488 protein-coding genes, 1 other RNA gene, 8 pseudogenes, 2 riboswitches and 3 other annotated features (2 of these 502 cut by a window edge) are annotated in these 461,373 nt (G+C 39.7%); of the genes and pseudogenes, 233 read left to right on the top strand and 264 right to left on the bottom strand.

The genetic code is table 11. The features are described from left to right. The 5 genes from MKZ26_RS03765 to cyoE all read left to right on the top strand — a co-directional run. A protein-coding gene (locus MKZ26_RS03765; RefSeq protein ID WP_067208968.1) for an ABC transporter ATP-binding protein crosses the window boundary here: on the top strand, positions 1-213 show its end. 630 nt of this gene lie to the left of the window's left edge; the window shows 213 of its 843 coding nt (coding positions 631-843); its start codon lies beyond the left edge, outside the window; the stop codon is at positions 211-213. Continuing rightward, positions 146-898, top strand: a complete 753-nt coding sequence (locus MKZ26_RS03760; RefSeq protein ID WP_067208970.1) for an ABC transporter permease — start codon at positions 146-148, stop codon at positions 896-898. Before MKZ26_RS03765 ends, MKZ26_RS03760 begins: the two co-directional genes overlap by 68 nt. A gap of 200 nt (positions 899-1,098) precedes the next feature. Next, positions 1,099-2,103 carry an ABC transporter substrate-binding protein gene (locus MKZ26_RS03755; RefSeq protein WP_340764501.1) on the top strand — a complete coding sequence of 335 codons (1,005 nt, stop codon included), beginning with the start codon at positions 1,099-1,101 and terminating at the stop codon, positions 2,101-2,103. 329 nt (positions 2,104-2,432) lie between these two features. Then, a complete protein-coding gene (locus MKZ26_RS03750) occupies positions 2,433-3,437 on the top strand; it encodes an aliphatic sulfonate ABC transporter substrate-binding protein (protein ID WP_340764500.1) in 1,005 nt (334 codons plus the stop codon). A gap of 206 nt (positions 3,438-3,643) precedes the next feature. Next, the gene (cyoE, locus tag MKZ26_RS03745) at positions 3,644-4,585 is read left to right on the top strand and encodes a heme o synthase (RefSeq protein ID WP_067208977.1); all 942 of its coding nucleotides are present in this window, start codon (positions 3,644-3,646) and stop codon (positions 4,583-4,585) included. Between the two features lie 167 nt (positions 4,586-4,752). Here the strand turns inward: cyoE and MKZ26_RS03740 are convergent, their stop codons facing one another. The 4 genes from MKZ26_RS03740 to selD form a co-directional block, all read right to left on the bottom strand. Continuing rightward, positions 4,753-5,778, bottom strand: coding sequence for a hypothetical protein (locus MKZ26_RS03740; RefSeq protein ID WP_340764499.1), 1,026 nt, complete (start codon positions 5,776-5,778; stop codon positions 4,753-4,755). A 177-nt stretch (positions 5,779-5,955) separates the two neighbouring features. After that, positions 5,956-7,443 carry a catalase gene (locus tag MKZ26_RS03735; RefSeq protein WP_067208981.1) on the bottom strand — a complete coding sequence of 496 codons (1,488 nt, stop codon included), beginning with the start codon at positions 7,441-7,443 and terminating at the stop codon, positions 5,956-5,958. 506 nt (positions 7,444-7,949) lie between these two features. Next, positions 7,950-9,014 carry a tRNA 2-selenouridine(34) synthase MnmH gene (gene mnmH, locus MKZ26_RS03730; RefSeq protein ID WP_067208983.1) on the bottom strand — a complete coding sequence of 355 codons (1,065 nt, stop codon included), beginning with the start codon at positions 9,012-9,014 and terminating at the stop codon, positions 7,950-7,952. Positions 9,015-9,047: 33 nt separating this feature from the next. Then, complete coding sequence (selD, locus tag MKZ26_RS03725) at positions 9,048-10,097, bottom strand: selenide, water dikinase SelD (protein ID WP_340764497.1); 1,050 nt, start codon at positions 10,095-10,097, stop codon at positions 9,048-9,050. Between the two features lie 138 nt (positions 10,098-10,235). Between selD and dacB the strand changes: the two genes are divergently transcribed. Together dacB and ypfJ are read left to right on the top strand one after the other, a co-directional pair. Continuing rightward, positions 10,236-11,723, top strand: coding sequence for a D-alanyl-D-alanine carboxypeptidase/D-alanyl-D-alanine endopeptidase (dacB, locus tag MKZ26_RS03720; protein WP_340764495.1), 1,488 nt, complete (start codon positions 10,236-10,238; stop codon positions 11,721-11,723). A 160-nt stretch (positions 11,724-11,883) separates the two neighbouring features. Beyond that, positions 11,884-12,732 (top strand): KPN_02809 family neutral zinc metallopeptidase, encoded by an 849-nt coding sequence (gene ypfJ, locus MKZ26_RS03715; RefSeq protein WP_338652439.1) that lies wholly within the window; start codon positions 11,884-11,886, stop codon positions 12,730-12,732. Positions 12,733-12,833: 101 nt separating this feature from the next. On the opposite strand, the gene ilvA is transcribed toward ypfJ, so the two are convergent. Together ilvA and MKZ26_RS03705 are read right to left on the bottom strand one after the other, a co-directional pair. Beyond that, positions 12,834-14,102: a threonine ammonia-lyase IlvA gene (ilvA, locus tag MKZ26_RS03710; protein ID WP_340764493.1), complete on the bottom strand. Its 1,269-nt coding sequence runs from the start codon at positions 14,100-14,102 to the stop codon at positions 12,834-12,836. A 122-nt stretch (positions 14,103-14,224) separates the two neighbouring features. Beyond that, on the bottom strand, positions 14,225-15,124 hold the full coding sequence (locus tag MKZ26_RS03705; protein ID WP_340764492.1) for a diacylglycerol/lipid kinase family protein: 900 nt from the start codon (positions 15,122-15,124) through the stop codon (positions 14,225-14,227). Positions 15,125-15,266: 142 nt separating this feature from the next. Between MKZ26_RS03705 and MKZ26_RS03700 the strand changes: the two genes are divergently transcribed. Together MKZ26_RS03700 and MKZ26_RS03695 are read left to right on the top strand one after the other, a co-directional pair. Beyond that, positions 15,267-16,073: an SDR family NAD(P)-dependent oxidoreductase gene (locus MKZ26_RS03700; RefSeq protein WP_067208996.1), complete on the top strand. Its 807-nt coding sequence runs from the start codon at positions 15,267-15,269 to the stop codon at positions 16,071-16,073. Between the two features lie 61 nt (positions 16,074-16,134). After that, positions 16,135-16,890, top strand: coding sequence for an SDR family NAD(P)-dependent oxidoreductase (locus MKZ26_RS03695; protein ID WP_082786558.1), 756 nt, complete (start codon positions 16,135-16,137; stop codon positions 16,888-16,890). Between the two features lie 52 nt (positions 16,891-16,942). Here the strand turns inward: MKZ26_RS03695 and MKZ26_RS03690 are convergent, their stop codons facing one another. Beyond that, a complete protein-coding gene (locus MKZ26_RS03690; protein WP_067209002.1) occupies positions 16,943-17,365 on the bottom strand; it encodes a MarR family winged helix-turn-helix transcriptional regulator in 423 nt (140 codons plus the stop codon). Positions 17,366-17,508: 143 nt separating this feature from the next. Between MKZ26_RS03690 and MKZ26_RS03685 the strand changes: the two genes are divergently transcribed. Both MKZ26_RS03685 and MKZ26_RS03680 read left to right on the top strand, forming a co-directional pair. After that, the gene (locus MKZ26_RS03685) at positions 17,509-18,279 is read left to right on the top strand and encodes a DUF2161 domain-containing phosphodiesterase (protein ID WP_340764491.1); all 771 of its coding nucleotides are present in this window, start codon (positions 17,509-17,511) and stop codon (positions 18,277-18,279) included. An 84-nt stretch (positions 18,280-18,363) separates the two neighbouring features. Next, the gene (locus tag MKZ26_RS03680; RefSeq protein WP_067209007.1) at positions 18,364-19,191 is read left to right on the top strand and encodes a GNAT family N-acetyltransferase; all 828 of its coding nucleotides are present in this window, start codon (positions 18,364-18,366) and stop codon (positions 19,189-19,191) included. Between the two features lie 58 nt (positions 19,192-19,249). Here the strand turns inward: MKZ26_RS03680 and MKZ26_RS03675 are convergent, their stop codons facing one another. Beyond that, positions 19,250-19,993, bottom strand: coding sequence for an arylamine N-acetyltransferase family protein (locus MKZ26_RS03675; protein WP_340764489.1), 744 nt, complete (start codon positions 19,991-19,993; stop codon positions 19,250-19,252). Between the two features lie 707 nt (positions 19,994-20,700). Here MKZ26_RS03675 and MKZ26_RS03670 point away from each other — a divergent pair. Next, entirely contained in the window at positions 20,701-22,404 is a 1,704-nt protein-coding gene (locus MKZ26_RS03670; RefSeq protein WP_340764487.1) for a methyl-accepting chemotaxis protein, read from the top strand. Positions 22,405-22,538: 134 nt separating this feature from the next. On the opposite strand, the gene MKZ26_RS03665 is transcribed toward MKZ26_RS03670, so the two are convergent. Beyond that, positions 22,539-23,486, bottom strand: a complete 948-nt coding sequence (locus tag MKZ26_RS03665; RefSeq protein ID WP_340764485.1) for an urea transporter — start codon at positions 23,484-23,486, stop codon at positions 22,539-22,541. Positions 23,487-23,702: 216 nt separating this feature from the next. On the opposite strand from MKZ26_RS03665, the gene MKZ26_RS03660 reads away from it, so the two are divergent. The 3 genes from MKZ26_RS03660 (at position 23,703) to MKZ26_RS03650 (ending at position 26,314) form a co-directional block, all read left to right on the top strand. Then, positions 23,703-24,563, top strand: a complete 861-nt coding sequence (locus MKZ26_RS03660) for a transporter substrate-binding domain-containing protein (RefSeq protein ID WP_445683399.1) — start codon at positions 23,703-23,705, stop codon at positions 24,561-24,563. 20 nt (positions 24,564-24,583) lie between these two features. After that, entirely contained in the window at positions 24,584-25,258 is a 675-nt protein-coding gene (locus tag MKZ26_RS03655; RefSeq protein WP_067209019.1) for an amino acid ABC transporter permease, read from the top strand. An 87-nt stretch (positions 25,259-25,345) separates the two neighbouring features. After that, positions 25,346-26,314: a proline dehydrogenase family protein gene (locus MKZ26_RS03650; protein ID WP_340764483.1), complete on the top strand. Its 969-nt coding sequence runs from the start codon at positions 25,346-25,348 to the stop codon at positions 26,312-26,314. A 156-nt stretch (positions 26,315-26,470) separates the two neighbouring features. Here MKZ26_RS03650 and MKZ26_RS03645 read toward each other — a convergent pair whose 3' ends face one another. From MKZ26_RS03645 to MKZ26_RS03635, 3 genes are all read right to left on the bottom strand, one after another. Continuing rightward, positions 26,471-27,487 (bottom strand): DUF1646 family protein, encoded by a 1,017-nt coding sequence (locus MKZ26_RS03645; RefSeq protein WP_340742067.1) that lies wholly within the window; start codon positions 27,485-27,487, stop codon positions 26,471-26,473. Between the two features lie 921 nt (positions 27,488-28,408). Then, complete coding sequence (locus tag MKZ26_RS03640; RefSeq protein WP_067209027.1) at positions 28,409-28,738, bottom strand: hypothetical protein; 330 nt, start codon at positions 28,736-28,738, stop codon at positions 28,409-28,411. A 205-nt stretch (positions 28,739-28,943) separates the two neighbouring features. Then, on the bottom strand, positions 28,944-30,434 hold the full coding sequence (locus tag MKZ26_RS03635; protein WP_340764481.1) for a peptide MFS transporter: 1,491 nt from the start codon (positions 30,432-30,434) through the stop codon (positions 28,944-28,946). Positions 30,435-30,741: 307 nt separating this feature from the next. On the opposite strand from MKZ26_RS03635, the pseudogene MKZ26_RS03630 reads away from it, so the two are divergent. Both MKZ26_RS03630 and MKZ26_RS03625 read left to right on the top strand, forming a co-directional pair. Further along, positions 30,742-30,918 (top strand): annotated as a pseudogene (locus MKZ26_RS03630) (DUF1259 domain-containing protein); the annotation flags it as partial. A gap of 20 nt (positions 30,919-30,938) precedes the next feature. Then, a complete protein-coding gene (locus tag MKZ26_RS03625) occupies positions 30,939-31,178 on the top strand; it encodes a hypothetical protein (RefSeq protein WP_067209032.1) in 240 nt (79 codons plus the stop codon). Positions 31,179-31,230: 52 nt separating this feature from the next. Here the strand turns inward: MKZ26_RS03625 and MKZ26_RS03620 are convergent, their stop codons facing one another. After that, positions 31,231-32,313 (bottom strand): CdaR family transcriptional regulator, encoded by a 1,083-nt coding sequence (locus MKZ26_RS03620; RefSeq protein WP_340764478.1) that lies wholly within the window; start codon positions 32,311-32,313, stop codon positions 31,231-31,233. A gap of 126 nt (positions 32,314-32,439) precedes the next feature. On the opposite strand from MKZ26_RS03620, the gene MKZ26_RS03615 reads away from it, so the two are divergent. The 3 genes from MKZ26_RS03615 to MKZ26_RS03605 all read left to right on the top strand — a co-directional run bounded on the left by MKZ26_RS03615 (position 32,440) and on the right by MKZ26_RS03605 (position 36,703). Then, the gene (locus MKZ26_RS03615; RefSeq protein WP_340764476.1) at positions 32,440-33,570 is read left to right on the top strand and encodes a glycerate kinase; all 1,131 of its coding nucleotides are present in this window, start codon (positions 32,440-32,442) and stop codon (positions 33,568-33,570) included. A gap of 21 nt (positions 33,571-33,591) precedes the next feature. Next, positions 33,592-34,938, top strand: a complete 1,347-nt coding sequence (locus MKZ26_RS03610) for a GntP family permease (RefSeq protein WP_340764474.1) — start codon at positions 33,592-33,594, stop codon at positions 34,936-34,938. A 172-nt stretch (positions 34,939-35,110) separates the two neighbouring features. Next, entirely contained in the window at positions 35,111-36,703 is a 1,593-nt protein-coding gene (locus MKZ26_RS03605) for a long-chain-fatty-acid--CoA ligase (protein WP_340764472.1), read from the top strand. 59 nt (positions 36,704-36,762) lie between these two features. Here MKZ26_RS03605 and MKZ26_RS03600 read toward each other — a convergent pair whose 3' ends face one another. Genes MKZ26_RS03600 through MKZ26_RS03585 form a run of 4 tightly spaced genes read right to left on the bottom strand, consistent with a single transcriptional unit; the run spans position 36,763 to position 39,399 of the window. After that, complete coding sequence (locus MKZ26_RS03600) at positions 36,763-37,617, bottom strand: ABC transporter permease (protein ID WP_340764470.1); 855 nt, start codon at positions 37,615-37,617, stop codon at positions 36,763-36,765. Beyond that, positions 37,601-38,539: an ABC transporter ATP-binding protein gene (locus MKZ26_RS03595; RefSeq protein ID WP_340764469.1), complete on the bottom strand. Its 939-nt coding sequence runs from the start codon at positions 38,537-38,539 to the stop codon at positions 37,601-37,603. The genes MKZ26_RS03600 and MKZ26_RS03595 overlap by 17 nt, the downstream gene beginning before the upstream one ends. Further along, positions 38,523-38,942, bottom strand: coding sequence for a hypothetical protein (locus tag MKZ26_RS03590; protein WP_340764467.1), 420 nt, complete (start codon positions 38,940-38,942; stop codon positions 38,523-38,525). The genes MKZ26_RS03595 and MKZ26_RS03590 overlap by 17 nt, the downstream gene beginning before the upstream one ends. 13 nt (positions 38,943-38,955) lie before the next feature. Then, positions 38,956-39,399, bottom strand: coding sequence for a LytTR family DNA-binding domain-containing protein (locus MKZ26_RS03585; protein WP_340764465.1), 444 nt, complete (start codon positions 39,397-39,399; stop codon positions 38,956-38,958). Positions 39,400-39,583: 184 nt separating this feature from the next. Here MKZ26_RS03585 and MKZ26_RS03580 point away from each other — a divergent pair, with 184 nt between their 5' ends. The 7 genes from MKZ26_RS03580 (at position 39,584) to MKZ26_RS03550 (ending at position 46,627) form a co-directional block, all read left to right on the top strand. After that, positions 39,584-41,464 carry an ABC-F family ATP-binding cassette domain-containing protein gene (locus tag MKZ26_RS03580; RefSeq protein ID WP_340764463.1) on the top strand — a complete coding sequence of 627 codons (1,881 nt, stop codon included), beginning with the start codon at positions 39,584-39,586 and terminating at the stop codon, positions 41,462-41,464. A gap of 18 nt (positions 41,465-41,482) precedes the next feature. Then, positions 41,483-42,613, top strand: coding sequence for a conserved virulence factor C family protein (locus MKZ26_RS03575; RefSeq protein ID WP_340764461.1), 1,131 nt, complete (start codon positions 41,483-41,485; stop codon positions 42,611-42,613). A gap of 179 nt (positions 42,614-42,792) precedes the next feature. Further along, complete coding sequence (locus MKZ26_RS03570) at positions 42,793-43,218, top strand: hypothetical protein (protein WP_340764459.1); 426 nt, start codon at positions 42,793-42,795, stop codon at positions 43,216-43,218. A 161-nt stretch (positions 43,219-43,379) separates the two neighbouring features. Then, positions 43,380-44,579: a Bcr/CflA family multidrug efflux MFS transporter gene (locus MKZ26_RS03565; RefSeq protein ID WP_340764457.1), complete on the top strand. Its 1,200-nt coding sequence runs from the start codon at positions 43,380-43,382 to the stop codon at positions 44,577-44,579. A 125-nt stretch (positions 44,580-44,704) separates the two neighbouring features. Then, entirely contained in the window at positions 44,705-45,145 is a 441-nt protein-coding gene (locus MKZ26_RS03560) for a hypothetical protein (RefSeq protein WP_338652414.1), read from the top strand. 317 nt (positions 45,146-45,462) lie between these two features. Continuing rightward, positions 45,463-46,272 (top strand): N-acetylmuramoyl-L-alanine amidase family protein, encoded by an 810-nt coding sequence (locus tag MKZ26_RS03555; protein WP_340764456.1) that lies wholly within the window; start codon positions 45,463-45,465, stop codon positions 46,270-46,272. 145 nt (positions 46,273-46,417) lie between these two features. Continuing rightward, positions 46,418-46,627, top strand: a complete 210-nt coding sequence (locus tag MKZ26_RS03550; protein ID WP_338652411.1) for a DNA-binding protein — start codon at positions 46,418-46,420, stop codon at positions 46,625-46,627. An 82-nt stretch (positions 46,628-46,709) separates the two neighbouring features. On the opposite strand, the gene MKZ26_RS03545 is transcribed toward MKZ26_RS03550, so the two are convergent. Both MKZ26_RS03545 and MKZ26_RS03540 read right to left on the bottom strand, forming a co-directional pair. After that, a complete protein-coding gene (locus MKZ26_RS03545) occupies positions 46,710-47,384 on the bottom strand; it encodes a hypothetical protein (protein ID WP_340764455.1) in 675 nt (224 codons plus the stop codon). Between the two features lie 46 nt (positions 47,385-47,430). After that, a complete protein-coding gene (locus tag MKZ26_RS03540; RefSeq protein WP_340764454.1) occupies positions 47,431-47,970 on the bottom strand; it encodes a hypothetical protein in 540 nt (179 codons plus the stop codon). 237 nt (positions 47,971-48,207) lie between these two features. On the opposite strand from MKZ26_RS03540, the gene MKZ26_RS03535 reads away from it, so the two are divergent. From MKZ26_RS03535 to MKZ26_RS03525, 3 genes are all read left to right on the top strand, one after another. After that, on the top strand, positions 48,208-48,642 hold the full coding sequence (locus MKZ26_RS03535; protein WP_340764452.1) for a BrxA/BrxB family bacilliredoxin: 435 nt from the start codon (positions 48,208-48,210) through the stop codon (positions 48,640-48,642). Continuing rightward, the gene (locus tag MKZ26_RS03530) at positions 48,642-49,421 is read left to right on the top strand and encodes a class I SAM-dependent methyltransferase (protein ID WP_340764451.1); all 780 of its coding nucleotides are present in this window, start codon (positions 48,642-48,644) and stop codon (positions 49,419-49,421) included. Before MKZ26_RS03535 ends, MKZ26_RS03530 begins: the two co-directional genes overlap by 1 nt. A gap of 267 nt (positions 49,422-49,688) precedes the next feature. Then, positions 49,689-50,288: a YpjP family protein gene (locus tag MKZ26_RS03525; RefSeq protein ID WP_340764450.1), complete on the top strand. Its 600-nt coding sequence runs from the start codon at positions 49,689-49,691 to the stop codon at positions 50,286-50,288. Between the two features lie 154 nt (positions 50,289-50,442). On the opposite strand, the gene MKZ26_RS03520 is transcribed toward MKZ26_RS03525, so the two are convergent. The 5 genes from MKZ26_RS03520 to MKZ26_RS03500 all read right to left on the bottom strand — a co-directional run bounded on the left by MKZ26_RS03520 (position 50,443) and on the right by MKZ26_RS03500 (position 53,473). Beyond that, the gene (locus tag MKZ26_RS03520; RefSeq protein WP_340764447.1) at positions 50,443-51,621 is read right to left on the bottom strand and encodes a tyrosine-type recombinase/integrase; all 1,179 of its coding nucleotides are present in this window, start codon (positions 51,619-51,621) and stop codon (positions 50,443-50,445) included. 131 nt (positions 51,622-51,752) lie between these two features. Beyond that, entirely contained in the window at positions 51,753-52,235 is a 483-nt protein-coding gene (locus MKZ26_RS03515) for a hypothetical protein (protein ID WP_340764446.1), read from the bottom strand. 106 nt (positions 52,236-52,341) lie between these two features. After that, entirely contained in the window at positions 52,342-52,542 is a 201-nt protein-coding gene (locus MKZ26_RS03510) for a hypothetical protein (RefSeq protein WP_340764444.1), read from the bottom strand. Positions 52,543-52,561: 19 nt separating this feature from the next. Next, positions 52,562-52,999 carry an ImmA/IrrE family metallo-endopeptidase gene (locus MKZ26_RS03505; RefSeq protein WP_340764443.1) on the bottom strand — a complete coding sequence of 146 codons (438 nt, stop codon included), beginning with the start codon at positions 52,997-52,999 and terminating at the stop codon, positions 52,562-52,564. A 24-nt stretch (positions 53,000-53,023) separates the two neighbouring features. Then, positions 53,024-53,473 (bottom strand): helix-turn-helix domain-containing protein, encoded by a 450-nt coding sequence (locus MKZ26_RS03500; protein ID WP_340764440.1) that lies wholly within the window; start codon positions 53,471-53,473, stop codon positions 53,024-53,026. Between the two features lie 167 nt (positions 53,474-53,640). On the opposite strand from MKZ26_RS03500, the gene MKZ26_RS03495 reads away from it, so the two are divergent. The 25 genes from MKZ26_RS03495 to MKZ26_RS03375 all read left to right on the top strand — a co-directional run bounded on the left by MKZ26_RS03495 (position 53,641) and on the right by MKZ26_RS03375 (position 68,654). Continuing rightward, positions 53,641-53,880, top strand: a complete 240-nt coding sequence (locus MKZ26_RS03495) for a helix-turn-helix domain-containing protein (protein ID WP_340764438.1) — start codon at positions 53,641-53,643, stop codon at positions 53,878-53,880. 144 nt (positions 53,881-54,024) lie between these two features. After that, entirely contained in the window at positions 54,025-54,324 is a 300-nt protein-coding gene (locus MKZ26_RS03490) for a hypothetical protein (protein ID WP_340764436.1), read from the top strand. A 29-nt stretch (positions 54,325-54,353) separates the two neighbouring features. After that, the gene (locus MKZ26_RS03485) at positions 54,354-55,061 is read left to right on the top strand and encodes a Rha family transcriptional regulator (protein ID WP_340764435.1); all 708 of its coding nucleotides are present in this window, start codon (positions 54,354-54,356) and stop codon (positions 55,059-55,061) included. A gap of 171 nt (positions 55,062-55,232) precedes the next feature. Then, entirely contained in the window at positions 55,233-55,496 is a 264-nt protein-coding gene (locus tag MKZ26_RS03480) for a helix-turn-helix domain-containing protein (protein ID WP_340764433.1), read from the top strand. A gap of 13 nt (positions 55,497-55,509) precedes the next feature. Beyond that, positions 55,510-55,632, top strand: coding sequence for a hypothetical protein (locus tag MKZ26_RS03475; protein WP_340764431.1), 123 nt, complete (start codon positions 55,510-55,512; stop codon positions 55,630-55,632). Positions 55,633-55,778: 146 nt separating this feature from the next. After that, positions 55,779-55,904, top strand: coding sequence for a hypothetical protein (locus MKZ26_RS03470; protein ID WP_340764430.1), 126 nt, complete (start codon positions 55,779-55,781; stop codon positions 55,902-55,904). Then, entirely contained in the window at positions 55,901-56,194 is a 294-nt protein-coding gene (locus MKZ26_RS03465; protein WP_340764428.1) for a hypothetical protein, read from the top strand. Before MKZ26_RS03470 ends, MKZ26_RS03465 begins: the two co-directional genes overlap by 4 nt. 15 nt (positions 56,195-56,209) lie before the next feature. After that, positions 56,210-56,395 (top strand): hypothetical protein, encoded by a 186-nt coding sequence (locus MKZ26_RS03460; protein WP_067210131.1) that lies wholly within the window; start codon positions 56,210-56,212, stop codon positions 56,393-56,395. A 101-nt stretch (positions 56,396-56,496) separates the two neighbouring features. After that, positions 56,497-57,504, top strand: a complete 1,008-nt coding sequence (locus MKZ26_RS03455) for a hypothetical protein (protein WP_340764426.1) — start codon at positions 56,497-56,499, stop codon at positions 57,502-57,504. Beyond that, positions 57,504-59,660 carry a hypothetical protein gene (locus MKZ26_RS03450; protein WP_340764424.1) on the top strand — a complete coding sequence of 719 codons (2,157 nt, stop codon included), beginning with the start codon at positions 57,504-57,506 and terminating at the stop codon, positions 59,658-59,660. The genes MKZ26_RS03455 and MKZ26_RS03450 overlap by 1 nt, the downstream gene beginning before the upstream one ends. Further along, on the top strand, positions 59,641-61,452 hold the full coding sequence (locus MKZ26_RS03445; RefSeq protein WP_340764423.1) for an ATP-dependent helicase: 1,812 nt from the start codon (positions 59,641-59,643) through the stop codon (positions 61,450-61,452). The genes MKZ26_RS03450 and MKZ26_RS03445 overlap by 20 nt, the downstream gene beginning before the upstream one ends. A gap of 34 nt (positions 61,453-61,486) precedes the next feature. Next, positions 61,487-62,332 carry a conserved phage C-terminal domain-containing protein gene (locus MKZ26_RS03440; protein WP_340764421.1) on the top strand — a complete coding sequence of 282 codons (846 nt, stop codon included), beginning with the start codon at positions 61,487-61,489 and terminating at the stop codon, positions 62,330-62,332. Beyond that, positions 62,271-63,119, top strand: coding sequence for an ATP-binding protein (locus MKZ26_RS03435; protein ID WP_340764419.1), 849 nt, complete (start codon positions 62,271-62,273; stop codon positions 63,117-63,119). Before MKZ26_RS03440 ends, MKZ26_RS03435 begins: the two co-directional genes overlap by 62 nt. An 11-nt stretch (positions 63,120-63,130) precedes the next feature. Further along, on the top strand, positions 63,131-63,493 hold the full coding sequence (locus MKZ26_RS03430; protein ID WP_340764417.1) for a hypothetical protein: 363 nt from the start codon (positions 63,131-63,133) through the stop codon (positions 63,491-63,493). Beyond that, on the top strand, positions 63,493-63,645 hold the full coding sequence (locus MKZ26_RS03425; RefSeq protein WP_340764415.1) for a hypothetical protein: 153 nt from the start codon (positions 63,493-63,495) through the stop codon (positions 63,643-63,645). The genes MKZ26_RS03430 and MKZ26_RS03425 overlap by 1 nt, the downstream gene beginning before the upstream one ends. Positions 63,646-63,781: 136 nt before the next feature. After that, positions 63,782-64,009, top strand: a complete 228-nt coding sequence (locus MKZ26_RS03420) for a hypothetical protein (RefSeq protein ID WP_340764414.1) — start codon at positions 63,782-63,784, stop codon at positions 64,007-64,009. Next, positions 64,006-64,521 (top strand): single-stranded DNA-binding protein, encoded by a 516-nt coding sequence (gene ssb, locus MKZ26_RS03415; protein WP_340764413.1) that lies wholly within the window; start codon positions 64,006-64,008, stop codon positions 64,519-64,521. The genes MKZ26_RS03420 and ssb overlap by 4 nt, the downstream gene beginning before the upstream one ends. Before the next feature lie 13 nt (positions 64,522-64,534). After that, positions 64,535-64,906, top strand: a complete 372-nt coding sequence (locus tag MKZ26_RS03410; RefSeq protein ID WP_340764411.1) for a hypothetical protein — start codon at positions 64,535-64,537, stop codon at positions 64,904-64,906. Between the two features lie 57 nt (positions 64,907-64,963). Continuing rightward, the gene (locus MKZ26_RS03405) at positions 64,964-65,218 is read left to right on the top strand and encodes a hypothetical protein (protein WP_340764409.1); all 255 of its coding nucleotides are present in this window, start codon (positions 64,964-64,966) and stop codon (positions 65,216-65,218) included. Next, positions 65,215-65,736, top strand: coding sequence for a dUTP diphosphatase (locus MKZ26_RS03400; RefSeq protein ID WP_340764407.1), 522 nt, complete (start codon positions 65,215-65,217; stop codon positions 65,734-65,736). Before MKZ26_RS03405 ends, MKZ26_RS03400 begins: the two co-directional genes overlap by 4 nt. After that, complete coding sequence (locus MKZ26_RS03395) at positions 65,736-65,897, top strand: DUF6011 domain-containing protein (protein ID WP_340764405.1); 162 nt, start codon at positions 65,736-65,738, stop codon at positions 65,895-65,897. The genes MKZ26_RS03400 and MKZ26_RS03395 overlap by 1 nt, the downstream gene beginning before the upstream one ends. Next, entirely contained in the window at positions 65,894-66,169 is a 276-nt protein-coding gene (locus tag MKZ26_RS03390) for a hypothetical protein (RefSeq protein WP_340764404.1), read from the top strand. The genes MKZ26_RS03395 and MKZ26_RS03390 overlap by 4 nt, the downstream gene beginning before the upstream one ends. Before the next feature lie 4 nt (positions 66,170-66,173). Beyond that, positions 66,174-66,680, top strand: coding sequence for a Holliday junction resolvase RecU (locus MKZ26_RS03385; RefSeq protein ID WP_340764402.1), 507 nt, complete (start codon positions 66,174-66,176; stop codon positions 66,678-66,680). Positions 66,681-66,698: 18 nt separating this feature from the next. After that, the gene (locus MKZ26_RS03380) at positions 66,699-66,929 is read left to right on the top strand and encodes a hypothetical protein (RefSeq protein WP_340764400.1); all 231 of its coding nucleotides are present in this window, start codon (positions 66,699-66,701) and stop codon (positions 66,927-66,929) included. Positions 66,930-67,412: 483 nt separating this feature from the next. Further along, positions 67,413-68,654 carry a DNA cytosine methyltransferase gene (locus MKZ26_RS03375; protein ID WP_445683398.1) on the top strand — a complete coding sequence of 414 codons (1,242 nt, stop codon included), beginning with the start codon at positions 67,413-67,415 and terminating at the stop codon, positions 68,652-68,654. 425 nt (positions 68,655-69,079) lie between these two features. Here the strand turns inward: MKZ26_RS03375 and MKZ26_RS03370 are convergent, their stop codons facing one another. Together MKZ26_RS03370 and MKZ26_RS03365 are read right to left on the bottom strand one after the other, a co-directional pair. Continuing rightward, positions 69,080-69,298, bottom strand: coding sequence for a hypothetical protein (locus MKZ26_RS03370; protein ID WP_340764397.1), 219 nt, complete (start codon positions 69,296-69,298; stop codon positions 69,080-69,082). 76 nt (positions 69,299-69,374) lie between these two features. Next, on the bottom strand, positions 69,375-69,758 hold the full coding sequence (locus tag MKZ26_RS03365) for a hypothetical protein (RefSeq protein ID WP_340764396.1): 384 nt from the start codon (positions 69,756-69,758) through the stop codon (positions 69,375-69,377). A gap of 98 nt (positions 69,759-69,856) precedes the next feature. On the opposite strand from MKZ26_RS03365, the gene MKZ26_RS03360 reads away from it, so the two are divergent. Genes MKZ26_RS03360 through MKZ26_RS03350 form a run of 3 tightly spaced genes read left to right on the top strand, consistent with a single transcriptional unit; the run spans position 69,857 to position 70,598 of the window. After that, the gene (locus tag MKZ26_RS03360) at positions 69,857-70,096 is read left to right on the top strand and encodes a hypothetical protein (RefSeq protein WP_340764395.1); all 240 of its coding nucleotides are present in this window, start codon (positions 69,857-69,859) and stop codon (positions 70,094-70,096) included. A 5-nt stretch (positions 70,097-70,101) separates the two neighbouring features. Continuing rightward, entirely contained in the window at positions 70,102-70,371 is a 270-nt protein-coding gene (locus MKZ26_RS03355; protein WP_340764393.1) for an IDEAL domain-containing protein, read from the top strand. After that, positions 70,368-70,598, top strand: coding sequence for a helix-turn-helix domain-containing protein (locus MKZ26_RS03350; RefSeq protein ID WP_340764392.1), 231 nt, complete (start codon positions 70,368-70,370; stop codon positions 70,596-70,598). The genes MKZ26_RS03355 and MKZ26_RS03350 overlap by 4 nt, the downstream gene beginning before the upstream one ends. 30 nt (positions 70,599-70,628) lie before the next feature. On the opposite strand, the gene MKZ26_RS03345 is transcribed toward MKZ26_RS03350, so the two are convergent. Further along, complete coding sequence (locus MKZ26_RS03345) at positions 70,629-70,841, bottom strand: hypothetical protein (RefSeq protein ID WP_340764391.1); 213 nt, start codon at positions 70,839-70,841, stop codon at positions 70,629-70,631. 81 nt (positions 70,842-70,922) lie between these two features. On the opposite strand from MKZ26_RS03345, the gene MKZ26_RS03340 reads away from it, so the two are divergent. The 41 genes from MKZ26_RS03340 to MKZ26_RS03140 all read left to right on the top strand — a co-directional run bounded on the left by MKZ26_RS03340 (position 70,923) and on the right by MKZ26_RS03140 (position 100,512). After that, entirely contained in the window at positions 70,923-71,123 is a 201-nt protein-coding gene (locus MKZ26_RS03340; protein WP_445683450.1) for an XtrA/YqaO family protein, read from the top strand. Beyond that, the gene (locus tag MKZ26_RS03335; RefSeq protein WP_340764389.1) at positions 71,120-72,121 is read left to right on the top strand and encodes a hypothetical protein; all 1,002 of its coding nucleotides are present in this window, start codon (positions 71,120-71,122) and stop codon (positions 72,119-72,121) included. Before MKZ26_RS03340 ends, MKZ26_RS03335 begins: the two co-directional genes overlap by 4 nt. Further along, positions 72,118-72,384: an ABC-three component system middle component 6 gene (locus MKZ26_RS03330; protein WP_340764388.1), complete on the top strand. Its 267-nt coding sequence runs from the start codon at positions 72,118-72,120 to the stop codon at positions 72,382-72,384. Before MKZ26_RS03335 ends, MKZ26_RS03330 begins: the two co-directional genes overlap by 4 nt. Next, positions 72,359-74,032, top strand: coding sequence for a DUF2326 domain-containing protein (locus MKZ26_RS03325; RefSeq protein ID WP_340764387.1), 1,674 nt, complete (start codon positions 72,359-72,361; stop codon positions 74,030-74,032). Before MKZ26_RS03330 ends, MKZ26_RS03325 begins: the two co-directional genes overlap by 26 nt. Before the next feature lie 130 nt (positions 74,033-74,162). Continuing rightward, complete coding sequence (locus MKZ26_RS03320) at positions 74,163-74,351, top strand: hypothetical protein (RefSeq protein WP_340764385.1); 189 nt, start codon at positions 74,163-74,165, stop codon at positions 74,349-74,351. 18 nt (positions 74,352-74,369) lie between these two features. Then, positions 74,370-74,786: a helix-turn-helix transcriptional regulator gene (locus MKZ26_RS03315; protein ID WP_340764382.1), complete on the top strand. Its 417-nt coding sequence runs from the start codon at positions 74,370-74,372 to the stop codon at positions 74,784-74,786. A gap of 160 nt (positions 74,787-74,946) precedes the next feature. Further along, a complete protein-coding gene (locus MKZ26_RS03310; protein ID WP_340764379.1) occupies positions 74,947-75,360 on the top strand; it encodes a hypothetical protein in 414 nt (137 codons plus the stop codon). Positions 75,361-75,526: 166 nt separating this feature from the next. Continuing rightward, on the top strand, positions 75,527-75,751 hold the full coding sequence (locus MKZ26_RS03305) for a hypothetical protein (protein ID WP_340764378.1): 225 nt from the start codon (positions 75,527-75,529) through the stop codon (positions 75,749-75,751). A gap of 55 nt (positions 75,752-75,806) precedes the next feature. Continuing rightward, the gene (locus MKZ26_RS03300) at positions 75,807-76,295 is read left to right on the top strand and encodes a hypothetical protein (RefSeq protein ID WP_340764376.1); all 489 of its coding nucleotides are present in this window, start codon (positions 75,807-75,809) and stop codon (positions 76,293-76,295) included. Positions 76,296-76,762: 467 nt separating this feature from the next. Further along, positions 76,763-77,446 carry a hypothetical protein gene (locus MKZ26_RS03295; RefSeq protein ID WP_340764375.1) on the top strand — a complete coding sequence of 228 codons (684 nt, stop codon included), beginning with the start codon at positions 76,763-76,765 and terminating at the stop codon, positions 77,444-77,446. 142 nt (positions 77,447-77,588) lie between these two features. Further along, complete coding sequence (locus tag MKZ26_RS03290; protein WP_340764373.1) at positions 77,589-78,467, top strand: terminase small subunit; 879 nt, start codon at positions 77,589-77,591, stop codon at positions 78,465-78,467. Next, positions 78,436-79,770, top strand: a complete 1,335-nt coding sequence (locus MKZ26_RS03285; protein WP_340764371.1) for a PBSX family phage terminase large subunit — start codon at positions 78,436-78,438, stop codon at positions 79,768-79,770. Before MKZ26_RS03290 ends, MKZ26_RS03285 begins: the two co-directional genes overlap by 32 nt. A gap of 4 nt (positions 79,771-79,774) precedes the next feature. Next, positions 79,775-81,208, top strand: coding sequence for a phage portal protein (locus MKZ26_RS03280; protein ID WP_340764368.1), 1,434 nt, complete (start codon positions 79,775-79,777; stop codon positions 81,206-81,208). Next, complete coding sequence (locus MKZ26_RS03275) at positions 81,201-82,412, top strand: minor capsid protein (protein WP_340764366.1); 1,212 nt, start codon at positions 81,201-81,203, stop codon at positions 82,410-82,412. The genes MKZ26_RS03280 and MKZ26_RS03275 overlap by 8 nt, the downstream gene beginning before the upstream one ends. A 377-nt stretch (positions 82,413-82,789) precedes the next feature. Continuing rightward, positions 82,790-82,957 (top strand): hypothetical protein, encoded by a 168-nt coding sequence (locus MKZ26_RS03270; protein WP_340764364.1) that lies wholly within the window; start codon positions 82,790-82,792, stop codon positions 82,955-82,957. Between the two features lie 106 nt (positions 82,958-83,063). Further along, positions 83,064-83,696 (top strand): phage scaffolding protein, encoded by a 633-nt coding sequence (locus tag MKZ26_RS03265; RefSeq protein ID WP_340764362.1) that lies wholly within the window; start codon positions 83,064-83,066, stop codon positions 83,694-83,696. A gap of 23 nt (positions 83,697-83,719) precedes the next feature. Beyond that, positions 83,720-84,673 (top strand): major capsid protein, encoded by a 954-nt coding sequence (locus MKZ26_RS03260; protein WP_340764361.1) that lies wholly within the window; start codon positions 83,720-83,722, stop codon positions 84,671-84,673. A 42-nt stretch (positions 84,674-84,715) separates the two neighbouring features. Then, positions 84,716-84,922, top strand: coding sequence for a hypothetical protein (locus MKZ26_RS03255; protein WP_340764359.1), 207 nt, complete (start codon positions 84,716-84,718; stop codon positions 84,920-84,922). Then, complete coding sequence (locus tag MKZ26_RS03250; protein WP_340764358.1) at positions 84,909-85,256, top strand: hypothetical protein; 348 nt, start codon at positions 84,909-84,911, stop codon at positions 85,254-85,256. The genes MKZ26_RS03255 and MKZ26_RS03250 overlap by 14 nt, the downstream gene beginning before the upstream one ends. 1 nt (position 85,257) lies before the next feature. Further along, complete coding sequence (locus MKZ26_RS03245; protein ID WP_340764357.1) at positions 85,258-85,614, top strand: hypothetical protein; 357 nt, start codon at positions 85,258-85,260, stop codon at positions 85,612-85,614. Continuing rightward, positions 85,614-86,012: an HK97 gp10 family phage protein gene (locus tag MKZ26_RS03240; RefSeq protein WP_340740946.1), complete on the top strand. Its 399-nt coding sequence runs from the start codon at positions 85,614-85,616 to the stop codon at positions 86,010-86,012. The genes MKZ26_RS03245 and MKZ26_RS03240 overlap by 1 nt, the downstream gene beginning before the upstream one ends. Then, positions 86,002-86,412 (top strand): phage tail terminator family protein, encoded by a 411-nt coding sequence (locus MKZ26_RS03235; RefSeq protein ID WP_340764355.1) that lies wholly within the window; start codon positions 86,002-86,004, stop codon positions 86,410-86,412. Before MKZ26_RS03240 ends, MKZ26_RS03235 begins: the two co-directional genes overlap by 11 nt. Continuing rightward, the gene (locus MKZ26_RS03230; protein WP_340764353.1) at positions 86,405-86,623 is read left to right on the top strand and encodes a hypothetical protein; all 219 of its coding nucleotides are present in this window, start codon (positions 86,405-86,407) and stop codon (positions 86,621-86,623) included. The genes MKZ26_RS03235 and MKZ26_RS03230 overlap by 8 nt, the downstream gene beginning before the upstream one ends. Further along, positions 86,623-87,933, top strand: coding sequence for a phage tail sheath C-terminal domain-containing protein (locus MKZ26_RS03225; protein WP_340764351.1), 1,311 nt, complete (start codon positions 86,623-86,625; stop codon positions 87,931-87,933). Before MKZ26_RS03230 ends, MKZ26_RS03225 begins: the two co-directional genes overlap by 1 nt. Before the next feature lie 15 nt (positions 87,934-87,948). Beyond that, a complete protein-coding gene (locus MKZ26_RS03220) occupies positions 87,949-88,413 on the top strand; it encodes a phage tail tube protein (RefSeq protein WP_340740942.1) in 465 nt (154 codons plus the stop codon). Between the two features lie 35 nt (positions 88,414-88,448). Continuing rightward, positions 88,449-88,850 (top strand): phage tail assembly chaperone, encoded by a 402-nt coding sequence (locus tag MKZ26_RS03215; protein WP_340764348.1) that lies wholly within the window; start codon positions 88,449-88,451, stop codon positions 88,848-88,850. Between the two features lie 253 nt (positions 88,851-89,103). After that, a complete protein-coding gene (locus tag MKZ26_RS03210; protein ID WP_340764347.1) occupies positions 89,104-89,658 on the top strand; it encodes a hypothetical protein in 555 nt (184 codons plus the stop codon). Positions 89,659-89,724: 66 nt separating this feature from the next. Continuing rightward, the gene (locus tag MKZ26_RS03205) at positions 89,725-92,820 is read left to right on the top strand and encodes a tape measure protein (protein ID WP_340764346.1); all 3,096 of its coding nucleotides are present in this window, start codon (positions 89,725-89,727) and stop codon (positions 92,818-92,820) included. Continuing rightward, a complete protein-coding gene (locus tag MKZ26_RS03200) occupies positions 92,820-93,515 on the top strand; it encodes a LysM peptidoglycan-binding domain-containing protein (protein ID WP_340764344.1) in 696 nt (231 codons plus the stop codon). Before MKZ26_RS03205 ends, MKZ26_RS03200 begins: the two co-directional genes overlap by 1 nt. Before the next feature lie 13 nt (positions 93,516-93,528). After that, positions 93,529-94,488: an XkdQ/YqbQ family protein gene (locus MKZ26_RS03195; RefSeq protein WP_340764343.1), complete on the top strand. Its 960-nt coding sequence runs from the start codon at positions 93,529-93,531 to the stop codon at positions 94,486-94,488. After that, positions 94,485-94,940: a DUF2577 domain-containing protein gene (locus MKZ26_RS03190; RefSeq protein WP_340764341.1), complete on the top strand. Its 456-nt coding sequence runs from the start codon at positions 94,485-94,487 to the stop codon at positions 94,938-94,940. Before MKZ26_RS03195 ends, MKZ26_RS03190 begins: the two co-directional genes overlap by 4 nt. Continuing rightward, the gene (locus MKZ26_RS03185) at positions 94,916-95,335 is read left to right on the top strand and encodes a DUF2634 domain-containing protein (RefSeq protein WP_340764339.1); all 420 of its coding nucleotides are present in this window, start codon (positions 94,916-94,918) and stop codon (positions 95,333-95,335) included. Before MKZ26_RS03190 ends, MKZ26_RS03185 begins: the two co-directional genes overlap by 25 nt. Beyond that, complete coding sequence (locus MKZ26_RS03180; protein WP_340764338.1) at positions 95,322-96,395, top strand: baseplate J/gp47 family protein; 1,074 nt, start codon at positions 95,322-95,324, stop codon at positions 96,393-96,395. Before MKZ26_RS03185 ends, MKZ26_RS03180 begins: the two co-directional genes overlap by 14 nt. Continuing rightward, positions 96,388-97,404 carry a putative phage tail protein gene (locus MKZ26_RS03175; protein ID WP_340764336.1) on the top strand — a complete coding sequence of 339 codons (1,017 nt, stop codon included), beginning with the start codon at positions 96,388-96,390 and terminating at the stop codon, positions 97,402-97,404. The genes MKZ26_RS03180 and MKZ26_RS03175 overlap by 8 nt, the downstream gene beginning before the upstream one ends. Further along, positions 97,404-97,541, top strand: a complete 138-nt coding sequence (locus tag MKZ26_RS03170) for a hypothetical protein (RefSeq protein ID WP_340764334.1) — start codon at positions 97,404-97,406, stop codon at positions 97,539-97,541. The genes MKZ26_RS03175 and MKZ26_RS03170 overlap by 1 nt, the downstream gene beginning before the upstream one ends. Beyond that, positions 97,495-97,878 (top strand): hypothetical protein, encoded by a 384-nt coding sequence (locus MKZ26_RS03165; protein ID WP_340764333.1) that lies wholly within the window; start codon positions 97,495-97,497, stop codon positions 97,876-97,878. The genes MKZ26_RS03170 and MKZ26_RS03165 overlap by 47 nt, the downstream gene beginning before the upstream one ends. Before the next feature lie 15 nt (positions 97,879-97,893). Beyond that, positions 97,894-98,505, top strand: coding sequence for a hypothetical protein (locus MKZ26_RS03160; protein WP_340764331.1), 612 nt, complete (start codon positions 97,894-97,896; stop codon positions 98,503-98,505). A 2-nt stretch (positions 98,506-98,507) separates the two neighbouring features. Beyond that, positions 98,508-99,563, top strand: a complete 1,056-nt coding sequence (locus MKZ26_RS03155) for a hypothetical protein (RefSeq protein WP_340764328.1) — start codon at positions 98,508-98,510, stop codon at positions 99,561-99,563. A 20-nt stretch (positions 99,564-99,583) separates the two neighbouring features. Next, the gene (locus tag MKZ26_RS03150) at positions 99,584-99,979 is read left to right on the top strand and encodes a hypothetical protein (protein ID WP_340764326.1); all 396 of its coding nucleotides are present in this window, start codon (positions 99,584-99,586) and stop codon (positions 99,977-99,979) included. Then, complete coding sequence (locus MKZ26_RS03145) at positions 99,979-100,119, top strand: XkdX family protein (RefSeq protein ID WP_340764324.1); 141 nt, start codon at positions 99,979-99,981, stop codon at positions 100,117-100,119. Before MKZ26_RS03150 ends, MKZ26_RS03145 begins: the two co-directional genes overlap by 1 nt. A 99-nt stretch (positions 100,120-100,218) precedes the next feature. Beyond that, a complete protein-coding gene (locus MKZ26_RS03140; RefSeq protein ID WP_340764322.1) occupies positions 100,219-100,512 on the top strand; it encodes a hypothetical protein in 294 nt (97 codons plus the stop codon). Between the two features lie 110 nt (positions 100,513-100,622). Here the strand turns inward: MKZ26_RS03140 and MKZ26_RS03135 are convergent, their stop codons facing one another. Next, a complete protein-coding gene (locus MKZ26_RS03135) occupies positions 100,623-100,838 on the bottom strand; it encodes a helix-turn-helix domain-containing protein (RefSeq protein WP_340764320.1) in 216 nt (71 codons plus the stop codon). A 113-nt stretch (positions 100,839-100,951) separates the two neighbouring features. On the opposite strand from MKZ26_RS03135, the gene MKZ26_RS03130 reads away from it, so the two are divergent. The 13 genes from MKZ26_RS03130 to MKZ26_RS03070 all read left to right on the top strand — a co-directional run bounded on the left by MKZ26_RS03130 (position 100,952) and on the right by MKZ26_RS03070 (position 109,316). Further along, positions 100,952-101,941, top strand: a complete 990-nt coding sequence (locus MKZ26_RS03130; protein WP_340764318.1) for a tyrosine-type recombinase/integrase — start codon at positions 100,952-100,954, stop codon at positions 101,939-101,941. A 64-nt stretch (positions 101,942-102,005) separates the two neighbouring features. After that, a complete protein-coding gene (locus MKZ26_RS03125) occupies positions 102,006-102,275 on the top strand; it encodes a hypothetical protein (RefSeq protein ID WP_340764316.1) in 270 nt (89 codons plus the stop codon). A 2-nt stretch (positions 102,276-102,277) separates the two neighbouring features. Beyond that, entirely contained in the window at positions 102,278-102,661 is a 384-nt protein-coding gene (locus MKZ26_RS03120; protein WP_340764315.1) for a hypothetical protein, read from the top strand. A gap of 15 nt (positions 102,662-102,676) precedes the next feature. Then, positions 102,677-102,925 (top strand): phage holin, encoded by a 249-nt coding sequence (locus MKZ26_RS03115; RefSeq protein WP_340764314.1) that lies wholly within the window; start codon positions 102,677-102,679, stop codon positions 102,923-102,925. After that, the gene (locus MKZ26_RS03110; RefSeq protein ID WP_340764313.1) at positions 102,922-104,196 is read left to right on the top strand and encodes an N-acetylmuramoyl-L-alanine amidase; all 1,275 of its coding nucleotides are present in this window, start codon (positions 102,922-102,924) and stop codon (positions 104,194-104,196) included. The genes MKZ26_RS03115 and MKZ26_RS03110 overlap by 4 nt, the downstream gene beginning before the upstream one ends. Before the next feature lie 190 nt (positions 104,197-104,386). Further along, a complete protein-coding gene (locus MKZ26_RS03105) occupies positions 104,387-104,776 on the top strand; it encodes a YybH family protein (protein WP_340764312.1) in 390 nt (129 codons plus the stop codon). Between the two features lie 55 nt (positions 104,777-104,831). Continuing rightward, complete coding sequence (locus MKZ26_RS03100) at positions 104,832-105,218, top strand: helix-turn-helix domain-containing protein (protein ID WP_340764310.1); 387 nt, start codon at positions 104,832-104,834, stop codon at positions 105,216-105,218. Between the two features lie 144 nt (positions 105,219-105,362). After that, complete coding sequence (locus tag MKZ26_RS03095; protein WP_340764309.1) at positions 105,363-105,674, top strand: hypothetical protein; 312 nt, start codon at positions 105,363-105,365, stop codon at positions 105,672-105,674. 179 nt (positions 105,675-105,853) lie between these two features. Beyond that, the gene (locus MKZ26_RS03090; protein ID WP_340764308.1) at positions 105,854-106,075 is read left to right on the top strand and encodes a transcriptional regulator; all 222 of its coding nucleotides are present in this window, start codon (positions 105,854-105,856) and stop codon (positions 106,073-106,075) included. Next, a complete protein-coding gene (locus tag MKZ26_RS03085) occupies positions 106,075-107,331 on the top strand; it encodes a Y-family DNA polymerase (protein ID WP_340764306.1) in 1,257 nt (418 codons plus the stop codon). The genes MKZ26_RS03090 and MKZ26_RS03085 overlap by 1 nt, the downstream gene beginning before the upstream one ends. Positions 107,332-107,344: 13 nt before the next feature. After that, complete coding sequence (locus MKZ26_RS03080; RefSeq protein WP_340764305.1) at positions 107,345-107,674, top strand: YolD-like family protein; 330 nt, start codon at positions 107,345-107,347, stop codon at positions 107,672-107,674. A 314-nt stretch (positions 107,675-107,988) separates the two neighbouring features. Beyond that, complete coding sequence (locus MKZ26_RS03075) at positions 107,989-109,074, top strand: MBL fold metallo-hydrolase (protein WP_340764303.1); 1,086 nt, start codon at positions 107,989-107,991, stop codon at positions 109,072-109,074. Then, positions 109,071-109,316, top strand: a complete 246-nt coding sequence (locus tag MKZ26_RS03070) for a DUF3006 family protein (RefSeq protein WP_340764302.1) — start codon at positions 109,071-109,073, stop codon at positions 109,314-109,316. Before MKZ26_RS03075 ends, MKZ26_RS03070 begins: the two co-directional genes overlap by 4 nt. Before the next feature lie 365 nt (positions 109,317-109,681). On the opposite strand, the gene MKZ26_RS03065 is transcribed toward MKZ26_RS03070, so the two are convergent. After that, positions 109,682-109,942, bottom strand: a complete 261-nt coding sequence (locus tag MKZ26_RS03065; protein WP_340764301.1) for a DUF3949 domain-containing protein — start codon at positions 109,940-109,942, stop codon at positions 109,682-109,684. A 163-nt stretch (positions 109,943-110,105) separates the two neighbouring features. On the opposite strand from MKZ26_RS03065, the gene MKZ26_RS03060 reads away from it, so the two are divergent. Further along, positions 110,106-110,546, top strand: coding sequence for a BrxA/BrxB family bacilliredoxin (locus MKZ26_RS03060; protein WP_067209130.1), 441 nt, complete (start codon positions 110,106-110,108; stop codon positions 110,544-110,546). A 98-nt stretch (positions 110,547-110,644) separates the two neighbouring features. On the opposite strand, the gene prli42 is transcribed toward MKZ26_RS03060, so the two are convergent. Beyond that, positions 110,645-110,740, bottom strand: a complete 96-nt coding sequence (prli42, locus tag MKZ26_RS03055; RefSeq protein WP_156476017.1) for a stressosome-associated protein Prli42 — start codon at positions 110,738-110,740, stop codon at positions 110,645-110,647. A gap of 111 nt (positions 110,741-110,851) precedes the next feature. On the opposite strand from prli42, the gene mce reads away from it, so the two are divergent. The 6 genes from mce to rnz all read left to right on the top strand — a co-directional run bounded on the left by mce (position 110,852) and on the right by rnz (position 116,821). Continuing rightward, positions 110,852-111,262, top strand: a complete 411-nt coding sequence (gene mce / locus MKZ26_RS03050) for a methylmalonyl-CoA epimerase (protein ID WP_340764300.1) — start codon at positions 110,852-110,854, stop codon at positions 111,260-111,262. Between the two features lie 4 nt (positions 111,263-111,266). Continuing rightward, on the top strand, positions 111,267-112,814 hold the full coding sequence (locus tag MKZ26_RS03045) for an acyl-CoA carboxylase subunit beta (RefSeq protein WP_340764298.1): 1,548 nt from the start codon (positions 111,267-111,269) through the stop codon (positions 112,812-112,814). A 17-nt stretch (positions 112,815-112,831) separates the two neighbouring features. Further along, positions 112,832-113,953, top strand: coding sequence for a M20/M25/M40 family metallo-hydrolase (locus MKZ26_RS03040; RefSeq protein ID WP_340742081.1), 1,122 nt, complete (start codon positions 112,832-112,834; stop codon positions 113,951-113,953). A 14-nt stretch (positions 113,954-113,967) separates the two neighbouring features. Then, on the top strand, positions 113,968-114,444 hold the full coding sequence (locus tag MKZ26_RS03035) for a chemotaxis protein CheW (protein ID WP_067209139.1): 477 nt from the start codon (positions 113,968-113,970) through the stop codon (positions 114,442-114,444). A gap of 237 nt (positions 114,445-114,681) precedes the next feature. Continuing rightward, positions 114,682-115,866, top strand: a complete 1,185-nt coding sequence (locus tag MKZ26_RS03030; protein ID WP_340764297.1) for a DNA polymerase IV — start codon at positions 114,682-114,684, stop codon at positions 115,864-115,866. A 16-nt stretch (positions 115,867-115,882) separates the two neighbouring features. Continuing rightward, positions 115,883-116,821, top strand: coding sequence for a ribonuclease Z (rnz, locus tag MKZ26_RS03025; protein WP_340764296.1), 939 nt, complete (start codon positions 115,883-115,885; stop codon positions 116,819-116,821). 139 nt (positions 116,822-116,960) lie between these two features. Here rnz and MKZ26_RS03020 read toward each other — a convergent pair whose 3' ends face one another. Beyond that, positions 116,961-117,437, bottom strand: coding sequence for a YbaK/EbsC family protein (locus MKZ26_RS03020; RefSeq protein WP_340764294.1), 477 nt, complete (start codon positions 117,435-117,437; stop codon positions 116,961-116,963). 351 nt (positions 117,438-117,788) lie between these two features. Further along, positions 117,789-118,808: an NADPH dehydrogenase NamA gene (gene namA, locus MKZ26_RS03015; protein WP_340764293.1), complete on the bottom strand. Its 1,020-nt coding sequence runs from the start codon at positions 118,806-118,808 to the stop codon at positions 117,789-117,791. Between the two features lie 439 nt (positions 118,809-119,247). On the opposite strand from namA, the gene MKZ26_RS03010 reads away from it, so the two are divergent. The 8 genes from MKZ26_RS03010 (at position 119,248) to MKZ26_RS02975 (ending at position 126,627) form a co-directional block, all read left to right on the top strand. After that, the gene (locus MKZ26_RS03010) at positions 119,248-120,270 is read left to right on the top strand and encodes a serine hydrolase domain-containing protein (RefSeq protein WP_340764291.1); all 1,023 of its coding nucleotides are present in this window, start codon (positions 119,248-119,250) and stop codon (positions 120,268-120,270) included. 66 nt (positions 120,271-120,336) lie between these two features. Beyond that, on the top strand, positions 120,337-120,897 hold the full coding sequence (locus tag MKZ26_RS03005) for a GNAT family N-acetyltransferase (RefSeq protein WP_340767601.1): 561 nt from the start codon (positions 120,337-120,339) through the stop codon (positions 120,895-120,897). Between the two features lie 123 nt (positions 120,898-121,020). Then, complete coding sequence (locus MKZ26_RS03000) at positions 121,021-121,509, top strand: hypothetical protein (RefSeq protein WP_067209151.1); 489 nt, start codon at positions 121,021-121,023, stop codon at positions 121,507-121,509. A gap of 279 nt (positions 121,510-121,788) precedes the next feature. After that, positions 121,789-122,057, top strand: a binding site (T-box leader). 51 nt (positions 122,058-122,108) lie between these two features. Then, entirely contained in the window at positions 122,109-123,740 is a 1,632-nt protein-coding gene (metG, locus tag MKZ26_RS02995; protein WP_340764289.1) for a methionine--tRNA ligase, read from the top strand. A gap of 241 nt (positions 123,741-123,981) precedes the next feature. Next, positions 123,982-124,458: a hypothetical protein gene (locus tag MKZ26_RS02990; protein WP_340764288.1), complete on the top strand. Its 477-nt coding sequence runs from the start codon at positions 123,982-123,984 to the stop codon at positions 124,456-124,458. 293 nt (positions 124,459-124,751) lie between these two features. Beyond that, the gene (locus MKZ26_RS02985) at positions 124,752-125,330 is read left to right on the top strand and encodes an aminoglycoside adenylyltransferase domain-containing protein (RefSeq protein ID WP_340764286.1); all 579 of its coding nucleotides are present in this window, start codon (positions 124,752-124,754) and stop codon (positions 125,328-125,330) included. Between the two features lie 52 nt (positions 125,331-125,382). Beyond that, complete coding sequence (locus MKZ26_RS02980) at positions 125,383-126,156, top strand: Cof-type HAD-IIB family hydrolase (RefSeq protein WP_340764285.1); 774 nt, start codon at positions 125,383-125,385, stop codon at positions 126,154-126,156. A 9-nt stretch (positions 126,157-126,165) separates the two neighbouring features. After that, the gene (locus MKZ26_RS02975) at positions 126,166-126,627 is read left to right on the top strand and encodes a DinB family protein (protein WP_340767600.1); all 462 of its coding nucleotides are present in this window, start codon (positions 126,166-126,168) and stop codon (positions 126,625-126,627) included. Positions 126,628-126,737: 110 nt separating this feature from the next. Here the strand turns inward: MKZ26_RS02975 and ccsB are convergent, their stop codons facing one another. Further along, positions 126,738-127,937 (bottom strand): c-type cytochrome biogenesis protein CcsB, encoded by a 1,200-nt coding sequence (gene ccsB / locus MKZ26_RS02970; RefSeq protein WP_340764283.1) that lies wholly within the window; start codon positions 127,935-127,937, stop codon positions 126,738-126,740. A gap of 887 nt (positions 127,938-128,824) precedes the next feature. On the opposite strand from ccsB, the gene MKZ26_RS02965 reads away from it, so the two are divergent. The 9 genes from MKZ26_RS02965 to MKZ26_RS02925 all read left to right on the top strand — a co-directional run bounded on the left by MKZ26_RS02965 (position 128,825) and on the right by MKZ26_RS02925 (position 137,436). Beyond that, positions 128,825-129,733, top strand: coding sequence for a cation diffusion facilitator family transporter (locus MKZ26_RS02965; protein WP_340764282.1), 909 nt, complete (start codon positions 128,825-128,827; stop codon positions 129,731-129,733). A 374-nt stretch (positions 129,734-130,107) separates the two neighbouring features. After that, entirely contained in the window at positions 130,108-130,395 is a 288-nt protein-coding gene (locus tag MKZ26_RS02960) for a metal-sensitive transcriptional regulator (protein WP_067209184.1), read from the top strand. Between the two features lie 75 nt (positions 130,396-130,470). Beyond that, positions 130,471-130,671, top strand: a complete 201-nt coding sequence (copZ, locus tag MKZ26_RS02955) for a copper chaperone CopZ (RefSeq protein WP_082786566.1) — start codon at positions 130,471-130,473, stop codon at positions 130,669-130,671. A 120-nt stretch (positions 130,672-130,791) separates the two neighbouring features. Beyond that, complete coding sequence (locus MKZ26_RS02950) at positions 130,792-133,203, top strand: heavy metal translocating P-type ATPase (protein WP_340764280.1); 2,412 nt, start codon at positions 130,792-130,794, stop codon at positions 133,201-133,203. 264 nt (positions 133,204-133,467) lie between these two features. Beyond that, a complete protein-coding gene (locus tag MKZ26_RS02945; RefSeq protein ID WP_340764278.1) occupies positions 133,468-134,499 on the top strand; it encodes a S66 family peptidase in 1,032 nt (343 codons plus the stop codon). Positions 134,500-134,815: 316 nt separating this feature from the next. After that, positions 134,816-135,472: an HAD family hydrolase gene (locus MKZ26_RS02940; protein ID WP_340767599.1), complete on the top strand. Its 657-nt coding sequence runs from the start codon at positions 134,816-134,818 to the stop codon at positions 135,470-135,472. Next, the gene (locus tag MKZ26_RS02935) at positions 135,462-136,079 is read left to right on the top strand and encodes an NUDIX hydrolase (RefSeq protein WP_340764277.1); all 618 of its coding nucleotides are present in this window, start codon (positions 135,462-135,464) and stop codon (positions 136,077-136,079) included. The genes MKZ26_RS02940 and MKZ26_RS02935 overlap by 11 nt, the downstream gene beginning before the upstream one ends. 353 nt (positions 136,080-136,432) lie before the next feature. Beyond that, positions 136,433-136,942, top strand: coding sequence for a GrpB family protein (locus MKZ26_RS02930; protein WP_340764276.1), 510 nt, complete (start codon positions 136,433-136,435; stop codon positions 136,940-136,942). A 50-nt stretch (positions 136,943-136,992) separates the two neighbouring features. Further along, positions 136,993-137,436 (top strand): hypothetical protein, encoded by a 444-nt coding sequence (locus MKZ26_RS02925; RefSeq protein WP_340764274.1) that lies wholly within the window; start codon positions 136,993-136,995, stop codon positions 137,434-137,436. Positions 137,437-137,535: 99 nt separating this feature from the next. On the opposite strand, the gene proC is transcribed toward MKZ26_RS02925, so the two are convergent. The 3 genes from proC to MKZ26_RS02910 form a co-directional block, all read right to left on the bottom strand. Further along, a complete protein-coding gene (gene proC / locus MKZ26_RS02920; protein WP_340764273.1) occupies positions 137,536-138,345 on the bottom strand; it encodes a pyrroline-5-carboxylate reductase in 810 nt (269 codons plus the stop codon). 90 nt (positions 138,346-138,435) lie between these two features. Beyond that, positions 138,436-138,649 (bottom strand) — a binding site (T-box leader). 71 nt (positions 138,650-138,720) lie between these two features. After that, positions 138,721-139,842 carry a hypothetical protein gene (locus tag MKZ26_RS02915; RefSeq protein ID WP_340764271.1) on the bottom strand — a complete coding sequence of 374 codons (1,122 nt, stop codon included), beginning with the start codon at positions 139,840-139,842 and terminating at the stop codon, positions 138,721-138,723. Positions 139,843-139,861: 19 nt separating this feature from the next. Next, a complete protein-coding gene (locus MKZ26_RS02910; protein WP_340764269.1) occupies positions 139,862-141,010 on the bottom strand; it encodes an SPFH domain-containing protein in 1,149 nt (382 codons plus the stop codon). Positions 141,011-141,183: 173 nt separating this feature from the next. Here MKZ26_RS02910 and MKZ26_RS02905 point away from each other — a divergent pair, with 173 nt between their 5' ends. From MKZ26_RS02905 to MKZ26_RS02865, 9 genes and pseudogenes are all read left to right on the top strand, one after another. Beyond that, on the top strand, positions 141,184-142,128 hold the full coding sequence (locus tag MKZ26_RS02905; protein ID WP_340764267.1) for an MBL fold metallo-hydrolase: 945 nt from the start codon (positions 141,184-141,186) through the stop codon (positions 142,126-142,128). Further along, positions 142,115-142,867, top strand: a complete 753-nt coding sequence (locus MKZ26_RS02900) for an SDR family NAD(P)-dependent oxidoreductase (protein WP_340764265.1) — start codon at positions 142,115-142,117, stop codon at positions 142,865-142,867. The genes MKZ26_RS02905 and MKZ26_RS02900 overlap by 14 nt, the downstream gene beginning before the upstream one ends. Before the next feature lie 54 nt (positions 142,868-142,921). Then, positions 142,922-143,162, top strand: a pseudogene (locus tag MKZ26_RS02895) (recombinase family protein); the annotation flags it as partial. 146 nt (positions 143,163-143,308) lie between these two features. Beyond that, positions 143,309-143,635 carry an ArsR/SmtB family transcription factor gene (locus tag MKZ26_RS02890; RefSeq protein WP_067209217.1) on the top strand — a complete coding sequence of 109 codons (327 nt, stop codon included), beginning with the start codon at positions 143,309-143,311 and terminating at the stop codon, positions 143,633-143,635. After that, the gene (locus MKZ26_RS02885) at positions 143,632-144,048 is read left to right on the top strand and encodes an SRPBCC family protein (protein ID WP_340764263.1); all 417 of its coding nucleotides are present in this window, start codon (positions 143,632-143,634) and stop codon (positions 144,046-144,048) included. The genes MKZ26_RS02890 and MKZ26_RS02885 overlap by 4 nt, the downstream gene beginning before the upstream one ends. A 210-nt stretch (positions 144,049-144,258) precedes the next feature. After that, positions 144,259-147,420, top strand: coding sequence for an ATP-binding cassette domain-containing protein (locus MKZ26_RS02880; protein WP_340764261.1), 3,162 nt, complete (start codon positions 144,259-144,261; stop codon positions 147,418-147,420). A 420-nt stretch (positions 147,421-147,840) separates the two neighbouring features. After that, positions 147,841-148,572, top strand: a complete 732-nt coding sequence (locus MKZ26_RS02875; protein ID WP_340764259.1) for a hypothetical protein — start codon at positions 147,841-147,843, stop codon at positions 148,570-148,572. A 113-nt stretch (positions 148,573-148,685) separates the two neighbouring features. Next, positions 148,686-150,035, top strand: a complete 1,350-nt coding sequence (aroA, locus tag MKZ26_RS02870) for a 3-phosphoshikimate 1-carboxyvinyltransferase (RefSeq protein ID WP_340764256.1) — start codon at positions 148,686-148,688, stop codon at positions 150,033-150,035. A gap of 110 nt (positions 150,036-150,145) precedes the next feature. Beyond that, positions 150,146-150,637, top strand: a complete 492-nt coding sequence (locus tag MKZ26_RS02865) for a VOC family protein (RefSeq protein WP_340764255.1) — start codon at positions 150,146-150,148, stop codon at positions 150,635-150,637. 114 nt (positions 150,638-150,751) lie between these two features. Here MKZ26_RS02865 and MKZ26_RS02860 read toward each other — a convergent pair. Then, positions 150,752-150,931 (bottom strand): annotated as a pseudogene (locus MKZ26_RS02860) (cysteine hydrolase); the annotation flags it as partial. Positions 150,932-150,973: 42 nt separating this feature from the next. Between MKZ26_RS02860 and MKZ26_RS02855 the strand changes: the two are divergent. The 3 genes from MKZ26_RS02855 to MKZ26_RS02845 are packed head-to-tail and all read left to right on the top strand — an operon-like array spanning position 150,974 to position 153,192. Continuing rightward, positions 150,974-152,026 (top strand): DUF1835 domain-containing protein, encoded by a 1,053-nt coding sequence (locus MKZ26_RS02855; protein WP_340764254.1) that lies wholly within the window; start codon positions 150,974-150,976, stop codon positions 152,024-152,026. Further along, entirely contained in the window at positions 152,016-153,008 is a 993-nt protein-coding gene (locus tag MKZ26_RS02850) for a zinc-dependent alcohol dehydrogenase family protein (protein ID WP_340764252.1), read from the top strand. Before MKZ26_RS02855 ends, MKZ26_RS02850 begins: the two co-directional genes overlap by 11 nt. Before the next feature lie 55 nt (positions 153,009-153,063). Further along, entirely contained in the window at positions 153,064-153,192 is a 129-nt protein-coding gene (locus MKZ26_RS02845) for a hypothetical protein (RefSeq protein WP_340742114.1), read from the top strand. An 80-nt stretch (positions 153,193-153,272) separates the two neighbouring features. Here the strand turns inward: MKZ26_RS02845 and MKZ26_RS02840 are convergent, their stop codons facing one another. Then, positions 153,273-154,370, bottom strand: coding sequence for a tyrosine-type recombinase/integrase (locus MKZ26_RS02840; RefSeq protein ID WP_340764250.1), 1,098 nt, complete (start codon positions 154,368-154,370; stop codon positions 153,273-153,275). Between the two features lie 630 nt (positions 154,371-155,000). Here MKZ26_RS02840 and MKZ26_RS02835 point away from each other — a divergent pair. From MKZ26_RS02835 to MKZ26_RS02825, 3 genes are all read left to right on the top strand, one after another. After that, positions 155,001-155,987: a helix-turn-helix domain-containing protein gene (locus tag MKZ26_RS02835; RefSeq protein WP_340764249.1), complete on the top strand. Its 987-nt coding sequence runs from the start codon at positions 155,001-155,003 to the stop codon at positions 155,985-155,987. 287 nt (positions 155,988-156,274) lie between these two features. Then, entirely contained in the window at positions 156,275-156,712 is a 438-nt protein-coding gene (locus MKZ26_RS02830; RefSeq protein ID WP_340764247.1) for a GNAT family N-acetyltransferase, read from the top strand. Positions 156,713-156,828: 116 nt separating this feature from the next. After that, the gene (locus tag MKZ26_RS02825) at positions 156,829-157,311 is read left to right on the top strand and encodes a methylated-DNA--[protein]-cysteine S-methyltransferase (RefSeq protein ID WP_340764244.1); all 483 of its coding nucleotides are present in this window, start codon (positions 156,829-156,831) and stop codon (positions 157,309-157,311) included. 402 nt (positions 157,312-157,713) lie between these two features. Here the strand turns inward: MKZ26_RS02825 and MKZ26_RS02820 are convergent, their stop codons facing one another. Next, entirely contained in the window at positions 157,714-158,163 is a 450-nt protein-coding gene (locus MKZ26_RS02820) for a DUF4362 domain-containing protein (protein WP_340764243.1), read from the bottom strand. A 189-nt stretch (positions 158,164-158,352) separates the two neighbouring features. Here MKZ26_RS02820 and MKZ26_RS02815 point away from each other — a divergent pair, with 189 nt between their 5' ends. From MKZ26_RS02815 to MKZ26_RS02795, 5 genes are all read left to right on the top strand, one after another. After that, positions 158,353-160,107, top strand: coding sequence for an ABC transporter transmembrane domain-containing protein (locus MKZ26_RS02815; RefSeq protein WP_340764241.1), 1,755 nt, complete (start codon positions 158,353-158,355; stop codon positions 160,105-160,107). Continuing rightward, entirely contained in the window at positions 160,107-161,894 is a 1,788-nt protein-coding gene (locus tag MKZ26_RS02810) for an ABC transporter ATP-binding protein (protein ID WP_340764239.1), read from the top strand. Before MKZ26_RS02815 ends, MKZ26_RS02810 begins: the two co-directional genes overlap by 1 nt. Positions 161,895-162,202: 308 nt before the next feature. After that, the gene (locus MKZ26_RS02805; RefSeq protein ID WP_340764238.1) at positions 162,203-162,913 is read left to right on the top strand and encodes a cytochrome c biogenesis CcdA family protein; all 711 of its coding nucleotides are present in this window, start codon (positions 162,203-162,205) and stop codon (positions 162,911-162,913) included. A gap of 20 nt (positions 162,914-162,933) precedes the next feature. Further along, positions 162,934-163,242 carry a thioredoxin family protein gene (locus tag MKZ26_RS02800; RefSeq protein ID WP_340764236.1) on the top strand — a complete coding sequence of 103 codons (309 nt, stop codon included), beginning with the start codon at positions 162,934-162,936 and terminating at the stop codon, positions 163,240-163,242. Beyond that, positions 163,239-163,763: a CcdC family protein gene (locus MKZ26_RS02795; protein WP_340764235.1), complete on the top strand. Its 525-nt coding sequence runs from the start codon at positions 163,239-163,241 to the stop codon at positions 163,761-163,763. Before MKZ26_RS02800 ends, MKZ26_RS02795 begins: the two co-directional genes overlap by 4 nt. Positions 163,764-163,867: 104 nt before the next feature. On the opposite strand, the gene MKZ26_RS02790 is transcribed toward MKZ26_RS02795, so the two are convergent. Then, on the bottom strand, positions 163,868-164,275 hold the full coding sequence (locus tag MKZ26_RS02790; protein WP_156476164.1) for a DUF2621 domain-containing protein: 408 nt from the start codon (positions 164,273-164,275) through the stop codon (positions 163,868-163,870). Positions 164,276-164,779: 504 nt separating this feature from the next. Between MKZ26_RS02790 and MKZ26_RS02785 the strand changes: the two genes are divergently transcribed. Beyond that, positions 164,780-165,373, top strand: coding sequence for an SCO family protein (locus MKZ26_RS02785; RefSeq protein ID WP_067209282.1), 594 nt, complete (start codon positions 164,780-164,782; stop codon positions 165,371-165,373). Between the two features lie 38 nt (positions 165,374-165,411). Beyond that, positions 165,412-166,086 (top strand): lytic transglycosylase domain-containing protein, encoded by a 675-nt coding sequence (locus MKZ26_RS02780; RefSeq protein WP_067209284.1) that lies wholly within the window; start codon positions 165,412-165,414, stop codon positions 166,084-166,086. A 154-nt stretch (positions 166,087-166,240) separates the two neighbouring features. On the opposite strand, the gene MKZ26_RS02775 is transcribed toward MKZ26_RS02780, so the two are convergent. Next, on the bottom strand, positions 166,241-166,495 hold the full coding sequence (locus MKZ26_RS02775) for a GlsB/YeaQ/YmgE family stress response membrane protein (protein WP_340764234.1): 255 nt from the start codon (positions 166,493-166,495) through the stop codon (positions 166,241-166,243). 112 nt (positions 166,496-166,607) lie between these two features. Then, a complete protein-coding gene (locus MKZ26_RS02770) occupies positions 166,608-167,153 on the bottom strand; it encodes a cysteine hydrolase family protein (protein ID WP_340764233.1) in 546 nt (181 codons plus the stop codon). Between the two features lie 180 nt (positions 167,154-167,333). Between MKZ26_RS02770 and MKZ26_RS22305 the strand changes: the two genes are divergently transcribed. From MKZ26_RS22305 to MKZ26_RS02755, 4 genes are all read left to right on the top strand, one after another. After that, positions 167,334-167,471, top strand: a complete 138-nt coding sequence (locus MKZ26_RS22305; RefSeq protein WP_445683449.1) for a hypothetical protein — start codon at positions 167,334-167,336, stop codon at positions 167,469-167,471. A gap of 382 nt (positions 167,472-167,853) precedes the next feature. Then, a complete protein-coding gene (acnA, locus tag MKZ26_RS02765; protein WP_340764232.1) occupies positions 167,854-170,568 on the top strand; it encodes an aconitate hydratase AcnA in 2,715 nt (904 codons plus the stop codon). 108 nt (positions 170,569-170,676) lie between these two features. After that, the gene (locus MKZ26_RS02760) at positions 170,677-171,102 is read left to right on the top strand and encodes an acyl-CoA thioesterase (protein ID WP_340764231.1); all 426 of its coding nucleotides are present in this window, start codon (positions 170,677-170,679) and stop codon (positions 171,100-171,102) included. Then, positions 171,102-171,404 carry a hypothetical protein gene (locus MKZ26_RS02755; protein ID WP_067209298.1) on the top strand — a complete coding sequence of 101 codons (303 nt, stop codon included), beginning with the start codon at positions 171,102-171,104 and terminating at the stop codon, positions 171,402-171,404. The genes MKZ26_RS02760 and MKZ26_RS02755 overlap by 1 nt, the downstream gene beginning before the upstream one ends. Before the next feature lie 110 nt (positions 171,405-171,514). Here MKZ26_RS02755 and MKZ26_RS02750 read toward each other — a convergent pair whose 3' ends face one another. Both MKZ26_RS02750 and plsY read right to left on the bottom strand, forming a co-directional pair. Then, entirely contained in the window at positions 171,515-171,808 is a 294-nt protein-coding gene (locus tag MKZ26_RS02750; RefSeq protein ID WP_340764230.1) for a HesB/YadR/YfhF family protein, read from the bottom strand. A gap of 37 nt (positions 171,809-171,845) precedes the next feature. After that, complete coding sequence (gene plsY, locus MKZ26_RS02745) at positions 171,846-172,448, bottom strand: glycerol-3-phosphate 1-O-acyltransferase PlsY (RefSeq protein WP_340764229.1); 603 nt, start codon at positions 172,446-172,448, stop codon at positions 171,846-171,848. A 300-nt stretch (positions 172,449-172,748) separates the two neighbouring features. On the opposite strand from plsY, the gene parE reads away from it, so the two are divergent. From parE to MKZ26_RS02730, 3 genes are all read left to right on the top strand, one after another. Then, positions 172,749-174,725, top strand: a complete 1,977-nt coding sequence (parE, locus tag MKZ26_RS02740; protein WP_067209303.1) for a DNA topoisomerase IV subunit B — start codon at positions 172,749-172,751, stop codon at positions 174,723-174,725. After that, complete coding sequence (gene parC / locus MKZ26_RS02735) at positions 174,722-177,151, top strand: DNA topoisomerase IV subunit A (RefSeq protein ID WP_340764228.1); 2,430 nt, start codon at positions 174,722-174,724, stop codon at positions 177,149-177,151. Before parE ends, parC begins: the two co-directional genes overlap by 4 nt. 276 nt (positions 177,152-177,427) lie before the next feature. Continuing rightward, entirely contained in the window at positions 177,428-178,648 is a 1,221-nt protein-coding gene (locus MKZ26_RS02730) for an MFS transporter (protein WP_340764227.1), read from the top strand. Between the two features lie 68 nt (positions 178,649-178,716). Here the strand turns inward: MKZ26_RS02730 and MKZ26_RS02725 are convergent, their stop codons facing one another. From MKZ26_RS02725 to MKZ26_RS02715, 4 genes and pseudogenes are all read right to left on the bottom strand, one after another. Beyond that, positions 178,717-178,911 (bottom strand): hypothetical protein, encoded by a 195-nt coding sequence (locus MKZ26_RS02725; RefSeq protein ID WP_340764225.1) that lies wholly within the window; start codon positions 178,909-178,911, stop codon positions 178,717-178,719. Then, a pseudogene (locus tag MKZ26_RS22300) lies at positions 178,912-179,019 on the bottom strand (hypothetical protein); the annotation flags it as partial. After that, the gene (locus MKZ26_RS02720) at positions 179,016-179,279 is read right to left on the bottom strand and encodes a hypothetical protein (RefSeq protein WP_340764223.1); all 264 of its coding nucleotides are present in this window, start codon (positions 179,277-179,279) and stop codon (positions 179,016-179,018) included. The gene MKZ26_RS02720 and the pseudogene MKZ26_RS22300, both read right to left, overlap by 4 nt. Then, positions 179,263-179,439 (bottom strand): Zn-dependent hydrolase, encoded by a 177-nt coding sequence (locus MKZ26_RS02715; protein WP_187044840.1) that lies wholly within the window; start codon positions 179,437-179,439, stop codon positions 179,263-179,265. The genes MKZ26_RS02720 and MKZ26_RS02715 overlap by 17 nt, the downstream gene beginning before the upstream one ends. Positions 179,440-179,630: 191 nt before the next feature. On the opposite strand from MKZ26_RS02715, the gene MKZ26_RS02710 reads away from it, so the two are divergent. The 6 genes from MKZ26_RS02710 to MKZ26_RS02685 all read left to right on the top strand — a co-directional run bounded on the left by MKZ26_RS02710 (position 179,631) and on the right by MKZ26_RS02685 (position 184,792). After that, positions 179,631-180,839: an MFS transporter gene (locus MKZ26_RS02710; protein ID WP_340764221.1), complete on the top strand. Its 1,209-nt coding sequence runs from the start codon at positions 179,631-179,633 to the stop codon at positions 180,837-180,839. A 103-nt stretch (positions 180,840-180,942) separates the two neighbouring features. Then, on the top strand, positions 180,943-181,377 hold the full coding sequence (locus tag MKZ26_RS02705; protein WP_340764219.1) for a GNAT family N-acetyltransferase: 435 nt from the start codon (positions 180,943-180,945) through the stop codon (positions 181,375-181,377). Positions 181,378-181,698: 321 nt separating this feature from the next. After that, positions 181,699-182,274: a LysE family translocator gene (locus tag MKZ26_RS02700; protein WP_340764218.1), complete on the top strand. Its 576-nt coding sequence runs from the start codon at positions 181,699-181,701 to the stop codon at positions 182,272-182,274. 25 nt (positions 182,275-182,299) lie between these two features. Further along, the gene (locus MKZ26_RS02695) at positions 182,300-183,076 is read left to right on the top strand and encodes a helix-turn-helix transcriptional regulator (RefSeq protein WP_340764217.1); all 777 of its coding nucleotides are present in this window, start codon (positions 182,300-182,302) and stop codon (positions 183,074-183,076) included. A gap of 190 nt (positions 183,077-183,266) precedes the next feature. Further along, on the top strand, positions 183,267-184,253 hold the full coding sequence (locus tag MKZ26_RS02690; protein WP_340764215.1) for an MBL fold metallo-hydrolase: 987 nt from the start codon (positions 183,267-183,269) through the stop codon (positions 184,251-184,253). Positions 184,254-184,408: 155 nt separating this feature from the next. After that, positions 184,409-184,792 (top strand): FAS1-like dehydratase domain-containing protein, encoded by a 384-nt coding sequence (locus MKZ26_RS02685; RefSeq protein WP_067209320.1) that lies wholly within the window; start codon positions 184,409-184,411, stop codon positions 184,790-184,792. A gap of 377 nt (positions 184,793-185,169) precedes the next feature. Here MKZ26_RS02685 and MKZ26_RS02680 read toward each other — a convergent pair whose 3' ends face one another. The 11 genes from MKZ26_RS02680 to MKZ26_RS02630 all read right to left on the bottom strand — a co-directional run bounded on the left by MKZ26_RS02680 (position 185,170) and on the right by MKZ26_RS02630 (position 194,761). Further along, positions 185,170-185,544 (bottom strand): rRNA methyltransferase, encoded by a 375-nt coding sequence (locus MKZ26_RS02680; protein ID WP_340764213.1) that lies wholly within the window; start codon positions 185,542-185,544, stop codon positions 185,170-185,172. Positions 185,545-185,592: 48 nt separating this feature from the next. Continuing rightward, the gene (locus tag MKZ26_RS02675) at positions 185,593-186,378 is read right to left on the bottom strand and encodes an LAGLIDADG family homing endonuclease (RefSeq protein ID WP_340764211.1); all 786 of its coding nucleotides are present in this window, start codon (positions 186,376-186,378) and stop codon (positions 185,593-185,595) included. A gap of 1,122 nt (positions 186,379-187,500) precedes the next feature. Continuing rightward, on the bottom strand, positions 187,501-187,677 hold the full coding sequence (locus MKZ26_RS02670) for a hypothetical protein (protein ID WP_156476021.1): 177 nt from the start codon (positions 187,675-187,677) through the stop codon (positions 187,501-187,503). 16 nt (positions 187,678-187,693) lie between these two features. Then, positions 187,694-188,260: a GNAT family N-acetyltransferase gene (locus MKZ26_RS02665; protein ID WP_340764209.1), complete on the bottom strand. Its 567-nt coding sequence runs from the start codon at positions 188,258-188,260 to the stop codon at positions 187,694-187,696. A 111-nt stretch (positions 188,261-188,371) separates the two neighbouring features. Next, entirely contained in the window at positions 188,372-188,923 is a 552-nt protein-coding gene (locus MKZ26_RS02660) for a GNAT family N-acetyltransferase (RefSeq protein WP_340764207.1), read from the bottom strand. Between the two features lie 142 nt (positions 188,924-189,065). Further along, positions 189,066-189,872: a GNAT family N-acetyltransferase gene (locus MKZ26_RS02655; RefSeq protein WP_340764205.1), complete on the bottom strand. Its 807-nt coding sequence runs from the start codon at positions 189,870-189,872 to the stop codon at positions 189,066-189,068. Between the two features lie 50 nt (positions 189,873-189,922). Next, positions 189,923-190,111, bottom strand: coding sequence for a hypothetical protein (locus tag MKZ26_RS02650; RefSeq protein WP_340764202.1), 189 nt, complete (start codon positions 190,109-190,111; stop codon positions 189,923-189,925). A gap of 471 nt (positions 190,112-190,582) precedes the next feature. Beyond that, positions 190,583-191,617 carry a type 2 isopentenyl-diphosphate Delta-isomerase gene (gene fni, locus MKZ26_RS02645; RefSeq protein WP_340764200.1) on the bottom strand — a complete coding sequence of 345 codons (1,035 nt, stop codon included), beginning with the start codon at positions 191,615-191,617 and terminating at the stop codon, positions 190,583-190,585. A 55-nt stretch (positions 191,618-191,672) separates the two neighbouring features. Then, positions 191,673-192,953 (bottom strand): plasmid pRiA4b ORF-3 family protein, encoded by a 1,281-nt coding sequence (locus tag MKZ26_RS02640; RefSeq protein ID WP_340767598.1) that lies wholly within the window; start codon positions 192,951-192,953, stop codon positions 191,673-191,675. A 221-nt stretch (positions 192,954-193,174) separates the two neighbouring features. Next, positions 193,175-193,687, bottom strand: coding sequence for a D-glycero-alpha-D-manno-heptose-1,7-bisphosphate 7-phosphatase (locus tag MKZ26_RS02635; protein WP_340764197.1), 513 nt, complete (start codon positions 193,685-193,687; stop codon positions 193,175-193,177). 753 nt (positions 193,688-194,440) lie between these two features. Next, a complete protein-coding gene (locus MKZ26_RS02630) occupies positions 194,441-194,761 on the bottom strand; it encodes a GNAT family N-acetyltransferase (RefSeq protein ID WP_340764196.1) in 321 nt (106 codons plus the stop codon). Positions 194,762-195,957: 1,196 nt separating this feature from the next. Here MKZ26_RS02630 and MKZ26_RS02625 point away from each other — a divergent pair. The 3 genes from MKZ26_RS02625 (at position 195,958) to MKZ26_RS02615 (ending at position 198,306) form a co-directional block, all read left to right on the top strand. Next, complete coding sequence (locus tag MKZ26_RS02625; protein WP_340764194.1) at positions 195,958-197,229, top strand: LysM peptidoglycan-binding domain-containing protein; 1,272 nt, start codon at positions 195,958-195,960, stop codon at positions 197,227-197,229. Positions 197,230-197,319: 90 nt separating this feature from the next. Continuing rightward, positions 197,320-197,715, top strand: coding sequence for a hypothetical protein (locus tag MKZ26_RS02620; RefSeq protein WP_340764192.1), 396 nt, complete (start codon positions 197,320-197,322; stop codon positions 197,713-197,715). Between the two features lie 261 nt (positions 197,716-197,976). Beyond that, positions 197,977-198,306: a hypothetical protein gene (locus tag MKZ26_RS02615; RefSeq protein ID WP_340764189.1), complete on the top strand. Its 330-nt coding sequence runs from the start codon at positions 197,977-197,979 to the stop codon at positions 198,304-198,306. 19 nt (positions 198,307-198,325) lie between these two features. On the opposite strand, the gene MKZ26_RS02610 is transcribed toward MKZ26_RS02615, so the two are convergent. From MKZ26_RS02610 to MKZ26_RS02590, 5 genes are all read right to left on the bottom strand, one after another. Next, positions 198,326-198,820: a (2Fe-2S)-binding protein gene (locus tag MKZ26_RS02610; protein WP_445683397.1), complete on the bottom strand. Its 495-nt coding sequence runs from the start codon at positions 198,818-198,820 to the stop codon at positions 198,326-198,328. Further along, entirely contained in the window at positions 198,817-199,653 is an 837-nt protein-coding gene (locus MKZ26_RS02605) for an FAD binding domain-containing protein (protein ID WP_340764187.1), read from the bottom strand. The genes MKZ26_RS02610 and MKZ26_RS02605 overlap by 4 nt, the downstream gene beginning before the upstream one ends. After that, positions 199,650-201,995, bottom strand: coding sequence for a xanthine dehydrogenase family protein molybdopterin-binding subunit (locus tag MKZ26_RS02600; protein ID WP_340764185.1), 2,346 nt, complete (start codon positions 201,993-201,995; stop codon positions 199,650-199,652). Before MKZ26_RS02600 ends, MKZ26_RS02605 begins: the two co-directional genes overlap by 4 nt. 24 nt (positions 201,996-202,019) lie before the next feature. Next, on the bottom strand, positions 202,020-202,211 hold the full coding sequence (locus MKZ26_RS02595; RefSeq protein WP_067209356.1) for a capping complex subunit for YIEGIA: 192 nt from the start codon (positions 202,209-202,211) through the stop codon (positions 202,020-202,022). 73 nt (positions 202,212-202,284) lie between these two features. After that, positions 202,285-203,160, bottom strand: a complete 876-nt coding sequence (locus tag MKZ26_RS02590; protein WP_340764184.1) for a YIEGIA family protein — start codon at positions 203,158-203,160, stop codon at positions 202,285-202,287. Between the two features lie 141 nt (positions 203,161-203,301). Between MKZ26_RS02590 and MKZ26_RS02585 the strand changes: the two genes are divergently transcribed. Both MKZ26_RS02585 and MKZ26_RS02580 read left to right on the top strand, forming a co-directional pair. Next, entirely contained in the window at positions 203,302-204,306 is a 1,005-nt protein-coding gene (locus tag MKZ26_RS02585) for an XdhC family protein (protein WP_340764183.1), read from the top strand. Further along, positions 204,303-204,917, top strand: a complete 615-nt coding sequence (locus tag MKZ26_RS02580; protein WP_340764181.1) for a nucleotidyltransferase family protein — start codon at positions 204,303-204,305, stop codon at positions 204,915-204,917. Before MKZ26_RS02585 ends, MKZ26_RS02580 begins: the two co-directional genes overlap by 4 nt. A 14-nt stretch (positions 204,918-204,931) precedes the next feature. On the opposite strand, the gene MKZ26_RS02575 is transcribed toward MKZ26_RS02580, so the two are convergent. The 12 genes from MKZ26_RS02575 to MKZ26_RS02520 all read right to left on the bottom strand — a co-directional run bounded on the left by MKZ26_RS02575 (position 204,932) and on the right by MKZ26_RS02520 (position 217,809). Beyond that, on the bottom strand, positions 204,932-205,732 hold the full coding sequence (locus MKZ26_RS02575; RefSeq protein WP_340764179.1) for a DUF4097 family beta strand repeat-containing protein: 801 nt from the start codon (positions 205,730-205,732) through the stop codon (positions 204,932-204,934). A gap of 28 nt (positions 205,733-205,760) precedes the next feature. Beyond that, positions 205,761-206,492, bottom strand: a complete 732-nt coding sequence (locus MKZ26_RS02570; RefSeq protein WP_340764177.1) for an EcsC family protein — start codon at positions 206,490-206,492, stop codon at positions 205,761-205,763. A gap of 116 nt (positions 206,493-206,608) precedes the next feature. Continuing rightward, on the bottom strand, positions 206,609-207,310 hold the full coding sequence (locus MKZ26_RS02565; protein ID WP_340764175.1) for a YwaF family protein: 702 nt from the start codon (positions 207,308-207,310) through the stop codon (positions 206,609-206,611). A gap of 292 nt (positions 207,311-207,602) precedes the next feature. Beyond that, a complete protein-coding gene (locus MKZ26_RS02560) occupies positions 207,603-208,046 on the bottom strand; it encodes a lipoprotein (protein ID WP_340764173.1) in 444 nt (147 codons plus the stop codon). Between the two features lie 233 nt (positions 208,047-208,279). Beyond that, positions 208,280-209,575, bottom strand: coding sequence for a DUF4179 domain-containing protein (locus tag MKZ26_RS02555; RefSeq protein ID WP_340764171.1), 1,296 nt, complete (start codon positions 209,573-209,575; stop codon positions 208,280-208,282). Further along, the gene (locus MKZ26_RS02550; protein WP_340767596.1) at positions 209,575-209,844 is read right to left on the bottom strand and encodes an RNA polymerase sigma factor; all 270 of its coding nucleotides are present in this window, start codon (positions 209,842-209,844) and stop codon (positions 209,575-209,577) included. Before MKZ26_RS02550 ends, MKZ26_RS02555 begins: the two co-directional genes overlap by 1 nt. Continuing rightward, positions 209,795-210,073: a hypothetical protein gene (locus MKZ26_RS02545; protein ID WP_340764169.1), complete on the bottom strand. Its 279-nt coding sequence runs from the start codon at positions 210,071-210,073 to the stop codon at positions 209,795-209,797. Before MKZ26_RS02545 ends, MKZ26_RS02550 begins: the two co-directional genes overlap by 50 nt. A 1,015-nt stretch (positions 210,074-211,088) precedes the next feature. Beyond that, positions 211,089-212,219, bottom strand: a complete 1,131-nt coding sequence (gene yfkAB, locus MKZ26_RS02540; protein WP_340764167.1) for a radical SAM/CxCxxxxC motif protein YfkAB — start codon at positions 212,217-212,219, stop codon at positions 211,089-211,091. 246 nt (positions 212,220-212,465) lie between these two features. Next, positions 212,466-214,328: an ABC transporter ATP-binding protein gene (locus tag MKZ26_RS02535; protein ID WP_340764166.1), complete on the bottom strand. Its 1,863-nt coding sequence runs from the start codon at positions 214,326-214,328 to the stop codon at positions 212,466-212,468. Further along, entirely contained in the window at positions 214,325-216,049 is a 1,725-nt protein-coding gene (locus MKZ26_RS02530) for an ABC transporter ATP-binding protein (RefSeq protein ID WP_340764164.1), read from the bottom strand. Before MKZ26_RS02530 ends, MKZ26_RS02535 begins: the two co-directional genes overlap by 4 nt. A 45-nt stretch (positions 216,050-216,094) precedes the next feature. Continuing rightward, entirely contained in the window at positions 216,095-217,129 is a 1,035-nt protein-coding gene (locus MKZ26_RS02525) for a HAMP domain-containing sensor histidine kinase (protein ID WP_338656848.1), read from the bottom strand. A 5-nt stretch (positions 217,130-217,134) separates the two neighbouring features. Beyond that, a complete protein-coding gene (locus tag MKZ26_RS02520; protein WP_187044866.1) occupies positions 217,135-217,809 on the bottom strand; it encodes a response regulator transcription factor in 675 nt (224 codons plus the stop codon). 590 nt (positions 217,810-218,399) lie between these two features. On the opposite strand from MKZ26_RS02520, the gene MKZ26_RS02515 reads away from it, so the two are divergent. Beyond that, positions 218,400-218,699 carry a DUF3243 domain-containing protein gene (locus tag MKZ26_RS02515; RefSeq protein ID WP_067213947.1) on the top strand — a complete coding sequence of 100 codons (300 nt, stop codon included), beginning with the start codon at positions 218,400-218,402 and terminating at the stop codon, positions 218,697-218,699. Positions 218,700-219,649: 950 nt separating this feature from the next. On the opposite strand, the gene MKZ26_RS02510 is transcribed toward MKZ26_RS02515, so the two are convergent. Further along, complete coding sequence (locus MKZ26_RS02510) at positions 219,650-220,960, bottom strand: GntP family permease (protein WP_340764160.1); 1,311 nt, start codon at positions 220,958-220,960, stop codon at positions 219,650-219,652. A gap of 409 nt (positions 220,961-221,369) precedes the next feature. Between MKZ26_RS02510 and MKZ26_RS02505 the strand changes: the two genes are divergently transcribed. Further along, a complete protein-coding gene (locus tag MKZ26_RS02505; protein ID WP_067209400.1) occupies positions 221,370-221,987 on the top strand; it encodes a TetR/AcrR family transcriptional regulator in 618 nt (205 codons plus the stop codon). Between the two features lie 321 nt (positions 221,988-222,308). On the opposite strand, the gene MKZ26_RS02500 is transcribed toward MKZ26_RS02505, so the two are convergent. From MKZ26_RS02500 to MKZ26_RS02445, 12 genes are all read right to left on the bottom strand, one after another. Beyond that, a complete protein-coding gene (locus MKZ26_RS02500; protein WP_340764157.1) occupies positions 222,309-223,328 on the bottom strand; it encodes a ketopantoate reductase family protein in 1,020 nt (339 codons plus the stop codon). A 92-nt stretch (positions 223,329-223,420) separates the two neighbouring features. After that, positions 223,421-224,332, bottom strand: coding sequence for a fumarylacetoacetate hydrolase family protein (locus tag MKZ26_RS02495; RefSeq protein ID WP_340764155.1), 912 nt, complete (start codon positions 224,330-224,332; stop codon positions 223,421-223,423). Between the two features lie 298 nt (positions 224,333-224,630). Beyond that, positions 224,631-225,338, bottom strand: a complete 708-nt coding sequence (locus MKZ26_RS02490) for an ABC transporter ATP-binding protein (RefSeq protein ID WP_340764154.1) — start codon at positions 225,336-225,338, stop codon at positions 224,631-224,633. Between the two features lie 4 nt (positions 225,339-225,342). Beyond that, positions 225,343-227,157: a branched-chain amino acid ABC transporter ATP-binding protein/permease gene (locus MKZ26_RS02485; protein ID WP_340764151.1), complete on the bottom strand. Its 1,815-nt coding sequence runs from the start codon at positions 227,155-227,157 to the stop codon at positions 225,343-225,345. Further along, positions 227,111-227,998: a branched-chain amino acid ABC transporter permease gene (locus tag MKZ26_RS02480; protein ID WP_340764150.1), complete on the bottom strand. Its 888-nt coding sequence runs from the start codon at positions 227,996-227,998 to the stop codon at positions 227,111-227,113. The genes MKZ26_RS02485 and MKZ26_RS02480 overlap by 47 nt, the downstream gene beginning before the upstream one ends. A 37-nt stretch (positions 227,999-228,035) precedes the next feature. Further along, positions 228,036-228,779: an SDR family NAD(P)-dependent oxidoreductase gene (locus MKZ26_RS02475; protein WP_340764148.1), complete on the bottom strand. Its 744-nt coding sequence runs from the start codon at positions 228,777-228,779 to the stop codon at positions 228,036-228,038. 298 nt (positions 228,780-229,077) lie between these two features. Then, complete coding sequence (locus MKZ26_RS02470) at positions 229,078-230,292, bottom strand: ABC transporter substrate-binding protein (RefSeq protein ID WP_340764146.1); 1,215 nt, start codon at positions 230,290-230,292, stop codon at positions 229,078-229,080. A gap of 318 nt (positions 230,293-230,610) precedes the next feature. Then, the gene (locus MKZ26_RS02465) at positions 230,611-231,795 is read right to left on the bottom strand and encodes an acetyl-CoA C-acetyltransferase (RefSeq protein ID WP_340764145.1); all 1,185 of its coding nucleotides are present in this window, start codon (positions 231,793-231,795) and stop codon (positions 230,611-230,613) included. After that, positions 231,792-232,757: a 3-hydroxyacyl-CoA dehydrogenase family protein gene (locus MKZ26_RS02460; RefSeq protein WP_340764143.1), complete on the bottom strand. Its 966-nt coding sequence runs from the start codon at positions 232,755-232,757 to the stop codon at positions 231,792-231,794. The genes MKZ26_RS02465 and MKZ26_RS02460 overlap by 4 nt, the downstream gene beginning before the upstream one ends. 52 nt (positions 232,758-232,809) lie before the next feature. Next, complete coding sequence (locus tag MKZ26_RS02455) at positions 232,810-233,463, bottom strand: 3-oxoacid CoA-transferase subunit B (protein WP_340764142.1); 654 nt, start codon at positions 233,461-233,463, stop codon at positions 232,810-232,812. Continuing rightward, positions 233,450-234,136, bottom strand: coding sequence for a CoA transferase subunit A (locus MKZ26_RS02450; RefSeq protein ID WP_340764141.1), 687 nt, complete (start codon positions 234,134-234,136; stop codon positions 233,450-233,452). The genes MKZ26_RS02455 and MKZ26_RS02450 overlap by 14 nt, the downstream gene beginning before the upstream one ends. A 1,042-nt stretch (positions 234,137-235,178) precedes the next feature. Beyond that, a complete protein-coding gene (locus MKZ26_RS02445) occupies positions 235,179-235,847 on the bottom strand; it encodes a DNA alkylation repair protein (RefSeq protein ID WP_340764139.1) in 669 nt (222 codons plus the stop codon). Positions 235,848-236,109: 262 nt separating this feature from the next. On the opposite strand from MKZ26_RS02445, the gene MKZ26_RS02440 reads away from it, so the two are divergent. Next, positions 236,110-236,271 (top strand): hypothetical protein, encoded by a 162-nt coding sequence (locus MKZ26_RS02440; protein WP_340764137.1) that lies wholly within the window; start codon positions 236,110-236,112, stop codon positions 236,269-236,271. Between the two features lie 50 nt (positions 236,272-236,321). Continuing rightward, positions 236,322-236,483 carry a hypothetical protein gene (locus tag MKZ26_RS02435; protein WP_340764135.1) on the top strand — a complete coding sequence of 54 codons (162 nt, stop codon included), beginning with the start codon at positions 236,322-236,324 and terminating at the stop codon, positions 236,481-236,483. Positions 236,484-236,685: 202 nt separating this feature from the next. Here MKZ26_RS02435 and MKZ26_RS02430 read toward each other — a convergent pair whose 3' ends face one another. The 5 genes from MKZ26_RS02430 to MKZ26_RS02410 all read right to left on the bottom strand — a co-directional run bounded on the left by MKZ26_RS02430 (position 236,686) and on the right by MKZ26_RS02410 (position 240,908). After that, complete coding sequence (locus tag MKZ26_RS02430; protein ID WP_067209436.1) at positions 236,686-236,931, bottom strand: hypothetical protein; 246 nt, start codon at positions 236,929-236,931, stop codon at positions 236,686-236,688. Between the two features lie 842 nt (positions 236,932-237,773). Next, entirely contained in the window at positions 237,774-238,184 is a 411-nt protein-coding gene (locus MKZ26_RS02425; RefSeq protein ID WP_340764133.1) for a MarR family winged helix-turn-helix transcriptional regulator, read from the bottom strand. 145 nt (positions 238,185-238,329) lie between these two features. Beyond that, positions 238,330-238,713 (bottom strand): sporulation protein, encoded by a 384-nt coding sequence (locus tag MKZ26_RS02420; RefSeq protein WP_067209440.1) that lies wholly within the window; start codon positions 238,711-238,713, stop codon positions 238,330-238,332. A 3-nt stretch (positions 238,714-238,716) separates the two neighbouring features. Further along, positions 238,717-239,922, bottom strand: a complete 1,206-nt coding sequence (locus MKZ26_RS02415; protein WP_187044880.1) for an AI-2E family transporter — start codon at positions 239,920-239,922, stop codon at positions 238,717-238,719. Between the two features lie 26 nt (positions 239,923-239,948). Then, complete coding sequence (locus tag MKZ26_RS02410; protein ID WP_340764131.1) at positions 239,949-240,908, bottom strand: LCP family protein; 960 nt, start codon at positions 240,906-240,908, stop codon at positions 239,949-239,951. 256 nt (positions 240,909-241,164) lie between these two features. Between MKZ26_RS02410 and MKZ26_RS02405 the strand changes: the two genes are divergently transcribed. Then, a complete protein-coding gene (locus MKZ26_RS02405) occupies positions 241,165-241,263 on the top strand; it encodes a YjcZ family sporulation protein (RefSeq protein ID WP_082786576.1) in 99 nt (32 codons plus the stop codon). A 165-nt stretch (positions 241,264-241,428) separates the two neighbouring features. After that, positions 241,429-241,959, top strand: coding sequence for a peptide-methionine (S)-S-oxide reductase MsrA (gene msrA, locus MKZ26_RS02400; RefSeq protein WP_187044881.1), 531 nt, complete (start codon positions 241,429-241,431; stop codon positions 241,957-241,959). A 217-nt stretch (positions 241,960-242,176) separates the two neighbouring features. Here msrA (MKZ26_RS02400) and MKZ26_RS02395 read toward each other — a convergent pair whose 3' ends face one another. Next, complete coding sequence (locus MKZ26_RS02395) at positions 242,177-242,695, bottom strand: NUDIX hydrolase (RefSeq protein WP_255428430.1); 519 nt, start codon at positions 242,693-242,695, stop codon at positions 242,177-242,179. Between the two features lie 86 nt (positions 242,696-242,781). Here MKZ26_RS02395 and MKZ26_RS02390 point away from each other — a divergent pair. Both MKZ26_RS02390 and MKZ26_RS02385 read left to right on the top strand, forming a co-directional pair. Further along, positions 242,782-243,793 (top strand): annotated as a pseudogene (locus tag MKZ26_RS02390) (IS30 family transposase). Between the two features lie 90 nt (positions 243,794-243,883). After that, positions 243,884-244,657 (top strand): alpha/beta fold hydrolase, encoded by a 774-nt coding sequence (locus tag MKZ26_RS02385; protein WP_187044882.1) that lies wholly within the window; start codon positions 243,884-243,886, stop codon positions 244,655-244,657. A 997-nt stretch (positions 244,658-245,654) separates the two neighbouring features. On the opposite strand, the gene thrS is transcribed toward MKZ26_RS02385, so the two are convergent. From thrS to MKZ26_RS02345, 9 genes are all read right to left on the bottom strand, one after another. Then, on the bottom strand, positions 245,655-247,574 hold the full coding sequence (thrS, locus tag MKZ26_RS02380; protein ID WP_340764126.1) for a threonine--tRNA ligase: 1,920 nt from the start codon (positions 247,572-247,574) through the stop codon (positions 245,655-245,657). Between the two features lie 49 nt (positions 247,575-247,623). Beyond that, positions 247,624-247,848 (bottom strand) — a binding site (T-box leader). Between the two features lie 409 nt (positions 247,849-248,257). After that, complete coding sequence (locus tag MKZ26_RS22295) at positions 248,258-248,491, bottom strand: GNAT family N-acetyltransferase (RefSeq protein WP_445683448.1); 234 nt, start codon at positions 248,489-248,491, stop codon at positions 248,258-248,260. 278 nt (positions 248,492-248,769) lie between these two features. Then, positions 248,770-250,620, bottom strand: a complete 1,851-nt coding sequence (asnB, locus tag MKZ26_RS02375; protein ID WP_340764124.1) for an asparagine synthase (glutamine-hydrolyzing) — start codon at positions 250,618-250,620, stop codon at positions 248,770-248,772. A gap of 63 nt (positions 250,621-250,683) precedes the next feature. Next, the gene (gene glnA / locus MKZ26_RS02370; RefSeq protein WP_340764121.1) at positions 250,684-252,009 is read right to left on the bottom strand and encodes a type I glutamate--ammonia ligase; all 1,326 of its coding nucleotides are present in this window, start codon (positions 252,007-252,009) and stop codon (positions 250,684-250,686) included. A gap of 2 nt (positions 252,010-252,011) precedes the next feature. Next, positions 252,012-252,923, bottom strand: a complete 912-nt coding sequence (gene dapF / locus MKZ26_RS02365; protein WP_340764119.1) for a diaminopimelate epimerase — start codon at positions 252,921-252,923, stop codon at positions 252,012-252,014. A gap of 13 nt (positions 252,924-252,936) precedes the next feature. Further along, on the bottom strand, positions 252,937-254,175 hold the full coding sequence (locus MKZ26_RS02360) for an LL-diaminopimelate aminotransferase (RefSeq protein ID WP_340764118.1): 1,239 nt from the start codon (positions 254,173-254,175) through the stop codon (positions 252,937-252,939). A gap of 247 nt (positions 254,176-254,422) precedes the next feature. Then, positions 254,423-255,211 (bottom strand): AraC family transcriptional regulator, encoded by a 789-nt coding sequence (locus MKZ26_RS02355; RefSeq protein WP_340764116.1) that lies wholly within the window; start codon positions 255,209-255,211, stop codon positions 254,423-254,425. A 443-nt stretch (positions 255,212-255,654) separates the two neighbouring features. Beyond that, positions 255,655-256,158 carry a GNAT family N-acetyltransferase gene (locus tag MKZ26_RS02350; protein ID WP_340764115.1) on the bottom strand — a complete coding sequence of 168 codons (504 nt, stop codon included), beginning with the start codon at positions 256,156-256,158 and terminating at the stop codon, positions 255,655-255,657. A 979-nt stretch (positions 256,159-257,137) separates the two neighbouring features. Beyond that, the gene (locus MKZ26_RS02345; protein ID WP_340764113.1) at positions 257,138-258,286 is read right to left on the bottom strand and encodes an MFS transporter; all 1,149 of its coding nucleotides are present in this window, start codon (positions 258,284-258,286) and stop codon (positions 257,138-257,140) included. Positions 258,287-258,403: 117 nt separating this feature from the next. On the opposite strand from MKZ26_RS02345, the gene MKZ26_RS02340 reads away from it, so the two are divergent. Further along, positions 258,404-259,273, top strand: a complete 870-nt coding sequence (locus MKZ26_RS02340) for a LysR substrate-binding domain-containing protein (protein WP_340764112.1) — start codon at positions 258,404-258,406, stop codon at positions 259,271-259,273. 129 nt (positions 259,274-259,402) lie between these two features. Here MKZ26_RS02340 and MKZ26_RS02335 read toward each other — a convergent pair whose 3' ends face one another. Together MKZ26_RS02335 and MKZ26_RS02330 are read right to left on the bottom strand one after the other, a co-directional pair. Beyond that, on the bottom strand, positions 259,403-260,602 hold the full coding sequence (locus MKZ26_RS02335; RefSeq protein ID WP_340764111.1) for an MFS transporter: 1,200 nt from the start codon (positions 260,600-260,602) through the stop codon (positions 259,403-259,405). Between the two features lie 666 nt (positions 260,603-261,268). Then, positions 261,269-261,511: a hypothetical protein gene (locus MKZ26_RS02330; RefSeq protein ID WP_340764110.1), complete on the bottom strand. Its 243-nt coding sequence runs from the start codon at positions 261,509-261,511 to the stop codon at positions 261,269-261,271. Between the two features lie 377 nt (positions 261,512-261,888). Between MKZ26_RS02330 and MKZ26_RS02325 the strand changes: the two genes are divergently transcribed. Beyond that, positions 261,889-262,128 carry a hypothetical protein gene (locus tag MKZ26_RS02325; protein ID WP_340764109.1) on the top strand — a complete coding sequence of 80 codons (240 nt, stop codon included), beginning with the start codon at positions 261,889-261,891 and terminating at the stop codon, positions 262,126-262,128. A 178-nt stretch (positions 262,129-262,306) separates the two neighbouring features. After that, positions 262,307-262,924 (top strand): cupin domain-containing protein, encoded by a 618-nt coding sequence (locus tag MKZ26_RS02320; RefSeq protein ID WP_340764108.1) that lies wholly within the window; start codon positions 262,307-262,309, stop codon positions 262,922-262,924. A 312-nt stretch (positions 262,925-263,236) separates the two neighbouring features. Here the strand turns inward: MKZ26_RS02320 and tnpC are convergent, their stop codons facing one another. The 5 genes from tnpC to MKZ26_RS02295 all read right to left on the bottom strand — a co-directional run bounded on the left by tnpC (position 263,237) and on the right by MKZ26_RS02295 (position 266,263). After that, positions 263,237-264,838: an IS66 family transposase gene (gene tnpC / locus MKZ26_RS02315; protein WP_445683447.1), complete on the bottom strand. Its 1,602-nt coding sequence runs from the start codon at positions 264,836-264,838 to the stop codon at positions 263,237-263,239. A 26-nt stretch (positions 264,839-264,864) separates the two neighbouring features. Further along, entirely contained in the window at positions 264,865-265,221 is a 357-nt protein-coding gene (tnpB, locus tag MKZ26_RS02310; protein WP_340764106.1) for an IS66 family insertion sequence element accessory protein TnpB, read from the bottom strand. Beyond that, on the bottom strand, positions 265,211-265,534 hold the full coding sequence (gene tnpA, locus MKZ26_RS02305; RefSeq protein ID WP_340764104.1) for an IS66 family insertion sequence element accessory protein TnpA: 324 nt from the start codon (positions 265,532-265,534) through the stop codon (positions 265,211-265,213). Before tnpA ends, tnpB begins: the two co-directional genes overlap by 11 nt. Positions 265,535-265,686: 152 nt before the next feature. Then, positions 265,687-265,929 (bottom strand): hypothetical protein, encoded by a 243-nt coding sequence (locus MKZ26_RS02300; protein ID WP_338656601.1) that lies wholly within the window; start codon positions 265,927-265,929, stop codon positions 265,687-265,689. 91 nt (positions 265,930-266,020) lie between these two features. Beyond that, complete coding sequence (locus tag MKZ26_RS02295; protein ID WP_067209527.1) at positions 266,021-266,263, bottom strand: hypothetical protein; 243 nt, start codon at positions 266,261-266,263, stop codon at positions 266,021-266,023. A 607-nt stretch (positions 266,264-266,870) separates the two neighbouring features. Here MKZ26_RS02295 and MKZ26_RS02290 point away from each other — a divergent pair. Continuing rightward, on the top strand, positions 266,871-267,506 hold the full coding sequence (locus MKZ26_RS02290; protein WP_340764102.1) for a pentapeptide repeat-containing protein: 636 nt from the start codon (positions 266,871-266,873) through the stop codon (positions 267,504-267,506). 241 nt (positions 267,507-267,747) lie between these two features. Here MKZ26_RS02290 and MKZ26_RS02285 read toward each other — a convergent pair whose 3' ends face one another. The 5 genes from MKZ26_RS02285 to MKZ26_RS02265 form a co-directional block, all read right to left on the bottom strand. Further along, a complete protein-coding gene (locus MKZ26_RS02285; protein ID WP_340764101.1) occupies positions 267,748-268,191 on the bottom strand; it encodes a GNAT family N-acetyltransferase in 444 nt (147 codons plus the stop codon). Positions 268,192-268,330: 139 nt separating this feature from the next. After that, complete coding sequence (locus MKZ26_RS02280) at positions 268,331-268,519, bottom strand: hypothetical protein (protein ID WP_340764100.1); 189 nt, start codon at positions 268,517-268,519, stop codon at positions 268,331-268,333. A 738-nt stretch (positions 268,520-269,257) separates the two neighbouring features. After that, positions 269,258-269,584: a MazG-like protein gene (locus MKZ26_RS02275; protein WP_067209536.1), complete on the bottom strand. Its 327-nt coding sequence runs from the start codon at positions 269,582-269,584 to the stop codon at positions 269,258-269,260. A gap of 127 nt (positions 269,585-269,711) precedes the next feature. After that, positions 269,712-269,930, bottom strand: a complete 219-nt coding sequence (locus MKZ26_RS02270) for a hypothetical protein (protein ID WP_067209539.1) — start codon at positions 269,928-269,930, stop codon at positions 269,712-269,714. A 190-nt stretch (positions 269,931-270,120) separates the two neighbouring features. Continuing rightward, positions 270,121-270,462, bottom strand: coding sequence for a hypothetical protein (locus MKZ26_RS02265; protein ID WP_340764098.1), 342 nt, complete (start codon positions 270,460-270,462; stop codon positions 270,121-270,123). Positions 270,463-270,482: 20 nt separating this feature from the next. On the opposite strand from MKZ26_RS02265, the gene MKZ26_RS02260 reads away from it, so the two are divergent. Beyond that, the gene (locus tag MKZ26_RS02260; protein WP_340764097.1) at positions 270,483-270,878 is read left to right on the top strand and encodes a GNAT family N-acetyltransferase; all 396 of its coding nucleotides are present in this window, start codon (positions 270,483-270,485) and stop codon (positions 270,876-270,878) included. Positions 270,879-271,737: 859 nt separating this feature from the next. Here MKZ26_RS02260 and MKZ26_RS02255 read toward each other — a convergent pair. Beyond that, entirely contained in the window at positions 271,738-271,896 is a 159-nt protein-coding gene (locus MKZ26_RS02255; protein ID WP_340764096.1) for a hypothetical protein, read from the bottom strand. Positions 271,897-272,261: 365 nt separating this feature from the next. On the opposite strand from MKZ26_RS02255, the pseudogene MKZ26_RS02245 reads away from it, so the two are divergent. Continuing rightward, positions 272,262-273,499: pseudogene (locus MKZ26_RS02245) on the top strand (IS110 family transposase). 74 nt (positions 273,500-273,573) lie between these two features. Here MKZ26_RS02245 and MKZ26_RS02240 read toward each other — a convergent pair. The 7 genes from MKZ26_RS02240 to MKZ26_RS02210 all read right to left on the bottom strand — a co-directional run bounded on the left by MKZ26_RS02240 (position 273,574) and on the right by MKZ26_RS02210 (position 280,967). After that, positions 273,574-275,325: a M3 family metallopeptidase gene (locus MKZ26_RS02240; protein WP_340764093.1), complete on the bottom strand. Its 1,752-nt coding sequence runs from the start codon at positions 275,323-275,325 to the stop codon at positions 273,574-273,576. A 328-nt stretch (positions 275,326-275,653) separates the two neighbouring features. Beyond that, positions 275,654-276,697 carry a hypothetical protein gene (locus tag MKZ26_RS02235; RefSeq protein ID WP_340764092.1) on the bottom strand — a complete coding sequence of 348 codons (1,044 nt, stop codon included), beginning with the start codon at positions 276,695-276,697 and terminating at the stop codon, positions 275,654-275,656. A gap of 630 nt (positions 276,698-277,327) precedes the next feature. Next, complete coding sequence (locus tag MKZ26_RS02230; protein WP_340767594.1) at positions 277,328-278,152, bottom strand: methyl-accepting chemotaxis protein; 825 nt, start codon at positions 278,150-278,152, stop codon at positions 277,328-277,330. 297 nt (positions 278,153-278,449) lie between these two features. Next, on the bottom strand, positions 278,450-278,953 hold the full coding sequence (locus MKZ26_RS02225) for a hypothetical protein (protein ID WP_340764090.1): 504 nt from the start codon (positions 278,951-278,953) through the stop codon (positions 278,450-278,452). 383 nt (positions 278,954-279,336) lie between these two features. After that, entirely contained in the window at positions 279,337-279,777 is a 441-nt protein-coding gene (locus MKZ26_RS02220; protein ID WP_340764089.1) for an NUDIX domain-containing protein, read from the bottom strand. Positions 279,778-280,361: 584 nt separating this feature from the next. Beyond that, positions 280,362-280,565, bottom strand: a complete 204-nt coding sequence (locus MKZ26_RS02215; RefSeq protein ID WP_340764088.1) for a hypothetical protein — start codon at positions 280,563-280,565, stop codon at positions 280,362-280,364. Positions 280,566-280,661: 96 nt separating this feature from the next. Continuing rightward, the gene (locus tag MKZ26_RS02210; RefSeq protein WP_340764087.1) at positions 280,662-280,967 is read right to left on the bottom strand and encodes a hypothetical protein; all 306 of its coding nucleotides are present in this window, start codon (positions 280,965-280,967) and stop codon (positions 280,662-280,664) included. Positions 280,968-281,170: 203 nt separating this feature from the next. Here MKZ26_RS02210 and MKZ26_RS02205 point away from each other — a divergent pair, with 203 nt between their 5' ends. Further along, on the top strand, positions 281,171-282,031 hold the full coding sequence (locus MKZ26_RS02205; protein ID WP_340764085.1) for a manganese catalase family protein: 861 nt from the start codon (positions 281,171-281,173) through the stop codon (positions 282,029-282,031). 1,139 nt (positions 282,032-283,170) lie between these two features. On the opposite strand, the gene MKZ26_RS02200 is transcribed toward MKZ26_RS02205, so the two are convergent. After that, complete coding sequence (locus MKZ26_RS02200) at positions 283,171-283,293, bottom strand: hypothetical protein (RefSeq protein ID WP_340764083.1); 123 nt, start codon at positions 283,291-283,293, stop codon at positions 283,171-283,173. Between the two features lie 296 nt (positions 283,294-283,589). Here MKZ26_RS02200 and MKZ26_RS02195 point away from each other — a divergent pair, with 296 nt between their 5' ends. Next, positions 283,590-283,988, top strand: coding sequence for a hypothetical protein (locus MKZ26_RS02195; RefSeq protein WP_340764081.1), 399 nt, complete (start codon positions 283,590-283,592; stop codon positions 283,986-283,988). A 204-nt stretch (positions 283,989-284,192) separates the two neighbouring features. Then, a riboswitch (cyclic di-GMP riboswitch) is annotated at positions 284,193-284,278 on the top strand. Positions 284,279-284,308: 30 nt separating this feature from the next. After that, positions 284,309-284,677 (top strand): response regulator, encoded by a 369-nt coding sequence (locus MKZ26_RS02190; RefSeq protein WP_340764079.1) that lies wholly within the window; start codon positions 284,309-284,311, stop codon positions 284,675-284,677. 499 nt (positions 284,678-285,176) lie between these two features. On the opposite strand, the gene MKZ26_RS02185 is transcribed toward MKZ26_RS02190, so the two are convergent. From MKZ26_RS02185 to MKZ26_RS02155, 8 genes are all read right to left on the bottom strand, one after another. Further along, entirely contained in the window at positions 285,177-285,440 is a 264-nt protein-coding gene (locus MKZ26_RS02185) for a YolD-like family protein (RefSeq protein WP_340764078.1), read from the bottom strand. A 90-nt stretch (positions 285,441-285,530) separates the two neighbouring features. Then, positions 285,531-285,917 carry a hypothetical protein gene (locus tag MKZ26_RS02180; protein WP_340764077.1) on the bottom strand — a complete coding sequence of 129 codons (387 nt, stop codon included), beginning with the start codon at positions 285,915-285,917 and terminating at the stop codon, positions 285,531-285,533. After that, positions 285,917-286,144, bottom strand: coding sequence for a transcriptional regulator (locus MKZ26_RS02175; RefSeq protein WP_340764076.1), 228 nt, complete (start codon positions 286,142-286,144; stop codon positions 285,917-285,919). The genes MKZ26_RS02180 and MKZ26_RS02175 overlap by 1 nt, the downstream gene beginning before the upstream one ends. Positions 286,145-286,537: 393 nt before the next feature. Next, on the bottom strand, positions 286,538-286,717 hold the full coding sequence (locus tag MKZ26_RS02170; RefSeq protein WP_340764075.1) for a hypothetical protein: 180 nt from the start codon (positions 286,715-286,717) through the stop codon (positions 286,538-286,540). Positions 286,718-287,361: 644 nt separating this feature from the next. Then, complete coding sequence (locus MKZ26_RS02165; RefSeq protein WP_340764074.1) at positions 287,362-287,589, bottom strand: DUF4083 family protein; 228 nt, start codon at positions 287,587-287,589, stop codon at positions 287,362-287,364. A gap of 116 nt (positions 287,590-287,705) precedes the next feature. Then, entirely contained in the window at positions 287,706-287,912 is a 207-nt protein-coding gene (locus MKZ26_RS02160) for a hypothetical protein (protein ID WP_340764073.1), read from the bottom strand. Then, positions 287,851-288,249 (bottom strand): N-acetylmuramoyl-L-alanine amidase, encoded by a 399-nt coding sequence (locus MKZ26_RS22290; RefSeq protein WP_445683396.1) that lies wholly within the window; start codon positions 288,247-288,249, stop codon positions 287,851-287,853. Before MKZ26_RS22290 ends, MKZ26_RS02160 begins: the two co-directional genes overlap by 62 nt. After that, the gene (locus tag MKZ26_RS02155) at positions 288,246-288,929 is read right to left on the bottom strand and encodes an N-acetylmuramoyl-L-alanine amidase family protein (RefSeq protein WP_340764072.1); all 684 of its coding nucleotides are present in this window, start codon (positions 288,927-288,929) and stop codon (positions 288,246-288,248) included. Before MKZ26_RS02155 ends, MKZ26_RS22290 begins: the two co-directional genes overlap by 4 nt. Positions 288,930-289,033: 104 nt before the next feature. Here MKZ26_RS02155 and MKZ26_RS02150 point away from each other — a divergent pair, with 104 nt between their 5' ends. After that, positions 289,034-289,210, top strand: a complete 177-nt coding sequence (locus tag MKZ26_RS02150; protein ID WP_340764071.1) for a hypothetical protein — start codon at positions 289,034-289,036, stop codon at positions 289,208-289,210. Between the two features lie 423 nt (positions 289,211-289,633). Here MKZ26_RS02150 and MKZ26_RS02145 read toward each other — a convergent pair whose 3' ends face one another. Together MKZ26_RS02145 and MKZ26_RS02140 are read right to left on the bottom strand one after the other, a co-directional pair. Beyond that, positions 289,634-289,813, bottom strand: a complete 180-nt coding sequence (locus MKZ26_RS02145; protein WP_340764070.1) for a DUF6877 family protein — start codon at positions 289,811-289,813, stop codon at positions 289,634-289,636. A gap of 487 nt (positions 289,814-290,300) precedes the next feature. Continuing rightward, a complete protein-coding gene (locus tag MKZ26_RS02140; RefSeq protein ID WP_067209602.1) occupies positions 290,301-290,525 on the bottom strand; it encodes a hypothetical protein in 225 nt (74 codons plus the stop codon). Positions 290,526-290,625: 100 nt separating this feature from the next. Here MKZ26_RS02140 and MKZ26_RS02135 point away from each other — a divergent pair, with 100 nt between their 5' ends. Further along, positions 290,626-291,138: a GNAT family N-acetyltransferase gene (locus tag MKZ26_RS02135; protein WP_067209604.1), complete on the top strand. Its 513-nt coding sequence runs from the start codon at positions 290,626-290,628 to the stop codon at positions 291,136-291,138. A 270-nt stretch (positions 291,139-291,408) separates the two neighbouring features. Here the strand turns inward: MKZ26_RS02135 and MKZ26_RS02130 are convergent. After that, positions 291,409-291,609: pseudogene (locus MKZ26_RS02130) on the bottom strand (RusA family crossover junction endodeoxyribonuclease); the annotation flags it as partial. A 34-nt stretch (positions 291,610-291,643) separates the two neighbouring features. Here MKZ26_RS02130 and MKZ26_RS22285 point away from each other — a divergent pair. The 3 genes from MKZ26_RS22285 (at position 291,644) to MKZ26_RS02120 (ending at position 294,583) form a co-directional block, all read left to right on the top strand. After that, positions 291,644-292,024, top strand: coding sequence for a tyrosine-type recombinase/integrase (locus MKZ26_RS22285; RefSeq protein WP_445683395.1), 381 nt, complete (start codon positions 291,644-291,646; stop codon positions 292,022-292,024). A 141-nt stretch (positions 292,025-292,165) separates the two neighbouring features. Continuing rightward, complete coding sequence (locus MKZ26_RS02125) at positions 292,166-293,782, top strand: ABC-F family ATP-binding cassette domain-containing protein (RefSeq protein ID WP_340764069.1); 1,617 nt, start codon at positions 292,166-292,168, stop codon at positions 293,780-293,782. 132 nt (positions 293,783-293,914) lie between these two features. Then, on the top strand, positions 293,915-294,583 hold the full coding sequence (locus MKZ26_RS02120) for a hypothetical protein (protein WP_340764068.1): 669 nt from the start codon (positions 293,915-293,917) through the stop codon (positions 294,581-294,583). A 130-nt stretch (positions 294,584-294,713) separates the two neighbouring features. Here the strand turns inward: MKZ26_RS02120 and MKZ26_RS02115 are convergent, their stop codons facing one another. Beyond that, a complete protein-coding gene (locus MKZ26_RS02115; protein WP_340764067.1) occupies positions 294,714-295,010 on the bottom strand; it encodes a DUF1033 family protein in 297 nt (98 codons plus the stop codon). Positions 295,011-295,211: 201 nt separating this feature from the next. Between MKZ26_RS02115 and MKZ26_RS02110 the strand changes: the two genes are divergently transcribed. Together MKZ26_RS02110 and MKZ26_RS02105 are read left to right on the top strand one after the other, a co-directional pair. After that, positions 295,212-295,874 (top strand): 5-bromo-4-chloroindolyl phosphate hydrolysis family protein, encoded by a 663-nt coding sequence (locus MKZ26_RS02110; RefSeq protein WP_340764066.1) that lies wholly within the window; start codon positions 295,212-295,214, stop codon positions 295,872-295,874. Beyond that, entirely contained in the window at positions 295,861-297,045 is a 1,185-nt protein-coding gene (locus MKZ26_RS02105) for a toxic anion resistance protein (RefSeq protein ID WP_187044954.1), read from the top strand. Before MKZ26_RS02110 ends, MKZ26_RS02105 begins: the two co-directional genes overlap by 14 nt. Positions 297,046-297,096: 51 nt before the next feature. Here MKZ26_RS02105 and MKZ26_RS02100 read toward each other — a convergent pair whose 3' ends face one another. The 6 genes from MKZ26_RS02100 to MKZ26_RS02075 all read right to left on the bottom strand — a co-directional run bounded on the left by MKZ26_RS02100 (position 297,097) and on the right by MKZ26_RS02075 (position 305,895). After that, positions 297,097-299,004 carry a hypothetical protein gene (locus tag MKZ26_RS02100; protein ID WP_340764065.1) on the bottom strand — a complete coding sequence of 636 codons (1,908 nt, stop codon included), beginning with the start codon at positions 299,002-299,004 and terminating at the stop codon, positions 297,097-297,099. A 10-nt stretch (positions 299,005-299,014) separates the two neighbouring features. Beyond that, the gene (locus MKZ26_RS02095) at positions 299,015-299,878 is read right to left on the bottom strand and encodes an AAA family ATPase (protein ID WP_340764064.1); all 864 of its coding nucleotides are present in this window, start codon (positions 299,876-299,878) and stop codon (positions 299,015-299,017) included. 319 nt (positions 299,879-300,197) lie between these two features. Next, positions 300,198-300,395, bottom strand: a complete 198-nt coding sequence (locus MKZ26_RS02090; protein WP_340764063.1) for a DUF6501 family protein — start codon at positions 300,393-300,395, stop codon at positions 300,198-300,200. A 107-nt stretch (positions 300,396-300,502) separates the two neighbouring features. Further along, a complete protein-coding gene (odhB, locus tag MKZ26_RS02085; protein ID WP_187044957.1) occupies positions 300,503-301,723 on the bottom strand; it encodes a 2-oxoglutarate dehydrogenase complex dihydrolipoyllysine-residue succinyltransferase in 1,221 nt (406 codons plus the stop codon). An 83-nt stretch (positions 301,724-301,806) separates the two neighbouring features. Continuing rightward, a complete protein-coding gene (locus MKZ26_RS02080) occupies positions 301,807-304,617 on the bottom strand; it encodes a 2-oxoglutarate dehydrogenase E1 component (RefSeq protein WP_187044958.1) in 2,811 nt (936 codons plus the stop codon). Positions 304,618-304,818: 201 nt separating this feature from the next. After that, positions 304,819-305,895 (bottom strand): undecaprenyldiphospho-muramoylpentapeptide beta-N-acetylglucosaminyltransferase, encoded by a 1,077-nt coding sequence (locus MKZ26_RS02075; protein WP_187044959.1) that lies wholly within the window; start codon positions 305,893-305,895, stop codon positions 304,819-304,821. A gap of 118 nt (positions 305,896-306,013) precedes the next feature. Here MKZ26_RS02075 and MKZ26_RS02070 point away from each other — a divergent pair, with 118 nt between their 5' ends. Continuing rightward, positions 306,014-307,360, top strand: a complete 1,347-nt coding sequence (locus tag MKZ26_RS02070; protein WP_067209744.1) for an MATE family efflux transporter — start codon at positions 306,014-306,016, stop codon at positions 307,358-307,360. 40 nt (positions 307,361-307,400) lie between these two features. On the opposite strand, the gene MKZ26_RS02065 is transcribed toward MKZ26_RS02070, so the two are convergent. From MKZ26_RS02065 to MKZ26_RS02005, 13 genes are all read right to left on the bottom strand, one after another. Next, positions 307,401-308,471, bottom strand: coding sequence for a Ger(x)C family spore germination protein (locus MKZ26_RS02065; RefSeq protein ID WP_187044960.1), 1,071 nt, complete (start codon positions 308,469-308,471; stop codon positions 307,401-307,403). Further along, a complete protein-coding gene (locus tag MKZ26_RS02060; protein WP_340764062.1) occupies positions 308,468-309,487 on the bottom strand; it encodes a GerAB/ArcD/ProY family transporter in 1,020 nt (339 codons plus the stop codon). Before MKZ26_RS02060 ends, MKZ26_RS02065 begins: the two co-directional genes overlap by 4 nt. Next, positions 309,484-310,914 (bottom strand): spore germination protein, encoded by a 1,431-nt coding sequence (locus tag MKZ26_RS02055; protein ID WP_340764061.1) that lies wholly within the window; start codon positions 310,912-310,914, stop codon positions 309,484-309,486. The genes MKZ26_RS02060 and MKZ26_RS02055 overlap by 4 nt, the downstream gene beginning before the upstream one ends. Before the next feature lie 176 nt (positions 310,915-311,090). Then, a complete protein-coding gene (locus MKZ26_RS02050) occupies positions 311,091-311,915 on the bottom strand; it encodes a CAP domain-containing protein (protein ID WP_340764060.1) in 825 nt (274 codons plus the stop codon). Between the two features lie 146 nt (positions 311,916-312,061). Then, complete coding sequence (locus tag MKZ26_RS02045) at positions 312,062-312,985, bottom strand: CobW family GTP-binding protein (RefSeq protein ID WP_340764059.1); 924 nt, start codon at positions 312,983-312,985, stop codon at positions 312,062-312,064. A gap of 246 nt (positions 312,986-313,231) precedes the next feature. Further along, entirely contained in the window at positions 313,232-314,731 is a 1,500-nt protein-coding gene (locus MKZ26_RS02040; protein WP_340764058.1) for a lmo1851 family serine protease, read from the bottom strand. Between the two features lie 195 nt (positions 314,732-314,926). Continuing rightward, positions 314,927-315,631 carry a purine-nucleoside phosphorylase gene (gene deoD / locus MKZ26_RS02035; RefSeq protein WP_187044964.1) on the bottom strand — a complete coding sequence of 235 codons (705 nt, stop codon included), beginning with the start codon at positions 315,629-315,631 and terminating at the stop codon, positions 314,927-314,929. An 81-nt stretch (positions 315,632-315,712) separates the two neighbouring features. Beyond that, the gene (locus MKZ26_RS02030; protein ID WP_187044965.1) at positions 315,713-315,934 is read right to left on the bottom strand and encodes a YozE family protein; all 222 of its coding nucleotides are present in this window, start codon (positions 315,932-315,934) and stop codon (positions 315,713-315,715) included. 30 nt (positions 315,935-315,964) lie between these two features. Continuing rightward, entirely contained in the window at positions 315,965-316,384 is a 420-nt protein-coding gene (msrB, locus tag MKZ26_RS02025) for a peptide-methionine (R)-S-oxide reductase MsrB (protein ID WP_067209758.1), read from the bottom strand. Then, positions 316,381-316,911, bottom strand: coding sequence for a peptide-methionine (S)-S-oxide reductase MsrA (gene msrA, locus MKZ26_RS02020; protein ID WP_340764057.1), 531 nt, complete (start codon positions 316,909-316,911; stop codon positions 316,381-316,383). Before msrA (MKZ26_RS02020) ends, msrB begins: the two co-directional genes overlap by 4 nt. A gap of 12 nt (positions 316,912-316,923) precedes the next feature. Next, the gene (locus MKZ26_RS02015; protein ID WP_187044967.1) at positions 316,924-317,499 is read right to left on the bottom strand and encodes a YpmS family protein; all 576 of its coding nucleotides are present in this window, start codon (positions 317,497-317,499) and stop codon (positions 316,924-316,926) included. A gap of 11 nt (positions 317,500-317,510) precedes the next feature. Next, entirely contained in the window at positions 317,511-318,326 is an 816-nt protein-coding gene (locus tag MKZ26_RS02010) for a GDSL-type esterase/lipase family protein (RefSeq protein WP_340764056.1), read from the bottom strand. Positions 318,327-318,364: 38 nt separating this feature from the next. Further along, the gene (locus MKZ26_RS02005; RefSeq protein WP_340764055.1) at positions 318,365-319,204 is read right to left on the bottom strand and encodes a DegV family protein; all 840 of its coding nucleotides are present in this window, start codon (positions 319,202-319,204) and stop codon (positions 318,365-318,367) included. Positions 319,205-319,277: 73 nt separating this feature from the next. Here MKZ26_RS02005 and trhA point away from each other — a divergent pair, with 73 nt between their 5' ends. Further along, entirely contained in the window at positions 319,278-319,913 is a 636-nt protein-coding gene (gene trhA / locus MKZ26_RS02000) for a PAQR family membrane homeostasis protein TrhA (RefSeq protein ID WP_187044970.1), read from the top strand. Positions 319,914-319,971: 58 nt separating this feature from the next. Here the strand turns inward: trhA and MKZ26_RS01995 are convergent, their stop codons facing one another. From MKZ26_RS01995 to MKZ26_RS01975, 5 genes are all read right to left on the bottom strand, one after another. Then, positions 319,972-320,451, bottom strand: a complete 480-nt coding sequence (locus tag MKZ26_RS01995; RefSeq protein ID WP_187044971.1) for a dihydrofolate reductase — start codon at positions 320,449-320,451, stop codon at positions 319,972-319,974. A 16-nt stretch (positions 320,452-320,467) separates the two neighbouring features. Then, positions 320,468-321,409 (bottom strand): thymidylate synthase, encoded by a 942-nt coding sequence (locus tag MKZ26_RS01990; RefSeq protein WP_340764054.1) that lies wholly within the window; start codon positions 321,407-321,409, stop codon positions 320,468-320,470. A gap of 211 nt (positions 321,410-321,620) precedes the next feature. Beyond that, positions 321,621-323,852 (bottom strand): YcdB/YcdC domain-containing protein, encoded by a 2,232-nt coding sequence (locus MKZ26_RS01985; RefSeq protein ID WP_340764053.1) that lies wholly within the window; start codon positions 323,850-323,852, stop codon positions 321,621-321,623. A gap of 1,526 nt (positions 323,853-325,378) precedes the next feature. Next, positions 325,379-325,798, bottom strand: coding sequence for a VOC family protein (locus MKZ26_RS01980; protein ID WP_340764052.1), 420 nt, complete (start codon positions 325,796-325,798; stop codon positions 325,379-325,381). Positions 325,799-326,016: 218 nt separating this feature from the next. Next, entirely contained in the window at positions 326,017-326,391 is a 375-nt protein-coding gene (locus MKZ26_RS01975) for a hypothetical protein (RefSeq protein WP_340764051.1), read from the bottom strand. A 59-nt stretch (positions 326,392-326,450) separates the two neighbouring features. On the opposite strand from MKZ26_RS01975, the gene istA reads away from it, so the two are divergent. Both istA and istB read left to right on the top strand, forming a co-directional pair. Further along, the gene (istA, locus tag MKZ26_RS01970; protein ID WP_340767593.1) at positions 326,451-327,998 is read left to right on the top strand and encodes an IS21 family transposase; all 1,548 of its coding nucleotides are present in this window, start codon (positions 326,451-326,453) and stop codon (positions 327,996-327,998) included. Next, positions 327,995-328,741: an IS21-like element helper ATPase IstB gene (istB, locus tag MKZ26_RS01965; RefSeq protein ID WP_338655207.1), complete on the top strand. Its 747-nt coding sequence runs from the start codon at positions 327,995-327,997 to the stop codon at positions 328,739-328,741. Before istA ends, istB begins: the two co-directional genes overlap by 4 nt. 10 nt (positions 328,742-328,751) lie before the next feature. On the opposite strand, the gene MKZ26_RS01960 is transcribed toward istB, so the two are convergent. The 3 genes from MKZ26_RS01960 to MKZ26_RS01950 form a co-directional block, all read right to left on the bottom strand. After that, entirely contained in the window at positions 328,752-328,940 is a 189-nt protein-coding gene (locus tag MKZ26_RS01960; RefSeq protein ID WP_340764050.1) for a hypothetical protein, read from the bottom strand. Between the two features lie 311 nt (positions 328,941-329,251). Next, positions 329,252-330,025: an SDR family oxidoreductase gene (locus tag MKZ26_RS01955; protein ID WP_340764049.1), complete on the bottom strand. Its 774-nt coding sequence runs from the start codon at positions 330,023-330,025 to the stop codon at positions 329,252-329,254. A gap of 449 nt (positions 330,026-330,474) precedes the next feature. Beyond that, positions 330,475-330,807: a hypothetical protein gene (locus MKZ26_RS01950; RefSeq protein WP_340764048.1), complete on the bottom strand. Its 333-nt coding sequence runs from the start codon at positions 330,805-330,807 to the stop codon at positions 330,475-330,477. Positions 330,808-331,290: 483 nt separating this feature from the next. On the opposite strand from MKZ26_RS01950, the gene MKZ26_RS01945 reads away from it, so the two are divergent. The 3 genes from MKZ26_RS01945 to MKZ26_RS01935 are packed head-to-tail and all read left to right on the top strand — an operon-like array spanning position 331,291 to position 332,986. Continuing rightward, positions 331,291-331,665 carry an RNA polymerase sigma factor gene (locus MKZ26_RS01945; RefSeq protein ID WP_340764047.1) on the top strand — a complete coding sequence of 125 codons (375 nt, stop codon included), beginning with the start codon at positions 331,291-331,293 and terminating at the stop codon, positions 331,663-331,665. A gap of 15 nt (positions 331,666-331,680) precedes the next feature. After that, entirely contained in the window at positions 331,681-331,833 is a 153-nt protein-coding gene (locus MKZ26_RS01940) for an RNA polymerase sigma factor (RefSeq protein WP_340764046.1), read from the top strand. Then, positions 331,823-332,986: an anti-sigma factor family protein gene (locus MKZ26_RS01935; protein WP_340764045.1), complete on the top strand. Its 1,164-nt coding sequence runs from the start codon at positions 331,823-331,825 to the stop codon at positions 332,984-332,986. The genes MKZ26_RS01940 and MKZ26_RS01935 overlap by 11 nt, the downstream gene beginning before the upstream one ends. 960 nt (positions 332,987-333,946) lie before the next feature. Here MKZ26_RS01935 and MKZ26_RS01930 read toward each other — a convergent pair. After that, the gene (locus tag MKZ26_RS01930) at positions 333,947-335,632 is read right to left on the bottom strand and encodes a methyl-accepting chemotaxis protein (RefSeq protein WP_340764044.1); all 1,686 of its coding nucleotides are present in this window, start codon (positions 335,630-335,632) and stop codon (positions 333,947-333,949) included. Positions 335,633-336,067: 435 nt separating this feature from the next. On the opposite strand from MKZ26_RS01930, the gene MKZ26_RS01925 reads away from it, so the two are divergent. Together MKZ26_RS01925 and MKZ26_RS01920 are read left to right on the top strand one after the other, a co-directional pair. Then, positions 336,068-336,184, top strand: a complete 117-nt coding sequence (locus MKZ26_RS01925) for an AAA family ATPase (protein ID WP_340764043.1) — start codon at positions 336,068-336,070, stop codon at positions 336,182-336,184. A 1,109-nt stretch (positions 336,185-337,293) separates the two neighbouring features. Beyond that, entirely contained in the window at positions 337,294-338,124 is an 831-nt protein-coding gene (locus tag MKZ26_RS01920) for a phytoene/squalene synthase family protein (RefSeq protein WP_340764042.1), read from the top strand. 449 nt (positions 338,125-338,573) lie between these two features. On the opposite strand, the gene MKZ26_RS01915 is transcribed toward MKZ26_RS01920, so the two are convergent. The 4 genes from MKZ26_RS01915 to MKZ26_RS01900 form a co-directional block, all read right to left on the bottom strand. Continuing rightward, positions 338,574-339,755 (bottom strand): NupC/NupG family nucleoside CNT transporter, encoded by a 1,182-nt coding sequence (locus MKZ26_RS01915; RefSeq protein ID WP_067209829.1) that lies wholly within the window; start codon positions 339,753-339,755, stop codon positions 338,574-338,576. A gap of 137 nt (positions 339,756-339,892) precedes the next feature. Continuing rightward, entirely contained in the window at positions 339,893-340,816 is a 924-nt protein-coding gene (locus tag MKZ26_RS01910; protein ID WP_340764041.1) for a pseudouridine-5'-phosphate glycosidase, read from the bottom strand. A 1-nt stretch (position 340,817) separates the two neighbouring features. Further along, positions 340,818-341,882, bottom strand: a complete 1,065-nt coding sequence (locus MKZ26_RS01905; protein WP_340764040.1) for a carbohydrate kinase family protein — start codon at positions 341,880-341,882, stop codon at positions 340,818-340,820. A 492-nt stretch (positions 341,883-342,374) separates the two neighbouring features. After that, the gene (locus MKZ26_RS01900) at positions 342,375-343,247 is read right to left on the bottom strand and encodes a DMT family transporter (RefSeq protein ID WP_340767592.1); all 873 of its coding nucleotides are present in this window, start codon (positions 343,245-343,247) and stop codon (positions 342,375-342,377) included. 280 nt (positions 343,248-343,527) lie between these two features. Here MKZ26_RS01900 and MKZ26_RS01895 point away from each other — a divergent pair, with 280 nt between their 5' ends. Continuing rightward, positions 343,528-344,619 carry a carbohydrate kinase gene (locus MKZ26_RS01895; RefSeq protein ID WP_187044985.1) on the top strand — a complete coding sequence of 364 codons (1,092 nt, stop codon included), beginning with the start codon at positions 343,528-343,530 and terminating at the stop codon, positions 344,617-344,619. Positions 344,620-344,866: 247 nt separating this feature from the next. On the opposite strand, the gene meaB is transcribed toward MKZ26_RS01895, so the two are convergent. From meaB to MKZ26_RS01840, 11 genes are all read right to left on the bottom strand, one after another. Further along, positions 344,867-345,901, bottom strand: coding sequence for a methylmalonyl Co-A mutase-associated GTPase MeaB (gene meaB / locus MKZ26_RS01890; protein WP_340767591.1), 1,035 nt, complete (start codon positions 345,899-345,901; stop codon positions 344,867-344,869). A gap of 41 nt (positions 345,902-345,942) precedes the next feature. Then, the gene (scpA, locus tag MKZ26_RS01885) at positions 345,943-348,102 is read right to left on the bottom strand and encodes a methylmalonyl-CoA mutase (protein ID WP_340764039.1); all 2,160 of its coding nucleotides are present in this window, start codon (positions 348,100-348,102) and stop codon (positions 345,943-345,945) included. Then, positions 348,089-349,771 (bottom strand): methylmalonyl-CoA mutase family protein, encoded by a 1,683-nt coding sequence (locus MKZ26_RS01880; protein ID WP_340764038.1) that lies wholly within the window; start codon positions 349,769-349,771, stop codon positions 348,089-348,091. The genes scpA and MKZ26_RS01880 overlap by 14 nt, the downstream gene beginning before the upstream one ends. 121 nt (positions 349,772-349,892) lie before the next feature. After that, on the bottom strand, positions 349,893-351,209 hold the full coding sequence (locus MKZ26_RS01875; RefSeq protein WP_340764037.1) for a dihydrolipoamide acetyltransferase family protein: 1,317 nt from the start codon (positions 351,207-351,209) through the stop codon (positions 349,893-349,895). Between the two features lie 20 nt (positions 351,210-351,229). Next, positions 351,230-352,213: an alpha-ketoacid dehydrogenase subunit beta gene (locus MKZ26_RS01870; protein ID WP_340764036.1), complete on the bottom strand. Its 984-nt coding sequence runs from the start codon at positions 352,211-352,213 to the stop codon at positions 351,230-351,232. Next, positions 352,213-353,220, bottom strand: a complete 1,008-nt coding sequence (locus tag MKZ26_RS01865) for a thiamine pyrophosphate-dependent dehydrogenase E1 component subunit alpha (RefSeq protein WP_340764035.1) — start codon at positions 353,218-353,220, stop codon at positions 352,213-352,215. The genes MKZ26_RS01870 and MKZ26_RS01865 overlap by 1 nt, the downstream gene beginning before the upstream one ends. 60 nt (positions 353,221-353,280) lie before the next feature. Then, positions 353,281-354,708 carry a dihydrolipoyl dehydrogenase gene (lpdA, locus tag MKZ26_RS01860; protein WP_340764034.1) on the bottom strand — a complete coding sequence of 476 codons (1,428 nt, stop codon included), beginning with the start codon at positions 354,706-354,708 and terminating at the stop codon, positions 353,281-353,283. A gap of 28 nt (positions 354,709-354,736) precedes the next feature. Continuing rightward, positions 354,737-355,837 (bottom strand): butyrate kinase, encoded by a 1,101-nt coding sequence (gene buk, locus MKZ26_RS01855; protein ID WP_445683394.1) that lies wholly within the window; start codon positions 355,835-355,837, stop codon positions 354,737-354,739. Positions 355,838-356,007: 170 nt separating this feature from the next. Beyond that, complete coding sequence (locus tag MKZ26_RS01850) at positions 356,008-357,102, bottom strand: Leu/Phe/Val dehydrogenase (protein WP_067209859.1); 1,095 nt, start codon at positions 357,100-357,102, stop codon at positions 356,008-356,010. A gap of 212 nt (positions 357,103-357,314) precedes the next feature. Further along, on the bottom strand, positions 357,315-358,220 hold the full coding sequence (yqiS, locus tag MKZ26_RS01845; RefSeq protein WP_340764032.1) for a phosphate butyryltransferase: 906 nt from the start codon (positions 358,218-358,220) through the stop codon (positions 357,315-357,317). 28 nt (positions 358,221-358,248) lie between these two features. Then, the gene (locus MKZ26_RS01840; protein ID WP_340764031.1) at positions 358,249-360,291 is read right to left on the bottom strand and encodes a sigma 54-interacting transcriptional regulator; all 2,043 of its coding nucleotides are present in this window, start codon (positions 360,289-360,291) and stop codon (positions 358,249-358,251) included. 127 nt (positions 360,292-360,418) lie between these two features. Between MKZ26_RS01840 and MKZ26_RS01835 the strand changes: the two genes are divergently transcribed. Beyond that, positions 360,419-360,655, top strand: a complete 237-nt coding sequence (locus tag MKZ26_RS01835; protein ID WP_067209866.1) for a DUF2627 domain-containing protein — start codon at positions 360,419-360,421, stop codon at positions 360,653-360,655. Between the two features lie 89 nt (positions 360,656-360,744). Here the strand turns inward: MKZ26_RS01835 and MKZ26_RS01830 are convergent, their stop codons facing one another. The 26 genes from MKZ26_RS01830 to MKZ26_RS01705 form a co-directional block, all read right to left on the bottom strand. Next, positions 360,745-361,452 (bottom strand): glycerophosphodiester phosphodiesterase, encoded by a 708-nt coding sequence (locus MKZ26_RS01830; RefSeq protein ID WP_187044993.1) that lies wholly within the window; start codon positions 361,450-361,452, stop codon positions 360,745-360,747. Next, positions 361,445-363,007 (bottom strand): DUF342 domain-containing protein, encoded by a 1,563-nt coding sequence (locus MKZ26_RS01825; RefSeq protein WP_340764030.1) that lies wholly within the window; start codon positions 363,005-363,007, stop codon positions 361,445-361,447. Before MKZ26_RS01825 ends, MKZ26_RS01830 begins: the two co-directional genes overlap by 8 nt. A 1,253-nt stretch (positions 363,008-364,260) precedes the next feature. Beyond that, entirely contained in the window at positions 364,261-365,052 is a 792-nt protein-coding gene (gene spo0A / locus MKZ26_RS01820; protein WP_067209873.1) for a sporulation transcription factor Spo0A, read from the bottom strand. Positions 365,053-365,305: 253 nt separating this feature from the next. Further along, on the bottom strand, positions 365,306-366,274 hold the full coding sequence (locus tag MKZ26_RS01815; RefSeq protein WP_067209875.1) for a SpoIVB peptidase S55 domain-containing protein: 969 nt from the start codon (positions 366,272-366,274) through the stop codon (positions 365,306-365,308). A 164-nt stretch (positions 366,275-366,438) separates the two neighbouring features. Further along, positions 366,439-368,136, bottom strand: a complete 1,698-nt coding sequence (recN, locus tag MKZ26_RS01810) for a DNA repair protein RecN (protein ID WP_340764029.1) — start codon at positions 368,134-368,136, stop codon at positions 366,439-366,441. A gap of 15 nt (positions 368,137-368,151) precedes the next feature. Further along, entirely contained in the window at positions 368,152-368,601 is a 450-nt protein-coding gene (ahrC, locus tag MKZ26_RS01805) for a transcriptional regulator AhrC/ArgR (RefSeq protein ID WP_067209880.1), read from the bottom strand. A 91-nt stretch (positions 368,602-368,692) separates the two neighbouring features. Continuing rightward, on the bottom strand, positions 368,693-369,514 hold the full coding sequence (locus MKZ26_RS01800; RefSeq protein ID WP_067209882.1) for a TlyA family RNA methyltransferase: 822 nt from the start codon (positions 369,512-369,514) through the stop codon (positions 368,693-368,695). Further along, positions 369,511-371,412, bottom strand: coding sequence for a 1-deoxy-D-xylulose-5-phosphate synthase (gene dxs, locus MKZ26_RS01795; RefSeq protein WP_067213960.1), 1,902 nt, complete (start codon positions 371,410-371,412; stop codon positions 369,511-369,513). The genes MKZ26_RS01800 and dxs overlap by 4 nt, the downstream gene beginning before the upstream one ends. 96 nt (positions 371,413-371,508) lie before the next feature. Further along, positions 371,509-372,393: a polyprenyl synthetase family protein gene (locus tag MKZ26_RS01790; RefSeq protein WP_187044995.1), complete on the bottom strand. Its 885-nt coding sequence runs from the start codon at positions 372,391-372,393 to the stop codon at positions 371,509-371,511. Continuing rightward, complete coding sequence (locus MKZ26_RS01785; RefSeq protein ID WP_082786596.1) at positions 372,386-372,628, bottom strand: exodeoxyribonuclease VII small subunit; 243 nt, start codon at positions 372,626-372,628, stop codon at positions 372,386-372,388. The genes MKZ26_RS01790 and MKZ26_RS01785 overlap by 8 nt, the downstream gene beginning before the upstream one ends. Continuing rightward, positions 372,629-373,984: an exodeoxyribonuclease VII large subunit gene (gene xseA, locus MKZ26_RS01780; protein ID WP_340764028.1), complete on the bottom strand. Its 1,356-nt coding sequence runs from the start codon at positions 373,982-373,984 to the stop codon at positions 372,629-372,631. A 72-nt stretch (positions 373,985-374,056) separates the two neighbouring features. Further along, a complete protein-coding gene (folD, locus tag MKZ26_RS01775; RefSeq protein ID WP_067209889.1) occupies positions 374,057-374,932 on the bottom strand; it encodes a bifunctional methylenetetrahydrofolate dehydrogenase/methenyltetrahydrofolate cyclohydrolase FolD in 876 nt (291 codons plus the stop codon). Positions 374,933-374,956: 24 nt separating this feature from the next. Beyond that, positions 374,957-375,337, bottom strand: a complete 381-nt coding sequence (nusB, locus tag MKZ26_RS01770; RefSeq protein WP_067209891.1) for a transcription antitermination factor NusB — start codon at positions 375,335-375,337, stop codon at positions 374,957-374,959. Positions 375,338-375,451: 114 nt separating this feature from the next. Beyond that, the gene (locus MKZ26_RS01765) at positions 375,452-375,853 is read right to left on the bottom strand and encodes an Asp23/Gls24 family envelope stress response protein (RefSeq protein WP_067209894.1); all 402 of its coding nucleotides are present in this window, start codon (positions 375,851-375,853) and stop codon (positions 375,452-375,454) included. 17 nt (positions 375,854-375,870) lie between these two features. Further along, positions 375,871-377,217 (bottom strand): acetyl-CoA carboxylase biotin carboxylase subunit, encoded by a 1,347-nt coding sequence (gene accC / locus MKZ26_RS01760; RefSeq protein ID WP_067209897.1) that lies wholly within the window; start codon positions 377,215-377,217, stop codon positions 375,871-375,873. Between the two features lie 13 nt (positions 377,218-377,230). Then, complete coding sequence (gene accB / locus MKZ26_RS01755) at positions 377,231-377,740, bottom strand: acetyl-CoA carboxylase biotin carboxyl carrier protein (RefSeq protein WP_067209900.1); 510 nt, start codon at positions 377,738-377,740, stop codon at positions 377,231-377,233. 389 nt (positions 377,741-378,129) lie between these two features. After that, positions 378,130-378,675: a SpoIIIAH-like family protein gene (locus MKZ26_RS01750; protein WP_067209902.1), complete on the bottom strand. Its 546-nt coding sequence runs from the start codon at positions 378,673-378,675 to the stop codon at positions 378,130-378,132. Beyond that, the gene (locus MKZ26_RS01745) at positions 378,662-379,132 is read right to left on the bottom strand and encodes a hypothetical protein (RefSeq protein WP_187044998.1); all 471 of its coding nucleotides are present in this window, start codon (positions 379,130-379,132) and stop codon (positions 378,662-378,664) included. The genes MKZ26_RS01750 and MKZ26_RS01745 overlap by 14 nt, the downstream gene beginning before the upstream one ends. A 22-nt stretch (positions 379,133-379,154) precedes the next feature. After that, positions 379,155-379,322, bottom strand: a complete 168-nt coding sequence (locus MKZ26_RS01740; protein ID WP_156476043.1) for a hypothetical protein — start codon at positions 379,320-379,322, stop codon at positions 379,155-379,157. Between the two features lie 8 nt (positions 379,323-379,330). After that, the gene (locus MKZ26_RS01735; RefSeq protein ID WP_340764027.1) at positions 379,331-380,230 is read right to left on the bottom strand and encodes a stage III sporulation protein AE; all 900 of its coding nucleotides are present in this window, start codon (positions 380,228-380,230) and stop codon (positions 379,331-379,333) included. A 15-nt stretch (positions 380,231-380,245) separates the two neighbouring features. Then, positions 380,246-380,644, bottom strand: a complete 399-nt coding sequence (locus MKZ26_RS01730) for a SpoIIIAC/SpoIIIAD family protein (RefSeq protein WP_156476044.1) — start codon at positions 380,642-380,644, stop codon at positions 380,246-380,248. Then, a complete protein-coding gene (locus tag MKZ26_RS01725; protein WP_067209912.1) occupies positions 380,623-380,832 on the bottom strand; it encodes a SpoIIIAC/SpoIIIAD family protein in 210 nt (69 codons plus the stop codon). The genes MKZ26_RS01730 and MKZ26_RS01725 overlap by 22 nt, the downstream gene beginning before the upstream one ends. A 135-nt stretch (positions 380,833-380,967) precedes the next feature. Further along, a complete protein-coding gene (gene efp, locus MKZ26_RS01720) occupies positions 380,968-381,525 on the bottom strand; it encodes an elongation factor P (protein ID WP_067209913.1) in 558 nt (185 codons plus the stop codon). 25 nt (positions 381,526-381,550) lie between these two features. Continuing rightward, on the bottom strand, positions 381,551-382,660 hold the full coding sequence (locus tag MKZ26_RS01715) for a M24 family metallopeptidase (RefSeq protein WP_340764026.1): 1,110 nt from the start codon (positions 382,658-382,660) through the stop codon (positions 381,551-381,553). After that, positions 382,614-383,054 carry a type II 3-dehydroquinate dehydratase gene (gene aroQ / locus MKZ26_RS01710; protein ID WP_067209918.1) on the bottom strand — a complete coding sequence of 147 codons (441 nt, stop codon included), beginning with the start codon at positions 383,052-383,054 and terminating at the stop codon, positions 382,614-382,616. The genes MKZ26_RS01715 and aroQ overlap by 47 nt, the downstream gene beginning before the upstream one ends. A 62-nt stretch (positions 383,055-383,116) precedes the next feature. Beyond that, complete coding sequence (locus tag MKZ26_RS01705) at positions 383,117-383,545, bottom strand: hypothetical protein (RefSeq protein WP_187045001.1); 429 nt, start codon at positions 383,543-383,545, stop codon at positions 383,117-383,119. A 129-nt stretch (positions 383,546-383,674) separates the two neighbouring features. Between MKZ26_RS01705 and MKZ26_RS01700 the strand changes: the two genes are divergently transcribed. Further along, a complete protein-coding gene (locus tag MKZ26_RS01700) occupies positions 383,675-384,649 on the top strand; it encodes a DUF1385 domain-containing protein (protein WP_340764025.1) in 975 nt (324 codons plus the stop codon). Between the two features lie 54 nt (positions 384,650-384,703). Here MKZ26_RS01700 and MKZ26_RS01695 read toward each other — a convergent pair whose 3' ends face one another. The 4 genes from MKZ26_RS01695 to MKZ26_RS01680 form a co-directional block, all read right to left on the bottom strand. Beyond that, positions 384,704-385,540 (bottom strand): lipoate--protein ligase family protein, encoded by an 837-nt coding sequence (locus MKZ26_RS01695; RefSeq protein WP_067209926.1) that lies wholly within the window; start codon positions 385,538-385,540, stop codon positions 384,704-384,706. Between the two features lie 54 nt (positions 385,541-385,594). Continuing rightward, positions 385,595-386,275, bottom strand: coding sequence for an ABC transporter ATP-binding protein (locus tag MKZ26_RS01690; RefSeq protein ID WP_067209928.1), 681 nt, complete (start codon positions 386,273-386,275; stop codon positions 385,595-385,597). Positions 386,276-386,278: 3 nt separating this feature from the next. Further along, the gene (locus MKZ26_RS01685) at positions 386,279-387,346 is read right to left on the bottom strand and encodes an ABC transporter permease (RefSeq protein WP_340764024.1); all 1,068 of its coding nucleotides are present in this window, start codon (positions 387,344-387,346) and stop codon (positions 386,279-386,281) included. 465 nt (positions 387,347-387,811) lie between these two features. Continuing rightward, complete coding sequence (locus tag MKZ26_RS01680; RefSeq protein WP_187045004.1) at positions 387,812-388,225, bottom strand: pyridoxamine 5'-phosphate oxidase family protein; 414 nt, start codon at positions 388,223-388,225, stop codon at positions 387,812-387,814. 101 nt (positions 388,226-388,326) lie between these two features. Here MKZ26_RS01680 and MKZ26_RS01675 point away from each other — a divergent pair, with 101 nt between their 5' ends. Together MKZ26_RS01675 and MKZ26_RS01670 are read left to right on the top strand one after the other, a co-directional pair. Further along, entirely contained in the window at positions 388,327-388,773 is a 447-nt protein-coding gene (locus MKZ26_RS01675) for a hypothetical protein (RefSeq protein ID WP_340764023.1), read from the top strand. 290 nt (positions 388,774-389,063) lie between these two features. After that, positions 389,064-389,381: a rhodanese-like domain-containing protein gene (locus tag MKZ26_RS01670; protein WP_445683446.1), complete on the top strand. Its 318-nt coding sequence runs from the start codon at positions 389,064-389,066 to the stop codon at positions 389,379-389,381. 938 nt (positions 389,382-390,319) lie between these two features. On the opposite strand, the gene gcvPB is transcribed toward MKZ26_RS01670, so the two are convergent. The 11 genes from gcvPB to comGA form a co-directional block, all read right to left on the bottom strand. Further along, positions 390,320-391,780, bottom strand: a complete 1,461-nt coding sequence (gene gcvPB, locus MKZ26_RS01665) for an aminomethyl-transferring glycine dehydrogenase subunit GcvPB (RefSeq protein WP_340764020.1) — start codon at positions 391,778-391,780, stop codon at positions 390,320-390,322. Then, positions 391,773-393,119: an aminomethyl-transferring glycine dehydrogenase subunit GcvPA gene (gene gcvPA / locus MKZ26_RS01660; RefSeq protein WP_187045005.1), complete on the bottom strand. Its 1,347-nt coding sequence runs from the start codon at positions 393,117-393,119 to the stop codon at positions 391,773-391,775. The genes gcvPB and gcvPA overlap by 8 nt, the downstream gene beginning before the upstream one ends. Before the next feature lie 34 nt (positions 393,120-393,153). Beyond that, positions 393,154-394,251, bottom strand: a complete 1,098-nt coding sequence (gene gcvT / locus MKZ26_RS01655) for a glycine cleavage system aminomethyltransferase GcvT (protein ID WP_340764018.1) — start codon at positions 394,249-394,251, stop codon at positions 393,154-393,156. 136 nt (positions 394,252-394,387) lie between these two features. Next, positions 394,388-394,480, bottom strand: a riboswitch (glycine riboswitch). Between the two features lie 231 nt (positions 394,481-394,711). Then, positions 394,712-395,227, bottom strand: coding sequence for a shikimate kinase (locus MKZ26_RS01650; protein WP_187045006.1), 516 nt, complete (start codon positions 395,225-395,227; stop codon positions 394,712-394,714). A 30-nt stretch (positions 395,228-395,257) separates the two neighbouring features. Beyond that, positions 395,258-395,437, bottom strand: a complete 180-nt coding sequence (locus MKZ26_RS01645) for a hypothetical protein (RefSeq protein WP_340764017.1) — start codon at positions 395,435-395,437, stop codon at positions 395,258-395,260. After that, entirely contained in the window at positions 395,418-395,867 is a 450-nt protein-coding gene (gene comGF, locus MKZ26_RS01640; RefSeq protein ID WP_340764016.1) for a competence type IV pilus minor pilin ComGF, read from the bottom strand. The genes MKZ26_RS01645 and comGF overlap by 20 nt, the downstream gene beginning before the upstream one ends. After that, on the bottom strand, positions 395,852-396,151 hold the full coding sequence (locus MKZ26_RS01635; RefSeq protein WP_340764015.1) for a hypothetical protein: 300 nt from the start codon (positions 396,149-396,151) through the stop codon (positions 395,852-395,854). The genes comGF and MKZ26_RS01635 overlap by 16 nt, the downstream gene beginning before the upstream one ends. Next, on the bottom strand, positions 396,144-396,593 hold the full coding sequence (locus MKZ26_RS01630; RefSeq protein WP_340764014.1) for a prepilin-type N-terminal cleavage/methylation domain-containing protein: 450 nt from the start codon (positions 396,591-396,593) through the stop codon (positions 396,144-396,146). Before MKZ26_RS01630 ends, MKZ26_RS01635 begins: the two co-directional genes overlap by 8 nt. Continuing rightward, positions 396,580-396,915: a competence type IV pilus major pilin ComGC gene (gene comGC / locus MKZ26_RS01625; protein ID WP_340764011.1), complete on the bottom strand. Its 336-nt coding sequence runs from the start codon at positions 396,913-396,915 to the stop codon at positions 396,580-396,582. Before comGC ends, MKZ26_RS01630 begins: the two co-directional genes overlap by 14 nt. 13 nt (positions 396,916-396,928) lie before the next feature. After that, positions 396,929-397,984, bottom strand: a complete 1,056-nt coding sequence (comGB, locus tag MKZ26_RS01620; protein WP_340764010.1) for a competence type IV pilus assembly protein ComGB — start codon at positions 397,982-397,984, stop codon at positions 396,929-396,931. Continuing rightward, positions 397,977-398,981: a competence type IV pilus ATPase ComGA gene (comGA, locus tag MKZ26_RS01615; RefSeq protein WP_340764008.1), complete on the bottom strand. Its 1,005-nt coding sequence runs from the start codon at positions 398,979-398,981 to the stop codon at positions 397,977-397,979. Before comGA ends, comGB begins: the two co-directional genes overlap by 8 nt. Positions 398,982-399,302: 321 nt before the next feature. On the opposite strand from comGA, the gene MKZ26_RS01610 reads away from it, so the two are divergent. After that, the gene (locus tag MKZ26_RS01610) at positions 399,303-399,545 is read left to right on the top strand and encodes a DUF2626 domain-containing protein (protein ID WP_067210178.1); all 243 of its coding nucleotides are present in this window, start codon (positions 399,303-399,305) and stop codon (positions 399,543-399,545) included. A 70-nt stretch (positions 399,546-399,615) separates the two neighbouring features. Here MKZ26_RS01610 and MKZ26_RS01605 read toward each other — a convergent pair whose 3' ends face one another. Further along, positions 399,616-400,254: an MBL fold metallo-hydrolase gene (locus MKZ26_RS01605; protein ID WP_340764007.1), complete on the bottom strand. Its 639-nt coding sequence runs from the start codon at positions 400,252-400,254 to the stop codon at positions 399,616-399,618. Between the two features lie 213 nt (positions 400,255-400,467). Between MKZ26_RS01605 and MKZ26_RS01600 the strand changes: the two genes are divergently transcribed. Then, complete coding sequence (locus MKZ26_RS01600) at positions 400,468-400,644, top strand: DUF2759 family protein (RefSeq protein ID WP_082786602.1); 177 nt, start codon at positions 400,468-400,470, stop codon at positions 400,642-400,644. 181 nt (positions 400,645-400,825) lie between these two features. Here MKZ26_RS01600 and MKZ26_RS01595 read toward each other — a convergent pair whose 3' ends face one another. From MKZ26_RS01595 to rpmG, 5 genes are all read right to left on the bottom strand, one after another. Continuing rightward, the gene (locus MKZ26_RS01595; protein WP_340764005.1) at positions 400,826-401,923 is read right to left on the bottom strand and encodes a YqgU-like beta propeller domain-containing protein; all 1,098 of its coding nucleotides are present in this window, start codon (positions 401,921-401,923) and stop codon (positions 400,826-400,828) included. A gap of 234 nt (positions 401,924-402,157) precedes the next feature. After that, positions 402,158-404,056, bottom strand: a complete 1,899-nt coding sequence (locus tag MKZ26_RS01590; RefSeq protein ID WP_067210186.1) for an LTA synthase family protein — start codon at positions 404,054-404,056, stop codon at positions 402,158-402,160. Between the two features lie 139 nt (positions 404,057-404,195). After that, complete coding sequence (locus MKZ26_RS01585) at positions 404,196-404,384, bottom strand: YqgQ family protein (RefSeq protein WP_338656436.1); 189 nt, start codon at positions 404,382-404,384, stop codon at positions 404,196-404,198. Next, positions 404,381-404,944, bottom strand: a complete 564-nt coding sequence (locus tag MKZ26_RS01580; RefSeq protein WP_340764004.1) for a 5-formyltetrahydrofolate cyclo-ligase — start codon at positions 404,942-404,944, stop codon at positions 404,381-404,383. The genes MKZ26_RS01585 and MKZ26_RS01580 overlap by 4 nt, the downstream gene beginning before the upstream one ends. A 61-nt stretch (positions 404,945-405,005) precedes the next feature. Continuing rightward, entirely contained in the window at positions 405,006-405,155 is a 150-nt protein-coding gene (rpmG, locus tag MKZ26_RS01575; protein ID WP_067210194.1) for a 50S ribosomal protein L33, read from the bottom strand. A gap of 170 nt (positions 405,156-405,325) precedes the next feature. On the opposite strand from rpmG, the gene MKZ26_RS01570 reads away from it, so the two are divergent. Both MKZ26_RS01570 and MKZ26_RS01565 read left to right on the top strand, forming a co-directional pair. Then, on the top strand, positions 405,326-405,688 hold the full coding sequence (locus MKZ26_RS01570; RefSeq protein ID WP_187045098.1) for a hypothetical protein: 363 nt from the start codon (positions 405,326-405,328) through the stop codon (positions 405,686-405,688). Beyond that, a complete protein-coding gene (locus MKZ26_RS01565) occupies positions 405,685-406,176 on the top strand; it encodes a hypothetical protein (RefSeq protein ID WP_340764003.1) in 492 nt (163 codons plus the stop codon). The genes MKZ26_RS01570 and MKZ26_RS01565 overlap by 4 nt, the downstream gene beginning before the upstream one ends. 26 nt (positions 406,177-406,202) lie before the next feature. On the opposite strand, the gene MKZ26_RS01560 is transcribed toward MKZ26_RS01565, so the two are convergent. The 4 genes from MKZ26_RS01560 to MKZ26_RS01545 all read right to left on the bottom strand — a co-directional run bounded on the left by MKZ26_RS01560 (position 406,203) and on the right by MKZ26_RS01545 (position 411,298). Next, positions 406,203-408,350, bottom strand: coding sequence for a peptidoglycan D,D-transpeptidase FtsI family protein (locus MKZ26_RS01560; protein ID WP_340764002.1), 2,148 nt, complete (start codon positions 408,348-408,350; stop codon positions 406,203-406,205). A gap of 108 nt (positions 408,351-408,458) precedes the next feature. Further along, entirely contained in the window at positions 408,459-409,061 is a 603-nt protein-coding gene (locus tag MKZ26_RS01555; RefSeq protein WP_067210203.1) for a superoxide dismutase, read from the bottom strand. Positions 409,062-409,159: 98 nt separating this feature from the next. Next, positions 409,160-409,642, bottom strand: coding sequence for a DUF456 domain-containing protein (locus MKZ26_RS01550; RefSeq protein ID WP_067210206.1), 483 nt, complete (start codon positions 409,640-409,642; stop codon positions 409,160-409,162). 24 nt (positions 409,643-409,666) lie between these two features. Next, complete coding sequence (locus MKZ26_RS01545) at positions 409,667-411,298, bottom strand: Na/Pi cotransporter family protein (protein WP_340764001.1); 1,632 nt, start codon at positions 411,296-411,298, stop codon at positions 409,667-409,669. 199 nt (positions 411,299-411,497) lie between these two features. On the opposite strand from MKZ26_RS01545, the gene MKZ26_RS01540 reads away from it, so the two are divergent. The 4 genes from MKZ26_RS01540 to MKZ26_RS01525 all read left to right on the top strand — a co-directional run bounded on the left by MKZ26_RS01540 (position 411,498) and on the right by MKZ26_RS01525 (position 414,176). After that, positions 411,498-412,001: a DUF1189 family protein gene (locus MKZ26_RS01540; protein WP_340763999.1), complete on the top strand. Its 504-nt coding sequence runs from the start codon at positions 411,498-411,500 to the stop codon at positions 411,999-412,001. A gap of 45 nt (positions 412,002-412,046) precedes the next feature. Next, a complete protein-coding gene (locus MKZ26_RS01535) occupies positions 412,047-412,385 on the top strand; it encodes a hypothetical protein (RefSeq protein WP_340763998.1) in 339 nt (112 codons plus the stop codon). Positions 412,386-412,467: 82 nt separating this feature from the next. Beyond that, the gene (gene ispG / locus MKZ26_RS01530) at positions 412,468-413,592 is read left to right on the top strand and encodes a flavodoxin-dependent (E)-4-hydroxy-3-methylbut-2-enyl-diphosphate synthase (RefSeq protein WP_067210215.1); all 1,125 of its coding nucleotides are present in this window, start codon (positions 412,468-412,470) and stop codon (positions 413,590-413,592) included. Further along, positions 413,589-414,176 (top strand): 5' nucleotidase, NT5C type, encoded by a 588-nt coding sequence (locus MKZ26_RS01525; RefSeq protein ID WP_340763997.1) that lies wholly within the window; start codon positions 413,589-413,591, stop codon positions 414,174-414,176. Before ispG ends, MKZ26_RS01525 begins: the two co-directional genes overlap by 4 nt. Before the next feature lie 348 nt (positions 414,177-414,524). Here MKZ26_RS01525 and MKZ26_RS01520 read toward each other — a convergent pair whose 3' ends face one another. Genes MKZ26_RS01520 through MKZ26_RS01510 form a run of 3 tightly spaced genes read right to left on the bottom strand, consistent with a single transcriptional unit; the run spans position 414,525 to position 416,571 of the window. Next, positions 414,525-414,941: a Fur family transcriptional regulator gene (locus MKZ26_RS01520; RefSeq protein WP_067210219.1), complete on the bottom strand. Its 417-nt coding sequence runs from the start codon at positions 414,939-414,941 to the stop codon at positions 414,525-414,527. Further along, on the bottom strand, positions 414,938-415,804 hold the full coding sequence (locus MKZ26_RS01515; protein WP_340763996.1) for a metal ABC transporter permease: 867 nt from the start codon (positions 415,802-415,804) through the stop codon (positions 414,938-414,940). The genes MKZ26_RS01520 and MKZ26_RS01515 overlap by 4 nt, the downstream gene beginning before the upstream one ends. Then, positions 415,801-416,571, bottom strand: coding sequence for a metal ABC transporter ATP-binding protein (locus tag MKZ26_RS01510; protein WP_067210223.1), 771 nt, complete (start codon positions 416,569-416,571; stop codon positions 415,801-415,803). Before MKZ26_RS01510 ends, MKZ26_RS01515 begins: the two co-directional genes overlap by 4 nt. A 102-nt stretch (positions 416,572-416,673) precedes the next feature. On the opposite strand from MKZ26_RS01510, the gene MKZ26_RS01505 reads away from it, so the two are divergent. Further along, on the top strand, positions 416,674-416,922 hold the full coding sequence (locus MKZ26_RS01505; protein WP_067210225.1) for a hypothetical protein: 249 nt from the start codon (positions 416,674-416,676) through the stop codon (positions 416,920-416,922). A 62-nt stretch (positions 416,923-416,984) separates the two neighbouring features. Here the strand turns inward: MKZ26_RS01505 and MKZ26_RS01500 are convergent, their stop codons facing one another. Next, on the bottom strand, positions 416,985-417,890 hold the full coding sequence (locus MKZ26_RS01500; RefSeq protein ID WP_067210228.1) for a deoxyribonuclease IV: 906 nt from the start codon (positions 417,888-417,890) through the stop codon (positions 416,985-416,987). Next, positions 417,887-419,182, bottom strand: coding sequence for a DEAD/DEAH box helicase (locus tag MKZ26_RS01495; RefSeq protein ID WP_338656415.1), 1,296 nt, complete (start codon positions 419,180-419,182; stop codon positions 417,887-417,889). The genes MKZ26_RS01500 and MKZ26_RS01495 overlap by 4 nt, the downstream gene beginning before the upstream one ends. A 112-nt stretch (positions 419,183-419,294) precedes the next feature. Between MKZ26_RS01495 and vrrA the strand changes: the two genes are divergently transcribed. Both vrrA and MKZ26_RS01485 read left to right on the top strand, forming a co-directional pair. Then, positions 419,295-419,810 (top strand): VrrA/YqfQ family protein, encoded by a 516-nt coding sequence (vrrA, locus tag MKZ26_RS01490; RefSeq protein WP_340763994.1) that lies wholly within the window; start codon positions 419,295-419,297, stop codon positions 419,808-419,810. A gap of 64 nt (positions 419,811-419,874) precedes the next feature. After that, positions 419,875-420,852 carry a 4-hydroxy-3-methylbut-2-enyl diphosphate reductase gene (locus MKZ26_RS01485; RefSeq protein WP_067210236.1) on the top strand — a complete coding sequence of 326 codons (978 nt, stop codon included), beginning with the start codon at positions 419,875-419,877 and terminating at the stop codon, positions 420,850-420,852. Between the two features lie 111 nt (positions 420,853-420,963). On the opposite strand, the gene MKZ26_RS01480 is transcribed toward MKZ26_RS01485, so the two are convergent. The 9 genes from MKZ26_RS01480 to MKZ26_RS01440 all read right to left on the bottom strand — a co-directional run bounded on the left by MKZ26_RS01480 (position 420,964) and on the right by MKZ26_RS01440 (position 430,146). After that, the gene (locus tag MKZ26_RS01480; RefSeq protein ID WP_340763992.1) at positions 420,964-422,082 is read right to left on the bottom strand and encodes a Nif3-like dinuclear metal center hexameric protein; all 1,119 of its coding nucleotides are present in this window, start codon (positions 422,080-422,082) and stop codon (positions 420,964-420,966) included. Then, positions 422,079-422,777 carry a tRNA (adenine(22)-N(1))-methyltransferase gene (locus tag MKZ26_RS01475; protein WP_340763991.1) on the bottom strand — a complete coding sequence of 233 codons (699 nt, stop codon included), beginning with the start codon at positions 422,775-422,777 and terminating at the stop codon, positions 422,079-422,081. Before MKZ26_RS01475 ends, MKZ26_RS01480 begins: the two co-directional genes overlap by 4 nt. Positions 422,778-422,995: 218 nt before the next feature. Further along, complete coding sequence (gene cccA, locus MKZ26_RS01470; protein WP_067210244.1) at positions 422,996-423,364, bottom strand: cytochrome c550; 369 nt, start codon at positions 423,362-423,364, stop codon at positions 422,996-422,998. Positions 423,365-423,561: 197 nt separating this feature from the next. Beyond that, on the bottom strand, positions 423,562-424,701 hold the full coding sequence (locus MKZ26_RS01465) for an acyl-CoA dehydrogenase family protein (protein WP_067213966.1): 1,140 nt from the start codon (positions 424,699-424,701) through the stop codon (positions 423,562-423,564). A 92-nt stretch (positions 424,702-424,793) separates the two neighbouring features. After that, complete coding sequence (locus MKZ26_RS01460; RefSeq protein WP_187045105.1) at positions 424,794-425,345, bottom strand: hypothetical protein; 552 nt, start codon at positions 425,343-425,345, stop codon at positions 424,794-424,796. 109 nt (positions 425,346-425,454) lie between these two features. Continuing rightward, complete coding sequence (gene rpoD / locus MKZ26_RS01455) at positions 425,455-426,573, bottom strand: RNA polymerase sigma factor RpoD (protein WP_067210248.1); 1,119 nt, start codon at positions 426,571-426,573, stop codon at positions 425,455-425,457. A 34-nt stretch (positions 426,574-426,607) separates the two neighbouring features. Continuing rightward, positions 426,608-428,422: a DNA primase gene (gene dnaG, locus MKZ26_RS01450; protein ID WP_340763989.1), complete on the bottom strand. Its 1,815-nt coding sequence runs from the start codon at positions 428,420-428,422 to the stop codon at positions 426,608-426,610. A gap of 268 nt (positions 428,423-428,690) precedes the next feature. After that, positions 428,691-429,506 (bottom strand): pyruvate, water dikinase regulatory protein, encoded by an 816-nt coding sequence (locus MKZ26_RS01445; protein ID WP_340763987.1) that lies wholly within the window; start codon positions 429,504-429,506, stop codon positions 428,691-428,693. A 10-nt stretch (positions 429,507-429,516) separates the two neighbouring features. Next, positions 429,517-430,146, bottom strand: coding sequence for a helix-turn-helix transcriptional regulator (locus tag MKZ26_RS01440; RefSeq protein WP_082786604.1), 630 nt, complete (start codon positions 430,144-430,146; stop codon positions 429,517-429,519). A 443-nt stretch (positions 430,147-430,589) separates the two neighbouring features. Between MKZ26_RS01440 and MKZ26_RS01435 the strand changes: the two genes are divergently transcribed. Continuing rightward, positions 430,590-431,969: a glycine--tRNA ligase gene (locus tag MKZ26_RS01435; RefSeq protein ID WP_340767590.1), complete on the top strand. Its 1,380-nt coding sequence runs from the start codon at positions 430,590-430,592 to the stop codon at positions 431,967-431,969. Positions 431,970-432,048: 79 nt separating this feature from the next. Here the strand turns inward: MKZ26_RS01435 and MKZ26_RS01430 are convergent. Further along, positions 432,049-432,592: pseudogene (locus MKZ26_RS01430) on the bottom strand (GNAT family N-acetyltransferase). Between the two features lie 322 nt (positions 432,593-432,914). Further along, positions 432,915-435,443 (bottom strand): bifunctional lysylphosphatidylglycerol flippase/synthetase MprF, encoded by a 2,529-nt coding sequence (mprF, locus tag MKZ26_RS01425; protein WP_340763986.1) that lies wholly within the window; start codon positions 435,441-435,443, stop codon positions 432,915-432,917. A gap of 153 nt (positions 435,444-435,596) precedes the next feature. Between mprF and MKZ26_RS01420 the strand changes: the two genes are divergently transcribed. Beyond that, positions 435,597-436,166 (top strand): YkoF family thiamine/hydroxymethylpyrimidine-binding protein, encoded by a 570-nt coding sequence (locus tag MKZ26_RS01420; RefSeq protein WP_340763985.1) that lies wholly within the window; start codon positions 435,597-435,599, stop codon positions 436,164-436,166. 122 nt (positions 436,167-436,288) lie between these two features. Here MKZ26_RS01420 and MKZ26_RS01415 read toward each other — a convergent pair whose 3' ends face one another. Continuing rightward, positions 436,289-436,918: an HD domain-containing protein gene (locus MKZ26_RS01415; protein ID WP_340763984.1), complete on the bottom strand. Its 630-nt coding sequence runs from the start codon at positions 436,916-436,918 to the stop codon at positions 436,289-436,291. 145 nt (positions 436,919-437,063) lie between these two features. Here MKZ26_RS01415 and MKZ26_RS01410 point away from each other — a divergent pair, with 145 nt between their 5' ends. After that, on the top strand, positions 437,064-437,273 hold the full coding sequence (locus MKZ26_RS01410; protein ID WP_067210265.1) for a cold-shock protein: 210 nt from the start codon (positions 437,064-437,066) through the stop codon (positions 437,271-437,273). A 40-nt stretch (positions 437,274-437,313) separates the two neighbouring features. Here MKZ26_RS01410 and MKZ26_RS01405 read toward each other — a convergent pair whose 3' ends face one another. Beyond that, positions 437,314-437,502: a zinc-finger domain-containing protein gene (locus tag MKZ26_RS01405; protein WP_338656404.1), complete on the bottom strand. Its 189-nt coding sequence runs from the start codon at positions 437,500-437,502 to the stop codon at positions 437,314-437,316. Between the two features lie 90 nt (positions 437,503-437,592). Between MKZ26_RS01405 and MKZ26_RS01400 the strand changes: the two genes are divergently transcribed. Continuing rightward, positions 437,593-437,982, top strand: coding sequence for a ribonuclease HI family protein (locus tag MKZ26_RS01400; RefSeq protein WP_067210269.1), 390 nt, complete (start codon positions 437,593-437,595; stop codon positions 437,980-437,982). A gap of 25 nt (positions 437,983-438,007) precedes the next feature. Here MKZ26_RS01400 and MKZ26_RS01395 read toward each other — a convergent pair whose 3' ends face one another. From MKZ26_RS01395 to MKZ26_RS01385, 3 genes are read right to left on the bottom strand one after another with little or no spacing between them, the layout of a single operon-like run. Next, positions 438,008-438,598 (bottom strand): metallophosphoesterase family protein, encoded by a 591-nt coding sequence (locus tag MKZ26_RS01395; RefSeq protein WP_340763981.1) that lies wholly within the window; start codon positions 438,596-438,598, stop codon positions 438,008-438,010. 18 nt (positions 438,599-438,616) lie between these two features. Continuing rightward, positions 438,617-439,438: a sulfurtransferase gene (locus MKZ26_RS01390; RefSeq protein WP_340763979.1), complete on the bottom strand. Its 822-nt coding sequence runs from the start codon at positions 439,436-439,438 to the stop codon at positions 438,617-438,619. After that, positions 439,439-443,029 carry a dynamin family protein gene (locus tag MKZ26_RS01385; protein WP_340763977.1) on the bottom strand — a complete coding sequence of 1,197 codons (3,591 nt, stop codon included), beginning with the start codon at positions 443,027-443,029 and terminating at the stop codon, positions 439,439-439,441. A 164-nt stretch (positions 443,030-443,193) separates the two neighbouring features. On the opposite strand from MKZ26_RS01385, the gene MKZ26_RS01380 reads away from it, so the two are divergent. Continuing rightward, positions 443,194-443,649 (top strand): chemotaxis protein CheX, encoded by a 456-nt coding sequence (locus tag MKZ26_RS01380; protein ID WP_067210278.1) that lies wholly within the window; start codon positions 443,194-443,196, stop codon positions 443,647-443,649. Between the two features lie 62 nt (positions 443,650-443,711). Here MKZ26_RS01380 and MKZ26_RS01375 read toward each other — a convergent pair whose 3' ends face one another. From MKZ26_RS01375 to MKZ26_RS01340, 8 genes are all read right to left on the bottom strand, one after another. Continuing rightward, positions 443,712-445,211, bottom strand: coding sequence for a carboxypeptidase M32 (locus MKZ26_RS01375; RefSeq protein ID WP_340763975.1), 1,500 nt, complete (start codon positions 445,209-445,211; stop codon positions 443,712-443,714). Positions 445,212-446,139: 928 nt separating this feature from the next. Then, positions 446,140-448,050, bottom strand: coding sequence for an ATP-dependent DNA helicase (locus tag MKZ26_RS01370; protein ID WP_340763974.1), 1,911 nt, complete (start codon positions 448,048-448,050; stop codon positions 446,140-446,142). A gap of 63 nt (positions 448,051-448,113) precedes the next feature. Beyond that, positions 448,114-449,241: a THUMP domain-containing class I SAM-dependent RNA methyltransferase gene (locus tag MKZ26_RS01365; protein ID WP_067210287.1), complete on the bottom strand. Its 1,128-nt coding sequence runs from the start codon at positions 449,239-449,241 to the stop codon at positions 448,114-448,116. 170 nt (positions 449,242-449,411) lie between these two features. Beyond that, positions 449,412-449,796, bottom strand: an RNA gene (gene rnpB / locus MKZ26_RS01360) — RNase P RNA component class B. A 48-nt stretch (positions 449,797-449,844) separates the two neighbouring features. Further along, positions 449,845-450,141 (bottom strand): cell division regulator GpsB, encoded by a 297-nt coding sequence (gpsB, locus tag MKZ26_RS01355; RefSeq protein WP_067210288.1) that lies wholly within the window; start codon positions 450,139-450,141, stop codon positions 449,845-449,847. Between the two features lie 81 nt (positions 450,142-450,222). After that, positions 450,223-451,509: a ribonuclease H-like domain-containing protein gene (locus MKZ26_RS01350; RefSeq protein WP_340763972.1), complete on the bottom strand. Its 1,287-nt coding sequence runs from the start codon at positions 451,507-451,509 to the stop codon at positions 450,223-450,225. Further along, a complete protein-coding gene (locus tag MKZ26_RS01345; protein ID WP_340763970.1) occupies positions 451,499-453,781 on the bottom strand; it encodes a DEAD/DEAH box helicase in 2,283 nt (760 codons plus the stop codon). Before MKZ26_RS01345 ends, MKZ26_RS01350 begins: the two co-directional genes overlap by 11 nt. Next, positions 453,778-454,149, bottom strand: a complete 372-nt coding sequence (locus tag MKZ26_RS01340; protein ID WP_340763968.1) for a YppE family protein — start codon at positions 454,147-454,149, stop codon at positions 453,778-453,780. The genes MKZ26_RS01345 and MKZ26_RS01340 overlap by 4 nt, the downstream gene beginning before the upstream one ends. Before the next feature lie 842 nt (positions 454,150-454,991). On the opposite strand from MKZ26_RS01340, the gene MKZ26_RS01335 reads away from it, so the two are divergent. From MKZ26_RS01335 to MKZ26_RS01325, 3 genes are all read left to right on the top strand, one after another. Further along, positions 454,992-455,840 (top strand): DegV family protein, encoded by an 849-nt coding sequence (locus tag MKZ26_RS01335; RefSeq protein WP_340763966.1) that lies wholly within the window; start codon positions 454,992-454,994, stop codon positions 455,838-455,840. 369 nt (positions 455,841-456,209) lie between these two features. Continuing rightward, on the top strand, positions 456,210-456,845 hold the full coding sequence (recU, locus tag MKZ26_RS01330) for a Holliday junction resolvase RecU (protein WP_340763964.1): 636 nt from the start codon (positions 456,210-456,212) through the stop codon (positions 456,843-456,845). Beyond that, entirely contained in the window at positions 456,842-459,478 is a 2,637-nt protein-coding gene (locus MKZ26_RS01325) for a transglycosylase domain-containing protein (RefSeq protein WP_340763963.1), read from the top strand. Before recU ends, MKZ26_RS01325 begins: the two co-directional genes overlap by 4 nt. 56 nt (positions 459,479-459,534) lie before the next feature. On the opposite strand, the gene MKZ26_RS01320 is transcribed toward MKZ26_RS01325, so the two are convergent. The 4 genes in view from MKZ26_RS01320 to asnS are tightly spaced (at most 28 nt apart) and all read right to left on the bottom strand, a layout consistent with a single transcriptional unit that may run on beyond the window. Continuing rightward, positions 459,535-459,882, bottom strand: a complete 348-nt coding sequence (locus MKZ26_RS01320) for a YpoC family protein (protein ID WP_340763962.1) — start codon at positions 459,880-459,882, stop codon at positions 459,535-459,537. Further along, a complete protein-coding gene (gene nth / locus MKZ26_RS01315) occupies positions 459,872-460,525 on the bottom strand; it encodes an endonuclease III (protein ID WP_067210310.1) in 654 nt (217 codons plus the stop codon). The genes MKZ26_RS01320 and nth overlap by 11 nt, the downstream gene beginning before the upstream one ends. A 10-nt stretch (positions 460,526-460,535) precedes the next feature. Beyond that, on the bottom strand, positions 460,536-461,249 hold the full coding sequence (locus MKZ26_RS01310; RefSeq protein WP_067210312.1) for a DnaD domain-containing protein: 714 nt from the start codon (positions 461,247-461,249) through the stop codon (positions 460,536-460,538). A 28-nt stretch (positions 461,250-461,277) separates the two neighbouring features. Further along, positions 461,278-461,373, bottom strand: the end of a protein-coding gene (gene asnS, locus MKZ26_RS01305) for an asparagine--tRNA ligase (protein WP_067210314.1). 1,200 nt of this gene lie beyond the right edge of the window; 96 of the gene's 1,296 nt are visible here — the last part of the coding sequence; its start codon lies off the right edge, out of view; its stop codon occupies positions 461,278-461,280.

Below are 461,373 nucleotides of genomic sequence, written 5' to 3'. Positions count from 1 at the left end.
CGTCCTGGAAGAATAAAAGAGATTTATTCTTCAAAAACAATGAAAGACGGCGTTATGCCAAATGATGTAACCTTTCATTTGGAAAAACAGATATTGGCATCACTGCAAGGTGAAATTGAGAAAGTGTTAAAGGAGGAAATGGGGGATGACTACATTTTTAAGACGAACCCTCTTCATCGGGATTCTAGCGGCGATATGGGAAGTCACATCTAGATTATCAAGCTTACCCGATTTCATGTTTCCGAGTCTCAGCCAAGTATTGCATACACTTTACACAGGTATTTTGAGTGGTCAAATAATGACTGCAATCCTTACTAGCATGAGTCGTCTATTAATAGGATTTACAATTGCGACAATCCTTGGTCTTTTTTTAGGCTACCTCATATGGCGTTCTGAGTTAGTGGAAGACACACTTGGATTTCTTGTCACAGCATTGCAATCGATTCCGAGTATTGTTTGGTTCCCACTTGCAATCATTTGGTTCGGTTTGAATGATTTCTCTATTCTTTTTATTGTAACAATCGGTGCGACTTGGACAATGACAATCAATGCGACAAGTGGTTTTAAAAATGTGCCAAGGCTTTATCAACAAGTAGCTAAAACATTAGGTTCTAGCGGTTTTCACTTTTTGCGAACAGTTATTATGCCAGCATCTGTCCCGCAACTCATATCTGGATTACGAATCGCCTGGGCATTTTCCTGGCGCGCGTTAATGGCAGGGGAACTTCTTGGTGGTGGAGGAGGGCTTGGGTATCTCTTGGAAATGGGAAGATCACTCGGACAAATGGATTTGGTTATCTCGGTAATGATCATCATTGGTGTTATCGGTACAATCATGGATAATCTTGTCTTTTTACGATTGGAGCGCAGTGTGCAGAAAAAATGGGGAATTAGTTAAGGGAAAAGCGGAAACAGCATGCTACGACGTGACAGGCATAAGCAGGAATGACTTTGAAGGATGGTAGTCTAAATACGTGATATTCATGGCACAACAAGGAGGGGGAAGTTCAATCCCTCCCCACTGATGACCCGAATCGTGCAGACCAAGTGTCTGGGCGTTGAAGAATAGATAATAGATAAAAAAGGGGAGAGAACGGAATGAAACGTAATTTGTTCTTACTTGGGCTTATTTCTTTAGCTGTATTGGCAATTGTATCTGGCTGTGGAAAGACAGAAAAAGGAGCACAAGACAGTAAAGAAGTGAACATTGGTTATTTCCCTAATTTAACGCATATCGCTACAATTGTGGCGCTAGAGAAAGATTATTTCACTGAAGCATTTGGAGAAGATATTAAAATCAACACAAAAACCGTCAGTAACGGCGGCTTGTTTATGGAGGCGATGGTGACTAAATCCATTGATGTAGGAACAGTAGGACCCGGTCCATTACTGAACTTCTACGTAAAAGATCCCAACTATCATATTATTTCAGGCGCTGTAAACGGGGGAGCCGTCCTCGTCGCGAGTGAACATAGTAATATTAAAGAACTTGCTGATTTAGACGGGAAGAAAGTTGCGATTCCTGTAATAGGAAGTACCCAAGATGTAATGTTACGTAAAGCACTGAAAGATGTGGGTCTGAAGCCGACGTCAAATGGTGGCACAGTCGAAATGTTTGCCGCAGCACCAGCTGATACAGCAACGCTCTTTATTCAAAAGTCTGTGGATGCTGCAGCAACCCAAGAACCATGGGGCTATATTTTGGAAACACAGGCGAACGGTCAATTGTTGTTAGATTGGGAATCATTCGCTTGGGGGAAAGAATCGACAAATACCGTGGTTGCAGCAAGTAAGAAATTTTTGGAAAATGAAACATTAGTAAAGGCCTATTTAACAGCACATGTAAAAGCAGTAGAGTTTATTGAGCAAAATCCTGAAGAAAGTCAAGATCTAGTTATAAAGCACATCAAAGAATTAACAGGAAAAGGGATTGATAAAACTGAGCTCGCAGCCGCATTTAAGCGTCTGAAAGTAACCACGTCTGTCAACGAAGAAGTTATTCAGGAGATGGCTGATATTAGTAAAGAGGCAGGATATGTTACTAGTAATGATATTGACGGTTTAATTCAATTGAAACAGTTGAAGTCAATAGAAGCAAAATAATAAAACGTAAAGTGTTACTGATTCAGTAGGATTATAAACATCATAATGATGTTTATAATCCTACTGCGTTCGTTAATGGTACAGTAGTCGTTCAGTTCAGCCTGATCCGAAAGCACCTCTACATAGGGCATCTAGTGTTTTATCACAAAAGTAAGTAATCATTTACTTATTAGCGTAGGTTGATCAACACATTTAATAGCTAATGATCATCATTGGCGGCATCGATACAATCGTAGATAATCTAGTTTTTTCGACTGGAGAGCAGTGTGCAGAATAAATGAGGAATAAGTTAAGAGGTTATTTATAGAAACAGATGGGGAGAGAAAAGGATGAAACGTAAATTTTTCGTACTTGCGCTTATTTCCTTAGTTATTTTGAGTATTTGTACTGCATGCGCTAAAGCAAAACAAGGAGCACCGGGCAGTAAAGTCGTGAACATTGGATATTTCCCGAACTTAACGCACATGGCTACAATCGTTGCGCTGGAGGAAGGTTATTTCACTGAAGCGTTTGGGGAAGATATTACAATCAACACAAAGACCGTCAGTAACGGCGGACTGTTCATGGAAGCGATGGCTACTAAATCCATTGATGTGGGAACAGTAGGACCAGGTCCTGTTCTGAACTTTTACGTAAGAGACCCTAACTATCATATAATTTCAGGCGCTGTAAATGGTGGTGCAGTCCTTATTGCTAGTGAATATAGTAACGTTAATGAGCTTGCTGATTTGGATAGGAAGAGAGTTGCGATACCTGGAATTGGGGGTACTCAAGATATCATGTTGCGTAAAGCACTAAAAGATGTGGATCTGAAGCCGACGGCAAATGGAGGAACAGTAGAAATGTTTGCCGCGGCACCAGCCGATACAGCAACACTATTTATTCAAAAGTCTCTAGATGCAGCTGCAATACCAGAACCCTGGGGCTATATTTTGGAAACACAGGCAAATGGTAAGCTTTTATTGGACTGGGAATCATTCGCATGGGGGAAAGAATCACCAAATACTGTTGTCGCCGCAAGTAAGAATTTTTTGGAGAATGACAAGTTGGTGAAAGCCTACTTAACAGCTCATGTAAAAGCAGTTGAGTTTATTGAGCAAAATCCTGAAAAAAGTCAAAATCTTGTCATTAAACACATCAAAGAATTAACGGGAAAAGAGATTAACAAAGCTGAACTCGAAGTCGCATTTAAGCGCCTAAAAGTGACTACTTCTGTCAATGACGGAGTAATTCAGGAAATGGCTGATATCAGTAAGGAAGCAGGATATATCCCTAATAGCGATATTGAAGGATTAATTCAATTGGATCAGTTGAAGTCTATAGAAGGAAAATAATAAAACGTAACTAATTTTAGTGAATTGGAAACATCATATTGATGTTTCCAATTCTTTTTTCTCGTAGTTTTGAAAATGTCACAAAGCTTTCCTTTGTCTTACTTGAAAACTAAGAGTAAAATGGAGTTAAGTATGCCAGCCATTGAACGAATTGGGAATCCACCAAATTGGAAAAGCACCTGGCTTTTTTGAGGAGAGACGAATTGATGACTAAAGTAATGGATCCTTCTTGGGAGAAGGTTAATGAAAAAACTGTTTCGAAAGAAAAAAATCTTTCTACGCTATTCGCAGATCTTAAATCTTTATTTAAGGCGATAGTCTTAATCTCTAATGTGCTACCTGTCCTTACTGGATTTTGGTTAGCACTCTATTTTACGAATGGTACTTTTTTAGCAAACTGGGATGTATTTTTGTTGACGATTTCAGGTAGTACACTTGTTATGGCTGGGGCACTTATCTTGAATAACTGGTACGACGTCGATATTGATACAGTGATGGAGCGGACCAAAAACCGTCCGACAGTTACTGGAAACTTTACACTTAAATTTGTCTTTAGATTAGGAATCATATTATCTGTAGTAGGTTTAGTACTTCTAGCTTTTACAACAATTGAAGCGGCTGTCTACGCATTTATTGGATGGTTTACGTATGTTATTTTGTACACAATGTGGTCAAAACGTAGATATACGCTAAATACAGTCATTGGCAGTGTATCAGGTGCGGTGACACCTTTAATTGGATGGGCTGCAATTGCACCTGGTTATCATATCGTGCCAATCGTACTGACGCTTATCCTATTCATTTGGCAAATGCCGCATACGTTTGCTATTGCCATGAAGAAAGTGGAAGAATACAGTTTGGCAAAAGTGGCGATGCTTCCAGTCGTTCACGGGTTTAATTTTACAAAGCGGCAAATGGTTATCTATGTCGCATGCTTACTGCCATTACCATTCTTTTTAGGATCGCTTGGTACAGTATTTGTTATTATTGCCTCGTTGATGAACATTGGGTGGTTAATTGCGACTATCGCCGGATTTTTCACGAAAAACGATATGAAGTGGGCACATCTGATGTTCATGTGTTCCGTGAATTATGTAGCTATCCTGTTTACACTGATGATTCTTGTTACATTGCCAGCATTTAATTAAACAAGAAATTTCAAGCTATCTTAGAATGGTCATACCACGTAAGTGTTAGGGTGATAAATAATACAAGTATGCAAAAATGAAAATCCTCTCGTGTCTAATATGACACGAGAGGATTTTTAAATTACAGGAACCTATTCATCCCGAAATTATTTGAGAACTTGTACAAATTATTTACTGAAATACTCAGCTATTTCTTTTGTGATTTCTTCAGGTACTTTTAAACTTAGCGGTTCTCCGTGCAAGAAATTGAATACGTTCATATCACTTGTTTGGAGTGCGCCCATAGTCAATCGGGGAACAATTCGAACGTGAACACGGTCAGATGAATTCTTACTTACAGGGATAAACAGGGCGAGGTTAAAGCTTGCGATACCGATTGATTCAAAGTAATTGAAAAAGCCTGTGAGACTTTCTGCGAGATCCTGCCAGTTGGTATCCGTTAATTCACCTAACGAAGAAGCACCTAAAACTCCAATGAAATCAATATGACTTTTAGGTGCGAAAGCATGAACCCAGTCGATGGAACCCACCGTCGCGATAAAACGTTCACCAATTTCTTGCTCACTTTCTATTAATGTATCATAATAGTTTCTTCCTGTTTCTGTGTAAAATTGCTCGCTGCTTGCTAATGTTATCAATTGATAGTTGGTCGGCATTTCAGAGGCCAGCACATGAATATGTGGGTGTAAAATGCTACCGCCTGAAGGGGGTAAGTAGTTCCAGTTGATGGATGCATATGCAGTTTCCGGATCCTGGGCAATAACTTTATTCAAATAGTTATGTGCGGCAGAAAAGGAGTTGGCAATCATTGGTGTTGTGAATTCATCGAGTTTAACGTAATGCTGATCACACATTCGGACCACCGCATTATGCTTACTGTAAGGGAAGAGGTTTGGAAAAACGACGGCTTCTCCTTGAATTATCCTGCCGTCTTCGGTTATATCATTCGGGAATTTAGGTGTGACTGTGTGTACGTTTTCAATGCAGAATGGACATTTACTACCCGCGGTTTGTGTTGCGAGCTCAGAATAATCTATTGACGTAAAGGATGCACCTGGGTCGAAAATGATTCGGGATGTTTCTCCTGTTAGCGGATCCATTCGAATTTCAGTTTTGCGGTCAATCAATTTTCCATCTTGCATAGGATCATGAAACGTAAAAAATTCTTCTTTTGCTATAAAAGTAATAGACATCTATAGTTTCCCCCTACTGTATATTCTAAATACACTTTCTATTCTACCTGTGATTCACATAAAAGTCAGTAGTATCATAGTGAATGTCTAAAAGAGTGTAGGGATAGGGATTGCCTATAAAAAAAGGAGTGTTCCTCGCATTATTATGCGAAGTACACTCCTTATTTGCTTCAATAATTAATCTTCAGAACCAACAGCTGCTTCCACCTCGTGCCAAGAAACACCAAGTGCATCTGCTACACCTTGACCATAAGCAGGGTCCGCTTTGTAACAGTGAACAATATGACGAAGCTGAATATGTTTCTCAACGCCATTCATATTACGCCCCGTATTTTCGAACAAAACTTGTTGTTGTTCTATGCTCATTAAGTTGAAGAGTTTACCTGGTTGCTCAAAGTAATTATCGTCATCTTCTCTGAAATTCCATTGGTCTGCTGCACCGAAAAGATCTAGTGCTGGATCTTTATATTTTGGTTGTTCTTTCCACTCACCATAGCTGTTCGGCTCATAATGAAGTGTGCTACCCATATTGCCATCGACTCTCATCGCGCCGTCACGGTGGAAACTATGAACTGGGCATTTCGGTTGGTTGACCGGAATTTGGTGATGGTTCACGCCTAAACGGTAACGCTGTGCATCTCCATAGGAGAAGAGACGACCTTGTAGCATTTTGTCCGGAGAGAAACTGATACCTGGTACAACGTTTGCGGGTGTAAAAGCAGCTTGCTCTACTTCTGCAAAATAGTTATCAGGATTTCGGTTTAATTCCCATTCGCCAACTTCAATAAGAGGGAAGTCTTTTTTATACCATACTTTTGTCAAATCAAACGGATTGTAAGGCATATTGTTGGCTTGTTCTTCTGTCATTACTTGGATGTACATTTTCCATTTCGGGAAGTTCCCATTTTCGATATTGTCATATAGATCGCGTTGATGGCTTTCACGGTCTTTCCCAACAACTGCCTCGGCTTCTTGGTCAGTCAAGTTTTCAATGCCTTGCTGTGAACGCATATGGAATTTCACCCAAACACGTTTGTTGTCAGCGTTGATCATACTAAAGGTATGGCTTCCGAAACCATGCATATTTCTGTACGAATTTGGAAGTCCGCGGTCACTCATAACAATTGTTACTTGGTGAAGTGCCTCAGGTAGTGATGTCCAGAAGTCCCAGTTGTTATTGGCGCTACGCATATTTGTACGTGGATCACGCTTAACAGCATGGTTCAAGTCTGGGAATTGCATTGGGTCTCTAAAGAAGAACACAGGTGTGTTATTTCCGACAAGGTCCCAGTTACCTTCTTCTGTATAATATCTCATTGAAAATCCGCGAATATCGCGTTCTGCGTCAGCACCACCACGTTCACCGGCTACTGTTGAGAAACGAACGAACATATCTGTTTTCTTACCAATTTCAGAGAAGATTTTTGCTTTTGTATATTGTGAAATATCATGTGTTACGGTAAATGAACCATACGCAGCAGATCCTTTTGCATGCATACGCCGTTCAGGAATAACCTCGCGATCAAAATGCGCGAGCTTCTCCAATAGCCAAACATCTTGTAATAGTATTGGCCCTCTAGGCCCAGCAGTCATTGAGTTTTGATTATCCACAACTGGAGCACCAGCAGCAGTTGTTAATTTTTTATTATTGTCTTTTTCTGTCATAGATTCTCACTCCCTAGATTGTTTTAATTCCTACATGATAATCATACTAAAAAAGAAACAATATATCTACTAATAACATCTACTAAAATTAATTCTTTTATAAAGGCTGCATATCCTCAAGTCGTAAGTAGCTTCGTATGCACTTTTACTGAATGAAGAGGGGAGAATTACATATATCCATTCTCAATTAGAAGGTATATAAAAAACTTAGAAATGAGACGCAGGCAATTCGGAAAATAGGCTTCTCCTTCTATATTAACTTTTATTGACGGAAAAGTCAGTAAAATTATACGGGTATGATAAAAATTAATTAAACGTTAAAGAGAATTCTGTGATTCGGCATATCTCAACAATGAAAAACTGCCTGAACAGTCAACGATAAGGTAGATTGTTCAGGCAGTTCATTTTCTCGATAAAGAGGCAATGTTAACTTGAATCAGCAGAAATCCCTGCTGATTAGGAGAATTCAGACTAAAATCGCCTCGTACTACGGAAACAAGCGCAATTCAAAATTCGGACGCAATTACACCTAGGCGCAATTGCTCTCGCTCGATTGTATGAAGAACTTTTTGAAATGCGTCTTCTATATTTTTCGCATCGATATCTACTTTCTGTATGTCAGTATTTTGATAACCAGAATGTTTATACCTTGGATCGTAATAGTGTTCAAGTAGCAACTCGACTACCCATGCAAACTCACCATTTTCCAAATGCGTTTCAATCTCCTTGGCAATGGGGGTATGTAATCGTTTTTTAATTAATTGAAAAGCCTCCTTGAAACGTTCCGGGTTGTTCCACGGTTCATAGTCTGCTAAAACAATTTTGACCCGTTCCTCAAGAGGGAGGTGAATGACAATTTGCATCCCAATTTCCTTTTTCTCATAAATAAATTGCGGTAAACTTACTTTCCCAATCCTTCTGCTCTCACCTTCTATGAAAACATACTGCTCAGTTTTAAAACGTTCTAATTCACGGACTAATAATGAGTCGAATTTCTTTTGATTGCTTGGCTCAAGTCCTATTTGTCCGAAAATAGAACCGCGATGACCAGCAATGTGTTCGAAATCGATGACTGGATAGCCATTGTTCGCTAGACGCTTCAAAATCTCTGTTTTACCAGTACCCGTATAGCCATTCAATACAATGAAGTTTGGCGGAAAGTTCTCCTTTTCCAATTCATGAACGATCCATTGGCGATACGAACGGATCCCTCCACTTAGTCGAGTGGTATGAATGCCCATTAAATCAAGGACAGTAGCCGCTGTCTTACTGCGCATGCCGCCACGCCAACAGAATACCGTCATAGGCGTTTTAATAAGTTTGAAAGCACGAATAAAATCCGGCAATTTCTCTGAAAAGACTTCAAGCCCTCTTTCCATGGCAACTTCTTGTCCATTGTGTTTATAAAGAGTTCCGATTTCCGCGCGTTCCTCATCATCAAAGACAGGAATGTTAATGCTTCCAGGAATCGTCGCCTCATTAAACTCTTTAGGAGAACGGACATCAATGAATGTATGTGGGCCTTTTTCTTGCAATGTAAATATATCTTCCAACATCAGATCTCGAAACATCCAATACACCTTCTAACCAAGATTTACATTTTATCAAATGACAGTGATCCGTCCTTTATTATCTTCTGTTACTTCGCCGATTATCCGTGCGTCTACGCCTTTTTGTTGAAGTTCATCCAACAGTTGACTCACCTGGTTTCCAGGGAGTGCTATGAGCAGTCCACCAGAAGTAACTGCATCACATAAAATCCAACGGTCGAATTGGTCCATTGTTTCCGAGTACGTGACAACATCCGCTACGTGGGCGAAATTGTTCTTCGTTCCGCCAGGTACTTTTCCAGCTTCCGCCAGTTCTTTTGTGCGGGGGAGTGTTGGTACTTGGTCTGCAAAGATTCGAATACCCACGTCGCTTGCTTTCGCTATTTCAGATGCATGTCCAAGTAGTCCGAAGCCAGTTACATCTGTGGCAGCATGGACATCGTATGTCGCCATTGTTTCTGCCGCCGTTTTATTAAGTGTGGTCATAATTTTTGTAACATAGACAATTTCATCTTCCGATAATAAACCATTTTTCAATGAGGTTGTGTAAATCCCGACACCGATTGGTTTTGTTAAAAGTAATTTATCACCTGGTTGTGCACCGGCATTTGTTCGTACTTTATCGGGGTGGACGGTTCCAGTCACGGCAAGACCGAATTTTGGTTCTTGATCATCTATTGAATGTCCGCCGACAAGTGTAACTCCTGCTTCTTTTAATTTATCACCGGAACCCCGAAGGATTTCTGTAAGGATTTTTTTATCCAGCGTAGCGATTGGAAATGCAACGATGTTTAGTGCTGTAATTGGAGTTCCACCCATTGCGTAGATGTCACTGATTGCATTTGTTGCAGCAATTTGACCGAAATCGTAAGGATCGTCGACAATTGGCGTGAAAAAGTCGAGCGTCTGTACCATGGCTATTTCATCAGTCAGTTTATAAACACCTGCGTCATCACTCGTATCGAGGCCAACGAGCAAATTAGGATTGGGAGTCGCAAGTGGTAGGCTACGTAATACCTCCGCCAAATCTGCAGGTCCGATTTTACAGCCACAGCCTCCTTTTTTTGTAAGGGAAGTCAATTTTACTGGTTCAGTTTTCTCCATTATTTTTCCACCTTTCGATTACAATTCTATTTATAATCTTAACACATTGGAAAAATAGACTTAGCATAGCAAGTCCTCGCAATCTATTTCTTATGGTAGAATATTCATAGTTCGTGCAAATTTTAAGGGGGTACAGGTTTGATTCAAAAAAGAATAGCACTATCGTTACTATCTGTATTATTGTTCGTTGGAATGCTATTTACAACGGTTCCAGAACATTCAACCGTGTCTGCAGCTGTTTCGTATGAGGGTTTGGAAAACACCATTAATACGATTATGGCAGATAGTAGAATGCGTGCCGCTTCTAGCAGCGTAACCGTGCGCAAAGCTTCAACTGGGGAAATCATCTACCAAAAACAGGGTGATAAAGGGATTACACCCGCCTCCACGCTGAAAATACTCACAGCAGCGGCAGCACTTGAGACACTTGGTGAAGATTATCGTTTCACTACAGATGTATTAACAAATGGCAAAGTAACAAATGGAATACTAGACGGAAATCTATACCTTCGCGGGACAGGCGATCCTACGTTGTTGAAAAAAGACTTTGATGATTTTGCTTCGAAATTGGCTACACTTGGAGTCAAACGGATTTCAGGTAATCTGGTAGGGGATGACACTTGGTTCGATACGATTCGTTTATCACCAGGTATTGATAAAAATGATGAATCTTATTACTATGCAGCTCAGATTTCAGCATTGACTGTATCTCCGAATACGGATTACGATGCTGGAACGGTCATTGTAGACGCAAAGCCAGCTGCACGCGGGAAAGCAGCAAAAGTAATGCTAACCCCGGAAACTGGCGTTGTTCGAGTGGTCAATCGTTCTAAGACAGTTCCTAAGGGGACTAAAAACACTTTGAAAATTGAACGTCAATACGGGACGAATAACATTATGATTACTGGAAATGTCCCGATTGGTTCCGCTGGCAGGAAAGAGTGGATCACTGTGTCCAACCCAACTGCCTATGCGCTTGATATTTTTAAAAAATCATTACTAGCTAAAGGGATAAATTTTGATCCCTCATCTAAAGTATTACGCGGAAAAACGCTAGAAGAATCCAAAATTCTCGTAACTAAAAATTCCATGCCATTAAAGAGCTTGATGAGACCTTTTATGAAATTAAGTAATAACTCACATGCTGAAGTATTGGCGAAGGCAATGGGGAAAATGAAGTATGGGGATGGCAGCTGGAATGCAGGTTTACGGGTGATGCGTGACTATGCTGAGTCAGTCGGTTTAGATGTGAACGAATGGTTGTTTGAAGATGCATCCGGTATGTCCCATGCGAATAAAGTGACATCTGCACAACTGACTGAGTTATTGTATCAAGTGCGAACGGCACCCTGGTACGGGTCGTTTGCGCAAGGATTACCTGTTGCTGGGGCACCGGACCGATTCATCGGAGGTACGCTTAGGAATCGTATGAAAACGGGAACTGCTAAAGGTAATGTCATTGCGAAAACGGGGAGCTTGACAAATGTCAGTGCATTGGCAGGATATGCACAAACAAAAGATGGAGAAACGCTCATTTTCAGTGTCCTAACGCAGGATCACAAATCCAGTACGATTCCTATCCTAGATCGTATTGCAACTGCTATAACTAATTCAACAATTAAATAATAATATGAATTTGAACATCGGGATATATTTACCTCGATGTTTTTTTATTGTCATGTATTTTTTTGTAATAATTACTTTCTGGACATTTTGGGTATAGCAAGAAATACATATGTACAATTTGAGTATTCAATGCAAAAATCAGATGTCGGGAGGAAATTATGTGGAGTATAAAGGCAGAAAAGGAAGTTCGAATGTTGAAGATCGAAGAGGCAAGGGAAAAGGCGGTATAGCATTAGCCGGGGGCGGTATTGGCGGCTTAATTCTTATACTTATTATTACTTTTCTTGGAGGCAGTCCAAGTGAAGTTTTGAATGACTTACAAGGTGCGGATTCGGGTCCCTCGGTTCCATATGAAGAAACGGCTGAAGAAAAGGAGCTTGCGGAATTTGTTTCAGTAGTTCTTGCAGATACAGAAGTTGTCTGGACAAAATTGTTCCGCGAACAAGGGTTGGAATACGAGGAACCAATCCTCGTGTTATATACAGATAGCGTTCAATCTGCATGTGGAGCAGCAGGAGCATCCGTTGGACCATTTTATTGTCCAGGCGACCACAAACTTTATATTGATTTAAGTTTTTATCAAGAACTTCAAGACAAGTTCCAAGCTCCTGGGGATTTTGCGATGGCCTATGTTGTGGCACATGAGGTAGGACATCATGTTCAAACCCTTTTAGGCATCAATGAACAAGTGAATGCTCTTCGCCCAAAACTGAGCACAGAAGAGTTTAATAAATATTCGGTACGCCTTGAATTACAGGCAGATTATTTTGCTGGCGTATGGGCAAGGCATCAAAAGGACATGAACTTTCTTGAAGAAGGTGATCTTGATGAAGCCATCACAGCAGCGAGTGCTGTAGGCGATGACCGCATTCAGGAACAAGCCCAGGGGTATATTGTTCCCGACAGCTTTACTCACGGAACTTCTGAACAAAGGAAGCGCTGGTTTACTAAAGGATTTGAAAACGGCACCATTGAGGGTGGTGATACATTTAAAGCAAGTGGATTGTAAAAGAAACAGGGAGGTGACAAGGGTTTCCTCCGTGGCACAATGAAAAAATCTTGCTTATGACATCATCGCCATAAGCTAGATTTTATTTATCAAAAAGCAAGTTAGATAAGTAACTCAAATAATGTGCTATCATTGTTAACCTCTTTAAAAGAGAAACCGCAATCATGCATTCGCTGAATAAGTCCTTCGTAGTCTGACTTCCTCTTTACTTCAATGCCTACAAGTCCAGGGCCGCTTTCTTTGTTGTTTTTCTTTGTATATTCAAATGTAGTGATATCGTCGTCAGGTCCAAGTACTTCATCTAAGAATTGGCGTAACGCACCAGAACGCTGAGGAAAGTTAATAATGAAATAATAAAGAAGTCCTTCATAAATCAATGATTTATCTTTAATTTCCTGCATTCGACCAATATCATTATTCCCGCCACTTATGACACATACGACAGACTTCCCCCTAATCTCATCTTTATAAAAATCCAATGCGGCGATAGATAACGCGCCTGCTGGTTCTACGATAATTGCATGTTGGTTATATAATTCCAAGATAGACGTACACACTTTACCTTCTGGAACTAGTACAATGTCTTCCAGGTACTTACGGCAAATTTCAAATGTGTGTTGGCCGGCACTTTGTACGGCTGCCCCATCAACGAATTTATCGATTGTATCCAAGGTTGTCACTTCATTATTCTTTAATGCTGCTTTCATACTAGCAGCACCTTCAGGCTCTACACCAATCATACGTGTACGTGGTGATAGGTTTTTAATATAAGTACTCAAACCAGACATAAGGCCGCCGCCCCCAATACTGGCAAAGACAAAATCAACAGGTTCCTCTATATCATTCATGATTTCAACCGCGACTGTTCCTTGTCCGGCAATGACATCGTAATCGTCAAATGGGTGGATGAAAATTCTGTCTTCAGCAGTCGCACATTCGACCGCTGAAGCGGATGAATCATCAAATGTATCGCCCACTAAAATGATTTCTACATAATTCCGTCCAAACATTTTCACTTGGTTAATTTTTTGCTTCGGAGTTGTCTGTGGCATGAATATTTTTGCGTCAATACCTAGATGCGCACAAGCAAAAGCGACTCCTTGCGCATGATTACCTGCGCTGGCACAGACGACACCTTTTTCAAGTGCAGCTGCTTCTATGGTTTTGATTTTATAATAGGCACCCCGTAATTTAAAGGAACGAACATGTTGTAAATCTTCCCTTTTTACATAGACTCGACAGTCGTATTTTTCTGATAGTCGTTCATTCTTTTGTAGAGGAGTATGTGCGACTACATCTTTTAGTAATTGATTGGCAATCAGTATATCCTCGACTTGAATTCCAGTTGGTTCCGTCTTTGTTAGATTCATAGTAATCTCAGCACCCTCCATATAAATAGATCATTTTTCTATACTAACATGACAGAAGGAGAATAAACACATCAATGTTTGTAATTATGAGTTAATTAAAAAAGGAAAAATGGCAATCTGTCTTATCTAGTTAGAATAAGATTCAATGCTTTTTCATGAATTGCAACATGGAGTGGGGTGGACATTATAACTTCTCCATCGATGATTGCGAGAATTGGCCTGTCTATTTCAATTGTGATTTCTTTTCCCGTTCTGTATGTAACGCCTTTCCTGAGAATCGGTTGACCCCGAAGCAAAGCAGGAAATAGGCGCATTAAGATATTCATCCGTCCTACATCATGAAGCATTGTAATATTTAACATACTATCTGTTGGAGAGGCTCCGGGACAAACGACTAATCCGCCGCCATAGGAGGAAGTATTTCCACAAGCAGTGAGCCAGGTAATAGCGTATGTATAGGTCATATCATCGATTGTGACTGTACTTTTAAACGGCTTAAATGAGAGTAACTCAATTATCGCAGCAATGGTATAAGTGAATGAACTTAAGCCAAGCTTATTTAATATCGGTTTGTAAAATGAGTGATTTACACGTTGACCAATCCTTGCATCAAGCCCGATTCCAGCGACAGTAATGCCAAAACGGTCATTTATGTTTAATAAATCAATGGCAACAGTCCGATGCTCTAATAGTCCTTTGATAAACTGATCGGGGTGAGTAGTTAGGCGGAACATCCGAGCAGTGTCATTTCCTGAACCAGCAGGTAGAATAGCGAGTGGAATACCGGTTTCAGCAATGTCTTGTATGACAGAACTCATTGTGCCATCTCCACCGATAACTGTCACAGCATGAATGGTAGTTGACTGAAGGTAAGTTGTGATGAATTTGCGTGCTGTAACTTCTGAATCACTGACAATCACACTGTATTCTCTATTTTTTTGCTTCAATTTCTTCTCGATTTCATCCCATAATGAGCAAGCTTGGCCATTTCCCGACAATGGATTTACGATGAAAAGATACATAACATACCCCCAATTCTACTATTTTCATAGTAGCACATTTGGATCTATAGGCTTACGAAGTTAAAGCTTCCTCTCAATATGATTTAATGTTAAAGTATATTGAGTGGTACTATCTAAATTGGAAATTGAGAGGGGTAAATTTATGGGAAGAGTACAGGATAAAGTTGCATTAGTAACAGGTGGGGCATCAGGTATCGGGTTGTCTACTGCTACACTTCTTGCAAAAGAAGGTGCAAAAGTAGTCGTTGCAGACTTTAATCTGGAAGGTGCGAAACAAGTTGCCCAAAATATCTTAAACGACGGTGGAGAAGCCGTTGCTGTATTTTTGGATGCTGGGAGTGAACAATCAATTAAAGATGCGATTGATTTCACGGTTGAACAGTTTGGTACCATTACAATCCTCTATAACAATGTAGGGACGACAAATTTGCAAAAAGATTTGGATGTCGTGAATATTGATTTAGATGAGTGGGATCGTTTAATGAATGTGAATGCAAAAAGTGTTTTACTAGGAAGCCGATATGCAATTCCACATATGCAAAAAGCAGGCGGAGGTTCTATTATTAATACTGCATCCATGGCTGCCTTTGCGGGGGATTCTGTCCGTTCAGCTTATGGTGCATCGAAGGCTGCAGTTGTAAACTTGACGAAATATATCGCAACGCAATATGGAAAAGACAATATACGTTGTAATGGAGTTGCTCCTGGTTTGATTTTAACACCTGCTGCAAAACAAAATATGTCACAAGAAGTACTTGATATTTTTGAGAAATATAACGCATTACCATACCACGGGGAAGCTGACGATATTGGAAATACCGTCTTATTTTTAGCTTCTGATGAATCCAAGTTTATTACTGGCCAAACGATTCAAGTTGAAGGTGGTCACTATTTAAGTAACCCAAGTATTGCTGACTTTCATCAGTTAATGTCACAAGCGAAATCGTAAGAATTCAATATAATCCATATAGAAAAGTTAACAATAGACGATTTAAGAGAGGGTTTGATTAATTATGAAACTTCAAGACAAAGTTGCAATTATTACTGGCGGAGCCGGAGGTATTGGTAAAGGGATGGCGACTGCATTCGTAAAAGAAGGTGCTAAAGTTGTCATCGTCGATTTAAACGGGGAATTAGGGGAACAGGCAATTAAGGAATTGCAAGTTTATCAACCGGAATCGATTTTCATCCAAGCGAATTTAGCCGAGCATGATAAATTGCCGGAAATAGTGAAGCAAACCGTGGAGAAATTCGGTAAGTTGGATATTTTAGTAAACAATGCACACGCATCGACAAATAAGCCATTTGAAGAGATTACGCAAGCAGATCTAGACTTATCGTTCAACACAGGATTTTATCCAACGTTCTATCTAATGCAGGCTGCATTGCCTTATTTAAAGGAGACGAAAGGTAAAATCATTAACTTCGCTTCTGGAGCAGGTATAAACGGAGACGCTAACCAAGCTACATACGCTGCAGCAAAAGAAGCAATCCGGGCGATTACGCGTGTTACTGCAAATGAATTTGGTCCATTCGGAATCAATGTGAACTTAATTGCACCACTTGCGGATTCTCCTGGGATTCAGCAATGGGCGAAAGCACAACCTGAAGCTTTCGAAACAATGGTGTCTAAGATTCCGTTAAAACGACTTGGTGACCTAGAAAATGATATCGGTCGGGCTGCTGTATTCTTGGCAGGTGCCGATTCTGATTATATTACAGGACAAACACTAATGGTCGATGGTGGAATTACCAAACTTAGGTAAACTAACTAATTGAACAGAAAAAAGAGCATCTCATTGAGAAGATGCTCTTTTTTCATATTAACGACTTATTTAACTTTGTGTAAATGGAAAGTAACGATTGCTGCTCTGTTTCTGTTAAATGTGAAAAGACCTTCATGCGAAGATGTTGACCGTCTTTTTGTGCTTGATTCAGTAAATCTTCGCCTTTTTGCGTAATTTTCCAATAGATGATACGGCGGTCAGTATCGTCCTGTCGACGCGTGATTAGTTCTTTGTTCGATAGTTTAGTGGAAAGATGCGTGAGAGATGCAGGTGTAAAGTTTAATAGGCGGGCAAGCTCGGAAGGTCGGCTTTCCCCATTCATCTGTAATTCGTGCAAGGCAACAATATGCGATACACCAAGATCGTAATCTACTTGTTGCCGCCACTTTACATGCATTTTATGTGTTACTTGTTCAATCGTATGTAGTAGTTCAAAGATTGTCTGAGTAGACATGATTTTCCCCATCCTTTTCTCATGATACGTCTCCAAATAACTTTTTATTTTTTCGCGCATTACTAGTGTACCATCATTAAGGGGGATTTTGGGGTGGTAGTTTCGTTCAATTATGTATACCATCATAATGAGGTGAGATTGACATGCAAAGCAAAGAAACCAAACGATATGAAGTTGATTTATATAAACCAGTAAAAGAATATTTCACACAACAAGGTTATGATGTCCATGGTGAAGTAAATGAGTGTGACGTTGCGGCTGTAAGAGATCAAGAGCTGGTACTCATTGAATTGAAATTATCGCTATCAATTGATCTTTTAATCCAAGCGACAAAAAGACAGCGGCTGACTAATGAAGTCTATGTCGCAATTCCTAGACCTAAACTCAACTTTCGTTCGAAAAAGTGGAAAGATAGTTGTCATTTGGTGAGAAGACTAGAGTTAGGCCTCATCCTTGTCTCATTCTTGGAAGATGATGCACAGGTAGAAATAGTGTTTCATCCCGCGTCTTTTGATCGGAAGAAAAGTATGCAACGTAGTAAGAAAAAAAGAAATGCGATGTTGACTGAAATGGAAGGTAGACTTGGAGACTATAATATTGGCGGAAGTTGCCAGACTAAGATAATGACAGCCTATAAAGAAAACTGCATTCATATAGCTTGTTGCCTTTTGGAATCGGGACCTTTATCTCCAAAATCGTTACGGAAGATGGGGACCGGGGAAAAAACGTTAACAATTTTAAATAAAAACTATTATGGTTGGTTTGATAAAATTCAACGAGGAATATATATGATTAGTGACATTGGAAAAAATGAGTTGCACGAATTCCCGGATCTCTTTAGCTATTATCATGAGGTGGTAAGAGAAACGGCTAGCGCTTACTTGGATATCGATGATGTCGGGGGAAATATGTGAAGGGTAGAACTTGCAATACGTGTTACTATTGAATTAGGCATTTACATATCAAAAGCAAGAAGCTTTTGAATTGGAGGATTATATATGTTAAAAGAAAGTCAATTAATTGCGATTAAACAGCTTCAAAAAGAATGTGAAAAAACGGATGGTATTCAACTGAAGTTAAATTGGGAGATGCTCAGGGAACGAGAAGGACGTCAAATGGATTTTTTTCATGAAGAGGATGGAGAACTTGTCGCTTATTTAGCTTTATTTGGTTTTGGCTCTACCGTTGAAGTATGTGGAATGGTTAATCCGAGGAATAGAAGGAAAGGGCATTTTACCGAACTATGGCAACAAGCACTAGCACCAATCGAACAATATGGTTTTCAAACAATTTTATTGAACACCCCGTCTTTGTCCAATACCGCTAAGGGGTGGTTAGCAAGTCAGCCCTATTCCTATGCGTTTTCTGAATATCAGATGCGTTGGTCAGAACAGCCGATTGAAGCGAGCGACGAGGTTCTGATTCGTGTGGCGAAAAAAAGTGATGCGAACCTTGAAGTGAAGCTCGATGTCCTTGCATTCGGAATGGATGAAGAAGATGCGCGTTCTCATCTGGAGCGCATAAAAGAAAGACAGGACGAGCAGTTTTTGATGATTGAGGCAGATAATAGAACGATTGGTAAGGTCCGGATCAATCGCATGGATGGTGAAGCATGGATTTACGGATTCGCCATTTTACCCGAGTTCCAGGGGAGAGGGTACGGTAGGAAGGTACTCCGCAATATCGTGAAAAGTGAGCACGATGCTGGCAATCAAATCTGGCTTGAAGTAGAAGCGAAAAATAATCGTGCACTCGGCCTATATGAATCAGTCGGTTTCGTAAAAATGCAAGGTCAGGATTATTATAAAAAGAATAGGGGCAACTAGAAAAAAGCTAACCGGAATCAATGCTACGAGCCATTCCGGTTAGCTTTTTTGTCATTTTTTATAGACGAATGTCAAAAATATCTTCTAAGAAGTGTACTTTCTCTTCTATTGAAAGTATTGTTTTAGTTTTAATATTATTTTCGGTTATAGTTACTGTCTGATCTGATAATGTAATTCGACCGGTAGTAGTGGCGCGGGTGACGATATCTGAGTGTGTAAAAGATGATTCTTTTGCAACTTGATTAAATACACAACCCTCATGAAAATCGACGAGTGCTTTTGAGGTTAAATCGAATCGATATAACGTTTTTATCTCAGAGTCACTGATTCGTTCCAGATAAAATGAATGATCTAGCTGTTGAATAACCCTATATGTATCGCTTATATCAGTTTGTTCCTCCCCGTTTAGTGGAATCGGTAAAGAAGTGGAGTCACCAAAACCTACGTCTATAAGATAGGGTTGATCAAGTTGGACAATAATAGCTGCATGAGTATCTGCTTTTGCCCACTCCCCGCTTGGCCTTAGAACTGTAGCTGCAACTAAATGTGCATCGTACCCCAATTCGGTTAGTAGCCAACTGAAAAGCCCGTTCAACTCGTAGCAATAACCGCCACGTTTACGACGGACGATTTTATCATAAATATGTTGTAAGTTAAGATAAATTGGTACCCTGCGAATTACATCCAAATTTTCAAAAGGGATATGTTGGACATGCAATCGTTGTAACTCGGTTAAATCAAAGAGGGATATCTCTTTGTTCTGTGTGCCGCAAAACCTAGCTAAGTAGTTGAGGACTTCCATTTCAGCACCCCATTTCATTATTTCGAGAAAAATATACTAGTTAACTGCTCATTAAAAGTACGTATTATTTATTATACTCCATTGAAGTAGATTAATTAAATGAATCTATTTAAGGCGTAGCGGACTCAATGGAATTCTTTATTTCACCATATCTTTATATGTTGAACAAATGAATACGGCGTATGCGCTTAATAAAGGCTTTTAGGAGGTCACTGAAAAAGTCCCACTACTTAGAGCAAATTAGAATTCCTGCCAATACCGCTTCGACGCTTCGTGGTAGCCGTGCCTTCGCTGGATGGTCTATGTGAGAAAGAGCATTTCATTATCAGTGGTGAAATCTGCAACCTGGATTAGGTCTTTCTTGACTATAATTATACAGTTAATGCCAAGAGGTTATTCCAGATAGGTTAAAGAATATCTCATATGGCTTATGGCGGGAGGCATCCCCAAAGCGCCAAGCGTTCTACAATCCACACCCCGAATTACACCTCTCTTATTATTGAGTGCCACGACAGATTCAATGGGATTCTTTAATTCAACATATCTAATTATATTATTTATCCGTAGGCAATACAGAAGATAACATCAAAAATAACAGAAATTTGTCTAATTAGGCATGAAACGGACGAATAATCTATGTCTTACGGACTTTGTTTTTGTTGATTAATAGAGTATTATAGACTAGTAGAATAGTAGGGGGAAAAACAATGAAAAATACACTAACGGTACAATTGGGAACGATTATTGTCGGTATCATGGTTGCAATGTTAGCGATTACGTCCATCGCAACATATAAAACAGCTTACGATAAATTATATGATGCCGCAGGTGTTGAAGCGTATGGATGCGCGAGTATTACAACAGGTTTGATCCGGCCGGAAGACGTGGAAAAAATGCTTAAAGGTGACCGTGAAACGATGGATGAGGTTGGTCAACAGCTTAACTGGACACTCAATCATAAAGCTATTTTCGAGACTCAATACATCATTGATTTAGATGGGAAAATTCTAGCACTTGATGACCATTTAAGTGCAAAAGGATTCGAACCAGGTGATTCGGTTCCGGTTGATGAAAAAGCGCTTGCAATGCTCTTGGATACGAAGCATTCAACTTACACAGAGCTCTATGAATTTGCAGGTCTAAAACGTCTATCTGGTTATGCACCGATATTTGAAAATCACGATCCAAATGGAGAAATCATCGCAATCAGCGTTATCGATTTTGATGGTTCAATCGTTGCTGGAAGAACATGGGATGTTGTTCGGAATGGTATTTTAATCAGCCTTATTCCAATGATCATCGCATCGATCATTACAATTATGCTAATCAGACGTAAAACAAAGTCGATTTCAGCTTTAATCGCACATGCGAAAGAAATTGCGAATGGAAATCTCGGCATTGAAGATACAGTTGTAACAAGTAAAGATGAAGTTGGCGATTTAGGACGAACATTAAACATGATGACAGCGAACTTGCGCAATACGATTGGGACAGTCAAAACAACAGCTGTTCAATTAACGCAAAACTCACTTGACACAGCTGCTTCATTAAATGAAATGCAGATGGCGATTCAACAGGTCGCACACAATATGAGTGAAACCGCAGCTTCTATCTCCGACGGGACAATCAATGCAGAACATGCATCCAAAATCTTGTCTTCTCTGGCGAATGATCTTCAGGATTCAAAAGAAAAAGCTGAACTAAGTGCGGGGAACTCTGAGCGGACAATGAAAATTGCAGAAGAAGGTCAGCATAGCGTAAATGACATTAGTAATGATATGGAGAAAATCAGAGTCTCCTCAAATGAAGCAGGTGGTACGATTCAAAATCTAATTGAATCTACAACTAAAATTCAAAATATCACCAGTTCAATTGCAGGCATTGCTGCCCAAACGAATTTGCTTGCGCTTAATGCATCGATAGAAGCTGCACGTGCTGGTGAACATGGCAAAGGATTTGCGGTCGTTGCGGAGGAAGTAAGAAAACTTGCAGAACAGTCCAATAAAGAAGTACTTGAAGTAGAAAAGCTAGTGCAAGATATTACTGAAAGTATCGGTCGAGTTGTTACTTCTACATCAGAGAGCACAAAACTTATTGAATCGGGAACAGAAACGGTTCGTTTGACTGCAACTTCCTTAAGTAACATTTCAATTGCCGTCTCTGAAACTGTTAAGGAAATTAACTTAATTTCAGAATTAACGACAGCTGAAGCAGAAAGTTCAAATCGTGTAGTAGTACTCATCAATGACTTGACGCAATCGATTCATTCAATTGAAGATATGTCTAACAATATCTCGGCTGCAACAGAGCAGACATCAGCTTCAATTGAAGAAGTTGCAACACGTTCTACTGAAATGAGTCATATGGCACAAGATCTGGAGAAACTTGTCGGGCAGTTCAGATTGGAATAATTAAGAAAAGCGCCTGAAGCTAGACACTATTCTAAGTCAAAAAACTAATACTTTCTTATTCTTATTAAAACAAGACCCGCAAAAAGCTAATTGCTTTTGCGGGTCTTTACACATTTTAATTATGTATTTTCTTGCTACTTTTCTGTGATTTGTGGCTCAAATATGGGTATCGTTCTCCTCATCGCTAAAAATAGCCATGTACTAATGATAAAGGGAGATGTTAATACGGGAAGCCCTTTTGGATAAAGAATTAAATCCATACCTGCTGCAATTGGGACTGTCATTGCAGCTGCAAATATACCCATTAGGGGGAAATTATTTTTTTCATCGAACATTAGACCCACGGCAATCATTGCTAACACGGCATTATAATTATAGAGACCTAAATCTAGCAATTCAACATCGACCCCTAGCGAGTATGCAGTTAGCCAAGACACAAATGTCCCAATAATCGCATAGACACCAAATCTCCATCCAGCCACGAAGAGAGCAATTAGAATAAGCGAACCTGCCCATAGAGAGTCAATAATGAATACTTCACCTACACCTTTTATTAAACCGAGAAAGAAATTGGGTTTACCTTCAACTGGAAGATTCCAGTTAGCAGGAGATGATGTGACAAATGACGGGTTTACATGCATTGCGCTAAACCGATATGCCGCAAAAAGGCTAACCCATGTTACAAAAAGAAATGGAAAAGTGAGCAAGGGAATATTCCACTTGGCTAAAAACCTCGATAAGATAGCCATAAGCAAAGCAGCTGCTATTGCAGCAAATAGTGCAATAACCCAGTTCCAATCATTTTGTAAAAATAACATTACCGCGATACCGGAAAGGATGGCGTTAAATCCATAGATTCCATGGCTAACTGCAATTTGGTCTCCTCCACAATATCTTCCCGTCACCGTACCAATCATGGAAGACAGTAGTGCCATTAATCCAAGAAGGGGAGAGTGCAGCATTATCCCTAGAAGAATTAGCCCTCCTGAGATTGCATTGTCGATTAACATTACTTGAGAAAACCCTTTGAGTGAAATACGTATCAGGTCTTTAATGCTATCCAACTTGAAAGATCCCCACATTTGGGAACATCTCCTTTCACTCTGAATATAAAACTAATTGTTTATGAATATACCATAATCCCATCACTATTTTTCATTTTTCTCTAATAAACCCCCTATTCTAAACTATCTGTATTCCTATTTTAGAATCATAAGGGTTACATCTTAACTAAGAATGTATTATAATTTTCAGTGGACAATTAGTTGTAAAATACTATTTTCAAAAGGAGAATCTCGATGACAAAAGAAAAACATCTTAGTAAAATCTTCCTGTCTTTATTACTATTTTCAATGATGGTTGTTTTAGCTGCTTGTGGTGCTAGTGGCGACACAAATAAGGAGAGTGGTTCTAAAACTTCCGCTTGGGAGAACATTCAAGAAAAAGGTGAAATTGTTGTCGCAACGTCAGGAACTCTTTATCCAGCATCATACCATGACGGCGAAAGCAAGGAACTAACGGGGTACGAGGTTGAAATAATGAACGAGCTAGGAAAGCGTCTGAAGCTGGAGATCAAATACGTTGAAATGGGTCTAGATGGAATGCTTACTTCTTTGAATAGTGGGCAAGCTGATCTAGCAGTGAATGATATTGAAATCACACCCGAACGGGAAGAGAAATTTACTTTTTCGGAGCCTTATAAGTATTCATTCGGTACTGCTATCGTACGGAAATCGGATCATTCAGGTATTGAGTCTCTTGAAGATTTGAAAGGAAAAAAAGCGGCTGGGGCTGCAACTTCCGTTTATATGCAAGTTGGACGCGATCACGGTGCTGAAGAGGTGATTTATGATAACGTCACAAATGATGTGTATTTGCGTGATGTTTCTATAGGTCGTACGGATGTCATCTTGAATGATTACTACTTACAAAAATTGGCGCTTGCTGCATTTCCGGAGTTTGAAATCATGATCCATCCGGATATCAAATATCATCCGAATGTCCAAGCAATCATCATGAAAAAAGACAATGATGAACTACTAAAGCAAGTGAACTCCGTACTTGTCGACATGCACGCGGATGGAACAATTTCCGAATTGTCGAAGCAATTCTTTGGTGGGGAAGATGTATCAGTTGAACAAGACTATGATTTTGAATAATCGAAAAGGCGGCTTGTAATGTGAGTGGAATTGAATGGCAACACATTTTCGATTTGCAGCTTGCCATCGAGTCATTTCCGTATATTTTGCAGGGGGTTGGTTACACCATACTCATTTCCTTTGGGGGGATGGTGTGCGGGCTGATATTGGGTTTCTTCCTGGCGCTAGGCAGAACGTCTAAATTAGTACTATTTAGGTGGCCAGCACGTATCTTCATATCCTATATGCGGGGTACACCGATGCTTGTATTCTTATTTTTACTCTATTTTGGTTTGCCTAATATCGGAATTCAATTTTCAGCTGTCACAGCCGCTTTAATAGGCTTCAGCCTTCACTCTTCAGCTTATATGGCTGAGATTATCCGATCGTCGCTTAACTCAATTGATAAGGGACAATGGGAAGCTGCCACTGCATTAGGGATGTCCTATTGGCAGTCATTGCTTTTTGTAATTTTACCACAAGCAACACGAATCGCAATTCCGCCATTGTCTAATGTTCTACTAGATTTGATCAAAGCATCTTCATTGGCTGCGATGATTACTGTGCCCGATCTGTTTCAACGCGCAAAAATCGTTGGGGGCAGGGAATTCGACTATATGACGGTTTATATTTTGGTAGGTCTAATCTATTGGGGCATTTGCTTACTTGTCGAAGTGTGGCAAAATTATCTAGAAAAAAGTTCTTTGAACAACTAATGAATCTGTAACCAGTTATCATTTCAGCAAAAGCACGGTCGTGTGATATAATTAAAAAATAAAAAACAATATTGAGGAGCATATAACATGTTAAAAGACTTCTTTATCGGATTGTCCCAAAACCAGCTGTTGAATAGCGCGGCAAAAAAATACGGCTTAAAAATGGGAGCACAAAATGTTGTAGCAGGAACTAATGTAGCTGAAACTATCCAAAGTATTAAAGAACTGAATGCACACGGGATTTCTTGTACGGTAGATAACCTTGGGGAATTCGTCTTTGAAAAAGAGGAAGCATTAGCTGCGAAAAAACAAATTTTGGAAGTCATCGAAGCTATTCACGAACACGGGGTCGATGCTCATATTTCTCTAAAACCATCTCAATTAGGTTTAGATATAGATATTGATTTCTGTTTGGAAAATCTAAAAGAAATTGCTGCTAAAGCAAAAAGTTATGAAATTTTTATTAACTTTGATATGGAAGATCATGCTCGTTTGCAACCATCATTTGATCTCCTTGATGAGTTGTCTAAGGACTATGACAATATCGGAACGGTAATTCAAGCTTATTTCTTCCGCGCGGTAGAAGATATTCAAAATTATAAAAGTTTCCGTTTGCGTATTGTAAAAGGTGCTTATAAAGAGACTGAAGAATATGCTTATCAAGATAAAAAAGAAATCGATGAAAACTATATTCAGTTGATCGAATGGCATTTGTTAAATGGTAAATTCACATCAATCGCAACACATGATCATCATGTCATTAATCATGTAAAACAATTTGTTAAAGAAAATGACATCCCGAATGATAAATTCGAGTTCCAAATGCTATACGGTTTTAGAAAGGACATGCAATTGCAATTGGCTAGCGAAGGGTATAATTTCTGTACATACGTTCCTTTTGGGAATGACTGGTACGGCTATTTCATGCGTCGCCTTGCTGAAAGACCACAAAACTTGAATCTTGTTGTTAAACAAGTGTTCAATAAGAAAACAAATACAATTCTTGGCTTGGCTGTCGGAGCTTTCGCTCTTGGAAGAGTTACCAAGAAGAAATAAGTATAAAAAACAAAAGCGCAAGTGCAAGTGCCTGTTAGGAGTCTGGACGTGAAATCTCTATGTGGTAACTTATCCATAGTACGAGTTTTTATAATTTCCTAAGAAACGGAAAAGGATGTAAAGTGGGAAACCCTCACTTTACATCCTTTTTTCAATTCATCCGACAGTCACGATCACTATGAAATAAATAACCATTGCAATCAAGCCAATCGGAACACCAAAACGAGCCCACTCACTGCTTTTAATATTAAGTTTTCCGGCAGCTATGATATTTGGGATGTTTCCGGGTATTAACATACCTCCGCTGATTAACAGTCCAAGTAAAAGGGCTTTAATTGTCGAATCATTCATAACAGGGCTGATTTCTGCTGCAGCTAATGTAGCATTATCAAGCACTGCTGAAATCATGTTAATCCAATATAATACAAGAGGGTTTAAATCTAATAGGTATCTTTCGATAAATGGTTCGAAACCTGCACCAAGCAATGTCAGGGCCATTACGAACAGATATACTTTAATCCCACGAATAATAATATCCATATACGATTCGGTTCCTTGATTAACTTTTAAACTGTTCAACTTGTTTGAAGGCTTGATTATGATTGCGGCCAGTATTCCAAAAGCAATGACGCCTGGAATGATATCAGGACCGATTAATCGTAGTAAATAGAAAAAGTCTGCATCCAATTTGCTTGTTGCGATTGTTGATAGAGGTTCCCCGATTGGTGTAAGAACAGCACCAAGCCCAATTGAATAACAAGCAATGATGACAAGGCGGATTTCTGATTTACGGTCAAGGCGCAAAACGCCTACTATTGCGACCAAGACAATTGCTGCAATAATTGCTGTAATGACACTAGAAAGGATTCCTAAAACGATAACGATAAGTGCTAAGAATAAGCGAAATGGAATTGCTTTGCTCATGCCTCGTATACTTTTTTCGAAAGGTTTTTGTAACCAGCGGAATACTAATCCTGCGATAATAACGGCTAGGGTTATATGTATCGGATCCTCCAGGGCTTTAACGATCAATGTTGAGTCAAGTACTTGACTGACAAGGACCGCGGAAATCCCCATAATGAATAAAAACACCTCTAAGTTCCGTTCAACTATTTTTACTGTGAACGGCAAAAATAAAACTAGTATTAAAATAATAGACAAGCCAACAATCATAATTATCCTCCTTTTCATTCTAATCTAAAAATAGGGTCAAATTCATCTTATCATTGAAATAGAAATAGAAAAACAATTTATTATAAAAATGAATTCAACAGGATAATTAATTTCTTCTATTCTGAAATTAAAAAAGTATGATTGAGTTGAGATTCCAAATTTTCTATTTGAATGAAGCAAAAAAACAGAAGAAATCGTACTTTTTCAGAAGTTAAATAAACAAAAAACCACCTAGATTCACTAAGTGGTTTAATTTCTCGCTAAATCTAAATAAAAATTTTGTGTATAGTGCAAAAGATATGTTGAAATTAAGAACCCATTGAATTATCTAGGGGGAGGTGATGCCTACTTTCCTTTGTTAAGCGACTTCGCTCTCTATTTGTTCAATATAAATAAGTACTTTTTTATTCCTTCGAATGTTTCGCCCTTAACAGTTCAAATAGTAGGGGCGAAGTTATCGCTATTTTGTCGCTTGAATTTTTATCAGTCGTAATAGATGCTTGAAACGTAACAGGTTCTTAAAAGTTAAGGTCTTCATCAAGAAACTCGAAATATAATAATTCTCCTTTTGTCACATTAGAGTTATCAGCATTCAAAAAGTCTTGTATATTGATTGTTCTGCGTTGAAAAGACTGCGATTTGTTATTTACTAAGCTATTTAGTTGTTTTGTCCGCCTCAAGGGAATTCATTACGCTTGTGGCCGTGGTTTTGTAATTCATATGGAGAATAGAGGGACATGGTAGAATCGGTGGTTATTGCGAACTGACGATGATTTAATCTTAATCAGTACAATTTGTTATCATAATCATAATATTGGTAAGTAGATGACGAATAATTTAGTGAAGCTTGTAAACGAATTAAAAACTGATATTTTCAAGTGAGTTTGTATCTTGCGATTTTACTCCACTCAATTTGCGTATTTAATTTTCTTTTGTATCGTCTTCCTTTTCTAAGCGTTTAACAATTATCTCCAAAAACTTATTGAGTTTCTCAATATCAGTACTCTGCGAGTTATTCTGTACTTGATCATTTTTTAATTCGTCAATTTGATTCTGTAATTTATCAAGTTCTTGTTGCTGTTGAATGTCAGAAATCCTACTTTCTTCGATTGAAATAGCGGCCCCTAGGGTTTGTAGGGCATCCCCTAAGGTAGAAATTGCTGAACCCCATAATGAAATTTTAGCACCAGTATCCGTTGAACTATCGTTATTTTGTAATCCCGTATTGAATACTGAGTCGCTTCTTCTCAAAGTTATCACTCCTTGACCATATTAACTAACGTATTATTTCATTCTATTAGATACTATATGTTCATCCAATAGAACGGGGAACTTACAGTAAACTATCCTATGTTGAGTTTACTCGACGTTGTTAAATGCAAGATTTAAAACTTATGTTGAAACAAAACAAGCAGCCCTGTGAGTTTACAGGGCTGCTTGTTTTATTTCAATTGTATTAGCGTACGCCTTTCATAAATCGTTGGATAACCGGCGACATTGCGAATAAGAGGAAACTTAATAGAATCGCTGTTCCACCGATAATTCCAAAATACATCATTTCAGTTTCAGGTTTATATAATTTGACGATCTGTGCGTTAAGCGCTTGTGCAGCAGCATTCGATAGGAACCACAGACTCATCGTCTGCGCAGAGAACGCTACCGGCGCCAGTTTAGTCGTTGCTGACAATCCTACCGGAGATAAGCACAGTTCCCCTAAGACGACGACAAAGATGCTTAGGATGAGCCATAGTGGATTCACAAGAGCATCTGTCCCACCTAAATAGCCGGGCACTAAAATAATGATGAATGATAAACCTGCAAACAGAAGACCTAACGAGAACTTCTGCGGAATATTCGGTTGCCGATCACCAAGTTTCATCCATAGCCATGCAAAGACAGGGGCCATTGTAATGATGAACAATGGGTTAAATGATTGGAAAAAGGCTGGTGAAATTTGATAGCCAAAAATATTAAGGTTTGTTCGTGTATCTGCATAAACTGCAAGAATTGTTGAACCTTGCTCGGCAATTGCCCAAAATACGACAGCTGCTAAGAAGAGCGGGATGAACGCAATTATTCGGGACCGTTCCACATCAGTCGTTTTTGGACTCTTATACATAACAATAAAATAAACCGTTGGGATAAGGAAGCCGAGAATACCGACAATTACAATGAATGATTCAAAAGTCAACCAACCTCGAGGAATGGATATTGCAACAAGAACCCCAATCACTACAGCCGCAATTGCGAAAATTGAGAATACTTTTCTTTTCTCAGACGGTTGTAATGGATTCGCTACTTGTGTACCCGCTAAGCCGAGACTTTTCTTTTTTGTCAAAACGAACATTAATAATCCGAAAAACATTCCAATAGCAGCAACACCGAATCCTAGATGGAAACTTGTTTTCATTAAACTACCAACGATAAGTGGTGATATGAATGCACCTAAGTTAATACCCATATAGAAGATGCTGAATCCTGAATCACGACGGTTGTCGTTTTCAGGGTAAATGTCACCAACTACACTGGAGACGTTTGGTTTTAGTAACCCTGTCCCAATTACGATAAGAATCATCGAAACGAAGAACAGTGAAATGTTACCGGGAATTGCAAGCGCGATATGACCAAGCATAATGAATATTCCACCATAAAATATTGCTTTGGAGGTACCGAATACCCGGTCAGCTAACCAGCCGCCAATAATACCTGACATGTAGACCAGCGAACCATAAATTGACACGATGGACAAGGCGATAGTTTTATCTAAGCCAAGTCCGCCATTTGATACTTCGTAGTACATATAGTACACGAGTATTGCTCTCATACCATAATACGAGAACCGTTCCCAGAATTCCGTGAAGAATAATGTGAACAAACCTTTCGGGTGCCCGAAGAAGCCTTTTTGCGGAACACTCTCCACGATCTGTTTTTTAGTTAGCTGTGACATGATGATGCCTCCTTCATATTTCACTATAATACAATTAAACGTTTTCAATTGTCAAAAATAATTATTGGAAACGCTGTTATTTCAATTAACGTTTATATTACAACGTTTCACTATAGTGATACTTTTCTAAATATAATAAATAGATATTTTATGATAATAAATTAATTATATAGTAAAAGTCTGGGAGATTAATACACATGTATCCATGTCACTTTTCATAGAGTGTAGGAGATGTAGATGCTAAATTCGATGAAAATCCTTAAAAGGTGCAGCTCAAAGTGTTCAATGCACGTCAGTTGTCATAGTATTCATGCACTCTATTTCCCGGCAAAGGCTGATTGTTAGTTCATTACATAACCATTGGCTCTATATGCAACCAACAATTCTGTACATTCACATCCAATCCGTTGAACCTCCACTGGATTTCACAAGTAAATTTACGTATTCATTTACTTTATTGAGCAGTTATCCGATTGTAGACTAATTATTCGAGGAGGAGAAACGTTGGAAATCTATGATGTCGTTTTAATTCCGCTTATCATCGGAATCGTGGAATTATTGAAGATGTATGGGATGCCAAGGCGGCTACTGCCGTTCATATCACTACTCTTCGGTGTTGTAGGGGGCATTATTTATATTTATCCAGAAGACATTAAGGCAGGTATACTTGTGGGTTTGATGATGGGCTTATCTGCAAGTGGGTTGTATGCGGGAGGGAGAACGGTAATCGAGAAAACTGAATAGAGAAAATGTGAAAATCCCCTTAGGCATGGATAGCTAAAGGGGGGATCGATACCTATTTTTCATCTAGTAAAAGAGCGATTTTCAATAAAACTGCATCATGAAAGAGGGTTGGGTTATAGCCGCTAATTTCTTCTATTTTTCGAAGCCGGTACGTTAATGTGTGGCGGTGAATTTCTAAGGTTGCAGCAGCTATAGTGTTGTTCTGATTACAAGAAAAATAGATGGAGAGTGAACGTTTCATTTGTTCATTCAATCCCTTTAACACTCTACTTGAAAATCTGAACGTCTCACTCGATGAGGCGTTTTTTTTCAGTAGGGCCAATAACTCGACATCCTCAAAGTATATGAGATGTTGTGTTGGTTGTGCAAATTGCAATGCATTTTTGGCGGTAGTATAGGAGTAACGAATTTCATCTAAAGAATTGACGGGATAGCCAACGCCAATTCTGACAAGGGAGTCTTTCTGCAAAGTAAGTAGTAAAATAGAAAGTTTCCTCTTCAAAGTAGTTTCAGTCATTCCGCTAATTAAAATGAATACCTCATTCAATTGTGAATGTCCAATGAGAACAGAGTTTTTTTCAAATTGATCCTCCAATTTTTCAATGATTCTTTGAGAGGAAGGTAGGAAGCTCTTAAATTCGATCAAAAGTGTTGTGTATGGATTTATTGTGCTAAATCCCAAAAGAGAAAGTCTCTCCTTAACAATCAACGAAAGCGGCTCACCGCTAATTAACTCTTCAAAAATCAGTTCTTTCATCTTCCGTTTCCATTCCGCCCGCGAGGTAATGAGTGACTGGTGAACCATCATTTCAGTTGTTAATTGTACAAGTGTTGCGATTTCTCGGAGATCTGCAGGATTACCGGTTATTCCAATGACACCAACTAATTGTTGCTGAAAATGAATCGGCATATTGACGCCTGGTTTTGTGCCATGCCAATTTACCATGTTTTCTTCTGTAATCCATAATATTTCCTTCGTTTTTGCGACGTATGCTGCACCTTCATGTATTTTGTTGATGCGCTGTTCTTCACCAGAAGCCAAAATCATTCCATTCGTATCCATGACATTCAAATTACGGTTTAACCGGACCATCGTTTGTTCAACAATTTCATCTGCAAGTTGCTTTGTCAGCATTATTCTATCCCCCATGTATAACTTTTCCGGAAATATTACGGGTAATTCTATACAATTAGCATAACGTATTATCTGAATAGCTCAACTATACTATTAGTAAGCGCTTTAGTTAAGGGGGAAGTATTTTTGAAAGTAGTTGTGGCACCAGATTCATTTAAAGGTAGTTTAACGGCCGTTGAAGCAGCTGAAGCGATGGCGGCAGGCATTTATGATGCTGACCCCTCTATCGAGACAGTTATGCTTCCTGCGGCTGATGGCGGGGAAGGAACGATGAGCAGTTTGGTTGGCGCTACTGGGGGAGAAATCGTATCCGTCGTCGTACAAGATCCGCTTGGCCGAGAAGTCGGGGCGGCTTATGGCGTTCTTGGAGATAGGAAAACGTCTGTCATTGAAATCGCGGAAGCATCTGGATTGATGCTGTTGCACGAAGAGGAAAGAAATCCACTTGTTACATCGACTTATGGCACGGGCGAATTGATTGTTCATGCACTTGACGCGGGCTTACGCAATTTTATTATTGGGCTTGGGGGAAGTGCGACAAACGACGGTGGTGTAGGAATGTTACAGGCACTTGGAATGCGTTTTCTGGGGGGAAACGGAGTGGAATTGTCAAGGGGGGGAGGTTCACTTGGTAATCTTCATGCAATCGATATGCATGATTTTGATAAACGAATTTCAGAAAGCACTTTTCTAATTGCGTGTGATGTCAGTAACCCATTTGTCGGACCAACTGGTGCTTCCGCTGTTTTCGGTCCACAAAAAGGGGCTTGTCCTGCAATGGTAAATAGACTTGACGAAAACTTGACGAGGTTAGCCGATGTAATTGAACAACTAACCGGCATTTCTCTACACGGGAAAAAAGGAGCAGGTGCGGCAGGGGGAGCCGGAGGTGCTTTTCAAGCTTTTTTTCCTGGGGAAATGGAACAGGGTATCGATGTTGTGTTGAATGCGATTTCATTCGACAAACAAATTACTGACGCAGATTTAATTATTACAGGTGAAGGCAAAACTGATAGTCAGACATTATCGGGTAAAACACCATTTGGAGTTGCGAAAATGGCCTATAAAGAGGGAAAGCCAATCATTCTTATTTCAGGTGTGATAGATCAAGAGAGCCGGGATCTATTGGCGCCCATATTCAACGAATTACATGCGATTACAGACGGAACGGTTTCTTCACAAGAGTCGATTGCGTATGCAAGTCATTATTTAAGAGTGAAAACAAAGCTGGTAATGGAGAATTATTTAATTAACTAACTATACAAAAGGGGTGTAGAGATGTTATTTGCAGTTATTGCACTTAGTGTTGTGCTCGTTGTTGTGTTGACAGCTGTTTTTAAAGTTCATCCGTTTTTATCTTTACTGCTCGGCGCATTTTTCGTCGGTATTGCTTCAGGCATGCCATTGCTCACGGTAGTGGAAAATGTCAATGAAGGATTCGGCGGATTAATGAAATCGATTGGGATTGTCATTGTCGCGGGGACTATTATTGGAGTCATTCTAGAAAAATCGGGTGCGGCATATAGAATGGCGGAAGTCGTTTTACGAGTAATCGGTGAAAAGCGCCCTCAGTTGGCAATGTCAATCATCGGTTATATCGTATCAATCCCTGTTTTTTGTGATTCTGGCTTCATTATATTAGCAAGTTTGAAAAAGGCATTGGCGAAACGTTCAAAAGTGGCGATTGCATCGATGTCAATTGCACTAGCAACCGGATTGTATGCAACACACACGTTAGTTCCTCCAACCCCGGGACCAATTGCTGCTGCTGGTAATATCGGTGCGGAAAATTATCTAGGGACTATTATTTTAATTGGACTATTCGTTGCGATTCCAGCGGTTATCGTTGGTTATTTCTGGGCAGTAAAAGTAGCCTCAAAAATCGAAGTACCGGAAGATACCGAGGAAGGCGGGCTGAATTACGAAGAGATTGTTGAATCGTTCGGGAAAATGCCTTCCACGTTTAAAGCATTCTTGCCAATTGTTCTGCCGATAGTATTGATTGGAGTAGGATCGGTTGCAGCGCTTAATGGCGAAGACACTGGTTTTATCAACTTCCTACGATTTTTAGGAGCACCATCCGTCGCGCTTCTATTCGGTGTGCTGGCATCGTTTTTGTTACTTCCTAAATTCAATGAGGAAACGCTTTCAGGTTGGATTGGCGATGCATTGAAAGAAGCTGCTCCTATTCTTCTTATCACTGGGGCAGGAGGAGCATTCGGGAAAGTTATTTCAAATTCAGGTATCGCAGACCTTATCGCAAACATGAATATGGAGGCGTTAGCGGGTGGTGCACTGTTCCTCCTTATTCCATTTATTATCGCAGCCGCATTGAAAACAGCCCAAGGATCTTCGACTGCTTCACTTGTCATCACCTCAACATTAATAGCACCACTATTGCCTTCAATGGGCATTGAAGGAGCGATTCCACTTGCGCTTGTAGTCATGGCGATTGGTGCCGGAGCAATGACTGTTAGCCATGTGAATGACAGCTTCTTCTGGGTTGTTACACAATTTAGTGGCATGACAGTGACGGATGCGTATAAGGCACAAACGATGGCTACGCTGTTACAAGGCGTAACAACAATTATAGTTACGATGCTACTTTGGACCGTTCTAGTGTAGAGCATGAGATAAGGAAGTCTGATCTGTTAGTGAGCTTTCTAGCTAACAGATCAGACTTTTTCCATTCTATTAATAAATCATATCCATATTAATTACTCACTAAGTTGCACAACTACTGATGACAGAAAATTCAAAGTGTTATATACTATATCAAAATGGTGAGGTGATCTATATGAATATGCCACTAGTATTGCCGCAATTTCTCGATCGAGCAGTTGCTTTGTATGGAGAAAAGGATGCGGTACATTGTGAAGAACGTGTTTTTACATACCGACAACTGAATAATAGAGTAAACCAACTTTCTAGAGGGCTACGCGAGTTAGGGATTGGAAAAGAGGACAGGGTCGCTTATTTAGCAGGGAATTCTCTTGAAATGTTGGAAGGGTTTTATGGCGTTTATCAAATTGGTGCAGTAATGGTTCCGCTCAATATTCGTTTAAAGCCGGAAGATTACGTATTCATCTTAAATCATAGTGAAGCCAAAGTTCTTTTTGTTGACCAAGATCTCTATGGGTTAATTAAACCAGTGATCGATCAATTTGAAACGGTAAAGCATATTATTGTTCACTACAAAGATCAAGAAACACTAGAAACAGGCTATGACGACTGGCTAGCTACTTATTCATCTGATGCATTTGACCGTGCTGAACTGGATGAAAATGATGTCTGTAGCTTACTGTATACGAGTGGAACAACGGGAGATCCAAAAGGGGTCATGTTGACGCATCGTAATAATTATCTACATGCGCTTAGTACGATGCATCATTTGAGGGTCACTGACTCGGACGTCTATTTGCACGTTCTTCCAATGTTCCATGTCAATGGCTGGGGCTCTCCTTTTTACTACACGGCAAATGGGGCTACACATATATGTTCAAGAAAATCGACGCCTGAATCCATTTTTAAAGCACTTCAAGAACATAAAGTATCCATCTTGCATATGGCACCAACCGTATTAAATGCGTTGCTGCTGTATCATGATCAGCATCATCCGGTCATCAATCAAGACATTCGCGTGGTGATTGCAGGATCTGCACCACCTCCTGCCTTCATCGTCAGGGTAGAAGAAGAGCTGGGTTGGGAGTTCATTCAAGTATATGGTATGACGGAATCCTCTCCGCTTAGCCTCATTTCAACGATCCACTCGCATTTGACCGGGTTGTCAAAAAATGAACAGACTGAATTGAAAGCGAAGGCTGGATTCTCGATGATTGGTAGCGATGTTAGGATTGTCGATGAAAATGGAGTGGAAGTTGCCCATGACGGGAAACAAGTCGGGGAAGTTGCAGTGCGGAGTCATGGTGTTATGAAAGGCTATTGGAAAAACGATCATGCAACGGAACAAGCGTTGCAAAATGGCCGGCTTTTAACAGGGGACATGGGGACTATTGATGAAAATGGTTATATCAACATCGTAGACCGAAAGAAAGATGTCATCATTAGTGGCGGAGAGAATATATCATCGATTGAAGTAGAAGGTGTCCTATACGAACACCCTGCGGTACTGGAAGCTGCTGTCATTGCGGTTCCACATGAGAAGTGGGGAGAGACACCTCACGCATATATTGTATTACGCGAGCATAGAAGCGCAACCGAACAGGAAATTATTGCTTTCTGCAAAGAAAAGTTAGCCCATTTCAAAGTAGTTACAGGCATCACTTTCGTCAATGAACTTCCAAAAACAGCATCTGGCAAAATTCAAAAAGTCCAAATTCGCGATGCTTACTGGGAAGCGCAAGGAATAACGGGACGGTTGGTGAATTAATGAATGACATAAAAGCTTGCACGTGCATTGAGGAACACCCTCTATATGCACGTGTAAGCTTATTTATTTTTCCTTCGCATAACAAGTAATGATAGTCCGAAAAAAAGCAATGTTGTACCACAGAGATACATAATACTAAATAACTGGGTAGTTTTTTTACCATAGATGTCGTATAACATGCCCATATCAATTTCGAATGCTTGCTTCATGGCAACTGGCGCGGTAGAGAAGGCCTCTAGAAGGGGTGCCTCCATTATTAATTGCCGAAACAGTGCGGCTGAATGGGAAACCGGGAACAGCTTGACAACTGATTGGATGTAATCAGGCAGTCCACCAATCGGAATATAGATGCCAGCTAAAAAACCAAGAAGTGTTCCGATAACCGTGCTTGCTGCGGCAAATGCATTTGACGTTTTGAAAAAGGAAACCAACAGAAGCACCATTGATCCGCTAGCTAATACGGATAAGATAATTACACCGCTTGTCGCCATCATTTTACCGAACGACAGCACCACTTCTCCGGAAACGAAGAGAAATAGATTTGAAACAAGAAGCGTAATCATACACATGATAAAACCTATAACCAATGCGCTGATGATATAGCCACCCACCAACTTTGTTCTTGGAATAGGGGAAGAGTAAAAATCCATGTATGTTTTATTTGCGCGATCTTCTACCAGGATGCCAAATGAGCCGAGTGTCGTTGTCATAGAGGTTACCGCTAGGATCCCAGCAATGAACCAGGTAGTGAGCACTGCCTTTTTTGCAGGGAAGTCCGGAAGCCCTTTGGCGGTCATATCCCCTAAGAATAAAACGTACAATGCGATTAAAATAATGACGGCTAGAAGTGAGAAAAAGACAGTGGCTTTATCCCGAAAATACAATAAGATATTCCGTTTAGCAAATGCGATCATCCGGATTCCCAACCTTTCCATTGATGGCGATAAAAACATCATCCAAACTGGATTTCTTCACTTCAAAAGATGAGATGAAAGAAGTGAATTTCACCAAAATTGGTATCGCTTCCGTCGTATGATTAAGGCGGATAGTAAACAGCGACTTTTCGTTATCGAAATCCAATCCATCTAACATGAGCAAGCTTCGCAGCTCATCTGCTCGCTCCGTAGAAATTGTCAGTAAATCTGTTGAATAGTTATTTTTCAACTGTTCAGGAGTTCCTTTTGCCACGATGCTACCTTTTTTCATAACGACAACATAATCCGAGTTTGCTGCTTCTTCAATGTAATGTGTCGTTAGAAAAACAGTCATACCTGTTTCTTTTTGAAGTTGCAGTATGGTAGCCCATATGTTTTTTCGACTTTCTGGATCAAGCCCTGTTGTCGGTTCGTCTAAAATTAAGATGTTCGGTTTATGAATAAGGGCGCGCGCAATATCCACTCGTCGTCGTTGTCCACCTGATAATTTCCCATAAGGTCGATTCGAAATAGACTGTATATCCACGATATCCATAACTCGAGTAATCGCAACGTTACGTTCTTGCCGCGGCATCCCATAAAAAGATCCCCGAATCGCTAAATTCTCTTTGACGGTCAATAAAGGATCAAGTAAGCTCTCTTGAAATACGACGCCGATTTCCTGGCGAATGGCTTGGTCGTGCTTGCCGACCGTATAACCATTTACATAGACATGACCACTGTCTAGCTGGAGGAGCGTCAAGAGAATTGAAATAGTCGTCGATTTCCCAGCACCATTCGTACCTAAAAAAGAAAACATGGCGCCTTTTTCTACGTAGAAACTGATGTCGTTTACAGCTTTTATTTTTCCGAATGATTTCGACAATCCAATTACCTCAATTATGTTAGTCAATAGGGACACCCCTTTTTTTACCTGCAATGGCGGCGTTAATTTGCGTAGCGCTCATTTGATTACCCATAAACGTAACGACAATGACTACAATATAAGTCAATACTCCAGTAGTGATAATGAACGGTGTCTCATACCAAGTGAATGGGAAAACTTTGAAAACTGCACCTGCAACAAGAAGTACAATGATGACATCTAGTAATTCAATGAACCTTAAAATGAGCGGATTTTGAATGGGTAACTGATGCGTAATAAAAATCAAACAGATGATGCAAATTGAAATAATCATCATATGAACAATCATTACTTCATCCATAGGTGGGAAAACTTTTAACCAACTAAAAAAAAGATAAAATAGACTACTAAATGTGAATGAAATACAACTTGCTGAAATGTAGTGCTTAATTAGGTCCATAATGATTTCCTCCTCACGTTAAAAATTTTTCTTTGAAAGATTTGACGTAATGTCTATTGACGATAACTTTTTCACCGTTCATCAAAGACGCTTCAAACTTCCCATTAAATAAGGCTCGCACACTGTCAATTAGAGCTGTATTGACAATTAAATTTTTACTAATGCGGATGAAATGTGTGCTTGCTAGCAACTTCTCAATCTCGTATAGCTTCAAGTCACTTTCGTAGATATCTTTTTCATTGTAAAGAAACGAGCGGTTATCAATCGATTCAATATAATACACGTTATCGACGAGAAGGGAATATGTCCGCCCATCTTTTGTTCCAGTTAAGGTTATATGTAGTTGGTTAATCTGTTTGATTAATCGTTCAAGTTCATTGTCAATTTGTGGACAGTTGATAGTGATTTCAACCTCGTTATAGGTATTGGATTCATTAACTGTCAAACGAATGATCATCACATCCTTTCGCGGAAATCTTATGGATAGAATCGTACCATTTTGTGGAATTTGGAACAATACTTCTCGGGTAACATGCATTTTTCAACTAATAAGATGCATGCGATAGTACAATACTCTTTTAAAAAGCAAGGTAAATCGGCTATGATAGGATGAGGTACATATTAGAAATGGAAGTGTTGTTATGAGTCAATTGATAATCGAAAACCTCACGAAGACTGTTGGGGAGAAAACATTGTTTAAAAATATAGCGTTTACGGTCATAAGCGGAGAAAAAGTAGGCCTACTCGGAATCAATGGAACAGGCAAATCGACGTTATTGTCAATCATTGCAGGAGTCGAACAAGCTGATTCGATTTCGGCCGAACATCCGAATAGATACCGCATTGTTTATTTACCACAAGAGCCAGAAATTGACCCGGACCTTACAGTGATGGAAACGGTGTTCAAGAGTGACGCACCGATTATCAAGGTCAACTTAGAATATGAGTACGCACTTCAAGCACTTTCGGCAGATCCAGAATCTACACTAAACCAGGAACAATATTCAAAGTTTCAAATCGAGATGGACGATCTATCTGGTTGGGATATAAACTCAAAAGCACGGACGATTTTGTCGAAACTTGGTATTGAAACGTTCGATAAGAAGATGGGCGAGCTTTCAGGCGGACAGAAAAAACGGGTAACACTTGCAAAAGTATTGATTGAGCCTGCCGATCTCTTGTTACTCGATGAACCGACAAACCATCTCGACGTCGATTCAATTATGTGGCTGTCAGATTACTTGAAAAATGAACAAGGAGCTGTCATCTTTGTTACCCATGACCGCTACTTTTTGGACGAGTTATCCACCAATATTTATGAACTTGCAGATAAAACGTTATATGCACATACAGGTAACTACGGGAATTATCTTGAATCGAAAGCCATTCGTGCGGAGATGGCTGCATCGACGGACGATAAACTCCGAAATCGCTACCGTTCAGAACTGAAATGGATTAGACGAGGTGCGAAAGCGAGATCGACAAAACAAAAAGCACGAATTGACCGCTTCGATGACCTATCGGAGAAAGTCAAAAAAGAAGATACGGGTGGAGAAATGGAAGTCGCGCTTAAGTCGACACGTCTTGGTAAGAAAGTGATTGAAGCGGTCGGCATCTCGAAGTCGTTCGGCGGAAGAAAAATCATTGATAATTTCTCTAGTATCCTTCAATCAGGTGATCGTATCGCTGTTGTCGGACCTAACGGGGCAGGGAAAACGACGTTATTGAATATGTTTTCTGGAGAAAGTCAACCGGACAGTGGAATCATCGACAAAGGAACGACAGTGAAAATTGCTCATTTCCAACAACACACGCCAATTATGGATGAGAAAAAGCGAATTATCGAATACATTCGTGATACGTCAAATGATATTGAGGGTGCTGATGGAGTACGAATTTCAGCTTCGCAAATGCTAGAACGGTTTTTATTCCCCACACAAGCACACGGGACACCCATCGGTAAATTATCAGGTGGCGAACGAAAAAGACTCTATTTGTTGAAACTGTTAATGGAACAACCGAACGTCATGCTCTTGGATGAACCGACAAATGACCTCGATCTTGAGACTCTTTCAGTACTGGAAACGTTCATCGATACATTCCCAGGCGTTGTCATCACCATTTCACATGATCGATTCTTCCTAGATCGAACATCAACAAAGCTATGGGTAATGGATGGATCAGGGGATGTCGACACATGGTTTGGTATCTATTCTGACTTCCTTGAAACCTATGTACCTAAAGAAAAAGTGGCACATGAGCCAATCGTTGAGGTAGAGATACCGGTTCAGCAGGAAGCCAAAAAGAAAATGTCGTACGCTGAAAAGAAAGAGTACGAAACAATTGAATCAGCTATTGAAAATGTAGAGAAGTCAATCGAAGCTACGGAGGCAGAAATGGCATCCACTGGCTCCGATTACGATAAGCTAAGAGAACTGACGGCAACACTTGACGAATTGAACGGCAAATATGAAACACTCATTGAACGTTGGTCTTTTTTACAAGAATTGAATAAATCCTAACGAAAGGGGCAAATACAAATGAAAATCGTAACAATCGAACCAACACCAAGTCCCAATTCCATGAAAATCGTGCTCGACACAGAGTTACCAAAAGGGACGAGTCATAATTATAAAAAAAGTGATGCAGAAACAGCATCCTATCCAGCTTCAGCATTATTGAACATTCATGGCGTAAAAGGAATCTATCATGTCATGAACTTCATGGCGGTCGAGCGAATTGGTAATGTCGCATGGGAATCAATTCTTGCAGACGTTCAGGCTGTTTTCAATGAAGAGAAAAGTGATCAGACTGAATCTATGGAAGAGATTGACGACAACTACGGAGAAGTATACGTACACGTTCAGACCTACAAAGATATTCCCCTTCAAGTGAAAGTATTCGATAGCGAATCTGAGGAACGTTTTGGACTAAGTGAACGTTTTGTGCAAGCTATGGAAAAGGTTCATGGACGTGAAGTGGAAAACTATATATTATTGCGTAAATGGGCAGATTACGGAATCCGTTACGGAGAAAAAGCTGAAATTGGTGAAACGGTGATCCAAGAAATAGAGGCGGCGTATCCAGAAGAACGTTTGCTAGCGATTATCCGTATGGCAAATGAAGGACAAAGTGAAAATATCCAGCGCGGAAGAAAAATTTCACTGGAGGAGTTCTCAGTGGATCAATGGGAGACTAGATTCCAACTGCTGGATCAAATCCCTGACCCCGACATGTCGGATGCACCACTTCTCGAACGAGCACTGGACGATGAAAAGATGTCAATCAGACGCCTTGCAACGGTCTATCTTGGTATGATTGAAGACGACGCTGTCATTCCATATGTAGAAAAAGCGCTTAAAGATAAAAGTTGGGCAGTGCGTCGAACGGCTGGAGACTGCATGAGCGACCTTGGATTTGAAGGGTTCGAACAGGCGGCAATCGAAACATTGAATGATAAAAACAAACTGGTTCGTTGGCGTGCGGCTATGTTTTTATATGATACAGGAACTGACAAGGCGTTGCCTGCTTTGAAAGAGGCTGAAAATGATCTAGAGTTTGAAGTGAAACTCCAAATTCGGATGGCCATAGCACGAATTGCTGAAGGTGAAGATGCTAAAGGTTCTGTTTGGAAGCAAATGACAGAGGCGCGTACGGCTTCAAAAGAGTAATGTAACGACTACATTTATCAATATGTAAAACGTTAGTGGATGTGAAAAATTACATTCTGCTAACGTTTTTTCTAAAGAACAAAAACGCTGGAGTCTAGACATGAAATCTCCATGTTGCAGCTTATCCACGGAATGAGATTTTATAGTTTCCTAATCTATTGAAAATGGGAGGAAGACATATGAAACTGTTGAAGATCCTTCTCCTCATCGTATTAATTATCGGTGGAGCTGGGTATGGAATCTATTATGTTGGAACTAATATTGCATCCGACAAAGTAATGAACGTTGTAACTGCTGAATTAGAAAATAGCGGACAGTTAAACGAAATTAAACAAATGGTAGCAAATGACCCTGAATTAATGCGTTTCATTGAAGAAGGTTCAAATGTTGAAAGTAGTAATCTTCCTTTCACAACAAAAGAGCAGGCAACAAGGGTATTAATCAAAAAAATTGGATTTAGTGAACTCCAAGCTATTCAATCCAACGCCCAAAAGGGAATGTCGAATGAGGAAATACAAGAGTTGTTAAAAGATATTGAAGGAAAGTTAACGGATGAAGAAATTCTAGCATTAAAGGTTATCGCTTATAAAGAATTCCTTAAATAATGCTGATTTCATTGATAAAGTAGGGGGGATGGTTTGAAACTAAATCATCCTTCTTTAATGTATGGCATTTTGGTGATATAGTAGGATACTTGTGATTCTTCTTTAGAGATTTCATCACATACATAGGAAGTTTTTAAATTATAGAAAGGTCGTTAGTAATCATGGGACCACTTAAAGGTAATAAACGAATACGATTTGCATTACTTCTCGGAACACTAGCAGCGATGGGTCCGTTAACAATCGATATGTATCTACCCTCATTCCCGACAATCGTAAGTGCTTTTGGCACTACGGCTACCTATGTACAGGTAAGCCTAACCGCCTGCCTACTAGGTATCGGGTTAGGTCAACTTATTCTCGGCCCAATGAGTGATGTCCATGGACGGAAAAAGCCGTTACTTATTGCACTTATTGTCTATTTTGTCGCTTCAGTTTTATGTGTATTTTCCCCGAATATCGGGTTCTTCATTGCAGCACGTTTCTTGCAAGGCTTTGCTGCTGCTGCGGGTATCGTCATTTCAAGGGCTGTCGTCAGAGATTTATATAGCGGACGAGAATTGACGAAGTTTTTCGCTTTACTCATGCTAATTAATAACTTGGCGCCAATCCTCGCACCAGTTCTTGGAGGAGGCATCCTTGCGTTTACAGAGTGGACTGGTGTATTTGCGGTTTTAAGCGCAATCGGCTTTTTACTATTTGTCATTGTTCTATGGAGAATGGATGAAACATTGCCAGAAGAAATGCGCGTACCAAGTAATCTATCTCATACATTAAAAAACTTTCTGTCTCTGTTAAAAAACAGACAGTTCATGGGGTATGCACTTGCACAAGGTTTCATCATGGCCGGCATTTTTGCATATGTCGCTGGGACACCGTTTGTTTATCAAAATATATACGGAGTCTCACCACAGACATTCAGCATATTATTCGGTATGAACGGATTTGGACTAATCATCGGGACCCAGGTAGTAGGACGCTTAACGGGTTTGGTCTCAGAAAAACGATTTTTAGAATCGGGTTTATTCATCTCTATCACTTCAGGTACATTGCTATTGATAGCCGTGTTAATGAATGGTCCACTTTTCACAATCGTTGTGCCTATCTTCTTTTTCGTCGCTTCGATTGGTGTTATTTCGACATCATCCTTTTCACTCGCAATGGAAAAGCAAGGGCATATTGCGGGTAGTGCATCCGCATTACTTGGTTTACTGCCATTCATTTTAGGCGCAATTACGGCACCACTTGTCGGAATAGCAGGGGAAGAAACCGCAATTCCGATGGGAGCCATTATCTTCGCTTCAAGTTTAATTGCAGTCCTCGCGTATTTCGGACTTTCAAGAGAAAAAGTCGAACAAAACTAACAGAGTTAAAAGCAGCCACTTACTCATTTGAGTAGGTGGCTGCTTTTTATTGTCTGATAATGTAGACACTGTCTTTCGTGACCTGAATATAATGACTATATCGGCTAAATAGAGGAGAGAAGGCAGTGAAAGAAGTCATCATCGCGTTAGTCAGTTCTTCAATTACAATCATCATCACAAGTTTTTTTAACTATCATTTCCAACTAATGAAAGAGATTCGAAACGAAGCGGTTAAATATAAAACAGAAATCTTGAAAAATGTTTACACACCTGTACTAAAGTTACTAGTAGCGGCAATTGTGCCAGGCGACGGATATGACGGGATTACAAAAGAGTCTTTTTTTGAAATTGAAGAGGTTATTAAAAGAAACTATGAGCTAGTTGATCCTGATTTAGATTCGATTATTTGGTCCATTAAAAAGGAAATCAGATGGGGACACTACGAAGACAGTTTAAAGTTATTTGATAAAAATAAGCGTTTATTGCACCACGTCGAACTGAATTTCAATTTTTATAGGAAACAATTAGGATTGCCGTTTAACAAAACTAAACTCAAAAAGTCTTGAGAATCAACTAAATATATTTGTTGAAATAAAGAAGTCTAGTTCCGGTACAAGGGGATATCGCGGGTCTTAGGGCTCCGGCTACTTTTTGAAAAGCGCCTTCGCTTTGTTTATATAATTATTCATTTGTTCAATATAATTGAGACATCTGAAAACGTTAAGTTTTGGCATGTCCTCTACATATTTGTTTAAAATCGGACAAGTGCCGCCATTCAAAAATGCTTTGTGAATAGTATAGATAGAAAAGTATCTTTGGATTGCTGTGGCAATTTAAAAAAACAAATACTTTTTAATAGGGCACAAAAAGGAGGTGTCACAAAATGGTTAAAATCGTAATCGATGCTGGGCACGGATTCAATACACCAGGTAAACGTTCACCGGATGACGAACGGGAGTGGTCGTTTAACAATAAAGTAGCCAAATACGCTATTGCTAAACTAAAGACATACAAAAATGTGGAAATTCTACGTGTGGATGATCCGACCGGTCAGACAGATGTTCCGCTTGCTAAACGCACAACTCTAGCGAACGAATGGCAAGCCGATGTATATGCTTCTATCCATCATAATACCCTAACGGATAAGTGGGGCAGCCATAGCGGTATTGAAACATATACAATGGACAACCCAACAGCGAATCCAAAATCAAAGGAAATTGCTGGTGCTATTCATCCTAGGATTGTTATGGCCATGGGGTTGAGTGATCGTGGTATGAAGCGTGCCAACTTTCACGTTCTTCGGGAATCTTCTATGCCAGCATTCTTAAGTGAGGGAGGCTTTATGGATTCAACAGTTGACATACTAAAGTTACGGGATGATCACTATTTGCAAGCCCAAGGTGAGGCAATCGCAGAAGGATTGGCTATATACTTTAAATTGCAACTGCTAACTGCTTCCGTAGGGAATCAGATACTTTCACCAAAGGAAGGAACAAATAAGTTGTATACACCATCATCGCAATCACTTATCAATTCGACAAGCGCCGTTTTAAAACGACTTGAAAAGATGCCTGATGGCCCGTTATCAGCAACTTGGCATGAAAAGTTATTGAAGGGAACATTGACGGACTCGGATGCAATTGGGCTCTTGTATGTAGCGATTGAGCGTGGCCTTTTGGTAGATGGTAAGTAAGTGCGTGTCATTTATTTTGAGGAGTGTGAAATAAGAACCATCAGCTGCAATAGCGATTATGGTGAGTTTGAAATAGCATAAAGAGCGAGCTTAGAAAATAATAGCTGTTACTATTTCATCTTCATCGAATAAGGGGGAAATTATTGTGCCGCACAACGATAATGCCATCGAAAGGGATTTGCCAAACGGATTATCAAAACCGGCAACACGAGCGCTTTCAGGTACCGGTTACTTGCGGCATGAACAGTTCGCTAAACCTCAGGGAAGCTATTTACATGGTACGGGTCCAAAAGCCATGGATCTTATCAGTGATACTCTTGCCACCAAAGGGCTGTCGTTCGCCAAGGGTTCTTGAAAGATCCTAATTTTATGGTGTAAAACGAAACAAGCCATCTTTTCCTAATAAGGGAAGATGGTTTGTTTTAATTTTCATCAGATTACTCCGAGGGGAAAAAGGTGTACAACCCTATATCACGTATCCATAAATTTGCATTGCCACCATCAATATCAGCCACCCATAAATCACCTTTAGCAGAAACGAAATCGCTTTTTCGTAACCAAGTTATTTTATCGATTGAAGGTAAATATTCGGGCTTATAATCACCTTTATTTTTTGGTGGTGTCGTTATTTTTAGTTGTTTTTGACCAGCTAGCGTTAAAAAGTATAAGGAAGCTTTAGGGCGTTTCTCAGCGTCATTTGACCACTCACTTTCCTTTACCCTTGAAACAATAAGCGAACTATCATTAACCCATGAAAAATCCATCTCCGCATAGTTTTTTTGCGTTAGGTTTATAGAATGATAAGTGGGAATTTCCGTTACCTTTAGATTTTTATTTTTAAAACCAAAAACAATTCTTCCGCCGCCGGCAATATAACCGAGTAAGTTTTCGCTATATGCCCATTTTGGAGTGAATGCCCAGATAACTTCATCTAATACTTCAAATTCTTTTCCGTCTACAGAAATCACACATAGTATATCACTGTCCATTGCCCATGAAGCTGTTGGAGTCACAAAGAAGGATATCCATTGTTTATCTGAAGAATAAGCAAATGATTCCGCGTTTATCGAAGGAACTTTCACGTCGTCTTTCACTACTTCTTTTGGAATCACGAAGAATTCTGTCGCGTTTTTCGTTAAATTTCCGATGTTTTGATAATCATTCGCTATAGAAATCGTATACAGGACAGGATTGGTCCATCCATCCATCCGGCCGAAGAGAAGCACTAGAGGAGGCAATAAAACCCTTCCCATCAGGCTGCCATTCGTAATCGTTTACTCCTAAAGCAATAGTATAGAATTTTTTAAAATCCGATACATTCAATACGCCACCATCACTAAAAGCAACAATATTTTCAGTTGGAGACCATTTTGGATATCGTCCATCATAAAAGATTTTACTGTGCTTTTTTGTTTTCATATCATATACCCACAATTGATTTGAGGTCTGTTTATGTTCATTTACTAATACCTCGACTTCTTTTTGATAAAGAAGCAAGTTCCCATCGAAAGACCATAGTGGAGGATAAGGGTATGTTGCTTTTTCGACAGTCAGTACTTCTTCTTTATCATCAATTTTCACCCACAAATAGCCATCCCTAATAAACGCTACTTTTACATTTGAAGTATTTGTTTCCGAATAAATATTGGATGGAAAAATCAAGCATAAAATAACAAGGATATGAAATAACTTTGCCATAAAATCACCTCTTACGACGTATGTTCTCCCGAAAATGAATAATTAGGTATGTAAAATAATGTTTAGTTTTTGGGGTAGAATTTTCATTACAATCCTCAAACTAATCGAAAAGTTGAAATTAAGTTAGCTATATAGTCGCTATTTAGTGAAAAAATACGTAGGACAAGGTAATATGAAAGATGGAAAAACCATTAACAACAAGCACTATTTAAATAGATTGAAAGGGGATTATTAAATATGAACGCTTACGATGATTATATGAAGGGCATCGTTAAACCGATGCGTGAAGAACTTGCACAAAATGGATTTACGGAACTGACGACGGCTGAGGCTGTTGAAGAAACAATGAAGACACTTGAGGGGACAGCGCTTGTCGTTATCAACTCGGTTTGTGGATGTGCTGCAGGTCTTGCGCGTCCGGCGGTGAGAGAAGCATTACAGGAAGCTGAACATAAACCAAATCACTTATTCACAGTATTTGCAGGACAAGATAAAGAAGCGACAGCTATGATGCGGGATTATTTCCCAGAAGTACCGCCTAGCTCACCTTCTATCGCGCTTTGGAAAGATGGGGCACTTGCGTACTTTATTCCAAGGGAACAAATTGAGAATTTTGAGATGGGGCAAATTAAAGACCATCTATCGGAAGTACTCGATCAAGTTTGTAAATAATGAGTACAGTCATCACGACCGCTGGCAGGCCTGATGATCAATCGCTACAGCTAGCACTAGAAGCGTCTGAAACTCTAGGCTATCCTATTGTCGAACGTAAAAAGCAAGCGGTTTCCCGAATACAAAACACGCACAGTTCGGATGTTATTGTAGCGGGAAAAAACCGCTATGATTTGTATCGTATTGGAATGGATGAACCATTTTTCTTTCATCCCAATTCTGCTGCGTTCAGATTGAAAAGGTTATTGAATGGGGAAATGGACCCGTTAATTGAGATAGCTCAATTACAAGAAGATGATTTGTTTCTCGATTGTACACTTGGGCTTGGCTCCGACAGTATCATTGCTTCTTTCGTTACAGGTGAAGGCGGCAAAGTGTTGGGCGTCGAAGCAGACCCAGCTGTCGCGTTCATAACCAGACGAGGACTGCGCTCGTTCCCATCTGAGTCGGAGCAACTAGTTCAGGCCATGACTCGAATTGAGGTCGTCCAGTCGGAAGCGATTGAGTTTTTGAGCCATCAAGCTGATTCATCGTGGGATATTGTCTATATGGATCCGATGTTTCATGCACCTATTACGGAATCGTCTAATTTTACGCCGCTGCGTCAAGCTGGGGTACATAGTGTGCTGACAGATGACTGGATCAAGCAAGCACTTCGTGTATGTAAACGACGTGTTGTTGTGAAAGACCGGTTTGATTCACCTGTATTCGAGCAATTCAATATGCAGCGAAAAATCAGACCGAATACGAAGTTTCATTTCGCTTTTATCGAAAAATGAAAAACGCCGTCCTCCTCAAAATAGAGGGTGACGGCGTTTATTGATATTAGTGGGTGAAATTCAATGAGCTTAGATACACAAGCAATGCCAGCATTCCGATACCGATAAACAGATTCACATCCATCAGTGATACCCTCCTTCAAAAAAACATACAATTATCTTCATTTTTATTGTACAATGAAAATAAGAAAGAAGAAACCTTTTCAATACTTTTTCGTCAAATAAACTATTGTAAACAAAAATAAAAACAATTGCAGGTGAGATGTTATGAAAAAGTGGTTACAAAAAACGCTCATTGTTGCCGTAGCATTATTGACATTCGGTGCGATTTCACCGAATCATGAAATTTGGACAAACTTGCAAGACAAAGATGTTTCGAAGCACGCAGTAGGACCATCACGAAGTAATGATTATTCGATTGGATTAGAAGACTCGTTAGTCGATGATAGTTTAGAAGATAATTCGGATTCAATAGAAGATTTATTTATCACGTCTGCGAAGAAGCTATCATACATGAAATTTGGAACAAAAGTCGGCCCGGTAATCGCCGATGAGTTTGACAGTGTTATTTTCCCGGAAATTGAGGAAGCCATCCAATCGACACTTGCAAGTTCAGGAGACGTACATAAACGCCGACTTGCTATCAGTGAAAAACCTGCCGGAGACTACTCAGAGAAAATTTTCAATGTATATGACCTAGAAGACAGAAAAGATCTTATCCGTTTCCACGTACGTACTGAAAAAAGGCCAAAAGACGGCTACTACTACAATTTCCACTATCATATTGCCGCTGATGAATTTACAGCTCATTATTCAATCGGTGATATCTATTGGGCAAAAGACACACCACCGAAATGGTTATCCTAAAAATGTTGAAACACTCGTCTAAAAAATGAGTGTTTTTTCTTTTGTAAACATTGATATATCAACGTTTGTAGAGTTTCAGCGATACACATCCATCAAGTGATTTTGTTCATGATAAATGAGCAAAAAACCACGTACCCCAAATTGTACCCCAATTTCACTCTTTATCTTTTTCAAAAGAATTCAAAGTGACGATTTCATCCATTAAATTAGATGCTTGAATTTCATCTTTTTCAAACGAGTGAGCGTATGTTTTATAAATCGTTTCGGGGGTATCTCCTACGAGCGCAGCAACAGTAGAAATTGGTATGTTATTTGATAACTGGATCGTAACGAATGTATGCCTAAAATAATGGGGTGTGAAGTGGGTAATTTTTTCTTTTTCGCATATCAAGTCGATTACACGCTTCATGTACCGTTCTCCGAGGGGTTCTCCTGCGTAAGTGATGAATACATAGCCAAGAGGGTTCCGGAACTGGTAAGACGCCATAGACTGCTCATGCCACTCTTTGTATGCGAGTAAAAGATTATTAATATTTTCACTCATGGGAAACTCTCGGTAACTATTTTTGGTTTTTGGACTCCTCGCTCCGAAGCGATCCCTAGTTTCGCGAATGGTGATTATTTTACTTTCGAAGTCTATGTCGTTCTCCCATTGTAAAGCTCTTAGTTCACCAACGCGCATTCCAGTTAAAAATAATAAACTTAACGCAGTGTAATGAGTGATCTTATATCGGGTTCGCGCAACCTCTAATATTTTCGTTACTTGATTTACAGTCAGCGCATTCCGTTTAACTCCTTCGGTTGCACCTTTTAAATTTGGGGTAGAAAACCTTTTTCTATCTAATATTTCATTTTTAATTGCGAACATAAAAATAGCGTTCAGACGTCTGTAAATCGATATAAGCGTGCCTTCCTTAAGTCCTCTTTTTATCAACGGATCTATCAAATCTTTTTGTAAGACAATATTATTTACGTTTTTAATCTTACGGCGGCCAATAGCATCCAGCACATACTTTTCCATTGTGTACGTGTGACCTCTTTCTGTAGTTGGCTTCCAGTTCGTAACACTCGCATCGATGTAGATTTCATTTAATTGATGAACGGTTAAATTATCGTTTTCAACAAAACTCATATTACCATCTAATATGGTAGCTTTAACCTCAATCAATGAACGCTCAGCCTTTTCGATTGAATCAAACCCTTGTTTACTCTTTTCGCGTCGCACATCGTGTTGATCGTAATATTTATATCGATAAGCGAACTTTTTGGCATTCCCTTGCTTGTACCAATAAACACTATCTATCTTGGTCTTAGTCATTTTTACACGAGCCATAAAATACCCCTTTCGAATGTATGTTTGGTTTTATGATTAAAAGAAAAGCCCTTAGTAGGGCGGTTGTGTGTGTATTTTTTCTGGACTACCTATGAAAAGAAAGCCTTCATTTTTATTGGCATTCCCATGATTCACGTCATCTTTGTTATGAGTGAAGATAATTCTTGTTCAAACCTTTCGACGAGCTCTTCGTTTTCGTAAGTGTAATCATCGTCATATTTATGCATTACTTCAATGAACTTTTTGTACCGATTGATTTTACCTCTGCCTGTTTTTAATTCATTCGCTTTAGCAAGCATATCATTGTAGGCTTTACCCAGACAGTTATTTATCAGTACGGGCTTCTCGCCTAAGAAGACGTCGAACAACTCTTTAGATGTCGGCTTTCCGCTATGGAAACCTATTTGTTCAAGTTGCTCTAATGTATATGATTTTCTAGCCCCTAATTCCAATCGATTGATAACAGTTTCTAAATTTTTGGAGTTAGAAACCAAGTACAGGCAATCATTTATTATTTCAATAAGACCAGGGATTTGGTTTACGTCATAGGCAGTCCTCATACTCTCTAAAGATCTTTCTGGTGTGATTGGAAGATTGACTTTAAATGTTGCCAATTGTTCTGTAGATCTAGTTTGATTATCTTGTTTTATATTAACAGTTCTTGGCGTGTTGCTTACATTCGCGGTCTCATTACTCCTCTTTACACTTCTAATGCATTTGTTAGCGATAAAAGCTAAAAGCAAAGAAATTGATAAGGGAAAGATAGCCGCGAATCTGGACTGAGTGTCTTCTACCAAAATTATTAGAATAATAGATACCATCAAAAGAAACACTGTCAAAAGTAAACAAATGATAGCGGAAAGTATTTTCAAAAAGTTTGGTACCTTTTTTGGAAGCCTCATATTTTTCACCTTCTTCCACGGACGGTCTCCTTATTAACTCAACGAATATTCCGTAAATTTTTCAGGTGCGTAACCTCTTCGGGTACACCGTATATATTGGCAATTTCACAAAGTGTTAGGTTCTCATCTTTATGTTCGTAAATCGTGTAGTCGGGAAGTAGCAATTCGACCGCGAAGGTGTTCGCTTCGATTTCAATTCTTTCTATAGAGAAGAACGTATTCTTCTTTAAAAATGGTGTATTGGCGTCTGGATGCAGGATTGCATGTCCCAATTCATGCGCGCATACAAATCTACTCAAAGTTTCATTGATATCCTCATTAATATGAATAAATTTTATTCTTTTATAAGAATTGTAATAACCGAGAGCGCTACCTAAACGTTCATGGATAACCACAATCCCTTTTTGCTTAGCGATTTCAAAAGGATTATTAGTAGCGTATTTTTCGATGTGTCTAACAACTTCTTTTTTAGGCAACCAACTTCACCCCTAATCGGTTATTTAATCCCTATACTTTATAGGGGTGAATTTTTGTTTGGCTATCCGTTTAGCTAAGCGCAAAGAGTTTTCTAGTGACGCTTTTAGAAGCTCTTTATCTTCCTCATCCATATCATCCATCGAATGACCATCATACGCGGCGTATCCATCTTTAGATTCAAGGTTATTTATCATTTTTTCTAAATCGACAGTTATGTCTAGTTCATCTTTAGCTGTAAGTTCGGGAAGCTTTGAATTCCAGTCTAACTTTGAATTTTCCATTTTTCCTAATAAATATTCGGTAGAACAATTAAGTGCGTCAGCCAGTCTAGACACATCATTAGAACTGAGGTCGGAATAACCCCTTTCCCAATTCGAGATTACTTGGGGAGAAACATTTACCAGTTTAGCTAGTTCGATTTGCGTAAACCTGTTTTCTTTTCTTTTTACTTTTATTCGTGATCCAATCTCCATAATTGTCTCCTTTTTCGTATTCTATTTATCCAAGAATACTAATAACTAACGATAAAAGATATAAAACTAACGGTATATGAGAATTATCTAAATTAAACAGTTAACATTAACGGAATACGTTAGTATAGTGTTGATTAACGGATAACGTTAGTTATGGAGGTGGTTAGATGATACACGAAAATTTAAAGAAAATTCGTCTCGCGAAGGGCATGACTCAGTTGCATTTGGCGAAGAAGTTAGGTATCAGCAATATGGCATATAGTCGCATGGAAAGTGGCAAGACCAAAATTGATGCCGAAATATTAAAAGTCTTATCAAAAGTATTAGACGTTAAAGTTGAAGTTTTTTTTACTAACGAACTAACGGAATCCGTTATTATTGAGCTGGCGATTGAAGAAGTCGTTTAAAAATATGTACCTCACACCCAGCAATCAAAGTTCGAACGAGCGGAGTACGCCAAGATCCTTCAATAGATGGGGAGCGACAGCGTTAGCCAACGCCAAGACTTCGAACTTTGATTGGTGGGTGTGATGGAAAAAGGGGGCGATGATATGTCAACAGAAAGTGCGGTGATTCAAACACTCTTCGAGATGTCAGGCATAACACCCGAAAAAGTAAATCGGCAACTTGACGAAATAGTCAATGCAGCGGCGCAACCGATAATTCTTTTCTGGGACATTAACGACATCATACGAGCGACTACTTTCGGTCGTAAAACTTTGGAAGACCACATTTTAAATGATCCACGCATACGACGCTATGAGCGTCAACGTGAAAAAGGTGGGAAGCGTATCTGGCTAAGAAATCCTACGGCGAAGGCTTTAGAAGAAATCATTATGAATGAATGGTGAAACGAATCTTCTATATAGGAGGGAACTGGATGAATGATTTAAAAGTAGTCTCTATTAACGGTCAACTAGTTACAGATAGTCGGGAAGTCGCGAGGATGGTAGACCGCGAGCATAACGCATTAATGAAGAGTATTAGGAGTTATGTTGAATATTTAGGTCAGGGCGGTTTCGCCCACACCGAGTTCTTCGTTGAATCCGAATACGAAGATATGCAAATGAAGAAAAGACCTAGCTTCCTAATCACTAAAAAAGGTTGCGACATGGTTGCCAATAAAATGACTGGTGAAAAAGGTGTTCTATTTACAGCAGCATATGTCACTAGATTTGAAGATATGGAAAGACAACTAACCCAACCGAGTAATACAAAACTTCTACTACAATCAGCGCTTGAACAAGAAGAACGCTTAGAAGTAGTCGAAACAGACGTGAAGTATTTGAAGGATCACATGCGGATCAATGGACCACAAGAGCAGCGTATCGGCGCAAATGCTCGTGGCAAGGTAATGCAATGTCTGGGTGGCACCGAATCGGCAGCATACAAGGAGATTGGTAGAAAGGCATTTCAGCAATTTTGGAGAGATTTCAAAAAATACTTTGAGATTCCCAGATACGGAGAGTTACCGAAAGTGAGATTTGAAGAATCATTGCAATTTATTCAAGAATGGTCGCCGGACACAGCTTTGAGGTTAGAGATTAAAAAGCTAAATGGCCAGCAACATTTGAGGTTGGCTGAATAAAACGAAGAGGGGCGGGCAAGCCCCTTGTCATGTTGCGAGGTTGCAAGGAGGGGTCATCCAAGCAATGGTGGTGAGTTCCTTCATTAACTATATTACTAGGTTTGAAATAAAAAACTGTTCAAGATTTGAACTTGTTCTAAAACAGAACATTAAACGGGAGGAAAGTTTGTCATGGATTTTGGAACAGTACTTAGAAAAGCGCGTATCGGAGCGGGATTAAGCCAAGAAGAAATGGCTCCACAAATGTTTATGCCAAGGAGCACGATTTCCAAATTGGAGAACGACAAGATGGAGTTAAAAGCATCTGATCTAATCCGGTGGTTTCAAGTGACGCAGGTTCCGGAAGCGGCAGTAGCGTTAATATGTGGCGTGGATGTAGTGGCAGTTACTCAATTGATTACGACACTGCTCGGAGGATTCATTCACTTTATTTAACAGGAGGTTCTACATGAAAAGCAAGATGCAAAAACTTCACGAAAAGCTAATAGCAAAAGGCGTTAAAGTCCAACTGATTAATAATTTTAGGCACAAAAAAACGACTGACACTGGAATGTCAATCGGCGGAATTTGAAACTATCTCTTAACAACATTATAGCACAGATACGGAGCCTTGGCTCCTATCAAAAAGCGTCGGGGGTACGGCAAATAATTCCTCCTCTTAGCTTCCGGCGCTTCTTGATGGGATTCAACCATCTATTAATGGAAAGGAGAATCGGAATGCTGACATTAGCTGAAAAAGGTCAAATTGTACTCTACTTTGCACCAGTTCTTGCATTTGTACTCGGGACTATGTGGCAGTATGCGACATGGCAACTAGAACAAGGGGAGGGTGAAGAAGAATGAAAGCAAAAGTAAAGCAAGCGATTTTCAGCTTGAATGACGAATTAGACATGTTTCCGGAAACAATCATGATCACGGTGCAACGCAAGGACTTAGAAACAGTAGTTAACCATCTACATCACAGTGGCGAAGAGTGGAGCAATCAATCAGCGTTTGGCTACGCGATTGCGGCGGCTGAATCAATCGGAATGAGCGCAGAGGACATTCAACGACTCGTCGGTGCTATGGCTTCGGAATGTGATTGGAAGACACTCGATAGAGCTGCTGATGTTTATCGTAAATCTGACTACTGAAAGGGGTGAATGTAAATGAAGCAAAAATCATGGGAGTGGGAAATCAGACTGGTGACAGAGTCGGATCCATACATCATCCACACGAACAAAGACAGCGCCTTGGTTGCGATGAAACAGTTCGAAGAAACATGGGGAAGTGGCCTGAGTGTTTATACACTTCGCAAGACTGCTGAAATTATTCGGTACGAAGAAGCAAAATAAAAAACCCGCTGTTAGAGCAGCGAGTCAAATGTGGTCCCTGTGAAATTCTATTACTCACATTGTACATAGGGACCGCAAAAAACACAAGGGAGGCAACAATCATGTCAAACGAATTACAGGTAAACCAGCAAGCATACGAACAAGCATTACAAACGATTGCTAACTTAAGAAAACAACAAGCAGCGGACTTAGGTGATGGAAAAGTATTCGTAAAAAAAGTAAACGGTGGTCAAATTCAAAGTGTAAAAGGGACGATTACCCTGAATGAAAAGAACGGTGAAATTGCAACAATCCAAGGTAAGACAATGACAACAGCCAAAGGGTTTAACACGTTGAATCAGATTGCCGGATTGTCGATTATCACTCCAGATAAGTTAACTTTGCCGGATGGTCAAATCGTTGTTAATCCATATCCGATGATTGATCCGGAATCGGGAACAATTGCGAAGGTTTGGGTCAAAAAAATAGCGATTGGTTACAGCCCGATTGGCAACCTAGTTATAACAAGCGCCACACTCCTTTACGACATCAAGATGTATTTCATTCAAGACTTATCCAAAAAGGTTGGATACAGCAGAGAAGCCGGCAGAGTATGCATGGAACAAATGCTAACGGAAGACGAAAAAACAAACAGCATCTTCTTGAAAATTGACGGTTTCCTTGGAATAGCTGCAAACATCCAACACAAAGACGTATTAAAAGCGATAGATACCTTCATTAATAAAAAACAGTTCGCTGAACGAAATGCACAATCTATCTGTGAGCGTTTGGTAATGAGTAAGCACCCAGCACTTGCTAGTGCGGCGTACGTTACGAAGCAAGGCGAGATTGCGAGAGTTCCAGTTGTCGGCTATGTGCACGACTTTAACCGTGAAGAACTACTTGATATTGCTGATAAGGCTGAACGCGGTGAAGAGATTGAGGTTGGCAATCAGAAAGTAGAGATTATCGAGGCGGTTGTTGAAGCGACAGCAGAAGATATCGCCACCGATACAGATGACGAGGAAGTCGCTCAAACTTATGGACCCGAAAATCCCTTAGTTTCAGAATTTGTAGAACGAACAGAACCATCGGCTAACCTATTCAACCAAGAAGGAGGTCGATTCTAATGATTACAGAAATTCAGATGGAAAATATCAAGGGGCAAAGCACAACTCAGTCCCTTACCGGTAAGAACATCTTCATTGGTCGTAATGGATCCGGTAAAACAACTCGAATTCAAGCGCTAGGACTTGCGATGCAAGGGTCCATACCAGGTCGAGGGAAAACAACGGCTGAAACAATCAAATTCGCCACAGATGAAAGTATGACGGTTGGACTTAAAACAACTGACTTTGAATTTACCCGTAATTTTACAAGAGACGAAAAATCGAACGGGAAAACCGGTGAAACGAAGATCAGCATTAAGGAGACTCTCAATGTCTCTCCTGGTAAAGGAGAACGTACGGCAACGGAAAAGAAAGCACGAATACAAGATGAAATAGGGAATTTCCCTGTAGCGCTTGATTTCAACGAATTTCTTTCTTTATCTGATGCAAAGCGTAGGGATTTCATTTACTCCTTGTCTCCAATAGATAGCGACTCTTGGGATAAAGAGAAATTGTCTGACTATCTACAAGGAAGAATGCTTACAACTGAATTAGAAAAAAACAACAAAGAGCAATTTGAAATTACGAAACAACTCATTGGAGATGCGCTTGCTGAGTACCGTGACAAGCAAGATATACATGATGGATTGATTTCGATGATTGATTGGGTGGCGAAAGAATCAACATTCTGGAAACGTAAACAGGCAGACTCACAGGGCACAGTGCGACAAATGGCAGACATGAAAAATGAGTTAGCTGAAACAGATCGTAATATCGCTGAAACGAAAAAAGAATTAGAAGAACTTCAACATAACCTGATTGAAATCGAGAAAAAAGTTGCGGCTGATACCGAAAAGAAACGAACAATCGATAACCGATTGAATCGTATCGATGAATTGAAAGCGGAAATAAAACTTGTAAATGAAACGGAAATCGATACAGATACCACAGTACTGGATAAGGACCTTGCAGGATTAATTGCTTCAATGCCTTTGCCGTTTGACTTGGAAAGCAAATTGTTACCGTTCGATAAAGAGATTTTTAAACTAACTGAACTAGCGAATGAGCAACGACAAGCCTTACACAAAGTACAAGAAGAAATGATGAATGTTCGGGCAAATGTTCAAACGCTTGATGGTACTTTGAAAAAAGTCGGAGAATTAGCAGGAGTTTGTGTCATTAGTCAAATGATTTCTTGTAATAAAGATTTCACTGGATTCGATGATTACGTTGCCGAAAAGAAAGCACAAGCTGAACAGGCGTTAATGGAATTGACAGTTCAACATGATGAATTAAAAAAGCGTGCAGGGGCATTAGGGGTCCTCATAACCTTACAAGAAGATGGTAAAAAAGAAGTATTCTCGGCAGCGCAAGAAATCCAAGCTAAACGTGAAGCGTTATCTCAACAGATGAAAGTGAAAGAATCGGAATTACAAAAAAAGGAATCCCTAAAAGAACGTAAAGAAGGAAAGTTATCATTACTGGAAACGGAGTTACAGAAATTGGTACACGAAAAAACTGAACCAATTGGCGATATTAGCATCATGGAAAAACAAGCAATCGGCACAAGAGCAAGAATTGAAGAATTAAAAGTGCAGGTTGATGAAAAGGATAAATCAAAACAGACACTCGTTCTAATGAATGAAAACGTATTACAAAACCATGAAGCAGAGTATAAATCAAATGCGTTGAAAGTACTTAATGAATCACTTGGCGCTAAGGGCGTACAGGGTGAATTGGTAAAAGAAATATTAGAGCCCATTCGTTCACAGATTGAAGAGAATTTAAAATTAATGGAATTTGAACAAGTGCCTTACTTCCAAACTGAAAGTGATACAGGAAAAGAATTATTTGAATTCGGTTGGGTGAACGAGCATGGTCACGAAGTGAATTTTGACGCCCTTTCTACCGGACAACAGACAGTATTCTTGGCAGCTATGATGATGACAATTATCGATAGAGCACAACCAAAATTACGGATCCTCGTCATGGACAACTTAAATCACTTGGACAAGCAAAACTTTCAGCTACTCATAAACGGGTTGGACAAACTATCCGACAAAGTAGACAACATCATTTTGGCGGGAGCATTAGAGTACACCTTTACTGCTGACGGTTGGCAAGTGGATGACTTATCAGCAATGGGGGTCGGTCAAGATGCAAGCAAAATTGCTTGAAGAATTGAACGCCAAGCAACACCAAGCTGTTATTTCTACAAGCGAAACAATCCTGTGTCTTGCAGGAGCCGGTAGCGGTAAAACAACTGTACTAACTACAAGAATTGCTCACCTCTTTGACAATCGTGTAGGGACTAGCGATATGCTAGCCCTCACATTTACTCGGCTAGCGGGCAAGGAAATGAAAGAACGCGTCATACGGCTTATCGGAGAACGCGAAGGAAAGAAATTGTTTTGCAATACCTTCCATGCATTCGCAGTCCACGTCCTGAAAGATTGGGGCCATTTAATCGGTATCGATAAGAATTTCACGATTTACGATCAAGAAGACCGTAAATCCGTCTTAGAAGCGGTTATCAAAGAGTTAGGTAGCAAAGCGACAATTACTAAAATAACTAAAGCGTACGAAGATAACGACGGAAGCGATTACGAGATCACGAGAATTCTTAAAGAATATAAATATCGGTTGCGCCAAAACAATGCGCTTGATCTGGATAAATTAATTTCGGTTGTCAATGAACTTTGGAGCAAATATCCAGAAGCGCTTAATTACTACAAGCAAATGTACTCACATGTGTTTGTAGATGAGTTCCAGGACAGCAGTGATGACCAAATGGACATGTTCCGACTACTATCACCTAAAAACCTATTCGTTGTAGGAGACGACTTCCAAGCGATCTACGGATGGCGCGGCGCAAAGGTGGAATACATTCTCGATTTCCCAAATGAATATCCAAATTGCGAAGTTGTGAAACTTGAAGACAATTATCGTTCAACAAAAGAAATCGTAGCAGCGGCAAATAATCTAATCTCGCACAATATGAATCAATCTGAGAAAACGTTGATTGCTCATAAAGAAGGTCCACGAGTCACCGTTTCAACAACTGGAGACGAACGGATGGAATACGAACAAGTGCTAGACAAAATCAGGAATTTATACGAGTCAGGTACACCATACAAGGGTATTGCGGTGCTTTCTAGAACGAACATGCAACTTAAAAGGATGCAGGAGCAATTAGAACAAAACGGCATCCCAAATATCGCTCTTGGGCGCAATGACATCATGAGAAATAGGGATATGCTCTTTATCGTTTCTTGGTTGCAAGTCATTGTAAATAACAAGGATGGCAGAGCGTTCAATCGCGCATTGAGTTATCCAGAACCTTTCTTAAGTGAAAGGGAACAACAGGTTTTGCGTCTGGAAGCTTTAAAGCAAGACAAATCGGAGTTGGCCATGTTCCAACAGATGGATTTCAGACAGTCGAAACGATTCTTTGAGTTAGGTTCGAAGATTTCTGCACAATATTCAGAAGGTGCCAGCGTAGCGGATCTAATTCTCTACACGGCAGAAGTGCTTGGAGTTATTCAAGACTACAAAGAAAAAGGTCTTGAAAACAGAATTGAAGCCCTAGAAAACGGCACAAAGTACATTGAAGCGTGGCAAAAAACAAAGGAAACATTAGGTGAAGATAACAGCCTTTCCGCATTCTTGAGATGGCTTAAATACCGTGATATTCAAGAAAAATTAATCGATGAAAAAGATGCAGTTAAACTGATGACGATGCACGGGAGTAAGGGGCTTGAATTCGACGTCGTTTTCCTAGTTGGGTTAGTAGAGGGCACATTCCCTTCCAAACGCGGTGACATCGAAGAGGAAAGGCGTCTAGCTTATGTCGGGGTTACGAGAGCGAAAAAGCAGTTGTTCCTATCTCACTCTTTAATGAAGCAAGAGTGGAATGGTTCGATGGTAGAGGTAGAGAAAAGCAGGTTTTTGGATGAGATAAAGGGCTAATTCATCAGGAAATTAACGAAAGGAGACAACGATTGTGAGCGTATATAGACAGGTACACGTAAGTTTTTGGCAGGACGCATTTGTTTTGGATTTAACACCAGAAGAAAAATACTTTTATGTCTACCTAATGACTAATAGTAAAACTTCGCAAATCGGCATCTACGAATTACCTAAAAGAGTGATTGAAATGGAGACAGGTTACAACCGAGAAACGGTCGAAAAACTCCTTCAAAGATTTAAGGATTACAAAAAAATCGACTACAACGAATCGACAATGGAGATTATTTTACTCAATTGGCCGAAGCACAACTGGAACAATAGCCCAAAAATTGTAACACGGATTGAGAAAGAATTACGTAATGTCAAACATTTACCATTCGTAACCATATACCTCACAATCGCTGAATCTATCAAGTCTGATGACGTATCCATACAGTATCAATACCCTATGGATACAAAGAGAACTAATAAAGAGAAAGATAAAGATAAAGAGAAGAAGAAAGAGAAAGAGAAGAAGAAAGAGAAAGAGATAGTGTCCGATTCTCCGAATCAGGACGATGCCCCTCTTCCGTATTCTGAAATCATTTCTTACTTGAACACAAAATGCATTACGAGATTCCGAGAAACGACTGATAAAACCAGAACGTTAATTAAAGCGAGATTCAAAGAAAAATTCACTCTTGATGATTTCATGAAAGTCATTGACAACAAATCAGCAGAATGGCTTACAGACGAAAAGATGAATAAATTTCTTAGACCAGAAACATTGTTCGGAACAAAGTTTGAATCTTACTTGAATGAAAAAGGAGGGACAAGCCATGCAAGCGATAGGGGAAGTAATCAGCCGACTAAACAATACGCGGATGGGATCAACTTCTGAAATCTGCTACGAGCACACGGTACAAGCGAACGGAAAAGAATACACGAAAGAAATTAAGAAAATAACGTTCGATGGCGAAATCTTCTGCCCGATTTGTGAGAGGGATCGCACCACACAGGAATTGAGCGACGAAGAAGACTTGAAAATTGAGCTTGCAATGGGTCGACGCAAGTACAACGTATTCCACAACCAAAGCGTACTGACGGACGAAGACTTGCTTGATGCATCTTTCAAGACATACGCAGCTACTAAAAAAGAAGAGATTAATAACAAGGAACTAGCATCCAAGGCGTTCACTAGTTACAGAGACGGTGGAACTTTCACAACGTGGTTTGCAGGCGATCCAGGAGTCGGGAAAAGCCATTTGGGTATGTCGATTCTCCGAAACTTAAATGAATCGGGAAAAAAAAACAAGAGTTGCTTGTTTGTAAGTGTTGATGAAATGTTTTTGAAGATCCGTGACAGCTTCGACAACAAAGATAGCCGCTACACAGAACACTATTTCGCGAATCTTTTAAACGACGTTGATTACCTTGTGCTTGATGACCTCGGAACCGAAACAGGCGGGTCAGGCACAAAGAAGACAGCATCCGACTTTGTAATGCGCGTTCTCTATGCGATTACAAATGGGCGTCAAAACAAATCGACAATCGTAACAACGAATTTGACTAGACAAGAATTAGAGAAAATGTATGACCGCAAATTGGTTTCCCGGCTCATGAAAAATATTTATGTAATCAATTTTGAAGATACGACAGATAAGCGGATTAAAAAATATGAAATTTAGGGGGAATCGGAATGACAGCATCTATTCACCAAAACGAATTTGATTTTCTCGAAGAAGCAAAGAAAGCATTTGAAAATAACGCGCAGTTTGAAACGCACCGAAACGCTGACGATGATCTTATCGCACTGAGATGCGGACCAGATAGGGACTGCATTAACATTTACCAACTTGATAGAGAGGTCTTGTTTGCGCACAACGTTATGAAAAAAGCGCCAGTGATACTCGCGCGGGACGCTAGGGAAAAGATTTTGACTATATATCAATATCATGCTGCCAAGCCTAGTTTGAATACTAGCTGGAACGAAGGCGTAACCAAAGGAATCGAGATGACTCTCGAACACTTAGATATAAAAATCGAAGGGGTGAATTGCTGATGTCTGATTGGATCAACGGCGGCGGATTCTACTTGGTGCAATCGACAAGGAATCATTCGCCAGAAGAATTGAAACGCGAAATGGATGAGCTCGAAGTGAAAATCCAAACGGCTGAACGCTATTGGGCTGAAAGAAAGGCGATGACGGCATGAGGAAAATGCAAAGGGATTATCTTATTCAGCAGCTAAATGCTATGAGAATCGTGAGTGGCCGTAATGGTGAACTATTGCGTGAGATGGACTATCGCTCTCTTGTTAGTTTACTAGCCGTGCAAAGGGCGGTGGCGGAATGAGCGAGAAACTAAAGCGGTGTGAAGCTTGCAACGATCCGTTTTACGAAGATGACGAAATTGTCATTGTGGACGACGAGTTATACCACAAAGTTTGTGTAACGCTTTACCCAACTGGATATTTCGCATTTTTAGGCGGCGAGCCTCTAGGAGAAACGGAAAATGAAGATGGTAGTAGTGCTTATGAAATTCTAGGCGATGGTGAATTTTTGGAGGAGAGCGAATGATTAACCGCACAGTTCTTGTTGGCCGTCTAACAAAGGATCCCGAACTCAAATACACACAAACAGGGATAGCGGTAACACGCTTTACATTAGCGGTAAACCGAGCGTTTCAAAACGCATCAGGCGAAAGAGAAGCAGATTTCATCAGTTGCGTCGCTTGGAGAAAACAGGCTGAGAACGTTGCGAACTTCTTGAAGAAAGGCAGTCTAGTTGGTTTGGACGGGAGAATTCAAACTGGCAGTTTTGAAGGGCAAGACGGAAAAAGGGTTTATACGACAGAAATTGTTGCGGATTCTGTTCAATTCTTAGAACCAAGAAACAGCAATTCAAATAACGAGTCTAGCAATCAATCTAACGGCTCTAATCAATCGGGACAGACGAATACTCAGAATCAACAACAGGACACTCAGAATCGACGGGAAACGACATACAATGCGCCGGATAGGCAGTCGGAAGATCCGTTTAATACAGGTGGTGCTCCAATTGAGGTCTCTGATGACGATTTGCCATTTTGAAGGAGGTTAAAAAGTGATTACATGTAAAAATTCTGATGACGCTAGAAATTATTTTGCTGAAAAAGGTTTGACTTATAAGGACGTTTCTGAGGGCGATATTGGCGTTTTGTTCATCTTGCTTAACAAGCACGTTAAACGAGCCAATAAGGCAGGCGGAATGTCCACAAACACTATGAGAATGAGTCAAAAAATAAAAAGCAAGTACAACACAAATGGAATTGTGAAGGAATGTTACTTCTTCTTGAATAGCCATTACTTTACTCAACGAGAAGCGATCAGCTTTAATTCAGACGGCTTTATAGGATTTGCCGGTTGGGCGGACGCTGGTAACAAATCACCTTTAATGAGTGCGTTTGTGGAGTGGGTAGATGCGATATCTAGCTAATTAACGGCATGGCAAAAGCGTGTAGTAAATCTATGAAACTTTGAAAGGGTGAGTACTGTGAACATTGAATGGCATTGGCAGCAGGAAAACGCAAAGTTACAGCAAGAAAATGCAGAACTGAGAAAGAAGTTTGCTATCTATCGGGCTAGAAAAGTTTTGAAGGAAAGAGCTACTGACGGAAAGATATTCACGAAAAAGCAGTTGAAATTTATCAAAGATAATGAGCTCGATTATCGCAAAGTTTATCGGTTAACTCATAAGTTGAATTCCGTCGGCGAAGCGTTAGTTAGGGCACTGGAGGAGACAATATGAATCTAACAAAACTGTTCGAAATGCAGAAGGTGCTGGATGAACGAATTGTGAGAGATAAGGGATTAGAAGGGCAGAATCTGTTGCCGGAAAAATTCTTGGCATTACGAACCGAATTAGGAGAGTTCGCAAACGAGCTTCCTCAAACGTTTAAATTTTGGTCCAACAAGAAAAATGATTATGAAAAAGCGTTGGTTGAATATGTCGATTGCCTTCATTTCATCTTATCAATCGGCTTGGAGTTGCAGGTAAGCATTGAATATTTAGAAGTTGCAACTAGGGAATTCGGATGCGTCGCAAGGACTGGCGTACAGATGATTAATAACGTATTCACGCATGTTAACGACGTCGAATTAAACGTTCTTTTCAATAGACATTCAGCAGCGCTTGATGAATATACGGATTTGTTCTTACGCTTCCTTCTGCTCGGAACGCACTTTGGCTTCGAGTGGGAACGGATTGAGGAAAGTTATTACGCGAAGAACGCGACGAACCACGAGCGCCAGGAGGTTGGCTACTGATGGCTGCATGTAATCGTTGCGGTAGAAAGCTTAAAACGCAGAAGTCGATTGATGATGGTTATGGTCCTGTCTGCAAGAAAAAGCAAGCTGCTGAAGATGCGGAGTTTGAGAAAATTCAAATCACGCTTGATGAAGTTGTTGAGTCGGGGGTGGCGGTATGACCATTAGCATTGACGGCAAGGTGCATGGCGCAACTCTTCAAATCAAATATGGTGAACCGTTTCCGAGAGTTTACTCAAATAGAGAAATTGTTTCTACGGATTATGGTGATTGCAAGGTTTATATTACGGACGTTGGTATTCCTGAATGGTCTAACAGATTTATCGTTAAAGTTTTTATTAAGTTCTACATTACAGAAATTACGGAGCCTTCGGAATATTACTTGAAGGAAAAAAGAAGGAAGAAAACGGGGTTGAAATTGATTGAGGGGTGAAGAGTTGAGAAAAACATACAGTCCATCCCATGCAAACCGTGGCGCGGGGCTTGAAAGATTGATAGACATGACGAATCAACAGTATCGCAATAAGGGTGTTGCGGACATTCGTAAGATCCCGACGCCTGTGCAGATCCAAAGCAACGTACGTGGCAAGGTGACTGGATACATTACGAAAGGCGAATGGGTGGATTATGCGGGTGTTCATAATGGCGGGGCGATTGTGTTTGATGCTAAAGAAACATCTAGCAAAACGAGTTTCCCGTTAGAAAATATTTCAGAACACCAATACGAATTGTTGGAATCGTGGTGGCTGAAAGGCGCACATTCATTCCTACTCGTTTCATTCACGAAACTGGATGAAGTATACCGTTTGCCGTTCGGGGTGTTAGGAAGCTACTGGGAGAACGCTAGAAAAGGTGGCAGGAAATCGATTCCGTACAATATCTTCGTTTTGGAATGTGATCTGATTGAATCAGAAAAGGGGTACGTGCTGCATTATCTTAAATAACTTTAAGGGGATGAGGAGATGGGCGAGTATTTTACAACGAAGGTAACAGGTATTGACGAGATCGAAGTAAATCGCCGAGTAGCTGAATTGGTTGTAAAAGGATTCGAAGTGGTTGCAGAAGGTACGGAATCCCATACAGCAGCAATTTACAAACAGACAACTAGTATCGGTAAGTCGAAAAGGGCTTTTGTTGAACGGGAAGAACGCGGGAAATACATTGTGGTCATGCGTCGGAGGAATGCGGTATGAACGGCGTGTGGCGGTTGTTGTATCGATGGGAGAAGGATCAGCGTGTCTGGCTATATGAGCCTTTGTTGCAAAAGGAGTTGTATGACAAGAGGCAAGAAGGATGGAAGTTGTGGAAGTGAATGGAGGGTTTTGAATGACAATTATTCCGTTTTGGGAAGGCGTTGCAGTCATCGTCACGGGTGTGCTGTTGATGCTGTCGGGGTTTGCGTATGGGCGGTTGAGTAAGTAAAAAAACACGGTTGGGTTATCAGTTTTAATCTATCTTTTGACCTTTTAACCGGTCCAAACCAATCTGTATAAGCCTTGGCTGGTAGTTGAAATTCACTAATCGAAGACATATTCAATAACTATCTGAATAAGTTCAATTAAAAATTTCAACCATTTTTTTATCCTACTGTTCTTCAGCATTTGGGTCACCCCCTACGAAGACTCTCACAGTATGACCTAAAACATCAAATGTTTCAATGGTAAGGAGTGGAAATATTGCAGTTAGACCTGTTTAGGGAAATTATCGTTGACAACTTTGCAGGTGGAGGCGGTATGAGCACCGGCGCTGAAATGGCTACTGGATTGTCCGTTGATATAGCGATTAACCATGATCCAGCTGCTATCGCCATGCACAAGTTGAATCATCCGGATACTGAACATTATTGTGAGAGCGTTTGGGATGTGGACCCTGTAAAAGCGGTGCGAGGTCGCAAGGTGGGGCTTGCTTGGTTCAGTCCTGATTGTACCCACCACTCAAAGGCAAAAGGTGGGAAGCCTGTAAAGCAAGAAATCAGAGGGCTTGCATGGATTGCCGTTAAATGGGCGTTAGCAGTTAAGCCACGTGTGATTATGTTGGAAAACGTTGAGGAATTTCAAGACTGGGGACCAATTCAAAACGGAAAACCCGTAAAAGAATTAAAAGGGAAAACGTTTCAAAGTTTCGTGAAAACGCTAGAAGCACTGGGGTACAAGGTTGATTTCAGAAAGTTACAGGCTTGTGACTATGGGACACCTACCACACGCGAAAGATTGTTCATAATTGCTAGACGTGATGGTAAGCCAATCGTTTGGCCTGATGCAACGCATGGTGATCCACAAAGTTTAGCGGTGCAATCGAAAAGGTTGAAGCCGTGGCGTGCGTCGTCAGAAACCATTGATTGGAGCATCGGAGCCCCTTCGATATTTGAGCGAAAAAAACCGTTAGTGCCGAATACATTAAAGCGGATTGAACGAGGGTTGAAGAAATTCGTAATCGATGCAGATGACCCGTTCATGGTGAATGACGATGTGGCAGCCTACTTAATCAGCTACTATACGGAACGTACTGAATCAGAAGTAAGGGGGTTATCGCTGAATACGCCTTTACACACGATTACAGCAGGCGGTAACCGTTTCGCCATCGTCTATGCTTTTTTAACAAAATATTATGGACAAAGTACGGCACAAGGTTTGAATGAACCGCTACACACGATAACGACGAAGGATCGTTTTGCATTGACAACGTGCATCACAAATGGGAAACAAATCATTGATATTGGTTTAAGGATGTTGCAACCACATGAATTATTCAAAGCGCAAGGATTCCCGAAAGGTTATCAGCATCCAGGGACAAAAGCTGAACAAATAAAGCGTGTGGGAAATAGTGTTCCTCCACCGTTTGCAGATGCGTTAGTCAGGGCGAATCTACCAGAAATGGTTAGTGTTAATTCGCGCTATAAGTCAGCTGTCGGGGATTAAGCAACTACGCGGGATGACCATTAAGTGCAATAAAAAAGCCGATTAAATTTAATCAGCTTTCTGTTTCTTGAGTTTTATAATTTTGTATAAATCATATAAAATTCTTGCTGAAAATATAAAGATTATCAACGTTTTAGTCTGTGTATCTACGTTATTTTTGGGTAAAACTATTGACATAAATCCAAGAAAGAGGATGATATCTAGAACTTTGTTAGTTACTTCTGATTTAAACATGGTACACCAGCTTTCTAAAATTAAGCATATCTAGAATACGTATTTAAAATCAATAAGTTTCAAATATTTTAATAATAGTTGAGTCGCAGTAAGACCATAATGCGGCTCATTGGACCGATTGGTGGACCGAACTGTGAGCCGCGAATCAAACCATAAAGCGCAATAAAAAAGCCCTTAAAAAGGACTGTAAATCATTCATTGCCAAACAGGGTTAGGGCTATATCAGAATCTTGCTTAGATATTTGAAATATTGATTGGATCCGTTCGATTGATGGTAATTCGCCATGGTCTTCCTTGTATCCAGTTATGTAAGCTTTCAGTTTAACTTTTAATGGCGCTTCGATGATTTTGATGTTTGGGTTTGATATTTCAATTTTAGTTTTTGGATAAACAAGAAATTCTCTTTTCATGGGAAACATCCTTTCTAAAAGATTTATTATCTCATGAAATTTAATTGATTAACAGTGTAAAAATTAACAATACGGTTCAAATATGCTTCCAAGTTTTGTACAACACAATGTCTGAAATAGTCGGGCGCTTAACGCCATATTCCTTTGCGAGCGCAACTTGTGTAGCCGTCTTCTGAGCACCCTCTTTTAAAGCGATTTCGTATTCATCTCGAATCGCTAATACAGTTTCGGAGGTTAGTTTGGCAAAACTATTCGACTCGCCAAGCTGAGTGATTCTAATTTTTTCACTGTATTCAGGAGAAGATCTAAGTTTTGATCCCTCTTGGATGGTGCGAGGTCCGTCCATTTCGTGCAGACGGTCTAATACAAAGGCTTTGCTTCGGTCGATGACTTTAGCCACCTGGCTCGCAGAAAATCCGTTTTCGTAATATAGTCGATAGATTTCTTTAAGTTCTGGCATGTAATACCCCTCTTTTCTATATTTACAATCTATCAAATAAAAGTTTCGGTGTGAAGGTTCTGGTAAAAAAGCGACGTGCAACTAGAGGAGTGATAGACATGGTGCAGCAGTTAACTATTTTTGATGCGGTGCCAGCAATAGCTTTCGAGCTTGGCGACACGGTTGAGGTCGTTGTGAATGTGGAGGAAAAGGAAGTTGAGGATTATTACTATCTCAAACTGTATGAGGGGTCGAAGGGAAGAATTGTGAAGTTTTTACCTAAACGGCAGTATGAGGTTTTGTTCGCCAAAAGCAATAGGATTGGGACGTTTAGGCAGAGTGAATTGAGGAGGGGATGAATCGCATGAATGACGAAATTTTTAGGAACATGCTGAAAAAAGCGTTTCTTGCAAACTTGCAAATGCAGAACACTGACACTCGGAAGCTTGTGCCGGGGATATTTATCGGCACCGATGAGCATCGATTGTATTTAGAATATCATCCGAGTATTAAAACGGATGTTACGGACGAGGACATGCTGTTGGTGCAGATTGATATGGCTCTTGATGCGGGGGACATGGAGATGTTTATGAGGCTTACGGATGAATTGAAAGGGATGGGGGTGTTGGTTTGATTCACGCGAAAGAACAAAAGCGTGTGTTACTTGATGATGTTGATATTAATTGGGTGTTTACAGAGCGAGAAACGGATGTATTCAGAGCGATGTGGGAAGCGGATATGAGCATGGATAGCATAGCAGAAGAGTTGGGACGCAAGCCTTTGGAAATCGGGTTGCTGATTATTGAACAGGCTGAACTTGGGGAAATACAGGTACGGCAGCAGGGGATATTTGGGCAATAAAAAAGACATCGACCAGGATGCCTTTTTGTGTCATTTGAAAAACTCGTGGAATCCAACGTTCATTGGAATCGCCCAGATGTAAAAGCCAAATAGAACTACCGGACCGATAAGGGAATTAAATAGTTTTGTAGGTAACCAATTAAAAAATAATCTATAAATAAGGGCTACAGCGACCACTGTAACTATTAATACGATTATCGGACCCATGATTGGCATGTGGTTAACTTCGATACCTTCAAACAATAGTATGACCACCTTTTAGACAAATAAAAAGACAGGATTCCTCCCGTAATGGCTGACTGAATTATAACACAAGGAGGGGTCCTGGTGAATAAAGATATTACTTTTAATACAGATGCATTATTATTGGGAATTGGTATAATGGAACTACCATTGAACTGTGTGGTGGTTATTTCGGAGGGTATTGCGAAAGTGAGAGAGCTACCGGAGCATGGTGAATATAGGATTGTTACGCATCAAGGGAAAGTAAGAAGGATGCGGAGGGAAGAAGGGGAAGAGTTTTGAGTGAAATGGATAAATTTGATTATATAGAATTGATAGTACTTGATTTAAAAGGTACAACAGATATAAATTTTCAAGTTAAAGTCGGAGAGATATTAAGAAGATATTATACTTCCATTAACAAAACATATGAAATGCCTAATTCATCTGGCGGCGACGATAAAAACGATGGATGGGTTGTTGAGGATCAACTATTTTATCAAATTTATTCTCCTCAACAAATAAAAGAAAGTTTTAGAAAAGATATGCAAAAGAAATATTTAGATGATTTTAGTCAGCTGCTTAATTTAATATATAACCATGGTAAGTGGGGAAAGCACCTGAAAAAATTTGTATATTTAGTAAATACTATTGATCGTAATTTACCTCATGACAGTGAAGGGTATTTTAAACTTCATTGTGAAAAGTTAGGGGAAAAGTACGGAGAAAAATTTGAATATGAAGTTACAAATGTCGCTTACATAAGGGGCATTTTAGAGAACATGGATATTGATGGATTAAGATCAATAAGTACGATACTAAGATTGAAGTCAATTATGGATTTTAATGCAATTAGCGCTAAAACGATGTATGAGGTAATAGACGGTTTATCTGGAATGATACAAGAAAAAGTCTTTTCTAATGTAGAAGATAAGAGTTATGATAGAATTTCTTCAGTAAAAAAAATTGAATTAAATAATCTTACTGAAAAAAAAGTAGAGATAGAGAAAATGATAGAGCAGTTAGATATAGTAGAAAAAATGATTTCTACTATTAACCAAGATTTATTGTACTCGGATAAGTTTAACAGAGTAAAGGGTTATATTATTTCAACATACAATAGCTTATCAGATACTCTCTCTGGAACGGAATTGTATGATAAACTTATTGGTGAAATTATTGAATATGCAGAATTCAACAAAGGACTAATAATTCCATGCAAGTTGTTGGTTATATATATTTTTGATCGCTGCGATATCTTTGAGAAGGATGAACATATAATAAAGGAAGTGACAATGTGATATTACCAGATAAATATATCTCCAATTCTGAAAGTCTATTGGGTATCAGTTCCTTTGTGCTTAGTGTTTTGAAAGCGAAAACTCTTCCAATTGAAACAATATGGAAAGACTTTCAAAAAAAATATATTCATACAATGAAATTGAAAAATCCGCCAACATATCAAAAGTTCATTTTGACAATAAACTTTATGTATATAGCTGGAATGGTCAATTATAGTGAGAATGGAATGATTTTTAATGAAAATATTAAAGCTCACCATTGAAAATTCTAACAATGAAAAAGTGAGAGAAATAGACTTTAAAGAAACAGGAACCTCGGTCATTTATGGTAAAATTACGAAACCTAACCAAATTAAAGAAACCTCGAACAGCATTGGTAAGTCTTTACTTTTAAAATTTGTTGATTATATTTTTGCGGCAAATGAAGACCCAAATGTTGTTAAGAAAGAGATTAATGGATGGACATTGATTGCGATAGTTAAATATGAAAATAAAGAGTTTAAAGTTAAACGAAAACTTGGATTATCAGAGATGGAAGTAGATGGCGAACCGAAATTATTGAAAGATTACAAAGAGTTTTTTAATATAAATCGAAGTGTATATAATAAACAAATATTTGTTAAGCAAAAAAGTCATATAATAAGTTCGAGATCAGAACCTACCCTAGAAGACTATTTAAGTTTTTTTTCGTTACTCGATTTATCAGACCTCGCCATTATAACTGGGGAATATTATAAAATTCAAGATAATCTTAAAGAGCTTAAAAAACTCGAAAGTCAACTAATTAGCGTTTTTGGTAATATAAAACCTAAAGAAATAAATGAGAAAATATTCCTTACCAACCAAAACGTACAAGAAAAAGAAGATGAAATAAAAAAATTAAATAAAAAAATCTCCTCACTGGAACTTTCTGAAGAAAAACTGCACTTTATAGAAAGTTATTCGGATAAGAGTTACGAGTTGAAAAAAATAAAATCTTTTTATGAAGCCACTAAGTTAGAGGTAAATCGTTTGAAAGAATTCATAGAAGAATCCGACGAAATAGATATTTCACACTCTCAAATAAACTTGTTATATAAAAAGGCTAAGATAGATATTCCGGAAATGGTAAAAAGGCGTTTTGAAGAGGTAGAGGGTTTTTATAACACTGTGTTTTTAGATAGAAAAAATACACACCAGAAGAAAATAATGGAATTGGAAAACCGGAAAGAAGAATTAGAGACCGACATTACGATTAAATCAGCTGAAATTGATGAGATAGCTAAAATAATATCTGTTAATAAAATTTTCCAAGAGGCTATTAAAATCTACGAAGAAAAAAGTTTAGAGATACAACAATTGAAATATAATCAGGGTGACCTTGCTCGTATTGAAAAGGCTATTAAGTCTAGAGAAGCTGAAGAACTAAAATTAACAAATGAATATGTTGTGGTTAAGCAAAAATATGACAAGTATGAAGAGTTGATAAAAAAATTCCAGAAATTTATTTATTCTACCGTTAAAGAAATTTACACAGAACAAGTAGAAGCTTTTTTCTCGATAGAACTTAAAAAAATACACAAAGTAAATAGACCCTTTAAAGTTGAATTAAATTTGACAGGCGATGGAGGTGAAGGGGTCGGTGAGGTGAAAAAACTTATAGTTGATCTCATGGTTTTTAAATATAATTCATTGGTTGAATTATTAGTACACGACTCTTCGTGCTACTCCGGCGGAATAGATAAAAGACAGATTGCGAGCATTGTCAAAATTGCGAATAATATAGCTCTTAAAGAAAATAAGCAATTTATTCTTTCGGTTAATGATTTTCAAGTTAGAAAAGATGATAAAGAATTAATGGCTATATTAGACGATAGAATTATTGAATTGGCGGAAGACGATAAATTATTAAAATTCACAATGAAAGAATGAATTGAATTACTGGATATAATGTATTTTAACTAATAGTCCCCCTGGCCAACCAGAGGACAACGATTGATTACAGCATTGCGCTGTGTCATTTGTTGTCCTCTTTTTTCATCTCAAAAAAGGAGTGAGGGAAATGAAATCGCTACAAACGGAACTGGTTGAAAAAGGGCTTTCTGATGCTCGCACAGGAGATGTAGTGCAAAAGAGTATTAGGACAAGGGTTAAGGCGCCGGAACAGCTGACTGATAGGGAATGGGCTGAATTGATGGGTGCTAATAGACAGACGTATAAACGGGTGAACGGGGCAATTCGTAAACGATAAACAGGGGGCAGGTAGCTTATGACGGAAAAACAAATTGAGCAGTTGTTAAAGGATTATCATTGGATGATTAATAGCGTAAAGATCATGCGCGAGGGATTGAATGAGGTTGGTGGTAACTTTACAGCTCAGTACGGATTAGAAGCAGCTATGCCGAAAGCGGCTGGGGGTCATAGTGATCCTATTTATCAAGAGTTTTCGAGAAGGGAAAAGCGGTGGAAAAAGATTAGTGATTACGAGCAAAAAATAAAGACGGTGCAGGATAAAATTCATTTGATTACTGTTGACCGGGAGATTGAGGTATTGCATTGGTTGCTTGAGGGGAAAAGCTTGCGATGGATTGGGATGCATATGGGGTTCTCAGACCGTCATATTGGAAGAATAAAAGATACCGTTATTCGGAAAATGTCGCATATGTCGGATACGTCGGAGAAATGACGCACCTGTATTCGCATTGCTATACTTAAAGGCAGGTCGGGGAGTTGGGTGGTTTGTGGTTTGAACTACGCCAACGTTCCCGTTACATACGAGTGATATTAAAGGTGTTTAGAGGATTTAAACCTTATTTGGCGAATGATGTAAATAGGGGGGCGAAGTCATGGACGTAAAAAGGCAATTTATTAGATCGCTATTAATATCACAAGTAGTGTTGCCGGATGAGAGTCCTGAAGAGGATATTGGTTATTTTACTTATTTTACTAATTTCGGTGTAATAATTGGTAAAAAAATTGATTTATCTATTCTGAAAGCCACAACAATTAATGCACTTGAAAATGAGATTAATAAAAGTATAGAAGATAAAGTGAAAATCGACCTTTATCAAATTGCAGCTACGATCACAAAAATAATGTTGAAAGAATCGAGTCATGTTGAAAATATGGATATCAAGGCCATATTTTTAGAAGATGTATATATTAAGTCAATTAATAACGAAAGATATAATCTAGCTACTTTCGTTTTATTCACCGATCAAATCACGGGCTTAGTACCCGGGAAAATGCAATTGAATTAGTTACCAATTAAGCATCCTTCGGGGTGTTTTTCTATGTAGCAAAATGTAAATAGAACGAAATGCGTGTAAGTGACATTACCTCTCTTACCAGCCCCGATACATACGAGTGATAAATAGAGGATTACATCCAACTTTGACGAAATATGTCATATGGGGGGGTGAGAAAGTGGGAATTTCGATTCCAGAGATTTTAAAAGGTGTCATGGAGAACTTGGGTTATTATTTACTCGTATGGATTGTCGGCTCTTTATTGCTCACTGGATTAATAGTTTTAATACTTAGATTATTGCGGGTCCCGCGACTTATCGGTAAACCGATATGGGTAATAGCTTTTGCGGTAATATTGTATTTTGGCTACTTAGAATTTTTCATACCTGGAATAAGTGGTTAGGTAATAGAGGATTTACACCTTATTTGGCGAATGTTGTCAGTGAGGGGGTGGAAAAATGAATTTACTGCAAATGAAAGAGTTGGAAAGTTCGAGGGAATATTTAGAGAAGCGAGAACAGTTCAGTTCGGTTTTATACGAAAAAAATGTGATACCATTACTCGAGGAATTCGAAGATGATTTTATGGATAAAATCACAACTTATTTCGAAGAAAACGGTTTCGATGTTAAGAAATCCGTTCAAGGGTCCGATATTACGGCGGAATACAAAAAACTGCTTATTGATGTAACAAGGACATCTCGTTCGATAAATATTAAAGAAGGTAATGCGGTGAAAGCAATTATAAACATCAGGAATCTTAGTTACGCTGGAGGGTCGATGTCGATACCGGCAGATGAATTTTTGGCAGAGAAAGCTAGAATACAGCATCAATTAAATGGTGTTGATAACAATATCGAACACTATTCTAACCCTGAGGTTTATTATGAGTTTACCGGGAAAAGATACAGCAATCCGAACGAATTAATACTTGAGATTTATAAATAAAATTAGGCATCTCTTCGGGGGTGCTTTTTCTATGCCCCCAAAAAAACTAAGCAATTAGCATAATGAGGTGACGCCATTGAATGTGAAGAAAAAGAAAAGCGGAAGCCGTGGGAAGTTCGTTGAATGGTTAACGCCAGAGGGATTAATTAAGATTGAAGGTTGGGTGGTCTTAAGGTACGAGTGATGCGTCTGGCCACAGATTCCCGTGTGCGTGTAATGACGAAAAGAAAAGCATCTGGCGAGCCGTAGAAATCTTGTCAGATGCTTTTTATACTTTGAAAACTATACGTCATACAGTCATAAAATAATCGAGGGCAAATAGGTAAACGACTACCGATAGCTGACAGTAGGACTTGATATGGTGTGTAACTTTGGAGGTATATTACTAATAGGGGAATCACTGGATGGTTTTCTTTTAACTACTAATTGGGTATGATGGTTTAAAAGAATACGGGAGAAGATTAAATATGAAGAAACTACTAATGTTATTATTTGCCGTAATGTTGTTGGCGGCATGCAGCGCTGATAGCCAACAGACCGAGGAACCAAAGTCGGATGGAGCACTTAAGCAGGATGAAACAGATAAAACTGAATTTGCAAAAGAAAATCTAGAGGAAGCTGAACCACAACCAGAAGTTGAAACAGAAGAACCAGAACCAGCTGACGGCACAAGAGAACAGGATGACCAAGGCGACCTCTACAACTCAGCAGACCCTAACAACCTGTCCCAAAAAATAATCAACTTAGTAACAGATCTTGCATTCAACTCAAGCCCTTCCTCGTATCTGTACAAAGAGGACATATCAAATTTCTACGACACGCAGATAACCTTAATGAACCAAGTCCAGGAAGAACTGGACAATCTAATAGGTATACTGACAGGCGAGAAGCCGTATGAACCTTATATGGTTGAAATAGATATACAAGTGGACATCTTAAAACGCGCAAACAAAATAGATGACCTTCTACGAGGCAAAGGAAACTACGATATTCTCGAAAACTCGGAGTACCTACAAGAAATGGAGATTTTCAGTAAGCACTTGTTGTTAATCACAACAAATTACAAATGGGGTAGCGAGCAGATAAAACTGCGGGTAGAGGGAGAAATAGAAGAACATAACGCCAGAATAGACCGCATAGACGGGTATTAAACCAAACGAACCATACGAAAGAGGAGTGAATATTTCAACAAAAAGGGTATCAGTAGAGTGACATATTAAATAAACGTGAGGCATCCGAGTAATCGGGTGCTTTTTCTATGTCCAAAATAGAGGAGGCGGATGGTGATGTGATGTGCCTAATTGGGAAGAGATACAGAGAGAGTGGGAAACAAGTGAAATATCATTCAAGGATTTAGCAGAAAAAAACAGTGTGAAAGATTCCACTATTCGTAGTAGGAAGAATCGTGAAAAATGGTCAAGAGGAAATGTGAAGCGCGACGCAACGAAAAATGCAACGCAACGCAAAAACGTTGCAACGAAAAAGGTAGTAAAAGAAGTCTTTGTAGAGTCGGATGATTTAACCGATAGGCAGAGGCTTTTTTGTATTTACTACATTAAGAGCTTTAACGCGACAATGGCAGCTATCAAGGCTGGGTATGCAAGAAATAGTGCTCACGTCGAAGGAAGTCGGTTGCTTAGAAATGTTAAGGTGGCAGCCGAAGTCAGAAGACTGAAAGGTGAAATGCACCAGGAAGTCTTCATTACCGCGATGGATGTGTTGAATAAGTACATTCAAATAGCCTTTGCAGACATGACAGACTTTGTTGAGTTCGGAAGTACCGAGATGGAACAACGGCATCCGGAAACAGGCAAGGTTATGTTGGATGCTAATTTCAAACCGATCACCTATAAGATGAGTCATCTTGATTTCAAGAATGACGACGAAGTGGATGGAACTATAATCAGTGAAGTTAAGCAGGGCAAGGATGGAGTATCTATCAAGCTCGCTAGTCGAGAAAAAGCAATGGACTTCCTATCCAAACATTTCGATATGTTACCGGATCATTTCAAGCGTCAACTTGAACAAGAGAAACTAAAAATAGCTCATGCAAAAGCATTCGGTAACGAGGATCCTGAACAGTTCGAAGACGATGGATTTAACGAAGCATTAGACGCAACAACGTTGGAGGTGTGGGGCGATGCCGGAAACCCAACCGAAAGCGACGATTAAGTATTTCTCTTTCCTTACAGAGAAAAAGAAGTTTAAAAAGAGGCCTGCCCCATTCACTTTTAAACCGTTTTCAATAAAACAGAAGCAAGTCCTAACATGGTGGAGAAAAGATTCTCCCGTTAAAGATATGGACGGCATCATATGCGATGGTTCGGTTCGTGCGGGTAAAACGGTTGTTATGTCCCTTTCCTTCGTTATGTGGGCAATGGATACGTTCAAGGATGAAAATATGGGGATGGCAGGGAAAACAATCGGTTCATTCCGGCGGAACGTAATAACGCCTTTAAAGCGGATGCTTAAATCTCGCGGATATAAGGTTAAAGATCATCGTTCAGAAAACATGTTGTCAATCTCACGAAACGGTGTCACCAACTACTTTTATGTATTTGGTGGTAAGGATGAGGGTTCACAGGATCTTATTCAAGGTATTACTTTAGCTGGCATGTTCTTTGATGAAGTAGCGTTAATGCCTCAATCGTTTGTTAACCAAGCAACAGCTCGTTGTTCAGTGGATGGTTCGAAACTATGGTTTAACTGCAATCCAGAAGGACCTTACCATTGGTTTAATACTGAATTTATCGGAAAGATGAAAGAAAAGAAGTTGTTCCAACTCCATTTCACGATGGATGACAACCTTTCCTTATCGGAGCGTGTGAAAGAACGTTACCGGAGACTTTACTCGGGGATATTCTACAAGCGCTTTATCCTTGGTTTATGGGTCCTTGCAGAAGGTGTCATCTATGACATGTTTGATTTGGACAACCACTCGGTTAAAACAGTTGATAGGCGCTACACACAGTATTACGTCAGTGTTGACCACGGAACACAGAACCCTACGACATTTGGTCTGTGGGGTCTTTGTCATGGCATCTGGTACAAAATCAAAGAGTACCACCACAGTGGGCGTGAAGAAAATAAACAAAAAACGGATGTCGAGTACAGCCAAGACTTGAAAGAGTTTGTAGGCGATTTAAAAATACTCTCTGTAATTGTTGACCCTTCGGCGGCATCTTTTAAAGCGCAGATCAAAAAGGATGGGTTCCGTATACAAAACGCAGTAAACGACGTCGTGAATGGAATTGGATATGTCGCATCTGCTTTAGTTCAGGGGAAAATCAAATACAACGATTGTTGTGTAGAAACCTTTCGTGAGTTTTCATCGTACATTTGGGACAAAAAAGCGTCAGATCACGGTGAGGATAAACCGATTAAGCAAAATGACCATCATATGGATGGCGACAGATATTTTGTTAATACAATTCTATATCAAAAACCTTCCATGAGAGTACTGAAACCGAGGTGAAAACATGCTGATAGAGGATTTATTCCGTGCGCCTTGGCATGAACAGATGAATGAGGTGATAAAAAACATGATTGAAAACGTCATTACCGACCACGAAATATTGGTCCAAGAGATTAAAGAATGGGAGACCAGTGAGCGCCGAAGAAACATGATTACAGGCGAACAGTACTACCTGAATAAAACTGACATTCTGCTGAAAAAACAAAAGATTGAATGGAAGTCCAATCAGAAACTTGCTCATGGTTTTGCAAAGAAGTTAGTAGACCAGAAGATTGGCTACTTATTAGCTAAAGAACCAACATTCGCGACCGAGAATGAACCGTATCGGAAACTTATGGTTGAGACGTTTGACAGAGGGTTGCTGAAGAAGATTAAGAATATTGGTAAGGAAGCTGTCAATAAAGGCATTGCCTATCTCCATCCTTTCTTCAACGAGAAAGGTAATCTATCATTTACTAAGTTTCCTTCAGAGCAAATTATCCCACATTGGGCAGACAATGAACATATGGAAATCTTGTCTTTCATTCGAGTTTATGACGTGTCGCACTATGAAGGCGGCGAAAAGAAAACCCTGAAAAAGGTAGAATATTACCATGCAAAAGGGATTAAATATTTCATCTTCGAAAATGGGAAACTTGTTCCGGATGTCCCGGCAGGGATTGAAAAGAACTACCATTTCTTAATTAATGACGAAGGATATACGTGGGATCGCATCCCTCTTATTCACTTTAAATATAACGAAGAAGAGCAGCCACTTATGGACAGCATCAAGTCACTGGTTGATAACTACAATACGCAAGCATCGACAAACGCAGATCTATTAGCTGATATTCCTAAATTTATTTATAAACTTATAAATTATGGCGGCGAAGACTTGACGGAATTTCTTCACAATCTGAATGAGTATATGGTTGTTGCAGTTGAGACGGGCGGTGATGTAGATAAACTTCAGGCTGAAATTGAGACAGATGCAGTTGAAAAAGAGATTGATCGTGGACGCAACTCCATCTATGAATTTGGTCGCGGTGTTGATACTCGAGAAACAGGTTTAAGAGATGCATCAGGCGTTGCTCTACGCTTCCGGTATTCAGATTTGGATATGGACTGTAATATTCTTGAATCAGAGTTTCAATCAAGCATTGAGCATATGATGTGGTTCATTAATTTCCATTTGAACGTAACCGGACAAGGTGATTACACAGAAGAAAAGGTTAACGTCATTTTCAACCGTGATATCATCATTGCTGAAACGGAAGCGATTGAGAACACAACGAAGTCAATTGGGATTTTGGACGATAAAACGGTTCGTGAAAACCACCCTTGGTACAATGAAGAAGTTGAGAAGCGGTTGAAGCTTCAGGAAGCAGAACGACGCGAAGAGATTGAAAAAGAATATGCGAATGCTTTCCCACCGAAAGAAGTGAAGGTAGATGAGTAAACCTAGTAAGAAGTATTGGGAAGGTCGCTCTGCACAACGTGAATTAGAATCACAGGTCATTGCTGATAAATACCTTGCCCAAATGGATGTAAAGCTACGTGAATCACAACGTGAGATTCTAAAAGAAATCGAATCCTTTTATGGCCGTTATGCTGTTGATAATAAAGTATCGATACAAGATGCGAAAAAGTATCTGACAGCAAAGGAAATGAAAGACTTCAAGAACGTTGATTTAAAGCGGTTCCGTGAAATGTCTTTGTCGGGTAACCCTGAATACGACCAACTTTTGAATTCGATAAGCTATCGTTCGCGAATATCCCGACTGGAAGCTGTTAATGCGCACATCGAGATTACTATGATGGAACTGTATGGGGGCATGAACGGATTACAAGAGTACGCTAACACTGGTCTTGCTGAAATCTATCAAAACTCTTATCACAAATCGCTATACGACATAGCGAGGGGCGGAAAGGATATCAGCATTGTCGGACTGACCGACGACCGAATGAAAGAAGTCCTCTCCTACAATTGGAGTGGTAAAGAGTTCTCTAACCGTATTTGGGACCATCAATCAGGTGCAATTCAAACCATTCGTAAAGAGATGGAAAGGAGCTTTGTATCCGGTCGTTCGATTCAACAGACTTCTAAATCAATCATGGATGCTACAGACGTTACTCGTTCGCGTGTTGAAGCTTTAGTTAGAACCGAGGCTAGTTTCTTCAACAACCAAGCATCAAAAGACAGCTACGATGATGCAGATATCGATGAATACGAGATCCTTTCCACGCTAGATTTGCGAACGTCTGAAATTTGCAGGGAACAAGACGGCAAGCGATACAAAACAAAAGACTTTAAGCCAGGAACGAATGCCCCTCCATTTCACGTCAGATGTCGCTCTACAACGATTCCTTGGTTTGATGAATCCGAATACACCGATGGCGAACAACGCCAGTCAATGGATGGCCTGGTTGATTCACAGACGTATGAAGAATGGTATGGGAAGAATGTAACTGGCAGTGAGTCGAATGAAAATAAAGAGAAGATGATTCAAAATCGTTTCGGTGATATTGAGCAGATGAAGAAATATCAATCTGCAAAAATTGAAGGTGCGCCGAAGAGTCTTTTGGCTTTCCAAAACATGAAATACAGCGATGAAGAAAGATATAAGCAGTTGCAAAGGGCTTATCGGAACCGTAAAAAGTAAAGGTGGTGGTATAATTATTATAAAGCTAGAAAAAGCAAAGAAAGATCATACTTAGAGAGGTGATTGAACGTGGAGTTTCTAGTCATTTTTTTATTAGTAAACGTTGTCGTTCTTTACTTCATTTGTTATCGACAACGGAAAAAATCCGAGTTTCAAGATCATCGTATTGACCAATTACTTTTGAAACTAGACGATTTTGTAGAGAAAGAATAAGTAAAGACATCCATCACGGGTGTCTTTTTTTAATGCATAAAAACGCGAAATAAAGGTGGTGGTGATCTTGCGTTTCTTTAAGTCAAATTCGAGAAAGGACAGGTGATCCATATCTCGGTTAGTTGCTCCGTTATGCAACTAAATATATTTAGAGGAGAATGGCCATGAATTATAAAATACTACTCGCTAACGGTGACAAGGTGATTGAAAGGCGCATTAATGGTGTAGGTAATTTCGTGGTAGAGGACGGGGTATACATTTTATATGACAGAGCAGGAGACCTGGCGTTCTCTGCGCCGCTAGATTCTGTTATTTGTATTTCAGCCGTTTGAGCAGTTATTATTTTCGTCTTTTTAGCATTTGCAGACGTAAAAGAATAAAGCGGTTCGTGGACGTAACCACGTAAAAATAAATCGTAAACCAAAGGAGCAGATATAAATGAACAGAGAATTTCTAAAAGGCTTAGGTCTGGACGATGCAGCTATTGATAAGGTAATGGCTGAACACGGCAAAACAGTCGAGTCTCACAAACTTAAAACATCCGGGCTTGAAACTAGTGTCTCTGATTTGCAGGGCCAACTCACACAGCGTGATACTGACCTGAATGATTTGAAGAAAAAAGCAGAGGGCAGCGAAGAACTTCAAACGCAACTCACCACTCTTCAAGCGACATACGACACGGAGAAGGCTGGTTTTGAAACTAAGCTGAAAGATACGCAGTTTAACAGTGCGCTGAAACTCGCACTTACTGGCAAGGTACATGATGTTGATTATGCAATTAGTCTTATCGATAAAGAAAAAATTGAACTAGATGCTGACGGTAACGTTACAAAAGGACTCGACGAGCAGATTAAACCCCTGCGAGAATCGAAGTCCTTTTTGTTTGTCGCAGAAGGAGAAACTGCTCCTGGTATCGTTATCCAAGGTGCAAAACCTGCGGAAGGTATTCTGAAGGGGCAAGAAGGTGCACCAAATCCATGGAGTAAGGAAACGTTCAATCTAACTGAACAAGGTCGTATTCTTCGAGAAAATCCCGAACTAGCAAAACAGTTTCAAACAACAAAACAATAAAAAAACTTATGAGGTGAATTGGAATGACAACAAGAATTGTAGATGTAATCGTACCAGAGGTTTTTAATCCATATCTAATCCAAAGAACGTCTGAACTATCAGCATTGGTACAATCGGGGATTATCGTACCTGACTCGCAGCTTGATATCCTGGCATCCACAGGAGGAACTATCGTCAATATGCCTTACTGGAATGACCTTACAGGTGACTCCGAAGTATTGGATGATACCGATCCATTAACGGTAAATCATATCACTACAGCAAAAGACATGGCTCGACTTCACACGAGAGGGAAGGCTTGGGGAGCGAATGACCTTGCCAAAGCACTATCCGGTGACGATCCAATGCGCGCAATCGGAGATCTTGTTGCTGCTTGGTGGAATCGCGATAGACAAAAGATGCTTTTTTCTACCCTAAACGGTGTATTTGCATCATCTAGTATGGCGGGAAATGTGCATGATATTTCAGGTGAGACAGATGGTGGCGGTATTATTAACGCTTCATCTACTGTCGATGCGCAAGGTAAACTCGGAGACGCAGCTGATGAATTAACGGCATTCTCAATGCATAGCGCGGTGTACAACAGTTTGCGCAAAGAGCAACTTATTGATTATGATGTAAATCCTATTACTGGGGTTAAAATCGCAACCTATCTCGGGAAGCATATCGTAATTGATGATGGGCATCCGAACGCTGGCGGCGTTTACACGACATACCTGTTTGGTCCAGGTGCAATTGGATTCGGTAACGGCGCTGCTCCAGTTCCTACAGAAACAGCTCGTGACGCGCTACAAGGTGACGACGTTCTTGTTAATCGCCAACACTTTATCCTGCATCCGCGCGGTATCAAATGGACAGAGGAGAATGTTGCTAAGGTGTCCCCAACTAACTTTGAACTGGCCGATGCTCAGAACTGGAATCGTGTTTACGAAAACAAAAAAATTCGGATCGTACAATTTAAACATAAAATTTCTTAAGAGTCCGTTACGGGCTCTTTATTTAGTTAGGAGGTGCGCGGTGTGGGATTGACTGCATTTAATCGTATGCGGAGGTCAAGAGTGAGAAATACGACTACAAGTGAAGCGAACCCGATTCCTGAACTCCCTGACATACGGGAAAGAGCAAAGAAGTTAGGTATCCCTAATGCGGGTAAAAAAAGTGAAAAGCGATTGATTCAAGAGATTCAAGAGGTCATCGATGGGGGTGAAGATGATGGAAGTAATTGATATCGTGAAAGCGAAGCTACCCGAACCAATGCCTTCTGATAGGCTGTTAGAAACCTACATTGAAGAGATTGGCCAATCGATTAAGACGTACTGCAATCGAGAGGACGTTCCTTCAGAGCTTCGATTTGTTCATGGGAATATGGTAATCGATTTTATCACCGGTGAAAACCGTAAGAATGACCCGGAGGCACAATCCTCTGTTTCTGCAATTAAAGAGGGTGACGTCCAAGTAACGTTTGGCTCAGCAAAAGTGGAATCTCGTGAAAGAGCTACGGAAAAACTACTCTTTGACTATGCGAAACAGCTGAACAGTTTTCGGAAATTGAGTTGGTAGCGTGAACATCCGTAATATCATGGCAAAGGCGACTGCTGCAGTTGAATTTATGTATGACAAAACGGCTACTATTGAACGCTTTGAAGAATATGTGAAACCTAATGGCGCGGACGGTACGAGGTGGGTAACGGTTCACGCAGACCTTCCTTGTCGCTTATCATCCTCGACGCTCAACAACGCCTTACAGGGCGATGCGAACGTTATTCAATATGACGTGAAGTTATTCCTTTCGAGCGGCTTCAAAGTGCTGGCGGGGGACGTAGTTACAGTTGATGGCATGAAATATGAATCTGCAAAAGAACCATTCGTTTATGTATCCCACCAGGAAGTATTGCTAATCCGTAAGGGGTATGCGTGATGGGTTTTGAATTTAGCGAAATGAAGTTAATGAAGCAAAACCTAATCGAGTTAAACAAGATGTCTCACGTCATCCATTTAAAAGTCGCCAAACGCGTCGCTCAATTGGCTATCCGAAAAGTAAAGAAAATGACGCCTGTAGACACTGGCGATTTACGCAACAACTGGAAATACCACATTGTGAAAAAGGGTGATACCTACACAATCCTTATTTACAACCAACTCAATTACGCTTCGTGGATTGAAAACGGACACCGGATAGTAATTGCCGGTAAAACGGTAGGCTGGGTTGAAGGTAAATTCATGCTGAAGCTAACAAAAGATGAGATGGACCGTATCGCCCCGAATATGTGGAAAATGGAAGTTGAAAAAGAAATGAGGCGAATCTTTGGTAGCTAATTTGAAATCCCTCATTATCCAACAGATAAAAGCGGTCTTCGGGCCACTAAAAGTATATGACGAACCGATTAAGCAGGGGCTGAAAACTCCTGCTTTTTTGGTACTCATTTTTAACAACGAACATGAACGGCAACTCGGTAAAAGCTCCAAGAGAACGTATTCCATCAACGTCACTTACTTTCCCGACACGGCTGATAAGCGTAGTGAGTGCGACCAGGTACTCGAGACGTTCCAAGACGAGTTTAGATATATCGACAATCGATACCACGTCCACAAAGTCGTGGGTGAAGTTGTAGACGAGGTACTTGTCATTACGTTCGATGTGAAAGTGTTATTGAAAGAATTGGAACAAGGAACTTTGATGCAAAGATTGCAATTTGGGGGTGTCATAAATGTCTAAAGCAAAAGAAGGAAAGCCGCAACAACAGAAATATAGCAAATCTGCATTTGTGGAAGCTGCAGAAGAAAGTAAAGAAAGGTTGATTCTGCAGGTCATTCTTGCTGATAACAAAACGTACACGAAAGATGAAGTCGCAAAATTGGTCGAGGCGTGGAAATCAAAGAAGGTCAACGCAAAGGTCGAGAAAGAAAAAAAGGAGGTTAAAGCATAATGGCGGGTGGAAATTGGGAAACACAAAATAAAGATTTATCAGGCGCGTATATCAATTTCGAGACTGATAGTTTAGCCGTTTCCGGACTGGATTCAAGAGGTGCCGAAGTAATTCCTTTAACGCTCGACTGGGGAAAAGTCGGCGAGTTTATCAAAGTTTCTCCGGATACAAAATTTGAAGAAACGTTCGGTAAAGACCTCAAAGATTTGAAAAAAATTAGAGAAGCTTTCAAAGGGACTGGCAATGTCATCGTTTATAACTTGAATGGTGAAGGTGACAAGGCGACGGCTACTAGCGGAACATTCGTGGCAACAGCAGTCCATGGTGGCGAAGACGGGAACAAGTTGTCTGTAACGGTTGCGATTGGTCTGAGTGGTAACGCAACAGTCAGAACGTTCTTCAGAGGTGCCCGCGTTGATTCGCAAGTTGTTGAAACAACGCAAGAGTTAGTGGCAAACCCTTACGTCTCATTCAGTGGTGAATTACCGGATGCGGATGCAACCCTAACACTTAAGGATGGGACCACGCTCACGGCGATGAATGATTCGTATGCAACATTTGCGGCTGGCCTTGATTCACAGATATTCAAAACGATTGCAATTGGAACCGATGACGAATCTGTCAAGTTGCTTCTGTCATTGAAAGTAAAACAGTGGCGCGAAAATGAGGGTAAAAACGTAGCGCTTATCACGAATGATTATAACGATGCTGATCATGAAGGTGTCATATCTATCAAGAACGGTGTTTACGTGGGGGAAGAATTTATTTCCGCGAAAGATGCTGTGTATTGGTATGGAGCAGCTTATGCAAACGCAATTACAAACTCCCTTACTTATGCGGAGTACCCGGGTGCCACTGACGTTGAACGCCTCCCGCATGAGGATATCGTGAAAGCCAAAAGAGAAGGACATGTTGTATTCATTTATGACCAAGGTGAAGACGGTTTGGACCGTATGGTTGTTGAGTCAGACATCAACACGTTCCGTTCATTTACACCGAAGAAGAATCAGGACTACCGAAAAGGGCTGATTGTGCGGCAAATGGACATCATGGGCAACAACATCAAACACATCTATTCTCGGAACTTTATCGGAAAAGTGAAAAACTACGGTAACGGAAGGAACTTGTTTAAAGGATCCATCATGAAAGAGGTACTGGACAGACTGGTGCAACAAGAAGCGATTGAACCCTATGATCCGGAAGAAATCGTGATTCGCGAGGGTGACACGAAAGATTCCGTATTTGTGATATTGGGCGTTAAGTTCATCGATGCCATGGAAAAACTCTACGTGATTGCGAAATGTAAATAATGGGGGGTGTAATGAATGACTAGAACTGTAGAAAACAATGATCCGATTAGTGCTAAAGAGGGCATGGTTTACATTACTATCGAGGGTAAAATTTATGAATATGCTGAGCTATTAAAGTTTGAAGCAAATGTTAAATATACAAAAGCGGACGTGAAAGCAATTGGGAAACGGATGAAAGGCGGTAAAATTGTCGGGGCAGAGGGTACAGGCTCTATGACTGTCTATTACCACCGTCCCGAGATGCGTGAAATGGCGCTTGAATATGTTCGGACTGGTAAATCTCCGATATTCGATGCTCAAGTGGTCAACTCGGATGCGGCGAGTAGCGCAGGAACTCAAACGGCTTTACTTAAAAACATCGTGCCTGATGGGGCTGTTATCGCAATGCTAGACGGTGAATCAGACGATCTATTGAAAGAGGACATCGACTTTACGTTCGATGACTTCGACTTCCTTGAACGCTTTAAAGCAATTGCATAAAAAACTAAAACAACTAATTGGGGGAATATACTACTATGAGTAAAATGAATTCGTTTTTAAAAGGTAATGTAAAGCAAGCGGAAAACGTTTCTTTACCACTTGATCGATTTGAAGAGGCTATAATTTTGCGACCGTTGCCGTCTGGAGAGTCGGATATAATCAATGATCGTTGTTTCGTGAACAAACCTGGACGAAAAGGTAAACAGGAACGAGTTTTTGATGTCGTTAAATTCAACCGAGGAATCAGTGTTGCGTCCTTTATATTCCCAGACTTGAACGATGCGGAATTACAAGAATCATACGGCGCACGTGGAGCTGAGGATCTTTATTCGAAAATGTTTCTGCTTGGGGAAGCGAATCACATCCTTGGTAAAGTAACGGAAATCAGTGAGATTGAACAAGACATTAACGAGGATATCGAAGAAGCAAAAAACTAATAGAGGGGGCGGATGATGAAGCGGCTGATTCAGATGCCGTTTTTTATCATTTCGCCCTCCACAATTTCTATTGGGAGCCTGCAAAATGGCAAAGCCTAGAACGTAGGGAAAAGGCACTTGTGATTGCAAGTATCAAAGTTGAATTGAAGCGTCGTAAGAAAGAGCAGGCGGCGATTAATAGCAAGTAATGACTTTAATTCTGTAGTCCTATATGATTGGATTATATCTAAATAATCGTATAGGGGGAATTGCTGTGGGGACGTTAATTACAGTGGCTCTATTATTGGCTTTTATTATTTTTTGTGTATTTATGGCCGTCAAATCGAGTAAGTCAATAAAAGCGAAAAGGTTGATCCATTTAAGGAAGATGGGGGAATTAAATGCTAAAGAGCACGGATTACTTAAACACGTTGTAGGACTCCCGTTACCCGAGAATGTTATTTGTGACGTATATTATCGCGAAGATAAAATAACGATCGAAGGTGGAGGATCTATATTTAATCTGAGTTTCTCAAAGATTAATGATATGGTGCTTACAACTGACGTAGAAATACAAAAAGCATATGTAAGCAGTGCTGGCGGAGCGGTGGCTGGAGGTATGATATTCGGTCCACTCGGGGCTATAGTTGGTGGGAGATCTAAACAGAAGGAAACAAAAACGACAACCAAATTCTTAGTTATAACATACGCGAAAGATGATGGCTTAGAATATATCAGCTTCGACGTTACGAACGACTTCAGAGTGGGTAAAATGGTTAAATTATTTAAACAACTACCACAAAACCATAGGTCAGAAATTGATTTATAATATTTTTTTGAGGAAAGCACTCGTAAGTTGAGTGCTTTTTCTTATGGAGAAAAGGCGGTGAAGTAAATGGCAGGAGCCCAAACCAGTATGACTTTAGCGGATCGCATGTCGGGCCCACTCATAAAAATGATGAAGGCAATGGACAGCACGATACGCGTTATGGAAAAGATGGATCAAGCCGCGAATAATATTGACACGAAAGGACTTGCGAAAGCGAGGAGTTCGATAGATTCTGCGTCAGCTGATATGCAACGTTTGATATCAACCTCAAGTAACGCTACTGCCGCGGCTGCGTCCGTTACGCGAGGCTTGAGTGGAATGGGTGGTGATACATCCGGCTTAGCCGTTATGAACGCGGCTTTGTGGGGTACTACGGGTGCTATCGAAAAACTTAATTCCATGGTTATCACGCCACCAAAAATTCGGTCGATTAGCGGTTCTGATATAACTAATCAAATATCGAAGGTTGCGGATTCAGCTCTTGTCGCATCAGAAGCATTCAACACGTTAAATGCTTCTATAACGGCATCTGGTTCAAGTGCTAATTTCGGTCCTGATATCTCTGCATTGTCAACGATGTCTTCTACAGCTGATGGTGCTGCCAAATCTCTAGTAGCTTTCGGCTCAGCATCGACCACTGCAGCGAGCGGAGTAGTTGATGTATTGTCACAGACAAGTCAGTTAAGCAGTACGATGGATCAAGCTGCAGGGGCGACGGATAATTTATCGAGCGCCGGGGATGATTTAAGTGGATCTACTAACAGTATCTCGGTAGAGCAAGAGGATCTAAACGGTAGAATAATAGATGGAACAAGCAACTTGCAAGAATATGTGGTAGCGGTTCTTGCTGCTGTAGGAGCTTATAAAGCGTTCAGTGCAGCTAAGACTTTTATCCAAGATATATTCTCAAAAGGGATCGAATTCCACGCATTCAAGCAAGCATCCGAAGTGGCTTTCACGACATTTCTGGGCGACGCGAAAATTGCCAAGCAATATATGGCAGATATGCTTACATTTGCACAAACCACGCCATTCGCTTATCCGGACTTGCTTGAGTCCAGTCGTAACTTGATTGCGTTCGGCGTCGAGGCGAAGAATACATTCCCAATCATGCAAGCTATCGGTGATGCTACAGCGGCTATCGGTGGGGGAGCCCAAGAGATGATGGAAATGGCTGACGTGTTTGGCCAAATTCAGGCACAAGGTAAGCTTACAGCCATGGAAGTAAATCGATTAGGGTCCAAAGGGATCAATGCCATTCAGATGTTGGCTGACGCGTCCGGCGTGACGGCTGAGGCCATGAAGAAGCAGATTTCCTCCGGTGCGGTAGGTGCAGGAGAAGCCATATCCGTCCTTGTTGAAGGGATGAATAAGAAGTTCGGCGGTTTAATGGCAGGTGTTAAGGGTACGTGGGCAGGCTCTATTGACTCGATGAAATCCGCATCCCGTAACGCGGGAGTAGCGATGATGGAAGATTTCATGGTACTGGATGGTCCTTTAGTTAATCTCGTGAATAACTTTACTGGAGTTCTCAAAAAGTTACCTCAGTATGTAGGTCCGGCAGTTGCAGCGTTTTTACCCTTAATAGCGATGATCAATGAAGCTTTTTCGGCAGGGAAATTTGATGCGTTTTTTGCTACTATTGGTGCAGGTTTAACAACTACCGCAAATATCGTGGCAGGACTAGCAATGAGTATGATCTGGATTCTTACAGAAATCAGCGCGTTAGGGAGCATGATTGCCGATAATTGGAATACGATTGGTCCCGTTATCACAATAGCAGCAGCTGCACTAGCGACATATCTCTTTTTATTGGTAGCATTCAGAACTGCGGCATTACTTGCGGCGGGAGCTAACGCTATTCTTTCCTTTCAAACAGCGGCAGCTGGTGCGGCCGCGATGTTTGCAACTGGTAGTACTATTGCACAAACAGTAGCACAACATGGTTTGAATGCAGCTATATACGCCTTTCCTGGAACTTGGATTCTTTTAGCATTCGTTGCAGTCATTGCACTTGTCATCTTCGCAATGATCCAATGGGCAGATCAAACGGCGGCGGTATTTGGCGCAATCGTCGGTGGTATCTACTGGCTTGGTGCGGCGTTTACAAATATAATGTTGGGAATCGGAAACTTCGGAATCATGGTTGTAGAGTGGCTTGTGAATACGTGGAACCAAGGTATGTACTTTATTCAAATGGCTTGGATGGGCCTTAATTTGATGGTCCGCATAGTGTTAGATGCCATCGGGAATGTGGTGCTCAAAACAGTTGAATGGATCATGAATGCATGGAATGACGGGCTATTCGGTGTGCAGACCGCATTCCATAAAATGGCTTCATTTGTTCTCACCATCATGAGCGGAGTTGCGAGCGGCGTTGTCGGAACCGTAAATAACGCTTTAGGTGCTATTTCAGACCTCATTAATGGAGCGGTTTCAGGCATCAACTCATTCATCGGTCTATTGAATGGTGTGCTTGGCACGGACCTCAGTACAGTCGGAACAGTTGATTTGAAGATGGGTAATGGGGTATCAAAATTCATCGACAATATGAAATCTGATCTATCGGCACCGGTGAGAGCCGAGAAAGCGAATTTAGGTAGGATGGATACGGCGGGTGACTATGCTAAAAACATAGAAATGCCATCAGCTCCTGCCGCGAAATCGTTCGAAAGGTTGGAATACACAAGCCTAGGCGATGCATTCGACAGAGGGAATGCAGCTGGTGCAAGTATGTCAATGGCGGCGAGTGACAAACTTGCAGGCGCAATCGAAAAAGTAACAGGTCTCGTTAAAGGTAATAAGGATGGGAAAGACGGTCCACCAAGTGCCAGCGATTTTCCTCTCGGAGATTTAGCAGGCATGAATGATCCTTTGGGTGGCGGTGCTGACAAACTTGCGAAAAAGAAAAACCCAACAGGCGGTAAGCTTGATAAAGTCGGTAAGATTGAAAAGGATATAAATATTGCGGACGAGGATATCAAGATGTTGCGTGATTTAGCTGAAATCAAGTCGATTCAACAAACTATCACACTTACTCCACAAGTATCCTTTGGCGATATGACAATCCGTGAAGATGCAGATATTCCTAAAATCATTCGTGCCATCGAGAAATATGTGCGGGATGAAATGTCTCGAAGTGCGGAAGGGGTGTATACGTAATGCGCGGAATTTATTTCAGCGTGAAAAACGATACAGAAGGCTTTCGTCTTCCGGTAAACCCTGAAACGGTGGAAGTAGTCAATAAAGGCAGTGGCGAGGTGTATGATATCGCTAAACTCGGCAACGTCAATGTCCCAAAAAACATTGAGTTGACAGAGTTCCCGATTGAAACATTCTTTCCTGCTCAGGACTACCACTTCCTAGTTGCTCCTTTTATGCCACCGGATTTCTACATTCAGAAGCTCAAAAAATGGATGGAAGAAAAGTTACCTGTTCGTTACATATACGTGAACGGGTCTTTTGCGATCAATGAACTTGTGACAATTGAGTCCTTTCCATACAACGAATCATATGGTGGCGACGATGTGAACTTTTCGTTGTCTCTTAAAAAGTATGTTCCTTTCGGGCCAAAGAAAATGACGGTTGTGAAAAAGCCTGTCATGGTAGCTTCAACAACAGCTCCTAAAGCGGCACCGAAACCAGCGGTTGTAAAGAAGGCGACACCACCGAGGCAGAACGAGAAAGTTACACCGAAAACATATTCACTCATTAAAGGTGATAGCTTATGGAAAGTAGCGCAAAAGTTCTTAGGCGACGGTAATCGTTACCCGGAAATCGCAAAGTTGAACGGAATTAAAGCTAGTGATTATAGAAAACTACCGATTGGTTTGAAAGTTAAACTACCACCGAAATGAGAGGTGGCTGCATATGGAAGTATTAATTGATAATAAAGATGGTGTGGTTTGGGATATGCCTGTTTCGTCTATCGAATGGAAGACAGAACGAATCGGTAAAGCGGGTACTCTTGATGCGAAACTTGTCATTGAGGATCCGCTAAAGTATCCAATTAATAATGGCTCTATTATTCGCGTAATGGACGGAAAACAGAAGGTGTTCTATGGTTACGTATTCGAAGGTGGGTACACACGAAGTGGTGAAGTGTCCGTTAAAGCTTTTGACCAACTTCGCTATATGATGTCAAATGACACCTTCGTTATCAAATCCACAACTGCATCGGTTGCAATCAAAAAGATCGCGACTGATTTAGGGCTGAAAGTCGGCGTGTTCGAGGATACGGGTTATACGGTTCCTGGCATCGTTGAGGATGATAAAAAGGCACTTGACGTGGCTTTGAAGTTTCTCGATTCTACACTGATTGCGACGAACCGAAACTTCGTTTTATTTGATGACTTTGGAGCCTTATCCCTTAAAAATATAAAAAATATGATGATTAAAGCAGATGACTTCTACATTGGAGAAGATAGTCTGCTTTTTGATTTTGATTACAATAAATCGATTGATAAAGAAACATATAACCGGATTAAACTGGTTCACGATGATGAGAAAAAGAGTAAACGAGAAGTCTATATTGCGCAAGATAGCGGGAGCATGGCTAAGTTTGGCCGTTTGCAAGAGTTTCGTAAAGTCGATGAGAACATGAAGCCCGCGCAAATTAAAGAACTTGCGGAACGGATGCTCAAACTTCGGAACCGTGAAACAAAAACACTTGATTTAGATTGCTTGGGTGACTGGCGGATACGAGCAGGAAGCTTTGTCTATATCTACATCGAAAAGATTGGCATAAGCGAATATTTCCTTGTTGATGAATGCACCCATACATGGGCAGGTGGTTTACACGTGATGAATTTGGGGGTGAAAGTGATATGAGTCTAGTAGATATGATGAAGGAAGCGGCGCTGGACGTCATCGGGACGACAAACCCGGTCACCTGGACGTATGGAACCGTTGTAAAAACAAAACCTCTTGAAATATATGTCCATGCAAAACTAACACTTATAGAAGAGTTTCTTGACGTCGCTGAATCACTTACACGTCATGACCGCATCGTTTCAATAGACTACGAATACCCGAAGAAGTGGGGGAAGAAAGATATCGGTGATGAATCAAAAGATGCTACTTCATCCCGTGCGGATATCGGTTCCGCTCCTTCGATTGACTATGAAAATTATAATATGAAATATGTAAAACTTACATTTGAAGACGGTTTGAAAATTAACGATAAAGTAATCCTCGTAAGAATGCAGGGTGGCCGTAAGTTTTTAGTTGCGGATAGGTATAAGGAGGGGAAAGATATATGGTCTTACCCATCGGAGAAATAACTGTTTTAGAAGATATGGAAGTCATTGATACCGCTCAGCTTCCTACAAGGACGTATCAACTAGACTTCAAGCGTGGACGATGTACAGGGATGATTGACGGACTGAAAGCAATGGAGCAAGCCGTTTTTAAGGTGCTGCAGACGAAACGTTTTGGTCACCTGATTCACTCAGATGATTATGGATTCGAAGGCATGATTGGGCGCGATCAACTTTTTGTTCGTGGCGAATTACCGCGACGGATTAAAGAGGCTTTGTTACAAGATGAACGGATTGTTACGTTGGAGAATTTCCGGTTGGAATTTGAAAAGGATGTTGCCTATGTATCGTTTTCATGCCCTACGCTTTACGGTGACGTCGTTGTCTTGAGAGAGGTGATTGACTATGCACGAACATAAAACAGTTGCGTTGCTCCGTGATCAGGCACTTGATGAAGTTGCAGACGATGTTGATAAGCGCGAGGGTGCCATAATCTTCGATTCGACAGCGGCTGTCGCTGTTCCAATGGCTGAAATGTATTCGGTTATCGACCTGGTAATGCGGCTCACATTTGCTGATTCATCTGATGGCGAATACCTTGAAAGGCGTATCGCAGAACATGGCGTCTACAAGAAAGCGGCGTCCAGAGCCGTGCGGAAAGGTATCTTTATCGGAACAGATGAACGTCCTTTTAACGCGCCAATTGGTTCGCGTTTCGGTCTAAATAGTCTTACCTATGAAGTGATTGAAAAGATCGTAGACGGTGAGTATCGGTTGAGTTCGGAAGCGTTTGGCATTATCGGAAATCAAGATTACGGGGAGCTATTGCCGACTGAACCACTTGATAACTTAGGGAGCGCGACACTAACTGATGTACTCGTGCCTGGTGAAGACGAAGAGACGGATGAATCACTGTACGCTAAATACTTGGACCATATCAATGAGCCTGCTTTTGGTGGAAATAGAGCTGATTACAAAAGAAAGATCATGGACATTCAAGGTGTGGGAGGCGTTCAATTATTCCGCGCACCTTTTGGTGGAGGGACAGTTCGCGCCGTGATTATCGATTCTACTTTTAATGTGCCTACTCCTGAAACGGTTGCATTTGTGCAAAGTAAAATAGATCCCATTGAAGCTCAAGGGGACGGACTCGGCACAGCGCCTATAGGCCATATCGTGACGATTGAGGCGGTTGAATCAGTTGTGGTAGATATTGAAGCCACTCTTGCATTGGTTGGTGTCACACTAGGTCAAATCGAACCGCTAGTCGTTGAAATCATAGACGAATACCTGGCGGAAGTTCGGCGCGAATGGATTAAAGGGCTTCCTCTTATTTTGCGAATCAGTCATTTAGAATCTCGCATCTTAGCGCTAGAAGGCGTGCAGGACATTGTAGGAACCACATTTAACGGGTCACCTTCGAATCTTACGCTACCGCACGAAATCCCGAATAAAGGGAGTGTGGTGCTGAATGAATAGGGTGATGGATGAATTACCCGCTTATTATCGAGACATCAAGGAATTTCAAGAACTGACTAGGGTACAGTCGAAGCATCTGGATCATTTGGATGGAGCGATACAACAATTCGAGGACGATCAATTTATTCTAACGTCAAGTGAACCCGCTATTTATCGGCGTGAAAAAGAATTTCAAATACTGCCGGATAGGACGACTGAAACGCTTGAATTTCGAAAGAAACGACTGCTTACACGTATGCAGAGTAATCCTCCTTATACGTTACGGTATTTGCATAGGCTTTTGGCGAACTTATTGGGCGAGAACAAACATTCAATCGAATTGGACGTTGTGAAATATCAACTTAAAGTGGCAGTAGATATGGAGGAAGATTTGTACTTTAAAGAAGTATTGTCAACGCTCGATCGAGTGGTTCCGCTAAATATAGGTATTTCGGCATCGCTAAAAGCAAAAGCGTTATTAATGCAAAGTATTATCAACGCTATACTGGTTTTTGTGAAAATAAACACTACGTCAAATCCGTGGGAACACGCCGGAACTGGTGAAGGCGATGGAAACGAAAAAATCCTCCTTGACGGGAAGTATTCACTAGATGGCAATCGGTTATTAAACAGTTTCATCAAATCGGGCGGACCCGGCTATCGAGCAGATATTCGTCTAGCGATGAAAGTCTTTCATGATTTCGGAATCCACGAGGTCAACCTATTACCTGCGCTTGATGGTGAATTTAATCTCAACGGAGAAATTAAACTGCAAAATGAGGCGCAATTAGTAAGAATGGTAGCTCTACAAGAAGCGAAACTACGATATAAACAGCGTGAAGTTATAAAAATTAAACCAAAACTAGACGCACCAATGTTATGTGCAGGTAAGTCCATTAGTGGAGTTATCTCTATGAATGGACAAACTACTTTAAATGGTTCTATAAATCTTGACCAAGCCCTATTTGAACATAGCGGCTTATTTCGCACGAAGAAGGCCGGTCAAATTGTCGAGGAGGTAGCTATCTAATGGAAATCAATAACGAACCATTTTTTCAATCGGAGTTACGGGTCATAAAGAATGGCAAACTCATAGAAACAGAGAGGGGGGAAGTGAAGGATGGCAAACGCAATAACGACAACAAAGGCGAGAGAGAAATTCGCTAAAGCGCACGGAGGAGTAGCGCCATTACCAGCCATTATTCAAGTGGGATGGGGAACAGGTGGACACGACCCCATGACGAGACTACCAATTGTACCAACGGCTGATTTGAATGTCATTCCAGGTGAGCTCATTCGCAAAGACATAAATGGCGTTGAGTTCCCAGTCCCCACAACATTACGTATGTTTGTGGATTTAAACTTTTTGGAAAGTGGCGATAATGATATATCCTGCTGTGGTCTGTACGATACTGACGGTGATTTAGTCGCTTGGAAAACGTTCAAGCCCAAAGGTATGGATGATGAAACTACGCTAGAAATCGATTGGGATGAACAGTTTTAAAGGGAGGTTTAATAGATGGCAGATCATACGATTAATCCGGATGATTATAGTGAACTTTTAAGAGAATTACGGACAACAGATCCAGCACACGCGGATATATTTAACCCGCTTTTTAACCGTTTAATTAATAACGATGCGTTTATCAAGGCGTTGCTCGAGCGCAAAGTACAAGAACATACCCATAGCGGTGCAGATGGAGATGGGGAAAAGATACCGTTTTCCAACATTGAGATACCTACAGGAGAAGGGGGCATCGTTACTGACAAGGATTTAGCCCATCATATCAACGAACGTAATCCACATGGTACAAGACCTTCCGATATGGGTGCTGCATCTGCGCAAGAGTTTACGACGCATTTGGCGGATTATGTGGAGTTTAAAGAGGAATCGACTACCTTCAAAACTATAAAATTTGGCAAAGATGCAGAAGGCATATTCACCACAATTGAACGTCGTAGGAAAGCGGCTAACACTTTAATTAGTAAGTCTGTATTAAGCGGTGGTACAAGCCCTTTGTATACTAATAGGACAGTTACTTATTATGAATCTAACGGCACCACTGTTAAGAATACCTATACGTATGCACTAACTTATGATGCTGATGGCGTATTAGTAAGTGAGGTGTAAGCATGATTGATATTAGAGAGCATGGCGGGAGTTTCGGCAACGGAAAATACAAACCTAATGACGTTTTATCGTTGATAGACCTTGGGGTTATAACGCAAATAGAAAGCGTGCCATTTGTAAAGGGGAATCAGTGGCGAATTGATGGGTTTGCCTGGGATCCTATTGCAAATGAAGCGTTCATCTGTGGGTATAGTACGGCAACTGGCTATAACTATATAAATAAAATAGGTTGGAATCCTACAAATCTCAATTATTTTGCAGTGTGGGAAGTGCAGCCTGGAGGTACGGATGCGGCTGCTAAACCTTTCGGTATGGTTTTACCGCATGGCGGGGAATTCTTTTACAGTAATGATAAAAGTTCTGGAGCCTTCGCTTTTTCCAAACATAAGCGTTCTGACGGCGCTTATGTATCTAGGTTAATCGACGGAACCTTTAAAACATTAACTTTAGCGGTTTTAAGCGACGACCAACAATATATATATGGATTCCAAGGGAGCGTGCTATATAAGCTTGACCTGGACTTGAATATAGTCTTGAAAGTCGCAATTACACACGGATTTTTCAATCAAGCTTATATTTTAAAGGGAAGGTATTTTATAATGCGCGGAAGTTTAGGTCCTTTAGTTATATATGACATTGAAACAGGCGCCGTAGTACAGTCCGCAACGAGTGGAGACGCAAATGGTATTGGTGGAACTTGTGTTATTCGTGATGGTGTACTGTATGTAGCAAGTGGAGGGGACATATTGTCCGTAAATATGAATAATGCAGCAACTATTTTAAAAGTCAATCAAGGTGTAGTTATGAGTAACGTGTATGAGTTAGAAAAAGGGGGACAAGTGGCAATACAAAAAATCGGGGTACCTTACTACATCAATCTTACAAACTTTGCGCTTACGAAAATACCCTGGGCGCAAGCTAATAACAGTGTTATTTCTAGCCAAAACCTTATGTATAGTAAGTCAGGTAAATTGACTGACATGTTTTGGAGTGGAACTCAACTCGGGAATCAAATGTTTCAAATAGGGAAAACTACTGTAGCTATCTTGTTAAAATAACTAATAAAGGGGATTAATATATGATTTTCATTAAAGTTGACGTTAGTAATACTGTATGGTTTACTCACTACAGCCCATTTGACAAAAAACACGGGTTGGGTAAAACTAAAGGCGAATTAGAGCTCGAAGGGCATTTTATTGAATCGATACCAGAGGCTGAATTCGTTGGTGGAAAGTCTCCTATATTGAAATACGACTCTATAAACGGAACAATATTTTATGAATACGTTGACCGTCCTATGACACAAGAAGAAGAATTCGAACAATTAAAAACACAACTATCACAAACACAAGATGATCTAGGAACTTCGTTATTTGAAAGTGCAATGGATAAGGCAAGAATAGCTGATTTAGAAGCTATTCAAGGCGAAATGCTAATGGAAATTGCAATGATTAAAATGGGAGGTGCTCTATAATGTGGTTTAATACAGTCAAACGTTATTACGATAATGGTCATGCGTCTTATACGGATGAAAGTTTAAAAGTATTTGTAAAAGCTAATATGATTATTGCTGAACAGTATACTGAAATTACTGGAATTGAATATGTAGCATAACTAGAAACGCAGCATAAGCTAGCGTTATTTTTTATGTCTGTGAAACTTTTAATCCTTCGGACCGTATATATATGTATTATATAATCAGGAGGTGAAATTATGATAAGAGATCCGCAAGTAGTTCTCTCAGGTGATATTAGCCTAATTGAACCCCCGTTAAATGATATGTACCGTTTTCAGGTAGATGTTGTACAAAGATTAAAAGAAAAACCTGACATTAACCCTGTAGCTATATACGGAATAATAGCATATAACAGAGTTAGTGAGATGTTGATAAATGAAAGCATGAACGCTTCTTATCAGAATGTTTTTCAAGGTACAAGAAGCAGAATAAAATCCCAAGTAAGAGAAATAGTAAACGAGTATATTCTTGACAATAGTTTGGATAGTTAGTTAGAAGTGACGAGTCGGCATATATAGTGCTGGCTTTTTCTATTGTCACATTCGGAACATTATGCGTCGTAATGGAACAGAAAAATATGCATAAAAAAAGAGCTGGCAGATTACTCCGTTTGCTCTTTTTTTAACTCTAAAATATCGGTTATTTCACATTCTAATACTATACAAATCTTCTCTAAGCTATCCAGCGGAAAGTGTAATAAAGTGTTTTGGCACATTTTATTTATTGTAGGCTGTTTTATTCCTGTTAACTCTGCCAACTTTCTTTGTGAAATGTCTTTTTCATCAAGTAACCTTTGAAGATGTATACGGACTGCCATTACGTCACCCCCATTCAAGTTTGTTATAACTTTAAATTATCACTTACTGCTTGCATTGTAAACGGAACCCGTGTACGATAATTTTAAGTTATCAATATGTGGGGGGTCATCATATGCAAGATACTGCTAGATTGGTAAATGACATCAATGTAATTGTAACTATGCTCTGCCCAGAAGTAGATACTATGAAACTAAGTATCCGTCTTGAAGAAGTTGTCAGTAACTATGAGATTCATAGAAAAACAGTAACTGCTATCGAAAAAGATATTGCAGAAAAAGTTGAGTTGTTCATCGCTTCCAAACGCTTGGAAGGATTGAGCGAAGTTTCTCTTAAAAGTTATCGGATTGAATTGGGAGTATTCGAAAGATACTTCTCGAAAGCAGTCGTTCAAATTACAACAACCGATATTCGGCAGTATTTGGCCCGAAATAGTAGTTGGAAAATGAGCACAGTGGACACAAAGCTTTCCATACTAAAAACATTTTTCGGGTGGTTGGTCATGGAAGAAATTCTTTTACGTGATCCTACTTCAAAAATCAATCCACCGCGAAAAGAAAAGCGATTGCCAAAAGGTCTATCCATTGAAGAGTTAGAATTGATTCGTGAAACGTGCAAGTCTTTGCGCGAAAGGGCATTGATTGAGGTCTTTTATTCTACTGGTTGCAGACTTTCAGAATTGGCCAACATGAAAACAGTAGATATTAATATGCAGTCTATGAGCATGAAAGTCATCGGCAAAGGAAATAAAGAGAGAGTCGTGTATCTATCATTTAAGGCGCTATACCACTTAAATAAATACTTGAATGACAGGAAAGACGATTGCGAGTATCTGTTTATCACCCTTAGAAAACCATACCGTGGAGTAGGGAATCGGGCCATTCAAAGAGAGATTGATAAAATAGAAAGTAGAGTAAGTATTTCTAAAAAGCTAACACCACACACCATGCGCCATACGTTCGCTCAGTTAAGTATGGATGCAGGTATCGAACTGTCTGACTTACAGCATCTGATGGGACATAGTAACCCAGGTACCACATTAATTTACTCAAATGTATCGGAAGAGCGGAAGCAACAAGCTTTCAAAAAATATCATGTTCAGTAAAACTTGGAGCGCCCTCATTGGCGTTCTTTTTCTTTACCTGAAAATAGCGAAGGGGGCGTGACTATTGACTGGTGCGCAATTGGGAGAAATGAGCAACTTCGAAATATCCGTTAAAATACTTGATTTTGAACGAAGAATGAAAGAGCAAGAAAGCGATATGAAGTCAATCAAGCCCATCGTTTATGAAACATCTTCAGCGGTTAAGCAAATCGAGAAAAGTGTCAATAAGATGGTGGAAAACAGCGACAAGATGAGGGGTTATTTTCTAAGCGCACTCATTGCAGGGGGCGTCGGAATCGCGTTCTTTGCACTTAAAGCATTGTGGGGGGTGTGATTATGCTGAACGAGAAAATTAGAAAACCGATACCGTATTTTGAAATGTATGTATCATTTCTATCTACGATGTTGGCAATCATCCTGTTAAAAGATGCTACTTTTTTAGATGGGAATCGAACAGTCTACACAATAATGAGTGGAGTTGCTACGCAAGCTGTGTGGTCTATTGCGTTCGCGGTATCAGCGTTGTTGAGCATCTGCGGATTAGTGTGGCGAAGGAAACGATTACGTAAGGTTGGCTTGGTAGCGAGCATCGTGCTATATGCCACGCTTGGATATTGCTATTACGCGGCAGGTAGTTATGTAGGCGCCAGTGCATTTGTGTTGAGTGCTTTATTTAGCTTAATATCTATTTTTGAAGTGGATAGAACAGAATTGAGATAATAGGAGGAATTTTAAATGGATGACAAATTAAAACAATACATCGGATTATTTGGAGGGTTGCTATCAGCAATCCTTTTATTTTTAACCACATTAAACATTGAGTTTGAATGGTTTAATACAGATTCAATCGGTGCATTCGAAGGAGTACTGATTGCGGCAGTACCATTTGCGTTACTCGTATATGGCGTTTACAAAAACTCGTATGTATTCACTGAAAAAGCCAAGAAGCAGGAGCGAGCGCTTAAGCAACGAGGTCTAAAATGACAGCTTTCATCGACATCTTGACCCCATACGCAATAAAACACGGGAGGGCTCACAGAGTCCTTCCTTCTTTGATTATTGCGCAAGGAATACTGGAGAGTGCATCCGGCACGTCTGAATTAGCGACCAAAGCCAACAATCTTTTCGGCATCAAAGCGGGTTCCGAATGGTCCGGTGATATATACACCAAACAGACTTCAGAGAATAAATCGGATGGCACTATCTATTATATAGATGCTGATTTCCGAAAGTATCCAACCCTTGAAGGATGCGTAATCGACTTGGTCTATAAATACGTCAACGGCACAGGTTGGGAGTCTCACAACCGTTACGCAGCAGTATTAAATCAAACGGATTATAAAAAGGCTACAGCTGCAGTTAAAGATGCCGGTTATGCAACAGATGTAAATTATTCTGCAAAGCTTAATGGATTGATAGAGCAATATGAGCTGACTAAATACGACAAGGTGGGTGATAACGTGGTTAAAATCGCACTAGACGCCGGGCACGGTATTAACACAGCAGGCAAACGCACACCAGATAGTGAACGGGAATGGTCCTTCAATAGTAAAGTGTTGCTGGCATGTTCAGCTCGATTGAACAAATACCAGGACGTACAGATCCTCAGGCTGGATGACACGACTGGAAACACAGATGTTCCCCTTACAATACGGACCAATAAGGCGAACGCATGGAAAGCCGACGCACTTGTGTCAATTCATCATAATGCTTTAGTGGGTAAGTGGGGTAGTCATGGCGGTGTAGAAACACTTGTCCAGGAGATTACTGCAAGTAAAGCGTCGAAAGATATTGCGGCAATTATTCAGCCACGCATTGTGCAAGCAATGGAGTTGCGTGATAGAGGGGTGAAACCCAAAAACAACCATATGACACGAGTATCCAATATGCCAGCCATCTTAACAGAGGGTGGCTTCATGGACTCAACAACGGACATCAGCGCATTAAGAAGTGATGCGAAACTGAAAGCGCAAGGCGAGGCTATCGCGGATGGTCTAGCTGTGTACTTCAAGTTGAAATTAAAAGTAACTGGGATACCTGCAACTACACCACCAAAAGAGGGAGTGAGAAAATTGTACGAACCAACATCAAAAGCAATTAAAGATTCAACTGAGGAAGTATTGAAGCAACTGGAAGCGGGTGACAACGGTCTGTCTAGCATTTGGCGTAAGAAACTGAATGACGTTAAGTTGACGGATTCGGATGCTATCGGATTACTTTTTGTGGCTGTCAGTCGGGGATTGTTAAGTAAATAAGATTAAAGTGAAAAGCGGCCCATCCACAGATTCAATTGTGGTAGGCCGCTTTTTTGTTTGTCGAATTAAAGAGGTATCCGTATGAATAAGGACGAATAAAGAATAAAGCTCTGTTCTTATTCAACTAACAGGCAGTATATTTGAGCTTAATTGGAGAATTTAAAATTAACAAGATAAGGAGTGGTGTATTTTGGAACACGAATTAAAGGAGTTTATCGAGAAGTGTGATAAAGCAATAAAACAGGAAGATTTTGATACTCTGAAGAACTACTATACTGATGATGCGATTCTGGTAGTAAAACCAGATATGATTGCCCGAGGAAAAGAGGAAATCAAACAAGCATTTATTAAAATTGCGAAATATTTTAATAATAGTCTTGTCCCAGCACAGGGAGAAATGATTATTCTGGAAGCCGGAGATACTGCATTAGTTATTTCTCAAACACTACTTGATGCCGATAAAAATGAAACGGAATATTCTATGGATAGAAGGGCGACATATGTATTTAAGAAAAATTCGCAAGGCGAATGGCTTTGTGCAATCGACAACTCATATGGTACAGACTTAATCAATAAGTAGACTTTTGTTAAATAGGACCATAGCAAAAGTGGCTCCTCCACAGGTGAAATTGTGGATGGGCCGCTTTATAGATATCTTAAATAATCCTGCAACTACAAATAAAGAAGATGCAGGAATCTCGGAAGGATGGACAATTATGAAGGAAAAGAGTGAGATTTTTTTAAAGTTATATTCTTTATTATTTGGGTCAGGGATAGCCAAAGATTTGAGGCCTGTAAATTGCACGACACTGCTTGCGATAGCGTCATTCATAGACGACAAGGGAAACTGTTGCCCGACACAAGTACATATTGCCGAAGTCACAGGCATGTCTACAACTACTGTGAATAAGGCCGTTAATGCTTTACTGGAGTTCAAAGTAAATGGGAAATCAATAATTACTCGTGAATTTGTTCAGCAAGCACGATTTACATACTCCTACTACACTTTTCACCTGAGTTGACGGTTTACATAGGTAATGTAGGAAACTGGAAGCACAGGGCTTCAGATTAAAAAGATTAAATATTTCTTATTAAACCAAAGGGTCAGGTTAGTTGAACAAGTAATAAGATTTTAGAATTGATAAAACTATGACTGGAGGGAAAAAATGAAAAGAATAATGTTAATGGTTTTAATCCTAATAGCAATTATTACTGCCTTAATTATTCCCTTTTTAAACAGGGCAGATTTTCATGGGGAAATATGGGGTATAGAAGAAAGTAAATTTGTATTGTATCCAATTAACATTAATCCTACAGAACAGTATGATGTTCCTGAAATTCACTTCTCTAAAGACACTGAAGTTGCAGGAAAAATCAAGAGTATCGTGAATTTAAAAAAAGGACAAGAAGTGAAATTGTGGGTAGAAGTTATCGAAGGTCAGAAGGTTGCAAGCAAAATTAAGGTTATTAAAGAGTAATCTTATTAAACTAACGAATGCTTTAGTTCAACAACAGGAGATCGTCAATTGACGGTCTTTTTTATTTGCCCAAATATCTAATGTGTCTGTGCTTAATTGGTAATATTTTATAATTTCCATTTTGAGCTTGCAACAAGAACGAACGTTCTGTACACTAATGAAAAAGGGAGGGAACAAGTGTGCGTAATCAATTAATTAAGTCTACAGAGTATAACGAGTCATTAGATATGATATATCTCGCAAAGGACGGTTCAATCAGCAAGCGAAGAATCAGCGTACTACAGGTGGGTGAGGCATCATTTCGCGCATTCTGTTTCTTACGTAAATCCAAGCGTACTTTTACAATTGATAACGTGCTCGCGCTTGTTCCCGTAATTACGAAAGAGCGTGCGGTTATATGATGGATTACAGTAAATTCTCTAACCGGCAAATAGCCTGTATCGATATGATGAGCTTCTACGCGAGCTGCATGGCTACCTTGCATAATCTTGATGTCCAAACAGTTCCAATTGCGGTTGTAGGGAGTTTCAAACAAAGTGGGTCGGTTGTATTGGCTGCCAGTCCACCCATGAAAAAGAGATTTCGAATCAAGACGGGTAATCGATTATTTGAAATACCAAGTCATCCCGAAATTCGATTATTTGAGCCGAAAATGGCACATTTTCTTGATATGTCAATGGCCATCACTCGCATCCTCCACAAATATGTGCCTGCAGAGGCTATACATGTGTATTCAGTCGATGAATGCTTTATTGATCTAACTGGAACTGAAAAGTTGTGGGGCGATCCAGAACAAACTGTTAAGGATATACAAGCGGAAATACTGGAAACTTTAAATTTACCTTCCACGGCTGGCATGGGACCAAACATGTTAATGGCGAAATTGGCACTTGACTTGGAAGCAAAGAAAACAGGCTTTGCAAAATGGACCTATGAAGATGTGCCGACGAAACTATGGCCAATATCACCATTAAGTGAAATGTGGGGTATTGGCAGCCGGACAGAAAAGTCATTAAACGACATCAGTATATTCTCGGTTGGAGATCTAGCGAAAGCAGATTTGAAAAGGCTCGAAAAGAAGTTCGGCGTTATGGGCAATCAATATTATCATCACGCATGGGGAATCGATTTATCAGAGTTGGGCGCTCCACTCTTGGAAGGTCAAGCGAAGAGTTACGGCAAAGGGCAGACGCTATACAGGGATTACGTAACCCGTGAATCCGTCCTTGTGGTCATATTAGAGATGTGTGAGGACGTTTCTCGTCGGGCAAGAGAGGCAAGAAGAGAAGGCAGGACAGTCCATCTTGGAATTGGTTACAGTAAGCATTCGTTCGGTGGTGGATTTAGTCGGTCACAATCAATAGAAGAAGCTACAAACGATACGCTGAAAATTTACCGGACTTGCATAGCTCTATTTGACAAGTTTCATGATGGTCGTCCAGTACGAAAAATCACGATTTCAATTACCAATCTTGAAGATGAAACGTCCATGCAGCTAAGCTTTTTTGATGAACATAAGGTCCGGAATCGCAAATTAGGAATGGTTATGGATGATATCCGAAATAAGTATGGATCCACAGCTATACTACGGGCTGTGTCGCTAACTGAAGATGGTACTGCAATCGGACGTTCAAAATTAGTTGGCGGTCACAAGTAATGGGAGGATTATCATGATAAGAGATCGAGGTAATATTAAATGGACTGCGATGATGCTATCAGAGCACGTCGCAGAGTTGCAGAAATGGCAAAATGAAGATAATTACGAAGAACGTCCGCAACTTGATGATTTTGATTTACAAGCTATTCAGTACGAAATCGAAGTTGCGAAAAAAAGAGAATGTGCAGTACACGTAAAGTTGTGGGATAAAGGAAAAAGCGTTTTTTACATGGGTGTCATTCGAGAAGTAAATGTTGAGGCGATGTGGATTACGGTTGATAGTCCTTTTGGAAGGGACCGCATGCCGGTATCAGACATCATCAGTGTGCAGATTGCGGAATAGTAGACGGAGGAAAGGCAACCTCCTTGCGATAGAGGTCGCCTTTCGATACGGTGTATTTGATAACGCCGTATCGGTATTCATTTGAATTGTGTGTTCTTTTAAAATATATCAAACGATTCAGTTTATGTCAACAAGGGTAGGAAATAAATAATAAATTCGCAACGACCGACCAAAATTGGTTTGTCGTTCTTATTTGTCGTTAATTGTCGAAATATTAACAGTTGTTTTAAGGTACTGCTAATTCATGTAGACTTTCCCAAATCTATCAACTACCATCAAATATGTAGGCAAATAGAATTAGAGGAGGAACATGAATGACGAAAAAGTATTTATCGATTATCATGGCGTTTATATTAGCCATCAGTTTATTGCCCGCTTCAATTGCAACTGCAGCACCAACTGAATTAAAGGTGCATTTTATCGATGTTGGGCAGGGGGATTCAATTCTAATCCAAGCACCAAACGGTAAAAACATGCTAGTGGATGGTGGTACAAAAGCAGCTGGTGCAAAAGTTGTTTCGTTCCTGAAAGCGAAAGGTGTAAAACGACTTGATTACGTAGTCGCAACACATCCGGACGCGGACCACATCGGTGGATTGATTCCAGTTATAAATGCATTTCCTGTTACGAACTTCATAGACAGCGGGAATGTTCATACTTCGCAGACATATTTCGAAATGCTTGAACTGATTGACAAGAAAAACATCAAGTTTACTATCGCTAAAGAGTTGGACAAGCTTGCATTAGATCCAAACGTAATCATCCGTGTCCTACATGCAGATGAAAATGCAACAGACTCTAATGATGCATCAATCGTTTTAAAAGCAACATACAACAAAGTATCATTTTTACTGATGGGCGATGCGGATACGGCGATAGAAGACCAAATCAGATCAAAGTATGATGTCAAAGCTACTGTGCTTAAAAACGGGCACCACGGATCTGACACGAGCAGTTCAGCAGCATTCATCAGTAATGTTAATCCAAGTATAGCAATTCTAAGCTACGGCAAAAATAACTCATATGGCCACCCGAATCTATCGGTAGAAAGCCGACTGCAGAAAGTCGGGGCGAAAGTATACAAAACGCCACTTGATTGCAATATTACAGTTACCACAAACGGTGTTAAGAACTCTGTAGCAAGTACTTGTAAAAATGGTAGTGTAGTTAAAACTCCAGCACCAAAGCCGACTGTGAAACCTACACCGCTACCAAAGCCAAAGCCAGCGCCTAAACCAGTCACTAAGACGCCAGCGAAACCAAAACCTGCACCATCAACAAGAACTAATTTTAAAAACTGTACAGATTTGAAAACAGTATACCCTGATGGTGTCTCACAAAATCACCCGGCATACCAGTCGAAAATGGACAGAGATAAAGACGGGTGGGCTTGCGAATGACAAAAGTGAAATACACGCTTGATAAAATCGAAGATGGCCAGTATGTCTTCCTGGAACATCAAAACGAAGAGAATCAATTACTCATACCTGCAGCAGAAATTAATGTTGAAATATCAGAAGGAAGCATTGTGTTAATTAGCAAAACAGATTCTGTTTATGAATTCGAAGTATTAATAGAAGAAACCGAAGACATGCGTGATAAAGTCAGTAACTTGCTTGAAAAGTTGAAAAATAAAAAGTGAATAAAAGCAGCCACCGACTCGATTGAGAAGGTGGCTGTTTTATCGTTTTTTCTTTCGGTAAAGCAAATCTACTTAAAAAACATTCGATTTTCAACTGTACCCCAAGGGTACCCCAGAAGAACACCTTACAATATAGTTAAATGCGAAAGCTGAAATTATGTGATATGCTTTAAACACTAGGTATATAAGTATTGCACATATACGATGCTTAATAATATGAGTCCAGTCGAATACTGGGCAAAAGACACACCACCGAAATGGTTATCTTAACCATGCGGGGGTGTTTTTTTATTAATATTGGGAATGAACAGACAAATCAAAGAATATCCATACAGTAAAAATGGTATTGACTTTTCCGACAGCCTTCATCTATTTAACCTTTTGTTGCCTGGATGGCGCATGAAATAAATAAACTGTGCCATTAATGTCGCGGGTAAATTAAAGAGATTACCTTGTAGATTAAGTTGTAACTGTTGCTGTGCAAAACTCATTTCTTCATATGTCTGGTTATGCGTTAAACCAGATTCTTTCAGCTCTTTTTTTGTTGCTGCAATATTGCTATATTGAACTGGAGTCATAACAAGAAAGTAAATCACTATAGCTGAACCAATGATCCAGAATTCCATTACTTCGTTTCCTCTTTTTCGAATTAGTTAGTAGTTAGTATTTTTACGCAAGAAACTGGAAAAGGTTGCATTTTGGGTTATTAATTATTTAGAAATTGATTTTTTGCAGGAAACTCTCAGTCCTGCTATGATAAAGAAGTAAATAGAGAGGGGTTTGATTAACATGAATATGAATTTTGATCTTTATATGAATGATATCCTTAGACAAGCACGTTCAGAGATGGAAGCTAGCGGTTATGAGCAACTGACAACGCCTGAGCTTGTTGAAGATGCGTTTAAACGTTCTGGCACAACACTTGTAATGGTGAACTCGGTTTGCGGTTGTGCAGGTGGTATCGCACGTCCAGCAGCTGCACACGCAGTGCATTATGACAAACGTCCGGATCACTTAGTAACTGTGTTTGCAGGACAAGACAAAGAAGCGACTGCACAAGCACGTATGCTTTTCGGAGAAGATCACCTGCCTTCATCACCATCATTCGTACTTCTGAAAGACGGCAAGCTTGTCGCTGAAGTTGGACGTTATGAAATCGAAGGACATGATCCAATGTCTGTTGTGACAAATCTACAAAGTCAATTTGAGGAATATTGCGAAGAACTATAAGAAAAGTGCTGGGCGTCTGAAAATGAACTTAGGCTAGACATATAATGCAAAAAACAGTCCGTATGTGCTAGATTGCACATACGGACTGTTTTTTGCTTTTACATGATCATGCTAAGACCGAACATAACACTTGAAGCAAGCATTGCTCCAACCATTACCAAAACAACGACTTTCTGTACTTTACGATTGCTCATTAGTCAAAAACTCCTTAAGCTTTATAATTCTATTTTAACAGAATTTATGAATATCACAACATCTAGCCGTTTAATGAGGTAAAATGTACAATAGGGGGAGGGGGAATTGTTATGCAAAAAGTAGACCACGTTGGAATCGCTGTCAAAAGTATCGATGTATCAATAGACTATTACATACATACGCTCGGGCTTACGCTTTTAGCAGTTGAAGAGGTCCCTAGTCAGAACGTGCGCGTAGCGTTCATTGACGCTGGGAATATTAAGCTTGAGTTATTGGAACCACTGGGGGAAGATGGAGCAATTGCGAAATTCATCGAAAAACGTGGTGAAGGAGTTCATCATATCGCATTCGGTGTGACGGATATTCGTTCAAGGATGGCTGAACTGCGGGAAAAAGGCGTTCAGTTACTGCAAGAAGAACCGAAACCGGGTGCTGGTGGAGCCGATGTGGCGTTCCTCCATCCTAAATCATCATTCGGCGTATTGTATGAGCTATGCGATAAAAGCGGCAAAGGGGACTGACAAAATGGATATCTATGATAAAATCAATGAATTGTATGATAGAAAAAGAGTGATTGAACTTGGTGGCGGAGACGAGCGAATTGCTAAACAGCATGAAAAAGGGAAGTTGACCGCAAGAGAACGAATTGACTTGCTGCTAGATCCGAATTCATTTGTTGAATTAAATCCGTTTGTTATCCACCGTACGCGTGACTTTGGGATGGACAAGCAAGTCGGCCCAGGCGATGGCGTGGTAACTGGCTACGGGAAAGTTAACGGTAGACCATTATATTTATTTTCACAGGACTTTACTGTTTTTGGAGGAGCGCTAGGGGAAATGCATGCCATGAAAATCGCCAATGTCATGGATCTCGCTGCTAAAAATGGTGCACCATTCATCGGACTGAATGATTCGGGTGGAGCCCGCATTCAAGAAGGTGTCGTCTCGCTTGACGGTTATGGTGAAATTTTCTACCGTAATGCTATCTACTCGGGTGTTATTCCACAAATATCAGTCATTCTTGGGCCTTGTGCAGGCGGCGCAGTTTATTCGCCAGCCATCACGGACTTTGTATTCATGACGGATGAAACAAGCCAGATGTTCATCACAGGACCGAAAGTAATTGAGACGGTTACTGGGGAGAAGATTTCGTCTGAAGACCTCGGCGGTTCAAAAGTACATAACTCAATCAGCGGGAATGCCCATTTCCGTGGTAAAGATGAGAAGACTGTTCTCGAAAATGTCCGCAAATTACTTGCTTATTTACCACAAAACAATACAGAAAAACCGCCAGTCGCAGCTTATGACGAAGCAGATGATTACCGTGCAAATCTGGCTGATGTTGTGCCCTATGAAACCATTCGTCCATATGACATTCGGAAGGTTATCGAACAAGTCGTTGATACGGATTCCTTCATGGAAGTTCAAGCAGAATTTGCAAGAAATGCTGTCGTCGGATTGGCCCGTATGAAAGGGGAACCGGTCGGACTCGTTTGTAATCAGCCGAAAGTAATGGCGGGTGGCCTTGATATTGATTCATCCGATAAAATTGCACGTTTCATCCGATTCTGTGACTCTTTCAATATTCCAATCATTACTTTTGAAGATGTAACTGGATTCTTCCCGGGCATTAAACAGGAGCATGGTGGTATAATTCGCCACGGTGCAAAAATTTTGTACGCTTATTCGGAAGCAACTGTGCCAAAAATAACGGTTATCCTACGCAAGGCATTTGGCGGTGCTTATGTAGCACTGAACTCTAAATCAATCGGAGCAGATATTGTCTATGCTTGGCCAAATGCTGAAATTGCAGTTATGGGTGCGCAAGGCGCTGCGAATATCATCTTTGCCAGAGAAATTGCCAATAGCGACGATCCGGAAGCAATGCGCGCAGAAAAAATCGAGGAATACCGAGAGAAATTCTCAAATCCTTACGTTGCGGCATCACACGGCATGGTCGATGACGTTATTGATCCGCGTGAAACACGCATTAAACTATTGCAAGCACTTGACATGATGCGCAACAAGCAAGAGACTAGACCGAAGAAGAAACACGGTAATATACCGTTATAATTAAGGGGATGCTTTAAATGAATAAACAAAGACTACTAGAAGAATTTTTGGAACTCGTACAAATTGATTCTGAAACGAAAAACGAACGGGCGATTGCTGATGTTTTAACACTAAAAATGGAAGCACTCGGTTTTGATGTTGAGGAAGATGATTCTGACGATCGCACTGGACATGGCGCAGGTAACCTTATTGCGACGTTGAAAGGGACTACTGAAGGCATCGATCCAATTTATTTCACATGTCATATGGATACTGTCGTTCCTGGTCAAAGTATTAAACCGGAATTGCGTGATGACGGTTATGTCTATTCTGACGGTACGACAATTCTTGGCGCAGATGATAAAGCAGGAATTGCGGCTCTATTTGAAATGGCACGTACATTGAAAGAAAGTGGTAAACCACACGGCGATATTCAATTCATTATAACAGCAGGTGAAGAAAGTGGACTAGTCGGGGCGAAAGAGATGGATGCGTCATTGATTACGGCGAAATACGGCTATGCTGTCGACAGTGACCAAAAAGTTGGCGGAATTGTAACTGCTGCACCTTTCCAAGCAAAATTATGGACGACAATCCATGGCAAAACAGCACATGCTGGCGTTGCACCTGAAAAAGGAGTTTCTGCCATCAATATCGCGGCTAAATCAATTTCTGCAATGTCCCTGGGTCGCATTGACTCAGAAACAACTGCTAATATCGGACGCTTTGAAGGTGGACAAGCAACGAATATTGTCTGTGATGAAGTTCGTATTTTAGCGGAAGCAAGATCTATCAATCAAGAAAAGCTGAATGAACAGATAGAACATATGATTCGTACATTTGAGCGGACTGCTGAACTAATGGGCGGAACAGCTGAAACAGAAGTTCAGCTGATGTATCCAGGATTTAGTTTTGAAGAAGACGCAGAAGTCGTGCAAACGGCGATGAAGGCCATTACGAATATCGGACTAACGCCACAGTTAATGACTAGCGGCGGTGGAAGTGACGGTAATGTATTCAATGGCGCAGGTATTCCAACAGTTACACTAGCTGTTGGTTACGAAGAAATTCACACGAAAAATGAGCGGATGCCTGTTGATGAGTTGAACAAGCTGACAGAACTCTTGCTTGAAATCATCCATGTAACAGCGAATAAGTAAAAGGGGGTAAAAGGATGAGTGATTTAAAAGCAGTTATTGTCCAATGTGGTAACGAGGAATACGCGATTGCAGTTGATACTGTCGTGTCAATTGAGCGTCTTGAACAAATAAACCCGATTCCACATCTTCCTGAATATATGCTCGGACTTATGCGGATTCGTGGGGAACTTGTTCCGATTCTGGATTTTGAACAGATTCTCTATGGTAAAACTGCACAAGGATATGAAGATGCACGTGTTGTTGTAGTTCAAACTGGCAGTTTATACATTGGTTTACTTGTACTGAATGCGAAAGAAATTCTTGATATTCCAGAAAGTGCTTTAACTTCCTCGGGACTTATTGCGTACTCAAGAACACCTTATTTCACAACAGTTGCAAATTTAGAAAACCGAATGATTACCGTTGTCGATCCTGAGATTTTATCCCAAACGCTTGCTGGGATGGATAAAATCGGCGAGTATGTGGAAGCACAACTAGCACAAGAAAAGTAATCTGTAAGCCGGGCAGTGGCATCTGTCCGGTTTTTGCATGTTATAATTAAATATATTAAACAAATGGATACCTAAAAAACTAAGTGAAGGCGCCCTAAATGGGGTAGTCAAAGCCCTAAGAATGGTGGCTAAGTTGCTTGGCTTAGGGCGGGAGATATCCCCCTTGCACCTGAGCGAATTCAATGGCATTCTTTATTTCTACATAAGTAGTATTAAAGTGAAGGAGGGGAATATGTCTTGACGACGGTTAGTGATTCACAAGCAAAGGTCATTCTTCATCTGGATATGAATAGTTTTTTTGCATCCGTTGAACAAGCGCATGATCCTTCCTTGAAAGGTATCGCAATGGCGGTTGCCGGTAATCCAAAAGCACGAAAAGGCATTCTTGTGACATGTTCGTATGAAGCAAGATCGTTTGGCATTTACACGACGATGACTGTCGGTGAGGCGAAACGGCTATGTCCAGATCTGGTAATTGTCCCGCCAGATTTCGAAAAATATCGAATCGCTTCGTCTGCTGTTTTCGACTTGTTACGAACCTTTACTGACCTTGTAGAACCGGTGTCAATTGATGAGGCGTATATCGATATTACTGCGATTGGTGGATTGACCAATGCTGTGAATATTGCATCTGCTATGCAACAACGTCTTTTGCAGGAGCTTGACCTGCCGTGTTCGATTGGTATCGCGCCGAATAAGTTTCTTGCGAAGACTGCATCAGATATGAAAAAACCGATGGGTATTACGATTTTACGAAAGAGGGAAATTGAATCTATCTTGTGGCCACTTCCGGTTATTGAAATGCATGGAATTGGGAAAAGTACAGAGAAAAAGATGAATGAGTTGGGCCTTTTCACAATCGGGGATTTGGCAAAAACAGATGAGATCACCATAAAATCGTCTTTTGGGAAACACGGCATCCGACTACATGAACGTGCAAATGGTATTGACCACCGTCTTGTAGACCCTGAAGCTGCTGAAGAACGTAAAAGTTTTGGCAGCTCAACGACATTACCGGTAGATGAAACTGATTTGGATGAATGCCTGAAGGTTTTCAAATGGTTGGCGTCCAAAGTAGCGGCCCGTCTTGATACTAAACAATTAGCCGGCACAGTCGTCATGATCCAAATACGTACAGCAGACTGGCGTAATCATTCTCGAAGCAGGACGGTCCTTAATCCACTCTATAAAGAACAAGATATTTATAAAGAAGCTGCAGATTTATTTACAAGGCATTGGGATGGCGAACCAATTCGTCTTCTTGGTATTACCATATCAAATGTGGTTATGATGAATGAACTGCATGAACAGCTATCAATTTATAACTTTGAAAAACATGCGAAAGAAGAGACAATGGATACTTTGCTTTCGCAGTTGGAACAAAAATTCGGTCCTGGAACAGTGAAGCGGGGCATGAAATGAAAGGTGGATATCCGTTATGGAACTACAATTTTTAGGAACTGGGGCGGGTATGCCGTCCAAAATGCGTAATACGTCAGCTGTCGTTTTGAATTTATCGGCCGAAGGGGACGGTTATTGGCTATTCGATTGTGGGGAAGCGACGCAACACCAGATATTACATACATCGCTAAAACCACGGAAAATCGGCAAGATATTTATCACGCATTTGCACGGCGATCATATTTTCGGATTACCCGGATTGATTGGCTCGCGCTCATTCCTTGGTGGCGAGGAGCAACTTGACATTTATGGGCCAACTGGGTTGAATGAATGGATTAAGACAACGTTGCGCGTAACCAACACGCATTTAAACTATGAGCTAATTGTTCATGAAATCGGGGAAGGCGTTGTTTTTGAAGATGCCGATTACCGTGTAACGGCGAAAAATTTACAGCATATTATCCCGTGTTTAGGTTATCGGATTGAGCAAAAGCCTCTTCCAGGAAAGTTACTCATCACCAAAGCGAAAGAAGCGGGTGTACCAAACGGTCCGCTACTGAAACAGTTGAAGAGCGGAGAAGATGTGATATTGGAGGACGGGCGAGTTGTTGCCAGTTCGGACGTCACCGGGGAACCGCAAGAAGGATTTATAGTTGCCATTCTTGGTGATACAAATTATTGTAGTGCCGCTGTTGAACTGGCGCAAGACACGGACATTCTTGTTCACGAGGCTACGTTCGATATAGATACGGGAAATCTGGCGAAAGAATATGGACATTCAACAATCGGTGATGCAGCACGGGTGGCGCAAGAAGCAGGAGCTAAAACGCTTATTGCCAATCATATTAGTGCCCGTTTCATGCCTAGCGACGTGGCGCAATTGCAAAAACAAGGGGAAGCCATTTTCCCTGCACTCCATATTGCAGAAGACTTCTCAAGGTTCGAATGGAAAAACGGCGAAGTTATTCGGGACTAAACATGAATTCAGGGTGATATAGGTGCTTTTCAGCCGTGACATCTACTTGAACATAGCAATATCTTATGTGAAAATATGTAAGCTGAAACCCGATTTTTCCTATTGCAGGAAGAATCGGGTTTAGTGTATGTATCAAACATTATTTCACAGAAATAACTTGTCCATTTGTCATTTTCTCGAGTTCATCTGGTGTTAATTGAAATACTACTTTCGGATGTCCAGCAGCAGCCCAGATCGTTTCATACTTGAAAAGATCTTCGTCAATTAAGGTTAGTACAGAGTTTTTATGCCCTAATGGGGGAACCCCGCCAATAACAAAACCTGTGGATTCACGGACAAAATCAGCATCTGCTTTACCTAGTTTGTCATTTAGTGTTTGAGCAACTAGTTTCTCATCAATGCGATTGATTCCACTCGCAACAACTAATAGCGGCTCGTTTGTACTTTTTAGTTTAAAAATAATCGATTTAGCAATCTGCGCGACCTCACATCCTAAGGCATCTGCCGCTTCTTGAGCAGTCCGAGCGCTGTCTGTCAATTTGACGACCTCGTTTGGATGTCCTAATTCCAATAGTTTCTCTTGTACTTGTTTAACACTCGTTGTTAAGTTCTGCATTTATCCCAATCCCTTCAAACATTTTCGTTTAATAGACAATATTCTACAAAGTTATAACCTTTACCTTTATTTTTGGTGAACACTCAGAAAGGTTATATAACTCCATTAGGAGATATTTGGAACTACTACGTAGAATTGAATGAGTTAGACAAATACTTTATCTGGTTCGTGAAGTTTCCACGAATTTTATATCTCGAGTAGGTGAATAAATTATATTTACTATTGGTAGATACCTAAGAGGATACTCTACAGGCATATCACTAAAAAAGTAGTAGTGCGAACCCGTGCCAGGGTTTGCACTACTACTTTTTCATTTATAAATTACTGTCCAATATTGGCAGGATAACTTATTTAAAACATCCAGCCTCGCTCATACTGTTTCGGCGACTGGATCTCAACACGAAGGTCTTTTGCCGCTGTATATGCCCAGTACGGGTCGCGCAATAGTTCGCGTGCCAGCAAAATCATATCGGCACGGCCGTTTTTCAAGATTTCTTCTGCTTGGATACCAGTTGTGATCAGGCCAACTGCGCCCGTTAATATATCGGCACCATCTTTAATTGTTTCCGAAAATTTCACTTGATAGCCAGGAAATGAATCAATTGCGGCTGGGACGACCGCTCCGGAACTAACATCAATTAGATCGACGCCTTGCTCTTTCATCCACTTCGCCATTTCAATGTACGCAACGGACGTCATGCCTCCGTCAGTATAATCATGTGCGGATATTCGGACGAACAAGGGACCTTCCCAAACAGTGCGAACTACGTCGATAATTTCACGTAACAAGCGATAGCGGTTTACTGCAGAGCCGCCGTAATCATCCGACCGTTTATTCGATAAAGGCGACAAGAATTCATTAATAAGATAGCCATGTGCACCATGGAGTTCAATGACGTCAAACCCGGCTTTCTTCGCACGAATTGCACCTTCCTTGAATGCTTGTACAGTCGTTTTTATATCGTCTATAGTCATTTCAACAGGCGATTTATACTTTTCATTGAATGCAATTGCGGACGGTGCATAAATTTCGCCGTCGACTGTCGCTTTACGTCCAGCATGTGCGAGCTGGATGCCCGCTTTCGCGCCCTGCTGTTGCATGAGATGGACCACTTCTGTTAATCCCGCAATATGGTCGTCGCTCCAGATGCCAAGATCTTGTGAAGAAATCCGTCCCGCAGGTTGTACTGCTGTAGCCTCAACAATGATAAGACCAACTTGACCGACTGCACGTGTGGCGTAATGAGTCTTATGCCAATCCTCAATCATTCCGTCTTCGTTATGGCTCGAATACATACACATCGGCGACATAACGATGCGGTTTTTAAATTCAACATCGCGTATTGTAAATGGTTCAAATAACTTTGCCATGTTTTTAACCCCCTAAATGATTAATACGATTAGTATAACAAAGGCGGGAATATAAGGCGGGGGTCCCGACTTGGAAAGATGATTGGCATTAACACGATTTCACTAAAAAGTGTCAGTGAATGGCCCCCTATATAGCAGGAGAAGTTATCATCATTCTAGAAGAGTTATCTATCAAAGGAAATTAGGTGGAAAATGGAGGCTTTATTTGTTATAGATGTACAAATGGAATATTGAGTTTCGGTAATTTTTAAGAGAGCCGTCAATAATCAAGAATGTTATTAAGGATTTCAAGGAGAATGGAAAACCTGTTATTTTCATTAGGCATTGGTCAGACGTAATTGAAGTATTGGATTACGAGGAATTTGTCAAAGAGTATAAACTATCTAACTTACGATGAAGCAAAGATATGACTTAAAACAAATACAGTGGGGGAATAAAAGTGAACATAAAAATTACAGAACAGATTGCAAAAATTCAAAGTAGTAATCATTTCTCAGGTACTGTATTTGTTAAAGATGGGGAAAAGATTTTGGCAGATGTAAGCTATGGTTATGCCAATCGTTCTGAACAATTAAAAAATCAAACAACATCTCGATATGGAATAGCGTCTGGATGTAAGCTTTTCACCTCAATTGCAATTTGTCAGCTTGTAGAAGAAGGAAAACTATCTTTTGATACGACTTTAGGAGAATGTCTTGATTTAGATTTTCCGTATTTAGACGAAAAGATAACCATCCACCATTTACTGACGCATACTACAGGAATGCCAGATTATTTCGATGAAGAAGTCATGGATGACTTTGAGGAACTGTGGGTTAAAAATCCGATGTATCACTTAAGACGTTTGAGCGACTTTTTGCCACTTTTTCAAAATGAGCACATGAAATCTCCGAAAGTAGGGCGGTTTCACTACAATAATGCAGGTTATATTTTGCTAGGTTTGATAGTTGAACAAGTAAGTGGACTTGTCTTTACTGACTACGTTGAAGAACGTATTTTTAAAGAAGCCGGCATGTTAGAATCAGGATACTTTGCGTTTGATGCTCTTCCGCAAGGGACTGCGTTAGGTTATATAGACAATTCAGACGGAACATGGAAAACAAATATTTATTCACTACCAGTAAAAGGCGGTTCGGATGGCGGAGCATATGTAACAGCAAAAGATATGGTTAGGCTATGGGAAGCCTTGATGAACCATCGACTACTAAATGAGGTACTAACCAATCAGTTACTCATGGCTCATACTCAAGTCGATGAAGATAGCTTTTATGGATATGGCATATGGATTAAGAAAAATGAAAAAGGTGTTTTTAAGTATCATGTAATGGGCTATGATCCTGGAGTTAGCTTTCACTCCGCTTATTTTCCCAATTCATCTCAAATAGTTGTTGTATGCTCAAACAAGTCCACAGGAGCATTTGACATAATGAATGGAATAGAAGAGGATCTGACAAGGGTCTAAGCCTTTTAAAAAAAATGACTTGAAACCTTATTAAAATTGACTAAGAGGAGAGTGGGAAAGTTAGATATGGAGATTTTTTTGATTGGGGAATATCTTAAAAGTGAAAGAGTAATAATGCGAGAAATTGAAGAAAAAGATTGGGTAGATGTTCATAAATATGCATCACAACAAATGGTGTGTCAATACCAGCCATGGGGACCAAACTCTGAGGAGGAATCTGAAGAGTTTGTAAAACAAGTTATTATAGATGCCAAAAAGAAACCAAGAAGTCGATTTGTATTTGCCATAATTTTAAGGGGAAACGGAAACATGATTGGGGCAGCTGAGTTAAATATCCAAGATTATAGCAATAAAATCGGAGAAATTGGCTACATTATAAATCCAGATTTTTGGGGAATGGGATATGCAAGCGAGGCAGCGAAACTATTAATTGGAATTGGTTTTGAACAATTCAATCTTCATCGTATTTATGCGACATGCGACCCAAGAAATGTTGCTTCATCAAAGGTGCTAGAGAAAATAGGCATGACAAAAGAAGGTAGAATGCGTGAGGATTTACTACTAAAAGATGGATGGCGTGATTCCCTTTTATACAGTATTTTAGTTCATGAGTGGAGTGGAAAATAGAGTGCTAAATTTTCACCAAAAGATGATAAATGACTTTAATACCGAATCGATTTCTGTGCAAAAAAAACGAGTGAAAGTTACTACTATATATAAATATAGTTTTGACGGATAGAAGGGGAAATTATGAATAGAGAACATTATTTATATGAAGAATTTATATGTATTTCTGGATTATTAAATCAACAGTTAGACATTGTACCCGTCTTATATGGTTCATTAGGTCTTGGAAAAGTAACAAATATCGACTTTTCTCCTCAAGATATTGATATACTTGTGCCCTTAACTTATTTAGAAGAAAAATGGAAATTTCTCCAACATACCATGGAACAGCTAGGCTATAGAATGGTTAACTTACAGGAACATGAATTTATTAAAAATGATATTAAAATTGGGTTTGCTTTTACGGAAGATTTATTGGAATTTGCGGATGTAGATTATACAAGTTTAAACCTATTTGAAGATGCTGGTTCAGAATATTATTTACCTACGATTTTGGATTTCGTTAAAGTCTATAATAAATCGCTAGAAGATGGCTATAGAAGAACAAAAAATAACAATAAGGACTTGGATAAATTAGAGATTTTAAATATAATTATACAGAATACATTATAATTACAATGAATATAAGTTCCCAAAATGGCATAGTCTAGATGAGGAAATAACTTACATAAAAGTAACTAGATTTATTTTTGCAATCGAAATTATTTTTGGCGCAACTCATTATTCACTAATCCCATAAATAATGCATAGTGACTCCTTCACTTGTAATAATCCACTGTAGTGTATCGCTGACGTTGTGATACAAGTATGGTTTACATGAACAACGAAATACGTTTATTTATTATTTGCATTTACACACACACTTCTCTATAATCAATTCAAACCTTATATCAAACGGCGATGACGAGGAAAAGTAATGAGACGATGTTATATAGAGAGCTTCTGTTGGTGGAAATGAAGCAAACTAGTCTGATGAACATGATCTCCGAGCTTTGCACTGAAAATCCGTGGATGAGTAGGCTGCAACAAGATTTGGCACTTGTTACAAATGTCAAAGTATACTCGCATGAATTGTAGCGACGTACTTACTAAGACAAGTGGCGTGAGCTATTTGTGAATTAAGGTGGTACCACGAGTGAAATATTAACCTCGTCCTTATCGATACGATAAGTGGCGGGGTTTTTTGTATGCCCTAAAAAGGAGGAATTGGTTTGAGCATTTTAATTGGGGGCGCGTGGCCATATGCCAATGGGTCATTGCATTTAGGTCATATCGCAGCGTTGTTACCGGGGGATATTTTAGCGAGGTATTACCGACTAAAGGGTGAATCCGTCTTATATGTGTCAGGTAGCGATTGTAATGGTACACCTATTTCGATTAGGGCCAATCAAGAAGGGCTAGCGATTCAAGATATCGCAGATCGCTATCATCAAGAATTTATAGAAAGCTTTGCGATACTGGGATTTAGTTATGATTTTTATTCCAGAACGGATAGTCAACAACATCATGAAGTTGTCCAGCGGATTTTCTTGCAGCTACTTGAGAATGGATATATTTATAAAAAAGAGATTGAACAAACGTATTGTAAGTTTGACCACCAATTTTTACCGGATCGGTATGTGGAGGGTGTTTGTCCGAACTGTGGACATCCATCTCGTGGGGATCAATGTGATAATTGTTCAACCATCCTTGATCCGCTTGATTTAATTGACCGTAAATGCAAAATTTGTGGCAATGAACCAACCACAAAGGCAACGGAACACTTCTACTTTTCATTAAGTTCATTTCAACATGAGCTAGAAGAGCAAGTTAAGAAGGTTCGGGCAAACAAAGCGTGGAGAGAAAATGCCATCCATTTATCAGAAAGATATTTGACAGAAGGTTTACATGACCGCGCTGTGTCCAGAGATTTACAAAATGGAGTTAGTGTCCCAGTACAAGGTTATGAGGATAAAAAAGTGTACGTTTGGATTGAAGCAGTATCAGGTTATTATTCGGCCAGTCAACAATGGGCGATTGACACTAATCAAAGTGATGAAGCTTTTTGGAATGAAGCGACCGTATCTTACTATGTACATGGGAAAGACAATATTCCCTTCCACTCGATTATTTGGCCATCTATTTTATCGGGTATTGGAAAGGACGCTTTTCCAACACATATCGTTTCAAACGAGTACTTAACATTAGAAAAAAAGAAACTATCAACGAGCAAAAACTGGGCTGTGTGGGTTCCCGCCATTTTGGAAAGTTATGATCCTGACTCCATTCGATACTTTCTAACTGCAAATGCACCTGAAAATAGAGACGCTGATTTTTCGTGGCGTGAATTCATTTTCAGTCATAATTCTGAGCTTCTTGGTGCTTACGGTAACCTCGTAAATCGGACGTTGAAGTTTATTGACAAGTCATTTGAAGGGGCTGTTTCTGGAAACCTGGATCTAGATATTATAGAAATGATTCAATTTAGATATGGTGAGATTGGTCACTTGATTGAACAAGGTCATTTTAAACAAGCGATTGAAACGATTTTTGAAACCATTCGTTTCGGAAATAAATACTTTGATACAAAACAACCTTGGAAAGAAATCCATGAGAACAGGGAAGAGTGCAAGAATATTTTACTTACATGTGTGCATATTATTGCAAATTGTGCTCAGTTATTATCGCCATTCCTACCTTTTTCAAGTGATAAAGTGAAAGCAATGTTGAATTTAGCACCATTTACTTGGGAACCCATAGAAAAATCAATATATCAAACCTTTCAAGTAAGTCCTTTATTTGAACGAATCGATTTAAATCAGATTGAGGTTGAATTAGAGAAGCTAAGATTGAATTCGATTTAAGCAAAGGGTATGATTGGGATAAAAATGAGCTCAATGTGAAAAGTACTTCTATGGTGTATGTGTGTAAAGTTAGAAAATGAAAGGAGCCTAATTTTAAGATACATCGAAATCGGGCTCCTCTCTAGTATTAAATCGGCGCAGCTTTGATTGTAGTTTGCTAATAATTTGAACCTTTTGTCATACTGCTCGTCTAACTAATGGAAGTAATTTGCAACCCATTGACAAAGGGGGGATATGTACTATGAAGCAAAGGAAATATGTTGTTATTTTAATGTTTTTGCTTGTATGTGTAAGTTTACTCGTTATGAATCCTTTTAAAGAAGATATATGGGATTCTAATTTTAAATTGCTTAAAAATGAAATTTTGTCAAAAAATGCAACTAATAAAAAGGTGAATTTGACCACATTTACCCCATTTGAATGGGATAAAGTTTATTCATTCGATCCATATTTTTCAAAAGAAACGATATATGAAATAATAGGATATAAGTGGGGGAATATCAGTGAAACAGTCAGTGAGGGCATGAATCAAATCGTTTTCATGAAAGACGGAAAAGTGGTTTGTTATCTATATGGTTATCCTGAGAGTAATAAGTTTGGGATATTCTTTGAAGGTACAGATTCTATAGACAACGTGAAAATTTTATATTCAGAAGATAACGAAGTTTTTGATGTGACGAAAAATGGAGATATTGTTTATTTAAAACACAGTAAATAGGATTCATTGTACTAGTGGAGAATTATGCATTTTTATTAAGGGGAGAACTTGATGCAGTAATTACCAGTTGTTGTACAGACCATTCTAAAGGACTACATCGCCTTGTTTCATGAGCGTTTACCAAACACGCTCGAAGGATTTTATATCCAAGGATCAATTGCACTGAATGCCTATGTGAATGAGTCAAGTGATATTGATTTTATTGCAATAATAAATCGCCGTTTGTCAGGAGAAGAAGTGGAAGTATTAGCCGAAATTCATAGTATTATTGCCAGTAACTATCAAAACCAGAAATGGATGGAGTCTATGTTCTTTGGGAGGATATTGGTAAACTAGAAGCTGATGATAATATTTATCCTTTCTATAACGATGGTAAATTGAGTTATGGTGCTTATTTTAACTCTATCACTTGGTGGATACTGAAAACGAATGGAATTAGCATTTTAGGTCCAGAACCAACTGCGCTAAGATTTGAAGTTGAACCACAGCTCTTAGTTTCTTATGTACATGAAAATATGAATACGTATTGGGCACAACGGATCCAAAGAATTGAGAGTTCATTGGGACAGTTACTTCATCTATCAGCCGAAGAGATTGATTTTGAAATTGAATGGTCGATTCTCGGATTGTTACGCCGATATTATACCTTAAAAGAACATAACGTACTATCAAAACTTGGTGCTGGCGAGTATGGATTGCTACATCTACCAGAGGAATGGCATCAGATAATTAAGGAAGCAATAAATGTTCGTAAAGGTGCTGGGATCGAGTTTTTCACTTCTGATGAGCAGAGAATTGAAATGGCTTTAAGATTTACGAAGTATATCATTAGTTACTGCAACAGCAGCTTAATCCAAAAACGTATAGTATGATTTAATGTCAATTTTCTCACTTTTCAACTTACTGCTACTGAAGGGGATTTTTATGGCTTACAAAATTGTGTTTTTCGATGTTGATGGAACAATAACGCACCATGAAGATGGGAGTATTTCAATTAATACTAAAGAAGCAGTCAAAGCATTAGTGAACAAAGGAATAAGAGTAGTAGCGGCAACAGGAAGACCATTATCTATGTGCGAAGAAATAAAAGCACTAGGAATAGATACGTTCATCACTGCGAATGGAGCATATGTCAAACACAATCACCAAGTTATTCATAAAGTGCCGATGGATAAAAATGTGATTCAAGAAGTCGTTGAATTTTCCTTTACAGAGAATCAAGGTCTTTCATTCTTCACTGAAGATTTTAGCATGAATGGTGTAAAAGATACTGAAATAGTAAAAGCGTTGAAGGAAACTCTATCATTGAATAACTATCCTACAATAAATAAACTGATTTATAATCAAGAGGTTTACTTAATGTGTTTGTATGCAACTGACGAAACGGTTGAGAAATACATTCAAAAATTTCCGTATCTAACATTTAAGAGATGGCATCCTTTTGTATTGAATGTACTACAAGAAGAAGTATCTAAATCATTAGCCATTATAAAAGTTTTAAAGTATTTTGACATTGATAAATCAGAGGCCATTGCGTTTGGTGATGGAGAGAATGACATAGACATGTTGGATTTAGTAGGACTTGGTATAGCTATGGGGAATGGGAATGAAAAAATAAAAACAATTGCAGATTTCGTAACTAAAAAGTCAAGTGAAGACGGAATTGAGTTCGCGTTGAAAAAGTTTGGAGTGATTTAATTGATAAATATGTTTCAGTATAATTGGCAAATCAGAGAAGACTGGTTTAAGTGGTGTGAAACCATCCCATACGAAGAACTCACTAAAAAACGTATGGGGGGTATGCAGAGCATAATACATAATCTATTTCATGTAATTGACTGCGAACAAATATGGGTTAATCAAATGCAAGGTACATCAGTCATCATTAAAGATATAAATAGAATATCAAGCCTTAATGTTGTTAAGTCATTTTCTAATCTAACCAAACCAGCAACAGAGAGCTTCATAAAATCACATACGTCTGAATCTGAAGATAGAACTTTGGTAGTAAAGAGTAGAAATGGTACTACTAATTCATTCTCGTTTGATAAAATAATTACACATATACTATCACATGAAATTCATCATATTGGACAATTATCTGTTTGGTCTAGAGAAATAGGATTGAAACCTGTATCGTCTGATTTACTATTTAGAGATTTAATTTAGTTAACAATTAAATTCAACAAACTGTTAAAAAAAACGATTCCACCATGTTGAAATGGGGAATCGTTTTTTCGTTTAGTGAGTAACATAACTCGATCTATCAATATTTTTTATTAAGCATATGAATGCAGCCCAGCAATTACAAGGTTCACGAAGACTTGATTGAAAATAATTATTCCAAAACCAATGACTGCCATCCAAGCAGTTCTTTCTCCTTCCCATCCTTTCCCTACCCTTAAATGTAGCATTGTGGCATAAAATAAGAAGGTGATTAAAGCCCAAATTTCTTTCGGGTCCCACCCCCAGAAACGGCTCCAAGCAAATTGGGCCCAAATCATAGCGAATATCAGTCCACCAAGTGTGAACAAAGGAAAACCAATGATGACTGCTCGGTAAGTAATTTCATCCATATAGTTCGCATTTACTTTATGAGTAAGTGGTTTGAGTAGAGAAATGATTTTTCGCTTCGTGAAAAGACGAATCACTGTGTAGAGCACAGTCCCTACAAGGAATGACCATATTATTGTATTCAATTTTAATGCATCAATCGAGTTTGGAATCTCTATAATACCGTTTTTTTGATCGACAGCCTCATAAGAATTCGCATCCACTGATTGGACAACTACTGAGTTTTTAGGAACGGTAATGGCTGGTAATTTATAGTTATAAACGTCCATCTCAGATTTATGATTTTCGAATTGAAGATTTTTAGTATAACCGACTGCATTAAATGTGCTAGTCATTAGAATGAAGCCCAATACGACTACCATAAAATACATGACGAGCTCCAAACAGAATGTATTCTTGCTTTTTTCAGTTGGATTAACTGTTTTTAAAAGGTAGATAATACCTGTAACAAAAGATATGGACAATACCGCACTAGAAAAGGCTACTGTTAGTACGTGTATTGTTAACCAATTACTTTGCAAAGCCGGAATAAGGGGCGTTATATCTTTCGAAAATGCATTTGCATAGCCAAGAATTAGCAGTGCTATCGGAAGAGCAAAGAGTCCAATTACACTTTGGCGATATAAATAATACATAATCAGGAAACTTCCAACGAGCATAATGCCAAAGAACGTCATGAATTCATAAAGGTTGCTGACTGGTGCATGTCCGGCAACAGACCATCTAGTTATAAAATAAACAATCTGTAAAATGAAACCTACCCAAGTCAGTGTTATTCCAAGTATTGAAAATATCTTTCTTTTCGATCTAACTGCTAGTCCTAAAGGAATAATTGCTAGTAAGTAGATAAAAAAGGATATATAAAGTGCTGTACTGCTTAAACTGATTAATGAACTTGTAGACAAGATGGAACGCCTCCTCTTACATGTTTTTAAAATCTCTTTAAACTACAACCTGAGTAGAATGACTGATGTTTATGCATAAGTTTGATTTTCAATACCGATAGTAACCTCCAACTCACTGATAATATTGATTATCTGATTTACTCAGATACACCAATTTAATCCAGTGTAGCATTCGCAAATTTGAAATGGAGGAAGAGTTCCGACAATTTCATGACTTGAAGTCATCGTATGAATTAGGTTTTACCATTCGAGATGTATTATTGTTAATTTCGGCCGGAAAACCGGCTGATTGTGTAGGTTCCTCGATTGCTAGATAGTCGACTGATCATATTTTAAACAACCGTATGATTCCATCGCCCAAATGCAGTTTTAGAGCTATTCTATATAACGGTTGAAAAACAAGATATTGTATTAGAGGACTAATAGTAAGCCTTTTCGAAATAATGAGGGATGGACTTTTTATTCTTTGATTTACATACTGCACGGGGGTATGGTAAATTGAAATTATTAATAAAGTAGTAGGTGTTCAAAATAAGAGGTCTAATGCAAGTACAAGGGAAGTCTTGCACTAGTTGTGTCAATTCAAATGAAGGTCTTATCGGTGTGTCTTCTGTCAAAGTCGATGTATGTTGTGGAGTTTGATAATGCTCAGAGAACTGAAGAAGGCTATACGTCATCTAATTACAACATAAGTAAATCAACAGTTTCAAACGTCATGTACGGGTAGAAAGTAGTTTATTGGATTATGCCTTTAGGTTTAATCATTCTTTTTAAATAAATTATACCCCCATTATGTATATGGGTAATCTACATAATTATAGCCAAACATAAATGTTTAGCTCGACAGTTATACTGGAGAACGACTAAAAGATAAGGAGTGATTTTTCATGCATGATCACGACCACGGTCATCATCACAGTCACGCTAGAGAAGGAAATAAAAAAGGACTTGCGATAGCATTTGTAATTACTGCCGGGATTATGCTGTTAGAGTTTTTTGGAGGTTTGCTGACGAACAGTTTGGCTTTACTTGCCGATTCGGGGCATATGTTGAGCGACGCGGGGTCATTGGCGCTAAGTTTAGTAGCAATTTGGTTTGCTGCGCGGGCGGCTTCACCTAAAAAAACATACGGTTATTATCGATTTGAGATTTTAGCAGCATTATTTAACGGGGTAACGTTGTTTGTCATCGCAGGAATGATTGTTTATCATGCGTATGGACGTTTCTTTGAGCCACAGACTGTTGCGAGTGGTTCGATGATTATCATTGCGTTCATTGGGTTAGCGGCCAATCTACTTAGTGCTTGGTTTTTAATTAGCAAAGGCGATGTGAAGGATAATGTAAATTTACGCAGTGCCTATCTGCATGTCCTTGGCGATGCACTTGGTTCTGTCGGAGCGATTATAGCCGGGATTGTTATGTACTTCTTTGACTGGTATGTTGCAGACCCAATTATCAGTGTTGTCGTGGCGTTGTTAATCCTAAAAGGTGCATGGGGGATTATTAAACAGACGATTCATATTCTAATGGAAGGTACACCGATTACAATTGATCAACAAGAGGTCAAGCAGACATTAGAAGCGATCGAAGGTGTTATCAATGTACATGATTTGCATGTATGGACAATTACATCCGCATTGGATTCACTTACTTGCCACCTGCTAATTAAGGATAATGAAGATGAACAGCGCATACTTCAACAAGCGATTCAACAAATCGAGAAGCAGTTTAAAATCATGCATACAACGATTCAAATTGAAAAGTCTGATTTGCAACATGCAACACCTATCGTGTAACTAAAGAGATGAAGGAGGATTTAGTTTAGAGAAAATGGTTAAACTAGCAGGGAATGGTGGAATCGCATTTGGATCAATATTATATGCCAAGCAACTAGCAGTCATGGCAGAGTAAATGAGTGAAGTCGATGAACTAGAGTTGACGACGTCCCAGCAACTGTACATTGAGGTAGTGGAAAGTAAAGTCACAGGGATGACGGATCGATTTAAGGCACCGAAAAATATAGTGAACATAGCAAAAGAAGGGAACCATTTTTCAAATTAGTGCATTATTTTGAGGGGAATAACCTAAAAAGCGAACTCGTTGACCCACACCAAGTAAAATGCTAATATAGGGGTACGGGGTATATGCACCTGCTTAAGGAGGTAAAATCATGGAGGAATCAACCAAAACAACAGTCCAACCAAATAAACAACAGCTTCTTAACCGGTTAAAACGTGTAGAAGGACAAGTAAGAGGCGTTCATCAAATGGTCGAGAATGATCGCTATTGTGTCGATATTTTGCATCAGATTAGCGCGATTCAATCAGCCATGAACAAGGTTTCTTTAGCCTTGTTAGAAGATCATACACATCACTGTGTAGTCAATGCCATTAAAGGTCAGAATGGTGATGCGGCTATTAAAGAATTGATGGACGTTATGAAAACAATGACGAAGTAAAAATGCTCCTCGCTTGACATACCTAACAGGGGTATAGTAAGTTTAGGGTAATAATAAAAATAGGAGGTTTTTAATTTGAAAGAAACGTTAAAAGTAGAAGGCATGTCATGTAATCATTGTGTTAATTCAATCGAAACGAGCGTTGGGGAACTTACGGGTGTTTCAACAGTCAAAGTAGATCTTGGCAATAATGAAGTATCAGTAGAATTTGACAATGCAACTACATTTGCGCAAATCAAGGAAACGATTGAAGAGCAAGGCTACGAACTCGTTTAACGAATAGACTGTCAGCTTACACCACGTGGGGGTATATAGTAGTAGAAACGATTATACTTTTTGGTATGATCCTTCTTTTTGAAATAAATATACCCCTACCGAGTATTGGAGGAGAGACAAATGGCTACTTCTGAAAAAACGTTACAAATTACTGGAATGACTTGTGCAGCATGTGCGAATCGCATTGAAAAAGGGCTCTCAAAAATAGAGGGTGTTGAGAAAGCAAACGTTAACTTTGCATTGGAAAGTTCAACAATCGTCTACGATCCAGCTAAAACGAATGTCAATGAGTTTAAGGCGAGAGTTGAAAAACTTGGATTTAACGTCGTTCAAGAAAAAGTAGCTTTTGACATTTCAGGTATGACTTGTGCGGCATGTGCGACGAAAATCGAAAAACGTATTGGCAAGATGGATGGTGTTTCCAACGCAAGTGTTAACTTTGCGCTAGAAACAATTGCAGTCGAATATGATAGTAAACAAGTTGAAACAACAGAGATGATTACGGCCGTTAAGAAAATGGGCTATGAATTAATTCCAAAACAAGATAGCAAAGACAAAATGGATCACAAGGAACAAGAAATCAAAAAGCAAGAGAAAAAGTTCATTATTTCACTGATTTTAACGATTCCATTACTATGGACAATGGTGGCGCATTTTGAGTTTTTATCATTTATTTATATGCCTCATATTCTAATGAATCCGTGGCTTCAGCTTGCATTTGCGACGCCTGTTCAATTTATCATTGGCGCTCAATTTTATAAAGGTGCTTTTAATTCACTACGGAATAAAAGTGCCAACATGGACGTATTGGTTGCTCTAGGTACGAGTGCGGCATACTTCTATAGCCTTTATTTATCGATTGAATGGATGAATAATGGCAAAGTTGGAAGTCCCGAGCTATATTTTGAAGCGTCCGCTGTCATCATTACATTAATCGTACTTGGTAAATTATTTGAAGTTCGTGCAAAAGGTAAAACGAGTCAGGCGATTCAAAAGTTACTAGGTTTACAAGCTAAAACAGCGAGAGTCCTAAGAGATAGCTTTGAAATGGAACTGCCGATTGAAGAAGTTATCGTGGGAGACACAATTCTTGTGAAGCCAGGTGAAAGGATTCCGGTGGATGGCGAAATTATTGAAGGACGTTCAGCCATCGATGAATCGATGATTACAGGTGAAAGTATCCCAGTTGATAAAGTTGCAGGTGATAAAGTCATTGGTGCGACAATCAATAAGAATGGTTCATTGCAAATCACAGCAACAAAAGTTGGAAAAGATACAGCGTTGGCACAAATTGTAAAAGTAGTGGAAGAAGCACAAGGTTCGAAAGCTGAAATCCAACGTTTAGCAGACAAAATTTCAGGTATCTTTGTACCGGTTGTTGTCGTTATTGCAGTTGCAACGTTCCTAATCTGGTTTTTCATTGTAACACCAGGCGATTTCCGTTCGGCATTGATACCAACAATCTCGATTCTAGTTATTGCTTGTCCATGTGCGTTAGGTTTGGCAACGCCGACATCGATTATGGCAGGGTCAGGTAGGGCAGCTGAAATGGGCTTACTCTTTAAAGGCGGAGAACATTTGGAAAATACCCGTTCAATTGACACTGTCGTGTTGGATAAAACAGGTACAGTGACAAAAGGTCAACCTGCGTTAACAGATATTACAGTGGCAGCAGGCTTTACAGAAGATGAAGTGCTGCAATTAGTTGCAACAGCTGAAAATCAGTCCGAGCATCCTTTAGCACAAGCCATTGTTTTAGGCGTCAAAGAAAAAGGGTTATCGCTACTTGACGTGTCTGATTTTGAAGCGTTACCGGGCTATGGTATCCGGGCAAATGTTAGTGGTAAAGAAGTATTAGTCGGTACTAGAAAATTGATGAACGACTATAAAATCGCTATTTTAGAATCGAATGCTGCTATGGAAAAGCTTGAAAGTGAAGGGAAAACAGCGATGCTGATTGCTGTGAATCATAAACTTGCAGGTATTGTGGCAGTCGCGGATACAGTGAAGGAAACATCGAAAGAAGCCATTGCTAGAATGCAGGCATTGGGTCTTGAAGTAATCATGCTGACAGGCGATAACCAACGAACTGCGGAAGCAATAGCTCGTCAAGTTGGGCTATCTCATGTCATTGCAGAAGTGTTACCAGAACAAAAAAGTGATGAAATTAAAAAATTGCAAGACCAAGGTAAGAAAGTTGCGATGGTTGGGGACGGTATCAATGATGCGCCAGCACTTGCGATGGCGAATATCGGAATGGCTGTCGGAACAGGTACAGACATTGCGATAGAGGCAGCAGATATTACTCTGATGCGTGGAGACCTTAATAGTGTAGCTGATGCGATTATTATGAGTCGCAAAACGATGCGCAATATTAAGCAAAACCTATTCTTTGCATTCTTCTACAACACAATCGGAATTCCTATTGCGGCAATTGGTTTATTAGCCCCTTGGGTTGCGGGGGCAGCGATGGCATTCAGTTCGGTGTCCGTTGTATTGAATGCATTGCGCTTGCAAAAAGTGAAATTGTAAAAGGAATGAAGCCATGCGGAAATTCTGCATGGCTTTTTTTAGTGTAGAGGGGGATTTAAGTGTAAAAATAGGTAACTGAAATTGTACACTAGACCTATGTGTTCAGATTGCCAAGATGCAAAATCTTATCTAGCTAAGCAAAAAAAAGGATGTAATAATATGGGTAATGAGTTACGATAGGCCTTAAGATTATTCAATGATTGAAGCTGATAATGAGCAATATTTTGCATAGACTGATAACAACAGGGGAAAGTGGGGATTAGTTTGCTAAAAAAACCAAAGAAACTGCAACCAGGAGATAAAATTGCAACAGTAAGTCCTTCTTGGGGAGGGGCAGGTGATTCAGAACTTAGATGGCGTTATGACCAAGGGGTTAAAAGAGTAGAAAGTATTTTTGGCCTTGAGGTCCTCCCGATGCCGAATAGTTTGAAAGGTTCAGAGTACCTTTATGAACATCCACAGGCTCGTGCAGAAGATCTAATGACGGCATTTAAGGATAAGAGCATTAAAGGAATCTTTGCGAATATTGGTGGGGAAGAAAGTATTCGTTTACTTCCATATATTGATTTCAACATAATACGAAAAAACCCGAAAATATTCATGGGTTATTCTGATGTGACGATTACTCATCTGTTTTGCCATAAAGCAGGTATATCTTCTTTTTATGGTCCGGCGATTTTAACTGATTTCGCTGAAAACGTTGAGATGGATTCCTATACAATTGATATGTTGAAGCGGATACTTTTTTCTGATGATGTTATCGGTAAAATTAAACCCGCTCTAAAATGGACGAGTGAGCGTTTGGAATGGCATGAAAGGAATAAGAATAGACGCAGGAAAATGCTACCAAATCATGGGTATGAAGTACTTCAAGGGTCGGGAGTTGTACAAGGAAGATTGATTGGTGGGTGTATCGAGGTACTAGAATTCGCGAAGGGTACAGAGATTTGGCCGGAACAGAAGCATTGGAAGGACAGCATTCTGTTCTTCGAAACATCGGAGGAAAAGCCCGAACCTAGTTTTATAAAATACTGGTTGCGTAATTATGCTGCACAAGGTATTCTTCAAATGGCAAATGGCATCGTTTTTGGGAAACCACAGGACGAAAAATATTATGAATCCTATAAAGAAGTTATTCTTCAGGTCATGAAAGAATATGGCTTAGTGGATTTACCGATTCTCTATAATTTGAATTTCGGCCACACAGAACCAAAAATTGTTTTGCCCTACGGTGTGATGGCAAAGATCAATTGCGATAAGGGGACTTTTTCGATTTTGGAGAGCGGGGTAGAATGAGGTAAGTGGTACTATCATTGTTGGATAAAAGAGTTGCTGATCAATTTAATTTGATCGGTAACTCTTTTTTCATTTAAAGAGTTCGTTTCACTGTATTAATTCCAACAATTCATTCAATTAGGGTACAATAGTAAATAAGAGTTTGACTTTACGAGGATGGATTAGTGTGGGGACAGAGTATCTAATCTGGATTGGTAGTCTAGCCTTATATTTCGTGAAGATAAAAGAGGAATCCACGATATTATAGGTGGTACGTATGTTGCCACCGTTAAACAGGGCGAATAGTGGTGTGAAAATCGAATTGAAGGACGTGTTGATTATCAAAGCGATTATATTTGATTTTGATGGGACTTTAGCGAATACCTTACCCATTTGTTATTATGCTTTTCAGTGTGTCTTCCAGGAGTTTGATAATAAAAATCTTTCTATTGAAGAAATAAAGGCAATGTTTGGTCCGTCAGAAACCGGGATTATTCGAGAGAACCTATCCAATAGTAATAAAGACGAAGCTATTGAGTTGTACTATGCAAAGTACTCTGAACGCCATAACCAATTAGTTACATCACATAAGGAAATTGTTGATCTAGTAAAGCACTTAAAAGAAGTAGGACTCAAAATTGGGATCTTTACTGGAAAGGCAAAAAGAAGTTTAGATTTATCTTTGAAAGCTTTACAGATGGAGGGGCTGTTTGAAGTCATCATAACAGGGGATGATGTAAACAAACCAAAACCTGATCCAGAAGGGTTATTAAAAGCTTTATCTCTTTTAGGTGTCGAAAGCAGTGAGGCACTATTTATCGGAGATAGTGATGCAGACATAGATGCTGGCGTTCAAGCGAATGTACATACTGTAGGAGTCCAATGGTTACCTGATTATCATTCAATGGAATTTACGATTGAACCTGATGCTATCTTTAAAAGTGTAACAGAATTCATTGATTTTATGAAAATTGGTGTCACTAATGAGTACTAAATGGTTGGAATGGGCGAAGAGAATACAAGCAATATCTCAATCAGGATTAACCTTTTCAAAAGACATGTATGATATCGAGCGTTATGAAGAATTACGCATGATTAGTGCAGAAATCATGGAAGAACACACAGGGGTAGAAATGCAAAAAATCAAGGATTTATTTATGAATGAAACAGGTTATCAAACCCCTAAAGTCGATGTTCGTGGAGTAGTTTTTAAAGATAATGCGATATTAATGGTAAAAGAAAATATGGATAATAGATGGTCTTTACCTGGTGGTTTTTGCGATATAGGGTTGTCGCCGTCTGAAAATATTATAAAGGAAATAAAAGAAGAATCTGGCTATGATGTAGTTCCTAAGAAACTGCTTGCTTTGTTCGATAAAAGTAAACATCCGCATCCTCCGCAACCGTATCATTATTATAAAGTTTTTATTCAGTGTGAAATTGTTGGAGGTATTCCAGCTACCGGAATCGAAACGAGTGGTATTCAGTTTTTCTCTGAAAACAATATACCAGATCTTTCTGAAGATAGAGTGATAGAATCACAAATAAAAACACTTTTTGAGTTTTCAAGGGACCCTGATAAAGAGACGTTGTTTGATTAAATAGGGGGATGGCAGGCTTGAAAATCAATAAAAAAAGGGTTAGTAAACTTTTAGAGATATCTTTTTTCACTGTTAGTGGAGTCTATTTACTAGTAGCAGGGTTAGGATTAATTATCATGATATTTTTTACTAATTCTTATTTTTCGCAATGAAGATGTGATTTATGCGGCTATTATTCTAATACTTTTTAGGAGAAAGAAAGAACTAGCTTTCGTTAACGGGGACTATAATTTTATAAATGAACAGATGAGCCCCTGTTATTATAATTCTTATACTGTTCATCAGAATAAACATCATCGTTTAATAAAGCTATAAAAAAAATGATTTATTGAACGACGGAAAGTGAGATTTAAATGAGAATAGTTGAAGTTAAACCTTATGATGAACAATGGGCTTCAAACTTTGAAGAAGAGTCCCATAAATTGCATGAGATTTTCGGTTCTGAAATTATCGAGATGCACCATATCGGCAGCACGTCTGTAATTGGACTGCTGGCGAAGCCCATTATAGATATAATGCCGGTAGTGAGGGACATTAATCGAATTGATGAATTTCACAAGGCAATGGTTGCCATTGGCTATGATCCAAAGGGGGAAAATGGTATACCTGAACGTCGATATTTCCAAAAAGGAGGAGATAATCGAACTCATCATGTTCATATTTATGAATGGGGGAATTCTGAAATTGAACGTCATCTTGCATTTCGGGATTACTTACGGGCACCCCCAGATGTTGCTCAAAATTATGGGGATTTAAAAAAGAGGCTGTCTCAACGTTTTCCCTATGATATTGAATCATACATTAAAGGAAAAGAACAACTAGCATTGGAGATTGATAGAAAAGCGATAGCTTGGTATAGTTGATTATTTCACTTTGTTAATAATGATGCAGCATAAAGGTAGGCATGAAAATAATGAATTCCTCAGTAAAATATAAAATCAGAACGCTTTTAGGCTTCACTCTATTCATTATCATAGTGGGCTCTCTGTCATATCTTGCTGTCTACAAGCTTTCATTTTTACCAAATGGTTATGATATTGTTTCACAGCAAAAAGACAGTGTAATCGTAAAAAAAATTAATATAATTGGGCTAGAAAAGGATATCATTACCTTATCATTTTCTGAAAATAATTTGTGGAAAATTGAAGAATTGAACTATGGAATAAAGCGGCAGAAAGATTTTTGTTGGTTTCTATTTACTGCAAGTAGCATTTCGATTCTCATTCTTATTTTAAAATTGCGTAAGGGAGAGAAGTTTTGGAATGCAGTCTGGGGAAGTCGTATTTTTTTCGCTACACTGTTTCCGTTACTTATCCTCATGAACTCTTTGAATAGAATACAGGATTTTATTTCCTAATGGAAAACTTGAACGATAGCTCGAATAGTAGACACGTTTTATAAAAGTGACCTATTATTCGAGTTTTGCGTTCCACTATTTTGTGCAAAATGAATAGCTTTAAGACTGCGCCCCTAGCTCACGAGAACGCGCCTCCGCTTTCCCAATACATTGCGCAATCGTTTCTTTGAACTTCCCGTTCTCCAACGCATTCAATCCGGCTTCCGTTGTACCGCCTGGGCTCGTCACGTTTTTCCGTAGTTCCGCTGGCTCTGTACCTGTTTCTTTCAACATTGCCGCTGCGCCTTCAAGCGTTTGGATGATAAGCGCGCGCGCAATATCTTTTGAAAGCCCTTTGCCGATCGCTGCTTCCTCAAGTGCTTCTGCTAAATAATAGACATATGCAGGGCCGCTACCGGAAAGAGCAGTGACTGCATGTAAGTCATCTTCTTCTACTTCTTTCACCATTCCGATTGACTCTAACAGACCGAGGATATGTTTTTTCAACTCTTCGCTAATCGCATGATTCCACGCGATACCACTGGCAGATTTTCCGATTGTAGCGGAGGTATTTGGCATGGAGCGTGCGATAGGTCTTGCACCAAGACCATTTTCGATTGTCTGAATTGAAACGCCTGCAATAACCGACAAAACCGCTGTTTTATCGTCCAAATAAGGAAGTGCATCTGCCATCGCCTGATGGATATCTTTTGGTTTCGTCGCAAGAACGACGAGATCCGCATTTTTCAGCGCCTCTTTTTCCTTGCAGACAATGGATACACCATATTTATTGTGTAATGAAAGTAGCCTTTCATCATCAGATCTATTCATAACAAAAATATTTTGAGGGACCACTGCACCTTGTTCCACAATTCCTGCAATAACAGCTTCTGCCATAGAACCGGCACCTATAAATACAATCGTTTTCATTCAAATTACCCCTTTCATTCCATTAATAAAAACGTACGCACCTAGGCGCTGAAATCTGGACAATAAAAAAATGCGCTCTCGTCCCTACTAAATAAGGACGAAAACACATGTTTCCGCGGTACCACCTAAATTTACCGGCATAACACCGATACATCTCGTTCTTTCTTAACGCGAAAGGCACGCCTGTGTTTCCACAGCAGCTCAGAAGGAGGTTCGAAGCGGGAGAGGGGATGTGGCTTTCAGCCGGTGACCACATTTTCTGTTCTCCATTGCCGCAACTACTTGTCTTCGTCAACGCCTATATGTACTTGAATTAGACCGATTATTGCACGTCGTCTAAAAAAAGTCAACTATCTAATTTTTATCGAGTTATCGTTAGGTCATTTTCAAGATAAAGTAAATCGCAATCATAATCGCAATAACTATCCCTACGGCAATCGATACTTTCACGGCACTCACAGGGGATTTCCCGCTTACTTTGCCAGTTTGTCCATTGACGAGGAAGCGATAGACCTTATTGTTGAACTGGAATGATGAAATCCATAAAGGCAATAGAATGTGTTTGTAGGTAATGCTGTCATAGTCGGTGGAGACACTGACTATATTAACAACATCGCCATGAACTCTGCCGTGTATACCACTTGTAATTCCATCGTCTATGACAACTTTGGCATCATTCCATCCATCCGTCAATGGAATTGAATACTTTTCTGCCAAAAATCCAGATAAATAGTCCATTTTATAATCAACAAGTCCATTTAGATGAAAAGGTTCCACTTTATCAATCAATCCACTGGCCACATTACGTGAAGCTTTCACCAATACATCATCGAAGAACTTGCTATAATGACCATGTTCTGTACGCCACCTGATTTTTCTCACTTGTTCTGTTACTTGTTTGGGTTTGCCATCTTCAATTACAGTCCGTGTTTTTGTAACATAATAATACGTACCAATTTGGACGACGTAGGATGAATTTGTCTGAGAGTCGAATGTCCAGTATGGAATGTAAGCACCAGCCAAATGGTCTAATTTATACGATTGGATCAGCTTGGAAGGAGCAAAATATTTCTTTTTCATCCACACCTTGAATTTTTCGACCGCTACGTCTTTTGTAATTTGAAAGGGGAGGACCAAAGCTGGTTTGATACCTGCGTGGTTTTCCGTTACCGCAATATGCGACGATCCACAAAACGAGCAAAAATCTGCTACCTTATCTTTATCTAAAAGGGTTTCGGCACCACAATTTCCACATTTGAAAACCCGCTTTTCATCATCCCAACTGTGGTCTTCTTTTTCTAGTGCCTGTAAGAAATCAAGTTCAATCGTGTTTTCTCGCGATGTCGAGATTTCTTTTTCACTCCCACAAAATGGGCATTTAAGTGTTCCACTTGAAGGGTCAAAAACTGTATTACCACCGCAGGAAGAACATTTACTCACTTCCGTTTGTTCAACTATCATCGCTTCCGCATGCTCATTGTTTTCTAAACTGGACACTCGAACACCTCTCTATCCATCACTGTTGCAGATTGTCGCCACAGTCCCCACAAAACTTTGTATTCGGGGCATTTACCTTGCCACATTTCGCACATGTTTTTTCGGTCACTTGTTTTGCGCCACATTCCCCGCAGAATTTTGCATCTTCATTTATTGCCGCCTGACAGCTATTGCATGGCACTTTTTGCTTTTGTACAGTTTCCCCACATTCGCCGCAAAACTTTGCGCTCGTATTAATGAGTGCCTGACAATGAGGGCAAGTCATTTTTTCTGGTTGAGGTGCTGAAGGCGAATTAGTTTGTTGATGGTTTCCTTGGAGTGCGTTTGCCATCACACTGCCAATCGCAGCCCCTGCACCAATGCCTGCACCTGCACCTGCTAATCCGCCGCCTTCATTTTGCGCCGCATCTCTAATTGCTTCTGCCGCTTGGTATTGCTGATACTGATTCATGTTGCCAATAACACCCATTGCAGTTTTTCGATCCAATACTTTTTCTACTTCTTCAGGGAGCGATAAGTTTTCAATATACAAGGAGGTGATTTCAAATCCGAATGTACTGAATCGTTGTTTCATCTTCTCTTTGCCTTTTTCACTTAATTCGTCGTAGTTCATCGCTAGATCTAGAGCAGCAATATTCGATTCAGCAAACAGATCTGTAAGTCCCGACAGCACCATTTTTTTCAACTGACCCTCAATGCTGCTGGTGTCATAGGATGCGCTCGTGCCAAACAGTTCTTTTAAGAAAACAACAGGTTCGGATACGCGATATGAGTATATGCCATAGCCACGTAATCGAATGACGCCAAATTCCGAATCGCGCATCATGATTGGATTCGAAGTGCCCCATTTCTGGTTGATGAACTGCTTCGTATTCACAAAATAGACTTCCGCTTTGAAAGGGGAGTCGAATCCAAACTTCCACGATTTTAATTTCGTTAAGATGGGCATATTTTGTGTGTATAATAGATGACGTCCTGGCCCAAATACATCCGCAATTTCACCTTCATTGACAAAAATGGCAACTTGTGACTCCCTAACGGTTAATTCTGCACCCATTTTGATTTCGTTGTTTTGTACGGGGAAGCGGTATACCATTGTACTTGCGTCTTGGTCCGTCCATTCAATGACTTCAATAAATTGACTTTTGAAAAATCCGAATAATCCCATGCTTAAGCCCTCCTAGTAGTTCTATATCGTGGTAAATAACTGTTAAAATAGATACTTTGATTATACCATTTTAAAACTTCAGGGTAGAGAATTGATTCAAAAGATGACGCTCGCTACTAAAAAAGGTACAATGGACTGAATACTCATTCATATTAATAAAGGGGATTTTACATATGATACAGAAAATTGTTATACCAACACCATTCGCAGTTGGCGATGTAAATGCATTTCTGATAAAAGGAGATACATTGTCACTCGTTGATGCGGGGCCGAAAACCCCTGAAGCATTTGAAGCATTGCAACAGGGCATCAAGGAAGCTGGGTATGCATTCAACGATATTGAACAAGTCATTTTGACACACCATCATCCTGATCATGCTGGCTGGATTGACGCGTTTGATAACGCTAAAGTTCTTGGTCATGTGTATAACGATTTATGGCTCAAACGGGATGAAGCTTTTTTCCGCTATCACGATGCGTTTTATCTCGATTGTCTTATCGAAGAAGGAGTGCCTGAGCAGTACCTTGGTTGGGTTAAGAAGATGAAACGATCCACTGCACTTATGGGGGAACGTCCACTGGATAGTATGCTTGCCGAGGGTGATGCGCTTCCGGGGCATCCTGGCTGGACAGTTATGGAAACACCTGGCCATGCTCAAAGCCACATCGTCTTATGGGATGAAGAGAATAGAACAATGATTGGCGGAGACTTAGTGCTTGAAAAAGTGTCTTCAAACCCGCTTATTGAACCGCCACTTGATTCTGCACAGGGACGGCCGCATTCTCTATTGCAATATAACGAATCGTTGAAACGTATACTGACATTGCCGGTAGACATTATTTATACTGGGCATGGCAATGAAGTACGGAATGCTCACGAACTTATTGAAAGTCGACTAGTGAAACAGCGCGAACGTGCGTTAAAGGTACTTGCTATGATGAACGATGGCTCAAGGACAATTTTCGAATTAACCCGAGAACTGTTCCCGGCTGTCTATGAAAAAGAACTGGGTCTTACACTCTCTGAAACGATTGGGCAAACTGATTACCTTGTCAATGAAGGGCTAGCTCGCGAAACAAGGGATGAAGGCGGCGTCCTGCATTATGAACAAGCATAAATCGATACTCATAACAGGTGCGACTAGCGGGGTTGGATACGCACTGACTAAACGGCTGTTGGCAGTAGGTTACGAGGTGTGGGCGACAGGTAGGGCACTTGCCGTTTTAGAGGAGTTGCAACGTGAAGGTGCGCATACGATACCTGCGGATTTTTCGAAAAAAGAAGATGTCGAGCAATTGATGGCGAAGATTGGTTCACCCGATGTCGTCATCTTTTCGGCGGGCGTTGGCTCATTCGATTTCGCTCACGAAACTTCTGATGAAGCGATTCAAAGCATGATGACAGTCAACGTAATCGCACCCATGCAGCTGACTAAACTTCTGTTGCCGAGGATGATGGAACGCCGGAGCGGACATTTGATTTTTCTGGGTTCACAAGCTGGAAAAGTGGCAACACCCAAGGCTTCTATTTATGCTGCGTCTAAGCATGCGATTATCGGCTATACGAACGCGCTTCGTATGGAAGTAGCTCCGTTCGATATCCATGTGACGACTATTAACCCAGGTCCGATTGACACACCCTTTCTGGATCTCGCGGATGAAACAGGTACTTATCGCACATCACTTGGCAGGCATTTATTGACTGTGGAAACCGTGGTCGATGCGGTGGTTAAAACAGTTGGGAAACCAGTTCGCGATGTGAATTTACCTTGGTATATGGGTGTCACGAGTAAACTCCACGCAGTCGCTCCGACGCTTGTCGAACGGTTGGGGCGGAAGTATTTTATGAAGAAATAATAGGAATAAGCATTTTGCGAAAGCCGGCGTAATTGCCGGCTTTTTACCTTGAAAAACATATTTTTTGAAGAAAAATTTTCTGAAGCAACAAAGGATCGTGAACAAATTTAGAAGTTGTTAGAGTATCTACGAGGAAATTACATTATTTACGTTATAGACTTAATTCGGATCACTCGAAGTACCCAGAATTTATGTGAATTGATTGATTTAATACGAGGGAAAATGCAAGATTAAATCACTCAAGGATACATGGCAAGATTTATTAAAAGATAACCCATACAGCCTAATTCTATTAAAGAACCGGATAATGGACTAGCAAGGGAATTTGACATGTCACCTATAGGTGTCCTATAATAAATAAGACAACAAAAGGTGTCGTAATTATTATGAAGTTTAATCAGTGACGTTACAGGAAATATTAATGAAAAGGCGGGGCTGATTTTGAACGAAAAAAGTCAAGTGAGGGATGTTTATGACGCTGTTGCCGATCCAACAAGGCGAAAGTTAATTCAAATGTTGGCGGATGTTGAAGAATTACCCCTACATGAGATAACCGTTCATTTTCAAATGGGGCGTACAGCAGTATCTAAGCATTTATCGATCCTTAAAGAGGCGAATCTAGTAATTGCTCGAAAGGTCGGTAGGGAAACAAGATATCGGCTGAATGCAACCCCGTTGAAAGAAGTTCAAGATTGGGTATCCTTTTACGAAGGATTCTGGAATGAAAGAATTGCTAAATTAAATCTTTTATTGGAGGAGAAAAAATGAAATCAGATGTATCATTAGATTATCAATTTACAAGTTCAATCGAGCAGGTGTGGAACGCTTTAACGGATTCGGACACACTTGCGAAATGGATATGGGATAATGATTTTAAACCAGTCGTTGGACATAAATTCCAGTTCCGGACAGAGCCTAACGAATGGTGGGATGGCATTGTAGATAGCGAGGTGCTCGAAGTAAACGAGCCTCATAAATTATCTTACACTTGGCTAAGTGCCGGAGAAAGCACTACTGTTACATGGACTTTGAAAGAAGGTTCAGATGGAACTGTCCATCTACATTTCGATCAAACTGGATTTAGTGAAGCAACAAAAGCACAACCAGGAGCCATCGAGGGAGCTACATATGCTTGGACGCAAATGGGTGAGCAACTCGAAAAAGTATTAGCAGAACTGTAAAAATGATTTCTTCATCCTTTATGATGTCTGCTTTTCAGGACTAACTTTATTATAAAAATAATCCATTCTTCAACAATATGGCGCTTTTCCGGAACATGGAAAGCGTCATTTTTAATGGAAGTAAGGATTAAGTAATCTAACAATTTTTGTTTGAATTATAATTTAGCAAACGTGGCAAGACTAAATTTAGAGAATGGAGAGGACAATACTGTGAAAATAAATCAATTAATTGCGAACAATATTAACAACTTAGATGCAACACTACCAGTAGATAAATCGTTAGGAATTGCTGGTTTGTCTGGATCTGGTAAAACAACTTTTTGTCAAACAATTGGTGAAGAATCCAAGAAGCGTCTCGTTTCCTTATTGCCAAAGTCTGAATATCAGTATTTATTTCCCCGTATTATGGAAACCAATTTCAGTGCCATCAAGATGGAAGAAATGCCTTTAGTCCTTTTTCTCGGAAAATCAGCGATTTCTTCCAATCCACGCTCTACAATAGGTACACATACAGGCGTATTTAAAGACATTCGTGTTACCCTTGCTGAAAAATTTGAACTGTCTCCAGAAGTTTTTTCATTTAATAATGAGCTAGGCTGGTGTCTAGGTTGTAAAGGTCGCGGAACTACTAAAAATGTCGAATGTAAAAAGTGTGAGGGCAGGCGATATAATCCTGAAGTTGAGCAAAAAAGAATAGATTTATTGGATCAACCGCACAGTATTTCTGATATCAACAACTTAAGCATTGAATCAATTCTTTCTCTTGGAGAAGAATTACATATTAGTGAAGCGAAACAACATATTCTTAAAAATATTATCGATATGAATATTGGTTACTTAACTTTAAATCGCATTATGGGTACATTGTCAGGTGGAGAATTAACACGACTTTACTTGGCAGAATTCATGGCAACAAGTGAAAATACGGTAATTATAATTGATGAAATCTCCGTGGGTCTTGATCACCAAACACTATTGAAAATTTTAGCAGAGATTAAGCAATTGGGGTATAAGAATCAAATTTGGCTCATTGACCATTCTGACACGGTGCTCGATACAACGGATCAGCAATTGTTCTTTGGGCCTGGTAGTGGTAAATATGGCGGGAAAATTGTTGAAGAATCCCCACGTCCAAAACCAATCTCTTCGGAACGAAATCAGTCAATGCCGACGGAGTACTTCCAGTTTCATGATCTTTACTGTCGTAATATTCAAATGGCTGAAATTCAGATTCCCCAAAATAGACTTATAACTTTTACGGGTGAGTCTGGATGTGGTAAATCTACACTTGTCAATGAGTGTATGGCCAAAGATTTTCTGAAGCGATATCCAAAAGATAAATTGGTAATGGTGGGGCAAAATCGCAACCAATCGATTACCAGTCGGTCAACAGTTGCGACTTTTCTTGATATTAAAAGGAAACTCAAAAAATATAGTGAAGAAATTGATGATATTTTTCAGCGCTCGATTGAAGACATTATTGATGAACTGCCGAATGAAGACATCGCTTATAAACGCCTGAGCCTATTGATTAAACTTGGACTTGGTTATTTGACGTTGGAAAGAAAAACACAGTCTTTATCGAATGGTGAATTTCAATGTGTCCATTTAGTTTCTGAGCTGTTTGCCAACTCGAGAAACCCCAATACGCTTTTTATTTTTGACGAGCCTTCAAAAGGGTTATCACAAAATATTTTAAATCAATTCATTGATAGTATTAGGGTCATTCTGCAGGATGAATCTGTCTCAATAATTATGATCGAACATAACTCTTATATGATGGAAAGCTCTGATTTTATCGTTGATTTTGGTAAAAGACAGCTTGCACCTGTTCAACACCTTGATATTGTGAGTCATGATGATTATTATCGTCAACAAAACAGGACGGATAGAGTTACTCCGTTGCAAATTTCTTCAACCATCCATCAACAAAATGGCGTAAACTACTTAAAAGAAAATCAAATTGCCTATTTTAAAAATGCAGAAAACGTCTATAAGGGCGGTATCTTAAAAAGCTTATCTTCAATGGCACGGTTGATTTATGGTGAATACGAATCCGAAACAATTGCACCCGTCATCGCCATTGATCTGGAACGACATTTGTATAGTCAATATAGTTTTCTCTATGAAGTGGGTGGATTGATCAACCATATTGTAGCAGCTCATCCGACCAATAAAAATACGCAGAGCTTCGATTTCTATAATCAAGACAATCATTGTCCAAGTTGCTCGGGCCGCCGAGTGATTGAAAAGTTTGATATAGATGTTGTGATTCAAGACAAAAACGCTCCGTTCTGGGATGGCCTATTGCATCCAGATGTGATGGAGGTATTAAAACATTATCAATATTCAAGATTGGAATTCATTTTTGATGAAATTAAGAATGAACTCGGTCACGATATGAGTAAAAGTTATAATGAAATGACAAAAGAAGAAAAGCATACCTTTTTATATGGGTATTTAGAAAAGTCGTTTTATGATAAAGCAGCTAAGGCACAGAGAACATGGCAAGGCTTCAATAGTATAATTGGGATGTATATGTTTATTTCGAAATCGAATATTAAAGAGCATATGAAAGCATCCAAAGAGATAATATCATGTCCGATTTGCGAAGGGTCTGTGTTAAACCATCATAATCAACTCAAGTTTGGAAATACGGATATTCGTGAGATTATAAACCAGCCGATTGATCAAGCATTGAAAACGGTAGGAGCGTTACCTGAACTGATAAAATTGAAATCTATTGTCGGCGGAGATATGACTTTGACTGAAGATGTCTCTTTACTGCCTAGGGAAACACAAGTCGCGCTGAAAGTATTTGAATTGGAAATGGCAAGCTTTGCTGGTTATGAAGTGGTGTTACAAAATGCCTTACCATTCTGGGATAAAATTAGCAGCAATATCGAATCCATCAGCACGAATAACCAGGTTACGATCTGCGATTTTGATAAGATCACTGAGACCAGAGAAACGATCATTGATAAGTATTTCACCAATGGAAAATATAAAAAGCTTGTCTATGTCTATGAAGCCTTTGGATATAAAAAAATTGTAACCCAAATTAATAAAATTAAAAAAAGTCATCCATGTCCTTTCTGTAAAGGAAAGAAAGTCATTACAGAAGATAATCTCCATGATGGCGTATATAAATTAACGATTCCATGTGTGAGTTGTAATGAAAGTGGCATCACTGAAGAAGGACTTCAGGAAGTTGTCGAAGGTATAGCAGTTGAAACATGGCTTACTGGTAAAGTAAGTGATGTTGTTGAGAAAAACCTTTATACTGAGGCCGTTGCAGATATTCCAATCTTCAATCGTATACGTGAGTTAAATAAACGTGATTTGATGGCGGTTTATCAATGCTTGGCTTAAAAGAATATTAAAAGTTTCAATCTAGATAGATGAAAGAACTTCATTAAAGCCCAATTTAAAGCCCAATTTCTCTATTTTAATTTCCAGAGAAATTGGGCTTTTTAATTTAGAATTTCCTTAACGTTGAAAATCCATATTTTACTGCCAGAACCTCTAAAAATATAATTAAAGGTTACTTTATATTATTCTGAATAGTGTATATATTCACGATAAACGAAACCTCGCTAGTGCATATAAAAATACAACGCTCGCTACTAGTTTGTTCTCCACTTATAAAACACTCCCGTATAAAGTATTACTGACATCTACTAAGGAGGAGGGATAGCTTGAAATGAGGAAGAAACATCGCAACCGATAATAATATTGATATATGTACTAGCGAGGTGTATGATTATTAAAAATATTAGGGGTTGTCTAATTATGAAGTTACCTTCGTTTCAGCAAGCTGTTGGATTTAGTGTTGGTGATGCCCTATCCTTGTTCTTGTTAAGAACTATTCTTGAACGAGAAAATTATTCAAAAGCACTCTATGAACACTTCAACTTGGATTTCCCAGGACGTTCCGTTTCCTATGAATATGTCGCACGTACTACCAACGCTTTAGAAAATAATGGTTTTCTTTTTTCCCGAACAGAAGGCCGTAAAAAGGTCTTTCAAATTACTGAAAAAGGAAAAGCTCGTCTTCTGGAATACGAAACTATTTATGCACTTCGCTTTAGTGAAGTTTCGACTGTCATAGATAGGTTCTATTACTTTTTAACTAAAAATGGATCACTACCACATGCCTCGATTGAGCCACTACACGAAGACTTTAGATTATTTATATCAAAATTGCTATCTGTAAAGGATGTTGTACGATTTATGGCTCTGCGACTTAGCTTAAATCGTCAATCTTTTCATATGGCCGAAGTTCAGGAGCAATTGAATAGTTTGTTTGGTTGGTCTCCATCTAATGGCTATTTGTACAATATAGCGCGTGAAATGGAAGAAACAAATTTATTGGTTGGTTTCTGGCCAGATGAAAGAAGAACTATTCGCAAATTATATAAAACGGATGAAAGTGAACAATTCTACATAATCGTATCAGCTTCATTGACTGAACGAATCATCCAAGTTCGTAGATACTTACATTACGTTTTAAAAATGGTATGAATTACACATCTATTTAGCATATTTGTAATTGAAATAAACACAAGTAGTGTAGTTTTATGATAAAGTACTAGTAAGATATATCGGAAAATTCAATCTCGGGAAGGGTGTTTAATTTGAGTAATGTAGATTTGAAAGCACGGTCACCGTGGTCAACCTTAAATCAAGTTCAAAGTGTAAGTCTATCTCCACCTGAAGTGCAATCCATTAACGGTGAAATAAGCATACCAGGGAGTAAAAGTCTTACGAATAGAGCGTTGATACTAGCAGCTTTAGCTAACGGAACTTCAACATTATCCGGAATCTTAAAAAGTGATGATTCATATTGGTGTATCGATGTACTCAATAGCCTTGGCATCAAGACCGAACTAGAAGGGGATACGATTACCGTTCATGGCAATAATGCAGTTTGGTCAAATGAAAATGCAGACTTATACATTGGGGCTGCAGGTACGATTGCTCGTTTTCTTCCTGGTGCATTAGCAGTTGCGAAAAACGGAAATTGGGTTATTGAGGCAAGTAACAGTATGAGTGAACGGCCAGTAAAACCTTTAATAGACGTACTTACCGCAATGGGAGCAAAGATCGACTATCTGGATAAAGACGGTTATTTCCCTCTCCGTATAATAGCAAATGAACTCACGGGAGGTTCAGTTAGTATTTCTGGAAAGATTTCAAGTCAATTTATAAGTGGCGTGCTACTGGCAAGTCCGTATGCAAAAAAAGCTGTAACTGTAACGATCCCTGATCACATTGTTCAGCCAGACTACGTTGAAATAACACTAAATCTAATGGAGAAATTCGGAGTACAAGCCCAATTTACTGAAGACCTTAGGGAAATTGTTATTCCTCAATCAGAATACAAGAGCTGTGATCTCGATTTAGAAGCAGATGCTTCAACTGCAAGTTATTTTTTAGCCTTAGCAGCTATTACGAATGGTCGCATTAAGATTACCAATCTTTCACCCGAAAACAGTCAACCTGATATTAATATGATTAATGTCTATGAAAAAATGGGGTGCACTGTTACTAGAGGAGAAGGCTTTATTGAGTTAGTTGGAACACCTACGTTGAAGGGCGGGTTTGAGATTAGCATGCTCGATATGTCAGATCAGACGTTGACACTAGCCACAATCGCTCCATTTGCAACGGGTCCGATTACTATACGAGATGTGGAACATATTCGCTATCATGAATCCGACCGAATTAGCGCTATTTGTACAGAATTACAAAAGTTAGGCATTAAAGTCGAAGAGTATAAAGACGGGTTAACCGTTTACCCAGGAACACCACATGCTGCAACATTGGATTCCTATGACGATCATCGAGTGGCAATGTCATTAGCATTGATTGGCGCAAAGGTTCCAGGGGTAGTCATTAATGATCCAGGGTGTGTGTCAAAGACTTGTCCAACTTTTTTTGACTTACTGCAGCAATTAGGTGTGAATGTTGAGTATTCAAATTGATTGGTTGAATAAGGGCTTTTGATCAAGAGAGTATTCATGCAATCGAGAAAAGCATTGCTACGAACAGGGAATTAACCAGTTGAAAACAAATAGGAGATAATGAAAATAATATGATTAAAGGATTATACGAAGCCCATTTACCCGTAAGTGACCTAGAACGCTCAATTAAATTTTATGAAAGTTTAGGATTAGAATTTGACCATAGAATAGAGGCTCGAGTAGCATTCCTATGGATAGAAAAAGACAAAAGTTGGTTAGGTTTATGGCAAACAGACAAAGTAAATCTCGACTATCACCCATCAATCCGACATATTGCTTTCCATGTAGAACTAGAAGATTTACGGAATTCGCGAAAATGGCTTGCAGAAAGAAATATCGAGGCTAAAAAAGCGTTTGGTTTTGAACCAATCGAACCATTCGTTATGCCTAACGAGAGATATGGTCATGCCAAAATACATTTTAATGATCCAGATGGAAACAGTTTAGAATTTATCTGTAAAGTGGAGAAAAACGACCCTAACTTAACCAGTAATATGTATTTGAGTGATTGGGAGAAAGCTAATTTCACTCCTAAAGGGGTAGCGTTAGCAAATCCGAAATAATAATCCGGATTTCTTAGTGTTGTCAGCAAGAAATTAAGCTTTATTTACTTCATAAAAGCATCAGATTCTTGTTGAATAGAACCCGCATATTTTAGTATAGCTTTTAGTTAAATTCTACCTATATGAGTTATGGATTGGACGAAATAAGTCTTCATCTACATTTCTGTCAACTGAAAAGTGTTCGACATTGTAATGTACTAGTATGATTTGCTCCGCATTTAAAACCTTATTGTCCGTTGTTGAATGCCCACTGCCAACTAATGTTATATCTAAACAGCCCATAACGACAACATGTTAATTTAGTTGAGATCATAAATGATAAAGGAGTGGACATTATTGGACAATACCAACCAGCTCAAACAGGCGATAACCAAATTAAGCGATATAGACGCCAAGTCGTTGCTTTTTCAACTGTTTTTACAAGCTGAAACGAATGAGCCGGGACAATTTGTCAAAAAATTACGCGAAATAAAACAATCGCTAATGATTGCACAACCAGCTGGTCATCCACAAACAGTACATATTGTTTGTGGTAATTCGACAGCTGGTAGCTTACAAGTTGCATTTCATGGCACTGCTTATGAAGAAACTGAAGAGGTCCTTGTATTACCTGATATTTTATCGGTTGGTCCTGTGAAAGGCTTGCATACAAAAGAAGGGATTCAAGCGCGCTTTCAGTGGTTGAAAGATCGATACCAAGATGCAATCAATGAGCGGGATGCATATATGCATGGGATGACAGAAGCCATTGATAGAATCAAAGCAATTCCATCCTATCAAGATATTGTGATCTGGACAGGCAATAACGCCCATGAACAATCTGGATTACGTATTGTCCTTGCATTGCTGAAAGACAAATGGAATACCGTTTCTATCCTCAATACCTTTACTGCTTTCCATGAGCTCTATACATATCCTGCGCTAGCAGAAGAGAACTATCCGCAAACGTCAAATGGGCAGGATTTATTATTATTTTACGAGCAATTCGACATGCGGCCTGTACGGCCGGAAAAGCGAGAAGCCTTATGCAAGGAAGGCTGGAACATGTTGCTTGAAGAAGGCCGTAGTATGCTGTCCAATGAACCATATCTTATTCGTACATGGGGGGACAATGAGCTCTGGCATAATACGAATATAGATTGTGATGATGACTTCATCATTACTTGTGCCAATAGGATGCATGCAGAAGAGGAAACGTTCGATTTTATCAAAGCCGCGCGTGTTGTTGGTGAAGTATGTGGCCATATGGAACAATACAGGGGGATTGAATGGATCGAGTACCGGCTTCGTTGTTTAATCGAGCAGGGGATCTTTGAGTATGAAGGGGACTTGAAGGCGATGCGGTTATATCAAGTTAAGTTAAAGATGGTTGATTCATTTGTTGGCTAAATGCATAACATTTCACGAATTTGGAAATCCAGAAGAGGTTTTAAAATTCGAGGACAAAAACATTCAACCTCCTTTGAAAGGCGAGTTCCTTGTGAGAATGAAGATACGCCCTATCAATCCTTCTGATTTAATTCCTATTAAGGGTGCGTATTCACATCGTATTTCTTTGCCAGGCATTCCTGGTTACGAAGGTGTTGGTATTGTAGAAGAGGTAGGACCTGGGGTTTCCCAACAATTTATAGGCAGGCGTGTTCTGCCATTGCGAGGGGAAGGGACATGGCAGGAATATGTTAGAACAGCAGCAGATTTGGCCGTACCTTTACCAAATACAATAGACGATTTTACAGCTGCGCAATTATATATCAATCCCTTAACCGCATGGATCATATGTACAGAGGAACTAAAGTTAAAACAGGGGGATACTTTACTCGTCAATGCTTGCGGTTCTGCGATTGGGCGCATATATGCTCAGTTATCCAAAATTATAGGTTTTCGACTGATTGCTGTCACAAGAAATAATGCCTATACAGAGGAGTTACTTCAACTGGGAGCTGACCATGTCATAAACACTTCAGAAACTTCATTACATATCCTAGTTATGGAGCTTACAAATGGCTATGGTGCAACGGCTGCCATCGATTCGATTGGCGGATTTGAAGGTACGGAGTTAGCATTTTGTGTTAAATCCAATGGGGTATTAGTTACGATTGGTCTTTTGTCAGGAGAACCTATAGACTGGGCAGCCATTTCGAATAAGTCAAAGGTACATATTAAATTATTCCATCTACGACATTGGAATCAACGGGTTTCAGTACAGACATGGCATGAAACATTTAACCACATAATCGAATTGATACAGAACAAATGGTTAAGACTGATGAAACCGGAATTTCAATTTGATCTACTGGATGTACAGGAAGCCATTCGTATCGCGGAATCCTCGAAAAGTAATAGAGGGAAGGTCTTTTTAACGAGTATTTAAGTTGGAAGACGTCTAAAGAACGTATATATGGTGTAATTGAATAGGTAGCTCAAGGGTGGTCGGCACACTCCCAGAAAAGAGGATTCTTCCTCAACATGCATACGAAAAAACGCTAGCAGCAAAAATTGCAGAATTGACCGTGATTGAACTGGATGAAGTATTAAGAATTATTGGAACATCATAATTAATACCTACTCATTCAATTCAAGCAAAAAGGTAGCACCTCCGTCATTCTAAAGACGGAGGTGCTACCTTTTTTCGCCCCTAAATATACTCCCCAAAACCTTCCGATTTCCACGAATGAATTGCATGACGTTCCTTCTCGAAGACCTTTTCCAAGTAAATCATTGTCGTTTCAATCTTCTCGTGTCCAAGGGATCGCATGATGTCGTAAATATCTACGCCATTTAGTTTTGAGATGATTGCGAAGGCATGGCGGAATACGTGTGGGGTGATCTTCATCGTTTGATCCGATAACTTCAGCTGTTCTAAGCTTGTAATCTCCTTTTTCACATACTGCGATAAATATGAGGGGGAATATGCTCGTCCTGTATTCGTTGTAAAAAGCGGATCATCCAGATGCGCTCGTTCGATTGGCAATAGGCCCCGTGCATTGCGAAAACTATGAATGCTATGGACCACTTTCTCTTTCAACGGAACATGCCGTCTCTTATTCCCTTTCCCCAACACATCCAAATAATAGCCGCCTTGAATAGAATCCACATTTAAGTCTTTCACCTGCAAGGTACAAAATTCTTCATTCCGAATTCCGGTTGTTGTTAAGACGTGAATAATCGTAAACATGATTGGTTGCTGCATGTCTCTAAATGTGTTCAGTAGCATTACGACATCGACTGGTCCTAAATCCCGATTAGGTCGATCATCTTTTCGAACGGTCGCAATCCGTAATCCCTGTTGAATCGGTTCCTGAATATAGCCCACACGATGCAGAAATGCAAAAAATGCTTTGAGTATCGTTGTTTTCCGTTCTAGCGTTGCAGGGGAGTATGCCCCTTTGCTCACCACATATGGACTTTCAGTTGCTAACCACTCTTGATACCTTCTTAAATGACGTGATTGAAGTGATTTAAACAGAGAACCTTCTATTATATAGGCGACATCTACATCAATTTCTGTACTGTATGTAAAGAGCTGTTCGATGAAGAGCAAAAGTTCACGCTCATACTCTCTAACTGTCCTCTCCGTCCGATCATTTTTTTGGTTCAAGTGGCGGCGTTCGTAAAGAAACCATTTCATCATGTCTGGATCCGTAAAATCATGAAAAGCCTTTTGTCCATCTTTCTCTGCTTCATCTAAACGATTTTGAAGAGCCGGCAAAGTTGATAGATCCTGTAGCTCCATTTTTAAAACACTTATTTGCAACTGTTTAGTTACACTCACTGAAAATACGATAGACTTAACACCCCTTTATTCAATTCACCAAAATACGCATTATGTCTTTTTAGAATCCAATCATTATTTTTAACACCAATTCCACCTTTTAAGTCAAACTATTTATAATAAAATAAAAAGTTAGTATGTACCGCAAATAATTCAAAAATAGTCAGTTACAACTATTATATCCACCTTTAAAATAGTAAAGATTAAACACTTTGTATTCAAAATCTATATATTTCTAACAAGTCTCTATAGAAATGAAATCTACATGAAAACAGATACAATAATTTTCAATTAACCTATCTATTTTAACACAACTTTAATATAACATAAAAAAACAGTTCCTTTGTTTATGTATAATATTTTATTGATTAAATTCTATTGTATTTCGATATGATATTAAGTTGCTATTAAAGTTAAGTTATTTTATAGTATATAAGAATTGAATTTATTATTAATCTAATTAAGTCACTGACTTTATCATTGCGAAATTATTTGAATTACTAAATAGAATTTAGGCTATGTCAAATAAAGTAGTAACGCTCATTTAATTTTATTTATGAAGTTTATATACTTAAGACAGGAGAGATTGAATTGAATGATTGGTACACAAGACAAGAGGTAGCGGATATACTTGGTATATCGAAGGCTACTGTCTACCACTATGCGAAACAAAAGAAAATCATTAAAATAGAAGACCCACATCGCCTGATACGAGAAGTGAGGTACAAACGGGAAGAAGTCGACACACTTGCTGCAGAACGACAACGCAATCAACCGATGGGGCTTCGGCCTTCTGAACTCGCTAAACAATTGGGCGTGACAACGCAGCGCATATATGCCTTAATTCGAGAAACTGATTTACCCGTTGATGAATTGCCTGTTGGAGATGAACGCACAATCTATTCCATTCCAGATGAAACGGCGGTATGGATCACACAAGAAATCGAACGGACAGCGTCTGTGCGGGGGACACGGGTTGAATTTTATGATGCTAAATTTGATATCGTACTATACCAGCTTTTCCGTACACAACAGGGACAAGATATGCGTGTATTGCGCAACGACAACCAGGAATGGGGCTTCTATTTGCAATCGCGGACATGGATTCCTTTTACGAATGGTATCCATATTTATCAGTATGAAGCGGTGTATCCGATTCATCGTCCGAATAGTAGAGTTAAAGGGTATACAGACTTTTCACTACCAAAAGACTTACAGGAATCGTTTGATTTCCTTGATTTCGTCTATCAAATATGGGGGATTGAAAACATTCGCATCCGTGAGCACGACACACATATTGATTTGTCGATAAAAAGCGGAGAAATTGAGCTATCGATACCTGTTCCGGAGATACTTACAGAAAGTATTATTAAGAGATTTCTCGTTTTAGGCGATGTTGTAATCAAAGAAGGCGAGTGGACGCTTATTAGCGGATACAGGCGCACAACATTTGATTTACCAAACAATCTGCTGGATAAATTACAGGAGATTGCCAAAGAAAAAGACCAGTCAATGAGTGAATATGTGGAAGAGGCATTGCGGGAGAAATTTGAAAGGGAAGAGAAAATGGAATTATAAGTATTTTAAAGTAATCAAATAACGAGCTGATATTTAGCTCGTTTTTTGTTATGAGGATTATATAAGGACAATGTGGCAAATTAAGTGGTATAGAAAGCTAAACAAATTCAAGGCGCATAATATTATTATGTAAACTATTGTTTGTTTTTTACCTGGGATAACAGTTCAAAGAAAAAATCAAACTATAAGTTGGACAAAAAGAAAGGCTGGTTCGAGGACAATTGCAAATCAATTTGTGGTAAAGTTGATTAATTCAGAAATATAATAATTATAAGGGAGATTCACGTATGAGCATTCTAAAAGCAACAGGAAATGACCTTGATTCATTAGCAGAGCTGTTGGACTTATACAGAGTATTTTATCAACAAAAATCAAATATTAATGGTGCAAAAGAGTTTATTAAAGACAGATTAAGCAACGAGGAATCTGTTATTTTTATAGCCTTTGATGAAAATAATCCTATTGGCTTTGTTCAATTATATCCTTCTTTTTCATCTGTTAGTCTCAAGCGGACTTGGATCTTAAACGATTTGTATGTAATGGAAAGTGTTCGTGGCAAAGGGTTTGGCGAAAAGTTAATTAAAAAAGCCATTGCATTTGCAGCGGATACAGGTGCAAAAGGAGTATTACTTGAGACCAATATAGAAAATGTACCAGCACAAAAGCTTTATGAAAAAATCGGTTTTACGAAAGAAAAAAACTACTTCTACTTCTTTTCAATTTGAGAAAATACAAGTACCCATTAAATATCTAACAAAGAAAATCAAAAGAAGTTTTAGGAGGGACTTAATACAATCCGAAAGTCGTCATTATCAGCATTCTTATCTGCGGAGGTTCTTACATGAGTAAACTACATAAACTAGATTATGAATCACCGATTGGAGTAATTGAAATAATAGGTACAGATGAGGCTATTTATTCAATAATGTTTTCTGAAGAGGATAGTGTGACAAATAGGAAGCAAGCAGAAACTCCTGCGTCTTTAGTGGATTGCTATGATCAAATTGAGCAATATTTTAAAGGTGAGCGTCACGAGTTTACATTTCCTTACAAATTCGAAGGAACAGACTTTCAAAAATCAGTTTGGAACGCTTTGACAAAAGTATCCTGTGCTGAAACGGTATCCTACAAAGATATTGCTGTTTCAATTGGGAATGAAAAAGCCGTCAGGGCAGTAGGAACTGCAAACGGAAAAAACAAGCTAAGTATCGTGATTCCTTGTCATCGAATTATCGGGTCTAATGGGAAATTAACAGGTTATGCAGGTGGTTTGTGGAGAAAGGAATGGTTACTTCAGCATGAGAGGACCTTTTACAAGGCCTGACCCACATCCTCTGGGACAGTGTTGTTCGTGAACTCTTTCAAGCAATCGTCCTTATGATCGCTCCGCTATTCTAATCGCATTAGCACAAATGAAATAATCCGCCCTTGAGTCACCAAGAAAATGAGCGGATTATTCTGTAGAGTTTGCTGATCGCCTTTGGAGCGATATTATGTTATTAAAGATCGTTTGGTAGTTGCACATCAAACGGTCTTTTTACTGTATATTACTTTACCAATGATATCCGTGTACTCTTCGCATTTTGGTAAAAGAACTCTTAATCTGTTTTCTTTTGTGTCAGAATCAATACCAGAAGAAAGGGAGTACCAGATGTGGATGCCACTACAAGAAGTGTTGGAAAATCATTCATTGTATAAAAGTCCAATTAGTATCCATCAGCCATACCTAATGCCCGTGTTCGTCCACATGCTCTTTCGACACACTTAGAATCGTAAAGCTTTCAGCGGATGAATCACATCCTTTAAGTGTGTAGATAAATAATTGTTGCCCTTCCTCTTCTAGGAGATCCGTACATGTCATGTTCGTTTTAACGGAATCCTTCCCTCTATTTTTATTTTTTGAACGATCTATCTCCAAGTGGATCGTGGAGTCTTGAAAAGAAAGATTATATACTGTTGGATCTCCTTCAAGCGTGTAATTCGCAATACGGACTGTAGCCGCTTCCTCCATCTCCATACTTTCCAAGAACGATTCAAACGCCGGATAGTTATAGACAGGCCCGTGCATATTGACGACATCACCGTTTAGAACAGCTTTTTCACTAGTATACGAACAAGCTGAACTGACTATCATGGCTATTAGTACAAGTAAATATATGTGTATTTTGTTCCTCATATTTATTACCTCCTTACGATCCGCTAGCGTTTCACCTCAATTATATGAAGAAGCAGCATACATTATCCCATTTTGAAAACTAATACTACTTCTGAATCCGAATTATTTGAATCTCGGACCTTTTATATTGTTCAGACTTTTGCTAAACTAATCAAAGGTCTAATTTTAATGAAAAGTAGGGGGAGTAGCGTGAAGGTTTTATTACAGCTTGGCTGGTTTTTTAAACAGCGCAAGAAGCAGTATCTTTTCGGGATTGCGATGCTTGTTTTCGTTTCCCTATTGCAATTGTTGCCTCCGAAAATTATCGGAATTGTCGTCGATGATATTACAGAGGGTTCTTTAACAGCTGAAGGGCTCACAAAATGGCTTATTATCCTAGCTGTGGCAGGTATCCTCATGTATATTGCGCGCTATTACTGGCGTGTTATGATTTTTGGTTCAGCCGTTTTGTTATCCAGAACAATGCGTGAAAAATTATTCAACCATTTCACGAGAATGTCGCCATCATTCTACCAAAAACGACGTGTGGGAGATTTAATGGCTCATGCCACAAACGATATAAATGCTGTACAGCAAACAGCCGGTATGGGGATTTTGACACTGGTCGATTCCATCTCAACAGGTGGATTTGTCATTTTGACGATGGCCATCACCATCAATTGGAAATTGACATTAATTGCACTTATTCCACTGCCATTCATGATTTTCCTGACAAGCTATTATGGAAAACTATTGCGCAAGCGATTCCGGTTTGCCCAAGAAGCATTCTCGAATTTGAATGACAAAACGCAGGAAAGTATATCTGGCATTAAGGTCATCAAAACATTTGGTCAGAAAAACGAAGATATTGAAGATTTTACAAGCTTGTCTACAGATGTCGTTGGTAAAAATATGCGTGTCGCCAAAGTAGATGCATTATTTGATCCGACGATTACAGGGATATTTGCAATTTCATACATTTTGTCTTTCTATTTTGGAACGAAGTTTATTATTGCAGGCGACATGTCAATTGGAGACATGGTAGCGTTCAGTACATACCTTGGACTACTTGTCTGGCCAATGCTTGCATTCGGCTTCCTATTTAATATTGTAGAGCGTGGAAATGCATCTTACAGCCGGATTACAGAATTGTTGTCCGTTGCACCAGAAATTAAAGACGTAACGGGTGCGATTGATAGAAGACCAGAAGGCGATTTACATTTCGATATAGACGAGTTTAAATTCCCAGGTGATGAACGTGCTGCATTACACAATGTTCACTTCACGTTAAAACGAGGAGAAACAATGGGCGTTGTGGGTAAAACAGGATCAGGTAAAACAGCGATTTTAAAGCTATTGCTTAGAGAGTTTGAAGGATACAAAGGAAGTATCGTCTATGGAGACAAACCTATCAATCAATATAAGCAGCAACGTTTAAGAGAGTCAATCGGTTATGTACCACAAGATCACTTCCTATTTTCAACGACACTTGCTGAAAATATAGCCTTTACAAACCCTAGAATTGGAACAGATAAAATTCATGAAGCTGCACGGCTTGCGCATATCCATGAAGACATTTTAGGATTTACAGAAGGATATGACACTATTGTTGGAGAACGTGGTGTATCGTTATCCGGTGGTCAGAAACAGCGAATTTCCATTGCCCGTGCATTAATCATGGAACCCGAATTACTGCTTTTGGATGATTCCTTATCGGCTGTCGACGCCAAAACGGAAGAAGCGATTTTACAATCACTCAAACAAACACGTACAGGCGAGACGACAATTATTACCTCTCACCGATTAAGTGCCCTCCAACATGCACATAAAATCATCATTCTGCATGAAGGTACGATTGTCGAAGCTGGAACGCATGAAGAACTACTCGAAATGAATGGAAGATATAAAGAAATGTATGAACTGCAGCAACTCGAAGTGCTTGTCGAACAAGGAGGCGAGGAATAATGTCAGCAGAAAAACAACCAAAATTAACAGCGAAAGATCAATGGGTTGTCTTAATAAGATTGTTGCGTTATATCATCCCTCATAAAAAGAGCGTAATTATTGCGCTTGTCTTGCTTGTTTTGACGGTCGCGGGCAGTATCGTAGGACCCTTAATTATTCAACAATTCATTGATAACCATCTAGCTACCATGAGTTTTCAAAGGAGTCTCATCACGAATATCGCAATTGTCTATATAAGTATTCAGATATTCATGGTCATCGTCTCTTATTTTCAGTTGATACGTTTCCAAGATATTGCTCTGAAAATCATTCAGCAAATGCGCATCGACGTGTTTTCAAAGGTACAAGGGCTCGGCATGCGTTATTTTGATAAAACACCTGCTGGAAGTATCGTGTCACGTGTGACGAATGATACGGAAGCAATCAAAGAAATGTTTGTCAGTGTCATTGTCACGTTTTTACAAGCTATATTTGTAATTATTGGCGTTTATATTGCATTATTTTCACTTAATGCAAAGTTGGCGTTTATTTCCTTGTTATTATTGCCTTTGTTTTTAGCCGTTATTGTCGTCTACAGACGCTATAGTGCTGATTTTTATCAAGATATTCGTGAGCGATTAAGTCAGCTCAACGCTAAAATAGCTGAATCATTATCCGGAATGGGGATGATTCAAGCCTTTAGACAGGAAGATCGGTTAGAGGCAGAATTTGATGATATTAATGAAAAACATTTCCGTGCGGGAATGCGTAACATCAAATTTGACAGTGTCCTGCTGGGCCCGGCAATCGATTTACTGTACGCTGGAGCAATCATTTTTGTACTCGGATACTTCGGATTTTTATCACTTGCCAGTCCTGTGGAAGTGGGGATACTCTATGTATTTACAACTTTGATTGGCCGTTTATTCCAACCTGTTCAACAAGTAATGCAACGATTATCTATTTTCCAACAAGCGATGGTTGCAGCATCGCGAGTCTTTAAGTTAATGGATGATCCTGATATGGAACCGGAGCAACAAGATAATAAACAAGCCGAAATTCAAAATGGTAAAATCGAATTCCGTGATGTATCGTTTTCTTATGACGGACAAGCCGACGTATTGAAAAATATTTCATTCACCGCGAATGCAGGTGAGACTGTTGCCCTCGTCGGTCATACCGGTAGCGGTAAAAGCTCCATCATCAACTTGCTAATGCGTTTCTATGAATATGAGCGTGGTGGTATTTATATCGATGATGTTTCGCTGAAAGAATACCCGAAAGAAGAACTGCGGAAGAAGACAGGACTTGTCTTGCAAGACCCGTTTCTATTCTACGGGGACATCGAAAGCAACATTCGTTTACATGATAAGGAAATGACGTCTGGGGAAGTAAGAGCAGCAGCTGAGTTCGTCCAAGCAAATGAATTCATCGAAAAACTACCAGACAAATATGCTCAAAAAGTAACAGAACGTGGCTCCACATTCTCAAGTGGGCAGCGCCAACTAGTTGCATTTGCACGTACAATCGCGACGAATCCTAAAATACTCGTTCTCGATGAAGCAACTGCCAATATCGATACAGAAACAGAAGTAGCAATTCAATCGAGCCTTGAGAAAATGAGAAAAGGGCGCACAACAATCGCAATTGCTCATAGGCTCAGCACAATTCAAGACGCAGAACTAATTCTCGTCCTGCACAAAGGCGAAATCGTCGAACGTGGAACACACCAGGAATTACTGCTAAAAAAAGGGCTCTACCATAAGATGTATCTACTTCAAAACAATATTTTGGAAGATGTTATCTGATAAATGACTTGAGCTGCAGTGGATGGCTCATGCAATGGGGAAGGGTTGAACTACCTCCTTCTATGCACCCGCAGCACGTGGCGAATTTAGATTGCCTTCATATTGTCACGAACTAAAACCGCCTGCCCATATTGGGTAGGCGGTTTTTAAGCCGATAGTATATAGGTTTTAAGTAGTCATTGCAGCGAGAGACAGAGACCTGTGACTATGTTCCGCGGAAATGTCATAAACTGTTCACAGACATATTAGACGTAATTTGACGCTTCTTTTGATACGATTGAGGAAGAAAAATTGAAGGGGAGAGAATAATGGCAACAGACTTAAATCTATTTCTCGCTTTCGGTGCCGGTTTCTTAAGTTTCATCTCTCCGTGTACATTGCCGCTGTACCCAGCATTCATTTCGTATATTACGGGCATGTCACTGGATGATCTAAAATCGGATTCGAAACGCATGAGCAGAAGCGGTACACTACATACACTGTTCTTTTTAATCGGATTTTCAATTATTTTTGTCGTACTTGGTTTCGCTACGTCGTTGGTAGGGACATTTTTTGTAGAAAATCAAGAAATACTAAGACAACTCGGGGCAGTCTTTATGGTGTTATTTGGCCTTATGATTGCTGGTGTATACACACCTAAGTTTCTTATGGGCGAAAAGAAACTACAGTTTAAAAACCGTCCTTCAGGTTATTTTGGGAGCTTATTAATTGGGCTTGCATTCGCCGCTGGTTGGACACCGTGCTCAGGACCGATAATCGGGGTAATCATGGGACTCTCTGCGACAAACCCAGGATCAGGAGTTATCTATATGCTGATGTATGTCTTCGGTTTTGCGATTCCATTCTTTGTTCTGTCGTTCTTTATAACCCGTCTCGGTTGGATTCGGAAAAATAGTGGCTTGATAATGAAAATTGGGGGCGCCGTCATGATTGCATTCGGAATTTTGCTGTTCTTCGATGGATTGACGTATTTAACAAGTTTGCTCAGCCCAATTTTCGGAGATTTCCAAGGTTTTTGAGTTAAATGGGAGGGATTCCGATGAAGCAAATCGGATCATTCGGTGAATGGATGGAATACGTTGAAAGAGAAAGAGCATTACTCCTTTTCGTGAAAACCGATAACTGTTCAGTCTGTGAGGGACTATATCCACAAGTGAAAGCACTTAAAGTAGACTTTCCAATACCATTTTATACAGTTAATGTGGCAGAAGTGCCAGAAATAGCAGGACAACTTTCGTTATTTACAGCGCCAGTTGTCCTCCTGTTCAATGAAGGGAAAGAGTATGCTCGATTTGCACGTTTTATTCGAATAGAAGAATTGAAGTATCGCTTGGGGGAAATAATATGAATGAACTAATTGAAACAGTTTTCACAAAGGTGCCCCCGGTTTACCTCATTATCGGTTCAACCGTACTTGCGCTAGTTATGGGATTGATTGCGCTGATTGTTAGGACGAAAGCGGCGAAGAGACCTGTTACCCCACTGAAGATCATCTTGCCGCCCCTCTTTATGTCGACGGGTGCGCTGATGTTCATATTCGAAGAATTTCGGGTGCCGCTGTCTCAGGTGCTAGAAGCCCTCCTTGTTGGGATACTGTTCTCAATTATCTTGATAAAAACGACAAATTTCGAACGTAAAGATGACGATATCTATATGAAACGGTCAAAAGCATTCCTATTTATTCTACTTGGGCTTCTTATTGTCCGGCTCGTCGGGAAGCTGCTTCTAAGTAATACAATAGATGTAGGGGAACTGGGCGGCATGTTCTGGATTCTTGCATTTGGCATGATTATCCCTTGGCGGATTGGTATGCTTATCAAGTACAATAAAATAAAAGAAGTTAAACAAGTAAAAGGTGTCCGCAATTAAATGCGGACACCTTTTACTTGTTCCTTAGAAAATAATGAAATCTCGCACAGGGAATAATTTAAAACTCAGAGATTTTAGATGCCCCTTGAGCCACTTTTGTTCAATCAAAATAAATGTTCATATGGAGTTAGATCAATCTTCATTTCGGCCATTTTCTTGCGCAAAAATTTATGGTCCCGTTTTGGCGTTGCTTGTATATATCCGCGGACAATAAGATCGGAATCAATTTTCTTCGCATTTTCCTCAAGTGCTATCTCGCCAATCTTACCCGCGATTTTTTGCTTCGCTACGGGGCGGAATAATTCCGGTACTGGGACAACTAGCTCATTCAACAAAAGTTTCGCCTCGTCATTCCAAAGGTGCAGAGAGCTCTCCACATAATGCTCTTCCCAGTCAAGTGTAGATTTTCCGTCCGCTTTTGGGAACACTTTCAAAAATTTCCGGAACATGAAAAAGCCGCCGATGCCGAATAGCCCTATGAGGACAACGCACCAGAAAATGATGAACCACATAAATAGATCTTGCTGCAACAGTCTTCACCTCTTCCATTCTATTCACCATTATAAGAGCTTTTGTAAAAAAACACACGGACAATGTATTCCTTTCTTTAATTTCAGACTATATAAGGACACAAAGAAGGGGATAGTCATGGCAACCCGTAAATTTAAGAATGCGGTTGGAGGAATTTATTCTGATTCTTTCGAGGTAAATGACTCTCCACTTTTCTTCATTTTATCCCGCATTAACGGGCAGTAAGATCCCCATTTCAAGTCTTCAAGGACACAAGAAGAATAAGTGGGGGATCAAGCCCCCACTCTGATTGAAGATTAACTTTATCTCTTGCAGCGAATCGAAACGAAACTTGTCGATATAGACGATGTACTCTTTTCCTTAAAAGATGAAGTGAACTTCACAAATAAGTCACGGATTCGTCATGGAAGCAATCAGCTCCTCGCTTGTTTGAAGCCATTACTTCCGATATGATGAACGTATCAATTGATAGTGGAGGAAGACAAATGAGAAAAAAACTTTTACTACCTTATGTATTACTTGTAGTGCTTATTTTAAGTGCGTGTTCTGCTGGTGGGTTCAAAGCGGAGCATAATTATAAAATTGAACCGTTTGAATTTACAAACCAGCACAATGAGAAGGTTTCATTGGATGATATGAAAGGGAAAGTATGGCTGGCACAATTTGTTTTCACTGTTTGTACAAGTGCATGTCCGCCGATGATGATGAACATGGCAGACCTTGACAAAAAACTTATTGATGAAGGCATTGAAGATTACAAAATCGTATCATTCAGTATTGATCCCGATGTGGATACGCCGGAAGCGATGCAAGATTACCTTGACTTGTATGACGTCCTGGATCAAAGCAGATGGGAAATGCTGACTGGGTATACACAAGAGAAAATTACTGACTTCGCTGCGAAGTCCTTCAAGACGCTTGTTGCTGATATACCTGATTCGGATCAGGTAATGCACGCAACTTACTTTTCTCTTGTCAATCAAAAAGGGGAAGTCGTCAAAACCTATGACGGTATGACAGATGTACCATTTGATGAAATCGTTAAGGATATGAAAGCACTTAGTAAAGAAGGTGCGTAACTAAACAAAAGCAATACTGGATCTAACGGGGTGGAAAGATGAAAAAACAAAAACGTAAAGGCTTATCTATAAAAATGAAAGCAATGCTTATCATCCTGCTTATCCCGATTACTGTTACTATCTTCATATTAACAGCTATTATTTGGACAGGTTTGAACAATCCAGAACTCATTCGGAAATCTGCAAGTGCATTGCTCGACATAGGGGAACGTCACACTGCAACGTCAATTCCGGAAGAGTACATTCCTATCTATAAAGAGGCGGCGGAGGTTTATGGTATCCCGTGGACACTCCTTGCAGCACATCACCGCATTGAAACGCGGTTTTCAACGATGGATCCGCTTCTTTCACCCGTGGGTGCAGAAGGACATATGCAGTTCATGCCTTGCACATTTGTCGGCTGGACTTACCCGGGATGTAGCGGTCTTGGAAAAGGCGAAATTCCTGAAAAAGACAAGACAAATCCCGCTATCATCAAAGAATACGGCGGATACGGTGTCGATGGGAATGGTGACGGCATAGCCGATCCATATGATATCGAAGACGCAATTTTTAGTGCCGCCAACTATCTTTCAAAAAGTGGCGCAGCAGATGGAGACTTGGAAAAGGCTATTTTCAATTATAACCGCAGTGAAAAGTACGTACAGGACGTATTGCGATTTTTCAATGAATTCGAAGTCCAACGAGTTGACATGGAAGCAGCCAATAAATAAGATTAAAAAGATGGACCGCCAGTATATTGGGGTCCATCTTTTTATTGTTTTGTAAATTATAAAATTCTTGGCCTAGGGATCACCTATGAAAGGCGATATTTCACGTCTAGACGTGGCAGGCGTTTCCGCTTTTGTTCTTCGTTATTAATTGGAATTATGAAGCTTTACGCATTGATTTCATAATAAAGCTCACAATGAACACGAGGATAATCGCTCCAATGAAAGCAGGGACAATATAGAAGTCAGAAATTTTCGGACCCCATTGCCCAAGTAGCATTCCACCAATCCATGCACCAATAATACCAGCGATAATGTTACCAATAATTCCACCCGGGATATCTCTTCCCAAAATCATTCCTGCAAGCCAACCGATAATCCCACCAATAATCAAAAACCAAATGAAACTCATACTGTCCATCTCCTTTTTAGTAATTTAAAATTTCCTCTATAGTCTTTGCAATTACCTTTATTACATGCCTTTAAACATCTTGAAGGAAAAAATTACCGAAATTTCAAGAGTGTTAGCGGACAACAGTAACACCTAGCGTATTTTCAAAATGACGAAGTGCCCATGCATGACCTGCAGGATCGAAGCTCGCAACACCTTTTTCGTGGACGACAATGTCAAATCCGCGGTTGTATGCATCGACAGCTGTATGAAGGATGCAAATATCCGTACAGACACCAACCAGATGCAATTCGGTAATTCTGCGCGCTCGAAGAAGCAACTCCAAATCTGTGCCCGCAAATGCACTGAAACGTGTTTTGTCCATCCAATGGATTTCTTCTTTGCGCTCATCATACAATTGTTGAAGGGAACCATACAGATTCCTGCCGGTAGTCCCACGTATATTATGTGGAGGAAATTGTTTTGTTTCAGGATGGTACAAATCGTCTAAATCATGCACATCAATTGGCATCACAACGAAATGATTGTCGTCTAAAAATTTCCTCGTTAACTCGGTGATATATTTTTCCAAGTGAATTCCCGGTTCTCCGCATGTAAGCGCACCATCTTCAGCCACGAAATCCATTGTATAATCAATAACTAACAACGCTTTCTTCACTTTATAACACCCCTTTTCATTCCATCATGCCATAATTTAGTGACTACTTCATTAATTTCTGCTAAAAGTGTTCCAAACGCTCCAAAAAGGGGTATGTATTATTAAGTGCTCCCTTCACCGCAGCTCGTCAAATTCACAGAGACGAAATATGCGATTCCCTAGCGTACTTTTGAAGCTTGCATCGAAGAAATTCATGACTTCATGCATGCACATCCATTTTGCGTTCATCCCCCAATTGAATGCATAGTCGCTACTGGTGATGATGTTCTTCTCAGTCCCACGCAAGAAGAGGAAAAGGAGTTCATCGCGTTTCATTAAGTACTAAGAATTGGACGCTTGCCCCTAAATTTAATGGGTATACATGCTAATCGAGATATACAACGGGTGGCCACATTTCGAAAAAGTGAACGATTTGAAGAATAAACAACTGCGGAAACTGTCACCAAATCTCAAATGTTTCATGAAGATATCCGACAGCAGTACGATCCTAGTCGCGTTTTTATGACAAATTACTTGCAAACTATCTTACGTATTATGAAGAGTTCTTAAGAGGGAGGGGAGTCATAACATTAACTTATGATAGACTATAAAGTTAATGTATTTTACTTATGTGGGTTGATATTATATGATGAAGTAGAGAAAAGACGCTTATTTATAGCCTTTTCAGTTGTTTTCAGCAGATAGAAGGAGGAATTCAATAATGGCAAAAAGCAATTTGCACAACAGCCGTACGTCATTCGATCTGAACGGTAAGACATATAACTATTATCGTCTTGCCGCACTCGAAGAAGCCGGTATCGCTAAAGTTTCCAATCTACCTTACTCGATTAAAGTGCTACTTGAATCCGTCCTACGTCAACACGACGGCTATGTCATCAAAGACAATCATGTCGAAAACTTGGCAAAATGGGGGAAAGATGCCGAAGCGGATGCAGAAGTACCATTCAAACCGTCACGCGTTATCCTTCAAGACTTCACGGGTGTACCTGTTGTTGTTGACCTTGCATCACTTCGTTCAGCAATGGCAGCAATGGGCGGCGACCCTAATAAAATCAATCCTGAAATTCCAGTTGATCTTGTTATTGACCACTCTGTACAAGTTGACCGTTATGGTTCGGCAGAAGCGCTTAACCTGAACATGGAACTTGAGTTCGAGCGTAACGCAGAACGTTACCAATTCCTAAGCTGGGCACAAAAAGCTTATGACAACTACCGTGCAGTACCACCTGCAACAGGAATCGTTCACCAAGTTAACCTTGAGTACTTGGCAAATGTTGTCCATGCAGTTGAAAACGAAGATGGCACATTCGAAACATACCCGGATACACTTGTAGGAACTGACTCCCACACGACGATGATCAACGGTATCGGTGTTCTTGGATGGGGTGTTGGTGGTATTGAAGCTGAAGCGGGCATGCTCGGACAACCTTCATACTTCCCGATTCCAGAAGTTATCGGTGTAAAACTTGTTGGTCAGCTTCCAAACGGAACGACAGCAACTGACCTAGCGCTGAAAGTGACACAAACACTTCGTGCACATGGCGTTGTTGGTAAATTCGTTGAGTTCTTCGGACCAGGTGTTGCTCATTTACCACTTGCAGACCGTGCAACAATTGCGAACATGGCGCCTGAATACGGTGCAACATGCGGATTCTTCCCAGTAGATGAAGAAGCACTTGATTACATGCGTTTAACTGGCCGTGAAGATAGCGATATTGCAGTAGTTAAACAATACCTAGTTGAGAACGATATGTTCTTCACTGTAGAAAACGAAGAACCAACATACACTGATGTTGTCGAAATCGACCTTACTGGTATTGTAGCGAACCTTGCTGGACCGAAACGTCCACAAGATTTGATTCCTCTTACAGAAATGCAAAGCTCATTCAACGAAGCAGTTGTTGCACCTGAAGGGAACCAAGGTTTCGGATTCTCTCCTAAAGAGCTAACGAAAAAAGCTACAATCGAATTCGAAGACGGACGTTCTGTCGAAATTAAAACAGGTGACCTTGCAATCGCTGCAATCACTTCATGTACAAACACATCTAATCCATATGTTATGTTGGGTGCTGGACTTGTTGCGAAAAAAGCTGTTGAAAAAGGACTTACACCACCAGCTTACGTGAAAACATCTCTTGCACCAGGTTCAAAAGTCGTTACAGGGTACCTGGAAGATTCAGGACTTAATGTGTTCTTGGATCAAATCGGATTCAACACAGTTGGATACGGCTGTACTACATGTATCGGTAACTCTGGACCGCTACTTCCTGAAATTGAAAAAGCAATCATGGGCAACGATATGCTAATGTCTTCAGTTCTTTCTGGTAACCGTAACTTTGAAGGACGTATTCACCCACTTGTGAAAGCAAACTACTTGGCTTCACCGCCACTTGTTGTTGCTTATGCACTTGCTGGAACAGTCGATATCGACTTCGAAAAAGATCCAATTGGTAAAGACAAAGAAGGCTTTGATGTCTTCTTCAAAGATATTTGGCCTACTACGGAAGAAATTCAAGCAGTTGTTAAATCAACAGTTACTCCTGAGTTATTCCGTAAAGAATATGCACGGGTATTCACTGAGAACGAAGCATGGAATGCAATTGAAACTACAGACGATTCATTGTATGATTTCGATGAAAACTCAACGTATATTCAAAACCCACCATTCTTCGAAGGACTTGCAAAAGAACCGGCTGACATTCAAGCACTTTCAGGGCTTCGTGTCATTGGTAAATTTGGCGATTCAATCACAACGGACCATATTTCACCTGCAGGCGCAATCGGTAAAGATACACCGGCTGGTAAATACTTGATCGACAATGGCGTAAGCCCTCGTTTCTTCAACTCGTACGGTTCACGCCGTGGTAACCATGAAGTAATGATGCGCGGTACATTCGCTAATATACGTATTCGTAACCAAATTGCGAAAGGCACAGAAGGCGGATTCACGACTTACTGGCCAACAAAAGAGATTATGCCAATTTATGATGCTGCTATGAAGTATCAAGAAGAAGGCACGGGTCTTGCAATCATCACGGGTAAAGACTACGGAATGGGTTCTTCACGTGACTGGGCTGCGAAAGGTACATCACTTCTCGGTATCAGAACAGTTATCGCTGAAAGCTACGAGCGTATTCACCGTTCAAACCTTGTTATGATGGGCGTACTTCCACTTCAATTCATGAAAGGCGATAGTGCTGAAACACTTGGCCTTACTGGTGAAGAAGAAATCAACGTTAATATCGCAGAAGGCGTTAAACCACGCGACATTCTGAAAGTAACAGCAACTGCGAAAAACGGTTCTGTCAAAGAATTCGACGTACTAGCACGCTTTGACTCAGAAGTTGAAGTTGACTACTACCGTCACGGCGGAATCCTGCAAATGGTTCTTCGTGATAAAATGAAAACGAACTAATTTTAATAGGTAGAGGTGTCCGATTTAATCGGACACCTTTTTTCTGCTTAGACTTCAGTTCAGCTTTTTCAGCATGGCTTTTGTATAATGGGTAGTGAGGTGATGGTAGTGTTTATCAGTGAAAAAGAAATTGAAATCAGATATGCAGAGACAGATCAGATGGGAATCGTCTATCACGCGAATTATTTAGTATGGATGGAGATCGGACGTACGAAGTTGATTGAGGACTTAGGCTATACATACGCGCAACTGGAGGCAGATGGCTTCTTGTCGCCGGTGACGGACTTATCTATTCAATATAAGGCAGCGATGAAATACGGACGGAAAGCGACTGTACGGACGTGGGTAGAGTCACACGGCAGGCTACGTACAACTTATGGCTATGAAATCCTCCATGAGGACGGCACAATTTCAGCAACAGCAAAATCGGAACATGTCGTCGTGAGAAAAGGCTCATTTCGTCCCGTTTCCCTAAAGAAAATCGCGCCAGATTGGGATGCTAAATATACAGAAGTGAAGCGATGTAAAGACTAATGGCATTTGGGATACAGCGCGTAGAACTGCAAGCTTGGAAAAAAGCAGTTAGTGAAGGGGAAATGGCATTTTTAACTCATTACTGGCTTGATGAACGCTTTCCAGGATGCAATACAGTAACCAAAGCAGGTTGCGCAGATATCAGCAAACTTGTCGAATGGGGCAAGCAATATGGATTGAAGCGGGAGTGGATCGATATGAGGGAAGATTATCCTCATTTTGATTTGTTTGGTAAGCACGAACGAGATATTTTACTTAAAGAAGGACTCCATAATCAATTAAAACGGTTCAATCTACTTTAATGAGTGTGTAGTATAACAGTTTCACGTTTTTTGGAGTTAATAATTGTCTATTGTCAGCAAAGCCTTACCTACTCATAAATAAATGAAGAAAAGCGTGAGGCATATGGCCATCACGCTTTTTCGTATGAATAAATAAGTTCATGCAGTTTAGGATCCACATTGACATGTAGGTCATGACCAAGGAAATACCATTTGTCTCGGCTTTCGATATAATAACGAACACTATTATGCTCTGTTTCAATGGCTACTTCATCCGGTTGCTCTTTCGTTACACCAAGTGAAAAGCCTGCCTGAATTGAACTGGATCCACCGTATCTTGCAAAAAAGCGGATAGCATCACCAGGTTCAGCTTCCATCTCCTCTTTAAACCACAAAAGCGCTTCTTTCGACAAAAAAATCTTCATTGGAAACACCAGCCTTTCCGTTGCTACATCCATTGTATTATAACCACTTCACTTTTGGCTCGGTTCCTGCTTTGATCCGACCGATATTCTCCCGGTGACGATAGAAGATAAAGGCACCGAAAAGCCCAATCATCACCATCAAATAAATATCGCCTGTTCGGAAGTAAAAATAGATACTGTATACAAATCCAACGACAGATACGATCATTGATGATAAGCTCACCATTTTCGTTACTTTTAAAGCGATGAAAAATGTTGCGAGCACAATGATGAAAACAGGCCATTCGTAGGCAAGCAACACACCGCCGGATGTCGCTACAGCTTTGCCACCTTTGAAATGGGCGAAGACGGGATACATATGTCCGACGACTGCAAGAAGTCCTGGAATAAGAGGGTGGACGCTAACACTGTCGAAAATAGGCAAGAGCGGCAACAATGCAGCTGCAGTACCTTTTAATATATCCAGAATAGTTACGGTAAGTCCCGCTGTTTTGCCGAGTACACGGAAGGTATTCGTACCACCTAGGTTGCCGCTACCATGTTGTCGGATGTCCGTCTTGTAAAATAGTTTCCCAACCCAGAGTGCAGAAGGAATTGAGCCAATTAAATAAGCAAGTAGTAAAAGTATGATAAGTTCCATTGACGTACTCCTTTTTTAGTTTGTCTATGTATAGACCTAGTTTAGCAGAACCGTGAAGTTGCGACAATGGGCTTCATGTGAAGAATGAGCGAACCAAGTTAAGCAGTTATCGCCTGATTTCTGATTTTTGTACCCCTAACAGCTGATTTGAGAGACGAACAATTTCCTGTCTTCGTTGCAATAAAAGTCTATCTTCTATACAATTAATTGAGCAAGCTTCCGAAAACGTTGATTTGACAAGCTTTAAAGGAAGCAGTACGATTATATAATAGAGAACATTTGTTTGATGGAGGTTGCACTTTGACGAAAAACGTAGATAATTATACGTATGATGATGATTCGATACAAATACTTGAAGGCCTCGATGCAGTACGAAAAAGACCAGGTATGTACATTGGGTCAACTGATTCCCGTGGACTTCACCACCTTGTCTATGAGATTGTAGATAATGCGGTAGATGAGGCGCTAGCGGGATTTGGTAATGAGGTAGACGTTACACTTCATAAAGACGGAAGCGTCAGTGTGCGGGACTACGGGCGGGGTATGCCAACAGGAATTCACCAGTCGGGTAAACCAACGACAGAGGTAATCCTGACCGTTCTCCACGCAGGGGGCAAGTTCGGACAAGGCGGATACAAAACAAGCGGTGGACTTCACGGCGTTGGCGCATCTGTCGTAAACGCATTGTCAGAAAAACTCGAAGTCACGATTTTTCGTGACGGCAAAAAGTTCTGTCAACGCTTCGAAAAAGGTGGTAAGCCAGCCACGACACTTGAACAAATTGGAACAACACGTGAAAAAGGGACGCTCATTCATTTCAAACCGGATGCGACGATCTTCTCTACGTTAAAATATCATTATGAAACGATTAGTGAACGCTTACGGGAGTCTGCATTCCTGTTAAAAGGCTTGAAAATCGAACTAAAAGAAGAAGGAACGGACAAGCATGAAATCTTTCAATACGAAACTGGCATTGAAGCTTTCATCTCTTATCTGAATGAAGAGAAGGACGTTTTGCATGAGGTAGCTTACTTGGAAGGCGAATCAGAAGGCATAGAGGTCGAATTTGCGTTCCAATTTAGTGATGGTTACTCAGAAACGATTTTATCATTTGTGAATAACGTTCGAACAAAAGACGGTGGAACACATGAAACCGGTGCCAAAACCGGTATGACACGTGTATTTAATGAATATGCAAGAAAAGCAGGTTTATTAAAAGAAAAAGACAAAAACCTTGAAGGTGCGGATATCCGTGAAGGTATTGCGGCAATCGTATCAGTCCGTATACCGGAAGAAATTTTGCAGTTTGAGGGACAGACGAAAGGCAAACTCGGGACAAGTGAAGCAAGAGGTGTAACCGATTCAATCGTTTCGCAAAAACTTCTGTATTTCCTTGAAGAGAATGCAGATTTAAGTGCGTCCCTCGTACGTAAAGCAATTCGGGCGCATCAAGCACGTGAGGCGGCGCGAAAAGCGCGAGAAGATGCGCGTTCAGGTAAAAAGAGAAAAAGATCAGATACACTACTATCGGGTAAATTAACACCTGCGCAATCCAGGAATGCTGCGAAAAACGAACTCTACCTGGTCGAAGGTGACTCTGCCGGCGGCTCAGCAAAACAAGGACGGGACCGTGTATTCCAGGCAATCCTGCCATTACGAGGGAAAGTACTTAATACTGAAAAAGCAAAACTCGAGGATATCATGAAAAACGAAGAGATCAATATGATAATCCATGCAATCGGGGGCGGCGTAGGCTCTGACTTCCAAGTCGCGGATATCGCTTATGATAAAGTAATCATAATGACGGATGCGGATACGGACGGTGCACATATTCAAGTGCTGTTGTTGACGTTCTTCTACCGTTACATGAAACCGCTAATTGAAGCAGGAAAAGTATATATTGCATTGCCTCCTCTTTACAAAGTTTTCAAAGGGACAGGGAAGAGCGAAAAATTTGCATATGCATGGACTGAAGGCACAGAACTTAATAAAGCGATAGAGAAAGTCGGCAAAGGATATATGCTCCAACGCTACAAAGGTCTTGGGGAAATGAATGCCGATCAGTTATGGGAAACGACTATGGATCCTGAAACACGTACATTGATCCGTGTAACGATTGAAGACAGCGCTACAGTTGAACGTCGAGTAACGACACTAATGGGCGATAAAGTAGAGCCCAGACGACGCTGGATTGAAGAGAACGTCGATTTCGGTACACAGGAAGAGCACAATATTTTAGACAACGAATTTTTGCACGTTGAGGGGGATTTTGAATGACACCATCAGAAAGCTACCAAGACCTTCCCCTGGAAGAAGTGATCGGTGACCGGTTTGGACGATATAGTAAGTACATCATCCAGGACCGGGCATTGCCTGACGCACGCGATGGCTTAAAACCCGTTCAGCGGCGTATTTTGTATGCGATGTTCCACGAAGGTAATACACATGAGAAAGCATTCCGGAAATCCGCAAAAACAGTCGGGAATGTCATCGGGAACTATCATCCACACGGTGACACATCCGTCTACGAAGCAATGGTACGGATGAGCCAAGATTGGAAACTGCGTCATATGTTAGTGGAAATGCAAGGGAATAACGGTTCAGTCGATGGAGATTCGGCTGCTGCAATGCGGTATACAGAAGCACGCCTTTCCACAATAGCAGGGCAAATGCTACGTGACCTGGGTAAAAATACTGTCGATTTCATACCAAACTTCGATGATACTGAACCTGAACCAACTGTTTTACCCGCAAGATATCCAAACTTGCTCGTCAACGGTTCAACAGGTATTTCTGCAGGATATGCGACGGATATCCCGCCACATGCGCTTCATGAAGTACTTGATGCGGTCCTTATGCGGATGGACAAACCGGATGTTACGGTCGATGAATTGATGACAGTTATCAAAGGACCTGATTTTCCAACTGGCGGTACTATCCAAGGAACAAACGGTATTAAAACAGCCTACGAGACTGGAAAAGGACGCTTTATCATCAGATCGAAGTCGTTCATCGAACCCTTAAAAGGCGGTAAATCGCAAATCGTTGTGACGGAAATCCCATATGACGTTAACAAGGCGAATATGGTGAGGAAGATGGATGAGCTTCGTCATGATCGAAAACTAGATGGTATCGCAGATGTCAGGGACGAATCGGACCGGACTGGCCTCCGTGTTGTCATAGAGCTAAAAAAAGACGTCGACGGCAATGCGATCTTGCAATATCTTCTTAAAAATACAGACTTGCAAGTGACGTATAACTTCAACATGATTGCCATCTCTGGGCGCAGACCGACATTAATGTCACTGCCGATGTTGCTTGATGCCTATATTGGCCATCAAAAAGAAGTTGTCACACGTAGATCCCAATACGATATCCAAAAAGCGCAAGACCGACTCCATATCGTCGAAGGGCTTATGAAAGCTTTATCGATTTTGGATGAAGTAATCAAAGCGATTCGCGCATCAAAAGACAAACGTGATGCTAAAAATAATATCATCTCAAAATTCGAATTCTCCGAAATACAAGCTGAAGCAATCGTTTCGCTACAGCTTTATAGACTGACGAACACGGATATTACTGAACTTCAACAGGAAGATGCCGAACTCCGAAAACTGATTGAACAGCTTGATGCAATTTTGAAAAGTGATAAAAAACTTTCTGCAGTCATCAAAAAAGAGCTCCTCGACATCCGTAAACAATTTGCAGAACCAAGACGCTCTGTTATCGAGGAAAAAATCGAGGAAATTAAAGTCGATCTTGATATCCTTGTTCCAAGTGAAGAAGTGATTGTATCCGTCACAAAAGACGGCTATGTGAAACGCACTAGCGTCCGCTCTTACAGCGCTTCAAACGGCACGGGACAGGAAATGAAGGAATCCGATTATACGCTATTAGAAGCGCCAATGAACACGCAGCATCATCTCTTGTTGTTCACTTCTGCAGGGAACTATCTCTATCAGCCTATTCATGAGTTGCCAGATATTAGATGGAAAGATCTTGGGCAACATATCTCAAGTATCATCCCACTCGGGCAAAATGAAACGATTGTTGCAGCGATTGGCCTTGAAAACTTCGATGAAGAAGCGTTAATCGTCACAGCATCGCAAAATGGTTTAATCAAACAATCAAAACTTGCCGATTTTAAAGTCCAGCGCTATTCAAGGTTGTTTAAAGCAATGGGTGTGAAAAAGGATGATGTAATGATTGACGCAAGGCTCGTTAAGGGGGACGAAGATGTTATCCTCTTCACACAGCAAGCCTATGCGCTACGCTTCCCGCTTACTGAGTTATCAGTAACAGGTATTAGAACTGCCGGTGTACGTGGCATTAACCTTAAGGACGATGACCTGCTTGTTGCTATGGAGATTAATTCAGATGACGGGGCTTCCGTCTTAATCGCGACACAGCGAGGCAGCGTGAAAAGAATGGGCTTAAAAGAGCTCGAAAGTGCTTCCAGAGCGCAAAGAGGTAATGTTGTTCTGAAGGAACTGAAGTCAAATCCGTATCGTGTTAGCGGGGCGTTAATGGTGAAAAATGATGAAATTATTGTTTTAGCGACGGAAAAGGGAAGTAAAATCCCTATCTTAGCAGGATCATTTCGACCAGTTGACCGCTATTCAAACGGTAGTAGTTTAGTCGATGAGAAAAAAGATGGCAGCATAACACATATCTACAAGGATCCAAAAGCTGAAATTGAATAAATAACTTTAAAAGTCATGGGAGTATCTTCCCATGACTTTTAATTTTTTCTAACGTATAATAATTCGATAAGCGAAATAAATTGCACGTTCAAAAAGAGAACTTGTACTAGATAGGTTGAATGATTGATTTCATTGAATAACGCTTCGGCTACCCCTGTCAGGCGCCTACGCTAGTTTATATATTGCCTTCAATGCTTCAACCTATGTAGAATACGCCACACCCTATAAAAGTGTGGACTTTTTGAGTAATTATTAATAATAGAACGGGGATAGGGTATGTGGAAAAATAGAAACATTTGGATAATATTAACGGGAGAAATGATTGCAGGCTTAGGATTATGGACGGGAATAATCGGAAATCTCGAGTTTATGCAAGAAAAAATCCCTTCCGATTTCGTTAAAGCACTAATAATGTCAGCAGGACTTCTTGCGGGAATTATTGCGGGACCGCTAGCAGGGAAAATCATAGACCAATCAAAGAAAAAAACCGTACTACTTATATCAGGGGCAGGGCGTATGCTCAGTGTTATCTTTATGCTGATTGCTATATCAACCGGATCTGTTTGGTGGATGGTTGCATTCATGGTTAGCATTCAATTATCTGCTACTTTTTACTTCCCTGCACTGCAGGCTACCATTCCGCTTGTCGTCAAAGATGATGATTTACTGACGATGAATGGGTGGCATATGAACGTTGCTACGATCTCACGTGTGCTTGGCACGGCCTTAGCGGGCATTATGCTCGTCTACTGGTCGCTTATGTCGCTCTACTGGATATCTATGATTGCTTACGGGGCCCTACTACTATTTACAATGATGTTGCGCATCGATGAGGGAGAGGGAAGAGAGGCCAAAGTGAAATCGGTGGGTAACAAGGGTGGATTCATGGAAGTTTTTCCTGTGTTGAAAGCATATCCTGCTGTCGGCATGACACTCATTATGACGCTTATTCCATTGCTTTTCATCGGATCATTCAATCTAATCGTTATTAATATTAGTGAAATCCAGGATTCTGCATCGATTAAAGGACTTATTTATACATTTGAAGGGGTAGCATTCATGGTCGGAACATTTGCCGTGAAGTATATTTCTAAAAAATGGCGCACGACCACAATCTTATTTTCCTTTGCAACGATGGTAGCAGTAGCAGAATTCATGCTCTTTTTTGCAGACAGTATAGTAATTACGTTAAGTGCTTTTGCCGTACTTGGATTTGCCTTAGGTTGTTTTTTCCCAACAGCAATGGTTATATTTCAGAAACAGATGCCAAAAGAGTACCATGGCCGATTCTTCTCGTTCCGCAATATGTTAGAACGGGTTATGTTCCAGGTCGTTTTACTAACAGCAGGTGCATTTCTCGATATTATCGGATTGCAATCAATGGTTATCATTTTCGGATTGATCAGTTTAAGCATGACAGCCATTTTCTTTGTTCAGATGAAAAAAAGAAATATCATATTAGAACAACCCAAACAAACTGCCGCAAAGAGTTTTTAACTTTTTCGCGGTTTTTTCTATACATAATGCGAAAAAACGAACTTTCCAAGTCGGAAGTTCGTCGGTATTTAATCTATGGATTTTAATGTACTTAGCAATAATTTTTCAAGTAAATCTTCGCTTGTTACTGCACGTATCATAGCTTGCATGTATTCGTCACGATCGATTTTGTCGTATGTCCATAAAAATCTTTTGGACTTTGCAAAGGCTTGTAGGAAGATACGAATTGTTCGACCATTGCCTTCACGAAATGGATGTAGCATATTCAGCTCTGATTTGAAATAAGCCAACCTTTTAACTGCATACTCTAGAGTATCCCAGTCAGGTTCATTGTCTAATTGAGTGAATAAACTAGACGCGTATGCCTCTATATATTGTACTTGGCAAAAGTGCGTATTACCTTACGGAATTGTCCCACAAACGAGTAAATGTCTTGGAATAGATGGCGGTGAAGTCCGACAAAATTGGTGAGTGAAAAAGCCATGATGTTGTATGCACCTTGTTCAATTTGAGTTGCACGAATCGAGAAAGTGAACGCCTCAGCCTGCTCAAGCTCAGTAAAATTTGTCATACCTAACAAATTTGTCGTTAAAAGATAATCATCATTTTTAAATTCATTGTATTTCGCCATTTGCCAAAGCTTCCTTAATCAAAGCAGGCGTTACTGGCATACCCGAATTGACAATTTCAAGAGCTTTTTGTTGCAGCGAATGACTTAAATGTAAGTTTTCAAGCTGCATATTTTTCAATACGCGGTTAAACTCAGGAGAATTTAATTGAATTTCCTTCACACTAAACGACTCCTTTCTATACTCTTTAATTATAAGCTTTTTAGCAGAATTTATCCACTTAATCAAGTGGGGTTCAACTTTTCACCCCATAATATCCACATTATTGCCCCAAAACTAACTATTTCTAACCACCCCAATTTGGTAAGCTTAAATTAGAAGTTTAGGGCATCAAAGAATACAGGGAGATTTCAATGAAAATTTGGAAGAAGTACTCACTTCTGTTAAGTGGTATAGGCATTTCATTTTTTGGAAACTGGGTTTATTTAATTGCGTTAAATATTTTAGTACTTGATATGACTGGTTCAGCGGCTGCGGTCGCAGGGATTTACATTGTCGGACCAATTGCACGAATGCTGACAAATTTTTGGGCAGGTTCCATCATCGATCGTGTTAATAAACGAAAATTGATGGTCTTAGCAGATGTCCTAAGGGGTTCGCTTATTTTACTTGTTCCATTTCTTGATTCGCTGTGGATTGTCTACTCCATTCTATTTGCGACAAATATCGCTGGAGCATTTTTTGGTCCAAGTTCGACTTTTTATATCACAAAATTCGTGGTTGAAACCGATCGAAGAAGTTTTAACTCGATCATGAGTATGATGAATTCAGGTTCATTTTTAATCGGACCAGCACTAGCCGGTGTACTCATCGCCTTATTTGGTACAACTTGGTGTGTGATTTTAAACGCGGTTACGTTCTTTTTCTGTGCATTTTGTATTGCAAGGTTGCCTGACGTAGAAAATGAAAACTTAAATCAACGAGGGCCAATTACTTTGAAGATACTGATTTCTGATTGGCAAGTTGTAAAAGGGTTCATTAAGCAGGATCCTTATTTTATGAAGGTTTATTTGCTGTTCCAGACCTCGCTTATGATTGCTTTTGCATTAGATTCCCAAGAGGTCACATTTATCAAGCAGGATCTAGCACAGTCTGACCAATTATATGGCCTCATCGTCAGTATTGCAGGTGTAGGTGCATTAATAGGCGCAGCGGCTTCAGCCGCCTTTGCAAAGCGCTTCTCATTGCAATTGTATTTAGGTATTGGAATGGTCTTAACAGCAGTTGGCTATTTGTTGTTCTACAGTACAGTTGATTTTTTGACGGCAACAGTGGCCTTTATCTTTTTAGGATTCTTTATGGCATTTTGCAATGCAGGCTATGATACTTTTTACCAGAAAAACGTACCGACAGCGATCATGGGACGTTTTGGTAGTTTGGCGTCGATGTTCCAAAGCTTTATGCAAATTGTATTTACCTTTACCTTAGGACTGATGTCTGAGTGGTTCTCACTACAAACGGCAGCTATTGGATTCGCTAGTATCGCAGTAGTCATGACGCTGTTGCTTTGTATTCAAGTCTTTAGTCAGCAGCATAAAAATTATTATGAAGAAGCAGATTGAGGGAACTAAGTAATGTAACTTAATCAATAGGGAAGAAGAGATTTATGTTGGTATTTATCGATGTAATAGGTGCAGCTTACTTTACTTTGAAAGGGGTGATTACATGGTATTAATACGATATGCACATGGAACAGATTTAGCTGATATAACTTCTCTTATGTCTGAATTAGGGTATGAAACAACCGAAAGGGAAGTAACCAAAAGATTATCGAAGTTAAATAGCAATCCTGATTATCATACTCTTGTTGCGGAAATTGATAATCAAGTTGTAGGAATACTGGGATTACACATTGGGCTATCATATGAATTTAGTGGTTGTTACGGTAGAGTTGTCTGCTTAATAGTGAATCAACACTATAGAAAAAATGGTATTGGTAAACAGCTTATCGCAAGAGCAAAAGAAATCATTATTGAAAAAGGTGGAAGTGCAATCACTTTAAATAGCGGAAATAGAGCTGAAAGGGAAGATGCTCACTCATTTTATTTGAAAAATGGTTTTACTGCTAAAAGTTCAGGATTTGTAATGAAGTTCAGCTGATTTACTTTTTTAAATCAGCATAGAGTGACTTAAAAAACGTTCATCAAGCATCGGTAAATGCTTGATGAACGTTTTTTAAGATTTTTATATAAGGACAGGAACCTCTAAACACTTGGACACGAGGTCCGAGTTCACCACATATATTCCCCAATGGCTAGTAAAACCCGTCTTTTAATCTGTGCTACAGAATGAAATACAACATATCGGCATCCTGACTTTGTAGTGTTAACATTACAGAAGCTTTAATCCTGCAATAACATACTATAGCCACTAAATATAAAGATGTATAGTTACATGAGAAAACGTGAAAGGAGTTTACTCATGAATATTACATCTTTTTTAATATACTGTTTTATTATTACTTTCACACCAGGACCGACTAATATCGACATACTATCCACAGTGAATATGCATGGGACAAAGAGGGCAATGCAGTATACATATGGAGCAACGATTGCTTTTGGTTTATTGCTTGCCCTATCTGCTATGTTGAATACAATGCTTATAACGGTAATTCCGAAAATCTTGATTGTTATGCAGATAATCGGAAGCATTTATATGCTCTTTCTTGCTTATCAAATCTGTAAAAAGGATAAATCAAAACAAACCGTAAACCAGACTGGGACCTTTATGTCAGGATTTCTCATGCAGTTTTTAAATCCAAAAGTAGTAACATTTACAATGACTGTATTTCCTAGCTTTATTTTGCCCTATTATACCGCAATTCCTGCGGTAACAATAAGTGTTATAGTTATAACACTTATTGGATTTTCAGCATTTATGACATGGGTTCTTTTCGGTACAATCTTCAAGAAGTTTTTACAGAAGCATGAAAAAGTTGTTAATATAATTATGGCATTATTTTTAGTTTATGCTGCAATCATGATATGGTTGTAGGAATGCTAATGTTGAGGTGAATTAAATGGACAAATTTGTTTATAAAAAATCGGCGGGTATTACTGCGTTGGCTGCAAGTATCACTGACTTTACATATAAAAAGCACTCTCACCAGGAGTATGCAGTAGGGGTAACATTGCGTGGTATTCAAGAGTACAATTTAGATGGCAGTTTACAATTGTCCTATCAAAATGGTGTGATGCTTTTTAATCCAGAACAGGCACATGACGGAATGGCACATGATGAGACAGGCCTTGATTATGTCATGCTCTATATTGATCAACAACTGCTGTTGGAGGTCATTGAGAAAAAGGATTTGGTGTGTTTTTCAACCCCCATTGTGTATGATCATGGACTTGAACAAAGAGTATTACGTCTATCCCGTGCGATATTAAATGAAAAAGACGAGACCTTGTGCAGTGAATTACTCATATCCCTCACAGATAGCCTAATTCAAACTAATCTTTCTACGGACACTAAAAAAGACGACTCTCTAATTAGAATAGCAAAGGATATGCTGCATACCAACTTGGAAACTGTCATTAAACTTGACGAGATATGTGCAGAGCTTAATATATCGAAGTTCCAGTTTATCAGGTTATTCAAGGCTCATACTGGTATCACACCATACCAATACTTTCTTAACTGCAAAATAGAACATGCAAAGCAGTTATTAGGTAAAAATGGAGATATTTATTCAGCAGTAGCTGAATGTGGTTTTGTTGATTTAACCCATTTTAATAGACACTTTAAAAGCGTCTATGGAATAACGGCATTTGAATATATGTCACATTTAAATTAAAAAAAGATTTTCGCATTAATTATTATTGCATCACCAACGTTAATGGAAGGGCATGCTGAAATACTACTAGACAGATGTCATATTGTTAGATTTGGTTCTTGTCAGGTCGGTGTGTAAATAAGGTTAATTCAAATCTGATAGATATGGCAGAAAGAATTGTTTAGTCATTGAATTTAAGGGGGAATGGCTTATGAAAAAATCCAATATTATTTTCTTTGAAAGAAAATTTCCAAGTGCAAATATGATTCTTATTAAGGATCAGCTCCCGATTCTTATTGATACTGGTTTTGGAAGTGATGTGAAAGAGACTGAGCTATTAATTAAAGAAGAAGGTGTTTCACCAGAAGAATTACATCTAATCGTTAACACGCACTATCATAGTGACCATGTAGGCGGCAATTATCAACTTCAAAAAAATTATGGCGTTAAGATTGCTGCTCATAAATGGGAAGCTGATTTAATTAATTCTTGTGATACTGAAGCATGCGGTTCAGAATGGTTAGATCAGCCTGTGGAACCTTATCGGGTCGATCTAAGACTCTCGGATAACGATGAGATTAATACAGGAAGGAGAACCTTCAATGTCCTGCATACACCTGGACATACGTTAGGGCATATTTCTTTATATGAACCTGAAGAAGAGCTATTAATTTGCGGGGATCTCTTTCACAAAAATGATATTGGATGGTTGAATATCTTTCGTGAGGGTGTTTCATCTATCCAACGATCACTAGAAAGTTTGGATCGGTTGTCTATGCTCCGGATTCAGCAGGCATATTCAGGACATGGACCTCAAATGGAGAATCCCCTGGCCGCCATTGATGCAGCGAGGAAACGGTTTGAAAAGTGGCTTAGTATGCCAGACAAAGTTTCATGGCATGCCTGCAAGAGGATTTTTTCATTCACACTAATCATTAAAAATGGATTGGCAAAAGAAGATATCGGTAACTATCTACTAAAATGTGGCTGGTTCCAAGATTTTGCACGCTACTCTTTCCAGCTTCAGCCAGAAGAATTTATTCAAATCCTGCTCGATGAAATGATTCGTTCCGGTGCAGCTAGCTGGCACAACAATTATTTAATCGCTAACGTGCCATACCAAGCGCCACAAGAGAAATGGATGAATAAGAACATAAAACCTAAAGATTGGAACCCCATTACTTTCTCACATAAATAAAACAGGTGGGAAGTGGATGGAAAACTGTTGAATCTTACCTGATAGTAAAAGTCTCTTTTTATAACGAAGAAGGATAGTTGAATACCGCCCTCAATAGTCATAATATTCACACCTAATAAAAGACACATTATAAAACCTTCAAGGGGGAAATTTATATGCCATTAAAAGTAGGAGATATAATTACGTTTGAACGGACATTTACAGTAAGGGATGTTGAATTATTTATAGAGATTTCAGGTGATGAAGGGATTCATCACCTGACCCCAGATGAACAAGGAAGACTTGTAGTTCAAGGGTTACTAACGGCAACTTTGCCAACAAAAGTGGGTGGAGACAATAATGTGCTAGCTCGTACGATGAATTTCGAGTTTTTAAGGCCTGTTTTTACTGGTGATACAATAATTTGTGAAGTTAAAATCGAAAAATACGAAAGGCAAGAAAATAAAAACAATAGAACAGCTATTACTGCATCTTTTGTATGTGAAAATCAGGATGAAAAAGAAGTATTAAAAGGGGACTTTTCAGGCGTAATACTTTAACATTTTCAACTTTCATGAAAACTCTCGTAACAGTCTGTGGTGCAGTGTTTTTGCTGTATGGATGACAAATGGGTAGCGTTAGTCATTATCAGGGTCTTGTAATTACGATGGCGAAAGACGATTAAAAATTAAATGGATTAGCTAATATTTATTAGATGCCTGAATAAATAAGTGTTAACCAATGAATCCATAGGGTTTTGTACAAATAAACTAAACAAGAAAGTCTAATTAGTATAGGCTTTCTTGTTTAGTTAGTTTAAACATTCTTGTCATTGTACAATTTCCGTTTTATCTCACTGTTTCAAGTATACTTATCGAATGAAACGCAACTACCGATAATATATATTATGACCATGTAGTTCTATGAACTCGTAAATTCATAGCTCTATCCTGTATCTATGACTAGATTTCTTTGCATCTTCAACATCTATGAACTGAACGCTATATTCTATCACATCATTTAGGAATAACTTATGCGCTTTGGCAAACTGCTTAACCTCATTAAGCAATTCTTTATCACAGCTGTTATTGAATGCTATTCGATCTTTTGGCCGAGTATCTTTATTATATGAGATTTGATTTTCAGTCAACAATGACTGTAATCCACTTTCAATTAAGTAGTTAACATGCGTGTTATTTTCTTTTGCAACGGATCTAAGATCTTCCAATATTGATTGACTAATATTAGTGACAAAATTGGTCCTTGCTGTATCCGTCGTTTGAATCAATCTGCCATCTACAAGCTTCCACATAATTAATTCACTCCTTTTCAAATTTCAAATTTAGTTCTAGACTCTTTACTAAATGAAATAACGTTGTGACATTCGCTGTCTTTTGTGTAAGATGAAATTATCAGATGCTGCATTATTATATATAATTTTCGCAAGTTTTGGAAGCTCGTATTTGCCTTTTACCCAAATACGATAAATATTATTCCCAGCCGGACTTACTGTTATCGTGATTTCTGAGCGTAATTGCCATGATTGAAATACGGACAAGAGCCCAGCTGCAAAATCCTGACTGCCTGACGTAATATTCAAAACGTAACCTGTTTTTTGTACCCAGCCATCCCCATCAATAACACCTCTTACAAACGACGCTAAATATTCTTCTGGCACATTAGGAAAAGGAACTGATAATGATTTATTAGAAATTATCCCTAGCATTTCAAGATCCTTTTTAATCTCTTTAGAATTAATGATTAAAGTTGGTGTAGATTTTGTTGGACCTGTGGGTGCAAGTACATAATCTGCCTCCATGTACTTGGCAATCAATTGAAGAATATGTTCATCTTTTTGAGAAAAGTAGATGCTATGGAGTTGTTTATTCACATGTCCATCTGTCACGAGTAAACCTAACACCCAAGCCATTTCATCTGTCCATACTTTAAAGTAGTCTTCATTCACTTTATGCTTTCTAGGTTGGCCAGAGTATTGTTCTCGATTCATTGAAATCCCATGCTTATACATCACATTTCGAATTGCCCGATCGGACAGGCCGACGATTGGACCCATTTCTTTAAACGACATGCCACTTTTATACATTTTAATAATGGCTTCGTCTGTCATACCTGGATTTCTCGACACAGCCTTCACTTCCCTCCTATTAGCTTGATAGATGAGCCATTTCTTAATAAATGAACGATTTTTCGTTGATTACATTCAATACCCTCAACAAAATATGCTCATTTACAGGGTGTAGAACTAGTGTTCTGTCCAGGCTATATATACCCATATTACTAGTTTTTAAACAAAAGAATCTAAAATAACTTTTTTACTTGGATAATATAGACTGGTTTTGTTTAAAATATCGTTTTGTTTCCACAATAAATTTCGAACATGGCTTCTTACCTCTCAATTATGTTCCTACCGATAGGAACATACGTTCAACCCTCGTGATTTCGGCACTTAAATTAGAATAATCCAATTTACCCCAAAACCAAAACCACGTGTGCTCTTGGTTTTTCCACAATGAATAGCCGTATAGACCAATGTTTTCGCCTGCAGTAGGATTGCTAAAAAAATAGCATTCCCTTATTTAACAATTCTGCTTCGTTATTACGGACGACTTTCGCTTCCGCCGCCTTCTCATTAATTTGTACCCCTACGAGCTGTAGAGCATCTGATTCTTCGTAATAGGCTACTTATATCCTTTTTTGAGATTGCCTGCTTATACGAGCTTGTACGCTGGTCTGCGATGAAGATTTAACATCGTTTGAACACATTGTTAGTTAAAACCTTCAAAACTTAAATTTCCTCAACAGTTAACTTACTTTCAACCTCATTAAACAATAGTTGTTTTTCTTCTGCCGTTCAGTCACTTTGTGTTTTTTATTAGTGTTCTTTTAATTCGCTAATATAACAAACGTTTACTGTATTGGAAATGTTACATGATTGGTGTTAGTTGGATAAACGCTGTATGCTCCCCTATTTTCATTTCCGCCCCCACTATATAGTGGTTCACAATATCAATACGCATTTTGAGTTGACCGAACTTAGCGCCTTATTTTTTTGATGATGTTAATAGAGTTAAGGTGCACTTAATTGATCGACTTCGAGACTTCATAAAGAGTCTGTTAGGCCGCCTTATCAAAATTTATTTTAATTGCCCAAAAGCGTCTTCTCGATTGTCTTACGTGCCATTACCAATTAAGGCGTTGGATTGTATGAACTATTATCGACTTACTTAAACTCACAATAGCTCATTGATCAATATTTTATATATGGGGTTTCCAATTTATTGAGTACATTTCCCATGAAAAGAAGGTCCATTGCTATTTTATTAGCAATGGACCTTCTTTCTTTTATAATGCTTTTACCGATTTGACCTAAGTAATTGACAATAAAGCGGAATTCCTTAATAAGCGCATTCTCTTCCGCCGCCATTTGTATTTCCTCACTATTACTTAGTTTCTATGTAGTCAATATTGAAATCTGCTTTTATGATTGAGTACATATATAAATCATCGAATTTACCACAAGTAAATTCATAATGTCTCAGTAATCCCTCTCTTCTAAATCCTTGCTTTTCTACTAGCTTTTGTGACGGAAGATTCGTCGGTTCAATCAAAGCCTCAATTCTTTCTAACTGATAGTGTTGATAGCCATACTTAACAACGGCTTCCAATGCTTCACTAGCAATCCCTGTACCCCAGTGATCTTTGCTTAATTCATATCCTACTTCAGCTCGATGATGTTTGGTAAGCATATTAAGAAAGCCACAACTTCCTATAACCTCACCAGAATCTTTTAGCGTAATCCCCCATCTAATTCCTGTACCATCTTCGTATATCGATTTATACCACCTTATTTCATCCTGAGCATCTTCTACTTTTTGGCAAGGTGCTAACCCCATAGGTGTCACAACCTCTTTATCCGATAGATATTTAAACACATCATTAGCATCCTCTGCTGTTACTTCTCTTAAGATTAATCTTCTAGTTTCAATTATTGGAAATTCTTTTCCCATTAAATTAACCTCCACTCAAGTTTTATCACATTGAAACCTATCATCCATTCTTTAAGGGTTCTTTTACTATAAGAACCCTTAAAGAATTTCATCTGTTCAAATAAAACCTCATTATTTATTACTCTCGTTCCAATCCTTAGCTAGCATTCCATAAACAATATGGTCCACGTAATGGTCACATAGCCATTCGGCTTCTCGAATACGGCCTTCCTCTGTAAAATTCAATCTCTCTGGAATAGCTCTACTCTTCGTGTTTTCTTCAGCCGCCCGGATCTCGACTCTGTTTAAACCCAACTCACCGATCGCATGATTCACAAAAGCCCTAACCGATTTAGTCATTAATCCTGAGCCTTCATACCCTTTTCCTAACCAGTACCCCAAACTCGTCGATTTGTTGTTCCAATCAATTTTGTGAAATCCAATTACACCTGCAATTTGCTCTTCATACCAAATTCCTGCTTGAAACCCATTATTATCACTAAATTGTTTCATGGTTCCCCTGATAAAGGCCTCCGTATCTTCCGAGGATTTAGTACTATCAATGAATGGTAACCATTCTCTCAAACTTTCTTTAGATTGATTCGTTAACATAAATAACGGCTCTGTGTCGTTTAGATTCAGCATTTTCAATTTTGTTTTTTCATCAATTTTATAAGTAAACATAAAAACCTCTCCCTTAATCAAAATAGCTGAGTCATTCCGTAGGTAGAGTCTAAGTTATCAAGTCCCCCCTATTTATCACTAACTGTGTGTACCAACAATCGTTTACAAGCATATTCACCGTATGTTGACTCAAGAAATAAGACTATTGTTTTACCCAAATTGCCTTTGTATAGACAACTTTCATTCCTACTCTTTCCATATTGTTTTGACTAATGGAACCAAATCTAGCTTGCCCTACAACTAACTTGATGTTTAGTGTATTAGCATGACGAATGCGTTCTCTAATCAAAGCATTTTGTATTCCTTTATTTCTTAAGTGTGGAACAGTAGCTGCCGCCGCAAGAGTAGCTATCCCGTTTTTAATGAACAATACACCAATTCCTGCGGGTTCATTTTCAACAATTGCAAGATAAAAAGTCCAATCTTCATTGTCATATAAGATTTCATTATTTTGAGCAATCCCACTTTGTAAAAATGCAGGCATTTGAAATCCTTTTGCATAAATTTCTGCAAACATATCAAATTCATTTTTCTCCAACCTGCGGATTAAAATCTTTGGATTAATTGGCGCTAAGTCTTGGGACAGCGAAGCATATAGAGTTGTATGAAAGTTTGACTGATAAAATCCTGCCTTATTGAGATAAGTAAGGAAATCTGAAGAAACGTGTGCTGGAGTCAACTCAAATCGCACAGGAATTTCTCTGTCATTATAAAATTCGATTAGTTGATCTACAAACTTCTCATCGCCATCTTTTAACCCTTTAATCGTATTAAAAGATGGCCCTGGAATATTTTTGACTGAAAATGCTGTGGCATTTCCAAACCTTTGTATGTCGACTCCCATAGGGTTACCTTTTATTTCTTGAACAGCAGTCAGCTTTGAAAGCAGTGCATCAACTTCGGATTGTTCTATTTTTTCAGCTAGTCCTTTAGTCAATATAAGATTCACACCTGACACACCCTTCCTCAATTTGATTACTACTGGGCTCTATTAGTCTACTAGTTTAACCCTCCGTCTAATAAATAACTAAATAATTCTTTTTTTATATTCTCATCCCATTCACTACTATTCTCCAACACAAAAGCACAACAACCACTTAAAAAATAACGCATATCATTCAAATTTTTTTGTTGTTTAATGTAAGCTGCTTGTCCATCCATAGCTATAAATTTATCCTCTTTAGTCAATTAATCATTCCTATATTTAACATTTCAGAAAATTATAGCATATATAATTAGTTGAGTAACCCACTTCGTAAAACAGATATACTATAAGTAATGACTCCAAGTCCTATCACAGCTAAACATTTTGGTAATAAATTCTTAGATTCAATTGGAATACCTATGGATTTTGAGACACTTCTTTGCTTTAATCTCATTAAAGCAAAAAAAGAGCTCAAATTCAGCTCTTTTTTTCTTTATAAGGTAACTATCATTCTGTCTCCTCTTGCCTTTCAATCTTCTCTCACAGTGCCTCTTCCGCATATACTCTCATTGACCATGTCTTCTTTGAAAATCCCCTGCAATGTATCCAGTAGATTATTTGGCAAATCAAACCTAGCAAACTCGTAAATTCCCGCTCGGTTTCTTCAGGGTAATTGTAATCCCACAGCGCATCGAAGTCTGCCATAACTCACTATCCACATAGTATTTTAGATGTTAACGGATCTGGTAACTGACTCTATCCGTCTCTTTCAACTCAGCCAGAGAAGCCGACCCAATACCGAACATTGCCATCCGTAGTTCCAATTCCCTCGTTTCCATCACTTCCAAGACATCCTCCATAGACTGCGTGGCTTCCTTCAGAATCGATCTGCCGAATCCGACCATGTCTGCACCAAGTGCAATGGCTTTGGCTCCATCTAGGCCAGTATGCATTCCACCGCTTGCGATTATTGGTTGCTCCTCAATTTTACCCCTTACCGAAGTAATGCATTCGACTGTTGGGATGCCCCAATCACTGAACGCTTCAGCTGCTTTTCTCTTTACTGTAGATGTTGAACGAAACTTTTCGACCTGACTCCATGACGTGCCGCCTGCCCCCGCTACGTCGATAAAGGAAATGCCTGCATCGCATAAACGTTTAGCTGTGGCCCCGTCAATTCCCCACCCGACTTCCTTCACACCAACTGGCACTTCCAAATCACTGCAAAGTCGTTCAATTTTCTCCAATAAATCTTTGAAATCAGTATTTCCTTCTGGTTGAATCACTTCCTGAATACTGTTCAAATGGAGGACAAGTGCATTCGCCTCTGTTATTTCAATGATTCGGCGACATTCATCTACGCCAAAGCCATAGTTAAGCTGAACCGCGCCTAAATTAGCGATTATCGGGATGCTCGGTGCATATTTCCTTACTTGAAAAGAAGCTCGATGTTCCGCACTTTCTATCAGCGCTCGTGTCGAACCCAAAGCTAATCCCCAGCCTCTTTGTTCTGCAGCTTCGGCAAGATTCCGATTAATTGTTTCTGCAAAGGCAGCCCCGCCCGTCATCGAACTGATAATAAATGGTGTTTTGCAATCATGATCTAAAAATGTCGTATCGATTGCGATATCATTGAAATTGATTTCAGGCAACGCATTATGGATGAATTTGACCTTTTCAAAGCCTGTTGTGATCGTGTCACCCGTTACGTGCTCATTCAATGTAATTTGAATATGTTCTGATTTTCTTTGGTTAATTGGTCCCGTCATTTGAAAACACTCGCCTTTCTCCATGGTGTTAGTGATTACTCATTAATCACTTTATTTAGTAGAAGTCAGTGTATTGCTCTGGTGCCTCTCCCCTTGTCTCTTGCACATAAGGATTAAGTATTTGTTCAGCATTCTCGTTTATGTCATCTACTTCTATTAAAAATGTCCATTCGTCACCATAATCGTAAATATACAGAAACTTTTGCCTCTTGATAAAACCAACAGCCCCAATTTGTATTTTAGAAGCATCCGCATGACCAAAGTCATCATTAGGAGATGCGATACAATCATGTGACCATTTTTCACCATCCATGAAAAAAGAATACAGATGATCATCGTCAAATTCAAATGCTTTGATAATGATTTGGTGGAAATCGTCCATTGTATGCTTAGCTGATAAAGTCAATTTTCTCCATACTCCCTTTGATAATGAAACCTTGAAAGTGTAACGACCATCAATGAATTGTTTTCGGTTTCTAGGCAAGGTATGCAGCAATTCATCTTTTGAAAATAAATCTATAAACGGTTGAAAAAATGGCTGGGCGCTTTGGTCTTCATCGGATAAATACGCACCGAATCTCCCATCTAATATTGAACCTGGTATAACATTGAACTCTCCATCTTCCCGACGCAACGCGATATTCCATGCACATACGTTTCGCGAAATAAGTAAAATAGGTATCATTTGAGTACCGAACTGCGTAACCTCAATCTTTTTGGCGTAATATACACTTTTGCTATCACGTTGTTCTTTACGTTCTACATCCTCTTCGCAAATCCATAAACCCAACCACTCAAAATAGAGATTGAAGTAATACCAATCATATGTACAACTTGCTAGTATCCGCCCGACATCGGTTTTTGGGCTCTTCACTACCCAAGTTCGTCCTGGCTCATCCCGACTTAATATAGAAAACACTTCGGGGAGCGTTAAAGCTATTGAATTATTTTGTTTATCTTGAAGTCTCGCCCAATTCACATCGACCCAGAACGTTTCGAGTAAAAAAAAGTATTTTTCTACATCTGTTAATTCTTTATACAAATCCATTCTTTCTGTTACTTTCAGTTGGAGCGGTCCCGATTTTACCGACACCTTTTCCAGCAAACGTCCGCTTAAAGCTAAGTGATAGATTAAATGGATGAAAGAATAATAGTCCTGTTCAGTATACGATGTACAATCCTTGGTTCTTATGGTCATACGTTCATTAATCGCGGGCAGATGCTTTCTTGATATGTACTCTTTTGCCTTTGTTAGCTGAACTACATTTCCGCTTATATAGCTAACAAACTCATCAAAATCAGCTACTAAGTTGATTGGAATTGATTCATTATTCATAGCGTTCAATTTTATAACCCCTTTTCCCGTTGGATTAGATAGGATTATTATTATTCCAATGGACAATCCCTAAAATGCTTTCCTGCCCTTTTGTCTAATTATACAATTTCCTCACTCGAAGTTGTAGTTTCGTCTCGCTTCTTAGAGTCATCACTGGTTAAGAATACGAAATGATGGCTGATAAAGAGGATAGGCGATTACATATCTTATAAGGAGTGAATTTATATATAAGCGAGTACCTCTTTGAGATTGTCCAGAACGTAAATGTTTTTCATATTGGAAGATGAACCTACCCCTATTCCAAACCCCTTCATCTTCATGTTGATTGCTAGTTCTACATCTACGATTGAGTCGCCAATCATAAATGATTGATCAATATTTATATTTGGATATTTTAGTATTGCATTCATAATCATCCCGGTTTGAGGTTTTATACAATCACAACCTTCATCCCTACTGTGAGGACAGTGAAATACATCCAGGACTTTTATTTTATGACATGATAATTCATATAGCATCTTTGTTGTAATGTCATGGTACTGCTCTATTGATATAAATCCTTCGTTTATTAAGTACTGGTTCGTGATAATAATTATCTCATAACCTCTTTGACTAACGCTCTTTAACGTCTGAATTGAATCGGCTAGAAACACAGGGTTCTTTATATCCGTCCACTTATGGTCAGGATAGTCTTCAATAATGGTCCCATCCCTATCAAAAAATGCGACCTTCAATTAAATCCCTCCTTATTTTTCATTGATTCATGGGTGATAACACCGCCTGCCTCGTCAACTTGCGTGAAGCTGAAAACTCAAGTGGATTTTAACAAAAAGTCAATTCGATTATAGAAAAATTTGGAAGTCAGCTAGTAAGCGATGTAAAATAATAAGTGAGTTTCTAGGGTGGTAAAGATCGGAACTATTCCCTTTAAGTTATTTACTTAAATCCATATATACTAATAAGTTGTCAGGGGCGCAATTCAAACGTATAATGAGGATATAGCTTGACTAGAATAAAAAAAGATTGATCGATGTTGTCGCATCGACCAATCAATGCAATAGTCGGTTCCCTACAAGGGGATCAGCACTTACGGAGTGAGAATAACCCATCCCTATGAGCCGTTAACTCAAGGATGGGTTATTTTTTATGGTTAAATGACAGAATCAACACAATTAAAGTTGCGAAAGCTACAGCAAACATTAACGTTTCAAAAACTGACATCGACATCACCCCCTTTCATGGGGAGTGAGCCGACCACCCTTGAGTCACCTATTCTATTACCTTTTAATTATACCATACAGACGTTCTTAGATTAACTAATAGTTCATGATGAAATAACTCTTCCACTTTTGTCTGCCAGTACTTCCCCCAACGCTAGTCTCTTCAGATTTCATTCTTCATAAGCGTCCCGCTGTCATTAAACCAGATGACTAACCATTCGGCATCCAAGTAATACACCACCTAAATTCCCTGTTTATCTTAAATATCTATCCTAACGACTTTTTTAATACATAACTCACTTTGTCATACTCCATTTCCTCTTCATAAAACCGATGTGCGTCTGTTCGTTGCAAGCCTGATGACAGCGCAACACTTTCATAACCGTTGTCTTTTGCCCACTTATGGACATAGGTAAGTAACTTCTCCCCATACCTACTAGACCGTTTCGTGGTATCCGTCACCAAATCACAAATCCAAATGAATCGACCATAATAAAGTGTGATTAGTGGCTTGAAACCGATTACTGCAACGATATTCCCTTCACTTTGTACACAGACAGTTGGTAACAATCTTTCTCTGTACTTCACAGACTAATTCCAAGTAGGTATCTACATCCAAATGTGTTCGCAACTGCTTCATAATCGGATATGCTTCAACAATTTCATTATGTGTTTGAAACTCGTTAATCGTGAATCGTGAATCGTGAATCATTCCTCACACACAGCAACCCCTTTTCCATAAATATACCATGCGGTTTCATTGCAACATGATTAAATTGTTTGCCGAGCTCATTCGAGAATACAAATATCCAAAAGCTTATTCGAATCAAACACTTGAAAGTTAAACCCCTCAAACGTATAATAAGAATAAGATTAGAATACAATAAAAAAGACCGCTTGGTGCGCTAACACCAAACGGTCAATGTAATAAGCAGGTTCCCTACAAGGGGATTGGCAAAATGACAGGGATAACCCATCGAGCCTTTAACTCAAGGATGGGTTATTTTTTATGGTTAAATGCAAGTACCAATACGATCAATGTTGCAAAAGAAATTGCAAACATTAACGATTCGAATACTGTCATTGGCACCACCCCCTTTCGTACGGAAGTGAGCCGACCACCCTTGAGTCACCTATTCTATTACTCTTCTATTATACCATACATACGTTCCTCCAAACTCCAATTCCACTATTCCTGTATGAAAGATTTATAACTCTATCATCATTTTTATGTAAATATAAAGGCATCTAAAAAGATGCCTTACATTTAAAATGAAAAAGTCGTTTAAGGTAGCCTTGTAAGCTTATCTATCCCTGCAGTTTTTACATACTTTAATGAGTTCTTTCGCTTCCGTTTTATGATTGTATAATAACTTAATTCTATTTCGAGTACACAACGGACAGTCTCCTCTTCCTTTTGAAGGGAGCTTTTTTATTGCTTTTCCTCGGTTTCTTTTCGCCATGACCATCCACCTCCAGAATGAAAATTCATCTTTCTCTTTATCTAATGATGGCATGGGGAGATCTTATGGGTATTTTAATAATTTATTTATGAAAAACTATTCTTGGTAATTAGATATCATGATAAGGAAGTCCGTTAATTGCCATAGTCCGTCCTTTTTTACTGAGATTATCTACAAGTAGTGACATATATATATTCAATCATTTAATAGCGGGAATAATACCTTCGAAAATACAAAAAGAGGTATTTCACACTCTTGCAATACTATCCCCCGTCCCTTTTGAATATCATAAAAGAGATGAATATATGAGGAGAGAACTATATGCAAATTCATGTAGTACATCCAGGGGAAACATTATGGTTGATTGCACAACGCTACGGCGTCACAGTAAACCAAATCGTGGCAGCTAACCAGTTAGAAAGTCCAAGTAAACTAGTAAGTGGATTGGCTCTAGTCGTTCCAACACCTCCCCAGACCCATAGGGTACAACCTGGTGAAAATTTAACAGGAATTACACGCCGTTATGGCACAACTGTCAAAGAAATTAGTGAGGCAAATCAAATTCAAGATCCCAATCTGATTATATCTGGAACTATATTAACCATCCCCGCCCATAAACCAGTTATTGATGTGAATGCCTACACAATCAATACTGGGGAAACAGGCGCTAGGGAAATTCAAGAAGTTGGCCAATATTTAACCTATTGGATGCCTTTTGTTTATACGATTCGTGAAGATGGTGGGCTAAGTACCATCGACGATACCGCTATGCTTCAATCTGCCGCTGCCGAAAGAGTTGTTCCTGTGATGGCCATTACAAATTTCAGTGCCACGGCCGCCGGATCTACTCTGGCGCATTCAGTCCTTGCAAGTACTGATATCCAGGATGTTTTATTAACAAATATTTTAAAAGTCATGAAAGAAAAAGGCTATCAAGGATTAAATATTGACTTTGAAAATGTGTTGCCGGCCGACCGTGAAAACTATAACCAATTTTTGCAACGTGCAGTGGATCGCTTGCATCCGGAAGGTTATTCCGTCTCAACAGCCCTTGCTCCAAAGATTAGCGATGAGCAAAAAGGGTTGTTATATGAAGCACATGATTACGCAGAACACGGAAGAATTGTCGATTTCGTCGTATTGATGACCTATGAATGGGGTTATCGATTAGGTCCTCCACAGGCAATTTCACCGCTAAATGAAATAAAAAGGGTGCTGGATTACGCTGTTACCGTAATACCAAGAAACAAAATCTTGTTTGGTTTTCAAATCTATGCGCGCGACTGGTTACTTCCTCATGTGCAAGGACAAGAGGCAGAAACATTTAGCCAACAGGAAGCAATTCGCCGGGCTATTCAATATGGGGTGGCCATTCAATATGACCCAATAGCGCAGTCACCATTTTATCGCTACACGGATGCAGAGGGGCGTAACCACGAAGTCTGGTTCGAAGATGCCCGCAGTGCACAGGCAAAGTTTGATGTGGTAAAGGACTATAATTTACGCGGAATTAGTTACTGGGTTCTTGGTTACCCATTCCCGCAAAATTGGTTGTTACTGGAAGACAACTTTACTATCCGAAAAATACGCTAGATTTCTTTATCGATACATCCAATAACCTTATCCCTACAGAGTCACTGAACATAGGATAGGATACCCGATACTTGGAATGGAGGCACTCTTATGTACTATAACCCTTATCCACACTGGGCCAATCCTTATTCTAATCCACTGTGGCTGTACAACGAGCATGTTCAACCACAGACCGTTTTAAGTCCGCCAAGTCCTTTTCCATCTATAAATACGCAAGTGTTGAATACTTCGGCCCTAAGATTTCAAGATCTATTGAAACAAGCGGATTTATTAGCAAGCAAGATCGTTAACTCTAAAGAATTCGCACATGAGTTAATGGAAGCAGCACAACTATCAAATACAAAAAAGGTGGATGAATTAATTGTATCAACAGGCATTACATTAAAAATCAAAACAAATTTTAGCCCAACTGGAATTCGTATTGAGTTAAACAACGACGAAAATCCAGGTGAATGTTGTCATTTACTAATGACATTAAAGTGGTAAGGTTGAGGATTCTTTTTTGTATTCCGGACATAATTTACGCGAAATTAGATTGATTAGAATAAAAAAAACCAAGCAATCAGCGTAACAACTGGTTACCAATGAGCTTAAATAACCCACCCCAATGAGCTATTTACTCAGGGATGGGTTATTTTTATATCGTTTTGAATTGTCAAATCTGTCCCTATAATCATTGATTAAAAAGGACTAATTTCACTAACACTAACGAGGACAAGTCTATTTCAAACGAAAGGAGTCTTCCTCTTGAAACAACAGTCTGATAAGAACCAAGCACATACGGAGCAACAATTCCAAGGTCAAAAGAAACAAGCACTACAAGCAATGAAACAGGCAATGCAAACAATTCAGTTGAGCACTTCAACGACTGACCTCCAATCGTTGCAACAAGCACAGCAACAACTTCAACAAGCATCACAGCTGCTGAATCAAATGCAAGGGACTGCGGTTACCAAATCGACTACCGCAGTTCAGCAACAATTGGAGCAAGTTCGGCAACAAATCGAACAGGCTGCGCAAACCTTACAGCTTATCCATTCGCTAAATAGTGGAAATAATAGCTTCAAAAAAGGTTAAAAACCTGCCTTCGACTTATTCAACCAGTCGAAGGCAGGTTTTTCTTTTCAAGTAACGCAGCTTTTACTGCTTCTTTAATCTCCTGATAGCCCGTACACCTGCATAGATTCGACTGAAGCCACTCTTCAATCGTCTCATCTTCAGCGTCAGGATGCTTTTCAATAAGGGCATGTGCATTGACGATAAACCCTGACGTGCAGTAGCCGCATTGAATGGCCCATTTCTCAATGAATGCTTTTTGAACCGGCGAATCCAACAACCCCTCGATTGTTGTAATTGGTTCATTTACCGCTTCAACTGATAAAGATAGACATGAATGCATTGGTTCACCGTTTATAAGGACAGTACAAGCCCCACAATCGCCGTTTTCACATGCTTTTTTTGCACCAGTTAAGCCAAGTTGCTCGCGTAATGTATGCAAAAGCGTATCGGCAGACCGGATGACCGCATCATGGGTTTCACCATTCACAAGAAGTTGAATAATTGTTTTTGTTGTATCAATGGAATTGATCACTTTTTCCCCTCCAAAATTTCAAACGTATCTACTAACAGGTTTTTTAACACGAATCCACGGTAAGCTGCGGATGCATGCGAGTCATCCACAATTGATGCTGGAAGATGGGAGGCTATTTGTTCAATTCTTTCCCTCTCAGATAATGAATTATCATTAACAATCGCTTCTATCTTCTTTGAACGAAATGGAAAACTACACAACCCGCTAAAAGCGACACGGATTTGGTTCTCTTTCAACAAAGCCGCTAAAGTGACGACAGGATAACCCACTTTAGTCATTTGAGTCCGTTTCAAACTAAGATAAGGCAAATCGATAAATGATGCATCGACGATAATTTGAACAAGGAATGTACCTTCATCTAAAGTCATCTTTCGATCGAATATTTTTTTCAATGAAACAACTTTTTCTTCTCCCTGTGAGGCGATCTTTACCTTTGCATCCGCTAATAGAAATGGTAAAACACCTTCCCGGTATATCAATTGACTATTTATATTACCGCCTATCGTAATTTTGTTTCGTGAAGAATGATTGGCAATTTGCTTAACAGTTTGGCTTAATAAGGGAAACTGATTTGTTTCCACCAGTTTATTTAACGAAATCGCCGCACCAATAACAAGCTGCCCTCCCTGGATTTCACATACATTGCATTCAGGAATCCCTTTAATATCAATTACCACATCGGCATGCATTTTATTCGTCCGTGCGAACGTAATGAATTCTGTTCCTCCTGAATAATAGATAACTTTTTTCCGGAGACTAGTCGCTGTAATATACGTCTCTATAGCTTCCGCAATGGTTGAAGGCTTATAGTAGTTAAAATCGAATGCAATCATTGTCCGCTCTCCTTCTTTGTTTTCCATATTAATTCTGGAATGAGCGGTAGTTCGTTCAATTCAACTTGCGCTGCCTCGGAAAGTCCATTCGCTAACGCCGGTGCCATACCGATTACTCCGTGTTCCCCGATTCCCCGTGCACCATACGGTCCGTCCGCAAATGGTGTTTCGATAAAATCGACCAAATACTCTACCGGCTGTTCCCCGTAACGAAGCATATGATAAGTGCGCAGATCCGCGTTTTCTACTACCCCATTTTCATCAAAATGAAACGATTCACTGCTAGCAAAACTTAACCCAAAATACATGCCGCCCCGCATTTGCTGCGTCGCCATCATGGGATTAATAATGGTACCGCCGTCAAGCACCGTGACAGCTTTAAGTATTTTGTATGTGAAATTACGTTCATCCAATTCGACTTCTACCGCCTGTGAACCGACAGACCACCATGACCCCGGTTTCCCGAAACCAGTTTCCTTATCCATCGGTGTCAAATGGCGTTGAATATAAGAACCAGTTCCTATAATCTGCGCGCCTACCGCATGGCCGCTAGGTAATGTGTAACCTAAAGCAATGTCCTTTATTTCAACTCCGTAAGCGGGGTCAGGTACTAAATAGACGCGTCCGCCTCCCACTTCCAAATCCTCTTCAGAGCATTGCAATACGATGGAAGCTGTTTTTTTCATTTGTTTAATTGCACTTTCAGCGGCAGCTAGTACTGCGCGTCCCGCCAAGAACGTCGTGCTGCTCGCAACGGTGCTCCATTGATGTGGATCATACTGTGTATTCACTTCCATGATCACGTGAATTTTATCCATCGGCATATTCAACTTTTCAGCAAGAATCTGTGCAAGGGTGGTTTTCGTTCCTTGTCCAAGCTCAATCGCAGCACAGTTTAAATTCACAGCTCCATCTGGTTCAAATGTGATAACTGCTCCTGCTTGGGCATTCGTCGCAGTCTTCGACGTTTTCCAAAACAAACTGATTCCCTTTGCGCGCACTAAATTTTCGCCAACTGCGATTCTTTGCCCTTCATCCCAGCCAATCAATTCTTTTGCTCGAATAATACATTTTTCAGTATCCCCTATATTATTTGTAGTGAGTACTGTTTGGGTAGGTGTTGTGTCTCCAGGTTTAATCACATTCAATATTCGTAATTCAATCGGATCCATATTCAATTGCTTAGCTAATATGTCCATCGTTCTCTCAACAGCAAAAGTCAGCTCGGGATGCCCATAACCTCGGTATGACGTTGCGAACGGATGATTCGTATACATGCAGTAGGAGTCACACCATACATTTGGAACATTATATGGCCCCGTGCAATCGAGTGCAATCGCCTGCGTTATACCCGCCCCATGGTCTGTATAAGCACCTGAATCAACGAGGAAGGTATACTGCCCCGCCATCAATTTCCCTTCTTTCGTCACACCCAGTTTTATCGTTGCATCAAGTCCGATATGACACGGGGCGGTTATCATATCCTCTTCCCGCTCATACTGTAGCTTGACCATTTTCCCACCGACAGCTTTCGATGCCAAATAAGCAAGTGGCTCTAATTGAATAGCTCCTTTTCCACCGAAAGCACCACCAATTAACGGGATGTGGACGATAACATTGCCTACTTCAATATTAAAAAACTGGTTAAATACCTTTTTAATCATATAGGGGGATTGAGAACAGGAATGGATAATCACTTTCCCGTCCGGATTGATCTCCACCCGGGTACTTCGTGTTTCCATCGCGGCATGATCGGAAAGGTTGAATGAATAAGAAGCCGATATCATTTCTGCACAATTCGCCCAGATAGTGCCAATATCTCCTTTACGGATTTTAATGTGACTCCCGATATTTGTACCAGGAACAGGATAGACGTTATCGATTATTTTTGTATAGTCTCCGGAATTGTCATGTACTAATGGTGCGTCAGCTTGGAATGCCTGCTGGACTGAATTCACGACGGGTAGCGGTTCGTATTCTACTTTTACCTTGCTTGCCGCCAGTTTTCCTTGATGTTCAGAATCCGCCACCACAATTGCTATCGGCTCCCCATAATACCGCACCTTGCCGAATGCCAATGGTGGGCGGTCTGCAAGAATCGGACCAATATGAAATGGGAAAACCTCTCCTGTCACGATTGCACGCACGCCAGGTATTTTCCATGCTTCAGTCGTGTCGATAGATTTAATCAAGGCATGTGCTTGAGTGCTTTTCACAAGTTTCGCGTGCATTAGACCAGGTACCGAATAATCCCCAACATATCTAACTTTGCCCGTCGATTTTTCTACCACATCAATTCGTTGTTCAGACTTGCCAACCGTTGTCCATATTTTATTCGTCATTCACAAACGCCTCCTGGACAAAATTTAACGTGCAACAATAACAAGTGTATCCGTGTCAACTTCATGCGCTGAAGCATCCATTATCTTCTCTAGTGTCATGCTGATTTTCTGTAATTCCTTTTGATCTTTCACAATGAAAACAGGTGCGCCGCCGCCCTGTAATGATTCCGGTTTTATCGTGATGATAGCGACAATCTCTGCATGCTGATTTTCCAAACCACTCAACTCCTTATAGTACAGACTCCAGATTACTGTCCTTTAAACGTTATGCATTTTAGATTTCGTTCCCCTATTTTCCTTTATCGGCTTCTTTAGGCATCCGGATTGCACTATCCAATACGGGGACATTGTCTAATACGGCCTTGATTTGATGGAAATCTTTTTCCCGCGGCAAAAAGAACAATGCGATTCGACCGTCTGCCATATCTCTTTTCGTAAGTGGAATCAATGCCGGTTCACCGGAATCTAGATAACTGCCCAGTACAGTAGCAACATGGTGCAACATTGCTTGTCGCTGCCCTAGGAAGGACAAAGTGACAATACTGTTTTGATTTTTCGGGATGATAATTGCACCAACTGCCTTTTCGGTAATTATTTTTCTTGTATCTTCCAGTCCCACATTTTTAATGAGGATATCACCCACAAAAAGCGTCGGACCTTCAAAACGAATCTCTGCTTCTGTAACATCCGCGATTGCATTCAATAACTGTCCTGACATGTTGAACTTCACCATGACTAGCATGATAATCCCACCGATAATTCCCAACCAGAAGGAAAACACAGCACATAATGTAGTGATAAGAGCCGTGAACATCACTAAATAATTCCGACTTTCAAACGCTTGTGCCATCCCCTCAATAAATGGCGTCCCACGCTCTACAAGTTCGAAGTTATCGATATTTTGAAGTGACTCCCTTTCCATTTTCCGAACTTCACGAAATTGAGTAGCAGCAAGACCAAGGAATGTCACGGCAGTCCAATCAGATTCCAACACTGCTGGAATCGCTACGGCACCGATGAATGCCGCAATGAAACCAAAGGAAAGGTGAATGATTCGCCCTGTCGGATACGTTGGGTATTGCCGAAAATCAGTACGTAACAAGAGTGTTCGTGCCACAAATCCAAAAACAATTCCGACTACGACCGGAAGTAAATAGTTATCCAAATACTACACCCCCGAAAAGTTATATACTTCTCTCGCATTCTAACCAAAACCACGACAGATTATAATGTGGAGACGATATTAGAGAATGAATAGAAGATTAGCTAGATGGCGACAGTGGATGAAAAGAAATGAGGTGAGAATTTGCAATCGATTCAACAAATGATTGAAACTGTATTGAATGATGTCCAACCTGTTGTGCTTGCCATGGTTTTCCAAGTGAAGGGCTCTGCTTACCGGAAAGAAGGGACCTGGATGCTGATTCAAGAGGATGGTGCACGTATCGGTGTCATCAGTGGTGGTTGTCTTGAAAATGATTTACATAATCGTGCCATAGAAATGTTTAATACAGGAAAAGTAGAAATTGTTCACTATGACTTAAGTGCTGAAGATGACCTTGGTTGGGGGCGTGGTGCGGGATGCAATGGAGTAATCTCAGTCTTCGTGCGCGATATCGATAATGATTTCCGGCACTTTCTAACCTTAATGCACAAACAGTTCTTGGCCATGCAACCCGTTTTATTTATCCAATCAATAAGTGAGTTTGACAACTATGCATTTTTAAATGTAAGCAAAAACTGCCTCGACCACTGGCAAGGTGAAATCCCCTTCGAACTAGATGCCTTCACTCCGTTTCAAAACAAAGTAGGACAAAAAAGTAAGGACGACGAAGACGAAATGATGTATTTTCAACTTATATGGCCTCGACCTGCCCTTTATATAATCGGTGCAGGGGTTGATGCACGACCGCTTGCACGACTTGCTGGAAACGTTGGGTATGCGGTTCATCTGTTTGATTCTCGGAGTGCACTTTGTAATGAAATTCATTTTCCTACTGCAGTATCTTTTCAGGTTGGCGACACCGAGAAACTAATCGACAATATCTCTTTAAGTCCACTCGATTCAGTTGTCATTATGACGCATGATTTCCAGTTGGATGCGAAACTAATGCATAGACTCCGCGCCCATCAATTATTGTACCTTGGTATTTTAGGGTCAAAAAAACGAACTGAACGTTTACTAGGCGAAGAAATTCCCAATTGGATTCATTCACCTATAGGGCTTTCTATTGGTGCAGATGGACCTGAGGAAATCGCTGTTAGTATAGTAGCAGAACTTATAGCAGTTAGACGCGGGGGAATTTCATGAAAATCGCAGGTATTTATCTTGCCGCTGGAAACAGCAGCCGTATGGGGAGTAATAAATTAGCACTACCTGTTGGAACCATGACAGTAGGTAGCTTAGCGCTTGAAACAGCTTTGAAATCATCGCTCGATAAAGTCTATATCATTACAAAGGATAAGGACGATGCAGATTGGCTTCCCGCTGAAATGAAACTAGATGCGAGATGTTCATTCATAAAATGTCCAACTGCTCATCATGGCCAATCCGAATCATTGCGCTACGGCATTCAACAGGCACAAACTGATCGCATGGATGCCGTCATCGTCATATTGGCGGATCAACCTTTTATCACCGTCCAAATGCTCGAAGAAATGATTGCGTGCAGGAAGAACAACCAGATGTGCAGATTCGTCGCTACCACATATGAACAGACAATCATGCCGCCAGTTCTTTTTTCGTCTTCCATGTATACCGAACTGATGGAGTTACGTGGAGACAATGGAGCAAAAGCAATTTTACGAGGTGATTTTCTCCAAAAAGGAAAGCTATTACCCTGTGCTGATAAGAGGCTAGTATTCGATGTCGATACAGAGGCTGATTACGAAGCACTCCAATTAATAGAAAAAACGAAATGATAGAATATATCCTATCATTTCGTTATCGTTATTCTTCCATTATCCGTTCTTAATTTAATCAAATTCTCACCATTTCCGAACTTCGTATGTTTGTTTTCATATCCAAAAACATCGATTCTTCCGTTGTCCGTTTTAACGTCAATCGTAGCATTCGTCGGTTCCTTTTCAGTTTGAATCTCGATTTTACCGTTATCTGTCGTTAATTCAATCGGTCGATCTAAATTGTTTGTTACAAGGGAAATTCTCCCGTTATCTGTTCTTCCGACAATCGTACCATCAACATAATCTAGTATAATTGCTCCGTTATCAGTTTTAACATTGACAACTGTAGCATCAATGGTTTTTAACTCAATCGTGCCATTGTCTGTCTCCAGTGCCAACTCTTTCGTTTGAATATTCTCCACTTTGATCCGGCCGTTATTGCTTTCCGCTTGAATTCGATCATACTGTTTTTTAGGCACTTTCACGATTAGCTTTAAGTTTAACGAGGATAAGCCAAAGTTAATGAAACTTCGCCGCTTTTCTTTGAACTGAACAGATAGTGTGTTTTCTTTTACAACAGCCTCGAAAATGAATTTCGACCTTTTCTTTGTCTTCCCTGAATACGACACTGTCGTTATCGAATCTTTGGTTGGCACAATCTCGACCATTGCATTGGTCGTCAAAATTTCAATACTGGTAAATGATTGATCATCAATCACTTTTTTCTTGGCGTTATTTTCAAAGTGATTCCCGGAATTGAACATCAATGCAATTCCACCAACAATAAGCAATACCAACGCTATGATAATGAACACTTTATTTCTAATAAACATTTTATGCCAAACCTCCTTATTTATGATTTCAAGTTTTTTCTGTATCCGAGATTCTTTGCATTAAACGAAGCCGATATGAATTCATAGCCGCTTCCCCGAGCTGGTCAAGCAGATTATAGTTGGCAAACGCGCCGACAATCGCGCCGAAGCCAGGAATTAATTGAAACATTTTCACTAAATCAATGTAATCTCGGTATTCTTGCTGAAAGTCCCTCCAATCCATATCAGCAATCAACAGTTTCTCTTCTTCCCAATTCTCAATAATAGATAATGTCTCTTTCCTTGTTTCCTCACTTGAAAATGCAAGCTGGAACACATGTAAAATGAACAATCGCTCTTCATATTCATTCGTATCAAATCCATAAACCGCAGCGGCTTCAAACAGAAACTTCATTTTAATGGATAATAGAAGCGGAAAGTCAACAAGCCCTAGCATAATTCCCCCTGCTCCAGTTCCTGCACCTTCAATGACAGCAGTTTTGCGGAATGACGAAAGCTTTTCCTTAAATAACTCATCCCGCTCATATAGACTTAGCGCGGTTGATTGCCTTTTTTTCGTCGTGATAGTAGAGCCAACCAAAGTGGCTTTCACCATGTTTTTTATGCTCTCTGTCATTACCTGATGAAACTTTTCTGGAATAAGACCATTCACTTTCATTTGCGCTTTTTTTGACGTACGGCTAATAATGCCTGATCGCTTTGTCATTTTCCGCTTCCAAAAATGCAACTCCTCTTGAACTTTCATCGTATAGTCAACCATAATTCTGTACCCTTCTCTCTGTTGCAATCAATTCACTGATTACAATTTAGTATAATGGATAGGATTTTAATTCAAATGGACCTGAGAAGTGATTGCAACTCAGTCTTAAGATGTAGTTAACGTGACCCATCACGAAAATGCCACTTTCTAAATAGTAGCCACAAACAGACGAAAATCAAAAATGCTACTCCTTCGAGCGCTAAAATGTACCACGGATAGGGTCCTAAGTAGTCAAGCAAACTTCCGTTGACTGGTTTTTCCCTTAAGAACATATAGTTGCCTTGGAAAAATACATTAACCGCAAATATAAGTGGCAACAACAAGTTTAAAATAATCATTGTCTTGATGATTCCTATAAAAGTAGGCCTGTATCCTTTCATCCACGTAAAGTATAGTGCCGTTATTATGATTCCAATATGTGTGTAAAAAAAGTGGAAATACCTGAAATGCGGGAATCCAACATCTAATACAGGAGTCGCCATCGCTTGAAGCGCCCCTCCAATACCTGCAAAAAAGATGAAATCATACAAAAGCCTATTCCCTGTCCATAAGAGAACAATCGCAACAAGTAAACTAATGCTGCATAATTCTAGCGGCAACGAATCGCTAAGTCCCCATCTCCCAGTTACAATCATCCAAACATGATAAAGGACTTCCATTACCAATAAAGTCAACGCAAAAAGGCGTTCATACTTCGACGACACCGACCATCGCCTTCTTAAAATAAATAACAATAAGATGGATAGGCACAACACGCCTATTGCCGCCACATGCTCCATTGAAAATAATAAGAAGGAAGGTTCACTATAGCCAGCCATCCTTGTACCCCATTTCTGTAAGTCCTTTTATCTTGATTTATAAACAATATCCACTTTCCCGACCTTATTATCCATTTTATACGTTTTTGCTGATTCCGGATAGGCTATCTTTATGCAAGATACCTTTATGTCGACAGGAAAACCATTGAAATACTCGAAGTTGCAAGTTGAATGCTAGGCGTAGCCATCATGTATCCAAAGACTTCTCCGGATCCTTCAATATGTTTTTTTGACTCTTATGAATAGCTTTCAAAATTGGGCCGTTCATATTGTCGTTAACAATTACGCGTATCTACATTTCATACACGATTAACTGTTCATTGCCGAATATTTCATCGAACGAAACGGGTTTTCCATTGATAAAAAGGTTTATCGTATCATATTTCTCTACCGTTTTGATTTTATATAATACTTGATATTTTAATTTGGTGTTTGAGTAGTCAGAATCATATTCTTGATTGATAAACACGTTCAATGTGTCTTGTTGAGCACTTATATTAAAGTCACTAAAATAAACGGCATCATTTCCTTGATTAACATATATTCCATTTATAAATACATACATATTTTTTTCACCATCAAGGTAGAGATAATTACCATTCTTCACTTCAGCATATTCAATAAATTCCTGTACAGCATCATTTGCATTACCTATGCTTATTTCTGAAAATGAAAAATCCGAATTACACCCAGTTAATAGAAGGATCAGAACAATTAACGATAATCGCTTTTTCACATCAGCACTCCTTGTAATAATAGTGGTTTATTTCTGTTCAGATAACTAACTCTGCTAAAAGTATCTTTTATCATTAATACGTTACTAACAACCTATTCATTTCATTAATTGAAAATTAAAAACGATGCCTTTATGAGATTTCATTTACTCATAGAGACATCGTTTTCATTATTTTTTAAAACCTGATGAATTGATAGCCAATATTCAATTGAAAGGTAGGATTCGAAAACTTATTACTCAAGTGGAATATCCACTTCTACCTTGCCGTCCAAATACAGCGGATAGCTATTAATATTCAGACGAATTGGATTCACTTCATTCTCAAAATCAAATGTAGAGACTGTTGTGACATAAGGTGCTTCTCTGCTAGCATGCATTTCGATTAAACTATTACTTAAATCATCGCCTTCTTTGTCAAATATTCCAGCCAATAGTAGCCAACCGCCAGGTCGATAAGTGACTTCCAATGTATTGCGGGATGGCACTTGCACAGCAATATCCAGTCCACTCGGCACATACAGCACTTTCTGTTGCTCAAAATCGACCTCGATATAATCCGAGCCTTTTGGAAGTGCTTCGATCCTCTCCATCACTAACGTTAGTTTTTTCGGCTGCCTGAAGTAATTGCTCTGCATGAATAGACTTACTTCGCCATCACGCAATAGACCGCCATCTCCATTTCTCGGTTGACCCCAATCTTCACCATTCTCATCAATCAAACGAACCGATGTAAACTTTAGTAAATGCATTGTGTTTTGTTCGTCAGTAGTTAGTCGGATTTCTGCGCGTAACGGCGAAATTTTCAACTGTTTAATGTCAATTTTTTGACCATCTACGACAACAGATTGGTTCACTTCATATACTTTTGGTTGTTTAATGGGCTTGGTGAGTGTGAATGGCACGGCGAACTTTGTCTCTGCTGGATCACTCAAGACCAAATTAAATTCAAATGACATATTAGCATACGATAATTCATCAGCAGACGTAATTTCAACTTTGTCTTCCTGTACAGTTCTTTCACCCGATCTAGAGACATTGTATGAACTTGCGACACCAAATGGAATACCTTGTTGAGACACCTCTAAAGAAGTTATACTCACTTTGGAAAGATCAAAGGGGGATTCAAGCTTATAAAATATCGTCATGCCCGAATGATCAGCTACGACATTCTGTAAAGTCAAGGTATAGTCGCCCTGCGTTACTACAATTCCGAGTTCTTCATAGTAATTATTTTCAACAATGTCGCTGATTCCTTTATCATAAGCAATCATGCCAACGATAGGAGAAAACCCTGGAATTTTGGCCACAGCTTGTGCAAACACAGGGGAAACGCGAATCGACGTCACAAATAGTAGCAGTACAATAGCAGCTACACTGGCGACTGAATACAGACCGCGCTTTCTCTTCTTAGTCAACCGATGCTGATGCACGGCAGTTACACGTGCTTGATGCAATTCTTCTTTTGGGATTTCAACCGCTTCTAATTCCTCCGTCAACTTCTGCCAGTCCTGCTCATTCAAGTTGGTCATTATAGTTCCTCCTTTGCAATGAGTACGCGTAATCTTTTTAACGTCTTATGTAGCCTCGATTTCACAGTACCTTCGGGAATTTGCTTCAAGTGTGCAATTTCTCCGTTCTTCAAATCCTGGAAGTATTTTAAATAGATAAGTTCTTGTTGTTCTGTTGGCAGACTTGTGATAATATCGGCCATTTCAAATGGTTTATGATCTGTCGACGCTAGTTCAATTTCATGATTGTAGACTAATTTCTCTTGTTTCTTTTTCATATCTAGGCAAATATTGATGATAATTCGGACAAGCCAGGTTGCTATGTACGTTGGTTCTTTGACGGTATGTATCTTTTTTTAAAGCTCGATACGTCAGCTCTTGCATAGCTTCAATAGCATCATGCTCATTTTTCAAATACGCATAAGCCGTACGATAGAGCGTATCTTCATGTTGTGCCAACAGCTTCACCAACGCCCGTTCATCACCCGCAATGGTCCTTTTCGCCAAATCCAGCTCCATACTCCCACCCCCTGTTACCTATTAGACAGTTCAAACTGGTAAATCGTTCATTTTATTTTTTTCAATAAAAAACGAATTCAACTAAATTTAGTGAACTCGTTGCTTAACTCCCTCTTATATTAGCATTATCATGCACTTCATAAGAAAACTATTCATCAATATACATAGTGGTACCAAGATAGAGGAATAAGGAGCTTTAGTGGCGAAAACAATCACATAGAGAGATATAAAATCACTTCTTTCCACGTGCTTTAGCACTTAGTGTATCTGTAACAGCGGAGAGCGGCGGACGAAAGACCACACATACGATTATCGAAAAAACTGTGTAGTGAGAAACCTCGCTAATGGTGTAGTAGCCGTTCAGTCCAAAGCGATTCAAAAGTACCTATACATAGAGCGCCTGGGACTTAATCACAAGAGTAAGTAGTAATTTACTGGTTGATTTTGGTGAATATACACTTGCGATATGAAAGCAATCTATCTGATAGGGGATGATTTAACTGAAGCTTACATATAAAAATAATCACATGTGGACTATCACTGGGTTTATATGGTCGATAGTTGCTGTATTGAACGTAGGTTTGATATTTTTTCTTTTGAATGGTAGTAATGGTGCATTTGGTTTAGTAGTTGGCCCTATACTCCTATTGAACATTTTATTGTCTACTATACTGGCCGTATATTACTTCAAATTACAAACAATCGATTATCTCAGGTTAAAAGACAACTCGCTTTCTATTCATAAAGGGTTAGTTTTCCGAAGAAAAAGAGTAGATCTATCAGATATTGAACAAGGGCGTGTTAGCGCTAGCAAACTGATCTTGATATTAAAAAACGAAAAAGAAATCGACATAAACTTGAATCTATTAACTATAAAGGATTACGAAAGACTACATTCTACGATGCTTCATTTTTGTCCAATTCAATCTCATTATTGAATTAACAAAACTAAAACGTAAAAACGACACCACCATGAGAACTTAATTTCTCATAGCGATGTCGTTTTAAATTTGTTTTATATCGATATATTTGCTTTCTTTTTCGTGAAGTCCACCTCAGGATAATACGCATCTTTAACCAATAGATTCGGCCCTAAGCAGTTAACCGCGGGACAATGGCAACCAATCGTTTTTGCAAGTGGGCGCTCAAGCCAGCGGTCGAGCATTACAGGAAGCGATTCCGTCTGAATATTGCCCATTGGCGGTGTATCACCAAAATCCGTGACAATCACATCGCCAGTGAAAATATTGACGTTCAGACGGGATCTGCCATCTGGGTCATTACGTACTGATACGTTTTTACTGTTGTAAATTCGTTTTAACAGCACCAAATCCTCTTCGTTATCACTGCACGCATAAAATGGCAATGTACCAAACAGCATCCAGACATCTTCGTCACGATGATCCAGTAACTCATGAATCGCTTTCCGCGTTTCATCTAATGAAAGCACTTCAAGCTGAGAAGCGAAATCACTTGGATACATTGGGTGCACCTCGTGGCGCGCACATTTCATTTCCTCTACGACTTGTCGATGAATATGTTCTAGATGCGGCAACGTTCGTTTATTCAACATCGTTTCCGCTGAAACCATGACACCTGCTTCAGCCAATGCTCGGCTGTTATCGATCATCCGCTGGAATTGCTCAGCTCGGCGTTCCCGAGGTGGTTTACGTTCCATATTGGCGAATCCACCGTCCACGAAGTCATCGACTGTGCCCCAGTTATGTGAAATATGTAAGACGTCCAAATAGGGTGCAATTGCCATATAGCGGTCGAGTGGCATCGTTAAGTTCGAATTCATTTGTGTACGGACTCCACGTTCATGCGCATACTTCAATAACGGTAGAACATAGTTCTCTACCGACTTTTTAGAGAACATCGGCTCTCCGCCTGTGATACTTATAGTTCTTAATTGTGGAATTTCATCTAGGCGAGACAGTAGCAATGCTACTTGTAATGCGTCAGGATCTTTATGCTGTAACATATACCCGACTGCACAATGTTCACAACGCATATTGCATAAATACGTCGTCGTGAATTCAATGCTCGACAATGTCAGTTTGCCATGCTCCTGTACATCCAAGTATGCTTCCCATGGATCGAAAGCAGGCGTCATTTTTTTGAGTGTTGCTACATCAGTTTTCATTTTTTATTAACTCCTATACGTATAATAAGCTACTAAAATAGTATGCACCTCAAGCGGACCTTTCGCAAGGCATAAAAAATACCCCATCCTAGAAACCAACTCGTGGATGGGGTTTATCTAACTTGTCTAGACTAAAGCGCCTTGCCCCTCGAGTCACTTCATTCTTGCTGATAAAGGCAAAGGGCGCCTTTATCTTCAAGCCTTCCAGTGCTTGTCGGGGCAGAACAGGCGCTTCCGCTTTTGCTGTTACACTGCAGGTTTATTGGAAAACTGGCTGTTGTACAAATCTGCGTAAAAGCCGTTCTCTTCCAACAGCTCGTTATGTGTTCCTTGTTCAATTACCTTCCCTTGATCCATTACGATGATTAGATCAGCATCCCGGATCGTTGAAAGTCGGTGAGCAATGACGAAGCTCGTTCTCCCTTCCATTAAGCGGTTCATCGCCTGTTGAATGAGGAGCTCTGTCCGTGTATCTACACTCGAAGTCGCTTCATCCAAAATCATAACAGGAGGATTTGCCAGAACGGCACGAGCTATCGTAATAAGTTGCTTTTGTCCTTGTGAAATGTTAGATGCTTCCTCATTCAAGACTGTATCATAGCCCTCCGGCAATGTTCGAATAAAGTGATCGGCATGAGCCATTTTGGATGCAGCGAAAATCTCATCATCCGTTGCGCCCTCTTTTCCGAAAGCGATATTGTCTTTAATCGTCCCATTAAAGAGCCATGTATCTTGGAGAACCATTCCAAAAGTCGTTCGAAGATCTTCACGTGACATATCACGTGTGTCGAGTCCGTCAATTGTAATCTTCCCGCCGTTCAGTTCGTAAAAACGCATTAATAAATTAATCAATGTCGTTTTCCCGGCACCAGTTGGCCCTACAATGGCGACCGTTTGACCTGGGCTCACATCAATGTTCATATCTTCAATTAACAAATCGTCCCCGTAACCAAAGTCGACGTGTTCAAATGTCACTGTACCTTCTGCACGCGTTAAACTCGCTATCGTCACTTCTTTTATTTCTTCTTCCTCATCAAGTAGTTCAAAGACCCGCTCCGCTGCAGCGACAGTCGACTGAATGATGTTCGCGATATTTGCCGTTTGCATAATCGGCTGTGTGAATTGACGTGTATACGTAATGAACGCTTGAATATCCCCGATTGAAATAGCGCGCTGTGTTACTAAAATACCACCAACTACACAGATAACGACATAGCTGAGGTTGCCAATCAAAGACATCACTGGCATGATAATCCCGGAAATGAATTGGGCTTTACGGCCCGCATCATATAGTTGTTCATTCACCTCATCAAATTCAGCAACGGACTTTCGCTCATGGCCGAATGCTTTGACGACCTGGTGACCTGTGTACATCTCTTCAACATGGCTATTCAATTGACCAAGCGTACGTTGTTGGGCAGCGAAATGCTTTTGTGACCTCTTCAAAATTGGCCGGATGCCAAACAACGATAGGGGTAAACTGACGAGCGCAATAAGTGTCAACACAGGGCTGATCGTTAACATCATGATAAGAATCCCAACAATTGTAACAACTGATGTGATAAATTGCGTCAAACTCTGTTGCAATGTGCTTCCAATTGTATCAATATCATTCGTTACCCGGCTAAGTGTTTCGCCAACCGGACGGCCATCGTAATATTTAAGTGGTAGTTTCTTAAGCTTGCCGTTGACATCTTCCCGTAAATCATACACCGTTTTTTGTGCCACACTCGACATGATGTATTGTTGAATATAGCTAAATAGGCTACTGATGATATATAAACCTGCGAGTAAAAGGAGTAACTTACCGATTGCCTCAAAATCGATTCCTGCTCCAGGCACACCTGTGGCCTTGCCATAAGCACCTTCAAATAATTCGGTAATCGCATTCCCCATTATTTTAGGTCCTACAATCATAAAGACTGTACTTAAAATTGCTGCAAAAAATACAGCGATTAATGAATTGCGACGGGGTTTTAAATAACCAATCAGGCGGCGTAATGTACCTTTAAAGTCCTTGGCCTTTTTCCCTGTCATCATCATCATATTTCCTCCGCCAGGTCCCATTGGGGCTCCTCCTTGAGGTCTTGACTGTTTTTGTTCACTCATGCGATTTCCTCCTCCGAGATCTGTGATTCGACGATTTCACGATAGACCTGATTATGTTCAAGAAGTTCCTCGTGCGTACCAATGCCGGCAATTCCACCGTTGTCTATGACGATGATCTGATCCGCATCGATAACGGTACTAACACGTTGTGCAACGATGAGGACAGTCGCTTGCCCCGTTTCATCTTTTAAAGCAGCACGTAAATTTGCATCCGTTTTGTAATCAAGTGCGGAGAAACTATCATCGAAAATATAAATATCTGGTTTACGAATTAACGCACGTGCAATGGATAGCCGCTGCTTCTGACCTCCTGACACATTCGATCCACCTTGCGAAATAACAGCATCGTAGCCGTCATCCATCCTAGAAATGAAATCTTCAGCTTGCGCAATACGAGCAGCATGCTCGATTTCAGCTTGCGTTGCATCTTGTTTGCCGAAACGAATGTTTTCAGCAATCGTACCGGAAAAGAGCAGCGCTTTTTGTGGAACGAAGCCGATTTTCGATCGTACTTCTTCTTGTGATGATTCGCGAATATCAACACCATTGACGCGAATCGTACCGGAAGTAACGTCATAAAAGCGTGGAATCAAGTTAATAAGCGTTGTTTTTCCCGCGCCTGTTCCGCCAATAATAGCGGTCACTTTACCCGATTTTGCCGTAAAGCTAATATCCGATAATGCTGGCGCCTCGGCACCCGGGTAGCTAAATGATACACTGTCAAATTCAAGTGTTCCCGGCTCTTTGTCCGCTTTTTTAGTACCTTCATCCAGAAACGTTGGTTGCATCGCAAGAACTTCGTTAATCCGTTTTGCTGAAACAGCAGCTCGAGGTATCATAACAAACATCATCGATGCCATAACAAGTGCGAACATAATCTGCATAACGTATTGTATAAATGCCATCAAATCCCCAATTTGCATGGCACCATTATCAATTCTAAGTCCACCAAACCAAATTACCCCAACAACGGTTAGGTTCATAACGAGCATCATAACAGGCATTAAAAATGCCATCATCTTGTTAACCTTGATTGATACATCAGTCAAATCTTTATTCGCTTTCTTTAGGCGAACCTGCTCTTGTTTTTCACGGTTAAACGCACGAATCACACGAATACCTGTTAAGTTCTCACGTAAAACAAGGTTTAGCCGGTCCAATCGCGTTTGCACTGTTTGGAACAGAGGTACTCCTTTATATAGAATAAGTAACACTGAACCGATTAATATAGGCATCGCCGCAACAATAATTAACGATAACTTTGCATCCTTTGAAACAGCCATAATTATACCGCCAACCAACATAATCGGGGCACTTACTACCATCCGAAGCATCATAATGACCACTTGCTGCACTTGCGTAATATCATTTGTCGTTCTTGTAATCAGTGATGCCGTGCCAATTTCATCAAAATCTTGAAGTGAAAAGTTCTCCACATGATCAAATACTTTTCGGCGAATATCCCGACCTAATCCCATTGCCGCTTTTGAAGAGTAGTAACTTGCAACAATAGATGCAATCGCCCCAAGTGCAGCAACCAAGAGCATGATTCCTCCAATCTTCCAAATATACGGGATATCACCAATAACGACTCCTTTGTCGATAATATCCGCCATTAGCGTCGGCAAAAATAGATCCGACATCGATTGAATGAAAACAAGTCCTAATATCGCTAGTACAATCCATTTGTAGACGGATAAATTTTTTAACAATTTTAACATTCCACAGATTCTCCTTGTTCTATAGACTTCCTGACAATCACTTTCTTAAATTAGCAAGGTAACTGTAAAAATGGTGCCTTCATTCAATTTACTTTGTACTTGAATAGAACCATCATGCATGTCGATGATTTTCTTCGTAATGGACAAACCTAAACCGCTTCCACCTAGCATACGATTACGTGATTTATCCACTTTATAGAAGCGCTCAAATATATGCGCTTGATCTTCCTCAGCTATACCCATTCCTGTATCCGCAATGGTCACAACTGCTTCCTGCGCACGCTGATATAGAACTATTTTCAGACTACTACCACTAGGTGTGAACTTGATACTATTGTTAATGAGATTAATCCATACCTGACTCATCAGCTCTTCGTCAGCGATGATTTCCACTTCATCTAATGAAATATCCAACTCCAACGATTTAGCAACCCATTGAGGTTCACAAGATAGAATGATTTCACGAATTTGTTTATCCAAACGATACGCTACTGGCTCAAAAGGGTGATGTTGAGATTCTATGGATGTTAGCTTCAGTAAATTATCGCTTAGATTGGCTAATCGCCTACTCTCGGTTTCAATAATCCCAAGATAATGTTCCCGTTCCTTTAACGTTAAATCGCTTTGCTTTAAGACAGTAGCAAAACCACTAATCGAGGCAAGTGGCGATTGGATTTCATGCGAGACATTGGAGATAAACTCTTGACGCATTTGCTCTATTTGATTCAGCTCTACCGCCATCTCATTAATGCTCTCTACTATTTTTCCAAAAGGATGATTCTTTTTATGTTTAAATTGATTCGCCAACTTGACATCATAATCGCCCTTGGAAATTCTTCGCATGGCATCTATCATCATTGTGAAAAAATCCATTCGGCGTGGAGAAACAAACCTCGAAAAAATCCAGCTAGTGACAATGAACAGAAAAATCATCGCAAACAATGTAATCAACCCTCTTGAGAAGTCACTGATATGCAAATCCCATTTCTTATGAATGAACGAAGTTCCTAAGTAAGCTAGCGACCAGTAGCAAACAGTGACGATTAACCAAGCAATTACGGCCGTTCCAATACGCAGCACTTTTCTCAACCTTCTACCTCTAGGCGATAACCTAATCCGCGAATGGTGCTAATCTTAAAGGAATCACAGTGATCGGAAAAACGCTCGCGCAATCGATTAATATGCACGTCAACCGTTCGATCTGTACCTTCGTAATCATACCCCCATATATCCTCAATCAACTGCTCCCGTGAAAAGGTTTTACCTGGATAGCTCGCTAATTTAAACAGCAATTCAAATTCTTTCAGCGGTAACTCCACGTTTCGATTTTCCAAGAACACTTCATATGTTTTGCGATTCATCATCAGTTCGCCTACCTGAACCGTCTGCGAAATTGCAATTCGATAGCGTTTAAGTAGCGCTTTTACCCGTGCAACAAGTTCAGCTGGCTCAAATGGTTTCACAAGATAATCGTCTGTACCCAACTCAAACCCTTTGACTTTCTGTGTCGTATCTCCTTTGGCTGTCAGCATCAGCAACGGGATATCATACTGCTTTCTAATTTCTCGGCATAACTCCCATCCATCCATGTTTGGCATCATTATATCTAATATAACTAGGTCTGCCTTAAATGACTCCAGTGCTACCAAAGCTTCAACACCATCACATGCTTCAACAATTTCAAGGCCGTCTGGACGTAAGAAAAGTCCGACCAACTCGCGCATATGTGGATCATCATCTACAATTAATACCTTTGCCATGCTTGAACACCTTCTTTCTTTGCTCAACAATTAATTCATTTTAATAGATACATGTAAACTCAATATAAACAACGGTTATCAAATGAAGGTATTTATTAATTACTAACCCAGTAATATCAGCGTTTAGCGCTTCTTCACATTATACAGCTTTGTAAAAGAAGTGATATAAAACAGGATGGTTGGGGTGGATTTTAAAAAACGCTGATAGGCGCACAACCCATAACGAAAAAAAACAGCTATCATCTCGATTGAGAGGCTGACTGCTTTTATTGTTCAGCTTTTCAAGTATATTGCGGACTTTATCGCACACGTCTTCGGATTCTTCTATAAAAACTTCATATTCAATTTACCGATTAAATAGTCTTTCGCCATGTACATCCTTTACAATGACTCGTTATATTCAACAGACGTAACTAATTAATTGCACACACTTGCTTCCCCTTTTGATTCACCATACCGAGTTATTGTTTGTATTATAAATAAAAAACTCATTTCCACTAAAAAATCGAAGTAATTATTTTCCTGTTTATAGCACTGAGTTTAAGTGAACACTATAAGTTCAAACAAAAAAGGGAGTGTTTTTAGTGGATATGAAGGATAAAGTACAAAAAGAATTATCTCAAATTGACGTCGAGAAAAAGGACGAAATTTTAGAAAACTTTAATCGATTCAAACAGTATCTTTCGGAGAAAGTTGAGTTAGGGGAAAACATGGGCTTGAGTGAAGAAAAACTTGCCAAAACTACAGAATTAGTTGCAAATTATCTCGCCAAACACGAAGAGCCCCGCAATAGGGAGGAAAAAATGCTAATGGAACTTTGGAATTCCGGTTCTAAAGAAGCGCAACACACATTAGCGCATATGTTACTGGAAATGGTACGGAAAGCTTAGTAAAACGAGTAGTTCATGTTTATATTAAATAGATGACTGTAATTAATCAAAATGCGACCTATCCGCTAATCTGTGGATGGGTCGCTTTTACTTTATCTTACTTATTTATCCCAACAAGTATATTAACCGCTAACACCCATACAGTTACAGCTGCGGAATATTTTGGACCATCGGATTTCAATGCGAATAGATGGCCCGTATATGATCTCACGCCCACCTTCAACTAAAGTTCCTTATTAGTTGAAGAAACGATTTGTAAAAACAAATATTATAGGCTCCATTAAAAAATAAAATCAAATCGCCAAGTGTACCAACAAAAAAAACACAACATAATAACTTGCAATCGTGATTTCATTGTTAAACAGTTCTTTGGATGCCTGAATAAACAACGAATTAAACTTAAACTAACTTAATATCCAACCGATTAAAAGAAAACTTACAATCATCATTGCTCTTTCTTGTCCCCTTCTTTAAAACAAATAGATTCGCTATTTTCTTATTCATTTATTATCCATGCTTCAACTAACTTTGAGGCTAACTCTCCGTTTGATGAAAAGCGTTATCCCGAACTTTTCAAGTACTTGTGTAGCCGTTATTTCTACTTCTTCGTTGTTCGACACATCTTCTTTGAAAAAAGTCTCGTCAACACCGGGTGATTGTAATTCCTGTACTTTTGTATTCCCAGCTTGTTGATCAAAATCAAGAACGACTACTCATGCACCTTGTTTACCAAATAACGTAGCTGCACCAACAACTGGCACTCTTTCACATTGCCCCTATAATGATTACGACACCTTAACCACCTCCAACACGGAATATAACAAGTCCTAATGACTTACTAGACTATTAAATTCTCTGAAGCAGGATAGTAACAATTACCTCTCCGCAAGATATTTTTAAGTAAATACCGAATTCCCGCTCTAACAACCCAAACATGATTAATCAAATAATTAATAGAACAAAATTGCAACTATTAATGCCGGAATAGCTGCTAGAATAGGAGCTATTACGCAAGTCATAAAAACATGTATGTATCCATCTTTATGTGTTAGTCCTGTTACAACTAAAGTCGTTATTACTGCTCCATTGTGAGGTAAGGAATCCAAACCACCAGATGCCATTGCTGCAATCCTATGAATTGCGTTCGGATCTAAGTCTAAATTCACATAAGTCTCTGATAAAGTTTCCATCGCTATCCCTAAACCGCCAGATGCTGATCCAGTAATACCAGCTAGAGCCGTTGTTGCAATATAAAGTGAAATCAACGGACTTCCCGGAACATTTGTCATTATATCTACGAAAATAGCAAAGCCTGATGTTGCCGCAATAACAGCTCCATAGCCAACGTCCGCACTTGTATTAATTAGTGGTAAAACTGCATTCGTTGCACCGATGTTGATTGTTTCTTTTTTCATATCTATATAATTCCAAAAGACGATTGTACAAATTAAAACAGAAATCATTAATGTATATAAGACTTCTATTTTTAATAAGTTTAATAAAACTAATAAAAGTATTGGCGGGGTCATACTTAACATTAAATTGGGTAATTTTTTGTTAGCATACTTATCGATGATTTCCTCATCTTTTTTATCCTCAAGATTTTTCATTGTTGCATAAGTTTCGCCTTTTTTCTCAGACCTATTTAAGGCATATTTTAAATACCAAAGATTAAGCACAAGGACAGTGATGGTTCCTGCAATTCCAATCCATGCTCCCGATGTAACACTAGTGTTTAAATAACTGATTGGAATAATATTTTGAATTGAAGGTGTGCCAGGTAACATTGTCATCGTAAATGTTCCAATTCCAATGAAAAAGGGTGCCAAAAATAAATGCCAAGGTATATCCATTTCTTTGAAAAGTGGTTTAGCAATTGGTAAAACTGCAAAAATAACAACGAACAAACTAATACCGCCATATGTTAAAAATGCACAAATCACCATAATTGAAACCAATACTTTATATTTACTGTTTTTACCTAAAACTTTCAACAATGATTCTGCTATTCTTCTTGCTGCTCCACTGTCATCCATGAATTTTCCAAACATTGCAGCAAAAAGGAAAATTAAGTAGTAATTCTTTGCATAGTTAACAAATCCACCCATATAGTCATTTTGAAATGTTTCTAAAATTGGCATACCGTTTAGCACTATAACAAATAAGCTGACAATCGGGGCAATAATGATAATTGTAAATCCCCTTAACGCAAGGAATATTAATAAAATTAATGAAAGAACTATCGTAGTTATACTCCACATTCCCATTCCCCCTTGTATATTTCTTTAAGCTAGTACTCTACCCTTTAAATACTCTAGTTCGAAGCGCACTTTCATAATTGATGACTTCAAACCTATGAAAGTGCTCTCTATTACTTGAGTATTTATCACCAACAAGATTAAATTGTTTTTCAACCAAACTGCAACACAATTACAATCAGACTGTAGTCCAATTGTAATTCAAGAGTCAATATTCTGTCAACAAGATATTAGAGTACCATTAAAACAATTCCAAAACCCAGTGTTTACTTGAGTATTAATTGCTAAAATGATTGACTTACTATAAAATAACTTTCATAACCAGACCCAAGTACAAATTCAACTGGATTGCAGCCTGATTATGATATAATAGATAATATTCTGACAACACTATATTGGAGTGATTTTTTTGATGAAAAAAGAAAATAAACAAAGTAGAGGTAAAATGACTCAAAAAAGAATTTTAGAAACTGCATTGAAATTATTCACTGAAAAAGGCTATGATAAAGTAACCGTTGATGAAATTTGCGAAAAGAGTGAGTCATCTAAAGGTTCTTTTTATCAGCATTTTTCATCAAAATCAACTATATTTTTAGTGAAATTCTTTGAAGTAGATGACCACTATGCCCAAGTAATAGAAGCTATGCCGGAAGATATCGATGTGTATGAAAAAATATCAATATTTTTTCATGAGGCTTTGTGTATCATTAATGATCAGATGGGAAAGGACTTAATGAAAGTCATTTATAGTTCCGCGCTTGTTTCAAATGACCATACTTATTTCTTAAATAAAGATCGAGAACTAACTCGTATTTTCATATCTTTCGCTGAAGAAATCCAAAGGAACCAACCGATAGATTCTGCTTCTCAAGTAGAGGATTTATTAATGATGATGAGTCAAACAATGATGGGCGTTATATACTATTGGAGTGTTAGCCAAGACGATCGAAAGTTACCTGAGCTGGCTCAATACGTTACAAAAACAATGATTAAAGGTCTGAAAAGTTTGAACGAGGTTCATTTGCCCTAAGTAGATTAACCCCATATTTAAATGGGCACTTACACATCAGAAATTATGAAAGTTTAATTATTCGAGAATGTACCCCTGCAAGCACCCCTTTCTATAAGCCACTATTAGAAGGGAATTTATCACATAGCTTGGTCCTATTAATTCACTCATACTGCATAAAAAAGGCAGGAATCAGAGGAGATAATCTTCTCCGATTCCTGCCTTTCACTATGCGGTCTATTATTGATTATTCACCTAACCAAAAAAATCGAAACCTTACATTGCGACTGGATTCGCTTCGTTCAATTGCACCTATACAGCCTCAGAAATTCTAACATCTTTTCACTTAAAGAATTCATCAATATAATGAAGCGTTTTAATTTCCTTGTTCTTTTCTTTGGCTTTCACAATTTTAACTACCATATCATTATAGGGGGTTGCAATACCGTATTCTTTTCCTTTGTTACTAACAACTCCGTTTATGTAATTAATCTCGGTTGTTCTTCCTTTCTCCAAATCTTGCAACATGCTTGCTTTCGTGTCACGGTGTTGATCCCAGGTCTTTTTAAAGTAAGGAAATTTACTTAGTATTTCTTTTGGGGTACGATCATTTAACTCCAGAAGTCCGAGATCCTGGTCCTGCATTTTAACTAAATCTATACCTTGCGCGTAGGCTACTTTAATCGTTTCGTCCGCAAGATGTGCAAGACACCAATAGCCCCTAGGATCGTCTAATACCTCACCAAAAGTACAGCCAAGCACGGCCGACATCCCACTAAAAGTAGCATTCATTAATATTTTAGACCATCTAATGCCAAGCAAGTTATTAGATACTTCAGAACCACCCACATTTTGCAGAATTGCGTTAACTGCTTTAATTCTTTCAGTAACTTCTCCATTCATTTCTCCTATTTCAAAGGCAAACTCTTCTAAAGCCTTTTTCTTCGATGTTAATTCAGTAACACCGGGTTTAATCCATGTCGCTCCAAAACCCACAACTCCGCCAATCGTTCTATCTTTTCCAATAATTTCTGCTACACTTTCTTCGGGAGCCCCGTTTTGAAGAGTACAAATAATACTAGTAGAATGAAGATGTGGTAAAAGCTTATTTAAGACCTCTTTGTTATCGAATTGCTTTGTTAGTAGAAATAACAAATCGTATTTATCAGTTAAGTCATCTAGATAATAAGCATGCCCATGTGTTTTCACTTGAATAGAGCCTCTTATTTCAGTACCTTTTTTTTGCATTGCTATTACATTTTCTTTAAAGCCATCTATTAAATCCACTTCAATGCCTTTTGAGTTTAATAATGTTCCTAACACAGTTCCTATTGCTCCAACGCCTACTATACCAATTTTCATTTTCAAGTCACCTTTCTCTTGTAATTAACTTACTATGCAGCATGTTAATATCGTGTCCTATATCTTAACTTCCTTGTGCGAAATCAATTTAGTTATTCCACAATCGTGTTTTTCAAAATACCTAACTCAGTTACTTCTAATTCAACGGTATCACCTGGTTTTAACCAAGATTGTTGGACCCCACTCAATTCTAATAGACATCCTGTTCCAACTGTTCCTGATCCAATAATATCTCCTGGGTATAATGTGGCGTTGATTGAGGCCCTTTCAATCATATCTGCAAATGAATAGTGAATATCTTTTAAATTACCTTTGGAAATTTCTTTCCCATTAATTCTCGCCGTCATTGTTAAATCATGTCTATTTTCAATCTTATATTTCTGTAGAGATTCTTTAGTGACAATATACGGACCAATTGACGTCGCAAAGTCTTTTCCTTTTGCAGGTCCTAAACCTATTTTAATTTCCTCCATCTGTATATCTCTAGCCGACCAATCATTGAGAATCGTGAATCCAAAAATATAACCTTCAGCATCTCCAGCTTTAATGTCTTTACCTTGTTTTCCAATTACACAGGCAATCTCAAGTTCAAAATCCAAAGACTTTGTAAAAGAGGGATAAGATAATGGTGTTTCCGGACCGATAATCGCATGATGATTAGTAAAATAAAAAGCCGGGGCTTCGTACCATTCTTTAGGTATCTCTTTTTCTAAATTTTTATATGCATTTTTCAAATGCAACTCAAAACTCATAAAATCTCGCACACTTGGCGGTCTTGGAATAGGAGCTAGAAGCTCAGTATCCCCTAGGTTATATGTACCGCTATGCTCTTCTTTTAATAATTCTTTAAGAATAGGGGTATATTTTTCATGGTCTTCAATAAATGCAAGTAGCTTAGAAGGTAATATCCCATCAGATAGCTCATTCATGTCGTAAACTTTTTGACCTTCAATCCATCCAGCTCTTTCTTCACCATTTATGTTTATAAAACTTACAAATTTCATTCTTTATCCCCCTGTTCTTATTATTTTTGTTCAACACCGATCAAGTTATGTGAACTTCTGTTTTTTATTAGAATGAACATCGTATTGAAGCAATTTTTCTGCCTTCCAGCAAGCCCGCAACTTCAACTAGTTGAGGGCTTATGAAAGCATCGATCTTCTTGTATATAAACACATCCGCGTTCACTTAAGAGCAGATAATCAAGCCCTCTACAAGAAATTGATATGGAAAAAATGTTTAAAGAAAATTCTATTTACATTATTAGAATTCTATTTTTTTATCCGACGGTAGTGAATTATTTCATACATTTCCAAGGTACGCTTTTGCGACATCTGGATTATTAAGTATCTCTTCTCCTGTACCCTCTAAAACAATACGCCCAGTTTCTATGACGTAGGCACGATTGGATATTTTTAATGCACTATTTGCCATCTGCTCAACCAAAAGCACCGTAACACCCGAGGAATTAATTTGCTTTAAAAGGTCAAAAACCTCATTTACAATGATAGGTGCAAGTCCTAGTGAGGGTTCATCAAGAATTAAAAAGGATGGTTCCGTCATAAGCGACCTTGCAATGGCTAGCATCTGTTGCTCTCCCCCAGAAAGGGTCCCCCCTAATTGCATTTTTCTTTCCTCGAGTCGTGGAAAACGTTCGAAAATCGACTGTATTAGAACTTGCGTTTTCTTAGAATCCTTTACAATATGCGCTCCTAAAAGAATGTTTTCCATTACAGTATGTTGAGGAAATATCTGTCTCCCCTCCGGTACTATTCGAATTCCCTTGCGCACTAGCTGATCGGGACGATCATTGGAAATCTCTTTGCCTTGAAAGCAGATACTTCCACCTTTCCCCTTATGAAGTGCAACAATTGTATTGAGAATTGTGCTTTTTCCAGCACCATTCGCTCCTAATATTGTAACGATCTCACCTTGACTTACTTGGAAAGAGATATTATGAACAACTTCAGTTTTCCCGTAGCCTACAGTTAAATTCTTTACTTGTAACATCGTTTCACGCCCCTTCACCCAAATAAGCGTTTCTGACAACTTGATTGGAATTTATGCTTGCCGGATCACCCTCAGCTATTTTTTTGCCATAATCAAGTACTGTAATATAATCGGATATTTCCATTACTAAATCCATGTGATGTTCAATCATCAAAACGGTAATTCCGGCCTCCCGGACTTTATTAAGCAACTTAGAAAATTCCATAGTCTCTGTATCTGAAAGGCCAGCACATGGTTCATCTAGTACTAGAAGTTCTGGTTTCATACTCAGAGCTCGCGCCAGTTCTAATAACTTCTGTTGGCCCGCTGAAAGGCTTTCCGGTTCATTATTCGCTTGATTACTTAGATCTATTAAATCAAGGTAATCCATTGCTTCATAAATTGATTTTCTTTCTTCATTCTTCATTTTCCTTGTACGGAACATGGTATCGGTCAGTGAATAGCTATAAAATAGACGTCCCCCCATTGCAACATTTTCAACCACTGAAAGATTGTTAAATAGTCTCACATGTTGAAATGTTCTCGAGATCCCCTGCCTAACTAGATCAATAATACTTTTACCCGTAATGTCCTTATCATTAAAAATAACCATTCCTGTTGATGGCTTATCAACTCCAGTAATTATGTTTAAAGTTGTGGTCTTGCCGGCACCATTCGGACCAATTAGTGAGTGAACCGTCCCTCTTTTAATCGTCATGTTTAGATTTTCTACAGCTGTATGTCCCCCAAATTTCTTAGTAAGATTCTTGATAATTAAAATATCATCATTATCAAAATTATTACCATTACTCACAACATTCCGCTTAATATCAAATACTTTTTGGTCCCTTTTTTCCATAATATATTGATTATCATCTATTTCTCTAAAATGCTTCTTAATGGTTCCTGCGATACCCGCCGGAAGTACTTGTGGGATTATGACAAGAAGAGCACCATAGACAATCTGTTTCAAGTCAGGTGCTGCATTAAATAATTCTGGTATCATCGTAGCAATGATAGCACCGACTATTGGACCACTCAGAGTCCCTTGTCCACCCAAAACCACCATCAAAAGAATGAATACTGTAAATTGAAAACTGAAGGTATCAGGGCTTAAATAGCCACTATAACTAGCATAAATACCTCCGGCTATTCCAGCCAGTAATGAACTAAAAAAGTAGCCTATTATTCTATATTTACTAAAGTTAATTCCGACCCCGGCTGCTGCAATCTCATTGTCTGTCATTGCAATTAAATCTCTACCCCATCGACTTTTAACGATGTTCCTCTGTACGATAACACAAATTACTACTATTAGTAATATGAAATAGTACTTTTGAAGGGTATCTAGAGTGAATCCGAAAATATTCCAAGTAGGGACGAATAGACCCTGTGAACCACCAGTAAACCAGGTCCATTCATTAAACACTCGATGCGCCATTTCTAGTAAACCAATACTTATAAGAGCTAGGTAATGGTGTTTTACTTTAGATGCCGGAAGGGAAACTAGCAAACCCACTACAGCAGCTGCTATCGACCCTGCTATAAGCCCTATGAAAAACGGCATGTTGTAGGCGGTAATGGCCACTGCTGAAACATATGCCCCAACACCAAAATGCGCGGCAAAAGCAAAAGAAGTTATACCACTAAAGCCTGCAGAAATGTTATATCCAATTGCTAGGATAATATATATGAATATTAAACTTACTAATCGCAAGTAGTAGCTACCTGCCATTAGTGGAATAACTAAACTAATCAATAAAAGAGCAACCCAAAGGATAGTGAAATAAATTCTATATTTTTTCTGCGCTGAAGTTGCCTTTATTGAAAATTTTGGCACCTAATATCCCTCCCGGTAAAACTATAATGAATATAATCATAACTAAAAAGATAACGGCATCTTTTAATCCACCAGGGATCATCGTTCCAACAATTCCCTCTAACAAACCTAAGGTAATCCCACCAACAAACGCTCCTTTGGTATTACCTAAACCTCCGATTAACGCTGCTGCGAAAGCCTTGATACCAACTGCATATGTCATTGTATAGCTAGCAAAAGTTATGGGTGCAATAAGTGCACCTGCTATTGCCGCAACACCACCTGATATCGCGAAGCAGGTCAACACAACGACATTACTTCGAATACCCATGATTCTTGCTGTATCCGGTTTATAAGATACAGCCCTAACAGCTCTACCAAAACTAGTTTTCTGAATTACAAATTGATAAACTATACCTATCGATATTGCAATGATAATCATCATGATTTCGTGCAACATAATATTTGCACCGAAAATACGGATATCCTGACCATCAAAAAGGAATGGGAAAGCTTTTGGTTCAGTTCCGAATAGCATTCGGGCAATATTGTCTATAATGATACTTGCACCGAAGAGAGTTACAATCCAACTTGAATTTTTCGATAAATCTCCTAATCTTTCGACCGCTGTCTTATAAATCAATATACTTAGTAATATGTTAATAAGTATTGCTAACAAAATAGCAACTAAGTAATTCATATTAAAAACACTTATGAACCAGTAGCTTGTCATGGCTCCTATCATAATAACGGAGCCATGTGCAAAGTTAATGATACGTGTTGTAGAATAAATTATACCTATGGCAAGCGCCATTAAGGCATACATGCTTCCATTAGCAAGAGCAAATATTAGTTCCTGCATATATACTCTCCTCTCCTCTCTTATCTTCCCAGTCTCATCATGTTGTAGCAGCGCCACTTACAATTATGCATTGCCCTGATAAGAAGCTTGCATCATCACTAGAAAGGAAAGACACAACACTGGCAATTTCATCAGGTTTTCCAAGTCTTCCTAAGGGGGTGTTCTTTATATGTTCATCCATAATTTCCTTTGGGACAGTTTTATACATGTCTGTTTCAATATAACCAGGAGCAACGCAGTTCACGATAATATTCTTTGGTCCCCCTTCCTTCGCCAGAGTTTTTGAAAAGCCAATTAATCCTGCTTTTGATGTTGCGTAATTAGCCTGACCTACATTACCAAACGCAGATATGGACGAGATGTTTACAATCTTTCCGATGGCCTTATTCCTCATAATAGGTATAACGTGTTTACAAAGGTAATATGCACCTTTAAGATTTACATTTATAACAGCATCCCAAGCCTCTTCTGACATCTTGTGAAACATACTGTCCTGTGTAATACCAGCATTATTGACAAGTATGTCAATAGTACCGAAATGTTCCATAGCTTGAGAGACAGCTATTTCTACTTGTTTTTCATTTGATACATCACACTCAATGGGCAGAACTTTAGCACCACTATTATCGAGTCTTGAAATCATTTCTTTCGCCATGTTCAGATCATATTCAAGTACTGCAATACCTGCAATACCATCCTTTAGAAAACGATTAACTATAGATTCACCGATACCTTTACCACCCCCAGTAACAATTGCGTATTTACTTTTTAATTTCCCCATAATATTACCCTCCCAAAAATTAAACCGAATTTCATCTCTGAATTCTATTTTCCAAATGATCACGGCTTCAAAATTAAATTTATATAAGATTTTCTTTTATTGATTTCCTAGCCATATATAAAGGATAAGTCTCCCACTTACATAAAATCCAAGTTGCACAGATTGGTTTTAATTAAAGCCAAGTTAAGTCGGCCTCCCAAATTCCTTCACTACCCTAATACTGCTCATCATTGTCAGCAAACGAGATAAAGAAGAATCATATTAAAAATTAAGGAGACCGACATCATATAGTTTCAAACTATTTTTTTATATAAAGATCGCCATTAAACATTTCTGAGATGCTGGCCATATCCAATTCAGCTAAAGGGTAACCCTCGTGAGATTCCTCCGAAAACGTATATTGATTTACAAAAACCGATTCGAATTCCTCCACATTATTTTCCAATACCTTTTTAACTTCAACAGTATCAGTGGTACCTGCTTTTTCAATTGCCCATTTTAGTAAATAAACTGCCTCATAACTTGGTACTACAGAGGTAGGGTTTGTATCACGTTTTTTATATTCGCCGTATTCATTAATAATATTTTGATATATCTCCCAATATTTTGGCTCTAACTCTGTTTTACCAGAAGCCACTGCCCAGTTATTCATAGAAATAACTGACACTTGATTAGCTCCAGGGCCAGCCAGTTCCTTAAAGTTTGGCATGGCCACTCCTGTATAGCCTAAAATATTCAATTTATCAATATAGTCGATTCGTTCCAGGGACCTTACAATCTTTGCCCCGTCAGCTCCTAAAGTCCAGAACAGTGCAACATCTGCGTTAGCCTCTTTTATTTTTTGTGCTATAGGCGTCATGTCTGGATCATCCGACTTATAAGTAGCTATTACGGTAGGCTCAACGCCATATTCTTTTAGCGTCTCTTCCATAACAGCGATTCCATCCACGCCAAGGGCAGAGGTATCAGCAACCAAAGCAATATTCTTATATTTTTTCTCAACTGCAATTTTGACAAGAGCCTTTGCCTGTGTTGCATTAGACGGCGTTATTCTAAAAGCGTAAGGATTGTCTTTACTGATAAGATTTGTACCTGTCGCGACTGGCAACATAGAAATAACTTTACTTTCCTGAAGATATGCCATTGAAGCTGCTGCTGGAGTCGAATTTGTTGGTCCAATCAGAAAATTCGCCTTTTCCTTGTCCACTAACTCCTCCACAAATGTTTTGGATTTTGTCGGGTCAGCCTCATCATCACGTGTGGCGATTCTCACCTGCGCGCCCAAGATACCTCCATTCTCATTAATTTCTTTCACCGCAAGTTCTACCCCTTGTGATTGCGCTTTCCCAAGTACAGCACTAGTTCCACTCATCGCTCCGATATTACCAATTACTATTTCACTAGGTGAACTATTACCTTCTTTAGGTGAACTACTACCTTCTTTTTCATTACTACAAGCGGTAACAAGTAATAAAACGCTTAAAAGAATTGAACTAACAAGTTTTTTTCTCATCTTAATCCCCCTCATATTTTCTGATAACAAAGTTAAGTTTAGTATTAAGAAATATTCTGTGACCAACAAATATATCCAATATAACAATTCCAGAAGCGTGTAAACCCTTACATAATAATCACCCCCTTACTATTTACAGAGAGTTGATCACTAGCCTCGCATAAAAAACAACATCTGTGATTGATGATTTAGTTGCCTTTCCACACGTGTAATCTAACGAAAACGCTTTCATCATTACAAACCAAATACTTTTCCTTCATACATATTGCCATTGATTGCAATTAGCACTTATGTTTTTATTTGATAGAATTGAATTATCTAAGCCTCAGTATTTTCAATAATAATGGCAATACCTTGTCCACCACCGATACATAGTGAAGCTAGACCATACTTAGCTCCTCTTTTCTTTAACTCTAAAGCTAATGAATATGTAATACGGGTCCCGCTTGAGCCGACCGGATGGCCTAGAGCAATAGCACCTCCATTAACATTAACTTTACTCGCATCAAGTCCTAATTCTTTAATTACCGCTAAAGACTGAGCTGCAAAAGCTTCATTTAGCTCAAATAAATCAATATCTTCAAGTGTTAATCCTGCTTTTTCTAAAGCTTTTTTGCTAGCTGGTACAGGACCAATTCCCATAATACTGGGATCTACCCCTACAATGCCCCACGAGACAATTTTCGCAAGCGGTTTTATATTATGTTCGTATATATATTCCTCAGATGCCAATAATACTGCAGCCGCCCCATCGTTAATTCCACTAGCATTACCTGGCGTGACAGTACCATCCTTCTTAAAAGCAGGCATCAACTTGGCTAAACCTTCTACAGATGTGCCTTCACGAATATGCTCATCCCTATCAAAGATGATTTCATCACCTTTTCTTCCTTTTAATCTAACCGGGACGATTTCTTCTGCAAAACGACCACTATTTCTTGCAGCAATTGCCTTATTTTGTGAATCTACGGAAAATTGATCCTGTTCTTCACGCGAAATCGAATATTTTGTCGCTAGGTTCTCAGCCGTCATTCCCATTCCACATCCAACATGATTATCTGTTAACGTCTCCCATAACATGTCCTCAACAATTGGCGCCTTGTTTGGTGATCCAAAACGTGTACTTCTTAATACATGTGGGGATAAACTCATATTTTCTGTCCCACCCGCTACGATTACATTTGCATCCCCTAAAGCAATGGACTGTGCACCAGATACAATCGACTGTAAACCTGATCCGCAAAGTCGATTTAATGTTAATGCCGAAGATTTCTCTTCTAAACCACTTTTTAAGCCAATATGTCGAGCCAAATACGCTGAATTTTTATTCGTTTGAATGATGTTACCAAATATAATTTCATCAATATCGGTCACTGGAATGCTACTTCGCTTAATCGCCTGTGTTGTTGCGATTACTCCTAAATCGATTTCGCTAATATCCTTTAAAGATCCTCCAAATGTACCAAATGCAGTTCTTGCACCATCAATAATATAAGTATTCATTTATTAGCTTCCTCCTTTTGCATTTTTAAACTTGGATAGGTACTTAGTAAATGTTTAATTAAGTCCGTATCACGTTCAATAACATAACCATCAAGGCGCTTGTCTGGATAGTTGTAAAATCCTTGTCCAGACTTCACTCCAAATGCACCTGCCTCAATTCGATCATCAATAATTTTGTAACTTCGGTCACTCGATTCAATTTTGGACTGTAATTCGCGAATGGTTATGTTCCAAATGTCTAGCCCACCAAAATCCATAATTTTCATTAAACCACTTGAGGAAAATCTAAAACCAGGACCAGCGAAAATAGCTGTATCGAGATCTTTTTTACTGACCACGCCATCTTCAACTAAGGAAAGTGCCTCTCTTGCAAGTGCTATCTGAATCCGATTAGCAACAAGGCCAGCTACTTCTTTTTTAACTTCAATCGTTACTTTATTATTCACTTCTAAAAAATCTTTTACTTCATTAAATACCTTATCATCTGTCTCTTCAGTTCTTAAAAGTTCTACAAGAGGAACGATATGGGCTGGATTGAAAAAGTGTGTCAACATTACCCTATCTTTGTGCTTCTCAACATTCACAGTAATTTCTGAAAGTCGTAAACTCGACGTGTTAGAAGCTAGAATTGTTTGTTCCCCGCAAATAACATCTAATTCTTGAAAGATCCTTTGTTTCAATGCTAAATTTTCTGAAATACTTTCGATGATGAAATCACGGTCTTCCAAATCATTTAATTTTGTTGTAAATGTTATATTGGACATAACTTCTTCATCACTTATAGGAATGTTATATCCCTCTTCACGAAATATTTTTAAGTAAATACCGAATTTCCCCTTTGCAATATCAAGCGCTTCTTCAGATAGATCACATAACATCGTCTTCGTTCCATTAAGTGCAAATTGAAAAGCAATCCCAAAACCCATCGTACCAGCGCCAAGAATTCCAACTTGTTTAATCAAAACGTTTCACCCTTTCCTACTGAATAGAACTTAATCGCAATAACCAAGCTTTTTATCGTTCTAGTACCTTGTCCTTCAAATACGTTAATTCGAAGCCTACTTTCTCACTTAATGCTTCAATAGTGATATCTTCAAGTATTTCAACCACTTTAACACCATTTTCAGTAAATTTAAAAACAGCATATTCAGAAACTAATAAGTCTACCCGCCTAATGCCACTTGTGTTATATGTTAGATTTTTGACGAGCTTAGATTCTCCATTTTTGTTAAATAATGTTGCCGCGACAATGACTTTCTTAGCTCCTATTAATAAATCCATCGCCCCACCAACACCTAGAATTGGTTGATTCGGAACCGCCCAATTAGCAATTTCTCCGTTTATATCAACCTGCAACACTCCTAGTATTGCAACATCTACATGACCACCGCGAATGAGTCCAAAAGAGTCAGCACTACTAAAAAATGAAGATCCTTTTAAACTACTCACTGGCTCCTTACCTGCACTAATTAGATCTATGTCAATCTTCTCCTCTATGGGTGAAGGCCCCATGCCTAGCAGCCCGTTCTCCGACTGTAAGTAAATCTTCCTACCTCCTAAATACTCGGTTACTAAAGTAGGTATGCCAATTCCTAAATTTACAATTTGTCCTTCTTCTAACTCTTCTGAAATGCGTTTGGCAATTAAATACCTTTTATTTTGAACCAACGTATGTGCCACCTTTCTTTACATATTTACTTTCAATAATGTAATCTACATAAGCGTGTGGTGTCACAATATATTCTGGGTCTAATTCTCCAACATCGACAATCTCATCCACCTCGGCGATGACAATTTTACCAGCCGTCGCAATCATAGGATTAAAGTTTCTCGCAGTCGTGTGGTAAATTAAGTTACCTAGTTTATCTGCTTTCTTAGCTCTAACTAGTGAAACATCTCCCTTAATGGCCTTTTCAAAAATATAACGTTCTCCATCAATTTCACGCTCTTCCTTACCTTTAGCCAGCTCTGTTCCTACAGCTGTTTTTGTATAGAATCCGCCAATGCCCGCACCGCCAGCTCTAAGCGCCTCAGCAAGTGTTCCTTGGGGTATTAATTCAATTTCTAACTCACCCTTTTGCCAAGCAATTACAGCTTCCTTGTTCGTGGTAAAAAATGAGCCAATCGCTTTCTTAATTTTTCCTTGCATGAATAATTTGTGTAAGCCTTGACCGTCATCTCCCAAATTGTTACTTACAATTGTCAAATCCTTGATGTCAGTTTCCAATAACTCATCTAAAATTGTTAATGGTGTTCCAGACAAACCAAATCCGCCAACTAATAGCTTATCGCCACTTTTAACTAAATCCCTTAATTCCTCTTTTTCAATAACCTTATTCATTTTTCATCCCCCTTGTGAAAGTGTTTTCTTTTGATTGATGATTAGTTGCTAAAATTTTAGTTGCAATAAATAAAGTCTGCCAGTAAACAGATACATTTTAATTACCAGACTAGAGTCTAGTTGGACTGTGGTCTAATTGTACTTTAACCGGGAAGATTCTGTCAATATGGATTTTGATTTTTTAAAAAAATTAATCAATTTAAAGGTGTGTAATTTTAATAAATCAAAGAGAAACAGAGTTTTAAGGATTTATTAAAGAGACGAATGATAGGGCGAATAACTTTTGACATAAGCATACTTCCCTCAGATTGAAACAGGGGGCAGTGGTACAAGATATCCAAGAGCGATTAGGTCATTCAGACATCAATACAACAATTCACATTTACGCTAATATGACCAAAAAACATCGAAGAAAAGACCTTTTGTGAGTTCAGTGAACTTACAAAAGATCTTCTCTAAATAGCAGTTTAATATCGTATTAAAATTTGAAGGTGACATTACATTAATCCTCACCTTACAAATCCTTACATAACAAGTTTTCAAAGTTCTTCTTACATCATACTGTGCTTTGAGTCTTGAAGATGAAATAAATTGGTATTACAGAGCCATGTGAGAGCATTAAAAAGGACTTGCATATATGAAGGTTAACCATAGTTCTTATTGCACTAAAACCCTCGTTAGTATAAGTACGATACTTCACAATCCTTTTTACACCTCGATAAACTTAATCCCTTAAATGTGTTGTCCATGCAAAAAGACGCTTTCTTATTAAAGAAAAGCGCCGGATTGTGGAAGATCTTTTTCTATTAAATAGTGTCGTTATACTGCGCAACTGGAAAGTTTCTCTTCTTAAATGAGCGTCCTACAGAACAAAAAGAGATAATGGGTTAATCCTTTACATCTTCTTTGCATATTTCACTAACTAGATGCCAAAACGCGTAGTTTTCTTTATTTTCCGGTCCAAGCCTATTACAATTTTCATATTGAGGCTTTGAACTCCTTTATTTTTTGCATCAAACCCTAATGTATTTTTCAGAGGTAACTAATTATTAAGTCGTTTGTTAACTTCAATCGTAATGAACTCCGGCAAATAGCTGGGAGTACATCCTTTTGCTACTATTTCATCTTTGTAAAGACCCGTTTTCTCACCAAGTTTAATACAACGTGCACGATTCTTTTCATCATAAACGCCTATCCAGCCTGCGGTGAAATTCATAGCCCATTGAACTTCCGGTTCTTCCTGCGTAATATTAGCTTCTAATGCAGATAGCAAGTCTGCGGTGTTATCAGGCGGTGTTTGTCCAGTCCATCTCAATCGCCCTTGATAATACCAGAAAGCTCGCCTGTGAAGAGCAGAAGGACTATTTCCCCACGACTCCATCAACGCAATTTTCTTCTTGTCTTTGGTGAGCTGATTAGCCATTAACCAATCCATTAAGTTATTTCGCTCATCAAAATTGTGAGTCTGTATATCCTTATCAAGCTTATTTAGCACATCTTGTGAAAGAAGTTTTTTGTCCATAATTAAGATTGCTAATAGTCTAGGCAAAAACTCTTCGGTTGACCAAAGTTCCATAGCTAGTTCGTGATCTTTTTTAATGTCCTTCGCGATTTTTCGTAAGTCGCCTAGCTTAGTTTTACTATTAATCTGAGGGAGAATGTTTTCTGCTTTTGATGAGCGTTTTATTTCTGTACCTTTATTTTCATTCATTTTATACAACTCCTTTATTAAAGCATTGTTTCTTGATATGTCCTTGGCAGGATATATCAAGAACTTAATTTCGTTATAAGTCTCATTGCAGTGGTGTGCCTCCAAAGTTTACCTTTTTTAATATTGTAGCATATTTCGTATTAAAGCTTTCTCCACCTATAATAGAAAAGCAACCTTCTTTAATATAAGTAAAACCATTTAATTCCTTTTAATTGGAAACGAAAACAGTTTCAGTTGGTGACACCAAAAACGAAAAATTGTTGTGGATAAAGATGTGATCAAAGCTGTGAGCCTTCACAAAGAAACTCAAGCAAAAACCATTCAGCAGTTAGGTGATGCTTACAATAATCAAGACTTCATCTTTGCTAAAACAGAGAGACATCCAGGATATCCTATCGTCATAAAATGGTACAACTCAGGATAGCTAGACTTATTGCAATCACAAAATTAAACAAAGACTAAACACCTCACTCATTGAGACATACACACACTTCATTTTTAGAAGAAGCAGGTGTCGCACTCGAACAAATCATGGGTAGACTTGCCCATTCAGATGATCAAATCACCAAGAATGTCTATCTCCACGTAACACAAGAAAGAAAAAAGAAGGTTCCCAAAAGTTTACACAACTCATGAGAAACCTCGATAATAATCCTCTATGTAAGAAAAAAAACTCTTTTAACCTATATTGCCCCGCTATAAGTAGCTTTCTGATTTCTACATTCATTACCTTGGAAATCATCCAAAACAATTCCGTTCTCTATTGTTTATCCCAGCAAAGCAAGGGCGTACGTTCTCATCAGATTTTAACAAAGCTACACCTAAAAAAGAGTAACGATTACTCGTCACTCTTCTCTACAGTGTTTTTAGCACTTGAATACAACCCTGAGGCTGATAACCCTAACATTGCACCAACTAATATACCCTGTTTTAAATCAAAGTCAGCCACATAAATCACACCTACAGCAATACCGATTACTAAAGCGATAAACGGCAACACTTTTTTACTCACGCCAGCCCTTTTAAACAACTCCACAATCCCCAATATCAGAGGAATTAAGACTACATCGTAAACTTCAAACATTTAATCACCTCTTTCCCTTCTACTATTTTATGAACTACTCGTCCTTTCGGTAACGGCCTATTTCCTGTATTTCCATTGAATGTTTTTCCACAACAAAGCTACCATTGCTACAATGTGGACTCCTACAGTCACTGTGCCGTTCAACATACAATATCGTCTTACCCCCTTATCGAACTTGTAATAAGCCGAATTAGCGGATTCTAAAGCTTCAGTCATGTCATTTTTTAACCATTGTGCTAAAAAAAGTATTAATGCCCGTTAGATGATCATTTTAACGTCTCCGTCAGCCATTCCATCACTCCTTATTTTGGGTAAATAAAAAGAACGCCCGATTAGACGTTCTTGATTTGTCCCTTTCTATTCTTTTTGAAGTCCCTCTTTTTTTACTATCGAGAAATTAATCGCGAATTCTTTCTTCACAAACTTATTACGAAATTCAACAAGCGAGATTTAAAGCAAAAGCTTTAAAAATCTTATAATAGTGTTTGGTGACAGCTATTCAAACCATCACTTAAACACATTTCGTTAATAAAAAGACCATGAATGAACGGCTAGAGCTGTATGAACCCTTTCCTTTATCAATCTTATTAAAAAGGTCTGTCCATAAATTATTCTTAATACGTAAACACCAAGTAGTTAGTAACTCGTATACATATAAAGAATAGTTGCACTCTACAAATAATTAGCAAAACCAACCTACCCTCACGAAAAAAGCGAAGTTACTCACTTGCATTTTGCAAATTATTTACCTCATCTATTTACATGCCGCAATTTATCGACAATTTAATCACTTGCAATATGCAAATTTCACACATAGTAATCCCCTCATCCCTGATTACTACTTAGTTCCCTCGCAGCTTTACCTCCAATACATGCATAGAGCGAAGGACTGTTTCACGTTCAAAATCATTCATAGAAGCCAAGGCATTCTCCATTTTGGAAGCAATGATTCCATTGATGGCCACCACCATTTCACTGCCCTTTCCAGTTAACGACAATAAATATATTCTCCGGTCTCCTTCATAAGGAGTTCGGACGACCAGCTCTTTCTTCTCCAACGTACCAATCTGTCTGGAAAACGTCGTGATGTCCATACCGACAGCTTCAGCCACCATTTGCATGGACGGTTTATTCATTAATGAAATCTCATAAAGTATTGAACTTTGAACGATTGAAATCACATTGCAACTCGACTTATGAATGCCACGCATGCTTTTAGATAACGAGTGAAAAATAGGAATAATTTTTTCCATTAATGAATTCCCCCCACCAACTCTTTCTACAATTATACAGCAAGAAAAGTATAAGTAACTGTATTGATAGAAAATTCAATCCCTTGCATATGAGTGGCTTTGGCGAAATGCAAAAACGCGTCCATATAGTTGGACGCGTTGGATATCATGTATATGTAATTTCGCCTTCATCTTGGATATCAATTCCATTTTTGAGATGAACAGTGGTCTTTAAAATAAGCGTTTGGATTCGAGTTTCCGATTCGCTCTCCCATCGCTCGTCAGGTACCATTTCAAACGAAATCATCCATGTTTCTTTTGATTTGATGTCACTCATTATTTCAATAGATTGTTTTGCAATAATCACTTCATCAATTTCCGACCGTTTCAACAACTCAATCACAATAAAATCGACGAGTTCATCACTGGCATCCCCATCGATATAAACCGTGCCGGAAAGTGTTTCACCAAAAGCGACATTCGGTCCATCGACGTTTGTATTAACGGTCATTTCTCCATATTCAATCGTTGATAAAAACTGCCTTACCATGTTCTATTCCCCCAATCTTCGACCATCCGGATCTTCATAATATAAGCCTTCAGCAGCTACATGTTTATTATACCGTATTTTGAACAATTTAAATAAATGTGTTACCCCAACTTTAATGAGTGCATATCCCGGGATTCCGAGAACGACACCGGGTACACCGAACAACGATCCTGCAGTGAGTAAAACAAAAATGATAGTGACCGGATGTGTATGCAATGATTTCCCCATAATTTGCGGTGAAATAAACTTCCCTTCGATGAGTTGAACAATTGTCCAAACGATTGCTAACTTGATAAGCATGAAGGGCGATGCCACAGCGATAATGACTGCAGGAGTAATTGCGATAAGCGGTCCTAGGTACGGGACGACACTTGTAAACATTGCAATGACACCGAGCAGTAACGCGTATTTCATTCCGATGATAAGAAACCCAATTGAAACCATGACACCAATGCAAATCGCGACAAGAATTTGCCCCTGGATATAAGAACTAATTTGGTGATCCGCATCGCGAAGAATGGTTTTAGCGTCATTACGCATGTGCGGAGGCAGCATCTGAACAAAGTAACGTGGCAGCTTCTCCCCATCTTTCAATAAATAGAAGAGAATAAAGGGCACCGTAATAATTGCAAGAACAAAACCAGTTAAAGCAGAAATGAAAGAACTAAGACCACTTGCAATTCCACCGACCGCATCCGTGAAATACTTTCCGATATCCCCTTGCCCAGATTCAAGGATATTTTTTACGTTAATATCCAAACTTTCATAATAAGAAGCGAAAATCGATGTTCTTAAAAACTCATCGATTTTCAGCACCATCTGGCTGAAATATGTAGGGAAGTCTTCGACAAGGTTATTAAACTGTATTTTCAAGAATGGAAATACCATAAAGACCAGCAAGGTGATAAGACCCATGGCTCCGATGAATAGAATTAATATACCCCAGATTCGTGGTATTTTGATTTTTTCTAATAAACGTAAGATGGGCCTTAGTAAGTAATAAGCAATTGTTGCAAGAATGACTGGCAATACTACCGTCGAGAAAAAGACAGTAATCGGATAAAAAATGAAAGAAATCCGATTAAAAATAAGTATGATTAAGCCAATCAATAATAGTGAAATGAGAACAAACAACGTGCTACGCCCACCTAAAAAACGAATTATATTCGAAATCGGTTTATTTCTATTCTCATCAGCTTCCATGGGCATCCTCTACTCTCGTCAAGTTTGTGCTATTAATCCAACTTCATATTAAGGAATTTTGAGATCGCCTCTTTATTTTTCACTTTATCCACTTCAATAACAGATCCAGCGTGTGGATACGAATTAAATGAATAGGATCCCTCTATTGGAACAGTCATCGTTTCAACTTCTGCACCTTTTTTCATTATAAGGGAGATTGCACGTGAAATTTCGTCTTTTGACGTTAAGTCCGTATTTATGAAACCTGATAACGCTCCTGCAAGCTTCGGCACATTTGCAATCATTCCTGGTCGCATCGCTTCGTCCTTCATCGCAGAGATTACTTCTTGTTGTCGTGCAACTCGACCAAAATCACCTTCTTCATCTGCACGAAAACGCGCATAGCCAAGTAATTCCTTGCCGTTCAACTGTTTTTTTCCTGGCATAAGTGTAACGCCAATCTTTTCTGACATTTCTTTTTTAACATCAATCTCTACTCCGCCTGGAAACGCAATATCAACAATCGATTCAAAGTTAGCAAAATCAACAATTGCATAGTGATGAATAGGGACACCAAACATCCCTGTTATCGTGTCTTTCGTAGTCTGCAGTTTGCCGAGATAATAGGCGGTATTTAACTTATACGACTTGTATGCTGGAATCTCCGCATAAATATCACGCATAAATGAAATCACCCGTATCTTCCCAGCACCCTTATCCCAAGATAGCACCATCATCGTATCTGTCCGCGATTTCCCACTGCCATCATCGTCCACACCGAGCAGTAAGTAATTTTCAACGGATGTATACTTCGGATCTGTAGCATCCCCTTTAAACGGACCCGGGTCAATCCCATTGTTTTTTGCCAACGATTTCCCCGCATTGTATTCAGTATATGAATACAACCCAACTCCGATAAAACAGAGTGTGACTATTAAAAAGATGACCCTGCCGATGCGAAGTTTTTTCTTTCTTCTTCTTTTCGGTACTGGCCCTTCATAATGTTCTTCCATTATTGATTCCTCCAAAAAGTGATATCTCCATTAGGACGAACAGGAAGTCTCTTGGTTGCGTCTAATTATTTCAATTATAACACGATGGGCCCTTGAGGTTAACCTTAACTATTTTTTGCGCGGATCTAGGTCTGTTAATGTAGTTATATCCATTAATATTTATTCTATAATGGTCGATTTACAACAGTTCCCCACTCCCCCCATTACATCCCTGCATATGTTACATAGATGTTGGTGAAGAAAGGTGGTGTAAGATATGGGACGTGAACATGGTGGTGGAGAAGGTAGCTCGTTTGCTTTGCTTGTTGTGCTTTTTATACTATTGATAATCATTGGCGCAAGCTTCATCTATTAATATAAAAAATAATCCAATCTCAACCGCTCATTAGCATCTCTCAACTGTAAGAGCGCTTAGTAGGCGCTCTTTTTGCTGTTGTACTAAACAGAGGCAAACAACTATTTTCTACTATTCTAATTATGATACAATTTACTTATATGCAATGAAAGGGTGTTGGTAACGATGACTAAAGAAATAGTTGAAAAAGCCACATTTGCTGGTGGTTGTTTTTGGTGTATGGTGAAACCATTTAAAGAGTGGGACGGTATCCACGACGTCGTATCCGGTTATATGGGAGGACATGTTGTGAATCCTACATATGAAGATGTCAAAAAGGGCGACTCTGGTCATTTAGAGGTCGTCGAAATCACATATGATCCATCCGTTTTTTCCTATGATAAATTACTGGATGTATTTTGGCAGCAAATCGACCCGACCGATGCAGATGGACAATTCCAAGACCGCGGACATTCGTATTCAACAGCTATCTTCTATTATACAGATGAGCAGCGTCAAATTGCCGAAACGTCTAAAGATAAACTTGGTGCAAGCGGTACATTCTCTAAACCGATTGTGACACCAATCCGTCCCACTGAAACATTTTACCGTGCAGAAGACTATCACCAGGATTATCACGCAAAAGAACAAGAGCATTACGAAGAAGACCGCGCACTTTCTGGTCGGGATGAATTTATCGCAGGGCACTGGTCGTAACAGTAAGAACTGGAGTGCCCGACAATGTATTTCGTTAAACTACTAGCAATTTCTATGATATTCTTTATTTTTGGGATTAAAGCAGGACTTCCAAGCTAAGTCCCATCATATATGTAAAAAACTGAATAATGAGCGCTTATCAAAGTACTCATTATTTAGTTTTTCCTGTTCTAAAAGAATAATCAATTTTACTAGAATTAAGATTGATAAACTTCTATTATTTAACTACAAAATGTTGGATATACGGCGTCATATCTTTTAAAACGGCACGTAAACATTCAGGGTATAATGCGACTTCATTCAGTTCTTTGATTGGTGTCCATTTAAATATTAATCGCTCGCCTTCAATGCCATGAAAAGGGGCTTCGTTATATGAAGATGGATTCCCCTTTGATGTTATCGCATAATAAAAGCCAATTTCATGAAAATCTCTCCCGCCATGTTCAAAGAAATTCTCGATGACCAAAGCCATTCGGTCCACATGCACGTCAATTCCCAATTCTTCACGAAATTCCCTTTTAAGGCTGCTTTGCGAATCCTCCGCAATTTCAACTCTTCCCCCAGGAAGCGACCATTGCGACTCATTTACATCCCGATGTAATAAAACATGCCCATTTTCAATCCAAATTCCAGCTACTCGATAATTAAATACAGCTTTTTCAGTTTTAAATACAACATCCATGAATTTCATTCCCTTCAAGTCAAGCTTTCTTATTTTGACTAGTTGTATAATCAAATGCAACAACCTTAAAACATGAAAAGCCACAGACAAACCGTGTATGATCAGGTCGACTAAAACACAATCAATACGGAGGTTTATCTATGGCACAAACACATTCTACCACATTTAAACGCACCTATAAACGAGGCATGATTGCAGCGCTTCACGGCGAAGGGAAAATCCATGCAGGACATCTCAAACTCGATCGACTATGACCGTAGTATAATCTGGCGTGAATTAAAGCGTGGTACCGTAACACAGTTGAAAACCGGCCGCACAATGTACGAAGCCCACTTCCCAGAGACACCCAGGTCAAATACCAAGAAAATCAGAAAGCTTGCGGTGCCAAACCCAAGCTTGATGAAACCATTGAATTTATCAAGTTTGCAGAGGCTAAGATATTGAATGATGAGTGGTCACCCGACGACGTCTGCGGATTTGCGTAGCGCAACAATCTCTTTGATAAGGCACGCGTTTGTACAAAAACATTTTACAACTATATTGAGCTCAGACTCATCACTGTCAAAAATATTGATTTACCTATGAAGGTTCGCCTAAACACAAAAACAAAAAGAAGCCGGGTAAACAAGCGTGTTCTTGGTCGTAGTATCGAAGAGCGCCCGACTGAAGTCGAGGATCGTGAAGTATTCGGCGATTGGGAAATCGATACTGCCATCGGAAAGAAGAGCCAGGACGAGGCACCTTTCACAATTACTGAACGTAAAACCCGTAAGGAGATCACCTTAAGGATTCTTGCCAAGAGTAGCTAAGCGGTAAGTGCTGCTTTCTGTGATCTACGAGACTAACTTCGCAAAGCTGTTTAAAACAATTATCGCTGATAACGGATCCGAATTCTCCGAACTTAATACTTCCGTCTTCCGTGAAGGTACAGAGGTCTTCTTTGCCCATCCCTATACATCTTGCGAACGTGGAACGGATGAGGACCATAATGGATTAATCCATCGTTTTATCCCGAAGTGGAAAACAATCACTTCAGTTTCTGAAGATACAATTCGCTATGCAGAAAACTAGTGTAATCGCCTGCCTAGAAAGATTCTTGGGTATCAAACGCCTGAAGAATGCTTCTTAGAAGAACTCTCCAATATAGCTTGAGTAACGGTTCGTCTGTACTTTCATGATTTATTGCATTTAAGGTAGAAAAATTAATAGTGTTTAGCTTATAATTTAAATGGGTGATTAAAAGTGACTATTCAACGTAAAAAGTTAATTGATACCTGCGATAACCGCAGGCTGTACAGTAAATATTCACAAAAAAGTACACCGAGCGTAATTTTCATAGCTGGATTAGGCGATAGTTGTGAGACTTGGAACGAGGTCCAAGGCCGAATATCTCAGGAAACATCTACCTTTTCTTACGACAGGGCGGGTGTTGGCAGGAGCCGTGTGACATCCGCCCCGCGGACTTGCCTTGATCTGGTAGAGGAGCTTTCCGAATTGTTGCTAGAGCTTGAGGTCCAACCGCCCTATGTATTGGTGGGGCATTCTTTTGGCGGTTTGGTCGCCAGATTGTATGCAAGCCTTTATCCGCAGGTCATTTCCGGTATAATTTTGGTTGATGCTGCGCCCGAATATAAAGAGCTTGCGTATGAAAAGGTTTTGCCTGAAAAGTTGGTTGCAGGAAATAGGGAATATTTCGAGAATCCTATGTTAAATAGTGAGAAGATCGATAAGGTACAGAGTTATAAACAAATCGTTGATTATTTCCGAATAAGTGACATTCCTCTCTCAATTATCACAAGAGGCTTACCGGATAAGAGTGACGGGGAATGGCCTGATAAGGAAATACTGGAAATTGAGCAAAGGCTGCAAGTAGATTTCCAGTGGCTGTCAACGTCAAGCAAACACCGGATTGCTTGTCGGAGCGGACATTATATTCATCACGATGAACCGGAAATTGTGATCGAGGAGATTATTATAATGCTGAAGGGGATGGGAAAGCAAACGATGCAAGGATGAAATTTATGTTGGACCTTCAAATAATTAATAGTGAGCATTACCGGCCTTGTGAAGGTGAGTTGCTGCAGGATTTCGTAACTCTGATGTGGAAGAAACAATCCGTTACGCCGAGGACTGGCGCAACCGTCTACCTAGAAAGATTCTAGACTACCGCACGCCATAAGAGTGCTTGTTAGAAGAACTCGCTAACATCGCCTGAGTCATGGTTAATGGGGACTTTTATGTTTTGTTGCATTTAATATTACATTTTACGTAAAAATAATAGCAATAGTATCGGAAAGTAAAGATAAGTATTAAGTAAACGTATGCGTCAAACTATGCCCAACTAAAAAATGCCTACTCAGAACTGAAATAACTAATCCAGGTAAGCATTTTTTATTATTCGATGTCGGTTTGAAATAATTCGTAATGGACGATATCATCTCGATTCAATATTTTTTTGACTTTTGGTTTTTCTATAGGAAAACCAAGACCTAGAATTGCAACAATTTTAGGTCTGACGGGATGTTTAAAGCTTCCCTCACATCTGTTTCACGAACCCTCGACTCTTCTGCATCCTCTGAATGATAGACAGCATCAAACCCAACGCCGAGCTGTAGATCCGTTGCAGCTAACCACATAAATGCTGTCGCGATGGATGCATCTTGCAGCCACTATTTACTGATACCAGGTCGCCCAGTCACAACAATCGCCACTTGCGCAGTAGACAGCCATTTCATGAAGGGTGTCGTTTTTCAAAACAGCCAATTTTTCCACGTTTTTCAATGACGATAAATTCACGGGAAGGAAAATTATTCCCTGAAGGTGCATAAAGCTGAATCTATGATTTGATCCAGTAGGTCCCCAGAATTTCTTTCTCCTGAAAACTAGTGATTTCACGTCTTAAACGTATAACTTCTACTATTGACAATTCCCCCCTGTACTTATAGGAAAGATATACTTTTAACTAATTATACCGTCAATTCCAACTACTCACAATTTCGAAGATTTGAGATTCTTAAAGGACACGCTGCTCTATCTGTTGTTTAATCAACAAAGCAAAGCCTTCAATAGATAAACACTCCGTTTTCTGACTACCAAATTCCCGAACATTCACAGTTCCATCACTAACCTCTTTGTCACCAAGAATAAGTGTATAAGAAACCTTCTGAAGTTGGGCTTCTCTTACCTTGTAACCTAACTTTTCGTTCCGCTGATCAATTTCAACACGTATGCCTTCATTTCTTAAAACGGACTGTACACACAATGCGTAATCCAAATGTACACTTGAAACAGGAACAATTTGTACTTGCCTAGGAGCGAGCCATGTTGGAAAAGCACCTGCAAAATGTTCAATCAGTATGCCGAAAAAACGATCGATTGAGCCAAAAATTGCACGGTGAATGACCACCGGCCGAACTTTTTCGTTGTTTTCATCAATATACGTGAGGTCAAACTTTTCAGGCATTTGGAAATCGAGTTGAATTGTGCCGCATTGGTGGCTGCGTCCAAGTGCATCTTTAATATGGAAGTCAATTTTTGGTCCGTAAAATGCACCATCCCCCTCATTTAATTGATAAGTAACCGCTAGATCCTCTAATACATTCTTTAGAGCCTCTTCTGAATCATTCCAAATCTCATCACTTCCTAGTGATTGTTCTGGCCTAGTTGAAAGTTCAATCGAATATTCAAAACCAAAAGTTCGATAAACTTCATCAATAAGATGAATAACTTGCTTTATTTCGCTTTTAATTTGATTATGCCTCACAAAAATATGCGCATCGTCTTGGCAAAATGTTCGAACCCTTAATAGTCCGTTAAGAGCACCACTAAATTCATGGCGATGGACTTGACCGAATTCAGCCATACGTATTGGTAAATCACGGTATGAATGAAGACTATTTTTGAAAATTAGCATATGGCCAGGACAGTTCATCGGCTTCATCGCAAATTTTGCGTTTTCCACTTCTGAAAAATACATATTCTCATGGTAATGATCCCAGTGCCCCGATTGCTCCCACAGACGTTGATTCATCATGAAAGGCGTGCGGACTTCTGCGTACCCCGCCTTCGTCTGAAGTGCACGTGAAAAGTTCTCTAGCTCAGTGCGTATTATCTGCCCATTCGGTAAATAGAACGGCATGCCTGGTGCTTCCTCAGAGAACATGAATAATTCAAGTTGCTTTCCAAGTTTTCGATGATCCCTTTTTTCTGCTTCCTCCAAAAAATACAAATGCTGTTCTAAGTCTTTCTTTTTCAAAAAGGAAATTCCATAGATACGTTGCATCACTTGATTATCACTATCTCCCCGCCAATAAGCACCTGACACCTGCGTTAACTTGAATGCTTTTATCCATCCAGTTGACGGTAAATGTGGTCCGCGGCAAAGGTCTATAAATTCTCCTTGTTTATAAAGGGAAATTTTCTCGTCCGCTGGTATGTCTTTTAATAGTTCTAATTTAAACAATTCGCCACGCTTCTCAAATAGTTCTTCTGCCTCTCCATACGTGACTTCTATACGTTCAATTTTCAAATCTTCTTCGATAATAGCTTGCATCTTTTTTTCAATCATTACTAAATCATTCGAAGTGACGCTTGTATCCGATAGAAAGTCATAGTAAAAACCGTGTTCAATTATGGGTCCAATCCCTAACTTCGAATCGTCATAAAGTCTTTTAACCGCCTGCCCTAGCACATGTGCAGTTGTGTGCCTTAGAACTTCGAGTCCTTCTATCGATTCCTTTGTGATAAGTGTAATCGCAGCATCCTCCATAATGCATTGTGATAAATCATATAATTGATCATTCACTTTTCCCGCTACAACATTCTTTCTCAAACTTAAGCTAATGGACTGTGCAATATCCGCTAATGTAATACCTAGAGGAAAATTCTTTCGGCTACCGTCTGGAAATCGAATCTCAATTTGCTTGTCATTCATCTTAAAACACCCCATCTAATTTTTTGTATAAAAAAATACCCGTCCCAAATAAAGGGACGAGTATGATTTACCCGTGATTCCACCCAAATTTCTAACACCATCCAACAATGGTGTTAACTCATGGCGCTGTAACGTAGCATTAACGGAATTAGTTACTTCATTTCACTAATACAGCTCAAAAGTGGTAAATTATCTTCTGCGTTAGGAAGTTCTCAGCAATACTTCCCTCTCTGGAAACCATCAAAATAATTCATGTCTTTGTCATCGCTTTTATCGTTATTCAGTTATATTTCTATACAAATAAACACACCCATCCCTAGTAAAGGGACGAGTGTGTTTGCTCGTGATTCCACCCAAATTTCTAACACCATCCAACAATGGCGTTTGCTCATGGTGCTGTAACGTAGCATAGACGGCTTCATGCAGCTCAAAAGTGGTAAATTGTTTTTCTAAGTTAGGAAGATTTCAGCAATACTTCCCTCTCTGGAAACCATCAAAACAATTCATGTCTTTATCATCGCTGTTACAAGTATAGTTAAAATTCATTGAAATCGAATTAGTTAATATCCTACAACAAAGAAAATGGATTATCAAGCTTTTTTTGGTTGCATCCAATACAGTTTATGGATGATTAGTTAAAAAGGATACTCATAGTTAGGTTCATCCTGGCCCGTATCCTCAAATCATTTCATACCTAAAAAAGTAAAGCCGACCTTTTCCAATACCTTTAGTGACCTTTGACTATCAGGACTTCCAGATCCTGTGACCACGTACACTTCCACATGATTTCTGGCAATTTTTATGTAAGAATGCGCTGTTTCTCTTGCGAAACCTTTGCCACTATATTTTTCATTGTAATGATAAGTTAATTCTATATTACTTAATAAATTCATACAATTAAATTCAGCAGTATTTATAATTTCATTAGCTACGTCAAAGGAGTAATTAATTATGAATATATCCTGAAATCCATGTTCATTTTGTGGTTATATTCTCAAGGGTTTCCTCTCTTTCTTAAGGTAAGCGAAAAAACCTTTTGAACGAAATAATATGGGAATAATAACCCCAAGGATTATTCTAATTCCCGTGGGGTTACTTTATTCACACGTCAAGCAAGCTATATAAATGAGCGGAGTCACTGACATAAAACGTTTGCTGCTTGCGGCCACTTAAAAACAATAAAGAACGAAGGAGATTAGTTATCAATGATGTTTATGTTGTAGTTTACTAACCACATGTTAATTTGGGATAGGTGGGCGATGAGTTGGGGGCCTGTCATAAGCTGACCGAACCAAGGAACTTTGAATGAGGATCCGTCTGAATCGATGATGTCCTTGACTCTTTGTTTTGAGACAAGTTCTAGTAGGGGAGATGTTTTATTATCTAGGATGTTGTTTAACTTAGTCTTTACGAGTTTCATATATGTTTGATGATGTGTTTTAGGGTACGGACTCTTTTTCCGGTATAGAATTTCATTAGGAAGTACTCCTTCTAAAGCCTTTCGTAATATTCCTTTCTCTTGGCCGTTCAGCATTTTCATTTCCCACGGTATGTTCCAGGCATATTCAACAATTCGGTGATCGGCGAATGGAACCCGTACTTCTAAACTTGCTCCCATACTCATGCGATCTTTTCGCTCCAGAAGCGTTGACATAAACCAAATCATATTTAAATAAGACATTTCCCGGTGCCGTGCTTCTATTTGGGTTTCTCCCCCTAGATGAGGCACTTCACTAATCGTTTCGTTATAGCGCTCCCTCACATACCCTTCCAAATCGAGTTTCTTTTGCCAATGCGGAAGCAACAGCTGCTGTCTTTCCGTTTGGGACCGCATCCACGGAAACTCCTTTCCGTGCAGCAGTTCTTCTTTATAGAACCATGGATATCCTCCGAAGATCTCATCCGCACACTCACCAGACAATGCAACTGTATAATCTTGTTTCATCTGTTCGCAAAACCATAACAATGATGAGTCTACGTCTGCCATACCAGGTAAATCTCTCATCATCACTGCTTCTTCCAACAGATTTGCCAGCTGATCATTATTTATAATAGCCGAGTGATGAATAGACCCCAAATATTGTTGCATTTTCTCTATCCATGGTGCATCTTGATCAGGCTGAAAGGAACTCGCTTTGAAATATTGATTGTTGTGCTCGTAGTCAATGGAGTACGTATGAAGGGTACCGCGTCCCTCTTTTTTAAAATATTCTGAAGCAAATGAACTAATAGCACTCGAATCAATTCCTCCAGATAAGAATGTACAAACAGGTACATCAGCAACTAACTGGCGCTCAACGGCATCCTTTACAAGAATTTTTACTTGTTCAGCCGTCTCATCTAACGTATGATGATGCTTTTTGCTTTCTACATTCCAATACCGCCAAGTTTTCAGTCCATTTCGATTGTAAATTAATGCATGAGCTGGGCGAAGTTCATTAATGCCCCGAAAGACACCATGACCAGGAGTCCGAGATGGACCTAATCCAAATATTTCCTGAAACCCCTCCCTGTCTACTTCACTTTTCACTTTTGGATGTGCCAGTATTGCTTTAATCTCTGAACCAAATATGAGCGATCCGTTTTCTTCACGGTAAAATAGAGGTTTGACACCAAGTCGGTCTCTTGCCATAAAAAGCTGCTCCCGGTGTTGATCCCAAACAGCAAATGCAAAAATCCCATTTAGATGCTTTACGCAATTTTCTCCCCACTCGATATATGCCGTCAGTAACACTTCCGTATCGGAATATGACTGAAAAGAGTACCCTCTTTGTAGTAATTCCTTTCTAATTTCTTCTGTATTATAAAGCTCTCCGTTATATACGATAGTAAAAGTATGGTTGTTTTTTTCTATTGACATCGGCTGTATACCTCCGGCAGGATCGACAACTATAAGCCGGGTATGACCAAGTAACAGATGGCGCGAACTCCATACATTAGAAGCATCCGGACCACGCTTCGCCAATGAATTCGCCATCTTTTCCACAATGAATACTTGCTGTGTCAAATCTTGATGCCAATCAATCCATCCTGTTATTCCACACACTCGCAATCACTCCTTCTCATTAGAAATTTACATATTAGCTTTTTTTCACTATCCACCGCTTCATTAATATTGCGACAGATATTGATCGCGTTCCCATGGGTGTACTTGTGTCCTATACATATCCCATTCAATTTCTTTTGCTTCAATAAACCGTTCCAACAAATGGCTGCCTATAGCTTGAGTAATCACTTTGTCTGCTTTTAATTTTTTTAGTGCCTCAGCTAAAGTAGCCGGCAAATCAATGATTCCGGTTTTTTCCCGCTCTTCTTTTGACATCACATAGATATTTTTGTTAATTGTTTCAGGAGGTGTTAATTTATTTTTAATGCCATCTAATCCCGCAGCTAACAAGACAGCCATGGCTAAATACGGATTTGCAGCAGGGTCAACACTACGAACTTCTACACGTGTACTCATTCCACGTGATGCGGGGATTCGAATAAGTGCACTTCTATTTCTTGCTGACCAAGCCACATAGCATGGCGCCTCATACCCGGGAACTAACCTTTTGTAGGAGTTTACAGTAGGGTTTGTAATAGCAGTAAAACTCTGAGCATGTTTCAGAATTCCGGCCACAAAATTTCTTGCAGTATCACTTATTTCTAGCGAACCGTTAGGATCATAAAATGCATTTTCGCCATTTTTGAATAAGCTCAAGTTACAATGCATGCCAGATCCATTTATGCCGAATAATGGTTTAGGCATAAATGTCGCGTGTAGCCCATGTTTGCGAGCAATTGTTTTAACGATAAGCTTAAAGGTTTGAATATCATCACAGGCTCTTATGGCACTTTGATATTTAAAGTCAATTTCATGCTGGCCCGGTGCTACTTCATGATGGGAAGCTTCAATCTCAAATCCCATTTCTTCCAGTTCAAATACGATATCGCGACGGCAAGTTTCCCCTAAGTCAGTTGGTGCAAGATCAAAATAACCGCCATGATCATTCAATTCCAATGATGGTTCACCCTTGTCATTGAGTTTAAATAAGAAAAATTCAGGTTCAGGTCCAACATTGAAATCAGAAAACCCAAGTACTTTCATTTCATTTAAAATCCTTTTGAGATTATTGCGAGGGTCACCTTCAAATGGTGTTCCATCTGGATGATAAATATCACAGATGAGACGCGCGATCTTTCCTTTTTCTGTTGTAAAAGGAAAGATAATAAACGTATCTAAATCTGGGTATAAATACATATCAGATTCTTCAATACGTACAAACCCTTCAATTGATGAGCCATCAAACATCATTTTGTTATCGAGTGCTTTTGGCAACTGACTAATCGGAATTTCAACATTTTTAATTTTTCCGAATAAGTCTGTAAATTGTAGTCGAACATACCTTACATTTTGCATCTTAGCCAAATCTAAAATAGATTCTCTGTTCATACTTAGATCCTCCCCTTTTGTCTAAAATCATTGCCTTCATCGATTACTGAACCATTAATATAGGTGTCTCTCCCCAATTCTCCATGGCAGATATATGTTGCTTTTCCTCTTTTCCAAATGTGGCCATGTTCATCCCAGCTTACCGTCAAGTCTCCTCCAGGTAGATGAACGGTTATCGGAAGATGTCTATCCAACATATCGTTTAATGTGGCAGCTACTACCGCAGCGCAAGCCCCTGTTCCGCAAGCCATTGTTATACCCGATCCACGTTCCCACACTCGATAATCAATTTCTTGGCTGTTCTTGACATGAACAATTCCGACGTTTATTCGTTCCGGGAACAAATCAGAGTGTTCAATTACAGGACCTATTTTATCTAATGGCACTTCATTCACATCATCAACAAACATGATTGCATGTGGATTCCCAATCGATACACAAGTCATGTAATACACATCTCCTCCAAAAGAATGCGGTTCATTTATCGCAACCGAGAATGGATCTCCTTGCATCGGTATCCTATTTTTTAGTAGTTTGGGCTCGCCCATATCAACAGTTACATACTGCACGTACTTTTCATGGTCTACATCTACTTCTAAACTCACCACCGCACCCAACGTTTCAATTGTAAAAGGAGATGTTGTAGCGTACTTTTGATCAAAAAGAATCTTTGCTACACAACGCAATCCGTTGCCACAATTCCTCGCTTCCGATCCATCCACGTTAAAAATTCTCATTTGAAAATCTGCTATATCCGAAGAGCCTATTATTATTATGCCGTCAGACCCGATACCGAAGTTCACATCAGAGACTATTTGAGCAAGCTGATTATAGTCTTGGTAGTCCATTTCAGTTTCTAATTGATTGAAAATAACGTAGGAGTTTCCCAAACCATGCATTTTAGTAAACAACAACTTTATCCCCCCCTTAAAAGATGAATTTGGATGTACTCAACCTCGCTTTGATTTCAGTGATTACTCGTTGCTCTTCTTTCACTCCTTTCGCTTGAAACGTAACCGAAAATCGCACATAGTGTCCGGCATCATCCCATGGAACACTGGATATTAAATGTTCACGTAATAAATATTGGCTAAACTCTTCCGCTGACTGAAAGTGAGGACCGCTTGCTACCGCTTTTGGTATCTTTGTATATAAGAAAAATGATCCTTTCGGTTTTTTAACAGTAAAGCCACACTCACGTAAAACTTTTTCCAAAAGATTGTGACGCCGTGAATACTTAGCTACAGTTTGTTCTGTAATTTCTGGATGAGAAAGGGCAAATGCCGCTGCTTTTTGTATGGCGATAAATTGACCAGAGTCAATAGTGTCCTTCACTGCCTTAATCACTTTGACAAGTTTCGAATTTCCTGCCATAAAACCAATGCGCCAGCCTGTCATATTGAATGATTTCGATAAGGAATGAAGCTCTATTCCAATCTCCTTTGCCCCGGGTACAGAAAGGAAGCTTAACGGCTTTTCATCATCGAATACGAGAGCAGCATAAGAAGCATCATGCACAACGATCAATTGATTTTTCTTTGCAAATTGGACTACTTCCTCAAAGAATTCTACAGTTGCTACAGCCCCTGTTGGGTTGTTCGGATAATTCAAGTAAAGTAGCTTCGCTTTCTTGAGAATACCCTCATTCAATGAATCTAGTTTTGGCAGATATGAATTACTCTCCAATAGCGGCAGATGGACAATTTCTCCTCCGTAGTATTCTGTGTGAGTACCTAAAATAGGATAACTGGGCGATGGCATAAGTGTAATATCACCAGAATTGATGAAGGCTGCAGGAAGCATCGCCAAGGCTGACTTTGATCCGATCGAATGGTTGATCTCGGTTTCTGGGTCGAGGTCATACACTCCAAATACATGTTTCATATATTTGGCAGCTGCATGCTTCAACTCAACTATCCCATTATCCGCATACATGCGATTTTCAGGCTTCTTTGCTTCTTCTGCCAATATTTCCACAACTGCTTCATCTGCCATTGCATCAGGCTCTCCAACGCCAAGATCGATCAATTCCATATGAGGATTTGCCTGCAATGCTTCTTTTTTTATTCTCTTTATTTTTTCAAATTTATAGATTTCCTCTTTTAAACCAAATTGCGGACCCCCTAAACGGTCTGCAAACAGTTGTTGTATATAATCAGCTGACATATCTATTCCCCCAAAACATTCATGACATTTTGCTTATGATGTACTCATTACATTCAATGACTACCTCCATACTTCTTAAATAGCCCAACCTACCTCTGTTCTCCTCTACTATTTGAATTCATTTTCTACTTTTATAATATCGATTATAAAATGGAATTGATTTAGACTTATTGCTTAAACATTTGCACTTTTTTAGTGATACCGTAAATTTGCAATAAAAAAAGCCAAGCATAAGAGCCTGGCGAGTTTAACGAATTTCTGAAGGGTTTTTACCTGTGTACTTTTTAAATTGTCTGCTGAAAAAATGGAGATCGCTGTATCCAAGGACATACGCAGCTTCTGTCACTGTCATACCTGAATAACGGAGTAAATGTTCCGCTCGTTCAATGCGCGAACGAATGATATATGATCTAACCGTATGGCCAATTATTTGTTTAAACTTCAGAGAAAAATATCTTGGAGAAAGGTTGGCTCGAGCTGCTAAACTTCCAATTGAATGTTGTTCACCGGGATGCTGCTGAATATAGTTAGCTATTTCCCGAACAGTTTCCAGCAAGATATTGCTCGTGTAAGCCATTTGCTCTACCTTTTCTTCTTCTGCTCTCAATAGGTGAATCATTAGTTGCTTTAAGATGAGCTTTGCCTCTATTTCCATTCCAAATGTTTTCACTAATAACAAGCGAACGTATTGAGTTAAGAGTGATTCAAAACTGAAAGTATTTTCAACCAGCCGATGGGCGGTAGGGACCAATTGTGGTGTTTCAGTTAAGTCGAAATGAATATAGGTTAATACTAGGGGGTCTTGGGGATTATGCGTGGCAGTTGTTACGTCTCCATGTTTAAAAAGAAAACAGTGCCCTTTTTGTATATCATAAGACTTTCCGTTTAGTACCAATATTCCTTCACCGCTCCAAACATAAAATAAATCATAATTAGGGAACGGTTTATCGCGCTTTTTCCATTTCCAAGTCGGCTCACAATGAATAGTGGCAAATGCCGGTTTCAAAATAAATTGATCCGGATTCAAATCTAACATGCAGCACCCCCTTATTTTTCAGCAAACCTTTTTAGGTAATTCCTAATAATGCTCGTCTACCTTTTGTCTTCGATTAACTCTATGTAACCATATTCGATAAAACTCGCTAAAATTACTATCAAGAGTGTATTCAATACAGTCTTGAATGGATAGAAATCCTTTACTTGCTATTATATGTCGTAGATGTACCGCATAAAGCTTCCAAGCACAGATAGCAAGTAGGTATGAAAAATTTGCCCATTTTGAGGTGATTGTCAAACTGTTTTTTAAAGCAACAGTATTTCAACCGTTGATACATACGCGCGACGGTAACATAAAAAGCGAAATCAGAGTTGCGCGTGAAGCATAAGGCACTACTCTATCATGAAATAGGAAAAAAAGAAAAGAGATTCTAGAGATTTTTTATTGTCAATTCATTATGGTTCGTAGATTATTTATAACTTCTATATCCTGTATTCATAATAAAGTTCTTCTTGCTCTGTATCTTCAAACCATTTCATGCATTTAAAAGGAAATCCAATCTTTTCTAATACTTTTAAAGACCCTTTATTTTCTGGACTTGCAGAAGCAGTGATAACCTGTACTTCCCCATGATTTTTGGCGATTTCTAAACATGCGTAAGCTGCTTCTGTTGCGAAACCTTTGCCCCAAAACTTTTTACTATAATGATAAATTAATTCCACTTCGCTTAATGAATTCACACAATTTAATCCAGCAGCACCTATAATTTCTTTAGATTCTTTATCTTTTACTGCGTACACGGATAAACCGTTAATTTCATGACATTTCCTATAGCCTTCGATAACTCGGCCCAACACATCACTTGAAGAAGCACCATCGCATAATGCCATCACTTCTTCATCACCCCAAAACTTTTTCACTGCATCTAAGTGAGAGTCATTAAACACACATAGATATAAACGTTTAGTCTCATATATAATTTCCATTTTTTCACCTACTTATTTATTGTTAACTCAATTTCTGTGATTTTATCAGCTTTGGTAAATGTTATTGTTGATTTTTCTCTCCAATTTTTCACAGTTAAACGTAGCTACTATTCTAAATTCTACCTTCTTATTGTAGAATCACAATAAAAAGAACAATTGCTGAGCATGCCCATTTTATAGAGGCAGTTTATTAGGATTGTTGAATGACCTTTCAATCAATATAAATCTGATAGTGAAATTCGTGCAAAGGGTTTTTATTACTTATAGAACGTTAATAACACACTTGTTGATTAACCAAAAACAACCAATTAATAACTTAATTGACTACTACGCGATCGGTTTACAGTTGCTTCTGGCTTGCTTTGGATTGAACAACTTCTATACATAACTGAGCTATTTTTATGTATAGGAATGCGACTTCGCCGCATTCCTATACATTTTCTTCAGTAATCGTCTGGTGGTCGTTCATCCGTCGCTCTCCAAAGGCAAAGGTACACGAAGTGCTAATGCTTTTGGGAACGAGGGAAGAGAGGGGCTCCTCACTGGATAAAAGCCGCCAAAGATGCAATTTTGGCGGCTGAAACTTTCTTTATGGTCTTTTCTTTACTTATTTTAGGAAGTGTCACTTTCTATAGGGTCATAAACCTTACTAAAGCAGCTGTACTTTTCACTTAAACAGTGTAGGTTTGCGATAGGTACTTATTCACAATAAGATGATCGAAAAGGGTGTGCCGAAAGCGAACCGGAAATGATCCAGTGAAAATGGAGGTTTTCAAGCCTTTTCTTACTTGTTATTTATGCAAGAAAATGGTTAATCAACAGACGTGCGTTAATAATTATTATCGTAGGCTCAAAGGTGGATACAATGTTTTAACGGTGTTGTAACAAAGTGTCTTGACAATCATCCTGCTTGGCTTTAAGTATTAGAAAATATTAAACACCCAATAAAAAAACAACATTAAATTTTCACAGTGCCAAATCAATGAATCGATTGTTCATTGTTCCCTATTTTTAAGATTGTGAAAAGCATTACACATAAAATGATCAATAGTCCTCCCAATGCTGGAACAAAGTTATCAAAAACATCAATTGTTAATCCAATAAATGAAGGACCGAGGGCCCCGAGTAGATAACCGCCAAATTGCATCATCGCAGACCAAGACACTGTTTCTTCAATATTTTTGGCCTCTTGAATAGGTAGCAATAGTGCCAAAGGAAACAAACCACCAGCCCCGATACCAAGGAAAACTGTAGCTACCCACGGAGAGTAATTTAGCAGTAAAATCAAAATCCCTATTATTTCTGAAAAACTACAGACTAGTAACCAAACTTTTCTATTACCCGTTTTGCTAACGAGTATAGGTATTAAAAAGCTTATGGGAATTTGGATTACTGTAAATAGAGTCAGAATCAAACCGGATTGAGAATAGCTGAAACCCATTGATTGTACGATTGGAGCCAACCAAGCTGTTAGCGAATAAAAGATAGCCGCCATGCACCCAAAAAACAACATGAATAATGTCACCCTTTTATTTTTTACAAACAAAGCTGAAATAGGCAAGGTATCTGTACTCTTTTCTGCTTTGTTTAGAAGTGGTATAAGTAGTAAAAATGCAGGAACCGCTAATATACTCCAAAAACCTAATGCGTGTTGCCAAGATTCATTCATCCTCTGGTATGTAGGCACGGAAAGACTGGATGCAACCGCTGCTCCAATCACCATTGACACGGAATAAACCCCCATTAAACCATGATTATTGGAAAAGTATTTTTTTATAAATCCTGTAATTAATGGTCCAGCAATCCCTATTCCAATCCCGGAGAATAAAGCTGTCGCAAACAACAAAAAGCTATTATGAACGAACATACGAAGGAATGTAGCAATGAATATCAAAGACATTGCTATAAACAGAGATTTCTCCATTCCTAAACGCTTATTTAACTTAATGGCCAATATAGCAAATAGCCCCATACAAAAAACCGGTAGTGCGGTTAGTAAACTAGCTGTCACCCCGCTCATACCTAAATCCGTTTGGATGATATCAAGTAAAGGACCAACAGAAGTAATTGACGGTCTTAAATTTAATGAAACAAAAAATATAATCATTACAAGATAAACAAAACGCATGTGAAACATCTCCTTTCTTAAGCATTGCATTCATTGTATATTTGCGCTTATAATAGTTCAATACTATTTTTTCTATACAAACCATAGCCAAAAACTATCATAAAAGGAGTATGTTAAATGGAAATCAGGCAGTTACACTATTTCCTTATGTTATGCAAAGAACTTCATTTTACTGAAGCTGCCTACAAACTAGGTATTTCACAACCAACCCTAAGTCAGCAAATACGGGTATTGGAAGATGAATTAGGCCTACCTCTGTTCGATCGTCTTGGAAAAAAGACCGTTAAGACCGAAGCAGGTAATCTTCTTGAGCACTACGCATTGCAAATTGTTCAACAACTAGAAAACGCAAAAAATGCTATAGAAGATCTGACAAATCTGAATACCGGTCACTTACGTGTAGCAGTATTACCATCCGATCTTGATTATCGATTAACAGCATTACTAATCGATTTTCACAAAGAATTTCCAAATACTAAAGTGCAAGTGATTCCATCTATTGATATTTTAAATAAGGTGTTAGAAAATGAAGTTGATATTGGTGTTGGGCTAGCGATTCAACCAGACAGTCGTTTAAATCGCATCCCTTTTTATACCGAATCGTATAGTCTTTTCGTTACTAAAGACCATGAATTAGCAGACAAAGGTATTATCTTGCCTGCTGACTTAGAAAATCTGCCTTTAGTTATGTATCCGAAGGGATTCTCTGGACGAGATTTGATTGAGACTTGGTGTTTAAGTCAAGAAATTGCTATCGATGCCCTGATGGAAACAGGATCAGCCACATCTTTGTTTCAACTTGTAAAAGCAGGGATTGGGGCTACTATTCAACCTAGTCAACTAATTGAAAGTTTCCAGTCACTCGGTATCCGTGCTATTCCAATTAAGGATTCCCCCACTAGGAACTTAGAGATGTTTTATCGTACTGATAAATATTTAAGTCAATCTGCAAAAGCATTCTTGAACCGAATGGAAACCTTTTTTTAATGTAAAAATACCATTTAAATGTTTATTTATAGCTGAAGTGTAAAAATAGTTCTATTCTAAAAGCTCTTAAATTGAATAAACCCCACAAAGAACATATTTCTCTGTGGGGTTTTCACTCTATTTACTTCATTATTCTTCACGCATTTTTTTATCGCCAATCATAAACGTCAGGATGAGCATCATCACATACAGTAACATGATAATGCCGAACGTATAATGATGGTTCGACGTCCCGTCATAAACAACTGCAATCAGAAGAGGCAATAATCCCCCTATGATGAAACCGCCTGTTTGCATCATTGCAGTCCAAGAACTTGCTTCCTCAGCTGTCTTTGTCTCGTCAAGTGGTAAAAGAAGTGCTATGGGGAATAAACCGCCAAGTGGTATCCCCATGATGAATGCGCCTGCCCACATGAGTGGATGGATCCCTGTCCAGAACAGCGCGACTGCGAGCATCCCCGCGATGAGCATTAGCATAAGCCAAAACTTTCGTGCTGGAAAACGCTCCATCAGCAAAGGTAGGAGAATGTTTAAAAAGATTTGGACCGTCGTCATAATACTAAGGAGAGTTCCCGCCTGCAGCAATGTCATTCCGGAAGAAATTGCAATTGGCGCGAGCCAAGTAATAATTGAAAAGAATGCAGATGACTGCAAACCGAAAAATAGTAAGAATAGCCATGCCTTCCGTGTTTTCCATGGGGATCTCACCTTTTTCTGTTTCCCCTTCACGACAACGGAATCGAGTTGACGTACTTCCATGTTCCCTCTCATTGCTAAAAACCAGGCAACTAGACCGAGAAGTGCTAGCATGGACCAAATACTAAGTGCAAACAAGTAGGATCCTGTTCTATCAAAAAATACAGCCGTCAGTCCTGCACTAGCTGCAGACCCGACCCCCATCCCGAATGAATAAATTCCGATAACAGATGCAGCGCGGTCCGGGAAATACTGCTTGATCATTGCGGAAAGGAGTGGCCCGATTACTGCAATAGCGATACCTATAAGGAAGGCTGTTCCGATTAGAATTAAAAAACTGGAAATGAACCCGCGTAAAGCGGTCATTAGTCCAATTAGTATAAGCATTGCATAGATTGTATACTTCAATCCAAATTTCCGGTTCAACACCGGTGCCATTGAGGCAAAAACGCCCATACAAATGACAGGTACCGCCGTCAATAGACTCACCTGTGCATTAGATAACGTCAACTGCTCACGAATTGTTTCAAGCATTGGCCCAATGGAAGTGATAGCTGGCCTCATGTTAATGGATATCGCAAAAATCGCGAAAATAATAAGAAATGCGTTTTGTTTAGTTACTTTTTTAGACATTTACTCGTTCCTTTCTTTCAGTAAAACAAATAGCTCTGGGCGTTCATTGCTGAGGGAAACTCTGGTCATCCCCCTAAAACGGACAAAGTAGGGTATAGTCTAGTCTATGCAAGATCTCTAATTATCCTATCTAGGATGGAAGGTTTTCTTCTCCATATTGATCAAGGAACTGTCTTTACATCACTTCAACACCATAAACAATCAAAGAAACTTGACTTTATTCCAAGCATGTCAAGAAGAGAAAACTGCTGGGACAACACTGTAATGGAGAGTATCTTTTCACACTAAAGTGGCATGTAACACTAAATAAAATAAGCCGTCTTACAATTAAATAAATCTTCATAGATGGCTCTTTGTCATGCTACCCAAGTGGTTCGCTATTTTTTATAATTCGAGCTTTCTGTCTAGCATAGCAAACCGTAGATTTAAAATAATAATTAGTGTGTGGTGCTGCAATCACATCACATATCCCAGTGAAAACACAAAATAACCAAACATTCAATAGAGTGTCTAGTTTACATTCTATCACGTTATGAGGGTAGTGTTGCGAATAGTGCCATGTGTGTATAGCTAACCGGAGTACTTATCCACTATAGCAAACTCTATTATTAATTCCGCCATTACCAATCCCCTCCCAGTGTTATACGAGAGGAATTCCGACTTTTTTCATTGCTCATAACTTCTCTTTTCAAACTTATATGCTGAAACCTTATAATCAATAAATGCACCAATGAACCCTATAGGTATACCGCCTGCAGAGGTTGAAAGTAAAATAATAAAAAGATCTACCCTCCCTACTTTTTGGTACAAAAAATAGAAGACTAAAACGGTTCCAATTGCTGTGAATATCACCGTGAAATAATAAGTTATATTCACATATTCTTCCTCTCCCGTCGATTTCTTACTCATAACATGCCCTCATTTCTTGGAACAACAATAATGTACTTTTATTATTCACTTACTTTTGTTGTTTCAATCAATTTAGGCATGATATCCGTATTATCCTCACTCGGTAATACGTGCGTGATATGCGTTTGATATGTTTGCTATTAAGTTTATCGGATTCATATATCGCTCTTTCGCTTGATGTTCAAACTGTGTATTAAACAGTTTTCATAATGTGTTCCGATTGCCTCTGTGGTACTATCATTTAATACATAATGAAAGGAACTAAGCCATGATTATATTAATACAGTTGATCAGCTCAATACCCAGCTTGTAGGGCGTGCTGCAACACCCCTTGACGTGCCTTGCAAGCTCGGGTTTCTCCAAGGGAGCTGATCCAAATGAAAAACCGTTCCAAAGCCTATACTCGCCATCAGCGAGAGAGAATCATTCAAAGAAAATGGGCAATTCTAAAAGATGCTCTGCAACGAGAAGGCGAGTCCATGCCCGTGCGTGGGACATTAAGCAAAGGAAAAGTCCATTGTTCTTGTAGAATGTGCTGCTATGAACAGTATCATGGCATCCCAAAATCTAAACATAAAGCACAATGGGAAGCGATGCAGAAGGAAGTAGACGATTAAGTCTATTTCTTTTTTTAATGGCTTTTTTTATTTCACATAATGTGTCCGCTGTTTATCGGACCGCACATGTATCAGCGCAAGAAAGTAAATGACCCTTCACACTAAAGTGGATTCATACATATCCTGTAAAAGTATGCTACCAATGCATATTTGACATCATATAAGGAAGGATGTACTTATGAGTTCGAGTATTGATTACACTTCACCAGCAACTCAGTTCACTTTTGACGTAAATGACAGTCCGAGTTTCAAAAAAGACAATCAAAATTTTATTAATGTGTTAGGTATCAAGCAATTAAACACATTAGAAAATGTGTCATTACTTGATATCTTTCTTAGCGCTGGCAATGTCATCGAGCCACATTACCATCAACATGCTGCAGAGCTTGTTTATTGTATTTCTGGAGCTTGTACTGTTTCATTTCTGAATCCTTTTACAAAAGAAATCCAAAATTATCCTATTACCCCTGGGCAAGTTGCAAACGTGCCGCAAGGATGGTGGCACTATATAGTAGCTACTGCTAATAACACTCATTTTTTAGGTATTTTTGATGCACCAACTCCGGAAGTAATTCTAGGGTCTGACCTCTTAAAATTAACGCCTTCGAATATTATGGCACATACCTATTGTATGGATGAGAGTCAATGGAAAAAAGCAATTGCTCCCGTTGAGCCTTCTACATTTATCGGACCCCCAAAGGACTGTAACAGAGTGAAAGAAACTATCTCATATCCAGTCCCACATTCTGTAGAGCAATACGCCGACCAAATGTGTCCATATACTTATCAAAAATAACAATTTATCGTTCTTTCTCTTTGAATGCATCCATCCCATTCACTACTTTACTTCATCTTCGAATTGGCGACCTCCCTACTAATCTGTGGACGGGTCGCTCTTGCTTTGTTCAATTTAACCTTCTCACTGACAACGAGTCGAGCTGTTAACGATTGTGTCGGTCATTTTTTCACTTCACGTTGAACTTCTGAATAGTTCTGTTCCAGACTGATAATCCTCTTTTCCCAGTCCTGCACTATATCCTACATGTTCTTCCCCTCGTAAGCGTCAAATAGCACCCACCTGTTCTTCAGGGGGCGCTTATTATATGCTTTATTTAGTTTTATTCGGGACGTGGCAATCTACCGGAAGAGTCTTCGACCATGGAAGCAGTTGATCGATCGCTTTGGGATCCGTCAGATCTATTAAAGGCAGCTGTTCAAATACGAAAGTTAAGTAAATCAACGGATTTAGCTGATTTTCTTTGGCAGTTTCCACGATACTATAGGCGATTGCGCTGGCTTTTGCACCTTTCATAGATTGAGAGAAAAGCCAATTTTTCCGACCAATCACGAAGGGCTTTATAGCGCGCTCACTTCGATTATTATCGATTTCTAAGCGACCGTCTTGTAAAAATGTTGTTAGACGTGGCCATTGGTTTCGGCAATATTTGATGGCTTGTCCGAGCGCGCTTTTAGGCGTGACGCGGGAGCTTTGCTTTTGTAACCATACTGAAAAAGCATCCAGCACAGGCTGACTACGTTCAAATCGTTCTTTTTGGCGTTCGTCAGGACTGACATCCTTTAACTTTCGCTCGATGGCGAATAATTGATTACAGAATTGGAATCCTTCTTCCGCTGCGCAAGGTGTTTCTTTATTCTTTGCTTCCGCAGGCAACGTAGTGAGCGCTTCGTCGAATTTTCTACGGGCATGGGCCCAACACCCCACCAGTTTCACCTTCGGTATATCGTTATACCCCTGATAGCCATCGACATGCAGAAATCCTTCAAAGCCAGAAAGGAAGGCTTTTGGATGCTTGGCAGCCCTTGTTTGTTGGTAATCGTACAATACAATGGCTGGTACATCACACCCCGTTCGATACAACCACATATACGACTTAGATGTCGTCGGACGCCCTGGTTCGGAAAGTACTTGAAGCGTTGTTTCATCCGCAAAGAGAACACTTTGCCCCAATAAATGAGTTTGAAAGCGATTATAAAGATGGCTAAGCCAATGGCTTGCTCCATGCATCATCCAGTTAGCCAATGTTTGACGTGATAAAGGGACGCCTAAGCGCTCCAATTGTTTTTCCTGACGATAAAGAGGCATGCCTTCGACATACTTTTGGTTCATGATATAGGCCATCGCCGAAGGTGAAGCCAAACTACCTGGATACATAGGTGCTGGCATCTTTGCTGTGACAATTGGAGTTTCAGTGCCTTCGCGTTCACAATTGCGGCAGCTGTAGACATGGCGTATATGTTCAACGACCTTCACTTGAGCCGGAATGACTTTTAACTCGCGGCGTACTTCTGTACTCATTTCGTGTACTTGTTCACCGCAACACAAACAAGCCTGTTCCTCATCTGATAAACGATAGTGAATCGTTTCAGTTGGCAGGTTTTCAAGCATCGCTTCGATTTGGCCCGTACGTTTTTTACGACGATAGGTAATCGATTCAAGCGTTGGTTCCTCTACCTTTTCATCCGCTGTGACTTCAGCTTCGTTGAAAAGAGAGAGTGCGATTTGGTCTGGATTGGTTTTTTCACTAGAAGCGCCAAATTTCCGTTGTTGGCTGAGGCGAAATTGTTCTTCTAACCAGTTGAGTTTAGCCTGTAGCGCTTCATTTTGTTTTTCCAACTCCATGTTTTTCGCTGCGAGTTCTTCAATTGTAGATGAGATGACCGCTACTGATTTTTCCATAATAAAAGGAATTCGACACAATTTGTCGAATTCCTTTTTCAAATAATAATTTTCGCAGAAAGTTTTGGATGGGCTTGTTTTTGTTCATATGGTAAGCCATCGAGTAGCCAGTGTAATTGTTGATAGCTAATCGACAGTGGCTGTATTGTTTTTCCATCGGGCCACTGAAATAGACCGTTTTCTAACCTTCGGTAGTAGAGCCAAAATCCATTATGATCCCAGTGAAGAATTTTAAGCTTGTCACGCTTACGATTACAGAAGACAAATAAACTAGGGGAAAACGGGTCAAGTTGAAAGCTTTCTTGAACAATGACAGCTAATCCATCAATCGATTTTCGTAAATCAGTACGTCCACAGGCTAAGTACACACGATTGATGGGTGTTTTACTTAACATGCATTTGAAGTACCTGAAGTACTTCCCCTAAAAGTGCGGGGTTGAAGCCCTCTTCAATTTGGATGGAAACAACACCTATTGCCAGTGTTAATTGAGTAGAAATAGCCACATTTGAATTGAGTGTATCAAACGTAAGCCACTCTGGGGCTGTGGGTGCAGTATCTGTTTTTTGCCAATCTTTTTTGAGCCAAGTATACATGCTTGGAATACTGATATCATTTGCAGCACACCAGGCTGTTACGCTAGATTCACCACTTGCATTAAATGCTTCAATTCGCGACTGCCACATGGCTCGTCGTTCGTCTCTCGTCATGAAAAAACCTCCTAACCATTGATGTTAATGTGATTATCACACAACACGAAAGAGGTTAGAAGGTGGGGAGTATTTGACGCTTACCCCCTTTTATGGGTAAATAAAAAAGAACGCCCGGATAGACGTTCTTGTTAATCGATTAATGCATACAGTTATTTGTTTTTTATATAGTCCATTCCTTGCGTTGTTATTGCTAATACTAGATTATCTGACCCTTGCCCACTGTCTATGGCATATTCCTTTTCGATTAGGTATTCAATAGCCAGTTTGCTGTTTACGTCTGCATTTATCATTGCTTTGGGTAATTTATAACTTCCTCCATTATTAGCGAAATGATAATCATAAAGACTTTGTAATAGTATATCCGATAACTTATTTCTTTCTTCATTAGTCATATGTAATCCCTCCTCTTCCTTCTACCATTCGACAAATGTGGAAGGAATCCTTTAAATAAATAATCGCCAGTGATGGACGAACGTAATAGTATTACTCGATTTCACTTAATTTCAATTCAGTAAAACTTTTTTTGATAATTTCTTCAGAATAAAAATTTATTTTCCCACATTCTGTAACCTCTTTGTATTTTACTCGGTAGCATTTATTGCTTATCCTAACAATGTCCGCATCCATCATCAATTGCGCAGTTTGAAAATCAACAATACCTTCACTGCTCCCTCTAGCTCCGAGTCCAAATTCAGTAATAGCATAAACTTTGACAGCCCCACTCATAAAACCACTCCTCTTATATCTAATACTTTAACACTCTAACACCTTAATGCTTAAATACTATAATATCCGACAAAAAAAGGAATATCAATCCTAATAAAAGGATTCAGATTGGTCATAAAAAATACACCTCTCAACCTAGGTGTTCGCTTGTTGCAGAAATAGAATCAAACCAAGATATTTTATAGAATTGATTAAAGCTGAAATTCATATCACCTTGACTATGGTGACATAATAATTCAGGTTCCCCCTTAATGATTGCATTGAGTTCTGTCTTTTCGCCCGCAGGTCTTTTAGTTTTCTACCATCATCTTCATACACATCTTACCTAAATACCCATAACTTTCTATTCCGAGTATCCATCGATAACAAAAGTTAAAGTAAAATGAATACTTTATTTTCTTGATGTTGATAAGTTAGCGTTGGAGAAACTTCGCGTATTTAACTGAATCTCGCCGTTAATTTAAGAAAAGCTCCTAACGTTGCACACAGATTCCCCTAAAAATATAGTCTTTTATAATAATCAATAATAGCTTAGAGTTGCTATTCAAGGGATGAAGTTCTTTCCTTAAACAAATGTACAAAATTTATATTTGAGAGAGGTAGTTAAATGAAAATCGATTCACCAAAAATACCAAACGATTTACCTGTAATCAATTTCCAAGATATTTTTTATCAAGAAGATCCAGAACTTGAATTGTGTATAATTAATGATTCCTTTTTTGCTAATGAAGTGTTGCATAGAGTGCGATTATCTAAAATGTCCTTAAAAAATTGTAAGTTTAACAATACTAATTTTAGTAATATCGACATTACTGATGTTATTTTTGATAACTGCGATTTTTCAAATGCTAACTTGAGTAGTTCTTCTATACATAGGACGGTATTTAAAAATTGCAAATTATTAGGTCTGGATTTTACAGAGTCTCGCTTTGGCAATGTTGAGTTTGATAATTCTTCACTGAACTTAGCCTCATTCGGAAATTCAAAACTAGAAAAAGTTAAATTTCTAGACACATCATTAGTAAGCTCTGATTTTTATGATTGTATATTTAAAAACGTCGAATTTAGATTATGCAACATAAACAGTGCAAACTTTGAAAAGACACCACTTAAAGGAATCGATATTAGTAATTCTACTTTTGAATCACTTACAGTATCTCTAGCAGATCTTAAAGGCTGCAAAGTGAGTTCTTTCCAAGCAATTCAATTTGCTTCTCTTTTAGGCTTGATAGTTACTGATTGAATTTAGGCTAAACGTAAGATGCTTCTTCTATAAGATTGATGTAAGGCTCCTTTAATTAGATTTGCGTAGAAAACAATAAACACAGAATGATACTTCTCCGACCTGTAGCTCATTTATTTCGCACACTAGTTTCCTTTTTTTATCAAAAATAAAGAATGAACGTTCTTATTCCGAACAAACAAGAGAAGACCGTCAATAGACGATCTTCTCTTGTTCAACTATTAGATCGATTAGTGGAATATCATATTTCTTTTAAAGTTGTTTTAAACACATAACTAGTTTTGGCATACTTCATTTTATCCTCATAAAAACGGTGTGCATCTGTACGCTGTAATCCTGAAGATAAAGAAACACTTTCATAATTATTTTCTTTTGCCCATTCATGAACATATGTAAGTAGTTTTTCACCGTATCCTTTTGAACGTATAGTAGTATCTGTAACCAAGTCACAAATCCAAATAAATCTGCCACTAGAAAGTGTTATCATCGGCTTCAAACCAGTAACTGCAACAATTTCACCACCATCTAGTAAAGCGAATATTTTATATCTATCATTCTCTTGCGCAGCAATTACTAGTTCAAGATAAGTATTTTCATCCAAGTGAGTTCGTAACTGCTTCATAACAGGAAATGCTTCAATAATTTCATCGCGTGATTGAAGTTCTTTAATTGTTAACGTATCCATAAGTGGAAACTCCTTTCCAATTTTTCACCAAATTGAATCTAACATAGTTTTTCGTCTACCTTACTTATTGAAGAAGAATCGGCTATTCTTAAAGATTTTATCCTTTTTTCAACTGATGCTCCAGTAAGTTGAATAAGTATTAATTTGAACAAGCCCTAATTAAAAACACAAATACTATAATCATAATGAATGAAATAATATTTATTAAACAGCTACCACTTGGTGCACCTGTGGTTGCTTGTGCCCACGTATTATTTAAAGTGCTGCCTGGATTTTTCCGTTGTTCTTTTGCCTTTAATCTCTCTCTTTCTTTTTCTTCTGCAGACATATTACCACCACACCCATTACATTTTTTATATTTACTACTATCAATAATTTGTTTATCCTTTTTTGATAATTCGTTATTAGTGAATGATTCATCATTATATTTTCGACAAGGTTAATTTGCAAGGTCACTTTTCATTAATACGATTAAGTTGTTTCTATCGTAACGCATTTACATCTTCCCCCACACTTGTAATTCGACTCACAGTGAGGAAGTCCTCTTTTTGGTTTGATATTACGCAACTTTTTGCTTAACGTAAAAAAGCGACCCAGCCACAATTTCAATTTGTGGACAGGTCGCTTTGGCTTTGTACTTATTTAACCTTCTTATGGATAGCTAGGCAACATTGACACAACAGTGTTCTCGGATTATCCATATTAAAGACTGTCAATAGACAATCTCCTGTTGTTCGACTAATGCGCCTGCTAACAATACATATAGCGTAAAGCCAGAGCTACGCCATAGAGGATGAAAATGTGTGCTGAACGGGTATTGGGTCGATCTACTATGATGGCAGAGAAGCCCTGGCTCTAACGACCACAGTGCATCACAGACTGTCGTACCCAATATTGGCAGCACTTACGGGAGATCAACCCTACTCTGGTTACTGCCCCAGCCTTGCCTATATTCTAGGGTGGGTGGATGTATGGGGATGATTTTTCATTTACCTATCCATTCCATATTATCATTCTCATAGCCCAGCTTTTTTGGTTATGCGCTATTATCAATAAGCTTATTAGCTCAATCCCCTATTTTCTTTTCGGTTTTGGTTAAGAATTTTTCCAATGCTTCACTAATATCAATATCCGTGCGGTCAGCCAAATTAATCAGCCACCACATACATTCACCAAGCTTATGTTCAAGTTCAGATTCAGTTTCTCCATTTGTTGGCCAACGCCCCTGTTGAGACATTGTTAGTCGACCTACCAAACCAGCATCTGTCAGGAAAGCTAATGCATCTTCTTCTACTGTCCATTCTTTTTCATGATACTGTCGTTCTAAATTATGGTAGGTTTTTCTTATTTGTAAAGAACGTTCAACGGCTTCACTAAAATTCATATTTTTCATTTTGCTTCCTTTCTTTTATAGACATGTATGGTTCATCTGTTTGTGTTTTGATAAGGCATCTCATCTTACTCCCATAAAATAAAAATAGCGCCAATTTCTCTTTAATAGAAATCAGCACTTCGTTAATTCACTCTACGCTGCGTGACGCTTTTGGCGGTTGGCACACGTCACATTTACGTTGGTTATTATTATTAAATTTCGTAAATGTTTTTTCAAAGTTGCTACCACATGCACATTTAAATTGTAACTTTTGAGAAAAACCGAGATATTCAGTCGTTAACAACTTACTTTCCGAATTTTTCTCAACAAATTCTCTAATTTTATCGATCGTCCATCGTTTAATCATTCTCTTACACCTCCATATTTTATCTATAGGCGGAGGCTTTTTTTGGGCATCCGTTCAATTATGAGTTAAAGTCGTAATTATCCTAAGCTCCTCATTATAACATGAGCTGACACACAATCAAACAGATGGAAGGGATCTTATTTAACGAATCAGTCCCGCCAGTTGAATAAGAACTAAAAGGAGCTTTTTATTATTTGTTATTATCATATAAATCTTTATACATAATACTAACAAGAGTAAAAACAAATACAGGAATTAAAAAAAATCTATTATTTGTCAGGCTATTCGCTGAAGTATTATCAAATAAAATACTTACTATTAAAGCAATTATAAGAATCACACAGAAAATAATAAATATCATTTTATTTAGCAAAAAATACTCTTTTTTTATTTGAATCACTAAAAATACTATTGTAAAAACAATTAAAACAATACGAGTTATAAATAAAAATTCATATTGAAGAAAAAAAGTTGCAAGTAAATATAAAAGAACTATTAAATTAAAAATTATAGGGAAATTAATTTTTTTCATAATAAACTCCTAAAAGTAGATTGATTGGCGTTATTCAACAACCTGGCTTGCGCTATATACGCACACGGCTCTTCCTAGTCACCGAAAAATACGGAAAATACGGATCGTATAAAGTCTATGATTGTTTCGATGAGACCTTTGTTGGACTTGGGCATTTGACACTAAATGAAAAACAAATTAGTGAAGCAGAAATTGGATATATGTTGCTACCAGAATACTGGGGGAAAGGTTATGAGACTGAGACGGCAAAAAAATTAATTGATATTGCAAATCAATTAGAAATTATGGTGTTAAAAGCTATTATTGATCCAGAGAATCTCCCTTCTAAAAAGATATTGAGTAACCTGGGTTTTGAATCCCAAGAGTTTTGTGTAATAGACGGTTTATCAGGGGAAGTCCTAAGTAAAAAAATATAAATCACTTTACCATTCCTTTGTTCCATTAACAGGTGCTATTATGGAAGATCATAAGCCTAGTTCCTCGTTCAAGATACGATGGGTTAGGCTTTTTTATCTTTCAAAATCGTTACCATTGTAATTTTGCTCTTTCTTGACGTTACCACATTGATAAACTCATTGGCAACGAGTGGTTAGTCTTGCGGCAATCGCTGGTGAAAAACATGGCAGAAGCGGTACATTCTTATGACCGTAATCACTAATATAGTGGGCAAATCATTTATAAACAAAAAGGACTTCAAATACAGTAACGGGTTCTATTTAAGGGGAAAATGATAAAAACATAAACAGTAACACTTATTTTAAAGACCAAAAAAGCATCAGTTATAACATTGATGCTTTCTATTTTTGAATACGTTTAATAATTCAACTAAGTCGCCCGTTAGCCATACATGTAGCGCAAAATCAGCGCTACACCACAGAGGAAGAAAATGTGTGCAGAACGGGTATAGATTAGGACAGCTGACGAAGAAGGTCGATGGACTCTGGTGCCGTAGAGCACACCCGTTAGTCTGACTCCAACGAGACCACGGTGCATCCCATACTGTCGCACTCTATACGAGTAACACTCATGGGAGATTAATCCTACTCTGATTATTGCACCAGCCTGCCTTTATTCTATGAAGAATGGAGTTGATTCTTGATTAACTTTCAACTTAATATAATCATTTTGTAGGCTCAGCTTTTTCAAAAAAACTATTTCTGAGTCTTTTTTGTATGCCATTTTATTGATTTTGAGAGTTTTTTAATTTTCATGGGAGTTTAATAAAAGATATTGTAACACGACTAAAATAACTTCCCTATTCAGTTAGATAGTTCCCTAATTCGAGTCTGCTTTTTCTTTCTTTCCAATGCTATACCCAAGTACAATACCTAAGATAAGGATAATTAATACATCCATTTCAAAATCTTTTGTTATCAAACTTAATACTACCGCTGCCACAACTGCCCCTAAGATTGCTAATAATAAATTTTTCATAAAAAGCCCTCCCTCAACCGCGTAAGTTCAGATTGATTTAATATTATAATTTTATACTAACATTTATTTATTATAGTTGAAATGTATTATTCAACTATAATGCCCCGTTAGCCATACATGTAGCGCAAAATCGGCGCTACACCACAGAAGATGAAAATGTGTACAGAACGGGTATTGGATATTACGGCTAGGAGAGGAAGGTCGATCAACTATGGTGCCATAGAGCCCATCCGTTAGTCTGACTCAAACGACCACGGTACATCACAGAATGTCGCTCCCTTACGAGTAGCACTCATGGGAGATTAATCCTACTCCGGTTGTTGCACCAGCCTCCAATACTATTCGCCGTAGATAGGATGATTGCAATGGAAGTAATCATTGAGCATGCATGCGGTATGGACGTTCATAAAGATTCGATTACTGCGTGTATTATGACTCCAAAAGGAAAGGAGATTCGAATGTTTTCTACCAAGACTATATTTCTATTACAGTTGAATGACTGGATTAAGGAGCATTAGTGTACCCACGTCGCGATGGAAAGTACAGACGTCTTTTGGAAGCCTATCGTTAACATACTAAAATCTGAGAATATTGAGTTTCTAGTCGTGAATGTCCAACATATGAAAGCAGTGCGGGTCTCAAAACCGATGTGAAGGATGCCGAATGGATTGCCAAGTTACTGCGTCATGGACTACTCAAAGCGAGTTTTATTCCTGAACGAAATCAACGGGAACTTCGGGGGGTGGTTCGCTATCGTCGCAGCATTATTGATGAGCGTGCAAGACAACATAATCGGATTCAACAAGTGTTAGATGGAGCGAATATCAAGTTGGGCTCCGTAGTCTCCGATATTATGGGTGTTTCAGCTCGTGACATGCTTAATGCCATCGCAGATGGCGAGGATGATCCTATAAAACTTGCGCGCTTCGCTCGACGTACAATGAAAGAGAAAAAAGATGATCTTGAACTCGCTCTTCGTGGATACATCAACTCACACCAACGGCTCATGATAAAAACCATTCTCACTCATATTGACTTTCTAAGTGAGCAAGTTGAGCTACTAAACCAGGAAGTAGCTTCTAGACTATCCTCACACCAAGAAGATATTGAGCGGTTGGATTCTATTCCTGGCATTGCCACACGTATGGCTGAACAAATCTTAACTGAAGCCGGAACCGATGTCGGAAATCAATTTCCAAGCTCTTCCTATCTATGTTCCTTGGCAGGATTAGTTCCTGGCCATAACGAAAGTGCTGGAAAAAGGAAATCCACGAATATGAAAAAAGGAAACAAATATCTAAAGTCAGCCCTAAAGTCAGCCTTAGTAGAAGCCGCTCACTCTATAAGAGGGTCGAAGACCTATCTTGGAGCAATGTATAGGTGCACAGCAACACGAAAAGGTAAAAAACGTGCAGGTATTTCAGTCGCCCATGCCATTTTAAGGATCGCCTATTACCTCTTAACACGCAAAGAGATGTATGCAGACTTAGGCGAAGATTATTTCGACAAACAAAAACAACAATCAATGACCCAGAAGTCTCCTAAACCAACAAATAATCTGAGCCAGGAACTAGACGCTACACTCTTTTTTAAAAAATATTGAGCAGCGTCTCCTTTAGCGTTGTCATTTTTGCGAAGTTTAGCGTTTAATTTTCATGGGAGTTGAAGTACAATATTTCATGAAATTTGATTATACTGCTCTATATCTTGAATTAACCTCCGGACTGATTGTTGCCAAAACTCCAACTCAGAAAGATCTAATTGGAAATGTTTTTTAATTAGTTGTTCAAGTGGCAGCATCCCAGTTTCACTTAGGAACCCTTTAAACTTTTGATTAAATGATTTATCCGTTTTAGCAAGTTCTAAAAGTCCAATACTTAACAAGAAGCCAAAAGAGTATGGATAATTATAAAAGGGAGTATTCGCTTGATAGAACTGTCCATATTTAATCCATACAAAAGGCTCATATTCACTTAAACTGCTTCCATATGCTTTTCCCTGAAATTGTAACGAAAGTTCTTCCATCTGTTTTGCATCTAATTGTCCATCTTTTCTAAACTCATAAAACCTTTTTTCAAATAAGAAGGCTCCTCTAATAGACATCAAGTAATTTAGGGAACGCTCAATCTTCGAACCAAGAATTGCTTTTTTAATAGACACATCGTTTGTGTTTTGAATTACATAATCAATAAATACAGTTTCGAAAAAAATTGAAGAGGTTTCCGCCATTGTCATTTCAAATGTATCTTCTGAGAACGAAAGGGATGGAACATATTTCATTTGTCGGAAATGCCAAGCATGACCTAATTCATGTGCAAGTCTTCTAGCACTGTCTATGCTATTGTCATAATTTAATGAAATCCGTGATTCGCCTTCTTGAGTAAATGGAGCACAAAACCCACCCGAAGATTTTGTTTTACGTTGTTCTGCATCTACCCATCCCTTTGTAACTACTTCTTTTACAAATTCACACATACCGCTGTCAATATTTACAAGAGACTTTGTTATTCCATCGATCGCTTGTGAGAAAGTAATCTTAAGAGAAACTTCTTGAGATGAAGTCATCAACTCATGCCAAGAAATATTCTTTTTCCCTACTTCTTCTGCTTTAATTCTTAAATAGCCGGAAAGGTCATGTATATTGGAATCTACTGCATCCCACATAGCATTAAGTGTCGGTTTGGATATGCCATTCAATTGTAATGATTCATCAAGGTAATCTACTTTTCTTATCTTGTTTTCATTAAGTCTTAGTCCAACCATTTGATTATAAATAGAAGCAAATATATTTGCTTCCATTTCAAGGGTTTTGTTTAGTTCTCTAAATACATTGTGCCTTTTAGATTGTTCTGGCTGAGACAAGGATAAATTGCTAGCTTCAGCAAAAGAAATTTCATTTTCTTCATGATTAAGATAGACTTTCACTTTCAATTTGTTACGAACTTGTCCATAAAGGTCTTCAAGACCACTTAATGTTTCTCGAGCAAAGTTTGATATAATTGTTTCTTCACTATTTGTTATTTTTACATCCTTTAGTAACTCAGCTATCAAACTTTTTTGATTAATATTATTAGACCAATCTGTAAATTGATTTTCACTCATATTACTTAGGTTCTCTTGCAAATTCGATATTATAAAGCGTACTTGGGATTTTAAAGCTGATATGAATCCATTTAATGATGTAAGGAGGGAAGGGTCAATATTTTCTGTGGTTAAGCAGTAATAAAAGGATTCTGCTGATTCAATCTTATTAATTGCTTGCGAAATAATGATCATTTCGCCGTCATTCAAGTTATTTGTTTTTGAATACTCCTCGACTTTTATCAATTTCTCTTTAATACTACCCAAATAATTTTTAAACTTTTCCATGTCTAGACCACATAGAAGATTACTCAAATCCCAACGCATTGATGTATTAAATGGTTCCATACACTTCTCCTCCTGTTATTGATTATACTTTAAATGCTACACACTGATATTTACATCAAGCCCCAATAATTCTTTGTTGAATATAAAAAAATCACAAAGAATAAATCCCCTTTTCTTAACTAAACTGCCCGTTAGTAAAAATGCTCCTCTACTTGTTGTAGTAACGCATCCGTTCGCCAAACATGTAGCACAAATTTAGCGCTATATGTATGACGAACGGGTAGGGTAGGTTAATTGAATAAAACTCGGGATTTGCACCCTATAGATTACGCCCATGCTGGACACACCGAAAAAATGAACGAAAATTAAATCCCAATCCTTTTTATCTTTATAACACTAAACTTCCTCTATATCTTAACTCTTCGACTGATAAATGATCTGCTTCGCCATCTAAAATATGTTCCACATCTTGTAGCGTTTGTGACATTGAAACAGCTTTACCTTGTTGTCCTGTATATGCTTCTGCTACGAATAATGGTTGTGTGAAATACGCCTCTAGTCGCTCTCCGAGATTATATGTCTCTAACTCGACTGCAGGAATTTTCTCAATCCCATGCACAGCTACTACTGAACGTAACTCACGATATCGGCGAAGTAATTTTTGTGCACGTTGTCTCAAATTAAAGTGACGTTGGTCCAAGTCAATCCCTTCCAAAATAGATGAAGTTGAATAAATTGGATGTATAGCTGGGTATTGGTGTCGTGTAGCCAAGTCTGCATCTAATTGCCACAATGTTTCAAGTGGACCATATGGCATCTCTTCATCCACAGCTTCTCCAGAAAGATCAACAAGAATTGTTGTGATGTTTTGAACTCGTTCCGCCACTAATCGTTCTTGCAAATCTAATAGTTCACCAGACGAATTAAAACTCTTGTCTGAAATAAAAATTACATCTCCGTTTTGTGAAGTTAACTTTAAGAATGTCTCGTCGATTGTCGCCGTCACTATATCAGCCAATTCAGTCGTGCCTTCAAGTTCCGGATGATTCGTTGTTGGAAGTAAAAAGACCGTTGTGTAATCACTCTCTTTAAAACGGTGCATTAATTCAGCTAAAATAACAACTTGCCCCATGCCTGGACGAGCCACCAATCCAGTAGTACCTCCTTTTACAAGTGGTGCAAAAAAATCCAATGTTTTAATTTTCGTTTCAATCACATTCAGTTTCTCCCCTCGAATTATCAAGTCGTCTACTGAACAGTTAGCAAGTATTGCGAGACCGACTAAAGTGCGGACTTCTGCTTTTCCTAAATCGATTTTACCTGTGCATAAATTTGACACCGTAGCAGGTCGAATTCCAATTGATTTTGCTGCGGATGTTAAATTCGGCACCTTTCTTCTCAATAATGCCACGTTTAATCGAATATCATCCATTTTAGAATCCCTCCTCCGTTACTTTAAACAGTAATTTATTTTACTCCCAAACGCAACACTTATTACTTTTAAAAATAAAAGAGGCCATCTATGACCATCTTCTACTGTTCAATGAACGCACCTGTTGGCTTAATAAGAACTAACTTTCCAACTCAATATATCCTTTAGTTGCTTCCACTTGTTTCCTTCTCTTCTCCGTACAAACATACATTGAGCAGTAAAATGCTTTCCATTTATTAGATTTCTTTCTCTCCCTAAAACTAAAAATTCAAATTCATTTTTCGACTAGTGAATGAAACAGTTTCAAAACATTGTTTAGGTCATTAGATATGTTTGTAGACATCAGGTTTATCAATATTTGAATGTACCGTATAACCCACATAATCTTTAGACATATAGCTCCTGATTTTCGCGCTGGTCTGATTTTTCTAGCACCGCAATCTTTACTGTGTAGACATCAATTTGTCCGCTTTAATATCTAACAGTCTTAAATATAGATGATCCTATTGTCACATCCGGCATCCTCCATTTCACTCCCTTTCGCTATTTTTGAGCAAAGAAAAAGAACGCCCAGTGGAACGTTCTGACTTGTTGCATATTATTAATTTACAAATAAAATACGCTAGTTTACTACTTAGTAATACCTTCAAATTCCTTCATTGTCTCATTAATTTTAGATTGAGTTGAAATAACCGCCCTTTGCGAATTCTCCGTTACTTCACTGACCTTTATTACTTCCTTTGTAATGTTGTCTACGTTGGCATTCACTTTTTTTATTGCACCTTCGACATCACCAGCCAATTTTCGAACCTCTGTTGCCACCACATTAAAACCGAGTCCATGTTTCCCTGCTCGAGCCGCTTCAATAGCTGCATTCAATGCCAAAATATTAGTTTGCGAAGAAATGTTTCGTATTGATTTAGAAACTTCACTTATTAAATTGGTTTGTTCCTTCAAAGATTGAAATGCTTTTATGTTCTCCGTAGAGTTATCAGTAACCATTTCCCCTAAGTCCTCAGACAACTTTTTTAATTGAGAAACTATTTCTATCGTTTTATTTTCGCGTTCTGTAATATTTGTTGCAATTTTAAGTACAGCATTTACTTCACCTTTATCGTTTAGAACGGGAATATAAGTAGCTTCTAGGCAAAGTAAATCCTTTGCTTTACTAACCCTATGAATCTTCTCTTGAAACTTTTTGCCTCTCCTTAGATTATCCCATAGCTCAGCATATTCCTTACTATTCCGGAATTCTAAGGTGCAAAATTGTTCATGTGACATATTCTTCATTACGTTGACACTATACCCCAAAGTCTGTGCAAAGTTCTGATTTGCCCAAATAACCTTCCCATCCAAATTGAATTCTATCATAGCTAAATTAGATTCTAGTGAAGCTAAAACCGCTCTTTCATTCAATACTTGGGTACTAATATTAATATTTGTAGCAATGTTCATGTTCATGTGCCTACTTCCTTTATAATAGATTTCCTATTCTTAAAAACATAATAGAAAAGAGTGGAATTACAGATTTTATTTCCCATAATAATTCCTCTACACTATACTACTACAAAGGAGGACGAAAGACCTTTTTATCACCTTCAAGTATTACGGTACCAAATTACCTAACTCATCACTTCCACCATCATCGACTCAACACAGCATCTGTTTACAAATGTAAAAAACGCCCGAATGGACGTTTTCACATTAATAATTATTCAATTTCACTACTTTGCAGTTTGTTGCTGCTGCGCGTTACGCATTTACACTTTTGGCTTTGCGACCCTGTCTTGCATGTAATCTTTTCATCGCAAATCTTGCTATTGGCTGTGCAACCAACAGTTCAATCCAAAATGCTATACCAAAGTTTCTTGGCCAAATGTGAAAGAAATTTTTAAATGGTTCTAGGCTTATTTGTTTCGTACCAACCCAAGTACCGATAATCGATAGAATAATAGATAATACCGTAACATTCAATAAAGTATTCAATAGAATTCTGGCATTAAACCCATCTGTTTGTCCCACGAATTTTGGTATCAGCTTACCAACAATCGGTCCCGCAATCAATCGTACTGATAAAATTACGATTATCCACATAAACGGAATAATCTTTAATGTATCTAGATATACCTCTTTACTGAAGCCACGTTCCAACCCTGTAATAATAGGGGCGATTGTGTTTACTGAAATAATTGAAATGATTAATAAAAATAATATACCTTCTCTTCCGTTTCTAGGTAGTCTTGTTTCTCCATGCATGTTTGTCATCTCCGCGAATAATATTTCAGATGGCAGACGTATCATGAGACATATATTTTTGGTTAATGAGAAAGCCAATATCTCTACACACTGATTTACTAATCATAGCATTTTCTTCAAATGAATGTCACCTCTCCGTCAGCCATTCCACACTCCTTATTTTTGGATAACCAGACTAATCGCATTGCTATCCTAGCCTTATACCATCTCTATCTTTCGGCTTTCGTTTCGCGTATGCAGCATGCCGTCAACGGTAGATTTGTTTTCTTTTCCCTTAATTAATAGAAAGCCACCAAACGCATTGTTTGCCAGTTATCTTTTGGGAAAGTAAAAGAACGCCCGGTTGGACGTTCTCCATTTGTACTTATTCTTAGCGCTGAACCTTAACGTATAAACGCCAAATCTCTCTCAGCCAAAGCATCTTTCAGCCAGCAAGGATGCATTTTTAACAAATCTGCTGGCAAAGCTTGTTGTTCGAAATATTGAATATCGAGTGATTCCGAAGAATTGCATCGAAGTTCTCCGCTTATAATTTCAGCTAAAAAACAGGTTGTTATAAAATGAACTATTTTTCCTGTAGGGTATGAAAACACCTGTGAATCTGGATCAGAGTAAACACCGATTAGCTTAGTAATTCGTATATCTAAATTCGTTTCTTCCTTCATTTCCCTAATAGCTGCTTCGGATACTGTCTCCCCGATCTCTACATGTCCTGATGGGATCCCCCATAGCCCCACATCAGCTCTCTTCTGCAATAATACTCGATTATCTTCATCTAAAATAATAATTGCGACTCCTGCTTTAAGTTCGTTAATTTCCTTCATTTCAATTATCCCCTTAAGTAATAAAATAAGGCTGATTGAGAAAGTTTCAATGCATCATATGCTGAAATTTTCCCCCTCGAACCTTTTATGTCAATAGGCACCTTATGCAACCTGTAAAAGATACGATCCTTGGTTTCAGACGTTTATAAACAAAACCCTAGTTATAGTTCTCCAATATATTGATTTGATGGACTATAAATCATGATACCTATAGTACTATTTAAATTCAAGAGATACTCCAAGAATTCATTCAACGCCAATCAAAATCTCGCGAACACACGTAATTGCATCGTTAGCCATGAACCTCAGCTCCTCGATTCGCTGCTTGTCGCTGAATCTGGGCCAAATAATAAATGCGGGGTTTGAATCGGATGGTTACTAAGCTGTTGGGTTGGGTTGGGTTGGGTTGGGTTGGGTTGGGTTGGGTTGGGTTGGGTTGGAACTTCTGAAATTGTTTAGTTGGCCATTGTTGCATCGAGATTACAGGTCAGGTTCATTCGGTGTAAGCAGTAAGCTAGCCCACGAAAACACTTGACTGAACGTAAGAAAAGCACCCCGCAGGATGCTAAATAAACTCATAACTTTTACCTGTTTGAAACAAGAAAACGTTGTACCATAGCAAGATTATATCCTTTTATATAGGAATTCCCCGTTATATCTTGATGAATATGTTTATCTTGTATCATTTGAGTAACTTTTATCGACGCTTCTTCTAGACTATTTGCAGATAAGTTCATAATGAAAGTTTCATCATCATTAAAATGAAGTGTTATCTGAAATTCAAGCATTTTCTCACCTCCCGCAACCGATGTTATCAGAAATATAGGTAAACTAAAAGTTAACACTCGTATGTAATTGGACTGTCGCATAGTTCTACATACAAATTATCGCACTCCCGACTTGCCTTTAAGTTTATCTTCTTTATTCTCTAAGAACAATATCTCGACGTATTTGGCATTTCCGACATTTGCATTACGATGTAGTCTTTCAAGCGTCGGATGGGACGTGCTTATCCAAGAGTACTTCTTCTCCTCAAGAATCCAACGAAGAACTTCTATCCCTCTCACATTTCCAACTACGTGGATACGCTCTTGAATTATCCTTAACTTCGTTTCGTATCTAATGACTTGTTGGAGATGCTTTCTCCTTCGAAAAACATCTCTAATCCTTTCAGTTTGATTGATTCCCATCGACTTTTCCTACTTGGGTGCCCCATTAGCTGTTTTCGGGCAAAATAAGTGCAAAGACTAAAATCCAATAATAAAACTAAAAACAACCGTTAAGTTGAATCAGTGTCCTCATTTTTTCCGATAGACGATTATTTTGATTGTGAATAAAATTTTCATTTTGCTTGATACTACGTTAGTAAAAATATATAAATGAGGTGCTAAATGTGTATTACTACAAAGAAGAATTGATTAATCCCGTCACTCCTCCCGATAAACCCGACCCTGAAGCTGCAAAAGTGATGCAAGAAATTCTAGGTGGGCATTTTGGAGAAATGCGTACCATGATGCAGTATTTTTTCCAAAGCTCCAACTTCAGAGGTAAGGAAACACAATATCGCGACTTACTTCGTGGTGTGTTTTTGGAAGAAATCGCTCATGTTGAACTTGTCCAGAATACAATCAATCAATTGTTAAATGATTCAGGTAAATCTACTGTACCAGGTAATGCCGGCGTCGATCAAGCACCTCTCGATGATGCTGTCAGACACGCAAATCCTCATCACTACATTATTGGTGCTCAAGCCTCTCTCCCTGTAGATGCTGCTGGGAATCCTTGGAACGGTTCTTGGGTTTATAGCCATGGCAATTTGATTAGTGATATGCTCGATAACCTGGTGTTAGAATCAACCGGTGTCTTGCAAAAAACTCGAATTTACGAAATGAGTTCTAACAAAACATTTCGAGAGACATTAGCTTTCCTAATCGTGAGAGATAACGCACATCAGAATGCGTTTGCAAAAGCTTTGGAAACGCTGGGCGTTGATTGGGGCAAGCTGTTCCCTGTCCCGAATTACGATATCAATAAATATCCTGAATGCAGAAAATATGTGGAGTTAGGGTATCATAATGCCCAGTTCAATTTCAGATTAGACCCAACTAGAATCGGAGAAATTTTCCAAGGACAGTCCCCTAGCAGAAATAAGGGCGAACTTAAAGTTACTCCTCCACCTGCTGGATTCCCAGTTCCTTTACTACCTGACATGCCAAATGAACATAGTCCAGGTATTCAAGACATGAATAACTAAATTCGATTAGTCCCTATATTAGGGACTGATTTTTTATTTCTTCGTGTAACTAACCTCATTAGGTGTTGGTTTTCCAACCTGCCATGTAATGACTTGCTTCTTGAATCCATCACTAGGCTCTTGATTTCACCATCTATCCAACCCTTCTGCATTCTTTTCACTCATACCAGCACCTCCATCCCTTTCAACTCATCCGCAAGCTGCATAAACATTTTCATATCCCCTGCATGAAGCGTCATATCAAACTGTAATATTTTTCAATTCATCACGCTGAAATACCCCAATAAGATTCTTCTTCGCGAAATACACCTCATATTACAAAAGAACATAATGTCACAATATATAAAACCTAACAGAACTCAGACTTATAGGATTGTTTCCAACCTGTCACCGATCCGTAACTGACTAACCTATAATTAAGCAGATTTTGTAGTAAACTCACATTAGATAAAGTCAGAATGGAAACTATCAATAGTAAGTTGCTGCACCACGTTTAACACTTACTCACAAAATGTTTGGCATGCCTTAACTGCTGACGAATATACGGATCGTCCCATTGCTAGCACTCCACATCCAGTCCCCGGCGCGTCGTTCAATATCTTTCAGCACCTCGAACAGTAATCGGGTTAAAAGTTTGATTTTTTTATATGAGGTCATTCAGTTATCTACTTCGCTTTTTGGTCAGACTATGCGGACCCACTTATTGCACTAGCTTGTAAATTTGAAATAAATTCCTAAAAAAACACTTTTAGTTATAGTATCTATGGTACAATCTTTCCATAGGGGGGGATATCCATGAGATACATTCTAGGTGTTATTATTTCTATTCTTGTAATAGTTTTACTACTTAAACTAATAGGCGTACTATAAACAGTCACATTATCTTTAAACTAAAAGTCAGTGTTTTTTTCCAGGTTCTGCTTCTATATCGCTTAGGTGCCTGGGGAAAGAAATTGATTCCGTTATGATAATATCTAGTCCTCTTCTTAATTTACTGCATTCAATGGGTCTCCCGTTTCCTCGTACTGTGCGTTAAAGTAAAGAACTGTCAGCCTGCAAAAAGCCATTTGTGGTGCTTTCAAATTCCTGTAATAAATCCCTATCTGTGTGATCCTGCGTATTAGGCGCATTCATGAATTTCATAAATGCATATTCTTTAGTCCGTAGATTTGGTTCGCCTCGTCTGAAATTTCATCCACACTTTCCGCTGCAATGACTTCGATATACATTTCTGTTGCCTTTTTATAAGGAGTTGACTTCAAGTCGTTTTCCTCCACGTTCACCGCTACCAAGCCTTAATACTCGTTTTTATTACATTCGCAATAAAATTGTTTAATAAATTCCCATCACATCTGCTACATATTTTGGTCGAACTGCGCACTACATTTTGATGGCTTTCTTTGCAATTTCACTTTGCAAAAAAGAAAGAATCCTCAAGGAACATTGAATGTAATAAGCTAATAAAAAGCACAAAGAATATTAAGGTATAGCCAGTCATACATTTAATCAATGTTGTTGTTTGTAATAGATATCAAAGTATTACAAAGGGAGAATAGCTATGAGCGTTGAGTTTGTTTTACTGGCACCAACAGCTCTTCAAGTGTTTAAAGCAGGAGAGTCCAATCCCAAAAAAGTAAAGCGGATTGTTTATGGGCAAGCTACATCTGACGCAAATGGTATAGCCACACTTTATTTTACAGAAAACGGATTATCTACTGGCATTCCATTATTAACAACTATTGACTATGCTGTATCAAGCGTATATTCTACAAATTCTTCGATAAATGCAAGACCGAGAGTACAAATGCGAGAAAAGAATGTTGCTGCAAAATTTGTCTCTGCTAATGTTACAAATAATAGTAGTATAGTAGTACTAGGAATTAATGTATTAGGTTCAGAAAATCCAGTGAGTGGGATTCTTGTAGATTTCATGATTTTAGGTAGCTTTGATAGTTAAGTGAAAGCGTCAATAAGTTTGAAAAACGTGGATTAACAATGGTTGTTCGAAATTTCCAGGCAAAAATCTCAAGATGACTGTAATAAAGACTGCTGATTACTTGGTCTTTTCTTCTCGGACTGTGCATGTTGCCTATCCAACTATTTACTTACTAATCCTTTGTATTAGACTCTTTCATAAGATTGTTCTATCAAAGTATGGTAGCTTGTATATAGGCAAACTTATCGAAAGGTAAGGACGCAAAGCCAAGGACCTAATACAATTATTTGTTATGGCAGCCGGTTACCAAGTGTATTGCTTTCTATCACTTGTTAAAAAGGATGAGGATCATTTTCAATAAATCAGTAATGCTCGTAGATGATTCAAAATTCATGAGAAATCTATTAAGAAAGATTATCGTAAGTAACGGTTATTATGTCGTAGCTGAAGCTGGGAGTGGAGAAGATGCTGTGACTCTTTATAAATCACACTTCCCTAACATCGTTTTATTGGATATCACTTTACCAAATATGAACGGTGTCGCTACGCTAAAAGAAATTAAGAAAATAAACCCCAATGCTCGTGTTGTTATGTGCTCAGCCTTAGGGACTCAAGACTTAATAATTGAGGCTTTAGAAAATGGAGCCGCTGACTTTATCGTAAAGCCTTTTTTTGATGGACTTATTACCCAATTAAATAAAATCTATTGAAAAACATAGTACACTAACATAAAAGACCACGAAATTATGGTCTTTTTTTCATTTCATTTCAAATGTACAGTTCGTGTTAACGAAATCACTTCACCTGCCCATGCATCCAACCAATATAATAAACCCCTAACGAGAGTAACAAAGAAGAAATAATGAATGCTCAACCTTCAAACGAGGTCATCCTTTCTTATTTAAACTCCGTTTAACTAACACTGAATTGTTTGATATATTATAAATGAATACAAGATTCAATAAATGTCAATCTGGTATTATCAAAGATACAAGATTTAAAAGGCGACCTCTTTCGAAATGTCGCCTTTACTCCGTCTAATCTTCCGCAATCTGCACATCGATTATACCCTCTACTGGTCTGCGGTCTCTTCCGAAAGGACTATCAACTGTAATCCACATCGACTCAACATTTTTTCCTTTATGACACCCATGTAAAAACCACATTCCCTTTTTTGCGCAACTTCTATTTTGAATGTTTTCTAGCATTTCATTTCACACTCACAATATTATTCATGTTTATTCTTACGTTTTCAAAACCCATTTGGAAAGATAATTTACCTTGTTGGCCATCGACTTCTGTAACGATTCCTGTAACTGACTCATACCTCTTTTGAGCATATATCGTAACCTCTACCTCTATGTTAAATTCTTTTGATTCCCCTATTCTTTCGCCGATTTCAAGAAAATCAGTTTCTGTTAGTTTTGGTCCTGCTACAACCTTTGATTTTGGTGGTTTTGGAATTGCTGTCATTTTCATCATCCTTTCTGTTCCAGTCTTTTATTTCCGCTAGGTGTTCCCTAAACATCAGTGATATGGCCAATTCTTCAGCGCTCTGATTAATCACGTTGTAGCAACTCCCCATGTATCCTGACTTTCCACCATTGCAAAGTAAACAGATATCAACTCTTCCGTCCTGTTACGCAACCGTATATTCATGTAGCGTCTCTTATCCTCGTAGCCATTTTGGATAAATGCATACTCGGTGAACGTGCCATCTTTCCCTCTTTTAATCAACTTCATATTTTTTCTTCGTGCATAATTATTTGTTTCTTTTAATTCAGCTCGAACCGTATTTAACGTACTTTCAACGATATAGATATAAGGTCCTTTCAATTTGAACGAACTTGTTTCAATCACTTCTCGGTCTCTCTCCAAGATGCTTATAATCATCGGTAGGTAAATCATTTTCTCGAAATACGGTAAGGCGTCTCCTAGGATTAACGGCATTAGATCACCATGCTTTCTTTATGTACGACGGGAACAAGTGCGAGTTCATTATCAATCGTAAAAGTCCGCTTGAATTTGCGTAGAAAACAGTATGCACGGAACGATACCTCGCCGACCTGCAGTAAGTTGATTCTTCGCTTACTGATTGTTCCGCCCCTTGCGAGATACATCATATCTAAGGACTCGTTATACCCTGCAGACTTAATTAATTGGTTACGCACACTCATTCCCTCCTTTCGATCCAGTATATCGAACAATCGTTCTTATTGCAACTGGATTACAATAGTCATTAAATATTACCGATTATGATTTTATATGGTAATACTAGATATTTTGACAAACAAAAAAGGCATACGCTTAATTAAATGAGTAGTCACCCTTTGCTTTAAATAATCAATTTTATCTTTCCACGTTTACTTTTGTAGGGATAAGTGAATTATGTATGTAAACCAAGAATAGATGACTGTGTCTTGGCAAATAAAAAAAGCGGCCTACCACAATTCATTCTGTGGAGGTTCCGCTTTTTCTTTACTCTTATTTAACCTTTCCACAGACAACTGGACAAATAAAAAGACCGGCAATAGACGATCTCCTATTGGTCAACTAATGCAACCGTTTGTTTAATAAGTTTCATTTTTAGTTTTATTATTTTTTTCAAAAAGATAAAGAATTAAAAACACGCCCCCAAAAACAATAGGAACATAAATAAGATAAAAGTAAAGGTCTTTAGGTTTTTCAATGGAATAGTCTAAAAGAAGCAAATATATAATGATAACAATATATTTCATCCACTTTTTCATTAAGTTTCAATTCTCCCATTTTTTTGATAAAGTAGTTTTCCTGTCGCCAATCCCACAGCGCAATTGAATATGTGGATGGGGCTCTTAATTTAAGTATCATATCACCATCCTTTAAACGGATGTGAGGGCTTTCGTTAGTTGGTCAAACATTAATGCCTACGATACTCTCTTCGCTAAAAAGCCGTCAATAGACGACCTCATTTTGTTCAACTAAAACCGTTTGTTGAATAAATATAATGTTCCATTTCTTTATTCGTCTATATTCATATGAATACTACTTTAATTCGACAAAACAAAAAGCGATCGTTCCATAATGAAATGGTTGCTTTTCAATCTCAAAATAAAAAATAATCTGAATTTTATTTACTTTGTTTTTTACTAACCTTGTAAATAAGATAACAAATTGCAACTAGAAGGAGTGCTCCGAATACTGGAGTTAAAATATTCACCATTTTTAACACTAACCCCCTCTTTTTTACTATATTGTATATTTCGACATGTATTCTAAAAATCCTGCAAAATAGAAAGCGACTCAAATTACGAATAGTCGCCTATAAATTCACCTATTTAATTACCATCGACACATCCTTTTATTTTTCCTTTTGGCCAAATAAAAAAGCCCCCTTTATTAGGGGACTTCTCTGTCATTTATCAATCTCTTTTTTCTCCAATAATGCTATTATCTTATCTAGCTTTCGTTCAACGTTCATGCTGTTTTGAGCCTTTTTCTTTTGATCCTTTGACAATTTCCTAATCGATACTATCAAAGCAACACATACTAAAATAACAAGTAAAACAACAATTGAGGTAGCTATTATATCGACTATATTAATACTTTTAGTCATTACTTCAGTAGGTATTTTAGTAGGCATCATAACATCCCCCTAACACTTTGTCTTCACAGGCATGTAGTCTCCCAAATCCACCTATACCTTTATAATATGGGTAGCGGTAGTACTTTACAAACAAAAAAACGGTCTTCCACAATCTAATCTGTGGAGGAGCCGCTTTTTCTTTTAATAGAGGAACCCCGACTGGCAGCCACGAACATCAATCCAATTGTATCGGAATCCGACAACGTGCCATCATTCAACTTCTTGCGCCAGATGCTAGACAGACCGTTGTTGCCCGCTTCAAGTTGTTTCAATACCTCTTCTGTCGAATCTTGAATTGCTTTTGATGTAGGTTCGTACAATTTGATCACTCCTTCTTTTGGTGGTGTAAGTGCAGATTTTTAATTTCAACTTGAAGTGCATAGCTAGACCATCCGCGATAGCCTCGCCTTGCGCTTTCAGTTTTGCATCACTTCTTAATGCGGCGATGTCTGTCGTAGAATCCATGAAGCCGCCTTCAGTTAAGATAGCAGGCATGCTTGATTCTCTCAACATGTGGAGGTTGTCAGTTTTTACTCCTCTATTACAAAGGCCCACTGCTTGTACAATGTATGGCTGAATTATTGCCGCTATATCTTTCGATGCTTTACTTGCAGTAATCTCCTGGACAAGTGTTTCAATGCCGCCAGACTGCCTCACTTTCCATCAAAAGCATTATGATGAATAGATACAAGCGCATCAGCTTTCCATGCGTTTGCCTTATTGGTGCGCGTCGCAAGGGGTACATCTGTATTTCGGGTCGGGTCATCCAGTCTGAGGATCTGTACGTCCTGGTATTTGTTCAATTTAGCTGCACAAGCCAACAACACTTTGTTATTAAATGACCATTCCCATTCACCATCTGGTGTGCGTTTGCCTGCAGTGTTGATACCGTGTCCGGCGTCTAATGCGATTTTCACCATCTTAAAATCCCCCCCGCGTACCTGTATTTCCCCGAGCCCGGCCTGCTCAATAATCAGCAATCCGATTTCCAACTTCTTACGTCCCAACTCTTTCGCGATGCTATCCATGCTCATATTCGCTACCCACATCGCTCTGAATACATCCGTTTCTTGCTCAGTAAAGACCCAATCAATATCAACGTCGTCAAGTAACACACGCTTTTGTTCTTTCGCGTGGATCAAACCAGCACCCCCATCCATTTCAATGCTCGAGTGATGTTCCAAATATTCACGGGACATCTTGGATCCTTCCGACATCTCAGCCATAAGTTTCCGAGAATTGATTTTCCCCATTTCCCCTAAGGCATTCGCATACACAGCGAGAGAAAAGCCCTCCATCAATCTTTTAAATTTTTCACGTTCATGATCATTGTTCATCCCCGCTCACTCTTCTTCAATTCATCCTGCCTAACTGTCACCAACCCGTAACTGACTAGCCTATATTTTTGTAGTAAACTTACAGCAAGAAAGGAGACTATCAAATGACAGCAACGACTTGGATGTGGATTTGCATTTGTATTGCTACCTTGATTTTACAGTTCATTTTTATTTTTATCGTCCTCCATCAAAGTAAGCGATTTAAACATACGATTCATACGATTGATCCGATTGATGATCGTATAAAAGAAATGAATAGAGAAAAAACCGACATAGGGTAATGAATGTATACTTACGAAATGGGACGATACACGACAGTGAACGTCCTTACTGTCATTTCATTCACTCCTCTTTAATTCACTTTGCCGATATATCCCGATCTGAATAGACTTCGCAAACAAAACCTCATACTGTCTTCTGTGTAAAACCTTAACAATCCGACCTTCCATTCCTTCAAATACCTTCAGGTAGAAATAATCCTCAACATTGACGACGATTTCAACCGTGTCACCGACTGTAAAGGTTTCTTTGACTGGCGCAACATCAAAAATGGTTAGCTGCTACACCACTTCGTTCACTCCTTTGATTTTTCTTCTTTCATCCTTCTACGGTTGCACCAGTAACACAAATTCGGGCCCGAATGATTTGAGGTCGGTCTGTACAAAGTTTTGCAACTTCTGCCGCACTCAGAACATTCTTGCTTGTCATATTTCATTTGATTTCCCTCCTAACAATCGTTTGTCATACCGCAACTGCTGATGAATATACGGATCATCCTCATTGCCACCGCTCCACATCCAGTCCCCGGTGCGTCGTTCAACATCTTTCAGCACCTCAAACGGTAATTGCGGTAAAAGCTTGATTATTTCTTGATATGCGGTCATTCAGTTATCTACTCGGCCTTTTGAGTCGTTCTGTAGCTCCATGATTATTGAACATTTGAAACTTATTGATTTTAAATACGTATATTAGATAATTAATATTTAGAAAGTTGGTGTTCTACCATGTTTAAATCAGAAGTAACTAACAAAGTTCTAAATATTATCTTCGTGCTTGTATTAATGGCAGTATTATTATCCAACGACTTAAACACCACATTTTCTAGAGTTTTTGTAATCCTAGTATTGTCGGCAACGATTTTACATGATTTATATCAAATAATAAAAATCAAGAAACAGAAAGCTGATTAAATTTAATCGGCTTTTTTATTTGCGCGTTCTGTGACACGCTGTGTACTAACTTGCTATCGTATCTACCCATTCCACAAAAGCACTCATTAAAGGTGATTTGTTACCACTGTCCGCCCAACCTGCAAATCCTATAAAGCCGTCTGAATTAAAGCTGATCGCTTCTCGTTGAGTGAAGTAATGACTATTTAAGAATAAATAACATTCCTTTACATTTCCGGTTGTATTGTACTTGCTTTTTATTTTTTTGACTCATTCTCATAGTGTTTGTGGACATTATGCCTGCCTTATTGGCTTCTTTAACTTGCTTGTTAAGGAAGGTGAACAAAACACCAATATCGCCTTTTGTAATATTTTCATAAGTTAGTCCTTTTTCGGAGAAAAGTTCTTTAGCTTGTTCTGAAGTCATTTTCTCAGCTCCTTTTGGTTGTATTGTGCTTTATAGTAAAATATTTCTAAAATAATCGCATTTAAGATATAGTTTAAAGAAATGCTAAGGAGGTTTTTATATGTCTGTTTCTCTTCAGGAAGTTTTTGAAAATGAAAAAATAATTTTACGCAACTTATATTCCTTTTATCTTCATGATCTGTCCAAGTTCACAGCTAACATTACTATTGATGAAAATGGATTTTTTGATTACGAGGATCTAAACTCATTTTGGACTAATGAGGGCATTTCTCCTTACTTCATCAAATTTGATGGCAACATTATAGGATTTATTCTGCTTTTGGAAAGACCATTTTTAAAAAAAGAAAATGATTTCGGCATTAATGACATCTTTATTCTAAATAAGTACAAAGGTAAGGGTTTTGGAATACAGGCAGTAGAAGAGTTATTTGAAAATAAAAAAGGAAAATACTTTGTTATTGAACTTGTTAATAACCTTCCCGCTGTATCCTTTTGGAGAAAAGTATATAAAGATTTTAAAATTGATTATGAAGAAAAAAATCAATTAATTGATGATGAACCTTGCATAATCCAAACATTCAAAGTCTCAGCTTTATTAAAGAACGGTAACTAATAAACCGTTCTTTTTTTATTTCTTTTGCTTCACATAGTGTGTCTACTTTCACTTACTCAACCGCCCACCCCCATAACTACGAGTACAACTCCTTCCCAAAATGCAATAACTGTCATTCCCCTCCCATTTCACTTCCACAACTTCCAACCTTCTTGTCTCTTGTCGTACAATTCCCGTTGCAATAAAGGCTTATATAGCCAAACCCGCTGATCCTTCTCTCACCAAAAAAACAACCACTAAACACCGTTCATTGCCCTCCCTCATTCCAAGTCAGTATTTGATACAAACAACAACTTTTGGTGACAAACTGTAAAACTTTCGAACCTTCAGATCCACCACTTGACTGTCATCCTGCCAAATGACTTTTATAAGACCGTCTTTGATTGCCTTCACATAATTGTCGACATCCGGTTTCATCGTCGGTCGCAATTCACCCGACTTGATAAGAGCCTGCTTCGTTTGATGCGCCTTTGGCCGTGATTACCACGGAGTCCGTAAAGCAAAAATGAAAAATAGCAATCGAACAATTTTTGTCGACAATCCCCTTTTAAATCAATTGAAGATGTATAGAATATGGTGTGAAAAGATCATGCTCAATTATGGGAAACGATGGATGGAAACAGACTACGTACTGACATCAGAAAGATTCGGAACTCCCGTTAGTGAAAAAGCTGTTTCAAATCCAATTAAACACACCCTAAGAATCAGGAATGAAATCTATTTTTCACACAGTTTTAGACATCCCCAAGCAAAAATTATGTTGAGTAAAGGCATTCCACTACAAACTATTGCAGAACGACTAAGATATACTTCTTTGATGATTTTAAGTTTATATACCCACTCATCAATAAAACCTCGAAGTCAAATTAGCGAAATCCTACAGTAATGCATTCACTTTTTAAATTGGTGGAATATTTGGAGGTTGTTTTTATTTAAACCCCTCATAAGCCTTGAGGCATAAGCATTGTTGCTACTATGAATTATTTCGTGCTATAATGGGAGCATTGTGAATTTAGGAGGATTTTGAATGATAGCAGTCAGTAATGTAAGTCTTCAATTCGGCGACCGCAAGCTATTTGAAGATGTGAATATACAGTTTAATCCGGGCCATTGTTATGGTCTAATTGGTGCAAACGGTGCGGGAAAATCGACATTCCTTAAAATTTTGTCAGGTGAACTAGAACCACAATCTGGAAATGTAATTATGAACAAAGACGAACGTCTTGCTATTTTGAAACAGAACCATTTCGAATACGAGGAAAGTGTCGTACTTGATACAGTCATTATGGGTCACAAACGTTTATATGACATTATGATGGAGAAAAACGCCATCTATGCTAAAGAGGAATTCTCAGATGAGGACGGCATGCGCGCAGCTGAACTTGAAGGTGAATTTGGCGACTTGAACGGTTGGGAAGCTGAATCTGAAGCAGCAATCCTTTTACAAGGACTTGGTCTTGCAGATGAATATCACCAATTGAAGATGTCTGAACTAAACGGTTCTGATAAAGTGAAAGTGCTTCTTGCACAAGCTTTGTTTGGTAAGCCTGACGTTCTTCTTCTGGATGAGCCTACAAACTCACTTGATTTGAAAGCAATCCAATGGCTCGAAGAATTCCTTATGAACTTCGAAAACACGCTTATTGTTGTTTCCCATGACCGTCACTTCTTAAACAAAGTTTGTACGCAAATTGCGGATGTAGACTTTTCTAAAATCCAGATTTACCCTGGTAACTATGATTTCTGGTACGAGTCAAGCCAACTTGCACTTAGAATGTCACAAGACCAAAACAAGAAAAAAGAAGAAAAAATTAAAGAGCTTCAAGCATTCGTTGCCCGCTTTAGTGCCAATGCTTCGAAATCTAAACAAGCTACTTCACGTAAGAAAACGTTGGAAAAGATCGAATTGGATGATATTAAACCATCTTCAAGACGTTATCCTTTCGTCAACTTCCAAATGGGCCGTGAAATTGGAAATGATGTTCTAAGTATCCAAGAAGTTAACAAAACACAGGATGGCAGAGTAATGCTTAAAGATGCTTCATTTACAATTGACAAAGAAGACAAAGTCATTCTTCTTGGAGATCCTCTTGCAAAAACAGCGCTTCTTCAACTGCTTGCCGGAGAGTCTGAGCCTGATTCTGGAGCTATCAAATGGGGAGTTACGACAACACATGCATACCTTCCTATCGATAACAGTAACTACTTCCAAGGTTCGGAAAGTTCACTTGTTGAATGGTTACGTCAATATTCACCTGACGACCAAACCGAGACATTCCTACGCGGATTCCTTGGCCGTATGCTGTTTTCAGGTGATGAAGTGAACAAGAAACCATCCGTTTTATCCGGTGGGGAAAAAGTTCGCTGTATGCTTTCAAAAATGATGCTGACAAGTTCGAACGTTCTTCTTCTGGATGAACCGATGAACCACTTGGATCTTGAATCAATTCAAGCGCTTAACAACGGACTGATTTCATTCAAAGGTGCAATGATCTTCACATCACATGACCAACAATTCATCCAGACGGTTGCGAACAGAATCATTGAAATCCATGATGATGGTACAATCTTCGATAAATTGATGAATTATGATGAGTACCTAGAGTGGAAAGAACAACAAGAAAAACAAAATAAAAAGAAATAATTTTAAGCCGTTTCCCTTGATTGGGAAACGGCTCTTTTTATCGCTAAATGATGTTGGATTTCCGATTGCAATTCCTACACTTGCGTATGATATCCGTCGAAATGGGTATAACCAATAGAAAGGAGTGTTTTCATGAGGAAAATAAATCTTTTCATATTTCTGTCAGTAGCGGTCCTTGTCTTTTCAGGGTGTTCGAAAAAACAACCGACTGCCCTTGATAATTCAGGGTCAACCAATGGCACAATTGGTGAAGGTATCGTCAAAGAAAGCGAAAGTGAGAGCGATGGTGAAATTTCTTTAACTGATCTTTTTCTACCGGATGGTTCAAAGGCGCATTATCTAGGTGAAGGAAATGAATTTGCAGAACTTGATGTTGAAGTCGCACGACCATTTGAAAATTATGTTGTCGTCCATGAGAATAATGGCGGCTCCCTGGTTCGCCATATTTATAAAATCGAACCTGACAAAATAAGTATCTTAGACGAACAGACTGTCGAATTAGTCAAAGACTTCCCCACCCTGGCAGAACTGGATGCAATGGATCCAACTGGTGTTTATCTAAAAAAACCCTTAAAAAAAGGCACAACATTTGATACGTGGACGATTGTTGAAACAAATACAACTGTCGATACACCGTATAAGAAGTTTGATCATGCTTTCGTCATCGAAATGAAGACGGATGACTTCGTCAACCGTAAGTATTTCGTTGAAGGGTTTGGTGAAGTCAAACGGGAATCTATTATGCAGACGGATGACGGTGAATTCATTGTTACCTCTACGTTGAAGACAGTCGACAAATAGCGATGTAAAGAAGCGTCCCTCGTTAGGACGCTTCTTTACATCGCAGAATAAATTCACATCTTCCAAAAGGTACCGAAACTAACGATTACCTTTTGGAAGATGCGAATCCGTATTTATTTCCAATGTTTTTTTAGCAGAAAGCATTGGGCATCCCGTCCTTCATTAAGATAACGCCATGATACAGTTGGAGATCTTCATCACAGCCTTCACAGAAATTTATTTCGTCTTCAGACCAAAAGGCAAAAAAACAGTCTTTTTTCATAGCCTCACGTTTATGCTTTCCTCGTAATTCACTAGTCAATTTTTTAAAGTGTACCTCAGCAAGTACTCTATCATCAAATGAATGGCGTGAACGGATTGTTTCTTCCCACTCCTCAAACATCCACCATGGCTCATAATCTGCTTTCATATAAATCACTTCATACATTTCCTAAACCTCCTATGTAACTCTTAGTTGAATGTCCTTCATTTTAACAAACTCCCTCCTGATGTCCAATTAATTGCTTCCCTTTTGAATTCAAATGGTAGGTGTAGATTGCATTTATCGGGTATAATTGAACTACTGACATGAAACTTTATTCGTTTTGAAACGTATACAGTATAGGGTCAAAGGAGGTATGAATATATCATGAAAGAAGTTAAACAATTTTTTATAAGACATTTTATAACAGCTCCAATCAGTTTTGGATCCTGGCTCTTCTTTATTATGGGTGCAGGTATGAATATTTTTGCGGCTACTGGCCTTTTGGTAGCGATCTACTTTGGCGGAACGTTTACCCTGAAGCAGATTCAACTTTCATCCAACTTAAAAAAACTCGGGATGTCCCGTTCTGAATACAGTCATATAAAAGGTCAGATTACTGGTGCGAAAATGAAAATCAAACGCCTGAATGGTCTTTATGGACAAGTCAGGTCAATCCAGGCATTTAGGCAACTTCATGAAATGAATAGCCTATCTAGAAGGATTCTTGGCCTCGTCCGATCAAACCCTAAAAAGTTTTACGACGTAGAGAAGTTTTTCTATGCCCATCTTGATTCCGCAGTCGAATTGACTTCGAAATATGCGTTGCTTGTCAACCAACCATTGAAAGATAAAGAACTTCGCATCGCATTACAAAATACGCGTGAAACGCTTGGGGATGTTAACAAGCAATTGGAGCAAGACCTACGAAGCGTTTTAGCGTCTGATATCGACCAGCTCCAAATGGAAATTGACTTTGTTGATGTATCCATGAATAATAAAAAGCCGCTTCTTGAAATGAAAGGAGATCCACATAATGACCGAAAATAATCCTATAAAAACAATTGATGATTTACTTGATAGTCCTTTTGATTTTCAAGAACCCCTTCTTCCTAAGGAAATGCAAACAGAAAAGAAAGAGGCTGAAACAAGCGTTAAACTGATTGACCGTCTAACTCCTGAAGAGAGGGAGAAGGCAAAAGTCCTTGCACAACAAATTCCTGTCGGCAACTATGAAGCAATTATAACGTACGGCGCAAATGCTCAAAGCGAGCTTTCAAGGTTCTCCACTCAAATGCTCGATCATGTTCAAGGCAAAGATATTGGACCTGTTGGAGATGTATTGAAAGACTTGATGGGTAAACTTTCTGAAATAGACCCTGACGATTTATCAGACAAGAAGAAGTCGGGTCTAAGTAGATTGTTTAATAAAGCAACGCGATCTGTTCAAGAAATGATGACGAAATATCAGAAACTTAGTACTCAAATCGACAGGATTGGTGTTCAACTTGAGCATTCGAAACGTGGCCTTTTAGAGGATGTTAGAATGCTTGATAATTTGTATGATCAAAATAAAACCTATTTCCAAGCGTTAAATATCTACATAGCCGCAGCTGAATTAAAACAGGATGAACTCGCCAATGAAATCATCCCTGAAATGCGCAAAAAAGCTGAGCTATCGAATGATCAAATGGCATTCCAGGAAGTGAATGACATGGCACAATTCCTTGATAGGTTGGAAAAACGTCTTTACGATTTGCAGTTATCACGACAAATCACCATTCAGAGTGCACCTCAAATCAGGATGATTCAACAGACAAACCAAACACTTGCAGAAAAAATCCAGTCATCCATTATGACATCCATTCCCCTATGGAAAAATCAGATAGCAATTGCCTTAACGTTAAACCGACAAATGAAAGCTGTAGAGTCTCAAAAACTTGTTACGAAAACGACAAATGACTTGCTGTTGAAAAACTCGGAAATGCTGAAAATCAATTCAATTGAAACAGCTAAAGAGAATGAACGCGGCATCATCGAAATTGATACGCTGAAAAAGACGCAAGAAAACTTGATTCAAACTATTGAAGAGACACTTATTATCCAGGCAGATGGTCGTGCAAAACGTAAAGCTGCTGAAATAGAAATCGGACGAATGGAAGATGAGCTGAAACAGCGCCTTCTTGCTGTTCATGAAAAAACACAAAACCGTCCTCTCTAAGGGCGGTTTTGTGTTTTCACCTTGTATTTTATCTAGGAGTTTACTCGCGGTTCACGTATTTCTTATTACAATCGCGAGTAATTTTCTAAGTATCCGCAATGTCTGATCTGTGAAACTATCGACCGAGTTGGATGATGCGGTTTTATTGCCAAACATCATTGAAAAAAGTGCTTTTTGGTCAACGGTCGGTTCTTCAGTTGAAAGGAATAGATGAATGATGGAAATACCTTTCTTTTCGGTTTCCATTACCGCTTCTGCTGTATCTAGGATACCGTTCCGATCATAACCAAACGCCGATGGTTCCCCGTCTGAGAAGACTAGCAAAAACTTGTGCTTCTCCTGCCTCATCGCAAGCTGATCGGCCATCCATCTAATCGCGAATCCGTCACGGTTGTCTTCATTAGCATCAAACGACAATATCGATAAACCGTTATCCTTATTGCGATCTGTAAACATATGCATAAGCTCAAATACGTTTGGTTGCACTTCTTTTGTAGCGTTATTTGCATCCTCATAATAGGACGAAATTTCATGAAATACACCAAGTTGACGGAGTACATCATGAAACAATAGTACAGCTTGTTTTGTTTCGTCTAATTTGTCGAGCATCGAAGCTGAACCATCAACTAGTAGACCGAATACCGCATCTAGATTAACAGATGGCGCACTCTTCCTATAAAATGGTTTCGGTCGTTCATCCACAACCATTGTCGTTAATTTCGTAGACAGTCGTCCCTTCATAAGGCGCTCGCGTTTTGAATCCTGTTTCAAATCGATCCGTTTCTTCATCTCCTCGACGAAGGAACGAACATACGGCTTTTGCTCTTCTCGCCAAACGGTCAATAGTTGACGATTTTCAACCTCGTCTATGACTTCTATCCGTTGTTCCTCATACACGACGTTCACATGCTCTTTTCCAAACATCTTACCCGCTTTCATCTTTCGATCGCGTTTGTCTGTCTTATCACTGGTGTCATCCGTCCAACGATCGCTGTCATTCCCCTCTGAATCACCTGAGCCCGTCTCTTCGACCTCAGCATCTTCATGGCCTGGCGTTGCATCGTTGGCATCACTCTTCCCAGAGCGTCCGTGTTCAAGTTCAAATTCAAGGTGGACGCCTGATTCACTCTCGCTTTCACGATGCCAGGATCTAAACACTTCTTCGATTGTCTCTTTTGGACCTTCCTCGCCTTCTTCGGCGTCAGACATCCCTTTATGATAATGAAATACAGTATTTTCTTCTGTAATGGAATCCCCGGCTGAATAATACTGTTTGACAAGATCCTTGTCAATTGACCTTTCTACAATCCCTGTAATTCTATCCGCAATAAATGTATTGTCCTCTGTACTTTTTGAATCGTATGCGTGTTGCAGAACGGATTGAATGAGATCATAGTCGATGGAATGAGCATCCCAGTCGATGGACGTTTCTGCAAATAAGCCTTCATGGAGAGATATGAATAACTGATTCATCATCGCATCCGCAAGTTGATTTTTCTGCATATTCGAAGACTGTGCATTGCGGTGGAGGTAAACGTAGGCTTCCCTTCTAACTTCGAATGCACTTGCGGTTCCAGGTCTTTCCTTCGTAATTACATCAATTAAACGAAACTCTTCCAGCATCAATAATAATTCAGATGTGAATTTCCGGAGTGGATATAAGCTAATTGACCGGCTAAATTTAATCCATGACTTAACACTAAAATGCTTCCAATAACCTGATGTTAACAAATAGATATCAGACAGACGGCCAGCGTGGATCACTTCGTCTGTTCGGTGACGCCAAAAAACACTCATCGAGATAATACCTTCTTGAGGTCGGAATTCAAGAAGCTTTCGTTCCGTTAATTCAATGAATGGTGCATCTGCTAATGCGCGCCCTAATCGTTCATACAATAAAAGCGTCTTAGCATCGACCGTTTCATCATTAAATTGAATGAATCGATTCATCTTCACCATAGCAATCGCCTCATCTCACCCAAGTATCAACTAATTCCATGACAAGTCTACGTTCAATTGTATCATCTAGCTTTTCAGCGATGGCATACTGGACTGCACGTTTCACAGGGATATGTTCTGCAAGTGCCATAGCGTCTAGCAGACTTCTCACGGATGCTGCCTCATCGGATAATAATCCGTTCATTACCTGTTTCTTCAAATCGTTACTGATATGAAGGAATGTCTCAACAAGCTGTTTTGAGGCAAATGGACACGTATCCTTCATAACTAATTCTAATTGTTCCCCAGTCAGGTACGGGACTGTGAACGATACAAAACGGTTTTTCAATGCTTCATTCATTGGAGATGTTCCAACATATCCTTCGTTTATGGCTGAAATGACCGTAAAGTCTTCATGCGCATAAATGACTTCACCTGTATACGGATTTGTCAGCATACGACGATGGTCCAAAACACTATGAAGGATGGGTAACGTTTCAGGTCTGGCCATGTTGATTTCATCAATATATAAAATATGTCCTTTTTTCATAGCTTGTACTACGGGACCTTCTACAAATTCAATAATAGTCTCTCCGTCTTTGCTAATTATCGTTTTGAAACCAAGCAATGCTTCAGCATCCAAATCAACCGAACAGTTTATGCTTTGCATTGGCTGATTGAAATAATGTGAAATTGTTTGGGCTAACTTCGTTTTTCCAGAACCAGAAGGCCCTTTCAATAACACTGGTTTTTTCAATACAATACTGATAAGGACGTCATCCCATAAATGGGGACTTGGGGAAACGTAACCACCTTCTTGTATTAATCGTACTACTGCGGTGTCATGCGTTTTCGTTGAACGAAGCTGCTGTTCTTTTTCTACTAGCGAGTTCATAACCTTACCTCCTTATAAAAAAGCCCGCACACCAACAAGTGGGTAGCGGGCTTTAAGTTCACGTCTAGAAAACAGTAAAATCTTGTATTGTGAATAAATTCTAACATGGAGATTTCACGTCTAGACTCCGGGCGCAAAATGCTCGGATCATAATTCAGCCCAGCTAGGAAGGATTGAACTGCATCCTTCCCGGGCAAAAACGCCGCATCGCCGTTCCCCGTCATGCCTGTCACGGGCCTACAGGATGAAGGTCACGTAGCTATTGCCACAGGACGTGGCAATGGCTGCGTACCTTTATAACGGCGCCCTGTGCCTTTGTTTATTCAAAATATGTTTTATAATAGCCTCCGACTTTACCGGCATTATCGAGAATGAAAATGAATTCATCTGTTTCGTTTTTCACTTCATACTCTTTACCTGGTGTCAGAACATTGTTCACTACATACTTTTCAGCGTCTGCATGCTTACAGACGACAGTACGGATTGCAGGTGCAGTCATCCAATCTTTGAATGTCATTGTTAATCACGCCTTTTCTATGGAGTGTATAAGGAAAAATCGACCCGCTAACAATAACGGGCCGATTACCTAACTATTTTTTGTCTAGATTTCGAGCGTTTTTCTTATTAAGAACCTAGAAGTAGATCTTCCGGATTTTCAATCAATTCTTTTACCATTTTCAAGAAGCCAACTGAATCTTTACCATCGATAACACGGTGGTCATAAGAAAGAGCCACATACATCATTGGACGGATCTCAACATTATCACCAATAGCTACTGGACGCTTTTGGATTGTATGCATGCCAAGGATTCCTACTTGAGCACCATTCATAATTGGTGTTGACATAAGTGATCCGAAAACACCACCGTTTGTAATTGTGAATGAACCGCCTGTCATATCTGCGATTGTCAATTTGTTGTCGCGTGCTTTTTTCGCAAGTTCTACGATAGTTCCTTCGATTTCTGCGAAGTTTTTACGATCAGCGTCAACTACGTTTGGTACAACTAGTCCGCCATCTGTTGATATAGCGACCCCAATATCGTAGAAGTTTTTAAGAATGATTTCATCGCCATCGATTTCTGCGTTAACATAAGGATATTTCTTAAGTGCAGCAACAACTGCTTTCGTGAAGAATGACATAAATCCTAGACGAACATCATTTTGCTCGAAGAATTGGTCTTTCTTACGTGAACGAAGTGCCATAACGTTTGTCATGTCGATTTCGTTGAATGTTGTAAGCATTGCTGTTGATTGTTTAACTTCAAGAAGACGTTTTGCAATTGTTTGGCGACGACGTGTCATTTTCTCGCGAGTTACACGTCCGTCCTCTACTACTGCTGCTGCTTTTGGTGCGGCAGCTGCTGGTTGTGCTTTAGGTGCAGTACCGTGTGCTTCAACATCTTGAACACGAACGCGTCCCATTGGGTCCACTGGTGATACCGCTGCAAGGTCGATGCCTTTTTCACGAGCTAGTTTACGTGCTGCTGGGCTTGCGATTGTACGGTCTGATCCGCTTGCATCTTCAGTAGCTGCTGGAGCAACTGGTGCTGCTTCCACTTTTTGAACTGCTTCCGCTGCTGGTGCAGATGGAGCTGCAGCCGGTGCGCCTGAACCAGAACCAACAATTGCGATAACTTGGCCGACTTGGACTGTATCGCCTTCTGCTGCTAGATGTTCTTGGACAATTCCTGCTTCTTCTGAAATGATTTCAACGTTTACTTTGTCTGTTTCAAGTTCAACGATGAATTCACCTTTCTCAACGCTTTCACCTGGTTGTTTCAACCACTGTGCAACCGTTCCTTCTGTAATCGATTCTGCAAGTTCTGGTACTATGATCTCTGCCACAATAAATTCCTCCTCGAGTCTACCGTTAGTACGGTGTTAACAATCAATATTTCATATGTTGATTAAATTAAACTAAATAAGGCTTACTTCTTCAATGCCTCATCTAAGATGCGGTTTTGTTCGATCTTGTGAGATTCGCCGTCACCTTCTGAAGGGCTTGAACGATGAATTCGTCCAACATAGGATACTTTCTTACCATCCGCAACTTCGCGGATATAAGAATTTGCAAAATGCCATGACCCCATATTTTTCGGTTCTTCTTGTACCCAAACAAGTTCTTTGGCGTTTGGATAACGAGAAATGATATCACTAATTTTATCAGCTGGGAACGGGTAGAGCTGTTCCACACGGACGATATGCAGATGATCGAAGCCTTTGCCATCTTTCACACGTTCAGCAAGATCAATCGCCACTTTACCGCTTGCAAATAGGATTTTCTCAACTTTATCAGTATTCTTGCCTGTTCCAGGTTGTTCAAGCACCGTTTGGAAGTGGCCTTCTGTCAAATCGTTGACATCAGCACCGACAAGCGGGTGACGAAGAAGCGATTTGGGTGACACAATAACAAGTGGACGCATCGATTTATCACCAAGCATTTTTGCTTGTCTGCGAAGTATATGGAAATAGTTCGCCGCGCTAGAAAGGTTAGCGACCGTCCAGTTATTTTCCGCACAAAGTTGCAGATAGCGTTCCAGTCTTGCGCTTGAGTGTTCAGGTCCTTGCCCTTCATACGCATGCGGTAATAGCAAGACGAGTCCGGATTGCTGACCCCATTTAGAATAACTTGAAGAGACGAACTGATCGAACATTACTTGTGCCATATTCGAAAAGTCTCCATATTGCGCTTCCCAAATTGATAATACTTTTTGGTCTTCTAAGTTATAGCCAAATTCATAACCGACAATTGCAGCTTCTGTCAATGGACTGTTATATGCGACGAATGATGCTTTTGAACCGCTAATATGGTGAAGTGGAACAAGTTCGTCACCTGTTTTTTCATCGTGAAGGACTACGTGGCGGTGCGCAAATGTACCACGTTGAACGTCCTGACCTGTCATACGGATTGGATTACCGTCTTGAAGGATTGCACCGAATGCTAGTGTTTCGGCATGTGCCCAATCGATTTTCCCTTTTCCGTTGAACGGATCTTCACGGCGTTTCAGGATTTTTCCAAGCTTCCCAAATACATTGAAGTTTTCAGGATAAATGAGTAACTCTTCATTGATGCGGCGAAGATTAGCTTCGTCCGTGCCAGTTTCAAGATCTCTTGGATACCCCGCAAGTACTTCTTCAGGCGTAGCGTTTGAAATCAATGTTTTTTCTGAAGTATGTTCTTTCACTTTGTCGTATGCTGCTTGCATCGTTGCAAAAACTGAAGCGTCCAGTTTCGTTACATCTTCTTCTGTCAAGATGTTCTCAGATGCAAGTTCAGATCCGTATAGTGCACGAACTGTAGGATGCTCATGGATTGAATGGTACATAACCGGATTCGTCACAAGAGGTTCATCCATTTCATTGTGTCCATAACGACGATAGCCAAGAAGATCAATCAGAATATCCTTGCTGAACTTTTGACGGTATTCGAATGCGAATGATGCAGCTGCGATAACTGATTCAGGGCTATCCGCATTGACGTGTAATACTGGAACTTCATAGCCTTTTGCAGGGTCTGAAGAATAATGTGTTGATCTAGAATCGTAATATTCAGTTGTGAATCCAATCATGTTATTCGCGATGACATGAATAGAACCGCCTGTCTTGAATCCACGAACACGGCTATAGTTGAATGATTCTGGCACAATTCCTTGTCCTGGGAATGCTGCATCCCCGTGGATAAGTACTGCGTAAGCAGCATCTGTTTCTAGTACAGGAATACCCGGGTTATCCGTATTTTCCTGTGCAGCCCTTGTTTGTCCTGTAACAACAGGATTGACGACTTCCAAATGGGATGGGTTATACGCAAGGAAACGCTGCATGCCCGATTGCCCCTTGTATAAGGCACCCATATGGTATTTCACATCGCCGAACCAACCGCGTGTAGTTTCAAGTGAACCATCTGTTGGAAGGAATGGTTCTTCAGGAACACCCGCAAATTGTGCAAACATTGTTTCGTAAGGTTTATTTAAAATATGTGTAAGTACGTTTAGGCGACCACGGTGGGCCATCCCAATCAATACTTTTTTCATTTTTTGTTCTTCAGAAAGACGAACAAGTTCGTCAAGGAAGACAACTAATGTATCAAGACCTTCAATAGAGAACCGTTTCGCTCCGACGAAAGTCCGGTGGATGAATTTTTCAAACCCTTCAATTTTCGTCAATCGTTCGAGAAGTGCTTTTTTCTCATCTACAGATAGTGTAGCGGAAACATTCCCGTTTTCGATTTTAGATTGAATCCAGTTTCTTTCTTCTTCGTCAATAACATGATCGAACTCATAGGCGATTTTACCTGTATATAATGACTTCAAATAATTCACTGCTTCAAGCCCATCTTCTACACTTGCAGGAACATTTTTAAAGAAAAGAGATGCTGGCATTGCTTGTAAATCACTTTCTGTAAGTCCATAAGTGGAAAGTTCAAGACGTGTTGAATCTTTTGGACGATCGCTAAGCGGATAGATATCTGCTGCAAGATGTCCGTATGTACGGATGGCTGTTTGCAACTGATAGGCGGAGAATACTTTACCGAAATCGCCAGGAGCTACTGCCCCGACCGCTTTGTCTTGCTCTGTGTTGCTCATTGTAGGCGCACCAAAACGGCTGAACATCTCGGCAAGTTCAGCATCTATAGATTCAGGTGACGTTTTAAACAGTTCGTACATTTCCATTATATACCCAAGGTTCGGACCCGAAAAAGCAGCATAGGGGGAACGATGAGCGTCAGCATTGTTCGACATGTAAAATGACCTCCACATTTGCCAAAAGGCATATTGTGTTTATATTTTTTTATCCTCGTTAATTTTAACACGCAAACACTTTAACTTAAAGGGTTTAGCGTTAACTCTTTAACTTTATTACCGTCAACAAGAATACACTGGATTCTCATTACTTGCAACCATTCATTAACCCACCGAAAAACTGAGAATAGTCTCTTCCAGCTATTTTCGGTGTGACAGGATCATTTCAACCATTTCTTCCGGTATTTTGGGTGTTGCTACTTTCTTCATATTCCCGATCAAACTGTCTTTCTCATCTACAAAAGATGCGAATTCTTCGGATAGTGGGCGTAGCTCCACATCTTCCTCTTTCAATACATGTGCGAGTCCGAGCGATTTAAAATGATTAGCATTCAAAATCTGATCCCCTCTGCTTTTTGCAGCAGAAAGTGGAATAAGCAGCATCGGTTTACGTAATGCCAGTAATTCAAAGATTGCATTTGACCCAGCTCTAGAAACCGCAAAATCAGACGCCGCTAATAAATGTGGTAACCCTTCTGTTACGTATTCAAATTGTGTATAGCCGGGTGTACCTTCAAGCGTTTCATCTAGATTCCCTTTCCCGCAAAGATGAATAATATCGAAATCATGCAAAATGGCAGGTAAATCTTTTCGAACAGCATCGTTGAGTATTGAGGAACCCTGACTTCCGCCCATTATAATTTGGACAGGTTTCTCACCTGACAGGCCGGCAATGCGCAAGCCTTCTTCCCGAGTGCCATTGAACAACTCGGGTCTGATGATTGCACCGGAGCAAGTCGCTTTGCCAGCGGGTACATAATTTAGGGTTTGTTCGAACACTGTAAAAATATGATTTGAAAAAGGTAAAGCCATTTTGTTCGCAAGTCCTGGCGTTACGTCAGATTCGTGAATGACAACAGGTACTTTCGCCATTTTCGCCGCCAAGACGACAGGCACTGATACGAAACCGCCTTTGGAGAAAATTATTTCTGGTTTGACTTTCCTAATAACCGCTAACGCTTGTAGAACCCCCGCACCAACACGGAACGGATCTGTAAAGTTTTTCATAGAGAAATAGCGCCGCAGTTTACCACTTTGAATGGGATGATAGACAACTTCAGGATAACCATCGCCAATCAGTTCTTTTTCAATCCCTCGATGCGACCCAATGTAATGAATTTCATACCCTTTTTCGCTAAACACAGGGATAAGCGCTTCATTCACGGACACGTGTCCTGCCGTGCCGCCTCCTGTCAATAATATAACCGGCCGTTTCATGGGCCATTCACCTCTTCTATATTAAGAAATATATTGTAACTTAACTTTACCTCATTGCCATTATAGCAAAGGAGTCATGATATAATGATGTTTAATTGAAGAATAAAGGGTGATTTATTTGGAAACTGCAGTTCCACTGAAGAAAAAGCCGTTCAGATTGGCAACAATCGTCTTGCCAATCCTCGTTACACAAGTCGCTCTGTATATGATGACGTTCTTCGATATTCTTATGACAGGGCGATATGATACATACCATCTTGCCGGAGTTACTATTGGATCTTCTTTCTGGGTACCCGTTTATACAGGGCTTGCTGGAATTTTAATGGGGCTTACACCGATCATCGCTCAATACATCGGAGCACGCCTCCACGCGGAAGTCCGACCTTCCGTTCAACAAGGCCTTTACGTATCGGTCGCACTGGCTGCAATCGTCTTTGCCATTATTCTATTCGCAGTTGCACCTATACTAGAAGCAATGCCGCTCGAGGCTGAAGTACGCATTGTAGCAGCGGACTATTTGACAGGAATGAGTTTCGGCCTATTTCCCCTCTTTGCCTACACAGTGCTACGCTCATTTTTTGATGCGCTTGGAGCGACACGCGTTTCGATGTTCATCATTTTATTATCTGCCCCTATTAACATCTTCATAAACTATTTGCTTATTTACGGGAATTGGGGCTTTCCTGAACTTGGCGGAGCTGGGGCCGGATATGCATCCGGTATAACGTATTGGCTCGTATTCTTCATTGCTTGTTCTGTCGCGTGGAAGCATAAGCCCTTTAAGGAATACGCACTTTTCAAAGGATGGGAAAAGATTTCATTTAAAAAATGGAAAGTGATTTTATTCATTGGTGTGCCAATCGGGATTTCAATTTTTGTAGAGACAAGTATCTTTTCCGCCGTCACACTGATGATGAGTAACTATTCAACGGCTGTAATTTCCGCACACCAGATTGCGCTTAACTTCACTTCGTTGTTGTATATGTTGCCGCTAAGCATTTCGATGGGGGCGACAATACTTGTCGGTCAGGCCGTCGGTGCAGGACAGATGCGCGATGCTAAACAGTATAGTTATCTTGGTGTCGGGCTTGCCGTTGCGTTTAGCTTTGTGTCAATTGCTATTCTTCTCGTTTTCAGGGCGCCAATTGCTTCGCTTTATACAACAGACGGACAGATTATCGGATTGGCAACTCAGTTCTTCATCTACGCTGCACTGTTCCAATTATCTGATGCAATTCAGGCTCCGGTCCAAGGCGCCTTACGAGGCTATAAGGACGTCAATATGACATTTGTCATGGCGATTGTCTCCTATTGGGTCCTTGGTTTACCCATTGGTTATATGATGGCAACGTTTACTGAACTCGGACCATATGGCTACTGGGTTGGCCTTATTGCTGGATTGACAGTTGGCGCAATTACACTGACTGTACGGTTAATCTATATTCAGAAAAAGAAATTTATATAAACACTAAAACCCGTAATGCAGTATGCATTGCGGGTTTTCACTAATTTAATATACCGGTTCTTAAAATCTCAGTTTTCACCTTGACGCTAATGGGCAGTTCGGAAAATGTGTCATTCCAATCCCCTTTTTCCCAAAGTGCGGGATGGAATGCACGGACTGGTCGTCCGAACCCTATAGCATCACTTTTAGCTGCCTGTAGTTTTTTTATCACTTTAGTAAAATCCTTTGTTAATTCCTTTGATAAGAAATCCTCAACTTCCTTTATTGTTTTCTTTTCATCTAGACTGTCATGCGGAAATTCCTCAACAGAAATTTTTAATTCATAGGTCGCATCGATCTTGTTATCTGAAATTTCCCAGTCCTTATTAATTCTTATCACCTCAACTGTAAGTGGACTCTCTGCCTTACCACTTTTCCACATATAAGAAAGCCGTGTATACTTGCCCTGTTTATTTCTTAACAAATTGAAAAGGACCGATTCCTCTTTATCTAAATTTTCTCCAGTATATTCCCTTTTATTAAACAACGCAGTACCGGCAATTTCGGGTATACCGCTTTCTTTCCCAATTTTAATATAGGGAAGTGCCAGAGATATATCTTTTTCAAAAAGTAGTCTACATACTTGTTGAATATCCACTTTAGGGACCAATGTATATCGGACCGCAGTATCAATCAGCTCTGAGTAATACATTGAAATATCATTCCCTAGATTCTCGTGCTGTTCAAAATAGGGAGCCAGTTCCCCTTCGACAATTGCCAAATGAGCGCTAAGTCGATTGCGTGGAGCTCTGTATAACGCATCGATATACTTATATAAGTCAGATTTAGCTGATTCCTCCGTTATAAGCAACACTTGAAGTTCAGCTATATCGAGCCCTTCCGTCGTATTCGTGTCGTTTTTCGCGTCAAGAACAGTGGCACCACTTCCTGTGATTGTTGTATAACTTATAGACCCATCTTCAAATATCGGAAACGCAAATTGAGCCTTGATCTTGCCCGGCTGGCCTTCAACTCCAAAAAGAGACACATTGGTTACATCCTTATAATGTTTTTCATCCCAGCAGCCGCTTAAAAACAATGAACAGACCAATAGGATTAGTAATCTCTTCATTTCCTTTTCCTCCTGTTCACGAGTATGACTATAGTTGGAACAACAATTATGAAAAACAAATGGAAATAGACGAGTGAATTTTGAATCATATCAACACGTTCTTTCGAATTTAAGAACAGCGGTAATATGACGAGCAGGATATGAAAAATAATCGTATTTCTTTTCCGGTGACCTTTCGCATGCAGCTGATGCACGTACATTGTAGTAAAGGCAAAAAGGGATATCGTGATGATACTCCACATCATCCACATATAAATGAAAAATAAATCAAGCCGTTCTACAAACGAGAAAGTTTGCGATTTCAAAATATACATGATTGGCTCAGGAATCCTTTCTATTTCCTTTAGCGGGAAATAGAGAAGGGTGATCAAGACCGTACTGAAAAAAAAGAACATCCATAGCATTTGATATATGAACAGTGGTAAGCCTTTAATTTTTTGTGTGCTATCTACATGCTTCCTAAAAAATAAAAACAGTTCAATACCAATGAATGTAAACTGCGAAGCGAGAATCCCTTTTAACAAATCTGAACCGTCTATCTTAGCTACAGGGAATAAATTCGTCCATACGAATTCAGGCCATGCGAGTAACAAGACAAAGTAAAAGATCGGTATCAGTGGGACGAGAATGACTGTTAGATTAATGACGGTTTCGGAACGACTTAAGTTTGCATACAACGATACGCCTACCATGATTGAAATGACGACAAACTGGGGCGTTTCAGGGAATGCCCATACCGCAAGCGTATAATCAATATAAGCAATGAAGGAGACGATAATAAGGAGCCAATAGCCTTTATATAGCCAAGATACAATCGGACCTGGCTTGAAGAATTTATAATTCCTTTCATATAACAGCAATAAAACATAATGAAAAATGCCTACTCCGATGAAAATAATCCATGCATCACGCCCTGTTACATTGATGAATGGCGTTTGAAAGGATAGAAAAACAGTGCCTGTTTGTATAACAAACAGAAATAAAAAAAACTGGATTCTTGACAATTTAAACGTCAACGGCCACCACCTTCTTTATTTGCACCATACGTAAACGTTTTCTGTTGTTTTTTAAGACGAACATATGGTGACCTGAAGAAAGCATCTTTAAATTTCGACGGATCAAAAGGAACGATAGGCGTAAAATAGGGCTGTTTCAATGATGATACATTCATCAGATGGATGAAAAGCACAAGTGTACCAATTGCAATGCCGAAGAAGCCAAACAGCGAAGCGGCAAGCATAAATGGAAAACGAATAATTCGGATTGTCATATTCATTTCCCAAGAGGGAATGACAAAACTCGAAATGGCTGTCATCGCCACGACGATCACCATGAAATTCGATACGAGACCGGCATCAACAATTGCATTACCAATAACCAGACCACCGACAATCCCTATCGTTTGCCCAATTGGGGTGGGGAGACGGATAGCTGACTCCCGAATGAGCTCGATAAACAATTCTAAAATGAGCGCTTCATAAATAGGTCGATACGGAATTGCATTCACCGCCAGCTTCACTTGTTTACCTAATTCCAGTGGAATGATTTCAGAATGAAAACCGATGACAGCTATATAAAATGCAGGTAAAAAAATAGCCGTCACAAAACTTAATATGCGGAGAATCCGATAAAATGAACCCACTAGAACACGTGCATTATAATCATCTGGAGACTCATAAAAGGAAAAAAAATTGACCGGTGCTATCAGTGCGGTTGGAGAATTGTTCGTAAAAATCGCTATTTTCCCTTCCAGCAAATTTGCAACAACACGATCAGGTCGTTCCGTATTGAGAAATTGTGGAAACGGCGACCAAACGGAATCTTCTAAGTAATCCTCTATTTGACCTGTACTAATAACTTTATCCGACTTAATGTTCTCCAATCGTCTTTTCACATCGGCAACGACATTTTCATCCGCTATTGAATCAATATATATATAATTAACAAGGGTTTGAGTATCATTCCCAATTCTCAGTGAATGGACGACGAGATCTGGAATCGCAAGCCGTTTGCGAATCAAGGACATATTTGCATCAAATCCCTCGACGAACCCTTCGTGCGGACCGCGGATAACATGTTCATTTTCCGGTTCGTTAGGGCTGCGAACAGTAAACTTCGGCATCATGATTTGCAATAACAAATTTGTTTCAGGAAAAATAACGGCTACGAAACCTGAACTAATACTATGGGTAAGCATAGAAACGGAAAAAGCATGAACAGACGAGATTGCAGTTTTTCCCCAATCGGCAAGTCCGTCCGCTGCCCTTTTCCTGATTAGTTCAAGCTGTCGGTTCACTTCTGCCCCTTCAGTCATTGTAGTGAAATAACAAATGACAGCTGGACCATTCTGCCACTCCATTTCTTCAACATATAAATCGGAAGAATTATGAAATACCTTTTTTATGTATAAAATCAAACTGTCAGTCGATACAATGTCCCCCATCATGCTCACCTCCTAAGAAGAGTTTGAGCATGCCAGAAAACTTTTAAACATTTACTTGGAGAAATCCGTTTATAGGTACGACGGTTTAAGACAGTATGTACACGAAAATATAGTAGGAAAAAAGCTATCCTCCAAACCGAATTAGTATCAGTTTGGAGGATAGCTTTTAACTTTTCTTATTTTTGAATGAACTGTTGTGTCCAGTAGTTGCCGTTTTTGTCATAGCCAATGCCGATGTGTGTGAATCCAGGCGTTAAGATATTTTGTCTATGTCCTGGCGATTCCATCCATCCTTTTACAACTTCTTCAGCCGTACGTTGCCCCATAGCAATATTTTCCGCTGCCGATTTATACGTTATACCATTAGACTTCATTTGATCAAACGGTGAGCCGTATGTCGGGCTAGTATGTGAAAAGTATCCTTTTGAAGCCATATCTGTTGATTTTTGTCGTGCAGAGTTCATCAACTTCGCATCTGTTTGTAGCGGTTGAAGACCTGCTTTTTGTCTTTCAACATTTGTAAGGTCAAGTACTGCTTTTTCAATCGCGGAAACAGATGCATCTGAGGTTGTTTCAGCAGGTTTAACTGGTGCTACTTCCGCAGGTTTTTCCGGTGCTGGCTTAACCGGTGGAGTTGCTTCCGGTTTTGGTGTCGGTACTGGCTTAGTCGTAGCTGGTTTTTCTACCGGCTTGACTGTAACTGGCTTATTCACCGGTTTCTTGATTGGGTTGACTGTAACTGGCTTATTTACCTGTTTGTCAACAACCACTATATTTTTTGTATAAGACTTCGCTAAACTGTAAAGTTGCTCAAAATTTATATTTTTTTCAAGCAATACTTTATACATATCGGGTTGTTTGTCCCCCCCTATGTAACTTTGAATGTACTGTTGTGCTTTTTGCACCTGTACATTGTTGTCCAATTGTGAAGCTTCTACATTATTGTTGTTCGGCAGTAAGAGCGCCGAACCGAGCATGAGTACTGCAATCGATTTTTTCATCTCATTACTCCTCCCTTCGCAATCTATCATAACGCGTGGGAGATTTAGAATATCGGGTTTCTTTTCCAGTTCATCCAGTTCTTAATTAAATACACTAGCAAAGGACCTCATATTCTATGGAAATGGATAAGTCTGGTCAACTATCTTTAATTTTCATCTAAAAAGGGGTTGACGGCCTTATAATTCAACGTTTCGATCCCTTCCCCGATGATTACAATACGGGCTTCCATCTTGACATATTCGGGGAGCCAATTGACCATCCCATACGCATATTGAAATAAAAACGGATTTTTATAACCGCTAATAGGTACATAACCTTTCATCCGATAAACTGTATCAGGAAGGGAGTTCACCCAATTCTCGAAATCTTCTTTCGTAACACTCTCAGTGAATGTAAGGAGTTTTGAAGAAAGCGGTAAGCCTTTTCCTGATATGATTTGCTTATCAGTCCCTTTTTTCGATGAACTTAAGGTTTTCTCAATGAAGGAGAATGCAACTTTTGCGCCCACCGTTTGTATAATTGGAGCAGATTCATTGAAACTCGATAGTTCAAATGTTACTTTCGCTACTTCCTCTTCAGTTAGAAGATCGACTTTATTCGCCAGTAGTAAATGAGCATGTCGAATTTGCTCCATGAATAAAGCGCGTACTTGCGGAGATAGCTTATCGCGTTCCAGCCAACGCTTCGAATCGGCAATCGTTACAATTCCTTTTATGTTAAGCCGGTCTGCGAATAAAGGTGAGTAAATAGCGTCTAGTGCTTCCACTGGGTGTGCAGCACCCGTTGTTTCTATTAAGATGACATCGATATCATCGTTTTCTTCAAGCAGTCCCTGAAGCTGTGCCTCTGTTTTCTCTGAACCTGTACAACAGATACATCCATCTAGCAGTTCTTTAAGCGGAACTTCAGCTCCCCCTTCTACAGTATTTGAATCGAAAGGCAATGCTCCAAATTCATTCATTAATACAGCCGGTTTTTTTCCTTGTTCTTTCAATTGTGCAATTGTATGAAGTAACAGTGACGTTTTACCGCTTCCTAGAAAACCACTAAATAAGTAAACATCAATCATATGTACGCCTCTTTTCATTTTATTAGAAAAAGTCATAGCATCCTATCGGATTAGAACACGATGGACTAGATGGGTTGAAATAAAGAATTCCCTTGAATCCGCTTCAGCGCGAGGGGGTGTCTCTCGCCCTAAAACTAGCTAGATTAGCACTATCTTAGGGCTGGGCTCCCCATGAAAAACCCTTCGTTCAGCTTATATAGACATTTTAAAAAGCGTCCGGCCGGATTAGGACTGGACGCTTTTTAGTTATTTCCCTATTTTTTCAAGCAGAACTTCTTTTGCTTTCATCAGCTGTGGATCGTCTTCTTGAATTTTCGTCCGAAGTTTTTCCATCAGACCGTAAGTTGTTTCTCCTAAGAGAATACCGTTCGTGTCCAGCGCTAAATCTTTTTGCAACTTTTTGACAGCCTGAGTTGTTTTTTCATCAAACATGCCATCAATTTCACCTGGTTCATACCCAACGGCTTTAAGCATTTCTTCCGCTGATTTAATGGAAGGTGAAAGCATGCCCACTTTCATTTCTATTGTTGGATCAAGAAACGGAAGCATTGCATAAGATGGATACGGCACTTCAATATCGGGCTTAATTCCTTCTTTATGAACCCAATTGCCATCAGGCGTCAGCCATTTTGCTGTAGTTAGTTTTAAATTCGAGCCGTCAGGAAGATTTTTAGGTGATTGAACTGTTCCTTTACCGAATGTTTTCACACCAATAAGTGGCACATTGGCAGATTCTTTTAACGCACCTGCCAGTATTTCTGATGCCGAGGCACTACCGTCATCGATGACGAGCGTAACTGGAACTCCTATTTTTCTTTTTCCAGAGGCTGTAAAAATTTCTGGTTGTATACCTTTTTCTTTATACTGGAAAATGTTCTTTCCATTTTCCAAAAACAGATCGGATATTTTGATGGCTATGTCGAGTCTACCGCCTGGATTTTGGCGTACATCGACAACTAACCCTTTCATTCCTTTAGCTTCCATCTCATCAAGGGCAACAAGCAACTCATCGTATGTTCCTTCTGAGAAGCTTGTGAGGTGAATATGTGCAATTCCATCGTCAAGCATTTCAGCATAGACTGTTTCAATCGGTATAACGTCACGTTTGATTTTTACGTCTACTGGCTCAACTGCTTCTCCACGTTTTATGCTTAAAGTGACAGTTGTCCCTTTTTCTCCTCTAATTAGAAGAACCGCTTCTGATGATGACATTCCCTGTATACTTTCACCATCGACCGCAATGATGGTATCGTTCGGTAATATCCCTGCGCGTTCTGCGGGTGAATTTTTGATTGGAGAAACAACGTTGATGTATCCGTTTTTCTCTTGAATTTCAGCACCAATTCCTTCGAAACTTGACGAAATACTCTCGTTTAATTGTCGAGCTTCCTTCTGATTTAAATAATCGGAATACGGGTCTCCTAGTGCATCAATCATTCCATTGATGGCACCATCGATGACAGCTGTTTCATCGATATCTTCGAAGTAATTCCCTTTCATTTCATCATAGGCATTATATAACTTTTCAAATTCTTTTCGGTCCTTTAGCGATTGCTTTTGTGGACTCACAACTTCGACAACTTTATCATCACCTGTTGTTAACACGAAAAACGTTATGGCGGCAGTGACCAGTACAAGTCCGAATACAAGCATGACAAAAGAGAACGGTTTTAATTTTATATATCGGTTTGCCGGCGGTTGACTATTTGGTTCAATTTCTTGTCCGTGGCCATTATTCTCTTCCATCCCATTCCCCACTCTCTACTATTAATACAAAATTCAATTCAATCTTATCCAGCAGTAATGGCTTAGTGGCCCAACATCCTATGGACCTCCGAGCGGCTAGCGCCTGGAGCTAGACACTATTCTAAGTCAAAAAAACGTATACTTTCTTCCCTGCTAAAAAAGGACCGCTGTATAGTGGGCGGTCCTACTTCACGATTATTCCTGAATTGCTGCTTCGAGCGCCACTTCAATCATGTCGTTGAATGTTGTTTGCCGCTCTTCTGATGATGTCGCCTCACCCGTTAAGAGGTGATCGCTCACAGTAAGAATAGCCAATGCTTGGCGGCCAAATTTCGCAGCAAGTGTATACAAAGCCGCAGCTTCCATTTCAACAGCTAGGACGCCATACTGAGCCCATTTTTCATGTTGTGCATATTCATTATAGAAAACGTCTTCTGTAAATACATTTCCGACCTTCAAATCAAGCCCCTTTTTAAGCCCAGCATTATACGATTTCAAAAGAAGATCGAAGTCGGCAGTCGGTGCATAGCTGATACCATTGAATATGATTTCGTTCATTTTAGAATCGGTCGAAGCACTTTGTGCGAGAATAACGTCACGTACATGAACGTCTTTCTGAATCGCACCACAAGTTCCGACACGGATTAGTTTTTGCACGTCGTATTCTTGCATTAATTCTGTTACATAAATAGAAATGGATGGAACACCCATACCTGTCCCTTGAACAGAAATTCGTTTTCCTTTGTATGTTCCCGTATAGCCGAACATATTCCGAACTTCGTTATATAGTGTTACATCTTCCAGAAATGTTTCGGCAATGTATTTTGCACGAAGCGGGTCGCCTGGAAGTAAAATCGTATCCGCGATGTCACCTTTTTTTGCATTGATATGTATACTCATACTGAATAGCCTCGCTTTCAAATTTTCTTTTTTAATCATACATTCAACTAATCCATTATGCAAAGAAGATGCAGGTGCAACTTACAAAAATCTCTCTTCATATAATAGAAACAATTCATCGAAAACGACGGATGGCATTTTGGCATCCGCCTTTTCTTCGATATATCGCGATAATGGGTCAAAAGATTTTTCTTCTTTTGGAAAACTAGAATCCTTAAACATATATTCCGCAAACGTTGATTTTAAATCACCCATCGCCCCACCGCGGAAGGATAGGGCGAATCGATAAAAGGACCGATCCATCCGTTCATCTCCCTTCTCAGCTTTAATCAATCAAAATAGTTTCGAGTACTCTCCGAAACCTTCTTTTTCAAGATTGTCAATGGATACAAAGCGGAGTGCAGCTGAATTGATGCAATAACGCAATCCGTCTTCACCCGGTCCATCCGGAAATACATGACCGAGATGTGAATCCGCGGTTTTACTGCGTACTTCTACTCGTTTCATACCGTGGGTTATGTCTGTTTTCTCTATTACTTCCATTGATTCAATCGGTTTCGTAAAGCTTGGCCATCCACAACCAGCATCATATTTATCTTTTGAACTAAAAAGTGGTTTTCCTGAAACGATATCGACATAAATCCCATCTTCATAATGGCTGTCGAATTCATTTCGAAACGGTGGTTCAGTCCCATTTTCCTGTGTGACGTGGTACTGTATTTCGGTTAATTTCTTCTTCAATTCTTCTGTCATGATTCATCACCCCAGTTGTCAGATTTGAATCGTTCACGGCCAGAGCCAGTTGCATATCTATTATAATGTGTCGGGTTTTTCATGTAATAATCTTGATGTCCTTCTTCAGCCGCGTAAAATGGCTTCGCAGGTATAATATCCGTTGCGATGGGTTTGTCAAACTTTCCAGAAGCATCTAGTTCAGCCTTTGTTTGCTCAGCGAGTTGTAGTTGTTCGGGTGTATGATAAAAAATGGCTGTCTGATAGGATTCACCCCGGTCAAAAAACTGGCCACCCGAATCAGTTGGGTCAATCTGTCTCCAAAAGATGTCAATCAGTTCGCGATAGGAAATAACTTCATCATCAAACGTAATTTGAATTGCTTCACGATGACCGGTCGCATTCGTACAAACCAATTCATAAGACGGATTTTCGACATCGCCGCCCGTATAGCCAGAAATGACTGATTGGACACCTTCATATCGGTCAAACGGTTTCACCATACACCAAAAACAACCTCCTGCAAATGTGGCCAATGCTTTCGCCATTGTAAAACCTCCCTATTCTTTTGGAATTATAATTTCCAAGATAATCTCATCATCCGCCAAGTTAAATGTTTTTGCTTTTACTTGTAAATCACCTGATAACGGGATTGCTGAGAGATCGATGAACAGTTCTTCCTCCTTAGGACGAACAATCATCCAAGGGGGAAGCTTCACAGAATCCCTTAGTACTTTTAAAACAGTCGCAGGCGGGATGTTCAATTGTCCGATTTCCATCGACGATTGTTTTAATATTAGATTACCGTCTTCTCTAACAATTGGGTCAAAATGCATAATAACCGGCAATGTATAGGAAAACACCGTCATTTCTGAAAACAAGACCACATCATCTTCAACTTTCATCGTTACCGGAAGCGGCTCACCTTTTACTGCTTTTCGTATAAACGTATTTGCAATGCCTTCAAAATCTTCTTTCGTCGCCCTCACTGTTAAAACATGGTCCGCTTGATTCGAAACTTTCATTTCAGGAAGCGGGACCGACTCTGCGGAAGATCCAATAAGTATTATAACTGCTGCAAATGCTGCCGCAATAAGTCCTGCAAGTACAAAAAAACTAATTTTCCATCGATTCATGCGATCAGCTCCTACATTTCCAATTCCCCGTCCGATAATTTTTGCAAGTCACATTCTTTCAGCTTTTCAAGGTAACGTTCCGCCATTGAGTCATAGCCCTTTGCATTCGGATGAAAGAAATCGGTGTGGTACACCATGTCCGTATTTGAATCGAACAAGTCTACAACTGGGACAAAGCACGACCTTCCGTCCATCATGGCACGAACTTCAATCGCTTCATTCCAGTCAGCAATAATATCTTCAAATTCATTTGTTTCATCCGTCACAATTGAAAACGGATTATAAAGACCTGCTACAATAATGATCGCATCGCCGTTCAAGTCTCGGATAATACTAAATAATTCATCGAGCCTGTTTTCAAACTTACCGAGTTCAACATAAAATGGTTCCGTCTGCAAATTAAATAGGTTGGACTTAACGACTTTCATAATATCGTTTCCGCCAATTGTCAAAAAGATTAAATCTGCCGTTTTCACAGAAGATTGAACTTCAGGGTCTACCAGTTTGTCGATGAGCTGGTCACTTCTTCGACCCCGCTTTGCCAAATTGGCCGCATCGACATCCTTAACCCCTTTCCATTCATTCATCTTGTCAGTTACTCGGCCAAAATAACCTTCTTTTTTCAGTTCATCCCCGACACCCTGGGTCAGTGAATCACCTAAACCAATCACATGGATATTTTTTGGAATGAAGTACCCTGGGATTGCCCACTCAGTAAATGCAATCTCTTGTCGATCAGAAAATGCACCTGTTTTTTCGATTAGCGTTTGTTGACAGCCGGACAAAAATAATGAGAAGGCGACCACAATCAGAAATACTCTTCTCATACGTAGAGTTCCCCTTTTCTTCAATAAAGAATCATTTATTAATCTGCGTAATACATAAAACCTATCGCTCCCTCACCAGTATGCGTACTGATGATTGGAGCAGTAAATGTAAGTTTCACATCTTTTATGCCCGAGTCTTGTATCATTTTCTTCAATGGTTCACCCATTTTCAAACCATTGGCGTGTGAAATGCCGACTCCTCGAATAATCTTGCCAGCAGTCTCTTCTTTGAAAACTTTGAATAGATGGGCTACAACTTGTTTGTGACTGCGTGCTTTTGCGACGGGTGTATAGACGCCATCCTGCAAAGTCGCAATCGGTTTTATATTCAACAAGGAACCAATCATTGCTTTCCCTTTTCCGATACGGCCGCCTTTCACCAGATTATCAAGTGAATCGACAACAACGAAAAGCGTTGTATTTTTACGGATTGAGTTCAACCGTTCAACGATCTCAGTAACTGACTTTCCTTGTTCGGCCAATTTCGCCGCTTCCATTACCTGAAACATCAACGCATGTGAGATGAACATTGAATCGATGACAGTAACTTTGGAATCCGTCATTTCAGCGGCTGCCTGGGCAGATTTCACAGTACCACTCATGCCACCAGTCATATGTATGGAGATGATTTCACTGCCATCCTCACCCAGCTTGTCATATAACTCCTTGAAAACACCTGCTGCCGGTTGGGAGCTTTTAGGCAATTCCTCAGAACTTCTCATCATAGTTAGAAATTCTTCGGGTTGTATATCTACACCATCGATATACGTTTTGCCATCAATTTGGATGGTTAGTGGAACAACATGTAAGCCATATTTTAGAATGTCCTCTTCTTTTAAATCGGCAGTTGAATCCGTGACGATATGGACTTTTTTCATAATGCGCACTCCCCTCGATTAGTAGCAGTTCTCAATAAATTTTAGTATAGTAAAAGGTAAGGAGGTTAAAATCATGACAGTTGCATTTGATTTTAAAAATGGACGAGAAGAGTTGTGGAATGCGATCACACACGGTATCGCACTACTTCTCAGTATACCCGCCCTTGTGTTTTTAGTACTTGACGCTGTTCGGCATGGCACAGCGATACATGTGGTCAGCTACACCGTTTTCGGTTTTTCTATGCTTCTCTTATTCCTTATGAGTACACTGTTGCATAGCATGCCAATAAAATTCAAACACTTGTTTTCCATACTGGATCACTCAGCCATCTATATTCTGATTGCAGGAACCTATACGCCGTTTCTCCTTGTCACTGTAAAAGGAGTACTAGGCTGGACACTGCTCAGTATCGTCTGGGGTCTGGCCATTGCAGGTATTCTATTCAAAGTTTTTTTCATTCATCGTTTTGAATTTGTTTCGCTTATCTTTTACATTGTTATGGGCTGGCTTATACTAATAGCCATCAAACCATTATACACCCATTTAACACTCGCTGGATTCGCGCTACTCGTTATAGGCGGTCTATTGTATACGTTTGGTTCGATTTTCTATGCGTGGAGAAAGATCCCGTACAACCATGCAATTTGGCATGTGTTTGTTATTGCGGGCAGTGCCTCAATGTATTTCTGCGTCCTCTTATATACATGAGGACGTTTTTTTATTTGTCTTGACTCCATCGCAAAGCCTCTAGTCGCATCCGCTTTAGTTATTCCTTTTCGTACATGAGAAATGAATACGGAATTTCATCTTCTGTAATGTGTTCTTGCGAAGACGATATGAGCTTCCATTCAGGGCCATATGAAGGGAAAAAAGTATCCCCTTCGTATTGTTTTTGAATATACGTAATGTAGAGGCGATCCGCTATTACTAGTGCCGCATGGAATATTTCCGCACCACCGATAATCATCACTTCATCTGCATACTCTTCTGCTCTTGCAATCGCATCATTTAGATTGTGTACGACAACAGCACCCTCTGCTGTATATGCTTCATTTCGTGTAACGATAATGCTAAGCCGCCCAGGTAAAGGTCTACCGATTGACTCAAACGTTTTACGTCCCATTACCATCGCTTTTCCCATAGACATCTTTTTAAAGTAAGCAAGGTCCTCTGGAATATGCCAAGGCAAATCGTTGTTCATACCAATGACCCGGTTCGGATCATGGGCTACAAGTAGTGAAATCATGGAAATCCACCTTTCTTTAGACAGCAATTGGTGCTTTGATTTTTGGATGTGGTTCATAATTTTCAAGTTCGATGTCTTGCGTTTCTAATTCAAAAATCGATTTGCCTTCAATATTCAATTTTAATGTCGGAAGAGTTCGCGGTTCCCGAGTCAATTGCTCATTCACTTGATTGACATGATTCGCGTAAATATGAGCATCCCCCAATGTATGGACGAATTCGCCAACACCAAGTTCGCATTCATGTGCAATCAAATGAACCAGAAGTGCATAGGATGCAATATTAAATGGTACGCCAAGGAAGATGTCCGCACTTCGCTGGTAAAGCTGGCATGATAGCTTTCCATCTGCTACATAAAATTGAAACAACGCATGACACGGTGGCAAAGCCATATCTTCGACTTCAGAAGGGTTCCATGCAGTAACAATATGCCTGCGGGAATCGGGATTGTTTTTGATGCCTTCAATTAAATTGGCAATTTGATCAATCGATTGTTCTCCATTTGACCATGATCGCCACTGTTTACCATAAACCGGTCCAAGATCTGCGTATTTCGCAGCAAATTCTTCATCTTCCACAACACGTTTTTTGAATGCATCCATTTCAACTTTATAGACAGCCGCAAATTCTGGTTCTTTTGCAGCGCGACGTCCGAAGTCCGACATATCTGGACCACTATACTCAGAACTTGTCACCCATTGTTCAAAAGCCCATTCATCCCAGATTGGATTTCGATCTTCAATAAGCGTTTTGACATTCGTATCGCCTTTTAAGAACCATAACAATTCAGATGAAATAAGACGGAAAGCCGTTTTTTTCGTTGTCATAAGGGGAAATCCTTCATTTAAATCGAAGCGCATCTGATAACCAAAGACACTGATTGTCCCTGTCCCAGTGCGGTCTTCTTTTTTTTCACCTGTTTCAAGAACGTGTTTACATAATTCTAAATACTGTTTCATTAAAAAGCCTCCTTGCGCTAGTGTACAGTATATCAAATATGATCTAGCTATCATAATAAAAAACACAGCGCTGGCGTGGTTATTCTAAATAACCATGTCAGAACTGTGTTTTTCGTCCTTGATAACGAGAAGACTCTTGAATTGCCCCATTGTTCATTACACTTATATGAATATCTACTCAAGTAAACTTCTAGCACAAGATGGTTATATTTTAATAACCCAAGCCTCTACCTTTTTCAGTCATTTTGTGAGCAAGACGAATAATTGAAACTGCCAATTCTGCGTACGTCGCTTCTCTATCAGGATTAAATTGATTTTGTTCCGTCTTTAACAACCCTAATGAGTTCGCCAAGGCAACATGACCAATGTATTCTGTTTGGACTTTATTTGCATCCGCAAAACCCAGTTTATAAATACTATTATCTTTAGCTGCTTGTTCAAGTCCTAGAACGCGTATATACCAAGCTGCTAATTCATCCCTTTTGATTGGAGAATCCAGTGAAAAACTTTGACTATCCGGCTTAATAATGCCCATTTCAACAGCACGTTCAATCGATTGATATAACGGATGTTTCGGGTCTATATTCTCAAAAGTTTGGTTTTTGTTTTCTTTTTCAGAATAATAACCACCGTAATAAATATAAGTGAGTGAATTCATGATGACTTTTAGTGCTTCTCCTTTTGATACGGAAGCATCCCCATTAAAGTCTTTACTATCTTTAATCTCTAAGACTTTAGCATTGATAAGATAATTAAGTTCCTCTTCTGCCCAAGGATGTGAAATAACAGGTGAATTTTTCTCACCAAACAGACTATTCCATTCTCCCGTATTGGCATTTAAATAACTAAACGGATTTTCGTTAAATACAGGTAAATATACTAGATCATAATGATTTTCGTCTTCACTTTTCTCTTGTTTCATATAAGTAAGTTTTAGACTAAGTGCCTTTTTCAATAGAATTTTTGCTTCTTCCTCAGAAATCACTTTATTAATCGTTGGCCATTGTTCAACTTCTTGATAATTGACATTAATGCTATTTAAGGAGCCATCAGCTGCTATGCCAACATTAATTTGATCACCAATCACAACAATGCCATTCTTAATTCTAGGGAAATTGAATTGATAGGCGCCTACTCTCTCTTCAAAATAGGGTTCTTCTACAGGCATAGCATAGTTGTGCAGAGAGGAAGGAGCCCATTCTTTCACATATTTTACTGCTTGCGCAAGGGCTTCCTTACTAGAAAGTGAGTCCTTTTTATTAGGTTTCTCTCCAATTTGCTCTAAAATTTGGCTTGTTATATCATTATATTGAATAATTTCTCCGGTATTTTTACTTATTTCCATACTTGTTCCGTGTCCGCCATTCTCATAATTATACATGTACTGAATACTAATTACTGCCTGTCCATTATAGTTTTCTATCTCATCGATAGATTGAATACTTAATTTAACCTTTTCAGAATTAATTTTAAGGAATTGCTCTGCAATTTTCTTTGCACCCTCTAAAGTCATTCCATCTTGTTTTGGCGGTAGTGGGTTATCTATAACCTTTACAATCTTTGTCTCCTCAGGTAAATCTGCGGAGTACCCGTTTGCAGTTAACCACTTACCTGAAGAAGCATGAACTCCACGCAACTTTGTTGTTGGTTGGTAAACAAGTTGAACACTGCGATCACCCGTTTGATAATCATGATTAATTTGATATTGCAAATCGACTGAAAGATTTCCTTTTACTTTCTCTAAAGTTTCATTTTTATCTTTTATTTGTTTTATATCATCATAAGTTGATGAGTCCAACTTCTTAGAATCTCTGTAAAAATTAACGACTTCACCATTTCCAAGAACAGATACTTCTATTCTTTGATCAGAAATGGATATTTGATTTTTAGTACGAGAAAATGAGAATGAGTACCGAATTGGTTCTGTTAATATTTGTTGTGGAAAGTAGTTGAAGGGATCTGTTTCTAATTGATAATTCTCTCCACCAATAAATTTCCCAACAAAATCAACTGCTATTTTTCTAGCCTCTTCCTTTGAGGTCTTTGCGGGAAATAACGCTTCTGCTTCATTAGACGGTTGATAGTAAAATTGCTCAATTTCTAATTCCTCTCCAACAAATACAACACTACCATATAACTGCTTACCATTAATTGTCTTAGTGAATACTAAATCATAACGTAACTTATCGTCATTAGGATAAAAGTGACTGCCACCCATTTGAAAATCACTTTTCGTTAAGAAGTCAAACCGATTAGGAAAAAACTCATTAAACCTCTTTATTAAATCGTCTTTTGTGAAAACTGTTTCTGTTGAAGCAACTTGAATTTGTACTTTTCCAGGCTGCCCATTCACTGTGGTTGAAGCACCGGCAACAGACGCAAACATTCCAAAAGATAAAGCAGAAGAACTTAATACAATGCCGATTTTCTTTAAATTAACCAATATAACCCTCCTAATATCAGCAGTCCCTAAATCGTACATCTAATCCCATGAATTGTTAATTAATCCCACACTTCATTTACTCTTTATTAAAATATCCCTACACTTCTTTTAACAGTACCGAGTTTCAGGAGTAATTAACCATTATTAAAATAATATCTGAACAATTCCCCCCTTTGTGCACAGCTTGTATTAAAATTATTCAATCCTCCATTTCTATTGTTGATTTTAAACAATTAAATTTATTTTATGATTGCTACTAATATAATATACCTATTTTTTCCACCCATTTGACAATTAGAATGACTCAGGTATGCAATAATGTTCTTCTTATTCTTATTTGCGGGATATGATTGGTCCTGGATGTTATATGATCGGTTGGCTACGGGGTATGATTGGTCCCAGTGATATATGATCGGTTGGCTACGAGGTATGATCGGTCCCAATGTTATATGATCGGTTGGCTACAAGGTATGATCGGTCCCGGCGTTATATGATCGGTTGGCTACGGAGTATGATTGGTCCCAGTGTTATATGATCGGTTGGCTACGAGGTATGATCGGTCCCGGCGTTATATGATCGGTTGGCTGCGGGACGTGATTGTTCTTATACTATTCTCGTCAAAAATCTAAAAAAACATCGAAGATTTACCAATAAATCTAAAGGCGATAAGAGACTATTTATTAGAAGATATTGTAATTAATTTTCTACAAGTACTACTCTTATGTGACTGTTCAAGATCATTATTGAACTATTAGTGGAACTGGTTTTGAGTGCTTAAAGGGGATTGACATCAGAAAGTTGAATCATTCTTGTAATGATTTTTCGAGGTTGTGCTAGAAGGCCAGACTATGAAACAGTAGATTAGGTAATAAATATTAAGTATGTTTGCACCAATTGAAAAAGATGCTTGAGTACAAGATAACCAAATCAGAAAGATCGACTTCCCTGATAAACAATCGACCTTTTAAGCTTAAATGATACATGCGTGTAATAGTAGACATCACATCCGTTATGGGAGCTGCTGAAGTATTTTTTATTAAGAATTATATCCAAAAGAAATTATAAAAATCAATGAAAATAACGAAAAGATTATTAATAATCCGAAAATTATTAGTGTTAGTGCAGCTAACGATTTAGGGATGTTGACACGTTTTTTCCAAATGGAACCTATTATAAATAAACTTAGAAGCATTATGATTATAAAAATAGAAATAAATACATAACTTTGTTTAATTATAATCCATAGGTCCATTTTACATCTCCTTTATCTCAAAATTCTTGAATATCTTTGATCAGGATTAGAGGGCATGATTTTTGATAATTTCACATCTTGATTAGTCCTACTTCTGTGTCCAATAACATTTGTGAAATAAGCATTTTGCTCATCATTAGAAGGAATTTCAGGTGGCTGTCATAATCATTTGCATCGGTGACTAATACTATTGGTTTAGCAAAAATATACTTCTCGTTCCACCAAACATCCTTCACTTTAGCTGGAACATACAAATCATTAGATATTGTTTCTACTAATTAAGTTTTCGAGAATAGCTACAAAGTTCAATTAATGTTCCATCAGTTGAGGCGGGATTAATATAAATGAGTCTTCTTCCACGTGCATTAGTACGTAATGTGTCCTCTAGAAAACGAACTCCATTTTCACTTGCCTCGAGAATTGCTTTGTCCAAATCGTCAACTCGATATGCAATATGATGCACCCCTTTTCCCCGTTGCTTTATAAACCGAGCCATTGGAGAGTTCTTGTTGGTTGGTGCGAGTAATTCAATTACTTTATCATTAGTTCTGACAACAGCAACGTGCACTTCAACGCCTGGTGTATCACTTGTATAACGGTCCTCTACTAATCCATTTAACACATTAAGATAAAAAGGAAGAGCATCATCAATACTTCTAACAGCAATACCAACATGATCTAAAACATATTCCAATTTACTTCCTCCGTTCAATATTATTATCCTTAATATAGACTTGTTCTATTTAAGTTGAATTTATTATCATCCAAGTTTAATATATTTCTATTATAATTATTTGGGCACTAGTTTTAATATGAAATGAATTCCCCTTCTAATCCCACATTTAATTATACTGTATCTTTACTGGAAGAAGTAAAGATACAGTATAATTGTTCGATTAATGCACTCGTTAGCTAATCTTTAAGACCTTCCATTAAAGTCGATGTTAAATGTAAAAGTTCTATGTTTCTATATTTAACTTCTTCAGAAATCAAAGATAAATCCATTCTTTCTACAATAACTATATAGTCTTTCAAAGTTGAGGATTTAATTACACTTTTTGCAATGGACTCCATATCCTTTTTTACAGAATTAAAATATTCTTCATTCCCTTCAACTTGTATCACCAATTCTTTCTTTGAAATCGTTTTTACAACAACCCCCTCATATTTCTCATGAAGTTTTTCAGATACACTTTTCAATGTAGACATATTTAGTTCTTCTGTAACCGCTATACTAAAAGAGACAGTTTTCGCTCGAATGCCTTGAACACTTTCGCCAACAATCATGCCATCTAGTAAGCTAGGATTATTAGTTTACTGGAGGTAAGGACTTGGAGGAAAAGTTAGTGTTATACATCGAAATTCAGCAACTATACAAACGGAAAATGAAGATTGCACAGATTGCAAAACATTTGAAAGTAACGCGTGGAACTGTTTATAAGTATTTGAATATGTCATTTGAGGAAGCACAAGAATATTTGGGGAATCCTTTGAAGAAACCTAAGAAATTGGATCCCTACAAGGATTGGGTTGTCGCATGGCTAGAAGAATACCCACATTTAAGTGCAGCACAAATTCAAGATTGGTTAATCGAGCGCTATCCTGATTTGGTAATCGGAGAAAGCACAGTTCGTACCTATGTAAAAGAGATCCGTGAGATTTATCAAATTGAGAAAAAAGCGATTGTTAGGCAATATGAGGCCGTTCCTGAACAGCCGATGGGCAAACAGATACAGGTGGATTGGGGAGAAACAAGACAGAAAACGACGACGAAAAAAGAAGTGAAATTATACTTCATTGCCTTTGTTTTAGCACATTCGCGGTATAAGTACATGGAGTGGCAAGACCGACCTTTCACTACGAAGGATGCCATTCGTTGTCATGAAAATGCCTTTCGCTTTTTGGGTGGTCGTACGGAAGAAATTGTGTATGACCAAGATCACTTACTATCAGTCAGCGAAAACGCTGGGGATATCGTGTTAACAGCAGAATTCCAAGCGTATGTAAAAGATCAAAAGTTCCGTGTTCATTTATGTCGAAAAGCCGATCCTGAATCAAAAGGAATGATTGAAAATGTAGTGAAATACATAAAGGGAAATTTCGCAGACAGCCGTGTTTTTAAAGATATTGAGGACTGGAATGAACGTGCGCTCCAGTGGTTGGAACGCACAGGAAATAAAAATGTGCATAACACAACAAAAAAGAGCCCAGTCGAAGTGTTTCTCGTCGAAAAGCAACACTTAGAACCAGTCTCTTCACTACTTTCAAATGAAAGTACACATGCATATATTATAACAAGAAATGTAGGCAAGGACAATACGATTCGCTTTGCGTCCAACCGTTACTCAGTTCCATTAGGAACTTATGGAGTATCACCAGAGAATCAGGTTGTTTTAGACATACAAGGTGAGCAACAAGATACGTTGGTTATTCGTAAGCAGTCAAACGGTGAAGTGCTGGCCGAACATCAAATTAGTAGCGAAAAAGGAAAGCTTATTCAAAATCGTAATCATACCCGAGACCGTTCTAAAGGAATTGAAGAGTTAAAGAAAACCGTCATTTCATATTTTGAAGAACAAGAAGACGCATTGATGTATGTGGACGAAATTTGTATGAAATACGTGCGTTATCGTAGAGATCAATTAATAATTCTACAAAAGGTGATTAAAGAAGAACCCGAATGGATTGATTCAGCACTTCAAAAGTGTATGCGTGAAAAATTATATAGTGCGAATGACTTTAGAGACGTAGTGCGTTACTTGAAGCAATCGAATCTAGAGGAATCAGCCCTACTCCATGAGCAACAGAATGTTTCAATGACTCCAACGAATATTCAAGTAGAAACACGCCCCTTAGAAACGTATACACGAATTCTAGGAGGGATTGTCTCATGAATAAAACGGTGAAAGACTTACAGAATCATTTTCGTCAGCTACGGCTGTCAGAAACGGCAGAGGAGCTCCCGCAGCTCCTTCGCGAAGCTGAAAAAGAATCATGGACTTACTTAGAATTTTTGGAAGCTATCACATCATTTGAGCTAGGCAAACGCGAGGAAAAAAGTATAGGACGTCGTATTAAATGGGCGCGCTTCCCCTACATTAAAACGTTACAAGAATTTCAAGTAGAGGAGCAAACAGCTCTTACATCTCGTCAACTGACACAGTTACAAGAGTTCAGCTGGTTAGAGCAGCAATACAACTTAATCTTATTAGGCCCACCTGGTGTTGGCAAAACATTTCTAGCGATAGGGTTAGGCTTAGAGGCTATTCATAAAGGGTTCCAAGTGTACTTTGTGACAATGGGAGAATTAATTCAGCTTCTGAAAACCCAAGAATTTGCGCATAAATCGCAGGTTCAAATGAAACGACTTCAAACATCTGATTTAGTGATTATTGATGATTTAATGTACATGGCAATGGATCAGCGTGAGGCAAATCTATTCTTCCAGCTCATCAATTATCTATACGAACGAAGTTCGATTATTCTAACGTCGAATAAGAGCCCAGAACAATGGACGGAGTTAATGGGGGATCAAGGGATTATGACAGCCATTCTAGATCGGCTGTTACATCGTGTCGAAGTGATTCACATGAATAGTGATAGCTATCGAATGAAAAATAGGCAGCATATATTTTAAGCGAAAGTGTTCATTTCAAACGAGCAGAAACTGTCGTTTTGACCTTGACGGTTACATCTTCTTTAGTAAATAATGGTTTTTGTTCCTCTTTATTTGCAACAGCAACAGCAGTATCATCTTCTAAAGATTTATTTAACAGGCTAAATGATGCTATTCCAACTATAAGTATTCCAGCAATAATCCATATCCTTTTTAACATATAATCCCTCCCTTTAAGAAGGTACGTCCTGTATCCTTAAAAAATGCCATGAAATTTACAACAATAATATCATTAATTTTTTATTTAATGTGAATCCTATCTAACATTCATCACATTTTTCATATAAAGATTAAAATGAAAAAGTAATATCTTATTAAAATAAACTCGACCTTTAGTTGAACAAGAAAAAAGAGTAGTATTGCAACTCAACGATCTTCCAATAAAGCACCAATTAATGAATAGTACTTAATTTGATATACATTGAAATTAAATACAGTAATATGGTTCTAGAATCAAAGCTTTTAGTTTAATTACCTTTTAAATCCACCTTCCGAGTGTATAATCTGACCTGTAATCCAATCTGCTTCGTCGCTCACTAGAAATTTAATCATTTTTGCTACATCTTTCGGTTCACCAATTCTACCAAAAGGGAACATCGGTGTTAATTCACTTTTTATCTCCTCTGTCATCCACCCTGTATCAGTTGGACCTGGATTTATTGCATTGACCGTTATTCCTAAAGGGGCTAGTTCAGCCGACAATGTGATAGTTAAAGCATCGACTGCTCCCTTTGTTGTTGCATATGCTAATTCACCAGGCATCGGTCCTTGAAATTGACCTGAAGTAATATTGACTATCCTTCCACCAGATTTCTTATCAAAGTTTTGGGCAAATTTACTACTTAATAGTGTCGTCGCACGAACATTTACCATATAATGCTTATCTAATTCTTCGCTAGTTATATTAGAAAAATCGTTATTAGTTGAATATGCTGCGTTATTTATCAAGATATCGGGATAACCAAGCTGTTCAGAAACTCTACTTAAAAGTTGTTCAGGTGCATCATATTGAGTTAAATCCAACTCCATACACGATACCTTAACACCTTTTTTTATTAATTCTTCTTTTAATATCATTGGCTCATTTAAATCAATACTCCAAGGCATTTTTTTATCATAGTCTGTCCAATAGGTAAAAAATATATGATAGCCCGCTTCAGCTAGCTCTTTACAAATAGCCGCTCCAATCCCTTTTAGGCGGCTTACACCCGTAACAATAGCAATTTCCTCTATTGATTGGTTCATTAAACATTCCTCCATTACAATATTAGATTTAAATACTTCTCTACTATGCCCTGGTAGCCATACATGTAGTGCAAAATCAGCGGTACACCACAGAGGATGAAAATGTGTATAGAACTAGTATTGGATATTGCGGCTGGGAGAAGAAGGTCGATGAACTATGGTTCCTTAGAGCCCATCCGTTAGTCTGACTCCAACGACCACGGTGTATCTCAGACTGTCGCACCCAATACGGGTAGCACTTATGGGAGATTAATTCTACTCTGATTATTGCACCAGCCTTGCCTACAGTCTCTGAAGAATGGAGCTGATTCTTGATTTACCTACCAATTCAACAGCATCCTTCTCAAGGCTCAATCTTTTTTCAAAAAAACTTTTTCTGAGCTTTTTGGTTATGCGCTATTATCAATAATAAGAGTTTTTTTATTTTCATGGGAGTTTAACAAGTAAACTTATTTTTCCTCTTTTTCAAAATAGAAACCCGTTCCATTTGCTTGTGGAATAAACCCTTGTTGAGCTGACATATTTTCTACCATTTCTTGCTCTCCCGCTGTTATAACTATGGAAACTTCTTTTCCTTCAGCTAACATACTTTCTCTAATTTCTTGTTCCTCTCTTGTTATTACTTTGTATTGATCTCGGCTATTAGTGCCTGTTTGTCCATCTTCTACTCTTGGTTGTTCATTTTGTGCAAATACCTTTGTACCTTGCAAGTCTTTCATAAAACCAATTGATAGTGCGAGAACTCCTACAAAGCCAAGAATAAGAACTGATTTTCTTTTCATAAATAAACCTCCCAGCATTTTTTCTGAATTGTCACACTCTATTACTGTAAATATAATACCATGAATAAATTATTTAACCATAGCTCACACTTGTCGCACCTTCACTACATTTGTTCGTTATAAGGGCGAGCTTTACCACCTATTTAACCCCAAATAAATAGTTTCGAATATACAATTGACTTATTATTAACTTTTTTTATAACTACGGGGAAAAATGACAACAATTCAAGCCCACAAAACGTTAATCTGAGCGGCTTTTCGTGAGTCTATAAAACGGAGGTTAAAAATTATGAAAGTTATAATCCCGAATTGTTTAGAAAAAAATAACTTTTTTAGAACAAATTATCAAATATTAAAATAGTAACAAATATTATTTTTTTATTCGATAAAACAGTAAATAAGTTTCCCTTAAATAGAAAAAATTAAAACTATCTTGAGAGGAAATAAAGATTTGTTCGTTATAGTAGTAAGGAGGTGAACCGGATGGAGATGGATGAAGTAATTGCACGAGTAAAGAACGGAGAAGATCATTACTTTGCACACGTTATCAAACATTATGAACAGAAAGTATTTAATACTGTTATACGAATTGTCCGTAATCGTACTGTTGCAGAAGATATCGTTCAGGATATTTTTATTAAGGTGTACTATAACCTACATAAGTATGAAAATACAGGGTCATTTAATGCATGGCTCTATCGAATTGTGGTCAATAATTGTTTTGATCATTTACGAAAACACAAGTATCAAACGACACCAATCGATATCGAAGTAACGGATAGTCGTTATCCGGAAAAAATAGTGTTATTACGTGAAAAAAATGAGCAATTAGAGCAGCTTCTTCAGCAGTTAGATTAAACTGAACATTCTGTATTGTTGTTGAAATATGTGAATGGGCTTAGCTACGATGAAATTGGGCAAGTGCTACAAATTTCTTTAAACGACGTTCGTAACAAACTGCACCGTAGTAAAAGAAAACTAAGGTCAATCGGAACGACAAAGGGAGGTTATTATTATGAAATGTAATTCGAACTTGTTGGAAGATTATATAGAAGGTTTTTTAGAAGATAGTGAGCAACAAAAAATGGAAGCTCATTTGCAATACTGTGAAAATTGTCAGAGAGAATATGAGCAATTAGCAAATGAACAAAAATCTTTATTTGCACAGCTCAATAAGCCAATGATGACACATAGTCAAGCTGATTTCATTATGCAACGTATTCAAACAAGTACAAAGCGTAAAAAATCTTGGCATACATTAAAAATTAGTGTAATCGGTGCAGCAGTTATTGTGTTAAGCTTCGCACTTTATTCTTTGAATCGTACACCGAATGAAGTAGCACAGCAGATTGACGAGCCAACTCAATTAGCTGAAGCTAACAGTAGTGGGCAAAAAGACCTTTCAACAGCCGAACAAGTCCCTAGCTTAAATGAGCCATTTTTGGATGTTTCGATTGATGAAGTTGTAGAAAATGGAGATAACATTGATATTCATTTTCGAGTCAAATTTAAGGATAAATACCAGCAATATTATGATGATTTATACAAGGAAATTCGAACTCGATATCAATATAAAGTGAGTGTTGACCCATTGCTACTCGATACGCATTATGCCTTTTTCGGTAAAATGAGATCACAAATTGAATTTGCGATTAGAAATGAAGCAGGACAATTAATTATACGAACAAAGTATTTACCAGAAGGCGAACGACCTATGATCAATATTCATAGTAGTGGTGGTAGAGGTACAGATGTATTAGGGGAAATGATTTATACGACTTCTGTTCCGAGACATACAAATCCAGCGACATTCGAGGTGCTTGAAATGAAAGCGGATGTTTTCGATTTATATGAGACGGAAGTGAATGCAGCACAGTTACAGCCATTTCAGTTTGAAAATGAAACATATATAATCGATGCATTAGAAATCAAACAAGACATATTACATTTACAAATTTCTACGGAAGGTGAGCCAGAAGTTCGTGCAAGTAGTTGGGAAATGGTCATTAACGATCGATTAATTGCTTCTGACCGAGCAAATGTAGATTTTATTAATAATCGTACCGTTTATAAACTACAATTTGACGGTTACGAACAAATTCCAAGTACATTCAAATTAGTGCCGGTTGCTGTAGAGATAAAAAAACAACTTGAACCGATCGTATTAGAATTAGACTGATTACAAGACTCTCACTTAGTAAATAATTGCAGTGAGAGTCTTTTAGTGATGAAAAAAATTTTAGTTGTTCAGCATTTTAAAATTGATAATAATCTTTAATCATCAATAGCAAAATTTTTAGCGCAAAGAATATTAATAGTTTTATTAAATGGTACCCCATTTAAGTCAAGTACTATTGTGAAGTACAGCCAGTCCGAAATCATGATATCTAGTCCGACTTTTTTATCAATAGGTTCACTTATATTGCCATGAGCTATATAGTTTCTAGTTTTTCCAAATCATGTAGCCCCTATCAATGAGCAATAAAAGGATGAAGTATTTCTTTAAGGCATGTCCCCAATTGCATAAGTTGAAAACATTATGTTGTTAAACGGGTTTGTATACGCCATACACAACAGATTGACATAACGCCGATTCAGGAAAGTAGTTAACTACATTATTCAATAAGAACATAACAATACGTTAATAAATATTCTTGACTAATCGAATTATCATTCTCGGTATAAATAATAAAATACTCCAAATTAATTCAAATAAGATTGAATTTCGAATCTCATTTAGTATGTTTTTTAAAAAACCTTCTTGACTTTTTTCTTTTTTCATCTCTTCCCCCCCTTTAAATCGCATTTCACCATATTTATCTAAAATATTTCTTTAACCCCCTCAAGAAGGAATTCGATTCCAGAACAGGCTTGTATAGTGCATACACACAAAAAAGCCCCCTACCAATTCGCATGAGCCAGTAAGGGGACATATTTTGTGAACTACTATTCTTTAGCATATAAACACTTTTGGACAACTGTAAGCTATCGGGTGGTTTCGGTATATTTAGCGTTAATAAAATCAATCTGTTGCCCATCAATAGTGTGAAATATTTGGTTTTTCCCGATTGATCATACCCATAAACCGGAAAATAACCAATGTAGCATAAGAGGAGTACAGGGGTACCTTATTATAGCCCTACATCCTAAACTCTTGAATCATTTCTTGCAAGTCGATTGCCTTTTTACTAAGATCGTCTGCTACTGTATTGATTTCTGTGATTGTTGCCATTTGCTCTTCCATTGCTGCCGAATTCTGCTCTGTCTGTTCGGAAGCATTGCTAACATGCCCCGCAATATCCGTAATAGATGCAGACACTTCTTCTGCACTTGCAGAAATCTCCTCGGTAGCTGCTGAGATTTCTTCAATCTGATGATTCATCTGCTGAACGGCATCTACAATAGTCAAGAACGAGTTACCCGCTTCTTCGATCATTTCAACACCCTGGGTAGCATTCGTCAAACTTTCTTGGACAGAAGCTTCTACATCCTTTGTGTCTTTTTGAATTGCCAATGTCAATTCGGCAATCTGGCTTGCGGATACTTTAGACTCTTCAGCCAATTTACGAACCTCATCTGCGACTACAGCAAACCCCTTACCATGCTCTCCAGCACGCGCTGCTTCAATAGCAGCATTGAGTGCTAGAAGATTTGTCTGCTCTGTAATGTTAGTAATAACACTTGTAATGTTTTGAATTTCTGCGGATTGTTTGCTAAGACGTTTGATTATTTCATTCGTCTTAGATGAGGATACGTGGATGAGCGTCATTTGCTCTTTAGCCGTTTGCATTACTTTCTCGCTCTCGTTACCAATGCGCATTGTATTTTCTGCACTCGTATGTAAAGTCGAAGTTGATTCTGCAATACGCTGCACACCCGATGCCGTTTCTTCCATTGCGACTGAACTTTCACGTGCTGCTGTGGCAGACGCTTGCGAACCAATGGAGATGTTTTCAATTGCTTTAGAAATATCTCCAGAAGAATCCGCTACTTCATTCGTGCTCGCTGATAGCTCTTCCGCAGAAGCTGTCAAATGAAGGGCATTATCATTTACATTACCTATCAGTTTACGAAGGTTATGCTTCATTTCATTGAAGCTCATGGCCAATTCTTGGAGTTCATCTTTGGATTTGACTTCAACATCTTGTCCTGAAAGATCACCTGAAGCAATGATTGTTGATTCAGCAGTAATCATACGCAGTGGGCGCGATATAAGAGGCGTAAGATACGCAGATATCAACGCCCCCAAAATCAAGGCTAACGCACTAGCAATAATCAATCCTAACTTTGCCCTGCTAACCGTTTTATCCGAACTGACCATAGCAATCTCAAGGTTCTTGTATTGGTAACCAATCATCCCATCCACTGCTTCACGAATCTCCATGTTGTTTGGGAGCATCTCTTTTTCTACCAATACCATTGCGGCCTGCATATCATCTGCATCTTTCAACTTAACGATACGATCTGCAACTAACTTGAACTTCTCCGAATTTAGAGTAACTGTTTCAAGATAGCCCTTCATTTCATCTGAATGTACCATTTTTTGCAGTCCAACAATGTTCTCTTGCATTATCTCATAGTGTTCATTGAATACTGTTAAATCCTCTTGTTTTCCTTGCAGCAGGTAAGAACGTATGTAAAGGCCCTGCAAACCGATTTCTGTTTGAATGACTTGAGCTTGCATCGCTTGGGCGACACGATTTTCAATCATAGCTTTATAATTGCCCTCGATTTTGCCCAGTTCGTGGTAATTCCACGTTGAAGATAATAGGATGATCACTAGAATAATGCCGAAGCCTGTATATAATTTTTTACCAATTGACACTGTTATTCCTCCTGATTCAAGTAGCTTACTTTTTATTTATATGTAGATAAGACTTTAACCGATAGTATGATTTACGTATAAGTACGTTTCACAATTACACCCTCAAATACTACCGTTTTTCTAATGCAATCATTAATAGTAGATTGCATACTACTACTATCGGCAATTATTAATAATAATTAACCGACTTAATGATTATAAAAGTGAAATTCCGTAATTAATTATTTAAGAAGAAAAGAAGAAACGTCTAATGAGTTTGGGGGTAAATCGGTTCTTGAAGCAATGCAGCAGAACAATGTAATAGATTTTTTATATTCGTTGGATGAAAATTTGGATTTACTACCGGCTAATAATATTATTACTACTTTTGCAAGGTGAATATATACTGAGAAAACGTATACAGGTGATACCATTCCTTTTTCCGGAGGCCCTACATTGATTTTGGATAATTTATTGAATCAAGTAAGAGATGAATATGACTTTATATTAATTGATACACCACCATCTTTAAGTGAGCAAAAGAGGTGTGCGCTATTTCGCACTTACTTATGAAGTCACAAGAAAAAAAGGATTGGGAGTTTTATTCACTACCCTTATCCTTCTTCTACATATTTACCCACTTCTTTGTGGTTATACTAGCTGTCGGTTCGTATTCACTCAGTACCTCTAAAATGAAATCAGAAGTGATATATAGATGATGTTCAGCATTGGGGGAAAGAGCAACTCTTGCCGGATAAATACTGTCATACCAGGCCAAGAACTTAGAATTATGTACTTTATAAAAAGTAGGTTCATAACTAAGTTTAGATAATCCCTCTGCTGCCCTTCCTTCCCCAACTTTAGAGATAAGCCCTTCAATATCTGGTAATCCCCTCTTTTAATTGCATTTAATTGGAAGAGATTAACTCGAAAGAATTAACATCTGGATCATCAAAATAGATTGCAGCATGTGCATAAGGATACTAGTGGTTGACGTTGTTCATTAAATCCAAATGCATTACGAATAGCTATTCCTTTTTCATTCAACCAGTTCTTGTATGGTATCCTCTTTGTCTACGCGAAATGTGATATGTCGTATAGAACGGTGATAAGATACCTCAACTTTGTCACTTTCCCATTAACCAAGCCAGCTTTCTCCAGTGTCAATCCAGAAATAAGCTAATTTCACTTGTATATATGCTGTCTCTAACCCTAATTTCCGATAAAATAAAATTGGATTTTTTAGGTCACTTACTGGTTAATGTAATTCATATAATCCTGTTATTAACGATGACTCCTCTTTTTCAAATATTATATTCTCGCAAGAGTTTGGCGCGTTTTTAAATTATTCACTGCAACACAATATTTTTTTACCCATTATCTTGTATTAAGTGGCTTTAGTGACTTTAGTGACTTCCGTTTTTCACCTAATTATGATTAAATGAAAGTATAACTATTATTTTCAGCTGCTCCTAGAAATAGGGGTATATTTGGGACGTTCTAGGATTGTTATTTAACGTTCCCTTGAAAATCAGTTTTTTTCATCTAACTAGTTAACACTGTAGGTACCTTGAGTTTCAGTTATTGAGCCTGCGTTCAAAGTTATAATGACAAGTCAACAAAAGCGTTAACATGCTAATTAATCTACTAACACTGCCATAGGTTGAAGGGGGATAATCTCAATGAGTAATGAAGCTAAATTACAAAAAGAAGCTATGCATGTACTAAAGCTAACAAGTAGAACCTTTTATATTCCAATTAAGCTGCTCAACCCGACATTAAGAAAGACGGTCGGCTCTGCCTATTTATGTATGCGTGCGATTGATGAAATTGAAGATCACGAGGACTTAGAAGCTGAAACTAAGCAGCACTTGTTGCGTTCGACTAGCAAACTTTTACAAACTGATTTTGATGACGTAGCCTATCAACAACTTTTAAAGCCCTATGAGAGTCTTTTACCAGAGGTTACGTTAAGACTGGGTGATTGGCTTTCCGTATGCCCGGAAAGTATTATTGACAAGGTTAAAGAGTCGACAAGTATTATGGCCGATGGTATGGCCCGTTGGGTAGAAAAAGACTGGGTTGTAAAAACGAAAGAAGATTTAGATGAGTATACATATTATGTAGCTGGCTTAGTTGGTATTATGTTATCTGATATATGGGAGTTGTATGACGGCACGAAAACGGATCGAGACTTAGCGATTGGCTATGGCCGAGGCTTGCAAGCTGTTAATATGCTACGCAATCAAGATGAAGATGCTGATCGCGGCGTCCGTTTTATACCCGATGGTTGGGATAGAAATGATATGTTTGCCTATGCAACAGCGAATTTGAATAAAGCAGATGAATATATAGAATCGATTGACACAAAAAATATTTTGTTGTTCTGTAAAATTCCGCTTGCCTTAGCAAAAAGCACTTTAAAAACATTAAAAAATGGTAAAGAAAAAATGTCACGTACAGAAGTGGAATCCACTGTGGACGAGATTATTAATGATCAAAAACACGGTTAGATTGTTGCAATGTTTTTAATGACTTTCGAAAAAAGACGACTGTACATTCAATTTTGAATGCGCAGTCGTCTTTTTAATTAGCTATTAGGACGAAGCCAATGAAAAAGTTCTTTTTTTATAGTAGGAACTAGTTGATTGTAGTGAAGAGGAGGCTGAAGCCAAGCCCGCGGAAAGCGTCCGCTCGGAACGGAAATCAACGGGATTGAAGGATATCGTACTTTTTCAATACCTTCATTAGGCCACTTATGCTTTTTGTGTAAGCATTAATCTAAATACAGAATCCTTTCTTTTAAAAGCAAAGAGCATAATATACAAAAAAAGAAATCAACCATATTATACAGCTGAGTTCTTTCTTCCTTCCATTCTTCTATCTATTTGGAAATGACAATAAGTCACGGATTTTAAAACCATAGGGAGCCATCATTGTAAACGCATTCAGTTTTATATTCTCACATAACAATACCAATGATAGTAGCCGAAATTACAGAGGCTAGTGTTGCACCTAATAACAGTTTTAAAGCAAATTTCGAAACATAATGACCTTGTTTTTCACTAATTGATTTGATTGAGCCAGCAACAATACCAACAGTTCCAAAGTTTGCAAAACTAACCAAATAAACCGAGACAATTGCCACTGTTTTATCAGAAAGATTTGAAGAAATTTCGCCAAAACTCAACATTGCAACAAATTCATTAGTAACAAGTTTTGTAGCCATAATTCCACCCGCTTGTACAGCTTCTGCCCATGGCACACCCATCAAGAAAGCGATTGGTGCAAAGATATAACCAATAACTGTTTGGAATGAGACTTGAAATACGCCGAGAAAAATCACATTAATTAATTCCATCAATGCAATAAACCCTAATAGCATAGCAGCAACGGTAACTACGAGTTTAAAACCATCCATTACGCTATCTCCAACCATTTGGAAGAAAGGAACTCTCTCATCTTCATCCACTTGAATTAATTCATCATCACTTTCTAAATCATAGGGATTAATAATATTTGCAATTATGAGTGCACTGAAAATATTTAAAACTACAGCAGTTACAACATATTTCGGCTCTAACATCGTCATATAAGCTCCAACCATTGCCATACTTACTGCACTCATCGCGGAAGTACAAATTGTATAAAGCCTTTTTGAAGATAAATGAGGTATTTGTCTAATAATTGTCAAAAACACTTCTGGTTGTCCAAGTATTGCAGTAGATACTGCAAAATAGCTTTCAAGTTTACCCATTCCAGTTATTTTACTTAAAACTAAACCTAGATATTTGATAATGTAAGGTAATAATTTGATATAATTTAGTATACCTATTAGGACCGATAAGAATACTAGAGGTAATAACGCTACAAATATAAAAGATATTTCACCTTCATTCACGATACCACCAAATACAAATTGAATTCCTGTATCAGCAATAGCTAACAGTTTCTCAAAAAACTTACCAACACTGGTAATAGCAATAAGACCTATACTAGTATTCATCATGAAATAAACTACAACGATTTGTACAGCTAACATAATAAGAATACGTTTATATTTTATCTTTTTTCTATCATTACTAAATATAAACGCAATAAAAAAAACAAGTAATATCCCTGTTATTAAGAATAGAAATTTCATGTAAATCATCCCCTTTTATGTTAGCGCTTTCAATTAATCGATAATACTAGTTCCTTTTCATATTTTCACAAAATATGAAAAGGAACTAGATGAGTGAATTTATAGTAGTATAGATCAGCTTATCTTAAGTAATAGTTTTATTGTTCGTTTGTTTTGCTGTTTAAATTAACTGCAATTTGAGCTCCTACTTTAGCATTGTGTTTTACTAATTCAATATTTACATCAAGGCTTTTACCATCTGTTAATTCTTTAATTTTACCAAGTAAGAACGGTGTAGTATCTTTACCAATAATATTATTTTCTTCTGCTTCTTTGATTGCTTGGTCAATAATTCCATTGATATAGTCTTCATCCATAGCGAATTCTTCAGGGATTGGGTTAGCAATTACTACCCCACCTTTAAGATTTAATTCCCATTTAGTTTTCAATACATCAGCAATTACATCAATTGAATCCGTAGAGAAGTTTAATTTAAATTCACTATTTCTTGTATAGAATGCTGGTAGACACTCCGTTTCATAACCAAGCACAGGAACCCCTTTTGTTTCAAGGTATTCCATTGTAAGCGCTAGATCTAGGATTGATTTAGCTCCTGCACAAATTACCGCTACGTCCGTCTGAGCTAATTCTTCAAGGTCAGCTGAAACATCCATTGTAGTTTCTGCACCTTTATGAACGCCACCAATACCGCCTGTTACAAAGATTTTGATGTCCACTAATTCAGCACAAATCATTGTAGTTGCAACAGTTGTTGCACCTAGTTTTTTTGTAGCAATAATTTGTGGTAAGTCACGTCTTGACACTTTAGCAACATCTGAACTTTTACCGAATAACTCCAACTCTTCATCTGTTAACCCAATTTTGATTTTTCCATCAATAATAGCAATTGTTGCTGGAACAGCCCCATTATCGCGAACAATTTGTTCAACCTCTCGAGCCATTTTTACGTTTTGGGGATAAGGCATCCCGTGAGAAATAATTGTAGACTCTAATGCCACAATTGCTTTCCCTTCCTCTTTTGCCTGTTGTACCTCTTTTGATAATTCAATATACTGTTTCATTTTAAATTTCCTCCATATCTAGTTTAAATTGTTTTTGGGATAATTCTTGTCTAACTGTATGCTTTGATAAAATTGTTTTCTGAGCATTGACTAAACCGGACTTAATAATGTAATCAAAGTCTTTCTTTTGTAACCAGGAATAAATAACTCCCGAACAAAATGAATCCCCCGCACCTGTAACATCTACAACCACTGGTTCTTCGATAGCTGGGAAATAACGAATCTCTCCATCTTCACTACCTGTAAGCACACCTTTTGATCCATTAGTTACAATAACATTTTTAACTCCTAATTCTAACCATCTCTCAACTGATTTTTCCCAATCTTTATCATCATTAATTTTTATATCCATAAAAGTTTCTGTTTCATCTTTATTTACGATGAGCCAACTAACCGCATCCAGTGTTTTGGGAAGTCGATTCATTTTTGGAGACGAAACAGGAATGATAATTAGTGGAATAGTATGCTCAGTTGCGAAAGAACAAAGAAACTCAACCGTTTCAACCGGACAATTCAAATCAACTACAATACATTTAGCGCATTTAAGAATATTGCTGTCTTTTTCCAATAATTCAGGAGTAATTTCTTCGAAAATATCCATATCTGCTAATGCAATTGATAAATCACCGTTCTTATCCAATACCGCGGTATAGGAACCTGTTGATGCATTTTCAAATTGGGTAACATGTGCTAAATTCATAAATGGAGAAGACATATCATAAATCTCTTTCCATTCTAAATCGTTACCGCTTGCTGAGATTAATACAACTTGCTCACCCAGTCTACCTAGATTTTCAGCAATATTTCTTGCCACTCCTCCAATCGTTCGAGAAGATTTTACTGGGTTTGACGTTCCATTAGATATCTCAAACTTTGCATAGAGTTTTCTGTCTACATTAGCTCCACCTATACAAATAATAGGTGAGTTTTCATTTACAACATAAGCGTTCCCGGAAATATGCTCATTCTTGATTAGCCCGGAAATAATTTCAGCAATTGAAGAATTTGGTAAACCTGTTAGTTCCGACAATTCATGTTGAGAAATAAGTGGTCTTTCTTTAATCATACCTAAAATTAAATCCTCATTTTCATTAGCGATTTTTTCACACCCCCTCACCCTTAAAACAAAAGTTTATATCGTAAACATATGTTTAGTATACGGCTTTTTTATAAATTGTCAATAATAAATTGCTCTATTTCCACTATTGTCTCAACAAGATGAGAAAAGAGTAATGCTCCCGCTAGACGTTACAGACAGAAGCCGATCCAGCAACATGACTCTCTTTGCCAAATAACTAACACCGACCCAATTAGAAAAACTAATACTTATCTTTTAAAATAAAAAGGACTCATTTCAATACATCTTCTCTGTTAAACGATTTTCTCAACAATAGAACTTGTAATTATTCCTGATTCAGAACCAGTAAGCGAATATATATAACTAAAATAACCCTTCTGAAAATCTACTCTAAAAAAAAATGCCCCACCCTTTTTATCAAATTGGATGAGGTCTTGTCTATTTACGATTACGTTTATAATGCTTTAAAAATTTTTGATTCTACAATTTATCCTTTTTTAAGACTGTTGGTAAAATGATACCCATAATAATGATTACTATACCTACTATTTGTAGTGGAGTAACGATTTCACTTAATAATATAACTGAAACCAACACCGCAATCGGCAATTCAAAAGCACTCAATATTGACGACATACCCAATCCTACTTTAGGAACTGCGATGGTAAATAAATAAACCGGTATGATCATACCGAACAATCCTAATGCCAAACCATATACCCAGAGTCCCTCACCAAACAGTGTTCCATTCCAAATGATTTCTGGAGACTGAAAAGTAGCTGTTGTCATAAAAGCAAAAAAGGAAACCAATAGTAATCGGTTAGATGTATTCATACTCTTAATTGGCTTGCTATTAACAAATAAAAATAAAGAAAAACAAAGAGCTGCAGTTAAACCCCATAACCAACCTTGAATGGGTATTTGAGATAAATCTACATCAATCAAACCTGCAGCTGGTATAGTTCCTGCAAACAAAACGATTAATGAAATAAACTCGATTCGACTTGGGAGTTGCCGTTTTGCTATACAAGAAATCAACATACCTATCCACGTAAATTGAAACAGAAGTACCACCGCTAAAGAAGCAGGTAGATAGATTAATGAGCGACCATAAAAAATATTCGTCAATCCTGTTAATACTCCTGCTAAAATAAGAATTTTAATCCCTTTAAAGCTTATTTTTTCTCTATTTGTTAGAAGAAAAATACATACTGCTATACAAAACCCTATAAAAAATTGGCTTGTAATTGCTTCTGAGACCGAAAAACCACCTTGTATTGCAAGTTTAATGATAGTTGACACTAAACCATAACTACTAGCTGCTAAAACTACTAACACAGGGTATAACCACATTTTCATTGTTTTTTCCTCCAATTGTTTTGTATATATATGGATGAAGTTCATTTACCAAACGATAAGATTGATGTATGATTGTCGTATCAAGTTTCCTTTACAATGGATTTGGACCAGAATACCAATTTCTAAATAAAGGACTTTTTATACTTAATGCGTAATTTTTAGGTTATGAACGAGATCCTCAACACCATTAATTACTTTCCCTTATTTCAAATCAGCATTACAAACAATAGTTTACATTGTAAACTATTGTTTGATTAAAAGCGAGGTTATTTTAATGTCTAAAGAACATCAAATATTACATCATATTAGAATAAACCCTTTTATTTCACAGCAAGAACTATCGAATAAAGTCGGTTTATCACGTTCAGCGGTTGCTAACTATATTGCTACGCTGACAAAACGCGGTGAAATCAAAGGGCGTGCCTATATCCTCCAGGAGGAATCTTCCATCGTGTGTATCGGTGGAGCAAACACAGACCGGAAAGCGCGATCGAATCAAAAAGTGCATTTGTATTCATCCAATCCCGTTGAAACAACTGAAGTTTGTGGTGGTGTGGCACGAAACTTTGCCGAAAATTTAAGTCGGCTTGGGTATAACACTTCTCTTATGACTTCTGTGGGAGACGACAAGGAAGGTAACTGGATACTGAGGGAAACGAAAAGCCAAGGAGTAGATGTCAGTCAAGTATGGGTATTGCAGACAGAACGAACAGGAACTTATACCACTTTATTGGATGTTAATGGTGAAATGATTGTCTCTATGGCCGATATGAACATCTACGAAAAAATAACGATTTCTATGATCGAAGAGAAATGGTCCTATATAGTGGCCTCACAAGCCGTTTTTTTGGATACTAATATTTCTAAGGATTGCATAAGTTATCTAATTAAACGTTGCAGGGATGAAAATATTCCCTTGTACATTGATCCTATATCATCAGCCAAGGCGCAAAAACTTCCTTTTCAACTTGAAGGAGTAGAACTATTGCTTCTCAATCAAGAAGAAGCAGAAATACTTGCTGAGTTGAAAATCACTTCGTTTGAGGATTGCCAAACTGTCTGTGAAAAGATTAGACTACGCGGCGTACAAAAAGTTATTATCACGCTTAATGATCATGGAGTTTATTATTCTTCACCACAAGAATCTGGGCATTTATCCCCTTTCAAAACTGAAGTTGTAGATGTCACTGGGGCTAGTGATGCATTTTCTTCATGCGCAATATATGGGCTCATGAACGAAGAATCACTATTGCGGGCTTGTCAATTGGGGCTTGCAGGTTCTGCACTTACCCAGCAAACTGAGGAATCTGTCTCTACACTTTTAAAACCCGAAAAAATTCATGAAATAGTTGAGGGATTTATGTGATAATACATTGTTCTACTTTCACCATGAAGCGAAACTTTAGTATGAAGTGCAAGAATAAAAGCAAACTATTCATTTATATACAAAAAAGATCAGACATTCGTGTAAATGTCTGATCTTTATTTTATTATTATACAATTGTAGTTTATTTATAGGATAGTATCGTGTTCGATTATTCGTTTTATTTGGCATCCACTTGAACAGGGAAAATATCTCATGCCATTAAACAGCCTTCTTATATCTTGTAGCTTTATCCAAACAAACGATCGACTGCGCCCGTCACAGTAAGATTTCCCTCAAGTAGCCCTTTCTCGAGTTCTACGACTTCCTCTTTCTTCCCTGGTTGTGCAAAAAAACTATCGATAAGTCGATCATTAATCATGGAACGGAACCAATCTTTCGTCTGTGATTGCCTGCGCCCTTCCCAGAATCCGCTACCATCCATTGTCTCTTTAAATGATACTATCATTTCCCAAACTTCTTCAAGACCAGTATTTTTAATTGATGAAACAGGAAGTGCAGTCGAAGTCCAACCGGGTGATGCAGGCTGAAGGAAGTGAAGAAGCTGACGGTATTCCCGTACTGTCTTTTTCGCCAACCTTAAATTATCACCGTCAGCTTTGTGAACAACAACCCCGTCTGCCAGTTCCATAATCCCTTTTTTCATCCCTTGCAGTTCATCTCCGGCACCAGTTAGTACCAGCAGCATGAAATAATCGACCATTCCACGGACAACCGTTTCACTTTGCCCGACTCCGACCGTTTCAATTAAAATAACGTCATAACCAGCCGCTTCACAAAGTAACATTGTCTCGCGCGATTTTTTGTGAACACCACCAAGTGTACCTGCCGACGGGGAGGGGCGAATGAACGCGTTCGGATGCCTTGCAAGTTCTTCCATCCGCGTTTTATCACCAAGGATACTACCGCCTGTTACAGTTGAGCTTGGATCTATAGCGAGCACGGCAACTTTGTGGCCTGCATTAGCTAGCATTAAGCCGAATGCTTCAATAAACGTGCTTTTCCCTGCACCTGGAACTCCGGTGATGCCAATCCGGATGCTATTGCCCGTTTTAGGAAGCAAATTGAGCAACAGCTGCTGCCCGGCAACTTTATCATCTAGAATAATACTTTCGAGAAGCGTAATCCCTTTTGCAAGATGAAGCCGGGAGCCATTTGATATCTTTTCCGACAACTCTTCAACCGGGATTTCGCGGCCCTTTTTCACAAAACGTTTCCGCGCCGTTGCTGCCATGCCATCATGTGAGGAAGTAATCCCACCCATCACATTCAATGCACTGTCATCAGTTAAACGGTTGTTGTCTTTCAATCCGCCACTTCCTCATAGCCAAGCCTACGATAGATTTCTTCAATGACTTTTTGCGCTGCAACCGGAATGACGGTTCCTGGACCGAAAATTGCCGCAGCACCATTTTCACGTAGGAATGCATAATCTTGCGCAGGTATAACCCCACCGACGACAATAAGAATATCTTCTCGACCAATTTTGGCAAGCTCTTCACGTAGTGTCGGAACAAGCGTTTTATGACCCGCAGCAAGTGAACTTACACCGATGACGTGGACATCATTTTCAGCGGCTTGTAGTGCCGTTTCTTCTGGCGTTTGAAATAATGGCCCGATGTCTACATCAAAACCAAGATCTGCAAATGAGGAAGCGATTACTTTTGCACCGCGGTCATGACCGTCTTGTCCCATTTTTGCGATAAGGATACGTGGACGACGCCCTTCATTTCCAAGGAAATCTTCTGCCATCATTTTTACTTCGTCAATTTCTTCTGTGTTCGAGAAATTCGAACTGTAAACGCCACTCACCGAACGAATCACCGCCTTATGTCTACCTGATACACTTTCAATCGCATCTGATATTTCACCGATGGTTGCGCGTGCACGTGCTGCATTAACGGCGCATGCTAAAAGATTACCGTCGCAACTACGTGCAATTTCAGTCAACTCGGCTAGGATAGTCGTTACTTTCGTTTCGTCTCGGTCTGCTTTCATCTGATTGATACGATCGATTTGTTTCTGGCGTACTAGCGTATTGTCAATGTCCAAAATATCGATTGGATCTTCAGTATCTAAACGGTATTTATTTACACCGATAATTGATTCTGCACGAGAGTCGATTTGAGCCTGACGTTTTGCGGCCGCTTCTTCGATTTTCATTTTGGGAAGGCCGGTTTCAATCGCTTTCGCCATTCCGCCGAGTTCCTCGATTTCTGTGATTAATTCCCAAGCTTTATCCATCAACTCATCTGTCAATTTTTCAACATAGTATGAGCCGCCCCATGGATCAATCACTTTGGTCATCATCGTCTCTTCTTGCAGGAACAATTGCGTATTCCGTGCAATCCGTGCTGAGAAATCTGTCGGCAATGCAATTGCTTCGTCAAGCGCATTGGTATGGAGTGACTGTGTATGCCCCATCGCTGCAGCATTTGCTTCTATTAATGTTCGCGTTATATTGTTGAACGGATCTTGTTCCGTCAAACTCCAGCCTGACGTTTGTGAATGTGTACGAAGCGCAAGTGACTTTGGATTTTTCGGTTCAAATGTCTGCATCATTTGCGCCCACATTTTCCGTGCCGCGCGCATTTTGGCAACTTCCATGAAGTAATTCATGCCTACCGCCCAGAAAAACGATAGTCTAGGTGCGAATGAATCGATATCAATGCCTGCTTTCAAACCTGTCCTGACATATTCAAGACCATCAGCAAGTGTATAGGCAAGCTCGATATCCGCCGTTGCGCCCGCTTCTTGCATATGATAGCCAGAAATTGAAATCGAGTTAAATTTCGGCATTTTAGTGGATGTGTAATCAAAAATATCCGCAATGATTTTCATTGACATTTCTGGCGGGAAAATATACGTATTTCTCACCATATACTCTTTCAATATATCATTTTGGATGGTACCAGCAAGTTTTTCAGGTGACACTCCCTGTTCTTCAGCCGCAACGATGTAAAACGCCATAATTGGCAATACCGCGCCGTTCATTGTCATAGATACTGACATCTGATCGAGCGGAATACCATCAAATAGGATTTTCATATCCTCTACCGAATCAATAGCAACGCCTGCTTTTCCGACATCCCCAGTCACACGTGGATGATCAGAGTCATAGCCGCGGTGAGTCGCAAGGTCGAATGCGACAGATAATCCTTTTTGCCCCATTGCCAAATTTCGGCGGTAAAAGGCATTACTTTCCTCAGCAGTTGAGAATCCGGCGTATTGACGGACTGTCCACGGTCTAGAAACGAACATTGTCGGATAGGGACCCCTAGTATTTGGTGCGATGCCAGGTAAATCAGTCAAATGGGATAGGTTCTCCGTGTCTTTACCGGTATAGAGCGTTTTAACATCGATACCTTCATTTGTTCTAAAAAGTTGCCCTGACTGGGTTACTGTTATTGCCGAACTGCTAGCAATCTGCCGCAAGTCTACTTTGTTGAAATCAGGCTTGTTCATCAGACGCAGCCCCTTCCAATTTGTCGTTGATAGCTATTAGTTTTCCTACTTTATCTTGACCCGCATAGATGAAGCCATTTAGACCGGCATTAAGCCATGTTTCTGACAGTGCAGAATCGTACTTTCCTGCCACATCCAAGACAAGTCCTTCTGGGCGTCCTGCAAGCAATTGTTCCATTATCGTTTCAGTTAGGCTGGATGTTGCACAAACAATTGCATAATCCGGCTTATCATCCGCAAGCCATGAAACAGCTTGTTCTGCATTATCGAATGTTGGACTCCATTCAGCGCGCATACCGCCTGTCGCTAAAAAGCCGCCGACAAAATCTGCACGTGGTTTGAAATCTTTTAACTCGCCGAACGTCAGCAATGCAATTCGCGTTGCACTATCTTTTTGCAGTGCAGCTAGTTTTTCGAAAGGTTCTGCAAGACGACCTTCAAATTGAATGCCATCCCAATCAGTAAAGTTCGTATCCGTCAATTCAGCGTAAACATTTGTACCAATCAACGACTGTTTCCCTTTCGAAACATCGCCCCTACGTTGCTCAAGTAATTTCCCGAACTTGTCGCTGGCAATGAATGCATCATAGCCGCCTGTAGACTGTATTTCCAAAAAGAGTGTCCATGATTTATCAACAAGTTCAGACGTCAAGGTTTCCATGAAATAAGAACCGCCTGCAGGATCAATTACTTTATCGGAATGAGTTTCTTCTTTAATAACAAGTTGGATATTACGTGCCATACGTACAGAACTGCTTGTCGGTCCAGTAATAATATTGTGTGGATGAACTGTAATAACGTCAGCGCCGCCAAGAACTGCGGCAAATGTTTCATTGCCTGCACGCAAGACGTTGACATACGGATCTAGTTTTGAGTAAGAACGCAACGATGTTGTTGCAATGATTGGTACATATGGAGCTTCAGCTACCCCATACGCAGAACTGAATGCTTGCCAAAGAACACGAAACGCACGGAACTTTGAAATTTCCATAAAGAAATGCGTATCAACTGCAAATCGAACAAAAAAGTTATCGGCAAAATCACTAAAATTGTCCACTTTTGAAGCTTGATCCGCTGCATATGCGAGGACTAATGCAAGTTCAGTCACTGAATCCGCACCTTTGTGATGTGCACCCCACATATCCGCGCTAGCTGTCCGGACGTTTGTGTATCCTGCTGGAAGAGTCCAACCAGAGACCGAAATTGCGCCGTTAACGGAGGACCGATCCATTTCTGAGACAAGGGAAAACGCTTTCAGAAATGAGTTATCATGCTTCATATTTGTAATGAAAATCGGATATTGCTTCATAAGTTGGGCGATTTCAGCGAGAGAAGACTCTTCCCAGTGAAGTGTTTTTGTCCCATCGCAAACAATCGCTTCATTGCCACGTTCAATCGAACTTTTCAGGTCAGCGACGAACTGTTGTCCATCCGTAGCATATGGTTGCTGTGCAACAATCCAGCCTGTCTCTTTTTTTGCCGCACGAATTAGCTGTGCACGTTTCGCAAGACTTTCCTGCGTATATAATGGCTGAAGGTCAATCCCTTCAATCGTTTTCGTGATAAGTGAATCGAAAGGCTTTCCTTTCAATGACTGGACAGCGACTTCTTTCCATTGTTCAAATCCCGCTTTATCGAATGTTGTTGTTTGCATGTTATGTATGGTCATATTTTGCGCTTCCCTCCTCAAAATAATCAATCTATTACTAGTTTACCCGAGTAATGCTTTTGTTGAAAGATAAAATAAACCCCAGCGCTATATTTTACGGCACTGGGGTTTACAATTTTGATCAGTAAATGGATGTATTTTCTGCAGTTACGTTTTCGAGAATCGCTTTAACGCGTGCGAGGAATTGTCCGCAAACAAGACCGTCAAGAACGCGGTGATCGAGTGATAGACATAAGTTCACCATATCACGCACACCGATCATGCCGCCGTCCATCACAACAGGACGTTTAACGATTGATTCGACTTGTAGTATTGCTGCTTGCGGGTGGTTGATGATACCCATTGACTGAACAGAACCGAATGAGCCGGTATTATTCACTGTGAATGTACCACCTTGCATTTCGGATGATTTCAGTTTACCTGAACGCACTTTACCTGCAAGCTCCTGAATATCACGCCCAATGCCTTTGATTGTTTTTTCATCAGCATTATTGATGACTGGAACGTAAAGGGAATCTTCCGTCGCCACTGCGATGGAAATATTGATATCTTTTTTCTGAATGATTTTGTCGCCGGCCCACATTGAGTTCATCATAGGGAATTCTTTCAATGCTTGAGATACTGCTTTCACGAAGAATGCGAAGTATGTCAGGTTGAAGCCTTCCTTCTTTTTGAAATCATTTTTCAGGGAATCGCGGTATTGAACAAGACTCGTAACATCGACTTCAATCATCATCCATGCGTGTGGCGCTTCGTGTTTTGAACGCAGCATATTGCTAGCGATGGCACGACGCACACCTGTAACAGGGATTTCGATATCGCCTACTGCAACAGGTATATTGGCTGGCTCCGCTGCTTTCAGTGCAGGAGCCGCCTGTGTAACCGAAGTTGGAGCTGCCGTTTCTACAACAGGCGCTTCAGTAGTTACTGCTGCTGTCGGAATGTTGCCACTCTCGATTATAGCAAGCAAATCTTTACGAGTGATGCGTCCTTCTTTCCCTGAACCTTCCACAAGTGACAAATCAATGCCGTTATCCTGCGATAGACGTAGTACTGCAGGAGAATAGCGTCCTGCTGCTGTTCCTTTTTCACGATTCAAAGATGAAGCCGGTTTTTGAGAACCTTCAGCAGGCATTTCGTTTGCAGGTTCTGTCTTAGCTGGTACCGCCTCTACTGCAACTTCCGCAGTTCCGCCACCCTCAGTTTCAATCGTACAAACAAGTGCTCCAACTGCAAGCGTCTCTCCCTCCTGTGCGATCAACTCCTTGATGACACCTGAAAATGAAGAAGGTACTTCCGCTGTCACTTTGTCTGTATTAACTTCTGCAAGTGAATCATATTTGTTAACTGTATCGCCCGGTTTGACAAGCCATTTCTCGATTGTGCCTTCTGTCACACTTTCACCGAGTTGCGGCATTAAAATATTTTCAATAGCCAATTGATTGACCTCCTTCCCGATTAAAATTCTGCGAGTTCACGCGCTGCCTTCTCTACTTTGTCTGGATTGACCATGAAGAATTTCTCCATTGTCGGTGCATATGGCATCGCTGGAATATCTGGTCCAGCAAGACGTTTAATTGGCGCATCGAGTTCAAACAGGCAGTTTTCAGCAATTATTGCTGCAACTTCTCCCATAATGCTTCCTTCTTTATTATCTTCAGTAACTAAAAGGACTTTTCCTGTTTTTGAAGCTGCTTCAATGATCGCTTCTTGGTCAAGTGGATAGACTGTCCGAAGGTCAAGGATATGAGTAGAAATTCCATCTTCTGCAAGACGTTCAGCGGCTTGCAATGCAAAGTGGACACATAGTCCGTAAGTGATGATTGTAATATCATCACCCTCACGTTTGACATCTGCTTTACCAATTGGCAATACGTAGTCATCTAAAGGCACTTCGCCTTTAATCAAACGATAAGCGCGTTTATGTTCAAAGAATAATACTGGATCTTCATCGCGGATTGCCGCTTTAAGAAGCCCTTTTGCATCATATGGCGTTGACGGTATAACGATTTTTAATCCCGGTGTGCTTGCGAACATCGATTCGACAGATTGCGAGTGATACAGCGCCCCGTGGATACCGCCTCCGAATGGTGCACGAATAACAATTGGACAAGACCAGTCGTTATTTGAACGGTAACGAATTTTTGCTGCTTCCGAAACAATTTGGTTCACAGCCGGCATGATGAAATCAGCAAACTGCATTTCAGCAATCGGACGTAACCCGTACATTGCTGCACCAATTCCGACACCTGCAATTGCAGATTCCGCAAGCGGTGTATCAAGTGCGCGGTATTCTCCGAATTGATCGTAAAGACCTGCCGTAGCCTTAAAGACTCCACCTTTACGTCCAACGTCTTCTCCGAGAACGAAAACGCGGTCGTCTCGTTCCATTTCTTCTTTCATTGCAAGTGTGATTGCATCGATATAAGACATAACAACCATTATTCGTTCCCCCCATCTTCAGCATACACATAGAGCATCGCAGATTCAGGTTCAGCGTACGCAGCGCTTTCTGCATAATCGGTCGCTTCGTTCACTTCTTTCATGATGCGTTCTTCCATTTCTTTTTCAAGTTCATCAGTTAGTGCGCCTACTTCTTTCAAATAAGCTGCGAACATTGGAATCGGATCAAGTTTCTTTTCATTTTCAAGCTCTTCTGCATCACGGTATTGGCGTTGATCATCGTCTGATGAGTGAGCCGTCAATCGGTAACAAATTGTCTCTACAAGACTTGGACCTTCTCCACGTCGTGCACGATCTGCTGCTTCTTTGACCACTTTGTATACTTCAAGTGGGTCTGTTCCATCAACTGTAACACCTGGCATTCCGTAACCGATTGCACGGTCGGAAACATTAACACAGCCAAGTTGTTTTTCAACAGGAACTGAAATTGCATATTTATTATTTTCAACCATGATAACAGTCGGTAATTTATGGACACCTGCAAAGTTCATGCCTTCGTGGAAATCTCCTTGGTTAGATGAACCTTCCCCAAGTGTAACGAAAGTAATGAAATCTTCCTTCTTCATCTTCGCCGCAAGAGCTACCCCAACTGCGTGCGGTAGTTGCGTCGTAACAGGAGATGATCCTGTCAAAATACGATTTTTGCGCTGACCGAAGTGACCAGGCATCTGACGCCCACCCGAGTTCGGATCTTCTGCTTTTGCGAATGCGGACAGCATCAAATCTTGCGGAGTCATTCCAAAATGTAGAACAACGCCCATATCCCGATAGTATGGTGCAATCCAGTCTTTATCTTTATCAAGAGCGAAAGCTGCTCCAACTTGTGCTGCTTCCTGCCCCTGACATGAAATAACGAATGGAATCTTTCCGGCACGGTTAAGGAGCCACATACGTTCATCAATACGACGAGCCATTAACATCGTTTCAAAAATTTGCAGTGCATCTTCATTTGTTAAACCTAGTTCTTCATGACGCGTTTTTGCCATTTCTAAAATCCCCCTTCTATGGTTCGCAGTCTTGTGTCTTAGACTAATTGAGACTCTTTTTTACATATGAATTGCTTTGCCATCTACGGCTAAAGCGGCTTCGCCCATTACTTCAGACAGCGATGGATGTGGATGAATCGTGCTTGCCACTTCCCACGGCGTCGCATCGAGCACCATCGCGAGTCCTGCTTCTGATATCAAATCAGTCACGTGTGCACCTATCATATGAACACCTAGAATATCGTCTGTCTTTTTATCGGCAATGATTTTTACAAAACCATCCGAATTTCCATTGACAAGTGCTTTTCCGATGGCCATAAACGGGAATTTCCCGACTTTGACATCAAAGCCCTGTTCTTTCGCTTGCTTCTCTGTTATGCCGACGCTTGACGCTTCGGGACTAGAATAAATGCAACGCGATATTTTTGTATAATCAATCGCTTCATTTTTTAGACCTGCAATATGTTCAACAGCCGCAATTCCTTCGTGAGAAGCAACATGCGCTAGTTGCAGCCCGCCAATAACATCACCAATTGCATAAATATGATGTTCTTTTGTTTGAAATGTTGGTCTTGTTTTAATATAACCATTGATGATTTCAATTTCCGTATTGTCCAGACCAATTCCTTCGATATTTGCTTGACGACCGACAGAAACAAGCATTTTTTCAGCTGTGAACGCCGTCGTTTCGCCATTCATTTCCGCAGAAATTGTGACAGTTCCTTCTTTTTTAACGAGGGTTTCTGGGAGAACTTTCGCACTTGTCACAAAAGTGATTCCTTTTTTTGTCAATAGCTTTTTCATTTCTTTCGAGATGTCATCGTCTTCAGTCGGAATAATTCGATCTGCATATTCGAGAACAGTGACTTCGACACCGAAATCATTGAGCATAGAAGCCCATTCTATACCGATGACTCCACCACCAACGATGATAATCGACTTAGGAAGTACTTCCATAGAAAGCGCCCCATCAGAAGACATGACTTGATTTTCATCAATTTCCAAACCGGGTAATGTACGTGGTCTAGATCCTGTTGCGATAATCAGGTTTTTCAAGATGAGCATTTCGTTTTCGTCACCATTGTTCATTTCAACCGAAATAGTACCCGGCATTGGTGAGAAAATTGATGGTCCAAGCATTCTGCCAAGTCCATCAAAAACGTCGATTTTCCCTTTTTTCATTAGGGCAGTCACGCCAGCATGTAGCTGTTTAACGATACCGTCTTTTCGTGCTTGTACACGACTGAAATCCAGTGATACGTCTTTTGTATTAACCCCAAACTCTGCAGCCTGATTTTTTGCCGTATCGAATACTTCAGCACTTTTTAACAATGCTTTACTCGGGATACACCCTTTGTGCAAGCATGTGCCGCCTAGTTTCCCTTTTTCAACAAGTGCTGTTTTCAGTCCCAATTGAGCGGCGCGAATCGCAGCGACATAGCCACCCGTTCCGCCCCCTAAAATAACTACATCATATTCCCTCGCCATTATAGATGGCCTCCCTCACAACGACCCGTCAAGACGGGTAGATTTTAGCTAATTCTTCACCAGTTAGAACGCGAAGTGCACCTTCTGCAAGTGCTTGTAGTTCATCTTCTCCAGCATACACAACTATATCCGCTATCCAGTCGATTCTGGATGTAATATCCTTCACAAATCCTTTGCCGTAAGCAAGGCCACCTGTAAGGATAATCGCATCCACTTGGCCGTGAAGGACAGCAGCCGCACTACCAATTTCCTTAGCAACTTGGTAGGCCATTGCCTCGTAAACTAGTTTTGCTTTTTCATCACCATCTTCAATTCGTTGTTCAACGCGAACAGCATCGTTCGTTCCGAGATAGCCAACGAGACCACCTTGACCAACAAGTTTTTTCATTACTTCGTGACGGAAGTACTCTCCAGAAAAACATAGTTCAATGAGATCACCCGCAGGTACGGTTCCCGCACGTTCAGGGCTGAATGGTCCATCTCCGTGAAGTCCATTGTTTACATCAATTACTTTGCCGAATTCATGTACACCGACAGTTATACCCCCGCCCATATGGGTGATAATCAACCGGAGGGTGTCGTATTTTTTACCGACTTGTTTTGCGTAGCGTCTTGCAACCGCTTTTTGGTTCAGCGCATGGAATATGGATTTTCGATTAATGGCCGAAAATCCAGAAATTCGCGCGATTGGTGCAAGTTCATCGACGACGACGGGATCGACGATGAAAGCGGGAAGGTTTAGGCTGGTTGCGATTTCATGCGCAATTATGCCCCCGAGGTTCGATGCATGTTGACCTGAATAACCTGTTTTCAAGTCTTGAATCATCGCTTCGTTAACAGGGTAAGTACCACCTTCGATCGGACGGAGAAGCCCGCCCCGACCGCAAATGGCAGCTAGTGTAGTGATGTTAATGCCTTCTTTTTCAAGTGACTCAAGGATTGCCTTTTTACGAAAACTGTATTGATCGATGATGGAAGGGTACTGTGCAATTTCTTCTGAACTATGCCTCAACGTACTTTCCATCAGTTGACTTTCGCCTTCAAAGACACCTATTTTTGTTGATGTAGATCCTGGGTTAATAACTAGGATCCTATGGTGATTCTCATGCACAATAGGTCCTCCTTCCATATCAATGCAGCCTCTTCTTTTCTTTGTCTAGCTACAGCGATCAGACGCTCGGGTCATAAACTATCTGGGAGGGATTGCATTGCATCCCTCCTGTGCACGACAAAGAACGTCGTTTCGCCGGTCTAGCTTATGCCTGTCGCGTCTAAACAGGTCGCTTTCGCTTTTCTTTATTAGCGTCTTGAAAGTACGCTTTTTTCGTTTTGTAGGAATGTGCTTCTTGTATTGGCAACACGTGCAATACGCTCTTCCGCCATACGGTCAGCTGCAACATACGTTGGAATATTATCACGTTTAGAGATTGCGAAAATTTTCCCGATTACGTCATAGATTCCTTCTACGCGTTTAAGTGCACGTTCACGGTTATAGCCATCAAGCTCATCCGCAACGTTGATAACGCCGCCCGAGTTGATAACGTAGTCAGGTGCGTAAACAATACCCATTTCATGGATTAAATCGCCGTGACGCGTTTCTTTCAATTGATTGTTAGCAGATCCTGCAATAACTTTTGCTTTCAATTGTGGAATCGTCTCATCGTTTATGATTGCACCTAGTGCACATGGTGCGAAGATATCTGCTTCTTGAGAGTAAATTTCATTGATGCCGACCGCTGTTGCGCCGAATGCATCAACTGCACGCTGAACTGCTTCTTCGTTGATATCCGTGATGATTAGTTTTGCACCTTCTTCGTGCAAATACTCACAAAGTGCATAAGCAACGTTTCCGACACCTTGTACCGCTACTGTTTTGCCCGCTAGCGAGTCGTCTCCAAATGCTTCTTTTGCTGCTGCCTTCATACCGTAATAAATACCATAAGCAGTAACTGGCGAAGGATTACCAGATGAACCCGCTCCAGCAGAAGTACCTGTAACATAATCTGTTTCAAGATTAATTAAATCCATATCCGCTTCAGTTGTTCCCACATCTTCCGCAGTGATATAACGACCGTTCAAACCTTCAATATAACGACCGAAAGCACGGAACATTTCATCGTTTTTATCTGTTTTTGGATTTCCTATAATAACTGTTTTTCCGCCACCAAGATTCAATCCAGCAGCTGCGTTTTTGTAAGTCATACCGCGCGCAAGGCGAAGTGCGTCTTCAATTGCTTCTTCTTCACTTGCATACGTCCACATACGTGTTCCACCAAGCGCTGGGCCGAGTGTTGTATCATGAATAGCGATGATCGCTTTTAGTCCTGAAGCTTTATCCTGACAAATAACAAGTTGTTCATAATCCTGATGTTCCATATATTTGAAAATTTCCATTGTAAATTCCTCCTAAGGGTATCGTTCATTTTTATTTTTAAGAAACTAAAAATCTCGTACTGTGGATAATTTATTCAATAGAGTGTTCACGTCTAGACTCCAGCGCCTAGTGACTCGGGTCATAAGTTGGTCAAGCTGTGCGGCAAAGAACGCCGCTTCGCCAGCCCACATTATGCCTGTCGCCTCTGAACAGGCGCTTACACTTTTGTTTTTTACTTTATCGAAAGAATTGCTAGTGCTAGTGAGTACAGTTTACTTTCGGCACTGTCCGCCCTTGATGTAAGGACAATTGGTGCTTTGGCGCCTTGGATAATCGCACCGACTTTCGCGTTGGCGAAGTACATAAGTGATTTGTAGAGAATATTGCCTGCTTCTATATTCGGAACGACAAGAATATCGGCTTTACCAGCTGTTTCCCCAGTAATTCCTTTTAGCGCAGCGGCTTTCTCTGATACTGCATTATCAAGGGCAAGTGGACCGTCAACAATGCAACCAGTGATTTGACCGCGTCGATTCATTACTACTAGCGACGCGGCATCTGTCGTTGGTGTCATTGCCGGATTCACCGTTTCGACAGCAGCCAAGGGAGCGACGATTGGTTCAAGCACACCACACGCATGCGCAGTAGCAACTGCATTACGAATGATTTGTGCTTTTGCTTCTAGGTCAGGTGCGATGTTCATTGCCGCGTCCGTTACGAAAAGTAACCGGTCATAACCGGCAACTTCGAACGCTGCGACATGCGACAGTATTTTCCCTGTGCGTAAACCATAGTCGCCATTCAACACTGCCTTAAGGATGGTAGATGTTGCTAAGTTCCCTTTCATCAGGACATGTGCTCGTCCACTTGAAACCGCTTTCACTGAGAGTGCAGCTGCGTGGCTATCATCTTCAGCATGATGGATACTAATTTTTTCATTATCTAGTAACCATGGGAAATGTGTTTGAATCATCTCGCTGATACGCCTTTCATCAGCGAAAAGCATGAATGAAGCAATGCCTTTTTCACTAGCAATACTTACCGCTTCAAGCACTTCTCGATCTGCTGCAGATGCGACAGCAACAACCGGACCTTTCTTCGATGCGGCCTGACTGATGAGTGAGTCGAGTGTAACCATTGTCTCTCCTCCTTTGACTACATGGCGATTAAATGAGGCTGAATTTCTCAAGTTTATAATAAAGTGATCGCAGTGAAATACCAAGCCTATTGGCAGTTAATGATTTGTTACCATTATTTTCACGGAGAGCCGTTTCAAGAATGGTTTTTTCGTATTCATCCATAATCGAAGTAAGTGTGCTTTTTTCAGGAAGAATCTGTTCCTCTTCCGTGTTTTCCCTAGATGATAGGGATTTAACCACATCTATCAATTCGATTACGGCATCTCCCGACTCCATATAAATCATGGCGCGGCTAAGTACATTTTCAAGTTCACGTACATTTCCTGGCCAGTCATATTGCTTAAGACGCTCTTGCGCTTCATCGGTAATCTTCTCAATATTCATCCCGAACTCCTGATTTAACCTTACTAGTAGGTGCCCAATAATGGATGGAATATCTTTTTTCCGAGATCGAAGCGGCGCAATTTGGATTGAGAGTCGGTTTAACACATAATAAAGTTCTTCAATAAACGTTCCTTCATGCATCGCCTTTTCTAAGTTTTTCGTAGACGCTGCAATGACACGAACGGACAAATGAACGGGATAGATCCCCCCATTTTTGAAGATTGTTCCGCTTTTTAAATAGTTAAGCAGCCTCGCCTGAACCACAAGCGGCAAGTCAGCCACTTCGTCAAGGAATAACGTTCCCTGTGCAGACTCTTGAAAGAGGCCTTGCGTGCTACCATTCCCACTTTGAGAAACCTCAGATTCTTGTCCGAATAGCTCCGCTTCCAATTTAGATGAATGCATTGCCGAACAATTCACACGGATAAACTTATTAAACCGTCGTTCGGAGCCACTATGAATGGCATGCGCAAACAATTCTTTCCCAGTTCCCGCTTCTCCTCGAAGAAGGACTGGAATGTCAGATTTGGCAGCTAACTTGGCCTGCTCGATTGAAATTTCAATATCAGACGAACCGCCGAAGATATCATCGAATGTATAGGTTGATTCAAGTTTCCTAATAATTGTCCGTGCCTGGTCAAGTTCTTTCATCAAGTTGCGCATTTCAGTGATGTCATGAATGACACCAACGCTACCCTTCACTTGGTGATCGACAATGATTGGTGCAACATTGACAATTACTTCCCTGTTATTTTCACCTATACGCATATTGACGCCACGAACTGGCTTTCTCGACTTAAGTACTCTCATATGAATACTTTCACCTTCGTTGATGTCCGCATTCGCGGGCTTACCTATTATTTCATCTTCAGTAAGGCCCGTAATCCGTGTATAGGCTGGATTGACAAGGATACCATTCCCCTTATCATCAACGACTGAGATGGCATCGTCACTCGAATGTATGATTGCTTCCAGCATTGTCTTCACTTTTTTCAAATCTGTGATTTCCTCCGCTAGCGCAACTACTTCCGTAATATCTTTAAACACCGCGAATGCACCGACTTTTTTCCCGGCGGAATCAAAGAGTGGATAACGAGAAGTAACTATTTTCAAGCCATTTCCAAGAATCTGTTCCTCATTCAATTCCGCCACGCCTGAATCGAATACCCTTGGAAGCTCTGTCGTCGGAATTACATCCGTAATCATCCGACCAAAAGCCTCTTCAATTGGGAAACCAATCATCTTAGAGGCACTTTTATTGAAGAAATCAACAGTTCCTTCTTCGTCGATTCCAACCATGCCCTCTTCAATTGAATCAAAGATCATTCGCTGCTTATGCATTTCTATATGAATGCGCTTAATGTATGTATCGTTCTCCTCAAGCAGCCTTACAAGGAGATTTGCGACGGAACCAGGTATAAGTACGGTATGGGCAGGCCTCGCTTTTAATAGCTCAGCGAATACAGACTTGTCACCGGTCACATCGAAAATAATATGCAAATCGTCGGTCAGGTAACTTGTCCAATCCATCCCATATGCGATGCCCTGTTTTTTTGCACGTATTATTCCCGGTGCATGTTCATCAGTATCAATGATTGCGTTTACATTCATGAATTCTAAATTTTGGAGAAGGTCCAGTATTATCGATCCGCCTGTCCCCGCCCCGACAATGAGAACGTTTTGCAAGGATGTTCATTCTCCTTTTTTGAACCATGCAATCTTTTGCAATTACAATTTCATCATACATGAAAGCGCTGTTCTTGACAATCAAATTAGAGTAGGTAAAATTAGATTCGGTAAGGAGTTGTCGTATATGGCACGTCTAGCAGCATTTATGGTCTTGCTAATCCCCGGACTTTTTGCGGCCGGCGGTATAAAATTAATGCGAGATTCGATATTTGGCGTATTATTTAACCCATTTCCGTTCATTTGGCTTCAATTCGTTGTAGGCTTATTATTGTTCGCGGGAGGTCTATGGTTTTTCGCGGGCTTTTTATTACGTCGCGATCGACGAAAAGGACGCGTGCAAGAACGGTTTAAACAAAAGTAACAGTGTATATCGTAACTAAGAGCAATCGTCTACAATCTATTTGAGCGAATTGCAAAAGGACCAAGACTGAACAGTCTTGGTCCTTTTGCTTATTTATTGAATCGATTTGGATAATCCGTTATCCAGCCATCTATATAAGGAGGCGGATTAAGAGTGATTGGTTCTGTTCCAGTCATTCCATAAACCCGAATCTTTTTCCCGGTTTGAAGGAGATTGGTCAAAAAGGGCTCTTTCAACAACCGTTTGTGAAAATGGAATCCATCTGCGCATGAATACTGTTTAAGATTAGTCCAATCTACGCTTTTCTTTCCAATAAGAAAGGCTGTTTCCATTCGTTCGCTTTCCTCTTTGACCACTTCAAGCAAGCGATAATCAAATGAGGAAATATGAACATTGCCCATCACAGATACAATATCAACAATCATTTTGATCAATTCAGGGCGATCCGAAACCGTTTCTTTCAATTCAACATTAAGTGCTAAATCATGCATTTCGCAAAATGACACCGCTTCTATCAATGTCGGAATGCTATGACCACAGAATAAACGTCTGTATCTTCTTCCAACTCGAATTCTCATGAGTTCTGTACTTGTCATGGATGAAATCATTTTCCGAATGCCAGCAAGCCTAGATAATCCTGGATCGTGGATGACAAACGGCACTCCATCTTCTGTCAATTGGACATCTAGCTCGATGCCGCCTGCACCTTGATCGACAGCCTTCTCAAATGCTTTCATTGTATTTTCAAAGCAGATGCCAGAAGCGCCTCGATGTGCAAAAACTGTAGGATTAGACATTTAGGACGCCATCTACGATTTCAAAAATGCCTTTTGCACCTGCATGAAGCGTAGACGATTTCAATCCAATTTGAATGATTGTACCTGGATAAGCTTCTCTTGTCACTTCAATTTGAGCGGGAACTGCTTGCTTAATTTTACGCAACCCAAGTTGAATTTCTTTATCTAGTTCAACTATGGCATCTCTATTCGATTCAATCGTTTCCAACATTTTTTCAAAGGCTTCTGCCTGTGGTCCCTTCAGAAGACTTCCACTATTCCTAAATGGGAGAGCGTGTTGCTCAAGCTTTTCGATGATTCCTTGGCGTTCTTTCAAACTTTTAGCCATTTCTTGAATTTCCATATACATTACTTCCTTGTCAATCCCTTTTGCACTAAGGATTGTCTTCCGTTCATGACTGTTACCCGCAAATGCACATTCAATTTTATAAAGTGCCTCAATTTTCCCACCAATAATTTTACCTTTGTTTTTATCAATAAATACAGATTCTGCGATAACTTCTGCGCCGAGTAAATATAAACCGACATGTACTTCTTTTCCATACAGTTTGCAATTGTTCGCGTGTTTAACAAAAATATTGCCTCGCGCTTCGACAATCGTCAATCCACCGCCGAAAATCCCACCTTTTATGTAGATGTCTCCCTCAGATGACTGTATCTCCTTCGCATTTATGATACCTTCATTACCTTCTACAGAAATATCTCCAGTCGCATTTACTGAAAATCCTGCAATGACTGTTCCTAATACAACAACTGATCCGTCAAATTTAATCGAGCCAGTTTCAGGTCCTACATCCCCGCTGACAATTAACTGCTTCCCTACACTAATGATACCGTCAATGCTTTCCAAAGCCCCACCGTGTGACGCCCTCAGAACTACTTTGTCCGTTTCTTGTTCATCAGTCACTGATTTCCTGTCAAAGTAAAGTTTCACATCATCCCCTCGCCGTGCAGGAAGATCGTTACCTAAAACATCCTTACCATCAATGCCCTCTTGTGCCTGTGTTTTCTCGCCAAGCCAATCACCTTGGTTGATAGGCGTAACGAAATTCATTTCAAAATAATCAGCAGAACCGTCTTCACGGATCATCGGTCTTCTTTCAGGTATTTCTATATATGATACGACTGCATCTTTACCTTTTTGTGGCTTTCTCCCTACAGCTGCGGTAATCGATTCACCCGGTTTAAACGGCTCATCTTGCAAATTTGTTCTGCCGTAAATCACTCCGGCATCATCAAGCACTTTATCAGCCTGATTTAGGATTGATTGTCTATTTTCTTCAAATTCCTTGGTTGACACGTTTATGTAAAGTTGAGCAATCATTTTATCAGCAGCAATAGCTATTTCTATAGTTGGAATCCAATTGCCTATTATATGTTCTGCCTCTAGTTCAGTAAGCGCTTTCCTTAATATTGGGAATGAACTGATTTTTAATCGTGGATGTTCACGCGTAATTGAATCGAATGATTTAAGTGGAAAACCATTCTTCTTAGTGCGCAAGATCACTTTTTCCTCTTGTACTAAAAGATCGAAAAACTCATTTTGAACTAACACTGCCGCTTCATCCTTTCCCTCTTATCCATTATATAACATCCTCACCCTATTTGTCAGATTAATTAATCTCTAGTTAAAAAAAGCCTACCACACGAAAATAGATTCGGAGAGTAGGCGTAGCTATTACCATAACTAGGTGTTTTTCAATCAGCTAGCCATATACTCAAGTTGGATTTGATAGGCTTTCTCATGCTCTCACTGACAACGATATATTAATTTATGAATGCAAGTGCATCTTCATTTTCAACCTTAGTTTATCACTCGATTAAGCAAATAGGAACCCACCTATGGGAATATTTCTCATGAGTTGTTATATCTTTTCCTAGGGCTTTTCTCTGCTTATAATTTAGTACCAAAGTAAATAGGTTTTTTTCAATATTTTCTTTTCAGTCCTTATAAAAACAGAGATTCAATTCTTATTTTTAAACATTTAGTTAGCCCAAATGTACTTATATTATGAGTTTCATTTTTTCTATCACTTTCGTTAAAGTAGAAATTGAGGTCAATGTGTCAATTTCTACTTTTTCTAAGGAATGGTTTGCCCCTAGAATTAGCTCAATGTAAAGTGTGGTTTTCTTTTTTTATTTGTTCAACTTGCTCTAAGTTATAATGAGGGTCTTTGTCACAAATAACTAGCAAGCCTTGGTGATTACTTCTTAATATATCTTTATATAATATTTTTGTAATCTACGACATCACTATATCTGATTATTCTATTAAGCTGCCTTATAATTGAACTGTTATATCCTCAATATTTATATGTCCCTATACAAAGGACCTGTTACTTTGTCCAAGTTCCAGTACGCCAGAATACGTTGTTTTTTGCCAATCTCTTACACTTGGAACACAAACCTCTTTGCGACTGCTTCCACTAATTCGCGAAAAATCATCTTGGTTACGAAGTTTTCGCCTTTTACTCGATCATTTACCTTTTCCTCCCTTTAAGAATCCTGGAGCCAGGTGACTCGATGTCACGGCAGTTCAGGATACCTATCAACCACAAGTATCTAAAATCGATTAAAGTCGTCAGAACAGCGTCGTAATGCCTGTAAACGTAAAAATCGACCTGTCCGCATTTACGCCGATAGGTCAATTTTCGATTCCGCAGAAATATGTGCTACACTACGGGCACGTACGGTTCGGTAATTTGTTGCAAAGATTACGTAAATTTCATAGGAATGATGACCGGTTTAATAATAATAAAAGTGCCAATTCACTGTTTCAACTAACATAAAACGCTTTCATAGCAACGATTAGCTCGCCATATGCTCAAGACGAATTTTATCTGCGATCATCGCGATGAATTCTGAATTCGTGGGTTTGCTTTTCAAATGGTGCACAGTGTAGCCAAACATTTTGGAAATGACATCGTAATTTCCACGGTTCCATGCGACTTCGATTGCGTGGCGAATTGCACGCTCTACACGGGATGCTGTCGTATTGTATTTTTTTGCGATCTCCGGATAAAGTACTTTCGTCACTGAACCAAGCAAATCGACGTCCGTATAAACCATTTGAATCGCTTCACGAATGAACGCATAGCCTTTAATATGAGCGGGTACCCCAATCTCTTTAATAATTGCTGTAATTGTAGTATCTAGCACTTTTTGGCTTACTGTTCCTGGCGCATACTCTCCGCTAGCTTGAGCTATGGGAACTATTGGTTTTCTTGTTCCTGCTACTTGGAATATCTGGTTTGCAAGTCGGTCGAATTCAAACGGTTTAAGCATGAAATAGGAAGCCCCTAGACTCGCTGCTTGTGTCATAACATCTTCCTGCCCAAATGCCGTCAACATAATTATATGCACATCGGCAGTTTGTGCATTTCCACTCAACGTTTCCAAAACCGCAATTCCATCAAGATGTGGCATGATGATATCAAGTAATAAGACATCTGGTTTTTTTTCTTCCAACATCGACAGACATACTTTTCCGTTATGCGCCGTCCAAATGACTTCGATTTCAGGATGTCTTTCAAAATATGTCATCATAGTCCTCACTAGTTCCTTGTTATCGTCAGCAATCGCGACTTTCAGTTTATCCATTCCCATTTCCCCCTTGTACGTTTATGACGACTTCTTTCCCTAAACATTAGCAACATTCTCTTAACTACACAAGGGAAATTTCGACGAATAGTGGAGTAACCCTCTTTTATTTAGCAAAAATGAAACTTCTGACATATGGTTTCCCTAAACTTCGACTAATTCTATTCTTTTCTCAACGTTTGTCGAATCGTTCTCGCTAAGCTTAACACGACAGGACAAAAGGGCCAACTCATTATGCGAGTTGGCCCTTTTATTAATTTTCCCCGCTACGCATTTTCTCCAAAAATAGGGCTGCACCTTTTTTAGGATCATCGACAAACATATGCGTTACCGCGCCTGCAAATTGCCCGTTTTGGATAACGGGACTTCCACTCATCCCTTGCAAAATTCCTCCGGTTGCTTTGAGCAATTCGGGATCTGTTAAAACGAAATGGAACTGGTCTTGTTCTACTTCTATAATTCGAATTGAAAAGGATTCAACTTTTGTCCCTTTAATCGTTGTGTAAATTTCAGCAGCGCCTTCTTTTACTTCTGCTGGCTGCATAATCGTTAAAGGTTCGGTTAACACTTCCTTATAGTCACTGTTCCACGACCCGAAGATGCCATAAAGACCGTTTATTCGAATCGTCCCTAAAAAATCATCATCATCGACAATCGTTGAAATTTTATAACCTGGAATTCCGGGCACGCTTTTTTTAATTTGATCGATTTCTGAAAGATAAATCGCTCCTGTTTTAAACGATGGTGGTGATTTCAGTGCACTGTCGATGATCTGATGACCGAGCGCTCCGTATGTCCCTTTGTCCGGATCGACATACGTCAAGGTACCTGTCCCTTCTGTTCGATCTTTCAGGAATGGAAGGAGACGTTTCATCGCCTCGCCATCTGCTAAGATTTGACTACTTTCCTCGTTTCTGATGACGTGCAATACGATTTCTTTTTTGTCTCGCATTGAGGATGATACTTTTTCGTACTCATGAAGGGTACTGACTGCTACATCGTCTAATTGTCCGATTAGATCACCTGCCTTCAACCAGTTATCTTTACTGATCATGACATCATTTGTGATGTAGACTCCCGACAAATCCATTTTAATACCAATCGATTGTCCCATCGGTATCAGCGTTCCATCTTTAGCAAATGCTGCATTTGTAGTGAATGGCATGACAAGTAAAAGCACAGAAAACGAAACGGCCAACTTAAACTGTCTACTCCATCCCATATTTCACCTCCCTTAATAAGATACTGTTGGTATGTCCGTTCAGGGGAATGTTATGAAAGGGTAAATAAAGCAAAAGTGGAACGTACATTAATTTCATTGCATTTCGTAACAAATGAGTAAAAAAATAAAAAAAACGTGCATAATGTAGTATGCACGTTAAGTGATTATCTAAACGATTTCTTACGTTCTGCGGCCAATTTCAACAACTCTTCCGCATGCTTTAATGTTAATGGCGTAGTTTCAGCTCCAGACAACATCCTGGACAATTCTTCAGTCCTGTCTGATTCGATGACATCATGAATTTCCGTCATCGTCCTATCACTTATTACATTTTTTTTAATGAGGTAATGGTGATCCGCCATTGCGGCGACTTGCGGTAAATGAGAAATACAAAGTACCTGAGAATTTGTTGCAATTATTGCTATTTTTTCCGCAATTGCTTGTGCAACTCTTCCGCTTACACCCGTATCCACTTCGTCAAAAATAAGTGAAGTAACTCCTTGATGTTTAGAGAATATTGTCTTTATCGCTAACATTATACGGGAAATTTCACCGCCCGACGCTACTTTTACAAGTGGTTTCAACGGTTCCCCAACGTTTGTCGAGATCAAGAAGTTCACATCGTCATATCCATTTGAATCAAAAGTACCTGCTGCTTTTCGAGTAATTTCCACTTTAAAAGAAGCTTTTCCCATATGAAGTTGCTCCAGTTGTTCCATAATTGCATTTTCTAATTGAATAGACGAATTTTGACGGATAATTGATAACTCTTCTGCTTCGATTTCAAGATCTTGGAGAAGTTGCGCAAGTTTTTCCTGCTCGGCAAAAAGACGTTCATCCCTACTTACTAAGTTTTCAAGTTCCTCTGTGATTTTATCACGATACAAAAGAATGTCTTCAATCGTTTTGCCATACTTCCTTTTCAAGGAGATGTGGAGTGCTAGGCGCTCTTCAACTACTTCGAGTCTTGCAGGATCAAATTCCATATCATCAAGTATACTTTTGAGCTCGTGTGAAGTATCTTGTAAGGCATAGAAACTTGTTGCAATTGTTTCAGCATGCAGTTTCAAGCTCTTATCGACCGACGCGGCATCCTCCATATCACTCATCGCAGAACCGACCCAGTCAAGCGCATGTGTATCTCCACTGATCGACACATATGCGGTATTCAATCGCTCAAATAAACGATTGAAGTTTTGAAGCTTTTGTTTTTCTGCTTCAAGTTGGTCCTCTTCACCAATAACGAGTCCAGCTGCATTAATCTCTTTTAGCTGGAATGAATACAAATCGATACGTTGTGCCACTTGTTGCTCATTATCGTCTGCCTTCTCAAGCTTCCGTTTCAGTTTTCGATAGCTTTCATACAGCTCGAAATAGTTTTCATAGGCATGCTCTAGTTTTTCACCCGCAAAATGATCGAGTAAATGAATATGACTTCTTTCATGCATTAATTCCTGATTTTCGTGTTGACCATGTATGTCAATCAACTGTGAACCAATTTCTCTCAAAATTGCGATCGTCACAAGCTTTCCATTGACACGGCAAACCGTTTTCCCATTTGAATTCAAATCGCGCCGCAATATAACGACGCCATCCTGTGCATCAATACCAAATTCAGCTAATTGTGCAATAATAGGATGCGATTCTTCTTCAATAGTGAAAAGCCCTTCCAGTTCGGCTTTTGTTGCTCCATGACGGATAAATTCCTGTGATCCTCTTCCACCCGCAAGTAGTTGGACAGCATCGATAATAATAGATTTTCCCGCGCCTGTTTCTCCAGTTAATACGGTTAGGCCTTCATCAAATGTTATTTCAAGGTTTTCAATGATTGCAAAGTTTTTTATGGAGATTTCACGTAACAATTGCTTTCACCTCTTTCAGAGCATCGCCAACAGTTTTTCTTTCACTACTCCTGTCAGTGATTCATCACGACAAATAATCAAACTCGTATCATCGCCACAAATCGTTCCAAGAATTTCATCCCATCCGAGATGATCCATTAAAGAACCGACAGCTTGTGCATTGCCAGGAAGCGTTTTCAAAACAATAAAATGACCTGCTGCATCAATACTGACAAAAGCATCAGTTAGCATTCGGTGAAGTTTTTGTTCTGTATTGTACTTATGTACGGGTGGCAAACTGTATTTATAGCTACCATCAGACAAAGGGACCTTAATAAGATGCATTTCTTTTATATCACGTGAAACGGTCGCTTGTGTCACGTCCACTCCCGCTGCTTTTAGGCTATCTACGAGCTGATCTTGTGTTTCTATTTCAAAATTCGAGATAATATCACGAATACGAATTTGCCTATGCCCTTTATTCATACTAATCACTCCCATACCATAATAATATCTTACTTCATACTGTACCACCCATTATTTCATCCAACAAGAATAGCACGCAAATTAATGCGTGCTATTGCAGTTCCTTGTACGCTTCTTCGACAAGATTGTCGAATGAAACATCGTCAAATGATGTCAAAGCATGATCTTCCGAAGTCAGGTGGAATAGAAACTCAATATTCCCTTCCCCACCAGTGACAGGAGAATATGAAATTCCGCGAAGACTGAAACCTTCTTGTATAGATGCATCAGCGATTTTTCTTAAAACTTCAAGATGAATGGATTTTTCCCGGACAACACCTTTTTTCCCTACTTTTCCTTTTCCAGCCTCAAATTGGGGCTTTACAAGAACCATGACGTCGCCACCGTCTGCAAGAATGCGTTTTAAAGCAGGTAGGATAAGCGTCAATGAGATGAAGGATACGTCTATTGTTGCAAATTGAGGTATGCCCTCGGTGAAAAGCTCTGGTGTAGCGTGTCTAAAGTTTGTTCTTTCCATTACAGTTACGCGCGGATCCTGACGTATTTTCCATGCCAGCTGATTGTACCCAACATCAAGCGCGTAGCAATGTGACGCGCCATTTTGAAGGGCACAATCTGTGAAACCGCCCGTTGACGACCCGATATCCAGCACAATTTTGCCGTTAACGTCAGCATCAAACTGCTCAAGCGCTTTTTCGAGCTTCAGGCCACCCCGACTGACATACTTCAGTTTCGAACCTTTGACTACAAGAGGTGCATCCGCAAAAATTTTTTCGCCTGGTTTATCGAGCCTTGTTTCAGCGGTAAAGATGATGCCCGCCATAATGGAGCGCTTTGCTTGTTCCCTTGTTTCAAAGAGACCACGCGCGACCAGGAGGACATCTACCCGCTCTTTCGGTATACGATTTGTCATACTTGTTCCCTTTCCACTGCTTGCATTTTAATAAATGATTCCATATTCTCAACTAGATGACCTGCAGTCATACCGATTTCTGCAAGTAGTTCGTCAACATTCCCATGTTCAATGAACTGATCTGGAATGCCCATCCGTCTAATTGGGGCAACGTTTTGAAGTGTATCATGTGCATATTCAAGTACAGCACTGCCGAAACCGCCAGCAAGAACCGCCTCTTCAACTGTTATAATTGGCATTCCTGTTGCAAAAATTGTATCTAACATTGCCGTATCAAGTGGCTTGATGAATCTTGCATTTATGACTTTTACATGAATCCCTTTAGCAAATAATATGTTGGCGGCTTCCAATGCCATCGGAATTGTTGTTCCAAATGTCAAGATGACGCCATCATGGCCTTCACGTAGTACTTCCCATGAGCCAATCGGGATTGGACGTAATGTTTCATCCATAGTTACCCCGAGTCCATTTCCTCTTGGATAACGCATTACTATAGGTCCTTCATCATAATCTATAGCCGTTTTCACCATATGCTGACCTTCGTTTTCATCTTTCGGCATCATAATAACCAGATTTGGCATGTGCCTTAAGAATGCAATATCGAAGACGCCCTGATGCGTTTCACCATCTGCGCCAACCAACCCAGCACGGTCAATACCGATAAAGACGTTTAGGTTTTGTCTAGAGATATCATGAAGCATCTGATCGTAAGCTCGTTGCATAAATGTCGAATAAATTGCTAAGAACGGTTTCATCCCTTGCGTCGCAAGACCTGCTGCCATCGTCGTTGCATGCTGTTCAGCAATACCGACATCAAAGAATCGATCCGGGAATTCCGCTGCAAATGATTCTAATTTCGAACCGACAGGCATTGCCGGCGTTATTGCGACGATACGTCTATCAACTCGAGCAAGCTTTTGAACCGTACCTGCAACAAGTCCACTCCATGAAGGTGCCACAGAAGAAGATTTGACGAAATCACCTGTCTCGATTTTATAAGGTCCTGTGCCATGCCATGTACCGATTTTATCGTCTTCGGCCGGGCTATATCCCTTGCCTTTTTTCGTAATTACATGAAGCAAGACAGGTCCATCCATTTTCTTGGCGTATTGAATATTGCGTTCAAGATCATTGAAATCATGCCCGTCGATTGGTCCAAGATAAGTGAAGCCAAGTTCTTCGAAAAAGACACCCGAAACGAGCAGATATTTCAAACTATCTTTCACACGCTCCGCAGCAGCAGCAAGTTTACCGCCAACCGCCGGAATTTTTTTCAATATATATTCAAGTTCATCTTTTGCACTATTATATTTACCGGCAGTTCTTAACTTTCCAAGGACTGCATGAAGCGCACCGACATTTGGAGCAATTGACATCTCATTGTCATTCAAAATGACAATCATGTTGGTTTTTGCATGACCGATATGATTAAGTGCTTCAAGTGCCATACCACCTGTTAGCGCACCGTCTCCGATGACCGGTATTACATAGTTCGAATCTCCCTTGACATCTCGTGCAGCCGCCATTCCCATAGCCGCAGAAAGAGAGGTAGAACTGTGACCTGTTTCCCAGACATCATGATCGCTTTCAATCATTTTGGGGAATCCGCATAAGCCTTTGAATTGCCTAAGCGTATCGAAATCACCAGCACGACCTGTTAAAATTTTATGGACATATGCCTGGTGGCCGACATCCCAAATGATTTTATCATCAGGACTATCAAAATGACGATGCAAAGCAATTGTCAATTCAACTACTCCAAGATTAGGCCCTATATGACCACCAGTAACTGATAACTTTCCAATAAGAAATTTCCGAATTTCTTCTGCTAATTCCACCATCTGATCCCTATTGAGTTTTTTAATAAAAGATGGATTAGTAATTTCTGTGAGTTCCATCATTATCACACACCTTCACATATTAATTGCCACGGATAATTCTGAACTGCATACATTATATCAATAAGGACGATCAGCACAACAATTTAGTTCGCTTTACGACTCTCGTTCGACGATATAATCCGCGAATAACCCTAGAAGCGGATGCTCCGCTTCCAAAAAAGCAAGAGATTCTCTTGCGGATTGGTGATGTTCTGCCAGACGTGCCATTGCACCCTCTAGACCAAGCAGTGATGGGTACGTGGACTTCTCACTTAACGCATCGCTTCCTGCAGTCTTTCCAAGTTCTTCAGTCGTAGACGTGATATCTAAAATATCGTCCTGTATTTGAAATGCGAGTCCAATATGGTAAGCAAAGTCTTTCAACTTTGCAGACTTTTCTTCATCTAAACCGGCTAATATGGCACCAGCACCAATACAAAATGACAATAAAGCCCCTGTTTTATTTACATGTATTGTTTCAAGCTCCGATAAAGAAACGCTTTTTGTCTCGCCTTCAATATCAAGCATTTGTCCGCCGACCATTCCTGTCGCTCCAGAAGCGTCCGATAGTAAACGGATGATTCGAATAGTGTCTTGCGCGGATGTATCTGATAAGTGAGTTAAACTTCCAAATGCCAGCGTCTGTAGAGCATCTCCTGCAAGTACAGCAACCCCTTCCCCATACACGATATGGTTCGTCGGTTTACCGCGCCTAAAATTATCATCATCCATACATGGCAAATCGTCGTGAATGAGGGAATACGTGTGCAGCAATTCAGCAGCACAAGCTACCGTCAAAGCATCTTTAGATTCCACGCCAAGATCTTCGAGCGTGGCTAGAACGAGGAGAGGTCGGATCCTTTTTCCACCGGCATTGATTGAATAGGCCATCGAGGATTTCAATGTTTCAGATACATTCGTAGCCGCAAGCAAGCTATTCAATTTGGCATCGATAATAGGTAATTTTTTTGTGATGAATTGTTGTAATTCCTTATGCATTCGACTCAGAACCTTTCGCCGGATCAAATTCTGCCTTATTGCCATCTTTGTCGATAATGGAAATGAGCTGTTTTTCAGCATCCTGTAATTTCCCGTGGCAATAAGCGGATAGTTCCATCCCTTTTTTGTAAAGTGTAATTGCATCCTCAAGTGGTACGTCCCCTGTTTCAAGCTTTTGGACAACTTCCTCTAAGTTAAGCATCGCTTCTTCAAAGCGGATTGGCTCTTTTCCCAATTAAATTTCCTCCCCTTCATGCAATGTAATCTTTTGGACCGTCGCTTCTACGGTTCCATCTTGCAAGCGTATTTGAATGTTTCCACCAACCTCTAACGATTTAGCAGAATTGGCAACTTCGTTGTTCTGATAAACAATCGAATAGCCACGCTCCATAATAGTAAGTGGGTTAAGTGCCTTCAGCATACGAACAGATGCATGGAAACGATCACTTTGTATGCGAACGTCTTGATGAACTCCCCTAGTCAAACGTTCCGTGAGTGCCGCTATATTCCTGTGACCTTCTTTGATTCGCTGTTCAGGCGAGAAAGTAGACAGCATACTATTTAACCTTTGGTATTGGGATAGCCGGTAGCCTGTAATATCTTGTCCGCTTCGTAAGAGTCTGCCCTCAAGTCCAATCAATCTATCAGTGAACGGACGATAAAGACGCTCTGGAAATTGAAGTGGATAGGATGTTTGTAAGCTTATAAGATGTTTGCGTTCATTTTTTATCTGATTGGAAAGTGAATTATAAATAGCACGTTTCCGGTCCAATAGCCTTTCAAACAACTCATCACGTGCAGGAACGGCCATTTCAGCTGCTGCTGTCGGAGTAGGTGCCCTTCTGTCCGAGACAAAATCGGCAATAGTCGTGTCGGTTTCATGCCCGACAGCGCTGATAACCGGAAGTCGGCAAGAAAAGATTGCTCGTGCTACCGACTCTTCATTGAACGCCCATAGGTCTTCTATAGAACCCCCGCCGCGTCCAACGATGAGAACATCGATGGAACCATATGTATCTGCCTGTTCGATTGATTTGACAATGGAAGGTGCGGCTTGCGGTCCCTGAACAATCGCAGGAAACAAAATGATTTCTGCAAGTGGATAACGTCTTTCAATTGTTGAACAGATATCTTGAATTGCGGCGCCAGATTGCGCCGTAACTACACCGATTTTAGTTGGAAACAAAGGTAGCGGTCTTTTCCAACGCGCATCGAACAATCCTTCTTTCCCCAGACTCTCTTTCAATTGTTCAAACGCGAGATAAAGCGCACCGATACCATCAGGTTGCATTGATTGGACATATAATTGATAGTTTCCGCTCGTTTCAAAAACTGTTACATCGCCTGTAATCAGTACGTTCATGCCATTTTCAGGCTTAAATTTAAGACTTGATGCGCTAGAACGGAACATCGCTGACTGGATCCTACTTTTTTCATCTTTCAAGGTGAAGTATATATGTCCGCTCGGATGACTTTTAACGTTCGACAGTTCCCCTTTAACAAATACATTACGTAAATGGGGATCTGCATCGAACTTCCGTTTAATGTATTTCGTTAATGCTTGTACAGACAAGTGTGGGTGTCCGGCCAACAGTCCCGCCTCCCGTTTCTTGACGTATAGAAACGCTGTCTTTTCAATGAAAAACAGCGTCCGTCCGGTTTTTTATAGTTGTTGTGAACATCTTCCCTCTGCAGAAGCCTGTTCTGCACTATGAAGTGTGTTTTTCAGTAACATCGTAATTGTCATCGGACCTACCCCACCTGGAACCGGTGTAATAGCTGAAGCTTTCGTTTTTGCCGATTCGAAATCGACGTCTCCGCATAATTTACCATTCTCATCGCGGTTCATACCAACATCTATAACGACAGCGCCTTCTTTAATGTGCTCATCTGTGATGAACTTTGTCTTGCCAATTGCGACAATGAGAATATCAGCCTGTTTCGTAAATGAAGCTAAATCCTTGGTTTTAGAATGACAGTATGTGACTGTCGCATCGCGCTGTAAAAGCAATTGACCCATCGGTTTTCCGACAATGTTACTGCGTCCAACGATAACAGCATGCTTACCGCTGATTTCAGTATCTGTTCGTTCGAGGAGTTTGATGATACCGTATGGCGTGCATGATAGAAATGCTTTTTGACCAATAATCATTTTCCCAACATTTTCAGGATGGAATCCATCTACATCTTTTGTCGGGTCAATTGCACTGATGACTAGGTTTTCGTCAATATGGTCGGGTAACGGAAGCTGAACCAGAATACCATGAATTGAATCATCATTATTCAGCCGTGTGACATGATCGAGTAACTCCTTTTCGGATACTGTGACTGGAAGTTCAATCAGTTCCGATTTCATGCCCACTTCCGAACTTGATTTCTGCTTGTTCCTAACATATGTACGGGAAGCTTGGTTTTCACCAACAAGAACGACCGCAAGCCCCGGCTGACAACCGTGCTCTTTCAAAGCAGTTACTCTTTCCTTGATTTCGTCTCTGATTTCTTGCCCGATTACTTTTCCATCAATCAGTTTTCCAGTCATCATGATACCTCCAAATGGTTTCAATTATTTTTCTTCAAACTTGGATAATACACCGTTCACAAAACGGCCTGATTTTTCATCGCCGAATATTTTACATAGCTCGATTGCCTCATTCAAAACCACTCTATGTGGTACTTCCTCATTGAACAGCAATTCATAAACTGCGATTCTCAAAACAGTCCGCTCAATTTTCGGAAGTCGGTCCAATGACCAGTGTTCCAGTTTTCCTGTGAGGACCTCATCTATTGCTTCTTTATTTTGCACAGTTCCCCGTACAAGCTGTTCATAAAAACGATTTGCTGGTTCTTCAACAATGTAGTTAATTGCTTCATCTACACTTAATTCTGTATTATCAAGTTGAAAAAGGGTTTGTACTGCTTTTTCACGTGCTTCTCTTCGTTTCATCTTCTTATTCTCCTCCACTACCATGTCTCTAGGGCATTATCATAGCATAAACAGGTTGCCGGATACAGTAAGACAAGTTGAAAAGCATCATCCGGCTGGACGATGCTTTTCAGATCATTCCGTTTCCGCTCCAGCCTCAAACTGGATCCCTGTAATATGGACATTGACTTCTTTCGTTTCAAGGGAAGTCATGTGGAAAATTGCATGACGAATTTGCTTTTGGATATCCACGGCAATGGCAGGTACAGAATAGCCGTATTCGACAACGCAATATACGTCAATCGTCAGACCCTCTTCAGACCATTCCGTTTTGACCCCTTTCCCATGGTTCACTTTACCGAACTTTTCCGCAACTCCTGTAGCAAAGTTTCCTCTTGTATTCGCGACGCCTTTTACTTCCGTCGTCGCAATTCCGATAATCACTTCAAGAACTTCGGGAGCAAGCTGGACACGTCCGAGCTCACCATCCCCCGCCGGAGCCATCCCGACGAATGTTGGAATTGTTTTATCAGTCATTCCAAGTCCCCTCCCTTTCAGTTCATAATCGTGTATCTTTCAAGAAATTTCGTATCGAAATCTCCAGATTTGAAGACTTCATTATCCATAAGCTTCAAGTGGAACGGAATAGTTGTTTCGACACCCTCAATGATAAATTCATCAAGTGCACGTTTCATCCTAGCTACCGCTTCTTCCCTTGTATCTGCATGAACAATTAGTTTCGCAACCATCGAATCGTAAAACGGCGGGATTGAATAGCCCGTATACATGGCAGAATCTACCCGAACACCAAAGCCGCCTGGAGGCATGTACATAGTTACTTTCCCCGGTGAAGGCATAAAGTTTTTCGAAGGATTTTCTGCGTTGATGCGGCATTCAATTGACCAGCCATTGATTTTAATATCTTCTTGGCGATAGGCAAGTTTTTCACCCGACGCAATTTTCAGTTGCTGTTGAACCAAATCAATTCCTGTAATCATCTCTGTAATCGTGTGTTCTACTTGGATTCGCGTATTCATTTCCATGAAGTAGAATTTTTGATTGATATGATCGAAAATGAATTCAACTGTTCCAGCACCCTCGTAATTGACAGCTTCTGCCGCTTTGACCGCCGCGTCACCTACTGCTAATCTCAGTTCAGGTGTCAGAGCTGGTGATGGCCCTTCTTCAACAAGCTTTTGCATTCTGCGCTGAATCGAACAATCACGTTCTCCTAAATGAATTGTATTACCATATTTATCAGCAAGTATTTGAACTTCGATATGGCGGAACACTTCAATAAACTTCTCAATGTAGACTCCAGGATTGCCAAAAGCAGCAGCAGCCTCTTTTTGAGTGATTTTGATTCCATTGATTAATTCTTCAGCGTCCCTTGCAACACGAATTCCTTTACCGCCGCCGCCTGCTGTAGCTTTGATGATAACTGGAAAACCGATTTCTTCAGCGATTCGGAGACCATCTTGTTCATCAGCAACGATTCCAGTAGAACCTGGAACAATTGGCACACCTGCTTCTCGCATTGTTTCACGTGCTACGTCTTTCGTACCCATACGTGAAATATTGTCCGAAGTAGGTCCAATAAATTCAATGTTAACCTCTTCACATAGTTCGGCGAAACTCGCATTTTCCGCTAGGAAACCATATCCCGGATGAATTCCATCGCAACCAGTTAGTTTTGCAACACTGATGATATTTGAAAAATTTAGGTAGCTGTCTTTAGATAATTTTGGACCGACGCAATAAGCTTCATCTGCTAATTCGACATGAAGAGCTTCCTGATCAGCTTCTGAATAAACCGCGACTGTTTTCATACCAAGTTCTTTACAAGCCCTGATAATACGTACGGCAATTTCACCGCGATTAGCTATTAAAACCTTCTTCATTTTTCATTCCTCCTTAATTAGCTCTTACAAGGAAGAGAGGTTGTCCGTATTCAACGAGCTGACCGTCTTTTACGAGAATCTCAACGATTTCCCCTGAAACTTCCGCTTCAATTTCATTGAATAGCTTCATTGCTTCTACGATGCACACGATAGCTTCCGATTTCACGCTATCACCTTTTTGTACATAAGCTGGTACATCAGGGGACGATGCTGAATAGAATGTTCCAACCATCGGTGATGTAATTTTGTGCAGCGATGGATCTTCCACTTGTACTTCAACAACGGGTACAACTGGTGTTACCTGTTGAGGAGCAATTACTTCTTCTGTTCTCTGAACTTGCTCAGCAGAAACTCCCTGTTGAACAGATTGTTCTTGTTCGACAACTGTTGTAGCTACTGCAGCTTGTGCCGCACTACCTTTTTTTAATACGAGTTTTGCACCATCTGATTCATAAGTGAATTTTTCAATTGAAGATTGATCAATTAGTTTAATAATTTCACGGATTTCTTGAATTTTTAGCATGATCGATTCTCCTGACTCCATTATAATTATGTTCTTTAACTATTTTAGCTGTTTTCGTCCCATATTGAAATAGATAATGGTTATTTACATTAAAGTTTGCTGTTAAAGAACAAAAGCATAGGCGTATGTTTAGCCCCGATATGTAGGAGGGATGCAGTTCAGTCTCACCCGGAAGGCCAGTAGGCAAAGGCCTAAAGTGACAGAGGAAGGTAGTTTAATTCCGCGACATCCTGTTGCAATAGCTGCATGACCCACGTCGTGTGGGCCAAGGGATAGGCGCTGGAGTCTAGACGTAAAATCTCTACGTTACAACTTCTCCACAGTACGAGATTTTATTATCTCCTATATAATAAAAAAAAGACCCTATCTAGGGCCTTCATTTTCCATATTCATTCCATGTCACCAGTAAAAGTAATATTCACTGCTTTTGCGTCTTTCCAGCTCGTCATGACGTAATGAGTAATCTCTTCCGCCATTTTAGATGAATGACCTTCGTTGGAAAGGACAGTAATTTTCACTGCACCGTCTTCATTGTAGACAAATGCTTCAGGATATCCCATTGCTTTAATTTGTAATTCCATTAGCGCCTCAGCCGATTCGCGTTTAGTCAGCTGACCCATCTCTTCGTACACCTTGTTTTTTTCTTCGGCTGTATCAGACGTTAATATTTTAGACAACAATTGCTCCCCAATTTTGCTTCGTTCATCACGGATCTGCATTCGCATTTCTTCGAACACAACTGCTTCTGCGAAGACTGGTTGTGTTTTTTCTGCATCATTCGAGTTTTCGACCAGTTGTACAGCGCTTTCTGAGTCTTTAAAAATGTTGATTCCATCGAACGGCATTGGTGATTTTTCCTTGATGTAATAGATGGAAATGACTGCAACTAGACTGAGCAATGTTAAAAACCATACTGTTCTTTTATTCGTTCTCATTAGTGTTCCCCCTATTATTCATTTTAGCGATGACAATTCGATGTTCGGGCAGCTGGAGGACGGTTGACAGGATCTTCGATAGTTCGTTTTGAATTTTGAAGTCTTCCGCACCTTCCGCAACGACAAGAACGCCTTGTAGCTCACTTCCCTTTTTAGCCGATGCAGTGGACGTTGAAAAGTAATCGGTTAGCTGATTAGTAGACTCCCTATTTTCATAATGGAAATATAACGAAATTTCCCCGATCCCTTCAATTTTCATCAGCGCCTCTTGTAGTGCTGCAAATTCCCCGCTCTCCTCCCTCTTTCCCTTCTCCCCCCCGATGACCCCAAGACTAGAATTGATGAAAATGATGACCAGGAGAACAATCGTCCCGAGGAGGATCGTATGGGTTTTCCTTGTTGGTTTGTGCATATTATCACCATTTCCACTCATTGTGCCGCTTGTACGACCTGTCATCAATGAATCATTTTATGCAGTTTCATAGAAGGCTATGACCAAAAATCTTGAAGAATGATTGAATCATCCAAATGCCCATAGCGAGTTTAACAATTGGCAGGAAATTTTCTTCTGTTTCATTTGGAAATAACAACAGAATTGTTGAAGCCAAAAGGGTGATAAGAAGAACACCTATTAAAAAAGACTCCATTCCACGCCTCATTTCATCGTAGTAATCAACTTCACAAGGATTATTGAAAAAAGTGCAGTATAGATAAACGCAAAAGCTATTAAAAAAGAAACAGCACATAACACAAATAACGTTCTCCCAATATCATCCAAAATTCCAGTGATATCTTCATTCGCAAATGGTTCAATGAGTGCTGCGGTCCATCTGTAGAAAAACGCGGTTAGGAGTGTTTTAAACGATGGAATGAGTGCAACAGTCCAAATTGCCGATATAAGCCAACCTCCAGCGAAAACACTCGCCCCCGACGAATAGCGACCCATCGTTCCCATGCTTTCGGTCATAAATGAACCAATAAGAGGGACGTTTTGACGTATCAGCTCTTTAATAGGTTCGCTCGCTAGCCCAGTGAGCGCCCAAGTCATCGTGCCTCCCACGGTTATAAAAATGGAGTAAGCTGCAACGACGGCCGAAACCGTTCCCAGAAGGGTCGTCCGAATTAAATCTGCCATTTTAGTAAACGGAACGGCCGGTAGTATCCTAGATACAAGATCTAAGATAAGTGCAGCTGTTAAAAGTGGTATCAGTACTTTCTCCGTGAGGACAATTGCACCATTTGCAAATAACAGCATTGCAGGCTGAAAGTTCAGCATACTGAATGCTCCACCCGCAGCAACCATGCTGGCAGTCAATATCGGATAAATAGAAATGAACATCATCGATATCGAGTTTGCAATATCACGAATGAGAGTTAGATGTTCAAATGCGGGTTGCAATACAACCGTTACAACAATAAATATCAAAATCATCCTCGTCCATTTTGCAAACGATGGAAACAAAAAATCTACCAACAATGCCATAAAAGTTGCAATGATGATAATGACAAAGCTTGACAATACGGTTCCGAGTATCGATTCTATAAAAGAAATCATGGATGCCCCGCCTGTTCATTTTGTAATGAGTTTTGAAAGGATTTCGATTAATGCGGACGTCTGCTGCATCCACAAAGTCAGTATGACAATTTTTACAGCGAAATGAGCTACTGCGGCAAGTGAGCCGTATCCTGCCTCTTCGATATGTTTTGCGATGAGCTCAGAGACATAAAACAGAATGGCACTGCCGATTAATAATTTTGCAAATGGATCTGGTAATGGTTCAAACAAAGCGACAAAATATTTTCCGAACGGAAAGACGATTGTATTAAGCAGGTGGAAGAGAAAATAGAAAAAAATAGATGCATACAAAATTGGTTGCAATTTAGGTACAGTAAATGAAATGAGGAGGAGAATAAGGAAGACAACAATTAACTGAATTAAGGTTAACATCAGACTGACATCGACAACCACTGGAAAAACTCCGTGATTTCAGTGAAGAAAATCTTCAGGAAGCGGAGCATTTCAGCAGTGATATAGATATAAGCGATGAAAAAAAGAAAAAAGGAAAACTCTTTCCTGCCAGTTTGTTCGAAAAAGATATGCAGAAAACCGATGACTAATCCGATACCGGCAACGCGTAGCAAATCATTTAATTCCATCCGGTATTCCCCCCATTGCACTATCCTATGTCCAGGGGAACTGTCATATGCAAAAAAAACACCTTGCATCCGATTTGGAATGCAAGGTGTTTTTTGAGTTTTCATAAAGTAAACTGGCAAAAGAACGATTCTTCCTTATGCGCGAGAAACGTATTCAGATTCCACTGTGTTGATAATAAGTTTATCTCCGATGTTAACGAAGAATGGCACTTGAACTACAACGCCAGTTTCCATTTTAGCTGGTTTAGAACCACCGCTCGCTGTATCGCCTTTAATACCCGGCTCAGTTTCTGCAACTTCAAGGACAACTGTTACAGGTAGTTCAACACCAAGTACTTCATCTTTAAACAAGATAACATGAACTTCCATATTTTCTTTTAGGAACTTCAATTCGTCTTCAATCTGCTTCTCTGGAAGTTCAATCTGTTCGTACGATTCGTTATCCATAAAGACATGCTCGTCTCCGTTTGCATACAAATATTGCATGCGGCGGTTATCAATTTGTGCTTTCGCAACTTTTTCTCCAGCACGGAACGTTTTTTCATTGACGTTGCCTGAACGTAAGTTACGCAGTTTCGAACGAACGAACGCCGCGCCTTTACCTGGTTTAACGTGTTGGAAATCCATTACGCGCCAAATATCCCCGTCAAATTCGATTGTTAATCCTGTTTTAAAGTCGTTTACTGAAATCAAGATGATTCCTCCAATTAATAATAGATTATAAGATAAGTAGTTCTTTTGTTGAATGTGTTAAACGTTCGTTACCATTTTGCGTCATAATGATATCGTCCTCGATACGGACACCGCCGATTCCAGGCAGATAGATACCTGGCTCAACTGTGACAACCATATTTGGCTCAAGTACCGTACCAGAACGGAAAGATAATGCCGGTCCTTCGTGCACTTCAAGACCGATACCATGTCCCGTTGAATGACCAAATGCTTCACCGTAGCCTTTAGATATGATGTAATCGCGTGCAATTGCATCCGCTTCTATTCCGGTCATACCCGGTTTAATCTCTTTTAAAGCAAGTTCTTGTGCTGCAAGAGTCACTGCGTAAATTTCTTTCAGTTTATCAGAAGGTTCACCGACAGCGACAGTACGCGTAATGTCAGAAATATATCCTTCATACAACGCGCCGAAATCGAGCGTAACAAGATCTCCTGATTCGATTACTTTGTCCGTTGCAACTCCATGTGGAAGTGCTCCGCGTAAACCAGATGCCACGATAATTGAGAAGGAAGATGAAGTTGCCCCTTGTTTACGCATCGCAAACTCAAGTTCATTTGAAACTTCTAATTCCGTCACGCCCGGCTTGATAAATGTACAAATATGCGTGAATGCATCATCTGCAATTTTAGCTGCTTTTTTCAAAATAGCTAGCTCATCTTCTGTTTTCACCATACGCAGTTTTTCGACGAGTCCCGAAACAGGTTTTAGCTCCGCTTCGACTTTTCCATTATATAGTTCGTAAAGACCAAATGACATATCATCTTTTTCAAAACCGATTGTCCGAAGCTTCATGTTTTTCGCTTGCTCGGCCACTTCTTCAATGATGGTAGTCGTATGCTGAACGATACGGAAGCCATTGATTTCTCGTTCCGCCTGTTCAGTATAACGGAAATCTGTAAAGAACACTGCATCGTCAGACGAGATAAGAGCAAGTCCTGCTGTCCCCGTGAAGCCAGTCATATAACGACGGTTGTACGAGTTCGTAACGAGTAGTGCATCAATGCCATTTTCTGTTAACAGTTCACGTAGTTTTGTCAATTTCACAGTTTCATACCCCTTTTCCCCGGAGAAGGAAAGCGTGGAAGGCGAGTTCATATCCGTCCGTGCCGAATCCAGCTAACTGGCCGATACAGACTGGCGCAATAACGGATGTCTCTCTGAACGGTTCACGGCTATGTATGTTCGAAATATGGATTTCGATGACAGGTACATCAACAGACGCGACAGCATCACGCAGAGCGATACTATAATGCGTAAACGCACCTGGATTGAAGACAATACCATCCAAGCCAGCGTCTTCTGCTTCATGGATTCGGTCGATTAAAGCACCCTCCCAGTTAGATTGGAAGAATGATAGTTCAACACCATGTAACAAAGCCACTTTGTCTAATTTACGTTCAACGTCTTCCAATGTTTCTGCGCCATAAATACCCGGCTCTCTCTTTCCGAGCCTGTTAAGATTGGGTCCGTTCAGAATTAGTAACTTCATCGCCACACCATTCCCCTCACCGTTGTCTATCCCATTTTATCATATCGTTCTTTTGTAGCAACTCATTTTACACTTTCATCCGAAAGTTTCTTCATAAAAACGGCCGTACCAGTAATAAACCTGAAAACTATAGCCATAACGGCAAAATATGGGAGTGATATGGATTTTATAGCTTCTAAAGGCGTTTTCGGTGAGCCAATCGTCCATTCGACTGCAAAAACAACGATAATTCCGATGATTAAGGCAGTAATAGATGGAGGAATTGACGTTGTGAATGAAACCGCAAAATAAACAATAATATATAACAATACTAGCGCTACAAAAAGCAAAGCCCACTTAATTGTGAAATGTGCCGAAGCGAACAACTGCCACTTTTTTGCCCAGCCAACAGGCGACCAGCTTATAAAATTAAATGACTGCAAAAATTTAAGTGCTATTGTGGTGAAAAAGGCGCCAATTAACGCGGTCCATATTAATGTTTTATTAATCATGAAAATCCCTCCTGTACAAAGTGTCGGGAGGTTCAGAACATTTTAAACATCATTGTGGAGTGTATGGCTGTTTTTTAGTATAATGAATTATAGGATTTAGTTGATATAAAAGAAAGCGTGGGTAAATGTATGGGAAAAGAACAACAACCTCCCGCTTACGGGGGACAAGCACTTGTCGAAGGGGTAATGTTCGGCGGTAAAAATCATACTGTGGCGGCAATTAGACGGAAGGACGATACAATCGATTACTTCCATCTGCCTAAAGAAAAGAATAGTGTTCGGATGAAACTGAAAAAAATCCCATTTGTTCGGGGGATAGTTGCATTAATCGAATCCGCTGGCGTCGGATCGCGGCATTTAACATTTTCAAGCGAACGGTACGATGTAATGCCGGGAGAAGAAATAGAAAAGGAAGAAGAGACTTCAAAATTAGCGATGGTTCTTGGTGTCGCTGCGGTCGGAGTATTATCTCTGCTTTTCGGGAAATTTATTTTCACACTTATCCCAGTTTTTCTTGCACAAGCATTGCAGTTTTTTGCTCCAGGGAAAACTGCCCAAATTTTACTTGAAAGTTTGTTCAAACTTATTTTGCTACTGACGTATGTTTCCCTCATCTCGATGACTCCCCTTATTAAACGGGTATTCCAATATCACGGGGCTGAGCATAAAGTAATCAACGCATATGAAAATAAATTGCCCATGACAGTCGAAAATGTTCAGGCACAGTCAAGACTTCATTTCCGTTGCGGCAGTAGTTTCATGCTATTCACTGTAATTGTTGGGATGTTTGTCTACTTCCTCGTGCCGACCGACCCATTTTGGTTACGCATTGTGAACCGGATTCTTCTTATTCCGGTTGTGCTTGGTATTTCTTTCGAGGTTTTACAATTAACAAACTCCCTTCGTAACGTTCCAGTACTGAAATATTTAGGTTATCCTGGATTGTGGCTTCAGTTATTGACGACAAAAGATCCGGACGACAAGCAAGTAGAAGTTGCAATTGCTTCATTCGAAAGATTGTTAGAGATTGAAGAGCATGGCGCTGTGGCTATGGAAGTTGTAACGAAGAGCGATTCTGAAACAGAAACTGTTCCTGTAACTTAAGAAAAGCGGAAGCTGCCGATTATGGCTACTTCCGCTTTTTCATTTAATTAGGTATTATTTCTTAAATGTCCAGTCGTCATTTGCATATTTAGTACGTTCAATTTCAAAGACATATTGGAGCTGTTGCTCTGTTAATTCCATAGGTTCCAGTTCCATATCGAGCGCTAATTCAAATCCTTTTGAAAACGCGTCCGCACATTCGCTAACGGTCACTGGACGGTCAACCAATCGATCGATCGCCACCGCTTTCTCAGGCAAGCTTGTACGCATTTGTTCACGCTGCACTTCTGACTTGAATGTAAAAAGGGAAACGAGCTTATCCACATCCAGACTTAGAAGTATCGCACCGTGTTGCAAAATGACACCTTTCTGTCTCGTCTGCGCACTGCCAGCCACTTTCTTTCCTTCAACAACCAGTTCATACCAACTAGGCGCATCAAAACACACGGCGCTTTTTGGTTTTTTTAAATCATCGCTCTGTTGCGCCGTTTGTGGCACTGAAAATGTTGCATCCAGCCCAAGATTACGGAACCCTTCAAGCACCCCACCCGAGATAACGCGGTATGCTTCCGTAACCGTTTCAGGCATATTCGGATAACTTTCACTGACAATTACGCTGTATGTAAGTTCATGTTCATGGAGAACGCCTCTTCCTCCAGTAGGTCGCCTGACGAAACCAAGACCATGTTTTTTCACTTCATCCAAATTTATTTCTTTTTCAACACTTTGAAAATAACCAATCGACAGTGTCGCCGGCTCCCATTCATAAAATCGAAGCACTGGACCAATTTCCCCTTTACTATGCCATTCCAGCAATGCTTCGTCGAGCGCCATGTTGAACGAAGCGCGGCATTTCCCTGAATTAATGAAGTGCCAAACCTTTTTCCCCATCCGAATTCCCCCTTCACAACGACTATCATTTTAACATTCCCATCAACACTTAAGCTATCTATTTTCATCATCTAAGATCAAAACACCATCCGTCATGTTATATACCTTGTCACAATAGCCAACTAAACGGGTATCATGCGTGACCACAATAGTCGTAGTGTTCTTATTCTTAGTTTCATTTTTCAACAGTTCCATCACTTCATAGGCACGATCTGAGTCTAGGGAAGCCGTTGGTTCATCAGCTAAAATAATAGATGGATTACTATAAAGTGCTTTGGCAATTGCCACTCGCTGACGTTCACCACCGGACAAATCAGCTGGATATTTAGAACGCAAGTCGCCAATTCCCAAGTCTTCATAGAGTTCTTCGAGTTGTTTTTTTGTCATATTGTCTTTTTTCACTTGATCCAACAGTTTTAATTGATTTGCAACGGTTAGGAATGGGACAAGATTAGACGCCTGTAATATGAATCCAATTTCCTTCAGCCGAATTTTTGACCGTTCCTTTTCATTTAAATCCGCAAGATTCTTATCGTTAATTATTACATCTCCTGAAGTAGGCGTAAGAAGCCCACCCACAATCGTAAGGAATGTGCTTTTGCCCGAACCCGAAGGACCGATAATTGCGATAAGTTCTCCTCTTTCTGCAATGAAGTCTGTTGCCTTCATTGCTTCAACTTGTTTATGACCGCTGCCAAATGTTTTTTTCACTTGAATTAATTCTAAAACTGCCATCATTTATCCTCCTATCGCTTTCAATGGATCGATTCGCACAATTGTAAGGACCGAGAACAATGCGCCCAATATCGCAACGGCAATCAGAATCAGTCCATAGATGAGCATAGTTACAAGGTCAAATGCAACAGGCACCGCACTTGGTAAAAATGCTCCCGTAATTAACGCGAATCCAAAACCTATGGCTACACCAATTGCCGACAATAGGAATGTCTGTGCAACGACTGAGCGAGATAGATACCTATTCGAGATGCCTTGTGCTTTCATAACACCAAACATACTTATCTTCTGGACTGTCAATACGTACAAGAAAATTGCTACGATGACTGCCGAAATAACAAACAAGAAATAGATCATGAAATTCAACGTCAAATTCTGTTCTGTATAACCTGGTAAACTCCGTATGAAAGTTTCAATCTCAATAGCTTCGAGTGAATCATCCCGAATGAGACCTGAAGTATCCCCAGTTCGGACAACAATTCCATTTATGCTTTCCTTATTCGCCTCAGCCGCTTCTCCAAACTTGACCCGTTGGAAAGTGGTAAGGTCACTATAAAGTACTGGAGCTGCATTAAATCGCGCTTTGTCTGTGAATCCGACAATTGTTAAAACTTCATCGGAGGAAGATAGTTGCAATTCATCGCCTACTTTAAATCCGTCTTCCTTTAATGCATCACTCGCGACCACTTCGTTATTGCCTGCAAATACTTCTCCTTCCGTAACCTTTGGCATGATGAATTCATCTTTATTTATCCCAAAAATAGAGACGTTGCTCTTCTGATCTCCATTTCCTGCGATAGCATTTATTTGACCAATTACAGCAATTTCCTTGGTATCGATATTATCCACATCAGCCAGTTTAAGAGATGATTGATTCATACTTTTGTCTGATTCCTCAGTCAAAATGATTGATGTCGCTTCCCATTTGTCGACGGATTCTCGATTCATATTTTCCAAGCCATTTGCGAGACCTGATAGAAAGAATACTAAATATGAAACGAGCATTAATATTCCTATAATTAATGTAAATCGCAATTTATTCTTTTTAATTTCATTCCAAGCTAAAAACATTGTCTCACATCCATTCTTTTTATATAGTAATATAACATAAATCGGCTTACACTTCGTTTCATACAATTTTACAAGTCCTATATCCTATGAGGAAGACTAATCTAGTCTAACTTGTTTCTCTATTTAGGATATGTTTACGGATCAACCGACAGCATCGATAGTCATAATTTAGCTTGTTCGGACTGTAACACTTCTTCCATAATACTGTTTCTATATGCATATTGCAGATTTAAACCCTATCCCGTAACCTTTTCCCCTTTGAATAGTCAGAGCGTAAACAACTATTTCCTTTAAAAAGGATTCCAATTTATTATAAATAAAACGAAAAATTAGCCCTAAAAAATGAGCACACCGATATTCACCTTAGGGGCACGAGTGCAATCGACTATGCAACTAAGAATTTTTTTGGGGGCAATCCTAGTGATCAAAAATAGGGCACCGGCTTGTTTAGCCGGCACCCTCTATTCATAATTCAATCATTTGCGGTTCTTCACCATTGTTATTCATTAAGCGTATTGAATCGGGTAAAACTTTCAAAATGATGAGATTCGGATCTTCTGGACCACTAAACCATGATGCCATATGCTTATTCCAAACCTTCTCTTTAAAGCTTTCATCGTCTGAAATAGTGACAGTTCCTTCAATTTCTAGATAGTCATCTCCAATACCTTTTCCATCGTAACCGATTAATATGTGCGTATATGGATTTTTTTCAAGTTCATCCACTTTCTGCGTTTTTTTCGATGTTGCGGTGTATAGTATAAATTCATCACTGAAAAACGTCATGTATCTTGTATGGGGCTTATTCTGTTGAATAGTCGCCATCGTACCCACGAAGCTTTCTTTTAGGATTTTCAGTGCTGTTTTTTTTGCATTCATAATGATCTACTCCCTTTTTTCAACATTATTGTAGTTTGCCTCACTAATTAAGAAGCTAAACACGGTTTGCGTACATGGAAAAATTTAAAAGGAGTGATGGCATGATTTTAACAAAGACAGGATTGAAAAACGCTATTTTATACGGATTACTCTCCGGTTTAGTTTTAGCAACATTTTTGAAAGGCGTTGAATTAATTACTCACTTAACAGTTTACACACTGTTATTAAACGTCGATTATATTCCTTATATCAACAAGTTCGCTTTTCCAGAACTAATTGAAGCAGGTTTTCACCTACTCGTCTCAATCGCTTTAGCAATTTGTTTGTATCTGTTGTTTGTTCACCTAAAGATATCTTCCCGAAAGCAAATTATAGTTACGGCTACTACTGTCTGTCTCATTATCGGTATCGCCCTTTTTCCTACAACAACCTTTTCAGACAAAACACCTGACTTCAGGAGTTTTCCTTCTTTTTCATACTGGATGGCTGGGCATATTATTTATGGTTATATATTAGGTTATTTACTAGCTAAGTTGAAGGACAACTAAGTCCCTTAGTCACTTCGTTCTCTTCTAGTGAAAAGGTATCTTACCACTTTTACTACCTGCTATAGCACCACATGACCGAAATCCGAATTATAAAAGGAGGGATTAACCAGTAAAAGTTCAAACTTTTGATCATAATGGCTTTTTAACCGACATCAAAAAAGAGCTTGCCCATTGAACAAGTGCTGTTCAATCTTTATAATGAAAAGGTAGAGAGAAAGGGGAAAGTTGTTTTGAATTATATATTTTTAGGAGCCGTCGCTCTCATCGTAATCATTTATTTCGTTGTGACGATGCTACGTCTGCGTAAAGCCGTTACAAACTTGACGCAGGAGCAATTTATCGAAGGGTATCGGAAAGCACAACTGATTGATGTACGTGAGGCAAAAGATTATGATGCCGGTCATATTTTAGGAGCGCGCAATATCCCTTATTCTCAGTTCCGTCAACGGTTTAAAGAGATCCGTTCGGACAAGCCCGTTTATTTGTACGATCAAAATGGCGGAAAAAGTGCACGTAGCGCATTATTCTTAAAGAAAAAAGACTATCAACAACTGTTTCACCTGCAAGGCGGTTTTCGTCAATGGACAGGTAAAGTGAAAAGTAAATAAAACAGAAACTTCTTCCTTCATTGGAAAACGTTCGTAAGTGTGTAAGTTTATTTGAATTTAAAAAGATGATATTCCGTTCGTATTCGAACGAAATATCATCTTTTTATTTAGAGTTTCTTACTCTGATTTCGAAGAAAGCTATGATGATGAATAAGATTTCCAACGTTAAAAAGAAAGCACATTAACGTTCAATTAAATTCTTACTTCCTACATTACTACCTTGAGTAAAATGTAAAACAACTACTAATATTAGTGCTAACGTGGGATAAATCATCAATAATCTGACTGCAATCGCTTGTGATTGTTCAGTCATAGAAAACACAAGCATAAAGTTAGAGTAAATGAAAAAAATCAAAAAGAAGAGCCCGCTTATCAAAATTACTTCCGTAACTTTTTCACAATAATTCTTGCTGATCAATAAATATAATAGAAATGGCACCACACATAAAAGAGTTAGTAATAAGTAATTCAGATTGGTTAGTCCACCATCTAATAAAAAATTCCCTAATAGAAGTCGTAAGACGATGGCTGATCCGTAAACTACTAGAAAAACGCCTACAATACACAGTACAAATAAAGTCCTTTTTGACTGTTTTATTTTCCCCACTCCTTTTCTTTAATTATATGTAGTAAAGAAAAGTAAAATCACTTCCATAATGCGAATTGAATATGATCGGTCAAAAAGAGAAACCAATGGATTTATAATTGATTTCTCTTTTTCCTAACGAACCAAGCTACGTTACCTAACCTCCACTAATTATTACAGTACCAATTCAGCATTACCCTCGGGATATAAAGATAATTCAAACAAAAATTGTTCCAATGTGATCATATCCTTCTCCATTCAAAGTTACTCCTAAAAATGACAAAAAAGCATGCAGAGAAATAAATTGCTTTCTCTGCATGCTTTGCTCTTGCACTAGCGACTAATTACAAACTTATGCTTTTGTATAACGAAGTACAGGGAAACGTGCCGCTTTCGTTTCATCAAGACGATTGATAACAGTTGTATGCGGTGCGTTTTGTACGATTTCTGGGTTTTCTTCCACTTCTTTCGCAATTTGAATAAGTGCATCACAGAATGCATCGAGTGTTTCTTTCGATTCTGTTTCTGTAGGCTCAATCATCATGCCTTCCTCAACGTTAAGTGGGAAGTAAATTGTAGGCGGGTGATAGCCAAAGTCAAGCAGTCGCTTCGCCATATCTAGCGTACGCACGCCAAGTTTCTTCTGACGGCGACCCGACAGAACAAATTCATGTTTACAATGACGGTTATATGGCAAATCGAAATGTGGCTCCAATCTGCGCATCATGTAGTTCGCATTCAATACGGCATATTCCGTAACAGCTTTCAGGCCATCTGGCCCCATTGAACGAATATACGTGTATGCCCGCAGATAGATACCGAAGTTACCGTAGAACGGTTTAACACGTCCAATCGATTGTGGTAAATTGTATTCAAATGTGTAAACTTCATCTTTTTTCACAAGGACTGGTTTCGGCAGGAATGGAATAAGATCCTTCTTCACACCAACCGGACCTGAACCTGGTCCACCGCCACCATGTGGTCCTGTGAATGTTTTGTGCAAGTTTAAGTGAACAGCATCGAAGCCCATATCGCCAGGGCGTGCTTTAGACATAACCGCATTCAAGTTTGCGCCGTCATAATAAAGTTTTCCGCCAGCAGCATGAACGATTTCAGCCATTTCAAGAATTTCTTCTTCAAAAAGACCAAGTGTATTCGGATTCGTCAGCATTAGTGCCGCCGTGTCATCTCCGACATGCTTTTTCAAGTCCTCAAGATCAACAAGACCATCTTCACCTGATTTTACTGTGATCGTATCGAACCCAGCAACTGTAGCTGATGCTGGGTTTGTACCGTGTGCAGAATCGGGAACAAGTACTTTCGTACGTTTGAAGTCGCCGTTTGCTTCATGGAAAGCCCGAATCATCATCAAAGCTGTCCACTCGCCGTGCGCTCCTGCTGCAGGTTGTAGTGTCACTTCATCCATTCCTGTAATTTCTACAAGATGCTCTTGCAGGTCATATAAAACCTCTAGCGCACCTTGAACAGTCGACTCTTCTTGCAATGGATGAATATTCGCGAATCCAGGATAACGTGCAACGGATTCGTTGATTTTCGGATTATATTTCATCGTACATGATCCAAGTGGATAAAATCCTGAATCGATACCGTGGTTACGATTGGAAAGTGCAGTATAATGACGCATAATGTCAAGTTCAGAAACTTCCGGAAGTTCAGCAGCTTCCTCGCGTACAAATCCCTTTGGCAATAGATTGGAAAGGTCAAGTTCAGGTACATCTAGTTCAGGAAGACTATAACCTATCCGGCCTTCTCTCGTAAGTTCAAAAATTAACGCTTGGTTATCTTTATGCATGAAGGGCCTCCATTTCCTGCACAAGTGCATCGATTTCTTCTTTCGTACGCTGTTCTGTAACGGCGATTAGTGCATGGTTAGCAAATTCAGGATACGTCAGGCCTAAGTCATAACCACCGATAATCCCTTTTGTAAATAGGTTTGCATTTACTTCTTTTACAGACCGTTTGCAATCAACGACGATTTCGTTGAAATGTGATCCACTAAATTTAACGTCGAAGCCAGCTTTTTCAAAGGTTTCTTTCGCATAGCGTGTTTTAACAATGTTCTGGTAGGCGATTTCTTGTGCGCCTATTTTACCGAGCGCAGTCATCGCTACAGAAGCAGCAAGTGCGTTCAACGCTTGATTTGAACAGATATTAGACGTCGCTTTATCACGGCGGATATGTTGTTCACGTGCTTGAAGTGTCAACACGTAGCCACGACGGCCTTCATCATCAGTTGTTTCTCCAACAAGACGACCTGGAACTTTACGCATCAACTTTTTCGTCACCGCAAAATAACCACAATGTGGTCCGCCAAATGATTCAGGAATACCGAATGGTTGTGCATCACCAACTGTAATGTCGGCACCAAGCTTCCCTGGTGGTGTTAATATGCCAAGTGCAAGCGGATTTGATGAAACAACGAACAGTCCGCCTTTAGCATGTGCAATTTCACCAATTTTTTGAATGTCTTCGATTTGACCAAAGAAATTTGGGTATTGTACAAGGACAGCAGCTGTATCCTCATCCATCATTTCTTCTAGCTTAGCCATATCAGTTACGCCATCTTTTTGTGGAATTGTGACCACTTCGATATACTGCCCAGACGCATAAGAAAGTACAACATCACGCGATTCAGGGTTAACTGTTTCAGAAATAAGAAGTTTTTTACGGCGTGTATGACCTGATGCAAGCGTACCCGCTTCTGCAAGAGCCGTTCCGCCGTCATACATAGATGAGTTTGCAAGATCCATACCTGTCAGTTCACAGATCATTGTCTGGAATTCAAAGATAGCCTGCAATTCACCTTGCGAGATTTCCGGTTGGTAAGGTGTATAAGCCGTATAGAACTCGGATCGTGAAATGACATGGTCGACAATGATCGGCTTGTAATGATCATAGACACCTGCGCCAAGGAATGATGCATATGTACGCGCATCCGCATTTTTCGCTGCAAGTTTTGAAAGTTCTTTTGTCAAAGAAGACTCGGATTTCGCTTTTTTAATATTGTACTCGCCTTTAAATCTAACCTTTTCAGGAATATCTTCAAAAAGTTCATCTACGGAAGTAATTCCGATTGTTTTCATCATTTCATCGCGATCGGTTTCAGTCATTGGAATATAACGATGCTGCATGTCCTCTTAACCCCTTTTCATAGATGGTATATGATTAGCGTTTATAAAATGGTGTAGCGATAATTACTGCTTTCAAACGCTTAGCACGAATTTCGACTTCAATTTCAGTTCCTTCAGCAGTGTGTTCACTGTTTAGAAGTGCAAAACCAATGTTCTTTTTAAGTGTCGGTGATTGTGTACCCGTTGTTACTTCACCAATTTGTTCTTCGCCAAGGAATACTTTATAACCTGTACGCGGAATTCCTTTGTCGATCATTTCCACGCCGACAAGTTTACGCGGCACACCATTTTCTTTTTGGGAAGCTAGAACTTCTTTACCAAAGAAATCCTCTTCTTTATTCAACTTCACAACGAAGCCAAGGCCCGTTTCAAGTGGTGAAATATCTTTTGATAGTTCTTGTCCATATAGTGGTAAACCAGCCTCAAAACGTAGTGTATCACGTGCACCAAGACCTGCTGGTACAACACCTTCACTTGCGCCCGCTTTCAGAATAACACTCCATAATGCGACAATTGCTTCAGGAGAGCCGTAAATTTCGAATCCATCTTCTCCCGTGTATCCAGTACGCGAAACAAGAACTTGGTGTCCGGAAATGTCAACATTTTCTTTGAAACGGAAAAACTTAATGTCTGCTAAAGGCTCATCCGTCAATTTTTGAAGTACTTCTTGCGCAATAGGTCCTTGCAATGCAAGCAGTGCGTAAGAAGATGATGCGTCCTCAATTTTGACATCGTCCGTAGTATGGCTATTCATCCACTCAAGATCTTTGTCGATATTTGAAGCATTGACTACCAAAAGGTAATTATTATCCCCACGTTTGTAGATTAAAAGATCATCCACAGTCCCGCCACTTTCATAACACATAGCCGTGTATTGAGCTTGTCCGTCTTTAAGTTTCGACACATCGTTCGTAACCATCTTTTGCAAATATGATAATGCGCCTTCTCCTGTAACAAGCACTTCACCCATGTGCGAAACATCAAAAAGGCCTGCTTTTGTCCGTACAGCTTCGTGTTCAGCTTTAATGCTTGAAAACTGAACAGGTAATTCCCAACCACCAAAATCAATCGTTTTACCGCCGTATTCAGCGTAACTGTCAAAAAGAACCGTGCGTTTCAATGACTCTGACAAGTTCTATTCCCCCTTAAAAATTTGATAAAAAAAGACAGAGGTCCCCTAATTAGGAAACCTCTGTCCTTGTACCTGAAAGTTTGACCTTGCGGCTTTCCTCGTTGGTGACCAGCTTAACCGGCGCTCTCCAGAGATGCGTCATGTATGAGTCTTGTTACCTGAGAGATTCATAACAATAAGTTACTTGCTCCTTCGGCGACGCCATTGCGTGCTCTCCCCATACAATCATTCGCGTTATTCAATTGAAATAAAGATAACTAAGATTCGGACAACTAATGCCCTTTCGCCTTATATCTTAACATTTCATTTTTAAAAGCGCAATACTTTTTAATTGACAGTCGTTTTAACGAACTAAAATAGATATTAACTATAAATCGTTCGTCTTTTTGGCCATTAATTAAATTTTCGTCCAATTAAAGGAATAAGAAAACGATAATCGGTGGTTTATTTTCGTCTTCATTTATATTTCCCCTTTAAGTCTTCCTATTTGGAATGCGATATAATCCACAATGTCACGCAAAGATCGATTTTCCGTTTCGACTTTAAAATGTGCACCATGTAGATATTGAGGTTTTCGATTATTAAACAACTGTTCAAGGTCGGAGCGTGTCGATCTTTGTACAATCGGACGGTTTCGGTCCGTGGAAATCCGTCGCCATATGTCACGAAACGGAGCATTCAGAAAAAAGACAAGACCTGTTTCCCGCATAATCTCCCTATTTTCTTTACGCATCGCCACACCACCACCTGTCGCAATGATACAAAATTCATCACGGAACGTGCGAAGGAACTCCGTTTCCATTTCACGAAAACGTTCTTCACCATACATTTCAAATATTTGGGGGATCGTCAAACCAGTCATCCTCACGATTTCAGTATCCATATCATAATATGGCATTTTCGTCGCAAAGCTGAGTCGTTTACCGATCGCACTCTTCCCACATCCCATATAGCCAATCAAATACACTTTTTTCATGTCATCACCCACTTGGCAGAACGAATAGTTTTATCCGTTCCGTTTCATTGTTCTCACCGTTTCGTTTTCATAATACGTTTCAAGCGAATCATAACTTCTTTGAATACTATCATGCCATGAAACGAGGGAGAAAAGAAAGAGACTAACGAAAAATAATAAAATAATTGCGGCCGCAAGCATGGCTCCATGTTCATTTCGGATATAATCCAACCGCAAAACCCCTTACTTTAATGGAATCATTCAACATTGTCACATTAGCAGTTATAGTTATGCCATCAAATGTAAACGTGACTGCCTTTACTCCTGTAACTAAAGGAATATGCCCAGTTGTGTCTACTCGCTTCCGGATAACTGTTCCGCTTTGTTCAATATCAATCAGCCCCCGATTGTTCTTAAGCCGGATTGCACTTCCGCCGTTAACCAATCGGATTTCGTTGACGTCAGATAGAAGGTATTGTAAATCGGCCGAGAATAATTCCCATTCAGTTGATGAGTAATCTGTATAGTGTTGTTCTATCGAGCCTTTCCAGAAGAAAAATAATAAGAATAGATGAATGAAAATGGTCATGATGATTAGTTGAAAGATACTTTCTAAAAATGTATAGCCCTGTTCATTTGGTTTCTTCACGAATGAACGCATTTATTGAACACCTTCTCGACTATCTCATAAGACACACAAACGGATTGTCCGTTAATAGTCCAATTATAATCCACTCCATCAACTTGACGGACACCCTCCATCAAACCATACGCTCTAAAATAAATAGCCCCTTGATGAGTAGTTTCCGCCGCATACATATGCGCCTTCTTTATTTGTAACTTTGAGGTCACTATTGAAGCAAATGGAAGTAGTGTCCCAAATATTACAATCACAATCGTCAATGTAAGTACCGCTTCCGGCCATGAGTATCCCCCTTCATTCATAGATAATCATCCTTCCACGCTGAAATTGAAATCGTATTTCGATAATTCCGGAACTCGTTAAGAATGCCATTGTACCAGACTTCAGGATATCTCCATTTCCACGAAATTCAATCGCCTTCAATTGGCTCGTGCCTGCCAAACGCATCCCTTTAGGAAAAACGTTTCGTGCAACTTCAACTTTCACTTCCCCGTCCACCAAATAAGATGTGATATATTCAGTTCCCGAATCCTTGAATTGCAATCCTGTTGCTACATAGTTTGCCATCGAATAAGCTTGTAAATTATAGACAGTAGCTATAAATGCTTGAAGCGCGTCATCCTCAGATTCAGCTTGTATCCATTTGTCACCAATAGGCAAAATGATTGCTGTTATAATTGACAGAACAGCTAATACTAGAACCATTTCAAGGAACGTGAATCCACTTTCCTTAGTCTGCTCCAAAACTGGCGGATCCCCCCACCTTATCCACTTTCCCATCTCCATCAATTGACAATTGCGTTCCATCAGGGCACTGGGCATTTTCGGGCAGATATTCCTTTTCAGTCATTTCTGCAAGCGAGGTCGGCAGATGTTTTTCATCCATTTTAAACGCCTCAATTTGTCCTTGAACCATTTGCATATAAGCATCACACCCCTTTTCATCAATTGACTTAGAATGCTTTGTGACATTCGGGATTGCAATGAGAATGAGAACCGAAATAATCAAGAGAACGATCATCATTTCAATTAGCGTGAACGCTTTTTCATTATGAATAAATTTCATCAAATTCTCCCCCTCATAATTTATCCATCATTCCGTAAACCGGTAAAAGTAAAGCGAGATATGCTGCCAAAATACAGATTGCAATGATACTAAATAAAACTGGCTGAAGTAGCGCCAATGCCTTCGCTAGCTTCTCATCAATCGCTTCACTTAGATGTTCGCTGTAAATCTGAAGTTCTTTCGGTAGATAACCGCTGTCTTCACCATGCTTGGCGAATGCAGCCAGTTGGTCCATCAATCCTTCTGTCCTACTGATCGCGGTGTGGAATGAATCTCCAAAAACTACCTGCTCTTTGACATTTTTCGTAATTTCACTTAACACTAGATCCAAATTTTGATCAATTAATACATCCAAAGCATTTTGCAAGGAAAGGCCCGACTGAAGCAATCCCCCAATTTCACTAGAAAAGTCGCGAGTCTTTACTATCGAAAAGAATGTACTAGCGACAGGGATGGACATTAATACGCGAATTTTTGTTGCAGGCGCAAACTTTTTGTAGATAATGGTGCATAATACCGTTAGTAATGCAGAGACTAACACCATACTTATGATGAAATCGGGGATTCTCGTCACAAGCGAGGGTAATGACGAAACAAATCCCCCCCCTTGACCTTTTCGAGATATCGCTAACGCTTCCATGTTAGGTAAAAAGTACCTTCGGAAGGCCATAAGCAATGCGGCAATCAGAATAAAAAGAACCACAGGATAAATAAGTAGATTTTTTAACTTCTTCCTTTTTTCTTCTGCTTTTCTCATACGAACAGCCATGCCCCTCAAAGCCTGCGCGACTCGCCCGTCCACTTCAGCAATCGCGATAGGAAGAAGCGTTCCGGATGAGAACCCAAAACTAGCAAGGATATGAGTGACACCGAACCCTTCCTTAAAATCTTTATTCATTGCTTCCAGCACAGGATTATAATCTTTCAAATGATGTGGTACTAACAAAGTAACTGCATCATGAAATGTGTATCCCTCAGTTAATAACACAGAAAGTCTTTCTAGAAATACCGGTCGATTTTGGAATTTTTCTTTTTTGTGAAATAACAATCGTTTTTTTGATTTATCCATCTTGCACCACACTTGGCCTGTTATATTTCTGAAAAAGCGACTCCACTTTATGTTCCTCAGGAACAATTACTCTTTCACCTTTCATGATGGTGTCCGTCATTCGATTAAGCGTGTCTCCTTGAATAATTTCAAATACCGCTCCCCTTTTTCCGGAAGCACTGCGAATGAGACGCTGCGCTGAAATACAGACAATGGTTTGTCTTAATTCTTCGGCAGAAATACCAAAATCCATCATCCTATAAAAACAGCCTGCTGGATCTTTAGAGTGCACGGATGTCAGTACTAAATGTCCAGTCAAGGCGGCTTGAATTGCAATTTTTGCCGTTTCACTATCACGTATTTCTCCAATCATGATGACATCTGGTGAATGGCGTAATATCGCCTTTAGACCTGCCGAGTACGTCATACCGGACCGTTCGTTTACTTGAATTTGAAGCAGATGTGAATGATTATTTTCAACAGGATCTTCCAATGTGATTACATGCCGTTCTAGATGATTGACGCAATGAGCTGTTAAAGAGTATATAGTGGTCGTTTTTCCACATCCGGTCGGCCCGGTCAGTATAATTAACCCTTGCGGCCCTGATACAGCCTGGCGTAATTTATCGGCCCACTCTTTTTCAATGCATAATTCATCGATTGAAACGATTTGGTCATGCCTTTGCAATCGTATAACAACACTTTCTTTCATTATCGAAGGGATTGTCGAAACTCGGAAAGAATAATTCTCACCTTGTATCTGTTTATGAAAAGAACCACTTTGGGGTTTACGCTTATCGCTAATGTCGAGTGAGGATAGGAATTTGTAAAATGAAATCATGCGGCCCGCCAACTGTGGGGGAAGAATACCGGACCGGTTCAGCCTTGAATCTTTTTTGAACGACACATCATATCCTTCTTTCATAGGAACAAGGTGAATGTCAGTCGCTTCGTACTTAATTGCTTTCTCTAATAGTCGAAAACTTTTCTGTTCTACGACGTTATCATTCTTAATCATTGAACACCCCTCTTTCTTTTGGGTTGGGTGAAGTTCAATCCAACCCGGTCGGATAAACCGCAATTCATCCTTGGGCACAGTATACGACTTACACATATGCATTGGAATACTTTCCCTCAAAGTCGAATTGTGTATCCCTAGAAAGAGGGCGATACTTGAAATTCACCCCACTTTTCGACAGCAAATATCATTTTTCGTGACAATCACCCTTATACACGTGTTTGTCACAATGAAAGAACGATTGGAGTTTACATCTGCTGTCGTTATCCCTTATAATGAATGGGAGCTTATTGTAATGTTTTATTAAGGAGGGACGCACACATGGATAACATGTTCAAGTTGATGGGCTTCTGGACAGGCATATTCGCAGTTATGTTTTATATGGGAGACATGCTGCCAGCCGCACTTCTTTTTGTTGCGAACACTGGGTTCTTCCTGCTACTTGGATATTTGAACCTAACAGAGCGGATGTACATGTACTTATTTGGAGCATATCTGATGATATTTATGGTCGGATTCAGCTACTACACAACGTTTATACACGTACCAGGCGCTGGCCACTAAAAGAAAAGTACATACAAAAAAACAGCCTTTTTTTATTGGCTGTTTTTTTGTTTTTCTATACTTATATTGGTCAAAATCCATTCAAAAATGGATTCGAATCTTTTTCCTCTTCTGGAGTTGTAGACGGTCCATGACCTGGATAGATGATAAAATCATCATCTAGGGAAAGCAACTTATCATGGATAGATGTCAGCAAAACCCCTGTATTCCCCCCCGGTAGATCTGTCCTTCCGACTCCCTGTTGGAAAAGTGTATCGCCAACAATGGCAAAACGAGATGGTCCGAAGATATACGAAACACTCCCCGGAGAATGACCGGGCGTATGCCTCACTTCAAACTCGAACGGGCCCACAGTCATCATTCCCTCATCGCTGATAAGCTTATCGGCTTTTCTAATGCGGACGTCAGGTAATCCTTGATACTTGGCAGAACCGTTTAATCTCGGATCAGACAGCCAGTCTTGCTCCTCTTCATGGATATAGACCGGGATAGTATAACGGTCCCTTATGCTGTCAACCGCCCCAATATGATCAAAATGCGCATGTGTCAATAAAATCGCGACAGGAGTCAACTCTTTACTTTTCACTTTATTAATAATACGTCCACTTTCTTCACCCGGATCCATGATTAGACAATTCCCTAATTCGTCACTGATGATGTAACAGTTTGTCTGGATTGGTCCGAGCGGATATGTATTAACTTTCAACATGGTCGGCACCTCCTGCAACTTATATTACGCAATGTGAAATACGATTTCAAACAATCGTCACTAATATCCCTCGACAAATTTGATTGCAAACAGTACAATAGAAGAGGAATAGCGCTAAATCGGACTTGCACAGTATGTGCTGACTTCTGTATTGCTCACAACAGATTGTGAGCGGTTTTAGCAGAAGTTCCTATTGAAAGGAGTGTCTTCCCTATGAACTTATTGATGATTATTTTTGGACTCATTGCAATTTTAGCGGTGGTCGGTACGGTCCAAGCATTCAAAGAACGTAACGTTTTAAGTATTTTGTTCAATCTTGGAGCTGCAGTCGTTTTTGGAGGCTTCACAATTGCTACACTTGTTTTCCAAGGATTCCCACCAACTCTATAATCGAGAAAGTGTAAGTCTAAATTTGGACAACCAAAAACATCCTTTGTGTATTTATACACAAAGGATGTTTTTTTGTTTCCTTAAAGTTAATAAAGTCTTGAGCTGTGAGTAACAATTAGCAGTTGATTTCACAGCTAGATCCAGCAGCTTGCTACTTGCCTCATCTAAGCTTGTTTTATTTTTACTCAGGAAGCGTTAACCACGTCGTCTGCGTTTTCTTTTTTATATCAATCAATTTTTCCGCAGAGTAACCAGTTAAACACTTTTGCCCCGACGGTGAACATCGAAGAACACCCGCCGTGATATCATCGGCTACAACGTCTTGACGTCCTTCTATAACGCGAATAAGTCGATATGGTGATAGGAGTTCATCGAGTTGCCCCCCCTCGTCAGGAGCGGGTATGAACACGGTTTCACTTGAACCCCATTCAACATCAGGTATTACCCACTCTGAATAATTACTAATGACGGGCATCGTCCATTCCGAGCTAATCATCCCATCCTGTCCCATGATGGTGTAGTGCGCATCCTTGTCTCCATTTATTCGCACAACGAGTAGCGTATCTTCATATGTATCAAAGTAAACAACACCGCTAACATCTAGCTGTCCCCACTTTTTAGTAAGTGGTTCATATGTATGTATCTCTCCACCATCAAGTACGTGGCCTTCGACATATCCTACAGCAATTTTATCCTCACCTAGCCATTTCGGGAATGGATCTTCAATCGCAAGCAGGTCCAAACTCTCTACTTTCCCGTTATAAATAAATAAATCAAAAGTCCAATCTTGATGAAAAGCCGTGAGAAGAATAAGGGAGGGGTCAGTATCGTTCCATTCAATCGCCAACTCTGTTGAAGCAACTATAACTTCATCTTGTACCGCACCATCCATAGTCACGATTTTAATTGTTGCAGATGCAGCATTATCACTAGTATGTAATAATAGATATTTTTTTGAAGGATGAATGAGGAGGTCGATGATTATAGATTCATCCTCATATAACGTGTCTGTCTGACCTGATTCAAAATCAAAACTATTCACTTGATAATGCCCATTTACCTTTTCGACATAGATAACTTTTGACTCGGTTAACCAGTCCGCAACGAAATGGAACTTTGATGGATCAGCAACTAACGTTTTAGTTACTTCCTCTTTAATCAGTTCGTTATTCCCTGGTTGTTCAACGGCAGTTGGTCCATCGATAATTTCATTCGTCTTCTTTGAACAGCCCATTAGTAACATGACTGTTACACAAAAGATGAATATTCTTTTTCTCACCGCGCCTCCCCCTTTCTGTATTTAAACTGAGTAAAGCGCAAGGTCCCGTTCCAGATACGACAGGCATAAGACGGACCGGCGTTCTTTTGCCCGGGAAGGATGCACAGTTCAATCCTTCTTCCTAGCTGGCTTGACTTATAGCCAGAGCGCCTGGAGCTTAACATTGTCCCTGTTAAAAAACTTATACTTTATCTTAAAAAAAAGGCTGCACGGAAAGTTCCGTGCAGAACCTTATCATTCTTTACTTTTACTGTTTAATTTCGGTGATTGTTCCTGTTCTTCCTTGAATCTAAGTAAATCTCCATTAATGATCATATCGGAATAATTTAGCTCAGTGGCAGCACGTTCGATAAACGGCTCACATTCAGCCATATCAGTTTCTTCACCAGTTTTACTATCATAACAGACCTCTTGCGCGTAAACATTTTTATCAGTTACAAAACGGCCATCACGGAAAATAGTAAACGGTTCATGATCAGGCGAGAATATGTCTGAACCAAGGTACATATCGTCTTTTGTTTCAAGCCCCATTAAATGTAGGAGAGTAGGTTTCAAGTCGATTTGTCCCGATACTTCATCCATTGTCTTCCCTTTACCGTAGCCAGGAATGTGAATGTACAATGGAACCCTCTGTAATTTCGCATTATCATAAGGGGTAATTTCCTTGTCTAAATACATGCCCATTGCCTTGTTATGATTCTCGGATATACCATAATGGTCTCCGTACATAACAATAATCGAGTTGTCATACAAACCGCTTGCTTTCAAGTCTTCGAAAAGAACTTTTATTGCCTCATCCATATAGCGTACCGTTTGGAAATATTTATTCAACGTATTTGAATTTGATGTATATTCAGGAATAAGCTTATCTTCTTCATCCAAGTCAAATGGATGATGGTTTGTCAATGTAATCAGCCTTGAATAAAAAGGCTGCGGCATTTCTTTCATCAACTCTACCGATTGGTCAATGAACGGGATATCTTTCATGCCCCAGTTGACCGCTTCTCCTTCTCCGACTGTATAACTTTCAAGATCATAAAACTTATCGATACCGAGAGCACCGTACATGATATCGCGGTTCCAGAAACTTCGGTTATTTGCGTGCATTACATTCGTGAAGTAGCCATTTTCACCTAGCTGAGCCGCCATCGATTGGTAAGTGTTTCCACTATGCGTGAAAAATACAGCACTACCATTTCTCGGGTACAGTGAGTTTTCAATGATAAACTCTGAATCCGATGTCTTTCCTAGACCAGTATTGTGATAAAAATCAGAGAAATAGAATGTATCCGGATCCTTCGTTAATTCATTCAAAAATGGCGTAATGACATGTCCATCCATTTCCTCATTAATGACAAACGACTGCAAGGATTCAAGCGAGATTGCAATAATATTACGACCTTTTGCAACTCCGTACATCTCAGGATCTGGAGCAGCGTAATTCGCATTAATATAGTTACCTACTTCTACTAGTTCACTGCCATCCGCAAGCGCACGTTGAGCATGGGATTTGGATTGAATGAACAAATCGTAAATATGGTAATTATATGTTCCGATATTTTTCACAAGAAGTTCTCTATCAAAACTGCGAGTTAATAGTTGCGGTCTTTCCATTTCGGCTAGACCAAGGTTTACCATTATAACTGCAGCAGTCATTACGAAGTAAAGTTTACGTCCAATTTTATTTGATTGTTCCACCCGATCAGTCTTAGGTATAAATTTGATTGCCAAAAAGATTATGAACACATCTGTGAAAAAGAATATGTCCGTGACCATTAGATTAGCAGTAACTGAAGATGAAAGATCTCCGAAGTTACTCGTTTGGAACAAGACTGGCAAGGTAATAAAATCATTGAAAAATCTATAGAAAACTGCATTACTAAACATAACAATTGAAGTCATCACACTTATTGTCAGTATATAAATGTTGCGTCTTTTCGTACTCTTGATGAATAGTGCAATACCATAAACAAATAAAAGGAAACTAAGAGGATTCAGAAAAAGAATGAATTCCTGCATTATATTATCGATTTTCATATTGAAGCTTGTAAGATAACCGAAATATGTTGTCAACCAAGTCGCCACTATTGCTACTATGAGTACGGAATGTTTTGACCATACTATTTTGTTCACTCCATCTCTTCCTTTCGAAAATAGATTCACATAAAAAACGTTCGAACTAAATCTTACTACATAATAGACGGGGTAGCTGAAGAAAAGTTTCACTAATTACCAAAATAAGTCCAAATGAACGATGATACTGGGTCTATCCTCATAGTTTTGCTATTTCACTACGCAAGATTAGCACCGCTTTCAAATAGTCTTCTTTCATTAGCAGTCCATTGTCATAAAGATCCTTCACTTCTGATTGCACCATATCAATGTCATCTTTTCGATTCCCCGTATAGACATAAATCCCGAAACGCTTCAGCAATTGGAGAACACCCAGATAGTCTTTCATATACAGATAATCTCTTTTTCATCTGTAACTATTTTGCTAACAGGAATATCGTGACTTTCAACAGGTATCCTATGATTCGTTTGAGCTACAAATGCTAACGACAATGTAGCACCATTGTAATCCGACATGTAGCGGTCATAATATCCTCCACCAAAACCAATCCTATATCCTTCGTCAGAAAAGACTAGCCCAGGTACAATTTGCAAATCAATCTCGTTTTTCTCAACCGACAGTGTTTGATCAGTTATCGGCTCAAAAAGGCCCATATAGACCGTTTCCAAACTTTCATATGATGTAATAAGACGAAAATCCATCTTCCGGGTTGCATGGATGCATTTAGGTACAGCAATTCGTTTACCAGCTGCCCAAGCCGCTTCGATAAGCGGGCGTGTGTCCACTTCGGGGTAACGAGAAATCGTTACCCCGATTGTATCCGCACTTCGAAATTCATCTGTTGCAAGTACCCTGTCTGTAATCTTCAAAGATTTTTTTAGATGTTCAGTACGATTTATATTATTCAATGTAACTAACACTTGATTCCTTAAAATCTCTTTACTCATTTAGTATCCCCCCGTTCTGAAATGAAAAAACCAAAACCGGTGAAGGTTTTGGCCTGAGCGATTATTTCGTTTCACGGTGCAAAGTTTGTTTCTTTTCACGTGAGCAATATTTTTTCATTTCAATCCGTTCTGGATTGTTACGTTTGTTTTTCTTAGAAATATAGTTGCGTTCACCGCATTCTGTGCAAGCAAGTGTAACATTTACGCGCATTGTTGGTCCCTCCCACTCATCAAGAATGTAAAGTTTTATATGAGCATAACTTATACGACCTATCAAGTATACCACATCAACAGCAAATGTCCACTAAAAAAATCATAATTTCCACAACAGCTTTCTTATGATAAAATAGTAGCACAATGATTCACCAGAGGAGTGGTAAAATGGACATCACGATAATACTGATTATTATTGGACTTATATGTATAATAACTTCATTTTTCCTCGGCAATTCTTCATCCAGCTACGCCGATGAATTGGAACAGGTTTCAATTAGTATTCATCAGGAAACGAATGGCTTAAAGAAAAGATTGAAGGCTGTTGAAGAAGAGTTAATGATTGGTGTTGGTCCGCTAACTACAGTCGGCAAAACGCAAACAACTGCAAAACCTGTTCACGTAATCATTGTCAATCAAATTCTATCATTGCATTCCCAAGGTTATTCTATCAGTGATATCGCTGTACGTTCCTCCTTATCAAACGACGATGTAATCGCAGTGTTACAATCGAAAGGCGTGATTACATGATCCGTGAAATTTTACGGGCAGTCGGGATTGGTTGTATTCTTGCCGCGGGAATCCTTTATTTCACCATTGATAGTAAGGTTCCTTCAGACAATGACACGCAACAATTGCAGGCAAATGTTGAGAAACTCCAAAGTGAACTTGCTAAAACGAAAGAGCTATTAGCTACTGCACAGACTACATCTTCAGTTAAAGAAAATGTTCCAAAAACAGATGCAGAGAAAGCCGTTAGCAAGGAAGATGACGCAGCCAAAAGTAACCCCTCCTCCGATGCGATTGTTAAAACCATTTTAACGATTGAAAATGGTTCGAATTCGACAGTTGTCTCAGCAACCCTAGAGGAATTGGGGATTATCGAGAATGCAGCCATCTTCGAGTCATATCTTGAAGAATATAACTTAACTGGCAAAATACAGATTGGTGAACACCAAGTCGATTCTTCAATGAATTTCAAAACAATCGCCAAAGAAATTACGACAGTAAAAAAGTAGGAAAACCAAATGGTTTTCCTACTTTTTTAATTGGAGTCTACTTTAGGTGCTTGTATGATAAGTTGTTTAGCCGCTGTGGACGTTTCTTCTTTAGCTCTTTTTGCTTTCAATTTAAAATATTCATCCACAGCTTGTTCTGCAATTTGATTGTTTGCATATGTGTAGCCACGCGGAACTGTAGAGATATTAGGAATGACGACTGCATAAGCTATTTCTGGGTTTTCATAAGGCGCAAAACCGACATGTGATAGGTTGATTGTCGGTTTTCCAGAGCTAAATGCCTGCGCCGTCCCCGTTTTCCCGGCTCCATCATATTCTTTTCCAGCAAAGAAATTCGGGGCCGTCCCTTTAGCCCCGTAATACACGTAGTGCATTCCACGCTTCACTTGAGCAATTTCCGCATCAGTATTCTGGATCCTATTTAAGATATTGACCTCTGTTTCTTGAATAAGGGGACCAAGAATTTTACCGTCTTCAGATGGTTCACGAATTTCTTTTAACACTTTCGGAGCCACCCGATAACCACCATTTGCAATTGTTGAGACATATTGAGCAAGTTGTAGTGTTGTATAAGTATCGTACTGTCCAATGGATAAATCCAATAAAATACCTATTGAATTACTATCCCCAATCAGACCGCCTGACTCGCCCGGTAAATCAATGCCGGTTTTTGTTCCAAGTCCGAAAGAAGCGAAAGATTGCCGGAACGTATCGAATGCATTTTTTCTAATAAGTGCCGAGTCTTCAGAGCTATTGTTAGAATTCGCCAAGGCCAATGCAATACGGAACATGTATACGTTCGAAGACCTACCGATTGCTTCAATATCAGTTACAGCAACCCTAGAGTTTTGATTAAACAGCGATCTTTTTGTAATACCACCGATTCTAATTGGTTCATCTATCTTCGTTTCGCCAATACGTACCACATTTTCCTGATACCCTGTAAGAAGCGTCGCCATCTTCACTGTTGATCCAGCCTCGTGAAGTGCAGTGAACGTACCAAATGCATAGTCCCAAATTTCGAGCTTGCCTGTTTCTGGATTCGTAACAACCTGCTTGCCTACAAGTGATAGAACTTCACCGTTATTCGGATTCATCATGACTAAGAAAGCTCTGTCCAATTCTCCGGTATTTGGTTTTCTTTTTAATTCCAACAGTTTATCCGAAACTATATTTTCAAGCGTCTCTTGCAGTTCGCTATCAATCGTCAGAATAAGATCCTTGCCAGGTTCGCCTTGTCGGATTGTTTTCGTTTCGACGACACGGCCGCTACGATCTTTAATATTCTTCACAATTGTTTTTTGCCCTTTTAATAAATCTTCATAATATTGCTCAATATAACTTTTTCCAACACGGTCATTTCTTGAATAATCCCGTGCCAGGAAATACTTCTCACGAGATTTAGGAATACCTTCAATGGGACTCGTGGTTGTCCCTAGAATCGTATTGTCTGATTTCCTCACACGCTCCCAATCTGTCGTTGTATCCACGCCCGGTAACTCTCCTAGACGTTCAGATACAGTTGCGAATTCCTCGTCCGTCACATTCCCACTTTTAACGATTTGTGGGGAGTACGCATAGCCCGACATCATTTCTCTGTAAATCGCAAGTACTTCTAGCTCCTCTTCCGTAAAAGAATCAATTTCTTCGTCCGTAATTCGTTCTCGTGTAAGCCTATTAATCTCCTTCTGCAATTCCGTCCGTGAAAGTGTACTATCCTTTTCCAGCGCCTCTTGTTCCTTTATAGAAACCTTTTTCAACGCAGCCTCAGAATTCTTTAAAATCCAAAAATCTCTCTTATCCCCAATGGTAATCCTTTTCGTATCTTGTTCAATCAAGATCGCAAGTTGCTCAGCGACTTTTAGCATATCTGCTGAAGTCGTCGACGTCATTTTCGTATATGTAATGGCGTTTTTCGGATCATTATCAACAAGAACGCGTCCCATGCGGTCAAATATTTTCCCCCTTGGCACGCTTGTATTGATAGGGATTTCTTCCTTTTTTTCCAACTCGCGGGAATATTCTTCCCCTTTAACGATTTGTAAATAACCAAGGCGAAAAATGAGCAATGAAAATAGGACAAAGATTGAAAAGAATAGGAAGTTCATTCGGAATGCGATATGTTTTCGTTGGCGTATTTTAGCCTGATCCGCCTTACGCACCTGTTTTTTCATAATGTCCCCCCTCGTTAATCATTTTGAATTATAACACTCAAAACAACAAAAGCACACATCTTGACGAACAAGATGTGTGCTTGGTTCCTTCTAGATAAAGTTATAAATTTATTTACCGAAACGTTTTGCAACTTCGTCCCAATTAACAACATTCCAAAATGCTGAAATATAGTCAGGACGACGGTTTTGATAGTTTAGATAGTAAGCATGCTCCCAAACGTCTAGTCCTAGAAGAGGCGTTTTGCCTTCCATGATTGGTGAATCTTGGTTTGGAGTTGACATAATTTCAAGTTCTCCGCCATTCAGTACGAGCCAAGCCCATCCTGATCCAAAACGAGTTGCACCCGCTTTTGCGAATTCTTCTTTAAATGCATCAAAGCTACCAAACTTGTTGTCGATTGCTTCAGCAAGTGCGCCTGATGGATTGCCGCCACCTTCTGCTGATAAAAGTTCCCAGAAAAGTGAATGGTTTGCGTGACCGCCACCGTTGTTACGGACAGCCGTACGTTTGCTTTCAGGTACTGCATCAAGGTTCGCAATAAGTTCTTCGATAGATTTGTTTAGAAGTTCTTCATTTCCTTCAAGAGCGTTATTCAAGTTCGTTACATATGCATTATGGTGTTTAGTGTGATGAATGTTCATCGTTTCTTTGTCGAAGTGTGGTTCAAGTGCATCATAAGCGTAAGGTAGTTCTGGTAATTTGTAAGTCATTTGTCCATTCCTCCTCAAGAGATTCATAAATATGCTACCTTTCAACATTATCAAAATTATGAATAACGTTCAAATAAAATGGACTATTTAGGAACGTTTCATTTGATAAAGAAAATAAAGACTGCAATCATCACAACCATGACAAGTCCTTTTGTCACAACCGAAGTGAGAAATCCAACGAGCGAACCAATGCCTGTCTTTACAGACTGCTTCACTCCGGACCGAGATACGACAAGTTCCGCGATGACCGCACCTAAAAATGGCCCTACTAAAATACCGGCAACCGGAATGACGAAAGGACCAATAAGAAGTCCAATTGTACTTCCCCACATCCCCGCCTTAGAGCCACCGAACTTTTTCACACCGACGAGATTCGATAGTGTGTCTGCACCGAACAGCAAGATAACGAATAATACCTGAATGATCCAAAACCAAATAGTCATCCCTTCAAATGTATCGATGAGTCCATATAGAAGGAAACCTCCTACAATGAAAAGAGCCGTTGGAATGATCGGATATACGAGTCCGGCAAAAGCAATAATAAACATGGCAATCGCAATAATCCAACCTATAACTTCCATAAAATCATCCCCTTATTCGAACGATTATGCTCTGTTTCCAAGAATTGCTTCGGCTATATTTACGGCATGGTCACCGACCCGCTCTAAGTTAGAAACAATATCGACAAATACCATTCCAGATTGTGCTGTACAACGACCTTCATTAAGCCTCAAAATATGATTTTTTCTAAATTTCCGTTCCATCTTGTCAATGAGAACTTCTTTTTCGGCAACCGTTCTTGCCATTTCCATATCATTTTGATTGAGTGCGTCAACAGCTTTCTGAACGGTTTCAATCGTTAGCGTGAACATTTCCGTCAAATCATTCATCGCATCTTCCGTCAATTTTACGCGGTTAACATCACGATAGTCAATGAGTTCAATGATATTTTCGAAATGATCACCAATGCGTTCAATATCACGAACCGTATCCATAAGCATAAAGTGACGTGCAGATTCAACTGGCGAAATACTAACTGAAGTAATTTCAACAAGATAGTCCGTAATCTTGCGGTCCAAGTTATTGATGGCATCTTCAATTTGATAAGCAGTCTCTGCGTGTTTTTTATTACCCGTTTTCAAGTATTCGAAAGACTCCTGTAAACCACGGACACCGAATTCACCCATACGAATAATTTCTTCTTTCGCTTGTCCGATTGCAACTGCAGGTGATTGTTCTATAAAGTGCCTGTCCAAATGCTTCGGCTTGTATTCTATTAATACATCTTCACCTGGGATCATTTTTGTAACCAACCAAGCCCATGCTCCAATTAGAGGGAATTGGATGATTGTATTGGCAATATTGAACGAACCGTGTGCAAATGCAATTTGCATTTTATTTTCAAGGGCCAATACCCCTGATATCCACTCGACATACGCAGTGAAGGGTATAAGAAGTAGCATGAAGATTACTGTTCCGACGATGTTAAATAATACGTGCGTTGCAGCAGCACGCTTCGCCGCCACCGATGCTCCAATTGAAGCAAGCACAGCTGTAATCGTTGTTCCAATATTATCTCCGAATAAAATTGGTAATGCTCCGTTGATATCGACGAGATTTTCTGCATAAAGTCCTTGCAAAATACCAACTGTCGCACTGGAGCTTTGAACAATCAAAGTAAATACCGTTCCAACCACGACGCCTAGCATAGGCTGGTCACTCATCGATATCATTAGATCTGTAAACGATTCTAATTCCCTAAGCGGCTTCATCCCACCACTCATTAATTCAAGTCCTAGAAACAGGCCACCAAATCCAAAAATAACTTCACCTACATTTCTAATTGAACTCTTTTTAATGAAAAAGATGAGGAACGCTCCAAACGCCATAATCGGAAGTGCATAGGCTCCTACATCTAATCCGATGATAAAAGCAGTAACAGTCGTTCCGATATTCGCTCCCATTATGACGCCAATCGCTTGACGAAGCGTCATGAAACCTGCGCTCACAAGTCCTACGGTAATAACAGTCGTCCCAGAACTCGATTGAATCAAGACTGTGACGATAATTCCGACAAGTACACCCATGAACGGATTCGTCGTGAATCGGTCAAGGATTGCGCGGAGCCTATCACCCGCCGCTTTTTGAAGGCCATCTCCCATATACTTTATAGCGAACAAGAAAATTCCGAGTCCACCAAGAAACTGAAACAGCATTTCCTGCCAGTTTACCTCCATTACGCAGTCAACCCCTCATTATACTTTATGTATTGCATCTCATTATGAGGATAGTCACCCCAAATTGTAAATAGTAGTAGTCGAATCTTTACATTCCCTTTACAATTGATTTACGTAACGTCATCAATCTGTCGAAAATAGTAGCGCGCACAATTGCGTCGTAAAATGATAGACTGTTATTGATGGAGGGGGTTGAAAAGTGAAGTTCCACCAACTAGTCAAAGCAGCAATCCATGAACCTAAAAAATTAGCAGCCTTTCGCCTATTACCTATCGGCAAAGTGTTTCGCTATGTTTTCATTTTCGTTGCGTTGTTCACATTGCTATCATTCACCCGTTATATAGCAGGAGATGCAGTCTTATTCGAATCATCGCCAGAACTGCTCGAACATGGAGAAACAATCGGTGGACTCATATATCCAATTGCATTTCTTCTGCAGCTCGTTATCAGTACGACTTATATCTTCATCCGAATCAGTATTTTTGGTTACGTGGGAATCCTGTTGTTAAAACTGATGAAAAGACGAGGAGAATACCGTCATATGTGGAGAACTTCCGCTATCGCGATTACCATCCCTATTCTTCTGACTATCGGCCTTGATTTCTTTCCGGCAATGAAAAACGTTAGTACAGGTATTACATCCCTTGTCCACTTCGCTTATATTGCGGCGGCGGCTAAGTACTATCCCAAAATACCTCGATGAATACTTCCTCTTTTCGTGCATATAGTGGCGAAAGGGGGAATTTCCATGAGAATACTACTACTCGCAGCTTTATTATTCGTAACCGTTCATTTCATCCGACTCGATTTAATGGAAGGCACAATCCCGCTTGCTTCTTTTGTTCAAGAACAGCCTGCATGTGAAGAAGAACAAGTCAAGACGATACCTGTCACAACAGTTGATGGAGATACGATTGAATCACTATTCTCATTGTATCCCGATCCCGAATCTGGCTTCATCGATAGATTGGCTTCCTTCTATTCATTGAACCCACATCTTCAAAATCAACAGATTATTGGAGGCGAGAAAATCGTACTCCCACTTACCGTTATGCAAACGGAAAAATGCATAGAGTCTAATCGATAAGGGTTGTCCCTTGTCTTTTTGCTATGAAGATTGCTAAAATAGTTATAGTTATGAGGCTAATGCCGACTAAGGAGCGAAATAAATGAATGCTATGATAAACAGAAAAAACACACGTCCTGTACGAGTTGGTAACCTGACAATCGGCGGAAGTGATGAGCTTTTCATCCAAAGTATGACAACGACTAAGACACATGATGTCGAAGCAACAGTCGCAGAAATCATGCGTTTAGAAGATGCCGGATGCCAAATTGTCCGTGTTGCGTGTCCAGATGAGCGCGCGGCATATGCTATCGGTGAAATCAAAAAACGCATCAACATTCCTCTTGTCGTCGATATCCATTTCGACTATAAATTAGCGTTGATCGCTATTGAACAAGGGGCAGACAAAATTCGGATTAACCCTGGTAATATCGGAAGACAGGCAAAAGTCGAAGCTGTCGTCAATGCAGCTAAAGCAAAAGGTATTCCGATTCGAATTGGTGTCAACGCCGGTTCACTTGAGAAAAAAATTCTTGAAAAATATGGCTATCCAACTGCCGACGGAATGGTAGAGAGTGCTCTGCATCATATTAAAATATTGGAAGACCTTGATTTCCACGATATCATCGTGTCTTTAAAAGCTTCCGATGTAAATTTAGCGGTCGAAGCGTATCAAAAAGCTGCAGCAGCATTCGATTATCCCTTGCACCTCGGTATTACAGAGTCTGGGACGTTGTTTTCGGGGTCTATTAAGAGCTCTGCGGGTCTCGGCACCCTCCTATCAGCAGGCATCGGCAACACGATGCGTGTATCACTGAGTGCCGATCCTGTCCAAGAGGTTAAAGTGGCACGGGAGTTGCTAAAAATATTCGGTCTTTCCTCAAACGCCGCGACACTTATTTCTTGCCCTACATGCGGACGAATTGAAATTGACCTTATTACGATCGCAAATGAAATTGAAGAATATATTTCACATATTAAAGCTCCACTTAAAGTGGCAGTGCTTGGCTGTGCAGTCAACGGTCCCGGCGAAGCGCGTGAAGCGGATATTGGAATCGCGGGCGCACGTGGCGAAGGCCTTCTCTTCATGAAAGGAAAAACAGTCCGTAAAGTACCGGAAGCTACGATGGTTGAAGAGTTAAAAATCGAAATCGACAAGCTTGCGGAAGAGTATTTCGAAAAGAAAAGACAGGAAGAACTCCTCCTGCAAGGTGAGACAGCGGAATGAGAAACCTCCGCTTCGGCATCGACATTGATGGTACAGTGACATGCCCCACTTCTCTCTTGCCGCATATCAATGAACAGTTCGGATGTAATCTTGTCCTTGATGATATTAAAGAATATGACTTAACAAAAGCATTTACAGTAGATGAAAAAGCATTCTACGAGTGGTATAAAGGTGCGGAGGCACATATTTACAAAACGTCTCCCGCACAACAATATGCCAAAGACATTTTAACTAGCTTTCAAGCGCAGTTTGAACTGTATTACATTTCTGCCCGTGGCCATCATGTCTATGACTCCACGCTGGACTGGTTCAAACAACAGGAAATCCCGTTCGATCATATCGAACTTGTCGGAAGTCATTATAAAATTGAGACCGCGAAAAAGTTCGGTGTTCATGCATTTTTTGAAGACAAGCATGATAACGCGGTTGAGATCCATGAAGAACTCGACATTCCTGTCATACTATTTGACACACCGTATAACAGGATGCCGATTCCTGAAGGCGTCATCCGAGTCTACGATTGGCAAGAAGCGAATAGTTGGATCAAGAAGTTATTTCCTATAGAAGAACCTTCATTTAATTAAAAAAAACGGTGTGAAACTCTCATGATAGAGTTTCACACCGTTTTTTCGACTTAGAATTATGTTTAGCTTCAGCGCCCTAGACCCTCGAGTCGCTTCAAGCCTTGTAGAGACGCCACTACGTACCCGCAAGGCTGCAGGGTACGTAGTGGGGAGGGATTGAACTTCATCCCTCCTTGTCGCGACAAGACGTCACGGTTTTAAGACCGCTTCCTCTTAAGTGGCGCACTTATGCTGCGTTCCTTTTAGGCGCCAGCCGCTCTGGTCATAAGCAATCCAGCTATGTGGCAAAGATCGCCACGTCGCTGGATCGACTTATGCCTGTCGCATCTGGAAGGCGCCTTCCGCTTTTCATTGTTCCACACATAGCGGACATTTTCCGTAGATTTCGAATTTATGTCCTTCCACTTCATAGTCGGGTAAATTAACAGTAATCATTTCCATAGGGCAATGCGGGATGCTGCGCGTCTTACCACATGCAGTACAGATGAAATGATGATGGTGGATGCCTGGATCACATTGCATACGGAAATTTCGTTCCCCATTCAAATCGGTTTCTTCCAGAATACCGAGTTCAGAAAACGTCGTCAAGTTTCGATAAATTGTATCGAAACTTATTCCAGGGTTATCCTTCGCCATGAAATTCTTCACTTCAAGAGCCGTTAAATAGCGGTCTTTATGCGAAAAGAACTGTAAAATTGTATCTCTATTTTTCGTCCGTTTAAATTGATTTTCCTGAAGAATCCGCCATGCCTCATCGAGTGTCATACCAACTCCCCCTTCACTGTACGGGCATTACGTCTGCCTTGTATTTTCTTCCAAGCGAGTACCACTAACAAAATAACTATCGATGTGACGACAATCGTTCCCCCCGGAGCAATATCAAGATAATAGGCAGAAACAAGTCCAATGATAACCGCTAACTCACCGAAAATAATGGAGTAGATCATCGCGCTCTTAAAACTTTTCGCAAGTTGGATAGCTGCCGCTACCGGAATCGTCATAAGTGATGATACAAGTAAAATACCTACAATTCGCATAGAAGCCCCAATAACAAGCGCTACAATGATCATGAACACCATCTGGATATAGCGTGAATTAATACCAGAAACCTTGGCATACTCCCCATCGAATGATAAGGCAAATAGTTCTTTATAAAGAAATCGGATATAAGTGATGACAATGATTGCAATGATGATAACAACGAAAAGATCCTGCCTGCTAACCGCTGACACTGAACCGAATAAATAGCCAATCAAATCAGAGCCATAGCCTTTCGATAATGAGATGAAAATAGCGCCAAGGCCAATACCTGCCGACAAAATAACCGGAATTGCAAGTTCTTCATAATGACGGTATGCCCCCCGCAACTTCTCAATCAGTAGTGACCCACCTACTGCAGATGCGATCCCAAGGTAAACTGGGTTCAGTGCAGCAAAGAAGAGCACTTGTTGGCTTAAATAAAGGCTTCCAGCGATTCCCGCAAGTGCAACATGACTGAGCGCATCCGCAATCAAGGAAAGACGTCTGACGACGATAAACAAGCCAAGTAAAGGAGCGATGACACCGATGATTAAGCCCGAAAGAAATGCATTTTGCAAAAACTCATACGATAAAATATCATTAATCATCGTTCCACCTCATCCGTGTGCTGATGGACGCGGCGAACTGGGTGTCCATACCATCTAGAAACGTCATCATCTTCCATCTTTTTATAATCGGATTGTTTACCGTGAAAATGAATTGTTCGGTTCAAACAAGCCACATGGGTTGCGAGATCAGTAACAAGGTCAATTTCATGTGTCACAAGTAAAATCGCAATTCCGTGCTCACGATTTAATGTATTGAGCATAGAATAAAACGACGCGACATTTTGCTGGTCAATACCAACTGTCGGTTCATCCATAATAAGAAGATCTGGTTTTCCTGCAAGCGCTCTTGCAATGAACACACGCTGCTGCTGGCCACCGGAGAGCTCGCCCATATTCCGTTGTGCGAAAGTGTCCATACCGACTATGCTAAGCGCTTCTAATGTTCGCTGCTCATCTTTTTTTGAAAAGCTTTTGAACATTCCTACTTTCCGAGTTAATCCGCTCCGCACAACTTCAAGAACGGTTGCTGGGAAACCAGAGTTAAAAGAATTGGATTTCTGTGAAACATAGCCAATCCGTTCCCGGTGCTTAAATGATTCTATTTCCGAACCGAAAAGCTTTACTGTTCCACTCGTTGGTTGTAAGAGACCGAGAATAATATTGATGAGTGTTGATTTACCAGAACCATTTGGCCCTATCAACGCCCAAAATTCACCCTCTCCTACCTCAAGAGAAATATGATCAAGGGCGATTGACTGTTCATAATTGAAACTGACATCGTCCAATTGAATAAGATTATTTGTCATTTTACTATCCTTTCTTTGAAACAGGAATCATTCCGATTCACTCGTCAAATTATAAACCATGACACGACCGGATACAACCATTTAAGAAAGAAGGGATTATTAGTGGATTATGCTCAACTACTGAATGAAGTCAAAATGAGAAGTGATGATGAAGTGAAAATCATTGCAAAGCAATATGGAATTGACTTTTCTAAGACAGAAATAAGGGCACTTCGACCATTGCTTGATGAAATTTCTTTCCATTGGCTTTTCACTGGTGTTCCTGAAACGTTTATCAATAAAATCCGTGGAGCTATTGGTGATAGAAAGACTGAAATCCTATTCAAGAAGTATTTAGACTCCACCAAGTGATAAATTTATTTAAAAGAAGAAAACCCGCCTGCGTATATATACTTTGCAGGCGGGTTTTCTATTTAAATTCTTAGCAGATCAATCTTATCTGGTTGAAACGATTTCGCCTTAAACATTTCTATCTCAAATTTATAAGGTGCCGATTTTTTCTTTGGATCCAGACCCACAAATGGTGTTTCAAGAATTTTAGGAATCGATTGGAATCCTTCATGATGGACAATATAAGAAAGTGGTTCAAAGCCGATATGGCCGAAACCTATATTTTCATGTCGGTCCTTCATTGCACCGCGCTCGTTCTTACTATCATTAACATGAATAACAGATATTCTGTCCATGCCCACAATTTTATCGAACTCGTTTAGCACTCCTTCAAAATCACCAACGATATCATAGCCCGCATCATGAACGTGACAAGTATCAAAACAAACCGATAAACGCTCGTTATGTGTGACTCCATCGATAATCGCGGCAATTTCATCAAAGTTACGACCGCATTCGGTCCCTTTCCCCGCCATCGTTTCGAGAGCTATGCGGACTGGATAGTCCTGGGAAAGCACTTCATTTAGTCCTTCGATAATTTTCGCGATCCCTAGGTCAACACCAGCACCAACATGCGCGCCTGGATGAAGAACAATCTGGTCAACGCCAAGTGCAGCTGTGCGCTCGATTTCACTTTGAAGGAAGTCGACACCAAGTCTGAATGTCTCGGGCTTTAACGTATTAGCAATATTGATAATATAAGGAGCATGGACGACGATATTTGACTGACCATTTTCCTCCATACTAAGATGGCCCGCTGCAATATTCAGTTCCTCAATCGGCTTCCTCCGTGTGTTCTGGGGTGCACCGGTATAAATCATGAATGTAGTTGCTCCGTAACTTGCAGCTTCCACGCTTGAGCCTAACAACATTTTGCTGCCGCTCATCGAAACATGGGAGCCAAGCAATAGTGGCTTATCATTTGTCATTTTTTACGTTTCAGTCTCCTTTCTCTCTTTTTGAAGCTCTCTACTTGCTGAGCCATTTTCTTTTTATAGCCTGGTTTCACTTTCGACGGCTTTGGTACGAATGAGATTGCTTTACGGTCAATATCATCTACTTCTTTTACTCGATTTCGTCTTGAATGACGCTCTTTTACTTCAACCCACTCACCATTTTTTACTTCTTCATGAACAAACGGAATACCCATCTTTTCAATTCTGACTACTTTATCGTCTTCAGAAGGTTCATACAGTGTAATTGCCGTTCCCTTAAGCCCAGCACGTGCAGTACGGCCCACGCGGTGAATGAAAAATTCAAGGTCATCAGGAAGTTCGAAGTTAATAACGTGACTGACACCAGGAATATCAATTCCGCGTGCCGCAAGGTCTGTCGCTACTATATATTGGAATTCTAGATCCCGGATTTGCTTCATCATTCGTGTCCGTTCACGCGGTGTTAAATCGCCGTGAATTCTTCCGACTTTAATGCCGCTTTCTGCAAGGTAAGTTGCGAGTCCTTCAGCGTTTTGTCTTGTATTCATAAAGATGATCGCCAAATAAGGATTGATCCCTTCCATTACTTGCAGTAACTTTTTCTTTTTACTCATACTGCGAACAGGTACTAGGGAGTAGTGCATCCCTTCCGTCAATGGTTTGCGTTCACCAATTTTTACATGAACAGGTGATTCCATGTATTTAGTTAGGAACGGTTTTAGCTTTTCCGGAATCGTTGCAGAAAATACGTACATTTCAAGTTTAGCAGGCATTTTTGCTGCGAACTTATCGATATCTTCAATAAAGCCCATGTCGAATGCAAGGTCCGCTTCATCTATAACCAAGATTTTTGCTGTATGAATTACAAGTGCCCCATTTTCGGACATATCGTTAATTCGTCCTGGCGTTCCAACGATAATATGCGGATTCGATTTTAATTTCCCGATAGACCGCTGCTTGTCCGTACCACCTATGAGCAGCGAACTGCGCACCTCCGTGCCTTCTGTCATCTTCGCAAGTTCATTGTACAGTTGCGTCGCCAACTCTCTTGTCGGGGCCGTGATAACTGCTTGCAGTTCATCGACAGTTGCATCTGTCCGTTGTAATATCGGTATAAGGAAACTGTGGGATTTCCCCGTTCCTGTATGTGCTTGTCCGATTGCATTTGTACCCTTCAGAATAAGCGGTATGATTTCCTTTTGGATCGGTGTCGGATTTTCAAAGCCGAGCCTCCCGATTGCTTCCCGTAAAAACGGTTTAAATTGATAGTCTGTAAATTTAGACATTCGTAACCCTCCTAATGTACACCTATTATAACACGATTTCGTTCCGCCGTATGCGATTTTCGCATAGTATACTATGTGAAAGTCCATTCTGATTTATTGAAAGGAGATAATTATGAGATATGAATCCTTTTATCCATTCGCGCGACAACAACCGCCACCGGCTCCTATGGGACAAATGAACTTCGGACCACCTCCTCAAATGGGGCAATTGCAGGCACCTATACAACCATTCATGAATGGTCCACAGAACGATCCATTTGGTGGCCCTATGGGGGGTCCACAGAACAATCCATTGGGTGCTCAAATGAATGGCCAGCAGAACAATCCATTAGGTGGTGGCCCTATGGGTGGTCCAGGAGAGCAACCAATTCCATCAAAAATGGAGTCGTATATGCAAACGGCAAACCAATTCTTAAACACAGCCCAACAATTCGCTCCTGTGGTCCAACAATTCGCGCCAATGGTTCAAAACTTGCCCGCAATGTGGAGATTGTACAAAGGTTTTCAATCACTTCCGGTAGCCGGTGCCGCTAGTTTACCTACAAGTGGAGCAGTTGCCGCTCGGTCAGTTGCTAATGTCACTTCCGGACTGTCAGCCCCCCGTATTTTTCAGCCGCCCATCCGATAATTTTGAATCCGCCGTCCAACTCCGTTATAATGGATGGTAGATCCTATTAGAGGAGTGAAACGACATGAAAGTATTAAAGATTACCCCTAGAGGTTATTGCTATGGGGTTGTCGATGCAATGATCATCGCAAGAAATGCGGCACTCGACAAAACATTGCCGAGACCCATTTATATATTGGGAATGATTGTCCATAACAAACATGTTACAGATGCGTTTGAAGAAGATGGCATCATCACGATTGATGGTGAAAATCGTCTAGAAATTCTTGAAAAAGTTGAGACGGGTACAGTGATTTTCACAGCACATGGTGTTTCTCCTGAAGTGCGGGAGCTTGCGAAAAGAAAAGGCCTTGTATCGATTGATGCAACTTGTCCTGATGTAACTGTCACCCATGACTTGATTGGGGAAAAAACTGCAGAAGGCTACGACATCATTTACATCGGAAAAAAATATCATCCAGAACCAGAAGGTGCAATCGGTGTGGCACCTCACGCGGTCCATTTGATAGAAACGATTAAGGATGTCGAAAACCTTACTGTACAGAACCCTAAATTGCTTGTCACAAACCAAACAACAATGAGCCAATGGGATGTTGTTCACATTATGGACGCACTTAAACTGAAATATCCACATATCGAAGTTCATAAGGAAATTTGTCTTGCTACTCAAGTAAGGCAGGAGGCCGTCGCACAGCATGCCGGGGAATCAGACCTTCTTATCGTCGTAGGAGATCCGAAGAGCAACAACTCGAATCGCCTGACACAAGTCTCTGTCGAAATTGCCAACACTCCATCATACCGAATCTCGGATCTTTCGGAGCTCGATGTGAAGTGGTTGGAAGGTGTTGAAACTGTCTCTGTCACTGCGGGTGCTTCGACACCAACTTTGATTGTTCGTGAAGTAATTGCTTTCCTTGAGAAGTTCGATCCTGAAGATACTTCTACACATCTTCCAGAACGGAAATTCCTAGTAGAAAAAATTCTACCTAAAATTAAAAACCCTACACCTGTGATACGAATTGAACCGTACACAACAACTTAAGATAAGCTTCTGGCGCTTAGAGCTAGACACTATTCCGTGTCGAAAAACATATTTTATCTTTAAAATGAACCAGCCTCTTTTACAGAGGCTGGTTTTTTTCGTCAAACATTATCAAATGAAAGTAAACGGTTCTGTGACAATTTCCGATTCGATAAACAAGACATTATAGCTAGCCTGCGCGCAAGCTGCCTGCATATAGTCCGCAACACCTTGAATCATTACTTTCTCAATATTGTGCCCCGGGTCGATGACAGCAATACCCATCGCTTCTGCGTCATGTGCAACATGGTAATACAAATCCCCGGTTACCAGAACATCCGCTCCGCTTCGTTTAGCAGCTCCTATATATTTATTCCCATCTCCGCCTAAGACAGCAACTTTTCGAATCTGCTTGTTTGGATCACCCACAAATCGAAGTGCCGGGACATCAAAGGTTTTTTTTACAAGTTCCGCAAATTGTCCAAGCGTTGTCTTTTCCAAAAGTTTCCCAACACGACCAAGACCATAGTCAGTTGACTGTTGATCAAGAACAACTAAATCATACGCAGGTTCTTCATATGGATGGACTTCTAACATCGCTTTTAGTACCTTACTGCGAATAGGTCCAGGGACAACCACTTCGATTCTTTCCTCTTCAACTGCCTCACTTTTACCCATTTCACCAATAAACGGCTCAGCCCCCTCGACAGGTGTGAAACGCCCAATACCTGATGTGCTAAAACTGCATCCGACGTAATCGCCAATTGCACCAGCACCCGCTTTTTCCAGCGTTTGTCTAATGTCATCCGCATGTGTTGCGGGGCTGAAGACAACCAGTTTATAAAGTGACTCAGAATGCGTCGACTCAACTATTTTCGTGTCAACCAAACCAAGTTTTTCAGCGAGCATATCATTCACTCCGCCCGGTGCAACGTCAAGATTAGTATGTGCCGCATAGACAGCTATATCATTTTTAATGCACTTTTCGATCATGCTACCTTGCGGCGTGTCTGTTAATAGGCTTTTCAACGGCCTGAAGATTGGTGGATGGTGCGCGATAATAAGGTTGGCACCTTTTCGAATCGCCTCATCAATCACTTCTTCATTGACATCCAATGTAACAAGCACATTTTCTACAGTTCGATTCAATTGCCCGATATGAAGACCGACTGGATCTCCATCCATTGCAAATCGTTTTGGGGACCACTTTTCAAAAAGCGCAATAATTTCATGACCATTCACTTTTTTCACGTTGTCAACACCTTCCTAACTAACGCAATATGACGTGCCAACTGTACTTTTTTCGTTTTTATTGCCTCTGTTTCAATTGTTTTTTCGAGGGAATCAAGTACGCGATTCCATTCCAACAATTCACTTTCCCACTTTTCAATGAATACGTCGGTTTTTGAAGTCAATAACAAAGGTCCTGCCATTAATTCTAGTTCCTCATAGACCGCTTGCCCTTTTTCCATCACGATGATTTCATATATTTTGCCGTCTTCTTTCAAAATGTGTTCTTTTATTATTTTCCAACCGTTAGAAACGGCCCATTCTCGGATTGCTCTAGAATATATATTCGGTTGTGCGATGATTCGCTTCACTTGAGAAAGACGGTCTTTTCCGCTCTCCAAAATTGTAGCGATGAGCGGTCCACCCATCCCCGCGATTGTCACCGTATCGACAGCATCATTTTCTTCAATAGCGAATAAACCATCTGCCAATCGCACGGTAATCGCATCGGAAAAACCTTCACGTCTCACATTTTTAACCGCAGACTCAAATGGCCCTTTGGCTACTTCTCCTGCGACTGCCCTCTTCACTTTCTTTGTATGAATGAGGAAACATGGCAAATAAGCATGGTCGCTGCCGATATCTGCAACGACTGCACCCTCGTCAACGAAAGAAGCAACCGCCTTCAATCTGTTAGATAATCGTTCGGAATTCAATTGATCGCCGCCTTTCAATACTTTTATTGTATTGGATTTTGTCGTATTTTGCACTTTATCCTATTTGTTGAAATTAAGAATCCTATTGAATTCGCAGCGGGGCTAAGAGTAACCTTCGCTTTGTTTATGTAAGTATTCAATTGTTCAACATAAAAAACAGAAAAAGCCATCAGTTTACAGAAATGCTCTGCTAACTGACAGCTCTTCCTAATTAAGGATTATTTAAGTGATAAAATATAATCTGCCATAGCGTCAAGCTCGGCATCATCCGAAACGAGTCCTGCTGGCATTCCGCCATCAGTACCGTCTTTTATGATGTTTTTAATTTCATCCTTAGACAGTTTAGTTCCAACCAGTCCTGGTCCCATTCCGCCTGTAAGGTCTCCACCGTGACAGCCGATACATTTCCCTTGAGCAACTGCTTCAGCATCAAATTCCGCAGAACTTGGAGCTTCTTCAGTTACCCCCTCTTCGCCTTGTTCAGCGATTTCACTTTTCTGTTCAAGTCCATAAAGGGACATGAAGAAAATAAGACCGATTCCAAGCGCAAAAATAAGAATATAAGGAATTATTGGATTTTTTCCCATTGAATTACCCTCCTTTATCAGGATCTATTCTGTAATGAATACAGTACACAACTATTATTGTACTGTATTCAATAGAAAACTGAAAGGGTTAACGATGATCTTTTCGGTGTTTGTGACAATTTCGACAAATATTTTATTATTATCTAGCTACAGGCACCAAATGCGCGGGTCTAAGCGGGTGCAAGACGCTTTTATTGTTAACAGCCAATTAGTCTGGCAATGACCATTCTTTGGACTTCCGAAGTTCCTTCTCCAATTTCAAGAAGCTTGGCATCCCTCATATAGCGTTCGACTTCATATTCTTTCATATAGCCATAACCGCCATGAATCTGGATTGCTTCACTCGCTACTTCCATAGCAATTTCCGATGCATATAGTTTACACATGGAAGCTTCTTTCGAGAATGGACGTCCTTGATCTTTCAGCCATGCTGCTTTATGGACCATATTGCGTGCAAGCTCAATTTTCATCGCCATATCTGCCAGCTTAAATTGTGTTATCTGGAATTCAGAAAGAGTTTTGCCGAATTGCTTACGTTCTTTAGAGTAGCGGAGTGCCCGGTCAAATGCCGCCTGAGCGATTCCTACTGCCATAGCACCGATCCCAATACGTCCACCGTCTAATGTTACGAGGAATTGTCGGAAACCGTTACCTTGAGTCCCTAACAGGTTCTCTTTTGGTACTCGGACGTTGTCAAGCACAAGTTCTGTCGTATTAGAAGCATTTAGCCCCATTTTTTCATAGTTATCAATAACCGTGAAGCCTTCTGCATCAGTCGGAACGATTATTGCACTAATTTCTTTCTTTCCGTCTTCATTCCCAGTGATAGCAGTAATTGCAAGGTGCTTGGCATAGCTCGCATTCGTGATAAACACTTTAGAACCGGTGATGACATAATCGTCCCCGTCTTCTTTTGCTGTCGTTTGCGTCCCCCCCGCATCCGAGCCCGCATTCGATTCTGTCAATCCAAATGCGCCTAATGATTCCCCTGTACAAATTGGCGTCAAATACCTCTGTTTCTGTTCTTCAGTGCCAAATAGGTTGAGCGGTGCCCCTCCCAAAGAAATATGCGCCGAATATGTAATTCCTGTTGATGCACATGCCCGGCTCAGTTCTTCCGTAACAATTGCGAAACTTACTGTGTCGGCTCCTCCGCCCCCATATTCCTCAGAAAACGGTAAACCCATCATTCCCATTTCGGAGAGCTGTTTAAACACCTGTACTGGAAATTCTTTTGTCCGGTCGCGGTCGATTGCACCTGGTGCAACAACTTCATCTGCAAATTCCCGAATCATTTTTTTAATCATCTGTTGTTCTTCTGTCAAATCGAAATTCAACATCTTCATCCCCTTTGTTGTGAACGCTTACAATTTCAATTATAACGAATTGTCTACCGTTTTCACAACTATTACTGAAAGAATAGGAGAATTCAGAACGAAACAAGTAAAAATACGATGATTAATAGTAGTCCAGCTGCACCAGAGATTGTGAAATACTGTAATTTTAGCATACGTCCTGCAAATAGCCAGAGCGCACAGTTCAACATAAGTAATCCGATTAGTAACATCGTATGCCCATCGAAAAAGACAACCCATAGCTTCAGTGACATTAATAACAACATCAAGGATGCCAGTATGTATAAAATAGGTGCTATTCCCATTTGAATCATTGATTTACGCATCGTCAACAGGAGAAACGAGAACAAAACAACAGCCGTCAAGGTAAGTGTCCACCCTGGGTATTGGGTAAATACGAACATGCCTCCACTAACGATTATCGCTAGTATGGTCATCAAAACAATTTTCCGTTCCAATTTCTTTTTTTCCTTGACAAGAATGGCTTCGGTGGCTTTCACTTCCTTCTCATCCTGCCCTTGAGCATAGAGAGTAATTAGAAAATCACAGTAATGTTCCGGCAACAACTTATTCTGCTTCCAATATTTTATTTCCGAAATAATCATTCGTTTTCGCTGTGGATTCATAGTATAAATCGCTCCTTGAAAAGTGTAGGTAAATCGGAGAGCGCCAATCAGCTGCCCTGTTGCTTAACAGTGAAAAAAGCATCGGCACAAATTATGCCGATGCCCTTTTTTATTCAAGAAAGTCTTTTAGTCGTTTACTTCTAGATGGGTGACGCAGTTTGCGTAATGCTTTTGCCTCGATTTGACGAATTCGTTCACGGGTTACGCCAAACACTTTACCGACTTCTTCAAGTGTTCTTGTACGACCATCATCAAGACCAAAACGCAGACGAAGCACGTTTTCTTCCCTGTCTGTCAACGTATCGAGTACGTCTTCCAGTTGTTCTTTCAATAACTCATATGCTGCATGATCAGACGGTGACTGAGCCTCTGAGTCTTCTATGAAGTCACCGAGGTGAGAATCATCTTCTTCCCCAATTGGCGTTTCAAGTGATACAGGTTCTTGTGCAATTTTTAGGATTTCACGTACTTTTTCAGCAGTTAAATCCATTTCTTCTCCAATTTCCTCTGGAGATGGTTCACGACCAAGATCCTGTAGTAATTGACGCTGAACACGAATCAACTTATTGATCGTTTCAACCATATGAACCGGAATCCGGATTGTACGGGCTTGGTCGGCGATTGCACGGGTGATTGCCTGACGTATCCACCACGTTGCGTACGTACTGAACTTGAAGCCTTTCGTATGGTCGAATTTCTCGACTGCTTTAATGAGCCCCATGTTTCCTTCTTGAATTAAATCAAGGAACAGCATGCCACGTCCGACATACCGTTTTGCAATACTTACGACTAGACGCAAGTTGGCTTCTGCAAGCCTCTTTTTCGCCTCTTCATCGCCATCCAGGATGCGAATTGCAAGTTCAACTTCCTCCGCACCTGTCAGTAAATCAACACGCCCAATTTCTTTCAAGTACATTCTTACAGGATCGTTGATTTTAACACCTGGTGGGACACTGAGGTCATTCAAATCGAACTTTTCTTCTGCCACTACTTTCCCCTCATCACCGGCTTCTTCATCGGCTTTGCGGTCCATTTCAATTCCTTGTACTTCAATCAAATCAAGGAATTCTTCGAACTGTTCAGGTTCCATTTCAAACACAGATAACTTCTCAGTTACCTCATCGAGCGTAAGTTCACCTGTTTTCTTTCCGGCCTCCAACAGGTTTGCCTTCACTTCTTCAACAGTCATTTCAATTTCCATATCTTCTGTTTGCTCTTTTTTGCTCATCTTACCCGTTCCTCCTAAGTACACCGGAAAACGACTACAATGTCGTCAATGATTTCCGGAGCTGTATAATTTCCCTGGCCAGCTCCAGCGCCCGGGTATGATCATTTATTTTTTCTGCTTCTTTCGATTCATGGATCTTTGCATGGATTGTCAAACTAATTTTATATTTTTCAAGGTGACTGATACAATCAGCTATTTCTTCCGCAGCGTGTTCAGGATCTCTTTCCACCATTGCAGATTCTAATACAACTTTTCTAAGTTCTCGGTCTTCCAACGATTCCGCAAACCTGTGGAAATCAGGTATTCCGTGTTGTTCATAAAACCCAGCGAGCCGAATGAAGATGGCAACATAATCTTCTCGAACGAACAGGTTTTGCTTGTCCAATCGTATTCGATCAAACAATTCCCCATCACTCAGCAGGTGAAAGAGCAACAATCGCTCTGCACGCTCAGTACCGGTCTTCTTTCTGATTGGAACAGTAGGTTGGGGACGCATAGTTTCCCCATGCTTTGGTTCTGTTTTTGCTTTCTTCGCTTGATGTCCCGCCATTTTTATAAACTGCTGATTAATGGCTTCGATTGATACACCAGTCACGGTTGAAAGCTGCCGGAAATAAAGATCCCGCTCTACTGGCGATGAACGCTTCGCTAATTCTTCCAATACTTCATGGATATATTGCAACACATCGTTTTCATAAGATAGGTTCTTTGATCGCTTTGCATATGCCATTATGAATGACATGAATGAATGGGGATTACCGATGACCTTTTCGCGAAATGCATCACCGCCATGCTCTGTGATGTAGTCGTCGGGGTCCATCTTTCCAGGCAACAACGCGATTTTAACATCCAACCCTTTTTGGGTGGCCATGTCTGCGAATCGTTTTGCCGCTTCCCATCCAGCATCATCTCCGTCACAGCAAATGATAAGATCTTTAGCAATTCTTTTTAATTTCAGCAGATGTGTATCTGATAAAGATGTGCCCATTACGGCAACACTATTCGTCACACCAGCACGATCAGCCGATATCGTGTCCATAAATCCTTCAAACAGTATTACTTTACCCGTTTTCCGGACGTTAAGACGTGCATTGTGAAAATTGTACAGAATATGACTCTTTTCGAATATTGGGGTTTCGGGACTATTTAGGTATTTGGCTTCCTGTTTTGAACCGGTAAGTATACGTCCAGAAAATGCTACAACGTTACCATTGTCGTCATGAAGCGGGAACATGATACGTGCTCGAAATCTGTCAAAATAGCCAGTCCCATCGTCTTTCATGATGCAAAGCCCAGCACGTTCCATATCCCTCATATCGAAACTCTTACGCTTTAGTAGACCCGACAGCGCTTCATTATCATTTAGCGACCACCCGATTCCATATTTTTCGATACTCTCTCTCGTAAACCCTCTTTTTTCAAGATATTCTAGTGCTTCTTCACCTTCTACAGTGTTTAGGAGTAGATGACTATAAAAGTTTGCAGCAAGAGCATGCGCTTCAATCATAGATTTAAATTCATTATGCTGCTTTGCTCCGGATCCTTCACCCACTGTAGCATCGATTTCAATACCAGTTCGTTCAGCGAGCTTTACAACGGCTTCGGTGAAAGGGCTATTTTCAATATCCATAATGAAGGTAATCGCATTTCCACTAGCGCCACATCCGAAACAATGGAAGAGTTGTTTATCTTCTGTAACTGAGAAAGAAGGTGAACTTTCATCGTGAAACGGGCAAAGCCCGAACCAGTTCTTTCCTCTTTTTGTAAGTTGCACATATTCTCCAATTAAATCTACAATATCAGTCTTTGATCGGACGGCTTCTATAGTCTCTTCTGGTATTCTCGTCATCCTATCACCAACCACTCTATCAAGATTAAATTCGAGATAGTATTCAAAAACCCTTCATTTTCGACAAAATATTTTCGATTATGCTCGGAATCTTTCATACTACACTAATAGTAAAGCTTTATCTCTATATGAACCTCATATTTCAAAAAAATTTCTTCATCCGCAAAAGAAGAACCAACCCGTATTAGCGGTCGGTCCTTCTTCATCACTGTGTCCTGATTATGAATACCCTTCCACCTCAGGATTAACAGTAACTCCCACTTCTTGCTTACGAATGACGATTCGTAAGCTCACTTAGTATAACATTTGCAGTTTCCTCTACAGCCCGGTTTGTTACATCGATAACATTGCAACCGATTTTCGAGACGACATTATTAAAATGCGTAATTTCAGCTTCAATCCGTTCAACTCGCGCATAATTCGCATCATCTTTTAAACCAAGTGCGATGAGACGTTCTCTGCGGATGAAGTTTAGTTTTTCCGCAGAGATAACAAGTCCGTAACATTTAGCTGGGTCAATCATAAATAGTTCTTCCGGCGGCTCGACTTCAGGTACTAGTGGAACATTCGCCACTTTAAAACGTTTATGTGCAAGGTACTGCGATAAGGGTGTTTTCGACGTTCTTGAAACACCTACTAGAACAATATCTGCTCTCAAAATACCTCGCGGATCCCTACCATCATCATATTTAACGGCGAATTCAATTGCTTCAATTTTTTTGAAATAATCTTCATCAAGTTGCCGCACAAGTCCAGGTTCTTCTAATGGCTTTTCACCAAGTTCCATACCTATCCGTTCGATAATTGGCCCAAGGAGATCGATGCACTGAATTTCTTTAATTCGACATTCTTGCTTTAGTTTTTGACACATTGCATTTTTCACAAGCGTATAGATAATGATTGCATTTTGCTGTTTCGCTAAATAGACGATTTCATCAAGTTGCGATTCATCCTCTACATGTGAAAATCTTTTAATTAATACGGTTTCTAGCCCTTGTCTGAATTGACTTGCCGCTGCTTTTGCAACAAGGTCGGCCGTTTCACCGACTGAGTCAGAAACGATGAACAAAATTAACTTCTTCATAGTATCCCCCTCATAATTCGTGATCATCCGCAAGTGATAGGAAGGCTGCAGTAATATTGGTTTTGGTCACCCTACCAACAACTTCAAGCCCTTCCCCATTGTCAACGACAACAGGTAGCGAATCAATTTGCTGGTCTATCATTTTCTTCGCCGCATGAAGGAGCGTATCCTGCTTATCACAATACGTAATATTTGGCATTCTCGTCATAATGACATGGACCGGAATTTTCTCCAATTCATTGTTCCCAAGACTCGTTCTTAGTAAGTCTTTCCTCGAAAGAACCCCGGTAAGAAATGAAGATTGATCGACGACGAATAATGTCCCAACATCTTCTAGGAACATTTGACAAATTGCATCATAAACCGAAATATTTTCTTCCACAACGACCGGAATTGACTGAAAATCACGCACCCTCATGCCGGTCATACTGTCAGCAACTGATTGGGCAGGTCTTTTTCCCGAATAAAAATAGCCTACTCGAGGTCTTGCATCCAAAAAGCCAGCCATTGTTAAAATAGCTAAGTCAGGACGGATTGTAGCCCTCGCTAGCTTAAGCCGCTCCGCGATCTGTTCGCCAGTAATTGGGCCATCTGCTTTAACGATTTCAAAAATTTCCGTCTGACGCTTATTCAGTTCCATATATGTCACCGCCCTAAGCGTTCAATTGTTTATCCTTGATTATTATATACGAAGACGCGAGCTATTGCGAAGAAATCGGAACCATGCTAAACTAAGTTAGAATTGAATAGGCGAAGATGGGTCTATGAGTAATGTCAAATTGAAGCGAGCGGGGATAGTGAAAGCCCGTACCGACATGAAACGGCAACCTGGAGCTAATGCACTATTAAAGAGGGCTGTTCGTCAGCCAATTAGGGTGGAACCGCGGGTAATCATGCACTCGTCCCTGGACATATGTCCAGGGATGGGTGCTTTTTAATTTGGTTCAGCATAAGCCCCCGCTGAACCAAATTAAAGCCTCCGGCGGATGTCACAGATTTTGAGGGGAATTAATTGAGCAAACTCAATTCAAAATCTGGACGCAAATCCGCCAAGGCGTATTTGATTAATAATTGGAGGGATTTATTATGTCAATGGAACAAGTCGTTAACTTAGCAAAGCAAAGAGGTTTTGTTTTCCCAGGCTCTGATATTTACGGAGGTCTTGCAAATACGTGGGATTATGGCCCACTTGGGATCGAATTAAAAAATAATATCAAAAAAGCTTGGTGGCAGAAATTCATTCAAGAATCGCCGTATAACGTCGGTCTTGACGCGGCTATCCTCATGAACCCGAAAGTCTGGGAAGCTTCAGGTCATATCGGAAACTTCAACGACCCGATGATTGACTGTAAAAAATGTAACACACGTCATCGTGCTGACAAACTAATTGAAGATGCACTTGATACAAAAGGCATCGAAATGGTTGTCGATGGTCTATCTTTCGATAAAATGGCAGAACTTATCAACGAACATAACGTTGTCTGCCCTACTTGTAGCGCTATGGACTATACAGATATTCGTCAGTTCAACTTGATGTTTAAAACATCACAAGGTGTTACAGATTCATCAGCGAATGAAATTTTCCTTCGCCCTGAAACTGCACAAGGTATCTTCGTAAACTTCAAAAACGTACAGCGTTCGATGAGAAAGAAAATGCCTTTTGGTATTGGACAAATCGGAAAAAGCTTCCGAAATGAAATTACACCTGGAAACTTCACATTCCGTACGCGTGAGTTCGAACAGATGGAACTTGAATTCTTCTGTAAGCCTGGCGAAGACATGGAATGGTATGCTTTCTGGCGTGAATTCTCAAAGCAATGGTTATTGAACCTTGGTTTGACAGAAGGCAATATGCGCTTACGTGAACACGATGAAGACGAACTTTCGCATTACTCAAAAGGAACTGTTGACATCGAGTACAAATTCCCGTTTGGTTGGGGTGAACTATGGGGCATTGCGAACCGTACTGATTTTGATTTGAAACGTCATATGGAACATTCCGGTGAAGATTTCAACTACCTAGACCCTATCACAAACGAGAAATTTGTACCTTATTGTATCGAACCTTCACTTGGTGCGGACCGTGTGACACTTGCATTCCTATGCGATGCATTTGATGAAGAAGAGCTAGAAGGCGACGACAAACGTACTGTTCTTCGTTTCCACCCAGCGCTCGCACCGGTAAAAGCTGCGATTCTGCCATTATCGAAAAAACTCGCAGAAGGCGCAGATGAAGTCTATGCAGAACTGCGTAAACATTTCAACGTTCAATACGATGATGCACAATCAATCGGTAGACGCTACCGTCGTCAAGATGAAATTGGAACACCATTCTGTATTACGTATGATTTTGATTCCGAAGAAGATCGTCAAGTGACAGTTCGTCACCGTGATTCAATGGAACAAACACGTATGCCTATTTCAGAAGTGAAAGATTATATTGCAAAACAGCTTGAATTTTAATCTATCCTAACCTGAAAAAATTCAGATGAAAGACTAAACTACCTGACACCAAATGAATTTGGTGTCAGGTAGTTTTATTTTACTTATTTTTTTCTACAGGAATTAATGCTTCCTTTCCTGAAAAACTGCTTGCAGGGATATCCTCTTTATACACACGGTTTTTATAGTAATTTAGAAAGTCAGTCCATTTACCGTCTTCGTATGAAAATGCTTCTCTCGTACATTCATAATTAAAACCCGTACTCAATGCCAACTTTTTAGATGATTCGTTGTCCACATTGATATGAAGTTCAATTCTATTGAAGTTAAGTTCCTTGAAAAACAATTCGCTTGCCGCTATGACACTTTCCCTTCCCATACCCTTGCCGGAAATATTGATTATGTATGGAGTACCCCATCATTGCCCAATTATAATTCATTCTGCGAATTGTACTCAACTCTACCTTCCCTACATTGACACCATCTTCCTTTCTGAAGACCCTGAGTATATACATCTCATCTTTTTCCGCTGCTGCATTAAATCCTTGAATCCAGTCAATAAACCATTCTTTTATGAAAGTAGAGGAATCCTTGGTTAAGCCATCATCATACTTGTATTGCGAAGGTAGTCTCGTAGCATTCAATTAAAAAATCCCGCAACACAACGAGTAAATCCACTATGTTGCTGGATCTTTTTCGAGAATATCTATCGTCATTTCTCACCATAATGATGACCATATTTAAATGTTCATGATTTCCTATACTAGCGTATTCTGGAAACCACATACCTCAAGTCTAGAATAGCCGTAATGGATATTTCTGATGCCCCCGCAACCACTGTTATGTCCTCTCGTATTCGTCAATTTAATTACTCCTTTACATACGCATTTTCTATAATATGTAAAGGAGTTGTCTGGACTAAAGCGTTTACCTATTTCCCGCAAAAGTTAACCAAACAAACATACATTAAGCTCTCTTTCTGCCAATCAATAACGTTATTTGTGCCATTGTAAACGGCAAGGAAGATTTTTTTCGGTAGGCGACGTATTTCGATTCCCAAAAATCCGCATACTTTACCTTAAAACTTTTTAGTCCTTTGAAATGGTAAAAATAGTGTCCATGTAAAAATAGTTGAGCCGCAATTTTTTCGCTTAAAAAGGAATACTTTGATTGACCGACATTCGATAACGGGGACATTCCTATATTAAATAAGGTATAGCCCTCTCCCTTTGCCCATTCGAATAAGGAGAGGAATATGAAATCCATCGTTCCGGACGGAGCACCTGGTTTGAAACGCATAAGATCCACGGAAATCCGTACATCATTATCATACATTGGCATCAAACTTGCGAAACCGATAATCCCCACTTCATCCCTTAAAATAGCGACTCGTGAAGTGTTCAGATATTGTTCATCGAAATAGCCAAGAGAAAACCCTTTCTCTGCTCTTCCCTGCAACCACTGCATCGATACTTCTTCTAATTCATTTATCATTTCTGTCGAAAAAGGTGGGTTTATTAATTCAACTGAAAAATTCTCTCTTTCAAATTTATTTTTAACGGCCCTAAATCCCTTCATCTTCTTTCCGGTAAATGAGAAGTTATCCAAATCGACAAGCGCTTCCTCCCCAAGCTTAAAGAAGCCAAATCCATGCTCATGTAATTGAGGTAGGATGGTATTGTTGATTTCATAAAAGACCGGTGTATATCCGTATTGATCTGCCGTTTCCAAAAATTCTTCGACTGCAGACGAAAAATTGCTTTCTAATCCAACAGGATTTCCAAGCACAACAATTTTATCAGCATACGCTTGATACGAAAATAAAACTGTATCGTCTTGATTCCAGAATACATATTTGTCATGTAAAAAGATAAGATGGGAAAACTCAGTCCCCGTAAATCGCTCAAGATGATCTTTTATCTTCTGTTCTTGATGAATAGATGATTCCATTTCCATCATCTTCGGTTTGCGAATCATATGTCCAATGACTAATATGACTAAAGCTATAAGTATTCCAATAATCGCACTGTAAAACAAGTCCCTATAATCCGTTATGATATAATCACGCAACACAGTTGGAATATGAATTTTTGAGGCGGGTAAGTTCAAATAGCCTATGAATACATACATCGCAGTGATGATTGTCACGACAGCTAGATCAAACAGTGCTATCCCCCATGTTAAAACATAACTCTCCCGGTAAAACTGGCTTTTTGACGCAACTAGCAACCCCGTAACAATGAGTAAAAAGATGGCCTCTTCATAATCAAATCCTTTAAAAACCGAGAATAGAGCTGCACTAATTAATACAATGATTGCCAAATGATAGGTCCTTTTAACATTATATTTAATCCCTCTGGACAGCCCTAAGAGAATGAAACCGGCCGCGACAGTCAACTGATGTGATACGTTCATAATCGGTAAAGATAAGAACTCTTGAGCGATTTTCAAGCGACTCAAAATACCTGGAACGGATGCGGAAAGTAGCAACACAATTCCGGATAGAAATACCATAATCGTTAACAGTGTGTGACTAACTTTTTGCAGGACATTATTCGGTAAATCATCCCACGAACGATTCCACCGTTCCCAATATTCTTTTATGAATAAGAGAGATGAAAATAGAAACGGCAAAACAAAGTAACCCATTCGATATAAAATCAGTAAGAAAAGTACTTTTTCATCAGCAATCCCTGCGCTTTGAGTACCCCACAGAAAAACAAGGTCAAATGAACCAATTCCACCCGGAATCATGCTGACTATCCCTGCGCAAGATGCAATTAAAAAAATTGGAATTAATACTGAAGGTTCAATGGAAATATTCAACATAAAGGTTAGAAACCAAATAACTAAAAAAACAGCAATCCATTCAACCACCGAAGTCGCAATCAGCTGTAAAGCCACTTTACCATTCAACATAGAAGCATTTACTTTTTTATAACGGATTATATAAATACTTGTAAAAATCGGAACATATAAACTGACAATAAGTATTGCGATAAATAGCCATTTTGTTTCCCTTAGTAACGGAAAATCCCAATAGAAGATTGGCACAATCCATGCTAACAGTGAGATTCCCGTTAAATAGAAGAGAGTGACGGAAGCGATACTTTTTAATACGCCCTCCTTTTCTTTTTTATGTTTCGAATAGAAATAATTGCGGAGCATCAGGCCGACAAGTCCACCAAACCCAATAAGGTTCGAATAAGTATTAACAATAAAAGAATGCTCTATTAATTTGCTTGACTTCATTTTTATTCCCAGTAATTTCACTAAGATGATATCATAGAAAAACATGGGCGTGACGGCACAAAAGGAAACAATAAGTATTAGTCCAAGCTCCCATGGTTGCAATTGATCCACTTCGTTCCGAAGCATCTCGACGTCTACACCGCGAGCTGTTTGTTGAATTTCATAAATGGCTAAAAGTAATAATAATAGTGGAAACATCACTTTGATAACTTTGAATAGCTGATCCTTCTTGATTCTGAACATATGTCCCCCCATTTAAAGTAATCTCTTTACTAGAATTATGACTCGCATTGAAGCCCATAAATTACCGAATTAGCAGATAAATACTAATGCTATGATACTATGAAAAGGATGGCAGACACAAATGACGGTATGACCAACAAGGGGGACGTTGAAATGAAAAAAAAATTAATCACTCTCCAATTTTCCATCCATCCGATGACTAACAACTTTATCGAGATCATAAAAGGTGCACTTCGTGGAGTCAACACCTCAAATGTGACAATGTCTACAGACGACGTAGCTACAACTATGATTGGCGAACAGGAAGCAGTCTTTGACGCTGTGAAAGCGATGATTATTCACGCCTCAAAAAGTGGGACTCATATAGCATTCAATGGTACGTTTTCCTCGAGATGTCCTTCGGGAGTTCATGAATTTTATGAACCTTCCGAACAAAAAGTCCGTATTAATCAAGAAACATACGCTCCATTTCAACAATATGTTTCCGCTAAGTTCAATTTATATCCTTTGGGTCAACCTGATTATATGGATAGTATAGGCACCGAAATTAGCCGGTTGAAAAACAGTGATTTGTACAATGCGACTTCAAAAAATGGTAGTGGTTTACACGGCGATGTTCACCCAGTATTTTTATTCTTAGAGGATAGTTTTTTGAGTGTTCAGTCACATGTAATCATGACCGTGAATATGAGTGTGAATAGTCCCTCGCATAAGATCGTTTAATTTTAGGTGACAATCGGCACTGATCAAATTCAGGCAACCATTGAGAAATAATTACTAAAACACGCCCACAGACATCATTCAAAAACCCCTTGTCTCTTATTGAACAAGGGGTTACTTTTGCATTAAGAACCGATTTCACGATCTAATTGCTTCAAAAAACCTTCCATATAGTCATGTCGTTGCTCCGCGAGCCGCTTCCCTTCTTCTGTCACCATCAACTCTTTTAACAGCAACAACTTTTCATAGAAATGTGTAACTGATGCCGTTTCCTTGCTACGGTATTCTGTTTCAGACATATTAACACGAACCATCTCGTCTGTATCGTATAGCTTCCTTCCCCTTGCACCGCCGAACGCAAATGTGCGTGCAATCCCAATAGCACCGATTGCATCAAGTCGGTCTGCATCGCGCACAATGGCTCCATCGATGGACGTGATGTCCTTCGCATTACCACCACTGAATGACACGCTTTCAATACACGAAACTACTTTCTTAGTTAATTCATCTTCGAGACCAATTTCCTTTAAAATGTCTAGGACGGATGGGTTGTCATCTGATTTATATTTAGCATCTTCGATATCATGCAACAAAACAGCAAGACGGACAACTTCCTCATTCGCTGAAGGCTCCCGAACCAAGATTTCTTCCGCATTTTTCATTACGCGTTCGATGTGAGCGAAATCATGACTTGCATCGAACTTATTGTAAATTCCAATGACTATCTGCATGCATTTTTCTATCGTTTTTATCATATAATCACTCCTATAAAAAGATTTTTTATGTGAAAATGCGTCTGAATATTTAGGCATATCGTTGACGCACAATGTCGATTCATGTATAGTTGATGCATCCATGTATCTAATGGATGGGACATCGAATCGCCGAGGAGGAATATACATGTACCAGGGAAAAGTCAAATGGTTCAGTAATGATAAAGGCTATGGTTTCATCGAAGCGGATGACGGGGAAGATGTGTTTGTCCACTTTACCGGTATTCTATCTGAAGGCTTTAAAACGCTTGATGAAGGACAATCCGTATCCTTCGAAATCATCGAAGGGAATCGCGGTCCTCAGGCAGCGAATGTCTTAAAACTTGGAGATGAATGATCGAACACAAAATCCCGCTGATGCAATTTCCAGCGGGATATTATTTTGTGATTTTATTCATTTCCTGGCCTAGAAACCGAAGCTGCTCTCCGATTGTACACACGGTAATACAAAACTTATGTGATCCCGACTTCCCTTTGTCTTTTGACAGCTGTGTTTTCAGGAAGCAGCCATCGCAATAGGCATCTAGAATTCCATCTATTTCATTCATAATGATTGTTTTATTCATAATGACTACCCCCAAAAGACACGATTCATATATTCTAATACTATTTGAACACTGGTGCAACAATCCAATTAAATCGAGGTGCTAAATCAAATGATTGAGTTGTACGTAGACGGTGCAAGTGCAGGAAATCCTGGGAAAAGTGGTATTGGAATTTTCATTAAAGGTGAGGGCCATGCAATAAAGTTATCCGAAAAAATCGAACCTACGGATAATCATTCTGCCGAATTCCAAGCACTATTACGCGGCTTGGAAGAAACATCCAAACTGACGACTGGCATGGTATCAGCTCGTTCTGATTCCCAAATCGTTGTCATGGCCGTGGAAAAGAAATTCGTGAAAAATGAAGCATATAAAGAATACTTGAAAAAAATACTTGAGTTTGCAGACACGTTTGACTTTTTTTTCATCAAATGGATTCCCGATGTAGATAACCGCGCTGCAGACGCACTTGCACGAGAAGCAATTCATAAAAAAGACTGAACAGTTATCTGTTCAGTCTTTTTTGTTAGGCTTTCATAAAAGTAACCGTATTCTCCGATACATTATACAGCGCCCATTCTCGATCAATGACGACTGCCCCTACATTCACGAGGACCTTGTCACCACTTACATCATATGGAATTCCAAATTCAATTGCTTCATTCACACCATTTCGGGATAATTTGGACGTATGACTATGCCCATAAAACACGGGAGATTCATCCACTTCCGCTTGAATAAGCGCCCACGGTTCACCGCCCCATTTCCACTGATGACCATGGATTATTTTAGCCGTCGCAATGTCCAGCATTTCCGGCATAGTGCCCAGTTTTTCTCGAAGCGGATCGTCTGTTTCTGTAATCATCATTATTCGGTCTTCCTGATTGCCGCTAACCGACAAGAATGTTAATAGCTCGGTAAACCCTTCTGGAATGATCATAACGTTTTTAAGTTTCGTAAACTTCTGATCAGTAATATTCTTTTTACTAATTATGCATTCAAACAGATCGCCCGTCCCGACACGGACTGCTTCCGGATACTTCTCCGAAATATCCATGAGTACTTTTTCTAAATCCTCTTTAGAGGAATGTATGTCACCAAGAAGTGCATAATGCATTTATAAGCCTCCTGAAAGTCAATCTTTTTCGACTTTGACACCTTGTTGTGATATCCAGTCGCTATAGCTTCCGACATACAGACGGGCCTTCTCATAGCCATTGTGTTTGAGTAAAGCATATAATGGGGCTGCTGTTACACCGCTACCACAATAAACCGTTACTTCTTCTGCCGGTTCCACCACAGTATGCAATTGCTCTCTTACAGCACCATCCAAATTGAAGGCGCCTCCTTTTTTTAATTGCTCCCAGTCAAAGTTTAGCGCTCCTGGAATCCGTCCAGCGATCGGGTCGATTGGTTCCTTCTCCCCCCGGTATCTCTCTGCTGAGCGGGCATCTAGCAGGACACTCGCTGTTTTTCCAGCCACTGTTTCTTCAACGTGCTCTCTAGGGGCATAGATTGTTTCATCCCACTGAGGAGTAACTGAAGTCCTCAGTGGCTCCGGTGGATGATTATCTAAAGGTAAACCCGCTTCTTTCATTGCCTCGAATCCTTCAAGTGCGATATATGAATTGTTAAATCCAGCATATTGCAATAGCCACCAAGCACGAGTTGCAAAAGGGCTTCCACCGTCATCATAAACGATGATTTGGTCGTCAATTGAAAGTCCACTCGTTCTGAAGAGCTCGGTCAAAGTCGCCTTCTCTGGCATCGGATGTCTTCCTTCCGATTTCGTCATGTCGGACAAATCATGTTCGAGATCCCAGTACACTGCCCCTGTTACATGGCTTTTTGTGTATTTCTGCTTGCCTTCATCCGCATCTTGCAATGAAAAACGTGTATCTACCCATTTGAATTTAGCATGCTCAATATCTTTTATCGAAACAAAAACGGTAGCCAATCAAACCCACTCCTCAGTTTGTAGTTTCTCATATACTGTACGCCATTCGCTTAGTTGTTCCGTTCCTTGAAGAAGTGTTCGCTCAGAGGCAATCTGATTCAAACTCTCTTTCAACAAGTGCTGTCTAAGCCCTTCCGCTTCACTGTCAATCCAACGGTCTGCCCACTTTTCAAGCAGTTCTTTTTCAAGCCCAAGATAGATTGATGCATCTGTCTTCAATAATTCTTCCAGTCGTGCTTTCAAGATATCGCGCTCTCCCTTTTCGAAGAATGCTTTCTGATTTTTGAACAATCGGTTGACACTTCTATATTTAGTAGAATCAGTATATGGAGCTCCGAAAGACAACATATCAGCATCTTGTGGTTCATACGGTGAAGGTGCTATGGAGTTATCTTTTTCATATAACCCCGAAATTTCTAAACGCTGCCGATTTGCCAACTGCTTTTTCATGAAGTTTAGCATCCGTAAATTCGTCACCTTAAGCTCTTGTGTCAAATCAAATCCAATCATCTGCACGGTTTCAGCGAGTGCACCATTCAATGCCCGGTCTGCTGAATTGTTAACGAAAACAGATGGACTGTATGCCTCTTTGAAGAAATCACCGAAACGTAAAAATACACGTTGTAAAATGTAATAGACAAGTTCGCTTAGTTCATCATGAGTCGCTTTTGTTAGCACTTGTGTAAACTTATGTGCGAAATGTTGACGCACTTCTCCTTCAAGTTCGTTCAATTCGTCCAATCTTTCTGCCTTACGAGTTCGATTCGTTTCTGTCCGGCTAATAAGTGACGAGAGTCGTTCAATCGTTTTTAACGCCTCTTCTTCGAGTGCCTGAACAGCAAGTCCTTTTAGATCGTGTTCAAGGAAATGATGGAATTCTTCTTCAAAAGGCGCCATAAATGGATCCATCCGATTATCCACTTTCGCCTCGAGTGCCTGCAAACTTGAAATGCCATGAACTCTAGGATTACGGATACCAAACTTCCGTAGTTCATCCCCTACGAACGTTTTAACCGCTTCCGCCTCTTCCGCGTCAGATGCAAGGTCAATTGCATTGACAACAAAAAACATCTTATCAAGCTCGAAAGCATCCTTCACTCGACCAAGCTGGACTAGGAACTCCCTGTCTGCCCTCGCAAATGCATGATTATAATACGTGATGAAAAGAATCGCATCCGCATTTCGGATATATTCAAATGCAACATCGGTATGACGCGCATTAATGGAGTCGGCTCCTGGTGTGTCAACGAGGGTGATTCCTTTCCTAGTCAATTCACAATCATAGTAGAAGTCGATTGATTCGACGAAACAGCTTCGATCTTCTTCAGCAACAAATTTAACGAATTCTTCCTGCCCGACCTTAATAATTGTGCCAAGTGCTTCATGATAAAGAGGATACCCTCTCTTGAATGCGGCAATAAATGCTTTATGGATATGGAGACTCTCATCCGTCAATTCTGTATTTAGTGCATCATCCGCTTTTTGAAAAGCATCAGTCAACGATGTTGCGCCAACACCAAGTGCTTCAAAAGAGCGGAAAACATCTTCTGTCATCCGGTCTGTTGTTTTCAATAAAATATCGGCCGTTTTATCTTCTTTTCCCACTGAAATCGGACGTATCCGATTGATGGCTGCAGTAGTTGGATTTGGAGAAACCGGTAAGACATTTTCACCAATTAATGCATTGGAAAAAGATGATTTCCCTGCACTAAACGCACCGAATAGCGCAACAGTGAATTCTTGCCCATCTAGTCGGTCAGCTTTTTTTCGAAGGTAGTCTGCTGTTTCCATAAAACCTGGAATCGCTTCAACCGAATTCGCGATACGAATAGCGTGCTTAACCACTGAATCTGAATCCAATGTAGCTACTTCTCGCTGAACTTGCTCGACTTCTGCCGTCTGGTCAGAGGTATTCTCTAGGATAAGTACTTCTTCCGCTTCGTTGTATTCGACTAATTGTAGCGTTTTCTGTACTTTCCACTGCTGAAGAAGTACATTGACTTCCGCAGTCGAGCCTATAATTTCATGTTCGAGATTTGCCAATTGAGCTTCCACTTCACTTACCTGTTGGATTGCATGTAACTTCTCATCCAATCGGTACACTTTTTGTTCAAGAATACCAGCGTTGTCATTCCCCGCTACTAATGCGATTTCGGACATTGCGTGTTTCCAATCCTCGGTCATTCGCCTAAATGTGGCTTGAATCGTCGTTCTCATGCGTTCAGAATAGTTGAGGACGGTGTCGCCAGTTATGGTATCAGATACATTAAACTCTTTTTCTATATCAGAAAATGGGATCGTTAAGTTGATTTCGTCAATCACTAGTGATTGCTCATCCGTTAAAATCCCCGCTTCTTTCAACGATTTTTTCATAAGCGACTTTAGATGGACTTCAATTTGGGCATGAACAAGTTTGCCCATATTGTCAGCAAGTGCATCTTTCCTTCGTGCCTTTTCTTCCGCCGTCTTTTTCGCACCGAACAAAATACCAACTTTAAATCTAGACGACAGCGATTCCAAATAGTTTTTCAGCAGTTCACGTGTTTCATATGGTGTAATTGCCGCCCCTTGCAATAGGTCATTTCGTTCTTTTTCAAATGTTAAAGAAAATGCATCTCCCGAGAGAAGCTTCAGCATTTTTTTAGATTCTAAAGCCTCTTCTTGAAGCTCAACTCGCTTTGTCCATTCATCTTCTGAAACAATTTCGGAGAATGTGTTTTTTCGTTCCACGATTTCATCAGACAAGAATTGGCTATGCTCATCCTTCAGTTTTACTAACGTCATCTCAGCATTGTCGACGAATCGTTCTTGCCAGTTTTCCATCGACCCATCAACAATCGCTTTCACGGCACTAAAATCATTATGCGGGTGCGTTAAATCTTTCAATGAGGTATAAAAAATCCCTTTCGGAACGACACCCCACATTTTAAATGAATCCTCAACCGATTTTTTGAACTCCACAAATGGTAACTCACTGTCACGGTGTTTATCAATTTGGTTGATAATCAAATAAACGTTATCGTTGTAACGCATCAATTCTTTCGTGAAACGGAAATTCAATTCCGATTGCACATGATTGTAATCCATCGTGTAGAAGACGAGATCCGCGAGATGCAGTGCGGATTCTGTCGAAAGACGATGTGCATCATCCGTTGAGTCCACACCGGGTGTATCCATAACGGTAATTCCTTCTGGTAAATTCGATTCCGTATGACCAATTTCAACGAGTGAAACGGCCGCACCATCCTTACTAAACGACTTAACGGCAGCCGGAAATCCGTGCCCGCCGTATTTCACTGCGGTACCGTCCGTATGATGGATAATAGCAAAATCCGTTTCAGTTTTCCGCACTTTCACAATGTTAGCACTTGTCGGAATCGGGCTTGACGGCAGTAAGTCTTGGCCTGTTAGCGCATTGATCATCGATGATTTACCGGCGGAAAAATGACCGGAAAATCCAATCGTATATTCTTTATCTATGAGTTTTTTGGCGAATAACGCCGTTTTCTTAAAGCGGTCTTCATCATCATTTTTTTTGAAAACTAGGCCGTATGTCGCGGCTTGTTGTAATAAGTTATCTAATTCTGGCATTTATCTTTCGATCCCTTCGTCAATTGCTCTTTTTATCATACCATTTATCGGCGTTCGAATTATCAACAAATTTTTCTGTGCATATTTTGTCGTTTTTTGTTTACTCTACCTTTCGTCATGATATAATCGACCTATCGTTATATTTCAGAAAGGCGGAAGCTAAAATGAGCACTTCGAAGAATGTACAAATGATTTTAAATGGGACAATCTCTTCACTATCAACTGTTATTCCGGTCAAATTGGATGTCCTTGCTCCGTCGATTACAGTTCAACCGTATGAACAAAAAGAGATAAGCGTCTTAATTGGACTTGTCGGAGGCATAAAAGGAAGGCTTATCATTGATGCATCTTTAGACGCCATTAATACGATTGGACAAGCAATGTTTGGCATGTCAATCGAAGGTGAAATGATTGAATCATTCACAGGCGAGCTTGGCAATATGGTTGCTGGAAACTTATGTACAATACTCGAAAAAGACGGCCTCATCCTTGATATTTCCCCCCCTACCGTGATGACGGGAACAACGAAATTTTATGGTTTCAAACAGGCATTTAAATTGCCAGTCAAGATCGACGGCGGCGGAATGTTGACTGTCCTGTTAACAATTGATGAAAATTAAAGTTCACTAAAAACAGTCCCTTCCCTGGATTATTTCGGGTTCACGGGACTGTTTTTACTTTTTTATAAGTTATATAACTTCGTGTATTTTTCAGATAAGTAATCTGCTAAATATTTGGCGTTCAATCCTTCACCTGTCGTATCTTTAATAATTTCAAGTGGCTGTTTCATCTTGCCGTATTTGTGAACATGTTCCGTTAACCAGTCAAGAATTGGGCCAAAATCACCATTTCCACAAAGTTCATCAAAATTAGGTAGGTCTTTTAACATTGCCACTTTCAATTGAGCCGCGTACATATAGCCAAGTGCATATGACGGGAAATAACCGAATGATCCGCCAGCCCAGTGAACGTCTTGTAAAACACCTTCACCGTTATTTTTTGGACGGATACCCAGGTACTCCTCATATTTATCATTCCAAATTTCAGGAAGGTCTACCACTTCATAATCGCCGTTAAAAATCCCTTTTTCAATTTCATAACGAATCATAATGTGAAGTGGGTACGTCAGTTCATCTGCTTCAATCCGAATAAGCGATGGTTTTGACACATTGATTGCACGAAGGAAATCTTCGAGCGCTATGCCTTCAAACTGTTCAGGTGATTGGCTCTTTAATAAATCAAAATTATACGTCCAAAAGTTTTCATTATGTCCGACAAACTGTTCATAGAATAATGACTGCGATTCATGAATCCCCATCGAAGTACCATCTGCAACTGGTAATCCTTCAAGTTCTAAATCAATACTTTGTTCGTAAAGTGCATGTCCACATTCATGAATTGTTCCAAAAACGGCGGAACGGAAATCATTTTCATCGTACTTCGTCGTAATTCGGACATCCCCTATATTGATGCCTGTGGCAAATGGATGAACGGTTTCATCCAATCGACCTGCATCGAAGTCATAACCAAGTTGCTTCAATATCTCATGACTGAATGCTTTCTGATTTTCTTTCGGAAATTTTTTGAATAAAAATGACGTATCGGGTTGGTTACCTGATTCTGAAATTTTCTTCACAAGTGGCACGATTGTCTCTTTCAATTGGCCGAAAACTTCATCGATGATGTCTGTTGTCATCCCCGGTTCATATTGATCGAGCAATGTATTGTACGGATTGCCATCTTTTTCTCCCCAATAGCCAATGAACTTTTTAGTCGTTGCCACGATTTTCTCAAGATATGGAAGGAACATGTCAAAATCAGCTTTCTCTTTCGCTTCTTCCCATGCTGATTCCGATTGAGAAGTCAGAACGACAAATTCACGGTACTCCTCCGCCGGAATTTTTTTGCTTAAGTCATATTCTTTTTTTACTTCTTCAACTGTTTTCAACAAAATTGGGTTAAGTGTGTCTTTCCTATTGCCTAGTTCCTCGAGATAGCCACCCATTTCCTCTGAGACACTCATTTTAAATAATTCAGTCGACAATGTACCGACAGCTTCCGATCTTGCCGGAATCCCTTTTTTCGGTGCGCCCGTACGCATATCCCAATACATGATTGAAACGGCTTCTGAGTATGCACTCATTTTCTTTAGCAAAGCTACGAACTTCTCTTCTGTAGACATATCCATTCCCCCTTACTTACTATACTGGTCTTTATTTTAACATAATTCGGGCAACTCATATAGTCTCCTAATAGGAGACCAGTTTTATTTCAGTAATTAAACTATGCTGAAATAAAACAATTAGCTAATGTCACGTCTGCTGTTTAACCATTTTCTTGCATAAAGAGCAGGTAAGAAAGGCTTGAAAAACGCCATTTTCACTTGATCATTTCCGGTCCGCTTTCAGCGAAATAGTCATGACAACTTTACCGAGGGGCGAATGTGGCTAGAACGTTTAAGTGAAAAATACAGCTACTTTTGAAAAAAAGAGTAGATGACTCTTTAGAAAGGTTGTAAGTGCCCGAAGATACAATTTCGGGCACTCTAGCACTTTGTACAAGGTGTTCCTTGCTTACTTTTAGTAAAGATTACGCGTCTTATCATGCGGTATACTTTAAGAAAGTGACTCTTCCTTAACTAAAAAAGACAAGATTATGGAGAAGACTTCAGCCGCCAAAATTGTATCTTTGGCGGCTATTATCCAGATAAAAAGTTCCGCTATTCTTTCGTTCCGAAAAGCTTAAGCACTCTGTATACGTATATATTTGGAGAGCGACGGATGAATAATCGTATAGAGGCCGTTCAATCCAAAGCGATCCAAATATAATGTACACGAAGCGTCTGCTGTTTAATTAAGTTATTTACTGGTTATTTTTGGTTAATCAACATATGTGAGTTAATGTAGAACTAAAAATTACATGTGCATGACTGAATCTTTTTTACAGGACCTATTCATACCTTTAATTAGTGTTTTTTATTTATTGTCCTTCACAACGTTTATACATTTCTTGTATAAACAGCACGAGCTGGACAGTCCTAAATAATAGCGTTTCCCTCAGAAATACAAAAAGGCCTCCCAATATTACTAGGAGAGCCTTACAAATTATAGTTAAACTGTCATTTTCATTTTAACAGGGAAAATACCTTCAATTTCAGCTTTCATTTCCTGTTCTTTACCTTCTAGCAAAAGATGTACTGTTCCAGAATCGGCAGACGTCCGTATGAGTCGTCCGGCACCTTGGCGTAGCCTTAGCAGCATGAATGGTAAGTCTACTTCACGGAAAGGATCCTTAGCGTGCTGACGTCTCGCGTCGAACAACGGATCCGATGGTGGTAATGGCAAATCGTAAATAATGACGCGTGTCAATGCATCTTGAGGAATGTCGAGCCCTTCCCATAAGTGATAAGAGCATAAAACAGGTACTTTCTTCTGTTGGAAGTCACGCACGATAGAAGACAATTCTCGTTCACCTTCGAAAGCGATACGGTCTTGCCACTCGCTAGGAACGCGCTCTTTGAAATGGTTCATCGCTCGTTCTGACTTGAAGAGAATCAGTGTTTGCTCTCCATCTTCTAAAAGTTCAAGCGCTCGCTTCGCTTTGCCACCGGCTTCTACATCCGTCGCAAATACTTCCATCACTTCATCATAATCAAACGGAGATTCCACCGAGAATGACAAGTAATCTTGGATACCAAGACCATCTGCCAAATAAGTAAACGTTTCACCGACTGATAATGTAGCGGATGAAAAGACGATTGGCGTGTTGGATGAAAACAGTTTCTCTCTTAGAATGTCCGTCACTAGACGTGGCATGATAACCAGTGTGGATTCGCCTTCGCGACCCTCAAGCCAGTCGACTGCATCATTTTGAGAGGTGAAGAGGTCCATTGAGTAAATGTATTGATCCAGATATTCCTCGACCATTCTCAAATCATATGCCGGAATGATATAGAGTTCACCTTCAAAAACAAATTCTTCAAGAAGCGCATTCGAGATTTTCACAACCTCTTTTCCAATTGCCAGAAGTTCAGGTGTTTTCTCAATCGCTTTCCGTTCATTTTCCGTTGTATCCGCAAGCGCATCGAGTAATTTAAAAAATGCTTCATGCGAATCAATTAGGCGCTCCATCAGTTGAAGTGTCGACTCTCTTATTCCATCGACCATAATTCGTTCAAGCAGGTTTAGCAATGTACTATTTTGTACCTCATACGTCAAAGCACGCTGAGCCGAATACTCAAGAAGATGGCCTTCGTCGAAGACAATCATTGACGGTTCTGGTAATAATGGTAATTGTCCCTGTCTTTTACGGGATTCTTTTGTCCAAATATGCTCCATATAAAAATCGTGAGAACAAATTACGAGTTCGACCGATTCGCGATAATGATTTCGGTGAATTGTCTGACCACATCGATTACGAACATCACACGCAGCACATTGCTGGATGGGATGGAAGTTCACTGTTTTCCACTCTTCATCACTTAAATTTGGATAATCCGAACGTTCTCCGTAAGGAAAAATCGATTGCAATGAACCGGAACCGTAAACGAATTCAGGTAGTTCATCTGCCACAACATCAACATAGTCTTCGTCAATCGTATTACCCGCCTCTTCCAAACGTTTCAAGCATAAATATTGGTCACGTGATTTAGCAAGTCGAACATCGATATCAAGACCGAGCGCTTCACTAATTTTCCGGATATCACCGTCTTCTTTTACAAGCTGGTCAATCAGTGTCTCATCCGCACATGAAATGAGAGCCGGTTTGCCAGTATAGCGAGCATAAGCGATTGCAGGAAGTAGATAAGCAATTGTTTTACCTGTCCCTACACCCGCTTCCGCAAAAAGAACTTTCTTTTCTTTCAGTGCTTGTTCAATTTGGAACGCCATATAGATTTGTTCATCACGGCATTCAAATCCTTTTTCAGTCAATTCATCGTATAACGTATCCCCTATCCAGTCGTTCAGTGACTCATAGAACGATTTATCTTTTGATAACGGGAATGGCATCTTGCTCTTCATCGTTTACCCCTTCCTTATTACATGCAAAAGGAAGAGGAGTTTCCCTCTTCCGCATTCTATCAATTATTGACGTTGGCCCCAGAACTGATACAAATCAGTACGAATAAAACCATTGAATAATTTCCTTTTCTTCGTTGCTCTATGTCCGTACATTTTTTCATAATTTTCCAATGAAGACAACATATAAACAGACCATGATGGATAGTTTTTCATTATACGGCCAAGTTCCTGCGTAATTTCTTCAGCCTCTTCTACCTCACCAAGACGTTCACCGTATGGCGGATTCCCCACCATAACTCCGTTCAAGCCCTCTAACGTCAAGTCCCGCACGTCACATGTTTGGAACTTGATCAAATCCATGAATCCAGCTCCTGCCGCATTCTCTTGTGCCACTTTAATCATTCGGGGATCATAATCAAATCCTGAAATATCAAGTGGTTGGTCGTATTTTGCGAGGTCTTCCGCTTCTTCACGAACTTGATCCCAAATATTTTTATTGATCCATGGCCACTCTTCACTTAAAAATTCACGATTGTATCCAGGTGCAATGTTTTGCCCGATCATCGCAGCTTCAATTGCGATTGTACCTGAACCACAAAACGGGTCAACGAAAGGACGATTTGGATTCCAACGTGACACTTTCACAAGCGCTGCTGCAAGTGTCTCTTTCAACGGTGCATCCCCTTGTGCAAGTCGATATCCGCGTTTATGTAGTCCCGTTCCACTTGAATCGATCGTTAATGTTACTTTATCTTTTAAAATCGATACTTCCAATTTGAATAAAGGACCTGATTCATCAAAGAAACCAATTCGTTTATAAGCAATCTTCAAGCGTTCAACAATCGCTTTTTTTACAATGGCCTGGCAATCAGGCACGCTGTACAAAGTAGATTTCACTGATTTACCCGCAACTGGAAACTCTGCGTCAACTGGCAAAAAACGTTCCCATGGAATCGCTTTTGTCTGTTCAAATAAATCATCGAACGTCGTAGCCTCGAATTCACCTGCAACAATACGAACACGGTCCGCTACTCGGAGCCATAGATTCGTTTTTGCAATCGCCAATTCATCGCCCTGGAAATAAATCTTCCCATTTTCCGAAGTCGTTTTATAACCAAGAGCTTTTACTTCATCTGCCACAAGTGATTCAAGCCCCATTGCAGATGTTGCCACTAGTTTAAATTCAGTCATGCATTTCCAACTCCAATTCTATACCATCAATCATTTCCATGAATTCATCAAGGGTTAACTTTTTATAGTATTGCCAATATAACCATATTTTTTTCACACTTTAATTCTCCAAAAGAAAAGCTCCCCATCTTATTGGAGAGCAATCAATTTAAAAATAATACCATAGGAAATTCGATAAGCCATGTTTTGTTCCCGTGTACTCAAACGGCTCACGCCTCGTACTTAGGGTGGTAATCATCTATCTACAGGTATACACCTGTCTCTTCCTACAGTTCATTTCCCTCGGAAGAGTGCCCCTACCATAGTTTGGGTTTCTCACTCGTGGGGTTTACCGCGTTCCATCTGACCCGTTTCCGAGACAGCTACGTCACTGTGGCACTGTTCAGGGAACCTCATCCATATCCGAAGACTTAGGATTTATTCCCGCCGTCAACGCGTTATACGCGAAGCCACGGCTTATTCTTTCGCCGAGCACGAACACTACGGTCATCTCAGATCCGTGTGAGCATGGACTTTCCTCTACAACATAGGATGTTGCAGCGATTACCTAAATTCCACTATGTTATTTTTAGTATACCGTACTTATGTTTCATTTACAATATATTATTCTTGATCGAAGAGTTTACTTCCGAAAACATGCTTTTCCAGATTTGAAATTCGCTTCAATATATCAAAGTTCGTTGTTCCAGCACTTCCAGCCGCAGGGCGTTTTTGTGCAGATTCAAGTTCTCTTTGCATGCGTTCATTTTCGGTACGCAATTCTGTAATCGTCTTTTTAAAAGCTTCATAGTCATGAATAATATCATCAAGGAAGAGATCTACTTCTTCCTGATTATAGCCGCGAAGGCCCGTTTTAAATTCCTTCTCAAGAATCGTTTTTGTATCCAATTTAGTGTCCATGAAAAATCGCCCTTCCGTCTCTGTTTACATACCGTTGATTATAACATATATTGTCCGACTTTGTCTTACTAAAGCCGACTTTTAACCGTTTTTTGTCGCTTCGTGCGCTTGCCTGGGAAATAATTTTCTAGTTATCCTTATTTCCCTTTTCAAGAAATCATTTCTCGAACGTGCCCGAAATCTTTCCGCCAAGTAGGAATCCGCCTTCAGGAGCTTAATCGCCTCTTTCGTGGAGTCTAATGCCTTGTTTAACTCTTTCAGCTTATGCTCGTAAAGCTTCGCTAATTCCTCTAATGCGATAATTCGTTCACGTCCGGTAAGACCTGTTGCCGCTATCTTGAATGAAGAGACTGCCTCCTCGTAAGCCTGTTCCCTTTTCAAGACGAACCCGAAGTGAAAATGTGTCGCGGGATGATTGATCCCATACTCGGCAATGACACTTTCAAAGATTTGTTTACTACGGTCATGCGACTTTAAATCACCAAACCATTTCCCAATATTCGTATGGGTCACGGCCGATTCTCGGACATCGCTTTTCAATAGCAAATCGGTTGACCGTATATAAAGCGCAACTAGTGAAAGGATATCCCATTCATTATGGACGAGAACTTTCATTAATAGTTCCGCGCGACCATTCTTAACAGCATCTTGGTAGATGATTGGCGCCATATGCCCTGGGATATCTCCTTGTCGGAAGAAACCAAGTTGTTCCTCCTCAATTGCAGGTAGTCGAAACGTTGCCATCTCACCTTTCCAAATACGTCTGGAACCATGCAACAAATCGATTTGGGTATGCTTGAGAAGTGGCGGTAATTCTTTACGGTTCATCGTCCACCGTGTTTCCACCATTGGGATATCAAAACTTTTGCCATTATACGTAACGAGTGTCGACGGCTTTTCCCATAATCCAGTTGCATAAAGGAATGCCGCTTCGTGATCAGGACCCGGAAGGACATACTGCGTCATTTTAAAAGATGATGCCGTCTGTTCAATGAACCCCATGAGGAATATCAGTGTGCCTGCACCTTTTAAACCTGTCGTTTCTGTATCAAAGAAAACAAGCGGTTTTGAAAAATCCGGTGACAGTGGATGCACTTCACCGGACTTCTTCCATTTATCGATCGTTGACTTCAAACCCGAAAGAATAATGTTTCCGTGCTGATGGTCAGTGTCGTATTCAACAATACGTTTATAGACGATGCCGTGTTTATTTACGGCTTTTGTCAAACCCGCGTCCAGCCACTGCTGTTCATAGGCAGGTACTTTTGCAACAGGTTTTACAACTTCTGGCACATCTTCAGCTACCATTTTAGTAGTTGTTTTTTTCAACAACTTCTTCATTTGCATCAGTTTCTGTTCATATGACATTACGTTCCCCTCCTGCTAGGGTCTTAAGAAGGGATCCGACATCCTGTTTCATGCCCATACCAGCTTCTTGCGCACCGATACAAACTGGACAACCCGACTCGCAGCGACAGGTGGACACATGATCAGCCGCTTTTTGCAACAGCTCGTCCCACCGTTCAAAGATTTTTTCACTCAGACCTATCCCACCTGGGTAACTGTCGTAAATGAAAATAGTCGGCTTGCCAGTATGAACGGCTTTCACTTGTGGCACAACATGGATATCCGTTTTATCGCAGCGGACGAATAACGGGATAAATGACTGGATCGCATAGGCTGCACCCGTCATCGCATCCGTTAGTCCAGCGCCCGTCCATCCTTCAGGTATATCGAATGTATACCACGTAGAAGACGTATGCAATTCTTCCGCGGGCAATGATATTGGACCGGAACCGATATTATCATGTGTATCGAATCTAATTTTCTTGAAAATCGTCGGGATTGCAAGTACAGCGATATCACCATAAGCGGCCTTGTAATCTCCGAACTGTTCAGCGATATCTTCATTCATCACTTTTAGTTCCACTGCAAGATTGGCATCCGTGAAGTAATCGACATCGACTTCTGTGACATAGGCTTTCTTTTCATCCCAATCCAATTGCTCAACTTGGAACTGGGTTCCTTGATGGATATAAATTGCTTCTTCATGGAGGAGCGTCATCGCACTAAAACGATCCATCTCCCCTATGACCTTCGTTTCTTTTGGATATGTTTTATCAATAATGATGACATTTTCCTGTGTTGCAGAGCGAAGACTCACTTCACTTGCTGGAAAACTGTCTGTCATCCAATGCCATTTGTCTGTAGTCTTAATCAAAACCCCTTCGCTTTCAAGGAATGCGAGTAATTCTTGAACGTCAAATTCACCATATGTTTCTGTCGAAGAAAATGGCAGTTCAAATGAAGCACATTTAAGATGATCCATTAAGATAAACATATTATCCGGATGAATCCGTGCTTCTTCTGGTGATTGGCCAAGTAGATAGTCGGGGTGTTCAATAATATATTGATCGAGAGCCAGGGATTGGGCGACGTAAATAATGAGCGCCTCATCTTGCCGCCTTCCCGCACGCCCTGCCTGTTGAAATGCACTCGCAATATTTCCCGGGTAACCTGTCATAATACACGCTTGTAGTTGCCCGATATCAATGCCAAGTTCAAGTGCATTTGTACTAACAACCGTACGGATAGCTCCATCCCGAAGCCCTTTTTCAATTTTCCGACGTTCTGAAGGTAGGTAACCTCCCCTATAGCCCATTACCGTTTCATCGAACAGTTTCTTTTTCGTCAATGCTTTCATATACGTGACAAGCATTTCAACTCGTACTCGGCTTTTTGCAAAGATAATCGTTTGGATGCCTTCCCTGTATAAAAGCGCGGCGATATCTCGCACTTCGAGTACAGCACTTCTTCGGATACCAAACGTTGGATGGACGACCGGTGGATTATAGAAGACAAAATGTTTCTTTCCGGCGGGTGCTCCATTTTTGACGATTACTTGCATATCCGCATTTATCAATGACTTAGCTAGTTCTTGTGGATTTGCAATTGTCGCAGATGTGCAGATGAACACTGGGTCACTGCCATAATAGTTACAGATTCGTTTCAACCTTCGCAGCACATGTGCGACATGACTGCCGAAAACACCTTTATACGTATGCAATTCATCGATGATGATGTATTTTAAGTTTTCGAATAACGACACCCATTTTGTATGATGCGGCAAAATACCTGAATGCAGCATATCGGGATTTGTCAGCACGATATGACCCGACTTCCTCACCTTCGAACGTAACCCAGGCGCAGTATCCCCGTCGTATGTATAACTGAGGATAGTTTCCCCACTCGCTTCAATCAACTCATGGAGATCCGCCAACTGATCTTGGGCCAGTGCTTTTGTTGGAAACAAATAAATGGCTCTCGATGTATCATCTTCAAGGATGCTTTGCATAACGGGTAAATGATAGCAAAGGGATTTTCCGGAAGCTGTCGGTGTGACGGCAGTAAAAGAATGTCCGGATGATGCCAGATCGAACGCTTCTCTTTGGTGACTATATAATTTATCGATTCCTTTTGACGCAAGTGCTTTAATAATCGATGGATGGAGTTTTTCCGGAAATTCAGCGTAGATTGCTTCTTTCCCAGCAATCGTTTTAGTATGGATGACGTTAGCGGAAAAAGAGGCGTCAGTGCGCAGTTTTTCTAACACTTCGTGAACCGCTTTCTTCTTTATCATCGTACTTCGCCTTCTTTTTCAAGACGTAGTGCGTCCAAAATTGTTTTTAACGTATATTCAGCTGAATTAATCGATAAGATAAAACGTTTTTTACCTGTCTTTTGATAAAATGACTGGACGATGAATTGCTTCATAGAGTCAGTCAGTGTTTCAATTTGAATTGGATGAACATATTTCGGCTTGGCTGTCTTGATGAATTCAGATACTTCCTCTGTCCATTCATCAAGCAACGTATGATATTGATCTGCATATGGTTTTACTTCTATGAAAAAATCGGGTTCCCGATCGAGTTCTCTCATCTGCGCATGGCGCTCGAAGCATTCCTTACAAACAGCAAGTAGCGCTTCAGTTTTGTGTTGTAGATTCATAATGATACACCCTTTCCGGACGTTTCTTTTATTTTAACAGATATGACCGAGATGCACCAAATTCATAGGAACGTATATTCCTTGGTATTACTAATCCTTCATTACTAGATAAAGTGCTATTTAGGTTGATGTATTGAATACGTCATATGAACTATTCGCAGGCGCCTTACAAGGGGACAGTCGGAACCATAAGACTGGCAGCGAAGCTTGTCAGGCTTATGGGAAGCCACTGAAAAAGTTCTTTTTATAGTAAGAACTAGTTGATTGTAGTGAAGAGCGGCGACTCCAGCGGGAACAGCGCGAGCTGAAGACCCCGCTGGAAGAGCCGTTACGAAGAACGGCTTTTGCTCCCAACGCTAGCGTTGGGAGCAAAAGCGCTAGCGTTGGGAGCACGGGGCAAGAATGCCTTAATTTCTGCCAAGAACGCAGAAATACGGCAAATCGAACCCTCTGCTGTTCGATTGGCTGAAGCCGTGCCCGCGAAAAGCGTCCGCTCGGAACGGAAATCAACGGGATTGAAGGAAATCGTACTTTTTCAGTGCCTTATTTTATTGCGGAAGGCATCCCTAAAGCGTCGAAGCGTTATTAATTGGAATCATTAGCACAATCTATATAGTTAATTTTTCAGCTGGACTACTTGCACTCTCCACTTTTCCCCAGCAGAATAACGTCTTTGATACAAGTGTACATCATAATTATGTTCAAATTATGTCACAGAAATTAAAACTTCTTCTCTATATGACAACTAATACTAGTGCTCCTTTCGCGTGTAAGGTACATTAACGATAATAGATAGCTTGTTTCAACGTTAAAATATGCATCATTAAGGGAGAACTTTGTTAATGGCTACGAAAATCGCTTGGATTACTGATACAGCTGCACAACTAGATGAATCTTTTATACGAAAACATAACGTACATATATTACCATTGAGTATCGTATTTGCTGATGGTGTTTTTAAAGAAACAGTCGATATGACACAGGAAGAGTTTTACGACAAATTACGTGTTGCCAAAAATCCCCCCAAAACATCCCAACCCGCTATTGGTGAAATGGTTGCCCTTTATGAAAAACTACAGGAGCAAGGCTATGATTGTGCAATTGCCTTGCATGTGTCTAGCGGCCTATCCGGCACATTTGATAGCTCGCAAACAGCTGCACAAATGGTAGACTTCAAGGTCTATCCAATTGACTCGAAAATCGGCTCCTATCCGATGATCAAAATGATTGAAATTGGCAATGAACTACTTAAACAGGGACATGACATTAAAGAAGTCGTTGCAGCCATCAAAAAAATGACGGAAAATTCCAAGTTATCCTTCATACCTGCTAATCTAAATCAGCTCCATAAAAGCGGTCGTGTCTCTGGAACACAAGCATTTCTAAGTAATTTGCTAAATATTAAAGTGGTCATCTCGTTTGAAGATGGAAAACCAGTGATGAAAGAAAAAGTTCGTGCCAATAAACGAGCTAAAATAAATGTGACAGATTTACTGCGCAGCGACATGGAAAATAGCAGCATCCCAGAAATCGCAGTGATCCACTGTAACAATGTAATGAATGCTGAAAGTTGGAAAGAAGAGCTATTGCAGGAATTCCCAAACTTGAAAGTACAAGTTCTCCCTCTCAGCGTCTGTGTGGGCGTACATGCAGGTGAAGGTACTACTGGGCTAAGCTGGGTGAGGTATTAAAATGTAGGAACTAGATTATGTTTACGAAAATAATAAGCTGACTGCCTTGTACTAATCGGCAATCGGCTTATTTTGGATTGTAATTGGATGTCCATTCTTCTATGATATAACAGCTTTATCGTTACATTTTATTCACATACCTTGTTCCCTTTCTTGTATCCACTCCCCTTTCTACTCTTATCGGCTGTCCTAATTAGTAGCCTTCATTATCTATATCGCCACATTTTTTACGCCCTATATGATAAATAATTATTTCCGATTTATTGAATAGGTTTAAGCTTGTTCAATATCTGGACATTAGATTGCAACTTTCCGAGCACTAATCCGTCCAATTGATATGGTATGATAGTGAGATGCGAGGTGATACCTATGACAATACGCTATCCGAACGGCAAGAAATATATACCCATTCAGAAGATAGGCCATCAAAAAAAAGTCGATCTTTCATTCAGTAACCGAGGGAAGTCATTGGAAGATGAATTGAATGAAACGAATGAGTTCTATTTAAGTCGCGGCATTGCTGTCATCCATAAGAAACCCGTTCCAATCCAAGTCGTAAACGTGAATTATCCGGAGCGAAGTGCCGCTGTCATAACCGAAGCCTATTTTAGGACACCGTCTACAACTGACTTTAACGGAGTATGGCAAGGGAACTATATTGATTTCGAAGCAAAAGAAACCAAGAGTGCGACATCTTTTCCATTGCAAAATATTCATGACCATCAAGTGGAACATATGCAATCTGTGTCAAAGCAAGGTGGAGTTGTTTTTTTCATCGTCAAATTCACTTCACTTGACCGCTATTTTATCGTCCCTTATGATAGTTTTGAGAAATATTGGGAAAGAATGAAAAAAGGTGGAAGAAAATCGATCACACTTATAGAGTTTGAGACCATGTCCTTGGAGATTCTACCACGTTTCAATCCAAGGCTCGATTATTTAAAAGCGGTGTCTATTATGACAACGACATCAAACAATGCAACTGAAAGGCAGGAAGATGTATGAGCGATAATATAAATTCAAGAGCTGGACGCCGAAAAAACATTGAGGCAGAACGCGCAAAGAAAAAAAGTAAAAAGACGAATAAGGGAAAAGGCATCATTAAGAAGATAGTTCTGGCAATCGTCGCCATCGGAGTTGCCATACTAGTTGGCGGCGCGGGCTTATTCGCTTTTTATGCAAGTTCTGCACCTGATCTCGACGAAAACCTTTTAAAAGACCCCTTATCATCTGATTTACTTGATATCCACGGTGATGTCTTCATGAAGTCGGGCGCTGAAAAAAGGGAGTTTGTTCCCTACGCTGAAATCCCGGACCCGATGCAAGATGCAATACTTGCAACGGAAGACGTCCGTTTCTATTCCCACCACGGGATGGATTTTTGGAGACTTGGTGGTGCAGTCATCGCGAACTTTAGAAGTGGTTTCGGTTCTCAAGGAGCGAGCACACTTACCCAACAGGTCATTAAGAACTCATTCCTGTCAGAAGAGAAAACGTTAAAAAGGAAGGCACAAGAAGCATGGCTCGCTTTCCAGCTTGAACGTAAGTATGAAAAAGAAGAAATCTTTGAAATGTACTTCAATAAGATTCTGATGTCCGGAAATAACTACGGATTTGGAACAGCTTCAAAATACTTTTACGGTAAAAGTCTGAATGAACTTGAACTACACGAAGTCGCTATGTTAGCGGGACTTCCACAAAGTCCAAACGGATACAATCCTTATAAAAACCCGGCACGTGCTAAAAAACGACGCAATATCGTACTTGGGCTAATGTACCAGCATAAAAAAATTACTAAAGTCGAAATGGAAGCAGCACAGGCGATGCCAGTCACAGGAACATTACTGGCTGATGACAAAAGACAGGTTAGCAACACAAAATACCCAGCTTATGTCGATCTAGTGCTCTCTGAATTGGAAGAAGCGGGTATGTCACACTTGCTTGCTGAAGGCGTAAAAATTCAAACGAATTTGGATCCTGCAGCTCAGCAATCTGTGGAGAATGCTTTAAATACTAACGATTTATATGAATCCGAAAAAATGCAAGCCGGAATGACCGTTCTTGATACCAAAACGGGTGCAATCGTTGCAGTCGGTGGAGGGCGTAATTATTCCGGAACGGACTGGAACTTTGCTACAGACCAAAAACGTCAACCCGGATCGGTGATTAAACCGATTCTCTCTTACGGCCCAGCCATCGAAAACCTTAGCTGGTCAACAGGAAATACGGTCGTAGATGAACCTTACAACTATAAAGGGACAGATAAAGCCATTCGGAACGTCGACGGTAAATATCAAGGGACAATGACAATTCGAGAAGCATTATACAAATCCCGCAACATTCCTGCAGTAAAAGTGTTTGAAGAGGTCGGTACTGCAAAGGCAGGCGCTTTTGCGAAAGGGCTCGGACTTCCGTTTGATAAATTGAATTCTTCCAATGCACTTGGCGGCGGAGAATATGATTTTTCTACACTTCAGATGGCAGGAGCCTATTCAGCCTTTGGTAACGGTGGGAATTACACAAAACCGTATGCCATCAAGGAAATTATTTTTAGAGATGGAAAAAAAGCACCTAACATGACACCAAAATCCGAAACAGTCATGAAAGATTCGACTGCATATATGGTAACGGACATTTTACGTGAAGTATTAACAGCTGGAACAGGAACCAAAGCAGCTATTTCAGGTCTGGATATTGCCGGTAAAACCGGGACAACAAACTATCCATCTGAAATCATAACAAAGAACGGCTTGAAAAATTCAGACGTTCCCGATTCATGGTTTGCTGGCTATACGACAGATTACACAATTGCCGTATGGGGTGGTTACGAGAAATATGCAACACCTATCACTACATTCGATAAAGGCAGGTATGTCCCTCAAAATCTGTTTCGCATGGTCATGAGTGACATTTCTGCTGGGAAAAATACATCACGGTTCCAAAAACCTGACTCTGTGGAGGAAGCGACGATTGAATACGGTTCAAATCCACTTGTTTTAGCAAGTCGGACGACACCTAGCAATAGGAAGCGTACAGAACTATTCGTCAGAGGAACTGCGCCCGTAGAAGTTGCTGAAGAAGAAATTATCGAACTTGAAGCACCAAATAGTTTGGCTGCTCAATATAATGAAGAAACGAGTTCTATTGATTTAAACTGGTCCCATAATGCTCCAGTTTCGGAAGCTATCATAGGCAATGTAGAGTTCACCGTATTAGTGGGTGTTGATGGAAGCGATATGCAAGAAATGACAACGACAACAGACACGTCAGTTACATTCTCAGGAGCCGAAGCTGGTCGGAAATATACGTTCTCCGTCGTTGCTAAACTCGATGACTTAGTTAGTAGTCCAGCGACTACGACCGTTCAGATTGAAGAGGTTACCGAAGAAGTCCCAGAACCTGATGAAGAAATTGATACTGAAAACCCAGATGGTGAAGACTGGAACAATGGCAATAACGGTAACGACTGGAACAACGGCAATAACGGTAACAATGACAACAACGGTAATAACGGCAACAATGGTAATGGCGGTAACGAGGGTACGCCCCCCGATGATGGAACCGGCACCCCGGTTCCACCAGAACCAGGAACCGGGACTGATGGAACCACTACTGATGACGGTACTGGTTCCCCGTAACTAAACTAAAAAGCAGAAAGCGAAATGCCTAATCAGCATTTCGCTTTCTGCTTTTTTTATTTCTTTTGTATCGACAATCTGGCAACTTTCTTTTTGGTTTCTGTAAATAGTGCATCCAGTTGAACATGGGCGTAATGGCTCGTTATTTTATCTTTCACAAATTCGAAACGTTCTATGCCGTTCAGTGGAAGTAACGTATAAACAACCTGTCCTTTACGGTCATCTAACACTTTCCCACCTTGTTCAAGTAATTCACTATAATTGTCAATCGCCACATTCATCAACTCAACTGCTTGATGATCTTTTTGGTCATAAAAAGCTTCAATTTGATCCCGTACTGTTTCCCATTGATCAAAATAAGGTGCCAGTAGCTCCTTACTTATACGATTTACTTCATTTGGCATTTGCTTTCATCCTCTTCTTCCCTTCCCTGCATAACGGCAGGAGTGGACAAACATTACATCCGGGATTTTGCGCTTTACAATGATACCTTCCGAAAAAAATGATTTGATGATGCGTATCTGTCCATTTTTCCATTGGTGTCCAGCGCATGATTTTTTCTTCAACAGCTAGCACTGAATCTTTCCACCTGTTCATACCAAGTCGCTTCGCTACACGCTCTAGATGTGTATCGATAGCAATAGCAGGTATGCCAAATGCATTCGATACGACAACATTCGCCGTTTTACGGCCAACGCCTGGTAACGTCATCATAACGTCACGATTAGCCGGTACTTCCCCATCAAAATTATCAATAAGCATTTGACTTAGGGCTTGAATATTTTTCGCCTTATTGCGGAATAATCCAATCGACCTGATATCCGTTTGTAGTTCCTCGACATCAACCGCTAGATAATCTTCAGGTGTTTTATATTTTTTAAACAGCTCCGCCGTCACCCGATTCACGAGAACATCCGTACATTGGGCAGATAGCAGCGTTGCTATTGTCAATTCAAAAGGATTGTCATGCACCAGTTCACAATGTGCATCTGGGAACATTTCGCCAAATTGTTCAAGGCAAAATTCCCATTGTTTTTTTGTCAGCATGTACTCCCACCTAATCCCGTTCTTCCAGCCAGTTATAGAAAGGAACACGTTTTACCGAAACAGTTTTTTCTGGCTGCTGTGACGGACGTGTCCCTACGGTCCGGAATGACTTTGTTTGACGCTCAACATCAGACAATGTCTTAACATTTTTCTTTTTCCACTCAAAAAGAATCCGATCGATATACCGGAGACTTAATTTTTGTGCTATGACAGCTTCTTTTAATGCTGCACGGATAATTTCGACTGTATGTCCATCGTCATCCAACCACATCGTGATTGATTCGCACTCCATTGGTGACAGAAAGCGTCCAAACTCTTGTTCAAACAGCGAAAAAATTTCTCCTTCCGCGTTCTTATGGGTCTCTTCCTCAGCCTCATTCGTTGCGAATGCAATCTGATCGACTAATCGATCCCACAATGGCTGCAAAGAAAAAGTTTCATGTAAAACCCCTTTTTGATCTTCACTTTGACCAATTCGGAGTAAACCGTGTTGCATTAAACGTTGTAAAACCATGGATACTTCATTTTCCGTTAAATCCATACGACTTGCAAACTCGTTAGGAGTTGGGAAATGATTGCCCTCGGATTTATATGCTGTCATATGCATGATTAGCATTGCGTCCAAATCTTTGATCCCGAGACTTTTATAATTGTGAAAAAAGAGCTGGGAAATGTTTACATTCCCCTGCTCAATCCAAATTCGGAGCCGTTCTTCGTGTTGCATGTCCGAACTCCTCTCTTCTATTTAGGTATTAAGGATACAATCTGTTCAATAGACGTGGGAACGGAATCGTTTCACGTACGTGTTCTACACCGGAAATCCAAGCGACAGTACGTTCAAGTCCGAG

The sequence above is a fragment of the Sporosarcina sp. FSL K6-6792 genome (assembly GCF_038004885.1).
Lineage (GTDB): Bacteria > Bacillota > Bacilli > Bacillales_A > Planococcaceae > Sporosarcina > Sporosarcina psychrophila.
The sequence above is the reverse complement of the archived record's forward strand: the minus strand, read 5'-3'. Positions and strand labels throughout refer to the sequence as shown.

Coding starts and splice junctions, on each gene's coding strand:
- MKZ26_RS02515 (WP_067213947.1), top strand. CDS start 218,400: ATGAAGGATAAAGTACAAAAAGAATTATCTCAAATTGACGTCGAGAAA.
- istB (WP_338655207.1), top strand. CDS start 327,995: ATGAATAAAACGGTGAAAGACTTACAGAATCATTTTCGTCAGCTACGG.
- MKZ26_RS01335 (WP_340763966.1), top strand. CDS start 454,992: ATGGCTACGAAAATCGCTTGGATTACTGATACAGCTGCACAACTAGAT.
- MKZ26_RS03310 (WP_340764379.1), top strand. CDS start 74,947: ATGGACGTAAAAAGGCAATTTATTAGATCGCTATTAATATCACAAGTA.
- proC (WP_340764273.1), bottom strand. CDS start 138,345: ATGAAAACGATTGTATTTATAGGTGCCGGTTCTATGGCAGAAGCTGTT.
- MKZ26_RS01340 (WP_340763968.1), bottom strand. CDS start 454,149: ATGAATCTACAACACAAAACTGAAGCGCTACTTGCTGTTTGTAAGGAA.
- MKZ26_RS02900 (WP_340764265.1), top strand. CDS start 142,115: ATGAACAAGCATAAATCGATACTCATAACAGGTGCGACTAGCGGGGTT.
- tnpA (WP_340764104.1), bottom strand. CDS start 265,534: ATGACGAGAGACGAACGACGAGCCATGTGGCAGTCGCGAATTGAAGCA.
- MKZ26_RS02875 (WP_340764259.1), top strand. CDS start 147,841: ATGAAGTTACCTTCGTTTCAGCAAGCTGTTGGATTTAGTGTTGGTGAT.
- trhA (WP_187044970.1), top strand. CDS start 319,278: ATGACAGTTGCATTTGATTTTAAAAATGGACGAGAAGAGTTGTGGAAT.
- folD (WP_067209889.1), bottom strand. CDS start 374,932: ATGACTGGAAAACTGATTGATGGAAAAGTAATCGGGCAAGAAATCAGA.
- MKZ26_RS02570 (WP_340764177.1), bottom strand. CDS start 206,492: ATGGTTGACTATACGATGAAAGTTCAAGAGGAGTTGCATTTTTGGAAG.
- MKZ26_RS03425 (WP_340764415.1), top strand. CDS start 63,493: ATGTCTGATTGGATCAACGGCGGCGGATTCTACTTGGTGCAATCGACA.
- MKZ26_RS02480 (WP_340764150.1), bottom strand. CDS start 227,998: ATGCAGGAACTAATATTTGCTCTTGCTAATGGAAGCATGTATGCCTTA.
- MKZ26_RS01485 (WP_067210236.1), top strand. CDS start 419,875: ATGAAAGTATTAAAGATTACCCCTAGAGGTTATTGCTATGGGGTTGTC.
- MKZ26_RS02210 (WP_340764087.1), bottom strand. CDS start 280,967: ATGGGAATCAATCAAACTGAAAGGATTAGAGATGTTTTTCGAAGGAGA.
- MKZ26_RS03130 (WP_340764318.1), top strand. CDS start 100,952: ATGCAAGATACTGCTAGATTGGTAAATGACATCAATGTAATTGTAACT.
- MKZ26_RS01570 (WP_187045098.1), top strand. CDS start 405,326: ATGGACATCACGATAATACTGATTATTATTGGACTTATATGTATAATA.
- MKZ26_RS02840 (WP_340764250.1), bottom strand. CDS start 154,370: ATGGAGCTACAGGATCTATCAACTTTGCCGGCTCTTCAAAATCGTTTA.
- msrA (WP_340764057.1), bottom strand. CDS start 316,911: ATGGCGAAAGCATTGGCCACATTTGCAGGAGGTTGTTTTTGGTGTATG.
- MKZ26_RS03390 (WP_340764404.1), top strand. CDS start 65,894: ATGACCATTAGCATTGACGGCAAGGTGCATGGCGCAACTCTTCAAATC.
- MKZ26_RS01400 (WP_067210269.1), top strand. CDS start 437,593: ATGATTGAGTTGTACGTAGACGGTGCAAGTGCAGGAAATCCTGGGAAA.
- buk (WP_445683394.1), bottom strand. CDS start 355,837: ATGGAAGGAGGACCTATTGTGCATGAGAATCACCATAGGATCCTAGTT.
- MKZ26_RS02690 (WP_340764215.1), top strand. CDS start 183,267: ATGAAAAAATCCAATATTATTTTCTTTGAAAGAAAATTTCCAAGTGCA.
- MKZ26_RS02420 (WP_067209440.1), bottom strand. CDS start 238,713: ATGGTAAGGCAGTTTTTATCAACGATTGAATATGGAGAAATGACCGTT.
- MKZ26_RS02865 (WP_340764255.1), top strand. CDS start 150,146: ATGATTAAAGGATTATACGAAGCCCATTTACCCGTAAGTGACCTAGAA.
- MKZ26_RS02565 (WP_340764175.1), bottom strand. CDS start 207,310: ATGGCTGGCTATAGTGAACCTTCCTTCTTATTATTTTCAATGGAGCAT.
- MKZ26_RS02505 (WP_067209400.1), top strand. CDS start 221,370: ATGAAAAAAGAAAATAAACAAAGTAGAGGTAAAATGACTCAAAAAAGA.
- namA (WP_340764293.1), bottom strand. CDS start 118,808: ATGGCAAAGTTATTTGAACCATTTACAATACGCGATGTTGAATTTAAA.
- MKZ26_RS03035 (WP_067209139.1), top strand. CDS start 113,968: ATGAGTGATTTAAAAGCAGTTATTGTCCAATGTGGTAACGAGGAATAC.
- MKZ26_RS03230 (WP_340764353.1), top strand. CDS start 86,405: ATGTCTAAAGCAAAAGAAGGAAAGCCGCAACAACAGAAATATAGCAAA.
- MKZ26_RS01865 (WP_340764035.1), bottom strand. CDS start 353,220: ATGGCAAAAACGCGTCATGAAGAACTAGGTTTAACAAATGAAGATGCA.
- MKZ26_RS03265 (WP_340764362.1), top strand. CDS start 83,064: ATGAACAGAGAATTTCTAAAAGGCTTAGGTCTGGACGATGCAGCTATT.
- nth (WP_067210310.1), bottom strand. CDS start 460,525: ATGCTGACAAAAAAACAATGGGAATTTTGCCTTGAACAATTTGGCGAA.
- MKZ26_RS02790 (WP_156476164.1), bottom strand. CDS start 164,275: ATGTGGTTCATCATTTTCTGGTGCGTTGTCCTCATAGGGCTATTCGGC.
- MKZ26_RS03270 (WP_340764364.1), top strand. CDS start 82,790: ATGAATTATAAAATACTACTCGCTAACGGTGACAAGGTGATTGAAAGG.
- MKZ26_RS01830 (WP_187044993.1), bottom strand. CDS start 361,452: ATGTCTAATCCTACAGTTTTTGCACATCGAGGCGCTTCTGGCATCTGC.
- MKZ26_RS03355 (WP_340764393.1), top strand. CDS start 70,102: ATGAATGACGAAATTTTTAGGAACATGCTGAAAAAAGCGTTTCTTGCA.
- MKZ26_RS03540 (WP_340764454.1), bottom strand. CDS start 47,970: ATGGCAAAGTTATTTCATATCCTTGTTATTTTATGCTTGATTTTTCCA.
- mnmH (WP_067208983.1), bottom strand. CDS start 9,014: ATGTTTCGAGATCTGATGTTGGAAGATATATTTACATTGCAAGAAAAA.
- ilvA (WP_340764493.1), bottom strand. CDS start 14,102: ATGAATCTAACAAAGACGGAACCAACTGGAATTCAAGTCGAGGATATA.
- MKZ26_RS03420 (WP_340764414.1), top strand. CDS start 63,782: ATGAGCGAGAAACTAAAGCGGTGTGAAGCTTGCAACGATCCGTTTTAC.
- MKZ26_RS01380 (WP_067210278.1), top strand. CDS start 443,194: ATGAGCACTTCGAAGAATGTACAAATGATTTTAAATGGGACAATCTCT.
- MKZ26_RS01920 (WP_340764042.1), top strand. CDS start 337,294: ATGAGTAATGAAGCTAAATTACAAAAAGAAGCTATGCATGTACTAAAG.
- MKZ26_RS03160 (WP_340764331.1), top strand. CDS start 97,894: ATGGCAGATCATACGATTAATCCGGATGATTATAGTGAACTTTTAAGA.
- MKZ26_RS02670 (WP_156476021.1), bottom strand. CDS start 187,677: ATGGCGGCGGAAGAGAATGCGCTTATTAAGGAATTCCGCTTTATTGTC.
- MKZ26_RS01460 (WP_187045105.1), bottom strand. CDS start 425,345: ATGAATCCACAGCGAAAACGAATGATTATTTCGGAAATAAAATATTGG.
- MKZ26_RS03495 (WP_340764438.1), top strand. CDS start 53,641: ATGATACACGAAAATTTAAAGAAAATTCGTCTCGCGAAGGGCATGACT.
- MKZ26_RS03140 (WP_340764322.1), top strand. CDS start 100,219: ATGATAAGAGATCCGCAAGTAGTTCTCTCAGGTGATATTAGCCTAATT.
- MKZ26_RS03610 (WP_340764474.1), top strand. CDS start 33,592: ATGTTATTTGCAGTTATTGCACTTAGTGTTGTGCTCGTTGTTGTGTTG.
- MKZ26_RS03660 (WP_445683399.1), top strand. CDS start 23,703: ATGACAAAAGAAAAACATCTTAGTAAAATCTTCCTGTCTTTATTACTA.
- MKZ26_RS02605 (WP_340764187.1), bottom strand. CDS start 199,653: ATGATTGCATTCGATTTTAACTACTATAAGCCTTCAACCATTGCGGAA.
- MKZ26_RS02190 (WP_340764079.1), top strand. CDS start 284,309: ATGAGGATCATTTTCAATAAATCAGTAATGCTCGTAGATGATTCAAAA.
- MKZ26_RS03450 (WP_340764424.1), top strand. CDS start 57,504: ATGATTACAGAAATTCAGATGGAAAATATCAAGGGGCAAAGCACAACT.
- MKZ26_RS01700 (WP_340764025.1), top strand. CDS start 383,675: ATGGGAAAAGAACAACAACCTCCCGCTTACGGGGGACAAGCACTTGTC.
- MKZ26_RS03585 (WP_340764465.1), bottom strand. CDS start 39,399: ATGATCATTCGTTTGACAGTTAATGAATCCAATACCTATAACGAGGTT.
- MKZ26_RS03250 (WP_340764358.1), top strand. CDS start 84,909: ATGGAAGTAATTGATATCGTGAAAGCGAAGCTACCCGAACCAATGCCT.
- MKZ26_RS02510 (WP_340764160.1), bottom strand. CDS start 220,960: ATGTGGAGTATAACTACGATAGTTCTTTCATTAATTTTATTAATATTC.
- MKZ26_RS02175 (WP_340764076.1), bottom strand. CDS start 286,144: ATGAGTGTGCGTAACCAATTAATTAAGTCTGCAGGGTATAACGAGTCC.
- nusB (WP_067209891.1), bottom strand. CDS start 375,337: ATGAAACGAAGAGAAGCACGTGAAAAAGCAGTACAAACCCTTTTTCAA.
- MKZ26_RS01420 (WP_340763985.1), top strand. CDS start 435,597: ATGAAAAAAAAATTAATCACTCTCCAATTTTCCATCCATCCGATGACT.
- MKZ26_RS03645 (WP_340742067.1), bottom strand. CDS start 27,487: ATGATTGTTGGCTTGTCTATTATTTTAATACTAGTTTTATTTTTGCCG.
- MKZ26_RS01600 (WP_082786602.1), top strand. CDS start 400,468: ATGAACTTATTGATGATTATTTTTGGACTCATTGCAATTTTAGCGGTG.
- MKZ26_RS03200 (WP_340764344.1), top strand. CDS start 92,820: ATGCGCGGAATTTATTTCAGCGTGAAAAACGATACAGAAGGCTTTCGT.
- MKZ26_RS02055 (WP_340764061.1), bottom strand. CDS start 310,914: ATGGGGGACATTGTATCGACTGACAGTTTGATTTTATACATAAAAAAG.
- MKZ26_RS01715 (WP_340764026.1), bottom strand. CDS start 382,660: ATGAACTCGCCTTCCACGCTTTCCTTCTCCGGGGAAAAGGGGTATGAA.
- MKZ26_RS03675 (WP_340764489.1), bottom strand. CDS start 19,993: ATGGAAGTCCTCAACTACTTAGCTAGGTTTTGCGGCACACAGAACAAA.
- MKZ26_RS02015 (WP_187044967.1), bottom strand. CDS start 317,499: ATGAATCGATGGAAAATTAGTTTTTTTGTACTTGCAGGACTTATTGCG.
- cccA (WP_067210244.1), bottom strand. CDS start 423,364: ATGGGAAAAAATCCAATAATTCCTTATATTCTTATTTTTGCGCTTGGA.
- MKZ26_RS01515 (WP_340763996.1), bottom strand. CDS start 415,804: ATGATTAATGATATTTTATCGTATGAGTTTTTGCAAAATGCATTTCTT.
- MKZ26_RS03020 (WP_340764294.1), bottom strand. CDS start 117,437: ATGCAGAACTTAACAACGAGTGTTAAACAAGTACAAGAGAAACTATTG.
- rnz (WP_340764296.1), top strand. CDS start 115,883: ATGGAACTACAATTTTTAGGAACTGGGGCGGGTATGCCGTCCAAAATG.
- MKZ26_RS01500 (WP_067210228.1), bottom strand. CDS start 417,890: ATGACAAATGATAAGCCACTATTGCTTGGCTCCCATGTTTCGATGAGC.
- aroQ (WP_067209918.1), bottom strand. CDS start 383,054: ATGAAGTTACTAATTCTGAACGGACCCAATCTTAACAGGCTCGGAAAG.
- MKZ26_RS02050 (WP_340764060.1), bottom strand. CDS start 311,915: ATGAAAAAATCGATTGCAGTACTCATGCTCGGTTCGGCGCTCTTACTG.
- MKZ26_RS03370 (WP_340764397.1), bottom strand. CDS start 69,298: ATGAAAAGAGAATTTCTTGTTTATCCAAAAACTAAAATTGAAATATCA.
- MKZ26_RS03300 (WP_340764376.1), top strand. CDS start 75,807: ATGAATTTACTGCAAATGAAAGAGTTGGAAAGTTCGAGGGAATATTTA.
- MKZ26_RS02500 (WP_340764157.1), bottom strand. CDS start 223,328: ATGAAAATTGGTATAGTAGGCGTTGGAGCAATAGGAACTGTGTTAGGA.
- deoD (WP_187044964.1), bottom strand. CDS start 315,631: ATGAGTATACATATCAATGCAAAAAAAGGTGACATCGCGGATACGATT.
- ssb (WP_340764413.1), top strand. CDS start 64,006: ATGATTAACCGCACAGTTCTTGTTGGCCGTCTAACAAAGGATCCCGAA.
- MKZ26_RS02360 (WP_340764118.1), bottom strand. CDS start 254,175: ATGTCAGCTGATTATATACAACAACTGTTTGCAGACCGTTTAGGGGGT.
- MKZ26_RS03520 (WP_340764447.1), bottom strand. CDS start 51,621: ATGGCTCGTGTAAAAATGACTAAGACCAAGATAGATAGTGTTTATTGG.
- MKZ26_RS01685 (WP_340764024.1), bottom strand. CDS start 387,346: ATGTTTTTAGCTTGGAATGAAATTAAAAAGAATAAATTGCGATTTACA.
- MKZ26_RS03365 (WP_340764396.1), bottom strand. CDS start 69,758: ATGCCAGAACTTAAAGAAATCTATCGACTATATTACGAAAACGGATTT.
- MKZ26_RS02750 (WP_340764230.1), bottom strand. CDS start 171,808: ATGAAGATTTTTTTGTCGAAAGAAGCGCTTTTGTGGTTTAAAGAGGAG.
- MKZ26_RS01740 (WP_156476043.1), bottom strand. CDS start 379,322: ATGGAGTCTTTTTTAATAGGTGTTCTTCTTATCACCCTTTTGGCTTCA.
- MKZ26_RS02755 (WP_067209298.1), top strand. CDS start 171,102: ATGGCATTTGGGATACAGCGCGTAGAACTGCAAGCTTGGAAAAAAGCA.
- MKZ26_RS03065 (WP_340764301.1), bottom strand. CDS start 109,942: ATGGAATTCTGGATCATTGGTTCAGCTATAGTGATTTACTTTCTTGTT.
- MKZ26_RS01635 (WP_340764015.1), bottom strand. CDS start 396,151: ATGAATGAAGGGGGATACTCATGGCCGGAAGCGGTACTTACATTGACG.
- MKZ26_RS03215 (WP_340764348.1), top strand. CDS start 88,449: ATGAGTAAAATGAATTCGTTTTTAAAAGGTAATGTAAAGCAAGCGGAA.
- MKZ26_RS01395 (WP_340763981.1), bottom strand. CDS start 438,598: ATGCATTATGCACTTCTTGGTGACATACATTCCTCTAAAGAGGATTTA.
- MKZ26_RS01535 (WP_340763998.1), top strand. CDS start 412,047: ATGAGAATACTACTACTCGCAGCTTTATTATTCGTAACCGTTCATTTC.
- MKZ26_RS02010 (WP_340764056.1), bottom strand. CDS start 318,326: ATGAGAAGAGTATTTCTGATTGTGGTCGCCTTCTCATTATTTTTGTCC.
- MKZ26_RS01850 (WP_067209859.1), bottom strand. CDS start 357,102: ATGGAAATTTTCAAATATATGGAACATCAGGATTATGAACAACTTGTT.
- MKZ26_RS01345 (WP_340763970.1), bottom strand. CDS start 453,781: ATGATAAAGAAGAAAGCGGTTCACGAAGTGTTAGAAAAACTGCGCACT.
- MKZ26_RS02445 (WP_340764139.1), bottom strand. CDS start 235,847: ATGAATGAAAATAAAGGTACAGAAATAAAACGCTCATCAAAAGCAGAA.
- MKZ26_RS03670 (WP_340764487.1), top strand. CDS start 20,701: ATGAAAAATACACTAACGGTACAATTGGGAACGATTATTGTCGGTATC.
- MKZ26_RS02240 (WP_340764093.1), bottom strand. CDS start 275,325: ATGGAACCATTTAATACATCAATGCGTTGGGATTTGAGTAATCTTCTA.
- MKZ26_RS01705 (WP_187045001.1), bottom strand. CDS start 383,545: ATGATTAATAAAACATTAATATGGACCGCGTTAATTGGCGCCTTTTTC.
- MKZ26_RS02450 (WP_340764141.1), bottom strand. CDS start 234,136: ATGAATAAGGTTATTGAAAAAGAGGAATTAAGGGATTTAGTTAAAAGT.
- MKZ26_RS02885 (WP_340764263.1), top strand. CDS start 143,632: ATGAAATCAGATGTATCATTAGATTATCAATTTACAAGTTCAATCGAG.
- MKZ26_RS02910 (WP_340764269.1), bottom strand. CDS start 141,010: ATGGGATTATTCGGATTTTTCAAAAGTCAATTTATTGAAGTCATTGAA.
- MKZ26_RS03320 (WP_340764385.1), top strand. CDS start 74,163: ATGAAATCGCTACAAACGGAACTGGTTGAAAAAGGGCTTTCTGATGCT.
- MKZ26_RS03760 (WP_067208970.1), top strand. CDS start 146: ATGACTACATTTTTAAGACGAACCCTCTTCATCGGGATTCTAGCGGCG.
- MKZ26_RS01410 (WP_067210265.1), top strand. CDS start 437,064: ATGTACCAGGGAAAAGTCAAATGGTTCAGTAATGATAAAGGCTATGGT.
- MKZ26_RS03620 (WP_340764478.1), bottom strand. CDS start 32,313: ATGCTGACAAAGCAACTTGCAGATGAAATTGTTGAACAAACGATGGTC.
- MKZ26_RS01695 (WP_067209926.1), bottom strand. CDS start 385,540: ATGGGGAAAAAGGTTTGGCACTTCATTAATTCAGGGAAATGCCGCGCT.
- MKZ26_RS02965 (WP_340764282.1), top strand. CDS start 128,825: ATGCATGATCACGACCACGGTCATCATCACAGTCACGCTAGAGAAGGA.
- MKZ26_RS03690 (WP_067209002.1), bottom strand. CDS start 17,365: ATGTCTACTCAGACAATCTTTGAACTACTACATACGATTGAACAAGTA.
- MKZ26_RS02705 (WP_340764219.1), top strand. CDS start 180,943: ATGGTATTAATACGATATGCACATGGAACAGATTTAGCTGATATAACT.
- MKZ26_RS03195 (WP_340764343.1), top strand. CDS start 93,529: ATGGAAGTATTAATTGATAATAAAGATGGTGTGGTTTGGGATATGCCT.
- MKZ26_RS02600 (WP_340764185.1), bottom strand. CDS start 201,995: ATGACGAATAAAATATGGACAACGGTTGGCAAGTCTGAACAACGAATT.
- MKZ26_RS02270 (WP_067209539.1), bottom strand. CDS start 269,930: ATGATTAAACGATGGACGATCGATAAAATTAGAGAATTTGTTGAGAAA.
- MKZ26_RS02905 (WP_340764267.1), top strand. CDS start 141,184: ATGATACAGAAAATTGTTATACCAACACCATTCGCAGTTGGCGATGTA.
- MKZ26_RS02980 (WP_340764285.1), top strand. CDS start 125,383: ATGGCTTACAAAATTGTGTTTTTCGATGTTGATGGAACAATAACGCAC.
- MKZ26_RS02065 (WP_187044960.1), bottom strand. CDS start 308,471: ATGAAGAGATTACTAATCCTATTGGTCTGTTCATTGTTTTTAAGCGGC.
- cyoE (WP_067208977.1), top strand. CDS start 3,644: ATGACTAAAGTAATGGATCCTTCTTGGGAGAAGGTTAATGAAAAAACT.
- MKZ26_RS02985 (WP_340764286.1), top strand. CDS start 124,752: ATGGATGGAGTCTATGTTCTTTGGGAGGATATTGGTAAACTAGAAGCT.
- MKZ26_RS01745 (WP_187044998.1), bottom strand. CDS start 379,132: ATGACAGGTCGTACAAGCGGCACAATGAGTGGAAATGGTGATAATATG.
- MKZ26_RS01415 (WP_340763984.1), bottom strand. CDS start 436,918: ATGATAAAAACGATAGAAAAATGCATGCAGATAGTCATTGGAATTTAC.
- MKZ26_RS02165 (WP_340764074.1), bottom strand. CDS start 287,589: ATGCCTACTAAAATACCTACTGAAGTAATGACTAAAAGTATTAATATA.
- MKZ26_RS01325 (WP_340763963.1), top strand. CDS start 456,842: ATGAGCGATAATATAAATTCAAGAGCTGGACGCCGAAAAAACATTGAG.
- msrA (WP_187044881.1), top strand. CDS start 241,429: ATGACTAAAGAAATAGTTGAAAAAGCCACATTTGCTGGTGGTTGTTTT.
- comGC (WP_340764011.1), bottom strand. CDS start 396,915: ATGAAATTTATTCATAATGAAAAAGCGTTCACGCTAATTGAAATGATG.
- MKZ26_RS02950 (WP_340764280.1), top strand. CDS start 130,792: ATGGCTACTTCTGAAAAAACGTTACAAATTACTGGAATGACTTGTGCA.
- MKZ26_RS03750 (WP_340764500.1), top strand. CDS start 2,433: ATGAAACGTAAATTTTTCGTACTTGCGCTTATTTCCTTAGTTATTTTG.
- MKZ26_RS02170 (WP_340764075.1), bottom strand. CDS start 286,717: ATGAAAAAGTGGATGAAATATATTGTTATCATTATATATTTGCTTCTT.
- MKZ26_RS03705 (WP_340764492.1), bottom strand. CDS start 15,124: ATGTATCTTTTCATCGTAAATCCATTGTCGGGAAATGGCCAAGCTTGC.
- MKZ26_RS01945 (WP_340764047.1), top strand. CDS start 331,291: ATGGAGATGGATGAAGTAATTGCACGAGTAAAGAACGGAGAAGATCAT.
- MKZ26_RS01895 (WP_187044985.1), top strand. CDS start 343,528: ATGTCTAAAGAACATCAAATATTACATCATATTAGAATAAACCCTTTT.
- MKZ26_RS03395 (WP_340764405.1), top strand. CDS start 65,736: ATGGCTGCATGTAATCGTTGCGGTAGAAAGCTTAAAACGCAGAAGTCG.
- comGF (WP_340764016.1), bottom strand. CDS start 395,867: ATGCGTTCATTCGTGAAGAAACCAAATGAACAGGGCTATACATTTTTA.
- MKZ26_RS02930 (WP_340764276.1), top strand. CDS start 136,433: ATGAGAATAGTTGAAGTTAAACCTTATGATGAACAATGGGCTTCAAAC.
- MKZ26_RS02345 (WP_340764113.1), bottom strand. CDS start 258,286: ATGCGTTTTGTTTATCTTGTAATGATTATATTTTTTGTTTCATTAAAT.
- MKZ26_RS01835 (WP_067209866.1), top strand. CDS start 360,419: ATGGCACGTCTAGCAGCATTTATGGTCTTGCTAATCCCCGGACTTTTT.
- MKZ26_RS01935 (WP_340764045.1), top strand. CDS start 331,823: ATGAAATGTAATTCGAACTTGTTGGAAGATTATATAGAAGGTTTTTTA.
- selD (WP_340764497.1), bottom strand. CDS start 10,097: ATGGAGAAAACTGAACCAGTAAAATTGACTTCCCTTACAAAAAAAGGA.
- MKZ26_RS01905 (WP_340764040.1), bottom strand. CDS start 341,882: ATGATTAAAGAAAGACCACTTATTTCTCAACATGAATTGTCGGAACTA.
- lpdA (WP_340764034.1), bottom strand. CDS start 354,708: ATGGCGAGGGAATATGATGTAGTTATTTTAGGGGGCGGAACGGGTGGC.
- msrB (WP_067209758.1), bottom strand. CDS start 316,384: ATGACAGAAGAATTGAAGAAGAAATTAACCGAAATACAGTACCACGTC.
- MKZ26_RS02330 (WP_340764110.1), bottom strand. CDS start 261,511: ATGAGTAAGAAATCGACGGGAGAGGAAGAATATGTGAATATAACTTAT.
- MKZ26_RS01790 (WP_187044995.1), bottom strand. CDS start 372,393: ATGCATAAGGAATTACAACAATTCATCACAAAAAAATTACCTATTATC.
- MKZ26_RS02235 (WP_340764092.1), bottom strand. CDS start 276,697: ATGGATGATATTCGATTAAACGTGGCATTATTGAGAAGAAAGGTGCCG.
- MKZ26_RS02520 (WP_187044866.1), bottom strand. CDS start 217,809: ATGGCAAAGGTATTAATTGTAGATGATGATCCACATATGCGCGAGTTG.
- MKZ26_RS01610 (WP_067210178.1), top strand. CDS start 399,303: ATGGATAACATGTTCAAGTTGATGGGCTTCTGGACAGGCATATTCGCA.
- MKZ26_RS02925 (WP_340764274.1), top strand. CDS start 136,993: ATGAATTCCTCAGTAAAATATAAAATCAGAACGCTTTTAGGCTTCACT.
- MKZ26_RS02335 (WP_340764111.1), bottom strand. CDS start 260,602: ATGTCTAAAAAAGTAACTAAACAAAACGCATTTCTTATTATTTTCGCG.
- MKZ26_RS03535 (WP_340764452.1), top strand. CDS start 48,208: ATGAACGCTTACGATGATTATATGAAGGGCATCGTTAAACCGATGCGT.
- MKZ26_RS01365 (WP_067210287.1), bottom strand. CDS start 449,241: ATGACTGAATTTAAACTAGTGGCAACATCTGCAATGGGGCTTGAATCA.
- fni (WP_340764200.1), bottom strand. CDS start 191,617: ATGACGGGACCAATTAACCAAAGAAAATCAGAACATATTCAAATTACA.
- MKZ26_RS02730 (WP_340764227.1), top strand. CDS start 177,428: ATGTGGAAAAATAGAAACATTTGGATAATATTAACGGGAGAAATGATT.
- MKZ26_RS01440 (WP_082786604.1), bottom strand. CDS start 430,146: ATGGAACTGAATAAGCGTCAGACGGAAATTTTTGAAATCGTTAAAGCA.
- MKZ26_RS02320 (WP_340764108.1), top strand. CDS start 262,307: ATGAGTTCGAGTATTGATTACACTTCACCAGCAACTCAGTTCACTTTT.
- MKZ26_RS01675 (WP_340764023.1), top strand. CDS start 388,327: ATGATTTTAACAAAGACAGGATTGAAAAACGCTATTTTATACGGATTA.
- rpmG (WP_067210194.1), bottom strand. CDS start 405,155: ATGCGCGTAAATGTTACACTTGCTTGCACAGAATGCGGTGAACGCAAC.
- MKZ26_RS03475 (WP_340764431.1), top strand. CDS start 55,510: ATGAAAAGCAAGATGCAAAAACTTCACGAAAAGCTAATAGCAAAAGGC.
- MKZ26_RS01405 (WP_338656404.1), bottom strand. CDS start 437,502: ATGAATAAAACAATCATTATGAATGAAATAGATGGAATTCTAGATGCC.
- MKZ26_RS03175 (WP_340764336.1), top strand. CDS start 96,388: ATGAATAGGGTGATGGATGAATTACCCGCTTATTATCGAGACATCAAG.
- accB (WP_067209900.1), bottom strand. CDS start 377,740: ATGCTAAAAATTCAAGAAATCCGTGAAATTATTAAACTAATTGATCAA.
- MKZ26_RS02720 (WP_340764223.1), bottom strand. CDS start 179,279: ATGGCGAAATACAATGAATTTAAAAATGATGATTATCTTTTAACGACA.
- MKZ26_RS01320 (WP_340763962.1), bottom strand. CDS start 459,882: ATGCCAAATGAAGTAAATCGTATAAGTAAGGAGCTACTGGCACCTTAT.
- MKZ26_RS02825 (WP_340764244.1), top strand. CDS start 156,829: ATGAGTAAACTACATAAACTAGATTATGAATCACCGATTGGAGTAATT.
- MKZ26_RS02660 (WP_340764207.1), bottom strand. CDS start 188,923: ATGTTTACTTATAAAATTGATGAAAAAACAAAATTGAAAATGCTGAAT.
- MKZ26_RS03275 (WP_340764366.1), top strand. CDS start 81,201: ATGAGTAAACCTAGTAAGAAGTATTGGGAAGGTCGCTCTGCACAACGT.
- MKZ26_RS02215 (WP_340764088.1), bottom strand. CDS start 280,565: ATGCTTGAATTTCAGATAACACTTCATTTTAATGATGATGAAACTTTC.
- MKZ26_RS02680 (WP_340764213.1), bottom strand. CDS start 185,544: ATGTGGAAGCTTGTAGATGGCAGATTGATTCAAACGACGGATACAGCA.
- MKZ26_RS03380 (WP_340764400.1), top strand. CDS start 66,699: ATGGGCGAGTATTTTACAACGAAGGTAACAGGTATTGACGAGATCGAA.
- MKZ26_RS02115 (WP_340764067.1), bottom strand. CDS start 295,010: ATGTATGAAGTGATTTATATGAAAGCAGATTATGAGCCATGGTGGATG.
- MKZ26_RS01525 (WP_340763997.1), top strand. CDS start 413,589: ATGAGAAACCTCCGCTTCGGCATCGACATTGATGGTACAGTGACATGC.
- MKZ26_RS02545 (WP_340764169.1), bottom strand. CDS start 210,073: ATGGAGCTGGATTTGGCGAAAAGGACCATTGCGGGTGATGAACGGGCG.
- MKZ26_RS02005 (WP_340764055.1), bottom strand. CDS start 319,204: ATGAAAAAAGTCCATATCGTCACGGATTCAACTGCCGATTTAAAAGAA.
- plsY (WP_340764229.1), bottom strand. CDS start 172,448: ATGGAACTTATCATACTTTTACTACTTGCTTATTTAATTGGCTCAATT.
- MKZ26_RS03280 (WP_340764368.1), top strand. CDS start 79,775: ATGCTGATAGAGGATTTATTCCGTGCGCCTTGGCATGAACAGATGAAT.
- MKZ26_RS02575 (WP_340764179.1), bottom strand. CDS start 205,732: ATGTTTATTAGAAATAAAGTGTTCATTATCATAGCGTTGGTATTGCTT.
- MKZ26_RS02795 (WP_340764235.1), top strand. CDS start 163,239: ATGAATGAACTAATTGAAACAGTTTTCACAAAGGTGCCCCCGGTTTAC.
- MKZ26_RS02820 (WP_340764243.1), bottom strand. CDS start 158,163: ATGAGGAACAAAATACACATATATTTACTTGTACTAATAGCCATGATA.
- MKZ26_RS01545 (WP_340764001.1), bottom strand. CDS start 411,298: ATGGAGGTAAACTGGCAGGAAATGCTGTTTCAGTTTCTTGGTGGACTC.
- MKZ26_RS03100 (WP_340764310.1), top strand. CDS start 104,832: ATGGGCCGCTTTATAGATATCTTAAATAATCCTGCAACTACAAATAAA.
- MKZ26_RS03120 (WP_340764315.1), top strand. CDS start 102,278: ATGCTGAACGAGAAAATTAGAAAACCGATACCGTATTTTGAAATGTAT.
- MKZ26_RS03045 (WP_340764298.1), top strand. CDS start 111,267: ATGGATATCTATGATAAAATCAATGAATTGTATGATAGAAAAAGAGTG.
- MKZ26_RS02110 (WP_340764066.1), top strand. CDS start 295,212: ATGAAAGAAGTTAAACAATTTTTTATAAGACATTTTATAACAGCTCCA.
- MKZ26_RS02530 (WP_340764164.1), bottom strand. CDS start 216,049: ATGTTAAAATTGTTAAAAAATTTATCCGTCTACAAATGGATTGTACTA.
- MKZ26_RS03085 (WP_340764306.1), top strand. CDS start 106,075: ATGGATTACAGTAAATTCTCTAACCGGCAAATAGCCTGTATCGATATG.
- MKZ26_RS02350 (WP_340764115.1), bottom strand. CDS start 256,158: ATGGAAATTATATATGAGACTAAACGTTTATATCTATGTGTGTTTAAT.
- MKZ26_RS02580 (WP_340764181.1), top strand. CDS start 204,303: ATGAAAATCGCAGGTATTTATCTTGCCGCTGGAAACAGCAGCCGTATG.
- MKZ26_RS01975 (WP_340764051.1), bottom strand. CDS start 326,391: ATGATTGTTGGCGAAAGTGTTCAAGGCATTCGAGCGAAAACTGTCTCT.
- MKZ26_RS03205 (WP_340764346.1), top strand. CDS start 89,725: ATGGCAGGAGCCCAAACCAGTATGACTTTAGCGGATCGCATGTCGGGC.
- MKZ26_RS03225 (WP_340764351.1), top strand. CDS start 86,623: ATGGCGGGTGGAAATTGGGAAACACAAAATAAAGATTTATCAGGCGCG.
- dnaG (WP_340763989.1), bottom strand. CDS start 428,422: ATGACGAGAATACCAGAAGAGACTATAGAAGCCGTCCGATCAAAGACT.
- MKZ26_RS02665 (WP_340764209.1), bottom strand. CDS start 188,260: ATGGGAAAAGAATTTCCAATAATTGAAACTAGAAGATTAATCTTAAGA.
- MKZ26_RS02470 (WP_340764146.1), bottom strand. CDS start 230,292: ATGAGAAAAAAACTTGTTAGTTCAATTCTTTTAAGCGTTTTATTACTT.
- MKZ26_RS01995 (WP_187044971.1), bottom strand. CDS start 320,451: ATGATTTCACTACTTGTAGCCCATGATCCGAACCGGGTCATTGGTATG.
- MKZ26_RS02300 (WP_338656601.1), bottom strand. CDS start 265,929: ATGACTAATGAAGAAAGAAATAAGTTATCGGATATACTATTACAAAGT.
- MKZ26_RS02490 (WP_340764154.1), bottom strand. CDS start 225,338: ATGTTACAAGTAAAGAATTTAACTGTAGGCTACGGGAAAACTGAAGTT.
- MKZ26_RS02555 (WP_340764171.1), bottom strand. CDS start 209,575: ATGACCAACTTGAATGAGCAGGACTGGCAGAAGTTGACGGAGGAATTA.
- glnA (WP_340764121.1), bottom strand. CDS start 252,009: ATGAACAGAGAATCTATTTTAGATTTGGCTAAGATGCAAAATGTAAGG.
- MKZ26_RS02285 (WP_340764101.1), bottom strand. CDS start 268,191: ATGGATACGTTAACAATTAAAGAACTTCAATCACGCGATGAAATTATT.
- MKZ26_RS03455 (WP_340764426.1), top strand. CDS start 56,497: ATGTCAAACGAATTACAGGTAAACCAGCAAGCATACGAACAAGCATTA.
- MKZ26_RS03680 (WP_067209007.1), top strand. CDS start 18,364: ATGTTAAAAGAAAGTCAATTAATTGCGATTAAACAGCTTCAAAAAGAA.
- MKZ26_RS02535 (WP_340764166.1), bottom strand. CDS start 214,328: ATGAGTGAACAAAAACAGTCAAGACCTCAAGGAGGAGCCCCAATGGGA.
- MKZ26_RS03115 (WP_340764314.1), top strand. CDS start 102,677: ATGGATGACAAATTAAAACAATACATCGGATTATTTGGAGGGTTGCTA.
- MKZ26_RS03170 (WP_340764334.1), top strand. CDS start 97,404: ATGGAAATCAATAACGAACCATTTTTTCAATCGGAGTTACGGGTCATA.
- MKZ26_RS02425 (WP_340764133.1), bottom strand. CDS start 238,184: ATGGAAAAAATTATTCCTATTTTTCACTCGTTATCTAAAAGCATGCGT.
- MKZ26_RS02990 (WP_340764288.1), top strand. CDS start 123,982: ATGAAGCAAAGGAAATATGTTGTTATTTTAATGTTTTTGCTTGTATGT.
- MKZ26_RS01955 (WP_340764049.1), bottom strand. CDS start 330,025: ATGAACCAATCAATAGAGGAAATTGCTATTGTTACGGGTGTAAGCCGC.
- MKZ26_RS03165 (WP_340764333.1), top strand. CDS start 97,495: ATGGCAAACGCAATAACGACAACAAAGGCGAGAGAGAAATTCGCTAAA.
- gcvPB (WP_340764020.1), bottom strand. CDS start 391,780: ATGCATAAAGATAACCAAGCGTTAATTTTTGAACTTACGAGAGAAGGC.
- MKZ26_RS01690 (WP_067209928.1), bottom strand. CDS start 386,275: ATGGCAGTTTTAGAATTAATTCAAGTGAAAAAAACATTTGGCAGCGGT.
- MKZ26_RS02695 (WP_340764217.1), top strand. CDS start 182,300: ATGGACAAATTTGTTTATAAAAAATCGGCGGGTATTACTGCGTTGGCT.
- scpA (WP_340764039.1), bottom strand. CDS start 348,102: ATGAACAAGCCTGATTTCAACAAAGTAGACTTGCGGCAGATTGCTAGC.
- MKZ26_RS02935 (WP_340764277.1), top strand. CDS start 135,462: ATGAGTACTAAATGGTTGGAATGGGCGAAGAGAATACAAGCAATATCT.
- MKZ26_RS03005 (WP_340767601.1), top strand. CDS start 120,337: ATGGAGATTTTTTTGATTGGGGAATATCTTAAAAGTGAAAGAGTAATA.
- MKZ26_RS01870 (WP_340764036.1), bottom strand. CDS start 352,213: ATGGTTGTTATGTCTTATATCGATGCAATCACACTTGCAATGAAAGAA.
- MKZ26_RS01915 (WP_067209829.1), bottom strand. CDS start 339,755: ATGAAATTTCTATTCTTAATAACAGGGATATTACTTGTTTTTTTTATT.
- MKZ26_RS03445 (WP_340764423.1), top strand. CDS start 59,641: ATGCAAGCAAAATTGCTTGAAGAATTGAACGCCAAGCAACACCAAGCT.
- MKZ26_RS02295 (WP_067209527.1), bottom strand. CDS start 266,263: ATGAGTGGGGCTGTCAAAGTTTATGCTATTACTGAATTTGGACTCGGA.
- MKZ26_RS02810 (WP_340764239.1), top strand. CDS start 160,107: ATGTCAGCAGAAAAACAACCAAAATTAACAGCGAAAGATCAATGGGTT.
- MKZ26_RS02465 (WP_340764145.1), bottom strand. CDS start 231,795: ATGAATACTTATATTATTGATGGTGCAAGAACTGCATTTGGTACATTT.
- MKZ26_RS03430 (WP_340764417.1), top strand. CDS start 63,131: ATGACAGCATCTATTCACCAAAACGAATTTGATTTTCTCGAAGAAGCA.
- MKZ26_RS01950 (WP_340764048.1), bottom strand. CDS start 330,807: ATGAAAAGAAAATCAGTTCTTATTCTTGGCTTTGTAGGAGTTCTCGCA.
- MKZ26_RS03460 (WP_067210131.1), top strand. CDS start 56,210: ATGAAGCAAAAATCATGGGAGTGGGAAATCAGACTGGTGACAGAGTCG.
- MKZ26_RS01580 (WP_340764004.1), bottom strand. CDS start 404,944: ATGAGTAAAGAGATTTTAAGGAATCAAGTGTTAGTTACATTGAATAAT.
- MKZ26_RS03145 (WP_340764324.1), top strand. CDS start 99,979: ATGTGGTTTAATACAGTCAAACGTTATTACGATAATGGTCATGCGTCT.
- MKZ26_RS01880 (WP_340764038.1), bottom strand. CDS start 349,771: ATGACCATACATAACATGCAAACAACAACATTCGATAAAGCGGGATTT.
- MKZ26_RS02275 (WP_067209536.1), bottom strand. CDS start 269,584: ATGAAAAATATGAATTTTAGTGAAGCCGTTGAACGTTCTTTACAAATA.
- MKZ26_RS03075 (WP_340764303.1), top strand. CDS start 107,989: ATGACGAAAAAGTATTTATCGATTATCATGGCGTTTATATTAGCCATC.
- MKZ26_RS02140 (WP_067209602.1), bottom strand. CDS start 290,525: ATGACTTCAGAACAAGCTAAAGAACTTTTCTCCGAAAAAGGACTAACT.
- meaB (WP_340767591.1), bottom strand. CDS start 345,901: ATGGGTGGGATTACTTCCTCACATGATGGCATGGCAGCAACGGCGCGG.
- comGB (WP_340764010.1), bottom strand. CDS start 397,984: ATGGATAAATCAAAAAAACGATTGTTATTTCACAAAAAAGAAAAATTC.
- MKZ26_RS22285 (WP_445683395.1), top strand. CDS start 291,644: ATGAAAAATAGCAATCGAACAATTTTTGTCGACAATCCCCTTTTAAAT.
- MKZ26_RS02620 (WP_340764192.1), top strand. CDS start 197,320: ATGTACTATAACCCTTATCCACACTGGGCCAATCCTTATTCTAATCCA.
- MKZ26_RS03685 (WP_340764491.1), top strand. CDS start 17,509: ATGCAAAGCAAAGAAACCAAACGATATGAAGTTGATTTATATAAACCA.
- MKZ26_RS02120 (WP_340764068.1), top strand. CDS start 293,915: ATGAGGAAAATAAATCTTTTCATATTTCTGTCAGTAGCGGTCCTTGTC.
- MKZ26_RS02430 (WP_067209436.1), bottom strand. CDS start 236,931: ATGTTTGAAGTTTACGATGTAGTCTTAATTCCTCTGATATTGGGGATT.
- MKZ26_RS01680 (WP_187045004.1), bottom strand. CDS start 388,225: ATGAATGCAAAAAAAACAGCACTGAAAATCCTAAAAGAAAGCTTCGTG.
- MKZ26_RS02780 (WP_067209284.1), top strand. CDS start 165,412: ATGAAAAAACAAAAACGTAAAGGCTTATCTATAAAAATGAAAGCAATG.
- thrS (WP_340764126.1), bottom strand. CDS start 247,574: ATGAATGACAAGCAAATTGAGATTCGATTTCCAGACGGTAGCCGAAAG.
- MKZ26_RS02640 (WP_340767598.1), bottom strand. CDS start 192,953: ATGAATAATGAATCAATTCCAATCAACTTAGTAGCTGATTTTGATGAG.
- MKZ26_RS03400 (WP_340764407.1), top strand. CDS start 65,215: ATGAATCTAACAAAACTGTTCGAAATGCAGAAGGTGCTGGATGAACGA.
- MKZ26_RS02725 (WP_340764225.1), bottom strand. CDS start 178,911: ATGCTACATCCATTTCGTGAAGGCAATGGTCGAACAATTCGTATCTTC.
- mprF (WP_340763986.1), bottom strand. CDS start 435,443: ATGTTCAGAATCAAGAAGGATCAGCTATTCAAAGTTATCAAAGTGATG.
- MKZ26_RS02265 (WP_340764098.1), bottom strand. CDS start 270,462: ATGAAAAAAATTAATTTCCCTATAATTTTTAATTTAATAGTTCTTTTA.
- MKZ26_RS02325 (WP_340764109.1), top strand. CDS start 261,889: ATGAAAAACCGTTCCAAAGCCTATACTCGCCATCAGCGAGAGAGAATC.
- MKZ26_RS03555 (WP_340764456.1), top strand. CDS start 45,463: ATGGTTAAAATCGTAATCGATGCTGGGCACGGATTCAATACACCAGGT.
- MKZ26_RS03095 (WP_340764309.1), top strand. CDS start 105,363: ATGAAAAGAATAATGTTAATGGTTTTAATCCTAATAGCAATTATTACT.
- tnpB (WP_340764106.1), bottom strand. CDS start 265,221: ATGTTAAGTAAAACACCCATCAATCGTGTGTACTTAGCCTGTGGACGT.
- MKZ26_RS02975 (WP_340767600.1), top strand. CDS start 126,166: ATGTTTCAGTATAATTGGCAAATCAGAGAAGACTGGTTTAAGTGGTGT.
- MKZ26_RS02180 (WP_340764077.1), bottom strand. CDS start 285,917: ATGCCGTTAATCCTAGGAGACGCCTTACCGTATTTCGAGAAAATGATT.
- MKZ26_RS03465 (WP_340764428.1), top strand. CDS start 55,901: ATGAAAGCAAAAGTAAAGCAAGCGATTTTCAGCTTGAATGACGAATTA.
- MKZ26_RS03490 (WP_340764436.1), top strand. CDS start 54,025: ATGTCAACAGAAAGTGCGGTGATTCAAACACTCTTCGAGATGTCAGGC.
- MKZ26_RS03735 (WP_067208981.1), bottom strand. CDS start 7,443: ATGACAGAAAAAGACAATAATAAAAAATTAACAACTGCTGCTGGTGCT.
- MKZ26_RS03600 (WP_340764470.1), bottom strand. CDS start 37,617: ATGATCGCATTTGCTAAACGGAATATCTTATTGTATTTTCGGGATAAA.
- MKZ26_RS02045 (WP_340764059.1), bottom strand. CDS start 312,985: ATGATTGATGTTTACTTATTTAGTGGTTTTCTAGGAAGCGGTAAAACG.
- parC (WP_340764228.1), top strand. CDS start 174,722: ATGACACCATCAGAAAGCTACCAAGACCTTCCCCTGGAAGAAGTGATC.
- MKZ26_RS02080 (WP_187044958.1), bottom strand. CDS start 304,617: ATGTCGAACAATGCTGACGCTCATCGTTCCCCCTATGCTGCTTTTTCG.
- MKZ26_RS02785 (WP_067209282.1), top strand. CDS start 164,780: ATGAGAAAAAAACTTTTACTACCTTATGTATTACTTGTAGTGCTTATT.
- MKZ26_RS01560 (WP_340764002.1), bottom strand. CDS start 408,350: ATGAAAAAACAGGTGCGTAAGGCGGATCAGGCTAAAATACGCCAACGA.
- comGA (WP_340764008.1), bottom strand. CDS start 398,981: ATGATTAAGAATGATAACGTCGTAGAACAGAAAAGTTTTCGACTATTA.
- rpoD (WP_067210248.1), bottom strand. CDS start 426,573: ATGAGCAAAAAAGAGCAAACAGAAGATATGGAAATTGAAATGACTGTT.
- MKZ26_RS02415 (WP_187044880.1), bottom strand. CDS start 239,922: ATGCCCATGGAAGCTGATGAGAATAGAAATAAACCGATTTCGAATATA.
- gcvPA (WP_187045005.1), bottom strand. CDS start 393,119: ATGCAGCATCGTTATATTCCAATGACTGAAACCGATCGCGATGAAATG.
- MKZ26_RS02805 (WP_340764238.1), top strand. CDS start 162,203: ATGGCAACAGACTTAAATCTATTTCTCGCTTTCGGTGCCGGTTTCTTA.
- MKZ26_RS01815 (WP_067209875.1), bottom strand. CDS start 366,274: ATGGGATGGAGTAGACAGTTTAAGTTGGCCGTTTCGTTTTCTGTGCTT.
- MKZ26_RS02405 (WP_082786576.1), top strand. CDS start 241,165: ATGGGACGTGAACATGGTGGTGGAGAAGGTAGCTCGTTTGCTTTGCTT.
- MKZ26_RS02095 (WP_340764064.1), bottom strand. CDS start 299,878: ATGAACTCGCTAGTAGAAAAAGAACAGCAGCTTCGTTCAACGAAAACG.
- MKZ26_RS03570 (WP_340764459.1), top strand. CDS start 42,793: ATGAAACTGTTGAAGATCCTTCTCCTCATCGTATTAATTATCGGTGGA.
- MKZ26_RS03000 (WP_067209151.1), top strand. CDS start 121,021: ATGAATAGAGAACATTATTTATATGAAGAATTTATATGTATTTCTGGA.
- MKZ26_RS03240 (WP_340740946.1), top strand. CDS start 85,614: ATGGGTTTTGAATTTAGCGAAATGAAGTTAATGAAGCAAAACCTAATC.
- MKZ26_RS02830 (WP_340764247.1), top strand. CDS start 156,275: ATGAGCATTCTAAAAGCAACAGGAAATGACCTTGATTCATTAGCAGAG.
- MKZ26_RS03635 (WP_340764481.1), bottom strand. CDS start 30,434: ATGTCACAGCTAACTAAAAAACAGATCGTGGAGAGTGTTCCGCAAAAA.
- MKZ26_RS01370 (WP_340763974.1), bottom strand. CDS start 448,050: ATGAAGAGCAAGATGCCATTCCCGTTATCAAAAGATAAATCGTTCTAT.
- MKZ26_RS02105 (WP_187044954.1), top strand. CDS start 295,861: ATGACCGAAAATAATCCTATAAAAACAATTGATGATTTACTTGATAGT.
- MKZ26_RS02100 (WP_340764065.1), bottom strand. CDS start 299,004: ATGGTGAAGATGAATCGATTCATTCAATTTAATGATGAAACGGTCGAT.
- MKZ26_RS01670 (WP_445683446.1), top strand. CDS start 389,064: ATGCTACGTCTGCGTAAAGCCGTTACAAACTTGACGCAGGAGCAATTT.
- MKZ26_RS01735 (WP_340764027.1), bottom strand. CDS start 380,230: ATGATTTCTTTTATAGAATCGATACTCGGAACCGTATTGTCAAGCTTT.
- MKZ26_RS01765 (WP_067209894.1), bottom strand. CDS start 375,853: ATGACTGATAAAACAATTCCAACATTCGTCGGGATGGCTCCGGCGGGG.
- MKZ26_RS01800 (WP_067209882.1), bottom strand. CDS start 369,514: ATGACAAATCGTATACCGAAAGAGCGGGTAGATGTCCTCCTGGTCGCG.
- MKZ26_RS03325 (WP_340764387.1), top strand. CDS start 72,359: ATGAAAATATTAAAGCTCACCATTGAAAATTCTAACAATGAAAAAGTG.
- ahrC (WP_067209880.1), bottom strand. CDS start 368,601: ATGAATAAAGGGCATAGGCAAATTCGTATTCGTGATATTATCTCGAAT.
- MKZ26_RS03260 (WP_340764361.1), top strand. CDS start 83,720: ATGACAACAAGAATTGTAGATGTAATCGTACCAGAGGTTTTTAATCCA.
- MKZ26_RS03500 (WP_340764440.1), bottom strand. CDS start 53,473: ATGGAGATTGGATCACGAATAAAAGTAAAAAGAAAAGAAAACAGGTTT.
- MKZ26_RS02185 (WP_340764078.1), bottom strand. CDS start 285,440: ATGACAGCAATTCCAAAACCACCAAAATCAAAGGTTGTAGCAGGACCA.
- MKZ26_RS02280 (WP_340764100.1), bottom strand. CDS start 268,519: ATGTCTGCAGAAGAAAAAGAAAGAGAGAGATTAAAGGCAAAAGAACAA.
- MKZ26_RS02150 (WP_340764071.1), top strand. CDS start 289,034: ATGACAGCAACGACTTGGATGTGGATTTGCATTTGTATTGCTACCTTG.
- gpsB (WP_067210288.1), bottom strand. CDS start 450,141: ATGGACACTAAATTGGATACAAAAACGATTCTTGAGAAGGAATTTAAA.
- MKZ26_RS01310 (WP_067210312.1), bottom strand. CDS start 461,249: ATGCAACACGAAGAACGGCTCCGAATTTGGATTGAGCAGGGGAATGTA.
- MKZ26_RS02125 (WP_340764069.1), top strand. CDS start 292,166: ATGATAGCAGTCAGTAATGTAAGTCTTCAATTCGGCGACCGCAAGCTA.
- accC (WP_067209897.1), bottom strand. CDS start 377,217: ATGAAGAAGGTTTTAATAGCTAATCGCGGTGAAATTGCCGTACGTATT.
- MKZ26_RS03605 (WP_340764472.1), top strand. CDS start 35,111: ATGAATATGCCACTAGTATTGCCGCAATTTCTCGATCGAGCAGTTGCT.
- MKZ26_RS02775 (WP_340764234.1), bottom strand. CDS start 166,495: ATGAGTTTCATTTGGTTTTTGATTATTGGTGGGATTATCGGTTGGCTT.
- MKZ26_RS02225 (WP_340764090.1), bottom strand. CDS start 278,953: ATGCATGGAGAAACAAGACTACCTAGAAACGGAAGAGAAGGTATATTA.
- MKZ26_RS03530 (WP_340764451.1), top strand. CDS start 48,642: ATGAGTACAGTCATCACGACCGCTGGCAGGCCTGATGATCAATCGCTA.
- recU (WP_340763964.1), top strand. CDS start 456,210: ATGACAATACGCTATCCGAACGGCAAGAAATATATACCCATTCAGAAG.
- MKZ26_RS03485 (WP_340764435.1), top strand. CDS start 54,354: ATGAATGATTTAAAAGTAGTCTCTATTAACGGTCAACTAGTTACAGAT.
- MKZ26_RS03185 (WP_340764339.1), top strand. CDS start 94,916: ATGGTCTTACCCATCGGAGAAATAACTGTTTTAGAAGATATGGAAGTC.
- MKZ26_RS02410 (WP_340764131.1), bottom strand. CDS start 240,908: ATGGAAGAACATTATGAAGGGCCAGTACCGAAAAGAAGAAGAAAGAAA.
- MKZ26_RS02075 (WP_187044959.1), bottom strand. CDS start 305,895: ATGAAACGGCCGGTTATATTATTGACAGGAGGCGGCACGGCAGGACAC.
- MKZ26_RS02700 (WP_340764218.1), top strand. CDS start 181,699: ATGAATATTACATCTTTTTTAATATACTGTTTTATTATTACTTTCACA.
- MKZ26_RS02290 (WP_340764102.1), top strand. CDS start 266,871: ATGAAAATCGATTCACCAAAAATACCAAACGATTTACCTGTAATCAAT.
- MKZ26_RS03315 (WP_340764382.1), top strand. CDS start 74,370: ATGACGGAAAAACAAATTGAGCAGTTGTTAAAGGATTATCATTGGATG.
- yfkAB (WP_340764167.1), bottom strand. CDS start 212,219: ATGAAAACTGATGTAGCAACACTCAAAAAAATGACGCCTGCTTTCGAT.
- MKZ26_RS02625 (WP_340764194.1), top strand. CDS start 195,958: ATGCAAATTCATGTAGTACATCCAGGGGAAACATTATGGTTGATTGCA.
- vrrA (WP_340763994.1), top strand. CDS start 419,295: ATGAGATATGAATCCTTTTATCCATTCGCGCGACAACAACCGCCACCG.
- MKZ26_RS03740 (WP_340764499.1), bottom strand. CDS start 5,778: ATGTCTATTACTTTTATAGCAAAAGAAGAATTTTTTACGTTTCATGAT.
- MKZ26_RS01750 (WP_067209902.1), bottom strand. CDS start 378,675: ATGAGAACGAATAAAAGAACAGTATGGTTTTTAACATTGCTCAGTCTA.
- yqiS (WP_340764032.1), bottom strand. CDS start 358,220: ATGGTTACACTCGACTCACTCATCAGTCAGGCCGCATCGAAGAAAGGT.
- MKZ26_RS02040 (WP_340764058.1), bottom strand. CDS start 314,731: ATGGAAGAGAATAATGGCCACGGACAAGAAATTGAACCAAATAGTCAA.
- MKZ26_RS01725 (WP_067209912.1), bottom strand. CDS start 380,832: ATGGAATTAAATGATTTGCTACGCGTTGCCGGTATCGGATTAGTCATC.
- MKZ26_RS03575 (WP_340764461.1), top strand. CDS start 41,483: ATGAAAATCGTAACAATCGAACCAACACCAAGTCCCAATTCCATGAAA.
- MKZ26_RS02220 (WP_340764089.1), bottom strand. CDS start 279,777: ATGAAGGAAATTAACGAACTTAAAGCAGGAGTCGCAATTATTATTTTA.
- MKZ26_RS02710 (WP_340764221.1), top strand. CDS start 179,631: ATGAAAATTTGGAAGAAGTACTCACTTCTGTTAAGTGGTATAGGCATT.
- MKZ26_RS02230 (WP_340767594.1), bottom strand. CDS start 278,152: ATGAACATTGCTACAAATATTAATATTAGTACCCAAGTATTGAATGAA.
- MKZ26_RS01510 (WP_067210223.1), bottom strand. CDS start 416,571: ATGACAAATAATCTTATTCAATTGGACGATGTCAGTTTCAATTATGAA.
- MKZ26_RS02355 (WP_340764116.1), bottom strand. CDS start 255,211: ATGTTAGATTTGAATCCGGATCAATTTATTTTGAAACCGGCATTTGCC.
- MKZ26_RS01605 (WP_340764007.1), bottom strand. CDS start 400,254: ATGTTGAAAGTTAATACATATCCGCTCGGACCAATCCAGACAAACTGT.
- MKZ26_RS02090 (WP_340764063.1), bottom strand. CDS start 300,395: ATGACATTCAAAGATTGGATGACTGCACCTGCAATCCGTACTGTCGTC.
- dxs (WP_067213960.1), bottom strand. CDS start 371,412: ATGGAACTCACAGAAATTACTAATCCATCTTTTATTAAAAAACTCAAT.
- spo0A (WP_067209873.1), bottom strand. CDS start 365,052: ATGGATAAACTGAAAGTCGCGATTGCTGACGATAACAAGGAACTAGTG.
- MKZ26_RS03470 (WP_340764430.1), top strand. CDS start 55,779: ATGCTGACATTAGCTGAAAAAGGTCAAATTGTACTCTACTTTGCACCA.
- MKZ26_RS03220 (WP_340740942.1), top strand. CDS start 87,949: ATGACTAGAACTGTAGAAAACAATGATCCGATTAGTGCTAAAGAGGGC.
- MKZ26_RS02255 (WP_340764096.1), bottom strand. CDS start 271,896: ATGAAAAATTTATTATTAGCAATCTTAGGGGCAGTTGTGGCAGCGGTA.
- MKZ26_RS01990 (WP_340764054.1), bottom strand. CDS start 321,409: ATGAAACAGTATTTAGAATTATGTAAACACGTTCTTGAAACAGGTGAA.
- MKZ26_RS03190 (WP_340764341.1), top strand. CDS start 94,485: ATGAGTCTAGTAGATATGATGAAGGAAGCGGCGCTGGACGTCATCGGG.
- MKZ26_RS01350 (WP_340763972.1), bottom strand. CDS start 451,509: ATGTCATATGAACAGAAACTGATGCAAATGAAGAAGTTGTTGAAAAAA.
- MKZ26_RS03665 (WP_340764485.1), bottom strand. CDS start 23,486: ATGTGGGGATCTTTCAAGTTGGATAGCATTAAAGACCTGATACGTATT.
- MKZ26_RS02340 (WP_340764112.1), top strand. CDS start 258,404: ATGGAAATCAGGCAGTTACACTATTTCCTTATGTTATGCAAAGAACTT.
- MKZ26_RS03360 (WP_340764395.1), top strand. CDS start 69,857: ATGGTGCAGCAGTTAACTATTTTTGATGCGGTGCCAGCAATAGCTTTC.
- MKZ26_RS01900 (WP_340767592.1), bottom strand. CDS start 343,247: ATGTGGTTATACCCTGTGTTAGTAGTTTTAGCAGCTAGTAGTTATGGT.
- MKZ26_RS01910 (WP_340764041.1), bottom strand. CDS start 340,816: ATGAAACAGTATATTGAATTATCAAAAGAGGTACAACAGGCAAAAGAG.
- MKZ26_RS02800 (WP_340764236.1), top strand. CDS start 162,934: ATGAAGCAAATCGGATCATTCGGTGAATGGATGGAATACGTTGAAAGA.
- MKZ26_RS01445 (WP_340763987.1), bottom strand. CDS start 429,506: ATGAAGAAGTTAATTTTGTTCATCGTTTCTGACTCAGTCGGTGAAACG.
- MKZ26_RS03565 (WP_340764457.1), top strand. CDS start 43,380: ATGGGACCACTTAAAGGTAATAAACGAATACGATTTGCATTACTTCTC.
- MKZ26_RS03435 (WP_340764419.1), top strand. CDS start 62,271: ATGCAAGCGATAGGGGAAGTAATCAGCCGACTAAACAATACGCGGATG.
- MKZ26_RS02135 (WP_067209604.1), top strand. CDS start 290,626: ATGTCTGTTTCTCTTCAGGAAGTTTTTGAAAATGAAAAAATAATTTTA.
- MKZ26_RS02030 (WP_187044965.1), bottom strand. CDS start 315,934: ATGGATCGGTCCTTTTATCGATTCGCCCTATCCTTCCGCGGTGGGGCG.
- MKZ26_RS03650 (WP_340764483.1), top strand. CDS start 25,346: ATGTTAAAAGACTTCTTTATCGGATTGTCCCAAAACCAGCTGTTGAAT.
- mce (WP_340764300.1), top strand. CDS start 110,852: ATGCAAAAAGTAGACCACGTTGGAATCGCTGTCAAAAGTATCGATGTA.
- MKZ26_RS02495 (WP_340764155.1), bottom strand. CDS start 224,332: ATGAAATTTGTAAGTTTTATAAACATAAATGGTGAAGAAAGAGCTGGA.
- MKZ26_RS02155 (WP_340764072.1), bottom strand. CDS start 288,929: ATGAACAATGATCATGAACGTGAAAAATTTAAAAGATTGATGGAGGGC.
- MKZ26_RS01375 (WP_340763975.1), bottom strand. CDS start 445,211: ATGTCTACAGAAGAGAAGTTCGTAGCTTTGCTAAAGAAAATGAGTGCA.
- acnA (WP_340764232.1), top strand. CDS start 167,854: ATGGCAAAAAGCAATTTGCACAACAGCCGTACGTCATTCGATCTGAAC.
- MKZ26_RS02145 (WP_340764070.1), bottom strand. CDS start 289,813: ATGACCGCATATCAAGAAATAATCAAGCTTTTACCGCAATTACCGTTT.
- MKZ26_RS03080 (WP_340764305.1), top strand. CDS start 107,345: ATGATAAGAGATCGAGGTAATATTAAATGGACTGCGATGATGCTATCA.
- prli42 (WP_156476017.1), bottom strand. CDS start 110,740: ATGAGCAATCGTAAAGTACAGAAAGTCGTTGTTTTGGTAATGGTTGGA.
- MKZ26_RS02475 (WP_340764148.1), bottom strand. CDS start 228,779: ATGGGGAAATTAAAAAGTAAATACGCAATTGTTACTGGGGGTGGTAAA.
- MKZ26_RS03525 (WP_340764450.1), top strand. CDS start 49,689: ATGAAAAAGTGGTTACAAAAAACGCTCATTGTTGCCGTAGCATTATTG.
- MKZ26_RS01555 (WP_067210203.1), bottom strand. CDS start 409,061: ATGACTTACAAATTACCAGAACTACCTTACGCTTATGATGCACTTGAA.
- MKZ26_RS01650 (WP_187045006.1), bottom strand. CDS start 395,227: ATGAAAAAAGTGTATTTGATTGGCTATATGGGATGTGGGAAGAGTGCG.
- MKZ26_RS03040 (WP_340742081.1), top strand. CDS start 112,832: ATGAATAAACAAAGACTACTAGAAGAATTTTTGGAACTCGTACAAATT.
- MKZ26_RS01565 (WP_340764003.1), top strand. CDS start 405,685: ATGATCCGTGAAATTTTACGGGCAGTCGGGATTGGTTGTATTCTTGCC.
- MKZ26_RS03155 (WP_340764328.1), top strand. CDS start 98,508: ATGATTGATATTAGAGAGCATGGCGGGAGTTTCGGCAACGGAAAATAC.
- MKZ26_RS01385 (WP_340763977.1), bottom strand. CDS start 443,029: ATGCCAGAATTAGATAACTTATTACAACAAGCCGCGACATACGGCCTA.
- MKZ26_RS03755 (WP_340764501.1), top strand. CDS start 1,099: ATGAAACGTAATTTGTTCTTACTTGGGCTTATTTCTTTAGCTGTATTG.
- MKZ26_RS03180 (WP_340764338.1), top strand. CDS start 95,322: ATGCACGAACATAAAACAGTTGCGTTGCTCCGTGATCAGGCACTTGAT.
- MKZ26_RS01495 (WP_338656415.1), bottom strand. CDS start 419,182: ATGTCTAAATTTACAGACTATCAATTTAAACCGTTTTTACGGGAAGCA.
- ispG (WP_067210215.1), top strand. CDS start 412,468: ATGAATGCTATGATAAACAGAAAAAACACACGTCCTGTACGAGTTGGT.
- MKZ26_RS01585 (WP_338656436.1), bottom strand. CDS start 404,384: ATGAAAGACTATCTGGGTGTTCTCCAATTGCTGAAGCGTTTCGGGATT.
- MKZ26_RS03135 (WP_340764320.1), bottom strand. CDS start 100,838: ATGGCAGTCCGTATACATCTTCAAAGGTTACTTGATGAAAAAGACATT.
- MKZ26_RS01550 (WP_067210206.1), bottom strand. CDS start 409,642: ATGGAAGTTATAGGTTGGATTATTGCGATTGCCATGTTTATTATTGCT.
- MKZ26_RS03295 (WP_340764375.1), top strand. CDS start 76,763: ATGAAGAAACTACTAATGTTATTATTTGCCGTAATGTTGTTGGCGGCA.
- MKZ26_RS03150 (WP_340764326.1), top strand. CDS start 99,584: ATGATTTTCATTAAAGTTGACGTTAGTAATACTGTATGGTTTACTCAC.
- MKZ26_RS03580 (WP_340764463.1), top strand. CDS start 39,584: ATGAGTCAATTGATAATCGAAAACCTCACGAAGACTGTTGGGGAGAAA.
- MKZ26_RS02960 (WP_067209184.1), top strand. CDS start 130,108: ATGGAGGAATCAACCAAAACAACAGTCCAACCAAATAAACAACAGCTT.
- MKZ26_RS03070 (WP_340764302.1), top strand. CDS start 109,071: ATGACAAAAGTGAAATACACGCTTGATAAAATCGAAGATGGCCAGTAT.
- MKZ26_RS03110 (WP_340764313.1), top strand. CDS start 102,922: ATGACAGCTTTCATCGACATCTTGACCCCATACGCAATAAAACACGGG.
- MKZ26_RS03285 (WP_340764371.1), top strand. CDS start 78,436: ATGCCGGAAACCCAACCGAAAGCGACGATTAAGTATTTCTCTTTCCTT.
- MKZ26_RS02685 (WP_067209320.1), top strand. CDS start 184,409: ATGCCATTAAAAGTAGGAGATATAATTACGTTTGAACGGACATTTACA.
- MKZ26_RS03700 (WP_067208996.1), top strand. CDS start 15,267: ATGGGAAGAGTACAGGATAAAGTTGCATTAGTAACAGGTGGGGCATCA.
- MKZ26_RS03480 (WP_340764433.1), top strand. CDS start 55,233: ATGGATTTTGGAACAGTACTTAGAAAAGCGCGTATCGGAGCGGGATTA.
- MKZ26_RS03590 (WP_340764467.1), bottom strand. CDS start 38,942: ATGGACCTAATTAAGCACTACATTTCAGCAAGTTGTATTTCATTCACA.
- MKZ26_RS01960 (WP_340764050.1), bottom strand. CDS start 328,940: ATGTTAAAAAGGATATGGATTATTGCTGGAATACTTATAGTTGGAATA.
- MKZ26_RS03060 (WP_067209130.1), top strand. CDS start 110,106: ATGAATATGAATTTTGATCTTTATATGAATGATATCCTTAGACAAGCA.
- MKZ26_RS02195 (WP_340764081.1), top strand. CDS start 283,590: ATGAGCGTTGAGTTTGTTTTACTGGCACCAACAGCTCTTCAAGTGTTT.
- MKZ26_RS01520 (WP_067210219.1), bottom strand. CDS start 414,941: ATGACACTCGATGAGGCATGGCGGATTCTTCAGGAAAATCAATTTAAA.